Origin of the sequence: Halonotius roseus (assembly GCF_006861655.1) — an archaeon.
GTDB lineage: Archaea > Halobacteriota > Halobacteria > Halobacteriales > Haloferacaceae > Halonotius > Halonotius roseus.
The window spans coordinates 529,440-977,063 of the sequence record NZ_SESI01000001.1; the positions used below are offsets into that span (position 1 = coordinate 529,440).

Sequence of the window (447,624 nt, forward strand, 5' to 3'; positions counted from 1 at the left end):
TTGATCGGTGGGCCGACTATCTGACGCCGTATATCGCCAACTTCCTCGCGTTCGAACGGCGGCGAATGGAGACCGTTGACAACCCAGAAGTGTGGTTGCCGGTCGCCATCGAGGCCGAAGAATGGCTGGAAGATCCGTATGGCTACGGTGAGACGGCGATCCCGATGATGGGGTACGCCGACTCCATCTACCCGGCCGTGGGATTCCCCGACGTGGATACCGACGACGGCGTGGTGATAGTGGACTTCAAAACGGGGAAGACCCCTGACAAGAAGTATCGCAACGACGGGATCTACCTCGAAGGCGAATACTACGCGCTGTTGTTCGAATCCGAATGGGACGTGGCAGCCGTGGCGGGCTATTACCCGAAGAATGACGACCTGATTGTCTCACCGCTCAAGGAGAGTCGGAGAACGAAGATCGAGAGTGTTGTGCGGGGCTTCCAAGCGATGAACGAGGAGGCCCCAGACCACTTGGAGACAGACGAACAGCCGCTCTGTTATTACGGTGAGGGCGACGGCGAACACTGTCCGTACTACAATATGTGTGGATCGACGTGGGGTGAGCCACTGAAACACGCTGACAGAACGCGGGCTCTGCACGAATTGGGCTACTCGAAAGCCGAGATTGCTGATGACCTCAACTGTGATTATGGTGCCGTCAACTACGCTTTTTACAAGTTGGATCTGTAGCAGTCGGATCGTTACTTGAAAGAAACTTAATTATAGCAACCATACAATATCTAATTGAGATGTTTGATCTAACGGCGTTTCAACGCGACATTCTGTACGTAGTTGCTGGATTAGAGGAACCGCACGGATTAGGCATCAAAGAAAGACTCGAAGAAGATTATGAGCAGGAAATCAATCATGGTCGGCTGTATCCAAATCTTGACACACTGATTGAGAAGGGTCTGCTCGAAAAAGGAACAATCGACAAGCGGACGAACTCGTATAGGATCACAAACCGGGGGAAGCGTGAGATAGCAGCCCGACGAGAGTGGGAGGCTCAATTCATCCCCGAGGAAGTTGTCACCGAGTTTTCTGTGTCAGAAGGATAAGACAGGACGCGCCCAGCAAGTTCACCCGTAGTAGTTCGACTATTCTTATCGCCTACCACCAGAAGGCGGCTTCCGATCCCCGAACCGGCAGCAGTGCCCTCGGCGAGCTTTGAGTGCAGTCAGAATGAGCGGCGACAGACGGAGCTACCCAACCAATGATTCACCAAACAGCACACCGACTGGAACGAGATGGATTTCACATCGTAAACCCGATAGACGACCCAGACGGGACAATTGCGTATTGGCTCAAGCGGGACGACGAAGACTTCGTTTTGGTGACGAAAGAGTACGCCTACAGAGGGCTGGCGTCGTTCATGGAAACAGTCGTACAGAACGCCGCTAACGCTGGAATCACACTCATTTTCTACGAGAATGACGATGAGAGCTTCACCGTTTTTGATGCTGACTACTACGCTGCAACGGCCAAACTCTCGCGGGGGAAATCCAAGACCAGAGATGCCCGATGGTTAGAATTGGATCTCGAAGCTGGCGTTGGATTGGGTGACTATGTTCTCCGGGGGAAGACACCGACGACGCTGGCTGGCGGCAACGAAATGCTGGGCGATTACCAATGACTCAACAATTCTTAGTCACGAAAGTCGAGACCGAGACCGACGCGAACAACAACACCACCGTTCATCTGTTCGGCCGGGATGCTGACAGCAAGCGAGTCCACAAAACAGTCGCGGGCTTTGAACACTACTTCTACGTTGCGACGAGTGAGGTGCTGGGCAATGAGTCGGCCTTCGTTGGCTCGAACGGCATTGCTGGTATCGAACATGACACCGAGCGAGATCCGTTCACGTTCGGAACTGTCCCCGAGTCGGTGAGCCGGGTGACGGTTGAAGATGCTGAGAACGATGTTCGAACGGCGAAGGACTTGTTCGCAAAGACGTGGGAAGCCGATGTCTCTCCGCGAAACCGATACCGGATCGAGAGTGGGCTGAAGGCGTGGGCGACATTCTCACCGGAAACAGGGCGCGTTGACCCCATCGAGTCCCCCGTCGAAATAGATCCCCAACCGCGTGTGCTAACACTCGATATCGAGGTTGACGACCGGGGTGGATTCCCCGATCCCGGCGAGAAACGCATTACCAGTATCGTTGCCCACGACAGTTACGACGACGAATTTATCGGGTTCATCGATGGCGACAATCGGGACATAGCTGAGATGTTCCCGAACGGGAAGCCCGAGGAAGTTGACGCGCTACACGTTGAGCCGACTGAGAAACAGATGTTGGTCAAGCTCGCCTGCTGGATCGGCGAACATGATCCCGACGTTCTCACTGCATGGAACGTTGATTTCGACGCGCCCTACCTCTTGGCCCGAATGGAAACGCTGGGCGTTGACCCCAGCCGAATGTCACTGATCGGGTCTGCCGGACTCGATTACCAAGGGGACGCCAAGATCGGTGGAGTGTCTGTGTACGATCTGCTGGATATGTATAAGAAGAATATGTGGGGTGAACTCCGTTCCTACAGTCTCGATTACGTTGCCGGCGAGGAACTGGGGGCCTCAAAAATCCACCACGAACGAGGCTTCTTTGAGATGTTCGAAGCCGATCCCGAACAGCTCATCAATTACAATTCGCGCGACACCCGGCTCGCCGTTGGAATCAACGACACGGCCGGCGTTATTGAGTTTCGGGACAGCCTTCGCAAGCAGATCGGGGTTGACTTCTCAGATACGGTGAACAACTACCAGTTCATCGAGATGATGGCCCGACGCAAGATCCGAGATCGGGACGAGGTTGCCCCGACAGCCAATCCCGATGGCGGCGAGAAGTTCGAGGGCGGTCACGTTATGGACGCGTTCAGCGGCGTGGCGAACAACGTGATGGGAATCGACGTGGAATCGCTGTACCCGTGGACGATGTATATGCTCAATGCTTCGCCGGATACGAAGATCGACGAGGAGCGGGCGGTAGCAGAGAACATTCCATATTCGAAGGCACCGAATGGCGTGTGCTTCCGGCTTGATCGGGATGGGCTGTTCAAGTCGTTGGTCAAAGACGCGCTTGATCTGAAAGAGGGCTTCCGTACTCTAAAAAACGAGGCCGATCCGGGTTCGGTCGAAGAAGCTCTGTATGCAGTAAAGTATCAAGTAAGTAAAACTATCACTAACAGTATATATGGAGTGATTGGGTGGACTCAATTCTTCTTGTACGACCGGGAAACCGCAGAAGCGGTTACACTGGCCGGACAGGCCGTAGTAAAGGCTTCTGGGAAATACGTCGATGAGAATACCGAAGCCGAAGTAATCTACGGTGACACCGATTCCAACTATATCAGATTTCCGAGTGATTGGGAACAGGAGCGGTGTATCAATGCGGTACTCCGTATCTGTGATGAGCTGGAAGCCGAAGTGTACCCGCCGCTGGCTGAGGAAATGCGCATTCTCACTGAAAACTGTGAGTGGCGGATCGATCCTGAGATGTTCGCACCCCGATTCTTGCAGTGGGGTCGAAAAAAGAAGTATGCCTACAAGGCCACTTGGAAAGAGGGCATGGAACCCGACGCCGTGATGGATAACCCAGAGATCGTGATTAAGGGATCGGCGGCGAAGCGTTCTGACGCTGCTCGGTTGACACGAGATACCGACAAGGCCGTCGTCAGAGCCATTCTCGATGACCGTGTTGACGACGTATCTGGGATCATCTATGAAGCCGCGACCGATCTCGAACCCGACAACCCGAACTGGAACCGGATCGGCATTCCGGGCGGGATCGGCAAGGCATTCAGTGAGTATGAGAAGCCAACTGCCCACGTTGAAGCGGCGATGAATGCAAACGAGCTGTGTGGAACCGAGTTCGAGAGGGGGAGTAAGCCAATGCGGGTCTATCTCCGACCGATGTACTTCGATGAAATCGGTGAGAAGATCGACCGGATCGCGTATGAGAGTGCTGACGACCTTCGACCTGTAGAAGACCGCTTGGTCGTTGACGCGGCCCGGATGACCGAGACGCTGTTGACGAAGCCGCTGGAAGGCATTACTGACGCCGTTGATGTAGACATATCGGCGGCTGTGTCTGGGCAAGATCAGACGGCTATCGGAGCGTTTGTCTAAAGAACGACCTTGTTAGTCTCAGATTAGCTAACCTTTATCAACTGATAGCAAAGAAATCGGGGTATGCCTGATACCTCCACGTTGGCCGATTCTTTAGAGGTAATCGGTTCCCTTGCTACCGAAGATATGAGTGAGCGGGATGTTGAAAATCTCTTTCTCGAAAACGGATTTTATGACGCGCTTGGATACGAAGGAACCGGGATTGACATTCGGAGTGAATTTACGCTTCCAGATGATCGACGGCCTGATTACATTACCTTAGATACAAACGAGGCTGTTACCGCTGTTTACGAGTTCAAAACGACCGGGCGAGATTTGCCCGAACACAGAGATCAACTGTTCCACTATATGAACAGCCTCCGTTCAGAATACGGAGTGCTGACTAATGGTGAGCAAATTCGACTCTACCGACGTGACCGCGACGATCCAATTTTAATCACATCGACAGAAACAGCCGACCAAACCGACATTCGTGACTTACTCAGTGCGCTTGAGAAGCGAGAATTTGATCTCACCAATCCAGAACACGTTAATCAATTCCTTGGCGATCTCGACCCGATACCCCTCGATCAACAGGCTGATCTTGGACAAGAACACTTCTTTGATACGTTCCGACTTGAGGAGGGCAGCCCATTTGCCAATCTTGTGACCGGCCTGATGGATCTCTTGGTTGAACTCCGCGATGAGAAAGAGGCTAAATTCGTCAAAGGAGCCTATGATTTCTGGGAAGCAACCTATGCGAGTGAACCCGATGAAGTACCCACTTCATGGGAACCCTTCATCGACGGAAATCAATCTCTGCGAGATTTCATGTTCTGTTTGGAGAGTGGTCATGCCCTTCTTGCCCGGCTCCTTCTTGCTAAAGCCACTGAGGATCACGATTTCTTTGCGGGGACTGGGCACGACGAGATGAATGATTACTTCAGGGGATTACAGGGATTCGGCCAAACCATCAATCTCGATGCCTTCCCCGTTGCCGCCAACAACCTCATCGATGACATGCAGGACAATTTGGTAGAGGGCTTGTTCCAAGACGATATTTTCGTGTGGTGGACTGACGGATACACCGAGCAACTATCACGGGGTCACGAAACCGGGCCTAATCAGTTCGAAGCGGTGGCCCGCGGAACGGGACAAGTTGAGAAAATAAGCGAAGCGACCCGAAATCGGTTTAGTCGATCAGTGGCCGATCTCTTTTTCAACGTACTGAGGTTCGACTTTGCTGATGTAGAGGGCGACCTTCTCGGAAATCTCTACCAGCGATACTTTGATCCAGAGACGCGGAAAGCCCTCGGAGAGTTCTACACTCCACAACCAGTTATTGACTACATTATGGATGGGGTTGAGTATGAACGAGGGGTTTCGAACGAACGTCTCATTGATCCCGCGTGCGGGTCTGGTACGTTCCTCGTTGAAGCAGTTGAACGGTATCTCGCCGACGTGGAACGCTACGAGGATGACCCGGACTGGAAAGAACATCTCCAAGATCTCTGTACGCGACCCCGGATTGTCGGGCTCGATATTCACCCCTTCGCCGTACTAATGGCACAGATTCGCTTCGTGGTGGCTATTCTCCCCGCCTACCGCGAAGCGAAACAGAGCAACCCCGGATACACGATTCGTCGGCTTCCAATCTACCGAACCGATACCCTCCGAAATGAGCGTAAACTAACGGGCACCGATCTCGGTGAGGATGGTTCCCGGCAAATGACATTCGACGCGATGACCGAGGACGAGCAGGACGTGAAGATTCCCGTTCCGCTCCCTGTCGAAGTTGATGAGGATGAAGCGAACCAGACAGAAGACGGGTTCCTCGTGCGCCGCGTGCGAATGCCGCTGTTCGATACCATTCAATTGGAGACGGGGGTGAACAATTTTGGAGAGTATTTTGCGGCTCTACAGGGTGTACTGGACACAGTTAAGGATCATATGGCCCTCGCCGAGGAATTTGGTGGCGACTTCGATTGGACGTATCAGAGCGGGCTTGAGAAGCGAATCAACCATCACACCCAGCGTGAATATTCTGGCGTTGAGGAGTTCTTCGCTCCCTACGTCAATGATATGCTTGAGAACGTTCGATATCTCAAAGAGGAACACAACGATGGGCGGCTGTTCAAGATGTTTGAGGACACGGTGCTGGCACTTGTTGTGAAGAACTATATGGAGTACGACTACGTTGTGGGTAATCCGCCCTATGTTCGTATACAGAACCTCCCCGACAGCCAGAAGGATATGATGGACACGTTGTATGACGCGACGACAGGCAACTATGATATATACTGTCCATTCTACGAACGAGGACTCGACTGGCTTCAGGACGGAACCGGGAAACTCGGATTCATCACTCCGAATCAGTTTATGGTTACAGACTACGGAGAGGGTCTTCGCCGAGTTCTGCTCGAAGACAGTCGTATTGAGGAAGTGTACGACTTCCGAGACTCGGGCGTATTCGAGGACGCTACCAACTACCCGGCTATCGTGATTCTCGAAGACGAACCCGATGAGGCGGAGAGGGAAGACAACGAGATTCGGTGTGTCCGGGTCAAAGCGAACACAGACAACGAGAACGACCGAGAGTTAGACGAGGCCATAATCGCGTCGGTACGTGAGAATCGGGGGGAGGCGGGCTACTCTGATGATTTCATAGACGTGTTCGACTACCCACAGCGGAAACTCTCAGGTGAGGAATATTGGCCGTTGATGCCCCCAGAGGAGTTGCAGGTATTCGAGAAACTGGAACAACAGAGCGATACCACGGTTGGGGATGTGACCGATGCGGTGTTCCAAGGTATCCGTACCAGCGCGAACAAAATTTATGTGGTGGATGTGCTGGATTCTGACCGAGTAGAATCGGATGACACCGGCGATGTTGTTACTATCGTTCCAACTGGCGAGTCACAGGAGTACGAAATTGAGACAGACTTACTCCGTCCGTTTTTGCAGGGAGATGAGGTAAAGAGATGGCGAGGGGATTGGGGTGGCCTTCACGTCATTCATCCGTACTACGCAGAAGAAAGCGAGGCTGGTGAACTCGAAGCAGGATTGTACTCACAGGAACACCTGCAAGAGAATCTACCTTTGACTTGGGACTACTTCACCACTCATCGGGATGCGCTCGAAGGGCGAGAGAGTGGTCGGAAAGAGGGCGAAGACGACTGGTATGGATACATCTATCCGAAGAATCTTGGGAAGTTCGAGAATCCCAAAATCATTCAGGCACATATCGCTACAGATGCGACCTTTATGATTGACGAGCCGGGGACGTGGTATTTTACTACGGCTTACGGTGTGTTACTAACTCAACAGGTTCGTGGCCTCACCGAAGAAATGGCCTGTCAACTTAATTCCAAACCACTGGATTTCTACTTCAAACATATCACAACTGTCAAAATGGGTGGCTACTACGAATACCGTTCTCAGTACGTGGAAAAACTTCCTTGTGTCACCAAGGACAACGCAGGCGTCTTCGATGTAATGCGCGACCGATCAGGAGAAATTGTGGACTCTATTGACCTTGACAGTAAGACTGAGCGTTTCCCCGAAGCCTATCTCGGTGACTACGACGGCCAACTGGATTACATCACCTACGAGTGGCAAACCCGCCGTTATCCCGTCAGTGCAGAGATTCAGGTAGATGTAGATGAAGACTTTACCGTACAAGCTGGGCGGTCAGACACGATCAGTGACCCCGCGATGTACTCAGATGACCGGGAAGCTCGAAAACAGAGAGCCGAGTACGTTCACGCTGCTGTCAATGGTCGCAATGTCAAGAGTGGTGAGGAAATGACGATCCCCATTCCCAGATCAGATGATGGCGTCGAACACCTTCTCACTGAATTAGAGTCAGACAAACAGACGGTTGAGAACACATCGATAGAGGAGCTTGAGTCAGATATTGATGAAGCCGTCTATGATCTATTTGATCTGAATGCAGAAGAACGAGAAGTAATTGAGGACTATCTGGAAGTGTTCTAATTAATGGATAAGATACAGGACTGGAAAGTATATCAGGATGAGGCTAAGCCTGTAGTAGAATTAATGAAATCAATTAACGCGGGATACAACAAAGCATACGAGTACGACCGGGACAAATTCGATAAACACGAACCACACATAGAAGGCAGTTGTCACCGGTTAACGGAGAGTCACCTTTCTCGAATTTCACCCATTGAGAAGGGCGGCCACCAATATTGGGGAGACAATCTCGACATAATTCAAAAACACGTTCTATACCATATAATATCACAAGTCAAGAACAACAGATCTGATATTCAAGAATTTTTTAGGAATAGAGAGTCAAATAAGGATGAACATTTCAATCCAGCGTTTAGAAACTTAACAAACGCTTGGAGAGACGAATTCGCGTTAAATTATCCGTTTCGGGAATCTGAGAAAGAGAGAACCCAAACCGCAGAGTGGAGAATCATACAAATGTATTATTCTGTTTATAAATCTGTAAGTGCTATTATGCATTCAAAGTTTGAGGATATACGGAAGGGCGGCAAGGGGACACATAATAGCGTATTCGCAAAACATAGAACTGAGTGTATGGATAAGTTACAATCTAAATTATATGTATTTCCGTTTATGTATTTTCCAGTAGATAGTAATCCGGGCAGCGAAAGCGCATTCTCGTGGGAAGTGCCATATCCAATTAAGGATGAAATTCACAATCAGAAACAGAAACAGAACAAGTATGCACAGAATGCGCTAAAAGACATTTACCAAGCATCACAAGAAAGCGAATACCTACAAAAGAACACATTTTTTACATTTTACGATTTGTTAAAGAGACTACGCGAGTGGGCGCAGTACCAACAGGGTGGGATATTTAATCGGCTCTATGGGAAAACACACATCAAAGCCCTCGATCACGCTCTAAGGTTGATTAGTTATACTGCATTAGCAATTGCAGAGGTTGCCTTAATTTGTGCATTTGGATTTAATAACTTCAACAAAGTGTACGATGAATTCAGAAAGAGTTGTCGGGAGGGGGAATCGTATAGTCTACGTCTCATATCGGAGCGGTTTAAGATATATAGTGCGGCATTTCACCCATCTGAGTTTAATTTATCTAACTCCGGTAGATAATATAGACAGAACACATACTCTCTCATAGAATGACCCTCTCTTGGAAAGTTGACGAAACCTGCCCTCAATGTGATAACAGCAGTGAGGTCTATGTATTCGAAAAAGAAGAGGGAACAGGGACAAAGCGATGTTATACGTGTGAATCGTGTGGCTGTGAATGGAGTGAGATGAACGGATAGCGATGCAACGGTTCACTGTTGACGACGACGTTCGAATCGACATTCCTACTGAGGACGATCCCGATCACGAGCGGTATCACCGTCGCCGGGGGGAGGTCGTTGGGGTGTTACAGGATGATGCTGGTGAGGCTACTGGTGACGCGCGCGACAATATCATGTATCGGGTGGAGCTTGAGAACGGTGAGGTGGCTGAGTTTCGGTGGCGCGATCTCCGGCCGGCGTGACGGGATGTAGTGGTGGCGCGCGCGACATTCTTACTGATTTGAGGTCTGTTTTGGTGGTTGCATAGTGATACTCCTTTTTTCTAATCGCATGAGGGCGGAGTACCGGGTAGTGTGACTTAACAATTACCGGCGGGGTGGTTGCGGTGGTTGTTGCCGGTTTACCTTAACAACTATCGGTGTTTGTGGGGGCGACAGTTTATACGGGGTCGTCGCCTTGTGGTGATTAGTGAGTCAGAAGGGAGCCGTAGGCGACCTTAAGCCGGAGGAGGGAATTGAACCCTCGGCCTAATCCTTACGAAGGATTCGCTCTGCCAGGCTGAGCTACTCCGGCACGCCGCCGCTGGCTACCCAATCGTTGCGTGATTGCGGAAATAAGGGTTGCGAAACAGCCGCCGCGCCGTCGGTGGTATCGACGCCGGCTCAGTCGTCGCCCATCGCGTCGATGATCTCGACCTCGCCGTCATCGACGGTCACGTTGATCAGCGTCTTGACGTGGTAATCGGTCTCATCGAGCTCGTTCGGCCCGGCCTTCTTGATCACCGCGACCACATCGGCGATCTCGGTGCCGATCTCGGTCAGCGCGTCGAGGATCGCCGCCATCGTCCCGCCCGTCGAGAGCACGTCGTCGAGGACGAGCACGCGGTCGCCGGGCTCAACGTCGTTGATATACATCTCCGATTCGGAGTAGCCGGTCTGTTTCGACAGCGACACCTCGCCGTCAAGCCCGTAGGAGCGTTTCCGGATGACGACCAGCGGGATGTCAGTCATCAGCGAGACGGCCGTCGAGATGTGGATGCCCATCGCGGCGGGCGTGACGATCTTGTCGACGTTTTCGATCTCGGCCTTCCGAATAATTCGAATGACGATCTCCCGCAGCAGCTCGGGGCGGAGCATCGGGACGCCGTCGCTGATCGGGTGGACGAAATACTCGTAGTCGCCCTTTTCGATGATCGGTGCGTCGAGAAGCGACTGCTGCAGACGATCCATATCTTCTCTTCACCAGACGAGACCTAAAGATGACGATCCAGACAGCAGGAGCGCGGTGGACGACGCCGACGAACAGTGGTGGACGACGCGTAGCGAGCACGGTAGGGGTGACGCGTGACAAGGGAACCGCCCGCATCGAAGCCATTAACAGCCAGCCAATCGAAACCCAAGTATGCAACATCTCATCGTCACCGGCGACCCCGGGATCCGCAAGGGTGCGATCATCGACTACGATGGGCGCGAGCAGATCTGCTTTTCGATCCAGCGACAGGGCGACTGGCACGGCCCCGATGAGGTACAGCTGTGGTGTACGATCGGCACCGAGGACGAACACGAAACCTTCGAAAAACGGGAGTATGTCCCCAACTGGCTCGATGTCGACACCATCGACGCCGACTCCCTTGATGTGATCCAAGCCGACAACGAGCTTTCTGTCTAAGCGTCGATCAGGCGGCCGCCCCGAACATCCCGGCGAGATCCATCGCCCGCTCGACGACAAACACCTTTGCCTTGTCGATCGTCCCCGCGCCTTCGATCGTGATCTCACCGCTGTCGTAGGCATCGTTGAACTCGGCGACCGGGTTCTCGGCGGTGTACAGCGAGCACGCCGTCTGGCGGTTGGTCTCGACGATCACGTTCGGATCCTCGGCCTCACCAAGCTCAACTGAGGTGATCTCCAGGGAGCCGTCAGCCTGCAGGGTGTAGTACTCCTGGGCGGCGTTTTGGATCTGCAGTTCAGTGGTGTTGGCTGCGGCCACCGAGCCGATCATCGACGGGACAGCATCAGTATTGTTGTTATAAAATGCGACGACCTGATCGATCTGTACCTCGCCTGTCTCGCCGCCACAGGTAATCGGCGGGTTCGACTGTGCAGCGGCCGGCCCGGTCGCGCCGGCGAGAAGCGCGACAGCAACGAGCAGCGTTACAAGGAGTATTCGGCGCATACCCCATCATTTGGCTGCGGTCATAATTAGGTTTTGTCAACTTATCGGCTGGTTCCGAGAACCAAACGATCGGCTCCTGGTCGGCACATGGGTTTTGTCGCTGGCGGCCGAACACGAGATATGGCTTCCGAGGGGTCGCTTCCGAGCGGGCTCCCCGCGTCGTCAGCGATCCCCGATCTCCGCGACAGCGAGCCGACCGGAACGGTTGTCTGGCACCGAAACGGGCTTCGGCTCGGCGACCACCCCGCCGTCGCCGCCGTCGAGACCGACCGGCTGCTGCCGCTGTTCATCTTCGATCCCGCCTTCTACGGGGCCGACGGCCTCGCCTGCGATAGCCGACTCGCGTTTTTGCATGAGTGTTTGCGGGGTCTCGACGGCCAGTACCGCGGGGTCGGTGAGAACGGGCTGAGCTACGCCCATGGCGATCCGGTGGCGATCTGTCGGCAGTTCGCCGATCGCGGCTGGCGGGTTATCGCCGCCCAACAGCCGACCGGTCGGTACGGACGGCGACGGGATCGGGCAGCCGCCCACGCGGCCGACGTGGAGTTTGTCCACGGCGACGGCCTCCGGCGATCAGCACCGACCAGAGCAGGCTGGAGCGATCACGTCGAGGCGTTTCTCACCGCCGACCTCCACGAGTGGAGCCCGGACGCCGTCGAGATCGAGTCCTGTGCAACGGGGGTGACGATCCCCGCGATCAACGCTACCTACGACATCGAGCCAACCAAACAGCAGGTGCCGACCGGCGGCACCGCGGCCGGCTGGGAGCGGCTGGCATCGTTCGTCGACGATATCGACACATACCCGGGGAGAATCTCCGATCCGATGGCCGCCCGGGAGGGCACCAGCGGCCTCTCGCCGTATCTCGCCTTCGGCTGTCTCTCCGTCCGGCAGGTCTATCAGTACGTGATCGAGCACGCGCCGGAGACTCGCGCACGCGAGATGTTCATTTCCCGGCTGTTTTGGAACCGCCACTACACCCAAAAGCTCGCCGACTGGCACGGCTGGCTGGATACCGCGGTCAACCCCGTCTTGGAGGGGTTCAACCGCGAGCGGTACGACCCCGCGTTGGTCGCGGCGTGGAAAGCCGGCAAGACAGGGTTTCCGATGGTCGACGCGAGCATGCGGTGTCTTGCGGAAACCGGCTGGCTGAACTTCCGGATGCGGGCGATGTGTGCCTCGGCGTACTTCCATCTCCTCCAGCAGCCGTGGCAGATCGGTGCGGATCACTTCTACCACGAGCTGATCGATGCCGACGCGGCGATCAACTACACGCAGTGGCAGTCACAGTGCGGGCTGTTGGGTGTCCCAGGGCTTCGGCTGTACAACCCCCGCAAACAGGTTCGTGACCACGAGCAGGCAGCGGCGTTCATCCGGCGGTGGGTGCCGGAGTTGGAGCCGCTGCCGGTCGAACAGCTCGATCAGCCGGAGTCGACGCCGCCACACATCCAAGAGACCTGTGGCGTCGAGATCGGCGACACCTATCCGTACCCGGTCGTCGAATACGAGTCCGCCCGCGAGGAGTTCACACAACGATACGGCGAGCTACAGGCCGAGGCGGCCGCCGCGCTCGCCGATCCGGCGGTCGCCGCCCGGGCGTCGCTGTCGGGCGGCCGTGAGCGGGCGGCGGCGATCGCCGACGAACACGGGGAAACAACGACAACAGCCAGCCAGTCCTCGCTGGATCAGTTCGAGACGTAGCTTAGGTTGTCAGATCGCCGTCGATATACTTTTTCGTGAGCGAATCAGCCTCGGTGACACAGCCGTACTCCGCAAACCGCGCATAGAGGATCCAGTAGTACGCCGGACTGTGGGTGTCCTCGGCTTCCGGGAGGCTCTGGACGGTGTTGACGATCGGATCGATGCTTTCGACCAGCTCATCGGCATCCATCTCGCCGGTGATCCCCCCTGCTGCATCGCGGTAGGCGGTCGCCAGCTTTTCGGTGGCGATCACACCGAAATACGCGAAATCAACCTCGGGGCGTGTGCCGGTGTCGACGTAGTCGGCAAAAACCGATTCGTACTCCCCGGGATCAAGGAACTCATCGGGCGCGTACCGCTCGCAGTGGCGACACAGCGTTGCGATGTTGTCGGGGTCGTCGCCGCCACCGGCCGCCAGCGGAACGATATGGTGTTCGACCAGCTCCTCGGAGGGGATCTGATGGCCGCATTTCTCACAGGCGGCCACGTCAGGATCATGTTCAGTGGTATCAGCCCCCGTAGACATATCCAACGGTAGGACGCTCCCTGTATTTAGTTATACTTAGACAACAGCTCACACACGCAGCACCGCTACACATCGGAGAATAGCCCCGATGGCCGACCGGGGAAGACACCACCAACACCGACGCGACTACCGCGACAGCATCCAGAGAAACCCGATGACAGCGATGATGATGACGACGACGATAACCCCTGTGAGGACGACGATCTCCTGTGTTGCCGCCGGGTTCGCTGACTCACCGATCATACGGCACCCAACAATCGGGGTGAACAAAACTGTAGGGCACGCTTGTCGTCCAGAGATGGTGGTGGCGACTGCTGACGCTAACAAGCTGTCAAAACGGTAGAAACGACACCGTGTCGGAAAAGACGACGATGTGGTGTCTCGGTTCTCAGTGTTGAAGCCTGCGAGTGTGTGTCAGTTAGACAGCTTCACAGGCTGTACTCGTATCAATCGGGTTTTTGGTAATAAAGCTGGTCACCGAATTATCACAGTCGATATTCAAAGTGATCCAACCGTGTCCGTAGATGAGGAGTATGCGGTGGACAGACAAAACCATTCTATCGAGAGAAATGTCATATATAAATAATATTCTCTACCCCGGACGTGGCGATACCGGTAGCAACGAAGCGGTAATTAGAACGAAGACTATTGGCGATACACTCTCGGAGGCAGCAATTGAACTGCCCACCTGGTGTCCGAAATAGGGTTCACCATGTTCAGCACTGAGAACCGAGACACCAGATGGACAGATGGGCGTACGATGGCGGCCGTATTAAACGTAACGCGTTCCCGAAGGTTGTCGTCGGCTAGATCGGACACAGATGACCGAACAAAAAACGAGAGATCTGCTCGTAGCTCGAATAGATTCTGATATACACTGTATAATTCACCATATTAGAAGATAAAATTTTGAGCATATGTTTTGGAGCCGCTGTTTCCCAATATACGTTCCTGTCAGGTGACAAAAAATACAATATTAAAGGTGTAGCTCCGAGTGCACATGTACATGCCTCGGCACGCAAGTACGGGCGGCGCGCATAGCACCGCGTCGCACTCATCCGCGAGGTGGAGGATCAACCGATGACTGACGGCACCACATCTGGGACGGCGATCGACCCCCACGAGGAACGGATCCTTGAGACCGCCGCGGCGCGGCCGGAGCTGACCGCCGCCGAGATCGCCGAGCAAACCGGCCATATCGTCCCAACGGTTCGTGACACGCTGACCGCCCACGGCGACAGCATTGACGCCGAAGAAGGCCAGCCAACCACTGGTAGCAAACCGATCGACTCGGCGTCGTTCAACGCCACCGAACGGGCCGTCCTCGAAGCGGCGTTGCGAGAGCCACAATCGACAAACAGGGAGATCGCCGCCCGCGTCGACACCCACGTCGGATTAGTTCGGGATATCCGCGAGACCTACGAGGCGGTGGCAACACTGCCCGACGACGAATCGGCGGGAGCAACGGCCGACGAGTCGGCGATGGAGTTCGATCAGGAGCTGCTCTCATCAGCCCAAGAGGAGATCCTTGAGCTGGTCAGAGCAGATCCGTCGCTCACAAACGCGGAGATCGCCGAGCGAACCGGCAATCGCCTCCCGCTGGTTCGTGATACGATCGCCGCCCACGGCCCCGAGGCACCGACACGACGCCGCTCGGGCGGCCCGAAGCCAACCGATTCGGCATCGTTCAACGCCACCGAACAGGCTGTCCTCGAAGCAGCACTGCGGAGCCCGGAGGCAACCAACAAGGAGATCGCCGCCCGCGTCGACACTCACGTCGGATTAGTCCGGGATATCCGCGAGACCTACGAGGAGGCCGCGACGCTTCCGGACGGTCACGACGGCGAGAGGGCGGCGACGACAGCCGACAGCGACGACGCCGACCGGGACGAGCTCTCGGAGACCCAACACGCGATCCTCGAAGTAGCCGCCGACAGCGCGGAACGAACCTACGCCGATATCGCCGAGCAAACCGGGGCCCGGCTCCCGCTTGTCAGAGACACGCTCGAAACATACGACCCCGACGACGTGATCGCGGGGGCGACAAGCGAGACAGCCGAGTCGACCGCGGAGCTCTCCGAGAGCCAGCAGCGGATCATCGAACACGCGGCGGCCAACCCGACACAGACGTACGCCGAGATCGCCGCGGCAACGGACAGCCGGCTCCCGCTGGTCAGAGATACCCTCGAAGCCCACGGCGACACCTCGGCCTGATACGGTTTGCTGTAGACGCGTTCCGAATCCTTTTGCCGATCCCCGACCCTCATCCGTCTAATGACCGAGATCATCGACGGCAACGCCGTCGCCAGCGAGATCCGCGACGAGATCAGCGACTGTGTCGAGACCCTCCAAGCGGGCGGCGTGACCCCCGGGTTGGCGACCGTCCTGATGAGCGACGACCCCGCCAGCGAGACCTACGTCTCGATGAAACAGCAGGACTGTGAGGAGGTCGGCATCAACGGGATCCACGTCGAGATCGAGCCCGACGCCCCAAGCGAGGAGCTCTTCGAGACCATCGACCGCCTCAACGACGACCCCGAGGTTCATGGGATCTTGGTGCAGCTGCCGGTGCCCGATCACGTCGACAAACGCGAGGTCATCCGCGCGATCGACCCCGCGAAGGATGTCGATGGCTTCCACCCCGAAAACGTCGGCCGCCTTGTCGCCGGCGATGCCCGGTTCAAACCCTGTACGCCCCACGGCGTCCAGAAGCTCTTGGAGGCCTACGAGATCGAAACCGAGGGGGCCGACGCGGTCGTCGTCGGCCGCTCGGATATCGTCGGCAAACCCATTGCGAATCTCCTGATCCAGAAAGCCCCACAAGGGAACGCGACGACGACGGTCTGCCACTCACGTACCGACGACCTGGCGGCGAAAACGAGCACAGCGGATATCGTCATCGCCGCCGCGGGCGTCCCGGAGCTGGTCGATGGCTCGATGCTCAAGGAGGACGCGACCGTCATCGACGTGGGTGTCAACCGTGTCGACGCCGACACCGAGAAAGGGTATGAACTGGTTGGCGATGTCGACTACGAGAGCGCGGAATCCGTCGCCGGCGCGATCACGCCCGTCCCCGGCGGTGTCGGCCCGATGACGCGGGCGATGTTGCTGTACAACACGGTTGCCGCCGCCAGCGAACAACACGACATCGAGATCGAGCTCCCCTAGCTCTCAGTGTCGGAACAGATAGACCGCGTCGTCCTGATTCAGGAGACAGAACCGCGCGCCATCGTTTTCCGGAAACTGTTGCTCGCGGCCACGGAGGATGAACAGTCGATCAAAGGCGGCCGCACAGACCGGACAGGACACACCATCACGGTTGTCGTACAGCCCGGTGTCGCTGCTCTCTTTGAGCTGTTTCATCTGATGGCGGTGGTCGTGGATATCGAACGGCTCCGGCATAGGTACCGCAAGGAACGAGTGGGGTTTGGGTGTTATGCTTGTGCCAATCGCCGCAGCCGATCGCGGGCAGCTGTGAGCGCGTCGTCGTCGCCCGTCCGGAGATACCGGCCGACAGCACGGGCCCCCTCAACAACGTCGGTGGCGACCGCCGGCTCGACATCGCCCTGGAGCGCGTTGAGACGGTTGACGTGATCCCGGAGCTCGCCGAGGGTGGTGGCTGCGGCCTCGTCGGGTGTCGCGTCCAGCCAGGTGCGGAGGTCGCTGCAGTAGGCACCAACAGCGTCGGCGGCGGCCAACCCCCACGCCTCCTGAAGCTCGCTCGGCACCTGTGCAGCGGTCAGTTCGGTACTGTCAGCGTCGACAGCGTCGGTACCAGCAGTTTCGGTGTCGACAGCGTTGTCAACGTTGTCAACGTCGCTAACAGTCGTGTCGGCGTCAGCAGCATCGCTTGCTGTGTCAGCAGCGTCGTCGGCCAGTGTTTCGTATAGCGATAAAAGGTATAATTCGGCATCGGCGGTCGGTTCGCGGCGACGAGCCAGGATATCGACAGTATGCAGCAGCGTCCGGGCTGTGAGGTAGCGATCGTCAAGGGGTTGGAGCTCACCGCCGTTGATGAACCCGCGCTTGCGGGTGTACTCACGCAGCACCGCCTTGAGATCGGTCGCGTACTCCGCAACCGGCTCCGCGGCGATCCGCGCCTGAAACTGTGCAAGCGGGAGCGCGGCCGGCGTGTCGGTGTGGAGCTGCCGGTCGTCATCACGGCCGACGCTGCGAAGCGAGCCGCAGCTCGGACAGGCGACGCTGCCGGTCTCGTAGTACGACCACTCGGTGGCACAGGCCTGACAGACGCGCTGCCCGCGGATCTTCATACCGCGTGTTGCCGACGCAGCCAAAAAGGGGTTCGGGAGTACAGGAGTTGTTGGTTGAGAGACAGAATCGCCGGAACGCGGCGTGAATCGTTCGTATATCGGCCGTCACATACAGCGACGCAAAAGCGAACCAACAAGTAAAAGTGGCAACATTCCAGCGTTGATTTGACGATCTGAGGGCTATCGCACCCGAAATATCACGTCGTGCTGTTTCGAGTCGGTATATTTATTTGAATAAAAGAATAACACCGAAACGGACAGTATACATGTACGACCTCACAGGATTTCAGCGTGATCTGCTGTACGTGATCGCCGGTCTCGACGAGCCTCATGGCCTTGCGATCAAGGACGAACTCGAATCGTACTACGAAAAGGAGATCCACCACGGCCGGCTCTACCCGAACCTCGATACCCTCGTCGACAAAGGGCTCGTCGAGAAGGGCCAACGCGACCGGCGGACAAACTTCTATACACTCACCCGCCGTGGCAGCCGCGAGATCGACGCCCGCGCCGAGTGGGAAGCACAGTATCTCGACGAATAACCCGCTCGACGAGCCCCCTTTCCCCCGCTCCAGTTAGCTGTTTGTATCACGCGACTCGCTATCGGCGGCTGGTACCGAATCGTGAGTGGTTGACGATCGTTCAGCGGAAGTCTCGTCGGCGAACCGCTGGAGCGTCGACTGGGCGTCGTGGAGCGGAGACGACGACCCGATATCCAACGACGGGACGACGACCATCGCAAACTGGACAACGACGACGAGCAGTGCCGGCATGAGAAACAGGCCATACCAGCCGAAAAACAGCGGCCCAAGAATGTAGGCGAGCATGAGCGATCCGATGTGGACGTTCTTCCCGGAGACATACGGGCGCAGGAGGAAATCCGGGATCGAGTCAACGACGACGACCGAAACGGCCGCAAAGAGGACGACGAACCACAGGCTCTCGCCGCCGGCGGTCAGCACGCCGCGGGCGGCCATATAGAGGGCGACAGGCACGTAGATGATCTTCATGCCGACGATCGGGATCAGGCTCGCTGCACCGGCAAGCAGGCCGACGAGGGCGGCCGCCGGGATCGCCGCGCCGGCAGGTGCAAACACGTTCAACACCGAGTAGGCGATGACCGCGATCGTCCCGGTGATGATCGCGTTGAGAATATTACCGAAGAAGATGCTGCTCAGATCGCGGTCGACTGCCCGCAGGAACGACTCAAAGACCGTCCCGCGGGTGTCAAGGGTGGTGTGAAACCACCCGATAAGGCGGTCGTCATCGCGGAGGAGATAGAAGGCAAAGACAGCGACCGCAAGCAGATTGATGAGGATGACACCGAGGGTTGTCGCCGTTTCGGCGACCGACACCAGCGAATTGAGAATCGAGCTGGAGAGGGCCCCTGTCAACAGCTCCCGAGCCTCCGGCGACAACAGAAACGAGGGATCGGTCAGCCGGCTGTAGGTTGCGGGATCGATCCCGAGCTGTCGGGGGCCGAACGCGGGGATATTTGTCAGCCGCCGCAGCTCCCGGGAGACGATGAGCAGCGCGTAGCCGACCAGCAGAAACATCGGCAACACAAGCGTGATGATCGACAGGCCGGCGGCGATGGTTGGATGGCCTATCCGAGCCACCAGCTGGCGATACACCGGTCGGGCAGCGTAGTAGACGAACAGCCCGACAACGACGAGCCCGATGAATGAGCTGAGGATGTAGCCGATCGCCCCCAACAGGACGATACCGGAGAGCAGCCACAGCGGGTGGTCGCGGACGACCGAGCGGAGGGCCATACCACTGTGGGCGGCAGGCCGGGAAAAAAGGATACCGGCTCAGAAGATCGACAGCCCGCGGAGAACATCGCTGATATCAAATTTGAAAATTTCAGCAGCAGATATTTATATCCGTGCCAATACCGTTCAGGTAGTCCCTTGAGTTATTCAAGGCGACTACCCCCCGAACAGGTGTGGAAGTTCCCCCGACTTCCCTTCCTTCGAGGATCAACCTTCTGTCAGTTACAACAATGTTGACTCAGTCAGAACACTGTGAGTTCTCACCCCGTAGTAAGCTCGTCATCAGCGTCACCGATCAGGCTCTCCAACACGTCTGATTATTGGCTCTGATACTGTATGCAGGAGATACCTGTGACTCTCAGCTGTTATCGCATAAAGGAAAAGGCGACATTGACCCCCCTTAGACCCCGCTACCCCACTGGCATGGTGGTAGCACTGCAATCGATATGTTATAGCTCCTTCCGTATTATTATTTCGGTCAGAAAACAACAGCCGCGTCGCACAGAACAGTAGTCCTAAGCCGACCGATCACCGACATCCACCGATGAGTGAGTCCGACGACGGCGGGGCGACCCTCCCGGATGACCTCGCTGGGGTTCGCAGGCGGCTGATCGATTGGTATGAGGCCGATCACCGCGAACATCCGTGGCGGGAGACCGACGATCCCTACGCGATCCTCGTCTCGGAGATCATGAGCCAACAGACCCAACTGGATCGCGTGGTCGACGCATGGCGGGACTTTCTCGACCGCTGGCCTACCGTCGAATCGTTGGCCAACGCCGCCCGCGGCGACGTCGTCTCGTTTTGGAGCGATCACAGCCTCGGCTACAACAACCGCGCAAAGTATCTCCACGAAGCCGCCGGACAGATCGTCGATGACTACGGCGGTGAGTTCCCCGAAACGCCCGCGGAGCTCCAAGAGCTGATGGGCGTCGGCCCCTACACCGCCAACGCTGTCGCCTCGTTTGCGTTCAACAACGGCGACGCCGTCGTCGACACCAACGTCAAACGCGTGCTGTACCGCGCCTTCGATATCCCCGACGACGACACCGAATTTGAGCGGGTCGCCGGCGAGCTCATGCCCGAGGGGAAATCCCGCGTCTGGAACAACGCGATCATGGAGCTTGGCGGCGTTGCCTGCGGGAAAACGCCGCGGTGTGACGTGGCCGGCTGTCCGTGGCGTGAGTGGTGTCACGCCTACGAAACAGGGGATTTCACCGCACCCGACGTACCGACGCAGCCAAGCTTCGAGGGAAGCCGCCGGCAGTTCCGCGGCCGCGTCATCGAAACGCTCGGCGAGTACGACGAGCTCGGCTTAGACGAGCTGGGGCCGCGAATCCGGGTCGATTACACCCCTGATGGCGATCACGGGCGGGAGTGGCTTCGGGGGCTACTCAACGACCTCTCCGACGATGGGTTGGTCGATCTGACCGACCGGGAGGAGACGATGGTCGTCAGTCTTCGAGAGTAACCATCTCACACACCAATCGCAGGATCAGCACTAAGTATTTCTACTACAGAGTATTACTCATGGCAAGTAATACTAGATCGGACGATGACGAACACGTCGTCACCGTAACCGAAAAGGGGCAAGCGACGATCCCGAAGCAGTTCAGGGAGAGACACGGGATTCCAGCTCCCGGACGGGTGAAGTTCGTCGAAACAGAAGACGGCGAGATCGTCGTTCGGCCGATCGGATCGATGCGCGAGTTTCGCGGGCTACAGCGCGAGGGCGACGACGACCGTCCAGCAACGACGCTGCTCCGTGAGGAACGGGATCGAGACAAAGAGGCCCTCGAAGCACTCGTCGATCGCTACGACAGCGAGGAGTCGACCGAATGATCGATCGGCTGGTGTTCGATACCGAACCGCTGATCGCGTATCTGGACGACGAGGCAGGCAGTGATACGGTCGAAGGGTGGATCGACCGCGTCGCGGCTGGCGAGATTGACGGGTATATCAGCCCCATCACGAAGACGGAGGTTCTGTACGTCGGCACACGAGTAGGGTTTCGAGAGGCGGATCTCAGAGCAAGCCTCACACGACTCGAAGAGCTCGGGGTCGCTGTTCACGATCCGCAGGCCTGCTGGGATACAGCGGCAACCCTCAAACGAACGGGGACGATGGCACTCGGCGATGCCTACGCGCTCGCAACCGCCATCGATGTCGACGGCACGCTGTTGATCGGTGCCGATGCCGATCTTGATTCCGTGGACGCCTCGGTCGAACGGTTTCGCACGGAGGCAGTGTGAGTTCGACACTCTCTCGCCGACGTGGCCGAGACACTGACAAGTCATGGTGACTCCCACACTGTTGTTCACGCCCGCTGAGCTGCTGGTCACCCTGTTCGCGTTCATCACGCTGCTCGGCGACGCGTGGTTTCTCTTCGTCGGGCTCTCGGTGGGCTACTGGGTCGGGCCGCGCCTCACCGACACCACCCGCCCCGCTGCGGCGACCGTGATCGCGCTGGCGACGCTCGCGCTGGCGGTCGTTCTCGCCGTGAAGAGCTACACGGCCATCCCGCGACCCGCGGCAACCCCGATCGATCCCGCCGGGCTGCCGGGCGGGCTCGCCGGGTTCGTCGCCGGCGAACTCGACTCCTCGGGGTTCACGTTCCCGAGCGGTCATGCCACCGGCGCGACCGCGGTCTACGGCGGGCTGGCGGCGTTGCTGACGGTCGGGCGTCGTCGACCCCGATATGCCGCTGCCGCGATAGTGATCGCGCTTGTCAGCGGATCACGCGTGATCCTCGGGGTTCACTACCCCCGTGACATCGTCGCTGGCATGGCACTCGGCGTAGGGCTGATCGTCCTCGCACGGTGGGTCGCTGACGACGAATCGATCCCCCAAGCAGACCGCGTCTTCCTGCTCGCCGGCGTCGCGTCTGTCGTCGGCCTCGGTGTCGCCGCCGCTGGCGGTCACACCGAGGAGGTTCGCCACGCGGTGATCGGCCTCGGCACCGCAGTCGGCGCGGGCGCGAGTTGGTACCGGAGCGGTGAGCGACTGGTGGCCGCGCCGACGGTGTCGCTGCCGGTCGCTGTCGGCGGACTCGTCGTCGCCGGCGGTGTCTGGATCGGTGCCTACGAGGGCGTCTTCGGGCTGGCCGGCGCGCTCGTTGGGGGCGCGGTCGGTGTCGGCATCATCCTTTGGCTGCCACTCGTCGAGCAGTGGCGCAAAAAAAGGTCGTAGTGCGGTGGCCGCTCAGAACTTTTCGAGGTAGCGGTCGATCTCCCACTCGGAGACGTTGACGAGGTAGTCGGTGAACTCCTCGTTTTTGGCTTCGACGAACTTCTCGGCGACGTGATCGCCGAGGCCGCCGAGGATCACATCGTCGGCTTCGAGCGCTTCGACAGCGTCGCCGAGGTTCTTCGGCAGCGTCTCGATGCCGTACTCCTCGATCTTCTCCTCGTCGAAGTCGTAGATGTTCTCGCGGATCGGATCCGGCGCGTCGAGATCGCGCTCGATGCCGTCGATCCCGGCGTTGATCAGCGACGCAAAGCCGAGGTACGGGTTACAGGACGGATCAGGGAACCGCGCCTCGATACGGGTGGCGACTGGCTCGCGGGCCGCCGGCTTCCGGATGAGCGCCGAGCGGTTGCGGTCGGACCACGCAACGTAGACCGGAGCCTCGTAGCCAGGGACGAGGCGTTTGTAGGAGTTCACGGTCGGGTTGGTGACGGCGGTGATCGCCGGCGCGTGGTCGAGGATGCCAGCGAGGTAGGAGAGAGCGGTCTCGCTGAGATCGAAGTCACCCTCGCCGTGGAAGGCGTTTTCGCCGTCTTTGAACAGCGACATGTGGGTGTGCATGCCCGAGCCGTTGATCTTCGGCACCGGTTTCGGCATGAACGTGGCGTGGAGGTCGTGTTGGGCGGCGACCGCACGGACGACAAAGCGGAAGGTGGCGACGTTGTCCGCCGTCGACAGCGCGTCGTCGTATTTGAAGTTGATCTCGTATTGGCCCTGGGCGACCTCGTGGTGGCTGGCCTCGATGTCGAAGCCCATCTCTTCGAGCGTGAAGATGATCTCTCGGCGCACGTCGCTTTGGAGATCCTTCGGGGCGAGATCGAAGTAACCGCCGTGGTCGGCGAACTCCGTCGTCGCATAGCCGTCCTCGTTGGTCTTGAAGAGGAAGAACTCCGGCTCGGGAGCCATGTTGACCTCGAAGCCGTGTTCCTCGGCCTTGTCGATGGCCTCCTGGAGCACATAGCGTGGGTCACCCTCGAAGGGTTCGCCGGTCGAGGTGTTGATCACATCACAGATGAGTCGGGCCGCCCCGCTTTCCTCGTCGTTGCGCCACGGGAGGATAGCAAACGTCTCGGGGTCGGGTTTGAGCCGCATGTCGGACTCCTGGATCCGGACGAAACCGTTGATCGAGGAGCCATCGAAGTAGATGCCCTCGGTGAAGGCCTTCTCGGCCTGGTCGGCCGGTACTGACACATTCTTCACCGTGCCAAGGATATCAGTAAACTGGAGTCGAAGGAAGTCGACCCCTTCATCGTCAATCTCATCAAGAACCGCTTGTTCTTCGTCGGTCAATCCACCGTCTGTGGCAACGTTCTTTTCAGTCATATTCCGGACGAGTAGACCATTTGGTGCCAGTATAAAGGTCTTACCGCTTATGGCAATTACACCGCTCAAACTCAGAAACTGGATATTCGTAAAATTATAAACCCCCCAGCCCGTCGAAGCCTGTATGACGTACGAAAACTTGGACGCGAAACTGATCAATGCGTTACTTGGCAACGGGCGAGCAAGTCTTCGGAGTCTCGGCAAACAGCTCGATGTTTCGGTGACAACGGTCTCGAACCATCTGCAGGATCTGGAGGCCAACGGAGTCATCAACGGCTACACACCGATCATCGACTACGACAATCTCGGCTACGATGTGACGGCGGTTGTCAACCTCAAGGTCGAGGGGAGCGCGATTCCGACAGTTGCCGACCGGCTGCGGGAGCAAAAACAGATGGTCAGCGTCTATGAGGTCACCGGCGATTACGATATCGTTGCCATCGGCAAGTTCGAAGACACCGATGGGATGAACGACCAGATCAAGGAACTCCTGACAGACGTGGATATCCGCGAGTCGAACACCAGTGTCGTGCTCAACGCTGTCAGCGAAAACGAACAGTTCGATCTCGATATCGACGAGGAGTAACGTCGCTCCCGGTTTTTATCTGAGCTGCTGACTCGGTGTGAGCAACTGACCGCCGAGCCACCGCTCGCGGAAACTGAGCAGTCGGGCGGAAACGATGGGTGAACGGAAAGCCACTTGCCGGCTGCCCACACAGAGCCGGTATGAGCACAACTCAGCAGGCGACCGCCGCCGAGGTCGTCGTCGTCGACTACGGGCTCGGTAATCTCCGGAGCGTCACCCGCGGGCTCGAACGCGCGAACGCGGGCGTGACGATCACCGAAGACCCCGACGAATTCGCCGACGCCGACGGCATCGTTCTCCCCGGTGTCGGCGCGTTCCGCGAGGGGATGGATAACGCCGGCCCCTATCGGGACGCCTTGGCTGCCGCTGCCGACCGCGGCCAACCCATCTTCGGCATCTGTCTCGGCATGCAGATGCTGCTGGGCTCCAGCGAGGAGGCCGAACACGCCGGCGAAGGCGACGTTGAGGGGCTAAACTTCATTCCTGGCACCAACGTCCGGTTCGATATCGACCGGAAGGTTCCACATATGGGCTGGAACGAACTCGACGTGCAGCGCGAGCACCCGCTCGTCGAGGGGGTTGACGGCGAGTACGCCTACTTCGTCCACTCCTACTACGCCGCTCCCGACGACCAGCACGCGGTCGTCGCCAGCACCGACTACGGCGTCGACTTCCCCTCGGTGATCGCCAACGAGGACGGCACGATCTTCGGCACGCAGTTCCACCCCGAAAAAAGCGGCGAGACCGGGCTGCGAATCCTCCGGAACTTCGTCGATCTCTGTGCCGAGCAGTAGCCGAACGTAACCGGAGTTAGGCGGTCTGTTCTGCGATAACCGAGACACCGATCTCGACCTCGGTGTCCTCGATCTCCCACGTTTCCAGCCGGTCGGCGTCCTCGCTGGGCGCGTCAGTTAGCTCGGCAGCGCGGACTTCCTCGCTGATGAGGTCACGGTGCTCGTCGACGAAGCCGGCAACGCGGTCGTCGTCGACGGCGAGGCCGACGCTGATCTCGCTTTCGACATCGAGATCCAACTCTTTACGCATCTCCTGAATCCGGCGGATCACGTCGCGGGCGTAGCCCTCGGATTCGAGCTCGTCGGTCAGCGTCGTATCGACGTACACCGTGCCGCCCTCGAAGTCGGTGCCGGTGACGTGTTCCGGCGGCTCCTTGCGGTACTCGACCATCTCGTCGTCGAGGTCGACGGTTTCGCCGTTGACTTCGATACCAGCCTCAACCTCGTCGCGGGTCGCGCCCTCGACAGCGTTCATCACGTCTTGGGCGCCGCCACCGAAGGCCGGGCCGATCTCGCCCATCTGTGGGTCGGCGTACTCGATCAGTTCGTCGAACTCGGAGACAACGTCGATAGCGCGGGTGTTGACGCGCTCGCCGAGCAGATCGGCGAGGTTCTCGACCGCGCTGGCGACTTCGTCGTCGTCGGTCTCAACGACGACCCGCGAAACGGGCCAGCGGAGTTTGCGGCCGCCGCGCTGGCGGGCGTTGGCCGCGGCTTCCTCCACATCGCGGAGGACGGCCATGTCGGTTTCCAGCTGTGGATCACGGAGGTCGTCGTCGACCTCGGGCCAGTCGAGTGCGTGGACGGTCGTTTCGCTGCCGTCGATGGTCTGGTACATCTCCTCGGCCATGTACGGCGTGACCGGTGCCAGTAGGCGGATGACGGCGTTGGTGACCGTGGCGAGCGTCGCGTAGGCTCCGAGCTTCGTGGGCGAGTCTCCCTCCTCCCACATCCGCTCGCGGGTCGCCTTGATGTAGAACCGCGAGACGTCCTCAGTGACGAAATCGAGAACGGTGTTGAGCGCGTCGTCGATGCGGTAGTCGGCCCACGCCTCGCTGGTCTCCTCGATAACAGATTGCAGCCGCGAGAGCACCCATTCGTCGACGGTCGTCAACTCGCCCTCGCTGAGGTCGGGCTCGGCGGGGTCGTAGCCGTCGAGATCCATGTACGTGAGCGGGAAGCGGAAGACGTTCCAGCAGATGTTGAGCGTCCCGACCATGCTGCCGAGGCCGTCCCAGTCGAAGGAGAGATCGACACCCTGCTGATCGTGGCTCAGGAGGTACGCGCGCAGCGGATCGCGGCCGGCCCGGTCGATGGCTTCCTCCGGTGTGACGATGTTGCCGACCGACTTGGACATCTTGCGGCCGTGTTTGTCGTTGGCGAACCCGTGCATCAGCACCTCGTTGTAGGGGCTTTCGCCGAGAGCCGCTGTCCCCATCCCGAGTTGCGACCAGAACCAGCCGCGGGTCTGGTCGTGAGCCTCGATGATGAGGTCTGCGGGCCAAAGCTCGTCGAAGGCCTCGGTCTCGGTCGGATAATCGAGCGTGCCCCACGTCGCCACCGAGGAATCGAGCCACACGTCGAACACGTCCTCGATCCGGCGGTAAGTCGTGCCCTCTTCGGTGATCGTGATGTCGTCGACGGTCGGGCGGTGGAGGTCGATGTCGTCGGGATCGATGTCTTGATCGGCGCGCTCAACGAGTTCCTCACGGGTGCCGATGACGATCATCTGTTCGTGGAGATCGTCCTCGCTGTCCACGTCCTCGGGAACCCAGATCGGGATCGGAATCCCCCAATACCGCTGTCGTGAGACGTTCCAGTCGGGAGCGTTCTCGATGAAGTCCCGGAAGCGGTTGTCGCGGGCCCACTGTGGGTGCCATTCGGCTTCCTCGATGTTGTCCAGCAGTTCGTCTTTGATATCGGTGATCGAGATGAACCACTGGTCGGTGGCGAGCTGGATGATATCGGTGTCGCACCGCCAGCAGTGGCCGTAGGAGTGCGTGTAGGTTTCCTCGGCCAGCAGCGCGCCGTTGGCGTCGAGATCGGCGGTGATGTCGTCGTTGGCGTCGCGGACGAACTGACCCGCGTATTTGCCGCCAGCGTCGGTGTATGTGCCGTCGCCGGCGACCGGACAGAAGATATCGAGGCCCAACTCTTGGCCGCGGTGGAAGTCCTCCTCACCGTGGCCGGGTGCGGAGTGGACGAGCCCGGTGCGGTCGGCTTCGACGAAGTCGGCCGTGTAGACCTCGCCCGCACCCTCGAAGCTCGGGTAGTCAGGGACTTCCTCGGCGAGTGGGTGGTCGTATTCCCAGCCGACGAGTTCGGAGCCATCGAGTTCGGCTTCGATCTCGTAGTCGTCGTAGCGGCCCTTGCCGAGTACGTCGTCGACACACTCGGCGGCGATGTAGAGTACGTCCTCGTCGCCGCCCTTGGTCGCGCGAACCTTCTGATACGTCAGCTCCTCGCCGACGCCGACGAAGGTGTTGGCGGGGATCGTCCACGGCGTCGTCGTCCAGATGACGAGGCTGCCCTCGCGGTCGGCGAGTGGGAATTTGACGTAGATCGAGGGGTCTTCGACCTGGTCGTACTCGACCTCGTTGTTAGCGATCCCGGTCTCACAGCGCGGACACTGCGAAATGGAGCGTTTGCCCTGCTCGACGAGGCCGCGGTCGGCGACCTGTTTGAAGCCGTACCACGCGGCCTCCATGTACTCCGGCGAGATGGTCTTGTAGGGGTTGTCCCAGTCGAACCACGCGCCAATGGATTGGAAATCGTCGTCCATCGCCACGCGGTTGTCCTCGGCGAACGTTTTGCATTCCTCGATGAACGCCTCCATCCCGTACTCCTCGATATCCTGCTTGCTCTCGAAGCCGAGTTCCTCCTCGACTTTGACCTCGATCGGGAGGCCGTGCATGTCGTAGCCCGGCCGGTCGGTGACCTGGTGGCCGGTCATCCGTTTTTGCCGGATCACGGCGTCTTTCAGGGTCTTGTTCCACGCGGTGCCGAGGTGCATCTGCCCGGAGGTATAGGGCGGGCCGTCGACGAAGAAGAAGGTGGGGTCGTCGGCGTGGGCCGCCTTTGTCGCCTCGTAGGCGTCGTGATCGTCCCAGTAGTCGTCGATAGCCGCCTCCACGTCGGCGGGCGAATACTGGTCGCTAACGTCGTCCATGCTGAGAGGCAAGGGGTCGGCGTATATCAAAACGGTGATCCGAGGGCGATACGAGGTGAGCTATTCTCATCCAGCCGCGACAGTCGAAACAGACACCGCGAAAGCCCTCGGCGCGCTCGGCTCCCGGGACTCGCTGCGCTCCTCGTTCGCTTCGCTCACTGCGGTGCTTACGTCGTCCGGGTTCGCCCAGCGCGCCTCGCCCTTTCAGTCCGCCAGGGACGTAATCAGGTCAGTTCTGCGCGAAGCCGTTCCGATTCCCGCTTGATCGCTTGCCGCCGCTCCGCAGCGTCGGCCTCCAGTTCGCGCATCTCGTCGGCGTTGTCGTAGTAGTACGCGAGTGCGTCGAACACCGCCGCGCCGTCGAGATCGTACTCAGCGGCGACCGCAAAGGGATCCTCATCGCCGTCGATCACGCGGCGTTTGATGTCGAGAACGGAGATTCGGGTTCCCTCAATGCACGGATCGCCCGACCGAATATCGGAATCCGTGACGATTGCTACCATACGCGGACTTGTGCGTCTCGATTGATAAACGCTCGGACGCTTCGATCTTCGCTACGATCCTCATCAATACCATCGCCCCCTTCTGCGTCGTTCGGTTCTCGTCACGGGGCTAGCGGAGTCGTCGCAAACGACGTTGCACCAGCGAGACTGTCGTCTGTAGGAGACTCCCTTCGGTATCTTCCGCATCCGGCTGTTGGTAGTTCTCAGCCGAATCGCCTTTGCCGTAGTTCGGTTCCCGACGGCGGAGGAACAGTACTGGCGTGCTGTCGGGGTCGTTATTCAGGCCCCGCTGATTTGGATACGTATTCTGTAATTTCTCCCAGTTGTCGTCGTCGATGCTGCCGCAGGCAATGATCGCAACATGAGTGTATGCTTTCTGATACTCTCGGACGCGCCCAGCCAGTTGGTCGATATCCTCGGCCGTGAGATCGCGTCTGATCGTGATTCCAACCGTATCGCTAACGACAACGTCGCATTCCAGCTCGCCATACGCTCTTTCAACAACGAAGTTGCCACCAGTGTCAAGGATTTTGCCGCCGCCGGCATTCAATCGTGCGTCGAGATACGCATGGAGTTCATCTCGAAACTCAGCTTCCTGTTCGTAGGCTTGCGTCGGTGTCCAGTCGCCAAGCGCGGCTGCGACCTCTTGGGCTAACTCTTCTTTCCCGACGATTCCCATGGGCATATGTAAACTACTGGGAGGAACAGCTTAGTTTCATGGTCGCTCCGGTGGGGTGCTACCGTATTCGCTTGTGTTGATGACAGTCGCACTCTCCCCTCACAGCACGTCTGAGCGATGCTCTTGGAGTTGATTCCGGCGGGACGGTTCGGCCACCGAGGAGGTGGCGAACGTCGCGCTGTTCCTCGAAAGCGACCTCGCCTCCTACCTCAACGGCGAGCGCATCCTCGTCGATGGCGGCTTTACGCACACCTAACGGTCGCGTGGAAGCGGTTGCCGTCGATCAGCCGGTGTTTGAGATGATTCACGTACGATCTGATGAATCAATATTTAGCCTGCTGATACTGTTGCCGGTTGGCATGCAAGATACAGAGCATACAGTCAGCATGGGATTTTCATACCTGCCCCAATCCCATTCTGAACTGGCTGATGGATTGTGACCACGAATTGACCGGTTACGATGAATGACTGTCACCGGGATACAGTCCAGTAATGTGTGAAGCAAAACCGATTACTGATATCCTTCGAAAATGGGCGATATATGCCCTCCACTAGGCGACAGTTGCTCGTACCCGTTGGAGTGTCTCTCTTGGGTGCTGCCGGATGTCTGGGGTTGGGAGATCCGAACTTGGTGATTAACAACGAGTTGAACCAGAGAGTAACTGCAAATATCGATATTACCAGAGTGTCGGATATGCGGGTAGTGAACCGTGCAGACCGCTCGCTTGAAGGCGGGGAAACGACAGCACTCTCGTATCCACTTGACGAACCTGGGGAGTATCGCATCCAAATTACCGCTCAGGAAGCGAACGTTGGCGGAGAAACAACCGTCTTTGTCGATGAATCTACTGTTATCCATGCCACTCTCGATCTCGATGGAGTGTCGTTCGAAACCCGATGACGCTCACCCGACTACCGGTCTGGGAGTCGTATGTGTTAGACTATCTGACTCAAGCTATCTCTCTTTGAGTCACTGGCTCGATACGAGATACGCGCCTTCCATCTTGCACAGCATGTTATACCAGAATCCAGAGCAGGCTAGTCGCTATCGTCAGTAAGTAACTCAAATAAAAACGAGAATGGCCGCGGTCGCAACGCAGTCGATGAGAAGCCGGTACAGCGGTCAGGTTGGCGTGGGTAAGTAAGCGGACTGTGGCCGAACTTACATTGCGCCGCCCATGCCACCCATGCCGCCCATGCCGCCCATGCCGCCGCCCATGCCGCCAGGGCCGCCGGCCGGTGGGCCGCCGTCATCGTCGTCGTCGCCGACTTGGCCACCCGAAAGGTCGCCAGCGGCGATCACGTCGTCGATGCGGAGGATCATCACAGCGGCTTCCGTTGCCGACTCGATGGCTTGGGATTTCACGCGCTGCGGTTCGACGACGCCCTCGGCTTCCATGTCGATCACGTTGCCCGAGTAGGCGTCGAGGCCGGCCGTGAAGTCACCGGCGTCGTGCTGGGAGCGCAGCGAGACCAGCGAATCAATGGAGTCCAGCCCGGCGTTCTCGGCGAGCGTGCGCGGGATGACTTCCAGTGCGTCGGCGAAGGCCTCGACTGCGAGCTGTTCGCGGCCCCCGACGGAGTCGGCGAAGTCACGCAGCTGGAGTGCGAGTTCGGTTTCGGGCGCGCCGCCACCAGGGAGCACCTTGCCGTCTTCGAGCGTGGCGCGAACGACACCGAGGGAGTCCTCGATTGCGCGTTCGACCTCGTCGACGACGTGGTCGGTGCTGCCGCGAACGACGAGGGTGACGCTTTTGGCGTCCTCGACGTCCTCGACGAAGAGTCGCTCGTCGCCACCGATGTCCTTCTGGGCGACGCTGCCGGCGAAGCCGAGGTCGTCCTCAGTGAGATCGTCAAGGTTGGAGACGACGCGGCCGCCGGTCGCGCGAGCGAGGGCTTTCAGATCGGAGTTCTTGACGCGGCGGGCGGCGATGATGCCCTCTTGGGCGAGGTAATGCTGGGCCATGTCGTCGATGCCGTCGCCGACGAAGACGACGTCGACACCGGCGTCAGCGAGCTGGTCGACCATCTCTTTGAGCTGGGCTTCCTCTTGATCGAGGAACTCCTGCAGCTGGGATGGGTCGGAAACGTTGACCTCGGCGTCGATCTCGGTCTCTTTGACCTCGAAGGCACCGTCGAACAGCGCGATGTTGGCGTCCTCGGCGAAGTAGGGCATGTTCTCGTCGACGCGCTCTTTGTCGACGATGACGCCCTCGACGAGTTCGGAGTTGTCGATAGAGCCGCCAACGACGGTTTCGACGTCGATGTTGTCGAGGTCGATTCCGTCCTCGTCTTCGACGGCCAGCACGGCGTCGACGACGAGTTCCGCGAGGTGGTCTTTCGCGCCTTCGGCGCCCTTGCCGGTCATCGCCGTGGTGGCGATCTCGACGAGGGTGTCGCGGTCGTCCGCGGAGACTTCGATGGCCTCGCTTTCGAGGATATCCTTGGCCTTCTCGGCGGCCTCTCGGTACCCCTGTGCGATGGTCGTCGCGTGAATCTCGGAGTCGATCAGTTCCTCGGCCTGATCGAGGAGTTCGCCCGCGATGACGACGGCGGAGGTGGTGCCGTCACCGACTTCGTTCTCCTGTGTCTCGCTGACTTCGACGATCATGTTCGCGGCGGGGTGGTCGATGTCCATCTCTTTGAGGATGGTGACGCCGTCGTTCGTGACGACGACCGAGCCACCGGAGTCGACGAGCATCTTGTCCATGCCTTTCGGCCCGAGTGTGGTGCGTACGGACTCGGCAACGGCCTTGCCCGCGGTGATGTTCATCGACTGAGCGTCCTTCCCGGAGGTGCGCTGGCTCTCCTCGGAGAGCACGATCATCGGCTGATTACCCATTCGCTGTTGTTGAGACATAGTCACCTCCGGATTGTTTGTGATTCTATATAAACCCTTCGTATGCGGTTACCGAGCGGCGCGCTGTCTGACAAATTGAGGCATGTGATAGACTACCAACCAGGTGATTTAAATACTGATCAGATCGCCGTCGACGCCGGAACACAGCTGCCGGGATCGCAATCAGCGATCACAGAAACAGCCGGTGGGATCACAAGCACCCACCTATTTGACGCGGGTGGGCGTACACACCAAATAGACGAAGCCGTCGTGTCGCCGCAGGACGGCAGCGACGCGACGGGAGGAAGTAATCGATGAAACTACGCGTCAAACCACTCAACAGGGAGACTCCGGGCAACGGGATCGCAACGATCGACCGCGAATCGATGGCGACACTCGGGGTCAACAACGGCGAGTTTGTCACGATCAGCCACGGCAACCGGACGGCCGTCCTCCGGGCACAACTCAGCCAAAACCGGGATCGACAGCGCGGGATCATCGGGATCGACGGCCAAACCCGGAAAACCCTCGGCACCCGTATCGACCAACTCGTCGAGGTCTCCTCGGCCGATGTCGAGCCAGCAGCCCGACTGGCGGTCGTCATCCCCGAAGGTCTCCGAATCCAAGGCGATATCGCCGCCTACATCCACGACAAGCTCGCCAACCGCGCGGTCAGCCCCGGCAAAACGGTGTCGGTGACGATGGGCTTTCGTTCGCTAAACGGGGAGTCGAACCGCCGCATCCCGGTGAAGATCGTCGGTAGCGAGCCCGGCGGCACCGTCGTCGTCACCGACTCAACGGCCATCGACATCGTCGAGGAGCCAACCGACAGCGACGACGAAGAAACGGAGTCGACCGACGCCGACCCGCCGGGGATCACCTACGAGGACGTTGGCGGCCTCGACGCCGAACTCGACGCGGTACGAGAGATGATCGAGTTGCCGATGCGACACCCCGAGCTGTTTCAGGCGCTCGGCATCGAGCCGCCGCAGGGCGTGTTGTTACACGGGCCACCAGGGACAGGTAAGACCCTCATTGCGAAGGCCGTCGCCAACGAGATCGAGGCGGATTTCCAGACCATCTCGGGGCCGGAAATAATGTCGAAATACTACGGCGAAAGCGAGGAGCGGCTACGGGAGGTCTTTGAGACTGCCGAAAGCGAGGAGCCCGCGATCGTCTTCATCGACGAGATCGATTCGATCGCGCCGAAACGCGGCGACACCGAGGGCAGCGTCGAACACCGCGTCGTCGCCCAACTCCTCTCGCTGATGGACGGGCTGGGCGATCACGGCCAGATCACCGTCATCGGCACCACAAACCGCATCGACGCCGTCGACCCCGCACTCCGGCGCGGCGGCCGCTTCGATCGAGAGATCGAGGTCGGCGCGCCCGACGCCAACGGCCGCGGGGAAATCCTCCGGATCCACACCCGTGAGATGCCGCTGGCCGACGATGTCGATCTCGACGCCTACGCAAGCAACACGCATGGCTTTGTCGGCGCGGATCTCGAAAGCGTGGTGCGGGAAGCGGGGATGAACGCCCTCCGGCGTGTTCGGCCGACGCTGGATCTAGATGCGGAGACGATCGACGCCGAGACGCTGGACGGCCTTGCGGTGACCGCGGACGATTTTCGGCGCGCGCTCAGGGAGGTCGAACCCAGCGCGCTCAGAGAGGTCTTTGTCGAAGCCCCGAACGTGACGTGGGACGATGTCGGCGGGCTCCCGGAAACGAAGGCACGGCTCCAGGAGGCCATCCAGTGGCCGCTGGCCTACCCCGACGCCTACCGGCAGGTCGATCTCCACGCCCCCAAGGGCATCCTGCTGCATGGGCCACCCGGAACCGGAAAGACGCTGCTGGCGAAGGCTGTCGCCAACGAGGCCGACTCAAACTTCATCTCCGTCAAGGGGCCGGAGCTGTTCGACAAATACATCGGTGAAAGCGAGAAGGGCGTCCGAGAAATCTTCAGCAAAGCCCGCGAGAACGCCCCAACGGTCGTCTTCTTCGATGAGATCGACGCGATCGCAACCCAGCGCGGCAGCGGGGGCGACTCCCAGGTCAGCGAGCGCGTCGTCAGCCAACTACTGACCGAGCTCGATGGCCTCGAAGCACTCGAAGACGTGGTCGTGATCGCCGCGACAAACCGACCGGAGCTGCTCGACGACGCGCTCACCCGTGCGGGCCGAATCGAAGAACAGATCGCGGTCGACGAGCCGGATGAGGCGGCCAGACGCGAGATCCTGGCGATCCACACCCGCGACCGACCGGTTGCCGGCGATGTCGACCTCGACGCGCTGGCGGCGGCGACCGAGGGGTTTGTCGGCGCGGAGCTGGCCGCGCTCTGCCGGAAAGCAGCGACCGAGGCCGTGCGGGCCCACGTCCGTGCCCGCGACGATGACCAACCGGCGGCTGTCGAGGAGATGCGGCTCACACGACCGGGCTTTGAAGCCGCCCTCAACGAGATCAGCGACGACGACCGAACGATCGACTGGCCCGCCCGTGACGACGACGCGAGCGATGACGAGGAACAAACCACGACCGATGACGCGACCGCTCCGACCGGCAACGACGCGGACACCACGGCGACAGAGGGTACAGCCGATAGGGAGTCCGCCGCAGAAGCGGCCCCAGCAGAGGCCGGCATCGAACCCGGTAGGAACACCGCCGAGAGCGAGCCCCAAACCGAACCGCCGGATGCTGCCGAGCAATCCACTGAACCGGCGGCTGAGACAGAGACACCATCAGCATCGCCCTACGATACAGACACGCGAGAGAGCGACCAGCAGTCGGCTGTCGAGGATGATGAGGCGGACAGCCAGAAATCAAGCTGACGCGATAGGGCTGCTGCCCAGAAATCAAGCTAGCGCGATCAGGTGAGATCCGGGCCGCGGGTTAGCTCACGGTGTTTGTCCTCAAGGAACGCGTAAACCGCGCCGTGGGGCGCGCCGTCGAGGATCATCCCAACAGCCCGCCGGACAGCGGACACCTCCTCGGCGTCGCCGATGATCCCCACCGTCGAGCCGTAGATCACGACATCAGCACCGGATAGCTCCTCCATGAGCTCGCGGGTGCGGCCGTCCTCGCCGATGATCCGGCCTTTCTGACGGCGGAGGTCGTTGTCGTTGCGGGTCTGCTCGGAGAGGTCGATCAGCTCAAAGCGGCGCATATCGCTGTCGAGCAGCGACAGCGCGGTCTCGGGCTTGAACCCGCGGCCGATCGCCTTGACGATATCGGGGGCGACAAGTGCGCTCACGGGATCGCCAACCGATTCGATGGCGACCGAGCCGGACTCGGAGTCGATATCCAGCCGCACCTCCGAGCGGGATTCGATCTCCCGCATCGTCTCGCCACCCTCGCCGATGAGGACGCCGATCCGATCCTGCGGGACTTTGACGTGTTGCATACGGTTGCTACCCCGCGGATCTTTTTAAGCGTGTTCCTCGGGAGTCTCCGCTTTCGGAACGCGAGTCAGGGGCCGATCCGGTCGTCGTCGCCGGCAATAAACCCAAACAGCTCGTCGGCGTCGGTGTCGACCCCCTGTCGGCTGAAGAAGGCGGCGACGTTCTCACAGTCCCGTCGGAGGAGGTCACCGGCGTTTGGGTGGTGGACGGTGACAGCTTGTCCGAGATCGATGATAACCAATTCGCCGTCGTGAATAATCATATTGTACTCCGAGAGATCGCCGTGGATCAGCCCCGCCGCGTGAAGCCGGCGCATATACTCCCGCACCACCTCGTAGGCCGTCTCGGGGTTTTCGACGTTCACCTCGGCGAGTCTGCGGGCGCGATCCTCGACTAACCCCACCAGTTCCATCACGAGGACGTTGCGCTCGACGGCGATGGGGCGTGGAACGCGAACCCCGGCCTCTCGGGCGCGCTGGAGGTTGGCAAACTCCTTGCGCACCCACGCGAGGACGACCGCCTTCTTGTCGGAGCCAAGTCCCTCAAATCGGGGGTCGCCCTCCAGATACGTCCGCATCTGCTGGAACGGCGAGGCGTTGATCCGGAAGATCTTGACGGCGACCTCAGCACCCTCGCCGCCCATCGCCTCGTAGACGTTGGCCTCCTTGCCGGTCGAGATCGGCCCGCCGAAGGCCTCGATGTGGCCGTCGGCGACGAGCTTGTACAGCGCGCCGAAGGTCGCGTCGTCGAACACCGACTGTTCGACCTTGAATTGCTCGGCGTCTTTGATCCGATCCTCAAACTGCTCGAACTCCCGGTCGCGCCGGCGGGCGATCCGGTCGGCCTCGGTGTCGGTGACATCGATGGTTTCCCACTCGTCGCCGATGGCGGCCTCGGGATCGGTATCGAGCAGGCCGTACTCGTCGGTCATTGGACGTCCTACACGACGTGGAGGGAAAAGCGTCGTCGGTCGCGGCGTGGTTCGGCGGGCCGTGAAGCCGGTGGTCGCTACTGCAGGTGACCTTCGCGGCGGAGTTGGTCGGCCTCGCTTTGCTCGTAGCGGTGGACGATGTCGGCTTTCTCGTCCTGCCAGTCCCACGGATCGACGATGACGAGGTCGTCCTCGCGGATCCAGACGCGTTTCTGCATCCGGCCCGGGATGCGGGCGGTGCGCTCGACGCCGTCCGCACACCGGACGGTGACGCGGTTGGCACCAAGCATGTCGGTGACTTCCGCGAAGACCTCCCCATCGTCGGGCATTCGGAGGTCGCGTCGCCCCTCGTTGTCGCTCATAGGCGACGGTAGGGTATCACGCGTGTAAAAATCGTGGGGTTCGGGCGACGCACGTGACAGGGCTACACACACCCGCCAGCGGTCGATTCGACGGTTTCAGGCGCGTCATCGTCGACCACCCCCTTCGTCAGTGTGTAACACAGATCGGCTGATAGCTCCGGTTCGGAGCCATCCGGGATCGTGAACGATGTGTTCGGGCTGTCGTAGTCTCCCTCGGTGTAGACCCAGATCGTCGTTGCGTCGGCAACGCGGTCGTTGTATCGGTTCCGAACATCGACCGGGAACTCCCACTCGGCGTCAGCAGCGTTTCGCAGGTAGGTCGCCGATGGTTCGGTGGTGTTCGTCCCGATATCGATCTTGTGAACCGTGAGCTCGTACGTTTCCGAACGGTCTAGGGTGACGGTCGCAACGTCGTCGGCGACAGCGACGGAGTTGACAGTTGCCTCCCCCTCAAGAATCGTGTCACGCCACGTTTCGGCTGAGAGCTGTGTCGGCAATCGCAGGCGGATCGGGTCGCTGCTGGCTTCAACGTCGACCGTTGTCGACTCGGTAACGCGCTCGACAACAAAGGATTCGGTGTCGATGCCGGTCGCCGCCAACTCGCCGTCAACGACGAGCAGCGAGATCTCGGTGTCGTCGACGACGGGCTGGCGGTTGGCGGCCAGCTCGATGCGCGCCTCCGAGTCGTACTGGGCGGCGAGTACGCCGTGTTCGATCCGGTAGTCCGGGGTGGCGTCGAGTTCTCGGTAGGCTGGCTCGTAGGTGATCGCCCGCGTCGTGTAGCTTCGCGTCGTTCCGTTCCAGTAATTGCCGAAGGAGTCGTCGTCGCTCACGGCGTCGGCGTTGTCGATGGCGAGTGTCGCCGGCTCGGTCGTGGTAAGCGTGCCGGCGGTCGGCGGCGGATAGACGAACAGCAGCCGGTCGTCGTACTCGGCTCCGAGGTCGAGCGTCGTCGGCTGCGGCCGGCCGGTCACGCTCGTCTCGAAAATCGCCGTCTCAAGACCGACCAGCTGATCGGCGACCCGCTGGCTGTGATCGAGTTCCGCCCGGCTGATATCCGCGGGCACAAGGCCGGCTTGGGCGGTCGTCAGCGCGACGACGAGAAAACCAAACAGCAGGATCGCGCCGATCTGCATCGACTGTCCGCGGCTATCGGAGGGGCGCATTGCGCTGTCTGGCCGCGGTATCAGATAAAAAGGCTCGGCTGCGATGGCGGTAGTTCAGATGCAGAGTGAAGTTGAAGCAGTAGAATAGAAAGCCCTCGACGCGCTCGACCACCGAAAGACTCGCTTGCGCTCGTCTTTCGAGGTTCTGCTCGCTTCGTCGCCGGCCTACGGCCGGCTTCCAGCGGGATCGTAGATCCCGCCCGGCTCGCAGAACTCCCGGGACTCGCTGCGCTCCTCGTCACTCACTACGTTCGTTCCTGCGGTGCTTGCGTCGTCCGGGTTCGCCGAGCGGGCGGCCGGCGACGCCGGCCGCCGGTAACGTGGCGGCTTCGCCGCCACGCGCGTCTCGCCCTTTCAGTCCGCCAGGATATCGGCTGGTCGGCCGGGCGATCAACCTGATTGTCTGGTCGAAAACACCGAACAAAAAGCACCACCACTGTCGCGGAAAATTACGCGTTCAGTTGCTGGCGACCGGGTTCGATGAGCGCGTTGAGTTCGGCCGCGAGGGCGGATTTCGCGTCCATCGGGTGTAGCTCGCCGGATTCGAGATCAGCTTCCAGCGTCTCGTAGTCGTCGTATTCGAGATCGCCACCGTACTGTTCGGGGCGTTCGACGACGACCGTCTCGACCCGCGGGAAGACATGGTACTGGAACAACTGGAGGACTGGGTTCTCACGTTCGTTGCCGTCGCCGTCGGGGTCGGGATCAGCGGTTGGCGGACAGTAAGCGTCGTTGATTTTTGTCTCGATCTCGTCTTCAGTGTCCTCCATCGAGATCGTCACGCCGGAGCTGGAGGCCATCTTGCCGACGCCGCTAGAGAGGTCGGCGATAATCGGCGTGTGGAGTGCGGGTCGAACCTCGTAGTCGAGTTCCGGCAGTGTCTCCCGAGCGAGCATGTGGACTTTCCGCTGGTCGAGCCCGCCGACCGCGAGATCGACATCGAGGTATTCGATATCGAGTGCCTGCATGAGTGGGTAGACCATCTGGGAGACCTTCGCGTGGTCGCCGCGAGCGATCTCGGCCATCGCCCGTTGGGCGCGGGAGAGTGTCGTTTCGAGTTCGAGGGCATGGAGGTCGAGGGTGTACTCCTCGTCGAGTTGGTACTCCGAGCCGAGGACAAACTCGGTTTGGCTCTCGTCGAGGCCGTAGGCGATGAACTGCTCCTGCATTCGGTCGGCCGTCTCACGGATCTCGGCGAAGGTGCCCTTGTCGTTGAGATAGGCGTGAACATCGGCCAAGAGGACGGTGATCTCGAAGCCCGCCTCCTGTAGCTCGATGAGCTTCGTCGCCGTCAGCATGTGCCCGAGGTGGAGGACGCCGGAGGGTTCGTAGCCGACATACGCCCGCTTGCCGTTAGGGTCGTCTGCCAACTCCTCAAGCTCCTCCTCGGTGACCACCTCGGCGGCGTTCCGGGTGATCAGCTCGTAGGCATCCATGCAGTGTCGTCGGGTCAGCGGTGTAAAATGACTTCTGAATGTGGTCGCTACGAACCGCCGCTTTTCGTGTCGGCCCGGTGTTCGCTGATGAGCTCGTCGACCATGCTGGCTTTCTGTTCGCGTTCGCGCGATTCGGCACGATCCTCCCAGTCGTCGATGAGGGCCTCGATCTCCGCGTCGTCAACGACAGCGAGTTCGTCGATCTCCTGAATCGACACGTCCTCGGCTGATCCGACCGGAATTCCGGCCTCGAACAGCACCTCGTCGGCCGCATCCGACAGCCCGCCGCCGCGGATGATCGCCCGCGGCTCGATCTCGGCGACGCGCTCGGCGGTGCTCCGACCGGCACCCGAGGCATCCCGGAAGTAGATGATGTCGCCGCGCGTGAGGCCGACCTCTTCCTCGGCGTCGTCGAGCGCGCGGTTGGTGAACTGCTCGACGATCTTCACCGAGACGAGGTTCCGGTCGCCGGTGACAGCGGCATCCGAGTGATCCAGCTTCCAGAGCTCCTTGAGGCGGTCGAGTTTGGCGTCGAGTTCGTCGGCGCGCTCGCGGGCCTCGTCGCGTTCGCGCTCCAGCCGGTCGGTTTCGCGTTTGAGCCGCGAAACGGCGCGTCGCTCGCGGGCCTCACGTCGCTCCTCGCGTTTGGCCTCCGAGAGTTCATCCTCGTATTCTTCGATTGTGTCTTTCCGATCAGCTAGTTCGGCCTGTAGCTCCTCGTTGTGGGACTGCAGCCGCTCGACCTGCGCTTCGAGGTCTTTGATGCGCTGCTCTTCGCTTGTGAGTTCCCGTGGTTCGTGGGTTGACTCCTCGTCGTCACCGTCGTCCTCGTCGGAGAGCTCGTCGATGGCCGCTTCGACCGAGGATTCGTTGGCAACGACGTGGGCGATGACCTCCTCGCGGTCGAACCGCGGTGGCGTCTTCTCGGTGATTCGATCAAACTGATCCTCGCGGTCGTCGTAGGCATACAGCGCGGCCGCCATGGCGTCGCGCTCGTGGTCGTTGTCGTACTCGTGATCGCGGGTGCGGTGGAGCTTCTCGTCGACCGGGAGGTCGTTTTCGGGCGTCCACGCGGTCGCCTCAAAGCTCCGCCGGAACGCTTCGACCGTCTGGGGGATCGGCGTCACGTCGGCGGCAACGATCAGCGGGCGGCCCTGCTCGATCAGCCACTCGGTCACCTCGGCGGTGTCGGCCGTCCGACTCGAAAACTGTGCCAACACGCGGCCATCCAGCGAGACGACCGCCGCCGCCGTCGTCGTGCCGGGATCGATCCCAACGATCACGCGGTCGCGCCGCTTGACGAGCGGCTGGTAGCTAATGCCGTCGCGCTGCTCGCGTTCGATCTCGATGCGGGTGTCGCCGGCGCGGTGGGTTGAAACCGGGAGTTCGTCCGGCGTCGCCTCGACGGTGAAGATCGCATTCGAGTAGCCGCCGTACTTTTCGGTCACGTCCTGGGTGTAGTCGAGATTGGCCGAATCGAGCTTGGATTCGACCTCGCGGGCGACCTTCTTGACGTTGCCGTGAATCCGCCGCGTGTAGCGATCCTGACTCCAGCCGCCGCTGCCGGTCGAGCGGCCGCGGGCGACCTTGACGGTCGTGGTGTCCGTGAACGCCGAAACCTCACAGCCGACGTTGGCGGTCGCCAGCCGCGCGGCGGCCTCGGCTTCGGCCATCGGTTTTTTGTCGTATGGAACGCCGTGTCTGGAGGCGACCCGCGAAAGGGGTTCGGGGCGTTCGTCGCCGGTCACCTGCACAAGCTTCGTCGCCGACGGCAACGACCGCAGAAAGCCGACGAGCTCGTTTTTGTCGGCGGCGAGCTCGTAGGCGTTGTCGGTGGCGACGAGTGCTGGCTCCTCGTCGTCGATGAGTCGGCAGAGCTTCCGGAAGGAAACGACATCGCGCTCGATCTCGCCGTCGTCGATGACGACCAACGCGTAGGCTGGCGCGTCGCCCCGGATATCGCCGCTTTGGATGTCGACGCCGAACACCGGCGCGTCGATGGCGTTTGTCCGGACAGTCACGGAGGAAGGTAGGGCATCGACCGCTAAATAGGCCACGCCGAGTGGGGGCGTCGACGGCGGAATTACTGTTGGTCGGCCGACACCGACGGCGAGATTACTGTTGATCGGCCGACACTGACGGCGAGGTCTGTCGCTGGCGGGTCGTGGTGACAACGCGGGTGAGTTCGGGAACGATATCCGGGTCAGCCTTGGCGACACGCGCGTGGATCGACAGCGACGACGGCAGTGTCGTCGACTCGGCCGCGGCGACGATGACAGCCAGTGTGGGGTGGTGGGTGCGGAGGGCCGCCCGAAAATCAGCCAGCGAGAGGCCGTCGGTGTCGGCGTCGATGAGAACGCAGTCAGCGGGAGCCACAACACGAGCCGGCTGGCTGTCGTCGGGCACCACGGTCGCTGTCAGGGTGAGATCCGGACAGTGATCGACGGCGTCGGCCACGCGCTCGCGGTACGAGGGATCATCGGAGACCAACAGCAGGCTGATCGCTGGGGGGATACCCATACCTGAGCGTGGCTGGCCACCGACAAAACCGCTGCTAGGAGGGCTACTGTGAGAACACCTCTCGTGGGCAGGTGTGCGGTGATCCAGCGCGACCGATCACTGCTCGTCAGAGTCGGCATCAGGAAACGGCACCTCGACCTGCTGGCCGTCGCTGGGGATGAAGACCTCGCCGTCGAAAGCGTCTGCGGCCCCGGCTTTGATCGGCGACGGATCGGCCCCGTACCGCGAGGAGATATGCGTCAGCGCAAGCCGTTTTACGCCGGCCGCAGCGGCGAGCTCGCCGGCCTCCCGACCGGTGGCGTGTTTGGTCTCGCGGGCGCGGGTGGCGTGACCGTCGGCGAAGGTGGCATCGTGTACCAGGAGATCCGCGTCGGCGGCGGCCGCTTCGACGCCCGCGGTCGGGCGGGTGTCGCCGGTGTAGACAACCCGCCGGCCGGGGCGTGGGTCGCCGACGACATCGTCGGGGTCGATCACCCGGCCGTCATCGAGTTCGACCGATTCGCCGTTGTGGAGTTTGCCGTACATTGGCCCCGGTGGGATCCCCAGCTCGTCTTCGGCTTTCTGGCGATCGAAGCGGCCCGGGCGGTCGGCCTCGATGAGCGCGTAGCCGACCGAGGTGACGCGGTGGTCGGTTTCGACGGCCCGGACGGTGTACTCGTCGGTCTCGTGGGCAACGTCGCCGGCGGTGACCTCGTCGATGTCGATCCGGAAGGACGGCGAGTGGCCACAGACCCCAAGCAGGTCGTCGATATCGCTGTAGGTGCCGCGGGGGCAGTGAACCGTCAACGGTTCGGTGCGGTCGTTGAAATCCCAGCTCTGGACGAGCCCGGGGATCCCAAGGACGTGATCGCCGTGGAGATGCGTGACAAAGATATCTGAAACCGTAAACCCGGTGCCGTGGCGCATCATCTGCCGCTGGGTGCCCTCCCCGCAGTCGAACAGCAGGCGGTCGCCCTCGCGGTTGACCATGATCGCACTCGGGGCTCGCTGGGTCGTCGGCACCGCCCCGCTGGTTCCGAGAAACGTCACGCGTAACGACATGGCTGGGGGTCGACTACCGAGCGATAAACCCCCTTCGGAACGCCAGCCGAACGGAACCGGCAGCGAGAGCGGCCGGCCACGGGGAAAGATGCGTATCACTGTTTTGAAAGATCCACCCCCGGCGAACAGGGGCGCGATGTCCCACTCTTATACGTGGTCGTCCCCTAATGTGGGATCGAGATGGTGGGGGCAGTTGGAACGGGCATCATCGCCGCATCGCTGGCTGCCTGTTTCGGCGCGCTGTACCTGCTGCAGTATCTGTATACCCAGCGAGAGCGGTCAGGTGCCGGCTGGTTCATGGGGAACATCGCCGCTGTCGCCCTGTTTTGTCTCGCCTACGGCGGTGGGTTGCTCATCTTCGAGCCGACGCTCCGGCTCGCACTCGAAGCGGTTGCTGTCGTCTGTGTGGGGTTCATGGGGCCGTTCTTTCTCGCCTTTGGCCTCGATTACACCGGCCGCGGGGATCTGATCCGGACGCCGTTGTTCGGCATCGTCGCCGCCGTTCCGCTGTTGACGGTCGGCCTCGCGGCGACGAACCCGCTCCACCAGCTCGTCTGGAGTGGGTTTCGGTTCGACCCGGTGTTCGGGCTGGCAACGGTCAGCTACACGATCCAGCCGTGGGCTGTGTTCGCGCTGTTGTTCTCGATCGGCACCGCGGCGGTCGGCTCGCTGCTGTTGATCGGGGCGATACTGAGCTACGGCTCGCTGTACCGGCGTGAGGCGATCGCGGTCATCCTGAGTACCGCGCCGCCGTCGGTCGGTGTCCTCGTCTGGCTGTTCGATCTCGGCCCGATCCCACAGCTGCATCTCACCGCGCCGCTCATGCTGATTCACGTCGCCCTCGACGCCTACGCCTTCGTCGGCACGCACATGTTCGAGACCAACCCGGCGACCCAGCGGATGGCCGAGCGGACGGGGCTGGACTCGCTGTCGGATCCCGTGTTCGTCCTCGATACCGAAGGGCAGATCGTCCGCATCAACGACCGCGCAGCCGAGGTGTTTCCGAACGCGGGTACCAACAGCCTCCCGCTGGCCGTTGAGACGGTGCTCGGTGTGGGGTTGACAACGCTGCGTGATTCCGGTGAGCTCACCGTTGGCACCGACGGTGGGAGGACGTTTGCGGTGTCGTACACGTCGTTGACCGATCCGAGCGACACCGCCGTCGGCAGTATGCTCGTGTTGTACGACGTAACTGAGGATCGACAGCGAGAACAGCAGCTGGCGGTGCTCAATCGCGTACTCCGGCACAACCTCCGGAACGAAACGACGGTGATCAGCGGCTACGCGGAGCTGCTTGCAGCCGAGATCGACGACCCCGAGCTGGCGACACAGGCCGAGTGGATCGAGGCCGCAAGCGATCGGCTGCTCTCGATCGGCGACAAGGTGCGAACGTTCGAGAGCGTCCAAAACCGGGAGCGACAGCCGGCCGCTCTCGATCTCTCGACGGTCATCGCCGAGGTCGAGGAGAGCTGTGTCGCCGCCCATGACGACGCGGCGATCGAGTGGACGGTGACGCCGCCGGATCTGGAGCTACACACGGATCCGGTGTTGGTGTCGATGCTGCTCGGCGATCTCGTCGAGAACGCGATCGTCCACGCGGCGGCCGAGCCAACAGTGACCGTGAGCGTCGCCGAGACGGCAGCCGGCGACAGCGTTGTCTTCGAGGTCCGGGATACCAACGATCAGATCCCCGAACAGGAGATCGAAACGCTTCGAGCCGGCGACGAAACGCCGCTCCAACACGGCCAAGGGATCGGGTTGTGGATCGTCTACTGGTGTCTCCAGAAGCTCAACGGCAGCATCGACTTCGAGTACGACGACGGGAACGTGCTCACGGTGACGCTGCCGGAGCTACCGGGGTGAACAAAGGAAAAGCTCGTCGCCGACACACCGCCCGCGTAACCGACCGATTCTTAGGTCATCGGCCCCCAGCGTCGCCAATGGACGCACCGCTGTGGATCGATACCCACGCCCCCGAGTTGGCCGACCTCCCACAGCCGGCGGTACGGGATCGCCTGCAACGAACCGTCGGCGAGCCGATGAACCTCCTGCTACAGGGGCCGCCAGGGGTCGGCAAAACCGCCGCCGCCCGCGCGCTGGCCCGCGAGGTACACACTGATCCCGACGCCGATCTGATCGAGCTCAACGTCGCCGATTTTTTCGGCCGCAGCAAAAAGGAGATCAAAAACGACCCCCGGTTTGCGGGCTTTCTCGACGGCAAGAGCCGGATGGCGAAAGCCGATATGATCAACCACGTGCTCACCGAGTCGGCGAGTCACGCCCCGGTCTCCGGGCAGTTCAAGACGATCCTGCTGGACAACGCCGAGGCGATCCGGGAAGACTTCCAGCAGGCCCTGCGTCGGGTGATGGAACAACACCACCGCACCACGCAGTTCGTCTTTACCACCCGCCAGCCGACGAAGCTGATCGCACCGATCCACTCGCGGTGTTTCCCGGTGCCGATGCGGGCACCGACGACCGACGAGATCATCGATCGCCTCGAAACGATCTGCGACGCCGAGGGCGTCGAGTACGACACCGACGGGCTGGAATTCGTCGCCAGCGCGGCCGACGGCGACCTCCGCAAGGCGATACTCACCGCCCAGACAACCGCCGAACAGGAGGGTGAGCTCACGATGCAAGCAGCCTACGAGACACTGGGCGATATCGGCGACGACGAACAGATCGCCGCCGCCCTCACCGCCGCCCGTAACGGCGATCTCAGCGAGGCCCGCGGGACGCTGGATGACCTGCTGTCGGATGGCGGCTACGACGGCCAGACCCTCCTGAGTGAGTTGCTACGGGTCGCTCGCTCGCAGTCGGCTCTCGACAGCGACGAGATCGCCCGGCTCCACACACTCGCCGGCGCGGCCGACCACGAGCTGAGCGAGGGTCTCGACGACAAACTCCACCTCACCCATCTGCTGGCGGCGTGGGCCGATGGCCGAACTGAGCTTCGGGCGATGGCCTAACCATGCTCCCGATGCTTCCGACCACCGCTGTCGCGCCCGGCGCGTGGCGGTACGCCGCGATCTGCTTTGCGGCCGCCATCGTCGCCGTCGTCGTGTTCCCACCGGGTGCGGCCGTCGCCCTCGCACTCGGCGTCGGCGTGCTGTGGTTTCACCGCGATCCACCCCAGCAGCCACCCGAGTCGGGGATCCTCGCCCCGGCTGACGGTCGGGTGTCGGTGATCCGCGAGGAGGGCAACCGGGTTCGGGTCGGGATCTTCATGAACGTCACCGATGTCCACGTGAATCGCGCGCCGGCCGGCGGCACCGTGCGATCGGTCGATCACCGCCCCGGGGCGTACAAGCCGGCGTTTTCGAAGGATTCCGATCGCAACGAGCGGGTCGTCATCGACTGCGACGACTACGAGGTCGCACTGATCGCCGGCTGGTTCGCCCGCCGGATTCACCCCTACGTCGAGGCCGGCGAGACGCTCACCCGCGGCCAGCGGATCGGCCATGTCTCCTTCGGGAGCCGCGCCGATGTGGTGTTGCCGCCGCGATACGATCGGGAGGACGTGCTTGTCGCCGTCGACGAGGCGGTCACCGCCGGTGAAACACGGCTCGTTGCGACAGCGTGATCACGGCGGCGGGAACAAAAGTCGGTGGACGACAGACTGGGACGGAATTTTATACCGCGGCCGGGTAACAGCAACTGAGTCGTGGACGCAGAGATACTGGGCACCGGGGCGATCGGCGCGATCAGCGTGCCGGACAGCAAACCCCCGATCGAGATCGTCGCCGACGGGCGCGAGAGCGTCGTCCGGGAGTTTGTCACCGACGGCAGCAAGCCACGGGTGTTGTCACGGTACGAAAACCGGCGGCTGGCCGAGCGCGCCGTCCGCAAACAGCTCTCAAACAGCCGGTACCCCTGTGCGCTCGTCTGGGAGACCACACAGAGCGTCGGCGGCCTCCTGTGGAACGACCAGTTCAAACGCCTGCAGGTGACGTACAGTCAGCTGCTTGCGGCGTGGATGGTCGCCCCAGCGACTGACGAGTTCATGTTCTGTGCGCTCGATGACAGCCAACAGGCCTGCCGGTTTGCCAAATCGATCCAGCGGGACTACGAGTTCAAACACCTAGAGATACAGACGAAGGCCGGGGCCACCGATCGGATCATCGACCACCGATTCCTCCGGCAGTCGATCACGGATTCCGGCGTCCAGTTTACGCGGTAGCCGCGTCGTCAATGCAGCAGTGTGTTGCTATGGATACGGTCTAGTCACGCTTGGACGACAAGCAGGATCCCGGCCACGACGACAGCGGTCGCACCACCCAGCTTCCACGTTACCCGCTCGTCAGCCTGCAGGAAGATGGCAGCCCCCGCAACGACAAGCAGCGTACTCGTCCCGAGAACAGGGGTGACGACCGCGACTGGCGTCCGGGCGAGAGCCGCATAGTACGCGCTGAGATACACCGTGTTCGCAACGCTTGCAACGATAAGCCAGCGATTGCCAGCAACTGACGGAACGCGCCCATCACCGACAGCACGCCAGGCGAGATAGAGGCCGAAGCCGACAGCACCAGCCGCGATGCGGATCGTGACGCCAACCATCGGTGGCGTGCCCGTAGCGAGGCCAAGCTTCGTGAAGATCGGATCGATCCCGAGAAAGAGTGCTGCCGTGAGCGGAAACAGCAGATCGACCCAGAGCCGCCGTCCCGTTGCCGTGGTGGGGCTCGTCCGGGCTTCGGTCACGACAGCGAGACTGCCAGCGAGAACCAGTGCGATCCCAGCGAGCAGCTGTGCCGTCAGCTGTTCATCGAGGACGACCACCGCTGCAGCCACCGCGACGAGTGGAAAGAGTGCCTTCAGCGGTTCCGTCCGGCTCGCACCGATCCGAGCGATGCCGACAAAATAACAGACACGGGCGACGAGAGAGCCGAGGATGCCAGCCACAGCAAACGCGAAAAGCGAGTCGAGCGTCACACCGTACTGAGGATATTCGACCACGCCAACGATCGGCACAAGGATGAGCAAATTCACCGCAAACATGACCGCGATAACATCGACAACGGAGTGAGTTCTGGTGCCAAGTCGCACGGCAAGGCTCTGCACTGCCAGCCCGAGGGCCGCCAGCACCGCGAACCCGATGCCGAGCAGTGGAGGAGCCATCTACCGAATGGAAACCGTCCCTATCGCTTGAGCGTTCGGACTACGGCGTTGACGATGCGCAGCGGTCGTGATACGCACCTAGGCTTATCCGTCTCGTCGCACTTTCGGGTGTATGTTCCGTCGGAATCTGCTCCGAACTGGTGCGGCAGTTGGTATCGCCGGTATCGCTGGCTGCACCGGCCAAAGCGACACCGCCGCGTTCACCGACGGGTTCGAAAACAGCCTCGGTGAGTGGGACACCCGGGCGACAATCGGCCCGGAAGTCGAGCTTGAGGACTTTGAGTGGGAGATGGGGATCTCCGACACAGAGGCGATCGAAGGCGACCGTTCCTTGCGAGTGTGGAACGAAGGCGATTACGACGACGGCGTAACGTGGGGTTCCCATCCGATCGCTGTCGAATCTGGACAGGCGTACCGGATCGAGGCGACAGGACAGTTCTGGAGCGAGTCGGAATCGTTCAATACGATCCGTCATGCGGTGATGCGCCTCGGCCCGGAACCCGCGGACGTCGAAGAAGACTTTCCACAACTCGGCGTGAACTCGACCGAGTTCGGAGAAACGCCGTTTGGCGGGCTTCGAGAACCGCTCTGGCTGTCGGATGGCTGGCGGGAGTATAGCTTCGAGTGGACGACACCGGAACTATCGACCGAGACACTCCATTTCGCCGTCGGAACCGCTGTTATTTGGGAGGCTGACGCAACCCACTACATCGACGACCTCTCAGTCACCATCGAGCCACTATGAGAACCTCGTGACCCGGTCAGACTGGAGTAGCAAATACATCGTCGCTGCGGTGTTGCGCCAGCTTGTCGGGTATGCCGCACTCTCAGCGCTCGTTCCACACAGCGATTTTGCTACATCGGTGCCCCGCTCCAGGCCCTTCTAACAGTCCTGTTAGTGCCAGTCGCGCTCATTGCGATCCCAGCCGTTGTGATAGCAGCCGCGTTAGGAGCAGCCCTTGCAGCTGTTGGCCTGCAACCGACGACTGCGTTAGTCCCCTTGGGAACCTGTCCCGTCAGTATCGCCGGTCTATGGGGCTATCGACGGATAGCTAAATACGACGGAGGTTGAAGTGTGGCGTCCACGTAGAAACGACATGAATCGTCGTCAGTTCGTCGCTGTGGCAGCGACCACGTCGCTGGCCGGGTGTATAGGATCATCCGATAGTGAGGAGAGCAGCAGCCTTGCTCTCACCGTCGAAAACGAACGTGCCGATCCGGTGACTGTCACCGTCGTGGTCGGTGATGACGAGGGAACAACGTACGAGGAGGCGTCAGAGCAGATCGATAGCGGCGTCGCCCGTGCATTCGAGGTTCCTGTTGGCACGGGCGGTCGTCACGAGGTGACTGTCTCAGGCGAAGACTGGGAGGGGAAACTGGCGTGGAACGCGGATACCTGCGCGCTCTTCGATGGGACGGTCAGGGTCACCGACCAAAGCGTCGAGGTCGCCGGTGAATGTGTTCAGCAACGGTAGCTGTAGCTGCTGTTTGATCGACGTTTCACAGAGTGGCACTCAGACACGGTGTCGAGTAACACCCAGATCTCACCAACACGTTACACATGAGCGATATGTTTAATCCTTCTAACCGGTTATCTGTATCAATGTCAACCAGATCTGCAAATCAAGGGCTCGCTGTCCGAGCCACATTGCTCGCGGTGATCACGGTTTTTTCCATTATCGCAGTTCCCGTTGCAGGCGCGGCTCCCGCCCATTCGGTACCGGCTGCATCGGCTGATTCGACTACCACCCAATCAGCCACTATCGAGACGGCCCAACTTGCCATCGGTAGTGGCGTACCCATGCAGGTTTCGCCCCCAGCGGTTGAGCGCGACGGTGCCGATGCCATCCTCCAATCCAACGGCCTCTATTGGGCTGGCCAAGAGCTCGCTCTCGCCATCCCTGACTCCGTCAGTGACGTTGATACGATCGAAGTCCGACGGTACAGTAGCGACGATGCACGCGCTGGCTCACTGGTCCGCGAAATCGGGGTTGATGATAGCCGATCGCTGGAAATCCCGACATCCGGACTCGACGGTATGTACGTGCTCGTTCCGGCTGGAGATCGATCACAAGCTTTCAGCGTCGGTTCCGATGGTGTCGCAACCGGTCTTGTTGACCCACGCGATGCGCGCTTCGAAGTTGTAAAGCAATCCCTCCGCGTCGAATGGGGGCAAGATCGGATCACCACCGGTGATGATGATGTCAGCCTTGACATACGCTCGAACCGCGCCCGATACAATCTCAAAGTGAGTGCTGATGGTCTCGACTACGACGACCTTGAGAGCCTCTTCCGATCCGGCGATGCCGAGGATAATCCCGACCCCTACGCTGACCGCCAACCGTTTGCGGTCGACGGGGTTGTCCATGACGCCTACGCCGACGATGATGAACTTGTGCTCCGGGGGCTCCGCGACGACTCGTTGACCGCCGACTTCACCCAGATTGACGCAGGGAGCTACACCTTTATTTTTGAGGTGACTGACACCGGCGTTACCTCCGGGGCACCCGTCGGCGACGAGGAGATGAATGAAGACCCACCTGAAGTCGAACCTGATCCAGCCTTCTTTAATCTGACCGATCTTGAGCCGGCGTCTGCGACCGTCGCGCCAGGGAACCCTCTCACCGTCTCCGCGACGGTAACGAATATCGGTGGTACTGCCGCCACCAAGACTGTTGAACTTCGTATCGACGGCGATCCTATCGCCACCGAAGAGGTCTCGCTTGATCCGGACGAACGTAACACGATCTCGTTTGATATTGAAACACCGGATGAACCCGGTCGCTACATGCATTCAGTCCACACTACTGACACCAGCGTTACCGGTGAACTCACTGTTGAATCCCCCGAAGCTGAGCCTGATCCTGAACCTGAGCCCGATCCAGAATCTGAGCCCGAAACGAACGATGATACACCTGGCTTCGGTGGTATCGTTGCTCTCGTTGCACTTATTTCGGCAGCGTTGCTCATGATTCGCCGCCGTCCCTAACACGGACACGTATCAGTTCCACATCTGAGAATGGTGCGCCGACCACCGTTTGATCGCGTGATCGAAAACAGAACTCTGGCAATCGATACGACCCGCCAAGCCTGACTGCCCCGTTGCTGTATACGCGCTCTCCATCTTGGATGGTACACAGTACGATCACCAACTCGGTCAAGGAACTGAATCCGCGAGGTACCTACCAGGGCTCGTTTTTCGCGCCGATCAGGTAGGCGATGATGTTGGTACCGACGTGGAGAACCGGTGTGGCAACGAGCACCACCGCAAGCACGCCGGGTGTAAACGTCGCTTGGGCCCACCCAGGCGCGGCAACAAACGCGAGTGCAAGCGCGCCGACAACGAAATCAAGCTGATCGAGACCGGGAAACGCCGCCCCGCGGTCGCGGCCGCTCCGGCGTTTGATGAACGAGGCCGCGATATCACCAACCATCGCGCCAGCGGCAAGGCCGAGGGCCGCCGCAGGTGGAAACGTCGGCAGCGAGAATCCAAGCGCCGTCCCGACCGGTGCGGCAACGACGTTGAGTCCGGCCGCGAGGGCGACGCCGACGAGCGTGCCAACGGCGGTGCCGCGCCAGGTTTTGCCGTCGCCGAGCAGCCGGCGATCGCCCCACGTTCGGCCGCCGTCGATCGGGCGGCCGCCGCCGGCGAGGACGGCCGCGTTGTTCGGCACGTAGGCCGGCAGCATCGCCCACAACGCTGTCACGACAAGCCCACCAATCATATCCGAGGGAGGCGGCGGCGGGCGTAAAGACGCACTGATTCGGCTGGCAGGGGGATCCACATGACCTAAGCGTCCACACACCAAGTGGGCTGTATGTCCTCCTGGAAGCGCGATATCGCCAGCGGACTGGTGGTGCTGTTGCCGCTGGGGATCCTGCTATTCGTCCTCAACTATCTCTACGAGCGGATTATCGCCCTCCCGCTGATCAGCACCCTCGATTTCGTCGGGCTGGGCGTGCCCGAGAGCCTCATCCCGCTGGCCCGGATCACCGTCGCACTCGTCCTCATTCTGACGCTGATCCTCGCGGTCGGCTACCTGATGCGGACGACCGCCGGTCGACTCTTCGAGTCGGCGTTGGATGGCGCGATCAACCGCATGCCGGGGCTCCGGGTCGTCTACAACGCGACAAAGCTCGCCGTCGAAACCGCGCTGTCGGGCACCGATGATCTCCAGGAGCCGGTGCGACTCGAAACCTGGCCCGGGATCCGGATGACGGCGTTCAAAACCGGGAAAAAGACACAGGACGGCAAGATTGTGCTCTTTCTGCCGACCGCGCCGAACATCACGACCGGCTTCGTGATGGAAGTCGAGGAGGATCGGGTCGAGGAGACCAACGAAAAGGTTGAGGAAGCCCTCACGCGGGTGTTGAGCGCGGGGTTTGCCGAATCCGCCCACCAGATCCCGGTCGAAGAGGCCGAAAACCCGGCCCGAAGCGACGGCGACACCACCACAACCGTCCGAACCGAGTCCTCGGAGTCGTCGGGTGACGGCACAGCGACCGACAGCTAACGGGGGGTGCTTACTCGAACTCAGTCGGTGGCGATGTCGACGCACGCGCCGAGCGGCGGTGTCGGCGCGCGACGACGAGACCGACGACCGCGGCGGTGAGCACTCCGGCGGGGAGGGCGGCTACGAGGATCGCGGTTGCGAGGCCAACAGCCTGTGTCATCGCCACGGCCAGCGTCAGTCCGCTGCCGCCGACAAACCCCGTGATGGCGGCCGCCGTGACCGAGAGATTGCGGCGCGTTCGTTCGCTTACCTGACCGGTGTTTCGTCGCTCCGCCCGGGCGGCGAGCCGAAAGAAGACCAGCGGAACAGCGGCGACACCGGCGACAACACCGGCCGGCACGCCGATCATGAGCGATGGCCAGACGTACGCTGTGAGCCCCTCGGTGACGGCGACCGTGACGCCAAGAAAGACGAAAACACCGACAACGACGCTGACGAGGGATCTTGCGAGTCGATTCATACAAACGGGAAACCCGCTGGAAAAATAACGATGGCGGCGCGTGCGACTGTGTCGATCAGTCGTCGTTGTCGACCGGCTCAGAGGTAGGTGAACCAGTCGTCGTGGGCGTCGGTTTTCCGTTCGACGAGATCGAAGAACGCTGACTGGATCTCCTCGGTGACGGGACCGCGGTCGCCGTTGCCGATCTCGACGTTGTCGACCTTGCGGATCGGGGTAACTTCGGCGGCCGAGCCGGTAAAGAAGAGCTCGTCGGCCGTGTTGAGCTCGCCGCGGCTGATCGTCGCCTGATCGTGGACGGTGTAGCCGCGTTCGCGGGCCAGCGTGATCACGGTATCGCGGGTGATCCCATCGAGGATGCTCTGGGAGAGCCCCGGGGTGTAGATCTCGCCGTCGCGGACGAGAAACAGATTCTCGCCGGGGCCCTCGGCGACCTGGCCCTCCTTGTTGAGGACGATCGCCTCGGCGTAGCCGTTGCGCCGGGCTTCCTCGCCGGCCAGCAGGCTGTTGACGTAGAGGCCGGTCGTCTTGGCGTTGGTCGGGATCTGACTGGAGGCGTGTTTGCGCCACGACGAAACCATGACCTCGATCCCGTGTTCGAGTGCCTCCTCGCCGAGATACGCGCCCCACGGCCAGGTGGCGACGGCGACATCGGTCGGGCAGTCGTCGGGGCTGACCCCGAGGCTACCGTAGCCGAAGTAGGCGATCGGGCGGATGTACGCGCTGTCGTGATCCTGCCGGCGGAGGAGTTCGAGGGTTGCCTCGGTGAGTTCCTCGCGGCTGTAGGGGATCTCCAGCTCGTAGGGTTTCCCGGAGGCGAAGAACCGATCAAGGTGTTCCTCCCACCGGAAGATCGCGGTGCCGTTGTCGGTATCGTAGGCACGGGCCCCCTCGAAGATCCCCGTCCCGTAGTGGAGGCCGTGGGTGAGGACGTGGATCGTCGCGTCGTCCCAGTCGACGAACTCGCCGTTCTGCCAGATCGTCTCGATATCGCCCGCCTCGCGCATCTCGTCGAAGGATGCCATTGCTACCCTGAACCTTCGGCTACCGATTCTTAACAGTTTGCAACCAACGATCGATACTGTTCAGAGTGCGATTGGATCGAGAACACCTCGAAAGCCCCGAGTCGCTCCGGTCGAAGGCCTCGCTGCGCGCCTCGCTCACTGTGTTCGCTACGGTGCTTGCGTCGGCCGTCTTCCCGGAGCGACTCCCCCCTTTCAGTCCCACCCACGTTGGCAGGCCAAACAGTCGCAGTTGGGTGGGACTGAAAGGGGCCGGCGGGTCGGCGAACCCGGACGATGCAAGCACCGCAGGAACGAGCGGAGCGAGTGACGAGGAGCGCAGCGAGTCCCGGGAGCCGAGACGCCGGGGGCTTTCAAGATGGTTCCAATTTCACCGGCTTATCTAAACACGGCCCAACGATCGAAACAGCTGCTCTCGCCACAGCGCGAGTAGCCAGCGGCTACCCCAGTCGCTCCACCAGCGACGATCCCTCAACGTAGACAAGGTCGTTGCGCGCCGCGTAGGCGGCCGCGTCGGTCGGCGACAGCGCGGCCCCGGTCTCGTCGTCGAGCATCTCACAGACGACAACCGCCGGCGGTAGATCAGCTGCCTCGGCGAGGGCGACCCCCAACTCGGTGTGGCCGACCCGCTCGGCCAAGAGATCCGGTGCTGCCCGCAGCAGGTGGACGTGGCCGGGGCTGCGGAACTCAGTGGCGAAAGTCTCGCCGTCGTAGTCGGCGGTCGCCGCAGCCGCGCCGAGCTCGCTGATCGTTTGCGCCCGGTCGCGGTCGGTGATCCCCGTCTCGGTCGCCCGGTGGTTGACCGTGATCGAAAACGACGAGCGGTCGTCGTAGCTCAGCTCGTGGTTCTCGGTCGCCGGATGATTGAGGGCCTCCTGAAGGAAGGGGAGGTCGAACCGCTCGGCGACGCTGTCAGCGAGGGCGACACAGACGAGCCCGCCGGCGTCGTTGCGGAGTCGTCGCACCGCCGCGGGGTCGACCGCGGTCGCCGGATAGACGATGTCGGTTTCGCCCTCACGGTCAGCGAAATCGTGGATCAACACCGGCTGGCCCGCACGGAAGGCGTCGATCGCGGCGTCGGCGTCGCCATCGAACTGTGTCGTCTCGGCAACATCGCCGTTCGTCTTGACAGCGTCGGCAGCATCGGCCTGGTGAGTGTCGCTGTCGGCGTCAGCGGTTGGTGGGCTCATTCGAACTCCGCCTCCGCGACGTGAATGGCCAACATCTCGCCGTCGTCGAGATCGAGCTCGTCTCTGAGCTTGACCGGGGCGATCAGTTCGAGATTTTCCTCGTCGTGGTGGGTGCGGTCGGGGACGATGATATGGGCGGGCTCGAAGGCGCGGCCGTCGCGTTCGACCGTCGCCGGATAACAGGTCGCCGCGCCGTAGGTGCGGTCGTCATCCTCCCAGCTATCGATCGGTACCGATGCCTGCCCCGGGAGGTCGGCCCGGGCGTGAACACTGGCGGTATCAAGTTCGATGTTGAGCGTGCCCGGGAAGGGCGTGTAGCCGAGGCGGGACTCGAACTGGCGTTCATACCCTGGCAGCGAGATATAGTGTTTGCCCTCGCCCATCCCCGTTGTCACCGTGCCGGTGAGCGTCAACTCCGTCGGCGACTCGAACAGTTGGCGGTAGTCGGCGTACTCCGAACGAAGGGCTCGCTCGCCGTCGTCGGTGATCGAGACAAGCTGGCCGTCGGTGACCCGCTCGCGGTCGAGATAGCCACCGGCCTCAAGTGCCTGCAAACGGCGGGAGGCGGTCTGTGTCGAGGCATCGAGGCGGTCGCCAAGGCCGCTACAGGAGACTGGCACTGACCCCGTGAGCCCGCCGTCGAGAGCGACATGCTTCAACGCGAGCAGTTCGTCGTGGGTGAGACCCCCCGCGACCGATTCTGACATAGATTGAGAAAGGTGATCGAGTGGGATAAGAATATCGTATATGGAACGCATCTCAAAACCGTTATAGACTCGCCGTCGAAGAGAGATTGCCAGTCGAAGTCGCCGTCGCTGTCTTGCTGTAGACGGCCCGCGTTGAAGACCCCTCGGATCGTGGCTGTCGGTTCGGAAGGCCCTTTAGCACCGACCGGAAACCCGACGGCATGTTCAGAGCCTTTCGCGCGGAGGTCGCCGACGCCCTGACGGCGGGCCTGGAGTCACTTGAGTTGCCGACCGGCGACCTCGGGGTCGAGGAACCACCCGAAGATCTTGACGCGACGCTGGCCTCAAGTGTCGCCTTCCGGCTGGCCGGCGAGCTGGAGACCGCGCCACCACAGGCCGCCGCCGAACTGGCCGCCGCGATCGAGCCGGCCGACTACGAGTACATCGGTGCGGTGACGACGAAAGGGCCGTATATCAACTTTCAGACGACCGACCGATACCGACAGGAGACGGTCGAAGCCGCCCACGCCGCCGACTACGGCCGGCTGGACGACCGCGAGGAGTCGGTCGTCGTCGAGCACACGAGCGCGAACCCGACCGGCCCGGTACACGTCGGTCGCGCCCGGAACCCGATCCTCGGCGACGCCGTCGCCAACACCCTCGATATGGCCGGCTACGACGTGGAACGCCACTACTACGTCAACGACGCCGGCCGCCAGATGGCCGTCTTCACCTGGGCCTACGAGAAGTTCGACGAAAGCGACCTCGACAGCGAGCCCGCCCGCGATCGCGCCGAGTATGATCTGGTGCGCTACTACCGCAAAGGAAACTCGTTCCTGGAAGACGCCGACGACGACGCCGTCGACGACGCCGAGGATGAGATCGCCACGATCATGCAGGGACTGGAAGCCGGCGACGAAGACACCTACGACCGGGTCGGCGAGGTCGTCGACACCGTGCTGGGCGGGATGAAGGGCTGTCTCGCCCGCCTGCCCGCCGAGTTCGATGAGTTCGTCAAGGAAACACGGTTCATGCGGGATGGCTCGACCGACGATGTCGCCGCCCGGCTCAAAGACAGCGAGTACGCCGTCTACGACGAGGAGGCCTGGCAGCTCGAATTGGACGCGTTTGACATCGACAAAAACCTCGTCTTCCTGCGTTCCGACGAAACGAGCCTCTATACGACCCGTGACCTTGCTCACCACGAGTGGAAGTTCGACAACTTCGACCGCGCGGTGACCGTTCTCGGTGAGGATCACAAACTCCAGGCCCGCCAACTGCAGGCGACCCTCGAGATCCTCGGCAACGATCCCGACCGGCTTGACGACGTGATCTACTCGTACGTTAATCTCCCGGAGGGGAAGATGAGCACCCGCCGGGGAACCGGCGTCATGCTCGATGATCTGTTGGACGAGGCGATCGACCGCGCCCGCGAGGAGGTCGAGGATCGCCTTGACGACCGCATCCGCGACGACGAACTCGACGAGGAGGATATCGAGCGCATCGCCCACCAGGTCGGGATCGGTGCGGTGCGCTACGATATCGTCTCGAAACAACCAACGAAAGGAATCACGTTCAAATGGGAGGAGGCACTCGATTTCGAGGCCCAATCAGCTCCCTACGTCCAGTACGTCCACGCCCGCTGTTGTGGGATTCTTGCGGAGGCCGAGGGCGAGCCAACCATCGACGACGTCGACATCGAAGCACTGTCGACACCGGAAGAAGCCGCGCTGATCGACGCCATCGCCCGATTCCCGGCGGTTATCGAGGACGCCGCCGACGAGCTCACCCCACACCGCGTGGCGACCTACACCCGCGAGATCGCCGACGCGTTCAACGCCTTCTATCGGTCGTGTCCGGTGCTGTCGGCCGACACAGAAGCGACCCGCCGCTCGCGGCTCGCGCTCGTCGCCGCCGCAAAACACACCGTCGCCAACGCCCTGACCGTCCTCGGCGTCGAAGCCCCCGACTCGATGTAGCTACGCGATCGGCGGTACCAGCAGGATGCTCCCGCCGACAAAGTAGACCGAGCCGATCGCCGCACCGAGCGAGATCAGGATGAAAAGCACGATCCACCAGAACGGAACACTGCCGTCACTGCCGTCAACATCAGCCATACACCGGCTTCCCCACGCCGTGAGTAAGAACGTATCGCTCTAGCCGAAAAACAGCCGCCGGAAGAACCCCTTTTCGTCGTCGTCATCGTCGTCAGTCGCTGCCGTGTCCTCAAAGGTCGACTCCTCGGGGGGCGATCCGAGTTCGGTTGTCATCGATTGATCGTCGTCGACTCCCGGCGAGGATTCGCCCTCGGCATCGGGGATCAACGGATCCTCGTCGGCGTCGGTGGGCTCGTCGTCCGCATCGGTAAACGGAACCGCTGCGTCGCTCGGTTTCTCGTCGACTGCCGGCTCGGTATTAACCGCATCCGGGGTGGGTGGTGAGTCGGCGTCAACAGCCGCGTCTGCATCGATCGGCGTGGACTCCTCGGTGATCTCGTCGGCGAGATCGGCAACGGGGGAGGCCCCGTCCGCCTCTGTCGCCTCCTCGGCGATCGGCTCGGTTGGTGGCTCCGATACCGCGCCCTCGTCGATCTCGGAGGAGGAATCAACCGACACCGGCTCCTCGACTGGATCCGATGGTGACAGTTCGGGCTCGCCGTCGGCGGCGTCGTCGGCGTCGTCGGTCGAATCTGATGATAGTGGATCAGCATCGGCATCGTCGTCGGTCGATGTCGACATCGCCTCATCGGGTTCGGTGGTGGATGTCGCATCGTCAGCAGGCGGCTCAGCTGCGGGTGTCGACGACTCGCCGTCGGCATCAGCCAGCGAGGTCGCCTCGTCGGCAACAGCATCGTCGACATCGCCCGCGGTGCCGGTGGCCGCTTCCGCCCACTTTTCCTCCGCTTCGGTGATGGCTGAATTGTCGGTCGATTCGCTGGTGTCGGTGGTATCGGTCGACTCGGTAGTGTCGGTGTGATCGGCTGCTGTGTCAGCCGGTTCAGCGTCGGTATCGGTCGATGTCGGATCGGGCTCAGTCGGCGTGGAATCAGAGCCGGTGTCGGCCAAGCTGGAATCGGTGTCAGCCGCGGTGGTCGGTTCGGCTGGTGTGTCGGCCGGCTCGCTGTCTGTGGTTGTGTCGGCCGACTCGCTGTCCATGGTCGCCTCGGCTGGTGGTGTCGTTGACGGCGCGTCGGAGTCCGCCGGGGCCGCGGGCTCGACACCGGTGAGTTCGGCGACCAGCTCACGGTAGGCCTCGGCGGCGGGGCTGTGCGGGGCGTACGTCGACAGCGGTTCGCCGACAGCGACGGAATCACGGACGGCTTCGTCCTCAGGGATCGATCCCAACACGGGTGCCGCGAGGGTACCGGTAGCGAGCTCCGAGACCGGCGTCGACGGCTCGGTTCGGGTGATGACCGCGCCGGCGACGGTGCCACCGAGCTCCTCGGTGAGCTGGCGGGTTTTTTCCGTATCCCGCAGCGCGTCCCGTTCCGGCGTCGACACCAACAGCACCTCATCGGCCAGCGACAGCGGGAGGCCCGTCTCGTGGCTGACACCCGCCCCGACATCGATCAGGACGTAGTCGGCCTGTGAGTGGGTGCGGAGCACCGACGGCAACTCCGCGGGGTCGGCCGACGCATACGACGAGAGGGCGGTGTCGCCGGGGACGACATAGACACCGCCTGGGCCTTCGTAGGTTGCTTCGGAGGGGGTGGCATCGCCACGAAGCACATCGTGGAGCGTTGTCGGTGGTGACTCGATGCCGAGGGCCGCGCCGAGATTTGCCATGCTGATGTCGCCATCGATCACCACGACATCGGCCCCAGTCTCGGCGAGAATCGCCCCCACGTTTGCCGTCGTCGTCGTCTTGCCAACGCCCCCTTTCGCGCTGGCGACCGCGAAGACCTGTGCCATACAGATTGTGTACCACGACGTGAATATAAAAGGTGTCCCTCAATGCCGTGTTGTGGGTAGAACAGTCGCATGTTCGCCACCTAAAACAGCCTGACGGGTGCCCGGGTTCGATCGATGACGGTCGTTCTCACAGCCTCTTGGAATCCAGTCTGTCGACACAGAACTCGCCACACTCAGGGTTGCTTTGTCGGCGAGAAGTCCTGACGGAGTCCTGCGCGAACGGAGTGAGCGCAGGGCACGTCAGGACGTGAATGACTGAGCGACTGCTGAGCGAAGGGAAGCAGTCCGAAGGAATGAACGTCCTGACGGAGATTTGAACTCCGGTCCCTGGCTCCGCAAGCCAAGAGGATAGTCCACTACCCTATCAGGACTCATCTCTCAGTACCCGTGGTTTACTTAAGACGGTTACGGTACGGCGGCCACCCCACCTGAGGTTTTTATCCGATCCCGACACACCCCCGCTATGCGGCAGGAAAACACGGCGACTGTGGTGCGATCGGCGGCGACGCAACAGGCCGCGGGATCGGCGCAAGGACAACGCTTAACCGGGAACTTCCCCTGCGACTGTGTATACCTATGGGTGTCATAGCGGACGAGTACGAGGCCCTCGACACCGACGTGTCGCTCGAAGAGTTCCGCGAGGCCGTCGAGGACAAGGTCGAACAGATGGGCGGGTTGGCCGACGAGGAGACGGCCGCGAAGCTGATCGCCCACGAGCTGAAAGACCAGCAGGTCAACGGCATCGCCGACATCGAACCCGGGATGGACGAGGTGAAATTCCTCGGCAAGGTCGTCTCGATCGGCGATCTCCGGACGTTCGAACGCGACGAGGAGGACGCCGAGGACGGCCGCGTCGTCAACCTCGAAGTTGCCGACGAGACAGGCCGAATTCGGATCTCGATGTGGGACAAACAGGCCGTCTCAGCCGTCGGCGACCCCGAATCAGGGACACACGGCGAGATCGAGATCGGCGACGTGTTGCGGATCGCCGGCCGGCCGAAGGAGGGGTACAACGGCGTTGAGGTCAGCGTCAACAAGGCCGAACCCGAGGAGGACGCCGAACTCGACGTTGAGACCCAAGAGATGTATCGCGTCGAAGATCTCTCGATGGGGCTGTCGGATGTCAACCTCAAGGGCACGATTCTCGATGTGGGCTCGGTTCGTACCTTCGACCGCGACGACGGCTCGGAGGGACAGGTGTCGAATCTGTCGGTTGGCGACCCAACAGGCCGGATTCGCGTGACGCTGTGGGATGAGCAGGCACCCCTGGTCTCGGAGTTCACCGACGGCCAGTCCGTCGAGATCGTCGACGGCTACGTCAAGGAACGGGACGGCAGCCTCGAACTCCACGTTGGCTCCCGCGGCGCGGTCGAGACCATCGACGAGGACATCGAGTACATCCCAGAGACAACGGATATCGAGAGCGTCGAGATCGGCCAGACGGTCGACATCGCCGGCGGCGTCATCGAGACAGACTCAAAACGCACCTTCGACCGCGACGACGGCTCGGAGGGGCAGGTTCGCAACATCCGGCTGCGCGACGAAACGGGCGATATGCGGGTCGCGCTGTGGGGCGAGAAGGCCGACAAAGACATCGAGTTGGCCGACCACGTCCTCGTGACCGACGCGGAGATCCAAGACGGGTGGCAGGACGATCTCGAAGCCTCCGCCGGCTGGCAGTCGACGGTGACCGTCCTCGACAGCGAGGCCGATACCGGTGGGGCGGCCGAATCGACAGGGGCCGACAGCGAGTCGACGACGAGCACCGAAAGCGGCCTCTCGGCGTTCGAAGACGCCGGCAGCGACGAGAGCGACGCGTCGGCAGGGGATGACGGAGAGCCTGCCGAGGCTGCGACAGCAACGCCAGGAGCCGACGGGGCGACCGGCGGCGAGACCGGCGGCGGGGGTGGCGGGGCCGCGGCGACGCAGGTCGCCGAGACCGTCGAGTTCACCGGCACCGTCGTCCAGGCCGGCAGCCCGATCATCCTCGATAACGGCACCGAAACCCGGCAGGTCGAAACCGACACCGAGCTTCGGCTCGGCGAGGAGGTGACCGTCCGCGGCACCGAAACCGACGGAACGATCGACGCCGAAGACGTGTTCTGATCGACGCCGGTAACGTTCCGTATCGCCGGATGTGATCGCCGCCGGTAGCAGTCCGTATCGCCGGACGTGGGTGTCACCAGCAGGGGCGACCGCCGGCGACAGCGAGCACAACGGAAAGCATTATACGACCCACAGCCGGCTATGTGGGTATGAGTGTCGAGTTGCCGTTCGCCCCGGTTGATGCGATTATTCGGCGGAACGCTGACTCACTACGGGTGAGTGCCGACGCCGCCGAGGCGTTGGCCGGCCGCGTGCAACGCCACGGGGCAACGCTGGCGGCGTCGGCCGCCGAGACGGCAACCGCCGACGGGCGAAAAACGCTGATGGCGAGCGATTTCGGCGTCGAACAGGTCGTCGACCGCGAGAGCCTCGAACTTCCGATCGCGCCGGTCGACCGGATCGCCAGACTCGAGATCGACGACAGCTACCGGGTGTCGATGGACGCCCGGATCGCCCTGGCAGACATCCTCGAAGATTACGCCGACAACGTTGCTGCCGCCGCTGTCACCCTCGCCCACCACGCCGATCGACGCACCGTACAGGCCGATGACATCGAGACCTACTTTTCACTCTTCGAATAATGCAGTTCGGCTACAGCGAGGTGTGTCTGGAACACGATACCGGCGATCGACACCCCGAAACGGCCGATCGGCTGCGGGCGATCCGGCGGGCCCTCAAACACAAACACCACGTCGACTACCAGGACGGACCGGCGGCGACCCGCGAGCAGATACAGGCTGTCCATCGCGGAACCTACCTCAACGAACTCAAGCGATTCTGTGAGGATGACGGTGGCAGTTGGGATCGTGATACGGTCGCCTCCGAGGGCACCTGGGATGCCGCCCGCAAGAGTGCCGGCCTCGCGCTGTGGGCCGCCCGGCAGGCCCTCGATGGGGCCGACGGCCGCCAGACCCCGTTTTCGCTCGGGCGACCGCCGGGCCATCACGCGGTTAGCCACAAGGCAATGGGGTTCTGTTTCTTCAACAACGCCGCCGTCGCCGCCCAGACATTGCTCGATGAGGACGCCGTCAACCGGGTCGCTATCTTCGATTGGGATGTCCACCACGGCAACGGCACCCAGGATATCTTCTATGACAGCGACGAGGTGTTCTACGGCTCGATCCACGAGGAGGGGATCTACCCCGGCTCCGGCGATGTCGAGGAAACCGGCACCGGCGACGGCGAGGGGGCGACGCTGAACGCACCGCTGCCGGCCGGGGCTGGCGACGCGGACTTTCTGCACGTCATCGACGAGGCCCTCGGGCCCGCACTCGCCGACTTCGATCCGGATCTCGTCATCGTCAGCGCGGGCTTTGATGCCCACGAACACGATCCGATCTCCCGACACCGTGTGACGACAGAGGGGTACGCGCTGTTGACCGATCGGTTGCGGTCGATCGGCGACGCCAGCGACGCTGCACTCGCGTTTGTGTTAGAGGGCGGCTACGGGCTGGATACGCTCTCGGAGGGGGTTTCGATGGTACACGAAACCTTCGACGGCCGGGAGCCGATCGCCTGTGAGGACGAGCCGGATACATCGACCGTCGAGATCACCGACGAGCTCCGAGACCGGCTTGGGATCGAGTAGCGTCGCTATCAATTGTTACGGATGTGGCTCGAAGTACGCCGCTAGCTCGGTGCCGAACTCATCAGCTAGCGTTGCCACCGCCTCGCCCCAGAGTAGCTCATAATCGTCAGCAAGCGCGGTCTCGACCTGCGCGCCGAGGGCAACCTCGAAGATCGCGTCGCTGTCGAGATAGTCGCGGGCATCGGTCACCTCACGTGGGCGTTCGACGACGTAGCGATCGCCGTCGAGAAACGGGCCGTAGACCGTGTCGTCGTCGACGTAGCTCTCGAAAAATCCCTCAGCGTGGTCGCGGACAGCCACCGGCGGCCCCTCGTGGCGTTCGATCGCCGGCCGGGTCGTGTCGGCGAGTTCGACCAGCAGGACGCTTCGGTCGGCGTCGGCGATGGCTGTCGATCGGATGACGCCGAACTCGTGGCGTTCGAGCCCGTCGACAACGCCGGCCAGTGATTTGCGGAGTTGGGGATACAGCTGATCCTCGACGATATCGGGCGTCTCGAAGCTGATAGCGGCGGCAGTCGTCTCGCGGTCGGCGAGATGCGCCCGGACAGCCTCGCGGTCGAGACCAGCGGGTTTCGACCCGAAAAACAGCGTCTCGCGCGGATCGGCCAGCAGGTCGCGGGCGTAATGCTGGAGCCGAGCGAGGTTCGTCGCCGAGAGCACGGCCGCGACGTTGCGCTCGGGATCGGTCGGGTCGATAACGGTAAGCGGGTCGTCGAAGGATTCGGTGCCGTGCTCCTCTGGGTCGAGGGTTATCGGTGGATGCCAGTCGGCAGCAGCACGGAGCAGGGGGGCGATGCCGCCGTATTCGACAACAAGAAGCTCGGCCAGATAGCCGGAAAACCCCTCGGTGCGGAGATCGCTCCCGTAGGCGTCGATCCCCTTGAGAAAGCGTTTGAACACGCGGATATCGCGGGCGAGGTCGTCATCGAGGCGGGCGTCGATATACCGCGTGTGAAACGGGGTGCGGTCGACCGCCGAGCGGATGCCGGTCGCGCTGTCGACGGCGTAGCAGGGGACGAGATCGACCGCGAACCCCTCGTAGCTGCCGGTAACATAGGGGTGTTCGGCGTACTCCTCGTGGCCCTCGGGGAGCACCTCGTGGCCGATAGCGAGGCCGAGGCGTTCCAGCTCGGCGCGGTCGTAGTCGGTTGGAAAGCGGACGAAAAGATCGATGTCGCGGTCGCCGGCGAGCCACGTGCCACGGGCGGTCGAGCCGACCTGCAACACGTCACCATCGATATCGTGGTCGGCGAGGGCGGCCTCGGCGCGGTCGGTGAGCGTCGCCGCTGCGGCGGCCAGCCGCTCCCGTTCGTCGCTGTCGGGGGTGACGCGTTCGGCAACGGTAGCAAGGACGCGCTCAAGGGTCGGCATACACGCCGTTTCAGTATCGGCCGTCGAAAGGATGTCGCTTCCGTCGGTGGAAAAACGAAAGCCCTATTAAAACGATCCGACTACCCCATGACGCGTTGGGCCGTCGTAGCTCAGATGGTAGAGCACCTCGCTGTTAACGAGGTGGTCCCAGGTTCGAGCCCTGGCGACGGCGTCTTCTCCTGCGACAACTCACGAGGAGCTTGGCTCCGAGTAACCACTGTCACAGGTGTGGTCGCTCAGAAAGGGCTCGCGCAGACAAGTCGCAGCACCCGAGCGAAGCGAGGGTGATCGTCTTGGCGTGTTCGAGCCCTGGCGACGGCGTGTTTTCTCGAACAACTACGTGAGGAGCGTCGGCTCCGAGCAGCACTGTGAGAGAAACACGTTCAGAAAGGGGTCGAGCAGCCGAGTCGCAGCGCGCGAACGAAGTGAGCGCGACCGTCTCGGTGAGTTCGAGCCCTGGCGACGGCGTCTTCTCCTGCGACAACTCACGAGGTGCTTGGCTCCGAGTAACCACTGTCGCAGGTGTGGTCGCTCAGAAAGGGCTCGCGCAGACAAGTCGCAGCAGCCGAGCGAAGCGAGGGTGATCGTCTCGGTGAGTTCGAGCCCTGGCGACGGCGTGCTTTCTCGAACAACTACGCGAGGAGCGTTGGCTCCGAGTCTCGATGAGTTCGAGCCCCGGCATTGTCGCTGCGTTCGTTCGAAAACTCGACACTCTCATATAGGGCCAGTCGGTATCAATCGGGTAGGGCCCTTAGCTTAGTCTGGTAAGAGCGCCGAGCTCATAACTCGGTGGTCATTGGTTCAAATCCGATAGGGCCCATCACCTCGACGCACAGTGTACGATAAAATAGTCAGCACTACCCTGCTACGACGGGCGAATCCCGAGCGTAGAGTGGCGTCAGGGTAGTGCCGACGGGCTGATGCCTCGGTTCTCAGTGCTGAACATTGCAAGCCTGTGTCCGTAGGCCACTTTCACAGGCTGTACCCAATAGGATCGGGAAGATCATATTAAAACTGTGGCGCAAATTATCGTTTTTGAAAAACCAACACCGATGAGATCGCTAAAGGCGACTCTATGTACCCCCGTAACTTCCCCCTAGAAGTTTTGCCCCCGACGAAACTGCAGTCAGGGGTTGCCATCTGGCATCGGGATCAGGCGTTCCATGTTCAACACTGATAACCGAGACACCAGATAGGCAACTGTCTATTAACACGCATGGGTAATAAATTCAACGGTTAGAACAACGGCAAACCGGCAGGGGGAGGCAACACGCTACGTCGCCACTAGAGCACAGCAAATCCCGTCGATCACCACGTCGAGCACAGCAGTTACCCGCTCTCAAGCTCGCGGAGCAGCGTTTCAGCCCGATCCGTCGTAACAAAATACGTATGCTTGCGGTGGGTTTCGTCTTTGGGCTTCAGCTTCCGCTCGCTGGCTTTGATCGTGCTGCCCTCGTAGTCGGTCACCAACCCGACCCGCCGGAGCGCGCGGTACAGATGCCGAACGTACTCGAACTCCATCCCCAGCTCCTCGGCGGTCATCCGGGCGTAGTCGGGCCCGCCGCGAGCGAGGCGTTCCGCCAGCCGCCGTCCGTCGGGGAGGTGTCGCAGGACGTTCAGCTGTCCCTCGCGCTCGCCGAGAAATCGCAGCAGGTGGTCGCCCTCCCGGGAGAGCCGGTAGTAGGTGTGATGCTGGCGAACCTCGTCAGCCTGCTTGGCCTTGACGCGGCGTTGTTTGACGGTGCCAGACTCGACGCGCTCCAGCAGGCCCGCCGCAAGTAGCTCCTCGCAGAGCTCCTCGACGTGGCCGCGGTCAGCGTCGAGATGGCCCGCCATCGACCGCGGGTAGTTGCCTTCGACCCGATCAAGATGATAACAGAGCAGATAGGCGACCGGATCGGCCGGCAGCGGAGCCAACTGGCCGACGATCTCGCGTTTCCGTTCGAGTTCGGCTTCGAGTTCCTTCGCGCGCTCGTAGCGGCTTTCGGCGTTGCTCGCGGGGTCGGCATGAAGATCGAGCGTGATATCGAGTGGCTCACCCTGCGGGGAGTCCAGCGTCACCGAAAGCTCGCCGTCGTCCCAGTGGTCGCCGGACTCCTCGCGGGCCGATTCGAGGCGGGTTTCAACCTCCTGATACCGCGTCATGATCGTATCCGCCTCGCGGCGCAACCGCTCGATTTCGGCGTCCGAGACCATGCTAGATGTGGTTTGAAATGATCCTCAGTCCGTTACAGTTCGTGCCCACAGGCACACTTCCCGATACAGTACGTCGTCTCCGCCGTCGACGCCGCAAGCCCGAGTCGCGCGAGTGCGACGGCCGCGGCCGACGTTGAATCGGTCGGCGGCCGCACCGTCGCGGCGGTCGCGCCGTAGGGGCCCGGGCCCACGTCGATCCGCTCGACGATCTCGCCCACAGCGTGGTCGATGACCGCTACCTCGTCGTTCGTCTGTACCGGCACGTAGAGCTTCGTTTTCGCCGGGTTCCACGTTCCGACAAACGCCGAGCCGCCGAGATCGAGGCGGTCGGTCACGCGGCCGCCGTCGAGATCGATCACGCTCACGTCGTTGCTGCCGGGTGTGAACACGTAGCCCGTCTCGCTTTCGGGGCCGATCTCGCTGGTCAGCGCGCCGCGGCCGAGGCCGTCGTCGGTCGTCAGCCGGGTTCGCTCGGTCGGATTGGCGGGGTCGCTGCAGTCCCAGATGCTTTCGGTACCTTCGCCCTCGTTGTGTTCGACCAGCATCGTCTCGCCGTCGGGGGCGATCGTCGCCATCCACGGCGCGGCCGCGTCGGCGACGACGCCCTCGACTGCGATCTGTGTCTCGATTTCGAAGGGGTCGATGCTGAGGACGGTCAGCGTGTCGCCGAAGAGATCCGGCACGTAGGCGTACTCGCCGTCAGGATGGATCGTCACGTCACACGGGCCGGGGCCGTCGTTGCCGCCGCGGCCGCCCTCGTCGGCGCGGTCGAGTTCGCCCGTTACCTCGCCGAACGTCTCGGAGTCGCGGTCGGCGTCAACCCGGTAGTTGGTGTGGCTCGGCTCGCGTGCGCTGACGACGACATGGCTCCCGTCCGGTGTTTGCTCCTGCCAGTTCGCCCCCGACCCGGTGTCGATGCGAGCCGCTTCCTCCAGCCCACCGACCGTCAGCGCGCGGACGCCGCGGTCGACATTGAGCCAGAGCAGATCGGTGGCAGCGTCGGTCAATGCCGGGGTGTACTGGTTCGACGGAAACGACGACGAAAGCCCGATCGCTCGGGAGCCGACGACTTCGTTGGTCGCGGGATCGATCAGGCTCACCGTCCCGTCGCCGGTGTTGAACACGAAGACGGTCGGCTCGTCGCCGGGTTCCGTTGACGCCGCCGTGTCGTCATCGCTACGGCCGTCGCCGGCACAGCCCGCGGCAGCGACCGCGCTCGCGGTGGCTCCGCTGGCCAACAGATGTCGACGAGATACGCCGTCGCGGCCGGCCCTGGCATCGCCGCGGTTCGGATAGAGGGGATCAGGTGGCGACTGTGTCACATTAGCCGTGTCACACCGGAGTGCCGAAGTGGTATCGGTGGCGGCAGCACCCGCGACGAGCGCGGTTCGACCGCCCGGTGCAGCGATCAACGGCGTGGGTGACCGAATACGAAACAGGATCGTTCAGCCAAGCCGGCACGGAAACAGCCGCGATTAGCTCCCGTTTAGCGTAGCGTTGTCTGTTTCGTTGTCAGCCATCTCATCATCGGTTTCGTTGCCCATCGTTTCGTTATCGGTTTCGTTTTCCATTGTCCCGTCATCGGTCGTCTCGTTGTCAGCCGAATCATCATCCGTCGACTCGTCGTCGGTCGTGCCGTTATCCATCGTCTCGTCATCAGTTTCGTTTTCTATCCCCCCGTCGTCGGTCGTCTCGTTGTCAACCGAGTCATCATCGGTCGTTTCGTTATCCATCGCCTCATCATCAGTTTCGTTGTCAGCCGAACCATCATCCGTCATCTCGTCATCGGTCGTACCGTCATCCGTCGTTTCGTCATCAGTCGTACCGTCATCAGTCGTACCGTCATCCATCGTCTCATCATCGGTCGCTCCGTCATCGGTTGTACCATCATCCGTCGTCCCATCGGTCGTTTCATCATCGGTTCCGGTGTCGGTACAGCCGGCGAGAGCGATCAGTGCGGCACTACCAGCGACTTGAAGTGTCCGTCTGCGGGTTGGGGACATGGAATTCAGTATCGGGTGCTAACAAAAGAAGTTTGCAATCTGACACCAAACCCGGTTGCGATCCTGTTTACAGTCGCTCACTATCCTGATATTTCACGGGGACGCATGGTGGACAAGCCGAATGTAGACAGCCCCGGATTTCGACGCTACACGACGGGCGCGCGGGTTCGGATGGTTCGCTATCGAGTCTCTCAGACCAGAGAACAGTTCTCAACAAAACCAAAGCGACAAACCACTTCCACCGGTATCGACTCGGCTCTCGTGTGATGCCGGACGGTACGGCCGTGAGACGATCTCCGGCAAAGACGACCGCCGGCAAATGTGGGAGCTTTCTGATCGATCTACCGGTCGAACCGAGGAGTTAGACGCCGGTCGAGTACCGCAGAATGCCCGCGATCCCACCGAAGGCGTTGTAGAGCTGTTCGCCCTTCTCGAAGTCACTGGAGATGAACTTGACCTCGGTGCCGCGCTGTTCGGCGATCTCGATCAGATGATCGATCACGTCCTCGCGCTCGACGACCTCGGCGGTCGCACCGTCGTCGCACTCGTGGTCGGGGATGTCGTGGCGGCGATCGACGAGCTCGTACTCCTCGGTACCGTCGCAGTCGTAGACGACCACATCCTGGCGGAGATCCTCGGAGATGAGCAGCCGATCGACCGACCCCATCACGAGGTTTCGCCGGGTCGGCTCGAAACCGTAGGTCGCCTCGTCGCCGTCATGGAGGTTCTCGAAGAACTCCTCCATCTGGTTTTTGTCCTTGACGACCTCTTGATCGGCCAGCACGTCGCTGGCGGAATCAACGAGATCGTGGAGCCCGGATTCGTCGGTGTAGGCGACATCGAACTTGCCGAGCACCATATCCTGGAGTTCGTGGTGGAGGTAGTCGCCGTCAACGAACTCATCTTTCGTCGGCGAGGGGCCGCCGATCAGGATGCCGTCGAGATCATGGCGTTTCGGCACCATCAGCTCGTCGGCCATCTCGGCGATCTCCTGATAGAAGTTGTCGATCGCTTCCAAGCGCAGGCGGGCAAACCGCTGGGCGGACTGACCACCCTTTCGCTGCTTGCCGGGCACCAGCGAGGAGGCGGATTTCACCGGCTCGACGCGCTTGCCTTTCAGCCAGCCGACGTTGGCCTCCCGGCGGTCAAGGACAATCAGTCCAAAAAGGCCCTTGTCGAGCAGCATGTTTTCCAGCGGCTCGGTCAAAAATGCCGAATCGCAGTGATACCGGAACGACTGGATCGGCTCGGACGGCGATTCGAGCACGCGCGTGATCATCTCGGTTTGGCCGCCGCCGGAGTCAACAGCCCCCGAAAAGATCACGATCCCGTTTTCCGGCGGGAAGGTGTCGTAGTAGCGGAGGCGATCTTTGATCGAGGTGAGCGCGTCCTGGACGTTCGTCCGGGTCTGTTTGGATTTGATGTTTGCGGCCTCAGAGTGTTCCTGGATGACGTGTTCGACAACAGAGGAGATCTGCTTGTCGTCGGGGATGTAGATCGTGACGAGCTGGGTGCCGGAGCCTTCGAACTCCTGGAGTTCCTCGATAACCTTCTTGAACTCGTATTTTCGCCGGTCGTCGCCGGCCTGCTCGTCGGCGTCCGTACTCATTGGCGGTATATCGCCCGGCTGCGGGTAAGTATGCTTTGGGTCCGATAGATCGCGGTTCGACCCTTCGGATCGATAGATCGCGGTTCGACCGACCCTGCGATTACTCCAACAGATCGGTGACGCTGCTGTCGTCAAGCTCGGCGATCGTCTCGTCGAACTCCTCTTTGAGCTCCGCCAGGCGAGCTTCAAGCTCGGCGAACTCCTCGTTGTCGTCGAGCTCTGTTTGGGTATGGGCCTCCCGGAGCACATCGTAGGTCTCGGCGGCCGCGTTGTACTCGGCGACAAGCTCCTCGTATCGCTGTTTCAGGAACGCCTGCTCGACGGCATCCAGCAGTTCATCCGTCGAGACAGATTTCGTGAGATAGCCATCAAACGGGAGGTCGATGATGTCCGTGTCGGGATCGATCGCCGAGACGAGGATGACCTGAAACTCAAGCTCCCACTCGTCGATCCGTTTGATCACGTCGTCGCCGGCCATCCCGGGCATCCGGCGATCCAACAACACCAGATCGACATCCGGGCCGAGTTTTGTCAGTGCTTCCCCACCGCTGGTTGCGACCTTCGTCTCGTAGCGATCCTCAAGGCGAAGGGCGTACGACTCCGCGAGATCGGTCTCATCGTCGACGACAAGGATGGTCTTCGGGGATTCAGTCATACCGAAACACCCACGCAACCACCAAAAAATCTTGCTGCTTCGAGCCTCAGTCGATAACCCCGGCAAGGGTTTGTACCGCCGTCACAAAACGCGGCCATGGACACCGCGTTGCGAGCCGGCCTCGCCCTCTACACCGCCGGCGACTACCACGCCGCCCACGAACCGTGGGAGGAGACGTGGCTGGAGCTCCCCGACGGCGACGACGAACGCCTCCTCCATGGGTTGATCCAGTTCACCGGGGCCGTCTATCACGCCCGCGATCGGAACTGGGACGGCGCGGTCGGCCTCGCCGGACAGGCCCAGAGATACCTCACCCCGTTGCCAACGCCCTACCGCGGTATCGACATCGACAGCGTGATCGCCGCACTCCAAACACTCGAAGCCGACCCCGAGATGATCGAGCGCGGCCCAGCCCCGCCGCTGTGCTATCGGGGACAGGAACTGACGGCGGCCGACCTCGAAATCGAGGGGATCACGACCGTTGCCGGCGTCGTCGCCGCCGAATACGACGCCTACGAGACGGCCATCATCGAGCGCGCGGTCGAGTACGCACGCGAGGAAGTCACCGGGTCGGGGTCGCAGTTTATCGGCCTACTTACCTCGTTCGTCGACGACCGCGATCACCGTGGGATCGTCTACGATCGGCTTCGACAGAACGTCGAGAGACGACAGGCAAAGCGAGAGGATGTCTCTGGGCTGTTTGAGTGAGTTGTCGCCCGTGGCGGCGGCGTCGACCCGGCGACAAGGCAACCTACCGGTTGTTTTCGAGAACCGCCCATCCGACGCCACCGATACCAGCACAAACAGCCGGATAGATGACGCCGGCGAGGATGATCGCGGCTGTGAGATCCGGGCCGCCGGTAGCTCCCCCGACAGTGATCTCGAACAGCAGCCCACCAACCACGGTCAACAGCAGATACCCCGGCAGCAGCGTCAGCCCGGCAAGACCGCCGGATGCGGGATCAGTAGCGGCTTGCTGCCGAGAGATGAGCGCGCCACCAGCGATCAACAGCACCACCGGAACCAGATACAACGCTGTCGTGAACCCGTTGTCGCCGCCGATGTAGGCCGTGGTCTGGCTGCCGAGAATCGGGATATCGAGGACGACATCCACGAAGTGAGCGTTGTAGAACACCCAGCCGACCAGTTCGTGAGTTGCCGGCGCGCCGTCAAGCGTTTCGATGATCCGGTTGAGCGGTGAGTCCCGGAGGTTCGGTGCGACGAGGAGGTACGTGATCGCGTAGCCGGCGAGCCACGGGAGAGTACCGATGAGGCTGCCGGTCGCAATCGAGCGAGGGTCGAGCGATGCCATCGGTGGGTTGATGTGCGCCAGTGGGAAAACGCCATGGCTTGGGTACGCGCTGTGTGGCAACTACTGACACCGAAATCGGCTGTCATAAGACCTTTATTTCGCCTAATTAGATGTCATTACACGATGTCAGCAGACTTCCCAGAGTACCTCGATGTCGATTACACCGACGGCGAGGGCGAAGATCCGGCCGACTATCCACGACTGCCCGATAAGATCGAAAAGGCGATCGACGTGACCAGAGCCGGTCTCGAACAGTACGACAACCCGGCGGTCATGTGGACCGGCGGCAAAGACTCGACGCTGACGCTGTACTTCATCAATCAGGTCGCCGAAAAGTACGGCTACGAGAAGCCGACGGCGGTCTTCATCGACCACTACCAGCATTTCGATGAGATCACCGACTTCATCGAACACTGGGCCGACGAATGGGACATCGACCTCGTCTACGCCCGCAACGAGGATGTGGGCAGCTACGTCGACGAACACGGCCTCGAACCCGGCGACGACATCCCGGTGTCGGAACTCTCCGAGCACAACCAACACCACGTTCGGGAGATCCTCGAATACGAAGAGGACAGCTTCCCGTTCCTGCTGGACACCTACGTCGGCAACCATCTGCTGAAAACCGTCGCGCTCAACGACGCCCTTGAGGAACACGGCATCGACGGCGTCATCTCCGGCGTCCGGTGGGATGAACAGGAGGCCCGCGCCGACGAGACGTTCTTCAGCGCGCGCCACGACCCCGACATCTACCCGCCGCACGACCGCATCCAGCCGATCCTCCAGTTCGACGAAGCCGACGTGTGGGATGTGTTCTGGAACTACGTCGTCCCGGACACCGTCGAGGCGTTCCCCGAGGATGGCTACGTGCCCGAATCCGCCGACGACCTACCGGAAGGCGTCGAGCAGGACGACGTGCCGATTTCCCCGAAGTACTTCGCCGGCTTCCGGAGTCTCGGTAGCGAAGTGAGCACCGAGAAGACGACCGACGAGCCCGCATGGCTGCAGGATCTCGACAACACGACCGAACGCGCCGGTCGCGCCCAGGATAAGGAGGACCTGATGGAGCGACTGCGCGATCTCGGCTACATGTAGGCGTCGGCGACGAATTTTCGCCACCACAACGGCTTTTTTGTGTTGATCGTTTTTCCGGAGCGACAGTCTCAGCCACCGACCCTGTACGCACAGCGGACACCCGCCGAGCGCTCCTGTGAGTCCCCGGCGGTGCAGCAGTATAGGTGACGATCCCCGGTATACCGAACAGCTCTACTTCGACGGCGAGTGGCGCGCTCTAGTACGTTTCTACCTCGACGCCCAACCGTTCGAAATCCGCCAAATTGCGAGTGAGTACCGGTTCCTCGACCACAGCAGCAGTCGCAGCGATGATCACGTCACCGTCGTCGACAGCGTTCCCCTCGTTCACGAGTCGCCCCGAGAGTCGACCGGCTTTCCGCATGACTGCGGTATCGGCCGGATGGACGGGTTTCGAGGAGAGCACGGTCTCGACTTGCTCGCGTTCCGCATCCGACTGGGTCGACCGTTCGATCCCGTAGTAAAGTTCGAACAGCGTCATCGAGGAGAGTCGCTGCTGGACGAGGTTCGCTTCGAGTTCGCGGGCCTTCGAGATCGCCCCCTCGTCGCCGTTCATCAGGTCGATGAAAAACGTCGTATCCAACAGCACGCTAGGCACCCTGCATCTCGTCGGCCACATCCTCCAACGCGGAGTGTCGGCGTTCCCGTCGCTCTTCGATGGCGGCTTCCATGGCAGCAGCCTCCTCGTCGTCGAGAATCCCGGCCAATTCGAGCAGCGAGTGCTCTCCTGCGAGCCGGAGCACGACATCGGTAAACGTCTCGTCCTCCTTTTTGTGGGCTTGCAGGCGTTCGTACGCCTCGTCGGAGAGCCGGATGTTTTTGGACATCTGCACACGGGTGTATGCAGCCTACCGACTCAAATCTTCCCCCGATATCCGTGGCTGCCAGTGTTGTTGCAGTCGGCGCGTGAGGCTCTACTGCGCCCCCATCGGTAACCAAAGCCGGTATTACCCCGGCTGCCGTCCCTGACTGTATGACAGATGCGTGGGTGAGCCTCTTTTCTGGCGGCAAGGACTCCTCGTGGGCACTGTACCAGGCCCTCGAAGAGGGGTTGAACGTCGAGCGATTGCTGACGGTGCATCCCTCCGAAGACTCGTATATGTACCACGTCCCCGAAACCCAACTCGCCAGCGTTGCCGCCGAGAGCATCGGGATCGATCTCGTCGAAGTCGACCCCGGCGATCTAGCGGCCGGCGACGCCGACGACTCGGCCGCCCAAGGCGACGCCGAACTCGAACCGCTGGAAGCGGCCCTGACGGAACTCGCCGACGACATCGACCTCGCGGGTGTCACCGCGGGAGCCATCGAAAGCGAGTTTCAGACCAACCGAATCCAGGAGATGTGTGACCGCCTCGGGATCGACCTCTTTGCCCCCCTATGGCAGCGCGATCCCGAGGCACTGGCCGCCGACATGCTGGACGCTGGTTTTGAGATCACCATTCTTCAGGTTGCGGCCTACGGCCTAGACGAATCGTGGCTCGGTCGCACGCTCGATGCCGACGCCATCGACGACCTCCGGGAACTGAACGACGAGTACGGCGTCCACCTCCTCGGCGAGGGCGGCGAGTTCGAGACATTTGTCACTAATGGCCCGCACATGGATCACCGGATCGAACTGGCGTACGACACCGAATGGAACGGCGACAGCGGCCGCGTGCGGATCACTGACGCGAAGTTGGTCGAGTGACCGAATCAGGAAAAATCAGTCCAGCGAACGTTTTTATGTGATACCAGTGTATCACAGCACATGAGCACCGAGCGCGAGCAGGGCGACGACCGAATGGCGAAGATCAACGTTCGGGTGCCGGAATCGTTACTCGATCAGATCGACTCGGCATGGAAACAGCGCGGCTACGCCAGCAAATCCGAGGCGATCCGCGACGCGCTCCGTGAGTGGGTAGACGACCCGGCAGCACTCTCCGAGGAGACACTGGCCGCACTCGAAACGAGCCGCGAGCAGATCGATAACGACGAAACAGTGTCGGCCGCGGAGGCACGCAAGCGATTAGGACTCGATGACTGAGGTCAGCTACACCGAGAAGGCCATCGGCCAGTTGGACGCTCTCGAAACCCAGACGGCGGATCGAATACTGTCGAAGGTCGACGATGCAGCCGAGTGGCCGGATCATCACCTGAAATCACTTCGTGGGTTTCCATACTACAAACTCCGTATCGGCGACTATCGTGCCATCATCTCGTGGGATCCCAACGGCGATACCCTGCGTGTCGAAGCCGTCGGCCACCGACGAAACGTCTACGACCGACATCTACCGCCCTGAGTCTGCGAGATGCGTTTTTGTTCCTGCGAGCCATGGAACTGTGTATGACCGATTCCACGCGCCGTGAACAACTGGCCGACCGTCTCGGCGAGGGGCCAGCAACCGCCAGCGAGCTCGCCACCGAACTCGATACGCCGGTCTCGACAATCTACACCGACATCCAACACGTCGCCCGATCGACGCGGTACGCCGAGGAGCGGGAGTTTCTCGTCGCACCACCAGAGTGTGCAAACTGCGGGTTCAGCGGCTACGACGATCCGATCAACTACCCCTCGCGCTGTCCGGAGTGTCGCAGCGAGGATATCGAGGAAGCGGTGTTCAAAATCGACGCAGAATAACGAAACGCGATCGGTGCGAGCCGTTGCTGCTTAGGCTGTTGCTTCGATCCCGAGTTCAGCCAGGAGCGTCTCGGCGGCCGCACCGGACGAACCCGGCCCCCGAGCCGTGATCAGGTCGCCGTCGACGGTGACGCTAGTATCTTCGTCGAGTTCAGCGTCCCAGTTCGCGCCGGCAGCGATAACCTCGTCTTCGACCCAGTAGGGGAGTTTCCGGCCGTCGTCCATCAGATCGTGGTCGTCGACGATCCCCTCCTCCCACTCGTTGGGGAAGCCGGTTACATCGCGGCCAGCGACGAGATACTCGCCGTCGTCGGTACGGGTGAAGCCGAGCAGCCCGACAGCGTGACAGACGACGAGTGCGGTGCCATCGTCGCCGGCGACGGCGTCAGCCAAGAGGTCGCGGGCGTGGCGATCCGTGTTGATATCCCACATCGTGCCGTGGCCGCCAGGGAAGACGACGGCGTCGTAGTCGGCGGCGTCGACAGTCGTGATCGACACCGGGTTCTGGAGGCGGTCGTCGCTTCCGTCACATTCCAGCACCCGTTCGGCGAGTTCCTCGCCGACCTCGGCGGGATCGACCGATCGCTCATCGACGACCGGCGGCTCGCCGGTCGGGGTCGCAACGTCGACCTCGACACCGGCCTCGTCAAGCCGGAGCAGCGGTTCGATACATTCCTCGCCCCAGTAGCCGTGTTCGCTGACGACAAATAGTGCGTTTGGCATCGCTTTAGGTATGGGCTCCGGACTGAAAAGCGGCGTCTCAGAATGACTGACAGCTTCCGGGGCGATCACAGCAGCGCGGAGCTACAGCTACCGAGCAGTCGGCTTAGGCGTTCGGCACCGCGGCGTCGAGTTCCTCGCGTGCCTTATCGAGTTCGGTCTGCACGACAAACGTCTCGTCGCTACCGTGATCGACAACAGCCTCAAGGGCGCGTTTCGTCCCGATCTGCCGAAGTGCCCACGCGGCTTGGGCGCGGACGTTCGCGTCATCATCGGCTTTCAGCGTCTCCGACAGCGGCTTGATCGCGCGGGTGTCGCCGATGAGCCCGAGCGCGCGGGCGGCCTGCGGGCGAACCACGTCGTTGTCCATCAGCAGCTTGTCGGCCAGCGGCTGGACGGCGCGCTCATCGCCGAGCTCGCCGAGCGCGCGGAAGGTGACCTTCTGCAGCGGCGCGTCGCTGTCGGCATCGACGTACTCGATCAGCGTCTCGACAGCCTCGGTCGCACCCATCTTGCCGAGAATCCGAATCGCGGGTTTGTCGCGTTTCTCCGCGCGGGCGAGCATCGTCTCGACGGCCTCGTCGGTCGCGGCAACCGGGCCCATCCGTTCGAGCGAGTCAAGACAGTGTTCCTCCATGAAATCCGAATCGAGGCTGTCGAGGGCCATGAGAACCATGTCGGTGTTACCGCGCTTCTCGTGTTCCTTGAGGGCGGCCCACTCCATCGGGTAATCCTTGGTGTGACCGAGCACGTCGTAGTAGCCCTCCGACTGCAGTGTCTCTCGTACCGAGAGGTCAGCCCACTCTTGGGCGGCCTCAAGATCGCTTTCGAGCGTGTCGGTCGCGTCGACCAGCGCGGCGATCGTCTCATCGTCGGCGTCAGGATCGAGATCGGCTCCCGACACGGCATCGGCCAGCGCGTCAAGGGTGTCGCCGGTGTCAGCGATGGTTTCAGGCTTGCCTGCGTCGGTGTCGACCTGCTCGCTGACAGCGTCGACGAACGCGCCGACGGCGTCGACAACTTCGCCCTCGCCCTGTTCGGTCCAATCGCCGTCGTCGATGGCGGCTGTCGCCGACTCGATAGCGTCGGTCACGTCGGTGGCGTAGGGGCCGCGCGCCGCTTCGAGGTCGTCGCGGAGCTCGGCAAGCTGGGAGCGAGCCGCCTCGTGGGGGTCTTCGGGCTCCTCCTCGTCGTCCTCGTCAGCCTCCGGCACCGGCGGAATGGCGTCGTCGATGGCGTCCAGCGTCGCTTCCACGTCGTCGAGCTCGGCCTCCGTCGCTGCGTCATCGAGCGTCTCGGCGGCGGCATCGAGCCGCTCCTCGATATCCTCGGTCGTTGCCAACTCGGTCGACGCCTCATCGGTCGCGTCGTCAGCGTCGGTTGACGCGGTGTCGGCCTCGTCGGTCGCGTCGTCGCCGTTGCTCATATGTCACACACTGCGGGCGATAGTCAAAAGAGCGTTTCCATTGTGCGGTGTCGCCGCTATCGCTCGCGGACGACAACAAACTCCGCGAGATCGCGGAGATATGCCGCAGCATCGGTCTCCGGGAGGTCGACAGCATCGAGAGCTTCCAGGGCGCGGTCGGACTGATCGCGTGCGCGCTGATCGCCTTCCGCGGCCGTCAGCTCCGTGATCTGGATCAGCGACGGGCGATCCATCGTCTCGTCTTGACCGGCTGGCTTCCCGAGATCGGCCGTGCTTGCGGTCGCATCCAACACGTCGTCGCGGATCTGGAAGGCAACCCCAACTCGTTCAGCGTACTCACCGAAGGCCTCGACCGTTTCCGGGTCGGCACCGCCGGCGACCGCGCCGAGTTCGGCCGAGGCCCGAAACAGCGCGCCCGTCTTTCGGCGGGCGAGTGTCATGTATTCGGCCTCGGTCGTTGGCCGCGCCGCGAGCTCGGTCGCCTCGCCTTCCCCGAGTTCGACCATCGCATCGGCGACGATCTCCATGGCGCGCTCGTTGCCGGCAAACAGCGCGAACGCCTCCCCGAGCAGCCCGTCGCTGGCGATGATCGCCGGCCCGAAACCGAACTCGGCCCACGCACTCGGCGTTCCCCGGCGGGTATCCGAGCGATCGATGATGTCGTCGATGACCAACGAGGCGTTGTGGACGAGCTCAATCCCGGCCGCGAAATCGATCGCCTGCTTGCGGTCGCCGCCGACAGCCTCACAGGAGAGGATCGTCACCGCCGGCCGTACCCGCTTGCCGCCGGCAAGCACGACGTGACCGAGTTGGTCGGACAGGGCGTCGGGGTCGGCGGCATCGATGACCGCCTCCAGCCGGTCGTTGACCAGCCCGACCCGACGCTCCAGATACTCCATAGGTTCGGTAGTCGACCTGCGGCAAAGTAGGTGACGGAAGGATACCGGATCGGTTCTACGACTGCGGGTCGCTGTCGTCAGCGGCCGAGGTGTCGTCGGCAGCATCGCCAGACTGCTCGTCGCCCGGCTGACCGTCGCCACCGCTTGCCTGATCATCGCCACCTGACTGATCGTCATTACCGGTGGCATCGACACCCGGCAGCGTGATCAGGTTCTCCCGGCCGATCCGGAGCTTCGAGACGCGATCCTCGGCGGCCATCGACGACAGCAGCTGTGAGACCTTTGCATCCGACCAGTTTGTCTTCTCGACGATGGCGGCCTGCCGCATCCGCCCGCCGTTGCGCTCAAGCAGGCGTTCGACCCGCTCGTCGTCGGCCAACAACGAGAGATCCTCCTCGGGTGAGTCGGGCTCAGCCGGTTCCTCGGTCGGCGCGGTCGGCGCGGCCGTCGCGGAGTCGTCGTCACCGTCACCTGGGAGAACGCGCTCGCGGACGGCGATACTGTCGTTGCGGCGCAACAGAACGGCGACACCGATGATCATCGCGGCGAGGATCACCGCGACCCCAACAAACCGCAGCGCGCCGGCCCCGAACACCGACTCCTCGAAGGAGATCCGGATGTGGTCGTTGGCGCTGAAGGTTCGCGGCCCCTCGATCTCGACGGTGTTGTCGGCGAACGGAACGTTCGCGCTCGTGATCGCGTAGCCGCGGGGCGTGGTGATACGCAGTACCTGGTCGTCCTCAAGCGTCGACAGCCACGTGCCGCCGGGGGTGCTCAGTGCGTCGTTGAACACGAGCTGTTCGTCGCCCGCGTCGGCGAGGAAGTTCGTCCACGTGAACGACAGCTCAAGGCGGCCGGTCGTCCCGCGGCGAACCGCGTCGTAGCTCGGGTTCTCGACGGCCATCTCCCGGTCGGTGGCCTCGCTGGCGCGGGCGGCGAGATTCTCATACAGCGCGGCGGTCGGCCCGAAATCAGCCTCGCCGTTCTGGTAGGCGGCCGCGAGCTCGTCGAAGGCCGTCTGCTGGTCGTCGGTTTGGAGATCATAGACGACCGTCACCGTCCAGTCAGCACTCCGATCCGGCTGGAGGGCCACCTCGAATGTCGTTGTCGGCTCGGCAACGCCCGCGGCCGCCAACGCGGAGCCGTCCGGGGGCGTCGTCTGAGCGATCGGCTGGGCCGCGGTGCTGTCGGCCGCCGCGTCGATCGATGCCGGCGACGCGGTGTCGGGCGAAACAGCGGCCACGGCGGTTGGAGGGGCGACGGCGAGGCAAACGAGGAAGACCACCCCGAGGGCAACAAACCGCATTACCGGAGCCTCACAGTCGCCGCGGAAAACGCTTTCTATCACACCGACGCCGTGACAGGAGCCCGCCGCAACCGCATCGCCTGTAGATGGATTTTTGTCGATCCGGTAAAGAGATCCGACGAATGAGAGCCCTCCCGCTGTTGTTCGCCGTGCTGTTGGTGACGGCGACGATCGGTGCTGCCGTAGTGGTACCCGCCGACAGCGACGCAGCCAATCCAGTGGCCGTCGATAGCGACGCCGCCGCCCCCGCTGCTGGTGCGCCCGCGCCGACATCGCTGCAGGCCACGACTAGCTCGCTGCAAACCACAACCAGTCCGCTACAGGTCACGACCGCCGGCGACCGCACGACCGAGACGGCCAACGCAACCCCGCGGAACGTGTTGCCGCTCCGAGGGGGGACGATCGATCGAAGCAGCCTCCAGCGACACCACGTCGACATCGGCCCGGCTGCCGGCTTTGAGACCGCCGCCGCGACCGATCGACTTGCCACCGGGGCGATCGAGCGCAACCTCTCAGCCGACACGGTTGACAACGACCGCCTCGCCGCCAACGTCGACGCGATAGCAGCGACCGCCGATCGGCTTCGCCAGCGGGAGGCCGCCGCTGTCGAGTCCTTCGCCGCCGGCAACCGCGAGCCGAAAGCCCTCCTGAAAGAGTTGGTGTTGATCGGCCAGACCGCCGATCGGCTGCGAGACCGGGTCGACGTGATCGACGCCCGGATCGAAGCGACCAGCGACGACGGCCAACGCGAGCTGTCGGATCGCCTCACCGCCATCGACTACGAACTCCGGATGCTCGATGGCCCGGTACGAGCCTACGCTGCCGCCGTGTTTAGCGGCGAGCGGCCGGCCGGCCGAGTGTCGATTCAGGCCGGTGGCGGGAACTTCGAACTCACAGCGATCAGCGATGGGGCGTACCTCCGAGAGGCCTACCGGTTCGACAACCGCGCGAGCGGCGGCCAGATCACCGCGGCGACCGCTGAGGATATCGTCTCCGAGCAGTATCCGTGGTTCTGGGAGCGACGCAGCGGCGGCACCTGGAGTATCGGCGGCCCGGGCTCGCTGTCGCTCGTCTCGATCGATATCGATGACGGCTCGTTGCGGACGTTTATCGACGGCACGACCGAGCAACGCTTCGTCGAACACCAACAGATCACGTTGGACGAGGTCGTTCCGATATCACGAACGACGAAACGACAGGATGGGTTGGCCGTGACCGTCGACCGCACCTACGTCGGCGGCCCGCTGGATGTGCGCGTCGTCGACGCCGACACCGGTCAACCGGTCGCCGCCGATGTGTCGATCGGGCAAAACGGCCAGGAAAGCGTCTTCGTCGGATCGACAAGCGATAGCGGCAGCGTGTGGACGCTGACGCCGCAGGGGACGTTCACGCTCACGATCCTGGCAGAGGATGACTCGGCGGCGTTCGTCGAACTTACCCCACAGGACGCCGATAGCGTGCTGTAGTCGGCAGCAACGAGGGTTTTTATCAGAAGCCACAGCCAGCGACCCCCATGGGTGGCGGCAGCCGCGCGTGTGGTGACAGGCGTGACGCAAGGGGTGATGATAGCCGCGGAGGAAGGGGTGACGACAGCCGCGGCGCGAGTGCCGTTGTCGCCGTTGTCGTGCTCTGTGGATTGACAGTCATCCTCGCAACGGTGGTCGCTGGAGGGCTGACGGGGCTGCAGGAGCGCGCCGAGCCGACGCCGACGGCCGCGATGCGTCTCGCGGTCGACGGGGAGACGCTGACGCTGACCCACACCCACGGCGACCCGCTCGACATGCGAGCCCTCCGGATGATCGTTAGCGTCGACGACGAGCCGCTCCGACACCAGCCACCGGTACCGTTCTTCTCGGCGTCCGGCTTCGATCCGGGGCCGACCGGGCCGTTCAACACTGCCAGCGATCCGGAATGGACGGTCGGCGAGTCGGCTAGCCTGACGCTCGCCGGGACGAACTCGCCGACGATCGAGCCGGGATCGACGGTGACCGTCGAGCTGTATCAGGACGACACCCGGATCGTGACGACCGAGACAACAGCGCGATAGACAGAAGTGGGCGATCCCACCAGCTCAGGCGTCCGCAAAACCGTCCTCGAAGACGAAGGTGCCGTTTCGCTGGACGACCTCGCCATCGAATTCGAGTCGGGCGTTCTCGCTCATATCGACGATCATGTCGACGTGTTCGGCCGACTCGTTGGTTGCGTTGTCGTCGCCAACGGTCTCGGGGTAGGCCGCCCCGACGGCGAGATGTACCGTCTCGCCCATCTTCTCGTCGAACAGCATGTTGTAGGTGAACTGATCGATCGCGCGGTTCATCCCGATGCCGAGCTCGCCGAGTCGGTTCGCGCCGTCGTCGGTGTCGAGGATCTCGGTCAGCAGTTCCTCGTTGCGGCCCGCGCTGTGGGCGACGACCTCGCCGGCCTCGAAGGTGAGTCGTACGTCGCGGATCTCTCTGCCCTGCCGGTAGAGCGGCATATCGAAGTGAACCTCGCCGTCAACGCTGTCGACGACGGGGGCGGTGAAGACCTCGCCACCGGGAAGGTTCTTCTCGCCGTAATCGTTGAGCGCGTGGTTGCCCGCGACCGAGAGCGTCAGGTCGGTCTCGTCGCCAGCGACGATCCGAACCTCGTCGGCGTCCTCAAGCCGATCGGCCATCTGGGCCTGAAACTCGCGTTGGGCATCCCAGTCGAGGCTGACGGCGTCCCAGACGAAATCCTGGTAGGCCTCGGTGCTCATCCCGGCGAGTTGGGCGTGACCGCTGGTCGGATACTGCGTGAGACACCAGCGTTTCGAGAGCCGTTCCTCCTGGACGGGCTTGTAGGCGCGTTTGAACGCCGCGTTGTTTGCGGGTGGCACATCGCTGGTCTCGGTGACGTTCGCGCCGCCGCGGGCGATGATGAAAGCGTCCGTTTCCTCGTAGAAGGCGAGTTGGTGGTCGGGCGTCTCGTACTCCTCGCCGGCCGCCCGGAGGTACGCCCGGGAGGCGCGATCGGAGTGGGTGAGCCAAACCGGGATCGCGCCGATGTCGCCACACTGCTCGTAGAGGGCGACGGCGAGATCCTCGGCCTCGGGTGGGAGTTGGATGACGACACGGTCGCCGGCCGCCAGATCGACCGCGTGGTCGACGATGGTGGCGGCGTGCTCGCGGATGCGTGGATCCATACCGGTGTGTGGGTCGCCGGGTGGAAAAGCGTCATCGATCAGTGAGTCGGGGGCAACGGAATTGGTTAGCGAGCCGACAGCGACAACATGGTTGGAAGAAACACAAGAAATGAAAACACAGTCTCTGTTGAAATCCGCAGAAACGGATACGAACCGGGTGCTGAATGCAGAGGGTGACTTTAGCACGAGGTGGTAGTGTGAAACTCGTTCGGATTTCGGTATCTACGTGTGGCTCACCTAATTTGGGGCTGTGACATTCTCCCCGAGCAGTTGGTTATCAATATTCCCAGATTTGAGGGAATAGAATACATTCAGCTACTGGTTTTTTACTTTTGCTCTGAAGGGGGAACTAATATACCGCCTGCTGTTCGATACCCAATAAGGAGTAATCAGAGGTACCCCTATGCACATCCCCGAAGGACAATACACGCTCAAAGAGTTCTGCCGAGTCATCTTCGATTCACCAGAGCGTGTGCTCGAAGGGTACCACGGTCAACGAATCAAGTCCTTTCTCTACCTCTCCGACGAGGGGTGGCAAGATTACCTCAAACAACACTACGAGACCGAGGAGCTTGGGGACATCACGAAGTTCGTCGGCGAGTACCGGAACAGGAAGGGCGTGGAGCAGCCAGCGAAGTTCTACCTTGGCCAATACAAGAACGACCTCCGGATGGTTTTGACTGCCGAAACCGAGGAGGCGATTCGACAGGCTCTACGTCCGGTCTCGGAGCACAGCGATTGCCTGTCGCCGATGCCGATTATGACTGAGGACTTCCAGACAATGAATGAGATCGTCCTCAGTACCTACGACGATATGCGGATTTCCGAATTCAAATCGAAGCGGGTGCCAAGTCTTGCTGATGCTCGAACGCGCCCAGATGTTGATCGGGAAATCGAATACAAAGGCGGCGATGGACGAGATCGACTTGATGAGTTCCGCGACGAGTATGGCGTTGTCCCAACCCGCATTCAGTACGAACACGAAGATGTCTCTATTCGGATCGATACATCCGGTAAATTCACACTCGAAACGGTCAACAAGGAGAGCTTCAACATACTGTTCGACCTCCTGAGCGAGGTTGTGGTGAACGTCCTCGAATTGCTGGATGTGGCAAACCAGATTAAGTTTGAGAAGCGGGAGGTGGTGCCGGGAAACCTGAGAGTGCAGGTGCCGGAGGTGAGTTCTGGTGAAATAGATTTTGATCAACAGGTGTCGTTGATGCAGGCTGAGAATTTTATCAAAGGAACAAAGAATAGTGATGACCTGAATTTCAGCTTCACCGATGTCACCAAGCAAGCAGGGTCGCTCGACTTCTCCGCGCAAGTCACCGACGAGAACCGAGGTTCTCTGTTCAATGTGAGTGCGACAGAAGAGTCGATGCGTATCGTCCCGAAACACGACTGTTCGTTCCCGTCTTTGGTTGAGTTCTACTTGGCCGTGATTCAGTTGTTGGATGGTGGCGCCGAGATGCGGCTGTATGAATCGCAATCAGCAGCATAACGCATGACGAATGTTAACCCTCCTGAATCGGTGCCAGAGGGTCAAAAAACAAAGTATCGTGGACTGTACGGCAAGTGTATCGAGCATAAGCTCGACACATTCCCCGAGCAGTCTAAGCGGGAAGACCTACTTGAGGAAATTAGTGTTCAGCGCAGACACCGGAAGCTAATCAGTTACTCTATCTTCCCGTTCGTACAGGAACGCCCAGCTGGTTATAAGTTCTTTACCGCGGAGCCTCTAGAGGAACTTGGCGTTCCGAACTTCGATTTCCTGTTGTGGAACCTAGATGGGAAGGTGATTTTCGGAGAGGCGAAGTCTTCCATCCCGGCGAGTGCCGACACAGTGGTGAACCAGCTCAAGGAACGTAAAGAGATTGCTGAAAAGCACAAGGAGCACATCGAAAACGAGTACCTCGGAAGTGAGATCGACCATATGGAGTTCGTGGTTTCGACTTATGTCAATCATGGAGACAAGATTGCGAAGGCCATCATCGAGCAAGGAGCCGAGTTCATCACGTGGGTTGTGGACGCTCATCACGACGAGCTGTGGATTCGGCAGGCGCGCCCAACCTCGTTTCCGGACAATTTGGATGCTGATGAGCCGGATGCGATGCTGGAGGAACTAGACCGGCGACACACGCACGACGTGTCGTCGCTAAACGCGGAGTTAGACCGAATAAAAACTAGTCTAGGGCAGGCAGATGTCTTACCAACCGCGATTATCGTCGATCAGCTACGAGCTGTGGTACAAGCACGGCGCGTTGTGGGGCGTCACCCATGTGTTGACAGGACGGATATTGAGACGTACGTCTCGAACAGTTCGCTAAACTATACTGAAGAGCGTGTAGAGGGTATCGTTGATGACCTGATTGAAGCTGGGAAACGAATCAATTTCCTGTCTGAGTGGGACGACGAGCGTGCCGACTTGAAATTGGTGTCGAACTATACAGCGAAAGACGACTTGGAGCAGGTGCTTGAGAATAAGTGGATTGACTGGCGAGTCGAAGGGATGAAAGACAATCTTCGGGATCAGTGTGAGGAGCGGATTACTGCTGAGCTGGGCCGGCAGAGGCAGCTTGATGAATTCGATATGGATGTTCCAGCTAAAGAAACAGAGGAGAAGTCACAGTAACTACCGGGCCGGTATATACCGTTCCAACCAGTTCGTTACGACAACGCGCCTGTAACCGACTTGCGCTCTGTATTCAGCAGTTGGCGAATTAATTTATACAATAGTTGATAGATAGCCGAGTGGCCGATACAGAGAATCGATGCAGCCCGACGATTATTTTTAGGTTTGGAATTAGTGATCGAGGATAACGAGCCGACCAGCGCGGTGCTCGTCGTCGAACTCCCGTTGCACGTATATGGCGTGATGGTTTCGAGTCGGCGAGATCCGTTCATTCGCGTTCAGCGATGGCACAGAATGGCGCACACTATCGGAAAGATTCTCAAGCCGGTGTGGGAAGACTCGGGAGTTCATCGCCCGTGCGGCGTTGATACGCATAGTATGAGAGTACTGGAACTGAAATAAGAAACAGTTCTGTGAAGAGAATTCCTCCCAGGTGAACGACGCCTGAAACGCCCCAGAGGAGGCTCAGTAACCGCGCGCTATCCGTGTTGAGCGCCCACAGGTCTGCGAGCAAACAAACGAGGACAACGACCCCGACGAGAAGTCCGATCCAAAATGAGAGTGCTTGCAGAAGGAACCAAACAGGGGCGATACCGGTAGTTGCGTCCGGTGATCGAGTCGTAAGCAGAAACCACCTCAGCGCGAAATCGGAGATCAACGTCATCAAAACCACTATCGGGAAGAGAAGAATCCCGTACCACCACGGAGACTGTGACACGTCTCGTGGTTGCAGCTGAGTCGTATAAAATGACCGAAAGGTGGTATTCGGTTCGCTGGCCGTCCGCGGGGGCTATATCGGCGGGGGATTCGCGGCGGATCGAGCAGTCGGATCTCCGATTGTCAGCTTCACATTGATTCGGATGAGCCAACTAGGCAGTAGACCTCCGTAGTCAGCAGACCAATAAGAGCTACTCAACCGATGACAGCAGCTAAGACAATGAGCGACGAACCGGACGCCAAGACGACAAATCGAGTTGTAGACCTACTAGATAGCTAATCTTTACCCCCCATTTCTCAGTCGTCGTCGGAATGCTTTTAGCGAATCGTAGGCCAAACAGGCGTAATGAGTGATCTCGAAGCGGAGTACCGTCTCGATTATTTTGCGGAGGAAGATTTCGCCCGAAAGGAGTGTCCCTCCTGTGGGGCGCACTTCTGGACACGCGACCACGATCGAGAGCTCTGCGGGGAGCCACCGTGTGAGGATTACCGATTCATCGGCGAGGAAAGCTTCGCGGAGCCACACAGCCTCGAAGCAATGCGAGAGGCCTTCCTCTCGTATTTCGAGGACAACGGCCACGAGCGCATCGCACCCTACCCGGTCGCCGCCAACCGCTGGCGCGACGACGTGCTGTTGACGCAGGCGTCGATCTACGACTTCCAGCCGCTGGTCACCAGCGGGCAGACACCACCGCCAGCCAACCCGCTCTGTATCAGCCAGCCCTGTATCCGAATGCAGGATATCGACAACGTCGGCAAAACGGGCCGGCACACGATGGCCTTCGAGATGATGGGCCACCACGCGTTCAACGTCCGGGAGGACGCCGAGGAGGAGTACGCCTACGAGGGCGAGGTCTACTGGAAGGACGAAACCGTCGAATTCTGTGACGGCCTCTTCGAATCTTTGGGTGCCGATCTCGATGAGATCACCTACATCGAGGATCCGTGGGTCGGCGGCGGCAACGCCGGGCCGGCCATCGAGGTCATCTACAAGGGCGCGGAGCTAGCGACGCTGGTCTTCATGTGTATGGAGCAGGATCCCGACGGCGACTACGAGATGAAGGACGGCAACACCTACTCCTTCATGGACACCTACGTCGTCGACACCGGCTACGGGCTCGAACGCTGGACGTGGATGAGCCAGGGGACGCCAACCGTCTACGAGGCGGTCTACCCCGAGATGATCTCGGTGCTCAAGGAACACGCCGGGATCGATCACACCGACGACGAAGCCGAATTGATCCACCGCACCGCCAAGCTCGCCGGCCGGATGGATATCGACGAGGCCGAGGATATGGCGACCGCCCGCCGGGAGATCGCCGACCGCCTCGATGTCGACGTCGAGAAGCTCACCGCGCTGATGGAGCCACTGGAGGATATCTACGCCATCGCCGACCACTGCCGCGCCCTCGCCTACATGTTCGGCGACGAGATCGTCCCCTCGAACGTCGGCACCGGCTACCTCGCGCGGATGGTGCTGCGCCGTACCAAACGCCTCGTCGACAACGTCGGCATCGATGCACCCCTTGACGAGCTTGTCGACATGCAGGCCGAGCGACTGGGCTATGAAAACCGAGATACGATCCGCGAGATCGTCCGCACCGAGGAGGCGAAATACCGCGACACCCTAGAGCGGGGCGGTCGCAAGGTCGAACAGCTCGCCGCCGAGTACGCCGACAGCGACGAGCCGATCCCGACCGAACAGCTGCTCGAACTGTACGACTCCCACGGCATCCAGCCGGATATGGTCGCCGAGATCGCCGCCGACACCAACGCCACCGTCGAGGTGCCCGACGACTTCTACTCGCTGGTGGCCGCACGCCACGATGACGCCGGCGACGACGCCGGCGACGCCGACCGCGACGAGCGGTTTGCCGACCTCCCCGAGACAGAGAAGCTCTACTACGACAACCAGGAGCGCACCGAGTTCGAGGCCGTCGTCATCGACGTGTTTGAGGCCGAGGATGGGTACGATGTCGTCCTCGATCAGACGATGTTCTACCCCGAGGGCGGCGGCCAGCCCGCCGACCACGGGACGCTCGCCAGCGATGAGACGGTCGCGGAGGTCACCGATGTCCAGCTCGTCGACGACGTGGTGCTCCACCGCACCGACAGCGACCCCGGCAAAGGCGAGTTCGTCCGCGGACAGATCGACGCCGACCGCCGCCGGCAACTGATGGCCCACCACACCGCGACCCACATCATCGGCCACGCAACCCGGCAGGTCGTCGGCGACCACATCCGGCAGGCCGGAGCCCAGAAGAGCACCGACTCCGCCCGCCTCGATGTGCGACACTACGATCGATTGAGCCGCGAGGAGATCAAGGAGATCGAACGCGTCGCCAACGAGATGGTGCGGGCAAACCACTCGGTCAGCCAGGAGTGGCCCCACCGAAACGACGCCGAGGCCGAGTACGGCTTCGATCTCTATCAGGGCGGGATCCCGCCGGGAACCAACATCCGACTGATCCACGTCGGCGACGACGTCCAGGCCTGTGGTGGCACTCACGTCAGTCGAACCGGCGAGATCGGCGCGATCAAAATTCTCTCGACGGAGCCGGTACAGGACGGGATCGAGCGGATCACCTTCGCCGCCGGCGAGGCCGCAATCGAGGCAACCCAAGCCACCGAGGACGCGCTCTACGACGCCGCCGAGATCCTCGATGTTAACCCCGAGGATGTCCCCGACACCGCCGAGCGGTTCTTCACCGAGTGGAAACAGCGCGGCAAGGAACTCGACCGGCTCAAAGACGAGCTCGCGGAGGTGCGGGCGACCGCCGGAGCCGAGGAAGTCGAGATCGACGGCCAGTCGGTCGTCGTCCAGCGACTCGACAGCGATATCGATGAGCTCCGGGCGACCGCCAACGCCCTCGTCGATGAGGGGTCGGTCGCCGTCCTCGGCAGCGGCGCGGGCGAGAGCGCGCAGTTCGTCGTTGGCGTCCCCGATGACGCCGGGATCAACGCCGGCGAGGTCGTCGGCGAACTCGCCGGCCGCGTCGGCGGCGGCGGTGGCGGCCCGCCGGATTTCGCACAAGGCGGCGGCCCGAATGTCGACGCGCTGGATGACGCGCTTGCGGACGCCCCGGAGATCCTGCGTGGCGTGTTGAACGCCTGAGATCGATGCAGCTATCGCAGCTGATTCGGATCGACAACGGTCGGTGGACAGGCGTCTTCGGCGGTGTTGCCGGCGGGGTCGCCGCAACGGTCGTTCCGCAGTTGTCAACACTGTCGTCCGACCGAGTAGCCCTGCTCGGCGGGCTGTTGACCCTCGTGGTGTTTCTGTTGTTGGTGGTAGTGGCAAACCTCGCAGGTGTGCTGCCAACGAATGCTCAAGACAACGAGACAACGGGCAGCAGCTAACCCGAGTCAGTCGTCGGCGCGAGCTTTGTTGAACCGGTCAGCCGGGAGTTTGAGATCGGCGAGGTCGTCGCGTTTTTCGAGATTGTAGACGACCTCTAAGGAGTCACTTTCCGGTTTGCCGTTACAGGAGAGCCGGATCCCCTCATCGGTGAGTTCCTCGGGTAGAATGTGATCGACGAGCTGTGAGAGTTCGCCATCAGTAACAGCGACCGCACAGTTCGCACACGCCCCGCCGCGGCAGGCAAACGGCCAGGCGTGACCGCTGGCCTCGGCGGCGTCAAGCAAGCTCTGTTCGTCGTCGACGGTGAACTGGCCGTAATCGACCGCATCGAGATCGGCGGCTGCGGCCTTCTCAAACAGATCGTCGTCATCGAGCGACCAGCCGTGGTCGGCCAACACCGCGTAGTTGAGATAGGTGACCTCGGTATCGGGCTCGGGCTGTGTTGTTGGATCTGCGGCCGCCGGATCACGGGCTTCCGCGCCGAGATCGTCGACAAATGACTCGGTGTCGTCGTCGACATCGCCAGCCTGGATCGCCTCGTAAGCGTCTTTGACCCGTTTGAACTCAGCATCGCTACCGCCGCGATCAGGGTGGGTTTCCTTTGCCCGACGGCGGTAGGCCCGCTTGATTGTCTCGTCGTCGGCATCGCGGTCAACACCGAGCACCGCAAACGGATCCATTGATGCCAAATGGTAGGCGATAGACGGGGATTAAACGTTCGCTCACAGCCGATCGGTGCCGAAGAGTCACACGCGAAAATCGGGAGTCGCGCCCTTTTCGTAGCTGGCCGATCGGTCTCCAAGTATGCCTTCTGTCGACGTCGATGGCTGTGCGATCCACTACACGCAGGCCGGCGAGAACCCCGACGCGCCAGCCGTTGTCTTCCTCGGCGGTCTCGGCTTCGGTGCCTGGGGGTGGAGCTGGCAGTACGGCGCGCTCGCCGGCCCCTGCCGGGTCGTCGTCATCGACACCCGCGGAGCAGGCCGCTCGGACGCCCCCGATGGCCCCTACGCGATGGCCGACCTCGTGGGCGATCTCGAGGCCGTCTTGGCCGACTGCAACATCCGAACAGCCCATCTCGTCGGCTGCGGGCTGGGCGGTGCGGTCGCGTTGGCGGCCGCCCGGCGGACAAACCGCGCGGAAAGCCTCACGCTGATCGGAACACCACCAAGCGGTGAGGCGTTCGATCCCGAGCCACTCAGCGCCGATCCGACCGACGAGTCGGCCCTACGGGCGTCGACCATGAGCCTGCTGTCGACGGCGTTTTGTGAGCGTGAGGACGCGCCGATCGAGCAGATCATCGAGTGGCGACGCGAGGAGGATGCGACGCCGGCCGCCCGAGAGGCCCAACTGGCTGCACTGGACGGGTTCGATCCCGAGCCGCTGTATGAGCTGACGCTCCCGGTTCGGGTCGTTGCCGGCGGGGCTGATCCGGTTGTCGACCCCGAGGCGTGTCGGCGGCTGGCCGAGGAGTTACCGAACGGGGAGTTCACGTCGTATCCGGAGGCGAGCCACCTCGTAACGATCGAGCGGTCGGCCGCGCTCAACGACGTTCTGCTTGGGTTTATCGAGTCAGTCGACGATCGCTGATTGTCGGCTGTCACGGCTGTTCGTCGGCGAATCAACGCGATCGAAGGAGTCACGCCGACCCGAGGGAGCGGCAGCCCTCGCGGGCGACGCAAGGCACTTGTCGCCGGACGACCGAGGGGACGCCAATGCGACGACCGCGGATCGCGCTGCTGGAGGCAGCGCACAACGACGACAACAATATCCGAAACTTCCGGCGGGAACTCGACGCCGATCTCGTCGAGTTCGACGCCGCCAACGGCGACCTTCCGGCCTCGACGGCCGGCTACGACGCTATCGTCATCACCGGCTCGCGGGCCTCTGTCTACTGGGACGAAACATGGATCGATCCGCTGATCGAGTTTATTTCGAGGGCGGTCGACGACGGCCTCCCAGCACTCGGTGTGTGTTACGGCCACCAAGCACTCGCGGAGGCGTTGGGCGGTCGAGTTGCCGGGATGGACGACTTCGAGTTGGGGTACAACGAGATCGAACGCGTTGGCGACGACGAACTGTTCGCGGGGATCGACGAGCGGTTCACCGTCTTCACGAGCCACGGCGACACGGTCGTCGACCTCCCGCCGGGGGCGGAGCTGCTGGCGCGCAACGACCACGGCGTCCACGCCTTCCGGAAGGGCCACGCCTGGGGCGTCCAGTTCCATCCGGAGTACGATATGCAGACCGCCCGCGAGATCGCCGAGGACAAACGCGAACAGGTCGGCGACGCGGGGGTCGACGCCGTCTTGGAGTCGATCACCTCCGACAACTACGAGGCGGCCTGTGAGGCCAAAGGGCTCTTCGAGAATTTCACTCAGTATGTTCGTGAGGTCACCGCCGAGAAGAACCGCGCCGAGGCCACAGCCTGACGGCGCGTTTAAGTTGTTGACAGCCTGAGATTCGTCAATGGCTATCGATCCGAACTTTGATCAGAACCGCGAGCGCGTCGGCGAGGAAAACGGGGTGACCGTCTGGGGGCCCGTCGACGAGCCCGAGCAGCTGGGCATCCACGGCACCCACGTCGCCGTCGACTACGACATCTGTATCGCCGACGGCGCGTGTCTCGAAAACTGCCCGGTCGACGTGTTCACCTGGGTCGACACCCCCAGCCACCCCGCCAGCGAGGAGAAGGTCGAACCAACACGCGAATCCCAGTGTATCGACTGTATGCTCTGTGTTGATATCTGTCCAGTTGATGCGATCGATGTCGACGGCAGCCGAAAATAAGGTTAGCTGCTGGTATTGCTTGACCGCAGTCGTTTTGCGGTTCTTACCCACTCGTGTTCTGGGAACGGGGCTGGTCGTACCTGATAGCTGTAGTGGGAGGTCGTTTCGTCTGTGTCGAGTGTGAGATCGTAGGCGTAGATGAGGCCATCGTCGACGCCGAGCTGTAGCGTTCCAGCCTCGGCTGGCTGGGCGCGATCAGCGTCCGGCTGCCGGCCGGTGAGCCGGTAGGTGATGACGGGAACGCCGTGGTGGGTTGTGGTGTTGACCGCCTCCCAGGTGTACGCTTCGACGATATCGGTGTGGCGACCGATCGTCGTCGGCGCAAGCTGGCCGTACCGTGGATCGTACCGGTAGTACGTGTCGGTGGCGTTGTCGTAGGTGTATGCCTCGTCGGCAGCCAACTCCTCGCGGTGGCGGTCGGTCGGCAACTCTCCGGCAGGCTGGCGGAACGCATAAATCGAGCCGTTGCGATAGGCCGTCGCGTCGTGGAAGCGATCAGTGATGATCTCGCCGGTCGTGGCGTTGATGTAGTAGGTGCCTTCCACCGGCGGGGTGTCAGGTGTCTCCGTGAAGCCGAGGACGTAGCTCTCCCAGTGGGTACGCGGCGTGTGGGTGAGATTCGTCTCGGCAGCATCGAGCGCGGTGACATTGATCCCGTTCGGCCCTGCACCCGGTGGATACTGCTGGTCAACAGGGAGCGGGTTGGCGTCGCTGGTCGGTGCTGGCCCGACAGCGACAAGCAGGCCAACGCCGACAACAACGACGACCCCGACGGCGACAAGCCATCGACGCTGCATACGTCAGTCTCTTCGGGCGGTGATAAATGCGTGGCGAAGACACAAATCGGCGTTTGGGCGGAAGGTTCAGAGGCCGAGTAGATCGACGACAGCAACCGCGACAAAGGCAATCGAGAGGAGCCACACCGGGATATCGAGTCGACTGAAGTGGAGTCGAGGCAGCGTCGGATTCCACGCGAAACAGCGCGCCTGCAGGGCGACAGCAAGCTGATCGGAGCGACGAAGCGCGCGATCGACCAGCAACACCGTGAGTCGCTGGCTGCGTTCCCACACCGATCGGGTATCGCCGTTGCGCGCCCGAACCGCGTCCCGCACCGCCCGGAGATCCGCTCGCAACACCGGCACATACCGGAAGGTGAGCGCGACACCAACGCCGAGCAGTTGGCCCGCCCGTCCGGGGATCGTCCGCTGGATCGCCGCCCGCGTCTCACGGATCGGCGTAGTATCGATGTAGGCCGCGCTCACAAACAGGATCGGGATGATCCGCGCGACCGAACGCAACGAGACGAGCGCGGGCTCAAGCCGAAACCACGGCGGGCCAAGCGTCACGGCAGCAAGCACCGGGCCGAGAGCCAAGATGAGAATGACGACCCAGTAGGCCCGCAACACCGCCCGAACCGACAGCTGGGCAAGCCGGAGCGCGCCAAATCCGACGACGAACAGCCCGATCAGTTGTGGCGCGGTCGACGCTGTGAACGCCACAAGCGCAAACGCAAACTGAACGGCCAGCTTCGTTCGTGGATCAAGACGATGGACAAGTGTCGATCCGGGCGTGTAGGTGAGCATCGCTAACTCGGCGGTCGCACGTCGATCTCGGGGAGGCGATCGCGGGCAGCGTCCGGCGGCAGGTCGAAGCGAACCGAGCCAGCCTCCAACCCGATCACGCGATCGGCCCGGTCGAGGAGATCACGGAGATCATGGCTGACGACGACGATGCTCATCCCCGCGGCATACCGGTCATCAAGATGCGCCAGCACCGACCGCTGGGCCGGCCAGTCGAGGCCGGTAAACGGCTCATCAAGCACGAGATGATCCGGCTCCATCGCCACCGCGGCGGCGATGGCGACCCGGGCCTGCTCGCCACCAGAGAGTGAATCGATCCGCTCATCGTGTCGGCCGTCCAGATTTACCGCCGCGAGCGCGTCGTCGACGCGGCGGTCGATCTCGTCGTGATCGAGGCCGAGGTTTTCGGGGCCGAAGGCCACGTCCGCGCCGATGGTCGCGCCGACGAATCCGTCACGGGGCGACTGAAACACCATGCCGACGCTGGTGCGGGCGGCCACCGGATCGTTGGCCGCGGGCGTTCCATTGACACGAACCTCGCCAGCGTCGGATTCGAGCAGGGCGTTGAAATGCCGGACGAGTGTCGTCTTGCCGCTGCCGTTCGGGCCGGCGAGAACGACCCACTCGCCGTCATCGATCGTCAGCGACACGTCGTCGACAGCGGTTGTCTCGCCGAAGGTGTGTGTCAACCCCTCGACGGTGATCATCGTCGGTCGGCCAGGAGTTCGGTGCCGCCGGCGACGATCCCGGTCGTGATCGCCGTTTTGAGCAGATCACCGACAGCGAAGAGTGCCATGAACGACGCCGCCCGGGTGAGTGTCCACCCGTTGACCGTCGCAAGCCACGGCAGCCCGATCAGATAGATGGCGACGAGGCCGGCCAGCAACGCGGCCGCCGTCGGAACCACCGAGAGCGTGGCGATCGGTGTCGGCGTCAGCGATCGGTGGGCGATGGCACCGATGACGACGGCGGCGACCGCAAAGCCGACGAGAAAGCCACCGGTCGGGCCGAGCACGTAGCCGAGTCCTGCCCCTGCATTCGAGTACACCGGCGCGCCGGCCAACCCGACGAGGACATAGAGGCTGATCGAAAACCCACCCCACACCGGGCCCAACAGAAGGCCGGCAAAGAAGATCCCAAACGGCTGGAAGGAGAAGGGGACGCCGCCGGGAAGATCGATCGAGAACTGTGCGAGTACCGCGGTCAACGCGGCGATCATGACGGCCGCACTCAGCTGTCTGACAGTGTCGGCGTCGACGAGATCGATCGACGCTGTCTGTTCGCGTGCCATACCCCACCCGGTGTCGTCAACCTGATTTAATCTGTTGGTTTACGACATGCGGGTGTCAACGCCCGATCCGAATCGACACAAGCACACACCGCAGAGACAAGTTTTTATACACGTGTCCGTTGGCATCCGATCCATGGACGAGAAGACGGCGGAGCTCCGGGACATCTTCATGGAGACGACCGACTCGGATACCGTCACCGAAACCCAATCTGAGTCGCCGGGATCGCTGACCGACTCCGAGGATGTCAGCGATCGACTACGGACGCTCATCGAGCGCATGGCCGAGCAGTATGACTTCGAGACAGCGTTGGAGATCGATGAGCTCATCGAGGTGTTGCGTGGCTTCCACGACGGCGAAGACGACGAGACGATCGCGGCGACACTGGACTGTGAGCCGACGACGGTGCGACAGGCCCGACTCGACCTCCATCTGGTGCGGGACGCCGAGCGCGACACGCCCTTCGAGTTCGACCGGCTGCGCCGACTGCTGGCCGAGGATACGTCGCTCGAAGAGCGAGCAGCGGAGCTCGACGTTTCGGTCGACACCGCCCGCCGGTACAGCGAGGTTGCCGCGGCCGACCGGCGGTCGACACGGGCCAACGACCGGTTCCGCGACGAGTTTGCTGAGCTGCTGACCGACGCCGATCTCACGAATCGTCTCGCCGCCGACGCCCACGAGGACGGGCTTCAGGAGGCGACCGAGGATATGGAAACCGACGTGTCATTCTAAGCCGCGACAGCTGCTCAAACAGGCCACCCGTGCCCCGAGGATTCAAATACCAAGCCACGACCACCCGGAGCCGTGCCGACGTTCAGCGAACTGAGTCGAGCGGCGTACTGTCCCCGACAGCTCTACTACGCCCGCAAACACGACGAGGAGGGGCCGCCGGCGTCGGTCGCGGAGATCCAACAGCTCGCCACTCGCTACCGCGAACTCCGTGAGGCCGACGACGAGGCCTTAGCAGCGTTGCCGATCGAGCGATCGCCGGCAGCCTACCGCGAGGCCCTTGATTCGCTGTCGAGGCGATCGGAATGGGAAGATCTCTGTGCACCTGCCGAGACCGACTACTACGTCGAAGGCAAGGACTGTGCCGGGATGCTCCACAAGATTCTCGCCGGCGATCCGCCGACGCCGACGCTGATCTCGCCGGGAGAACCGCCGGATGAGGGCGTCTGGAAGCCCCAGACCGTGCGAGCGGTCGCCGCCGCCAAAGCCCTGGCCTGGGAGCGAGAACGGGAGATCCCACGGACGCTCATCGAGTATCCGGCCGTCGGCGTCGTGCGGGCGGTGCCGCTGACGACGCGGCGAACAGCCACCTACCGGCGGGTGTTGCGAACGGTGCGGGCGATGGATGGGCCGCCGCCACGCGTCAACGACGACAGATGTGAGTCCTGTGAGTACCGGACGGAGTGTGGGGTGTCGACCCGATCGCTGAAATCGCTGTTGGGGCTGTAGACGACGGTGGGGCTGTAGACGATGGTGGTCGGCGGGCCACGCCTCGGTAGTGGCGTTAGTACCGGTTATCGCTCAGCCGTGGTCGGGGTCGATTCGGATCGCTCATACAGCGTACCGGTGAGGCTGGCGACCGGCAACGCGATCCACGCCGTGGCACTGAACGCCACGACCACGACACCGAGCGCGCCGATGAGTGATCCGCCGAGTGGTTCCCCGATGCCCACAGCGACGACGACGCCGAGGCCACCCACCAACACGCCAGCGACGAGGTAGGCCAACCCCATCGAAAGCAGCCCGCCGATGACGCCGCCGTACCGCTGTGAGGGCGGCACGATCCGCCACGCTGCGATCCCGGTACAAAACAATAGCGGCGCGACGATCGCCGAGAGGCTAACCACACCCTGTGCGAGCCCGATCGCGCCGAACCCGAGGAACGCGACCGGGATCTCGCCACCCGCGCTCACGCCGGTCAGCACGATCAGCAGGATTCCGACCCCGGCGACGAGCATGTAGAGCGCGGCGACCACGATGGCCGTAATCGCCATCGCGTAGCCGGCTCCGATAGCCCTGGTATCGCCACCGGGAAGGTGATCAAGCTGCCGAGCGGCTGCGACAGCGGTCGCAACGACGGAGACCATGGGGGTGTTTCGAGGCCCAAAGATGTTAATCATGTGACTAGCGGGCACGACGCGGGGGAGGAAACGAAGTGTAACAGCCGCTCAGTGGTCGGCGAGCCACGCCTCGATCTCGTCGGCCAGCGGGCCGCGGCGATGGATCTCGCCGGTGGCGACATCGACAACGGTGCTTTCGCCGCCCGGCGTCTCGCCGGTGTCGACGACCGCGCCAACGGCGTCGGTGATCGACGCCGCAAGCGCGTCGACGCGGCGGACGCTCGGTGTACCGCTTTCGTTCGCGCTGGTGGCGGTGATCGGGCCGGCACGACGAGCCAACTCGCGGGCGACAACGTTGTCAGGGAGCCGGACGCCGACGGTGTCGCCGCCGTCGACCAGGATGTCGGGAAACGCGTCATCGCGGTCGACAAGGAGAGTTACGGGCCCCGGCAGAAAGCGGTCGCAAAACGACGCCTCGCGGTCGGTCAGCGTGAGATACTGCGTGAGCATCTCGCGGTCGGCAAAGCCAACCGACAGCGGCTTCGAGCGCGGTCGACCCTTGATCTCGAAGATACGCCGTACAGCGTCAGGATCGGTTGCGTCAGCAGCCAACCCATAGACCGTTTCGGTCGGGTAGACGACAGCCGCACCCTGTTGGATCGCCGCGGCGGCCGCCTCAATCGCGTCGTCGGCGTCGTCGACAGCCGGGGCGGTCGCGTCGGTACCAGCGGTCGGATCGGCATCGGCGGCCGGATCTGAGCCGTCAGCAGGGGACATACCCCAGGGTCGCCGGGCGGGCGAAAAAAGCGTGGTGATCGACCACACCGGCGCGTTCCAAACCGTTTATACTGGCTCCTCGAAAACATCGGGATATGCCACGAGAGCAGAAGCAGGTTCGTGATCTCCAAGAGGGGAGCTACGTGATGATGGATGACTCGCCGTGTACGATCAACCACTACAGCACGGCCAAACCGGGCAAACACGGCAGCGCGAAGGCCCGCGTCGAAGGGAAGGGCGTCTTCGACGAGAAAAAGCGGAGCTTTAGCCAGCCCGTCGACGCGAAGGTCTGGGTGCCGATCATCGAGCGGAAACAGGGCCAGGTCGTTTCGGTGACCGGCGACGACGCCCAGGTGATGGATCTCGACACCTACGAGACGTTCACGATGCGGATCCCGGAGGGCGAGGAGTTCGAAAGCGACCAGGATATCGAATACCTCGAATACGAGGGCCAGCGAAAGGTCGTGTGATGTTTCCCGGCGCGACCGACGACCGCGAAGCTGCTTCCTATGTGGTCGTCGGCGCGCCCCTCGACGCCACGACCACGTTCCAACCGGGCACCCGGTTCGGCCCGGATCGCATCCGCAGATTTGCTGGTTCCTTCGACGATTACGACCACCACACCGACCAGCGGTTCACCGAGCTGGGCGTCCACGACGCCGGCGACATCCGGCCGTGGGACGACGTAGCCGCCTACTGTGATCACCTCGGCAGCCACCTCCGCGGTGTCGTCGACGACGACGCCGTCCCACTCGTCCTCGGCGGCGAGCACACTGTCACTGTGCCGGCCGTCGACGCCGTCGACCCCGAGGTGTTCGTCTGTCTCGACGCCCATCTCGACCTCCGAGAGTCGTACGACGGCACCGAGTGGAGCCACGCGTGTGTCACCCACCGCGCCTTACAGACGGCCGAGGAGGCGATCATCGTCGGCGCGCGCACCGGCTCCGTGGCGGAGTGGAACCGCGCAAGCGAGGCCGACGTGACAGTCGTCGAACCCGACGCTGTCGACGACTGGCTGTCTGATACGCCTGATTTTGGCGACGATTCGGTCTACCTCAGCGTCGATATCGACGCCGCCGACCCGGGCTTTGCGCCCGGTACCGGGACGATGGAGCCGGGCGGCCTGACGCCCCAGCAGTTGGGGGCCGCGGTTCGGGCAGTCGCGCCCGCCTGCGACGGATTCGACATTGTCGAGGTCAACGACCGCGATGACGGGCAGGCCGCCGCGCTGGCCGGGAAGCTGTTGCGGCAGTTCGTCTACGAGCACGCGGCCGCCGACGGCGACGGCACGTGATCGCAGTTTAGTTCTCTGCCGACGTATCGCCGGCGACGCGACGATGGCGGAGCCGGCTTCCGATCGTCACCGCGAGATACGTCGTTATCGCAACGAGGATGATCGTCCCACCGGCGGCGACATCGTACTGGTAGGCCAGGGTAACGCCGCCGATCGTCGCCAGTTGGCCGACGGCGACGGCCGCCAGCAGCGACCGCTTGAACCCCGTGACGGGCGTGGTGGCGGCAACCGGGACGACGAGCATGCCGGCGACGAGGATGACGCCCATGATCTGCATCGCGCCGACGACGACGACCGCCGTCAACACCGCCAACAGGCGGTTGTAGCGGGCGACAGGCAGTCCGGCCGCCCGCGCACCCACCTCATCGAAGGTGGTGTACAACAACGGGCGGTAAGCGACGGCGACAGCGGTGACGACGACAAGCGTAAGCGCGACAAGCAGCGCGGCGTTGGCCCGCGAGACGGTCGCCAGCGAGCCGAAGAGGTAGGCGTTGATGCCGACCGCGATCCCGCCGTCGGTCGCGGTGATCAACACGCTGCCGACCGCGAACGATCCCGTTAGGACGATCGCCAGCGAGGCATCCCGGTAGGTGCCGGCGTAATCGATGAGCGTCTGGACGGCGACAGCGGCGACGGCGGCAACGACAAGAGCAGCCAACAGCGGCGGGACAGTCACCGCGAAGACGGTGTTGACGAACAGCCCGGCGGCGACGCCGGCGAACGCCGAGTGGGCCAGCGTGTCGCCGATCATCGCCATCTCGCGGTGGACAAGGAAGCTCCCGACCAGCGGGCCGATGACCGCGACACAGATCGCCGCGAGGTAGGCCCGCTGCATGAACGGCAGCCCGAGCACGCCGATCCCGGTCAGCTCCCCAAGTGCGCCAACGAGTGTTCCCCACAGCCCATCGATGACCGCCGAGGCGATGCGGTCGGTCGTCGACAGCGGGATCGCGGTGAGACGTGGAGCAGAGGAGGCAAGCATCGTCATCAGTGATCGTGGGCGATGACGTGCTGGCTTCCGCCGTAGGCGTCGGCCAGCGCGTCGGTTTCGACGAACGTTTCGGGATCACCGTGGAAGAACAGCTCCCGGTTGAGACAGGCGATCTCGGAGGCATGCGTCGTGACGACGCCGATATCGTGCTCGATGAGGATGATGGTGAGGCCCTCGTCGTTGAGTTCGTGCAACAGGTCGTAAAACGCCTCTCGGGAGTCGGCGTCGACGCCGACGGTCGGCTCATCGAGGGCGAGCAGATCCGCGCCCGCCGCCAGCGCGCGGGCGATGAACACGCGCTGTCGCTGGCCGCCCGAAAGCCGGCCGACCCGGCGGTCAGCGAGGTCGGCGATGCCGACCCGATCGAGGGCGTCGGTGATCGCCGCGCGGTCGGCGTCGTCGAAGCGGCCGTACCAGCGATGGGGGTACCGACCCATCCGTACCGCCTCGGCGACGGTGACCGGCATCTCGCCGTTGGCGGTGGCGACATCCTGTGGGACGTAGCCGATCCGCTCGCCGTCGTCGAAGCTCGTCGCTGACTCGCCGAACAGTTCGACGGTTCCGCTGTCGGGGCGACGGAGCCCGATCAGAAGTTCCAGAAGCGTCGACTTCCCGGAGCCGTTCGGGCCGACGAGCCCGAGAAACGCGCCGGCCTCGACGGTGAGCGAGACGCCGTCGACCACGGGCGTCTCGGCGTAGGCGAACGTGACGTTTTCGGCCGTGAGAACCGCCATTTAGCTATCGAGTGCCCGTTCCAGCGTTGGCAGATTAACGCTTTCCATGATATCGAGATACCCCCAGTCGTTGTCGGCCCACGCATCTGTCAGGCCGGGCATCGCCGTCAGCGGGAGCACCTCGGCGGCGTCGGTGTCGGCGACCAGCTGCTCGGCAGCCCGCTGGGATTCGAGCGGATCGGCGCAGATATAGTCGAGACCGTGGGTCTCGATGGCGTCTTGGGCGCGTTGGATATCCCGCGGCGAGGGTTGGTCGTCCGGGCCGACGCCGGTCAGCGCGATCACCTCGATCCCGTAGCGGTCGGCGAGATAGCTGAAGGAGTCGTGGCCGGCGACGAGCAGCACCTCGGTCGAACCGGCGGCAACGGTGGCTTCGATCGCCGCGTCGAGTTCGGCCAACCCCTCGCGGAGGGTTGCCGCGTTGGACTCGTAGGCCGCGCTGTTGTCGGGATCGGCGGTTGCGAACGCCTCGCGGATCGTTCCGACGGCGGTCTGAAGTCGCACTGGATCCATCCAGAAATGTGGGTCGGTGCCGCCGTGGTCGTGGCTGTCCTCCGCTTGGTGCTCGGCTTCATCCTCCTCGTGACGCGCTTCGTCCTCGGTCTGGTTGGCGTCATCCTCCTCGTGGTGGTCACCCTCCTCATCGTGACGGTCGGACTCGTTCGTTTCGTGAGTGTCCTCATCGTGAGCACCCTCATCGTGACCCTGCCCACCCGTGCTCAGCAGGTCGACATCGGTGCTGACATCGACCGCTGTGGTGTCAGCACCGTCGGCCGCGAGATCGGCGGTGATCGAATCGACCCACGGCTGGAACCCCTCCAGTCCGTGGAACAACAGCGTTGCTGCACGGATCTCCTCACGCACCCGTGGGCCGGGCTCCCAGCCATGGCCGTGTTGGCCGATGGGAACCAGTGTCCCCGCCGTCGCGGCGTCGCCAGCGACCGTTCCCGCGAGGTCGCCGAAGACAAAAAACGACGCCTCCGCGATCGTTCCGTCCGATGGCGTTGCATTGTTCGTTCCGTCAGTACAGCCCGCTAGCGCGCCGATACCTGCCGCGCCGGCCAGTGCCGAAAGCAGTTGTCGTCTCGTGTGTCGCATCTAATTAATAAAAATAGACTGTACGATAATAACTTTTCCATCTCAGTATGTCGTTATTATTAATTCGGCACAGTACTCTCACGAGTCGTTCGGTGTCGCATCGTCCACGCGAGAATGAACTTCGTCTCCCTTCCACCGCGGTACTCAACAGGGCGGTCAACACGGCGTAACTACGTCTCGTCGACAAATTCGTCAAACAGCGCGACGACACGCTCTTCGATCTCGTCGCGGATCGCGCGCACCGCATCGAGATCCTCGCCGTCAGGATCGTCAAGATCCCAGTCGCGCACCTCGACGCTGTCGGCGTCGAGTTCAAGCGTCGAACAGCCCATCGTGGCGACGACATCACAGGCGTTTAGCGTTGCCGTCGAAACCTCTCTCGGCGTCCGATCGGAGAGGTCGATCCCGAGCTCGTTCATCACGGTGACGACCTCCTCGTGGACGTGATCGGCCGGGTGCGTGCCGCCGGTAACGATCTCGACGCGGTCTGTGAGGCCGCGGCGTTCGACTTCGCGTTCGGCGAAGGCGGTTGACATCTGGCTGCGGCCGGCGTTTTGGACACAGACGAACGCGAACTGGAACGTCTCAGCGGCGGTTTCGGACATACCGACCCCTGGAGGGCGGTCGGTATGAAGATTAGTATGAGAACTATATAGCCGTCAGGAGTTACGGCGACGGCGCGGCCTTCTGGAGGGCGGTTTCGGCGATGTTGCCGCCGTAGTCGGCACTCCGGGAGACGGAGTCGACGATGAGGCCGACGCGTTGGGCGCGGGCGGGATCGAGTTCCCGCAGAAGTTCGTCGATGCCGCGAGCCGTGGCGTCAACCTCGCGGACGCGCTCGCGCACGTCGTTTGCCATCCGGGTCGCCTCGTCGCTGTCGTCGGTGAACAGCGCGTCCATCCCGCCGTCGATGACGGCGACGACCTCCTCGTGGAGTTCGTCGATGGCGGTCAGGATTTCCTCGGGGACTTCCTGCTCGATTTCCAGTGTGAGGTGGGCGATCTTCGTCGCGTGGTCGCCGATGCGTTCGAGCTGGCGGGCACTGGAGTGGTAGTCGAAACAGACTTCGCGGGGTAAGCCGAGCTCCTCGGTCGCCTTCGGCGTGCGGAGTGTCGCCCGGAAGATGCGGGAGACGACCATCCATAGCCGGTCAACATCGTCATCGCGTTGGATCACGTCGTGGGCGAGATCGCGGTCGAGATCCCGCAAGGCGAGCAGCGCGTCCTCCAGCATCGAGGCGGCGATCAGCCGCATCCGCGTGACGGCGTTGTGGATCGACAGCTCCGAGGAATCCAACAGGTCGCGGATGATGATCTCGCCTTTGGTCTCCTCTAAGACTTCGAGGCCGACGAGGCTTTGCGTTGCTTCGCGGATCGTCCGCCGCTGGTCGTTGGTGATCCGGCCGCTTTCGAGGACGATCACGTCGAACCCGCTGACGTACATCGTCATCACCGCCCGGATCAGCTCCGTCTCTTCGAGGTTCGTGATGTCCAACGTCCCCTCGGTGCGTTCGTCCTCACCGGTCGGCGTCATGAAAAGCGAGTCACCCTCAGGGTAGAACTCGACGGTGCTGCCCGCGCTGACCCCGTTGTCGTTGGCCCACGATTTCGGAATCGAGACGGTGTACGTCGACCCCCCGGTCACCTGGACTTTCCGCGTCTCCATATACATCCGTTCTTCGTCGGAGCAACCATATAAATTTACGCCTCTATTTAGATCTCGGTTCGTCGATGTATGCAGAATACTGCGCTCAAAGCCGCGAAAATCCGGCTTTGAGCGCAATAGTCTGTATATCTCGCCATTGTCAAACACCCACATATATAGAAACGAGTCGATTGGAGAGGTCGGTGATGCGGGTCGGGTAACTGACAGCAACTCCGTATCCAACCACAGCGATGGATCACGACGGGTCATCGATCACCGGTTCGTCGACCGCGGCGATCATCGGTGACGACCAGCCCCGGACGAACTCACGACCGGGACGAGACGACTAATCGACAGCAAGCAGCGTGTTCGGCTGTTCGATACGGTTCGCTGGTGTATAGGTTGCTTCCAGCTACCGGTGCAAAATAAATAGTCTATATACCTCAATGTAGTATTGCATAGTTCTATTAGCACGCTTTTTATTCTTTCTTCGATCACCAACAGGTGATGGTTTCCACCCAGACGGGAGACGGACGCGTGACACGACGAACGGCGTTAGCAAGCGTTGCGGGACTCGGCACGATGGCACTCGCCGGCTGCACCCAAAGCGGCAGCGGCGGCGAGGAACAGGCCATCAACATCGCCGGTTCCAGCACCGTGTTCCCGTTGATGTCGGCCATCGCCGAGGATTACGAGGCCGACAACCCGGATGTCAGCATCGACATCAGCTCGACGGGCTCGGGTGGCGGCTTCTCGAACTTCTTCTGTGTTGGCGAGACGGATTTCAACAACGCAAGCCGCGAGATCCAGCCCGAAGAGGAGGAGCTCTGCGCCGAAAACGGCGTCGAGTTCGTCGAGATCGTTGCGGCGACCGACGCCCTGACGGTCGTCATCAACAACGACAACGATTTCGCAACCGAAATGACCGTTGAGGAACTCGCCCAGATATGGGAGGCCGACGCGGCGGAAACGTGGAACGATGTCAACAGCGAGTGGCCCGACGAGGAGATCAACCGCTTCGGGGCCGCCGATACCTCCGGCACCTACGACTACTTCATCGAGAACGTTCTCGGCGAGCGCGGCCACACGGACGACTACTCCGCGACCGAACAGGACAACACCATCGCCGCGGGCGTCGAGGGCGACGAGTTCGCCATCGGCTACTTCGGGTTCGCCTACTGGTATCAGAACCAAGAGCAGGTCACACCGGTCGCCATCGACAACGGCAACGGCCCGGTCGAGCCGAGCCTCGATACGGCGTCCTCGGGCGAATACCAGCCGCTGTCGCGCCCGCTGTTCACGTATCCGGCCGTGGCGTCGCTTTCGGAGGAGTATATCGCCGACTTCGCCCGCTACTTTGTCGATCAGACCGACAACGAGCAGATCGTCGCCGAGGATGTCGGCTACGTCCCGCTCACAGAAGAGACCAAGCAGGAACAGATGGACAAACTCGAAGCGGCGATCGAAGACGCCCAAGGCTGAGTCGGATGTCCCGGCGTCACCACGCCCGGCCGGCGGCTCGCGGCTCCCCGGCGGGCGCACTGTCGACAGCCGAGGTGAGCGTCGATGAGTGATGACGCCGTAACCTCGGATCTCACACGCTCCAACGGCTTTACCCGCATCAAGGAGTCGGGATACGGCGGCGTGTTCCTCGCGTGTGCGGCCGTGACCCTGTTGACGACGGTTGCGATCATCGTCACCCTCCTTTCGGACGCGCTCGTCTTCTTCAGCGAGGTGCCACTCACCGAGTTCCTGTTGGGTACCGACTGGAGTCCGAACCCCCGCGGGCGGGGCTTTTCGTTCGGTATCGTCCCGCTCGTGATCGGGACGCTTACCGTCACGGTGACCGCGGCGTTCATCGCGCTGCCGGTCGGCACGCTCACCGCGATCTATCTGAGCGAGTACGCGACCAGCCAGGTGCGGGCGATCCTCAAACCCCTGCTGGAGATTCTCGCCGGCGTTCCGACGGTCGTCTACGGCTACTTCGCGCTCGTCTACGTCACCCCCGCGTTGCAGGCGACGATCTTCCCACAGCTGGGAACGTTTAACGCCCTGTCGGCGTCGCTGATGATCGGTATCATGACGATCCCGATGGTCTCCTCGATCAGCGAGGACGCGATGAGCGCGGTGCCGGACTCGCTGCGACAGGCCGGCTACGGGCTTGGCGCGACAAAATACGAGGTCTCAACGAGCGTCGTCGTCCCGGCGTCGCTGTCGGGGATCATCTCCTCGTACATTCTGGCGATCTCGCGGGCGATCGGCGAGACGATGATCGTCGTCGTCGCCATGGGGTCGCAGGCGAACATGCCGCCGATCCGGGAGACGCTGCTCGGCATCCCGTATATCAACCCCGGCGACGTGCTCTTCGAGTCGGGGATGACGATCACCGTCTCGATGATTCAGATCGCCGGCGGCGACCTCACCGGCGGGACGCTGCCGTACGATTCGATGTTCGCCCTCGGCCTGACGCTGTTTGTCATCACACTTATTATGAACGTGCTGAGTGATCTGATCGCCCAGCGGTACCGGGAGGCATACTGAATGGCCGTCGAAACAGACACTGACACCGGATTTGGCGAGGTCAGCCGGCTGCGAGGCACTGTCTTCGAATATCTCTCGCTCGGTGCCTCGGTCGTCGGCCTGTTCGCGCTGGCCGCGCTGTTGATCTACGTCTTCGTCGACGCCTTCGGGCTGTCGACGGCCAGCCCCGCGTGGCTGCTCACCTACTTTCTGACCCTTGTCGTCCCCTACATCGGCTTCTGTCTCTACAGCATCAGCGACCGGGCGTTCACCCGCAAGATCGCCCTCGCACTCGGCGGCGGGCTCGTCGTGACGGCCGTCGGCTTCACCGCCATCGAGACGCTGTTGGTCTCGATCCCCGGCCTCACGTGGCAGATCGCCTACCTCTTTCTCGTCGCTACCCCGGTCGTCGCCTCCGTCACGTTCGTCGCCAGCCGGCAGCCGCTCGGGGCCGCAGGGTTCGGCCTCGTCGGCCGGCTGGTCGGCGGTGCCGCCCTCGGCTGTGCGGTCGCGATCATGTTCATCGTGATCGACCGGCCGCTGTGGTTCCTCGTCTACACGTTCGGCGTCCTGCCCGCCGGCGGCGTCTACGCCTACACCAGCCGGCGGGAGATCGGATGGCCGACCGCTCAAGCGACGCTCGTCGGCCTCTTCGGTCTCGGCGTCAGCACCCAACTCCGGCAGATACTCGGTATCTATCCCTCCGATGGCCTCATCTATCTCTGGACGCTTGCCGTCCCGCTTGCGGCCGGTGCGGCCGCCCTCGTCACCCTCCGGGATGGAAGTCGCCGCGCTGTCGCGGGCGTCGCCGTCACCACATTACTCGGCGGTGGCGGCGGGTTCGTCCTCGGCTCGTCGGCCCTGCCGACCGGCTCGGGCGTCATCATCGGCGCGGCGACCGTCGCCGCGACCGCGGTGTATCTCGTCGAGGCCGTCGACAACGAGGGTCGCCGCGGATTGCTGCTGCCGCTACTGATCGCCGGCGGCGCGCTTGCCGGCGCGGCGGTCGTCCAGACGGTCGGGATCCCAACCCCGGAGATGTGGCTCACGCCGGCGTATCTGACGAGCGCGCCCTCGAACGAGGCGGCCAACGCGGGGCTGTACCCCGCCGTCGTCGGCTCGATCATCATCATCGCCATGGTCGCCGTGCTATCGTTCGTCCTCGGCGTCGGCGCGGCCGTCTTCCTTGAGGAGTACGCCGCCGACACCGGTCTTGTCGGCCGGCTGACCCGGCTCATCCAGATCAACATCGCCAACCTCGCGGCCGTTCCCTCGGTCGTCTACGGCCTGCTCGGGTTGGGGCTGTTTGCGAACCTGCTCGGCTTCGGGTTCGGTACCGCGGTGACGGCCGCGCTGACGCTGTCGCTGCTCATCCTCCCGATCACGGTGATCTCCGCACAGGAGGCCGTCCGGTCGGTGCCCGACGATCTCCGGCAGGGGTCGTATGCGATGGGTGCGACGCGCTGGCAGACGGTCAAAAACGTCGTCCTCCCGGAGGCGATGCCCGGAATGTTGACCGGGACGATCCTCGCGTTAGGGCGGGCGATCGGCGAGACCGCGCCGCTCATCATGATCGGCGCGGCGACGACGGTCTTCAGCGCGCCCGCCGGCATCTGGAGCCGGTTTAGCGCGATGCCGATGCAGATCTACGCCTGGGCGAACTACCCGCAGGCGGAGTTCCGGTACGGCGTCGTCGCCGCCGGCGTCGTGACGCTGCTGATCGTGCTGTTGGCGATGAACGGGACGGCGATCATCATCCGCAACCGGATGGAGCGTGAACACTAATGTCACAGAACGAATCCACCATCGACTCCGAGTCCGAATCGTTGATCACGACCGACGTGCAGCCCGACACGACAGCCGAGTCGGCCAGTTCGGCGACAACCATCGTCGAAACCGAGCAGCTCAATGTCTACTACGGCGACGACCAGGCACTCGATGATGTGTCGATTGCGATCCCCGAAAACCAGGTCACCGCGCTGATCGGGCCATCCGGCTGTGGGAAATCGACGTTCCTCCGGTGTCTCAACCGGATGAACGATCTGATCGACATCGCCCGCATCGACGGGACGGTCACCCTGCGTGGCATCGATATCTACGATGACGCGGTCGACCCCGTCGCGTTGCGCCGGAAGATCGGGATGGTGTTTCAGAAACCGAACCCCTTCCCCAAGAGCATCTACGACAACGTCGCCTACGGGCTGAAGGTCCAAGGCAAGGAGATCACCGACGAGCGGATCGAGGAGGCCCTCCGGAGTGCAGCCCTCTGGGATGAGGTCAAGGATCAACTCGACCAGTCGGGGCTCGAACTCTCCGGCGGCCAACAACAGCGGCTCTGTATCGCCCGCGCGATCGCGCCCGATCCGGATATCGTCCTGATGGACGAGCCGACCTCCGCGCTCGACCCCGTCGCCGCCTCGAAGATCGAGGATCTCATCGACGAGCTGGTCGAGGATTATACTGTTATTATCGTCACCCACAACATGCAGCAGGCCGCCCGCATCTCCGATCAGACCGCCGTTTTCCTCACCGGCGGCGAGCTCGTCGAGTACGACGATACGACGACCATCTTCGAAAACCCAGCCGACGACCGCGTCGAGGACTACATCACCGGCAAATTCGGGTAACCGGTGGATGGCCCGCGACCGGTACCGCGACCGACTGGCGACCCTCCGCACCGATGTCGTCCTCTTTGGCGAGCTCGTTGTTGAACGCTACGAGAGTGCTGTTGCCGCCGCCGCCAACGGCGACCTCCGGGCCGCCGACCGGATCGTCAGCGGGGACAGCGAGATCAACCGCCGGTATCTCGAACTTGAAGGCGACTGTATCGATCTCATCGCGCGCAACCAACCCGTCGCGGGCGACCTCCGATTGATCACGGCCTCGTTCAAGATCCTCACCGATCTCGAACGGATCGCCGATCTTGCCACCAACCTCGCCGAGCGAACCGAATACGGGTCGGAGGTTCATCCCGCGGTCGATCTCGGATCGCTCGGGCTGGCGGCCGGTGAGATGGTCGCCGCCGCGGTCGACGCCTACGAAAACGACGACCGCGCAGCCTGTCGGGCCGTCGCTGCCGACGACGACACCCTCGACAGCGACTGTGCGGCAGCAACCCAGCGGATCATCCGCGAGCTACTGGCCGAGCGAGCCGGCGACGACGAACGCGTCCGCACCGCCGACACAACGACCCGCGGGCTGCTCACGGTGCGGGATATCGAGCGCGTCGGCGACCACGCGGTCAACATCGCCGCCCGGACGCTGTACATGTTGGATAGCGATGACGAACTGCTGTACTGATGGTCGGAATCCGGTACTGAACGGTCGAAAACCCTTTTTGTCGGCTGGTCGGATAGCCGATATGCCACGCAACGAGTATCAGGCCGACCTCGTCGATCTCCGCGAGGATGTGGTCGCCATGAGCGAAACCGTCGCCGAGCGATTGGAGATGGGGCTGACCGCCCTCGAAACCGGCGACGAGGAGCTTGCCCGTGAGGTCATCAACGGCGACGACGAGATCAACCAACTCTACTTGGATCTCGAAAAGCAGTGTACCGATCTGATCGCCCTCCAACAGCCCGTCGCGGGCGATCTGCGGTTTATCGCCGCCTCGTTCAAGATCATCACCGATCTCGAACGGATCGCCGATCTCGCCACCAACCTCGGCGAGTACGCCACCGCCGCCGACAACGACGTGTTCCCCAGCGTCGACATCCAGGATATCGGCGAGACGACGCTGGCGATGTTGGACAGTGCGATGGAGGCCTACGCCGCGGAGGATCGGGAGCTGTGTTATACGGTCAACGACCGCGACGACGAGCTTGATGAGGCGTGTGAGGTCGCCAGCGGCACCGTCGTCCGCGAGCTGATCGAGGGCGAGAAGCTGGGCGACAAGGAGATCGAGACGTTCATGCAGGACGTGTCGCGGCTCCTGTTGACGATCCGCGATCTCGAACGCGTCGGCGACCACACGGTCAACATCGCCGCCCGCGCGCTGTACATGATCGACAACAACGACGAACTGATCTACTGACGACGCGACTTCACTTCCCAGCGCGGCAGTGAGCTGATGTTCCTTCCTGCGGCCAAACCGTCCGTCATATCGCCGATCTGTCGTGTTTCTGTGGCTACTGGTACCGACACAATTTAATTATGAAGCGGCAGTATTTGCATGTGAGTGTTACACAATGTCAAACCAACCCGCTGAGGCGGCGATTCGAACCGAACTGTTCGGCAGCAACATCGAGTTCGGCTACTCACAGACGTGGCTCGCGTACTCGCTGCTCGGGCTGCGGATCGTGATGGCATGGGTGTTCCTCCAAGCCGGCCTCGAAAAACTGTTCGAGGGCGGGCTGAGCGAGCCGCTGGCGTGGTCGTCTACCGGCTTCCTGACCAACGCGATCGCCGAAGCAAACCCGCTGTACGGTCTGTTCCAGTTTTTCGCCGGCTACAGTGCTATCGTCGACCCGATGGTCGTCTTCGGGCAGATCCTGATCGGGCTCGCGCTCCTCATCGGCGTGGCCGTCCGCTTTGCCGCGCTGATGGGCGCGATCCAGATGACGTTCTTCTGGACCGCCGCCTGGCAGGGCGGCCTCATGGCCGGCTTCCCCGTCGAACACGGCTATTTCGTCGACAGCTCCTTTGTCTACCTGCTGTTGCTGTTCGGCCTCGGCGCGTGGGGTGCCGGCCGCATCTTCGGCCTTGATGCCACCCTTGAGCAGACAGCGGTCGTCCGCAACAACCCGTGGCTGCGCTACCTGCTCGGCTGAGTCGTGCATCGCGCCGACGCCATCACGGTCGTTCTGTTCTCTTTTTATCCGGGTTGCTATCGCTCGCGGTTCCACCGTCAGCGGACGCTGCTGTGCTCGCCCCTGCGTCCTCGTCGTCGACGACCCGGCCCGTCCATGTCCCGCGCAGGAAGTAGCCGACGACGACAGCGGCCATCAGCACGTTCGAGGCCGCCTCGCCGTACCAGATCCCGGTCGCGCCCAGTCCCAGCGGCACCGCGAACACCGCGGCGAGCAACGACCGGAGGACGATGTAGCCGAGGAACGCAAAGACGAGAGCCAGCCGTGTGCGGCCGCTACCGCGGAACCCGCCTTGGATCACATAGAACACGCCGAGGAAGACGTAGGTGACGCCAACGATCTGCAGATACTCGGTGCCGACAGCGACGACCGCCGCCGAGCCGGTGCCGGTGACAAAGATGTCGATGATCGGGCCGGCAAACAGGTAGGCGATCACGCTGAAGACCGCGAAGGCGGCGACGATGAGCCCGATGGCGGCGCGAACGCCGGCGACCGCGCGGTCGCGCTGGTTCGCCCCGAGGTTCTGGCCGACGACAGTTTCGACGCCGCGAGCCAGTCCCAGGGCGGGGAGGACAACCATCGAGGTGACGCGGGTGCCGATCCCGTAGGCGGCGACGGCCTCGACGCTCGTGATCGCCACCAAGGCGGTGAGGATCGTCACGCTGAGCGCCTTGGTGCTGACCTCAAGGCTGGCGGGCGCGCCGATCCGGACGAGCTTCGTGATCGTCTCTCGCTCCGGCAGGAAGTCGGCGCGGGCGAGTTCGATCCCGACACGGCCCGACAGCAGCAGCCAGATTCCGATGGCCGCCCCGATCCCCCGGGTGAGGATCGTGGCGATAGCCGCACCCTGCACGCCGAACCCGGTGAATCCGGTGAGATCGAACAACGCGGCCTCCAGCGGTTCGAGGCCGAGCCACGCAAACAGGACGTTGTCCTGAAAGCCGAGGATGAAAAACGGATCGGCGATCACGTTGAGCCCGACGCCCAGCCCCATCAGATACAGCGGGGTTCGGGTGTCACCCCATCCCTGCAGCAACGATTGAAAGACAAAGAAGCTGAAGACGAAGGGGATGCCGAGAAACATCGTCTGTGTGTAGTCGAGGGCCATCCCGTACTCGGTCGTCCCCGGAACGGCACCGACCAGCTGCAGGAGCGTCGGTGTCAGCAGATAGCCAACGATCGAAAACAGGATCGAGACGGCGACAACGAGCGTGATCGTCTGGCCGGCAACGTGGCCGACGCGGTCGGTGTTGCCCGCACCCTTGTTCTGGGCGACAAGCACCGTCCCGGCGATCGAAAACCCAAGCGAGAGGCTGATGACGAGGAAGACGATCGCCCACGAAAACGACAGCGCGGAGACCGCCGGCTGGCCGATCCGGCCGACCCAGAACGTATCCGCCAGGTTGTAGCCGACCTGGAGGAGATTGGTGAGGACGATCGGCAACGAGAGGATGATCAGGGGTTTGAGCAGCGCGCCGTCGGTGACGTTGACCGCGCGATCGGGACGGGGGGTGCTCATCGGCCACCCGTTCCGGTAGCCGGTGGGGCTGCTGACACGGCCACGTTGCCGGCAGGGGTCAACGATCGGCGGACTGACGATGCCACCGACAGCCAGACAGGATGGTGGGTGACGAAACGCCGCAGCACAAACAGCATACCACAACTCGGGGCGTCAGACGGTTACGGGTTCCGTTCAGGTCGGGATCGCGGCGAGCGATCGGTTAGTTGTAGTTTTCCTTGAGGTACGAGGAAATATCGCCGCTGTCGGCGATGTAGCCGTCGGGAAGATCATCATCGACAAGGGCGGGGATCCCGCGCTGACCGGTGGCCGCTTCCAACTCGTTGCGGTCGGCTTTGTCGTCGGCAACCACGATCTCCTCGTAGTCGACGGACAACACATCAAGGACACGACGGACACGTTTCGAGTACGGGCAGTCGGGCCGATCGTACAGGGTGAACTCTGTCATCACCGGATAGTTGTCCGGTCGATTATTATACGTATCTCGGCTGTGTGTGGCTATCGCATCATCGACACCGGAAGCCGGGCGTGTGGTGGCTGCCAACTGGTCGTGGTTGACACTGGGTGGGCGATCGAGGGAGAGATCGGCCGATATAGGTGTGTGCTCCCATCACACAAAACAGTCAGTACAGGGATTGAAAACCGTGATACTGGCTGAACGATCATCGCAAACAGGGTTATAGCCGTTGGACACCTACACCCCGATATGAACCAAGCACCCTCCACGAAGCAGGCGACGGTTGAACGGAAGACCGTCCTGTTTTGTCAGGGCTGTGAGTACCACGCCCCGCCGACCGGCCGCTGGATCGTCCACGAAAAAACCGACTGTGAGGTCTATGCGTGTCCGCGCTGTGGCGAGACGCTCACGATCCGCGATCGGCTGCACTAGTTCGCGTTTGCCCACTCACGGGCGTCCTGCTGTAACTCCTTGTCGCGGTCGGATTCGATCCGGAGTTCGGGTACCTCGGTCGGCGAGCCGTCCTCGCCGATAGCGACGAAAATAAACACGCTCTCGGTCGTCAACTCGCGCTCCCCGCTACAGGGATCCTCGCGGAACGCGCGGAGTCGCACCTTGATGCTTGTCCGGCCGTGATCGAAGACATAGGATTGGATGACGGCGGTGTCGCCCTGCGGGATCGGCCGCTCGAAGTTCATCTGGTTGATGCTGGCGGTGACACAGGTCTCGCCGGCAAACCGCATCGCCGACAGCGCGCCGGTCTGATCTATCCACTTCATCACGTTGCCACCGTGAGCCGTCTCGTAGTTGTTGGTGTGGTTCGGCTGGATGCGGTGGCGGTTCTCGATGTAGGTATCCTCGGGCGTCGGCATACCCACCCCGAGGAGGGCGGGCGGGAAAACAGTGGCTCACGGCGAGGAAGTCGAAGCGAGACAGAGCGAACGCAGCGATAAAATCGAAAACCAGGAGTCAGTCGGCGGCAGCCTCTTCGAGCGGTTCCACGTCAAGACAGCCGCAGGCGTCGAGTTCCGGATCGAAGCAGTCGGGACACTCGGATTTCCGGTCGATGATCGTATCCAACCGTTCGGCGACGGTGCCGTCGATGACGGGTTCGAGTTCGCGCGCCTCCGCACGGAAGTCCTCAACATCGAGGACGTTGATCAGGAACCGCTCGATGATGCAGTAGGTTTGCAGGGCGTCGCGGGCCTGGACGATCCCGTCGTCGGTCAGGGAGACACCCTTGTACTTCTCGTGTTCGGCAAGGCCACGCGCTTCGAGTTTGCCGATCATCTCGTTCGCGCTGGCGGGGCTCACGTCCAGCATCTCGGCGACACGGCCCGTCGCCGCGGGGCTGTTGTCCTCCTGTTGGATGAGGTAGATCGCCTTGAGGTATTGGTCGGCCGTATTCATCGGTTGGCCTCCGGGGGGGTGTAGGAAATCACAACTATTTGTTGGGGACTCATTCGCGTTCCTCCATAATCGTGGTGACTGTTTCGACAGCGTCGCGTTCGGCGTCTCGAAGCTCCCGCAGCACCGACAGCAGGCGGTCGCGGTCGACCGAAAACGTGGCGTCACTGGCTTCGATGGCCTCGATCATATCGTCGTAGAACTTGTAGCCGGTCTCCTCGTTGCAGAGCTGGTCGTAGAGGACGCCGTCGAAATCCTCCGGTTTTGTCTGCCCGTAGCTGGCCTCGACGAGGGCGTTGATCTCATCGAAGGGGATGCTGTCGGCCGCAAGCTCGGCGATGAGGCCCTCAAGCCGGTCGCGGTGGGCCGCCGACTGCTCGGTGGCGTCGGCCAACAGCGACTCCAACTCTGCGTCGGGCTTCGGCAGCGACTCGCGGTGGTTGTTGGCGCGAGCCTCCGCCACCTCCTCCAGAACGATTCCGATCTGCAACAACCGAGCAAGCTGCTGGTCGGAATCGACGCGCTGTTGCAGGCTCATTGGTTTCCGCCCCGTACGGCCGTTGGCATACCCGTAACTGGTCGGCGGGCGAACTTACCGCTTTCCCTTTTCAGCGTCAGCAACGACGCGAAAACAGCGACGGAACGGGGTCGAAAGAAGGGTGCGTCAGTCGAGACGCGCGATGATCAGCTCAGAGAGATCCTCGCGGAACTCCTCGACATCGATCTCTTCGAGCACGGGCACGAAGAAGCCTTCAACGAGCATGTTGCGGGCCGTGTTGGGGTCGATCGAGCGGGAGGTCATATACAGCAGATCCTCCTGGTCGACCTGCCCAACGGTCGCCGAGTGGCTGGCCTCGGTGTCGTGGTTTTTGATGATGAGCTTGGGTGAGGCGTCGGCCTCCGAGTCATCCGACAGCATGAGCGTGTTCTCACGCTGGTAGGAACTCGTGTTCCAAGCGTCTTGGCCAACGTCTTGGACACCCTCGTACACCGACCGTGCCACGTCGTCGAGAACGCCGCGGGTGACGAGATCGGCGGTCGTGCTCTCGGCGTTGTGCCAGACGCGGGCGTTGATATCGAGGTGCTGATCCTCGTGGCCGAAGAACGCGCCGACAACCTTCGTCTCCGAGCCCTCACCGTCAAGGCTTGTCTCGACATCCGAGCGGGTGAGCCGGGAGCCGATGTTGCCCTCGATCCAGTTGATCGTCGAGTAGGTGTCGGTCGTCCCACGTTTCAGCGTGATATGGTAGGTGTCCTCATCGAGATTTTGCAGCGAGCCGAACTGCACGTAGCTGTTCTCGCCCGCGCTAACCTCAACGATGTTGCTGAAGAAGCGATCCCCATCCACGTCGTCACCGGACTCGATAGACTCCAGAATCGTCGCCGACGATGACTGCTCGGTGACGACGAGCGTGTGGCTGAACAGCGACCGGGAGTTCATCTCCGCGCGGATGGTGATGTCCTCGACATCGACGCCTTCCGGCACGTAGATCACGGTGCCGGTGGTAAACAGCGCGGTCGACAGCGCGGTCAGGTAGTTCCGTTCGGGATCGACGACCGAGCCGAAATGCTCCTTGATGAGATCCTCGTGATCTGCAAGGGCCTCCTCGAAGGAGAGAACGGTCGCGCCCTCGACGGACTCTCGGACGGTCTCGTCGGACTGATCGCGGGGGTCGACCAGCGACTCGAAATCCAGCGATTCGAGGTCTGTCCATCGGCGACCCGGCGTCTGGATCACGTCCGGCAGATCGAGGGAGTCGAGGCTGTCGAGGGCGTCAAGCCGGCGTTCGAGCAGCCAGTCGGGTTCGTCGCGGGCCGCCGAGATCTCCTCGACGGTTTCGGCGGAGATGGAGGCTGGTACCTGCACGCTCATCCGAGCGAGCCCTCCATTTCGAGTTCAACGAGGCGGTTGAGCTCAACCGCGTACTCGATCGGCAGCTCCTCCGTGATCGGCTCGATGAAGCCCGAGACGATCATCTGTTTGGCGTCGTCGTCGTCGAGACCGCGCGACTGGAGGTAGAAGATGTCCTCGTCGCCGATCTTGCCAACGGTCGCCTCGTGGGCAACGTCGACCTTCGACTCGTTGATCTCCATGTACGGCATGGTGTCGGAGGTCGACTCGTTGTCGAACATCAGCGCGTCACACTCGACGGCCGTCGAGGAGTTTTCCGCGCCGTCGGCAATGTGGACGAGCCCGCGGTAGTTGGTGCGGCCGCCGTCCTTGCTGATCGACTTCGACTCGATGGTCGATTTTGTCTCAGGGGCGTTGTGGTAGACCTTCGCGCCCGTGTCGATGTCCTGGCCCTCGCCGGCGAAGGCGATGGTGATGTGGTTGTCGGACGCGCCGCGACCCTTGAGGATCGTCGAGGGGTACAGCATCGTCGCCTTCGAGCCCATCGAGCCCGAGATCCACTCCATGCGCCCGCCCTTCTCGGCGATGGCGCGTTTCGTGTTGAGGTTGTAGGTGCTTTTCGACCAGTTTTGGACGGTCGAGTACTGGACGTGGGCGTCCTCTTTGACGAAGACCTCGACGCCGCCGGAGTGGAGGTTGAACGCCGAGTATTTCGGGGCCGAACAGCCCTCAATGTAGTGCACCTCGGAGTTCTCCTCGGCGATGATGAGGGTGTGTTCGAACTGGCCCATGCCCTCGCTGTTCATCCGGAAGTACGCCTGAATCGGCATCTCAACAGTGGTGTCTTCCGGGACGTAGACGAAGGAGCCGCCCGACCAGATCGCGCCGTGGAGCGCGGCAAACTTGTTGTCGCTCGGCGGGACGGCCTTCGTCATGAAGTATTCCTTGACGAGATCTTCGTGTTCCTGGACGGCCTTGTCCATGTCACAGAAGATGACGCCTTTCTCCTCCCACTGCTCCTGCATGTTCTGGTAGACGATCTCCGACTCATACTGCGCGCCGACGCCCGAGAGGGCGTTCTTTTCGGCTTCCGGGATGCCGAGCTTGTCAAAGGTGTCTTTGATGTCGTCAGGAAGGTCGGTCCAGTCGTCGACGCCGCCGCGAACATCGATATCCGGGCGGATGTAGGGGACGATCTCGTCGATGTCGATCTCGCTGAGATCCGGTGCCTCGGGCCAGTCGGTCGGCATCGGCATCTCCTGGAACTGCTTCAGGGCGCGGAGTCGCCGCTGGAGCATCCAGTCGGGTTCGTCCTTGTCCTCGCTGATGACGCGGATCGTCTCCTCGTCGAGTCCTTTCTCGCTTTTGAAGGCGGAGGATTCCTCCTTCTTGAACTCGAATCGGGCTTCGGTGTTGGTCTCTTGGAGTTCTTCGTTTGAGCTCATATGTTGGTATTGTGTTTGGTTGCTTATAGTGCTGTGCGTAATCGTGTAGGGTTACGCGGCCTCGTAGACTTCGTCACGAACCCAGTCGTAGCCTTTGTCTTCGAGCTCCTCGGCCAGCTCGGCCCCGCCGCTTTTGGCGATCTCGCCGTCGAGCATGACGTGAACGTGGTCGGGTTCGACGTAATCGAGGATGCGCTGGTAGTGGGTGATCTGGAGAACACCGGTACCCTGCTCGTCGCGGAGGGCGTTGATCCCCTTGGCGACATCCTGGAGGCGGTCGATGTCGAGCCCGGAGTCGATCTCGTCGAGCACGGCGATCGCGGGTTCGAGGAGAGCAGCCTGTAGGACTTCGTTCTGTTTCTTTTCGCCGCCGGAGAAGCCGGCGTTGAGATAGCGGTGCATGAACTTCTCGTCCATATCGAGCAGATCCATCTTCTCGGAGAGGATCTGCTGGAACTCGGCGACGCTGACCTCGCCGTCGTCGGCGGGGCCTTCCATCGGCGAGGTGTCGTAGCCCTCGTCGTCCTCGTCGTCGGCTGCTTCTTCGGCCTCGTCTTCGTCCTCAAAGAGCTCCTCGCGTTCCTCGGCTTTGGCGTTGAGCGCCTGACGGAGGAAGCTGGTCATCGTGACGCCCTCGATCTCGGCGGGGTACTGGAAGCCGAGGAAGATACCGAGGGCGGCCCGCTCGTTCGGTTCGAGCTCAAGAAGGTTCCACGAAAGATCCTCGTCGTCGATGTCGGCATCGATATCCTCGACATCTTCGTCCTCAAGATGGAGGAGGATCTCGCCGTCGGTGACCTCATAGGCCGGGTGGCCGGCGATGATCTTCGCCGTCGTCGACTTCCCGGAGCCGTTGGGACCCATCAGGGCGTGGATCTCACCGGAGTTGACTTCGAGATCGACACCGCGGAGAATCGTTTCGCCGTCCTCTTCTGCGACTGCTGCGTGGAGATTGCTGATTTCAAGTGTTGCCATTGGTGGTTCGTTCCCTCGTATCCAATGGATGGTGTGTTACGCCCATAATGGTTTCGCATTCACCCCCGTAATCGATACAAGAGCGAAAAGAAAAGTTTTCGATCAGCAAAAACCCGGGCGAAAAATCGGCTACCAGTACTGTTCGAGCCCGGTCTGTGTTTGCCCGGTTTTGATCTCATCCCACGACATATCGAGGGCTTCGATCACTCGTGAGATCGGCCCCTTGAGCGTCTTCTCAAGCATCTTTTCGAGGTCGATCTCGAACTCCTCGGGCAGCTGGTCGGCGTACTCAAAACAGATCACGTCGGGATCGCGTTTGAACTCCCCATAGAGGGGATCCTGTCGGGGGTCGAGCCCTTCCTCGTCTTCCATCCGCCGGAAAAACGAGGAGTGGACATCCTTGAGGTAGAGTCGCTTGGGTTTCGAGCCGCGGTCGAAGTTGGTGCCAAGCAGGAGGTTGGCGTACTGCGCGCCCCGCACCTGTGCGGTCGGCGTCTCGTAGGCGTCGAGTCGCTTACCGATGCCGCCGGGGATGCCGATCTCATCGGCGCTTCGCTCGCCGTTGAGGAACTCCTCGATGACGGTCGTCAGATACCCCCTAACCTCCTCGCGGTCGGCCTCCATGTCGTCGCCGGTGACGATGGTTTCGATGACCTCCTTCTGGACGCGTTTGGTGATCGGCGCGATATCTGAGCGTTTGTACTCGAAGCCGGTGATGTCGATGTCGTCGACATCCTTCCCCTCCTTCCAGATGATGTGGCCGGCGTACCGTTTCTTGCGACCAGCCTGGAAAAATCGCCGGTAGAGCTTCTCGAACTCGATCTGGAAGCGATGGGCGTCGGCGTTGAGTTCGTCGCTGGCGAAATCGTCGTAGCGGCTGTTGATGTACTCCTCGATCTCGAAGGACTGCTCGATTGCTTCCGACTTTTTTACACCGCTTTCGAGCTCTAACATAACGCTATCCGTATCGCCGTATGCGACTTCGTAGTCGAGTTCGCTGGCGACGGTTTCGGTGAAATCAATGACCTCGCGGCCGGTCGCCGTCACGGCCGCCGCACCCTCCTTGTCGTAGAGTCGGAATCGATCCCACCCCGTTACGCCGTATAACGAGTTCATGATCACCTTTATTGCAGCTTGTTGAGTGTCGTAAATAACGTACTCATCACTGTCCGGATCATGTTGATCACGGAGTTTTTTCTTTTCTTCTCGCTCGGATAGCAGATCATCGACCATCTCGCGCATGATCCCGTCCGGCTCTTTCCGGAACCGGGTGCCGTTGGGCGCGCGGTAGGTTTCACCCTCGAAATCGTCGTCAACCTTGGTTTCGGGGCCCGCGTTAATTGTTACCATGCACATCGGGTAGAGACTCTTAAGGTCGAGTACACTGATATTTTCTCTCACACCCGTAATCGGCTCGAAGACGGCTCCACCCTCGAATTCCTCGGCTTCTTGTTTTCCTTTTGTCGGTAATGCGAACTTTCCGTACGCCTTATGCAGGACGTACTGGTCGACGGCGTCACCGGGCGTTGGCGCGTCTTCGAGTTTGCAGCCGACGAACTTACGGACTTCGTCCCAAAAATCGATCAACCCCTGTTTGCGGTCAATCTCAACACAGAGTTCCACGTCCCGGAGGTTGTATTCGAGAAGGCGTTTCGGCTCGTCTTCCCAGAGATCACCGATGTCGCCGGCGTACCGCTCCTTGCCGACGCCGAGTTCGAGTTCGCCGACTGCGTCGAGCCGATAGGAGTCGAGTTCGGTGAACTGGGTGCGCTTGTAGCCGTACAACAGATCGAAGACGACCCGGCCCTTGATGTCGGGGCCACCCCAGCCGGATCGCCAGACCTCGTCAATGCGAGATAGCCGGTCGACTGAAAGGTCTTCGTCGGCACGGCTATCGATCTCGTCGAGGCGGTCAAGGAAGTACGGCGCGTCGAAATCCTCGAAGTTCCACCCCGTGAGCACGTCGGGGTTTGTGTCGTCGAGATACTCGATAAAGGCGTCCAGCATCGCCGCCTCGCTGCCGAAGGCGCGTACGTCGACGGCGATCTCCTCGTCGTAGGGCTCGTAGTCGGGCAGATCAGCCGGAATCTCACCGTCGCCGTCGGGTGCCTCGTAGAGCCACGCGATGTACTCCTCATCGAAGGAGTCGTAGCTCGTGAGACAGACGATCGGCTCCTCGCCATCTTCCGGAAAGCCGCGGCGGTCGTCGACCTCGATATCGAAGATGTTGACCCGGAGGTCGCTGTCGACATCGGCGGGAACGACCTCGTTGTGTGGGACTTGGATCGTGTTCGACTCGTCGTCGTTATCGTCGTCGCCGTTGTCGCCACCGTCGCCGAGCCGCCGCTCGGAGACTTCGATCCCGCTGTTGATCCCCTTGTCGATCAGAAACCGGTTGGGAAACAGGATGTCGGCCTCGTAGTGGTCGAACTCATCGCGGATCTGTCCCACGTCTCGCGGCGTGCGACCGATAACTTTGGTCAGCTTCTCGCCGCGGATACTCTCGAAGGAGTCGCCGTCAACGTCGACTTCGCGGCTGTCGACAACGACATCGTACTCCTCTTCGGGCGGCGTGTCAAGCGAGTCGGTCGGCACGTAGAAGTAGGGCTCGAAGCCGAGCACGCGGACGTGTTCGTGGGTGCCGTCGGCGCGGCGACCGAACACGTGGATGATCGGGTGTTCCTCGCGGCCGCCCCCCTCGATGGTGTAATCGACCTGTGTGACCATCAGTTCGACCGTGCCGGTCGAGTCGGGAAACTTCGCGTCGTCGACATCGACGACCTCGCTGACCCGGCCGCCGCCGTTGCCGGCGACGACCGCGGCCGCATCGTCCGCGTCGGTGGCGTCGGCCGGGTCGGCGTCGTCGGCCTCGGGAGAAGAAAACGTCGAGAGATCCGACTGTGTCATAGCGACTCCTTGCGTCGTTTGAATAAAAAGACCCGGTGTTCGACCGATCACCCCGACAGTAGCCAACACCCCATCGGCAATCCTCGGTGTGACGACAAACTATTTACCATGTCACTAACTACCAAAGGACAGCATGTCTACCCACGCGGACAACCATCAGACGGATAGCGCGGTAGCGACCGAGCCGGCCGGCGTCGAAACCGTCGAATCCTACGAGGTCGACGGTGGGGTTGTGCTGTTCGACGCGGAAAACCCACTTGCGTGGGTTGAAACGACCGAGGCGGTCTCGGTGCAGGAAGCTGTATAGCCCGACAGGAATCCTTTTGCTGGCAGCCATCCGACAGGGAGTGTGTCCTCGGAGTCACCCGACGAGCAGGCCGAAACGGTCGATCCAGCCGACAGCGAATCGGCTGTCGACGACGCGACGGGTGACACAGCGGCGAGCACTGCCGACGAGACCGATCACGATCGCTCGTACGAACAGCGCGTACTGGATGAGTTGGTGCCGGAGATCAGCGTCGGCGACGAGCCAGCCGACACCGCCGACACCGCCGACAACCCGGACGACGGTGACATTCTGGGTAGGATCGATGGGGAGCCAACGATCGAAACGCCGACCGACGAGGGTGACAGCGGGCTTGCCGACGCACTTGACGAACTCGACGAGGAGCTCCAAGAGGCCTTTATTCGGGTTGTCGTCGGGATCAAAGCCGGCGTGTTGCTGATCAGCGCGGGGATACTGGCGATCGGCTTTCAGGGGTTGACAACGATCGGGGGCGTGCTCATCGCGGCCGGTGGGCTCGCCTTCACCCATGCCGGCTACCGATACTGGAGCTACGAACACGCGGGCGGCGAGAGCCACAACGGCTAATTCCGTTCGGCGACACAAAACGACAAATGCGAACTGTCCGCGACAGCGAGGGCGACCGGTATCTGTTGGTCAAACAGTCCGACGACAGCAGCCTGGTGCGCGATCCCGACTCGGGTGCCGAACGCTACATCGCCAACAGCGATCTCGATGTCGTCGCCGAGGAGTCGCCGCTGTCGACCGCCGCGGCCGGCATCGACCCCGCCGTCCGGCGACTGCTGACAGCAACCTACGACGACCAGTCGCTCGGCTTGCTCGTCGAGTTGGTTGATCGCGGCCCGCTGTCGACGGTCGCGCTGCTCGACAGCTACGATCTCTGCGAGAGTGATCTCCACGGATTGCTCGCGGAGTTCCGCGCGGCCGGGCTTGTGGCCGAGGCCGACAGCGGCGGCCAACGCGGCTACGATGCGAGCGAACTCGCCGAGCGAGCGGTCGAGCAACTGCGGGACAGCAGCTCGGTCGGCGAGACAGCGTCGACACCGGAGTAGTCAGTCGTCGGCAACGCCGCCGAGCGATCCAAGCTCCGGGTCGGCCGCGCGGGTGGCCGTCGAACGATTCGTCGTCGGATCCTTTTCGACCGTGATGAGTTCGTCGGCCGCGCCGACGAGCTCCTCGTCGTGGCTGACGATCAGGATCTGCCGAACACCGAAGCCGCGCATCTCCTCGACGAGATCGACCAGCCGGCCGACGTGGCCGGAATCGAGGAAGACGGTCGGCTCATCGAGGATGAGCGGCGGGGTCGGGGCCGCGCCCTCGATGCCCTCAGCCAACAGACGATAGATCGCACACCGGAGGCTGAGGTTGAACAGCGCGCGCTCGCCGCCCGACAGCTGGCCGGGCTCCAGCGGTTGGCCGTCCTTCTGATAGACGGTGAGGTCGTACTCGTTGTCCAACTCGATGCGGGCGTAGGCGTCGTTGCCGTAGACGAGGTCGAACGTCTCGTTGAGCATGCGTTCGAGACTTTCGACGTTGCGCCGGCGGAGTTCCGCCCGGAGATCGCCGTACATCGTTTCGACCTCCTGGGTTTCGTCGTGAACTGATTCGAGGCGGTCGACGCGTTCGGCGATGGCCTCGCGTTCCTCTCGGAGGGTTTCGAGCTGTTCGATGTCGGCGGTGACACCGCCGATGGCGTTCTGGAGTTCGTCGCGTCGCTCCCGGAGATCGGCGAGTTCGGATTCGACGTTCTCGATGTACTCCTCGGCGTTTGCCTTCCGGTCGCGGGCGGTTTCGACGCGATCGTCGTCGAAGGAGTCCAGAAGGTCGTCGCGCTGCTCGCGTTTGTCGGCCAGCCACCCCCGGCGTTCCTCGTTGCGCTCGGCGAGCGTCTCGCGCTGCTCGGTGATATCCTCGATCCGGGTTTCGAGCTCCTCGATCTCGGTGCGCGTTGATTCGAGGCTGTCGAGTCGGTCGAGGGCGTCGCTGACGGCCTCCCGGTCGTCGGTCTTTGCTTCGATTTCCTCGCGTGTCGCCGCGGCGTCGTCGGCTTTCGCGTCGGCCGCCTCACGCCGGTCGGTCGCCTCCTCGCGTTTGTCCGTTGCAGGGTCGCGTTCCTCGGCTGCCTGCTCGCGCTTCTCGGCTGCGGTCTCGCGGTACGTCTCGATCCGCTCGGTGAGTCGCTCGCGCTCGGCGTCGAGGTCGTCGATGCGGGTTTCGATCTCGACCAGTCGCTCGGCGGTGTCGAGCCGGTCGTCGAGCGTTTTCTGCTGGGTTTCGAGTTCCTCGATCTCGGCTTCCAGTTCCTCAACTCGCTCACGTTTCGCGTCGAGATCGTCGACGTGGGGGGCGTCTTCGACCGGCTGGCCGCAGGTCGGACAGTTGCCCTCGGCGAGCAGATCCTCGGCGTCGGCGACGGCCTCACGGGCGGTTTCAAGCCGGGCTCGCGTTTCGGCCAGTTCCTCGCCGAGTTCCTGCCGCTCGGTCTGGAGTTCGTCGCGGTGAGCCTCGGCGTCGCCGATCTCGATATCCGGTTCGGCGGCGTCGAACTGCTCGACTAACTCCTCGCGCTCGGTGTCGATCTCGTCGCGCTCGGCTTCGCACTCCTCGGCGTTGGCGTCGGCCTCCTCGGCCTCGCTTTCGAGTGTCTCGGCGCGTGCCTCGGCGTCGTCAGCCTGTGTTTCGAGGTCGGCAGCTGACTCCCGGAGGTTGTCGGCCTGATTCTCGTAGCCGGTCGCCTCGACCCGGAGATCGGCGATCGCCTCGCCGAGGGTTTCGTGGCGATCGGCGAGCGTCTCGCGGCGGTCGGCGATGGCCTCGGGGGTCGCCTCCGAGAGGTCGGTTTCGGTGAGTTTGTCGTCGATTTCTGCTTCGCGTTCGTCGCGCTGCTCGATGGCCTCGCGGCGTTGCTCGCCGAGGTCGTCGCGTTCAGCTTCCGTCTCGCTGATCTCGGTTTCCAGCTCCTCGATTTCGGTCGCTAATTCCTGTATCTCGGCCTGATGATCCTCGTACTCGTCGAGCACGGATTCAGCGTCCTCCAGCGTCTTCTTGGCCTTCTCGCGCTGCTCCTCGTAATTATCTATGTCGTCATCGATCTCATCGCGTTTCGTTTCGAGTTCGTTGAGTTTGGCGTGGAGGTTCTGTTCCTCTTTGGCCTCGATCTGCTCGTCGATCGTTTCCAGCGAGCCGCTGGCGTTCTGTAGCAGGTCGGTGACCGCCAACCGGGCCTCGCCAGCCCGATCCCGATAGGTCTCCAGCGTCCCCAGCTGCAGCAGGTCGTCGATCATATCCTGTCGCTGGCTCGGGCTGGCGTTGATGAGCTTGTTCACCTCGCCCTGCCGGACGTAGGCGCAGTTGACGAACGCCTCGCTATCCATCCGCAGTAGGTCGGTAACGAACTCGCGGACGGCGCGCGCGCCGTCGCGGCTGATCGGCTCGTCGCTTCCGTCGTCGCCTTCGAGGACGCATTTACGCGTGCTGACGCGGTCGCCGCTGCGGCGGAGCTGGCGTTCGATATGGTAGTCGACGCCGTCGTGGGTAAACCAGAGCTCGACGGCGGCCTCCTCCTCGCTGTTGCTGATCACATCATCCAGCGTACCGGGGAGGGCTTTCGAGCCATAGAGCGCGAAAAAGCAGGCCTCCAGCAGCGAGGATTTGCCGCTACCGTTGAGCCCGTGGATCACGGTGACGCCGTCGGTTAGTGACACGTCGGCGTCGCCATAGGGCTTGAAGTTCGAGAGGCGAAGGCGATCGAATCTCATAGGAAATCCTCCATCGTCGAGAGTTCGCCATCGTCAGTGTCGCTCTTGTCGGCAGTGCTGTCGGCAGGAGCAATGTCGTCGGTTTCGGTCTCAGCGTCGTCACCGTCGTCATCGACAACATCGGCGACCGCGTCGCTGGCGGCTGTGTCGTCGCTCTCGCTGTCTGATTCGGCAGCCGCCTCGGAACCGTCGTCGTCCCGCTCAGGCGGAGCCAATGCGGCGGGGTCGTTTTCGATCTGCTCTGTGAGCCGACTTTTCACCGTCTCTCGGAGATTGGCGTCGGCGATGTCAGGCGACCGAACAGCCTCGTCGATGTCGTGGGCAGCTTCCGACAGCCCCAGCTCCTCGATTCGCTCGTCGACGGCGGCATCGGGATCAGCGAAGCTCACCGAGAGCTCGGACTCGGTCTCGATCTCCCGGCGGTCGGTGACACGGGCGATCAGCGCGCCGCGGTCGAGGGCGAACGATTCGATCCCCCCCGGTGTCACGGCCTCGCCGTCGCCGGTGATCTCGACGATGACGACGGCGTCAGCAAGGTCGTGTTGGCCGACGCGCTCGCGGACACGATCCGCGCCATCGCCGGGGTTGAGCTCGACGGGAATAAACTCAAAGTCACGAGTCACATCCGACAGCGACCGGCTGCGGATGTCGACACCCTCAGGGCCAGGCTGGTCGGCGTCGAAGCCGACGACATTGTACCCGCGTTCGTCTTTCTCGCTCGCACTCGCGCGCTCGGTCGACCCGCAGTAGGTCACCCACACGTCGTCGACACGCTCGATCCCCGGCGCGTGGTTGTCGCCGAGCAGGACGGCATCGAAGTCGACTGTCGATTCCTCAAGGACGGTTTCAGTGTCCCAGTTGGCGTGCGCAAAGGGCGTGAAGAGGCCGTGGCCGACGAGAACAGTGTGAGCCGGGTCGGCGTCGATCGCGCTGTCGTCGGACGGAGTAAAATCGTAGTCGAGATCCTCGCGGCGGGATTCGGGGACGTGATCGAGGCCGTAGAAGGCTGTCGAGCCGACGGCGACCGGGTCGTCGCCGAGCCGTGTGGCGAGCCCGAGGCGTTCAAAGAGGTCGAGCCACTGGCCGCCGCGGGTGGACTCGTGGTTGCCGACGACAGCGAGAAACGGGATATCGGCGGCGTTGAGATCGCGGAGGGCCGACAGTGTCCCCATCAGATCCGGGAGATCCGGCCGGCGGTCGTGGAACAGATCCCCGGCGTGGACGACAGCGTCGACATCCATCTCGATGGCGTCGTCGATGACGGCCTCGAAGGCCGCCAGAAAGTCCGCCCGCCGCTCCGGCGAGTGGTACTGTTGGTAGCCGATGTGGGTGTCGCCAGTGTGTAGCACCCGTGTCATTGCCACTCTGTTACCCCTCGGGGGGTATATCGGTTCCGCGAGCGGGTGCCGAGCGACGAAGCGCGAGCAGGGCCTGTCGGCCTTCCCGTGCGAGAGTCGGCCGGTCGTCGGCCTCGGCAGCATCGATCGCCGACCGAAGCCGATCTAGCCCCTCAGCCTCACGGAACGCCGCGGCACGGTCGGTCGATCCGACACAGGCTGTCGCCTCTCGGATCACCGCCACATAGGGTGGTTCGACACGCAGGCTGCTCCAGCGAAGCCGGGCGAGCAGTCGATGAACAGCTCGGAGACAGGTCGCCTGAAGTGACATGCGGCGTCTGGCCGCGGAATGAGTGATAAACCTACGGGAGACCAGCAGGAGAACGGTGACACAGCGAACGCCGGAAGAGAACCCAGCGAAGCAGAAAGCAATGGAGGACACACGCGAAGCGCGGCCGAGCGCAACCAGCCACGGGAGACCGTTCGACAGCCGGGCGATCTCAGATCGTCAGGCTGTAGATCCGCTTTCGGGCATCCGAGAAGGAAAACCGGGAGTCGACGACACCGGCGTCCTCCAGTCGGTTGAGCGCGTATCGAACCGTCCGCGGCGGCAACAGCGTCTCTTCGGCAAGCTCGCTTTGTGTGAGTGTGTCGTTGTAATCAAGCACCTTGGCAACGAGTTTTGCACTCGGCGGCAGGTCGCGGACAGCATCCCATCCGTCGGCTGGCTCGTCCGTCGAAACGGTCTCGTGTGTGCTCATGCTGAGAGGTACTCGTGAATGCTGTATGATAATACTTGCTATAATTTGGTATTATTCATGAACATGCGGGAACAGGCGAGACAGCGACCCGAAGCCTCTTATTCCCGACAGTCGTACAAAAAGCGATGAGCGATACCGCGGACGACGTCGAGTTTCCCTACGACGAGGCGGCGTCCAGACAGGAAAAGATCGAAGCGCTACAGGAGCGACTCGGCGTGATCGAATCACAAAACGAGGAGATGCGAGATAAGCTCCTCGATGCCAACGCCGAGAACAACAAGTACAAACAGAAGTTAGAGCGGCTGACACACGAAAACAAGAAGCTCAAACAGTCGCCGCTGTTTGTCGCCACCGTCCAGGAGCTCACCCCTGACGGCGTCGTGATCAAACAGCACGGCAACAACCAAGAGGCGCTCACGGAGGTCACCGACGAGCTCCGCGAGGAGCTCGAACCCGATTCGCGCGTCGCGGTCAACAACTCGCTGTCGATCGTCAAACAGCTTGACGACGAAACGGATGTTCGGGCGCGCGTGATGCAGGTCGACCACAGCCCCGACGTGACCTACGCCGACATCGGCGGCCTCGACGAGCAGATGCAGGAGGTCAGAGAGACCGTCGAGATGCCACTCGACCGACCGGAAATGTTCGACGAGGTCGGCATCAATCCGCCGTCGGGCGTCCTGCTGCACGGGCCACCGGGCACCGGCAAGACGATGCTCGCCAAGGCCGTTGCCAACCAGACCGACGCCTCCTTCATCAAGATGGCCGGCTCCGAGCTCGTCCACAAGTTCATCGGCGAGGGCGCGAAGCTCGTCCGGGATCTCTTCGAGGTCGCCCGCGAAAACGAGCCCGCCGTCATCTTCATCGACGAGATCGACGCCATCGCCTCGAAACGGACGGACTCGAAAACGTCGGGCGACGCCGAGGTCCAACGGACGATGATGCAGCTGCTCTCGGAGATGGACGGTTTCGACGAGCGCGGCGACATCCGGCTGATCGCGGCGACTAATCGCTTCGATATGCTGGATGAGGCGATTCTGCGCCCCGGTCGGTTCGACCGCCTTATCGAGGTGCCGAAGCCGGATGTCGACGGTCGCAAACTCATCTTCCAGATCCACACCCGCGATATGAACGTCGCCGACGATGTGGACTTCACGGAGCTGGCCGAACACGCCGACGACGCCTCCGGCGCGGATATCAAGGCCGTCTGTACCGAGGCCGGCATGTTCGCCATCCGCGACGATCGCACCGAGATCACCCGGACGGACTTCTTCGATGCCTGGGAGAAGATCCAGCTCGAATCGACCGAGGATACCGGCAGCTCGCTGGCGTTCGCCTAACCGACGCTGACCGCTGTTTTCTCGTTAGTCCGAACCACTCAACACCCCGCCGGCCCAGCCATGGGTATGGGCAGTAAACTCGATTCAACCGAGGCGCAGACGTTGGCGGTCATCGACCGCCTGTACGACACCTACCCCGATCTTGAGATCTCGCTAAACTTTTCGAGCCGACTCGAACTGCTGATCGCGGTGATCCTCTCGGCGCAGTGTACCGACGAACGCGTCAACAAAGTCACCGCCGACCTCTTTGAGAAGTACGACAGCGCGGCCGACTACGCGAACGCCGACCAGGAGGAGCTCGCCGAGGATCTCAGCTCGGTGACCTACTACAACAACAAGGCGAGCTACATCCGCTCGGCCTGCCAAACCATCATCGACGACCACGACGGCGAGGTGCCGGATACGATGGACGAACTCACGGAGCTGTCGGGCGTCGGCCGGAAAACCGCAAATGTCGTCCTCCAACATGGCCACGAGATCGTCGAGGGCGTCGTCGTCGACACCCACGTCCAGCGGCTCTCCCGACGGCTCGGCATCACCGAGGAGCAACGGCCCGAAGCGATCGAAACAGAGCTGATGGAGTTGGTGCCGGAAGATGACTGGCAGTGGTACACCCACCTCCTCATTAGTCACGGCCGGGAGACCTGTACCGCGATCAACCCCGACTGTGAGGACTGTGTGTTGGAGGATATCTGTCCGTCCTCGAAGGTCGACAACGACGTTGATCTGGCGTCCAACGAGGCGTGGTAGGCGATACGCTGAAACGAACAGCGCGACGAACCGATCAGAGCCAGTAGCGAAGCAGATACCGATACAGCCCGATGCTCCACGCAAGGAACCAGAAGATCACATAGCCGAAGACGCCGATTCGGAGACGGCCGCGCCACGCGCCCATATTCTCGTGGAGGTCGTTGAGATCGATATCCTGATCAGGGTTCTGGTAGAGATCGGCATCGCGTTTGGCCTGAAAGATCCGAACAATTCCGGTGAGCGCGAACACCAACATCGCATACGCCTGCAAGCCGAGGACGGCATGGAGCGCCGACAGCCCGCCGAGCTGATCGAGCAGTCTCGGCATCATCCACGTCACCATCGGCACCGTCGTCAGCGTGAGGCCGACGACGATGAACTTGAGATGGTAGGTGAGTACGTCCCAGGTGACCGTCTCGCTGTCGAGCATGATCCACGCCCCATAGAGGAAGAAGGGCAAACTCGCCGTCACCGACAGGGCGGTCAGCGTGGCGATCGTGACATCGGCAACCATCGTCGGGGGTTGGGGCTACGGCGGTATAACGGGCCCGGACACAGTCGAGAATTCGTGTTCAGATAAGCTGAGGAAACTGGAACCATCTCGAAAGCCCCCGGCGGCTCGGCTCCCAGGACTCGCTGCGCTCCTCGTCGCTCGCGGTTCTCACTCCTGCGGTGCTTGCGTCGGCCGGGTTCGCCGAGACGCCGGCCCCTTTCAGTCCCACCCAACTGCGGCTGCTTGGCCAACCGATGTGGGCGGGACTGAAAGGGGCGACGTGCTAGAGGAAGGCGGGCGACGCAAGCACCGTAGCGAACGCAGTGAGCGAGGAGCGCAGCGAGCCCCCGACTCCAGCGCGTCGGGGCTTTCGAGGTATTTTCAATCCAATTGTACTAAGCTGAACAGTACCCAGTCGGGAGTCGGAAAGTGCTTTAGGGCGGCCAACCCTACCATCAGGCATGGATTCCTCAGCCGACGGCGACAACGAGCCGACGAGCGAGGAGCCCGCCGACGCTCCATCGGACGCCGACAACATGGCCGAGGCGTCCGCCGCCGACAGCAAAGCGGCCGACGATGATGAACCGGTGGAGTCTGCCGCCGAGGAGGCTGATGACGAGGAGTTGGCAGAGCTCCGAGAAGCGGTTGAGGAGAAGTACGATTTCGATAACTTCGGGCCGGCGGAGATGGCGGAGATGAGCGGCGAGGAGTGGGAGGCCGCCTTCGACCCCGAGACGTGGATCACCGGCGAGCGGCTGCTCGATCGGGTCGAGTCCGATCTCAAATCGAAGATCGCCGCCCGGGAGATCTTCGCGGTGGTCGAACGCGAGGCCGACCAACTCGTCGTCTACTCGGATACGGGATACGCCGTGGTGTCGGCCGACGGCACCGTCGAAGGCGAGGGTGGCGTGCGGCGGGATGTCGAGCCGGTGGTGGCGATGTGTTCGATGGACGACTATGAGGTCAGTGAGCCACCCGCCGACTACGAGCTACCGTCGGCCGACAGCGTCCCCGAACAGACCGGCGAGTTCGGGAATCTGATGATCCAGCTCATCGCCGGCGGCCAGCTCCTCGGGGGGGCTGCGTTGGTCGGGGCGTTTGTGCTGCGGCTGGTCGAGACGATTATCGCGCCGGTCGTCGGCGGGCTGTTCATGCTTGTCGGGTTCGGGCTGTTTGCGCTTGTCGCCAACGCGCGGCTCTCCGATCGGTTCCGCGCCGAGCAGTACCGCAACCGGCTGCGCGCCGTCGAGGCCGGCGGGATCGATCGCCCGGAGATCGACGATTCTGCGGGCGTCGAGACGGACGATCACGCGTCGTCGGAGCCGGCCGAAGACCGTGAGACGGAAGCCCAATGATCGGTCACCCCCCGAGTGGCGTAGCGGTGGGTTTAAGCACGCTGCGTGCCCACATTTTGTTGTATGAAACGGCGGGAACTACTCAGGACGGCGGCCGGCGCGGGGGCCGCTGCGGGAGCCGCTGGAGCAGCGACCGGCACCGCCGCCGCGCAGACGGAGATGGCCGACTTCGGCAGTCACCTCGACGGCGTCGACGGGGGAACAGAAGACCTCCGCGGCCAAAGCGAAGTGACAATCCAGGTCGGTGCCAGCGGCAACGGCGGCAACCTCGCGTTTAGCCCCGCAGGCGTTTGGATCGACCCGGGAACAACCGTGATCTGGGAGTGGACCGGTGACGGCGGCGGTCACAACGTCCAGAACGTCGATGGGCCGGCCGGGCTTGCAAGCGAGACATCCGGCGAAGCCGGCTTTACCTACGAGTTCGAGTTCACCGAGGAACACGCTGGGATCACGAACTACGAGTGTGTGCCACACTCCTCGCTCGGCATGCTCGGTGCGGTCGCCGTCGGCAACGACGTTGCGACCGTCGAGGTCGGCGGGGGCGGTGGCGGCTGGCCAACCAGCATGGAAGACTTCGCCCACGATGTGGGCGTCCCGATCCAGAAACACTACGTCGGCATCGTCAGCTTCCTCGGCATCGCGGTGAGCCTCGTGTTCACCTTCTATGTGCTGAAATACGGCGAGTCGCCGAACACCGGACAGGGTGGTGTCTGATGTCCTCCTCCGGCTCCACCTACGGCGACATCCACCGGTATGAGCCCGCCAGAGAGTCGACGGCGGCGGCGATCGCCATCGTCGTGTTGACGGTGATCGAGGTCGTCTTCGTGTTCCTCTTCGTGTTTGCCCTTGTCTCCGGCTGGGCGGGCACGGAGTTCGGCAACATGTTCGTCGGCGCGATCCTCGGGCTGATCCTGCTTGATCTCGCCTTCATCCTCGCGTTGTACCGCAAGGAGTTCCTCCCGGATGTGATGATCGTCAAGAAACGTCGCCGCAAGTGGGAAGATCTCTACATCGACAGCGACGATGTCGACGGGGTTGAGCTCGGCGGCGGCGAGAAGGTCTGGGACACGCTGAAACGAGCGGTGTACCCCTACTATAAACGATAACCAATGAGCTTAGAGAAACAAGACGACTTCGACCACGGCGCGTGGCTCAAGCGCAAAGATCTAACGCCGATCGAGACGGTCTTTCTGACCGCGCTGGTGTATCTCGACAAGCGGCTCCGCATCGTCGACTACCTAGAGCTGCTGGAGGATGCCTACTACAAGGTCAACCTCCAGATGCCGAAAAGCCACACCGAACAGTACGATCTCGACAACAAGTTCTGGTACTGGTACCCCTTGTACTCGCTGGGGTTCTTTTCGGTACTCGCCTATATCGTCGCCGCGGTGTCGGGTGCCCTGCTTGGCTTTTATTACTCGCCGTCGACTGCGGGCGAGCCAACAGTCGCTTACGAATCGGTGAAGATGATCATGCAGGACGTGCAGTTCGGCTACGCCCTCCGGAGCATCCACCGGTGGGCCGCCCAGATCATGATGGCGGCGGTCTTCCTCCACATGCTGCGGGTGTACTTCACCGGCTCCTACAAGGAACCGCGTGAGCTGAACTGGCTGCTTGGCATCATCCTGATCAGCCTCTCGATGGTCTTCGGCTACACGGGCTACCTCCTGCCGTGGAACCAGCTGGCCTTCTGGGCCGGCCAGATCGGCGTCGAGATGGCACTGGCAACCCCGATTATCGGCGAATGGGGTGCCCAGCTCCTGTTTGGTGGTTTCACCTTGGGACAGGCAACGCTTATCAGAATGTACATCCTGCACGTGTTCATCCTGCCGTTCGTGGTGACCGCGCTGATCGCGCTCCACGTCGGCATCGTCTGGGTGCAGGGCATCGCTGAACCACACTAACAATGAGCGACAGAGACACACCCACCGAAACACGAACCGACGGCGGAACAACCTCCGGCGGTGACGACGGCGAGCCGGCCACCGATGGCGGTGAGACCGGCATCGTCGCCCCGGACGACGAAACGCCAACCTGGCAGGAACGAAAGGCGCGCAAATCAGGGCTCTCACAGCTCACCTACGAGTACTTCGAGCGATCCCGGCGTGAGGATCAGGAGCTCCGCGAGGAATCAGATTATGTCGAACGCGACGTATTGGGGTTCCCGACGTGGCCACACGAGATCATCCGCAATATGTCGATCTCGCTGTTTTTCGTCGGGATGATCCTGCTGATCTCGGCGGCATTGCCGCCGAGCCTTGAGCTGCCGGCCAATCCGAGCTCGACCCCGAGTATCATCCTGCCGGACTGGTATCTCTACTGGTCGTTCGGCCTGCTGAAGCTCAACCCGCTGAACCCTGGACTGGCCGTCCTTGATGGCGCGAAGCTGATCTCCGATCAGCTCTACGGCGTGCTGGCAAACGTCGTCGTTGTCGGCGCGATCGCCTTCCTCCCGTTCCTCAACAAGGGGAGTGCCCGACGGCCGGTCGAACAGCCGTTTTGGGCCGCGATCGGTGCCGGCGGCGCGTTCTTTGCGATCACGATCGCCGCGATCGCCGTCCAGAACCTGATCCCACTGCCGCTGGCACTTCAGCTCAACATCGCCTTCATCGGCCCGGTCGTCCTCGGTGTGATGACCTACGCGCTGTTGAAGACGCTGCGTGAAGGGTATATGTACGGCCTCAACCGGCGGTACTACATGCTGCGGCCGCCGAAATAACGCCGGATAGATATAGCTCGCCGTCGTTTGTTTTGTATGGACGATTCACCCCCTCCGAGCGACGAGTCGTCGCCGACAGGGCCAGCCGACGCGACGACCGGCCGACGGGATGTCGTCGTCCCGATCCGGCTCTATAAGACGATCACAGTGTTTTCGACGCTGATCGCCACCGCGTGTATTCTGGGTGGCTTTATCCTCATCGACGCGGCGACGCTGCAGGTGAGCGTGCTGCGACGACTCCTGTTGGCCGGACTGGAGGGAGTCGGTCTCAGCGTTGATCAGGAGCTGTTCAGCGCGGTGTTGGCGATCGGTGGGCTGAGCCTCATGGCGGCCGGAACCGGCGTGTTCGTCCTCAGCAGCCGGTTTCGGGCTCCGGGAATGGGAAACGCTCAAGAGGATTCCGACGAAAGCTGAGGTATGGCCGATGAGTTCATGAAGGGGTTCGGCATTCTGACCGGTGCTGGGCTGCTCTGGATGACGCTGGCGGGCTGGTATCAGACACCGTCGTTTTTCATGACCAACCAGCTGATCGCGCCGCCGCCGGAGCCGGGGAACGTGTTTGATGCGATCTCGATCTTCCTGATCGACGTGTTCCTCTGGACGGCTCTGCTGGGGGCGTTTGCGTTTTGGATCCTGATCCCGGCTGGCAAGGAGCTGGCGGCGGCGATCGAAGAGCGCGGCGAGTCGAGCTGAAATCGGGCGGAGAGAAATCGATCACGCGACAGGGTATTTTCACATGCGGATCATGTTCACCGAGAGCGGTGCGAAGAGCACGTACATCGAGCATTGTTAGTCGTTAGTATCTGTCTCTTCGGTTGTCAGCTGCCGCGTCCATCCATTCCGTCGTATTTTCGCCCGTTTGCGGTGGAGCGAGACAGGATCGGATTCTGTCTTCGTCTCTTGGTCGAGTCCATCGGAGGAATCACTCGTCGTACCGATGAGCACACGCTCAAGGAAGTCGTTGTATGACTCATCTGCACGCCGGCGGCGGTCGAGAGTCTGCTTCACGCGGGTGCTCACACGGATCTGTGTGTGGGATGTCGACATATAAACTAGTGATATTACTAACAGGTCTTAATTGTTGGGGAAATTACATCCTGGTTGAACCGGTCGCCGATCGGTAGGTGTACATCAACGCCTGCTGGGCGTCGGCGCGTCAGGTTAGTTCTGACGGCCGAGGGCCAGCAGGGCGGCACCAATGAGATCGATCAGGGCAATGACCGAACGGAAGCCGGGCGTGCCAGTATCTCCTCGCTGTTAGCCTGGTAGCGATCAGCAGCCCGTGGGTGGTATCGCAGGGTGTATTTCCCGCCGGAGATTCACCTCGCAGACACCGGAAGCTCATGCTTCCGAACCCTCGTTTACAGACGTACGAAGTCCGCGGGAGCAGACAGGCGGAATCCCAGCGTAGCAGTGGCACTCACGTTCGACATTGATCCAGCCAGGTTCGTTCATTCGTCAGTTCGTCCCGTGGATAGTGATCGAAGAGTCGATCTAGCGTCCGAACCGCCGTTTCCGGATCGCGCCGCAAAATATCGGGGCGGTATAGATGACGATTCCGGCGTGAGCGACCTCCTCACCAACGGTACTGCTGAAGTCTTTCTTATCGTGAGTAAGCAAGATGCGATCTTGCTCACCGCAGTATCGCAGCAGTCGCGTGTCGTCTGTTCCTCACCAAACACGTCACTCGCCCGAACAACATCGTAATCGGTCGATCGGAGCGTCGTTATGAAGACGCTGGGGACGTGTTCGTCAGTGTAGAACGCGATTGCTGTACGTGTGTTGGCGGCTGGATGGCCGATTGTGAAAGAATTTTTTCGGTCTCACTCCGCTCTCGACGAAGCTCGCGCATCTGTTCCGTATGGTCGTGATAGTACACAAGTGCGTGATAGACAGCTGTGACTTCGAGATCAAGCTGATCGGCGGTATCTGCCGGTGTGTATCCACTATCAAGAACGAGTTCGGCGATATCGAGGACGCCAATGCGCGTCTCCGCGATCCGCGGCTCACCGTTGAGAGTGTCTGGGGTCTCTACGATTGTCACTATTGATATACGACACTTTGTCGGGATCAGATATAAACGTTCGTCGCCAGCAGCGAAGACAAAGCTATCAGAGCTCACTCATCAAGCCCTGTGGCATTCGTCTTGTAACTCTGTGAATAGCGTCAGTACCGCCTGCTGTAGCTCAGCGGTCGAAAATAACGGAAAATGAGGGCCGGCACGAAGCCGGTAGTCAGGGGTAAAGCCCAGTGGGCGTCAGCACGTCAGATCAGTTCTGACGGCGGACGGCCAGCAGGGCGGCACCGATGAGAGCGACCAGCGCGACAACGGCACCGAAGCCGGGCGTTCCGTCGTCGGTGGAGCCGTCGTCGGTCTCGTTGGTATCACCGTCGTCGGTCATACCGTCGTCGGTCTCGTTGGTGTCACCATCGTCAGTCATACCGTCGTCAGTCTCGTTGGTCTCCTCACCGTCGTCACCAGTGTCGACAGATTCAACAATGATTCCATCGGCGGAGCCGACACTGCCACCGGCGACTTGGTAGTTGAGTTCGAACTCATCACCGGCTTCCTGATCGCTCAGGTCGTAGGTGGTCGTGATCGAACCGTCCTCGGAGATGTTGACATCGTTACCCTGTCGGAACGACGAGGAGGCGTCAGTCGAGCTGACGCGGATCGTCGCATCCGAGCCGGGCGCAACGTTCGTCGTACCGGAGACCTCAGCGTCCTCGCCGGCGGCAACCTCAACGACTCGGTCGTCGTTCAGGTTGTCGTAGACGATCGAGCGCGGCGAGAGCGTCAGATCTGCACTGTTGCTGAGGGTTTCACCCTGCAGCAGGTACGGGTAGTTGTCCGCGTTGTTGTCAGGGTTGAACGGAGCGTTGTTGTTGTCTTCCCAGGAGAACCGGTTGTCATCGTTGTCAGCATCGTATTCGATCGATGCCGTAAAGTCGGTGTCGGAGTCCGGTGCGTCGCCGTTAGCGAAGGCGTCGTCGGAGCTCGTATCGACAACAACGAAGAACTGACCGTTGTCCTCATCAATAACGACGTAGGCGTCGGAGTCACTGCTGTCGAGATCGACTTCGAGCGGATCCTGGTTGCCGGTCGCGCTCTCGGCTTCGATCGAGAAGTCGATCTGGTCGTAGCTGTTGTCAACGATGTTGTGAAGGACAGTGCTCGATGCACCGTCGGAGAGTCGGTCGAAGTCGGTGTTCAGGTTTCGATCATCGTCCGGGGCGGCGACCATCGTGCCGTAGAGGCCGGTTGCCTCAACTTGGACGACAAGTCGGTCGTTGACAGCGATCTCTTCGCGCGCGGTTACTGAATCGAGGAGTTCATCGACCTCGGAGTCCTCATCAGCATCCTCTTCAGGCGCGGTGTGGGTTACGACCTCACCGATCTCCGGCTGCTGGAGTTCGATGACCTTGCTGCCGAGTTCATCGTTGGCTTCGCCGCCAGGGTCGGCGTCGAAGACGTAATCAACGCTGTTCGAACCGGCCGCCGTTACCTCGTAGTCGGTCGACTGCGGCGGTCGCGTGATCTGGTTTTCGCCGATGTCGGCGATACCAAGGGCCTCAACGTAGGCCTCGAAGTTGTTGCTACCGTCAGCGAGTTCACCATCGTCCTCGTAGAGCTGCACGCTGCCATCGTCGGACGGAAGGTTCTCATCGGTGATTTCGCCGTGAACTTCGCTCTGGAAAGTATCGGTATTGCTGGTATCGTAGACTGCATCGGTTCCAGCACTGCTACCGAGTAGTCGAGTGTTGATGTCGACTTGAACTGGCTCGTCACCGTCGTCAACCTCGATGTAGAGGACATCAACGAAGTCGGAGTCCTCACCACCGATCTGGACGTAGGTGTCGCTCGTATCTTCGAGCGTCAGATTGAAGCCTGTGATATCACCAGCGGCGTCCTGCGTGACACCTTGGGTGAACTCAGCGTTCTGGTCGGCCTCGTTGACCGTGATCGAGTCAGTATCCTCAGCGGTCGAGTCCGTTCCTTCGAAGACGAACTCGTACTCGCCGGTATCGATGTCAGCCTGTGCAAAGTCGACAACGAATTCGTCGCTGTCCTCGACAGGCTCAAGCGAGATCGTGTCGTCATCGTCGTTCACGTTCGAGGTTGCGAGATCGAAGCTCGATCCCGCAACGAAGATGTTTGCAAGATCCTCAGCACTGAGATCACCGCTACTGGTGGTAACGTTGATCGGGTAGTTGTTTCGGTTGGATTCGAACTCGAAGTCCGTATCGGAGTTCTGCCCTTCGTCAGTGACGGAGGACTCGTCGAACTCAGCGGTCAGGGATTGCTCGGCGACCTCGAAGGTGTTCGTCGGTGCGGAATCACCATCAGGGATGGTGAGGTCGATACCGTCCGCGCGAAGGTAGTAGTCGCCAGCTTCTCGCTCTTCGGTATCGAAGGTGACGGAGTCACCCGAGGCACTAATCACGGACGCGAGACGGGTCGAATCCGAATCGACGCGCTCGCGGAGCTGAATATCGCCGTCTGGATTGACAAGACCAAGATCATTGATAGTTACCTCTTGGCCCTGCCAGACGATGTTGCCTTCGACCCCATCGTATCCGGTGAACGGAGCCGGGCCGACAGTTGCCGGGCCGCCATCAAGGTTGTAGTCGGAGTCGGGATCATCGTCAGAGTCACCGTTGTCGGGATCCTCTGAGCCACCGTTGTTGGGGTCCTCTGAGCCACCGTCAGAGACAGTGATCTCGCTGTCACCGGTGATATCGACGCTTTCGCCGTCGTCAGACGAAGTCCCGTCGATTGAGTAGGTGGAACCATCTTGGGCATCGTTCGGAACAGTCACGGTGTATGTGACCGTGGCAGTACTAACTCCGCCCCAGCTGCCGAATACCGTGTTACTATTTTCTTGGTATTCAACAATGGTTTCTTCACCATCACCTTCGACACCGCTGACGGAAAGTTCTTCAGCGGGGTTGTCTGTGATGCGAAGATCGGGGCTATCCGCATCGGTCTCTACTTCAACTGTCACTTGCGTCTGGTCACCAGGCGCAAGGTCGCTATTCTCGATGGTACGGTCGGCCGATGTAACCGCTGCCGCTGCACTCCCTGCGAGTGCAGTCGACAGGGCAACGACGGACAGTACCATGATCGCAGCCAGGAAGACTGCTTTTCCTTTGGTACGATATGAATTATTATCTGTCATGTTTTACGGAAATGCGACAGTGCTCCGAATTCAGCTATCGGACACACTGACACATGCATCAGATCATACCCCAAGGTGGGGTATATGTTTTGTGGATTAGTCGGAACTGTGTCTGAATTGAGGCCAATATTAGTGACTATCTCCCTTTACAGGCTGAACAGTCATAATGCCACGCCATACAGAGGAGGTCAAGACACTCTACCACCCTCTGGCGTTGCTTGTCCAGTTGCTTGAGCTGTGTTTTTTTCGTCTAAGTTTTCGCTGTTCACGGCGCAAACGTTCGCGGTCTTAGAATAGCTAGTGATCCGATAGCTTGCCTATCGGTATCGTGGGTGATTTGAGGAGACACACATCAATTCCGACACGCTGCTCTGTTTTTGATCTCCCCAGTATTAGCTTACCCTCAGAGGGTGTCATAGAACGAGTAGCACACTATAGAGCAGGGTGAACGCTGAGGTAGAATGAGTTCAGCGACCCTGCAAAATGATCCTTCGGTAGACTCGTTCTTCAATGTCGTGGAGACAGAGACGCTTGCGTTGTTTGAGCATCTCTCCTTCGAGTTTCTCGAAGAGTTCGACGTGTCCGCCCCGGCGGAGACGGGGCGAACACGAGACCACGAGCCACCCGCGTTGATGCGCGGTTTTCTTCACTGTTACTACAAGGACATCTACGGCATTCGACCCGTTGCACGAGAGCTTCGGAACACGATTGTCTGGCTGAGCTGTGGGTTCGATCGACCGCCGTCGAGAGACGCGGTCGATCGCTTTCTCACCGACCTCGGACACGTTGTTGACGATGTCTTCGGGAGGCTTGTCGAGCAGGCCGCCCGCCGCGGCCTGCTCAACGTGACGTACTGCATCGATTCGACCGACGTGAGGGCGATGCCTGCTGACCAAGATGCCTCAAAGTGCTACGATCCTATGGCTGACGAGTGCTACCATGGATACGGCTGCACGATTGTTTCGACCGGGCAAAAAATCCCGATAGCAGCGGAGTTCACCGAGAGTAAACAAGCACCAGAGGAGACGGCGATGCGGGTCACGCGTGACGCGCTCGCCGTGGCCAAGCCGCTGTGGATGGTCGGTGACAGTGCCTACGACACGCTCGACTGGCACGACCACTTGCTGGCTGCAGGCGTCGTACCAGTGGCTCCGTACAACGCGCGAAACACTGACGACCCGAAAAACATCGAGTACAGGGTCGAAGATCGCATCACCGACCACAGCGAGGACGTACAGATGAAGCAATCAACTCTGGACGAGACGTACAACCGGCGGAGTGGCGTCGAACGTACCAATGAAGCAGTGAAGACTGTGGCCTCGGGCGAACGCACCCCGAGGCCGCGTCCATGCGCGAGCACAGGTCTTTCTCGCGCTGTGCCTTCGTCTCGTTGTCGCAATCACCAACTACGAACGAGGAGACAATCCAGGAAGTACCGTGATCACGGTGTGAGAAGTATTCTATGACACCCTCGCACTTACAGCTATTGCGCCTGGTGATGATTATTAAAGTTTTGCATATTTCGCGTCTCTCGGTAGATATGTCTGTGGAGTAAAACTTCATGAGGCTGCTCTCATGGCGGCTTTTACAGAAGGTAGAGAGAAGAACGTTAACTGCTATTGCGGAAAGCAGCAGCCACATCACCAAGCGTCCCGGGATCAATCTTGTTGCTGCGGAAGTCAGCGGCAGCATCACCGAGTCCACTTGGGCCAACTTGTCCATTATCTCTCACGTACTCGGCTGGGATGGTTACGTCACCGGGGGCCTCAACCTCTTCGTCTTCTTCTGTAGAAATCTGAATATCTCCTTCCATTTGATGGTGAATGGTGCAAATATAGCTATTTATCGCATCGGCCAGTTCCTCAGTAAGCGTGAACGCAAGCTCATCATCCTCGTTGACCCACTCAACTTCACTATCATCTTCAAATTCTCCTGAATTAGACTGGCTCAACAATGGGCCGCCAGTTTCATCTCGAAATTCAAGCGGATGACCATCCCGTCCGTCGTTTTCAATCACGTATCGTTCCCCCGGTTTCAGCGTGAGTGTTGGATTATCCTCAATTGTTGAGGCAACATCATCATCACCATCAATAGAGGTTACTTCCCACGCTGAGACCCCGACGTTGTTCAACGTAATCGTGATATCGCCTTCAATTTCCCCATCAGTCGGTTCGTCAACAGGCTCGTCTTGCCACGCCAACACCGGATAATCAGCCGGATCAGTCACGACATCCCACGTCTCATCGAAATCCAGCGCATCCATGTTCTCGGCAGCGGCCTCGCCTTGTATTTCAGCGGTGCTCAGACCGGTGATATTCGTAATCGTGCCATCATATCCATCAATACTTACGTCAGCATTGCTCACATCTGTGTCCCAGTAGAGATCCGATGCCTCTGTTTCGGGTCGATTATCTCCAATGACACCGCCGAGGTTGAGTGGAGAATCTTCAATTGTATCTATAGAGAAATCAACAGCCGCGAAACAGCGTTCAATCACGCCGTCGCTTTCGAAACCAGAGTTCCTACCGACAAGTCCACCAACCACTGGGAAATCACCTTCGGTAGTATCAATGGCACCGGTCGCATAGGAATCTTCAATGGTACCAAAGTTCACACCGGTTATTCCTCCGGCAGTAGGACCGACTGAGTCGCTCACAGTAATGGTCGCATCCGAGTAACACTGGCGTACAATGCATTCTTGCGGATCGTCACCACTGTTGTGTCCGACGATACCACCGACTAAGTTGGTCGTGCGACGGTTCTCCTCTGGATGCGTGTCTGGGTTGTCTTCAACAGTCACGGTGCCAGTTGTAACACATTTCTCGATGAGTCCATCATTCGTCCCGGCTATGGCACCTGCGTGCACACTGCCATTTTCGCCACTGTCTTCATCATATACATAGTTATCAAGTACCTGCACATCAGCATCTGATCGACAGTTCTCAACAGTGGCATCCGGAGCGTCATTTTTAGCGACAATACCACCGATTCTGACTGCGCCGCTTATTTCGGATCCTTCTGAGCGCCACTCAATAGTTCCGGTGGCTTCGGAGTCTCTAATAGCGGCTTGATCGTCGTTTTCACCCACGACGCCTCCAACATCATCTCGCCCGGTAACATCAACTGCAGAATCAGCGTTGCTAACGAGTACTTCGTCTCGTGATTCTCCAACAACACCTCCGACTTTGTCACCAGATCCCTCGACGGTACCGTCAGCGGTGATTCCTTCGACAGTTGTTTCGCCTTCAGCAATACCGACAACAGTCCCAACGTAGCTATCGCCGTTAATTGTGGCATCGCTAAGTATGAGATTTTGAATTGTGGCATCATCCACAGTTCCAAAGAGACCAACTCCTTCTTCATCCGGAGGATCAATCGTCAGGTCGAAAATCGTCTGTTCGGAACCGTCGAATATGCCAGTGAACGGCTCCTCGCTACCGATAGGTTTGAAACCATCTCCGTGTTCGTCGTAGCCCGGAGTATCCTCTTCGAGATCGTTCGCCAACTCGTAGTCACCATTAAGATCATTCCGAATGGCATTAAGATCGTTCCAGTCTTCGATTTGAGTTACACTCTGGGCACTTCCGGATGTCGTAGCTAACGTTGAACCAATTACTGTGCTACCAACGAGTTTCATTACGTTCCGTCGTGATTGACTCAAATGGTTATTTTTGACCAACAATCGTTTTTCAGACATGATCGGCTGAATACACTCTATCAGTAAATAGATTATCATAATATGAGGGTGTCATAAAACGGTTCACACACCTGTAGTATAGCGGTTTCTTTGAACTAGCCTACTGTTTTGATCGTAAATATGGGATTTGAACTGGTGATCGCCCTCCTTATTCGCCCATGTGAATCGTTCTATGACACCCTATACCCTCAAACAAAGCAAGCGTACTGCTCATCAGTTAGCTCTTTGTTAATTGTATTGAATTGTTCAATAGTATGGACAATGCACGAAGCCGGTGGCGTTGGGGCCGTCGCTGGCGTCGGGGTCGCTATACTACAACGTACACGCAAAGCAGATTGATCAGCAGGACAGTAAGAGTACTGGCAGAGCTACCAAGTAATCGAGTTACGTACGGTGTTCAGCCGTCAGATAAAAAAATGACCGCAAACGGTTGTGAAGACGGAAAGAGTGTCCGTCAGATCTACAAGACCGGTTCGCCGTTACGGAACGCGGCAGCCACGTCACCGAGTTCGCCCGGTCCGATCTCACCGTTACGGAAGTCGGCAGCAGCGTCACCGAGACCCTGCGGGCCGACGACTCCGTTATCACCAGCGTAGGTGATGATGGTCGGCTCTTCACCATCTTCAGTCAGGACGACAAGGGAGGTACCGTCATCCTCCGTGCTGTCGTCGTCAGTCTGGACGTACCAGCCGACAGTCTGACCTGCAAGGTTGGCAGGAACAGTGGTCGTGAGCGTGACCGTCTCACTCTCACCCACATCAAGCGGGCCAACGGTGGCACTGTCAACAACATTGCCACCAACAACCCACTCAACGGTCTGCTGGTCGCCTTCTGCCTGACCTTGGTTCGAGACAGTCACATCGATGGACGTCTCCTCACCAGCGGTGGCCGTCTGACTACCGAGATCGCCGCCGATCTGGTAGTTGGCGCTTGCTGCCGGGTCACCGCCGACGATCACGATGTCACCGTCGTTAGTGCCTGTGCTGATGTCGTTGAACGCTCGGGTCTCAGTATCGCCGTCGAATTCGGCTTCAACAACCCAATCCTGACCGGACTGAAGCCGCTCGCCGGAGGTCTGGTTCTCGATGAAGGTGTATGAACCCTCGTCACCAGCCTCAACGGTTGAGACAGCGGCTCCATCCACGTCAACGTCATTTGCGTTTTTGTAGAGTCGGAGCGTCGCACCCGGGAGGTTGTTACCGTTTTCGTTAACAACGTCCCCGGTGATCGTTGCCGCACCGAAGACAGTCACTTCAGCCTGCTGGCTTCCGGTTGTCGACGCACCGCCTGCGGTGTCGTCAGATGCGGAGGCCGTGACGTTCACGGTTCCGTCACCGGCACTGGCGGCCTCGAAGGTGGCCGTCACAACGCCGTCCTCATTCGTTTCGAGGTTATCGAAGTCAAGCGATCCGACACTATTCGGATCGGTAGGGTTGTCAATCAGCGAGAGATCATCAAGTTCGACGCCAGCACCAACAGGAGTTGGCTCCTCGTTGGCACCGACTTCGCTACTGCTGACCTGAACTTCGACAGTTCGATCGTTACCCTGTGCGATGTTCGTTTCCTTGACTTGCTCACCGTCAGCGTCTTCGACAGTGGCATCAAGGTCATACTGGATATCGATAAGCGGTTCGTACTGCTGGACGCTTAGGTCGACACTGCTCGGAGTTGCATCAGCGTTGTCGTCAACATCGACGACGCTGTAACCGGCGAAGTTAGCGAATCCCATCCGGTTTTGACCGTCTGCGGATTCGGAATCACCGGCACCTGCAACAACAAGGTATTGCGAGCCACCTGCGGCGGTCGGCAGGTTAAGCAGTTCGAACTCACCATCGCTGTTGGTTCGGTCGGTCGGAACAGCACGTTCGGAGCTGAATTGCTCTTCGATGGCCTCATACGTGAGGTCTTGGTCGTCAGGAACATCGAAGACATCATTCGCTGAGGCTTGCGCCGCGCCAGTGCCACCGAGTGCGCCCGGTGCTTCATTCACCGTCGCGTTCAGCCAACGCGTTTCCTGTGAGTTATCAGCGAGGGTCAGCGTCACCTTCTGCTGAACCTGGTACTCGTTCGGCTGCAGGAAGTGTACGTCAATTGGGTTCTGATCGCCTTCGCTGAGGATGTTGAACCCAGGTTCGGTCTCGTTTTGGACGACTTCAGTAGTAGTTGCGCCTGTTGTGACAATGTAATCAGAGCGGGGATCCTGCACGATCTCTTCCCCGTCGCTGTAAGTCACAACGCGGAACTGGTCGTCAGTTGCAATACGGACATTGTCAGCCGGATCCTCACTGTTGACGGCCGTTCCGTCGACATTGGCTGGTGCGTCTTCGAGTGAGAGACCGTCCTCGATGGTGATACTGTTGTCAAGTACCGAGTCGATCTGAACAGCGTGAACCGGGACGTTCTCAGCGGATTCGACGTTACTCTCAACACCGAGGCCGATGCTTTCGTTCACCTCATCAACATCACCGGAAATCGTCCCGGTATCGCCGATATCGGGGACGAACGAGACAGTGACAGTATCGCTTGCACTGGCATTCGTCGATGCGTTGAATTCAAGATCAACATTCACGGTCTCGGAAACGTCACTCGGAGTGACGCCGGCACCCGCGAAGTCAAGGTTCACATCGACTGAGCTCGTACCGTTTTCGTCGGTATCAGCCGGATCAGGATCGACGTTGACGTTCCCTTGGAAGGTTGCGTCGTCAACGTTTGCCACCGTAACATCGACTTCGCCGGTTTGATCATCGTACGGTGCAAGTTCACCGGCAGTCGTGCCGAAGTCGGTGGTGTCAGCTGTTTCAGTGAATGTGTCGAGCGTGACAGTTGCATCGACATCATCACTCGTCGATTCGAGGCTCGACGGAGCCGGGTCGATCGGGACAGCACCGCTGCCAATGTCGCTTTCGATTCGGTCAACTTCACCGTCGTCGAGGACGGTCAGCCGGTCAGCGTCAACGTTACGCTGAAGTCGAAGTGGCTGATCGTCATTCTGGCCAGGCCCGAGAGGCTCAGTCGATCCAGCGAGCGTGCTGAACTCATTCTGAGGATCGTTAATCGTGATGTCGTACTGGCTGCCCTGTCCGAAGGTTGCCAGCTCGATCGAATACTGATCTGTCTCGCCGGGGATGAAGTTGGCCGTATCGACGAGTGGGTTGTTGCCAGCGAGTGTATCGAAGTCCGAGAACGGCACCGAATTAACCACTGTGGTGCCACCAGAATTACCACTTTCGACGATGGTCACTTCCAGCCGTTCGGCAACCGCAGTGTCGATACCTGCCAAGTTCTGTCGATCCGTAATCTCACCACTAATGAGGGCGTTATCGTCATCACGAGCGGTCACCGTGTTGACGACCGTGTCGTGAGCAAACGCGCCGTCAGAGTTCGTGGTAATAGTCGCGTCTTCCGTATCTCCAGTGGCGAGGTTGCTGGTCGACGGATTGAGTTCAGTAAACTCGACTGTGCCGCTTGCAGGGACAGCAGTCGTGGTGTTACTGGCACTTCCGCCAGCACCGCCAACGGCGACCTCAACACCGGTTTCGGAGTTCGCACCAGTATTCTCAACGGTGACGTTGTACAGGATGTCGCTACCCTGTGTAATCACCTGATCGCCAGCCGGTTCAACGTTCGTGATTTCGAGACCGAGAACGTCGAAAGTCGGAGTAGTATCAGTCTCGCCACTGCCGGCTGATCCACCGTCAGACTCGATTGTGTGCGTGAGGTCACTGGCGACGGTACCGTCGTCGTACGTGACTGTCACGGTGATGTCGATAGCGTTGGCTTCACCACCGGTAAGCTGAGACTCATCAACGGTTACATTAACATAGTCATTGGCCGTATCAGAGGTTTCGGTGACTTGAGTCCCGCTAAAATCAGTGCCACCGGAAGTGCCACCGACAGCAGTTGCATTGTCGAGTGAAACACCCGAAACACTGAGATCAGCACCGGTTTCACTCACGTTGATAGTTGTTTCCGCACTTACACCGCCACTATCAGCGTAATCAGTACCGTTCTGCAGTGTAAAGTTGAGTTCTTGTGTGACTGTACCTGCAGTTAAGTCGATGTCTTCCGCCGTTGTTTCGGCGGAGTCGATTGCCGCCGCACTGCCAGCAAACGCGGTTCCGAAGGCGACCATCGACAGCACCATGATGGCCGCAAAGAAGACCGCATTAAACTTCTCTCGCGTACCACTCATGCTGGTACCTCCGCATACGGGCTAGCCGCGCCCGTTGTAATTGACTGGGCTGTACTACGTACCGTGCCGGAGTCACCGGCTGTTGTATGTTGTAACATTTCGTTGTCGTCGTTATGCATCGTCTGCATCGATCTCGAAGTACTCCCGAAGGATCGCTTCGAGCTGCTCCGAGACTTTCTTATCCTCACGGATCGCCTCCGACCGAACGCGACGCCAAACAGCATCGTCGACTTTGATCGTCGTCCGAGTAACGCTCTCGTCCTCGGAATCGTCTGACGCGGTCATCTCTGTACTCATTGGTGTCGCGTCGTGGTCGAGCGCGACCGGGCCAAACCGGCCGCTGATCCGTGTAGAACTGTAGTTGTCTGCCGATACGGCCGATTTGTGCCGTGCATTTGTTACGGTGTCACTCCGGTAGGGGGTAACTAAGAGGGATATAATAAGCTTTGTTGTTGCTACCGGTTCTTACCGTCAGACAGTATAAACTACTTACCTGGTACTACTTGTTCAAGAACAGTATATCGAATACAATAAAAAAACGAGTAGTGAAGATATTACATTACACGTTCGTTCGTCCGGAACGCCCGGGCAACGTCTCCAAGGAGTTGCGGGTCAATCTTCCCGTTGCGATAATCGCGGGCCGCATTGCCAAGTCCCTGTGGCCCGATTTTACCCTCCGGTCCCGCGTACGTAGTAATATCATATGCGGTCTCTACGACGACACGGAACGCACAAGAAATCGAGTCAGTATTTGTCGACTCCACGCTCAATGTCCCGTTGTAGTTACCCGGTTTCGGCTCGTCGGGGAGGGCGACAGTGATCTCAATCGCTTGTGAATCTGCAACAGTTACGCCATCAGATGTGAACGTGACGGCGTCCGGCAAGATCGATTCGTTGCCATCCTCATGAGTTAGTGGCGTTGTGGTGAGTGAAACGTCCTCAGCGGCTTGGTCTCCGTTAACTTCTTGAATTACCAGTGTACCGGTGATCGATTGATCGTCTTGATCAGCGTGCAGCCTGAAGTCGGTTGGTGTGGTTGAAAGCTTCGGAGCTAGTTCCGGTCTATTTTCGGTGGTGATCGTAAATGAAGAGGTCAGTGCGTCCGTTGGGCTCACAGTTGGCGTTGACTCCGTATTCGGCCCTGTCATCTCTTCGTATGGCGAGTCATCGGTAGTCTCCTGATCGTGAGTCTCTGCAGATGTATCCGTCTCTGCGACGAGTGCCGGTGCGCTGGTTTCGATAGTGTATGTTTCGTCTGTTTGTTGTAATGTGACCCATTCATTACTCCCTTGGTCGGTAGCACGACCGGAGTATGTTGCACCTGGTATCTCGTTTATTTCGGTTCCGCTCTGATAGTCGTAACCGGTACGGTTACCGGATGTATCAGATACCAACAAGTCCGTTGTATACCCGTCATAATCAAGTTCAGCGGTCACAGATTGTAAATCTGGATCCGGCGTGATTTCTGTTGATTTTACATCTCCTTCTGAGATTGTGTCCTCCGCGATAGTTTCGACCATTACCTCCTCTTGAACCGTAAATTGGTCTTTTGCAGTATCTGCTTCGATTGCGTTGTAATCAAGTTCACATATACTAACAGGAATAACCGCATCCTCTGTCGGCACAATACTCTCCGGCGACATCCCAAGCGAGACATCCAATTCACCTGTGAGGAACCCTTCATCTGTCGGCACCTGATATGTGATGTCGTAGGTTTTTGGGCCATCGTTGCTACCAATAACCGAGTCTCCTCCATCAATTTCTACTTTGTATGCTGAATTAAACTTATCACGATCATTCCGGAGGCGGTAGTCAACTTCGAATGTCGGCCGAAACGGAACCGAGCCGGTATTTTCTATCTCAATACTTCCTGTTGCTTTCCCATTGGTCGGCGGTCCAAAGGAGACCCAGTCACCAACAACGGGGAGATCATCGATAAACTGCTTGATGCCCCCGACAAACGAATTAAGCGGATCGACCTGCGTTTCATTGTCGATATCCGGTAGAGAAAGATTGCGAATCTGGGCATCGGCAAACTGTGCAAACCCAGCCTGGGCAAATAGCTCAGCACCGGTTAGTCCAACATCGTAGGCTCCAGCCTTTGCTCCAGCTACAAAATTTCCAGTGACCCATGCACCAAAAACCGATTCGGGCTCGGTTTGTGTGTTACCCTCAGAACTAATAGCTGCACCAATTTCTTGGGTAATCTGTCCGAGCGAGATACCGGTCATCACCGCTGAGTGAGCTGCGTTATCTTCCGGTGTGACCGAGATGTCAACAGTCTCAAACTCCACACCTTTCATTTGTGCCGCCGCTCCTGCTGTTCCACACTTACTTACCACATAGCCAGCCCCAAACGAGACAATTGCTGCGAGCGCAGTGCCGATGAGGATCGCGCTTGCGGGTTCAATTTCTGTGTCCACCTCATCTGTTTCCACCGCTGATTCGGTTTCGAATGTTCTCGCTTGTACTTCCTTCTGCGTATCCTCAAACTGGTGTTCAAGCTCCTTGGCGGCTGCGACCATACTCTCGACAATCTCTTCACCACGGGCTCGGAGTCGTTCAGATCGCTCTGTAAGTCCCGTCGCAGCGCGTTGAATCTGATCCTGTGTTAACTCTCCATCTGCGGTCAACTCATCAATGATATCCGTTCTAAGTTCCCAATCTTCGGAGAAGCCATCGGCGATTGTTTTGCCGTCGTCAAAGGTGAGTGCTGTATTTTGCCCCTCATACTCACCAACGTAGTACTCCTCAGCGATCTGTTTCCTCTCAGCAAGTGTGGTCGCTGCTTCTAATTTTGAGAATAGTTCATCATAAAACTCATAGAGTATCTCAGCATCGGTATCGTCATACTCAAAGCCAACCTCATCACGGATCATCTCAAGACTTGCATCAGCAAGTTCACGGGTGCCATCTGTGACCTCTTCATCTGAGACAACCCCTGTTTTGTATCCCCAATAGTCGACAAGCCGGTTTGCGTACGCTTCGCCGTACTCGTGGTAAAGCACTGCCTCGTGAGCACCCTGTCCCCTGAAATGTGCTTCCATAAGGGATTTGTATGCTGATTCGAACTGATCAAGTGCTTCTTGGAGTACAGTATAATCAGGAGAACCTGAAGCAACAGGGCAGGTTCCATCTTCAACTCGAAACGTGGTCGACTTATTATTGTTTGCATCCTTAACAATAATAGCCTCTTGATCCCCATAGGTAACGGGATCACAGGCGATATCTTCTACACGGAACGGAACGTCCGCATACGTAGTTATATTCTCGCCATTATCAGCGAATACCCGAACAATATAGTTCCTGTTTTCACCGACCTCTTCAGCGTTGTCGCCTAAATATAGCGTTTTCCGACCATCTTTCTCTTTGCCGACCGCAATGCCACTGTGATGAATAAAGTCCTCACCATTCTCAGTGCGCTCCGGGACGATTTCGTTTTCTATTGTACCATCAGTATCAACCTGCCAGACGGTGTTACTCCCATCGTATGTCCACCAGATCGAATCTGACTCACCATCATAAGCTAACCCATCGGCTGGCCATCCCTGCTGGGAGAGTGTAAATCGTGTTTCAACCGCACTTGGATCAATTTCTTCGCTCTCAGTTTGGTCACCGATGTCGATCAAGTAAAACTCTCCATCACGACCTTCAGTAGCCCATAGCCGGCCTCGAGTGTGATCCCATGTTGCCCCACTGATATCGACCGGTAGGATCTTTGTCGCAATGTGTGTTCCAACAGCATCTTTCTGCGGTGATGGTTCATAGATATCGATTTCGTTGGTCGTATATCCGTCAACGACCATCAGAAACTCGCCGTTGAAAGTGTTACTAACTCCAGCACTACCTGTACTTGGGAAGCTAATCTCGCCGAGTTTTTGACCTTCTTGTGCCGATGCAACCTCTGAAAACTGTCCGAATCCACCTGCAACTGCCGCCCCTGAACCTACTAGTTTTAATACATTTCTTCTGTTCATGTCTGATTTATTATTACCTTCGTTAGACATACAGTTTTGTTTAACAGTTGGGTTATTATATTTTTTGTATTGACCAACAGATTTGTTCACACCATCTCCATCCACATGTGATGATTGTGCAGCTGAAGGTGCCGAATAATCGCTGTCTGTGTCAGATCTCTGTTGTATATCTGAAAATTTGCAGATCCGATCAAAATAATCTTTAGGTGGGATTCGAGGTGTCACAGAAATAATTGTGATCCCTAAATTAGAGATAGCCGAGAGGATCTCCTCTTCAAGTTTTTTATTAAGTTTGCTTGTTGCCTCATCAAGAAGTAATAAATCGGGATCTCGTAATAGTGCTCTTGCGAGCGCAACCCGTTGTCGTTGTCCGCCCGAAAGTCGCGCCCCTTCATCACCCAAAATAGTTTCATAGCCGTGTGGTAGTTTTGAGATAACTTCATCAAGACAGGTCAATTTACACACCCGCTCAATGTCAGATTTAGAGACTTGACGGTTACCAATAGTGAGATTCGATTCTAGGGTCTCATGGAACATCGGTGGATCTTGACGAACAAATGCGATCCGTTTGTACCATTCGTTACTGCATAATTCGTTGAGCTGGCGGTCATTTATATAGATGACGCCAGATTCTGGTTCGTAAATCCCTGCAAGCAGGGACAAGAACGTCGATTTTCCGACCCCCGAATCTCCCACAATTGCGACTGCTTCCCCGGCGGTTATGTCCAACGAAACCCTATCCAGCGTTCGATCCTGTTCATTAATAGCATATTTGTCTTGGTCGTAACTAAATGTCACGTCAGTAAACGAGATACGAGTAATTGTTTCGGGGGGGCTCGTCTGACCATGATCACCATCGGGTTCGTCATCCAGTTCATTACCGTCTGCGGGAACACGATCCATGAACTGTTGAACCCAAACCAAATGAGGGAGGTCGTTCTGTATCTGATAGTATTTTAAATGGAGTGAACTCAGACTCGGGCCAATCTCTGCCATGACCACCAAATATAGAACAAGTAGACTCACCGGAAGCTCAAGAACAGTAAGACCCAAATAAAGCAGGACAAGTACAGATATAGCGACAGTTAATTCGTAAGTATATTTGATGGCATTCTGGTTTCTGCGGAGTAGAATACGAGAGTTGGTAAACCGATTAACACCTGCTTGGAATTCCGAGCGTAGTTCCGACTCGGAGCCAAACAGTCGTATTTCACGAAGGTTTTGTACAGTAGTCTGTGCAATTTCATGACGTTTTGCGTTGCCCTGTGCAACACGGTTACCAAGTTCATATCCTGACTCAAGATGGAATACAAGTCCTGCCCCGACAAAGATCAAAAATGAAAATGAAACCACTGTCATTTTTGATGAAATAGAGAAAGCTATTACAAAATACACTAGTGTGAGCAAAAATATCTCAAAAAAGCTTGTGAACCGCTGGATAACACGGCCAGCGTAGTAGGTTTCAGTAATTATATCATTAAGAACCTGATCCGACTGGAAATTGTCGTACTCACTGGGATGAACCGCAAGTATCGTATCGAACATACGCTCCTGGAGATCCCGAATGTAATAGCTGCGTAGTGCCTGTTGAAGCCAACCGAAAATGAATGCCGCTGAGTATCGGAGCGTCAGTATGAGTATCGCGCCGAAAATAATATTACCAAGAGTAAACGGAATACCAAGAGAGTCATATAGGCTAGTGAACATATTAAGAGCGCCACCGGCGTCAGATATTTTTTCAGGTGACTGAATGTTCTCAATAATCGGAAAAAGAAAGCTGAGGCCGATGCCCTGCATGGTAGCTGACAGCACTCCAAGCACAATGATGAGCAGTGTGAACCGCGGATTAAACCGCATAACATCCAATATTGCCGCAGTCTTCCCCGAGACTGTTTCAAAGTCGGTCTGTTGCATTCAATTATTTCTGTTCGGTTGTTTGAACAATTTTCGATATAAATGTTTTGCAGGATTTACACATGGTGTCTACTACAAGAGTGAAGCACCAGCATCTTCTACAGGTTTTCATTAGTACACGAAACAAAAAAGACTCTGAACAGCCTTTTACCGAGCGGTATGATTCGTGCGTCTCAGAACTGGTTCCGTGGGTTTCAGGGCCAGCGGGTCGGTAATGTATGTAGTAAGGTTCGGATTCTGCTCATTTGCGATAACTTCTCGTCGCACTTTCCGTATCTAATCGATCACGTGGTTGAATCGCTCGAAATTACTCGTGTTTCGTTACCGAGCTATTCACCTGATCTCAACCCAATCGAACCAACTTGGAACTGTGTTCACCGCGACCTCTCACCACGTGACGCTGATACCATCGAAACATTCCTTGGTTCTGATCGCTTGCGAAAGTTACGTCCGTGACTAGATTACACAGAGATTTTAAACCGTGATACGAGAAATAACTAACGTGCATGAATATTTTTGTGGAACTCTCACGGTTTTTATCAACTCAGAACGCGACAGCGGTGAAAAATCAGAGCCTCGAAAGTGAGTGGAATATTAAATTTTATTGATATTTGATTTAAATAATTGAGCACCACATTCATTGCAAAGTACAACCGCGATTTGATATGTCGAACAACACGATTCAATCGATTTAGTACGAAAATCAAGAGTTCCACTACAGCTGGGGCATGTTTCTGCGAAGAGTCGTAATCCGCTGAGTAATTGACGCTGTTCGTTTGTTTCAAACCCAGACCAATTCGATATTCGATCCGAAAGAACCTGTACAGCACCAAGATCAGCAAAAAATGCAACTTTTGAGTCCCAAAGCCCAATAATTGTTCCATCTACACGTGCAACAAACATCTCATCGCGTTCACTATACTCAACGTTACCGTCTTCAACATTAAAAAAGTCAAGTAGTTGACTTTCACCACCAGATTTTTTCATTTTGTCGATTTCTGTTTGCCAATCATCACTGAAATCAGCTGTAATACAGAGATCAGTTCCATTGTTACATTCATCAAGTGCTCCAGCAGCTACAAGTATTGGTTCTGGGTTTGTTTTTGTTTCAGTCTCAGTAATCTTCTGCTCTTTATTAAATATCGTGAGTAGCCACGGCGGAAAGTATCGTTTGGTAAGTTCAGGTGTGCCTGGCACAAGATACCCCCTGAGATAAATTGAAAGTAGTGATAATATAAGAACACACCCACCACACACAAAACTAATAACAGGCTTGATAACAATATAACCAAAAATAACAACAATACTTGTCAAAAAGATAGAAATTATGATATTGACTATAGTACAGGGTAAACATCGATTTTTACCAGTATACTTAGCTTGACGAAATCGACTGAGAGAGGGGAATTCTACTGACATGCCGTATCCTAATACAATCTGTTGTTTGACTTCCTCCGCGTGGCGGAGGAATCCGACCATCGGATTCGGTTTTGTGGTTGCCTTCGAGGTTCCAGTCGCACTCAGAGGGGAACCGGCAGCATACCGTGGGAACTCTCGTTTATTTCCCTCGCTGTAGGGTTGTGGCCTAGTTAATAAGGCCCATCGGATCCCGTGTCATCGCCGTGGAACCACCGCCGACTTCCCGCCCCTCACGGTTTGGGGCCGGCATCTCACCAAATCCACAACATAACATAGTATACCGGGGCACAATAAAATGGTTGCGGTGGGAAATCTTCACTTTCGAGACTCAGATCCATCAGGAGCATGATTTCCGTCACACAGTTCTACTGATCGGCTCTGGTGAATCGCTGGAAAGCGTCGATTTTGGCCGTCAGAACTAGTGGCACGAAGCGGGAAACCGCCGATGATCCATGTCGAAGATTTCCCGCTTCACGAGCAAAGCGGTTCAATTAGCTAAAAATGCTGTCGGTGAGCGAGGCGAAGTCGCCGCCCCTGAAGGGGTGGCGGCTTCGCCGATTATGCCGTCGTATCGCCACTGTCTTCGAGTTTACTTGGAGAAGTCCTACCGAGAGACGTTGGATCTCTTGAGTGAGATGCCACATATTCTCGGGGAGATCGGCCTTGAACCGGCCGATCTCCCACATCACTCGACGCTAGTGAAGTGGTTTGACAGGATCAAGACAGCACTCTGACGAGTGCTGCTGCGCCTCTCGGTGCAGCTGCATGATCCGAGCGGACATGCTGCTATCGACGCGACGTTTTTCCACCGCGAAAATGCAAGCAAACACTACTGCCGTCGGACGAATTACCGCGTCCAAACACTCAAAACGACCGCTCTTGTCGACACAAAAAGCCAGGCTATTCTTGACGTTCACTGTACGACCAAGAAACGCCACGACACACAGCTCGGCTGGCAGGTCGCCCGTCGCAACGTGGGCGACCTCGCCAGCCTCGTCGCCGACAAAGGCTATGACTGGATGGAATTACGCGAAAAACTCTGCGAAGAGAGCGTGAGGCCACTAATCAAACATCGTGAGTTCCGGCCCATCGATCCGCGCGTTGTGCGCGTGATCGATGGGCCTCGATACCGCCAACGAGCGATGTGTGAGACCGTTTTCTCGACGATCAAGCGCACGCTCGGCGACGCCGTGCGTGCGCGAACTTGGTATATTTCGTGAACTCGTCCTGATGTGTGTAGTTCACAACAGTACAGTAGGTCAACATGGAGTTAGAAATTCACGGTCACGTCGAAAAAAGCAACAGCTGACAAACTCGGGTCTCGAAAGTGAGGTGCTCGCTGATCCTGTTCACCCAAATTCTGATCAAGTTGTGGGTAAGAAACAATTGTGAACAGCAGGACTCCCACAGTGTAATAGTTGGGTTGAGGCTTACATTACCTTCTCATACGTTCTGAAGGCAGCAGCCACGTCTCCAAGGAGTTGTGTCCCAATCTCACCATTACGGAAGTCGGCAGCAGCGTCACCGAGACCCTGTGGCCCGATACGACCATTTGTTCCAGCATACGTCGCAACCGTGGTCTCAACGGTAATTTGGCTATCACCTTGAACAGTAACTGTCGTGTCATCTGTATCGGTGACAGTTCCAAACAGTTCGAGTGTTGATGAGCCAGTATCAGGAACGGTCACAACGTACTGTAGTGTCGCGCTGTCGGTTCCCTGCCACGAAGCGAATACCTCATCGTTCGACTCGGACTCCTCAATGACAACTGCGGTGGGGTCATTAGTCGCTGAAAGCGCTGCGGCAGAAGGAATAATCGATTCTCTCACCCGTAAATCATCAATTGAACGATCTGAATCGATCTCAACCGAGACTGTTGTTTGATCACCCGGTGAGACAGTAGCATCTGAAACAGTGCGCTCGGCAGTTATTGACGGCGAATCACGCACTGTCAACTCCGCTGATCGACTATCGTTGTTACTCGCTACCGTAACGGTATATGTCTCGGGAGCCATCGATGCTGTTGGGACATCAAACGACACCGATTCAGTTTCACCCGCGCCGAGAGAGATAGATCGCCTCAATGGCTCAATTGAGGCTTCTCCGGTGATTGTCGCAACAAGTTCCTGTGTTCCAGCTACTCCCCCAGTGTTTTCAACACGCGCAGTTAGTTCACTCGACTCACCACTCGAAACAGTCGCTGGATTGAGATCGACCGCAGAGATATTAAAATTGGCAGGCTCCAAAACGGTAACAGTCCCAGCAGGTTCGCCGTTGACGGTAATCACATAGTTCCCAGACGTATCAAATTCCGATACGAAGGAAAGCTGTTCTGTTTCCCCAGGGGCTACATCAACAGATTTAGCCTGCGTAAGAGTTCCATTAATTTGCAGCGAGGCAACAAAAGTCCCGGTAGCATCGCCTCTATTTATAACACTAATCTCCGTCACAACGGACTCACCCACGACAGCTGTGTCAGTATTAGTCATTGCTGAATCAAGTGTTAGATCCGCCTCAGCGGTGTCAGTGACAGTAGCCGTCGCGTGGTAGGCATCAATAATACCGCTCCCGTACTGGGTATCACGGTCAGTAGAAGACCCATCAGGCTTCCACGCTGAGTCGACTAATGCCGCCTCAATTTCTGTCGGTGTAAGTGACTCGTCTGTTGCAGACTGCATAAGCGCAACAGTCCCCGTGACATGTGGTGCGGCCATGCTTGTACCACTTATTTCCGCATACCTGCCTTCAGAGTAGGTGCTAACCACATTTTCACCCGGGGCGGTAACTGTTGGAACAATATATGTATCAGGCCACGATGCGGGTGCGTTTGTTCCCCATACATCCGCAGTGCTAATTTCTTCTCCACCAGAACCAGACCATACCGTCTTCGACTCGGTTGTCGCACCGACGTTAATTGTATTATAATAGTTCCCTGGAGAACTGGAAGTACCAGAACCATCGTTACCAACAGAAGCAATGACAACACTACCTGCAGCATTAGCAGTCTGAACTGGATCAATAAGGTTATGATAGTATCCATCTGCACCGAGGCTCAGTGAGATGATATCCGCCTCGTTGTCAATACTCCACTCTAATCCGTCTAATAGAGTCGCAAAATCGCCCTGTCCATCATCTGCAAATACTTTCCCATGAAAGAGCTCCGCTTCTGGAGCGACACCGTAGTATATACCTGTCGGAGTTTGTTCACCAACAATGGTTCCACTCACATGACTACCATGCCCATTATCATCGTACGGTTCTGGTTGGTTCGTAACGAAGTCCTTCCAACCACCGGTAGCGGGTGTAAGGTCGGAGTGGTTCGTAGCATCTACCCCGGTATCGAGCACTGCGATCCTAACCCCTTCACCTCTTGAACCAAATCGACGCCACGTACTCGTAGCATTGATTTGTTCAAGCCCATATGTATATGTATCAGTAGCGTCAGAACTGATAGTAGCAGGCGACATAGTTGTCGTATAATTCGTTGATGATACCGATTGTGTATCACCAACCTCGATTTTGAAGTTCTTGTGAAGTCGTTTGACACCAGTGATCGAACGAACATCCTCTAAATCAACAGCATTTGTATCCACCTCCAACAACACAGCGTTTGTCACCCAGAACCGATCTTTGATTGTTATGCCATCCGTTCGCTCTGCGTAATCAATAACTGGCTTCTGCGTGTGATTGGCATTGGTTTGTAGTGTGTCAATCGGAGTATCACTTTGTGCAATCTGCAGCCGCTCTGTTTCAGACAATCTTACAACAACTTCCACGTGGCCAGTAGCAGAGTGCAAAGCTGGATCGATTGGTGTAGACGAAGAATTATCAGTATCTACAACTGCTGTCGAAGAGGGTGCTGCTCCTACTGTTCCAATTGTGGTGATCAAAACTAAGACTATCGAAAAGAATAATACGCCGCTAATAAGTCTGCGCCGACAAATCATTCGCTCATTGATCTTAGTATGTGACGATATAAATATATTGTGTAATACTTGTAATAAAGTGAGCAACTCTCGTGTGTATCTTGTTACCACATGCAGGACAAGCCAATATATCTATTGATCGACTCCGCTGATAGTTTATTCTAACCAATAGACAATTAAAATAAACACAAGACAACTAACGGTGTGTTTCACAAACAATTTATCTAAATCAATACAAAGCAAAATAGATGCGCATCAAAACTATGTTGTTAGGGAACCCATTTTTTATCAATAAAAGATCCGATCAACGACTACAGACGTATGACAACAGCTGGCTGTCAGCCAACTCAATTTCATCAATCAAATAATGTTCTCCTCGAGCCGTCGTCAAGTGATAATAGTGGTTATGATCGCTCTCATAATCCTACCGAGTATTGCGGTGGCCCAAAGCGGTGAGATAGACGCCCTCGGCTCACCCGAGCTCAACGCCTACGCCCCGAACAACGACCTCACACCTGGAAGCGAGGAAACACTCACCGTTCAGATCGGCAACGAGGGTGATTTCCAGCGCGGTAGTGCAGGCGACCGCCAGTACGTCACCACTGCTCGGGATGTAGCCGTCAGCCTCAATGCCGGCGGTACACCAATCGCCGTGGAAACAGGTGAACAAAGCATCGGCGAACTGCCCGAAGCACAAACCGGAACCCCGGAGTTCGATCTAACTGTTCCCGATTCGGCGTCCCCAGGTACATATACGCTCACAGTCAACCTCGACTACAGCTACACAAGCAAGGCACGGGATGCACCCTCGGTACGCGCGCAAACCTCGGAAAACTCCCGTTCCGTTGAGCGAACAATCCGCGTCACGATCACCGACGATGCCCGCTTCGAGGTCACTGAACTCGACAGCAATCTCCGCGTTGGCGAAGAGGGTGAAATCACGGGCCAACTCGAAAACGTCGGCCGCGATGACGCGGCCAACGCCGAGGTCAGCTTCGCACCCGACTCGGAAACCGTCGTCGCCCTCGAAAGCAACGTCGCTGTCGGCGACATCGAAGCCGGCGAAACAGCCCCGTTCAGCATCCCCGTCGAGGTCACCAGCGAGGCCGAAGCGGTCCCCAAACGCTTCGATCTCCCGGTCTCCTTCCGCGATGAGAACGGCATCCGCCAGTCCGACAACGATACCGAGTTCCTCATCGACATCGGCGGCCAACGCGACGCCTTCCTGATCGAACCCGTCGATTCATCGATCGAAGCCGGCAGCAGCCGCGCCCTCGATATCGAGGTCACCAACAACCTCGGTGAGCCGGTCTCAGACATCGAGGGCAAGCTGTTCGCCGACGACCCGCTCAGTAGCTCCAACGACGAGACGTTCACCACCGAGCTCGATCCCGGCGAGACCACCACGGTCACCGTCGATCTGAGCGCGGCCAGCGGCGCGACGATCAAAAACTACCCCGCCTCGATGGACTTCCGGTACACCGACGCTGACGGTGACAGCAAGCTCACCGACAGCTACCGGCTGGCGATCGGTGTCACCGAGCCCGCCGACGATGGCGGCGGCTCGCCGATCCTCCCGCTCCTGCTCGTCCTGCTCGTTGTCGCCGGGATCGGCGCGTTCCTCTGGCGGCGCAACGGCGGCGAACTCAACGACCTTGGCGGGCTGCGAGACGAGTAGATGGCCGATCGAGGCCTCGACCTCGAACCGTCGCTCAACGCGCTCAACAGTCTCATCCTCGGGCGGCCCCTGGCGGTTGTCGCCGCCTTCCTCGCGGTCACCGTCCTGCTGACCGGCGGGCTCGGGATGATCGAGACCGTCGAGGATCAGTCGGACGCCTTCTCCGAGGATATCGACGCCCAGGAGGCTCTCGACGCTGTCAACGAGGAGTTCGGTGCGACCTTTGGCGACTCCGAGGAATCCACCCAGCTGTTACAGGAGAGTCAAAACGCCCTCAGCAAGCCGGCGTTGCTGCGCTCGCTGGCGATCATCGAACGTACCAACGAGCGCGCTGAGCTCCGGCTGACCGACGCCACCGGGCCGGCGACGATCATCGCCCAACAGCTCGATCCCGATGCCGAGGGCTACGCGGCCCAACGCCGGGCGATCAGCCGCGCCAGCGAGACGGAGCTCCGAACCGCGGTGCGGCAAAGCGCGGACAGACCAGGGTTTCAGGCACTTGTCTCGGAAGATTTCAACCGCCAGACCGCGAGTGCCGGCGCGTCGATAACTGTCCTCACCCACTCCTTCCCACCGCAAGGTGACAACCTCCAAGAGGTGCAACTAGGTGTCAAGGAGATCACCGAGCGAAGCGACGGCGACATCCGCGTTTTCGGGCTCGGGATCACCAACAGCGAGACCGCAAACGTCATCGGCGACTCCCTAGGGATCGTTATGCCCGCGGTGCTCGGCCTGATCCTGCTGTTTTTGATCGTCGCCTACCGTGACCCGATCGATCTCGTTCTCGGGTTGGTCGCGCTACTGTTGACGCTGCTGTGGACGTTCGGCTTCATCGGCTACGCCGGTATCCCCTTCGACCAGAACATGATCTCGGTGCCGATCCTCCTGCTTGCGGTCGGCATCGACTTCGGGATCCACATCGTCAACCGCTACCGCGAGGAGAAGATCCACGGCTTCGACGTGCGGGAGGCGATGACGATCACCAACAGCCAGCTGGCGGTTGCCTTTGCGATCGTGACGGTCACAACGGTATTCGGCTTTGGCGCGAATCTGACAAGCAACTTCCAGCCGACCCGGAACTTTGCGATCGTCGCCAGCGTCGGCATCATCTTCACGTTCCTCATCTTCAGCTTCTTCCTGCCGGCGGCGAAGATCATCGCCGACCGCAACCGCGAGCGGTTCAACGTTCCCAGCTTTGGCTCCGCGCCGCTTGCGACCGAGGAATCGATCCTCGGCCGGATCTTACCGGCCAGCGCGACCATCTCAAAGCGCGCGCCGATCGCCTTGCTGCTGCTGTTTTTGGTCATCTCCGGCGGGGCCGCCGCCTACGGGCAGGGTGTTGATCGAAGCTTCGAACAGGAGGACTTCCTCCCACCCGAAGACCTCCCGGACTACATCGAAGGCCTCCCTGAGCCGTTCGCCCCCAGCGAGTACACCGCCGCCGGCAGCATCAATTTCATCGAGGACAACTTCGCCGCCGGCAACGACGACCAGATCACGATGTACATCGAGGGGCCGTTCACCCGTGATGCCGCCCTTGAGTCGGTGTACCGAACAACCAGGGATCCACCCGACACCTATCTGACGACCGACAACCGTGCGGAGACGACGAGCATCATCACCGTCATCAACGACTACGCCGACCGTGATCCCGAGTTCGCCGCCCTCGTCGCCCGCAACGACCGCGATGGCAACGGGGTGCCCGACCGCAACCTCGAACAGATCTACGACGCGCTCGAATCCTCGCCGGCGGCCGACCGCACCGACGAGTATCTGACCGAGGATCGGCGGGCGATCCGCGTTGAGTTCGCCGTCGAATCCGACGCCTCCCAGGGCGAGATCACCGCCGACTCCAGGGAGTACGCCGAGGAGTTCCGGGCTGCCGCCACCCCAACCGGGACGATCGTCGTCTTCCAGGCGGTGACCGACCTCATCTTCCAGTCGGCGTTCCAGAGCCTGTTTGTCGCCATCGGGCTGACCGGGATCTTCCTCGTCGGGGTCTACTGGCTGCTGGAACGCAAACCGCTGTTGGGCGTCGTCAACGTCTTCCCGATCCTCGTGACGGTCGCGGTGTTGTTGGCGACGATGCGGGTACTCGGCCTCTCGCTCAACGCTGTCACGGCGACGATCCTCTCGATCACCGTCGGCGTCGGCGTCGCCTACTCGGTGCATATGACCCACCGGTTTATCGACGAGTACACCGCTGGCAAGAGCACCGATGAAAGCCTCAAGATCACCCTCCAGGGCACCGGTGGCGCGCTCACCGGCAGCATGCTGACGACCTCGATCGGCACCGGCGCGCTCGTACTCGCTATCTCGCCGATCCTCGGCCAGTTCGGGCTGCTGATGGCTGTCAGCGTCTTCTACTCGTTTGTCGCCGCGATCGTCGTCTTCCCGTCGACGGCCTACATCTGGGCACGGTACGATCAGGGCGGCTCGCTCCGGGATTGGCTGTGGGAACGGACAAACAGCACGCCACAGTTCGCTAGCCAAGACGAGTAGATACCTACCCGCGATCGGCCGCCGCACGGAACGCGTTCACGCGCGGGCACGATCCAACACCTGTTAGCAGCGCGATCATCGTGATCGTGTCGCCGTCGGGATCGGGCATGTCGCCGCCACGGATCTCGACGCTGCCGGTTTCCTGGGCCAACCACGACCGGGCATCCGAGACCGCCCGGCGATTCAGCCAGTCGGGCGGCCCGCCGACGATCAACAACCCGCGTTGCACCGACTCGCGGTCGATCTCGACGGTGAGCTTGCCGCGAACCGCCCGCCGGGAGGTTGTCTCGATAGCCTTGATCGCGGTTGTGTCGTCGATCTCGCCCTCCTGTTCGAGGATCCCGAGCCCGAACCGGGACTCAGTTGGTCGCTCGATCGTCTGGCTGGCGTAGCCGATGGTGGCGATCCCGCCGGCAGCGAAGGTGTTCTGTACCTCGGAGGCGTCGACGACGCGTTCGGCGATCTGGCGGTCGTGATCGCCCTCGCCGGCCGCAAACAGCGCGGCGACCCGCGTTGTCAGCGTCTCGTTGAGGTCGTCTCGGGTGTCGGGGTCGGTGTCGCTGTCACCGGAGCCAAGCCATAGCTCGTTGTCGAACAACAGCAGCGCGTCGGTCGCCGCGCCGATATCGGCGAGCGCGCGACCGGTGTTGCGTGCGGCTGTCGATGTCGACCCATCGTCGGCGGTGGGCGAACCCGCCGGCAAAATCCCAAGCCCATACACTGGAACATCGTAGACACGTCGCAGCTCGTCGGCGATCCGCGGGAGGGCGGTCGCGCCGCTGCCGCCAGCGAGGCCGACACAACAGAGGATCGCGTCGGTCTGCGAGGAAACGGCGTCGTCGACGGCGTTGGCCAGTTCGGTTGCCTCGGAGTCGGCCGCCGCCGCGCCGACGCTGCGGTCGCCCTCGACGCCAGCCCCCTCGGCCTCGATGACCCCGTAGAGATGGCGTCGGTCATCCGGGATCGACTCCAGACTCGACAGATCACGCTGGTCGGTATCAAGGGCGACGCTGTCGACGACGAACGACCGCGAGCGATCGCCGTCAGCCGCCACGAGCCGGTCGGCGATCCGGCAGCCAACCCCGCCAAACCCACAGACTGTCAGCTTCATACCTGCTTCTCACAGCGGTATCGCAAAAAGAATGCGCCCGGATCGGGGATCGCCGATCAGTTAGAACGGGAACAGCGAATCGCTGTCCGGATCACGGTCGATCAACTCGATCTCGTGACCGTCCTGATCGCGGGTGAACGCATAGAGGTCGTCACACTCCTCAGGACTGCGGTAGTCGTCGGCCTCGCGCAACATGAGCTGCTCCCAGTCGTCTTCGAGGTCGTCGACGCGGACGGCGAGATGGCCCCACGCGTCGCCCATCGTGTACTCCCGACCGTCATAATTGTAGGTGAGTTCGAGCCACATCGCCTCCTTGGCGTCGTCTTCGGGTGCCATGAAGTAGTTAGCAAAGGAGCTGGCCTCCCACCGCGAGCGCGGCTCGACATACTCGAACTTCCGCGCCCAGAAGCCGAGTGCCTCGTCGGCGTCCTCAACGCGGATCATCGTGTGATCCAGCGACCACAGCGCGCCGTAATCCCGCTGGACGATCTCGACCTCGTGGCCGTCGGGATCCTTGACAAACGCATACGAGCCACCACAGGATTCCGGATCGCGGTAGTCGTCGACGCCTTCGTCCATCAGCTGCTCGTAGTGCTCCTCAAGCTCACCCTCGGGCACCCGAACCGCGATGTGGCCCCAGGCGTCGCCGACCTCGTACTCTACCTCGTCGTCGTTCTCGGTGAGTTCGAGCATCGCCCCGTCCTCGTGCATGTCTTCGGGGCCAAGATAGGCGATGGTGAACCCGTCGCCTTCGTAGCGTTCCTTCTCCTCGTAGTCGAGGTGGGTCTGATACCACTCAAGCGACTCCTCAAGATCCGCGACCCGCATCATGACGTGATCGAGTGTCCCAGTCATACACCGGAAATGGGGTCGCCAACGCGAAAAGGATACCGGGATGGTTCACTCCCCCGGCGGGGCGGGCGGCGCGCCGATCGATCCAAGCACCGGATAGTAGAACCACCAACCCACCATCGCCATCGCAACCACGCCGACCGGAATTGTCCCGGCGGCTCCGCGGCCGAGCAGCCCCCACCAGACGATGACGGACGTGACCGCCGACAGCGCGAGCAGGCCGACGGTTACCCGCACGTCTTCCCACTCAAAGACGACACCACTGGCGGCACTCAGGAGCGCGCCACAGTAGAAGCCGAAGCCGAGCGGCCAGACCTGGAGTGACCACGGCAGCGTTTCGAGGCCCTGTGTTTCGCCGAAATAGCTCGGCAAGGGCAGTGCGTGCCATGGGTTTGTGTTGAGCAGGCCCCAACTCATCACCGCTGTGAGATCGCCGGGTGCGTTGAACTGGACGACCCACGGGACGAAGGCGAGTGCAAGAAGTGCAGCCACGGCGGCAGGTGGGGATCGATTCATTCCGTCCATTCGAACAGCCGTGTCGCCTGCTGTACGTAGGCGTTACCGTTCCAACTCCGTACATCTGCGATCCCATCCAGCAACTCCATTGCAGTGTCGTTCGAGACCAGCCCGCGGACGACAAACGCCTTGAGCAGCCGCGGTGTCGTCACGAGCCGCGTCGCCGACAGCGAGGCGTGGATCAGCGACAGTTGATTGTACTCGTCGCAGTAGCAAAACGGCGCGTCGAGGCTGTTGGCCAGCTGGACGACCGCGTTTTCGCCGTCATCGAGCGGGAACGTTGAATCGAGATCGACCGTCGCAACCGTGAGCCGCGGTTTGCTTTCAAGAACCGCACCCGCGGCGGTCGCGTGGTCGTCGTCATACCCCCTGATAGATTCGAGTTCGTCGGTGATCTGCTGGGGAACGGTCACCTCGTAGCTATCCAGCAGCAGCGGCAACAGCTCCTGCCGCGCCTCAGGGGTACTTGCAATGCTCACGAGCCCCGACGTATCGGCGACCAGTTTCATTCGTCGATGGCGTCGGCAAGCTCCTCGCTGAGCGAGTCATCCGACAGCTGCTGTTTGAGCAGCCGGAAGTTCTGGGCCGTCTCCGTGCCGACGATGGCTTTCGTCTGCTCGAAATCGAGGCGATCCTCGTAGTAGGCGTCCGCGATCGCCTGCTGAACCGCCTCCTCGTTGCTCGCCTCAGAGAGATAGGTTCGGAGGGCTTCGACGAGGACATCCGTCCGGTTTTTGTCTTCCGCGACCGCGAGCGCGTCAGCCTGTTCGATCAGCCGCTCAGGGGCGCGGAAATGAACGCGGGTGCTCGAACTCATAGACACACATTGTGCACACAATCACGTATGCTTGTCGGTCGTCGGCAGCGAGTAGCGGCTTGGACGGTAGCGAGTAGCGGCTCGGGAGCAACAGTTAGCGGCTCTTGATGATCCGCAACACATCCTCGTCGGCCAATTCATGGTCGGTCCCGACCTGCTGGTCATCGTGTTTTGCGCTCGGGCCGCTGACGCGGGCGAACCGAAACCGATCCTCGAACTCGCCGCCGAGCTTCGTGAGGGCGTCGCCGATGGTATCGCCCTCTCGCAGCACCAGCGGTTCGTCGTAGTCGACGCCGCGGCCGGGTTTGTCCATGTAGATCCGAACGAGACCGAGTTCCTGCCAAATGCGCTCAGTCAGCCCATCAAGCCCGCGCTCCTCTTCAGCACTGATGAAAATACACTCCTCGGGATCAATGTCGTGCCCCCGAAGGTTCTCATGGACGGTCGGCAGGTAATCCTCATCGATCAGATCAGCTTTGTTGACCGTGACCATCGAGGGGATATAGACGCGGTTGTCCATCATCCCATCGACCAGCTCGTCGATCGAAGGGTCGCCACGAACCGTGATCTCGGCGTTGACGTAGCCGTTCTGTCGCAGGACTTCCTTGATCGTGTTTTCGTCGAGGCTGACGCTGTCGCTTTTGTTGACCTGAATCCCGTTTTTGTGTCGCTGCCGGATGTGGATGCTCGGCGGCTCGGTGTCCAGCCGGATGTTGTTGTTGTAGAGCTCCTGGCGGAGTCGTTCGTACTGGTCGATCTCGAAGACCGAGAGCATGAAGACGGCGAGGTCGGCGGTGCGGACGACCGACAGCACCTCTTGGCCGCCACCGCGACCGTCGGCCGCGCCTTCGATCAGTCCCGGCACGTCGAGGATCTGGATGTTCGCGCCGCGGTATTTGAGCATCCCGGGGTTGACATCCAGCGTCGTAAACTCATAGGAGCCGGTTTCGCTGTCGGCGTTGGTCAGCGCGTTGATCAGTGTCGATTTGCCGACGCTGGGGAACCCGACGAGGGCGACGGTGGCGTCGCCGTGTTTCTCGACGGCATAGCCGCCACCGCCGCCGGCAGAGGACTGGTTTTCGAGTTTTTCTTTCTTCTCGGCGAGTTTCGCCTTCAGTCGACCGATATGGGCCTCTGTCGACTTGTTGTACGGGGTTTCGGCGATCTCCTCGCGGATCGATTCGATCTCCTCCTCCAGTCCCATTATCGGTCAGTGGGCCATTGCCGTCGAAAAGGCTGTTCATTCGGCGAGTCGTGGTCTGGCTCAGCGCTCCAACAACCCCAGTGACACACGAATCGCGTCATCGATATCGGCCAACTGGCTATCAGTCACATGGCCGAAGTGATCGGTGATCCGTTTCTCGATATCGACTGTCCGGATCTGATCGAGTTGGACATGAGAGTCAACTTCGAGTTCAGCCATCGATCTAGGGAGGTTGACGTGAAACGGATACTCAGTATGGCCCTTCGAGAGCGGTGCAACAATTGTCGTCGGAGAAAACTTGTTTCCAGTATCGTTTTGAATCACGACGGCTCGACGTGATTTATACAGTTCACTACCCCGGGAATCGTCATCGTCCGGGCCGCCGAGGTCAACGCGGACGATATCGCCACGGCGAACCATCAGCTGTCAGTCGGTGGCTCGCCAAGCTGTTCAGTCGCCTCCGCGGATGCCGCCGCCCACGCAGCAGCCGTCTCAGCGGCATCCTCAGCGTTGGCCTGATACGCCGCAGCCAGTTCGTCATCACTGGGACCCATCTCGTCGTCGATCGCCGCTTGGACGAGTTGCGAAAGGTTGCGGTCGGTGGCGTCGATCCACGTGGCCTGATCTTCGCGGATTGTAATATTCTTGCGTTCCATACTTGTGTGTATTAGGTGTGTATTAAAAACAGTAACGGCGAGTACGAGCCAAAGTACTGTGTGTAGTAGATAACACGGTCAAAAAAGCAACCCAACCACACGAGAGAGTCCGAACAATGACTTCGATATCATTATACGCTATCCGCCTAACATTCAGACGAGCTGATATGCCGAACCCAACCCGACTGCGTGACAGCACGCAGATCGAACTCCCCTGTCGTTCCTTGGAAGGAATTCAGGATGATCTCGAAGCCGAGCACACGGTCACTGTCGTTCAGCCGGAAGGCCAACAGTGCCGGATCATCGGCAGCCCGATCGAGATCAAAGCCGCCAGCAACTTCCTGAGCCGACACGGGATCACGCTGCCATAACCGCCGAGACCACGCTGTTGCTTCCGAAGCGTGTTTTACGCTGTATCTACTAGTACACCTATGGACGAGACGCCGGGACTCAGCGAGCAGTACCGCAAGGCAAGCCCGTGGCCGCTATTTATCGCCCTCGGCGTCCCGATCTCCGAGATCGGCCTCGTTTTTGACGTGCTGCCGGTTGCCGTCGGCGGCCTGCTGTTGTTCTGTGGCTGTATCGCCGGCATGCTTCAGGAAGCCGGCTACGTCACGGCCCCGTGGCGTGCCCTCGGGGCGATGGCACTGCTGTTGTTCGGCCTTGGCGGGGCGATCCTCTATGTCAACCCGCAGGTCGGTGCCGACATGACGATGCGGGCCTACGCCGTGTTGGCCAGCGGGGCTGTTCTTGTCGCCGGCGTGATCGCCGGCACGCTGCTCGTTCCGAAACGACAACGGCCAGCGTAAGCCGATCCGAACCGGAAACCTATTTGTGCGCCCTGAAGTATCTCGTGGTATGGAAACCAAGATCTTCGATCGAGAAACGATGCTCGATCTGGTGGTCAACTTCATCCCGCTGGGGATTATTCTGTTTTTCATCGGGGTCTTCGTCGTGGTCATGCCCTGGGGGTTCGATGTCAGAACCTCCGGGGTGATGCTCGGCCTGATGATCGTCCCGTTCGTCGCCTTGGCAGTCCTGACGTATCTCTCGGCGAAGGCGATCGCCGGCGATGAGAAGACAAAACCGGTGTACGCACAGGGGCAAGCCGGGCTTGAAGAGGCTGAACCGGAACATCACGGCGACGACGAGTCAGCCGAGACGGCTGCTGACGCCGTCGACGCTGGTGACGGTGGGGATGACGACGCCGAGGACGCTGCCGAGGATGAAGATTCGAAGGACGTTGACGACGAAGACGGTGCCAAGGACGCCGACGACGATGGGGCTAACGACGTCGACGACGCCGAAGGTACTGACAGCGACAGTGCCAGCGACACCGACGAGGACGCTGACACCGAGACAACAAAACCCGAAAGCGACGACACCGACGACGAGCCAACTGACACCTAACCGTTACCGGACGTTTGTAAACTCGAAGCGCGCGCCGCCATCGAAACTATCGGTGAGTTCGACCTCCCAGCCGTGGGCTTCGGCGATCTGTTTGACGATCGGGAGTCCGAACCCGGTGCCGTCCTTGCGGGTTGTCTCGCCGGCATCGAAGACAGATTCCCGACGACCCTCCGGAACCCCCTGACCGTCGTCTTCGACGAAGAAGCCGAAGGTGCCGCTATCGGGCGCGCGCGTGTTGGTGTACATCACATTCTTCAGACCGACACGGATCGTGATCGGCCCCTCGTTGTGGTCGATCGCATTCCGAAAGAGGTTCTCGAAGACGTGTGACAGCCGATTAGGATCGCCGTGAACCGTGAAGTCGTCAACGATACGGAGTTCAGCGTTCGGGCTCTCGATCAGCTCCCAGCAGTCGTTGACAAGGTCGGTGATCTCGACGGGCTCCATGTTGTCGACGGACTGCCCCTGTCGGGCGAGCATGAGCGTATCCTCGATGATATCCTCCATCCGGTCGAGGGCGTCGATGACGGTCGCAAGATGTGGGCTATCGCAGTTCTCTTGGGCGATCTCAAGCCGCCCTTGGGCGATGTTCAGGGGATTTCGGAGATCATGAGAGACGATATGCGAAAACTCCTCAAGTCGCTCGACCTGCCGTTCGAGCTCCTCTTCGCGCTGGCTGCGTTCGATCTCATAGCCGACCCATTGGGCCAGCGTCTTGACCGTGAGCTTCTGGGCTTCGATCAGCTCCGGATCGCGGGATTCGTTCCCGGCAAAACACAGCGAGCCATACACCTCATCGTCGACGGTGATCGGCGCGCCGATGTAACACGCCAACCCGAGTTCGGTATACACCGGAAGCTCGGAGAGTGCCTCGTCGGCTCCCGCATCACTGATGGCGACCGGCTCGTTTTCGGCCATCGTCAGCTGACAGTAGTTGTCGGACAAGGGCGTCGTTTGGCCGACCGTGATCCCCTCATGATCGCCCGCAACCGCCAGGATTTCAACATTGTCGTCTTCGATCCGTGTGGCGTACGCAAACGGATAGCCGAGATCGGCGGTGCCGACCTCAAGGGCGCGATCAAGCTTCTCCGTAAAGGAAAGATCCGACTGGTTCGTGATCGAGTACAGCCGCGAGATTGCCGCCGTCGACTGCCGCCATGGATCCGAGGAGTGGTGAGCACTGGTTGCGCCGCCGACCATCTCGATCCGGGTGGTCAACAGCTCCGCCTGGCTGTCATCGTCGGTTTTTGGCACATAATCGGCCCCCGCAGCCAACACCTTGTTGACGACATCGATATCCGCCGGAGAGGCAAACAGCAAGATCGGCAGCTCCGGAGCCCGCTCTCGCATCTGTGAGAGAAACTCGCCGATGTCGGTATCCAGTGGTGGCTCAACAACAAGACAGTCCGGCTGCTCCGCGTCGTAGGCCCGCAAGCCGCCCGCGGTCGTCTCGGCTGTGGTGACCGAGAACTCGTGGTCTGCGGTCGCCGGCTCGACCCCGTTGGTAAGTACGTCGGGCGGATCGGCCGTCCCGACATAGAGCACGCGAAGCGTTGGCATTGCCGAAATTATTGAATGACTACTAATAAGAGTGTCTACACAACCGACGCCCGACGGCAGGACGCTTAGTACAGCCTGTCGAGGGCAGCCGTCACCGCATCAGCGGCCGCCCGCACGTCCGACAGCCGGACATACTCCCGGTCGGCGTGGGCGACCGCCCCCTCGTCGTCGGCCAACACGCCCGGCCCGAAGACGACCGTCGGCGCGGTCGGCGCGAAATGTGAGGCCTCCGTTGCCGCCCCGAAAGCCCGCACGTCGCCGCCGCTGGCGATCCGAAGCGCGTCGACGATGGCGGCGTCGCGGTCGGTGACAAAGGGGTCGGGAAATGGTGTCTCCGGATCGATGAGATCGACCGCGACGGACTGTTCGTCGGGTGCCTGCTCGGTGAGATGTGTCGCCAGCGACGCCGCAAACTCCTCGCTTGTCTCCGGCGGGACGCTCCGGCGATCGACGGTGAGTCGGCACTCATCCGGGACGCGGTTCGGCGTGTCGCCGCCGGCAACGATCGTCGGGGTGAGCTTTGGATCGCCGAGGAATTCGTCGCTGTCGGGGCCGATCGTATCATCGTAGCTTGCCAGCCCATCCAACACATGTCTGAGGCCGAAAACAGGGTTGTCGGCGGCCGGAACGCTGGCCGCGTGGCCACCGGCTCCCATCACCGTGATCTCGGCTTCACACTGCCCGCGGGCGGCGACACAGACGTCGAGATCAGTTGGCTCGCCGACGATGTAGCCGTCGGCCGCAAGCGTGCCCGCGAGAGCGGCCGCCCCGATCTGGGTGGTCTCCTCGTCGGGCGTGATCGCCAGCGTGAGCGTGCCCTCGTCGGGGTCGGTTCGGAGGAACGCCGCGAGCAACGCGGCCAGCGGCCCCTTCGCGTCGCAGGCACCCCGCCCGCGGACGATCTCGCCGTCGCGCTCGTAGGGGACGTGCGGGGCGACCGTGTCGATGTGGGTGTTGAGGACGATGTGGGGGCTCGCAGGATCGTCGCTGTCGTCAGCAGCGTCGCCCGCGCCACGACTGACGAGCACGCTCCCGTGGTCGTCGATTCGGGGCGGGTGGCCCGCGTCGGTCAACGTCTCGACGAGAAGGTCACGCATCTCGTCGACGTGCTCGTGAGAGGGCGTTTTGACGGCTTGGGCGTGAAATTCCTCGATATCGAAGCCCATTGCTGCCTCACTCACTGTTCGACCCGCGTCACGTCGTCGAGCGTTTCGCGCCGTCGGACGACGCGGTCATCGCCGTCCTCAAGGGCGACTTCGGCGGGTCGCGGCTGGGAGTGGAACTGGCTGGCGAGTTCGTAGCCGTACGAGCCGGCGTTGCCGATAGTGAGGATATCGTCGCGCTCGGGCCGCGCGATGGGGCGGTCAGTCGCAAACACGTCCGCGCTCGTACAGACCGGGCCGCCGACGGTGACCGGTTCGGCCTCGCGGTCGGGCGCGCTGACGTTGCGCATGGGGTGGTAGGAGCCGAACATCGCCGGCCGGATGAGCGTAGCGAGGCTGGCGTCGACGCCAACGACGGTCGCGGTCGGGGTTTCCTTGATCGTGTTGACCGTCGTCAGGATGAGGCCGGCGTCGGCGACGATGTAGCGGCCCGGCTCCAATTTGAGCTGGGCGTCGATCTCGCCGACCGCCGCTCTGACCATTTCGGCCGTTTTGTCGAGATCGAGTGGGGGTTCGTCCTCGCGGTAGGGGACGCCGAACCCGCCGCCGATGTCGACGAATTCGAGGTCGCCGACGCGGCGCGCCATCTCGCCGACGCGTTCGATAGCCTCACAGTGGTCTTCGAGGTCGTCGGTCAGAACGCCGCTGCCGGCATGCGAATGGAGGCCGACGAGATCGAACTCCTCGCGGACGCGCTCGGCGACTTCCGGCACTTGCTCGTAGGGAATCCCGAACTTGGCGTCGTTGCCGGTGGCGACTTTCTCGTGGTGACCCGTCCCGATACCGGGGTTGATTCGGATGGCGATGCGGCCATCGTAGCCGCGCTCGGCCAGCCGGTCGAGCGTGTCGGTCGCGCCGATAGTGATCGTCAACCCCGGTGCGTCGTCGGCGAGATCGACGGCGTAATCGAGGTCGTGATCCGGTGGGTTGACCGCAGTGTACTGGAGGGTGTTGGGGTCGGCTCCCGCGTCGATTGAGCGTTGGAGTTCACCCCACGCCGCACACTCGATGTCCGCGCCAACATCGAGCAGCGCGGAGAGGACGGACTGGCCGGTGTGGGCCTTCGCGGCGTACATGACGTGAGCGTCGGGAAACGCCGCCGAGAACCGCTGGTAGTTCGCCTGCACGCGGTCGAGATCGATCACGTACAGCGGCGTGTCGTGGGTCGCCGCGAGCGACCGAAGCTGCTGGTCGTCCCAGTCGGCCAGCCGGCGGACGGGCGGAGAGTCGGCGAGATCGGGTACAGCCATTACCTGTTGTGGGGGCGGTCAGCGATTCAATGCTTTGGTTCGGGTCGTCGTAATTCGCAGATGCGAAGTTGCGGTCGAAAAGAGTGTAGAAAGCCCTCGACGCGCTCGACCACCGAAAGCCTCGCTCCGCTCGGCTTTCGAGGTTCTGCTCGCTTACGCTCGCAGAACTCCCGGGACTCGCTGCGCGCTTCGTCGCTCGCGGTGCTCGCTCCTGCAGTGCTTGCGTCGTCCGGGTTCGTCGGGCGCGTCTCGCCCTTTCAGTCTACCAGAAGCGGAGCTTCTGGTCGCCCGAAAATCTTCGATTTTCGCAGGCCGCCAGGGCGTGGTTTGGTCGGGCAGTCGACCCAGCCAGATGGCTGTTGGTCTCTAAACACCACCCGGTGCCCGAGTGGTAGCTCACCCTACCCGGAGGCGTTGGCGGGCTCGTAGCTGATCGATGGTTGTTGGCCGGGTTCGACCGGAATGCGGGCGATCTCGGTTCCGTCGGCGTCGGTGACGACGATATAGTAGGCGACATTCGGATCGTCAGGCGCGGGCTCGGTGTCGACGTTGTCGAGGTCGTCGGCGTCGCCGCCAGCGAGGAACTCTCGCACCGACTCGGTGTCGCCGAGTTCGACCGCCTCGCCGCTGGACGCGCTGACGAAGACGCTGCGACTGATGTCGGTGTTATCGACCGGGACGACCTTGCTGTGCCACCAGAGTTCGTCGTTGATGAACACCGGGATCGGTTCGACGACTTGGAAGTTGTCGCCCCAGCCGGTCTGGGAGTCCTCGCTGCGGACGATCCCCATCGCCCGCTCGGGGCCGGTCAGCGTCTCGCCTTCCGAACCGAAGTATCGGAGCTCGCCGGTCGCGGCGTCGATAAACCAGATCTCATCGAGCCCGCGGGTGTCCTCGCCGTACGGTTCCATCGCGGTCACGTAGCTCATCCGTTCGCCCTCTAAGTCGATCACGAACGGCTGGCTGTTGCCCGCGCCAGCCGGCAGCGTGGCGACCTCGACTTCGCCCGCGTGTTCGCCGACGACCTCAAGCTGGTTGATGATGCCGTTGCGGTAGCCGAGTGATTCCATCTGCCGGCGGCTGTTGTACAGCGGGTAGAGCCGCTGACCCTCAAGGATCTCGCTGGCTTGGGCTTCCTCAGGCGAGAGGTGATCGATAGTGCCGTTCGTGTGCAGCAGCGCGCCGCCGTCCCAGACCGGCACTGTATGCGGGAGCGGCGTCAGCCGCCACTCATGAACCGTCTTGGGGTAGTACATGTAGGCCTGCCCGTCGTGGGTGAACTCGACGGCATCATCGAAATACTGGGTGAGGTAGTCGGTCGTCCGGAGGTTCCACGCCGAGCCGCGATGAAGGTACATCCCCTCACCGATGGCGAACGTCTGGTTATCGTAGGCGGTGATCTCCCGATCCTCCATCCGCGTCATATCCGAGAGCAACACGCCGCGTTGGTTGCTCAACAGCTTGTTGCGGAAGCCGTCGGGTTCGATGGCGTACGACCACGCCAGCGAGCCGTCCTCGGCGCGGGCGATGTCGCTGGGGCCGAGTCGATGCGTGCGGTAGGAGACCGATCCTCTGGTCTGTACGTCGGCGACCGCCCGCGGCGCGATCCGGGGGTTCTCGGCGTTGACACGGGGGAACTCCTGGATTTGGTCGGCCTCACCCATCGTCTCCTGGGCGAGGGTTCGCTCGGTGACCATCCCTGCTGGCACCGAGTAGACAAAGCCGAGGAGCAAGCCAACGGTGAAGACGACGACAAGGAGCCCGAGTTTTTGATTCGCCGACGCCGACAACAACGGCGAAACGGTCGTCGACATCCCGTCGACCGGCGCGCCAGCGAGCGGGGGGAGAAACCACAGCGCGGTCGCGGCGACAACGGTTGTCCCGATGACGAGGAGGCCGAATGGGCTGTAGAGCGTTTGATACACGAGACCATGCAACAGCGGTCGTACCGCGTAGGCGACGGCGACGACCACCAGAAAGCCGGCAAGCCGCCTGCCGAGATGTCGTTGGAGGTTGACATCCGCAAAGCGGAGACCAAAGCGTTCGTTCACAGCGATTGTTGGCCGAGCCGCCTGTTGATTCTTTCTACTCTGAGGAGGCCAGTGAGTAGAGACACCGAGCAAGCAGGTGGGTCGGCCGATTGATCAGATCACGCCCTGGCGGACTGAAAGGGCGAGGCAGGGTCGGCGAACCCGGACGTTCACGAGAGCAGCTCTCGTGAGCCAACCAGAAATCTCTGCCCAGTAGGATCGATAGACTGCACTGGAATTCACTGTCGTAAGCGTCGCAGAATATTGTAGACGACGGCGATGAGAATTATCTCACGAAATTGGAGGAACCACGATCGAGCACTGACGCTCGTCGAGATGGTACGCTTGATGGCCGAGAACGCTGTCTCGGCCATCCAGCGCTGGCCATAGCCGGCGTCTTTGAGCCTACCGTTGTGTGCGCGGTCGTGGTCAGTGAACTCGCGGTATTTGATGACTGGCTCGATGCCAGCAGCGTTCAATTCTGTCCGAAACGGCATCGAATCGTAGCCTTTGTCGCCGAGTAGCCGCTGCAGGTCGCCCGCATTCCGGCGGGCGACCTGCCGGCCAATCGGATTGTCATCTTTCCCGCTAGTCGTGCAATGGACATCAGTAATCAACAACGAATCGATGTCCACGAGGGCTGTCACTTTCAGTGCTGAACGTTTGTAGCCACTGCGTTGGGCGTAGTGCTGGCTGATTTTCCCCCGAGAGAAGCCTGTCGCATCAACTGCTCCATCATACGAACCCTGCTGGCCCGTCAGCGCCAGCAGGGTTCGCCAGTGACTCATTGGGAGTTGTTTGAACCAATCACACAGCGTCGTGAAATGAGGCGGATACCGTAAACCAAGCTCTGCGAGAATTCCCGGCATCTCGCTCAACAAATCAACTGTCTCTCGGTACGATTTGCCGAATTTGATGCGAACGCAGTGTAACGCTAGCATTGTCCACTCTGCGAACCGGCCGCCACCACTTGGGGCGGCCGGTTCGCTTGGATCTGCGACAATCATTTGAGCTAGCCTCACGCACTCTCTGGTGAAGCAACGGATTTCCGATTTCATTTCATCCGTTGCTTCGCTCCCAATAAAATTAGCCTATCCGCTCCGCCAGCTAGCGATTCTACTGAGCAGAAATCTCCGATTTCTGGTGACGACGCAAGCACTGCAGGAGCGAACGCAGTGAGCGACGAAGTCGTTCGAAAATCGAAGATTTTCGTGATGACGAGAGAGCTTGCTCTCTCGAACCACGCGCAGCGAGTCCCGGGAGTCGAGCCTGCCGAGGGCTTTCTAAATCTATTCGTCGTACACAACTACGGATCTGAACACGACGCCGTAGCGTTACTCCCGCAACGCGTCTTCCTGCTGGGTCGCTTCCAGCGTGTCCTCCTCAACGTCGGTGGCGACGACCGCCGGCTTGTACGCGCCGCCCTCAAAGAGGTCGTGCTCGCTGACGGAGGATTCGACGAACCGAGTGAACGCGCGGCGTTCCGAGGGCAGGTGGCCGTAGATGACCTCCTCCTCGACGAGATCGTAGACCGGGATCCGCGGCGTCAACAGCGTATTCTCGCCGATAATCGAGTGTTCGCCGATCTTGAAGCCCGACGTGACGCGGCAGCCCGCACCCAGTGAGACACCGTCTTCGATGATGACGGGCGCGCCTTCGACCGGTTCGAGGACGCCGCCGATCAGCGTGTTCGCACCGAGTTTGACGTTTTGCCCGAGTTGGGCGCACGACCCAACCGTGTCGCAGGAGTCGACGAGCGTGCCGTCGCCGACGTAGGCACCGATGTTGACGAAGGAGGGACTCATCATGATGCAGTCCTCGCCGAGGTAGGCACCGCGGCGGATCGTCGTTCCGTCGGGCGTGTTGCGCGTGCCGCGCTCGGCGAGGTCGTCGGTGCGACGCAGCGGGAGGACGTCGTTGTAGCTGACGCCGCCGTACTCCTGTGGTTGGTTGTGTCGGAGGGTGAAATTGAGGAGAATCCCCTCTTTGACCCACGCGTTGGCCTCCCACGAGGTCACGCTGTCGCCGGTTTTCTCGGCGGCGCGCACCTCGCCGGCTTCGAGGGCTTCGAGGAAGGCCTCAAGCGTGGCGAGATCGTCGTCGGTCGCGTCGTCAGCGGTGAGACCGTCATCGTAGCGGTTCCAGAGAGCCGTAATCTCGGATTCGAGTGTCATAGGGAAGCTCTCTCGCTGAGGGGTTTGTATCCGATGGTTTTCGGCAACACAGCGGTCATTACCGACCGGAAGTCTAGAGAGTCTTCGAACGGAGTCCAAACGGAACCTGACAAACCCTCATATAGCGACGAGGCGATAGGTGTGATATGAACGGTACCGCGGTGACCACGCTGACAAGCCAGCACAGGCGGTCGAACATCGCAGAGGGAGCTGTGACCCATGACCGATAGCCCGACACGCCGAGGGTTCCTCGGCACGGCCGCGACAGCAGCAGCCGTCGGGCTCGCCGGCTGTACCGGTGGTGGTGGCGGCAACGGCGACGACGAGGCCGGCGTCGCCCTCGCCGACCATCCGCTGGGCGAGGATCTCGATCGATGGCCGCATCTCGGCCCCGATCCCTTCGAGGCACCCGCGACGCTCGTGGTGCTCGACGACCCCTCGTGCTTGCGGTGTGCGACGTTCCACCAGAACACGATCACCGAATTGGAATCCAGCTACGTCGCCGACGGCGACCTCGCTATCGCCGTCCGGCCATACCCCGTCGTCTACCCGTGGGGCGAGCCGGCGGCCCACATCTTGGAGGCGACGATCCCCCGCGACGAGGGCGTTTTCTGGGATCTACTGGAGCACTATTTCGCCGACCAGGACGCCTTCAACACCGACAACGTCCGCAGCCGAAGCGAAACGTGGCTCGACGAAAACACCGATCTCGACGCGGCCGCCGTCATCGACGACGCCGATTCCGACGCCGCGACGAGCCGAATCGAGGCGACACTTTCAGCCGGCGAGGAAGCCGGTGCTGGCAGCGTCACGCCGGCAACGTTCGCGTTCGTCGACGGCACGCTCCGAACGTCGCTGAACGGCAGCGTCAGCACGAACACCGTCGAAACCGCCCTCGAACTCGGATGAGCCGACTCACGACGCGGCTCGGGCGACGACTGCCGACGCGCCGGAGTGACCTCCGGCTGGTCGGGCGAACCCTCCGGCTGGTGTTGTCGATCCCGGCGTATGCGGTCTTCGCGCTGCTCGCCGCGTGGTTGTCGCTGACGCTGTTCGCCCTCTCACAGAACCTCACGCTGACGGCCGACCTGATCGTCGGCGGGTCGCTGCCGCTGGCGGACCGGATCGTCCTCGTCGTCGAGCAGTACCCCTTCATCGGGACGACCTACGGCGTCGTCGACGGGATCGCGCTGCTCGTCGTGGTGACGCTCGTCGGGAGCAACCTCGCGCTCGTGGCCTATCACGTCCGCGAGCACGACCTCTCGGCGGCCGGCAGCGGCGGCAGCGCGGTCGGCGTCCTCCTCGGGATTCTCGGGGCGGGCTGTGCGGCCTGTGGCTCGGCGGTTCTGCTGGGCGTGCTCTCGCTGTTCGGCGCGAGCGGGCTCGTCCTCCTGTTGCCACTGGGCGGGCTCGAACTCTCGCTGTTGGCCGTCGTCGCGCTGCTGGTGTCGACCTACTGGCTCGCCGACGGCATGCGCGGCGGCGAAATACGGGGCTGTCCGGTCGCTATCGAGTGATCGGGCTGTGTAGATAGCAAATCTCGACACCACCCGAATCAGTCGATCCAGAAGGCGTCGATCCGCTCGTCAAGACGGGTGAGGACGGTAGCGAGTACGTCCCGCCAGTCGTCGGCATAGGTCTCGTCGCTACCGGGGGTCGCTGCATCCGGCGGCGGGTGGAAATGCTCGCGGGCGTTGTGGTCGTTCGGGTGTCGATCCCAGCGGCACGCCCACGAATCACCGCGACGGTACTGTTCGGCGTAGTGGATGCTGAAATCGTCGGTCTCGAACCAGCGGATTCGGAGATACGCGCGGTCGATGCCGCCCGGAAAGTAGCCGAGGTCGTAGTCAGCGATGACGGCGTTCGGCGCGTACGCAGGCCGCCGTTCGACCCGCTCGAAGCGAGTGCTGCCACGGAGTCGAGTCGCAATCCGATCAAGGATCGTCGCGTCGATAGGGCCACGACTCGGCGGGTCGGCCGGCTCTTCAGACATCGATTGAGTGTGGGGTGTCGACGCCGGCCGAGTCGCCACGGCGGGCCGCATCGAGCAGTGCCGCGCGGCGTTCGAGCGTTTCCCACTCTGTGAGGGCTTCCCACGCCGCTTCTGTTGAGGTGGTTCGACTCGCGTCGACGAGCGAGACCTCATCAGGGGAGTCAGCATCGAAGCGGTCTCTGTAGGTGTCGATCTCGTCGATCACGTCCGAAAGCAGGTCGACGAGTTCCGCTTCGGAATAGTCCTCGCGGATTTGGTTAATGCGTCGCCACTCGAAGTACGCGTCGTTGCGCTCATAGCGGGCTGGCCGCCCGTCGTAGCGACGAACCATCCCCATCTCGGCGAACCACGCGAGGTAGTCCCGTGCGGTTTCGGTATCGCAGTCGGCACGGTCGGCGATGGTTGAGACCTTCGTCGGCGTCCGGATCGCGGTGACGGTATCCAGGAGTCGCTCGCGGATCGATCCGCCGGTGAGCAGTGTATCGGGCGATTCGAACGCGGAGCGATCTGGCGGCGACCCGTCGCCGTCGTAGGCGTCGTCGGGAATATCTGTGAGATCCATGCTTATGACTCCGTGGGCCAACATACGACGCAAGCAGACATATATCTACTGCTGACTGAATTATTTCGGCGACGACTACGCGTCGTCGATAACTTCGAAGAAGTCGTACCACCCCGGCTCACGGCCAGCTAGCCAGGCGGCCGCATCCAGCGCGCCCTCGGCGAAGATGCTGCGGTCGCCAGCGCGATGTGTCAGCGACAGCGTCTCGTTACTGCCGCCGAGCAAGACCTCGTGTTCGCCAGCGATGTCGCCAGCGCGGCGGGCGTGAACACCGATCTCGTCGGCCGACCGCGGGGCATCACCCTCGCGGCCGTGGACGCGCTCGTTGAGGTCGTTGCGGACGCCTTCAATGTCATCGAGGAGCGTTTTGGCCGTCCCGCTGGGCGCGTCGCGTTTGGCGTTGTGGTGGGTCTCGGTGAGTTCGATATCGGCGTCAGGGAGGGCGGCGGTCGCCTCCCGCACAGCGAGCCGCAGGGCGGCGACGCCACGAGAAAAGTTCGAGGCTTTCAGCACTGCTGTCGACTCGCTGGCGGCGTGCAGGGCCTCAAGTCCGTCATCGTCGAAGCCGGTCGTCCCAGTCACGAGGGCGACGCCGTGATCGGCGCAGGCGTCGGCGTACCTGAGGGCTGATTCGGGGCCAGTGAAGTCGACGACGACATCGGGTTCGTGGTCGGCCAACAGGTCAGCAAAGTCATCGGTTGAGTCGACGTCGACGCCCGAAATCGGTTCCGCGACTGGGCTACGGTTGACCGCGAAGGCGACCGCGATGTCGTCGCGGTCGGCCGCAGCGGCCAGCACCTCTCGGCCCATCCGCCCGGCCGCGCCCGTGACGGCGATCTCGGTCATTCGGTCGTCGCCTCCGCGTCAACATCGGCAGGGTCTGCAAGCTCGCTGTCGAGTTCGTCAAGTCGCGCCTGGAGTTCATCGCGGTGCTCCTCGGAGAGTTCGGTCAGCGGCGAGCGGATGCGCTCGGGCGCGTAGCCACGCATCGCCATCGCGGCTTTGACCGGAATCGGGTTGGTCTCGACGAACAGCTGGCGGGTGAGCGGCCCGAGTTCGTGGTGGATCGCGCGGGCGAACGCGTAGTCGCCCTCCAAAGCCGCCCCGACCATCGCACAGGCGCGTTCGGGTTCGACGTTGGCAACGACGCTGATCGCGCCATCGCCGCCGGCTGCGAGAATGGGGAGGGTCATCCCGTCGTCGCCGGAGAGGATGGCGAACTCTTTGTCGCGTGTGCGCTCGATGACCTCAGAGATTCGGTTGAGATCGCCCGAGGCGGCTTTGTAGCCCGCGATGTTCGGGTGGTCGGCGAGGTCGACGGCCGTGTCGACGGCGATGTTGCGGCCGGTGCGGCTCGGGACGTTGTAGATGATCTGCGGGAGGTCGACCGTGTCGGCGATTTCCTCGTAGTGCTCGTACATGCCCTGTGGTTCGGGTTTGTTGTAATAGGGCGAAATGAGCAACAGGGCGTCCGCGCCGGCATCGGCGGCCTGCTGGGAGAGGTCGAGGGCTTCGGCCGTGTTGTTCGAGCCGGTGCCCGCGATGACGGGGACATCCTCAACGGCGTCGACGACGGCTTCGATGACCTCGACGTGTTCGGCATGAGAGAGCGTCGCGCTCTCGCCGGTCGAGCCCATGGGAACGAGGCCGTCGACGCCGGCAGCTTCGAGCCGTTGGGCGTCTGCTCGCAGTGTTTCGGTGTCGATCTCGTTGTCCGCGGTAAAGGGGGTCACCATCGCCGGGAAGACCCCGCTGAAGTCGATCTGTGTCATGGTAGTGGTGGATGGGGTACGCTGTGTATGGTCGTGAGACTGTGCGAGATGAGTAAAAAGGCCCGAAACGGGTCGCCACACCCGCGACGAGCGATCAGACTGCGCGCTTCTTCGGACGAGCGGGTCGCACTGCTATCGAAGCGTCGTCGACCGTGGTGATAGCAGTGTGGTTCACACCGAAGTATGTGCAGTAACCGAACTTAGGCGTTGTGTCTGCAGTTTCCACAGCGAGAAACACCGGGCATCGGGCCCGAATCAGCCAGCCGACCAGCCGCCGTCCTGGCGGACTGAAAGGGCGAGACGCGCTCGACGAACCCCGGCGACGTAAGCACTGCAGGAGCGAGCGTAGCGAGCGACGAAGCGCGCAGCGAGCCGCGGGAGTCGAGCGCGTCGAGGGCTTTCTACCAATCTACAGAAACAGCAGAGTCGACACCGACGACCGATTATTGTGGGTCAATCGAATCGAGCCGCTCCATCTCCTCGTCAGTTAGCGACAGGTGAGACGCAGCGACGTTGGCTTCCAGATGCTCGACGCTCGACGTACCCGGAATCGGGAGCGTCACGTCCGAGTGCTCCAACAGCCACGCCAGCGCGATCTGGTGGGCGGAGGCGTCGTGGGCGTCGCCAATGTCGGCAAGCACGTCGTTAGCGGCCTCGTCGTCGACGCCGTACAGCGGCCCCCACGGAATGAATCCGATGTCGTCGGCTTCACACGCCTCCAACACGGCTTCCTGCTCGCGGTTGGCGACGTTGTAGCGGTTCTGCACGGTAGCGACATCCACAATATCGCGGGCTGCATCAAGCTGCTCGACGCTCACGTTCGAGAGGCCGATATGACCGATTTGGCCGGCGTCTTTCATCTCGGCGAAGGCGTGAATCGAGTCCGTAAACGGCGTGTCGGGATCGGGCCGGTGGAACTGATAGAGATCGATCTGATCGACCGAGAGCCGGTCGAGGCTACAGAGGACTTGGTTGTGGAGGAACGCCGGTTTGCCGTGCGGAAGCCAGTTGCCGTGGCGACTCCGCAGCAACCCGGCTTTCGAGGCGACGACCACGTCATCGGTGCCGTCGGCACCATCGCCGCCCTCACCAGCACCGTTGCCAGCGCGGTCGCCGAGTTCATCACCGAGGAGTCGCTCGCTGACACCCGGGCCGTAGGAGTCGGCCGTATCGATGAAGTCGACGCCGCAGTCGACCGCCCGGCGGATCACCTCGCGGGCTGCTGGCTCATCAGCGGGCGGGCCGATGATGTCGTCGCCGGTGAGCCGCATCGCGCCGAACCCGAGGCGGTTGACGGTGAGGTCGCCGCCGATCTCGAACAGTTCGCTCTCGTTGGATGGTGTAGTCACACCTGAGCGTTCGACTGCCGTCGACAAAACATCGGGGGCGTCAACTGAGTAGTATTCAGCTTCGGAGTTACGGAGGAGGAATCAGTGTAGAAAGCCCTCGGCTGGCTCGGCTCCCGGGACTCTCACGGCTCCCGTTGGTCGCCGTTCGAGCGAACGCGGTCTCCCTGCGGTCGACCGCGCACTCGCTTCGCTTCTCGGTCACTTCGTTCCCTGCGGTGCTTGCATCGTCCGGGTTCGCCGAGAGAGCCTCGCCCTTTCAGTCCGCCAGGGCGTGGTTTGGTCGATTAGCCGACCCGCCTGGTTACCTACTCGTTTCTAAACATCTCCGCCGGCAGACGGATCTCGCTGTCGACGCCGACCGATGATCTGATACACACATCAGCCATCCAGCCGGTATGGAACATGCGACCGACGACCTCGCTGCGGTCGCCGCCGAGGCCGTCGAAGCCAGCGGCGAGTACCTTCGGGAGGCGTTCAGAAACGGATCGGTCGACGGCGAGTTCAGCAGCACAGATGTCAAGGCCGCCGCCGACCGCGAGGCCGAACGGCGGATCCAAGCAGTGATCGACGGCCACTACCCCGACCATGCGTTTCACGGCGAGGAATCGGGCCGGATCGGCGAGGGCGACTACCGGTGGGTCGTCGACCCCCTCGATGGCACCAATAACTTCGCCAGCGGCTACCCGAAGTTCGCCACCGCCGTTGCGGTGCTCTACGAGGACGAGCCGGTGGCGACAGCGATCTACGAACCACTGCCCGACGATCTGTATCTCGCCGAACGCGGCGGCGGGGCAACGCTGAACGGCAAATCGCTGTCGGCCACCACGTCACTCTCGCTGGAACACGGAACGGTCGCACTCGTCGTTGGGCTCTCGGTTGCAACCGACTCCGACGGGCTGACGCAGGTGCGACAGCTCGAATCAGCCCTCCGAGAGCAGTGCAAACGCGTTGTGACTACGTGGGCCCCCTGTGTCGACTGGGGACTGTTGGCCCGCGGCTCGATCGAGGGATTGGTCTGTGTCCAGCCGGAGCTCTACGAACAGCACGCCGGCAGCCTGCTGGCCGCCGAAAGCGGCATCGTCGCCGACGACACGGTCGCCGAGGACGGCCGCTACGTCGGGAGCCCGGATCAGTCGACAACCGCGACGCTGCGATCGATCGTCGACAACGTAGCGACGGGCGAACCCGACGATCCAAACAGGTAGCCTGCGGGCCTGATGGGAGCTACAACGCGCTTAGAAACGGTTTAGTACGATCGAGACCATCAAGCAGATATGCCGAGTCGTCGCGCGTTCCTCGCTTCAGTCGGTGGTATCGCCACGCTCGCGGGCTGTACCGCCGGGCGCAACCGACCGGCGTCGACACCTCCAAACGAAACGACCGACCAGTCGGCGACAGTCGACGACGATGAGGGGATCGTCGAGCCGAAACGCGGGCCAACCGGGACGGTACGGCAGTTCTACCGCGCGCTACTCGCCGAGAACGTCAACGCGCTGAACGCGACGATCGTCCACCCCAAATCGCCGACCTATCCGGTAGAATCGGAGCACGTCCCACCAGCGGCGTTCGCCGAGTTCGAGGACATACAGATCGCCAGCGTCGAGGAGGTCTCAGTTCAGGATCTGGTCGTCCAACGGCTTGGAAATCCAATGCGGCTGGGAGATTGGAAGGAGGCGATGGACGCCGATAGCGTACAGTACGTCCACACAACATTTTACGTCACAAAACCCGACGACGAGGGATCCTACGAGGCCAACACGGTCGATTACACCGTTGAGGACGACGGGTGGTATGTGCGCTACGACGCCAGCAAAGCAACCCACGGTCAGGCTGGTTCCTGACACGGTAGTGGGTGATATTGGGACTTATACGCCCGCTACACGTACCGATTAGCATGTATACTGAGCGTTGCCGACAGGAGGCCTGGCGATGAACGCGCTCAACCCACGGATCCGGATCATCTGGGTGCTCCGATCGCTGCTCGGCGCGCTCATCCTCGGCGGAGCAGCTACCGGAATCGCCGTGTTTCGCTCGGTGTCGCTTTCGATCCCAGCCGGGCTGACCGCGCTGTTTGTCGTGCTCGGCGTCATCCACGCGATCCTGCGGTATCGTAACTGGGGATACGTCGTCAACGATGACGCGCTCTATCTCGAACGCGGCGTCCTCACGGAGGTTCGCACCGAAGTTCCGCTCGTTAGAATCCAACACGTCGACTCCCGGCGGTCGGCCTTCGAGCGACTCGTCGGCCTCGCCAGCACCGTCGTCTACACCGCCGGCTCCCGCGGCGCGGATGTGACGATCCCGGGGCTGACACCCGACGACGCAAGCGATCTCCGGGAGCGGCTCAAGGGGCTGGCCATCGACGCCGACGGGGAGGACGCGGTGTGAAGTTAGCCCCGCTGTCGGTGCCGTATCGCGCCCTCCAGAAGGCCGGCCGGCTGGCGATCACGCTTGTCGTTCTTGGCTCTGTCGGCACCGGGGTTGGCTTCGGTGGCGCGCTGGTGGTCGCCGGCGTCGCCGGTGCCATCGCGCTCGCACTCGTCTACGAGTTCGCCTACTACCGCCGGTATGAGTACACGTTCACCGAGGATACCTTCGATATCGAGTCCGGCGTGCTCAACCGCCGGGAGCGTGAGATCCCCTACGGTCGGGTGCAGAACGTCGACATCAGCCGCAACGTCGTCCAGCGACTGCTTGGCCTGTCGGCGATCGATATCGAAACCGCCGGCGGCGGCTCGACGGAGGCGGCGATCAGATACGTGACCGCCGATGCGGCGACGACGATCCAAGACGAGATCCGTCGCCGCAAGCGCGGGGATGATCAACAGCGACGCACGGCTGCCGAGGCAGCCGACGACACAGAAGGAGCCGCCGCTAGCGGTGACAGCGACGAAACCGACAACGCGGCAACACGCGAGTTCGACGAACCCGACGAGGAGCTGTTGTTTGAGATCTCACCGAGCGAGTTGGCGTTGGCAGGGGTGCTCTCGTTCGACCCGCGGGTTCCAGGGCTGTTGTTTGCGCTCTTTACCGGGTCGATCCCGTTTGTCTCGCCGGTCGTCCCGGAGCCGGCGGCTGTCGCAACCACGGGGCTGGATCCAACGCTCGTGTTGTTCGTTATGGGCGCGGTGTTGCTCGTCGGGCTGGTCGTCCTCTCGTGGGTTGTCGGCGCGGTCTCGGCGGTCGTCAACTACTGGGGATTCCGGCTGACGCGATCGGAAACCGAGCTTCGGTACGAACGCGGGCTGTTACAGCGGTACAGCGGGACGATCCCCTTCGAGAAGATCCAGACAGTGACGATCAGCGACAACCCCCTCAAGCGACGGGCGGGGTATGCGACACTGGCGGTCGAAACCGCGGGCTACGCGCCGGGGCAGGCGAACGAACGCGGCAGCGAGGCCGCCGTCCCGATCGCGGGCCAAGATCGGATCGAGCGGTTGGCCGAGGAGATCGACGGCTGTGAGGACGGCTCGTTCGATCGCCCACCAAAGCGGATCCGGCGGCGGTATCTCGCACGGTATCTCATCACCCTCGCCGGGGTGACCGGGCTGCTGTATGCGGGCAGCGTTGTCGTCGACGCGGCTGCCGGCCTGCCGTGGTATCTCCCGCTGGCAGGGATCATTCTCGCGCCGATCGCCGCCCACTACAAGTGGCTCCACCGGGGCTACCGGCTGGAGGCCGATCATTTCGTCACGCGAAACGGCGTCTGGAACCGTGAAACAAAGCGGGTGCCCTACCACCGGCTCCAGACCGTTATCGACAGCCGAACGCTGTTCCAACGCCGGTGGCGTGTCGCCACCGTCATCGCCGACACGGCAGGCTCGCTGTCGCTGCTCGGCAACGACGCCGCCGCCGTCGACATCGAGATCGACGATGCCGTCGCCCTCCGATCGGAGCTACGGGATCGCCTACAAGCGTCGCTGGCCGATCGGCGGCGACAGCGGGCAGGTGGGTCGGCAGCGACACGATCTGCGGCGACCCCCGCGGATGATGAGACGGCTGGAGATGATGGTACGACCGCAGCTGATGAGACAACCGTGGATAATGAGACAACCGCAGCCGCCGATGAATCGAGCGTTGCCAACGCCGAGCCAGCCGCGGACGACGACCATCGCAACGAGTCGTAATCGCACTGAATCCAACAACAGCGGACGTACTTGCAGAGTAATTAACAATTGAGTAGATATGTTATGTGAATACATCACATGAATTCTGCACGATCATCCGCCCGGGGTATCGTGTGCTCTCCGAGATGACAGCGCGGCATGACAGCTGAGCAGTCTGTTTCTGATCGATCTCGTGTGCAGAACGAAACTCGACCCAAGGGTTCGATCGAAAACCCACTTAGCCGCCGATTTAGATTCTGGCGTCGTCGATGACGGCCCGGAACTCCTTGGCGGTCTCGGTGATGGTCTCGAAGTCGCCGCGGGCGGCCGCATCATAGTCGACGAGCGCGCCGCCAGCACCGACGCATTCGGCTCCGGCCTCGATGTAGTCGCCGGCGTTGTCGGGATCGACGCCGCCGGTCGGCATCAGCGGGATCTGATCGAGCGGGCCCTTGATCGCGCCGAGATGGCCCGGCCCGAGCGAGGAGGCCGGGAACACCTTTAGCAGATCCGCGCCAGCCTCGTATCCCGTGATCGCTTCGGTCGGCGTCATGATCCCCGGCGCGACGAGCGTCCCATAGCGGTTGCAGGTGTCGATCACATCCTCATGCAGGCTCGGGCTAACAACGAAATCCGCGCCGCTGAGCATGACCGTTCGGGCGGTCTCGCTGTCGAGAACGGTGCCGACGCCGACGGCGATCTCCTCGTCGCCGAAGGAGGCGTCGAGTTCCTCGACCATGTCGGCAATGCCCGGCGTGTCGGCGGTGAGTTCGATCCCGCGGACGCCGCCGGCGACGAGCGCGTCGGTGATATCGATCAGCGTGTCGGCGTCGACCCCGCGGAGGACGGCGACGACACCGCTCTCGCGGAGCTGTTGGAACACGTCGTGTTTGGTGTGCATGCGTCATGTAGCGTCGCCCACCGTAGTAAAAACCGGGTTCGCGGCGATGGGTGATCGTGAGACCGCTCGATCGGTCGTAGTTGATATCAGCTCTGATACTTTGAGGCGTATTTTTAATACCGATCTGTACGCGATCACCTGTAGAGCCTGTGGCTGCTGGCCGCATACACAGGCCCCGTGCATCACGACGGAGCGCAACGGGTGTCACCAATCGCACGCTCCTCGTTCCTTTTGCTGTCGAGACCACCCACACAATGAGCGACAGCTGATAGGTGGGTACCACACACCGCCTGTCGGGAGCACCAAACGCAGCGCGAATGGATCTGTGCACAACAATCGTGGATGAAGGCGTTAGATTGATTACTATTGCTTCGAGTTGACAACCCGTATGAACAGTGGAGTCGGCGGAGTGGGGGCCGCCACCGACGGACGTGACAGCCAGCCAACCAACACAGCTGCGACGCAGACGGAGGGTCGATGATGAAGAAACCGACCGACTCAGCGTCCTTCAGCGACACCGAATCGGCGGTACTCGAAGCCGCCCTCCGCAACCCGGAGGCGACAAACGCCGAGATCGCCGAGGAGACCGGCACGCGGATCCCGGCCGTCCGGGATATCCGCAACGAGTACGAGGATGAAGTCGAGCTGCCGGATGACGCCGCTGAGGCAGGCGACGCGGTCGAGATCGATGCCGACGCCGCGGATCTCAGCGACGCACAGCTCGCGGTACTGGAAGCGGCAGCCAGCGATCCGTCGGCGACAAACGCCGAGATCGCCGAGGAGACCGGCAAGCGGATCACATTCGTCCGCGATACCCGCAACGAGTACGAGGATCAGGTCGATGTCGGCGTCGAGCCCGAAACCGACGACGCCGACGACACTGCGGGAGGTAGCGACGAGGTTGAGCTCAGCGATCTCCAACAAGAGATCCTCGATCTTGTTGCCGCCGATCCGACGCTGACAAACGCCGAGGTCGCCGAGGAGACCGGCGCGCGTGTGACCCTGGTTCGGGACACCCGCGCCGAACACGGCGACGGCGGCTTTGAGTTCGGCGGCGAGCCAGCCGACGACGGGGGCGACGCCACCGATGGAGCCGACAGCGACAGCGGTGCCGACGGCGATCTCCAAGCGCGGATTCAGGAACTCGCCGAGGAGAACCCCGAGATGACCTACAGCGAGATCGCCGCGGAGGTCGGCGCGCGCGTCCCGCTCGTCAGGGATACGCTTGCCGACTACGACTACAGCAGCGGCGGCGGGATCGAAACCGCTGACGACGGCGAGCTGCCACCCGGTGTCGACGCCAGCATGCTGTCGGACACCGAGCAGGCGATCCTCGAACTCGCCCAGGATGATCCCGAGCTCACCAACGCCGAGATCGCCGCCAAAACCGGCACCCACGTGGCGATCGTCCGGGACACCCGCGCCGAACACGAGCCCGGGAAGTCGGCCGACTACGGTGGGCAGGGAACTATCGAAGAAGACGACGAGGACGATGACGATGCCGGCACGGTCAGTGCCAGCACGGACGACCGAGAGTGGGATCCCGGCGAGCCGAGCGACCTCCAGACGGAGATCCTCAGACTCGCCTTGGAGAACCCTGAACTCACCAACGCCGAGATCGCCGCCGAAACCGGCGCGCGCGTCCCGGTCGTTAGAGACACCCGCGCCGACTACGCCGATCTCGAGCTGTCGGAGCTCGACGACGACGCCGGCGAGGCGACGGGCGAGTCATCGATCGACGTCGGTCCCGGCGAGCCGACAGCGGTTCAGGAGTCGATTCTGGCTGCCGCCGCCGAGAATCCGGACGCAACCAACGCCGAGATCGCCGACGACCTCGGCGTTCGCGTCACCCTCGTTCGGGATACGCGACGAACCTACGAGGCCGGCGATGCCGACAGCGCGAGCGACACCGACAGCGACGCAGGCGACGAGGGAGCGGCGGAGACAGCCGCCGGGCCTGAAGCCGGCGTCTCGATGGGACGACTCGTCGCACTCGCGGCACTGGTGATTTTGATCATCGTTGTCCTGCTCAGCTTCAACTGACGACGACTGCTACGTCTCTTACTTTTACCGACGGTCGTGGAGCATTCGTCTCCGGGTTTCAGGAACTGCCGTGCAAGATGGAGGGCGCGTATATCGCACCGACTGACTACCGCCTCACCTGCAAATATATGTCGTGACATCTTCACTACTTATCAGGATGTGTTCACAACTCTAATATTATCGACTCTGAAGTAGGTGTTAGCGTGGTCTCCGGCATTACAATATGGAGATGGTTCGATACGGAACTCAATATCAACATCACCATCAACTGAAACCGTCTCGCTAATTGAGCCAGTTTCAGTTCCACCAGAGGTGTGATTGATTATAGACTCACTACCGCTTTCGCCGAATGAATCGTATATTTCTTCGCCATCTTCAATGACTATGACCTTACATTGTTCAAACCATTGCTCAGCCTCGACTTCGTAATCAAACGCAATTTCTATCTCGCCACTGGTTTCACCGATATTTGTACTGGCTGTGGCATTGTTACATTTGAAAACTCGAAGATTCATTTGCGTCGTATCTATGATTTCCACATCTGCATCGCCTTCGGCGTCGGTTTGCCAGCTTTCAATCTCTATTTCGGAACTAGTAGAATCTTCAATTGTCACACTTACTGGCTCACTGAGCTCAGTTGAAAGTCCATTTTCACCTACCGCTTCATCTAGATTTGCTGTGAATGTTCCATTGGAGGAAGCTTGATACGTAGCCTCATATGTGAAAGAACCTGAATTATTGTCCGCTCTGACGAAATCACCAGTGGTAAGAGTTGTTGATTCTGCACCAGAAATAAGCACTTCAATTGTATTCAGTTGCTTTGACGAATCGAAAGAAACACGAAGCTGTCGATTTCCTGTATTTGCGATACTGAACGCACTTATTGATGGTGCAGTTGGGTTATCTGTACCACTTGATTCATTTATTTGAACATTGTCGACTCTGAAGTAGGTGTTAGCGTGGTCTCCGGCATTACAATATGGAGATGGTTCGATACGGAACTCAATATCAACATCACCATCAACTGAAACCGTCTCGCTAATTGAGCCAGTTTCAGTTCCACCAGAGGTGTGATTGATTATAGACTCACTACCGCTTTCACCGAATGAATCGTATATTTCTTCGCCATCTTCAATGACTATGACCTTACATTGTTCAAACCATTGCTCAGCCTCGACTTCGTAATCAAACGCAATTTCTATCTCGCCATTGGTCTCGCCTAATTCTCTGGACGCAATAGCAGTATTACACTTATATACCCGTAGGTTGAGAGATTCAGTATCGACTACATCCACATTGGCATCCCCCTCAGCTCGGTATTCCCACTCAGCGGCTGAACCTTCTGATATCTCTGGTTCTTCCCCATCAACTTCTTCCTGATCAAGGTTAGCCTCAGAGGTGTTTTCCCCATCGACTTCTTCCTGGTCAAGGTTAGCCTCAGAAGAGTTTGGTACAGTTGTTTCGGTAGTGGTGGACTCTGGTGGAGAATATCGGTCAAGGGTAGCTGGTGTTTCTTTGCCAACATAGACTAGCCGAATCTGTTCATCAGTTTGAATGGGTGTTGCCCAATTGAGAATATCTGGACCAAGAACTGCAGTTGAACCTACAGTAATATCCTCATCTGGGCCAGCAGTTGTCGAACCCAATTCTGCCCACCGAGTTTCGTGCCCGTTTTTATGCCGAATCTGGAGGTTACCTGCGTTGATTTGGGCTCCTCCAGTGAATTCAATGGCCGCTTGTTGTGTCTCACTATCATATTCAAAAGTGAAACTGGCAGTATCGATATCTGGCGTTTCCGCATTTCCACCATCTTCATCAGGATTTTCTTCATCAGCCTCTGTTTCGATTGTTACACTGTCTGAACAGCCTGCAATTCCCACCATCGCTCCTGTTAGTCCTGCACCAAGGAATTCTCGTCGTAGTGACTTGAAATCAGTATCACGCATGATACTGTATGGCAGATTAGATTACTTATATTTAATTGAACATTTCACTAATAGGTGTAGTTATCCTGTGGGTCTACTGGTTTTGTTCTCTATATTCGGCACACCGCACATCCCAATATCACACTTCAGGTAGTTGTTTCACCAAACCAAACAAGACGTACATTTTTTATTCGGCTCGGCGACAGCAATTTTCAACCACAAGGTTCGATCGGTTTAGTCGGTTCGCGGGATCGCGTACGCGCCGGCGACAAAGAAGGCGACCGCAAGGGCTGCCACCACACCCAATTCAACTCCGTAGGGCTCGGTAATCGACGGCTCGTAGGTCAGCGCGCGAACGCCACGGGCGAAGTACGTCAGCGGCGAGAGCTCAACGAGCGGAGCGAACCACCCCGGGAGCAGCGCGAGCGGCACGAAGGTATCTGATAGGAAAAGTAGGGGAAAGGCGATCGTGTTGCTGGCGGCGATCACCCCGTCCTGTGTCGAGGAGAGCCGACCGAGGATCGCCCCAAAGCCACAGAACAGAACGACCGCACAGACGACGAATGGAACCAACAGCGCGAGGCGCGCGGTGAACGGGACGACCGCGCCGGTCAACGCGACGACCAACCCGAGGATCAACAGGCTGGCGAGCCCGATGATGGCGACGTTGACGAGCGTGTGAGCGATCAGCCACTCACCGCGGCCCAGCGGTGTCGTTGCCAGCTTTTCGAACCGGTTGTCGTCGCGGTGGCGGGCGATCTCACTGCCGACACGCGACAGCGGCGTGAACAGCACCACGGTCGCCAGATAGCCGGGGATGTAGTAGGCCGGCGGCTCGGCAAACAGGCCGCCGGCTGTTGGCTGGGTGCGGACGAGCGCGCCGAAGATCACCACGAGCAACACAGGGAAAAAGAACGTAAAGAAGACCGCTGTCCGGCGACGCAGGAAGGAGTGCCAAGCGGCGGTCGCCTCCGCCCGGATTCGGCGGATCCGACTCATTCCGCACCCTCCTGGGGCTCGGCGGTCGGCGTCACCGCGTTGGGCTCGGTCGTCGTCCCGGCCGGCACGCCACCGGTATCGAGACGCTCACCGCCGGCGAACTGCTCGCCGGTCAGCTGGAGATACACGTCCTCCAGACTGGGTTCAGCCCAGGTCAGCGAGCCGTAGTCGATACCGGCCGTCGACAACGCCGCGGCCGCATCGCCGATCTCGACCGGCGAAACACCGGTGACGACGACCGTCGTGTGGCTCGCGGTCGCAGCGAAGTCAGCCTCACGAAGGGCGTTGACGGCGGCTTCCGGCTGGTCGGTGTCGATGACGAGCCGGCTATCGCCGCCGTGAGCCTCAATCAGTTCTGTCGGTGTGCCGACGGCGACCAGCCGGCCGTCCTGAAGGAGGCCGACGCGGTCGGCGAGCCGCTGTACCTCCGTCATCGAGTGGCTTGTGAGGACGATCGTGGTGCCGCCGTCGGCCAGCTCCTCCAGCAGCGACCACAGCGACTGTCGGCCCGCGGGGTCGATGCCGGTCGTCGGCTCGTCGAGAAACAGCAGGTCGGGGTCGTTGACCAGCGCGATCCCGACGCAGACCCGGCGTTGCTGGCCACCGGAGAGCGTCTCATACCAGCTGTCGGCCGCATCGGTCAGCCCGACGGCCGCAAGCACCTCCTCAGTCGACCGGGCTGTCTCGTAGAGCCCGCCGTAGTAGTCGATGAGCTCGCGGGCGGTGAGCCGAGCCGGCGGCGAAAACGATTGGGGGAGCAGCCCGATCCGGTCGGCGTCGACAGCGGTCGGGGCCGCGCCGCGGACGGTGATCTCGCCGTCAACGGGTGTGGTTCCGGTGAGCGCGCGGACGAGCGTCGTTTTGCCCGCGCCGTTGGGGCCGATCAGCCCGAAGACCTCGCCGTCGGCGACCGAGAGATCGACGCCGTCCAAGGCGACCGTCTCGCCGTAGCGTTTGCTGACACCGGCGGCGACAACAGCCTCGTTCATAGCCGTACTGGGTGGGGTTTCGGCCTAAGGATTCCGTTTCGGTGGTCGGGATGCAACCAAGGCGATTTTCGACCCCAACAGCTAATATGGGGGAATCACAAATATGTCTATATGGCCGGGGGGCTATGGGGGGGCAGTAGCAACACCTGTCGATGTGACAGGGGCTATCTGTCGACGGTTGCGCTCGTAATGATGTTCGTCATCTGTGTGGCGATCAGCCTGACAACAGGAATGGCTGTGTTCCTATAATGGTCGACAGTATCGTTGGTTATGACTGTCGTATACAGGTGTCAGTCATTCGATCATTGAGGTAGCCGTCTTCCCACTCTCGACGGTGTTGGAGCACGGTGAGCCCTGCTTCGGTTATCGCATAGTAGTTTGTGCGCTGATCTTTCGATCCTTTTTCGATGAGCGACCGCTCAGCAAGGATATCGAGATTGGTATACAGCTGTCCGTGTCCGACATTGATCCACTGTTCTAACTCACGACAGATTGTCTGTCCAGACGGTTTGTGATGGCCTGCGATGATGTACAGCAGGTCACGCTGAAACCCGGAGAGGTTGAATGCGTGTTGTTTGGGCTCCATGGCAACGAAACGTACAGACTGCAACGAATGTAGTTATAACACACCTGAAATAAGACAATCAATGCCTGTGAGCAGTCTATCATACAAGCTACACTGAGATACACAGTAGATCCGGCCGAAACCGAGGAGCGTATTAGCAGCCAGGACGTGACAAACGGCAATACAATCGATGTATTCCCGAAACCACGCCATAGTCTCAGCGATAGTGGCACTTCCCGTCGCTGTCGGCGCGCCATCCGGACACAGGATCGCACTCTGGGTTGCCATGGTTGTTGTCGGTGTCGGAATTGACGCCGATCATTTCCTTGTCGCACGCCTCAATCGTGGCGATTGGAAGAATGTCCGACGGTGTCTACAAGAGCCCTCGTTGCTACTACGGGGCCAAACCTCGATATTCGATTGGGGCGATCTGTGGCGCGATCAGCGGTTGCTGAGTCATCTGCTCATCGGGGGTGTGCTCGTGGCTGGGATCTGGCCGCTGCACCGATACTGGGCGTTCGGGATAGCGGTGACAGTGTATACACACCTCGTTGCGGATCTGTACTCGGATATGCAAACGAGAACGGCGTATTTGGCCGGCGAGACGTAACCGATAGGAAAAAACGGTGCTGTCGCCGGACACAGTCGGCACGGGTAGCCGACGGCTGTTACGACGAGACGGTTGACGACGGCTGTGGTGATGTAACACCACCAGCCAGCTGGTCGATAGCGATGACGACCACAGCACCGACAACTGCAGAGCCAACAAACAATCCACCAATGGTAGGTGTCCACCACTGAACACTGCCGCCAAGCGCAAGCTCTGTCTGTTCGATCGGGGCACGAAGCGCGCCGACGATGAGGCTGATCAGGAACGCAGTCGTCGCCTCACGATAGGAATCAAGTGCCCAGCGAATGGTGTGTGCAACGGTAACAAGTCCAACAACGCCACCGCTTAGAAAGACGGTGATCGGGACACCCGGCTCGACGAGGACAGCACGCTGTCCGGTGACAATCGCACCAAGCGCGTCAGTGAACGCCGTGAGTGTGCGTGACAGGTATTCGTACTGCCCAAGCATGATCAATAGAAGCGATCCGGAAACACCCGGTAGCACCATCGCGCTGATCGCAACTGCTCCGGCCACAAATACGAGCGGAAGCGTCGGTTGGGTGACTGTCGCTGCGTATCCCGAAAGACTGAACGCGATCAGTACACCTGTTATCGCGGCAGTTTTTTCTCCACGCGTCGAAAGCGAGATCTCACTGTAGAGCACGAAAGCCGATGCAGCGATCAGGCCAAAAAAGAAGCCATAGGTTGCCACAGGAGCACTCGAAAGCAGCACGGTCAACACGCGGAGGATTGTAACAACAGCAGTACCCACCCCTGCGCCAAGCGCAATGAGGAATCCGATATCGATCTCTCGGAGTGCGGCAACAGCATCGGATCGTTGTTCCGAGCGGAAGCCGGAGACGATACGACGAAGTCGACGAGGATCGATAGCAGTGAGGGCACTGATCAATCGCTGATAAATTCCGGTAATGAGGGCGATCGTTCCACCGGAAACACCTGGAACAGCATCAGCGGCACCCATACAGAGCCCCCGGAGATAAATACCGGCGAGGTCACGGAATGTGGTTGTTTGTGAGATCATGATTAGTCTGCTGAGCTCGGCTTCTCGTTTGCCGTCGAAGTGGTGCCATCGATATCCCAGGTAAACAGCCCCTCAAATACGTAGTTGATCACGGTGGCAATACCGATCGAGACAAGACTGGCAAGAAGGAACCAAACATCTAGCCCGCCGATCGCAACCTGAATAGCATACGGGCCGGTCAGTGCCCAGAAGAAAGCGAGTTGAATGGCGACACCGCCGGATCGAACAAGATGGGATTTGCCAAGTCGGGCGAGCAGCGGTCGCCAGCCGTTGCTCCCGTAGCTTGTAAACGTCCATCGCTCGTTGAGGAGGAACATCAGAACAACAGCAACCTCAATGCCAGCAGCTTTTCCCCACAACTCTGAGACACCAACCAACAGTGTCGCGGCTGCCAGTACGAGCGTGTCGGCGACAGCACCGATAGCACCGACCGAAACAAACTGACCGAACTGCGCGCCCGAAACCAGTGGTTGCACTCGTTCCGGCAGCCACCTGGTGAGTCGTTGACGGACGGTCATAGCTCGCTCACCTCCTCGATCAGCGGCGTCGGCTGTGTCGTTCGAGCAGCGATCACGGAATGAAACCGTTCATCGGTAAGCTGTTTCGCACGGTGTCGGGAGGTCAGCAATGCACGGAACATTCGTGCCGCATCAGCAACGGGATCAACAGTTGATCCGGGGCGATCCTCCCACTGGACTGGAACCTCAGTGATCGACAAATCAAGCGCACCGACCATTGCGATCAGTTCGACATCCCACGCAAAGCCCGGCTCATAGAGATGCTCATGAACCTGATTCCACGCGTGGGCATCGATTGCCTTCGCCCCACACTGGTAGTCATGCAGGGTGACCGGCAACAACGAGCCAGCCAGCCAGCTGAAGCCATCTCCGAGGAACTGTCGAAGCCTCGATTGCTCATCTTCGATCTCGGCATCAGGGTGTCGGCGCGAGCCGACCGCAAGTGCGGCTCGGTGCTGCCGAACCGGTTCAACGATATCGGCCAGCGAATCGACCGGTGTTGAACCGTCGGCGTCCGCAAACATATAGAGATCGGTTTCCAGCGTTTCGAAACCGGCGGTGATCGCTGTTCCCTTTCCACGGCGGTGCGACACCGTCTCAACAGTCACCGGAAGCGAGCGTAGTGCCAGTGCGGTCTCAGGTTCCGGTGCATCAAGTTCAACCAAGATTGTCGCTGGATCGAGACGGTTGTTGATCTGTTCGATATATCGATCAAGTAGCTCAATATCGGGCTGGTAGGCCGGGATCACGATCCCAAGTGTACGCTCGGTCATGGGGCCACCTCCGTGGCATTACCATCGGTTGGAGTCGGGTCGTACTCGATCAGCTCGAGTCGACCGATGGATTCGTTATTAACCGGCTCGTACCCCTCCGGCATTGACCACTGTAGCTCATCCCGACCGGGACCGCGCGTCCGTACAATCGCCCAGAGGTTGTCTGGATCATGGCTATCGATGCGGTTTTCGAGACTCTGAGGATGATAGATCGAAATCGGATCTTCACTTTCTAGATCTGAGTTATATCGGATTGTATCGACAGAAGAGTTCGAACTGAGATGGTAGTCCGTGGCGTTCTTTGTGAATTCCGGAACCATCACAACGAGCGTATCGTCACCTTCGTTTTCGACAACTGACGCCGCTTCATCCCAGTCTTCCGCATGATCGGCTCCGTAAAACACCGGAAGCATCAACACTGCCGAGAAGAGAACCACGGCCAGAGCGGCAACCCGAATAGACGAAGCGTCGATATCACTAATTGATTTGGCAACGAGGAGGAATATTGGAGCGAGGCCAACAATAACATACCGGATATCGAAAAACGGGAACACGGTCGCAGAGATCAAAAACGGAACCCCCACGAGTGCAACGAGAAGTATCCCAGACAACAAGGCAGGGCGAACGTCTTGATCCGACTGCCACTCACTATAGATTTGCCACAACAGGACACCAAAAATAGATATAACGGATACCTGAGCGATGATCGCGGTGAAGGACGTAATATTGATCGTTGGATAATTAACTGGGATTCCAATGTAAGCGAAGGCAACGTTTCTCAGATCCTCGAGTCCGGCCGTCGACAACCAGCGTGTCTCGGCTTTACTCCCGATTAGGTACCGCTCGAAAGCCACAAGCCCGAGCCACGGGACGAACGGACCGACCGCCAGTGTCTCCGTACCGAGCCATCGCTTGACACGCTGTCGGTCTTTAGTTTTGACCAGCCACACGCTAAGGTGGAACATTTGACCCAACAAAACGAACGAGCCGTACGGATGGGTCAGCAGCATACACAGAGTCGTGAACACGTAGCCGAACCGGTTGTCAAGACTGTGGTCACGCAGACAGCGCGTGTAAAACAGGATAGACATCACGCCGAAGAAAAACAACATCGAGTACATCCGTGCGGTCTGGGAATACTGGATGTGAAACGTCGAGAGGCTCACCAGCAACGCGGCGATGAGCCCGGTTCGCCGGTTATACAGTTCGTACCCAAGCAGATAGACTCCGGCGATCGACGCGATTCCAAACAGGAGCGACAGCGACCGAGCGGCAAGCGGTGACTTCCCGAACAAGAGCATCCAGGTGTGCAATGCGAGATAGTACAGCGGCGGATGAGGATCAGCGATCGTTGTGATAATCTCAAGGAAGCCCATTGAACCTCGTTCGGTAACTGAATACACTTCGTCGAGCCACATGCTCCGATTGAGGCGCGGGAGACGAAGCAGGAATGCTAACAGGAGGATCGGCCACAACCACAGATGTTGTGTCGCTTTTGCACGAACCGAGCTAGCAAGGGAGTCGGTCTCCTCGGGGTTCTGTTTTAATGACTCCAACTGTCCACTTCTTTCGTGGACGGTTTTCTCCCATCCGAGGTCACCGACAGCGAGCTGTTTGAACGCTCGAATGTCTGCAGCCCACTGTAGTACCCAGTAGGCCGGCGCTGTGGCGGCGACAAACAGGGCCCGTGACAGCTTGTGTATCGGTGGCTTTCGAGATGTAAGCCAGTATCCGACTGCAAATGACGCTACGCTGACAAACAGGAATATGAGGCCAAACCAGAGGATCGCGTTGACGATTGCGTTCGACGGGACGAACCCCAACGCGCTCCCCACACCAATGAGCAACAACAAACCAGTGACGTTCAGCGGGCCGGCATGCGGGAGGAACGATTGCCACAGCAGGTGCCCGCGCTGCCGGGGCGACTCACCGGCCCTATGTTTGAAGAAATCGAGGAAGGTGAAGACCTTGCCTTTCTGCCAGCGGGTGCGCTGTTTCAGCCAGTTTTCGAGTGTCCGAGGTGATTCCTCTTTCGTGACCGAATCGATGATGCCGAACCGGGAATCGGTACACCATAGTTGTAGTCCGAGTTCGAAATCCTCGGTAACGTTGGTCGGATCCCACGGCGTGATCCCTGAAAGCCCGTGCTCAGAGAGCCACGACGCATCATCCGGATCCCACGGATCGCCTTTCCGTGCAGTCCGCTTATCAGAGATCGATTCCAAGATATCCCGGCGGAAGAAACACGTCGTCCCGCTGAGGGGGATCGGAAAGCCGAGTCGCTTGAACGCCGGGAGGATAAATCGGTACCAGTAGCCGTATTCCGCACGGAAGAGGAGATTCTTCCAGCCATCCTCCTCGTTGACCATGTCGACCATCCCCTGAACGTAGTCACACTGCTCGGCGACGATGGCCTTCGACACGCGATCAAAGAGGTTCTCGCTGACAACGTTTTCTGCGTCGACGATGCCAACGATATCGCCATCAGTCTGTTCAAACCCGTAATTGAGTGCCCGTGGCTTGTTTGGACTGCCTGGGTACTCCTCAGGTACAACAACCAGATCAAGCTCGATCTCGGTGGCAAGCTCTTTCACGCGGGCAATCGTCGCATCATCGTCCGGTTCAAGCAGAACCGTCAGTGAGAGCTTCTCTTGTGGGTACGCCGTGTTCCTGATCGATTTGATCGACTGATGGATCACGTCGGCCTCGTCGTAAGCCGGAACAAACACATCGATCTCCGGGTATGTGACCGCCTCAGAGAAATCGATGGAATCGGTTCCGACGAAGGAAACCTCAGTGTTTGGCTCACCGGTGACAACTCGTTCAACGCCCGCCCGCGCAACGGGGTAATAGTTGTAGAGATTCATCACCAGCCACGCGATCCCGTAGAAGACCGCAACAGCGGTGAGAACGGTAACCGGGGTGATCGCGCTCAACATCGGCGACCCCCTATGTGCGATGTGGGTTGGAGCTGCGATCTGCTCTCGGTCGTCGCTGTAATATGGCTGTGTCTGTCCAGGTAACTGCGGACAGGTAACGATCTCTGGGAGAGGGGTGTGTCGGTGAGACAGCCCCACCAATCCATCATGATCGTTCCTGTTGAACCTTGTTTTTCTGACATACTTCGGCAAATGCCAATGAGAGAGTGGGGTATAGTTATGAAATACAAGAATTAATCAAAATCCGCCATAATCTAATAAGATGTGCCCTGAAATGAAAAATTAAGTTTAGAATTAACTCTATTTCTGGATTTATAGTTTAGTATATGAACAAACTATAGCAGTGAATGGGGAGTACTGCACGGAAGCGAGTATATGCCCACATACTCAGTTGTGAGATCGCCGAAAAGAGGACACATGGTGCTATCACCACTTATTGGCCGAGAAAGAGAAGCGAAAAGGCGATTTTTCAACTGTACCGTGTCGAATGAAGTGGCTTCAATAATTCAGACAGTACCTGAGCGCACGTACAGTGGCCGTTGTAGTACACATATTATGAATGTTTGAATTTTATACACATCTATTATTTTTGATTTATCCGCTTATTTTACGTATTCTACCTATTTGTTTTTATTTTGGTGACCCAAGTTTGATTTATTTTTGTATACACACTCATAATTTAGATACCTTGAATAGAATTTTTGGCCAAACGTTTACTTATTTCGGTTTATATAATTAGTTATGGGCAAAAAGAGGCGTGCCATACTTCACGGGCTCGGGGGGGTTGCAGGTGGGCTAGCAACAATAGGCACGGTCGGCGCGGACGAAGAGATCGAAACGTGGGCACCGGATGCGGTATACAGGAACGGAGATCAGGTCAGATACAACGGCTACGAATGGCAAGCGGAGTGGTACACGCAAGGAGAAAGGCCAAGTGACACAGTGGCTGTTTGGAACCGGATCGGGAAGCTTGCCGAGACCGAAAACTACCCACGCTGGAGCCCGGATGGAATCTATCGAGCCGGGACTCGGGTCATCTATCAGGATGCTATCTGGGAATCAAGCTGGTGGAATGAAAACGAGTCGCCGGCGGTCGACACATCAGGGCCGTGGAAACAGATTCGAACGGTCGACAGTCAAAAACCATCCGAGCAAGAAAATGGTGATATGTCACAAACACCGGTTGAAACACACGGACAACTACAGGTCATCGATACAGAACTGTGCAATGAAGATGGAACACCGGTTCAGCTCGGTGGGATGAGTACCCATGGGATACAGTGGTTCGGTTGGGAAGAGTTTCTCACCCCTGAGGCACTTGATGCTCTAAGGAACGACTGGAACGCAGATCTCTGTCGGGTTGCAATGTATGTGCAGGAAGGCGGATATAAGACGGATCCAGAAGGATTTACAGCTGAGGTGAACCGGATTGTCGAGGCGATCACCGACCGAGAAATGTACGCGATAATCGACTTTCATATCCTTGATCCAGGAGATCCACTCCAAAATCTGGAGAACGCAAAAACATTTTTCGACGCGGTCGCCGCGGAACACGCCGAGAAAGACAACATCATCTTCGAGATCTGCAACGAACCGAACGACGTAGGCTGGGAATCGATTAAACAGTACGCTGAGACGGTCATCCCCGTAATCCGGAACCACGATCCTGAAAGCCCGATCGTCGTCGGGACACGCGGGTGGTCTTCGCTTGGTTTCGCGGACATCGGCTCGGCAGGACCGCAGGAAATCATTGATAACCCTGTCGACGGCGACAACATACTGTACGCATATCATTTCTACGCGGCGACCCACGGACGGTGGGAACGCGAGCAACTCGATACCGCAGCCGATGCTCTGCCGATCTTCGTCACTGAATGCGGAACGACCGAGGCGAGCGGTGAGGGAGAAACGGATATCGAAAGCACCCGAAAATTTCTGCGGGTGCTGCGAGATAACAATATTAGTTGGGCGTTTTGGAGTTACTCAGATGATTGGCGCGCATCCGGAATCTGGACAGAGGCGGTTGAGGACGGTAACTGGACAAAACAGAATCTCACGGAGAACGGCAAATGGATGCGATCGGTTATTCGTGAGCACTGAATAACGATCGGTTGATTGAGACCAGCGTATCGAGATCGACTTCGGTTTTGTATGCGTGGATACACGCCAGTATAAAGAAGAGACTGACAACGGTACCAAACCAAGCAGTCATCGGAACCAACCGTATTGGCCAAATGTTGGCTGTGGCTGTACCGACCACTCCAATCGACGTAAGCGAGAGCAGAGCGTAGTACTGATGCCATGGTCGTTCACCACCGTCGGGAGATCCGGAGTCAAGATCAACATCAGCCAACAGTGGGGTAGGTTCAATCAGGCTGGATGGTTTCTCAAACCGGATGAGTCCTACATTATCCATTTTGGGGAGATGAACCTGTTGTAGTGAGGTGTAAACCCGCTTCCGTTCAGCACGCGTGACCTCAGCCATTGGTTTGTCGGTCTCCCATGCGGCAATCTGGGTTGCCAGCGTTCCGATTTCGACTGGTTGGGTCATATGTTTGAGGAAATAGACGACGTGTCGACGACGGCGGTTTGAGAGGACATCAAAGAGCTCGTCGATGAGGGAGGATTTGATATCCGAAAGCGCGGAATCAACACCATTCGGTGAAAGCCCTTCCTGAGTAGGCGAAGAGGCAGACAAATCATCCGCATGAAACCCATTCAAATCTGGTGGCGAGATGGGTTGTTCAGTTCCAGTTTGATTCGATCCAGGTTGAGGGTTGTCTATCTTGTGTACCATTTTGATTCAGCTAAGTCACAATAACTGAGTTAGTATAAACGCCTGTGGTATTTTATCTATCTATTGTTATTTTTAATGAATTTCAAAGAGTTTGTTCAAACAAGTAGGCACCGATTAGGATATTCAGTTTGTTGACCCAATATCGTTTCAGAACCCGAATTGTTTCTCCACAGGGCTATTTGATTCAAAATGAGAATTTTTGTTCGTAAAAAGTAATTTCGTATAGAATGTGTATTCTACTCATTATATTTCATTTTCTGTAATCTCAAATATCAAAATAGGATAATAGGTTGAAACTATGTAGGTATATTTTACTCAGACCATCATAGAGTATCGAACACAATGAACTATCGACAGCTCGGCGCGACGGGAACGCGCGTCTCTGAACTTTGTTTCGGCACCTGGCGGTTTGGCCGCCGAACCAACGACGTACTGGAAACCGACGAGGACGACGCCCACGAACTGCTGGATGCCTTCGCCGACCACGGCGGCAATTTTATCGATAGCGCGAACATCTACGGCGACCCCAACGGCACTAGCGAATCCTACATCGGGAGTTGGCTCCAAAACCGCGACCGCGAAAAGTACGTCCTTACCTCGAAGGTGTACTTCGAGTACGATGAAGACAACCCCAACGGCTCGGGGCTCTCGCGGACACACATCCGCAATCAGATCGACAAGACCCTTGACAATCTTGGGACAGATTACCTCGACCTCTACTACATTCACCGCTGGGACGAGGATACCCCGATCGAGGAGACGCTGTCAGCACTGACCGGGCTCGTCGAGGACGGCCGGGTGAACTACCTCGGCGCGTCGACGATGGCGGCCTGGCAGCTCACGAAGGCCCTCTGGAAAGCCGATCTCAACGACTACCAGCGGTTCGATGTTGTCCAGCCGCTGTTCCACGCGGGCTACTACAAAGACGTGGAAGACTACCTCTCGGTGGCAGCCGATCAAGATCTCGCCGTCTGTCCGTACTCGCCGCTGGCCGGCGGCTTCCTCACCGGGAAATACACCCGCGCAGATCCCGACGATCCGACCGCTGTTGAGGCACCTGACGGCTCGCGGGCCAGCTTCGACGACCGCTTCGAGCGGTTTTATCTCTCCGAGCGCGGCTGGAAGGTACTCGACGAAATTCGGGCGGTCGCCGACGAGGTCGACGCCACACCAGCCCAGGTCTCGCTGCGCTGGCTGATGGATCAGGATGCGTTCACCTGCGTGCCGATCATCGGTGCGCGGACGGTCGACCAACTGGAGGAAAACGTCGCTGCCGCTGAGGTGTCGATCACCGACGACCAACACGACCGCATCACCGACGCCCGGTTCAACGAGGACGGCGTGCGGTGGGGCCACTAAGCGGATCTGCTACCCAGGTGAGTAGTGAGGTAATTAGCGGGCAGCGACGTGGGAGCGAACCTGACGAACGATATCGTCGACATCGAAATCGTCGTCGGCTTTGTCGAAGACGATCTCGTCGTCGACACGGACGACAAAGACGCCGTGGTCGCCCATCACCAGCGAGACGCGCTCAAGCTGGTCGGCAAACTGCCGACAGATCGCCTCTTCGACGGTGAGTGCGCGGTCAAGAAAGCCACACGGAACGCAGTATTCGATCTCGATCGTCGACATACGGGTGAGACGAACGGCGACTGCAAAAGCTGTGGGATGGGGTTGCGAAAGCTGTCGGATACTATTGGAACAACGAGTCGTCGGCTACTCGCTTTCGTGGATCCCGCGGAAGGCGTCCCGAAGCTCGTTGTCGGGGAACTGCTCAAGGATCTCGTTCATCTCGGTTTCCAGCTCGTCGATCCGCCCTTCGAGCTCGTCGAACCGCTCGTCGTCGATCTCGGTCGGGGAGAACTCCGCGGTCAGCGTGGCGTACTTCTTGCGGGTCTCGTAGTATTCGGAGACTAACTCCTCGTAGTCGTCGATGAGGAATGCCTGCTCGACGGCGGTCAGCAGCTCCTCCTTGGAGACAGGTTTGGTAAGATAGCCAGCAAGCGGCATATCGATGATGTCGAGATCCGGGTCGACAGCGGTCACCATGATCACCTGACAGTCGGATTCCCAGTCGTCGATATGCTCAAGCAGCTCGTCACCCGACATCCCCGGCATCCGACGATCGAGCAGGACAAGATCGATATCCGAGGTAAGTTCAACCAACGCCTCGCCGCCGGTGAACGCCACCCGCGCCTCGTAGTCATCCTGCAGGTGATGGGCGTGCAGTGCGGCGAGGGATTGTTCGTCCTCGACGATGAGGATCGTTCGCTCACGCTCGGAATCCATTATCGGGCGTTCGACACCACACATCAAAACTATTTCGCACACGAAAGCTGGTCGGCGGCCGCGCAACCGTGGGGGAAACCCGATTTCGACACCTGCGTCGACGTCGACCGGCGAGCAACAGGGCTCGCTCACGCCGATCGCCATCGCTGCAGCCACGGCAACACAGTCGGCCGCCAGTAAAGCAGGCCAGCGGTCAACAGAAACACGGCTGTCGACAGGCCGTAGGAGACCTGCAACGCCGAGGTGACAAGCAGCGAGCCACCGCCGGTGATCGCCGACACAACCGAGGCGAGAATCGGCCACGAACAGGAGACACAGGAAAACAACCCGATCAGCCCGGCGGCCGCCGAGCCGGCCGCATCGATGACGGTCACATAGACCAGATACGCGAGGGCGGCATAGCCAACGAGATAGTTCGGCATCAGCGTGATCGTGATCCACTCGCCGCTGTACAGCAGGGCTGGCCCATACCCCGGCGGCAGCGGGGCGATCCGCAGCCCGGTCGCCGCCTCGCCGATCCCGACGGTGACGAGCCCGCCGGCGACCGCCAGCAGCGCGAAGTAGCCGCCGGCGACCGCCAGCGCGCGGCGACGAACCCGATCGGCGACCGTCGCCGTCGGGCGGCTGTTGACGACGACCCACACGCTCACGTTGAGCCAGAGGGCGGCGTAGGCAACGAGGCGAATCGAGGCGAAGCTGGCGGCCGTTAGGAGTACATAGAAAACAGCGGCCAGCAGTTGGCTGTTCAGAAACAACGCCCAGTAGAGCCGGCGACCGGTCGGCACAGGGATCGAGAGCCCGCCGGTCGGCTCAGCCATCGGCTACAGCACCAAGCCCTCGACGACGATGGCCAGCAGGACGGTGCCGAGATAGGCGTTTGAGGCGTGGAAGGAGCGGAACGCTGCCGCCTCGGTCTGCTCATAGTGGAGGCGGATCACAAACCAGAGGAACAGCGCGCCGAGGCCGACGGCGACAGCGATATACAGCCAGCTGAGTGTGTCGGTTGCGGCCAGCGCGGCGGCGGTGACCAGCGTCGCGCCGAAATACCACAGGATGTGTCGCCGGGTCGTCGTCTCGCCGTGGACAACCGGCAACATCGGGAACCCGCCGCGCTCGTAGTCGTCCTTGTAGGCCAAGGCGAGACTGTAGAAGTGCGCCGGCGTCCACCAGAAGATAAACGCCGCAAGCAGCAGGCCACCAACCCCGATCGAGCCGGTGACCGCCGCCCAGCCGATCAGCGCGGGCAGCGCGCCGGCGGCACCGCCAAGCACCGTGTTTTGTACCGTATTTGGTTTGAGGATCAGCGTGTAGATCACGCTGTAAAACAGGATAGCGACGACCCCGAGGGCGGCCGCCAGAAGGTTGACCGTCGCAAAGAGCCCCACCGACAGGACGGTCAACAGCAGCCCGAAGGCGACGGCGTTGCGGAGCGGCACCAGATCCGTCGCCAGCGGCCGGTCGCTGGTGCGGGCCATCCGGCGATCCACGTCGCGTTCGAGGATGTGGTTGAACGTCCCCGAGGCACCGATCGCCAGCGCGCCGCCGGCAAGCGTCGCCCCGACCGTGGCGGGCGTCAGCCCCGGCCCGCCGGCCAGAGCCATCGCCGCCGCGGCGACCAGACAGAGCAGCCACATCAGCCGCGGCTTCATCAGCCGGAAGTACGCAAACAGCGTCGCTTTCATCCGTTCGGTCGGCTCGGTCGGCACCGGGGGTCGGGTGTCGGGATCCAGCGGCTCGGCGGGCTCCGGCATCCCGGTCGGCACATCATCGGGATCGCCGGTTTCGGCCTCCAGCCACCACGTGAGGGCGGCCAGCAGGCTGCCGAAGATCGTCACACCGGCCAGCAGATGGATCGCGGAGGTAACGTCGGTGCCGCCGGTCGTTGCCACGACCGCACCGAGACCGGCCTGGGCGGGGTAGACAAGCAGGGCGACGGCGACCGCGAGTTTGACGCGGCGACGGCTACCGGTTCGCAGTACCGTGATCGCCGACGCGATAACGCCGGCTCCGACGACGACGGCGACAAGGCGGTGGCCGAAGGCGATCCAGCCGTCGGTGGTCGTCGGTAGCGACCAGCCGGTTCCACAGGCCGGCCACGCCGTACAGGCCGCGGCGGCGTCTGTCAACGCCGTCGCCACGCCGACGACGAGGAGCAGATAGACGCCCATCGTCGTCGCCGCCAGGAGCAGCGGAATCCGATCCGGGTTCCGAACGCTGAAACTCACTGTAACAGGGTTGGGTATCGACGTATATATGCGTCCGGATTCAGGTGCCCCGGCGGCGGTCGCGGTCGTCGTCGTCGACTGCTGTGTCACGGAAATATACACCCCTGTCTCCCGGCGGCATCCGCGGCGAGCGGCGGTCACCAACGCCCGGAGTCAGCAGGTATTTAGGCGATCCAGCCCTACGTCGGATAACGATGAACGCAAGGCGTCTCGCGGCGGCATCGGCGGTTACGGCCATGCTGGTGACGTTGCTGGCCGACCCGGTTGCTGCCCAATCGACCTCGGCGGAGCTGATCAACGGCCTCAATCAGGAACTGCTGATCATTGGGGTGCCGATCACGCTGCTGGTCGAAGGGATTCTGCTGTATGCCGTCATCAAGTTCAAGGGTAACGACGATCCGAAGCCGACCAAGGAGAACCGCCGGCTTGAGATCACCTGGACGATCGCCACGGCGGTTATCCTCCTGTTTGTCGGTGTGGCTTCTTACGGTGTGATGGCCGACGAAAACGTCGAGTTCACCGGCGGCGAGGAGGAGGTCGCCCCCGAGGAAAACGATGTGCTGATCCAGGCCCAAGCCTACCAGTGGGGCTGGGATATGAGCTATCCCGGCGAAAACGTGACGGTCAGCGGGGCCGGACAAGGCCCGACGGTCGTCGTGCCGGCAAACCAGGATATCTACGTCAACGTGAGCTCCCGGGATGTGATCCATGGCTTCCACGTCCCGGAGTTGGGGATGAAATCCGACGCTATCCCGGATCAGACGAACTACATCAAGACGAACGCCAGTGAGACGGGCACCTATCAGGGCTACTGCTCGGAGTACTGCGGGGTCGCTCACTCACAGATGTACTTCACCGTTGAGGTCGTCGACCAAGCCGAGTACAACGAGTGGCTCGACGAGCAGCGCGGCAGCTAACGACCGACATCCCCGACCCCGCTAGCGGTGCGGCGGTGATCGCTATGCTTATTTTCGCTGTCCACCACTGATATGCTATCTTGATGATTCAGTTGCTCGGGGCAGCCGGGAGCGTGCTGACCGGTTCGGGGCTTCCGACCCCCACGTTTTGGGCGTACGTGCTCGCGTTCGGCCTCGCCGCCGTCGTCTGTTTCGCTGCTATCCCGCGGGCGCGAGCGATCAACGCGGCCGATGACACCCGCAATGGGCTGGTCGCGCTTGTCGCGGTCAGCGGCGTGTGGGCCGCCCTCCAGCTTGGCTATCTCGCCGCGCCGACACCGAGTCTCCAGTACGGGTTTTATATTGCTGGCCTCGTCGTCGGCCTCTCGACAGTCGGGCCGTGGCTCTACTTCTGTTCGGCCTACACCGGCCGATCGCTGCACAACAACCCGACCTACCAGCGGATCGCCATCGCCGTCTATCTGCTGATCGTTGCGATCAAGATCACCAACCCGATCCACGGGCTGTATTTCACGGCAACGCCGGCGACAACGCCGTTTACCCACCTGATGATCGATCACGGCACGCTGCACTGGCTGGCGATGGGGCTGGCCTACTCGCTGGCGACGGTCGGCATCTTCATGCTATTCGAGCTGTTCGCACAGGTCGATTACGACACCCGGCCGTTCGTCGGCCTCGTCGGGCTGACAGCCCTACCGGTCGCCCTCGATATCCTCGGATCGGTCAGCCCGAGTGTTATCGATATGTCCTACTCCGCGCTCGGTGTCGCGGCCTTCGCGGTCGGCGTGTTGTTCGTCTACACCGACCGCTTCGAGACGATCCAGCTGGCCGGCCAGTACGACAGCCCGGTTGTCGTCCTCGGCGACAGCGACGAGATCAGAGATTACAACCGCCGGGCCGCCGAGCTGTTTCCGGCTCTCGAAGACGGGCTGGGCGAGGAGCTTGCCGCCGTGGTGCCGACGCTCTCACAGTGTCCCGACACCGAGGCGGTGATCGAACTGGAGATCGACGGCGAAACACGGTATTTCCAATCGACGACAAACCCCTTCAGCGCGAGCCGCGTCCAACTCGGCAGGCTACTGGTGTTGACAGATGTGACCGCCCAGGAACGCTACCGCCGGGAGCTTGAGGCCCAAAACGAACGGCTCGAACAGTTCACCGGCATGGTCTCGCATGATCTCCGAAACCCCCTGAACGTCGCCCAGGGAAACAGCGAGATCATCGCAGAGCTGATCGCCGCGGCCGAAACCGACGACGGGGAGTACACCTCACTGAACGCGGAGACGATGGGGACACTCAGCAACGCGGCGGACACACTCAGCCGGACGCTCGCCCGCATGGAGTTGCTGATCGACGACCTGCTCGTGTTGGCGCGGGAAGGCCAGGAGATCGACGAGCCCGAACCCGTTTCGCTGGCGGCGATCGTCGAGAGCTGCTGGGCGATGGTCGACCAGAAGGCGGCCACGCTCGTCGTCGACGACGATCCCACCGTCGAGGCCGACCCCGATCGGCTCCAACAACTATTGGAAAATCTGTTTCGGAACGCGATCGAACACGGGGGAAGCGATGTGACGATCCGGGTCGGGGAGCTCGACGACAGCGGGTTCTATGTCGAAGATGACGGCCCCGGTATTCCGGCCGATACGCGAGAGGACGTGTTTGAATCCGGCTACACGACAAACCGCGAGGGAACCGGCTTCGGACTCAACATCGTCTCGGAGATCGTCGCGGCCCACGGCTGGGAGATCGCGGTCACCGACGGCGAGGACGGCGGCGCGCGTTTTGAGATCACCGGGGTCGACGCCGCCGAGGGCGAGCCGGTGGACTGATCCAGCCTTCTCGCCCACAGAAACGCCATCGACGACAGCGACCCTACAGCGAGAATCTGAACCGGTGGTTCGAGCCGCCGCTGACGGCGACCGTATGGAGTACAGCTGAAACGGTGACACCGTCAGGAAGCTCTTCGACCGGCGTGATGACACGCGCGCGACACCGCGGCTCGATCTGGACGTGGTTGGTGTGACAGCCCGGCGCGAGCTGTGCCGAATCGAGGGCAACGTGGGCGCGATCGTAGGTGTAGCCATCGCTGCCGATAAACGTCGTCTTCCGGCTCAGCCAGTGGATCGGGCTGTCGCTCGTGTTTTCGATATCGAACAGCGCGCAGTAGCGTGTGATCCCCTCGTCGGCGGCCGAGGGCTGCTGGTGGGCGTAGATGAGGTCGTCAAGTCTGACCCCCGGCACCCCGACCAGCGTGACGGTGACCGCGTCGGTTTCGATCCGCAGCGATTCACCCGACTGTGCCCGGATGCGTCCGGCGACCGACCCCGATGGCTCGGCGGTGGTCGTCTCGGTGGGGGGCGACTCCCGTGCGATGTCCCGCCACTGTATCGCATCCGACGACCGCTCCGTCGGTTTGGTATCAGCTCCCCGTTGCCCGGCCTCCGAGGTCTGATCGAATGGGTGCGACATATGTTACCAAACACGTGATGTCATAATAAGCATTAGGACTGAACACACGAGAGCTGTGTGAGCCGATAGTGTATGACGTGATAGATAATCGAAACGTCCACGGGCAACCTATTTATTTGTGAACAACCCACAAACAGATATGACGCTGTCGGAGTTCATCGAGTACGTCCGAGGGAAAGAGAAGACGCTTGTCGTCTTCAATCCGGCTCCCGACAGCACACTGGTCGCCGATCTCACGGAGTATTTTTCGACCCAAAACGTCACCGTCCGGGGAAAACAGACGGCCTCCGGCGAACCCGGCGGGGTGGCCGTGCTTCGCCTCGACGGCGAGGTGTTGGCCTCGGTGCCGACCGCCCAGCTCACCGACCTGCTCGACGGCGGTGGCCTCCGTGAGACCGGTGTCGGCATCGACGACACCGACTACCACGAGATTCTCCAACACCTCAAGGAGACAACATTTACCTCCTCCGACAAAGCCGAGATGGTGACCATCTCCCATGAGATCGAGGATCGCGCGCTCCGGGTCAACGGCGGCCGGCTCCTCGCCGGCTTCCAGCAGCCGGAGAAGCTCAGCGATCAGGGCGACCGATACAGCCGGTTGGCGGGCCAGTCGATCGATGTTCACACCTTCGCCGTGCCGGGCGAGCCCGTCGATATCGACGGGGTAACCCACCACGCCGAGACAGCCGAGGAGATCGAACGCTCGTGGTTCGTCATCTTCGATGGTGACGGCGACGACAGCTACAAAACAGCACTACTGGCGACCGAACAGGCTCCAAACTCGTTTTACGGATTTTGGAGCGACGATCCCGAACTCGTCGACAGCATCGGCAACTACCTCGAAAAAGCGTATCTGACACCGCGGCCCGACGGCCCGACCCGGTAGCCAGGCAACCGCGCTTAGACCAGCATCTCCTCTTCGGCTTCCAGCAGCTCGTGGTACCGGTTGCGGATCGTGACCTCGGAGATGTCGGCGACCTCCGAGACTGCGGCTTGGGTCGTCTTTTCGTTCGTCAACAGCGCGGCCGCATACACCGCGGCAGCAGCCAGCCCGACCGGCGATTTACCGCTGTGGACACCCTGTTCCTTGGCGTTTTTCAGCAGCTGTTTGGCGCGCATCTCCGATTCCTCGGAGAGCTCCAGCGAGGAGGCAAAGCGGGGAACGTACTGCTCGGGATCAGCAGGACGGACTTCAAGGGAAAGTTCCCGAACCACGTAGCGGTAGGTGCGGGCGATCTCGCTTTTCTCGACCCGGGACACATCAGCGATCTCATCGAGGCTGCGCGGGACGCCGGCCATCCGGGCGGCGGCGTACACACACGACGTGGAGACACCCTCGATGGAGCGACCCGGCAGCAGATCCTCGTCGAGCGCGCGCCGGTAGATGACCGATGCCGTCTCCCGGACGTTGTCAGGCAGGCCGACCGCCGATGCCATCCGGTCGATCTCACCGAGCGCCTGTTTGAGGTTACGTTCCTTGGAGTCACGGGTACGGAACCGCTCGTTCCATTTGCGGAGCCGCTGCATCTTCTGGCGTTGCCGCGCGCCCAGCGAGCGGCCGTAGGCGTCCTTGTTCCGCCAGTCGATGTTGGTCGACAGCCCCTTGTCGTGCATCGTGTTCGTCGTCGGCGCGCCGACACGGGATTTCTGGTCTTTTTCGGCACTGTCAAACGCGCGCCACTCGGGGCCGCGATCGACGGAATCCTCGGTGATCACGAGCCCGCAGTCGTCACAGACGGTTTCGCCGTGTTCGTCGTCGGTGATGACGTTGCCGCTGCATTCGGGACACTGGAGGCCGGCGTGTTCCTCCTCGCTTTCCGTTGTCGACTCGGTGCCACGCTGTCGTTCTCTGGAGGGCGATCGGTCGGTCGTCTTGGTAAAGGTTTGATCACTCATTGTCAGGGTGCCCCCTATGAGATAACGTACGGGGGAGCTATCGTCTCCTACACAACGACAGACCGATACTTAAGCAGTGTGGTATTGTTTTGCGACAGCACCGCTACCGGCCGAATTTGGGTGAATGACCCTGATAGTTTGGTATCAAAGATACAATACGAGTCCGACGGCTGTCAGCGGGTCGCAAAGCGGGAGCGTTTTGAGAGCACCGACCCCAGAAACGGTATGGAACAGCCGCGGATCGTCTCGCTGGCTCCAAGCGCGACAGCCACCCTCGACGCCCTCGGCGTCGCCGACCGCGTGGTCGGTGTCACCGCCCACTGTGGGCTCGACCGCCCCACGGTCGGCGGCTGGCTGAATCCTGACTACGAGACGGTCGACGAGCTGTCGCCGGATCTTGTCTGCACCAGCGATGGCCTCCAGCGGGAGATCCGCGATGAACTGCAAGAGCGCGGCTACCGTGTCCACCATCACGAACCGAGCCGGCTGGATGAGGTGTTGGCAGGGTTCCAGTCGCTGGCCGACGCTGCTGGCGTCGACGACGCTGGCGAGGCGTTGGTCGCTGAGAGTCGCCACCGACTCGACGCCGTCGCTGAGGAAGTCGGTATCGACGACGGGGAAATCGCCAGCGACGACCGTCCGGTCGTCTACTGTGAGGAGTGGTCTGATCCACCGATGGCTGCCGGCAACTGGGTGCCTGACGCTGTCGAAGCCGCGGGCGGCCGCTACCCGTTCGTCGATCCCGGCGACCGCTCACGAGAGGTCGACCGCGAAACCGTCGTCGACGCCGATCCCGATCATGCCGTGTTGCACATCTGTGGCACCGGCGACGACGTGTCGGCTGACCGGTTTGCTGATCGCGGCTGGTCGCTGAACTCCGAGGTTCACGTCGTCGACGACTCGCTGCTGAATCAGCCGAGTCCGAAACTGATCGACGGGATCGAACTGCTGGCGAAGCGGTTGTATCCAGAGCGGTTTGAACGGTCGCGCGCCTATTCGGACGATTCGTACTCCTGATAGATGACGTGCCCGCAGGCCTTGCAGTGAGAGGCGTCGCGGTCGTGGCGGCGGAGCCCACAGTTCGGACAGGTCACCTCGACTTGATCACGTGTGGCCCACTCGCGGACGATCCGACTGGCCTGCCACGGGATCACGACGATCCCGGCGAGGATCGAGCCGACGGTGACCAGCCGCCCGGCGGTCGTGACGGGCGTGATGTCGCCGAAGCCGACGGTCGTCAGCGCGACGACCGTGTAGTAAAAGGCGTCCCCAAAGGTGTTGACAGCAGGGTTTTGGCCGTATTCGACGCTGTAGAACATGCCGGCGGCGGCGACCAACAACACGACCAGCGTCAACAGGAGTTCGGCGACACGGAGGGTGTGGCCGTCGACGCGGCCGAAGAAGAACTCCCTGTCGCGGGTGAACCGATAAAACCGGAGGACGCGCAACACGCGCAGCGCGCGGAGAAACGCGACCTCGACGGCAACGAACTGTGGCAAGACGATCACCGCGAACGTCGGCAGGATCGAGACGAGATCGACCACGGTGTAGGGGTCGGTTGCCTCGCCGAGTCGATTCCGCGCGCCATAGAGCCGCAGGCCATACTCGGCGGCGAAGACGGCGGCAAGGCCGATCTCGACGCGCCAGAGCCACGTTTCCGTCGTCGAGGAGAGTGGATAGGTCTCGATAACGAACAGCGCGACGAAAAGCAGATTGAGCACCAACAGCGCGATATCGATGGCCTTCCCGCCCGGTGTCCGGTGATCGAGCAGATAGAACCGAACCGCCTCACGGCGTGTCGTCGGCTCGGAAATAGAAAGCGTTGACATGAGGCGGCGGCAGGGCCGTTACTCCGTCTCTTTGTCGGTGACGAGTTCTTCGTCGTCAACGTCAGCCTCGTCGATATCGGGCTCGGGGATGTCGGGCTCGCCGACATCGGCTTCGCCGCCGGCGATATCCGTTTCGCCGGATTTGATCTGCTCGGCCTCTTGTTCGAGCTGTTCGATATCCATCTCGGCGGCCTGATCGATCTCGCCGAGGATCTCGTCGATATCGTCAAGGCCGAGCATCTTGCGCGTCTCGGCGTCGAACTCCTTGCCTTCGAGCCCCTCGCTCTCCTGGATATCGCTGCCGGTGAGCTGTTTGCCGTAGCGGCCGACCAGCGAGGTGAGTTCCTGCGGCAGGATGAACGTCGAGGACTCGCCTTGGCCGATGCGTTCGAGCGATTCCATCCCGCGTTCGATGATCGCGCGTTCGCCCATCGCTTCGGCGGACTTGGCGCGCAGGACGGTCGAAATCGCATCACCCTGGGCTTCGAGGATCTGGCTTTGTTTTTCACCTTGGGCGCGGATGATGTCGCTCTGTTTGTCACCCTCGGCGGTCTCGACCGCACTCCGGCGTTCACCTTGGGCTTCGAGGATCATCGCACGGCGGCGACGCTCGGCGGAGGTCTGTTGCTCCATCGCTTGCTGGACATCCTTCGAGGGGTTGACCTCACGCACCTCGACGCTCTCGACGCGAATCCCCCACTCGTCGGTGGGTTCGTCGAGCTCTTTGCGGATTTTGCTGTTTATTTCCTGTCGCTTGTTGAGCGTGTCGTCCAGTTCCATATCGCCCAGCACGGCCCGCAGCGTCGTCTGGGCGAGGTTGGAGACGGCCTTCTTGTAGTTATCCACTTCGAGGAACGCCTTCTTGGCGTCCATCACCTTGATGTAGACGACCGCGTCGGCTGTGACCGGCGAGTTGTCACGGGTGATCGCCTCCTGTCGCGGCACGTCCAGCGTCTGGGTACGCATGTCGAAGGCGTACGTCCGAGAAACGAACGGCGGGATGATGTTGAACCCCGGTTCGAGCAGCTTGCGGTACTCGCCGAAGACCGTCAGCGCCTCTTTCTCGTAGGCGTCGACGATCTCGACGGTCTGCCAGATCGTCACGGCGACGACTGTCAGGAACAACAGCCCGACGGCGAGCGTCGTCAACTGCAGCTGGAGGACGAGTGGATCCATGACATCACGTTGGTATGAGACACCAATAAGCGTTGGCTTCGTGGCCCTATTTCAGCCGTCGGCTACCGTTCGTATTCGACATCGCGCTCGGTGTCGCGGTCAGTCTCGTCGGCATCACCGTCGATCTCATCGTCGGTGTCGCTAGCAACGCTATCAGCGTGTTGCTCGGCGAACTCGGCGGCCGCAGACTCATCTTGGGCCTCCTCTCGGCCTGCCGCCAGCTGGCGGTCGATGTCGTCCTCAATCGTCTCTAGGGATTCGACGGTGACGACGTTGCCGCCGCCGGGATCGATCACCATCACATCGCTGCCCTCAGGGATCTCGCCTTCCATCGATCGCGCGGAGTAGAAGGGGTTGAAACCGCCGCCCTGGAGTTTCACCTCGCCGCCGGCCGGGGTGACCGCCTCGGTGACCCGGCCGGTCATCCCCTGTAGCGTTTCGGAGTCGCTGGTCTGGGCCTGACCTTTCCCGCCGTAGAGATCGAACTCGTGGTAGACGTAGAAGGCGAGGATGCCGAACAACAGCACAAACAGCCCGAGCGCGAAGGGGCCGAGAAACGGAAACAGGAGTCCGACGAGCCCGGCCCCAAGCAGCCCGATCCCGACAACGACGAAGTTCGCACCCGGGGCGAGGGCTTCCGCCAGCGAGAGCAACAGTCCGGCGGTCACCAACAGCAACGGTATCGCCTCCGGGCTGATGAACTCCGTGAGCAGGACAACCATATCACCAATACGTGTTCAACAAAGTTAACCCTTGAACACCGTCACCGCGCTGCCGTACCACCCCAAGGGTCGAAACCGGTCACAGCCCGGTCACGACGACGCCAACGGTCAACAGCACCCCGAGGGCGACGAAGGTGGCATGCTCCAGGGAGATCGACTCCGGTTCGATCGTCGCCGTCTCGTCGACCACATCGGCGACCTCGGGGCCAACGTCGTCGATGCTGTACCGCCACTCGCTGTCGGTGTCGTCTGTCGCGTCGACATCGCTGTCGGCGGAATCGGCCATAGCGGGACATCGGGGGCCGGAATAATAAGCCCTCGTCTCCGCCGCGCTAGGAGAGTGGTCGCTGAGAACGAGAGAACGAAGCAAGGACCAGCGTGGCGATAGTGGCACTGGTTGGCGTGCAAGATGGAATGCGCGTATCGCTCAGTGCAGGAGAGGGGCTTACTCTGGGATAATCGCAACCGCCTCGATCTCAACGAGTAACTGCGGATCGATGAGGCGATTCACCTCTACCATGCTGGTGGCTGGGCGAATGTCACGAAACATTTCACCGTGGGCCTCACCGATTGCCTCCCACTCATCTATATCGGTGACGAACAGTCGAGTTCTGACCACGTCCTCAAGTGATCCATCAGTCTCTCGAAGGGCATCTTCGATGTTCTGGAGTGCTTTTTTGGTCTGTTTGTACGCGTCGTCTTTGCCAACGATATCACCATCATCGCTAGTCGCCGTCGTCCCAGAAACGTGTACTTGCGAGCCCATTTGAACGGCCCGAGAGTACCCGACTTTCGACTCCCATTCGGTTCCGGACGAGACTCGTTTCCGTTCCATAGTTCAGGCTCATAGCCGTCATTGAAAGAATTTCGGCCGATGATACGCACACCTACTGAGCGGCTAATTCATGTATCTCGGCGCGGAACAAACATCTCCGTCGTGGTGACTACTCTGTATCTCGCACAAATCGATCTCTCCATTTCGATATAGATACCATTGATTCGCTGTCTTCAGGAAGAGCCACGACAGAAATCGAGACAGAAACGCCGACGATGTTAGCGCGGTGTCGACCGCAGAACGTCGCCATCAAAGACGATGCCACGCTCGGCGTCGATGCTGATCGTCTCGCCGTCGTCGATCGAGTCCGGAACGGTTGCGTCGCTAATCATCGGAATCCCCAACTCGCGGGCAACGACCGCGGGGTAGCCGGTGAGTCCGCCGCGGCCGTCGATGATGCCGGCGATCTGTGTGACATCGCCGGTGAACTCGCCGTCGAAATCGGCCGCAAGCGAGATGATTGCGCCCTCGGGGAGGGTCGAAAGGTCGCCGTCGGTCAGCCGAACCAGCGGCCCCGAGACCCGGCCGCCGGTGATGGACTTGCCGCTGGCGACCTTCTCGGCGGCGATGTGGACTTTCAGCATGTTGGTCGTGTTGGCCCCTTCGACCTCCGAGAACAGCCCGGAGATGGCGACAACGGTCTCGCCGCTTTGGGCCGCCCCGGCGTTGATCGCCGCCTGGACGCTGCTTTCGAGGATGGTGTCGGCGTCCTCTTCGTACTGGTGATACTGCGGGGTGACGCCCCACACCAAAGCGAGTTGGCGACGCACTCGGTGGTTCGGCGTGGTGGCGACAACGGGCACCGGTGGGCGGAACTTCGCGGCCTTGCGGGCGGTGTAGCCGGACTCGCTGGCGGCGACGATCGCGGCCGCGCCGATATCCCGGGCGAGATAGCGGGCCGACCGCGCCAGCGGCTCGGTGCGGGAGCGATCGCTGGCGGCCGGCACGCGCTGTTCAACGGTTTCGGCGTACTCGTCGGTCGATTCGACGCGACTGACGATGTTGGCCATCGTTTCGACAACCCGAACCGGGTGGTCGCCGATGGCGGTCTCCCCGGAGAGCATGACCGCGTCGGTGCCATCGAGGACGGCGTTGGCAACGTCGGAGGCCTCTGCCCGCGTCGGCCGCCGATTGTTGATCATCGAGTCGAGCATCTCGGTCGCCGTGATGACCGGCACGCCGTTGTCGACGCATTTCTTGATGATCCGTTTCTGGATCATCGGGATATCCTCAAGCGGGCACTCGACGCCGAGATCGCCGCGGGCGACCATGACGCCGTCGGCCGCGCTGATGATCGAATCGAGGTTTTCGACCGCACCGGCGCGTTCGATCTTGGCGACAACGGGGATGTCCGCGCCGAACTCCTCCAGTTTGTCGGCGATGGCGTACACATCCTCGCCGTCGCGGACGAAACTGGCGGCGACGAAATCGGCCTGCTTGTCGGCGGCGAGTTTGAGCTCCTGTTCGTCGCCCGGGGTGATCAGGTTGATATCGAGATCGACACCCGGGATGTTGACGCCCTTCCGGCTTTTGAGCTTGCCGCCGTTGGCGATCTCGGCGGTGACTTCCTCGCCGTCAACGTCGGTGATAGTGGCTTCGATCCGGCCGTCGTCCAGCAGGATCCGGTCGCCCTCGCCGACACCCTTGATCGACACCGAGAGACCGACCCGCTCGGGGGTCGCGGTATCGCCCGGCGCGAAAACGACCTTCGAGCCCGCCTCAAGGGTGACGTGGCCGTCGATCTCGGCAGTTCGTACTTCCGGCCCTTTGAGATCGACCATCAGCGCGAGCGAGCGGTCGCTGTCGGCGTCGACCTCCCGTACTCGGTCGATGACTGTCGCCCGGTGATCTGTGGTTCCGTGGCTGGCGTTGAGCCGCGCGACGGACATCCCGGCCTCGTTGAGCGCACGGATCGTCTCCGTGTCGCTGGAGGCTGGTCCGAGCGTACAGACGATTTTCGCGTTTCGCATAGCTTCGGCTACAGCCGTCAGCTTAAAAAAGCCCCACGATTGTGTCGCCGGACGGCAGTGTTGTCGACAGTTGTCGGTCTCCAGCCGCTGGCTGGCTGGATTAGCCCGTTACCGGTTCGTCAAGGGCGTCGTCGATTTCGGCGGTTAGCTCCTCGGTCTCGAAGGGTTTGGTGACATAGCCGTCCGCGCCGGCCTTGGCGGCCTCCCGCATCTTCTCCTTCTGTGAGACGCTGGTCACCATCACAACCGTTGTTTCCGGGGATCGCTCCTTGATCGCCGAGAGGGCTTCGATGCCGTTGAGCTTCGGCATCATGATATCCATCGTCAGCAGATCCGGCTCGGTCTCGGCGAACACCTTGATCGCCTCCCGGCCGTTTTCGGCGGTGCCGACGATCTCAACGTGGTCGTCGATCGTCTCGGAGACGACCGTCCGCTGGAAGGCGGAGTCGTCGACGACGACTGCGCTGGGTGGCATAACCGCCATACGAAGGGCGAGCACATAATGTGTTGGTCTCGGAGACGTGGGCGTCGGTACTGAACAAGCGACTGTTTGCCTGGTCGACAGAACAGGTGGCTGTTCACTCGGTCGACGAGAGCAAGCGACAGGGTCGACCGCGACAGCAAAAACGGGTAGCTTCAAGCATCTCCCGCCGCCATCTCAACCCAGATGAAGGTGTTCTCCTCGCGGACGGATCGATGGCAGACCCTCCTCCTTGTGGTGGCCGTCATCGCCGCGTTCGTCGGCCTCTACGTTGGGGCCCGCCGGTATGCCCCGTTCGTGTTCAACGCCCAAGCTCTCCGGACGTGGATCGCAGGATTCGGCATCTTCGCGCCGCTGGTGTTCGTGTTTCTACAGGCCGCCCAGGTCGTCCTCGCGCCGATCCCCGGACAGGTCGTCGCCCTCGTCGCGGGCTACCTCTTCGGGCCGGTGTACGGCACGATCTACAGCCTGACGGGCGTGCTCATCGGCAGCGCGATCGCCTTTAGCCTCGCCAAGCGGTACGGGCGGTCGTTCGTCGAGCGCGTGATCGCCAACGACGTGATCGACCGCTTCGACGCCTTTGTCGAGCGCGTCGGCGTTCCCGGCCTCTTCGCCTTTGTCATCATCCCCGGGCTGCCCGACGACGCGATCTGTTTTCTCAGCGGCCTCACAAAATGGCGGCTCCGAACCTTTCTGGCGGTTATCGCCGTCGGTCGCCTCCCAGCCTACGTAATTACGGTCTACGCCGGCGGGGAGTTTGCAGGCGGGCGGTTCCGAACGGGGATCGCGCTGATCGCGTTCGTGATCGTCGTCTCGGCGGTCGGCTACTACAAACAGGAGGCGGTTCGGGATCTGGTGGCGCGGATCGAGCCGCGGCTGCCGTTTTGACGCGACCCTATCCCCAGGTCCATTTCGCATCGAAGACATACCGATACAGACCGCTGATGAAGATGGCGACGGCGTTGCCGACGAGATACAGGAGCCCGGCCCACTCAACGAGTGCGTACAGAATGGCCAACTGCAGCGGGATCGCCGTCCCGCGAACAACGTTTGTTTTCAGCAGGCCGACGAGATACTCGACCCGGCCGGTGTTCTGGGAGGCTTGAAACGTCCAGGCGTTGTTGAGCACATATGAGAGGATGATCGTGATCTCGATGGCGATCGTCGCCCCCAGCAGATAGTTCAGCCCGCCGATATCGACAAACAGCCACAACAGCACCATCTGAATCCCGGCGGTGAACGCGCCGACAGCGACAAACCGTCGGAGCTGGACGGCAAGCGGGCCGGACAGGAGTGCGCGAAGAAACGAACGAAGCACCTATTTGTACCCCAACGCGGCGAGCCGTGTTTCGAGTTCCTCGTCGACAGCGGCGTCGACTGTGTCGTCGTCAGCCGCGGCTGCCAACATCGCGGCATGGTCGGCGGCGATCTCGCCGAACCGGTCGTAAGCCTGCTGTGCCGACGAGGGGAGATCGGTTGATTCCGCGTCGTCGTCGACAACCAGATCATCCTGCTGAGTCGGATCGGCCTGGCGATCGTAGAGCTCGCTCGCCCCGGTTGCGGTGTTTTCGATGTAGACCCACCGCTCATCGCGGACGCTGAGCAGAAGCTCACCCTCATCGAGCGACCGCGGGATCGGCTGGGTCGTGACTGACTCGCCGCGGACAGCAGCCGAGACGACTGGCTCGCCAGCGGGAGGTGTCCCATCTCGAACAGGCGGAAGCAGCGACTCACCTGTCCACACCTCAGGGGCGTCGACACCGAAGCAGTCGGCGACCGTCGGCGGGATCGCATCCAGACCGACCGGCTCCTCGATCCGACGGCCGTCGCTGCCGGGGAGATCGACGAGCAGTGGAACGTGGATCAGCTCGTCGTAGAGCTTGGGGTAGTGGGCAAGATGGCCGTGTTCCTGAAACTCCTCGCCGTGATCGCCGGCGACGATGACGGCGGTATCGTCGTCGTGACCGGTTGCCGACAGCGTCTCCAGCAGCCGACCGATGCTGGCGTCGACCTGGGTGACGGCGGCCTGATACAGCATCCGAAGATCGGCCAGGGTCTGGGGGCCGACCTCTAAGCCGAACGCGGTGCGGGCGTGGGCCCGTAGCATGCGGTGAGTGCCAACCGTATCGTCAGAGACCGCGCGGATGTATCGAGGGGCGGGGACGTACGGCGTGTGAGGATCCATGTAGTGGATCCACAGAAAAAACGGCCGGTCGTCGTCCTCGCGGGCCTCGATGAACTCGGTGGCTCCCTGCTCGATATCGAACATGCGGGAGGTATCGAGAAACGGGCGGTCGTCGCCCTCGCCGTTGAGCCACGAGCGTACCCGACGCAACGGCGATGTTGCCAGCTGTACCCACGCCTCAAGCGTCGGGTGGGTGGCGAGATACCGGCTGTAGATGCTCGATCCGACGCTGGCGACAAACGGTTCAAACTCGTCGAACCCGTCGTCGTACCCCCAATGAGAGGTCAGAAATCCGTTGGCGGCGTTGAAGCCGCCGGTGGCGATATCGTTGTCGGCGAGCACCCGTGGCAGTGTCGGCGAGTCGGTAACCCCGATCCGGCCGTTGTCAGCGAACACCGGCCGGGAGGCCAGGATCGAGGGAAACGAAAACGGCGTCCAGTTGCCGGTCGCAAAGGCGTTCTCGAAGACCGTCGCCCGGTCGGCCAGCGACGCCAGCGTCGGCGTCTGGCCGATCTCGCCATAGGGGCTGATGGCATCAGCGCGCAGCGAGTCGACCGTGATGAGGACGGTGTTCGACACGTCGGTATCGGAATCCATGGGATGGCGGCGGCTATATAGCCGTCCCACGGGCCACCGCTATGAAAAGCCTACTATTGCGTTGCTGCCGCACGGACGCTACTGGATTCGCGTGCCGATCGGGGCGTCGCCGTGGGTCGTTAGCAGGTCGGCCTCCTCGCCGGCAGCCAGCAGCATCCCGTTGGATTCGACGCCGAACAGCTCGGCTTTTTCGAGGTTGGCGACGATGATGACGCGGGTGCCCGGCAGGTCGCTGAGGTCGTGGAGCTGTTTGATTCCCGCGACGAGCTGGCGTTCCTCGTGGCCGATGTCGACCTGTAGCTTGGCGAGCTTGTCGGCATCTTCGACGCCCTCAGCATCAATGATCTCGCCGACACGGAGGTCGAGGTCTTGGAAGTCCTCGAAGCTGATTCGCTCGTCGGTGAGGGCTTCGAGGTCGGCGGCCTGTGCATCGGTGTCGTCGTCAGTGGTGTCGTCGGTCATGGTGTCGTTGTCAGTCTCGTCTGCGTCGTCAGCGTCATCCTCGTCCGCTTCGTCGTCGGTCGCGGCCTCAACGCGCTGTTCGAGCTTCTCGTTGAGTTCCTCGACGCGTTCGGGCTCGATCTTGGCGAACAGTTCGTCGGGTTCGTCGAACGCGCCCTGCGGGGCCTCGCGGGCGACGTCGACCGTCGCGTCGGCGACATCGCCGTCCTCGCCGAGTTGGGCCCAGAGCCGCTGGCAGGTGTCGGGCGCAACGGGCTGGAAGAGCACAGCGAGAGCCTTCGAGAGCTGAACACAGTCGTAGATGACCTGTTCGGCGCGCTCGGGATCGTCATCGGTCAGTTTCCACGGTTCGTTGCGCTGGATGTACTCGTTGCCGAACTGCGCGAGGTCGATGGCGGCGTTGCCGGCCTTGCGGATCGAGTAGTCGTTGATCGCGGCCTCGAAGTCGGCGACGGCGTCGGCGATTCGGTCGTCGACCTCCTCGGAAACGGTCGCGTCGGGCGCGCCGCCGTAGTTGCGGGCGGCAAACAGCAGCGAGCGGTAGACGAAGTTGCCGAGCGTCCCCACCAGTTCGGTGTTGACGCGGTCGCGGAACTTGTCCCACGAGAAGTCCACGTCCTGCTGGAAGCCGCCGTTGGTGGCGAGATAGTAGCGCAGGAGATCGGGATGGAAGCCCTCCTCAAGGTACTCGTCAGCCCAGACCGCGCGGTCGCGGCTCGTCGAGAAGCCCTTGCCACCGAGGGTGACAAAGCCGGAGGCCATGATCGCCCGCGGCTCGACGTAGCCCGCGCCGTTGAGCATCGCCGGCCAGAAGATCGCGTGGTGTTGGATGATATCGCGGCCGATAACGTGGACGATCTCGCCAGCGTCCTTCCAGGGCTGCTCCCAGTCGTAGACCTCACTGCCGACGCGCTCGGTGTACTGTTTGGTCGACGAGATGTATTCTATCGGTGCGTCGACCCAGACGTAAAGGACGAGGTCATCGGCATCGTCGCCATCGTCGCCGTCTGCGCCATCGTCGCTGTCACCCTCGTCAGCGTCTTCGGGATAGTCGATCCCCCAGTCGAGATCGCGCGTGATACACCAATCCTGGAGGCCGGATTCGATCCACTCTCGCGGCTGATTCTGGGCGTTCGACGTGCCTTCGAGTCGGTCGAGAAAGTCGGAGAGGTACTCCTCGAACTCGGAGACTTCGAAGAACTTGTGGGTGCGTTCGTGGTACTCGGCGGGGTTGCCGGTGATCGAGGAGACGGGGTCTTCGATCTCGCCTGGTTCGAGATGCCGTTGACAGCCGTCGTCGCACTCGTCGCCGCGGGCCGTCTCGCCGCAATAGGGACAGGTTCCTTCGACGTAGCGATCCGGGAGGTGTTGATCCTCGATCGGATCGTAGGCCACCATGATCTCCTTCTCGTAGATGTGACCGTTGGCGGCGAGATCGCGGACGATTTCCTGGGTGAGTTCGGTGTTGGTCGCGTCGTGGGTGTGGCCGTAGTTGTCGAACTCGATGTCGAACTCCGGGAACGTCTGCTTGTAGGTTTCGTGCCATTCGAGGGCGAACTCCTCGGGCGAGATGCCCTCCTTGTCGGCGTTGACGGCGACCGGCGTCCCATGCATGTCAGACCCGCAGACGAAGGCGGTCTGTTGGCCGAGCGTTTCGAGTGCGCGGGCGTACACGTCGCCGCCGACGTAGGTTCGGAGGTGGCCGACGTGCAGGTCGCCGTTGGCGTACGGCAGCCCGCAGGTCACCACCGCAGGATCGTCGGTCGGAAACTCGTCGTGACTCATTGGCTATGTGTTGGCGATGAGAGCCTAAAAGCCGCTGATTCGTCGTCGACTACGGACGGATACAGAACTGACGATCAAGAATCGAATTGCCGCGGACTCAACAATGCTGGTCGATCCACGCACACCACGCCTGAAAGTCCGCCGCGCCGCACTGATCGGCAATTGAGTGGAGCGTCCCGATCCGGATCTCGTCGTGCATCGGGACATCGACGAGACGAACCTCACCGGTGCCTTCGTTCTCGTATCGAAGGCGGACGTGGCTCCCATGACGCTGTTGGGGGACATAGCCGAAGTGAGTCAGTACGCCGATTATCTCACGGCCCGAAAACGTCGTCCGAACCATCGATCACTGCATAAACTCCGGGATGCCGTCGTGGTCTTCACGCGCCGCCGCGACCTCGTCAGGATCGATCCCCAACTCTTCGAGAAATGCCTCTTCATCGTCGATCCGCTCGCCTTCGCCGTTTTCGAGAGCCAACACGTCCGCAAGCTGCGACAGTGCTTCGGCCCGCGTGTCGCCACCGCGAGCCAATCCGGTTTCGATATCCCGCGCCGTGATCGAGCCATCGGACTCGTGGATAAACTCTACCCCACCGGATTTCTCGGATCCGTCTTTCGTCGCGCTATCCATTGTTGCCTGCGACTACGTCGGAACAGTGAATAAGCGTTCGGGCGGCATCGGCGACGCCGTGGCCACAGCGTCGATACGAGACGACACCTACGACCGAACGCGATCCAGATCAGCGAGAAACGCCTCCAGGGACGCCCGACTCACGTGCGGCATACAGACGATTCGGAGATTACCATCGGCCGTGCGGGCGATCCGCCACTCCTCATCGCGTAACGCCTCAAACGTCGCCGGCGACAGCGAGGCCGTTACCAGCGGCAGCGTCGGATCGACGACCTCGATCCCACGGGCGGCGAGTTCGTCGGCCAGGAACTCGGCGTTGGCCTGCTGCTCGCGGTACTGCTGGCGGTAGCCCGCCGGCCACAGTTCGTCCATCGCGGCGACCGCGCCGGCGACGCCCGCACCGCTGCGGGTGCCGGTGAGCGTCGCCTGCGATGTGGTTTCCAGATACGGTGTATCGACCGCGAGTGCGTCAACCGTTTCGCGCTCACGAGCGAGCAATCCGCCCGCCGGGACGGGTGCCTGGCCGAACTTGTGGGGATCAATCGCCATCGAGTCGATGGGTGCGTCGGCGAACGACCACTCGTAGTCGGTGAACGGGAGAATGAACCCGCCCCATGAGGCGTCGACGTGCATGCGCGCGCCGGCGTCGCGGGCGAGGTCGGTCATCGCGGGAATCGGGTCGACGCGGCCGTACTCCGTCGATCCGGCGACGCCGATCACCAGTGCGGTGTCGTCGTCGACGGCGGCTTCCACCGCGTCGAGATCGGCGCGGTGGTCGTCGTCGACGGGGACGGTGCGGAGTTCGACGCCGAGCATTTCGGCCGCCTTGGTCACGCTGAAGTGGACGCTTGTTGGGGCGACGATGTTTGGCGTGTCGCTGCGGGCCGTGTCGCCGCGGCCAGCGGCGCGGTTGCGCGCGGCGTGGACGGCCTGAATGTTGGCTTCGGTGCCGCCGCTGGCGACGTAGCCGAAGGGATCGTCGAGGCCGGCGATCTCGCCCAGCTGGTCGATGGCTTCGGTCTCTAGATCGGCGACGGTCTGGTAGGTCGCGGGATCACCCGGATTCGTCGCCAGAAACTCGACGGCAGCCTCGTGGGCGCGGGGATGTGGCTCGGTGCACATCGAGGAGAGCACGCGGTCGAACTCCTGTGGTCGATGCTCCCGAACGCGCTGCATTACCACCCTATAGCGGCGACTGACGTTTAGCCGTTGTGCTCGACACAGTGTATCATGATCATCCCTCACACAAGCGGGCGATCTCGCCCAGCGCGTCAGGCTTCGATGATCTCGTCGTCCTCGGTATCGGGCAGCTGGAGCGTTCCCTCAAGTGCGACCGCGGCCTCGCCGCCGACCCGAACCTGTTTGCGACCGCGATCGTCGACACCGACCTCGACCCGGACGATCCCGCCGCGGTCGACGAAATGGCCCTGCTCGAACCGGAGATCGTCAGGCAGCTCATCGAAGGCCTCGTAGGTGTCGAGATACGCGCCGCAGGCCCCGCTTGCGGTGCCGGTAACGGGATCTTCGTCGACGCCAGCACCAGGGGCGAACATCCGGGCGTGCAGCGTCGATTCCGCGTCGAGGGTATCGAACGTGAAGGCGTAGATCCCGGTCGCATCATACTCGTCGGCGAGGGCTTCGATCGCCCCCAGATCCGGCTGGACGCCGCTGAGGGCTTCGAGGAAGTTGACCGGAATCATAAGGAAAGGGAGGCCGGTCGTCGCCCGCGCGATCGGGAGGTCGGCACCGACATCCCGGAGTGTCGCGGGATCGATCCCGAGTGCGTCGGCCACCCGGTCGTAGTCGACCTCGACAGTCTCGACCTCGGGGCTGGATTGGGTCATCCAGACGACGCCGTCGTCGGTGAGTTCGATATCAAGGACGCCGACGTTCGTGTCCAGGGTGTGCGTACCGGGATCAATCACCCCGTCGGCGGCCAGCAGCGCGTGGCTGGCGATCGTCGCGTGACCACAGAGGTCGACCTCTTGGGTCGGTGTGAAATAGCGGATCCGGCGGTCGGCATCGTCGGCCGCCGAGAGAAAGGCGGTTTCACTCGCCGACAGCTCGCGGGCGATCGCTTGCATCTGTGTCGTCGAGAGCCCATCGGCCTCGGGGACGACCCCCGCGGCGTTGCCGGCGAAGGGTTCGTCGGTGAAGGCATCGACGAGCAGCGTGCGGCGCGTGTCCATACCCTCCCTACGGAACCAACGAGTTCAAACCCCGGGTTCGGCGGGCGGTCACCAACACTCCCGGTGGACAGCATCGCCGGCGTCGGGCAACACCGGGCCGGCAACGGCGACCGGGTCGCTGCCGCGCTCGAAGACCGTCGGTGACGGACAGACCATGTCGGCGTCCCGGAGTTCGCCGAACCGTTCCGCACTCGTTGCATAGACGACCGCGCGCACGCCGGCGTGATACAGCCCGCCGGCACACATCGGACACGGCTCGGTTGAGGTGTACAACACGAGATCGGCAGGCTCGTCGAACTCGGCGGCCGCCCGGCGGGCAAGCGTGAGCTCCGGATGTTCGGCCACGTCGTTTTCGGTGACAACGGCGTTTTTCGCCTCGGCGACGACGGTGTCATCTTCGACGAGCACTGAGCCAAATGGTTCGTCGCCGCGGTCGGCTGCTTCCCGCGCCAGCGTCAGCGCGCGGCGGATGTGGCTCTCGTGATCGAAGTCGGCAAACGGTGGCCCAGGGGTCGTCGCATCGAGATCGCTCGGATCGGCAACGCGGATGACGGACATACCGGGACAGACGGCGGCGACAGCAATGGACGTTTGGGGAGGGCAACACCGCCTGCTGGCCTCACGAGCGTTTTATGTACCACGGCGGCCCACGCCGAGACGAGATGAGCGGCCCCCCGGCAGACTTCGATTGTACGATCACGAATTGGGAGTACATCTACGGGCTGTGTCGGGACGTGAGCACCGCGGTGAAGGCGGCCGACTTCGAGCCGGATGTCGTCGTCGCCCTCGCCCGCGGCGGCTGGTTCGCCGGCCGGTGCCTCTGTGATTTCCTCGGGCTCGACGACCTGACGAGCCTGAAGATGGAACACTACGTCGGCGCGGCCGAGAAAGGCGCGGACGCGGAGATCCGCTACCCGCTGCCGGAGGGTAGCGTCGCCGACAAGGACGTGCTCATCATCGACGACATCGCCGACACCGGCGGCTCGATCAGCCGCGCCCACGAGTACGTGACCGACCGCGACGTTGGCGAGGTACGCACCGCAACCCTCCAGCTGCTGGATACCAGCGAGTTCGAACCCGATTTTGTCGGCGAACGCCTCGCCGAGTGGACGTGGGTCGTCTACCCCTGGAACTTCATCGAGGATATGGTCGATCTGATCAGCGGCGTGATGGCCGACGCCGACGGCGAGACATTCACCCAGGAGGCGATCCGGGCGGAACTCGCCGCTGTCCACGGGATCGATAGAATTGAAATGGAGATCGCCCAACCCGACCGTCTCGATGAGGTGCTCGACGAGATGGTTCGTCGTGAGGTGGTCGAGTCGGTCGGCGACGACGAGTGGATGCTTGTCGACGACGAGGCGTGATCGACAGCGACGAGGCGTGACCGACAAAGACGCGACCGTCGTCACAACCGCAACGACAACAGCCACGATCGCATCATCGACAACCGCGACCGATTAGTGGATCGGAGCCAACCCACACCTATGGACGCATCATCGCTCCCGGCCGGCTGGCAGTGTTGGCACGAGGAACGCGACGGCCGGGTGATCCTCGCCTACCGGCCCGATGTCTTCGACTCCGAGGCGTTTCCCGCGCCCTGTCTGCCGACCATCTACGTGACCAGCGGCACCCCGCGGCGTCGACCCGGCAGCAACAGTACAGACGGCTGGCAGATAACCCTCTTTTTGGAACCCGAAATCGAGGCTGTCAGCGAGAGCTACGAGGATCGGGCGGCCGCGATCGACGGCGCGATCGAGCACGCCGAACGGTTTGCCGCCGGCGAGATCGACTACAGAGCCCTGTATCAGGTGCCGCGGGAGGCCTACTTCGATCGACTCGACGAGCTGGTCGGCGAAAGCGAGGCGTAGTCGGTCGAGGGGAACCGTCATCTGGCTGGATCCTGTAGGGAAAGCCATGACAACCGTCACGCTGATCGGCGACCGCCTCGCCGAGGTGGGCCGGGAGTTCGTCTACGGCGGCGAGGCAGCGGGCTGTGAGGGCTGCCCCTATCGGAGCCAGTGTCTCAACCTCACCGAGGGCCGTCGCTACCGCGTGACCGCGATCCGCGACAACGCCCAGTTGCTTGACTGTGCCATGCACGACAACGGGGTGCGTGCCGTCGAGGTCGAACCCGCGCCGGTACACGCAAACGTCGCCTCTCGGGGGGCGTATGCGGGCAGCAAGGCCGAACTTGAGGGCCCCTGTCCGTACACCGAGTGTCCAAGCCACGAGTTCTGCGTGCCTGACGGGGCTGATTTTGAGACGGAGTACCGCATCGCCGAGATAGTTGGGGAGCCGCCACACGATTACTGTGAGCTCGACCGCGATCTCACGCTCGTCGAATTTGAGGCCGAAGATTAATCGGCGTTCCACTCGGCGACCGTCCCAACCCGCTCGGAGCGATAGCCGAAGATGTCGGCGTAGCCGTACGGCGAAAGCAACACCGGGTAGAAATCCGCCTCGGCGTGGATCGCCTCGCCGTCGACGGCGGCGAAGGCGGTGCCCGCGGACACACGCTCGAAGTTCTCAACAAATACTTCATACTCCGTCCCCTCGGCTTTCGGGATCGGGCCCTCAACCCGAAAGACAGGGATGGTTTCAGGATCTGGCACCGAAAGCCGATCCATCGCATCGTCAAGCGGGAGCACCCCTGTTGCCGCTAAAAACGCCCGAACGAGCTCGTAGCCGTTTTTCGCGGCGTCGTCGGTACCCTGAAGCCCGCATTCGACCTCGATGACGTTTGGATATTTGATCAGCCGGCCATCGGTGTTGTCGTCGGTTTCGGTGATCACCGACACCGGAAGCTGCGGGACGATCTCGCGGGCGACCGTGTCGACGGCCTTCACCGCGCCGATCGGCTCGGCATACGACTGCGTGGAGTGTAACGCAAGCGTCGTGCAGCCTTCGATCTCAGCCAGCAGGTCGGCGGCGAGTCGGCGTTCGTGGGCGTCGGCAGCCGGATCGCCGGGGAAGACACGGTTGAGATCAGCTTCGAGATACCGCTGGCCGGCTTCGAGGGCTTCCTCGTTGGCGATGATCAGCTTGACCGGTCGCTGAACGGTCGGTTCCTCGGCAAGCAATCGTTTGATCGCCAGCGGGCCACAGGGCTCGTCGCCGTGGATCCCGCCGATGACCGCGACCTCGGGAGTTCCCTCACCGAGCTCGTACACCTTCATTGTCGGTCTCACGCCACCGGGCTATTTTATCTCCCCGATATCCGAGAGCCACCGATCGGCGGACTACTCCAGTTCCTCGGCGTACGCGTAATCCGCCGGGTAGGCCGTCGAACTCTCGCCGTCGACGGTGAGCTGCCAACCCTCAACAAGCGTTGGTTCTGTTTGGGCCGACCGGATTGTTGTTCGGATGTCAGAGAGGGCAACCCCGTAGAAATCATCCGGGACGCCATGGAGATACTGATCGGCCGTGCGAAACAGCGACCGCATCCCGTCATCATCCTCGAAATCGACGTGTTTGTAGACGCCGGCGGCGACCTGTACCATCCCGTGGAGAAACGCGCTTTCGGTGGTGCCACTGCCGTAGTTGTACCACTCATCCTCGAAACAGTCGTGGGATTCGTGGTAGGCACCGTCGTTGAACAGTCGAACCCCGTGTTCGACCGCGCGGCGGAGCGTGGCGTGTTCCCACCGGCGGTCAGACTGTCGCCAGCCGGTGGGGTTACCGAGCGGCGGAGCGACGCCCGGATCGCGGGTGTGGTCATCCATACCGCTGCTTTGTGACCGACAGACAAAGGCGTGGCTGCTGGGGAAAACCGACGCGTTAAACAGGATCGCCGTGGTAGTGCCGGCCGCGTGCGAGGGTAGCCAAGCCGGGAAACGGCGGCGGACTCAAGATCCGCTCCTGTAGAGGTTCGTGGGTTCAAATCCCTCCCCTCGCATCGCCGGGATCACTCCCGTGATGCGGAAGACCGCTCTTGAGCGTTCTTCCCTCGCAAAATTTTTGTGATCATGTCAAATGAATTATCACGTGCGTTAGATTTAATTTAACATCGTGAAATAACAAAGTATGATAACTCGTCGAAAGCTGATCGCCGGTGCTAGTACGGTTGGGGGAATTACACTGGTAGCTGGATGCAGCGGGGGTACGCAAGGAAGCAATAACAGTCAGACAGAAACCAAAGAACAAGAGAGTAACGAAACTGACAACAATGATGATCAAGAATCAGTAGAAACAGATCAAATTGGCTCTGAAATATTTGTCCAAAATACGTCTTTTTCATACGCATTTTCCGGCGGCCTCAGTTCGGTAGTCGAGGTAGTAAACAACAGGGAGCAAGGAAGTGGTAGTGTTGAAGTAAACATTCTAATTGAGGCATACGACGGTGAGACAAAACTAGGTGAAGATAATTCATGGCAGAGAGTTGAAGCAACAGCTGGAGAATCAGAGTACGATGAAAATATTGGAGAGAATGATGAATATTATAATCGTTATGCAGAAGAATTTGAATTAAATATCGAAGAAATTTCACAGACAGCAGAGCATTCTATCGACGACGTAACAGAGGTTGTAATTTACGGACGAACACGAGACGCAGAGTCTGTCCGGGTTACCACCGTATCTGGATCAGAGCTTCGAGATCGTGTTGATAGTTAGATATTTTATCCATAGCAGATAGTTGTCGGTGTCAATTATAACTATCTCGCCGCCCAACTACTGCTATGTCGCTCCGCAAGCTCCTCGCCGGATCCGTTTTCGGTGGCGGCGTGCTGGCTGCTGTCAACCGCCACCTCCAATCGACGGCGACCGACCTCCCGCCGGCCCTCAACGGCGAACAACACACCTACCGCTGGCGCGGGATGGACATCGCCTACACCGAAGCGGGAGACCCAGAGAATCCGACGCTGGTCATGCTCCATGGGATCAATGCCGCCGGCTCAAGCGGTGAGTTCCGGGCAGTCTTCGACGACCTTGCCAACGACTACCATGTCATCGCACCTGACCTCCCTGGCTTCGGCTGCTCGGATCGCCCGCCGTTGCGGTACTCCGCGACCCTTTATACGGAGTTCGTCGGCAACTTTCTCGCTGAGTATGACGAACCGTCAGTGATCGCCTCGTCGCTATCGGCGGCCTACACGCTGGACGCACTCGCAAGCGATCCGGATCTCTCGGTTCGTGATCTGTTGTTGATCTGTCCGACCGCGATTGCCGGCCCTGAACCACCCACCCAATGGCTCCGGGAGCTGTTCCGACTACCGCTTGTCGGGGCTGGGCTGTTCAATCTTGTCGCCTCGAAGCCCTCGATCCGGTATTTCAACGCGGATCATGGCTACTACGAGATGAGTAAGGTAACCGACGACTGGCTGGAGTACGAATGGCAGACGGCCCACCAGCCGAACGCCCGGTTTGCACCTGCCTCGTTCATTAGCGGCTTTCTCAACGCCGATCTCGATCTCGTCGACGCTATCGCTGCCCTCGATGTCGAACCAACGATCCTCTGGGGCCGTGAAGCCGAGATCACACCGCTATCACAGGGCCGGGAGCTGGCGGCCGAGGCGGACGTGCCGCTTGTCGTCTTTGATCGCAGCAAACTGCTACCGCATGTTGAATTCCCAGCGGAGTTCACCACACTCGTTGCCGACCAGTTTTCGGGGGCTGCTGACCGGGGCGACTACTGATCGAGCTGCTCGGCCAGCAGCTGTTCGGCGTGGGGCTTGTTGTTCGCAAGCTCCCACCGAATCTGTGTTGGCTCGCCGACCGTGTGGGCGTCGGCAGTGTAATGGAAGTTTGTGCCCTCACCGTACGCCAGCAGCTCCCGCAGCTCGTCCGGCAACGCTCCGATCCCAAAGCCAATCGTGTTGCCGTCGGCGTCGCCGACCTCATAGAGCGCGTACCGATCCGGAGCGTTAGGAACGATCGACCGATCAAGCTCACGCCACTGTTTGCGGAGGCTCATTTATCCAGCTCCGAGTCAGGAACGAACTCGTAGCTCTCCTCGCCCCAATCGTCTTCGACAAAAACGAAGACGCGACCACGAGCAGTTTCCGGGTCGGCTTCGATCGTCGTTCTGTGGTCACCGCTCCGGCGCACCGTGACGCCTGGGAACACTTCCTCTGTGTCGCCGTCGTCTAAGAGAATCCGGCCGACGCCGGTGTCTTCAAGGATCTTATCGTGGGTTTTGAGATCGTTGACGTAGAGCATGACACCCTCTGTTTCAGTCGGGTCAGTGACAAGGAGATGGGTTTCTTTCCCTGGATTCGTTGTGAGCGAGCCACTGACCTTTGTTGGGGCTCCCCGGTACATCGTCGTCCGGCCATCAGCGTAGGTGACGACGACGCCTTCCGGCCGGAGTTCGACGCCGAGTGTTCGGGGAGCAACGTCGCTGTGGACTGGCATTGTATCAGTATACACGTGGGAGTCGAAAAAGACCGCCGGTATACGCCGGTATTACGCCCAGTAGCCAAGCACGTGTGCGGTTCCGGTGAGAGCAGCACCAAGGGCAACATCTCGGCCACTGACGCCGACAAGACCAAATATTCCGCTCGGATCAGTGTTCCCATCGTTCTCATTGGGAGACTCGTTGTCGTCAAGTGGGCTGCTTGTGGTCGCCGTGTTGGTGTCTTCGCTTGTGATCGTTGCTCCGCTGGCAGGTTCGGTTACCCGAAGGTCGCCCGTCTGTTCGTCATCATCGGTTTGAACAGTGTATTCGTACGTGCCAACCGGGAGCGTCACAAACTGTTCAGAGAGATCGAGTGTTGCGCTGCCGTTTCCACTCAATCTGAGCGACTCGTTGCGGATCGGTTCGCCGTCGATGCTAAAGTGAACCACCTGTTGGCCCGTAAGCTCACCGGTGTTGTTGATTGTCGCTTCGATCGCGCCGAGTGACGATCGCTGTTGTACTTCAACCGGTGTAGTGAGATTGGTTATCTGATAGTTTGCGATGTTATCGATATCATCAACCACACGAACATCTCGTCGATCAACAACACGATTATCAGGGAGACGGCCCGCCGTGTAGAACTCGGCTGTGACCCGGTCGCCTGAGTCAAGCGCGGAGAAGTCAGCTGATGCAGTGAATGTCCGATCATCCTCGATGATAACCTCCTCGATGGTCACAAGCTCGGGATCAGGCCGGCTCTGATCGATAAACTGAATCGTTGCTTCAGTTCCTGGTGCCATGGTCGTCGAACCAAGGATCTGGCCATCGCTTTCACTCGGTACGATTAGTTCGTCATCCACCGTTGTGCGACCGTACTGGATGGATGGCTCCATGTATTCAATCGTGCTGTTGACCGATACCGTCGTATCGCTGTCACCGAAATACGGGAAATGTTCAACGCCATCGTTTGGGGAAACTGCAGGGTTAAATGGCGGCGGTTGCTGACCTTGTCCAACAGTTTGATACAGATATCTTTCACCAGCAGGAGATTCGTACCTGGTCTCAAATTCCATCACGTCACCGTACGAGGGAGCCGAGAACGCTTCACCGCGGGTGTCGACGACGATATACAACCCGCCGATCTCAGTGTTTTCGCCGATTTGACTTTCGTTTGCCCACTGATCCGTTGTCTCATCAGGGATCACATAGAGATCACCACTACTGGCACCGTCGAAGCGTAGATCAGATTCAGTGTTTTCTGCCCCATCGTAATACCACGTTGAAAGATCCATCTCGACGCCTTCGGGGCGATTCAATAGGCGCGCGATATCGTCAGCAGGTATTGACTCAGGTGTCGAGTCGGTCGTCAGATCAATACCTGTGGCACCGGTGAAACCAGTTGCTTGCAGTTCGATCAACAGGCGCTCGCCAGCCGCGATCGTGTTCGATTCGGTGGCTTCCTCCGAGGAACCAGCAACATCCTCCTCATTTGCGGATGCGGGTGGGAGTACGTACGTATTGACAGCCTCCAACTGCGGCTGGGTGAGCACAAGGTTCGATCGACCGATTGGACTGCTGAATGTAGGCGCGCCATCTTCAATTATTACTTGACCGTTTGCACCGGCCAAGAGCCGGTATCGCCCTGTCTGTAGCGGTGTGGAACGAGGGCTGATCCCGACGTTCTCCCGGAAGTCGGCCAACGTTGACGCACCTTGGAATGAGACGTTTTCGAACACACCATCGGGTTCAGCATCGGCTCCGAGTTCGTGTGCGTAGCTCGTGACGCCCTCGCCGTAGGCCCGACTAGAGTTAACATTCGTCCCGACAAGTCGAGTATTAATCATTGTTGCATCCTCTTCAACATAGAGAATATCAAAATACTGAGTGGGTGTACCGTCGCCGTTTGTATCACCACCAATGAGCATATATTCACCATTGGTGGAGATCTCCACGAACCCACCCGCAGGAGCTCTGTAGACTGGTTCGCCGATCGCACCGACTGCATCGGGGTTCACCTCACTCGTAAGGCTGATCGCATCTTTTTCGATCGTTGTTGTTGTTCTACCGACTGTGTCCTCAGCGTCAAGTCGTACGTCGTATTGACCGTCTATAAGACTGGGATCTGCAGGGATGCTGAGTGTTGCGTCATTCGCTTCTGAGGATACCGTGCTCTCAGAAACCACATCGCCGTTGGGATCAACAATGGACAATGTTACCGTCTCAACTACTGAGGCAGAAACACCATCATAGGAAATTGATACTTCTTCACCGCCTGTAAGCGTTTTCGGTGAAATAGTAGTTATACGAGGATTGATCTGTCTAAATGCTCCGGTAACTTCCTTACTCTCGCTGTCGGGTGCACCTGTTCGAACCGTGATTTCCTTCGTAAATCCAGGAGATGAACTATTAGTGAAATCTACTTCCTCTGATTCACCAGCGTTGAGACTGATTGTTTGCGATTCTGTTTGAGCACCATCAACCCACAGCTCTACTACTTGTTGGCCTACATCGAAATTAGCTTGATTTTCTATCGTCGTCTCAATATTAATTTCGTTATCGTCACGATCATAATAAGATCTATCAATACTAACAGCACCTGTATTCGGAACCGTAACACTCGCGGTTTGCGTATCGCCATCTTCACCCGTAATATAATTCTCTGTTGTCAGTTCATACGTATATTCGCCAGGAACTTGCTCTATATTTCTGTTTCGTGTTATTTCGTTCGGAGGAAAACTACTTTGTGCATCCGTACCGCTGAGTGTTTCTTGAAGGGGTGTTACTTGCTGTCCGGGTGCTACTTGTCCCGGCACTTTTGGTATAACTATTATTTCTTCGTTATTTTCTATTGTGATATTTGTTGTATTTTGCTCACTTCCAATATTTTGTATTGTATAATTTAATGCCACATTATTCCCAGTAGTCGACTCCTGATATTCGGCGGTGAAATCGACGATATCGAATTCGCTCCAGAGTACATCAACCTGTGTAGAATTAGTATCATCAGGCGTTCGTACGGTTGGGAAGATTTCTCTGGTTGGGCGTTCAGGTGTATCTTCCCATTTCAACGTTATTTCTCTTGAGTTGAATGGCGGATTTGTCCCGAGTCGTATTCTAGTTCTGTTGATTTCTTCTCCTTCAGTATTTTCAAGAACGGCTTCTTTTGTTCCTGTATTTGATCCAACATTTGTCACGTTGAATGTGACATTCAAAGAGTCTCCCTCATCAATACTCCCACCTGAGTCAGTCGTAATATTAACTACTCTAAAATCACCATTCGAAGATTGTGCAGCAGTAGCGGAGGTCATGAAAACTAAACACAACACAAGGGCGACAACAGAAATCAAGCACAACCGCTTGGTGCTGGTAGCTACTGTCTGCATGATATGACTACTTAACTTATTCACTAAGAGGTAATAAATTGAAGGATTAGATTCTCAAATTTTATATTTATCCCACTGACCAAGGTTGGTAGATGGAAGCGTTGATATGATGGTATGCCATCAAGCCAACAACGACCATGCCGGCGTGTGATAACTGTGGCACCGAGGTCGACGAGTCAGCCACATTCTGCCCAGACTGTGGTGAGCCACAGGATCAAGACACCAAGCGAAAGGTGATCATCGGTCGGGTGAGCTACGCTGTTGGGTTCGTGATCATCGTCGGTGGGCTCTCGGTACTCCCAGGGAACCTCGGCGGGGTACCGGTTGTTCTCGGTGGCATCCAGCTATTCCCGCCGAGTCGGCAACTCCTCGGTCGCGTGTTCGGCCGTCCCCCAAAAGTCTGGGCGAACGCCGTCTTCGCGCTCCTGTTTGTCCTCATCGGTGGCCTACTCATCTACCTACTGTAAGGCACGCTTACAACCAGCCGAAACCTGCGCTGTTATCCCCGTCGGAACAGCACCACTGTCAGTAGCGAAAGCATCGTCATCATCCCCCCGATGCCGGTCGGCCCGATCAATCCCGTTGACTCCTCGTCAGTCGAACTCCCGTCATCGCCGGAGACAGACTCCGAGCTCGTTTCCGGTTCAGGAGCGACGACAGTGAGCGTCCCGGTCGCCGACTCGCCGCCGGCACCGACAGCATACCGTTTGTCACCCGGCTCCTCGGGAGCGGTAAACGTCGCTGTGATCTCTGTCGACGCACCGCCGGCCAACTCCGTTCTGACCGTTTGTTGTTGGTCAGCGAACTCAAACGTCACAGCCTGGGTGTCGCTGCCGGGCCACTCGTTGGCGACCGTCGCCGACATCGTCACAGACTGGCCGGGGTCAACACGCTGCGGGAGTCGAAGTTGGGTGACGTTGAACGGCCCTGTCTCGACGGCACCGGTCGACAGCGAAGCTGTGTCCCGAACACCGGTATCAGTCACTTCAACCATGACCGCCTCCGGTAGTCGCTGTAGGCCGGCAAAGTCAGGCCGGAGCGAGCCATCAGAGAACCCTCGGAGGACGATCGTCTCCTCGTCAGCGTAGACCTCGTAGCTCTCGGCACCACGGGTAAACGGTCGGCGGTTCTCGAAGGGGCCGTTTTGATTCCGGAGGAATCGATCGTCCATGAACGCGGTCTCCAGTTGGGTGTAGTTGAGGTTCGGACTGGTCACGTTGACGTTGTAGCGAAGCCGGTTCGATCGCACCTCAAGCTCCCGATCAGAGCCGACCGCACTCGGCTCGCTTGCGGCCCATTCGACGGTCAGCGTCTGGATGAGTACCTCAAACGGGGTCGCCGCTTCGGTCGGCACGGTTCCGTTGACCCGGCCATCCTGGAAGGTGAGCGCGACATCCCGCTGGTCAGCCGGCAAAAGAACATAGGTGCCGTTGAGCTCGGTCGTTGAGAGGGTCTCAGTGTCTTCGTTGAGATCCACCTCTCGGACGAGATTGCCGAGTTCGTTGTCGTCAGCATCGTACGCGCGCAGATGTAGCGTCTCAACGGTCGTTCGGTTCGTCGCGTTGGCAAGCTCGCCGGTGACGTTTCCGAGACCAAGCTGCTGGCCCTGCCAGTAGACGCCACCATCGGTGAGTGTGGCGTCGGCCGCGCTCTCGGAGTCGTCAACATCGTAAACGGCAGCGGTATCCGCACCCTCGACTGCGGCGGCCGCGGAGCCGGCGGTGACACTCACCGCGACAAGGAACACCGCCACCAGCACCGCCACCCGCATCATGCGTGCCATCGGACTCACCAACTGGGCTGCCGTTCCGACCCGGTTGCGTGAACGATGCGACGAACATTGCACATATCTACCAGTTCGGTGCTGATCGTATATAACCGCTGTCCTGCCGAACGGGCCGAACCGCCACACCTTTCATCGCTGCACCCACCCATCCCGGTATGAACGGCGTCGCAACTGCACCCGGTGCCGGAACCGTACTCAACGCGTTGGCGACCGGGCAGGGCTCGGCGTTCGCTATCGATGTCGAGACGACGGCGACCGTCGAACTCGCGGCCGACGCTGAAACGGTGACCGGCGAGATCGCCGGCGCGACCGACGCCGACACCCGCCTGATCGAACGCTGTGTCGAACGCGTCGTCGACCGCTTCGGCGACGGCGAGGGCGGCACCGTCGCCACCGACAGCGAGGTGCCGATGGCCGCCGGACTCAAGAGTTCGAGCGCGGCCGCCAACGCGACCGTGTTGGCGACGCTCGACGCGCTCGATGTTGACGTTGTTGCCGATGCTGCCGCTGGTGACAGCGACGAGGTCGCTGGCGATACGATCATGAAACTCGATGCCTGCCGGATCGGCGTCGAGGCCGCCCGCGATGTCGGCGTCACGATCACCGGCGCGTTCGATGATGCCAGCGCGAGCATGCTCGGTGGCGTCGTCGTCACCGACAACACCGAGGACGCGCTGCTGGCCCACGAGAGCCGCGAGTGGGACGTGCTCGTCTGGACGCCGCCGGAGCGCGCCTACAGCGCGGACGCCGACGTTGATCGCTGTGAAAACGTTGCCGAGATGGCCGACCTCGTCGCCGAGTTAGCCCTCGACGGGCGGTTCGGCGAGGCGATGACGGTCAACGGGCTTGCCTACTCGGCCGCGCTGGATTTCGACACCGACCCGACCGTCGAGGCCATGCCGCACTGTCACGGCGTCTCGCTGTCCGGCACCGGCCCGAGCGTCGTCGCCGTCGGCGATGAGGCGTCGCTGGCACCCGTCCGCGAGCTGTGGGCCGACCGCGACGGCACGCTGATCGAGACGACGACTCGACCGACTGGAGCATCCATCCAATGAGTACCAACACCGAACCCGACGAGATGAGTCTGGAGGAACTGCGCGAGGAGATCGAATCGATCGATCGGGAGATCGTCGAACTGATCGCCCGCCGAACCTACGTCGCCGAGACGATTGCGGATGTCAAAGCCGAGCGCGATCTGCCGACGACCGACGAAAGCCAGGAGGACGCGGTGATGGAACGCGCTGGCGACAATGCCGCTAAGTTCGACCTCGACTCCAACCTCGTGAAAACGGTTTTCCGGCTGCTGATCGAGTTGAACAAGGTCGAACAGCGCGAGAGTCGGTGACTCCAACCACCGGAACACACAATATTCTGTGCCAACATAGCTTTCTGTATGCCCAGTATCACGGTCAACGTCGATGATGACCTCAAAGATCGGATGGAGCAGCATCCGGAGATCAATTGGAGCGAGGTCACGCGCCAAGCCATTCAGGAGAAAATCGAGACGCTCGATGTAATGGCCGAACTCACGTCCGGCAGCGAACTCACCGAAAGCGACGTGGCGGAGATCGCCGACCGGATCAACGAGAGCGCGCACGACCGCGTTGAATTCGAGTCGGAATAGCCTCAACCGATGAAACTGGTCGTCGATGCCAACATCGTCATTTCCGCGCTCATCGCCGATTCGAAGACGCGTGAACTCCTCGTCACACTCGAACCGAACCTCCTCACGCCGGGCTTCGTTCACGACGAGATCGAGAACTACACGGAGTTGATCGCCGAGAAATCCGGAATGAGCCTGGATCGCGTCGAACAGTTCATCGACCTACTGTTTCAGTACATTGAGGTCGTTCCTGCCCGCGAGTTCCATTCTTCTATCGAGGCAGCCGAAGCGGCTATCGGCGAAACCGATCCAGACGACGTGTTGTACGTCGCTTGTGCGCTCGCCACTGACGCGGCCGTCTGGAGCGACGACACTGATTTCGACGAACAGACTGTCGTCGATACCTATTCAACGAGCGACGTACTCGACGCCTTTGAGACGCGCTGACGACCGAACGGGCGATCCGATCAGCCAATCCGCTCCCGGATCGTCGCCTGCTTCAACAGCAGAAAGCCGGTGAGGATGACGAGGAAGCCGGCAATGGCAGCGACATCGAGCGATTCATCGAGGACGACCCATCCCGACAGAGCGGCAAACACGGGAACGGCATACGAGACGAGGTTGATCTCGATGGCTCCGAGGCGGTCGAGCAGATCGAAGTAGACCACGTAGCCGACCGCGCTGGCGAACACCGCCAGATACACCACCGTTAGGATCGCCGCTGGCGTGACGGCAACGTCGCCAACGGATTCCGAGGGGAGGCCAGCACTCATCGCATGCAACAACAGGGCACCCAGCGCGGTCGACCACGCGACCATGCCCTCGGTGCCGATGTCGCTGTCGACGCGCTGGACGAGGACGCTACCGAGGGCGACACAGGCCGCCGCCAGCAGGACGAACGCCGGTGCGATGAAATCGGCGGCGAGCGGGCCCGCCGATTCGGGAAAGGCGACCAATCCGACGCCGAGAAAGCCGAGCAGGAGTCCCACCGTTTCGATCCCGCCGAGTCGTTCCTGTGGGAGCAAGACCCGCGAGAACCCGGTTGCGAGGATCGGGTTCATCGCGATGAGGATGGCGGCGACGCCGCTGGTGACGCCCTGCTGGCCAATGAAGAGCAAGGCGTTGTACAGCGCGATGATAAGCGTCGCGCCGACGAGGACGGTCAGCCAGTCGGCGCGGCTTCGGGGTCGCCACTCGCCGGTCGTCGCGGCCACGTAGCCGAGCAGCAACACCGCGGTCACGTCGTACCGCACCGCCGCGAACAACACCGGCGGCATGAATTCCAAGCCGAGTTTGATCGCCATGAACGAGGTGCCCCAGAGAAACGACAACAGAAGAAACAGTCCGCCGTCGCGTGTGGAACTCACAGTCGGGCTTTGGTGAGGGGCCTGATAAATGAGTTGCAGCGCGGGACAGCGAGTCGGTGGGGCGGTTGCGTCGCAGCGGGCTCAGTACTCCCAGAGCCGTTCGATCCGGTCGTCGATTTCGGGGTGGGCTGCCTGTAGTGTGTCGACATCGGTTTCGCCGTCGATGTTGATGACGTGCACCTCGCCGCGTTTGCCGTCGTACTGATCCTGAAAGTCGTAGACGACGCCGATAGCGGTCACGTCGTCGGACACGTCGTCGCTGTCGAGGAGGTGTTCGACCTGTCGGTCGACGTTGTACTCGACGAGTCGGTTGATCGCCGCCTCGCGTGAGATGTCCTTCGGGAGCCGTTCAACGCCGGGCGCAAGGTGTGGTTTCAGCAACCCGAGACTGTGTTCGATGCCGGTCGGTTCGTCGAGCCCGTTGGTGAGATCCTCGTAGGCGGCGGTGACCGCGCCACAGCTGGTGTGGCCGACGACGATGGCGATCTCGGTGCCGGTGTGGGCGATGGGATAGAGCACGTCCCCGGAGACGGCGGTACCCTCCTCAGTCTGCTGAATCACGCGGTTGCCGATGTTGCCACAGCTGAAGAGTTGCCCCGGTTCGGTATTATTCCACATCGCATCCTGCAGCACACGAGAATCAGAACAGCAGACAGTGACCGCACTCGGTGCTTGCCCGTCTTGTACGTCATCAAACCGACTGTCGAACTGCTCGGCGTGCTCGGCGTTGGCGGCCAACAACCCGGTAACAAAGTCGTCCATAGATACCTATCTCACGGACGGCTCATATAGGTTAGCTCATATAGGTTAGCTGACCTTCCGCGTGCGACGGGTTTCCGGTCAAAATTCGCGGTTCGATTTCGACTCCAGATCCGTCGGGTCGGTCTCGATCCCGCCGCGGCCGACGAACTCGTAGTCGTCGTCAGTCAGTCTGACCACGCCGTCCTCGACCGCGAGGTCGACTTCGCTGAGGAACGCGCCCTCACAGGGGCCGAAATTACAGAACCCGGTGTCGGACTCGAAATACGCGCCGTGGTTGGTGCAGATAATCTCGCCGTTGCGCATCTCCGCGCCCGAGCCTTTGTCGAGTTTGATGTGGCGGAAGTGTTGGCAGTAGTTGAGCCAGCCGACGACCCCCTCGTCGTCTTTGATCATGATCGCCTCTTGAATCTCGCCGGATTCCCTGTCGGCGGTCTGTCGAGTGTCGGCGTCGGTCGGTCGCACGCGAAACAGGAACGTCGTCTCCTCCGGCACCTCCCCAACCGGCGCGATCTGCCCGTCGGCACTCATTGGGCGTCGGTAGCGACCCCGGCGGTTTAAGCCCACAGTTCCCGGCAGCGATCAGCCGTAATACTCGCGTTCGACACGGGCGGCAAACAGTCGGGCGAGCAGTGTCGTTACCGGCCCGGCACTCGCCAGCGGGTCAGCGTCGCTGCCGTCGCTGGCGATGTCGCCGTCGTCGCCGCTCCGCTGTTCGTTGCCGTCGACCCCCTCATCGCCGCTGATCTCAAGCCCGTCGACGACATCGACCGGCCGGATCTCCCACGTCGAATTAGTTAGGAAAACCTCGTCGGCGTTGCGGATGTCGTCGGGGGTGTACTGGCCGGTTTCGACCGGAATCCCCTCGTCGTCGGCGATATCGAGGACGACGCGGCGCGTGATGCCCGGCAGGACTGGGCCGTCGAGACTCGGCGTGCGGAGCGCGTTGTCGCGGACGAAAAACAGGTTGCTCGTCGCGCCCTCTGCGACGTGGCCGTCGGTGTCGAGCATGATCGCCTCGTCGGCCTCGGTCACCCTGAGTTCGAGCCGGGCGAGAATCCCGTTGAGATAGTTGTGGGTTTTCGCCCGCGCCGGGATCGCGCTGTCGGGGACGCGCTTGGTTTTGACCGTCTGCAGCGTCGCCGGTTCGTCCCAGACCGGCTGGCCGTCGCTGCCGCCGCGGGGCAGCGGCTTGACGATGATGACGACCGTCGGATCGACCGTCTCGGCAGGAGTGAGTTTGCCGGGTTGGACGCCGCGGGTGATCGACAGCCGGACGTAGGCGTCGCGCAGTTCGTTTGCGGCGAGCGTTTCGTCGATGCGGGCGCGGAGTTCGTCGTCGCTGATACCGTGATCCAGCTGCAGTACCGAACACGTCTCAGCCAGCCGGTCGGCGTGGGCCTCCCACGCGAAGATTTCGCCGCCGTAGGCGCGCATCGTCTCGAAGGCGGCGTCGCCGTACTGGAAGCCGCGGTCGCGGACGTTGACGCTGGCTTCTTCGGCCGGCACCAACTCGCCGTCGACGTGATAACGGACTTCATCCTCACGCTCGCTATCAGTCATGTGCCGCACACACCTCGACGAAGTTTTCGACCATACCTTTCCCCGCGTCGGTCAGAATGCTTTCGGGATGGAACTGGACGCCGAACTGCGGTCGCTCGCGGTGGCGGACGCCCATGACGACCTCGCGTTCGTCGGTCGTGTGGGCGGTCTCGATGAGGGCGTCGGGGAGATCGCCGCGGTCGACACACAGCGAGTGGTAGCGGCCGACGCTGAGTTCCGCCGGCAGACCGTCGAACAGCCCCGCGCCGTCGTGAGTGATCGTCGACGACTTCCCGTGGACGACGCTGGGTGCGTGCCCGACGCGGGAGCCGCGGGCTGCACACATCGCTTGGTGGCCGAGACAGACGCCGAAAATCGGGCAGTCGAGGTCGAACACGTCCATCGAGACACCCGCCGAGGCGGGGGTTCCGGGCCCCGGCGAGAGGACGATCCCGTCGGGATCGATCTCGCTGATGCCGTCGAGATCGACGGCGTCGTTGCGCCGAACGGCCACCTCGCCGGCGAACTCGCCGACGTACTGGACGAGATTGTAGACAAAGGAGTCGTAGTTGTCGACGACGAGGATTCGCGGGCCGCCGGCGACGTTGCCGTCAACAAGCCCCACCGGCTTCGTCACGCTCATTTCGCGGCCTCCTCGACGGTCAGCCGGCCGGCGGCCAGCGCGTCGTCGATGGCGGTCACCAGCGCGCGGCCTTTCGCCAGCGTCTCCTCGTACTCGGCGTCGGGTTCGGAATCGTGGACAACCCCCGCGCCGACCCGGAGGTAGTATTGGTCGCGGTGGCGGGTGAGCGTGCGGATGATGATGTTGAGCGTCGCCCGGCCGTCGAAGCCGAACGCCGCCATGCTCCCGGTGTAGGGGCCGCGCCGCGTCGCTTCGAGTTCGTCGATGATTTCTAACGTCTTGGGCTTGGGCGCGCCGGTGACGGTGCCACCGGGGAACATCGCCGCGACGGCGTCGGCCAGCGAGCACTCTTCGCGGAGCCGGCCCTCAACCTGGGAGACGAGATGCATCACCTCGGCGTAGCGGTCGATCCGGCGGTATTCGCTCACCTCAACGGAGCCGAAGTCGCTCACCTTGCCCAAATCATTGCGTTCGAGATCGACCAACATCGCGTGTTCGGCGCGCTCCTTCTCGTCGCCGCGGAGATCGGCCTCGAAGGCGTCGTCGGTCGTTGTGGTCGACCCGCGCGGTCGGGTGCCGGCGATGGGTTCGGTTCGCAGGCGGTCGCCATCTCGCTCTAAGAGGAGTTCCGGGCTGGCACTGACGAGGTCGAGCCCGCTCCACCGCTCGTCGCCTCGGCCCGAAAACTCGATCAACCCCGAGTACGGCGCGGGGTTCACCTCGCGCAGCGCGTCGTAGGCGTCGACCGGGTGGACGGCTGCGGGCGCGCTCAGCCGTTGGGAGAGGTTCGTCTGAAACGTGTCGCCGTCGCGGATGTATTGCTTTATTTTGCGGACGCTGTCGGCGAAGGCGGCCGCGCCGGTGTCGCTCGTGAACGTGGCGTCGTCGGCGTCGACCGGCGGCCGGCCGACCGCCTGATCGCCGTCGACCGCGGCGGCCGCCAGCGACGACGCCCGCTCGACGGCCGACTCGTAGATCGCATCGAGATCGCCGTCCTCCGCGTCGCTCGGAATCCGTGGACAGCAGGTGATCCGCAACGTCGTTTCGTCGTCGTCCTGCGGGGCCTGCCATGCAGCCACACAGTCGTAGACGCCGACCTGTAGCTGCGGGAGTCCGCGATCATCGACTGCGTCGCCGTCCAGCGTTTCGAGTTCGCGGGCAATATCGTAGGAGAGCCAGCCGAACGCGCCACAGGGATACGGTACCTCGCAGTCGCCGCGAACCAGCGTTTCGTCGGCGAGCAGGCCGTCGAGTGCCGCCAGCGACGCGGATCGGTGTGTCCCGTCGGCGTCGGCGATGACGCCGTCGGCGACGACGGCCTCGGGGCTGACCGTCAGTCGCTCGACCGGTTCGACTGCAAAATAGCCCCACCCCGGCTGGCCGCCCGTCGTCTCGAAAAAAACGCCGCCCGGCCCCTCGCGGGCGCGACGGTAGGCCGCAAACGGATCGGTGACCGACAGCCGGAGTTCGACCGGGACGCGTGCCTCCGGCGGGGCGTCGGCAGCCAGCGAGCGGAACGACGCTCGCTCGGAGACGACGGTCGGCGGTTCCATACACAGCCCCTGTCGCCGCCAGCGGGTAACAGTTTCGTGATTTGCCACGCCGGGTTCCCGCCGCGGTCGTTACTTCTCGGCGGCGCGGTCGATCCAGTTGCTCACGGTTTTCGGCGAGACGCTGATCGCCTCGCCGATCTCCTCGGCGTCGCCTTCGGCTAACTCGGCGATGGAGGTGATCCCGGCGTCGTGGAGTCGCTCGCTGTAGGCCGGGCCGATCCCCTTGATCGAATCCAACGGCTCGTCGCTGTAGTCGTCCGCGTCGTCGTCGGCTGTTTCGTCCGCGTCAGTGTCAGCGGTGTCGTCCTCGGCAGTATCGACTTCCTCGGTTTCGTCCTCGTCGGTGTCGACATCCGATTCGATACTGTCGTCAGCATCGACATCGGGGGCTTCCGCCTCCGATTCCGCATCGTCGGCATTCGGTTCTGGCTCAGCATCGTCGACATCGATCTCGGGGTCGGTATCGGTGGTTGCTGCTGGTTCATCGTCGAGATCTGCCTCCTGCTCGTCCTCGCTGCCCTCGTCAGCTACGGGTTCCGGCTCTTCGCCAGCGTCGTCGGTCGGTTCGTCCTCGATGACCGGCTCCGCTTCGGGATCGGCCGCCGCGTCGCCGGTGGTCGCGTCGCCACCGGCCGGCTCGTCGGGGTCGTGTTCGACCGTGACCGTCGTTTCCGCCTCACGGTCGTCGGAGCCGTCACCGATTCCAAGCATCGATTTCAGTTTGCTGAGTAGGGCCATTACCGATGAATACACGACGCCAGTATTTAAAAACCGGTCACACTCCCGACAGACAAGACCGTCGGCAGGCTCGCTGGTAGGCTGTTCCTACCGGATCGTGCTGCACTGTGTTCGGCTTGTGACTCCGTCGGTGCCGTCACCGAACACGACAGTTCAAAGCGTTCATATATCGGCACCCGAATCGCCATACATGGCCGCAATCAGGTCCCTGAAACCAGCCATCGGGAGTCTCGTTCGCAATCCAATTATCATCGTTGTGGCTGCGGTCGTCGCCCTCCTTCAGCTGCCGCAGCTGCTCGCGCCGACAACGTCGCCGCTGCTTTCGACGGTCATTTCGCTTGTGATGAGCGGTGCGTTACTCCTCTTTCTGCCCTTCTATCAGGGCGGCATCATCGGCATGGCCGACGAATCTCGCACCGGCACGACGAGCATCGGGACGCTGATCCAAGCCGGAAAATCGAACTACGTCTCGCTGCTGTTGTCGTACGTCGTCGTGCTCGCCATCGGGGTCGCCTTCGGGATCATCGTGGCGATCTTCGCGGTCATCGGCGGCGTCGGGCTTGTCGCCGGCGGCGGCCAACCGAGCCCCGCGATCCTCGCGGTCGGCGGCCTCGTCGGCCTCTTGCTTGTCGTGGGCTATCTCGGCGCGATGGTGTTCATCCAGTTTTACGGCCACGAGATCGTGCTCAACGACGCCGCTGTCGCCGAGGGGTTCAAACGGAGTGTCACCCTCGTCCGCGAAAACCTGCTGAGTGCGATCGGCTACAGCCTGCTCATGTTCCTCGGCGGCGGCCTCATCGGAGCCGTCAGCGCGGTCACCTCCTTCCTCGTCGCCCCCCAGGAGCCGTTCGGGTCGGTCGTCCCCGAGCTGTCGCTGCCGGTGGTGATCGGGGCTGGCGTGGTCTCGATCCTTGCGACCGCCCTTCTTGGGGCGTTCTACGCGACATACTCGGTGACGTTCTACCGCGATATCGCCGGCTCGTCGTACGCGCGGCTCTGATATCGTCGCTGCACCTTGCTCGTCCCGTCGCTGCACTTACTCTACGGCCTCAGTTCAAGGCCTCACGAAGTGCGTCGTGCATCGCGTCGATCGGTGCGTCCTCGCCGGTCCATCGCTCGAAGGCCTCCACGCCCTGGAACAGCAGCATCCACAGCCCCTGGATCGTCGTCGCCCCCGCGGCGTCGGTCTCCCGTAGCAAGCGAGTTTCCCGCGGTGTATAGACCGCATCAAGGACGGCCAACTCCTCGTGGAGCAACTCGGCGGGCACCGGCGTCTTGTCTTCCTCCATCCCGACGCTTGTCGCGTTGACCAGCAGGTCAGCCGATGGGAGCATCTCCGCTAAGCTGTCGAGGCCGCCGGCGGTCGCGCCATCGACCTCGTCGGCAAGCCCCTCGGCGCGCTCGACCGTCCGGTTGGCGATATGGACGCCGGCACCGGCGTCGGCCAGCGCGAACGCCGTCGCCCGGCCCGCACCGCCCGCGCCGACGACGACCGCTTCCGTGTTGTCGATGGCGACATCGTGGTGGGCAAACGAGCGCGTCACACCGGCCGCGTCGGTGTTGTACCCCTGCGGCGACCCGTCCTCTGGGAAAGCGACCGTGTTGACCGCGCCGATGCGCGCCGCCAGCGGGTCGGCCTCAACGATCTCAAACACGTCCTGTTTGAACGGGATCGTGACGTTGAGTCCGGCGATCCCGAGGGCAGCCGCGCCGTCGATCGCGCGTTCGATCTCGCTTTCGGCGGGTTCGAAGGTGACGTAGGTTGCGTCGATACCGCGTTCGTCGAAGCCGGCCGTCTGCATCGGTGGCGACACCGAGTGGCCGACCGGATTGCCGACGATTCCGTACACATCCATACACCGCCGTCGGGCGGCCAGCCCGTAAATTCTCTGTGTTCTTCGATCCGGTCGTGTGTGCCTCGATCCGGTGGCGTTTTGCTGATCGATCACCCAGCGGGGGTATGATCGGCATCGTCGTCAGCCGGGCCGATGAGGCCTCAACGCATCTCGGCGAGCAGCTTCGCGCCGTCGGCGAGTGGACTGCCCACGAGGATGGGAGCCGCGCTGACGGCGACGGCGGCGGCACCTACTACACGACCGAGGGGTTCGAACTCCGCGAATTTGACACCATCCACATCGAACTCGACGATCCCGCGCCGGCGTTTTCGACTCCTGACGACCTCGATTTTCTCGTCTTCGTCTCCCGGCACGCCGGCGACACCGGCCGGCTGCTGACCGCCCACGTCACGGGCAACTTCGGGCCGGCGGAGTACGGCGGCGCGGCCGGCAGCTTCGCTCGCGCCGCGCCCGGAGCCCACAAGGTCGTTGTCGACGCCCTCGGCGAGCACGCGCCCGACGACTACGAGGTCGGGATCGAATGCACCCACCACGGCCCGACAGCGTGTTCCACGCCATCGATGTTCGTTGAACTCGGCAGCGGCGAGGAGCAGTGGCAGGACGCGGAGGCCGCCCGCGCGATCGCTGAGGCTGTCCTCGATCTGGGCGGCACCGCCGCCGATCACCGCCCGGATGGCGTCGCCGACCCCCGCCACGTCGTCGGCTTCGGCGGCGGCCACTACACGCCGCGCTGTGAGCGAATTGTCACCGACACCAACTGGGCGGTCGGCCACATCGGCTCAGATTGGCAACTGGACGCAATGGGCGACCCGGCCGCCAACCGTGAGGTGATCGACGCCGCCTTCGCGGCGAGTGCCGCCGGGATCGCTGTCGTCGACGGCGAAAAGCCCGACCTGGAGGGCGTCATCGACGACCTCGGCTACCGCGTCGTTAGCGAGACCTGGCTCCGGACGGTCGGGACGCGCCCGCTCGCGGTCGTCGACGCCGCGGAAGCGGCGCTATCGACGGTCGCCGAGGGACTTCGGTTCGGCGATGTTAGTGTGACTGCTGACAACCCAACCGAGGCGTGGACGATCGTCTCGCTGCCCGACGACCTCATCGCGGCCGCAAACGGGATCGACACAGCGGCGACGCTGGCGGCGGTTGTCGAAACGACCGTCGCCTACGAGACGACCGAGGGGGCGACGCTGCCGGCCGGTCGCGCGCTCATCGCCGAGGCCGATGCCTTCGATCAGCTGATCGATCGGCTGGCCGAGCTGCTTGTGACCGAGTACGAATCGGTCGAACAGACCGCCGAGGGCGTTGTCTGCCGGGACACCGGCTTCGATCCCGGGAAGGCCGAAACGCTTGGCGTGCCGGAGGGACCGAAGTTCGGGCGGCTGGCCGCCGGCGAGACGGTGACGGTCAACGGCCGCGAGATCACCCCCGAGTCGGTCGAAAGCAATCGTGTCGAGCGGTTTTCGGTCGCCTGGCCCGCGGCGGAGACGGCCGACGCGGCGGCTGAAACCGTGTCAGACGGCCGGCTGACGAATGGGGAAAGATAAATAGGCTTGGTTCGCAAGCCACGCACAGTAATGGACTCTATCGTTGACGACGCCATCGACGAGGCCGAAGACACCGAGCCGGAGGCCGACAACAGCGAGTCGGCTAGCCCGCCCAGCAACCCCCAGTCAGGCTCGATGACAGACGAGGAGCTACAGGATGTTCTCGAAGACCTCCAGACCGACATCACCGTCGTCGGCTGTGGCGGCGGCGGCGGCAACACGGTCAACCGGATGGCCGAGGAGGGGATCCAGGGCGCGAAACTCGTTGCGGCCAACACCGATGTCCAGCACCTCGTTGACATCGAGGCCGACAGCAAGATCCTGATGGGCCAACAGAAAACCCAGGGCCGCGGCGCGGGCTCGCTCCCACAGGTCGGCGAGGAGGCCGCGCTTGAAAGCCAAGAGGAGATCTACGATGCCATCGAGGGCTCGGATATGGTCTTCGTCACGGCTGGCCTCGGCGGCGGTACTGGAACTGGTGCGGCCCCCGTCGTCGCCAAAGCCGCCCGCGACTCCGGCGCGCTCACGATTTCGATTGTCACGACACCCTTCACCGCAGAGGGCGAAGTCCGGCGCACGAACGCCGAAGCCGGCCTCGAACGCTTGCGGGACGTGAGCGATACGGTCATCGTCGTCCCCAACGACCGGCTGCTCGATGCGGTCGGCAAACTCCCCGTCCGGCAGGCCTTCCAGGTCAGCGACGAAGTCCTGATGCGTTCGGTGAAAGGAATTACCGAGCTCATCACCAAACCCGGTCTCGTCAACCTCGACTTCGCCGACGTGCGCACGGTCATGGAGAAAGGCGGCGTCGCCATGATCGGCCTCGGCGAGTCCGATTCGGAATCGAAAGCACAGGACTCGGTCAAAAGCGCGCTCCGCTCACCCTTACTTGATGTCGATATCTCCGGGGCGAACTCCGCGCTCGTCAACGTCACCGGCGGCAACGACATGGCTATCGAGGAAGCCGAGGGCGTCGTCGAGGAGATCTACGATCGGATCGATCCCGATGCCCGCATCATCTGGGGCACCTCCATCGACGAGGAACTGGAGGGCACGATGCGAACCATGATCGTCGTCACCGGCGTCGACTCCCCGCAGATCTACGGCAGCAGCGAGGCCGCCGCCGAGCAGGCCGAAACGGCCAACGCGCCGAGCGAGTCGGCAGCGGTCGACGATGACGACGACATCGACTTCGTCGAATAACGCCCTTCGGTTTTTGTGTTTGCTGGCGACGCGACCGCCGACGTGCATCAATAGATAAAAAAAGCCTCGCGTCGAACGTCGGGCAACATGGACGTTCCGTACGATCTCAACAGCTACGTGCGCGTGCTGAAACTGGCGAGTACGCCATCGTGGAACGAGTTTTCGCAGGTCTCGAAGATCGCCGGTGCCGGCATTCTGCTGGTCGGCCTGCTCGGCTTCATCATCTTTGCGATCATGAGCTTCATCCCCGGTGGTGTCTGATGGGTATCTACGCCGTCAAAACGACCGCTAGCCAAGAGCAGACGGTCGCCGATATGATCGCCACCAAGGAGGAAGACGAGATCCACGCGGTGCTCTCGCCGGACTCCCTCACGAGCTACGTGATGGTCGAAGCCGACGGGACAGCCGCCCTCGAACGCCTCTTCGATGAGATCCCCCACGCGCGATCGATCGTCCCCGGCGAGTCCGGGCTGGCGGAGGTCGAACACTTTCTCTCGCCGACCCCCGACGTTGAGGGGATCGCCGAGGGCGACATCGTTGAGCTCATCGCCGGCCCCTTCCAAGGCGAGAAGGCGCGTGTCCAGCGCATTGACGAGGGCAAAGATCAGGTGACCGTCGAGCTTTACGAGGCGACAGTGCCGATCCCGGTGACGGTTCGTGGCGATCAGATCCGCGTGCTGGACAGCGAGGAACGGTAGTTCCTCAAACCGTGCGAGCGGCACCCAGAAAATCAGTTGACAGCGTCGAGTTCGGCGACAACCGATTCGAGATCGGCCTCGGCTTCGATCTGTTCTTTGAGTTCTTCGCGTCGCCGCACAGCCTCAGAGTCGGCATCATACGCGCGAACGAATTCGGCACGGGTGTGTTCCTCGAAGGCGTGGCGGATCGCAAAATAGCCGTCAGGGACGATCGTCCCACAGACCTGACACTCGTGTTTTGTGTGTTCGGTGGTCTGGTGGTGGATCAGCTCCTCGACGGTCTCGGTCTGTGTCTCACAGCCGTCGATGCCACACCGCCATGCGCTCATATGTCGTGGTTGCGGTGGCCGCGGTATAACGATTGTTGTGCCGGCGGGCGACGAACCGATATCGACTAAGGGATGTGGGGAAACCATCGACCGTGAGCGACGCCGACCTGACCCGCGTCGACATGCACACCAAACTGCTCGATGAGCGTGTCGTCTCGCGGGCGAAACAGCGAGGGATCGATATCCTCGTCTACGCGCCGCATTTCACCCGCCTGCCGGAGATCAAGGCGACCGCCAACGAGTACAGCGACTCGGAGCTGCTCGTCGTCCCGGCACGGGAGGTGTTCACCGGCGACTGGAACAACCGCCGGCATCTGCTGGTGATCGGCCTCGACGACCCGGTGCCGGATTTCATCACCTTCGAGGGTGCGATGGCCGAGTTCGATCGACAGGACGCCGCGGTCGTGGTTCCCCATCCCGCCTTCATGAACGTCAGCCTCACCCACCCAGAGATCCGCGCGCATGCCGCCCGGATCGACGCCGTCGAGACATACTGCGCCAAGCTGTTTCCCTATCAGAACCGCCGCGGCCAGCGGATCGCCGCCGAACTCGATCTTCCGGGCTTTGGCTCCTCGTATGCCCATCTGCCGGGGACGGTCGGCGAGGCGTGGACGCGGTTCGACCGGAAGATCGAGTCGACCGACGCCCTTGTCGACGCACTCACAACCGATGTCGACCGGGAGGTGATCCACCGCGATGGGCTCGGCCACCGCGGCCGCCGACTGCTCGAATACGGCCATCTCGGCTACGAGAACAGTTGGAAGAAGATCGATCGCCTGCTGCTGTCGGGCGACGAGCCGACTCACCCGCGGAACTTACTCTATGAGGGTCGCTTTGATGACGTTCGTGTGTATTGATTTGGACGATTACAGTGGAATACTGAGCCCCATCTCAGCGGTGTAGGTCGTCACCTCGGGTACCACGTAGAACAGCACGCCAGCGAAGGCACCGACCTCCAAGATGGTGACCAGCACGGTCACGAGATCGGATTTGCTGCTGGAGACCGGGATCCCGACCGGGAGGTTGTACTCCGTCGACGACAGCGGGTAGAACAGCGCGATCCCGCGGGTGCTGCCGACGACATCGAGGATGTAGTGGGTCGTGATGCCGATCCAGACGTAGTTGAGGTTGCCCATGTAGATCGGCCAGGCGGCGAAGATCCCCAACACGAGGAGGTTGTGCAGCGTCTTCCGGTGTTTGCCGAAGGCGGTATCGACATCGGGGAACAGCGCGCCGAGTGTCACCGGTAATAGGAGTTCGACCATCATCCGCGCGGTCTCGATGGTGGCCGACGGCTCCAAAACATACCCCAATCCGATGCTCAACAGGACGGCGTTGAGCACGTGCCCACGTTTGTTCATCGAGTGGGTCAATACGGCCACGCTACGTGTATCTTTGTGATCTGCGCGCTCGCGGTATCCAGACGCGAACAGCCGAACAGGTGGATCGGCCGGCTGATCAACCGCACCCCTGGTGGACTGAAAGGGCGAGACGCGCTGGGCGAAGCCGGACGACGCAAGCACCGCAGCGAACGTAGTGAGCGAGGAGCACAGCGAGTCCCGCGAGCCGAGCGCGTCGAGGGCTTTCGATACCCACCACTCACACGCAACTCCTTGTCTGGACGCCTATCCGACAGAGTGACGAAAGACACAGGGCAGCGGCGCGTCAGCCGTCGGTATGGAGTATCAGACGCCGAAGTTCTTCCACGTCATGCAGTACGCCGACGCCGCCGACGGCGACACCATCGACATGGTCAGCGGCAACCCCGACTGGGAGCCGCCGACGGCGATCCGCGAGGGCCTCCACGAGTACGCCGACGGCGACGCCGACGAGTTCCAGTACCCGCCGAGCGACGGGCTCCGCCCGCTCCGCGAGGAGATCGCCGCCCGGCGCAACGTCGACGCCGGCCGCGTAGTCGTCACCAACGGTACCGGCGAGGCCAACTACCTCGGGATGGCCCGCGCGCTCGACGGCGACCGTGGCAACGAAGTCGTCCTCATCGACCCCGTCTACCCCTACTACCCCGGCAAGGCGTCGATGCTCGGCGGCGAGACCCGCTTGGTCGCCGCCGACCGCGACGGTAGCCTCGACACAGACGCGACCTGCGAGGCTATCAATGACGACACCGCGCTGGTCGTGCTCAACACGCCGAACAACCCGACCGGCGCGGTCTATGATCTCGATGCGGTCGAGGCGGTCGTCGAGACCGCCGCCGACCACGACGCGCTCGTCGTCGTCGACGAGGTCTACGATCACTTCGACTTCTCGGGAGAGTTCGAAAGCGCGCTGACACTCGACGCGGACAACGTCATCGTCACCAGCGGCGTCTCGAAGTCGATGGCGATCACGGGCTTTCGCGTCGGCTACGCGGTGTTTCCGCCCGCGCTCGTCGACGCCGCGAAAACCCGTCACATGCTCGTCAACGTGACGACCAGCCGCCCGGCCCAGCAGGCCGTCTATGAGGCCTATCGAGCAACCGATCCCGACTACTACGCCGACGCCCGCGACCGCCTCGAATCCAGGATCGAGACCTTCACCACCGCGCTCGACGCGGCCAGAGCTGACTACACCAGGCCCGACGGCGCGTTCTACGTCCTCGCGCGGTTCGACGGCTTTCCGGGGACGATGGCGAACGTGAAGACGCTGATCGACGAGGCCGGCGTCGCGGGGATGCCTGGGGCGACGTTCGGAACGGCCCGCGAGGCGTGGATTCGATTCGCGCTGGTCACGCCCCGCGTCGAGGCCGCTGCCGAGCGACTGGTCGACTATTTTGCTGATTGATAACTGATCGAGGCGTCGCCGACTACTCCCGACCGACGCCTACACAAGTCCCCGCTGTCTGGGGAAGGGTATGAGCGATATCGACGTTGAGGCGGTGGAAGAAGTCGACGACGAGGGCGAGGAGTCGGTTCCTGTCGAGGACGAGTCGGCGGCCGTTGAGCGCGACGACACCGAAATCGAAGTCACCGCGACGACGACCGACCTCCCCGATGGCGTCGACGCGCCCGAGTACGTGCTGTACGGCGGCAAGGGCGGCGTCGGCAAGACGACGATGGCCGCCGCGACCGCGCTATCGAGTGCGGCCGGCGGCGAGGCGACGCTGGTCGTCTCGACCGACCCCGCGCACTCGCTGTCGGACACGCTGGATACCGATATTCCCCCTCGCCCGACTCGCATCCGTGAGGAAATCCCGCTGTGGGCCGCCGAGATCGACCCCGACGCCGCGATGGAAGACGGTGTCTTCGGGGCCGACGGCGAGCCGATGGGCGGAATGGGTGAGATGGGCGACCAACTCGGGCCGATGGCGGAGATGCTCGGCGGGATCGACGATGACGACGAGGCGGGACTCGGCGCGATGATGGGGATGGGCGGTTCGATGCCAGGTGCGGACGAGGCGGCGGCGATGCGCCAACTGCTGGAATACCTCGACGACCCCCGATTCGACCGCGTTATCGTCGACACCGCACCGACCGGCCACACGCTGCGCCTGCTCCAACTCCCGGAGATCATGGACTCGATGGTCGGTCGGTTCATGAGCATCCGCCAGCGCATGAGCGGCATGGTCGACGGGCTGAAGGGAATGTTCGGTGGCGGGGGCGACGACCCCGAGCCTTCAGCCGATCTCGACGAACTCCGCGAGCGGATCGAACGCCTGCGTGCGGTGCTGCGCGATCCCGACCAGACTGATTTCCGGGTCGTGATGATCCCCGAGGAGATGAGCGTCGTCGAATCCGAACGCCTCGTCGGCCGCCTCGGCGAGTTCGGGATTCCGGTCCAGACACTGGTCGTCAACCGCGTCATGGAGAGCGTCGACGACATCACCGACGCCGAGATCGACCCCGAGTGGATCGTCACGCCGAACCTCGAAGACTGTGAGTTCTGTCAACGTCGCTGGCAAGTCCAGCAGGACGCACTACAGCGAGCGACTGATCTCTTCCGTGATCGGACGGTCAAGCGGGTGCCGTTGCTGGCTGATGAGGTGCGTGGGGAGGGCGCGCTGCGCGTTGTAGCGGCCTGTCTGCGGTAGTCGCCGAGCCAAAGCTATTTTCGTTACGTCGCGTTACATCTTGATACGATGGCGATCCCGAAAGACGAGTTCGACCGGCTCAAGAACCGCGACGACGACATCGTGGTCTACGAGCAGGGCACGAACGCCCACACGATCCTTCAGTTCCTTGCAACCCACTCTGAGCAGGCGTTCCCGCCGAAGGAGATCGCTGACGAAACCGGGATTCCATCGGGAAGCGTCCGCGGGACGCTCTCGCGGCTCGCCGAGACTGGGCTGGTCGAACACGCCGACAAATACTGGTCGATCAACGAGGCCGAACTCGCCACGCATCGGGCCGCGCTCGTGAGCCAACAGGCCATCGACACCGACCAGTACGGCGGCTACGACCGCGAGGCGGAAGCTGACAACGCCGCATATCCGATCTCCAACGACGAACTCCACGACCGTCTCGAAACCATCCAGCAGCACGTTGATGACGACGCGGTCGCTGAAACCGTCGAGACGATTCGGGAGGAAATTGCCGACAGGATCGCTGGACAGTGTGAGGCGTCCGTGAACCACGAACAGAAACAAGAGTGACGACGATCCTGTAGCTCAGTTCAGTCGCTGTAGCAACGACCACAGCGCGTCGCGCGCGCTATCAGGGATGAACCGGGCGAGGACGGCCGCCGAGGCGGCCTTCCCGACCGGAATCCGTGCCGGCGGTTTGGTCGAACTCGCGGCGTTGACGATGTCCTCGGCGACGCGTTCGGGTTCAACCGAGCCGGGGCCGTCGCCGCCGATGGCCTGGGTGTCGTCGAACATCGTGTAGAACTCCTCGTAGGCCCCCGAGCGGTCGATCCCGTCGACCTCGTCTTCGGCGCGCTCGGTGAACCCAGTCCTGACCGGGCCGGGTTCGATGACAACGACATCGATATCGAAGGGGTCGACCTCGGCGCGCAGCGCGTCGGACATGCCTTCGACCGCGAACTTCGAGCCGCAGTAGACGCCGCCGCCGGGGAACGAAACACGGCCGGCGACCGAGGAGAGATTGATGATCGTCCCGTCTTCCTCCCGGCGCATGTGCGGGAGGACAGCCTTGATGAGGCGGTGGGGGCCGTAGACGTTCACCTCGTACTGCTGTTCGACCTTGTCCATCGGCACGTCCTCAACGGGGCCGAACTGGCCGTAGCCCGCGTTGTTGACGAGACAGGAGATGACGCCATGTTCGTCGAGAATCCGGTTGACGACGCGGTCGATGTCACCGTCGTCGGTTACGTCGAGTGCGGCGGTTTCACAGCCGGCGTCGGCAAGCGGTTCGATGTCGTCGGGGTCGCGCGCTGTCGCGTACACCGTCCACCCCTCCTCGGCGAACGCCAGCGCGGTCGCCCGCCCGATCCCGGACGAACAGCCGGTGATGAGTACCGTCTTCGGTTGCACACTGCAACGTTGCCGCCGGGGGTGTTAATTATGCGGCATCTTCCGGGCGACCATCGCTGCTGGCGATGCGGTTCCGCCGGCTCACGACAACTCGGCTTTGAGGTCGTCGGCATAGCTGTCGGCCAGCCGCGTCGGCTCCGGGAGCTTGTAACCGTCACACAGCGCGGCAACGAGGTCGACAGTGGTGTCGACAGCGACGCGGTGGCCGGGGCTGACGTACAGTGGGTTGATGTGACGGTTCGACGACTCGTACTGTCTGGACTGGTAGGCGTAGCCGATGATCATGCCGTCAGCACAGTCGACCGCGTCGTCGGCCTCGATCGGCGTTCGCCAGCCTGTGGGTCGGTCGTCGACCGATTCCTGTGGCGATCCACAGAGCAGATTTTTCGCAACGCCGATGCTCGGCGTATCGAAGACGACGCCGATGTGGGTCGCCAGCCCAGCCTGCCGATAGTGGATTCGCCCGCTGCCGTCGACACACAGCAGGTCGGGATCACAATCCAGCGTTTCGAGTGCAGCCACGATGGGCCCGCCCTCGCGGAACGCCAACAACCCCGGAATGTACGGAATCGAGAGGTCGGTGATGGCGTGGGTGCGTTCGACGACCTCGCCACCTTGCAGGACGACGACCGCGCTGATCGCCTGGTCGTCGAAAAACGCCTGGTCGACGCCGGCAACGAGCGGGGTATCGGCGATGCTTTCGGTATCGCTGCCGGTCGGCGTCTCGGTGAGTTGCTGCTGTGCGGCGGGCGACGCCGACGATAGTGCCGCCGGATCGAATCCGAAGTCGTCGTCGAACACGGCGTCGTCAGCGATCTCTCGCTGAAGTGACTCCATCTCATCCCGCGACAACGAGGGATCAGGCAGGAATTCAGGGCGGACTGGCTCCACGGTTAGAATCGGCCGCGTCCGGGGCCGCCGGGGCCGCCCGGCCCACCGGGGCCACCACCGAACTGGAGTTGGTTCGGTACCCGAACCTCGCCTTTGAGTTTGCGGCCGTACCACAGCCCGATAACGAGGCCGACGAGGTGGGCAAAGTGAGCGACGTTACCCATCCCAGCCGAGCCGGCCGCGCTCGGATTGACAAAGAACAGCACCGAGATGAGCGCGAACCCGGCGGTGAGGATGTACAACGGGAGCGGAACCACGAAAAACAGCAGTACCTTGAGCTTCGGTTTAAGAACCGTGAGCACGCCGAGGATCGCAAACACCGCGCCGCTGGCACCGAGGACGCGAGAGGGCTCGCCGAGTGCCAGCGAGATACCGGTGTGGCCGAGGCCGGCGAGCGCACCCGCGGCGAGAAACAGCGTGACGAACTTCTTCGAGCCGGTGTAGCGTTCGACCAGCGGGCCGAAGAAGAACAGCACGATGCTGTTGGCCGCGAGGTGGTAGAGGCCACCGTGTGAGAAGATCGAGGTGAGCCACGTCCAGATGTACTCCGGATTGGCCGTCGAAAGCGTGAACAGCGCGATGTAGGCATCGCGGCCGACGAAGACAGCGACAAGCTGTTGCAACAGGAAGGTGATCCACATCAGCCCAAGCAGGGTGTAGGCCGCGTTGCCGCGGAAGTACCCAAGCGGGCCGCCGACGCTCCGCACTTTGTTGAGAACCCCCTGTGTCGTCGATGTTCCCCCTGGGTTCGCAACCGAGTCATCGAACCCGCTGTCGAAGACGCCATCGGGATCGTTCCAGTCGTTGAGCCCCGGGCAGTCGTGATTCTCCGGAAGCCGATGGTCGGCACAAAAGGTGTGGCCACACCGCTGACACTGATACGGCATGTTCTCGTCGGCACCACACTCGTCGCAGTTGGCCATTACGGGTAGCTAACGGCGGCGGGATCAAATGCGTTTGGCTCCGCCGATCGTCGGCGATGACCGAACGCCGACAGCGTCACAGCCCTGCGGGGTCGGCGTCGTCGTCGACCGTCGGCTCGGGCTGCTCGGCGGTCGCCGACTCGAAGTTCGTCGGGACGACCGTCAGATGCTGGATGCCGAGTGAATCGGTGCTCGCGCTCATCACGTATGAGTATAGCTGCCACACCAATAAATAATTACTCATGCGCATATGGCATGGAGTACGGGGGATGATATGCACACAACGCATCGCAACAACAGGTGTTTCCGCGATACGCCTTTCTGACAGGGGTAACAAACAGTCATATATTGTAGTCATTTGATGAAAAGCTGCTAGAAATCTCAGTTCCGAACAACAATCCATAGTATTTTGCTGTTATACCGCCGAGTTGTGACAGAAAGGGCGACCAAACTGTTGGTTTTGCAAACTGTTAAATAGATACATGACATATCGTTAAAGGATGTCAGAGGCACAATCAATCAGCGACGGTTCGGGCAAAGTGCGGGATCTCACCGCGTTCCAACAGAACATCCTCGCCATCCTTGCCGAGGAGGCACGCTATGGGCTGGCGATCAAACGAGAACTCGAAAACTACTACAACACGGAAGTTAACCACGGACGACTGTACCCCAACCTTGACGATCTCGTCGAGGATGGGCTCGTCGAAAAGAGCGAACTCGACAAGCGAACAAACGAGTACGAGCTCACCGACGCCGGCTACGACGCGATCCTCGATCAGTTCGAGTGGACGCTCTCGAAGTTCGTCACCGACGACGAGCGCGCCGACGACGTACGCGCGCTGATCGAAAACTAATCGTTCTCGACAGTCGCCTACATTTTCGCCGACCGTTCCGGGCACTCCGTGTCGGCGACCCCAAACAGATACTCCAGAGAGGCATCCAACGCCGCCTGCTGGTCGGCGTCGGCCCAGACGTTTCGCGGATAGTACTCCTCACAAAACTCAGCAAGGTGGTCGGCGGTCGCCGACTCAATGCGTCGACAGTAGTGATTACCCATGAAATCCGCAAACGCTCGGGCGTTGGCCTCGTGAATTGATCCATGGGCCTCGCCGACAGCGGTGACAAGCGCGGCGTTGTCGGCCTCGACGGCGGCCCACGTATCGTCGCCAGCCCCCGAAAGCGGGATCTCAACGGCGCGGTCGGTGTCGTCGATGCGATCGAGTTCGACGGTGTCGCCGTCCAGCCACTCGTCGGGATACAGGATGAGGGTGTCGTCGTCCTCGCGGATGCGAGCCGTGTAGTCGTGAGCCCCCAAGGTGTCGGCGCGGTCGGCGCGGTAGGCGTCGGCTTCAGCCTCGTCGGTAGCCTGTCGGGCCAACCGTGTCAACCGCTCGGCGGCGTCGACGACCGCGTCCGGGAGCGGTGCCGTCTCGTCGGTGTCGCTGTCGCTGTCGGTGTCGCTGTCGGCGTCAGCGTCGGCGTCGGCGTCGGTATCGGTGTCGGTGTCGGTGTCAGCTGTTGGATCTGTGTCAGTCATCGAAGGCCTCGTTTGCGAGTTCGTCGGCGCGTTCGTTTACCTCGCGCGGAACATGGGCGATCGACCAGCGATCGAAGTCGGTGAGGAGTTCGCGGACGCGAACGCGTTGCTTCCGGAGCTCGGGATCATTCGTGTCCCACTCGCCGCGAATCTGCTTGACGATCAGCTGGCTGTCGCCGCGGATGTCGACCTCGCCCGCTCCGAAATCCTGGGCGGCCTCAAGGGCCCGCAACAACGCGGCGTACTCGGCTTGGTTGTTTGTCGTTTCGCCGATCCGCTGGCCGCCCTCAGCAGCGATCCCGTCACCGGTGACAATCACCCAGCCGACCGCCGCCGGGCCGGGGTTGCCGCGGCAGGCTCCGTCAAAGTAGACGTGGGCGCGGCCGCCGCCGTCCTCCAACAGCAGCGTCAACTCGGCCGGGTCGGCACCTTGTACCACGACCTTGTCGTCGTAGGCGACGGCGACCGCCGCGCCGCGTTCGGCCCGCCAGCGTTCGTGGTCGGTGTTACCCGACTCGACGCTAACGCCGGCCGCCCGGAGCTTGTCGGCCGCCGCGTCGGGATCGCACGTGATCGTCGGCATAGCTATGCGGTCGATCGGCAGCCTAAAAGATAGTTCGCTCTCGGGAGAAAAATTTGGGGATTTGATAACATATCTACGGGATGTGATCTCACCACATGCACAAGGCTTAACAATGAGCAGTCGACAACCATATAAGTGTAATGACACGGTCCAGCCGTCAGCGATCCAACCGGGAGCCCCAACGTCAGGAAACCGAGGCCGACGAGGAGGAGATCGACCTCGACAACGTCGATCCTGACGAGGTCAAGCGCACGGCCGACGACGAGCTCATCCACGAGCCGACCGGTCTCATCCTCGAAGAAGATCAGATCGATCGCGGCCCGGAGTGGCGGGCGTTCAACCACTCCGAACGACAGGAGAAATCCCGTGTCGGCGCGCCGACGACGAAGACGATGCACGACAAGGGGCTGACGACGACCATCGACTGGCAGAACAAGGACGCCTACGGCCGATCGTTGTCCTCCGAAAAGCGGAGCCAGATGCACCGCCTCCGCAAGTGGCAGGAGCGCATCCGCACGAAGGACGCCGGCGAACGGAACCTGCAGTTCGCGCTCAGCGAGATCGACCGCATGGCGAGTGCGATCGGCGTCCCCCGGTCGGTACGTGAGGTTGCCTCGGTTATCTACCGCCGCGCGCTCAACGAAGACCTCATTCGCGGCCGCTCTATCGAGGGCGTTTCGACGGCCGTCCTCTATGCCGCGTGTCGAAAAGAAGGGATCCCGCGCAGCCTCGAAGAGATCGCCGAGGTGTCCCGTGTCGAACGCAAGGAGATCGGCCGCACCTACCGCTACATCTCCCAGGAACTCGGTCTCGAAATGCGACCTGTCGACCCGAAGAAGTACGTCCCCCGGTTTTCCTCACAACTCGAACTCAGCGAAGAAGTCCAAGCCAAGGCCAAGGAGATCATCGACACGACCGCCGAACAGGGCCTACTCTCCGGCAAATCGCCGACCGGCTTCGCCGCCGCCGCGATCTACGCCGCGTCGCTGCTCTGTAACGAAAAGAAGACCCAGCGCGAGGTCGCCGATGTCGCCCAGGTGACCGAGGTCACGATCCGCAACCGCTATCAGGAGCAGATCGAGGCGATGGGCATTCCGACCTGAACGACTGAGTCTATTTTCTCACCGAGTCATGGTGCTGTTCAGCGTAGTGTGATATCGAGAACACCTCGAAAGCCCCGACTCGCTGGCATCGGGGGGCTCGCTGCGCGCTTCGTCGCTCACTGCGTTCGCTCCTGCAGTGCTTACGTCGCCCGCCTTCCGCCAGCGAGTCGCCCCTTTCAGTCCCGCCCGACTGCGGCTGTTTGGCCTCCCAACGGGGTGGGACTGAAAGGGGCCGGTGGCTCGGCGTGCCCGGACGACGTAAGCACCGCAGTGAGCGAAGCGAACGAGGAGCGCAACGAGTCCCGGGAGCCGAGCCGCCGGGGGCTTTCTACACCTATTTCTCGCAGGCAACAATAGCTCTAAACACTACGTAGCGGTTCGACCGAATATTGAAGCCGACTGCCGCCCCACACGAGTATGGATGCGGCTCTCGGAGTTCATCGAGATCGAGAAAAACGAGCGCGCCGAGCGTCGCCGCCTCGCCGGCGAGAAATCCTACGAGATCCTCGACCGCCTCGACGGCATCGGCGACCAGTTCGCCGACATCAGCGGCGGCGACGCCGTCGGCAGCGTCTCCCCCTCCATCTTCGTCGGTCGCACGGGCTACCCCGAGGTCTCGACGGGCCTGCTGTCGCCAGTCGGCAACGAGAGCGACGCCAGCCAGTTCGTCACCGACGGCGCGTGGTACGACGAGGGCGTGAGCATCGGCGACGTGTTCGAACGCCGTACCTCCCTGCTGAACGCGAACCAGACCGCACCCGTCGAGGCCAACGTCCACGACACCTGGGAAGGCTTCCTCGGCGTCCAGCGGGAGGTCGCCCTCTCCGATCGGCCGGTCGGTGTCGAAGTCGGCCTCGGTGGGACGCCCGAACTCGATCTCGCCGACAGCGTCGACGACGTGTCGGCCCCGACCGGCCCGCGAGCACGCGCCAACGATGCCACCCTCACGGAGAACCCCCACGTGCCGCGACCCGTCAAAAAGACGCTCGAAGACGACGACTGGCGGGCGACAGGCGCGATGAACTACCTCTACAACCGCGATTTCGACGTCTACGAGATCAACACCATCCTCTCGGCGGGCGCGCTCGGCCAGCAAGCAAACCGCCGGCTCGTGCCGACACGGTGGTCGATCACCGCCGTCGACGACACGGTCGGCAAATATCTGCGTGGCTCCCAACGCAACGCCACAAGCGTCGATTCGGTCTCCGTCTGGCACAACGAGTATCTCGGCAACAGTTTCTGGATCGTCCTCGCCCCCGGTAACTGGGAGTTCGAGTTGGTCGAGTTCAAGGCTCCGGGCAGCGTCTGGAACCCCGATCCGACCGCGGGCGTCTGGCTCGCCAGCGACTACGAAGGCAGCGAGGGCCGCACCGGCTACGTCGAGGAGACCGCCGGAGCCTACTATGCCGCCCGACTGGCCGTCCTCGAATACCTCGATTCGATCAATCGGCAAGCGAAGGCCCTCGTCCTCCGACACGTCTCCGACGACTACTGGGGGCCAGTCGGCGTTTGGCAGGTGCGAGAAGCGATCCGCCACGCTTTCGACGGCGACCACGCCGAAAGCGAGACGTTCGACGACGCCGTCGCCGGCATCGCCGAGCAGTTGCCGGTGAGCCTCGCCGATCTGCGGCGGAAATCGACGCTGGCCGCGGGGCGACAGACCGGCCTCGACGCCTTCGGTGCGTCTCGGGATTAGGCGTCGTCCAGTTCCGCGAACACGGCCTCGACCATCTCGCCGGTATCGTCGATAATCTCGTCCATCGCTTCCTCGTCGGTCGGTAAGCCGAGCAGGCGGGCGATCTTCATGATGCTGAGGTGGTAGACGCGCTGGACGCCCGGCTCTACTTCCCAGATGATCATGTTACAGGGGAACAGCGCGCCGATTCGTTTGTCGGTTGCATCGAGCGCGCGGTCGGCCATCGCCGGGTTACAGGCTCCGAGCACGTAGTAGGGATCGCGGTCGGCGTCGACTTTCTCGTTGAGCATCTCCGACGGCGAGAACTCGACAGGAATCCCGAACCCATTGTCGAGACAAACCTCGCGGACGTGCTCAATGGCCTCGTCGTGGCCCATTGCCAGCGTCGTCTGTTTTTCTCCGTACTCGTCGGGATCGATAGCTGCGGGATCGAACGGGAGTGTCATGGCTCGCCGTTGGGAGCCGGTGTAGAAAAGCCGGTCGGCGTTACTCGGTGGCGACGGGCTCGCGGCCGATCACGTCGCGGACAGCAGAGATGAAGGTCTGCCGGCGATCGAAGTAGGTGATATCGACCGATTCGAGGATCGTTGCCAGCGACTCCGGGCCGTCAGGCGTGCGGATGTCGGTGTCGCCGAACTTTTCGAGGATGTCGCTTTTCGTCTGTGGCCACGTGAGCCGAGCGGCGACGCGGGCGATCGGCGCGCCCTCGACGGCGCGGCCGTCACCGAGCTGCACCGTCGGCGTCGCCTCCTCGTCGGCGTCGTCCTCATCTGACATGGGCGTTGATTCGGCCGGTGTGTTCCTAATCGTTTCGATCATGCCACAACAGCCGAGCCCCGAGACGCACCCCGCAGAAACCGACCGCGCCAAACACCATCCTGAACTCACCCCCCTGAGCTCACCCTGTGTCTCAGCCAGCTGAGATATTGTGAGTGCCAACTGTCTGACGTACTGTTTTGTACCAGGCCCACATACGTCGGATCATGACCGCGCTTTCGGACGCCTATGCGGGGACGGTCGCCGACCAGCGGGGGCGGGGATGGCTGTATCTCGGCATCGGCCTCTTTCTGGCCGGCGCGATCCTCGTCGTCGCCGGGATCATCGCCGCCGGCTCGGGGCTGTTGACCGCCCAAGGCTACTCGCTGGGCGAGGCGCGCTGGATCGCCGGGATCCTCGGCGGCGTCGGCGTCCCGGCGGTCTTCCTTGGGATCTTTACCATCCTGCCGGCCGGCCGGACGACCCGGGGGGCCGCGCTCATCGGCGCGTCGATCGCCATGTTCGGCGTCGCGCTGTTCGCCTACGCCTACCCCTGCCAGTGGATCGGCAACACCTGCGCGACAGGCGGCCCGAATCTGACGCTGCCGACCGCCGGCATCTACTTTCTCGGCACGCTGACAACCTTCTGGTGTCTGTTCACCGGCGTTGCCAACTTCAAAACCCGCAACGATCCCGGCGGAACGGTACGGATGGAGATCCGCAACATCACCCGCCAGGGCGACGCTGGCGGGGACAGCGAGGGGTTCGGCGGCCTCGGCGGCGTCGGCTTCTTCGGCACCGATCCCGACGGCGACGTGGCGACCCAGACCAACGCCCCCGGATCGGCACCGGCCGGCGGGGCGGCCGCCACCAGCGACGGCGGCGCGGCGACCGAGCAGCTCTCGACGCCGGCGGGGAGCACCACGGCACAACCGGAGTCGACACCGAGTGCGTCGACAACGCCGAACACGGGATCACCGACGAGCAGTCAGTCCGAGGCGACGAGCAGCCAGTCAGCAACAACGAGCGACCAGGCCACAACGACAACAACGAGCAACCAGTCCGGCGTGACGACCAACACACAGTCAACAACAGGCGGGTCGACAACGACCACCAGCGGCGTCGACCAGGTGCAACCGAACGCCAGCCGCGGGCCGACCAGCGGAGCACCGTCCCGCTCCGACGACAACGCCGAGGCATCGATCGATCGCTACTGTGGCAGCTGCGCGCAGTTCCAGTACGTCCGCACCGACAGCGGGATCCAACCCTACTGTGCCCACCACGACGAGCTGATGGACGACATGGAATCCTGCGAGTCGTGGGAACCGCGGTGAGGTATCGGTCTCTTTTGCGGCGGCGTAGCTGATCAGTGGAGGAAGGCTGCAAGCTCGTCGCTGGAGTTTGTGTTGAGCACGTCGGCCGCTTCCGCCCAGCCGCGGCGGGCCGTTCGGACGCCGTAACGGACGTGCTCGAAGTCAGCGGGCCCATGGGCGTCGGTGTTGATCGCCACCGTCCCACCGGCCTCAACGACCGCCCGCACTGCCTCGCCGTGGAGGTCGAGTCGCATCGGGTTGGCGTTGACTTCGAGTGCCGTTTCGTGCTCGGCAGCCGTTTCGGCGAGCACGGTGAGATCGACCGAGAGCCCCTTGCGGCTGTTGATCATCCGGCCGGTCGGGTGGCCGATGATGTCGACAGCGGGGTGTTCGGCCGCCCGACAGAGTCGCTCGGTCGCCGCCTCGGTGTCCTGATCGAGCGCGCTGTGCGGGGAGGCGACGACGAGATCCAACTCGGCCAACAAGTCGTCGTCGGTGCTCAGCGAGCCGTCGACGTCGATGTTGGTCTCGACGCCGTGAAACACGTCGATCGCGGCGTCGTCGCGTGCCTCGTCGACGGCGGCCATCTGCTCGCGAAGGTCGTCGTCGGTGAGGCCGATCGACTCGATGATCCCCGGCCCCGAAGCGTGGTCGGTCACGCAGTGGTAGTCGTAGCCGCGGTCGGCGGCGGCCGCCACCATCTCCGCGATCGAGTGTCGGCCATCCGACCACTCGGAGTGGGTGTGGCAGTCGCCGTGGATGTCGGCGGTCTCGACGAGCGTCGGGAGGGAGCCCTCGGCTGCGGCTTCAACCTCGCCGGTGTCCTCGCGGAGCTCCGGCGGGATCCAGTCGAGACCGAGTTCGTCGTACATCGCGGTCTCGGTCTCACCGGCAAGGCGGACGCCCGCACGTTGGCTGTCGGCGTTGTCGGTATCAGCGGCTTCGTTGTCGCCCCCATCGGCTGCGTCGTCGAGCTCAGAAACATCGAACAGGCCGTACTCGTTGAGCTTGTATCCCTGGTCGATGGCGACGTTGCGGAGTTTGACGTTGTGATCCTTGCTGCCGGTGAAATACTGGAGGGCCGCGCCGAACTCCGCGGGTACGACGACCCGGAGGTCAATCCGGACGTTGTCGGCGCGAACGCTGGATTTGTGGCTGCCGGCCTCGATCACGTCGTCGGCGTCAGGCCAGTCGGTAAAGGCGTCGACGACGGCCTCGCTGGCGTCGCTGGCAACGAGCACGTCGATGTCGCCGATAGTGTCCTTCCACCGCCGGATCGAGCCGGCGACATCGACGCGGTCGACGGCGTCGTGGGCGGCGAGATAGTCGGTCACCGTGTCAGCAACCGGCCGGGCGTCGCCGAGCCGTTCGCGCTGCTGGCTTTGGCGGGCAAAGGGGATGTTATCGAGGATGTTCTGCTCGGTTTTCGCGCCGAACCCTTTGATCTCTTGAATCTTGCCGGCCTCGGCGGCCGCTTCGAGTTCGTCGAGATCGGTGATGCCGAGTTCCTCGTAGAGCGTGCCGACCGTCTTGGGGCCGACGCCTTCGACGCTGGTGAGGGCGGCCATATCGACCGGCATCGACTCCCGGAGGTCTTCGAGTTCGCTGATCTCACCGGTCTCGACGTATTCGACGATCTTCGAGGCGATGGCGTCGCCGACGCGGTCGATCTCGCTGACGGCGTCCTCGCCGGTCGCCGCAAGCTGTTCGATCGGTTCGGGATACTCGGCGACGTTTTCGGCGGCTCGGCGGTAGGCGGTGGGCTTGTACTCGACGCCCGTCGCTTCGAGCCGGTCGGCAAACTCGAAGAGTAGGCGCGCGACCTCGTCGTTGTAGCTCATTGCGTGGAGGTTGTGGAGCCGGCCACTTAGCTCCGGCCGCTGGAGTGGTTCGGGACGACGCAGGACAGTTGCTACCGCCGGTTCCGGCTGTTGTCGTCCTCGTGACCGAGTGCCTTCTTGAGAAAGTTCGTCCACCGCTTCTTGTCCGCCGCCTCCTGTCGCTTCGACTCGGCTTCAAGATCGACCGGATCCAGCTGATCGAGGGCGTTGAGCGCGCGGTCGATGCCGACGATCGCCTCGACGTGATCTTGGCCTTCCTCGTAGCTGACCTCGTTGTTTTCGATTAGATCGACGCGCTCGACGCGCTCACGGCGGAGATTGCGTTTGGCGGTCTCGACCCGGTCGCGCTCACCCGGCGGGATCGTCTCACGGCGTTTGATCTCGAAGACAAACGCCCGGAGATCGATCGTCTCCCCTTGGATCTCGATCGCCTCCGGCAGCTGCCGGCCAACCGTCGCCCCGTCGCGGCCGATCCGTTCGAGCAGCTGTTTTTGCTGGTAGGCCTTCACAGCTCATGGTCGGTGCTCGGGGTACTTGCCTCCACCGCCCAACAGCCGCTGTCACCGACAGGGGACCAAATGGGCCGAAAACTGAACCTTCTTATGTGGCTCACCAGTAGGCAGCATATGGGTTTGTTCGAACGGCTGCGCGGCGATGACGGCCCCCGCGTTGCGTTCATCGGTATCGACGGTGTGCCGTACAGTCTTCTCTCGGAGCACAGCGACCGCTTCCCGAATCTCTCCGCGCTGATCGAGGAGGGGTCGGCGGGCGCGATCGACAGCATCGTCCCCCCGGAGTCGAGTGCCTGTTGGCCCGCGCTCACCACCGGCGTCAATCCCGGCGAAACCGGTGTGTATGGCTTCCAGGACCGGGAAAACGGCTCCTATGAGACCTACGTCCCGATGGGTCGTGACGTACAGGCAACCCGGCTGTGGGATCGCGTCACCGAGGCCGACCGCGAGGCAACGGTGATGAACGTCCCCGTGACGTTCCCGCCACAGCGCAATGTCCAGCGGATGGTCTCGGGCTTTCTCTCGCCGAGCGTTGAGAAGGCCAGCCACCCCGAGGAGCTGACACAGACGCTGGAGGATGGCGGCTACATCATCGATGTCAACGCCAAACTCGGACACAAGGACGACAAAACGGAGTTCATCGAGCACGCCCACAAGACGCTCGATCGGCGGTTTGATGCCTTCGAGCACTATCTCACGGCCGACGACTGGGATCTCTTCTTTGGCGTCTTCATGACGACCGACCGGGTCAACCACTTCCTGTTCAAGGATTACGAACGGGACGGCGAGAACCGGGAAGCCTTCTTCGAGTTCTACGAGCAACTGGACGACTACATCGGCCAGATCCGGTCGATGTTGCCGGATGACGTGACGCTGATGATCGCCTCCGATCACGGGTTTACCAGCCTCGATTACGAGGTGCACTGCAACACGTGGCTCGAAGAGGAGGGGCTGTTGTCCTACGAGGATGACGACCACAGCGAGCTCGGCGACATCGCCGACGATGCGACCGCCTACTCGCTCATCCCGGGGCGGTTCTACATCAACCTCGAAGGCCGAGAACCCCGCGGGAGCGTCCCCGAATCCGAGTACGAGGCGGTTCGAGCGGATCTCAAAGAGCGTCTCGAAAATCTGGAGGGCCCCGACGGTACGCCGGTTTGCGAACGGGTCGTCGAGAAAGAAGACGCCTTCCGCGGCGATCACGACGATATCGCCGCCGACCTCGTGGCGATCCCGAACCACGGCTTCGACCTGAAATCCGGGTTTTCGGGCCACGACGCGGTCTTCGACACCGGCCCGCGCAACGGGATGCACAGCTTCGATAACGCAACGCTGCTGATCGACGATGATGAGGCAACGATCGAGGACGCCGATCTCTACGATATCGCGCCGACGATCCTCGATCTCATGGATCTCGACTACGACCGCACCGACTTCGACGGCGCGAGTCTGGTGTAGCGGTCGCCGCAAACAATCAACTGTTTTGCCGACGGCCACACAATCGGTGGTATGTTACACACAGTCGCCGATGAACTCGACACACTCACACCGGCGTCGCTGGTGGCCGGCTACGCCGACAGACTCGCCACGACGCTGGAGGCTGTCGGGATCGACACCGCGGCCGACGAAACCGAGCTTGAGCGAGCGACGCTGTCGACGGTCGCCGACGGCGAGGTCGACGGGCTGTCGCTGACCGACGCGGCGGCGATTCTGGCTTTGTCCGAATCGACACCCGACAGCGAGGCGATCGTCCTCGAAACGCGGGATCATCTGCTGATGGGGATGACCACCGCTGTCCTCGATGTCGACGCCGTCGCCGCCGAGCTCGATGTCGGCCTGACCGGCCAGGAAGTCCAGCAGGCCATCGAGGGGCGGGCACCGCTCACCCTCGAAGAGCTGGCGGCGATCCAGGCCGTGATCGACGGCCGGGAGCGATGATGCGGGTCGTCATCCTCGGCTGTGGCTACATCGGGATCGAACTCGGCCGACAGCTCACCGCGGCGGGCCACGACGTTGTCGGCGTCCGCCGGTCGGACTCGGGCTGTCAGGCGATCGAAGAGGCTGACTTCAGTTCCCACCAAGCCGATCTCACAGAGGGCGACGACCTTGCGGGGCTGCCGGACGCCGACTGGCTCGTTTTCGCCGCCTCCTCGGGTGGGAGAGACGCCGAAGCAGCACGGGAAATCTACGTCGACGCGCTGGGCGACGCGATCGAGGGCTACGGGGCCCGCGAGTCGCCACCGGATCGACTCGTCTACACCTCCAGTACGGGCGTCTACGGCGACCACAACGGTGGGTGGGTCGACGAGGAGACACCACTTGAGCCGACGACCGACAAAACCGAGGTGCTCGTCGAGGCCGAACGGATCACCCGCCAGCAGGCCGCCGCCCACGGCATCGACGGCACCGTTGCGCGGTTTTCCGGCCTCTACGGGCCGGATCGCTACCGATTGAACCGGTATCTGGAGGGGCCGGTGACGGAGGGCTATCTCAACATGGTACACCGCGTCGACGCCGCCGGTGCGGTCGCATTTCTGCTGACCGAGGATTGTGCGCGCGACGAGGTCGTGCTTGTGACCGACGACGAGCCGGCCGACAAATGGGAGTTCGCCGACTGGCTGGCCGACGAGTGCGGTGTCGAGACACCACCCAAACAAACCAAGGAGGAACGCCTCGCGGAGAGTGACCTCTCGGATGCGGGTCGCCGTCGCGTGCTGACAAGCAAACGCTGTTCGAACGAGTATCTCCGCGGGATTGGCTACGAGTTCACGTATCCGACCTACCGCGAGGGGTATCGGGCCGCCATCGACACCTACACCGACGACTAACCCTGTTGGTCGCTCACCCGATCTCGCAGCGACCGCGTAGCCGTTTTTGTTGTCTGTGATCCAACAGTGTGACACGAACGTTCTTCATGACGGCCGCAAATAGGCGTGGTATGGAGCAGTTCGTGGCCGTCGACGGAGCCCTCTCGGCGGCGGCGACGGCCGTTGAGAGCCGGCCGCTGCTTGTCGCCATCGCGCTCGTCGCCGCCGCCGGGCTGGCGGTGGCTGCCTACCGATGGCTGCGGACAACCCCCGGCGAGCGGTTCACCGAGCTGGTGGCCGACCGCGAGGCGGCGGTCGTGCTCATGCACCCAAACCCCGATCCCGACGCGATGGCGGCGGCGATGGGTGTCGCCGCCCTCGGCAAGCAGGTCGACACCGAGATGACGATCCAGTACCCCGGCCAGATCCGCCATCAGGAAAACCGAGCGTTCCGTACCGTGCTCGAACTCGATATCGAGGCCGTCGACCACGTCACCGAGCTGGCCGCCGAGGACGTGATCCTCGTCGATCACAACGAGCCCCGCGGCTTCGACGGCTGTGACGGGATCCTCCCGACCGCGGTCGTCGACCACCATCCCGGCGACGGCAGCGGCGAGCAGTTCACCGACGTGCGTACCGACTACGGAGCCTGTGCGAGCATCATCGCCGAGTATTTCCGGGATATCGGCGCGGTGCCGGTGCCGGCCGACGAACACGCCAGCGAGACCAACGCCACCCGTGTCGTCCCCTCCTTTACCGCGACCGGCCTGCTGTACGGGATCTTAGCGGACACCCAACATCTGACCGTCGGGGCGTCGGCCGCCGACTTCGACGCCGCCGCCTACCTCCAGCCCGGTGTCGACGAGGACAAACTTGATCGGATCGCCAACCCCGAGGTCGACGCCGAGGTGTTGGAGATCAAGGCCAGAGCGATCGCCGGCCGTCAAACCCAGGGCTCGTTTGCGGTCTCGGATGTTGGCACGGTGACCAACGCCGACGCGATCCCGCAGGCCGCCGACGAGCTCATCCGCTTGGAGGGGATCACCGCGGTCGTCGTCATCGGCGAACGCGAGGGGACGATCCACCTCTCGGGTCGCTCCCGGGATGACCGCGTCCATATGGGCCGGGCCTTGGAGGCGGCGACCGCCGACGCGGAGACGGCGAGTGCCGGCGGCCACGCCCGGATGGGCGGCGGCCAGATCGCCCCCCGAACCGAGGTTACCGACGGCGGCGAAACCGACCGCGAGCCGGCGATGAGCCGGGACGCGCTCGTCGAGGAGATCTTTGCCTGCCTCTCGGGGGACGTGTGAGCTGTCGCAAGACGACGACTAACACGCACTGACCGCGATCCCGATGCTTATTCGCCGCGGGCCGAAATTGGGGGTATGGCAACCGAACGCGGGACATGGAGCTACCGAGACCGCTTCGGCGACAGCTTCGGCCGCACCTACTTCCGGCGGTTCCCGCCCGGTGTCTGTTCCTCGATCGGCCTCGGCACCTATCTCGGCGAGCCGACCGACGCCGTCGACGACGACTACCGCGAGGCGATCACGACCGCCCTCGACAACGGGATCAACATCGTCGATACGGCGATCAACTACCGCTGTCAGCGCGGCGAGCGCGTCGTCGGCGACGCCCTCACCGGGAGCGATGTCGACCGCGATGAGATCGTCGTCGCCACGAAAGGCGGCTTTCTCCCCTTCGACGGCGAGCGACCCGCCGAGCCGGGGGGGTATATCCGCGAGCAGTATGTCGAGCCCGGGATCGTCGACCCCGAGACGCTTGTCCGCGGCAGCCACAGCATCGAGGCCGGCGTCATCGATCACCTGCTGGATCGGTCGCTATCGAATCTTGATCTCGACCGAATCGACTGCTACTACGTCCACAACCCCGAAACACAGCTGCTCGAACGCGAACCTGAGGCGGTCTACGACAGCCTCGAAGCCACCTTCGAGCTGTTAGAGCGTCGCCGGGCGGCCGGCGATATCGGCTGCTATGGGCTGGCGACCTGGGAGGCGTTTCGGGTCGATCCGGGAGCCGACCAGCATCTTTCGCTGCCGACGCTGCTGGAGCGAGCCGCACAAGCCGCCGAGACCGTCGGTGTCGGTGACCACGGTCTTCAAGTACTTCAGCTTCCGTTCAACGTCGAGATGGCCGACGCCTTCACACGAGCGACCCAGCCAGCCCCACCCGACGCCGACGAGGAGGGGCCGGTCAGTGTCCTGGAGTACGCCCACGCCGCGGGCCTCCATGTCGTCACCAGCGCGAGCCTCGGGCAGGGCGCGTTGGCAAGGTCGTTGCCGTCGGCGGTCGCCGCGGAGTTGGCCGGTGATACGACCGCCCAGCGGGCGATCAACTTCGCCCGGAGCGCGCCCGGTGTGACGACCGCACTGGTCGGGATGTCATCGCCGGCCCATGTCGCCGAAAACGTCGCCGCCGGCACGTTCGATCCGCTGGGCGCGAGTGCGTTCGACGCGATCTTTGAGTAACACCGGGAACTTTCAAGCCCCCGGCGAGCACAGCGACAGTCGATGCGATTGGCACTGATCGCCCACGACGAAAAGAAGGATGACCTGATCGAATTCGCCCGCGAGCACGAGGACTGGCTTGCGGAGGCGGAGCTGATGGCGACCGGGACGACCGGCAAACGGCTGATGGAGGCGACCGATCTGGAGGTGGAACGGAAGGCCTCGGGCCCGCTCGGCGGCGACATGCAGATCGGCGGTGAGATCGCCGACGGCGACTGCGAGGGGCTGATCTTCCTGCGGGATCCGCTGACAGCCCAGCCACACGAGCCGGATGTCTCCGCGCTGTTGCGGATCTGTGATGTCCACGACACGCCGCTGGCGACAAACGAGGCCTCAGCGACGTTCCTGCTGGAAGGGCTGTTCGCCGACGACCGCTGAGGAGACTTTTGTACGAGCGGCGACAACGCCCTGTATGGCCACCCCGAGGGGACACCGACTGTGGGCGGTGGCGGTGAGCCTCCTGCTCGTGACGAGCCCGGCCGCGGCCGTCGGCGGTGCGGCGGTCGACGACAGTCGGGCGGCTACGACGGCACCCGATAACCCACTCGTTGCACTCCAGCAGTCCGACACCCCCGACAGCAACGCCTGCTTCCCGGCGGGCGGCTACAACTTCACCATCGGGACGCTCGGCCCGCAGATCGAGATGGTCGTCCACCTCTCGCTTTTGACTAATCTTGGCGGGCCGGGCACCCTCGGGGTCGAGCTTGCGGGGACGACCGCCGAGAACGTCCCGCCGATGATCGAGCTCCGGACAGGTGTCGTCTTCCGCGGGGTGACCGATGTCGATCGGTTCCTCAGCGACCCCTTCGGGCTGTTTGCGATCGCCTACGAGTACCGGTTTAACCTCCCATTGGGCGACAGCAGCGTCGACTACGAGTCCGACGAGCCACCGATCTCCGGGCCTGTCGGCGACGCCGACTGTTAGTTCGACCCGCTGAGAACCGCCCGAACGTCTTCACCCGAGTAGGTGATAAGCTCCTGAAAGTTCGCATCGAAATCACCGACCTTGGCGTTGATTGTAAGCCGTGTGAGGCGGTCTCGCACCGACGGAGACAGAAGAATCCCGCCGTCGCGGAACCCCACCCGTTCTTCGACACCCGGCCGCAGATCGAACACGCGATCGACGGTCTCAATCGGCTCGGACGCCGATTCCCCGTAGAGAAAGGCTCTAAGCGTGATCGGCTGCCGTTCGCTGCCGGTGTTTTCGGCGGTCACACGAAAATCGATGGCCGATCCGCGATCACGCAGCGTCTCGTTGCTGAACACAACCCCCGAAAACGGATCGGTCTCCTCGTCCGTGCCGTTGTTCGCATCCTCAAACCCCGGGAGCTGGGGGTCGAGCTCCGGCGGCTCGCCGAGACAGCCGGTCAGCCCGACCGACATCCCAAGGGCGGCGAGAACCGCACGTCGACGTGGCATGGACGCGGCTATGACCGCGGGCGGTAAAACAACAGCGTCGTCCAGCAGAGGAACACGACAGTCGAGAGCTACGTTGTCACACGAAATTCGACGGTTGCTGTCGCGCCATCGGCAAGTGCCGCCACCAGCTCGCGGTCGATGTCGGCGGCCGCGGCGTCGGCGTCGACCATGACGGTGCGGTCATCGGTGTAGGTGGAGGTGCGAGCAACCATACTCCGGTCGTCATCGAAGGTGAGCTCTGGGTCGCCCCGACCGGTGATCGTCTGGCTGTAGCCGCCGGCTTCGATGGTGATCGTGACCTCAGCGTCGGCCGATTGGGCCGCCGCAACGAAGGCCGGATCGAAGTCGGCTGGCACCTGATCGGCATCGATCCCGAGGATGCAGTCGCCGGCAGGCGTCAGCCAGTCGTCGCTGGTGAACTCGAAGGTCGACTCGTGGGTGGCCTGCACGTGCTCGTGGCCGTGGGCGGTGATCGTCTCTGTCGCTGCCATATCCGGCCTCCCTCGGGACGCCGCAAGTATCGCTCGGTTTGTGGTTCGCCACACTTGGTCGCACCCGCCCGAAGGGACAGAGGGATGTGGGAGCCTAGTCGACAGTAGGTATGTGCCAGCACCGCCCACCCGGAGTGGTCGTCGATGCGTGACGCCCACCCCATCGAGCAGGCAGTCGGCATCAACTACTACGTCAGCGACGCCGACGGGATCGGCGGTCGACTCCGCGTTGAGCCCGAGGATTTCCGGGTCGAGGAGATCGAAAACTTCGAGCCCGAACCGATCGACGCCGACCCCGGAGCCTACCCCGAGATCCTGCTGCGGGCGACGCTACGATCATGGGATACCAACGATTTCGCCGGCCGGCTCTCGGATATCCTTGAGATCAGCCGCGAGCGCGTCTCGTGGGCCGGCACGAAGGACAAACACGCGGTGACGACACAGCTCTTCTCCGTGAGCAACGGCGATCCCGAGGCCATCGCCGACCTCGATATTCGAGGTGTCGAAATCGACGTGCTCGGCCGGACGGGACGGCCGATCTCGTTCGGAGATCTCCACGGCAATCGGTTTCAGATCCGGGTGCGAGAGGTCGACGCCAACGCGGACGATCGCGTTGAAGAGATCACGGACGATCTGCGAGCCTTCGGTGGCGACGCTGGCGACAGCAGTGACACCGACAGCGACGACAGCGGCGACACCGACAGCGACGATAGCGGCGACAACGACGATAATGACGACAGCAACGACAGCGACAACACCGCTGTCGCCGGGATCCCAAACTGGTTCGGCCAACAGCGGTTCGGCAGCCGGCGGCCGGTGACCCACGAGGTCGGGCTTGCTATCGTCGCCGGCGAGTGGCGCGAGGCGGTGTTGTCGTACGTCGCCAACCCCTTCGAGACCGAACCCGAGGCAACGCAGGCGGCCCGGGCGTTTGTCGCCGAGGAGGCCGAAAGCGACGATCCCGACTGGGCGGCCTGCCTCGATGAGATGCCGGGCCAACTCGGCTACGAGCGATCGATGCTCCACCGGCTTGCCGAGGATGGGGCGTCCACACCCGAAGAGTTCCGGCACGCACTCGAAGCCGTCCCTTGGAACCTCCAGCAACTGTTTGTCAACGCCGCCCAGTCGTACCTGTTTAATCGGATTCTCTCGGAACGACTGCGCCGGGGGCTCCCGTTCGGCCGCCCGGTCGCCGGCGACGTGTGTTGTTTCGTCGACAGCGACGCTCCCGAGGGGCTGTACGCGCCCGATACCGACCGGCTGCAGCGCGTCTCAGAGAACCGGGTCGACGTGATGGAACGGCACTGTTCGCGCGGCCGGGCGTTCGTGACCGCGCCGCTGGTCGGCACCGACACCGAGTTGGCCGACGGCGAGCCCGGCGAGATCGAACGCGAGATCCTTGCGGACGAAGGGATAGAACCGAGCGACTTCGAGCTGCCGGGCGAGTTCACGTCGAGCGGCACCCGGCGAGCAATTCTGGTGCGTACTGATCTCGCTGTCGATCCCGAGACGCTGAGCTTTGGGTTCGCGCTGCCGAGCGGCTCGTATGCGACCGCGTTGCTGCGGGAGTATCAGAAAGGCGGACCGATGGAATAGCACAGCCCTGGGAGTGGAGAAACAGCCGCAAACGCACGCCGCCGGTTGTTTGTCTCAGACTGTTCGCGGCGTCGGCGCGGTCAGACGATCGTAAACTGGTTGGTGACCGTGGTTGCGAGATCGGTTCCCTCGCCGCCCTCGATATGAACCTCATACTCGTAGTCGCCGGACTCGGTGTCCTCCCCGGTGACGATCTTCGAGCCCCACGTCGCGCGGTCGTAGGCCTCGTGGGCACCCTCCCAGTTCAGCTCCAGGGGGCCGTAGTCGGCGTCCGGGAACTCGACGGTCACCGTCTCGATGTCGTCGCTGCCGAGCGGATCGCCGGTTTCGGGATCGAAGATACCGACGTGAATGCCAACCTCCATGCCGGGCGCGAAGCGGCCGATGCTGGCACACTCGTCTTCGCTTGTCGTCCCGCCGGATTCGTTGCCGGCCGACTCGTTGTCAGCCGACTCGTTGGTGCCGCCGGTCGTCGTTGTTTCGTTGGTGACTGTCGGCTCGTCGTCGGTCGATTCGACGCCGGGGTCGGTGATATACGTACAGCCTGCAACACCGACGGACGCCCACGTCGCCGCGCCCGTTGCGACCAGCTGTCGACGTGACAACCCGCCGCTCTCGTCGGCCGCTGACTCGTCTGTGTGATCTGGTTCAGAGGGGCTCATACTAGATCTAGATTCATGGATCGTATATAAATCCCGACACCGGTTCCCAGTTGTTTCGAAGACGGACAACGCTTATTGTGGTTTCGGCGGTCAGACTACGTATGGCACCTACTGGACAGGAAATCGACAAGCGAGACACGCGGACTGACAGCGAAACCACAGGCGGGGCCTCAACGACCCGCCGCCGACTACTTGCAACCGGTGCGGCGACGTGGGCGACTGTCGGGTTGGCCGGCTGTGCGGGCAACGGAGATGGCGGCTCCGGCGGGGGCGGCGACGGCTCGGCCGGCGGCGCGGCAAACTACGTCGTCACCGCCGAAACCGGGGCCGGCTCCGAAGGCGTCCCTGAGAGTGCCGGCTTCATCTCGGCGTGTTCGGCGAGCCGACGCTTCGTTCCCGGCATGCAGGTCGTGTTCTACATCGGCATCTTCGATCCGGAGACGGGCGAGCAGCTCACCGACGAGGATCTTGAAAGCGTCGTCGTCAACGTCGACGGCAGCGAGTCCGTCGAACTCGGCTGGGCCGGTGACGACGAGGAGAACCCCGCCGACGAGTGGGGCGGCTCCTACGTCCTCCCAGAGGATATCGAACCCGGAACGTACTCCTACACCGTCGAGGTCACTAACGGCGACGCCAACTACCAGACGGTCGGGATCCTCGAAGATTCCTTCGAGGTCATCGAACAGGCCAACCCGACCAACTACGTCGTCACGACCGACACGTGGTGGAACAACCAAGCACCCGAGGCATCGGTTGGCTTCGTCGAGGCCTGCGGCCCGGAACGGCAGTTCACCCAAGACATGGATGTCACGTTCGTCATCGGCGTCTACAACGGCTCCTCGGGCGAGCTCGTCGGCAACGACACCCTCGACTCCGTGACGATCGAATCGACCGATGGCTCCTTCGATGCTGTCGATCTCGAATGGCAGCCCGGCGGCGAGGACTCCGAGCCCCAGTGGTCGGGTACCCTCGATACGGCCGATCTGAGCACCGGCAGCTACAGCTACGAGGTCACCGTCACCAACGGCGACGCCAACTACCACAACGTCGGCATCGCCTCCAACCAGTTCACGATCATCGAAGTGGAGAACTGAGCGGCGACGAACCGAGACTGACAGTGGCCGGCGACCCGTGGGCCGACGGTGACCCGTGGGGAGCCAGCCGACCGAGTTGGCCAGTCACAGCCCCTGCGAGAGACGATCAGATCACATGAACTCCAACGACCACCCACCCGGAACACCGCCGGCCAGCGAGTCAGCCGACAGTACCACCGGCGATAGCACCGACAGCGAATCCGGTGGCACTGACGGCGACTCCGCTGCCGCGGACGCGCTGACGTTCTCGGGGTCAGTCGCCATCGAGACGACACCCGAGACGCTCTGGGCGACGATCTCCGATCCGGCGACGCTAACCGAGTGTGTCCCCGGCGCGGAGTCCATCGACCGCGTCGACGAGCGGACGTATGCCGTCGAGATCACCCGCGGGGTGAGCCACCTCACCGTCTCGTTGTCCGGCGAGGCGGAGTTCGTCGAGATGAACCCGCCCAACTCCGTCGTCACAAGCGCGCAGGCGTTCGACTCGAAAACCGGCAGCGACTTCGAGGTGCTCGCGGCCATGGAGATCCAGCCGACCGACGACGGGGCCGCCGAACTGACGTACTCCGCGGAAGTCTCGATCAGCGGCGGCGTCGGCACGATGAGCCCCCGACTCCTCACCCCGATCATCGAGCGCGACATCACGAGCTACTTCGAGAACGTCAAAGCCGAGGTCGAAGCCGAATGATGATCCGGTCAGTTACTGTCTGTCGCCGCGTCGCCACCGGTGGCAGAGCTATTTACATGTCCGTCCAATACCCCCGCCAATGACAACCGATCCAACCGACGCGTTCGACGAGATCTCCGAGTACGACTCGAAAGCCCTGTTCAAACCGAAGGTGGTCTCGCTGGTCGTTTCCAACAGCGAGGATCGCGGGCCAAACCTCATGACCGCCTCGTGGTGGATGCTGGCGGGGTACAATCCCTTCCGCTACCTGCTCGCAGTGAGTCACAAGACGCTGACCTACGAACTCATCGAGGAGAGCCAGGAGTTCGTGCTGGCCGCACCCTCAACCGACCAGATCGACGCGCTGACGCTGTCGGGCATGGTCAGCGGCCGCGACATCGACAAACTCGACCATCTCGACATGGAGACCGTCCCCGGCCAGTCGGTCGATGCCCCGCTGTTGGCCGATGCCGCCGGCAACATCGAGTGCTCGGTGATGGAGTCCTTCGAGTTCATGAACTGTACCTATTACTTCGGCGAGGTCGAACACGCCTACGTCACCCCCGGCGGAATGGACGGCCGGCTGCTGTCGCCGGATGCAGACGTGTTGGCCTACATGGGCAGCGACTGGGGCGAAGAGGAAACCAAGACCAAATACCGCTACTACGCCGATATTACCCCCGAGTCGATCAAGCGGTTCTCCGGCGACGAGGTCGTCGACTCGCTGCCGCCGGAACTCCGCGAGAAACACAGCGAATAAGCAAGCCCTATTCTGCTTCCCAGAAGGTCAGGCGGTCGCCGAGTGCGTCGACGCCGTAGATGAAGACGATCCCAAGCAGGGAGATCATCACCAGCGCAGCGTACATCCGCTGGAGGGTAAACAGTCGCCACGACCGCCAGATGAGATAGCCAAGCCCCGACTCCGCCGCCAGCATCTCGATGACGACGATGAGGTTGAAGCCAACACCCAACCCGAGGCTCAAGCCAGCAAACACCTCCGAGAGCGAGCCGGGAATCAGCACGTCGCGGTACAGGGCTAACGTCCCGGCCCCGTTATCGAGTGCAGCATCGATGTAGGCGTCGTCGATCTGCTGGACGCCACCCATCGTATTGACCGCGACCAGCAGGAAGATCGCAATGCTCATCGCCAGCACTCGAACCGTCTCGGTGACGCCCAGTAGCGTGAACATGATCGGTACCAGCGCGATCTTCGGAATCGGATAGAACAGGCTCACGTATGGATTCACGAGGAGTCGAACCGGCCGCGACCACCCCATCCACAGCCCGACGGCGACCCCGCTCGTGGCCCCGACGACGAAGGCGAGCAAGATCCGTCGCAGGCTGACCCACGTGTGATAGAGCAGCGGCCCCTCGACGAGCAGCCGGGCGGTCACGCCCGCGACGACCGACGGCGGCGGGAAGAAGGTCGGATTGAGAACGGCCAGCCGGGCGAGTACCTCCCAGCACAGCAGCACCGCGAGGATGGGGGCGAGATGGTAGCCGAGTCGCCGGCCCACCGTGTGCTGACGGCGGTGTGACTGGCTCATCGCTCGACCGACTGCTGAACTTCGTCGCTCAACAGTTCCCAGACGCGCTCGCGGAGCGTGGTGAACTCGTCGGTCGGGATCGCTCCGCGGGTTCGTGGTCGCGGCAGGTCTATGTCCAGTACCGCCTTGACGCCGCCGGGTCTGGCAGTCATGACAGCCAGTCGGTCACCCAGCGTGATCGCCTCCTCGATGTCGTGGGTGACGTAGACGACCGTTTTTTTCGTCTCGCTCCACAGCGAGAGCAGCTCCGTCTGGAGGTTGCGTTTCGTCTGGGCATCCAACACGCCGAACGGTTCGTCCATCAGGAGGATTTCGGGGTCGTTCGTGAACGCCCGCGCGATGGCGACGCGCTGTTTCATCCCGCCCGAGAGCTGGTGTGGGTAGGCGTCGGCGAACTCCGCGAGATCGACCTTTTCGAGGTAGGCGCGGGCCCGCTCGTAGCGTTGTTGTTTCCCGACGCCGTCCATCTTCAGCCCGAAGGCGACGTTGTCGAGGACGGTCTTCCACGGGAAGATGCCGTGTTCCTGAAAGACCATGTTCGTCACGGAGCCACCGTCGGCCCGCGCTGCCGAGATCTCGATCTCGCCGGTGTACTCGGAGACGAGCCCCGAGAGGATGCGCAGGAACGTCGACTTCCCACAGCCCGAGGGGCCGAGCAGGCAGAAAAACTCCTGATCCTGAATTGTTAGATCCACGTCGGTCAGTGCTTCGACCTCGCCCGACCGGGTGGTGTAGCGTTTCCCGACGCCGCGGGCGCGGATGCACGCCGACCCGGTCGCTGACGCCTCGTCGACGCTCTCGGCCGTCGCTGTGGCCGTCGAGTCCGGCTCGGTGACCGCGTTCGGTGGCTCTCGATCCATGGTAGGTAGCGTCGATTACTGACAGACGGTGTCGCTCGGGAAATCGGGGAGCTCTGCTATCTCGCCGATAGGCGTGTACGGCTGCGGCGCGTTCTCGCCCCACTGTTGGACTTGATCCGGCGAAGGGGTCGCGTCCGCCTCGTCAATGCGGCCGACCGAGTCAAGTGCCTCCGACAGCAGCGAGGTCTCGAACAGCGTGCTCCGGTCGACCGGTTCGTCGATGTATCCCCGGCAGGCGTGGTACTCCTGTTGGGCCATCACGTCGCCTTGGTTGACCCGGCCGTTCTTGTTCGGGATCGCCGGAACCGAGGACTTGATCGCCCCCTTGTCGATATCGAAGGCCTCGTTGATCAGGGTCGCAACCGCGTCGTCCGGGTACGATCCCATCTCGTAGTACTGCCGAACGCCTTGCAGGTAGCCTTCGAGCCACCGGACGGCCACGTCCGACCGTTGCTCGATGAACGGCCCGCCGAAGAAGTAGGCGGCGATCTGCATCCGGGGGGCGACCGCCGAGGCGTACAGGACATGGCCGGCGTTGGCGTTGTTCGCCAGTGCCAGCCCCAACGGGTCGGGTGCGATACAGACATCCGTGTCGCCTGACAGCATCGCCGAGACCATATTCGAGAACTGTATCTCGCTGACCTCTACCTCGTCCCACGTCATGTCGTGGGCGGCGAGCACCCGGCCGAGGACGTAATCCAGCGAGCCGCCTTCGGCGTTGTGGGCGACCGTCAGCGGCCCGTCGACCGCGTCGGCGATCTCCGGGAACGTCGCGTCCTCGGAGTAGATACCCTCCCGCGCCCAGACCCGCGCCGCGCCCGGGACGTTCGGGTAGTGCTGTGCCATGTCGGCGGCGATCCTGATGGGCACATCCTGTGCGATGGAGTTGGCGATGCTGGCACCGAACGAGCCGGCGGCGACGTCGATATCGCCCGACGCCAACTGCGGCGTCGCCAGCGGAACACCGTTGATTCGCTCGCGTTCGACCTCGATGTTCCGGTCGGCGAAGTAGCCCTCATCCTGGGCGATGAGTATCGGCACAACCGTTGCAAGGGGAAGCGTCCCGAACGTTACGGTGTCGACCCCGCCGCCCGATGAGCCGAGACAGCCACCGACCGCGGCGACCGCCGAGCCGCCGACAGCCCTGAGGAACTGACGGCGTGACGGCACCGCGTGTGAGGGAACCGCATCACGAGCGGCGCGGCGGCCGTCGCTTCCGCGTGAGGTCGCTGCGGCTGGCCGTCGTCCTAACGCGTTAGTGGAGGGCCGCTCAGTCGGGTTCATACCTCACCCTCGCACCCTTGGCCTATTAAAAAGCCGTCCTCATCCCATATTGTGGGAGTTCGTTACAACAGTTATTGAGCAATATATTTTTTACTGATACGATGGGATCGAACTCTTCGTCCGGAGCCGACACGAGCGAAACACACCCCCGACAGACCGATCGAGGCACGCTTGTCTTGAGCGACGACAGCGGGTACGTCGGTGAAACGCTCACCTTCCACGGGCGGAACCTCCCGGCTGACAAACAATTCGACATCGAGTGGCATACCGTCGATGGCTCGTGGGGTGTCCTCGAAGCCCACGAGATCGTCGGTCCGCAGTTTCGCCCGCGAACCGAGACGATCACGATGGTCACCACCGACGCCGAGGGTCGCTTCGACTACGAGTGGACGATCCCCGAAGAGTACGGCAGTGTCCACACCGTCTCGCTCACCACCCAGGACGGCGCGACCGTCGACCAAGCCGAGTTCGAGATCACGCCGTGGTTCGAACTCGACCAGGCGAGTGCAACCCTCGGCGACACTTTCGTTGTCACGGGGTACGGGCTGGGCCCCGGTATCATGGTCAACAACTACCAGATCGCGTGGGACAACACCACCGTCGGGTTCCTAACCAGTGTTCAGAATCGTGGCACGGCGACGGCTGAAGTCCGCGCTGTGGGGCCGCCTGGCGAGCACATCCTGCAGGTCTGGCGAGGCTACCGCGGGATGCCGTTCCTCCAGAACAACACGCAATCGCCGTACGGTAAAGTCGCCGACGGGCGCAAGACGGCCTGGACTGTCGAGGTGACCGAACCGGAGACGGAGCCGCAAACGGCGTGGGTCGATCCCATGCCAGAAGAGCAGCCGCTCAGCACGCATTACCCCGAGTTAGACGAGGCGACCGAGGCCGAGCTGTCGATCACCCCAGAGTATGGCCAGTCCGGGACAGACGTGACGATCACCGGCACGGGGTTCGAGCCTCACACCGAAGTCGACCTCATCTGGCACCACCACGCCGGCCACGAGCCGCAGGGCCCGGACAAACCGCCGCTGCCGACCGTGACCGCCGAACCGTGGCCCGACGCGTTGCCGACCGTTGCGACCGACGCCAACGGACAGTTTGCGGTCGACGTGACGGTTCCGAAAGATATCGGCTCGACGCGGCCGATCACCGCCCGCGTCGACGGGCGTAACGTAGCGGTGACCGGATTTATGATGCAACCCTCCATCGAGACGTTTTCGCCGACCAGCGGCCCGGTCGGCACCGAAATCGAGATCGAACTCACCGGCGTGGGGTGGACACAGTACGCGATGGCACCGCTGTTCGTCTACGACAACGGCCCGCTGGGGTATGCCTGCGGGCTGAGCGACAAGGAGGAGGGGACGACGATCCGAACCATCCTGCAGGCCTCGGGCCAGCCGGGCTGGCACTTCATCGACGCCTATCCGACGATATTCCGGATGCAAGAGGACAATCCGGAGTTCGAACTCAACGCCCACCTCTCGTATCTCGACAACCACCCGATGCGGCCGGTGCCAGCATTCCACTTCGCTTTCGAGATCACCGAGTAAGGCATCGCTGGCTCCTCCCCCGGAGCTTTTTCACGTTATCGAAGCGTGCGTGTAGCGGATCGCTCCGTCTCGGCGGGCGTCCACGTGATGAGTCGATCGCCGAGCCATCTGAGCCCGTAGGTGATCCCGACGCCAATCGTGGCGATGACGACCAGCGTGGCGTAGATATCCCCCAGCGAGTAGGTCTGATAGGATATCCAGAGATAGTAGCCCAGCCCGCGACCGCCGGCCAGCAACTCCGCCGAGATGACGATGAGTAATGCCGTGTTCATCGCCAGCCGAAGGCCGACGAAGATGGCCGGCAGCGAGCCGGGCAGCAGGATCTCCCGAAAGACGGTGACCGGACTCGTTGCCCCGTTGTCGGCTGCGACATCGAAGTAGAGCCGTCGGATCTGCCGAGCTCCGTTCATCGCGTTCCACAACACAACGAAAAAGCCACCGAGGGCGGCCGTGAATATGATCGCGCTGCTGTCGGTGTTGAACACGAGCACCACCAGCGGGAGCAACGCGATCACCGGGATCGGATACACCGCCGAAAACAGCGGCCCAAGCAGTGTTTTCAGCGTGTCGTTCCACCCCATGAGCACCCCGACGGTGACGCCGAAGCTGGTCGCCAACACCGAGGCGAGGAGCGTGCGCTCGATGGTTGCCGCGACGTGGCCGAGAAACGACGGCTCGCCGAGTAACACGAGCGTGCGCTCGAAGATGGTCGCTGGCGGCGGCAAAACGCCAGGACTCACGACGCCGAATCCCCCGACGGCGAGTTGCCAGACGAGAATGGCGACGACAAGCGAGAGCGTCTGATAGAATCGGTCAGTGTTCATCAAAGATGCAGCAGCGAGGCGTGACTACTCCTCGATCTTGAACGCCATGTGGTAGGCCGGCATCGGCCGCACCGGATGGTTGTCGAGATAGGAGAGATGCGGGCGGAGCTCGAAGTCCGGCTCGTCTTCCTGCATCTCGAAGATACACGGGTAGGCGTCGATGAAGTGCCACCCCGGCTGGCCGGTCGCCGGCAGTTCCAGCCGAACGATGCCGCCGCCGTCGTCGTCGCTGAGCCCACAGACGTACCCCAGCGGCTTGTTGTCGTACAGGAAGTACGGCGCGTTCTCGTAGATCGGCCAGCCGACGCCGGAAAGCTCGATCTCGATTGTCGTCCCGACCGGGCCGCTGGTCGGCGAGAATGTCTCGATCGAGGGCTGCATCATGAAGCCGGTGATGGCGATCTCCTCGCCGTCGACGGCGGCGGTGATCGGTCGCGTCGAGCCCTCGCTGGCCGGGATCGTGATCTCCGTCTGGAACGTCCCCTCGTCGTCAGTTGTGACGGTCGGCAGCCGGTCGGGGATCGGCTCCGGCGTGATCGGGATCCCCTTCACGCGGTGGCCCTCGTGGCGGTACCAGATCAGATCGACCTCCTCGTTTGGCGGGAACTGCTCGCCGCTGATGAACGCCGTCGTGCCGGGTTGGCCCGAACTCGGCGTGATCGAGAGTTCGGCGTCGCTCCCGTCGGTGTCGACATCGGGATAATGGATACTGATCGGGTTCTCGTCGAGGCGGTCGTCGAGCCACGCGGTTCGCGGCTCGGCGTCGGGTTCGGTCACCTCGACAGTCCACTGGGATTGCCGGCCGCCAGCGACGGGGCCGTACGGCGACTGGGTGTTGTTCTGGAGGTAGGGGACGCCCCGGTAGTTGCGCCACACCTGCAGGACGTGTTTGCCCGGCGGCCCGACCGCACGGATGCGGGCGGTTGCTGTCCCGCGGTTCATCACGCCCGTCATGAAGCCCATGTTGCCGTTGTCCCACGCGACCTGGTAGTTGTTCGTGACGACGTTCGGGCCGATCCCGTAGCCGGTGATCGTGAAGAACTCGCCGAGTTGGGCCGTAGTGTTGCCGAGTTCGAAATGCGGGAGAATCGTTACTGAGGCCGACGCGACCGTCGTGCCGTCCGTCTCGACGACCTCGACCCGGTGGCTGCCGCCGTAATCCTGTTCGACCGTCCACGTCTCATCGAACGCGCCGTTGCCGTCAGTGCGGACGGTTGCGATTGTCTCCGTCCGAGGGTGGTACTGGGCACCGACGACCTCGTTGGCCTCCAAGACGCCCCAGCGGCCGTCGGTCGTCTGCCACTGGAGTTCATAGCGTTCGTTGGCCGGCAGGTTCCGACCGTTGAACGTGAGCGTGTCGCCGACGTAGGTCTCGTCGTCGCTGACGACCAGCGTGCCCGCGGTGTCGCTCCCGCGGCGGTGTTGCTGGAGCGTGTCTTCGAGGTCGGAGGAGAGGCCATCACTCATACGTGTGGCTTCCGGCCATAATCTAATAAACCTGCCCGTGGTTCCCACAGGATAGGAATGCATACGCACGCCGCATGGCAATTTGCCGCCAATTGTGATGATCGTGTTCGCAACGACCGGGAATCGGGATAAGGCTTATCTGACGGTCGGATAATCGTTCACGTATGAGCTCCAAAACGGCCAAATCCAACATATTTGGCGTTGATGTGGAATTCACGTACTCCGAGACGTGGATCGCCTATGCCCTGTTCGCGCTGCGACTGATGATGGGCTGGGTGTTCTTCTACGCCGGCATCGTGAAGGTCATCGATCCCAACTGGAGTGCGCGGCCGTTCCTGCTGAACGTCGATCCGGCGAACCCGCTGGTCGATATGTGGGCCGCGATGGCCGACTGGGTCTGGCTGTTGACCCCGCTGAATCAGGTCGGCCTAACGCTGGTCGGGATCGCGCTCCTCCTCGGGGCGTTCACTCGGCTGAGTGCCTTCTTCGGGGCAATGATGATGCTGTTCTACTGGGCATCAGCGTACCCCTTCCCGGATGCGATCCTCATCGACTTCCACCTGATCTACGCGTTCCTGCTGTTCCTGTTGGGCGCGGCGGGTGCCGGTCGTATCCTCGGGGTCGACCAGTGGCTCGAAGAGCTAGATGTCGTCAAAAACAACCCACGGCTGACGCTTCTGTTGGGCTAACACCCCCGGCGGCTGTTCGGAGGACGGTTCGCAGCAAGCTGCGTGGTACAACAAGTGTTATCCAGCGTTCGCTTAGACCAGCAGCTGAATATCGGATTCGGCCATGTGTTGGAGTGCGGTGGCCGCCCCAACGCCGACGGTCACGTCGTCGTAGAAGTCGTCTTCATCGTACTCCATCAGTTCGATAGTCATCTGGCATGCCTGCAGGTCGACGCCCTGCTCCAAGGAGAGATCGATCAGTTCTTCGATCGTCGCCGTCCCGTTGTCGTCGATCCGGTTTTCCATCATGCGCGTGGCGAGCCGATCCATTCCCGGGAGGGCCGCCAGCGCGTTCGGCATCGGCATATTGGGGTTGCCGACCGCCGACAGCTGGAGGTTCTGTGATTTCTCCTCGTGGAGAATGTCGAGCCCCCAGAACGTGTGGAAGACGACGACATCCCAGCCGAAAGCGGCGGCCGTACTCGCCAGAATCAACGGCGGGTAGGCCATATCGAAGGTACCCTGTGTCGCCACGATGGTCATCTTCTGTTGTGCATCGTCGGCGTCGAGGTCGGCAACCGTCTCCTCTAACTCCTCGACGCGGGCCTGGAGCTCCGCGGCACTCGGCGGGGCACCGTCGGCGGTGCTGGATGGCTCGGTGCTCATGTTAGGCCGTCTTCTCGACGTAGTGTTTGTACACGTCGCCGTCCTCGACCTGCTCTAAGAGCTCGACGCCGCTGGTGCCGGCCGCCCAGCCGTCGATATCGCTCATGCTTCCCTTGTCGGTCGACAGTACCTCAAGGACGCCACCCTCCGGCACGTCGTCGATAGCGGATTTGGTTTTGACAACCGGCATTGGACACGATGCTCCTTTCACGTCAAGCGTCTCGGTAACGTCGTCGTTTGCGCTCATACTGTGTGGACTCCGTTTGTATTGGAGTTACTCCACAATATTGAAGCAGGATACAAAAGAATATCGATTAATGTGCAATACTCAAATAACTGTATCGGCCTGTGTGATAGTTCCGACGCACAGGATCGACCCTCTTTGGCGTATATCGGCCTTATTGAGTGTATTTTCCGGTCACAGCGAGTTTATTGTGATTCAGCAGGCGCGATTTGTGGTGCATCTATATTGTATATCTTGCGTATTACTATACAAACTCTTTTGTATCCATACCCTGTAGAGAGGGATGTCTCACATGGACGCTGACGACTTTCCAACCCCGGATGCAGACGTTCCCAGTATCGAGCCGGAAACGCTGAAACGCCGGATCGACAGCGAGGCGGTCACCCTCCTTGATGTGCGAATGGCCTCCGAATACGAGAAGTGGCACATTGACGACGAGAGCGTCGAGTCGATCAACATCCCCTACTTCGAATTCCTCGATGAGGCGGTCGACGACGAGGTTCTTGCGCAGATCCCTGACGACCGCGAACTCATCGTCCTCTGTGCGAAAGGCGGGGCCAGCGAGTACGTCGCCGGTTCCCTCCTTGAATACGACTACGACGCGATCCATCTCGAAGACGGGATGACCGGCTGGGCACGGCTCTATGACGCCGTCGAAGTCACCAACTACGATGGAGCGGGCACCCTCCTGCAGTATCAACGCCCCTCCTCGGGCTGTCTCGGCTACCTCGTCTACGACGACGGCGAGGCCGCCGTGATCGACCCACTGCGCGCATTCACCGATCGCTATCTCGACGACGCCGACGAGCTCGGTGTCGACCTGCAATACGCGCTCGACACCCACATCCACGCCGATCACATCAGCGGCGTCCGCGATCTCGACGCGGAAGGCATCGAGGGCGTTATCCCCGAGGCCGCTGTCGACCGCGGCGTTACCTACGCCGATGAGCTGACGACCGCCGCCGATGGCGACGAGTTCCAGGTCGGCGATGCGACCATCGAGACGGTCGCCACCCCGGGACACACCACGGGGATGACCTCCTATCTCGTCGACGACTCGCTGTTGGCGACCGGCGACGGGCTGTTCATCGAGAGCGTCGCCCGGCCGGATCTCGAAGAGGGCGACGAGGGCGCCCCCGACGCCGCCCGGATGCTGTACGATTCGCTGCAGGAGCGCGTGCTGACACTGCCCGACGAGACGCTGATCGGCGGGGCACACTTCAGCGACGCTGCCGAGCCAGCCGCCGACGGCAGCTACACCGCACCGATCGGCGACCTCGTCGAGGAGATGGACGCCCTGACGCTGCCGAAAGAGGAGTTCGTCGACGAGATCCTCGCGGAGATGCCGCCCCGGCCGGCCAACTACGAGGAGATCATCGCCACCAACCTCGGCCAGCAGACGGCCGACGACGAGGAGGCCTTCACCCTTGAGCTCGGCCCGAACAACTGCGCGGCCAGCCAAGCATCGATGGCGGGGGACTAAGCCGACCGATGGTCGCCGACCTCCTCGTGCTCGCCGAGCTGTTTCCCAACGGGATCAGCCGGTATGCGATCGGCGGGCTGTTCGTCGGGCTCGGCGCGGCCGTGATCTACGCCGGTACCGCGATCAACGCCGGAGCGAGTACGTTCCTTGAGTCGACGCTGTCGTACGTCTCCGATCGATCGCGGTTCGCCAGATATGCCGGCTCCCGAGACTGGCGGCTCGTCTTCACGCTGGGGATCATCCTTGGGGCGGCCGTCTACGCCGTCGTCTATCAGGACGGCACGTGGACGACCGATGTCGCCGCCTGGCGACTGCTCGTCGGCGGCATCCTCGTCGGGATCGGCACCCGCGTTGGCAAGGGCTGTACCTCCGGCCACGGCGTCTGTGGCGTCGGTTCGGCGTCGAAAACGTCGATAGCGGGTGTGCTCGCCTTTCTGTTGACCGCGATCATCACCGCACAGATCGTCGCCGCACTGGGGGTGACCCCATGAGCACCGCCGGGGGCAACGAGGGCCGACATCCCCTGTTCATGCCGTTGATCCTCGTCGGCGGGCTGATCTTCGGCTTCGGGCTGGGCTACAGCCACATGGCCCGCCCGGAGGTCGTACTCGACTTCCTCCAGTTCGAGGACTTCGGGCTCCTGTTTGTCATGTTTGGCGGCGCGGCGGTCACCGGGCTCGCCTACGTCGTCGTCCCGCGGCTGTTTGATCGCGCGCCGCTGACCGGGGATCGCTTCGGTCGCCGGCTGAAATCCTTCGATCGCAACGTGTTGATCGGCGGGGGCATTTTCGGCGTTGGCTGGGGGCTGTCGGGGATCTGTCCGGGCGCGGGCTACGCCAGCCTCGGCGTCGGCAACCTCCCGATCCTGTGGGCGATCGGTGGCATGTTCATCGGCGCGTACGCCCAAGGCGTCTGGCGGAGCCGCACCGCACAGGCCGAGGCCACAGCCGCGAGTTCGGACTGAGGGCTGAACCACACGATTCTCTCACACAATCCATGGAACTTGCAGCTATCGCGTTGTTTCTCGTCGCGGGACTCGCCAGTCTGTTCATGGCATGGGTGATCGGCGCCGGCTCCAGCGGTGCGACCCCCTTCGCGCCGGCGGTCGGCGCAAACGCCATCCCAACGATGCAGGCGGCGTTTCTCGTCGGCCTGCTCGGCTTTGCCGGCGCGATCACCCAAGGGGCCAACGTCTCGGCGACCGTCGGGAGCGGCCTGATCGGCGGCGTTGAGATCCCCGCGGTCGGCGTGATCGTCATCTTATTCGTCGGGGCCGGGCTGATGGCAATCGGCATCCGCACAGGGTATCCGATCGCCACCGCCTTCACCGTCACCGGCGCGGTCGTCGGCGTCGGTCTCGCGTTGGGGGGAACCCCAGCGTGGGCCACCTACCAGCAGGTCGGTGCCGTCTGGGTGTTGACGCCGATCGTCGGCGGCGGGATCGCCTACGGGATCGCCAGCGTGTTGCCGCGGCCTGACGCGCCCGAAACAGTCACCGTTCCTATGTTGGCCGCCGTGGTCGGTGTCGTCCTCGCAAACGTCGAGTTCGCACTGCTCGGCCCCGGCGGAACGATGGGATCGCTCACGGGCGCGGTTGGCCGACAGCTTGGGAGCAGCGGGGTCGTGACAACCGTCGGCGTCTCAGTTGCAGTCGGCGTGGTGATCGCCGCGCTCGTTCGGTGGGATATCAGCCGCGATGAGGCTGGCGGGCTGCGACGCGTGCTGCTCGTGTTGGGCTCGCTGGTCGCCTTTTCGGCGGGCGGCAGTCAGGTCGGGCTCGCGGTCGGGCCGCTGTTGCCGCTGTTTTCGACGGTCGGTGCCCTTTCCCCGGCAGTCATTCTTGCTGGTGGTGGGGTTGGCATCCTCGCGGGCTCGTGGCTCGGCGCGCCGCGGATGATCAAATCACTCGCCCAGGATTACTCCGCTCTCGGCCCCCGGCGGTCGATCGCCGCGCTCGTTCCGGCGTTTCTGATCGCGCAGGTGGCGGTACTGTTGGGCGTGCCCGTCTCGTTCAACGAGATCATCGTCAGCGGGATCGTCGGCGGCGGCGCGGCTGTCGGCGGGGGATCGGCGGTCGACCCACGGAAGCTGTTGGTCACCGTCGGTGCGTGGGCCGGCTCGCTTGGGCTGTCGTTTGTCGTCGGCTACGGCGTGATGACCGGGCTTCAGGTGGCGTAGTCGTTGCCGACGATGACCAGCCAATAAGCGCAAACAAACGGCGTTTTAGGCACCGCGTCGTACACGCAATCATGGAGTGCCGGCAGTGTCACACCGATCTCGACCGCCCAGGCGACTACTGTCTGGTCTGTGACACCGCCAACTGTGACGCCGTCGTCGTCGTCTTCAACCGCGATGCGGCGACGCTGACGATGCTCGACGGCGAGGAGGTCAGGGGCGAAACCACGATCACGACCGTCCCCGAAACCGACGACGATCACGATGACCGAGCAACCGTCGTCGAACTCCGAAACTTCGCCGGCCGGGTCGCCGACGAGATCCGCCGCAAGCGACCCGAGACGGTTTTCGCCGCCGGCGAGCGCGGCCCCCTGCGGGAGACCCGCAAACAGCTCCACTACGAGTTTTATCGGGTGCCCGATGACGATGCCGTCCAGGCGGTGCTCGACCGCCGCGGCGAGTCAGCCCTTGAGGTCGTCGACATCCCGCCACGCGAAAAGATCGGCGGCAGTCACTCGACGATCATCGGCGATCGGGCCGGCCGCAACGCCATCGGCATCGTCGCCGACCACCCACATATCAAGAAGATCATCCCTGGGCCGATCGACGCCGGCGGCAAAGGTTCACAGAGCAGTCTTCGCGCGAAGATCACCCGCGCCGATCACAACGGCAACGTCCGGATGTTGCTGCGGGATGGCTCCAGCGTCCAGGAAAACCGGCTGGTGACGACCGCACCGGATCTGGAAACCGGCGAGCGCGTCCGGGCGGATCTCAACGACGCTTTGGAAGATGCTGAACTCAAATAGTCGGACTCACTTCGAGCGACGCGGTCGTGTTGACCCCTGCCGACCCCGGCTGGGGCTGTCGCGTGGACACCGCCAGCCCAGCGGCTTCAGCTTGCCTCGGTAGAACTCGGTCAGACTGTCGGCGAAAAACACCTCAAAGCTTCCTCGGTAGCGGGCGGATGCACTCGTTGTCGACAGCGGGGCTCGGCGGAGCACGATCGCCACTGAACCGGCCGGAAGCGTGTACGCCGTAACCGACCCTTCGGCGACACAGGTTCGCTGCCGTGTCGCGCGGCCCTCGGTCGCGGTTGGATGATCGGGCTGGCTCGTCCCGTCGGATTTGTATTTCCGAAGCTGTAGCTGCTGGGTGGAAAGGCCCTTGAGCTCGACACAGAGCTGTTTCCACTGCCGAACCCGGTAGCGGACATCCGCGGTGTTCGGGAGGTGGGTATTGTTGAAGTCGGTCGCAAGATGGGATGTGAGCGTCTCGATCACCGATTCGAAGGAGCGATCGGTTGGATCGGCGATAACAAGCGAGATCGCAGGGATGGTTCCATCCGGAAACCGATCCTCGTAATCCTTTAACAGCTGTTTGACCCCCATCTATCAGTCCCCCCGCGGTTGGGGAATCATAGGATCAGCGAGTATATAGTTCTGATTGTAGATCACTATTCACTCTGTCTCAGTATCATATTGGCACCCGACTGTTCCAGCCAGCAGACAGTGGGATAAACGAGCCGACGATCACACCATCGTGGCGACAAATCCGATCGACCATACCGCGCCGACAACGAACTCGATCGCCACCAAACCCGAATCATTCTTAGGGTGCGATGCCCATACCAACTGTATGGAACTCAACGCGCAGATCGCGCTGACCGTGCTGATGGGGGTGTTCCTCGTCGCGGTCGCCACGTTCCTCACACGGATCGAGAACTGGCGGTCGTACACCCCTGTTGGCGGCGGGGGCTCGTTCATCGAGGAGTCCGGCTACATCGACGAAGAGAAACCGGCCGGGATCGTCCGGTGGCTGACGACCGTCGACCACAAGGATATCGGTATCCTCTATGGGTTGTACGGCGTTATCGCCTTCGCAGTCGGCGGCCTGATGGTCACGATCATGCGGTTCGATCTCGTGACCTCCTCGTCGCTGCTCGGCACATCGACGTACAACGCCTTGCTGACGAGCCACGGGATCACGATGCTGTTCCTCTTTGGGACGCCGATCATCGCGGCGTTTGCCAACTATCTCATCCCGCTGATCATCGGGGCCGACGATATGGCGTTCCCCCGGATCAACGCCATCGCCTTCTGGCTGCTGCCGCCGGCGGCGTTGCTGATCTGGGCGGGCTTTTTCGCTAAGCCGCTCGGGCTGTTCGGGCCTGCTCAGACGGCCTGGACGATGTACACGCCGCTGTCGCTCGGGGCGGCCGGGCCGAGTGCCGACGCCGTCGGCGGAGCCGGCGTCGACCTCATGCTGCTCGGACTGCATCTCTCCGGGGTTGCGGCGACGATGGGGGCGATCAACTTCATCGCCACAATCTTTACCCAACGCGGTGACGAGGTCTCCTGGGCCAACCTCGACATCTTCTCGTGGACGATCCTCACCCAGTCAGGGCTGATCCTGTTTGCGTTCCCGCTGCTCGGCAGCGCGCTGCTCATGCTGTTGGCCGACCGCAACTTCGGCACGGCGTTCTTCCTGACTGATGGCGGCAACATCCTCTGGCAGCACCTGTTTTGGTTCTTCGGCCACCCCGAGGTCTACATCCTCGTGTTGCCGATGATGGGGATTGTGAGCTACGTCCTCCCGCGGTTTGCGGGCCGGAAGCTGTTTGGCTTCAAGTTTGTCGTCTACTCCACGCTGGCGATCGGGGTTCTATCCTTTGGTGTCTGGGCCCACCACATGTTCGCCACCGGGATCGACCCCCGCATCCGGGCGTCGTTCATGGCGGTATCGATGGCGATTGCGATACCCTCAGCGGTGAAGACGTTTAACTGGATTACGACGCTGTGGAACGGTCGGGTACGGCTGACGACGCCGATGCTGTTCTGTATCGGGTTCATCTCGAACTTCATCATCGGCGGCGTCACCGGGGTCTTCCTCGCGTCGATCCCGATCGACCTCGTGCTCCACGACACCTACTACGTGGTCGGCCACTTCCACTACGTCGTGATGGGTGCGATCGCCTTCGCCGGCTTTGCGGGCATCTACTACTGGTTCCCGCTTGTCACCAACCGGATGTACCAGGCCAGCCTCGGGAAAGCCCACTTCTGGCTCACGATGGTCGGCAGCAACATCACGTTCCTGGCGATGATCCTGCTGGGGTACGGCGGGATGCCGCGGCGGTACGCGACCTACCTGCCGGAGTTTGCGACGCTCCACCAGGTCGCCACGCTCGGAGCCGTACTGCTGCTGATCGGCCAGATCATCTGGCTGTACAACATGGTCTCCTCGTGGTTTGAGGGCAAACGCGTCGAAAGCGGCGATCCGTGGGATCTCCGCCAGGACAACGTTCGCACCGTCGAATGGCAGTGGTTCGAGCAGAAACTCGACACACAGATCGCAACCGACGGCGGCGACGAGGATGTCGCAACCGACGGCGGCGAGCCGGCCGACGAGGCGGAGACGGTTGCTGACGAACGCGACGACAACGCCTGATCGGCGCGAGCGAGACGGTCTTTTTTCACCACCAGCTGTTGAGGTGCTGATATGCTGCGACGAGACGCGATCCTCGCATCCGGCGGAGTGTTCGTTGCCGGCAGCGTCGTCGGCTGTCTGGGACAGCCAACAGGGTCAGCAGCAGACAACGAAGAGCCATCAGACAGTGAAGCGAGCGAGATCACCGACGACGCCACACTGGAGGCGACACTCGAAGTCGGCGACGACAGCCGGACGTTGTTTACGACCGGTGACATCGCGCGCGTCGGTGCCGTCGCAACACGGCCACAGACCGGGCCGTCGGTGCCGATCGAACTCACCGCGGCGGGAACCGAATCAGTCACCGAGACAGCCGCCGCTGTCGACCTCGATAGCAGCTACGAGGCGGCAACGGTCACTCTCACCTTCGACGGCGAACGGATCAATCAGTTCGGGATCAACGCCGAGCTCGCAGCGGAGATGGCGGGCGGCGGGTGGGGTGGTCGGTTCGTCCTCACCTTTGCCGATACGGCCGCGGCCGACGCGTTCCGCGACCGGCTGCTCGCTGAGAGCTGACCCGCCGTCGGCTGATTACACCACCAGCACGATGCCGGTCACAAACATCATCAGCGCGATCCCGCCGAGAACAATGCCGAGCAGGTCGCTGTCATCCATACCAGAGGTTGGGCTGCCGACCCCAAAACGACATCGGTCGGAGAAAATCGAAACAACATCGATCGGACGGAACCGAAACGACATCGATCAGACGAAACGGAAACAACATCGATCGGACGAAACGGGTAACTGCGTGCCACCCCCAGCCGGTGTATGGCCACAAACGTCGGCGGCCGGCGGCTTGTTGTCGCCCTCTACGGCGTGATCGTCTGTTTCACCGGGGTTGCCGGCTACCTCGCGGCGGGTGTCGTCGGCGAAATCGAGTCACCCCGATTTTTGTTTCTCATCCCGTTTCCGGCAACCCGGCTTGGGTTGGCGGCCTACGGCGCGCTCACGATCGCGCTGATCCTCGGGGTGCTCTTGCTCGCGGTCACCGTCGTCGCCGACCGGGTCGACGATGTGGAGCCGACACGGAATCCCCCAGCCGAGGAGGACGATTCGACACCAGCCAACGGGTCAGAAAACGAGTAATCGTAGGGTTCCAGCAGCCGGCGGCTGAGAGTTGAACCAAACGCGCGTCCAGTTCTATGAGCGGTACGCACATCTTTAGTTATTGTACATGATAGTCTCCTGTATGAGTGCCGAGACCGGCGACAGCGACGTGTTGACCGCCGCGGTACGGACGGCCGATGGCACCGGATATGCGGCGTACAACGAGCGCGCCGACGGCTCGGACGCACCATTCTATGTTGTCTACGCCGACAGCGACCGCAGCGAGCGGTACGGCTACATCTGCGGCGGCTGTGGCAGCCTCGCGGTTGGGATGGATCCGATGGGCCGACTCGACTGCGAGGAGTGTGCCAACAGCCGCAAGGCCGCACAGTGGGACGCCGCCTACCTCTGAGTGGGCCCCAACGCACAACGATCAACCACTATTCGCGTCGACGATCGGCGTACCGGACAGCAGCACGCGAACCGTACTCCCCTCCGCTGTCGACTCGAAGCTGAGGTCGCCGCCGAGATAGTCGACGATCCACGTCACGATCCAGAGGCCGATCCCCGAGCCGTGGCGCAGTGGCGTTTCGCTGCCCGCCTCCAGCACATCGAACTCATGGGCCGGGATGCCGGGCCCGTCGTCGCTGATCTCGATGCGAACGACGCCGTCGTCGACGCTGATCGCAAGCTCGACGCGCGGGCGGTCGGCATCGGTGTGTTCGATCCCATTTTCGAGCAGCTCGGTGAGCAGCCGCCTGAGCAGCGGCTCGTGGGAGACAACCTGGAGCGTCGCCGGCGTCTGAACGGTGAGCTCACAGTCATAGGTCTCACGGAGCGAGCCGACAACCGAGTCGACGGTCGCAAGCAGATCAACCTCCTGTCGCTGTTGTTGTGAGGCCCCCAGCACCGTCTCGACCGCACGCGCCTTCGTCGCCGTCCGCTGGGTGTGTTCGATCTGTGTGGCGATCCGGTCACGGAGGGTGTCGGTCTCGATCTCCTCGGCGTGGGCGAGGATCGTATCCAGATCGTTCCGCAGGTTGTGTCGCAGTACCCGGGTGAGCACGGCAAGCTGTTGTTCCCGTGTTTGGCGGTCGGTGATATCCCGCAACAGCACCGTTCGGCCGATCGTGGTCTCATCGCCGTCGGCAACGGCGTCGATGGTCACCTCGTAGCGACGGTGACCGTCGGCGGTCGCCAACGAGAGCCGCGTCGGCGAATCGGTCGGCAGCGGGGTGATCCCCGGCAGCACCGCACCCAACTCTTGGCCGATGATCGCATCGGCCGAGCTGCCGACGATCCGGCTGGCCTCGGCGTTGGCATCGAGAATCCGGTCGTCGGTGTCGATGAGGAATAGCCCGACCGCAAGCGTTTCGAGCACCTCATCGCGGGCAACGGCGTCGGTCTCCGGAAACGCCGTGAACACCTGATAGCGATCGACAGCGACCACGACGCCGACAGCGGCGACACCAAAGCCGAGAAAGGTCACATCGACCGGCAGGTAGTCAACGGTGTCACCGCCGGCCGTCGGACGACTGATCCGGCTGGCGAACGCCATGAGATACGGCGCGAGCAGGGCTGTTGTGAGGACGGCAACCTGGCGGTAGCTGACCTGTCGATACCGGCGGGCGAGCCGGACGAGCAGGTAACAGCCGACAACGAGACAGCCGATCAGGCCGAGTACCACCAGGATAACCACGAGCCAGTAGAGCCCGACGAGGCTGTCGGGGGCGGCTTCGCCGGCAGCCTCCCGAACTAAGATCAGCGTCGGCAGCAGAGCGATCGGCGTCGCCGCCAGCAGCTCCCGGCGGCGGGTCAGCAGCTCGCTGCGGCCGGTAAACGCGAGGGCGTACCGCAGCCACAGGATCGGGCCGGCGACGGCCGCGGCGGTGATCGCCAGCCCGCGAAGGTCGCTGCCGAAAACGGGGATAGACGCGTCGACGCCGAGGATCGACGGCCCCAACACGAGCGTTGCCCAAAGCGTCTGAGAGCCTACCAGGAGGACAAACGGTCGGGCGACCGGGTTCGATCGATACCGGAGGGCGTGAGCGAAGACGGCCAGCAGGCTCACCAGCGCGCTCGCACGAAGGAGGGCCACGACCGGCAGGCTGTCGAACGCCATCGGGTGAGCATGTGTTCCGAAACCGGGGGTTTACGCTTGTTGGTCGCGGCGACCGCGAGACGATCCCGAGAGCCAACATATTAATAACATGATTTATGCATGTGTCGGTGTGAATAGCGGATATGGGTGAGGGGAGAGTCATCGCAGTCGCAGGCGCGAAAGGCGGTGTCGGCAAGACGACGACCGCGATCAATCTCGGGGTCTCGTTAGCGCAGACCGGCCAAACTGTCGCCGTCGTCGAACTCGATCTTGCGATGGCGAACATCATCGATTTCCTGCAGTTTGAGCCCGACCGCACCCTTCACGACGTGTTATCCGGTACCGCACCAACAACCGAGGCCCTGTATCCGATCGACGACCGCATGCACGTGCTGCCCTCCGGTACCGAGTTGGCCGGGTTCAACGCGATCAACGTCGCCGCCCTCGCGCCGGTGATCCGCAGCCTCCGGCCGGCCTACGATTTCGTTTTGCTTGATACCGCAGCCGGCGTCAGCCCCGAGACGATCTACCCACTCCGGCTGGCCGATGAGGTGTTGATCGTCTCGACGCCGCGAGTTGCCGCGATCCGCGACGCGAAAAAGACCATCGAGCTCGCCAACCGCGTCAACGGCGAGGTGATGGGTGCCGTCTTCGTCCGGGCGGGCTCCGGTCGCGCGCCACCGCCCGAGCGGTTGGCGACGTTTCTCGAAACCGATCTGGTCGGCGTCGTCCCGGAGGATGGGACGGTCGCCGCCGCCCAAGATATGAGCGAGCCGGTCTGTTTGTTCGATCCCGACAGCCCGGCGGCAACGGCGTACCAGGAGATCGCCGACAGCCTCGTCCTCACCGGGGCGGCAAGCGAGGCGGACGAGACGAGCGACGCGGACGACGACACTGTCCTCGGGATGGGCGGTGTCGCCGATCTACAGAACGCCGAAAAGATCGTCAAAAACGCCGCCGATGCCGACCCTGATGGGATGAATGGGGCGACCAAGCCGCTTGACGGCAACGAGCTGTCGACCGGCGATCCCGACGACAACGGCTTCGAGTTCGTCAAGCGAAAAGGCGAGTAGCTGGCGGCAGCAGCCCGCGAGTTAGTCGTCGCCGGCAGCCCGCTGAATATCGTCGACGATCTCAGGATTCCGCAGCGTGCTTGTATCGCCGAGCTCGTCGTCGTTGGCGATGTTTTCCAAGAGACGGCGCATGATCTTCCCTGAACGGGTTTTCGGGAGTTCCGGCGTGAAGACAACCTTCTCGGGGCGGGCGATCGGGCCGATGGCGTCTTCGACACCCTCGATGATCCGATCGCGGAGCGTGTCGTTTTCCTCGTAGCCATCCTCGGTGATGACGTAGGCGTAGACCGCCTCGCCTTTGATCTCGTGGTCGCCGCCGACGACGGCGGCCTCGGCGACGCCCTCAACGCCGACGATCGCGGATTCGATCTCCATCGTCCCGAGCCGGTGGCCCGAGACGTTGAGCACGTCGTCGACACGGCCGAGGACGGTGAAGTAGCCGTCGGCGTCGAGTTTCGCGCCGTCCTCGGGGAAGTACACCCAGTCGGCCGAGTCGTCGCTGTCGACCTGTGAGTATTCTCGCCAGTATTCGTTGATAAAGCGATCGTCGTTTTGGTACAGCGTGCGCAGCATGCCGGGCCACGGCTTGTTGACGACGAGATAGCCGGCCTCGCCCGCGCCGACCGGGCTGCCGCGTACGTCGACGATATCCGCACTGATCCCCGGCAGCGGCGGCCCCGCCGAACCGGGTTTCATCTCGCCGATCGCCGGCAGCGTCGTCAGCATCATCCCGCCGGTTTCGGTCTGCCACCAGGTGTCGACAACCGGGCAGGACTCGTCGCCGATGTGTTGGTAGTACCATTTCCACGCGCGTGGGTTGATCGGCTCGCCGACGGTGCCGAGCAGCCGCAACGAGGAGAGATCGTGGGCGTCAGGGTACTTCTCGCCCCACTTCATGAACGAGCGGATCGCCGTCGGCGCGGTGTACAGTTGGTTGGCTTCGTACTCCTCGATGATCTCCCAGAGGCGATGGCGGTCGGGATAATCCGGCGTCCCCTCGTACATCATCGTCGTCGTGCCCAAGGCGAGCGGCCCGTAGACGATGTAGGAGTGGCCGGTGATCCAGCCGATATCGGCCGCACAGAAGTAGGTGTCCTCGGGTTTGATGTCGAGGACGGCATGGGAGGTCCACGTGGCCCACGAGAGGTAACCGCCGGTCGTGTGTTTGACCCCCTTCGGCTGGCCGGTCGTTCCGGAGGTATACATGAGAAACAGCATATCCTCGGCGTTGCGGGCGACGGGATCGACCGTCTCACCCTCATGGGCGGCGACGAGGTCGGCGTAGGTGTCGTGGGCCGAGAGATCGTGATCGAAGCTGTCGGCGTCGGGAAGACGGTTGACGACGATCGTATCGGTGTCGTGATCGACGCCGGCCAGTCCCTTGGTCGCTTTCTCGAAGTGATCCAGCGGATCGCCGCGGCGGTAGTAGCCATCACAGGTGATCAGGTGTTCGGAGTCGGCGGCGTTCATCCGCGTCGCCAGGGCGTCGGCCGAAAAGCCCGCGAAGACGACCGAGTGGGGCGCGCCGATCCGGGCACACGCCAGCATGGCGATCGGCAGCTCCGGGATCATCGGCATATACAGCGTGACGATGTCGTCTTCTTCGACGCCCTGAGCGCGAAGCGCGGCGGCGAAGGCGTTGACCTCGTCGTGAAGCTCCTGATAGGTGTAGGTGCGGTTGGCCTCGTCGGTCGGTTCGCCGACCCACTCGATTGCGGCCTCGTCGCCGCGCTCGTCGAGATGGCGGTCGAGACAGTTCGCCGAGGCGTTCAGTTCGCCGTCGGCAAACCACTGGTAGAACGGCGGGTTGCTGTCGTCGAGGATTTCCGTATATTCGGTGTTCCAATCGAGCATGTCGGCGGCGCCCGTCCAGCAGTCCGGCCAGTTGGCCTCAAACTCATCGTAGATATCGGGGTCGGTGACGTTTGCCTGCTCGACAAAATCGGCTGGCGGTTCGAAGGAATCCTGTTCGGCGAGTCTGGCTTCGAGTTCGACATCAGGATCAGCCATTGGTGTCTGATTTCAGTTGATTATCCATGATAAATCTACCCACCCGTTTTCAGCCGATTGGAATCGGGGCGGTGACCATCCTGAGACAATCTGTAATTCCATCAGCAGGTGCCCTGAGACAATCTGTAATTCCATCAGCAGGTGCCCTGAGACAATCTGTAATTCCATCAGCAGGTGCCCTGAGACAATCTGTAATTCCATCAGCAGGTGCCCTGAGACAATCTGTAGCTCTATCAACAGGTGCCGCAAGGTCTTAATACAATAACTAGTAAGAACCGGTAATTAATGGAGTGTGTCTACAGCTCGGCGACAGGTGAGGAGCTTCGATCCGAGCTTACCACGCTCGGCTCCCGTGGCGATGTCGCGGGGCTGGTGCTGTTGGCGACGCCGTCTGTGGATGTGACAAACGGGGGGTTTGAGACAACGCTGCAGTCAGTGCCGGTACCGGTCTGTGGCGGGGTGTTTCCACAGGTGATCGCCGACGGCGAGCGACACGACTCCGGGTTGCTGGCGATCGGTCTGCCGAACGAACCAACGATCACGGTTGTCTCCGAGCTGAGCGAGCCCGACACCGATCTCGACGCCTCGCTGCCGGCCGGCGGCTCCGAGGCCGCGTTCGTCTTTGTCGACGCCTACGCCGGCCCCGATGGGGTTGAATCGCTGATCGACGCGCTGTTCCGCACCTACAGTGTCGGACTCAGCGTTGTCGGCGGCGGTGCCGGCCGCCTTGACGACGACGGGCCGTGTCTGTTCACCGCCGACGGCGTCATCGAGGATGCGGCGGTGATGGCGGTCGTCGATCGGCCGATCGGGATCGGGGTTCGCCACGGCTGGGAGGAGCTCGCCGGCCCCTTCCGCGTCACCGACGCCGACGGCGGCACGATCCGCGAACTTGACGGCGAGCCGGCCTTCGACGTATACAAGGACGCGATCGAAACCAACGCCGAGGCGACGCTGCAACGGGACTCGTTTTTCGAGACCGCCACCGCCCACCCGTTCGGCATCAGCCGGCTGGACGGCGAGCCGATCGTCCGCGACCCGTTCGCCGTCGACGGCGCGGCGATCAGCTGTTTCGGCCCCGTCCCGGAGGGTGAGTTCGTGACCGTCCTCTCCGGGGAGCCCGACACGCTGATCGGGGCCGCCGAGCAGGCGGCCGACACCGCACTCGGCGATGAGACGGTCGCCGAGGACGCCGAAACGCTCTGTGTCTTCGACTGTATCTCCCGGCAGCTGTATCTCGAAGACAGCTTCGATCGGGAGGTTAGCGCGATCGACACCGACGCGCTGCCGATGGTCGGCGCGCTCACGATCGGCGAGATCGCCAACGACGGCACCGGCCATCTCGACTACTACAACAAAACAGCGGTCGTTGCGGCGGTGAGTACGGATGCCTGAGCGCCAACAGCGGGTGCAGGCCCTCTATGAGATCGCCCTCTCGATCGGCGGGAAGGAGACGCTCACCGACACGGCTGACACCGCGCTGGCGGGCTATCTCCGAAAGCTCAACTGCTCGGTCGGCGGGATCTTCCGGGCGACCGACGAGGGCTATGAGCCGACAGCAACGATCCCGGCCGATCCGACAGACAACAGCCTGCTGGCGACCGCGATCGACCGGCTTGCGGAGGTCTCGACCGATGAGCTCCCGATCCACGCGGAGCCAGCCGACGGCACCCACTACTATCTGTTTCCCCTGCCGGAGTTTGGCGTCCTCGTCATCGGCAAACAGGGTGGGGCGATCGACACCGCAACACAGTCGGCGTTGACACCGCTCAACGAGAAGCTTGCGGAGGCCTGTCGCAACAAGCTCGTCGAACGCCAGCTTCGGGAGCAGCGCAACCGATTTGAGGCGGTCTTCGACGCCATCCCCGAACCGATCGCCAACACCGTCGGCGACGACGGCACCGAACGGATCATCGCCAGCAACAGCGAGTTCGACCGGACGTTCGGCGACACCACGGAACCACCGAAGACGACGGTGGCCTCCAACCTTGCCGATGCCGACACGGAGTCAGCAGGCCACAACCGCCCGATCAACACCGACGAGAGCAACCGCCGGATCACAACCGAAACGACCTGTGAGACCGTCGACGGCACCGGCGAGTTCCTGTTTCATGGCGTCCCCGTCGACGGCGAGCAGGCTGCCGAATACATCCATCTGTACGTCGACATCAGCGACCAGAAACGTCGGGAGGAGACGCTCCAGCGGTATGAGCGACTCGTCGAGAACCTCCCGATCGGCGTCTATCGAACAACACCGGGGGCCGACGGCGAGTTCAAGCTCGTCAATCAGGGACTTGTGGAGATCCTTGGGGCCGACTCGAAGGACTACTTCGAGAACCGACCCGTCAGCGACATCTACGCCGACCCCGAGGATCGAAAGGCCTTCAGCGACCAACTGCTGGAGGACGGCACCGTCGACAACGTCGAACTACGGTTTGAGACCGTCGACGGCAACCAGATCTGGGGGGAGGTCTCCGGCATCGTCACCGAAACCGACGACGGCCCGGTCTTCGAGCTGACACTCCAGGATATCACGACCCGGAAAGAGCGCGACCAACAGCTCGATGTGCTCAACCGGGTGTTGCGCCACAACCTCCGGAACGCGCTGAACGTGATCGACGGCAACGCGACGATGCTCGAAAACGGGCTCGACGAGGACAGCGACGAGCTCAAACGCCACGTCGAGGGGATCGAACGCCGGGTGTCGAACCTCGAAGAGCTCAGCGAGAAGGCGGTCACCGTCCGGTCGCTGTTCGATCAGGGGCGGTCGACGACGACCGCCTGCGACGTGCAGGCGTTGCTCGCGCGGGTCGCCAGGGAGTTCGAGGATCGCCACCCGGAGGCGCGGGTCGTCGTCGACGCCCCCGAGGAGTCGCTGTACGTCAACGCCGACGTGCGGCTGAAGATGGCGCTCTCGGAGCTGGTCAGCAACGCGGTCGTCCACAACGACCGGTCGACACCGGAGGTGAAGCTAACCACCGAGACGGTCACCCGCGACGGCGAGCAGGCTGTCGAGGTCGTCATCACCGACAACGGCCCGGGGATCCCCGAACACGAGCGGCAGGCGATCGAAACCGGCGAGGAGACGCCGCTCCAACACGGGACGGGGCTGGGCCTGTGGCTGGTCTACTGGGCGATGTCGCTGCTCGGCGGGGATATCCATATCGACGACGCCGACCCCGGCACGCGGATCGCGCTGCGGCTCCCACGGGTCGGGGCCGACACCCATCCCCAGTACGACGGCGGAACGGAGATGGCGGTCAACAGCGGCGACTAACCGAAGTTTTCGACTTTCGCGGCATCCGCGTCGCCACCGGCAGCGTCGATCGCGTCGGTCGCCGCGGTCACAAACTCGTCGAAGCCGTAGACAAACACCTGTTCTCCATCATCGGCGGTGACCGCCTCGTCGACCGCGGCGGCAAACTCCTCGTCGGTCGTGATCGTGACGGTCGCGCCGGCCTCCGCAAGCGCGTCAAGCCGCGTTTCGTGTACCGGTGTTTCGGCGCGGTAGACGAGATGTGCCGCGTTGCCGTCGGCGACCGCGCGCTCACCGATGCCGATGGCCGGCCCGATGCCGGGGCCGCCAGCCAACACGACAACGCGGGGTTCACCCTCGTAGTAGTCCGATCCGAACGGGCCGCTCATGTCGATCGTGTCGCCGGCCGAGAGGGCGGCGAGATGCTCGCTGAACGGGCCGCTCTCGTCGGGATCGATCTCGACGGTGATCTCGAAGGTGTCGACCACGTCGGGCGAGGAGAGCGTATAAAATCGGGCGTACTCCTCGCCGTCGACGGTCGCCAGCAGCTTGACGAACTGTCCCGGCTGCGCACTGAACCCGTCGGGGGTTTCGAACTCGATGGCGACCGTCTCGGGGCCGACTGCGGTCACGTCTGTGACCGTCACCGTCGCATCCATACACCTCCTTCGGGAGCGACGCCAAAGGGTCTTTGTTCTCTGGTGTGGCGGCGGTTGGCTGGTCGGTGGTGATCACGATCATCGCGCGCAGCGAGCGCGTGGTCGACCGTAGGGAGACCACGGTCGCTCAAACGGCGACCGAAGGGAGCCGTGAGAGCCCCCAACGCCAGCGCGCGGGGCTTTCGAGATGGTTCCAGTTTCCCCGGCTTATCTGAACACGACCATGTGCGCAACCGGAAACGGTTAAAAACGTCATCTTCGTTTGTAGATATCCGAACAGAAGCCCGGAATACTGCCGGTACAGCGGGTGGTGTTTCAGAAGCCTTTTGATTTGTGGTGAAGTAGGGCGGACACTACCAATGCCTGCGGATTTCAACTGGGCTGTCGGCGGCGAGGCCGGCGACGGCATCGACTCTACGGGGAAGATCTTCGCTCAGGCACTCTCGCGGGCCGGCCGCCACGTGTTCACCTCGAAGGATTTCGCCTCACGTATCCGCGGCGGATACACGGCGTACAAGATCCGCACGTCGGTCGACCGCGTCCAGAGTGTCGTCAACCGTCTCGACGTGTTGATCGCGTTGACCCCCCGAACCATCGAGGAGAACCGCGATGAGCTCCATGATGGCTCGGTGATCATCTACGACGGCGAGCGCACCACGATGCAGGACGCGCCGATCCCCGACGACGTCGTCGGCCTCGACGTGCCCCTCAAACGGCTCGCCGAGGACGCCGGCGGCGCGATCATGCGCAACGTCGTCGCGCTGGGGGCGGCCTGTGCGGTCACCGGGTTCCCGATCGAAAACCTCGACAGCGCGCTCGAAAAGCGGTTCGGCGCGAAAGGCCAGAAGCTCGTCGACAACAACAAGGAGGCCGCCCGGAAGGGCCAATCCTACGTCGATGAGAACCACGATCACGAGTTCGACTACGACCTCGAAACGACCGACAACGACTACGTCCTGTTGAACGGCGATGAGGCCATCGGCATGGGCGCGATCGCCGCCGGCTGTCGGTACTACGCCGGCTACCCGATCACGCCAGCGACCGATGTGATGGAGTACCTCAAGGGCCGGATCGAGCAGTACGGCGGCCACGTCGTCCAGGCCGAGGACGAACTCTCGGCGATCAACATGGCACTGGGCGCGGCCCGCGCAGGTGCCCGATCGATGACCGCAACATCGGGGCCGGGGATCGATCTCATGGCCGAAACCTTTGGACTCGTGGCGACGACCGAAACGCCACTGGTCATCTGTAATGTGATGCGGTCGGGGCCCTCGACAGGGATGCCGACCAAACAGGAACAGGGCGATCTCAACGCGATGCTGTATGGTGGTCACGGCGAGATCCCCCGCTTTGTGCTCGCGCCGACAACGATCGATGAATGCTTCTGGAAGACCGTCGAGGCGTTCAACCTCGCCGAAAAATACCAGCTGCCAGTCTACCTCACCGCCGACCTCTCCCTAGCGGTGACCGAACAGACCTTCGAGCCCGACGCATTCAATATGGACGAGGTGGAGATCGACCGCGGGAAGCTCGTCGACGAGGACGGCCTCGCCGAGTGGCAGAACGAAAAGGGCCAGTTCAAACCGCACGCCATCACCGAGGACGGGATCAGCCCGCGGGCGGTTCCCGGTACGGACGAGGGCGCCCACATGACGACCGGCCTCGAACACGACGAGTTGGGTCGGCGTACGGAGGACACTGACATGCGGATCAAACAGGTCGACAAACGCGACCGGAAGGTCGAGACGGCCGAACAGCGAGAGGAGTGGGAGCCCCGAGAGTTCGGCGAAAGCGACGCCGACACGCTGATCGTCTCGTGGGGCTCCAACGAGGGCGCGATGGTCGAAGCCATCGACATGCTCGCCGACCGCGGGATCGACGTGCGGTTCATCTCGGTGCCGTACATCTTCCCGCGGCCCGACCTGAGTGACGCCATCGACGACGCCGAGGACGTGTTTGTCGTCGAGTGCAACAACAACGGCCAGTTCGCCGACCTGCTCGAACGCGACGCCCTCGCCCGCGTCGACCGGATCAACAAGTACAACGGCGTTCGCTTTACCGCGGACGAACTCGCCGAGCGGATCAGCGGGGCTCTCGCCGACGCCCCGGAGGTATCACAATGAGCTCAGACGTACGTTTCACCGACTTCAAATCCGACAAACAACCGACCTGGTGTCCCGGCTGCGGTGACTTCGGGACGATGAACGGGATGATGAAAGCACTCGCCAACACCGGCAACGACCCCGACAACACCTTTGTCGTTGCTGGAATTGGCTGTTCCGGCAAGATCGGGACGTACATGCACAGCTACGCGCTCCACGGCGTTCACGGTCGGGCCCTGCCGTTGGCGGCGGGCGTCAAGATGGCCAATCCCGACCTCGAAGTGATGGCCGCCGGCGGCGACGGCGACGGCTACTCCATCGGTGTTGGCCACTTCATCCACGCTGTCCGCCGGAACGTCGATATGACCTACGTCGTCATGGACAACCGAATCTACGGGCTGACGAAGGGCCAAGCCTCACCGACCTCGCGTGAGGACTTCGAAACGTCGACGACGCCGGAGGGGCCGAAACAGCCGCCAGTGAACCCGCTCGCGCTCGCGCTGTCGGCGGGCGCGACGTTTATCGCCCAATCGTTCTCGTCGGATGCGATGCGACACACCGAGATCGTCCAAGAGGCGATCGAACACGACGGGTTCGGCTTCGTCAACGTCTTCAGCCCGTGTGTGACGTTCAACGACGTCGACACCTACGACTACTTCCGCGACGAGCTGGTCGATGTCGGCGAAACCGATCACGATCCAACTGACCTTGAGGCAGCTCAAGACGTGATCCTTGACGCCGAAAACGAGTATCAGGGCGTGCTCTATCAGAACGAACAGGCCAACGCCTACGGCGCGGAACACGGCCTCACCGAAAACATGGCTGAGATCCCCGACGGCGCGCCCGAGGATGCGACTGATCTGGTGCGGGAGTTCTACTGACTGCTCACTGGGTGCGGAATTCGACGCTGAAATCCGGAGTTAGAGTTACAATTAGGGATGCACTCGGCTCGCCCGTTGGCGACCACTGCGTCGTCTGAACGCCGCTTTCCTGCGCTGTTTCTGTCGCCTCGAATGTGACCGTGACCTCGTATCTGCCCGGCGGTGCGACATCGGTAAGCGTCGATCGATAGCCCGCCGTCGGCGGTGTTTTCGTCCGGCGGTCATACACCGTTGCTGCATCCGAAAGGAGCCCACCCTCGCGCTGAACAGTGATCGTCTTCCACACCGTTTGGTCGGTCTGGTTTGCGATCTGGATATTGCCGCTCTCGGCGCGAGAGAACGAACAGCCTGAGAGCGGAACCACAGCAGCAACCGAGAGGAGAACCGACCGTCGCCTCATACCACACCGCTTCACAATCGGCAACTAAGTGTTTTCTCCGTCCTGTGCCAGCAACGATTCCGGTCGAATTTGGGAAAGAGTTCGGCCCTACCCCGGCGTGACCCCGGAGAAACCTCGGAAATGATTCATGTTAGAGAGAGTCGTTGATCTATCCGACGATGTCAACACATGACCGACGAACGGTACTGAAGTCCGCTGGTGGTCTCGCACTGATCGGCACCCTCGCTGGCTGCGCCGGAGGCGGCGGTGGCGGCGGTGGCGATGGCAGCGAGGAATCCGGCGCCGGAGGCGGCGGTGGCGGCGGTGGCGATGGCAGCGAGGAATCCGGCGACGGAAGCGACGAGGAGATGAGCGAGGAGGAATCCAACGGCGACGAGGAGAGCGAACCCGACGCGAGCATCCGGGTCGCCCACCTCTCGCCGGACGCGCCGAACGTCGATGTCTACGTCGCCGGCGACGCCGTCCTTGAGGACGTACCCTACCGGACGGTCAGCGACTACCTCGACATCCAGTCGGGCACCTACCAGGTGATGATCACTGCCGCCGGCGACATGGATACTGTCGTCTACGATCAGGAACTCGAAGTCCCCGCCGGGGAGTTCACCATCGCTGCGCTCGGCGAACTCGCCGAGGAGAACGAGGCCTTCGGCGTCGAGGTCTACGAGGACGATGTCTCCGATCCCGGCGAGGAGGCCCGGATCCGGCTCGTCCACGCCGCACCGGACGCGCCGAACGTTGACGTGACCGTCGGCGGCGACCCGCTGTTCACCGACGTGCCGTTCGGCGCGGCGGGGTCGACGACCGTCGCCGCCGGCGAGTACACCCTAGAGGTTCGCCCGGCGACCGAGAACAACGACGGCGATGTCGTCGCCGAGTTCGATGTCGCCCCGGAGGCCGGCGTCGTCTACACCGGGTTCGCGGTCGGCTACCTCGCGCCCGACGACGCCCCCGCTGACGCGCCGTTCGACCTCGAATTAGTCGTTGACGCCGAGTAGGAGCCCTCCCGCCATCGAACAGCCCGCCATCGACGCCGGGGAGCAACCGGCCACAGGTGTCACTGTTTCGTAACAACGATATCTTTAGGCTGGTTGCAGCCGACACTGGTGATATGGAGGCCGTTCTGTGGTACGTGTTGACCGGTACCCGTGGCGGACCCAATCGCGTCCGCATCCTCCGGGCTATCGACGACCGACCACGGAACGCCAACCAGTTGGCTGAGATGCTGGATCTCGACTACTCGACGATCCGGCATCACTTGGACGTGCTGTTGGAACACGGGATCGTCACAAAAACCGGTGACGGGTATGGGGCGGTGTACTCGCCGACTGAAACGGCCCAGCACAACTGGGATCTGATCGAGGAGATCGCCGAGGAGCTATCAGTATGACAACGACACATCACAGGGGAGCGGATCGATGATCGGGTTGGTGGATATTGCCCGGGTGAGCGTCGCGTTAAACGCAGGGATGCTGGTCGTCCTGACAGGGATCTGGCTGCGCAACTACCGGGCGTTCGCTTCAAAACACGGCCTCGGCCTGGCGATCTTCGGGATCGTGTTGCTCGCCCAGAATCTGCTGTCGCTGTACTTCTATCTGTTCCACCCGGTGTTGGCGTCGTGGTTTGCGACCGATATGCCGCCGCTGGCCTGGCAGGCCAACATCGTCATCCACGTCTTCCAGTCAGTCGCGCTGGCGTTTCTGCTGTGGGTGACGTGGGATTGATTACCCCGTCGACACCGGATGTTCAAGGCCGCCCAACAGTGCTGACGCGTTGGTCGATCCCGTCTCAGCACGGAGCTGGGGGTAGGCACCGAACCCGATCACGTAATCACCCTCGTTGGTCACCGCGGTGACGACGATCCCGATATCGATCTCAGCACCGCTCTGACTGAGGGTGCCATCAAACGTCGAGACGGTTGTCTCGGAGCCCAGCACATCTCGTGTTGTCGTTGACTGCTCGCTCCCCACAGAGAGCTGTCCGACTTGACCGGCCAATTCGGTCGCTAATGCTTCGTTATCGAGCTGTCCAAGCGGGTTCAGCGATTGTCCCAGAAACTCAAAGCCAGGCGTGCTCACGACAACGAAGATGCTGCTCGCCGAATCAGTCCCGCCAAGCTGTTGTGGGCTTGCTGACCCCTCGGAACCGGCGATCCGATACGGAGCCGTCACCGATTGTTCCCCGCCGAGGGCGTTCGGAAGATTGTCGGGGTCGACACCGTCCGGCAGATCCTCCTCATCAAAGTCATCCGGCAAGTCTTCGGGATCGACATCATCCGGCAGATCCCCCTGATCAACAGTATCAGCGTCGCTACTGCTGGCCGACGCCGAATCACCGAGTGCCGCCGCCGCGAGATCGATCGGTCGCTCGTAGGTGGCGACCTGGTTTGTGATCTCAACACGGCGTGTTTCCCCGCCGGCTTCAACCGATTCGTTGATTTCGAGGGTGTCCCGGTTGGCGAGCGAGTACCCTGTCTCGTTGAGCGTCTGTTCGGCGATCGTCGCCGGCTGGGCGGTCGCCGAGAGCGGCCCACTCCCGCTCGCAAACTCGGCGAGATCCGTACAGCCGCTGAGCGCGGCGATGCCAAGCCCGGTGGCGGCGATCGCCTGTCGTCGTGAATACATGCATGGAGGATACACGGTTATTAGTATAACTCCGATGAAAAGATACTGATAGTTGGTGACCGAAAGGAACGCCGTTGCGTTCACCGATCGAGGCACTTTGCGAGGATCGCTGCCGGCGGGTAACTGGTTTCGGTGCCGAGTGGCCGGCGCGGATGACGCACTTTTTTACTCGGCACCCTGATAGCAGGTGTATGTCCTCCGACGCCTACGATATCGTGGTCGTCGGTGGGGGTACCGCCGGGGCCTTCGCCGCGGCGACCGCCGCCACCGAGGGGCTCGATGTCGTGATCGTAGAGCGGAAATCCGAGGCCGACGCCGGCCATATCGCCTGCGGCGACGCGATCAAGGGGAAAAGCACGTTCCCCGACGTGATCGATCTCGACTATCTCAAGGATGAATCATTTACCAATCGTGAGATCCGCCGAGCGGTCTTCGAAAACCCCGCCGATGGCGAGGATATCGAGATCGAGTTCGGCGAGCCCGGCGCGGTACTCGATCGAAAACGCTACGGTGAGGTGCTGCTGGAGGAAGCCGACCGCGTCGGCAGCGAGATCCATTACGACACGGTCGTCCAGGACGTACAACAGGCCGACGACGGCACCGTCACCGGCGTCGTCGGCACCCGCAAGGGCGAGCCCGTCAGCTACGACGCCGAGGTCGTCATCGACGCCGCCGGCGCGCTGTCGATCCTCCAGGAGAAAACCGACTTCGACGACAGCTACTTCGACACCAACGTTCGGTACTCGCAGTTCTGTTCGGCGTATCGGGAGATCGTCGATGTCGACGAGCCGGTCGAGTGGAACGATGCCATCGTCTTCAAGCCGACCAAAGAGCTCGGCTATCTCTGGTATTTCCCCCGGACGGCGACGGAGATCAACGCCGGGCTGGGCTTCCAGATGGATCAACCGGAGATGCAGATGGTGCCGGAGCTCAAGCGAGCCGTCGAGGATCGCCCGGATCTGGTCAACCCCCGGGTGACCGACAAGCTCGGCGCGGCGTTGCCGACCCGCCGGCCGTACGATTCGGCGGTCGCCGACGGCTATATGGCGGTCGGCGACGCCGCCGGCCACGTCAACCCGACGACCGGCGGCGGCATCCCGGGGGCGGCGAAGTCGGCCTACTGGGCGACCAAACAGGCGATCGGGGCGATCGCCGACGGCGACGTGAGCGAGGCCAACCTCTGGGAGTACAACCGCGAGGTGATGACCGGCTTCGGCAAACATTTCGCGGCCATCGATCTCTACAATATTTGGGGGACGACAAGCAGCGTCCAGGAGATCACCGAGATGGTGTCGTCGGTGCCGGGCCAACACCTCGCCGACGCCTTGGCCGGCACTGGCACCGCGTCGATGCCGCTGTCGCTGAAGCTCCGGACGCTTGTCGACACCTTCGGTCACTGGGAGGAGCTGTTGGAGCTTGCCAAGGTTCGCTCGAAGGCCACGGAGCTCTCGGAGCACTACGCCCGCTACCCCGCAAGCCCCGAAGGGTTCCCAGCATGGCAGTCGGTGCGAGACGGGATCATGGATGATCTCTACGAGATCACCGGGGCCGATCCGAAATACTGAGACAGCAGGCTTTCTGACACGAATCGCGGCTGACCACAACCCATTTTCGGCGACAGCACAATACTCCGGTGATGGCAACAAACGAACTCCCCGTTAGCGACGACTGTCCGACCGCCGACGAGATGCCGATGTTGGGGCTCGGCACGTGGAAAAACAGCGATCCCGAGGCCTGCGCCGAGTCGGTTGCCACCGCCCTCGAAACCGGCTACCGACACATCGACACCGCCCAAGCCTACGGCAACGAGGCCGCCGTCGGCAACGGGATCGAACAGGCCGCCGTCGACCGCGAGGACGTGTTCCTCGCCACCAAGATCTGGATCGACAATCTCGCCTACGACGACGTGCTCGAAACCGCAGAAGCGAGCCTTGATCGCCTTGGCGTCGACAGCGTCGACCTGCTGTACGTCCACTGGCCGTCCCGAACCTACGACGCCGAGGACACCCTCGCCGCGTTCAACGAGCTCTACGACCAAGGCAAGATCGACCGGATCGGCGTCAGCAACTTCGAGCCCGAGCAGCTCGCCGAGGCCATCGAGCTCTCGGACGCGCCGATCTTCGCCAATCAGGTCGAGATCCATCCGCTGCTCCAACAGGAGGAGCTTCGGGAGGTCTGTGCCGACCACGACATCGAACTTGTCGCCTACTCGCCGCTGGCCCGCGGGGAGGTCTTCGATATCCCCGAGATCGAATCGATCGCCGACGACCACGGCGTGAGCCCGGCCCAGATCAGCCTGGCGTGGCTGCGCCACCACGGGATCACGGCGATCCCGAAGGCAACGGGGGGCGACCACATCCGTGACAACTGGGCGTCGCTGTCGGTCTCGCTGTCCGACGCGGAGATCGACACCATCGACAGCATCGAAACCACCGACCGGCGGGTCGATCCCGACTTCGGCCCGTGGAACAACTGACAGAACACAACCTTCACATACTCCCGCGGGTCAGTAGATAGCAATGGCACAGCGGTCACCCGGGTTGATCGGCGCGATCCGCATCGACCTCACGCGGCTCCACGAGACGTGGATGGAGGTCGTCTTCCCGCGGCAGCTCGATCCCGGACACGTCCTTGGAAAATGGAAGCCGGAAACCGGCGTCCAGACGGCCGGCTACTACCTGTGGGCGGCGATCGGGCTGCCGCTGGTGTTGATCGGCTACCCGCTGTTGCTGATCGGTTACGGGACGCGGTTTTACGCGATCAGACTCGATAGCGCGGCAACTCGACTTGGGATTATCGGTGCGGTACTGGTATCGATCGTTGTCTGGGGCGTATTATCGGCGGTCGCAAGCTACCAGTTTGGAACTGTCGGTACGATCAGTCTCAACGCCGAAGGGTTCCTCGCGGTCGTCGCCGCCAGCGTCGTGGCGACAGTCTCGGCGGCGTTAGCGGTGTTATTCAGCCGTGCTGGTGGACGGGCAGTAAGCGTCTTGTTGGCCTACCCGGCCGCGATGACTGCACTGTTTCTACCGCCGGTCGTCGCAGCACTCTTCGAGCCGACACTGCAGGAAACCATCTTCCCGTGGAGCGAGGATTTGGCGATCGGGATTCTCGATGGGCCACTCAGTGTCGGCGGACTCAACGACATCATCCGCGAGCAGTTCACCCTGGAGGGAACCGGCTACGTGCTGATGTGGCTCTCGCTGTCGGTGCCGCTGGGGTGGTTCCTCGGTGGGCTGGTGGCGTTTGCCAACATCATCCGCCCGAAAGACGATTCGTAATCGATCCCGCATCCAGCATCGACCGATCCCGCTACGTTTACGCCGCCGGATCCCCTACCCTGAGTATGGAGTTTACGACCGGAACCACCGCTGGACTGTTTATCGCTATCGTCGCGCTTGGCATCGGCGGACTGATCGCCGCGCCGATCCCGATGGCACCCTCGACGATCCTGATGATGGTACTCCCCTCGATGGCGATCTTCGGGCTCATCAGTCTCGCCATCGGCGTCAAACACGGCGAGCACCGCGCGAGCAATTAACGACTCCGCCGTCGATTCACTACATCGTCATCGACTCACTCTAAAACCGACTCACTACGTCGTTATCGACCCACTCTACCACCGGCTCACTACTTCGTCATCGACTCGCTCGTCTGTGTCTCAAGGGCGGTCGCCGCCCTAACACCGACCAGACTGACGAGGACGCCCACACCGACAAAGACGGCCAGCCGGTGGATCGGCGCGAGGTCAAGTGATCCGACACGAAGACCGATCGCCAACAGATAGCCGGTGAAGCCGCGGGTGATGATCCCGATCGCCAACACGCCGGCCGGCAGGCTGAGCATCGCCGTCGGCAACGCGGAGTCGGCTATCAGCCGATCGAGCAGCCGGCCCGTGGCGGCGGTGACACCGGCAAACGTCAGCCACGGACTGCTGCTGTGGAGGAAGACAGCCGCCGACAACGGGGCCGGCGTTACCGACAGCGGTGTCACAGCGAGCCCACCCGAAAAGAGACCGACGATCGTCAACCCGGCGGCGGTCACGTAGGTCACCACCGACATCTGCCCGGAGTACAGCAGCTCGCGGCTCACCTCCGGCAGCCGGCCGACGTATTCGTCGATCCCCAACCCTTTGTACAACACCGCAGTTCCAAGGAGGGCTGCAAGCCCGGCGAGGGCGACAGCGGGCGAAAACCACAGCAGCAACGCCGGTACCAACAACAGACTGATCCCGAGCGGTACCAACACGGTCGTCCGCAGCTCCTCGTCGGCGAGAAACTGTTTGAGCAGGTAGTACGCCGACTCGATATCCCGAGCCTGTCGGACGACAACGCGGTCGACGCCATCGACCTGCAGCCGGCTTTCGATCACCGGCAGGAGTCGCTCGTCGTCGGTCGTTCCCGTCACGACAACCGTCGCCGTCAGATCATAGTCGGCGGTGAGCTCGTCGATCTGGTCGGCCACCGCGCGGTCGGGGGCGGTCGTCCCCGGCGGGCCGGCCGACACCACCGCCACGATCGCGTCGGTGCCGCTATCGTTGAGATCGCGGGTGACACGAAGGGCTTCCAGCAGACAGTTGACGGTCGTTGCCTCGGGGTCGGTCAACCCGACATCGGTCACCAGCGACCGCACCGCCTCCCAGCCGACAACCGGCGGGGTCAACCCCGTCGCTGTCGTCACGGTGCTGTCGCGGTCGAGACAACAGACCAGCGTCGTCACAGCCGATCTAAACAGACGGGTGGCTAAAAAGCCAGTCGGTCGCCGCGGCTCGCGGTGGCGTGGCTCGCGGTCGCGCGGCTTGCGATGGCGCGGCTCCCGGTCGCGCGGCTTGCGATGGCGCGGCTCCCGGTCGCGCGGCTATCGATGCTGGCACAACAAAAAGCAAATCCGCTCAGTCGTCGACTTAGAGCAGCCCCGTCTTCTGGAGCTTCATCAGATCCTCGGTTTCGAGGGTTTCGCCTTCCTTGAACTTCTGGTAGATATCCTCGGCTTCCTGCTTCTCCTCTTCCATCTTCTCCTGACGCTCGTCTTTGCGCTCTTCTTCTTCCTCTTTGTCCAGCTCGCGGAGTCGCTTCTGGACGCTGACGAAGTCCTCGTGGTGGCGGTCGGCCGCTTCCTGGGCCTCGACGAACAGCTCGTGCATCTCGTCGGCCTCGTCGCGCACCTCGTCGGCCTCGCGGTAGGCCTCGATCATCTGGTTGTGGTGCTCTTGGGCCTTGTCGGCGAGCTCGGTGACCTTCTGGTGGTGTTGGGAGGCCTCGGAGCGAACCTCCTCGGCTTCCTCGACGAGCTCGTCGAGTTCACCGCTGTTGTCGACCTTATCCTTCTTTTCGGCGAGCTCCTCGCGTTTGGCCTCGATCTTTTCGATGAGCTCCTGTTCGTCCTCCGAGGACAGCACCTCGGTCTGCTGTTGGAACTCCAGATCCTCGATCTCGGATTCGAGCTCCTCGATGGATTTCCCCTCGTCGAGCTCGAGATCCTCCTTCATCTCCTCGACCTCGTCGAAAAGTTCGTTGGCCTCGGCGTTGAGCTCGTTGCGCTTGTCCTTGTGCTCCTGGACTTCCTCGTTGAGCTCGTCGCGTTGCTCGCGGTGTTCCTGGGCTTCGTCGACCTTCTCGCGTGTTTTGGCGTTGAGCTCGTCGCGCTTGTCGGCGCGCTCGGATGCCATCTGGTTGAGCTCGTTGCGCCGGTCGCGGAGCTGCCCAGCGAGTTTGATCAGTTTGCCTTTCGAGCCGTTTTCGAGTCGTTCGTCGGTGAGCTCGACGTTGTCCGCCTCGTCAAGCTTGTCGATGTCGTATTCAGTTACTACACTCATGATTTGAACCTCGGTACCATTGTTGCTCCGACCATGGCAGTGGCCAGCCACTGTGCGATCGACCGTGGATAAGAATTCCCGATCATTCGTCGTGCGATGCCACCAGCGCCGGAGGCGTTCTGGTAGCTCTACATTTCGTCGGCCGGGATATAAATACTTCGGTGGGAGAGACCCTGCAAAGAGCTACCATACCGCCCGAATTCGGCGTATGTGGGTCGTTCACATGAGCCAGATGAGTATAAAAAGCATGCTCCACGGGGGGCTGTGTGATCTCAGCAAGCGTTAGTCCAGCATCGAGATCGCGGCGTCGGTGTCGCCGTCGAACTCGGCAAGCAGCTCCCGGGCTGTCGTGTGGATGGCCGGCGTGACCGGAACATGTACCATCCCCTCGTCGGGTTGGCCGTAGACAACGCTGGTACCGGCGGGTAACGCGAGGATCGCCGGCAGCGCGGCCAGATCCTCCTCGCCGTCGACGCTGATCGTGACCGGAAGCTCGGTGGTGGTCGCCGCCTCACGAAGCGTCGTCAACAACGATTCCGAGATCGTCGCCGGCGGATTTGTGACCGACAGTCGGCGACCCGCGAGATCAGAAAGCGTCGCCTCAACAGCCGGATCGACGGGCTCGCGCTCGGTGCGGCCGTCGATGACGGCGATATCCGGCTGACGGCCGGCATCGGCGAGCGTCGCGGTCACCACGTCGCCGACGGTCAGCAGTCGCGCTGTGGTTCCCGCTGAATTGGACGTGGCTGTCGACGAGTCAGCGGCGGCTGTCGACTCGGCGTGGTCGTCGACCGCAGCCAACAGGGCGTCGGGATCGGTGTAGATCTCGCCGAGTGGCTCTTTCAGCTCGACGCGGAGCGTCTCGGGAAGCTCAAGCACACTACCGAACCTTCAGCGCGTAGCTGCCGGGGTTGCTGACGTTCATCTCGGTGGCGATCTCGCTTTCCTCGGGGTGGGTGATGATGACGTAGCCGGCCCAGTCCTCCGTGAGACTAGAAGAGCCGCAGTTCTCACAGGTTTGGCTGTCGGCCTCGTTGACAAAGTGACACTCCCGACAGGCCAGCCGGTCGGCCGCCATCTAGGCTCCCTCCACCGTTGCGTCCTGCTTGCGCCGTTTGCGCGCCGCCTCTAACCACTCGTGTTTGCCCAAGCCGGGCTGTTTGGCTGTGAGGCCGATCTTCGAATCACGAGGGTTGCGCTCGTCGATGCTTTTCGTGACGATACGGGTGCGTACCGCGTCGTCGACGCCGAGGGTGTCGCTGGATTCCGTCGAGGCGAGCTGTTGGTTCTCCGCGTCGTGAGCAAGATACTCATCGGAGATCTGCGAGACGTGGAGCAGGCCGTCGACGGGGCCGATCCCGACGAACGCGCCGAACTCGACGACCTCGACGACGGTGCCGTCGGTGACCTCCTGCATCGAGGGATCGAACGTGATGGCGTCGAACTCGGCCTCGTAGTAGACGCCGGGGCGGTTCGGCAACACGGTGCCCTCGCCGATCTCGTGCACCTCGATGACGCTGACGACGCTACCGACATCCTCGTCCATGCGTCCCTCTAGTTTGTCCTGTAGCAGGCCTTTGACCCGCTGTGGCGACACATCCGCCAGCTGTTCCGGCGGCACTTCGACCGTATCTTTGAGTCGTACCCGTTTGTACATATTATGGTGATCGTATCCCGAGGGTGGTTTCGCCCTGTCTGCTGACAACGTGAACGCCGTGGGATCGGAGGCGATCACGCAGTGGGGCGTCGTTCGTGACGACGTAATCGAGCTCGCCGTCGGTGGCTAGCTCAACGATTGCGTCGTCAGCATATGAGACGTTCGTTTCGACGACACGACACCGACCGGCAAGATCTTTTCCCACGCTGGCGGCGGTCGCGGCCTCGCTGTGGCCGCCAGCGAGCGAATCAAGCTCATCGAGTACCGCCGAGGGGACAACCAACTCGGCGGCAGGGCCGAACAGCCGGTCGAGTTCGTCGAACACACGGATATCACATTCGACCGGCATCATGAGTGCGTTGGTATCCAGCCCGAGGACGACCATGCTACGCCCGCAGCGTGCCGATACCGATCAGCCGCCACCGCGCGCCAACACGGCGGTTGATGGCGATGGTCGCGCCGTCGCGGGCACAGACCGGCCGTTTCAGGTTGACCTCACACTCGCCGTCGCGCGCGCTGGTCACCGCCCCAACCGTGGTCGCGGTGCCGACGGTCAACATCAGCGGCTCGCCCGTCGAGATCGCCTCGACCTCGTCGTTTTCGCCGACGACACGATCCAGCAGTTCGACCTCCATCTCGAAGTCGTTCCGCGTCGGCGGCAGCGTGCCGGGCTCGCCGGCGACCTGCCCGCCGAGTGAGTCACCTTTCGTCAGACTCGGATCGAGACCGGTGCCGACGCCGATCAGCCCGCCCGGCCCCACAGAGTCGGGGGAACCGTTGCCGGCCTGCAGCGACCGAACCGTCGTCGTCAACGGCTGCCACTCGGTTTGGCCGCCCTCCTCGACCTCGCGGCCGGGGCGGAGTTCGATCTCATCGTCGACCGAGAGCTCGCCGCTGACGAGGCTGCCACCGATAACGCCGCCGGTGAGGCCGTCCCACGTTGTTCCCGGACGGTTGATATCGAAGCTCCGGGCAACGAACATCTCGGCGGTATCGTCGTCGCTGCGATCCGGGGTTGGGATCGTCTCCTCGATCGCACCGATCAGCACATCCAGGTTCGTCTCCTGTTGGGCACTGATCGGGACGATCGGGGCGTCCTCGGCGACGGTGCCCTCGACGAACTCCTGGATCTGCTCGTAGTTCTCCATCGCGCGCTCGCGGTCGACGAGATCCAGCTTGTTCTGGGCGATGACGATGTTGTCGATGCCGATGATATCGAGGGCCATCAGGTGTTCCTCGGTTTGGGCCTGTGGCACGTCCTCGGTCGCCGAGACGACGAGCACCGCGCCATCCATCAGCGACGCGCCGGCGAGCATCGTCGCCATCAGCGTCTCGTGGCCGGGCGCGTCGACAAACGAGACGGTTCGTAGCGGTTCGCTCGCCTCGCCGTCAGGGCACTCTTCATCGACAGTGTAGCAGTCGGGTTCCTCGACGCCCGGGCACTGCCGGAACGTCGTATCCGCATAGCCGAGTCGAATCGAGATGCCGCGTTTCATCTCCTCGGAGTGCTGGTCGGTCCACGAGCCGCTCAGTGCTTCGACGAGCGTCGTCTTCCCGTGGTCGACGTGGCCGACGAGTCCGATGTTCACCTCCGGTTGTGTAGTCTCTTGTGTCACTATTGACCTCCTCAGAGTAGTTCTACCGAAAGTTCGCCCTGAACGACTGATAAAGGTGCTGTTCTGAGCCCGTCCCGTCACTCCATCTCGTCATCCGAGGTGTCAAATGCCGGTCGGTACTCCTCACCAAACGCTCGCCGTCGCACCGTCGCCGCCGCGGCCTCGGGTTCGTTCTGATACGTTGCCGCCACGACCGTCTCGGCGAACGGGACTGGGTGCCAGACGACTGACGGAACGTCGTCGCTGCCGAGCATCTCAACACTGTGGTCGGGGTGGTCGTCACACCACGACTCGAAGGCCGCGCGGTCGCCGTGGTGGACCTCCAGCAGGGAGGCAAACAGCGCGTCGCGGGCGGTTTCGACCACCTCGCTCGTGACACGGTCGTCGTACTCCTCGGGCGCAAATTCCATCGCCTTCGCTGTCTCCTTGACGACGATCTGGGCGGTCGAGCCCAACGACTCGTAGGCTTCCTCGGCCGCAGCAACCGTCTCGGGTGCGTAGACGCCATCGGTCTCCATACCGGGGGAAGTCACTGCCGCGTTAGGACTCTTGTTGTTCGTCGTCGCCCTGCATCTCCCGGGTGAGCTCGCGGGCCTCCTCGATGATCGCCTGAGCGTCGGCGTCGAGGGTGCTGTCACCGGCGTTGCGTGTCGACGCCCCGCTATCGATCCCGTTCGGCAAACCACTCGCCTGCTCCGGCTCGCTGTGGCTGTGCTCGCCGATATGCTCGTGGTCGTCGGTCGTTTCGGCGTGGTCGACGACGCGCTCGCCGAGCTCGGCCGACGAGAGCCCGTCCCAGTCGGCGACGGTCTCGTCAAGCCACGCCTCATGGTCGCCGCCGTGGAGGATCGCGGTGACCGCGAGGTGGTCGGCCAGCGGCTCGCCGCCGCCAAAGGGGGCCTCACAGACCGGACACAGATAGCTCATAGGTGGGCTAGCGGAGACGGCGACAAAACAGCACTGCTCGTGGCTGTGTGGCGAGACGGTCGCGCTACGAGCACTCAAAGATGCTCGTTCGTTCCGGCTGTTTCGCCAACACGATCGCATCCTCGCCGTCATCGTAATAGCCCGACAGACACGTCACCGGCTCGAAGCCCTCCGAGCGGTAGAGCTGTCGGGCGCGGGTGTTGTGTTCGCGGACTTCGAGTTTGATCCGGCCGACACCCTCGACGGTGAGCCCCAACACCGCCCGCTGAAGGAGGCGACGGCCGATCCCGTTGCCCTGGGCATCCGGGTGGACAGCGAGATCCTTGATGTGGCCGATATCGCGGCCGTAGGTTGGCGTCACGTCGGCGACGATGTAGCCCGCAACCGCGCCGTTGGTGACGGCGACCAGAAAGGCTGGCTCGTCGAGAAACCCCTCGAAGGCAGGGTAGGGCCACGGCTGGTCGAAGACCTGCGTTTCGATCCGGTAGATCGGTAGCAGGTCGGCGCGGGTGGCTTCCCGTATCAGCGGGCTGTCATCGCCCGTGAGGATCGATGTCGCCACAGCTACACATATCGCTACGCACCGGGAAATAAAAAGACGCTGGCTTGCGGGGTGGGCGATGCGGCCAACAAGTGGTATGGCTCGTCGGCGTCGACGTAGGCCAACGATTTCTACCGTTCGTCGGTGTCGGCGTAAGCCGACGAGTTCTATCGTTCGTCGGCGTCAACGTAGGCGTCGACGAGTTTGCGCTGGGCAGCCCGGAGGTGTTGGTGGAACGTCTGGCGGGTGATATCCATCGTTTCAGCGATCTCTGTGCCGTCGACCGGGCGTGGCCACTCGAAGTAGCCGTTGAGCGCGGCGGCCTCCAAAGCCTCCTGTTGGCGGTCGGTAAGTCGCTCGTCGATTTCGGCGGTGAACTCGTTGAGCTGGCGGGTGTGACGCTCACACTGGGTGCGCGCCCGGAGGTCAACGCCGTCGTACTGCTCGCCAAGCAGCTCCAGCAACGACCGCACGTCTCGATCCGGTGGCGTCTCGACGGTGAGTACCGCGCCGTCGGCTGTCGCCGTGATGCCGGTCACAACCGCACCCTGATCGGCCAACAGCCCGGCCGGCGTGGTCGTCTCGACGGTCACCGCGATTGTCCGATCGGTGTCGGTCGCCGAAACGGTGCGAGCGTCGGTCACAAACGACAGCGATTCCAGCTCGGCGGTCGGCACCGTACAGGATTCGGCGGCGAGATACCACTCGTGGCGACCCTCGCCGGCCCGTGTTGTCCCGACGCGTTCGACCGGCGTTCCGAGGGTGTCGGCGATCTGCGACAGCGAGACGCTGGGGTCGCGGATATCGATCTGGAGCTCGGTGACCTGGTCGGTCGTCAACACCTGCGCTGTTTCGGCGGCGTGGATCCCGTTGGCGATCATCGTCCCGAGCGACGCGATGACCGTCTGTTCGCGGTCATCAAGGGTGTCGCCGTCGGTCGCATACACGCCGAGATATCCGTACCGGCGATCGCCATAAGACAGCGGGACGACCAACAGCTGTTCGGCGTCAGCCATCTCGGGGGTCAGCTCGCCGTCGGCACAGGCCGAACACCGCCGTGGCTCGTCTGCCGCGATCGCCTCGCGGATCGGGGCCGCCAGCTCCGCGCGTGGGATCGACGACGGCGGGGAACAGCCGCTGCTGGCGGCGATCGTGAACGTCTCGCCGTCGACACGGCCGATCCAGCCGGCGGTGTACCCCGGCTCGGCGGCGATGGCTTCACAGACCTGGTGTTCGATCACCTCGCGGTCGCTGGCGTCGATGAGCACGCCGGAGACATCGCTGAGCAGCCCATCGATCCGATCGAGGAGGCGGCGGAGCGTTTGGCGGTGCTGGCTGAGCTTCTCGGCGCGCTCCTCAGCGAGCTCCATGGCCTCCCGGCGGTCGGTCACATCGATCTGAAAACCGACGTAGTGGGTGACCTCGTCGTTCTCATCGAAGATCGGGGCGATCGTGAGCTCGTTCCAAAACGGTGTGCCGTCCTTGCGGTAGTTTCGCAGCTCGACGGTCGTCGGCTCCTCGTTTGCGATCGCCGCCGCGAGTCGCTCTTTTGTCTCCGAGTCGGTTCCCAACCCCTGGAGGAGACGGGGGTTGCGGCCGAGCATCTCCTCGGTGTCGTAACCGGTGAACTCACCCCAGGTGTCGTTGACGTAGACAAGCGGGTTATCCGCAAGGTCGGGATCGGTCAGGCTGACACCGATCGGGGCGGCCTCGATCGCCCGCTGGAGCTCCGTCGGCGCGGGTTCGTGGCCGGAGATATCCTGTGGTGACTGGCCGTCGCCGCCGGCCGACGACGGCAACGCCGCGATGAGCTGCTCGGGTGTGTCCGCACCGTTTTTGTGGACATACCGGTCAACGTCGGTGTCGAACGACGGCGAGAGCTCACCCTCGTCGACATCGGTCAGCAGGATGAACGGTAGCTCCGGGGCAAGCTGGCGGACAGCCGACCGCAACGCAAGCCCGTCGTCACCCGGGAGGGCATACTCGCTGATGAGACAGTCGAAGGATGCCGTCCCGATCATCCCGAGGGCGGTCGTGGCGGTCTCGACGGTCTGTACCTCACAGCCGGCGGCCGCAAGCGCGTCGGTCAGCCGGTCTCGGTCATCGGAGCTGTAGACCGCCAGCACACGCAGCGCGGACATGCCAACCGATTGGTATCGAACGGCTAAATAGCTACGCCAACTGGCTGACGCCAGCGGTTTTGGTCAGCACAGCACAAACGGTGGTGAGCCGCGAAAGACTAACGAATTGGATAAAATGATTGGCGATAGCCCAATTGATTTTAGTATACTCCGTGTCATAGTACAGACGGATTATGCTAGTCCCCACAGCAGCTTCGGCACCGGCAGTCGCATTGACAACCGATTTTACTCAGGCTGAGTTGTTTACACAGATCGCCGGGAACGTGTCGCTGTCGGCCTCATTTTGGCTCAATATCGCGCTGGCCGGGGTTGCGATTCTCCTCTTTGTGTATATGGGGCGGAACGTCGCCGACTCACGCGCACAACTGATCTTTGTGGCGACGATGATGGTGCCGCTGGTGTCGATCTCTAGCTACACCGGCCTCGTCTCGGGGTTGACGGTAAGCGTCATCAGTGTCCCGTACCCCGGCGGTGGCTCCGAGGAGGTGCTCATCATGTGGGGCCGGTATCTCACATGGGCGCTGTCGACGCCGATGATCCTCATCGCCCTCGGGTTACTAGCGGGAACGAACCTGACGAAACTGTTCACCGCCGTCGTGATGGATATCGGGATGTGTATCACCGGGCTGGCTGCCGCGTTGACCACCTCCTCGCTGCTGCTGCGGTGGTTCTGGTATCTGCTCAGCTGTGCGTTCTTCGTGGCCGTTCTCTACGTGCTGCTCGTTGAGTGGCCCGCGGACGCACGCGAGGCCGGCACAGCCGAGATCTTCGGGACACTCAAAACACTGACCGTCACCCTGTGGCTCGGCTACCCGATCTTCTGGGCGCTCGGCTCTGAGGGGTTGGCCATCCTCACGACGACACAGACCTCGTGGGCCTACAGCCTGCTGGATGTCGGCGCGAAGTACATCTTCGCGTTCCTCCTGCTGCGATGGGTCGTTGCCAACCAGAACGTGATCGGCAACATCGCGTCGGGATCGCTCGGTGCGGCGACAGCGGGAGCCGACTAACGGCAAGCGTCGCGTCGTACGCGACTCGCCGATTGCGGATTTTTTGACGCTGACAGCGTAGCAACGAAACGCATTTTATCGCCCCACTACCCAGTGTCGAATATGGCTGGACGATACGGTGAACTGGACTACTCGGTTCTCACGAAACGCGGCTTTCTCCTCGGGGTCGCGCTGTTTGCGATCGGTGCCCTCGGTGAGTTGGGGCTGGCTGCATCCGGGCTCTCGGTGCCTGACTGGGAGCGCGCGCTACTGTTCGATCTTGAATTGCTTGGGATCCTGATCGGGTTGCTGTCGCCGTTTGTGTTCGGCGTGCTGTTGCCACTGACCGAGTAACCGCAACGATAACGTTGAAGCCCACTTAGCGGGGGTATGAGATTTCAGCGATCAGTGTTGACAACGAGCAGGAGCTCCGAAGAGCGGTCGCTTACGAGCGTTGTGCCGAAAGGGGGGTTGCAATAAGATTGCAGTGCTACCACCCTGTTCAGTGGGGGTAGCGGGGTTCTAGGGGGGTCAATGTCGCCGTTAGGTAACTGGCGACACTCATTCGTTGGGTGGATGAATACAAATACCTATCGCCGAGAATATCAAAGTAGATAATTTGACGCGCAGAAACGCGGCGGCTGACTAGGTGCTACTTCGTGAGTGGTGAGACGATCGAGCCACCGGAGACAGCCCTGTGGCTGGTGTCTGTAGAAAACTGCAAAGGAAGGGAAGTGGGGGAACTTCCACACCTGTTCAGTTGGGGGGTAGTCGCCTTGATAGGATCAAGGGACTACCAGAACATCGGCGAGGATGATATAAATAAATTTGCCACCAGATATCATACGTGATATTTGTGTGGCCGTTAGCCCACACGAGAAGACAGACGGAGCCACCGAAACTGACAGGTCAGCAACAGGCCAGCAACAGGCCAGCGACAGCAGCAGTTTCCAAGCAAACACCCAGTCTCCAGGCGAAACGCTCCCGTTTGGGGAACCCATGGGACAATAGCACACAGAACTCCAAGCGACACGCCACAGCGACGACTCAGCGTGTTCGGCGTCGATAAAATTCGAACGGGGGAACGCCGCTTAGTCGTCGGCCGGTGTCGGGCCGCTGCCGCTCTCACCGGTCGCCTGGTTCTTTGTCCACGAGAGCTTGCCACCGGCGGCAAGGATCTCACGCTCGCGGCCCGAGGCATGGAGTTCGGCGGTGAACTCCCAGTCGCCGTTGACACGGCAGGTGAACTCCTCGGAGCCATCACGGACGCCGCCACCGATGTCGTCGACGACGGTGATGTCGTCGCCCTGCTCGATCTTGGCGTACGTTTCCTCGTCGATCGTCAGCGGGACGATCCCGAAGTTGAACAGGTTCGCACGGTGGATCCGAGCGAAGCTCTCGGCGAACACAGCCTCAATGCCGAGATACATCGGACACAGCGCGGCGTGCTCCCGCGAAGAGCCCTGCCCGTAGTTCTCGCCGGCGACGAGGACGCCGCCGTCGGCTTCGAGGGCGCGCTCGGCGAACGTGTCGTCGATACGGGAGAGGGTGAACTCCGAGAGCTTCTCGATGTTCGACCGGTACATCAGGATGTCCGCCGTTGCGGGGATGATGTGGTCGGTCGTGATGTTGTCGTCCATCTTGAGGATGGTCTCGCCGCCGACCGTCTCATCGAGGGAGTCCTTCAGCGGCACGTCGCCGATGTTGGGGCCCTTGATGAGCTCGTCGTCGATGGCTTCGTCGGGGCTGATGAGGTCGGCTTTCGAGCCGTCGTACTTCTCCGGGAGCTCGACGCCCGGCGGTTCGAGGTCGCCGAGTTCGTCGGCGAGGTCGCGCGGATCGATGATCTCGCCGGCGATAGCCGCAGCGGTGGCGACCTCCGGCGAACAGAGGTAGACGCTGTCGTCTTCGATCCCGGAGCGACCCTCGAAGTTGCGGTTGAAGGTTCGCAGCGAGACGGAATCCGAGGCCGGCACGTGGCCGATGCCGATACAGGCACCACACGTCGCCTCCGAGAAGTTGACGCCAGCGGCCATCAGCTCGGCAGTCCAGCCCTGTCGGGCGAGGATCTCGGCGGACTGCTTCGAGGCCGGCGCAACGATCATCTCGGTGTGTTTGGCGACCTCGCGGCCTTTGAGCATCTTCGCGCCCGGCAGGATGTCCTCGTAGCTGCCGTTCGTACAGGAGCCGATCATGACCTGCTCGACGCGCTCGCCTTCGACCTCGCGGACGGGCACGACGTTGTCCGGCATGCTCGGGGTGGCGATCAGCGGTTCGAGCTCGCCGAGATCGATCGTGATCTCGTCGGCGTACTCGGCGTCGGCGTCGGGTTCGAGCTGCTCGTAGTCCTCGGGTCGACCGACGCGTTCGAGGTAATCTTTCGTCTGCTCGTCGGTCGGGAAGATCGACGACGTGGCACCGAGCTCGGTGCCCATGTTGGTGATCGTCGTCCGCTCGGGCACCGTCAGCGACTCGACGCCGGGGCCGGTGTACTCGAAGACCTTGCCGACGCCGCCCTTGACCGAGAGGCGGCGCAGCATCTCAAGGATGACATCCTTCGCGGAGGCCCACCCTTCGAGTTCGCCCTCAAGTCGGACGTTGACGACTTCCGGCATCTCGACGTAGTAGGGGCCGCCACCCATGGCGACAGCGATATCGAGGCCGCCCGCGCCGATCGCAAGCTGGCCGAGGCCGCCGGGGGTCGGCGTGTGGCTGTCCGAGCCGAGCAGCGTCTTGCCGGGGGCGGCGAAGTTCTCCTTGTGGACGTTGTGGCAGATACCGTTGCCGGGACGGGAGAAGTGCGCACCGAAGGTGCCGGCCGCAGAGCGGAGGAAGCGGTGGTCGTCGGTGTTTTTGAAGTCGAACTGGTAGGTCTGGTGGTCGCAGTACTGAGCCGCAAGCTCGGTTTGCACGTCTTCGAGCCCGAGGGCCTCGAACTGCAGCCAGACCATCGTACCGGTCGTATCCTGTGTGAGCGTCTGATCGATTTCGATACCGATCTCCTCACCGGGGGTAAGCTCCCCTTCGACGAGGTGATCGTCAAGGATCTTCTCTGTGAGCGTCTGTCCCATAACGTTCGCTCGTCGTGCCTACGCGGACATAAATCCCGCGTATGCCGTGAAAAACCCGATCAGAGCCGATAGCGGGCTATAACGGCGATTTCGGCACGATCACACGTTCCGGCCGTCGTCGTCGATCGATCGCTCCGGTACTGTTTTCGGTGTCGCCGGCGACCGCTCAGCCATGTTTGAATCCGGTGCGTTCGTCGGCCAGCAGCTGACACCCATCAGCGACACACAGATCCAGCCCAATGGGGTTGATCTCACCGCCGCCGCGATCTACGAGCAGACGACAGCGGGACGGATCAACCGCGAGGGAAAGACGATCGGCGACCGCCGGGAGATCGAGGCCGACGACGGCGTCTTCACCCTCGACCCAGGAACCTACATCCTCCAGTACGCCGAAACCGTCCGGGTTCCGGACAACCATATCGGCTTCATCTACCCGCGGTCGTCGCTGATGCGCAACTCCTGTATGCTACACACGGCTGTCTGGGATGCCGGCTACGAGGGGAAAGGCGAAGGGCTGCTGGAAGTCCACCACGAAATTGAGATCGAGGAGGGGGCCCGCGTCGGCCAACTCGTGTTCGCCAAGGCCGACCACGAGGACACCTACGACGGCGACTACCAGGGCGAACACATCGACACCGAGTAGCCTACCCATCGTTGGGATGTGGAAGCCGCTGCCGAAGCGCGTATATGGCACCGACCGCGAGGACGACGCCACCGATCCCACCGACGGTGAACCCGGGATCCTCACCCAACAACGCCACCCCGGCGGCCACCGTGGCAAAAAAGACGATCCCTGCGACGATGGCGTACACCCACCCGCTCAGTTCAAGCAACACCAGCCGTTTCAGTCCGGCTGCGATCTGTTGGAGGAGACCCATAGGCGATAACTGATTGGTTACTACTCATTGATACTATCGGTATCGCCAACTGCGAAGCTGGAGACTCGTTGTCGAGAGCCGCAAGAGGTGCATCAAGCAGTTAATCCTGATCCGCGATATCGATCGCCGTCAGATCGGTGTCGCCGACGGGCGTTGCCTTGTCGAGTTCGGGGCCGACCATCGACATCTGGTAGACGGCGTCGGGATCGAACTGTTTGTGCGTGAATTTGAACACCGTATGTTCGAGCGCGCCATCGAGTGTTGGGAGCGTGCGGATGAGTCGGTGGCGGGTGCCGTGGTTGCGATCGAGGAGATAGACCTCGATGTCGTCGGTCGGCACGAACACGTCGTCGGGTTTCAGAACCACCTCGTAGGGGCGGTTTGTGTGGCTGAAGACGAGCGTGTCAGCCAGCGCGTCGTTGCCGAACTGGACGATCTCGGGCGCGGCGGCCCAGCCGGGATCGAGCACGCGGTCGACCTCGCGGTAGTCGACGACGTTGCGGATCGTCGTCCGCTCGCGGATCTCCTGGAGATCCGGCACCGACTTGCTCTGGAAGGAAACGACGAGATCCTTGACAAGGCTCCGGAGAGATGCGTCGCTGTCCGCCGACTCGGTGGCCGGCTCGGTGGGCTCGGAGCGAATAACGTTGGGTGAGGTTTCGCGTCGTTCCATCGGTGTGTTGGCTCTGATGCCGTCCTATATCTTCCTTTCGTGGTGAACTCTCAAAACTGTTTCTTACAGTCGACTACGATGTTGCGGCCAGATACAGATCAGCACCCCACGCCGGCAGTCCGCAGTGAACGATTTCCACACCGGAGTGCTCGGTGAGCGATTTGGCGACGCAGGAAAACAGGCTGGGAGGAAGCGTGAACCACGGTCGCAGCAAGCTGCTCCCTGCTTCAACACCCTCGACAGCCGCGTTGCTCCTCACGATAGTGTTCGGAGCAAAAACGGGCTGGGAGGGAGTTGAACCATCGGAAGACGGACCGTTCGCTTCGCTCACGGTTGCGACTTCCACGGTTCAATCCCTCGGTAGCGTTTTCACTGCTCCCATTGGTCGCAGGAAAACGGGCTGGGAGGGAGTTGAACCCCCGACCGTCTGGTTAAAAGCCAGACGCTCTCCCTAACTGAGCTACCAGCCCTCACTCCTGCTTGCCGGCAGGCGGTGATAAGGGTTTTTACATCGACGGGGCACGCGTCGACGGCGACGCCGTCGGCTACTCGTTGTCGAAGTACGCCGCCAGCGCGTCGGCAACGATATCCCCCGGCGGCCGATTGTCCATCGAGGCGCGATGCCGCAGCTCGATGTACTCTTCGGTCGGCAGCGTCACCGTCAGCTCGCCGGGCGTGATATCGTGGTCGCGGAGTGCGGTCTCGGTGTCGACCCCATCGTTGATCGTGCTGGCGATCGATCGGATATCCCGCACCGTCAACTCCGCATCGAGACTCGCCCACGCCAACAGATACCGATCCTCCGCGGGCACGCGAGCGATGTGCTTGGCGGCTGTCGGCGCGATATGCCCGCGGGCGACGTGGCGACGGATCGACTGCGGAAGGTCGTGGACACGAGCCCACTTGCGGATAAACGAGACGGTGACGCCGTCGCCGGCAGCCTCGGCGGCAGCCTTGTAGGAGCCCCGGCCCCGGACGAGCGCGGCACAGGCCGCCGCGCCGCGGAGCATCAGGACGTGATCGTTGCCGCCGACAGCCCCGGTCGCAAAATCGTGGACGACCTCGGCGGCCTCCGCGACGCTGTCGGGGTCGTCGGGATCGAAGTCGACAGCTTCCTCGGCGCGCTCGCCGGTGATCTCCGGGTCGGCGCGGACAACGGGGGTACCAACCGGTGTTTCGCGGTCTGAGCCGTACTCCGTGGTCATTTACCGATCACATGACCGCCCGAAACAAAAGTGCCGCGCACAGTGGTGGTCGCCGCGGGAAACCGCAGGCAAAAGCGGGGCTCAATCCGCACGGCCGTCAGTCCTGGTGAGCGGTGGCGTCGGGTGACTCGGTTGCGGCCTCGTCCTCGGCGGCCGCCTCCTCGGCCTCGCGCCGCTCGGAGAGGTGTTCCCAGATCTCGGTACAGCCGGCCCCGTCGGAAAGCTCCGCGAGGTGATCGGCTTCCTCAGTTTGCATCGCTGCCCTCCGTGGCCCCGGCGCGTCGCCGAGCAGAGACGACTGATACATCGTTTGTTCGCGTCGTTTCGGTCATCGTACCCTTGTACTACTCCCTCCGTCTTAACCAACATCCAACCCGTAACACTGACCCGCGCTCGGTGATACCGGATCGTGTTGCAGCTATATCGGACGTCGAGTTTATTCCAAAACCACACGACGAAAGCCGGTTTTGCTACCTGGAGGGCGTCACCGGTGCGGTCAGCGATTGCGGCGGGCGACTCCTACAGGTAGCCGGCGACCCAACGGGGCCTGTGAGCGTTGCCCTGCGGATCCTCGATGACGGCGCGTGGCTCTCGGTCAACGACCAGCGACGCGTCAGCGTCAGCGAACTCTGGCGGCTCCATGCCCCCGAGTTCTGTGACTGCCCGCTCGTCGATTTCATCGCCGAGGGGTTTACCGGGGTCTCCGCCGACGGCCGCGATGTGGCGGTGACGACCTACGGCAAGTGCATCGCCTGCGGTGAAAGCGGCGTCCCCGGAAAACTCCCGGTCGGCTACATTCAGGAGGGGGAATACCACAACTACGACCGCGAGAACATCGTTATGCAGCCGATCGGGGATCGCCCCGGGACAAACCGGCAATAGTATCCGGTTTGGTGAACCACCGGGGATGGTTGACGCGGGGACGGACTGTTTAGGTGTAGGGCTGTTTGGGCGATGTATGCCAACTGACGTTGAGCGGTGGAAATCTGAGGTCTACGGCAATGAGATCCGGGAGCATCTCATGGAGTTCGCCGAGCAAGGATGGGAGTCGATCCCGGAAGACGAACACGACGCGTGGTTCGAGCGGTTCAAATGGTGGGGGCTGTACCACCAGCGCAACGGCCAAGAGAGCTACTTCATGATGCGGATCGGGACGCCCAACGGCGTGCTCAAGCCGGGCCAAACCGAGGTTGTCGCCGAGATCGCCGACGAGTATGCCCGCGGCCCCGAGACGAACCCCGAGTTCGGCGACGGCTACGTCGACTGGACGACCCGACAGTCGATCCAACTCCACTGGATCAAACTTGAGGACATCCCCGACGTCTTCGAAAAACTCGAAGCCAACGGCCTTTCGACACAGCAAGCCTGTGGTGATTCGTGGCGCAACATCGTCGGCAACCCGATGGCCGGCAAAGCCCCGGAATTCGTCGACGCCTGGCCCGTGATTCAGGAGCTCAACGAGACGTTCAAAGGCAACGACGACCACTCGAACCTCCCCCGCAAATGGAAGGTCTCGGTCACCGGTTCGGCCGACGGCTCCGGCCAAGGCGACATCAACGACCTCGCACTTGAGCCAGCCTCCAAGGAGATCGACGGCGAGGAGGTGCGCGGCTTCAACGTCCGCGTCGGCGGCGGCCTCTCGCGGAACGAACCCCGATTGGCCCGCGATATCGACGTGTTCGTTCGACCCGAAAACGCGGCTGAGGTGGCCGGCGGCATGTCCGCGCTGTTCCGCGAACACGGCGACCGCGAGGATCGCTACAACGCCCGGATCAAGTTCCTCGTCGACGAGTGGGGCACCGAGAAGATGCGCCGCGTCCTCCAGGAGGACTTCGTCGACTTCGAACTCGAATCCGCTGGCGAAGACCTCCGCGATCAGTACACCTACAACGCCGGCGGCGAGGAACACGGCGACCTGATCGGCGTCCACGAACAGCGCGACGGGAACTACTACGTCGGGCTCAACGTGCTCGTCGGCCGCATGGGTGCCGACGACACCCTCGAACTCGCCGACCTCGCCAACGAGTACGGCTCCGGTGAGGTTCGCATCAGCCAGCGACAGAACGTGATGATCACCGACGTGCCGGAAGAAGATCTCGACGACCTGCTCGACGAGCCGCTGCTTGAGAACTACTCGCCGGATCCGCATCCGTTCATGCGTGGCTCGGTCGCCTGCACAGGAACGGAGTTCTGCTCGCTCTCGATTGTCGAGACGAAAAACCGCCAGGTGCGCTATGCCCGCTGGCTCAAGGAGAACGTCGAACTGCCGGAGGGCGTCGAGGACTTCCACATCCACCTCTCGGGCTGTACGGCCTCCTGTGCCCAGCCACAGATCGCCGACATCTCGCTGCGCGGGATGAAGACCCGCAAGGACGGCGAGCCCGTCGAGGCCCTCGATATCGGTCTCGGCGGCGGCCTCGGCGAGAACCCACAGTTCGCCGACTGGATCGGCCAGCGCGTCCCGGCCGACGAGGTGCCGGGTGCGATCGAGAACCTCCTTGCCACGTTCGAGGACAATCGTGAGGGCGGCGAAACCTTCCGTGAGTTCATCGCCCGCCACGACGAGGAAGAACTGGAAGAGTTCATCGAGCCCGAGGAGACGAGCTACGAGGATCCTTACATGCACAACACGAAGATGACGTGGTACCCCTACGCCGAGGACGACGACATGAGTGCCTCCCCCGCCCCGACCGACGGCGACGGCAACTCCATCGACGCGACGCCGGCCGACGACTGAGCCGCGGGCAACGCAGTCGACGACACGAGTTCCGTTTGCGGGTTATTTTTCAACAGCAGCTACGTGAGCCACAGAGCCAGTTACGGCGCGGCAACGAGTATCAGAATCCCCGTCACAACGATAGCGATGGCTCCCGCTTGGGCGCGGGACACGTCGCGGCCCGCCTGTAAGCCGAACGTCCAGATCACCGCCCCCCATAGCAAACTGCCAATATTAAGCACGCTGGCGATCGGTAGCCACGGGCCGAGACTCTCCAGCAAGGTTTGCTGGAGGATGTCGGGCTCGACATCGGTTGCAACCGTGACCGGATCCATCACCAGCCAGAGAGCGACGAGGCCGAGCAGTGTTGTGACGAGGGTCGGCGCGAAGCCCCACACAGCCACCGTCGCCGTCGCACCGAAGGAGCCCTCGCCGCCAACGGCCGCGGTTGCGAGATGGAGGCCAGCGGCGACGACGAGCAGCATGATCGGAACCCCGATCAGCATCACGCCGTAGAACTCACCGAGCGAGCCGGTGATGAGCGAATCGATGTTCCGTTCGACCTCCGCGGGGGCGGAGCAGTTGAACCCCGAGTCGCCGAAGCCGTCGGGCAGCGACGTGCCGCCCGTCTCACAGAACCCCTCCGGCGGGCGGTCGGGGTTGTCGATCATCACCGTCCCGTCGATCTTTTCGGTAAACACGAATCCGATCCCGGCGATGAGCGCGACCGCGGTGAGCGTCACGAGCACGGCGACAGCGATGCCACGAGTGATATCTGGCTCGCGGTCGTCGAAGTAGCGATCCGGGCGGAGCAGCGGCGTTCGCGGGGCCATATTTGGAGCGGGCGGCGGAGCGAACAAAGAAATTATGAAGACCAAAACGGCGATTGCACCGTTGTCGCTGAACAAAGCCTCAAGAGCCAGCCCCGCCTATCGACGGCCATGTCCGACCGACTGCTATCAGTCAACGCCTACACGACGCTGGATCTGCTTGAGGGCGAAGCCGAGGCCCACGAGTTCACCGAATCGGCCTACGCCGTCGTCAACGCGACCGCGCCGCGGAAGAACCCCGATCACGTCAAACTAGAGATGGAACTCGACAACGCCGAACTGGAACACCTGACAGCCCATGCTGATCGGGTTCGGCTAACGCCGGAGCAGGCCCGAACGATCGCGGCCGATCTCGAAAAGTACGCCGACAAGGTCGAAGCAAATCTCGCAGACGACGAGTAGGCGAGACAGGATCCACCAGTGCTGGCGAGGATACAGCGACTCCACCGTTGTTAATCGTAACAACGGTTATGTTGTTGGAGGACATACCAACAGTCGATGGCAGGAGACGACGGTGCGATATTGGTTATCGACCGTCGTGAGGAGTTCGGTGAGACGTACGCCCACGCTCGGGCGTGGAGGGTACCTGTCTCGGATCGCTATCCGGATGGCGTGAAATACAGTTTCCAGTATGGAACCAAGGATGAGACAAGAACCGCGACCGACGACGGGACGATCATCCGATACGACAACTTCCCCGACCACCCGAATGCGGCGATTCATCACAAGCATCTGCCCGATGGAACCGTCAAAGCTGTCGACTTCACCGGACTACGGCCGCTGTTTGCGGCGTTCAAAACCGAGGTGATCGAAGACTATGACGAAGACTGGAACTGAGTCCACAGACGACGCACACGCTGACCGCGTACTGCACATCCGCTACCGGAGCGGAGACGACGACCGCCTCACCGAAGCACTCGACGCGCTCGACCGAGGCGAGACGCCGGATCCAGTGTTCGAGATCATCTATCACGACATCGAAGATCTTCACCGAGTCACACGACCGACAAACCTCGAACTACTCCGAACAATCGTCCGCGAGGAACCATCGAGTATCCGTGAAACCGCCCGGATGGTTGATCGGGATGTCCGGCAAGTTCACCGCAATCTCACCGCACTTGAAGAACTCGGACTCATTGATCTCGAAGCGGAGGGTCGCTCAAAGCGTCCGACCACGTGGTACGATGCGATAGAAGTCGACCTCCCGCTCGGTGAATCGGCATCGACGTACGACACTGCTGACGCCTAATCGAGATTGGTTCGCTGGCTACAAGCTGATCAGTCGTCGTCAGCGGCCGCCGATTCGACGGCGTCGACCTCGATGGTGTCGTCATCATCGACTCGCGGGAAGTGGCCGATCGTCGCCTCGCGGAAGGCCTCCTCGTCGAACTCGTAGTCGCCCTCCAGGGACTCCAGCAGGGTGTGAGTATCCCGCATCGCGTTTTTCAGACAGGTCGACGCGCCCGGCGAAGGCGTGATGTTGAAGATGATGTCGTCGCCGACGATCTTCGCCTCGCCCATATCCAGCGATTTGTTCTTCGTGTCGACGATCTGCGGGCGAATGCCGCCGTACCCCTTTGCGCGCTCGATGTCCTCCAGTTCGACGCTCGGGACGACCTTCTGCACGTCCGGAAGGAACTGCCTGCGACCGATGACAGGGAGATCGTAAAGGAGGTTTTCGAGGACAAAGGGGAGGAGAATCCGGTCGGCCATGATGTTGGCGTAGCTGAGAAACGCCTCAGGTGTGAAGCCGAACACATCGAAGAAGTCCGGTACCGATGAGAGTCGGCCGCGTTCGAGCCCGGGGACGACCTTCGCCGTTGGTCCAAACCGCGTGATGGAGTCGTCGTGTACCTCCGCGTCACCGTGAACGGCGGCGAAGGGGAGTTTCTTCATCTGGAGGGTGTAGACCTTGCCGTTCAACAGCTGGTCGTCGGCGATGAAGAAGCTGCCCGCGACCGGGAGCAGCGACATATCCTCGCCGTAGCCGAGCTCCTTGGCGATCTGGAGGCTGTGGGAGCCGGCGGCGACGACAGTGGCGTCGGCGTCGAAGCGACCCGAATCGGTGGCGATGGTGTGGCCGTCGAGCGTCGGGGTGATGTCGGTAACCTTCGTTCCGGTGTAGACATCGACGTTGGCTTCTTCCTTCGCTTGCTCGACAAACGACTTCGTCGTCTCGCCGTAGTCGACGACGTAGCCGTCGGGCGTCTGGAGGGCCAGCAGATCCTTGTTGGGATCGCGCCCCTCAACGACCTTTGGTTCGATATCTGCGATCTCTTCACGCTCGATGGGGCGGAGCTTCGGGAACAGCTCGCCGAAGCCTTCCTCGTGGTAGCGGGATTCGAGTTTGGGCACTTCCTCGTCGCCGACCGCCAGTACCATTTTGCTGCGTTTGGAGTGCATCTCGCGGTCGCCGTCGTGGTGTTCGAGGTAGCCCGCGAGCATCTCCGCGCCCTCCTTGACTTCCTCGGCTTTTTCGAGCGTGTAGTTGGTCTCGATGTCGCCGAAGTGCAGCGTCTGGGAGTTGTTGGTGTGGTGGGAGTTGATCGCGCCGAGTTCGGGCTCTTTCTCGATCAGTGCGATTGAGTCGATGTCGGTGAACTTCGCGGTCGTGTACAGCAGCGACGCGCCGCTGATGCCGCCGCCAACGATCACGAGGTCGTATTTGCCGGACATGGGTGGATCTACCGCCGCTACGTTGGCTGTCGTGCTCCGCACTGATAACTCATATTTTTTGTCGCCGATGGTTCGACAACTGACGAATAACACATCGACAGCTAGATCGTTGGAGTTGCCACCACGGCCGCCAAAGCACCGGCTAGTCGACAGCCACCGAGGCAATCGTCGACAGTCATACTACCTCAGCGTTGATCGCGGCCGAGCAGCAGGTAGAGCACCACCCCGATCAGCGGGGCAAACAGCACCACAAGTGCCCACAGGATCGCCGAGTGACTGCTGTTGTCGGTCGCATCATTGTACGTCCAGATGACAAGGGCGATCTGTACCACGAAGGTGAGTACCGAGAAGACGAAGCCGATGAGGGCCAGTTCAAACTGTAGCAGCATGGAGGGCAGCATATCTACAGGCGGTAGTCATAGCAACAAATCAGTTATGGCTGAGAGTCACGGTGCGATTGTGGTCTGGTGGGCACGAAACACGCACTGGGAGAGGAAGCGTGTTTCATACAGTTTACTGTAGACGGTTACCGCCTCGACCGCCCACCGGGCGGCGGTCGAACGGTAACTTCCTACAGCAAACCGTATCAGGAGACCTGCTCGATCATATCGCGCGCCTCGCTGTCGCTCAACGTCAGATCGTGTTTCTCCGCGGCGTGTTCCTTGACGTGCTGCATAACCTCCTGTTCGTCCTCGGATTTGATCATGAAACTGTCCTCCTGGCTACAGGCTACCTGATATGCCATGGTCGTCGCACAGCCTGTACCGATATTGTTATGCGTCGGTTCCGTCCGGTAGGGTTGGCTGTCGATGGAGTAAGCCGCCCTGTCTGATCCGGGTATGAGAGTACGAATAGTCTACTCGCTACAAACTGGGCATGGTCGTTATCGACCTCGGGAACCGTTGGTCGGTTTCTTGATCGATAGTCATCATTCGTCGTGATCCACCGCAAGCGGACACCATCGTAAAACACGATAGCCAGCAGTCAACGGCGTCGAAATCAAAGTTGTGCGTCGTCGAGGGACTCACTGAGGCTAGGACAGGAGCCAGCAAACTCCATCGGATCGGCCGTTTCGGTCAATCGTTCGCTCCCTTCGTCACCATGTTGCAACTCCCAGTCTACATCCTCCTCAACGATCTCTCGCTCCCGTTCAGCACGCTCGACCTTCGTCCGGCCGACTCGGTCGATGGCTTCCTCGCGGTCGAGTTCGCCGTCGAGGTATTGGGCGAGCACCAGATCGTCCCACAGATCGTCGAGCCCGCGTTCGAGCGCGCGCTCAAATACTTCGGACTCGGGAAGTCCGCGAGCCTCCGCGATTGCTCGAACCCGGTCGGAGATTTCAGCGGCCATGCTGTATGGTTGTTCGGCACCGTTGATAAATCCGTGTCCGTCGCCAAAAGTCGGCCTCGGCACTCATAGGGCTCGTCACCGGCGGGAGCCACCCCACCTCGGAGCGGTGGTGTCGTCATCGGCCATCGACAACCACGCCCGACACTGAAAAGACGGTTGCGCCTCGGCCGCCGGCACCGCCGTATGCGATCCGGTCACAATATTCATTGTCGACACACCCATACAACCGGTGTATGCTCTCATCAGACAAGAAATCGACAACGGCGGCGTCAATCGGGGCCTCAATCGGAGCCTCGCTCGGTGGCAAAGCTGGCCCGGTCGGAGCCGGTATCGGCGGCGGCTTTGGCGGCGCGGCCGGCTATCTCGCCGGCGCGCTGACACCGAGCTGCGGCTGCTGCGGGAAAAAGAAACTCCTGCCGGACGGCGGCCAACCGGTAGCCGAGGACGATGCCAGCAGCTCTGAAACCAACAGCGTCTCCATTCCAGTCACCGAAGAATAGGATCAAACAACTCGGCACTCATTGTGACCGTTGGTCTGGCTCAGTTCTCGTCCAACGCGAGCGACGCCAACAACGCCTCAAGCTGCACCTGCTCGTTCGCGCCCTCCGTAATCCGGTAGTCGGCCTCGCCGATCCGCTCCATCAGCCGGACGGCCGCCCGCTCGTCGATCCCGAGATCCCACACCGACCGGTGTAGCTGGTCGATGATATCACCGCCGGCCATGCCGGTATCGGTCAGGAGGGTGTCCAGCATCGCCCGCGCCTTGGCGAAATCGCCGTTGATCGCGTCGGTCACCATCGCCTCGATCTCTTCCGGTCGAGCAGTTGAGGTGATCATGTAGACGGCCTCCTCGTCGACGAGTTCGCCCGTCGTCGCCGCGGCCTGGAGGCTGTTGATCGCCCGGCGCATGTCGCCACCCGCCGCGTAGATCAGGGCTTCCCGGCCGTCGTCAGTGATCTCGATGTCCTCGGCGGCGGCGATCTCGTCGACCTGTGCGGCGATCGCGTCGTCCGACAGCGGCGAAAACCGGAAGACGGCACAGCGCGACTGGATCGGGTCGATGATCTTCGAGGAGTAGTTACAGGAGAGGATGAAGCGGGTGTTGTCGGAGAACTGCTCCATCGTGCGGCGGAGTGCTGACTGGGCGTCAGACGTGAGACTGTCTGCTTCGTCAAGAAATATTATCCGGTAGTCGTAGCCGCCGAAGGACGCGCGCGCGAAGTTTTTGATCCGGTCGCGCACCACGTCGATCCCGCGCTGGTCGGAGGCGTTGAGTTCGAGGAAGTTGCCCTGCCAGTCGTCGCCGTAGACCTGCCGGGCGATGGCGGTCGCGGCGGTCGTTTTGCCGATGCCCGCGCCGCCCGAAAACAGTAGGTGCGGCAGATCGCGCTGGTCGATATAGCTCTGGAGGCGTTCGACGATGTCGTCTTGGCCTTTGATCTCGTCGAGGGTCTGCGGGCGGTATTTCTCGATCCAGATCTCCCGACCGGCCGTCCCCGCGGCGTCGCCATCGCTCATACCTTGGGTGGCGGCCGGGAGGCTGATAAACACCCCGAGACGGAGTCGACAGCGACAGCGATCGCGCAGCCTACGTGGTTCGGAGCCGGTGGACGCGATCCTCCAGTTCGGCGATCGCGTCGGTCTGCTCGTCGGTCGCCGCAACGATGTTCTCGGCAGCGGTGTCGGTTTCGGAGGCGTGATCGCGGGCCTCCTCAAGCGTCGATGTCAGCTCTTCGACGGTCGCAGCCTGGTCGTCGGTCGCCCGCGAGACCTCGGCGATCCCGTCGGCGGCCTGATCGACGGCGGCCGCGATATCCTCGAAGGCGGTCAACACGTCGTCGATCTGGTCGCCCGCTGTGTCGATCTGCTGGTGGCTCTCCTCGGCGGCGGTGATCGTTGAGTCGGCCTGCGACTGGAGATCGTTGATGCTTTTCGTGATCTCCTCGGTGTGTTGTCGCGTCTCGTCGGCGAGGTTTTTGACCTCGTCGGCGACGACCTCGAACCCGTCGCCGGCCTCGCCGGCACGGGCGGCCTCGATGTTGGCGTTCAACGCCAGAAGGTTGGTCTGTTCGGCCACATCGGAGATGACCTCGACGACGTTTTCGATATCGTCCATCCGCTCGCCGAGATCGGTGACCGAGTCGACGAGTTCCTCGCCCAACTCGGTGACCTCGGTGGCAGCGGTGTGGGCGTCCTCGGAGGCGGAAAGCCCCTCGTTGGAGGCCTCGCGGGCCGTTTCGGCCGCGGTGTCGACCTGTTCGGCGGTGGCGGCGACCTCCTCCATGCTCGCCGAGAACGTCTGCATCTCATCGACGCTCTCTGCGAGGAGTTCGTTCTGATCGTCGACGTTCGTGGCGATCCCGTCGGCGGCACTGACCGCGCGCTCGACGGAGTCCGCAAGCCGGCTTGCCTGCTGGTCGACCTGTCTGACCACGTCTTGGAGATTGTCAGCCATCCCGTTGACATCCTCGACGACGCCGAGCAGCCGGTCGTCGACGAACTCGGTGTCGTCGAAGGCGGCACGCGCACCGAGCTCCCCGGCAGTCAACGCCTGCAGCGTCCCCGACACCTCATCGACCAGTGCCTCGGTCGCCTCCTGTTGGCGACGCTCCTCGGTGAGATCCTGTACCATCTCGACGGCACCGACCAACTCGCCGTCGTCGTAGACCGGCATCACCGTCACCTTGGCGTACCGCTCGACGTTGCCGCTGTGGTCGGCGATCCGATCCTCTTTGGCGTAGAGGTGCCGCGACTCGTCCTCGACGGTCAGCCCGTAGGCCTCGTCGGCCGTCGTCGGCTCGGCAAGCACCTTCTCGATCATCGTGTCGTCGGTCGAATCGTAGAGGAGCATCCCGATGTCGTCGCGCCCGCGTGCCTCCTCGGCGTCGACGCCGGTGAGTGCCGTCATGTCGTGGTTCCACGCCCGGATCGCCCCCTCGGTGTCGATCACGAAGGCAGCCTGTGGGATCCCGCTCAACAGTACCTGGCCCCGCATATCGAATTCGCCGCCGGCGTCGTGCCCATCGCTGCCGGCGTCGTTCTCGTTGCTCCCGGTGTCGTGCGCGTCGCCCTCGGTGTCGTGGCCGTCATCACCGTCGTCGACCACCGGGTCGATCGTCGTTGCCTCGTCAACCCCGTCGGCCGTCGTTGTCCCGGCGACCTGCCCGCCGTCGGTGCGGGCGGCGGAACCCCCGGCATCGCCCGGTCGCAGCCAGGAGTGTAGGCCAGCCAACAAATCAAAAAGCATTGTACCAGTTATACACAGTCAATCATCAAATAGCTTCGGCCCAACTACGTCGTTATAGCCGGATGTAAGCACATATTGACATAATTCAAAACGTGTCGACCATCATTATATTGGGCTGACAGAACAGTACCAGTGGCGTCGACAACAACAGGTCTGTGCTGGAGCCGACACGCTTTATGAGTCGACGGCTGTAGCCGGGGTATGGATGTGACCGTCGAGGTCGTCAACGAGGCCACCCACGAGGTGAGCGTCGACGAGACGGCAACCTACGCCGACCTGCTGGCGGCGATCGACTACAGCCCACAGGCGGTGTCGGTGCTCGTCGATGGCAGCCCGGTGCCCGAAGACCAGCCGGTTGGGGCCAAATCCGTGCGGGTCGTCCGGCTGATCAAGGGTGGCTGAGACGGCGGCCGTCCGGCTGATCAAGGGCGGTTGAGACGAAACCCACCGACCGCGCGCTGCGACGGGAGTATTTTTACTCTATCGCTCGCTACGACCGGTATGTACTCGACGCCGACCGATCTCTCTATCGAGCTCCCGAACGGGGGGCCCGGCCCCGATCCGCTCCGGGTCGACCAGGTCGATGCCGACTTTGTCGTCCTCCTGTTTCACCGCGATTTTCACTGTAACAACTGCCAGACACAGGCCAGCGAGATCGCCGCCCGCTACGAGGAGTTTCGCCAGCACGGCGCGGTCGTCGTCTCGGTGCTACCGGAATCAAAACCCCGTGCTGCTGAGTGGGCCACCGAGTACGACCTCCCGTTTCCCGTGTTGGCCGACCCCGACAGCACAACCGCCGACCGCTTCGGCCAGCCCGTCCGGTTCGGGGTTCTCGGCAAGCTCCACGATCTGATCGGCCGGATGCCGCTTGTGGTGATCATCGATCGCCGCGGCGAGGAACCACGGCTGGTGTACTCCTACGTCGGCGACGCACCCGGCGATCGCCCGACCGTCGACAGCCTGCTGTTGGAGCTGGAACGGAACGGGTAGATGTCGGTAGAGGTAGCACTCCGCCGTGCCGGCCCCGACGATCACCTTGCTGTCGTTCGGCTGTTCGACGCCGGGCTGTTGGAAACCGACCCCGATCGGCTGCGTCGACAGCTCGACGCCACGGCTGGGTTCGTGCTGCTGGGTACGATCGACGAACGGCCGGTCGGCGCGGTCGCCGTCGATCTCGCACCAGCCAGCAGCAGCAGGGTCGACGACAACGAAGGGGTCGATAACCCCGAGCCGGCGCGGATCACCGCCATCGCCGTCCGGCGGCGGCGACGCGACCGCGGGATCGGCCGACAGCTCGTCGATGCGGCGGCCGATCGGGTCGCACCGCGACCGCTGACCGCCGTATTCGACGAGCGCGTTCGACCGTTCTACCGGGCCTGTGGCTTCGAGATCGAGCCCCACGAGGGGCGGCTCCGGGGCTGTCGGTGGCCGACGACGGCTGGGACGCCGGATTAGTCGCGGATTAGTCGTCCGTCTCATCGAACGGCGTGTGTGTCACCTGGTAGCCGTCGTCGGTCGGGTCGACGCGGTCGGCGGCGTACAGCCGGATCGACTGCTCTTGGCTGGTTCGAACCGGCGTGTCGTAGTGGGCGGCCTCGTAGTCGAACGTCTCGCCGGCCGCCCGTTCGTCGGCGACGAACTCCCGGTGGGCGGCCAGTCGATCGCCGATCACCCGGCGCGAAAGGGCCGGAACGTCCTCGATTCGTTCCTCGAAGACCGACGCGAAGGCGGGGTCGAGCTCGTATCCGACGGAGTTGCGCCCGGCGACCGCCGCCGCCAGCCCGGTTGTTCCGGTGCCAAAAAACGGGTCGCAGACGGTGTCGCCGTAGACGCTGAACATGTTGATCAGCCGGTAGGGAAGGCCAAAGGGGAACGCGCCGGAGCGATCTCTGAGGTCGTCGTTGTCGAGCGATTGGAGCGTGCCGCGAAGGTCAGTCCACAGATCCGAAAACCAGCGGTTGCGCTCCTCCCAGAAGTAGGCGGCGTTGTACCGGCGGTCGGCGTTGGGCTCGAACGATCGGCGGTCGCCGGCCCGAAACGGGAGGATGTACTCGTGTTCCAGCGTGACGTAGGCGTTGGGCGGCACCATCCCGCTGCCCATGAACTTCGCCGCGGAGTTGGCCGGCTTGCGCCAGACGATCTCGGGGAGGGGCTCGAAGCCGAGGTCGGTGAGGGCGTCGATGATCCGGGCGTGGTTCTGGTAGATCCGAAACCCCCCGTCCAGCGATCGGGTCGCATCGCCAACGTTGATACAGGCGATGCCGCCGTCGACCAACACGCGGTCGATCGACGCCCACACCTCGTCGAGCACCGCGTGCATGCCCTCGAAGGCGGCCTCGCCGTCGCCGTCGTCGAGGTGGTCGCCGATCGCCGGATCGAGGTCGGCAAAGAGCTCGTCCCACATCTCGATCATCGGGTACGGCGGGGAGGTGACGACAAGCTCGACGCTGTTGTCATCGAGGCCGTCGAGCCCGCGGGCGTCGTCGATGACGACACGGTGGAGGGTTTTCATGCTTCTACCACCTACACGGGTGTGAGACCCATAAATGCCAACGAAAAGTCGAGTGCGGCATGTCTTTGAGCGTGGCTGTTGTGATGCAGGTATGGACGCACTCGAATCGGTCACGCCGGCGCGTGACACAGCAGCGAGGTGGCAGCCGTGACGCGCAAAGACGAATACTACAACCGCGCCAAACAGGAGGGCTACCGCACGCGGGCGGCCTACAAGCTCAAACAGCTCGATCGGGAGGCTGACCTCTTGAGCCACGGGGATCGGGTCGTCGACCTCGGGGCCGCGCCCGGTGGCTGGCTCCAGGTCGCCGCCGAGGAGGTCGGCGAGACCGGTACCGTCGTCGGCGTCGACTTCCAGCGCATTCGGGAGCTGGAACACGACAACATCGAGACGATCAAAGGCGATATGACCGAGGAGCGAACGAAAGACCGGCTCACCGAAGAGATCGGCGAGGCGGGCGCTGATCTCGTGATCTCGGATATGGCCCCGAACATGACCGGCGAGTACGATCTCGATCACGCCCGGTCGGTGCATCTCGCCCGGCAGGCGTTCGCGGTCGCCGAGGAGATCTTAGCGACCGACGGCGATTTCGTGGCAAAGGTGTTTCAGGGCCAAGACCTCGACGCGCTTCGAGAGGAGATCGAGGAGGCCTTCCAGTACGTCCGGACGATGAACCCCGAAGCATCGCGGGATAGCTCCTCGGAGGTCTACCTCGTCGGGAAACACCGCCTGACCGCGCCCGTGGGCGTCGGCGACACCCGTGAGGTCGAGATCGTTGATACCGGCGAGGAAGGCGACGGCATCGCCGAGATCGAGGGGTTCACTGTCTTTGTCTCGGGAGCGACGACCGGCGAGACGGTCGAGGCGCGGATCACGGACGTGAAACCGACCTTCGCGTTCGCCGAGCGCGTCGACTGATCGCCGGCCGATTGCTGAGCTGCGTTGGCGACGACCGTCGGTATGTAATCGATACACACCCCGGGCGTGATTGATGAGGTTTATGTATGGCCGCGGCGTGGCTCGATATGCCGCGCTCGGTTGGTGTAGTCCGGCCAATCATCTTGGCCTTTCGAGCCGAGGACATGGGTTCAAATCCCATACCGAGCATTCAGTTTTCCGGCGAACTATCCCCGTTAGTTTCAGATTTACTCGTCCCACAACGTCTCGATTCGATCTTCGATGTAATCAAGCGTTAGCTGGCATACGTCTCGATGATCTTCTGGCCACTGCTCATCTTGCGCGTTAGCCTGACTGGCGGCTGGTGGTGGATGAAAGTGATCCCGCAAATTGTGGGGGTTTGGATGTCGATCCCAGCGACACGTCCACGTCTCTTCCTGTCTTTGCTCCCGATACTGTATATTGAAATCATCGTTCCGATACCAGCGAATCTCCAATCGTGCTGCCACGTCACTCGGATAATACCCGCCAGACAATACAATTCGAAGATGGAGTTTTCCATCCGTAACGAGATCAGCTGATTCGACAAGCCGAGGGCTGGCAAGCCGCGACTGGATTCGTTCTAATACTGACCGATCTATCGGCGCAGGGCTCGCGCCGTCGTCTACCGGAACCATCCTCAACTAACTGAAGACGCCGTAGAGCTGGCAGCTTTTCGTCGTGCGCGCTCATGCAACTCCCGTTCTTCGAGTGCGGTTGCCCAGTCACTGAGGTCGGTGTACACGTTGTCGACGCGTGATGCGTCAAATTCGAGGACATCGACCATCGCGGGTGAGTCAGCATCGTACTCAGCTCGGTACTCCTCAATGCGATCAGTGAGTTCCGAGACCCGTGTTTGTAGCTCCTCAACGGAATTCTTCCGAGCCAGTTCGTTCACTCGCCGCCATTGGAAATACTCGTCGTTGCGTTCATACATCACTGGCCGCCCCTCGTGTCGAATAACGATTCCGAGGTCGGCATAGAACGCTAAGTGTGTCCGTGCCGACTCCTCGGAACAATCCGCTCGGGCGGCGATCTCGGCGACCGTCGTCGGTTCTCTGGCCTGGAGGATCGCTCCGTATACGCGTTGTTTGGTATCTTCATTTGCGAACGGTTGCTCGAATGGAGGAGGATCGTCATCACGACTCTGCGCTGTCATGCCTCTGTGTTTGGGCAGAACCCATATATTCCTTTCTACGACCAAAATATATCATCTAACCGCTTTCGCACCTGTCGTTCTCCTGTGTTTCGACTGCAACGATAGTGGCTGGCATAGAGAAGTACACTCCACTGTGTTGTCTCTATCGAGCCCCGACCCGACTTCGTGGATCGCTCGGCATCAAGCCTCAGCAGGGGTCGGTGACGCGCCGCCATCGCATATGTTCGACCACAGGAGATATTCGGAGACCATACCTATTTTTAGTGGTCTCGTCTAGAGTAAACAATATGCCGATTCCTGGAGTAATGGATGGTCGAGTGTTGGCCGCAGACCTGCTGGCCGTCGTCACGAGCATCGCGCTGATGGTCGGTGTCGTGGTTACTCCGTTGGGTGAGCTGCGTGTTCTCGCTATCGTCATCGGTCTCCCGTTCGTACTGCTTGTACCAGGATACGCGCTCGTTTCGGCAGTATTCCCGCGGAGCGGGGAGCTGACACCGGATTCCGAGACTGGCCCTTCGTGGCTGGGTCGGCTTGGCGGAAGCGTCGCTGGGAGTGGTATTGCCATTGCCGTTGTCGGTGGGCTGCTTGATTTCACCGTTTGGGGGTTCGAGCGGACAGCCATCCTGGCAGGGCTGTCAGTGTTTGCGCTCGTGGCGACGACCATTGCGTGGTATCGGCGTCGACAGCTCCCGACAGCCGACCAGGCAGGCTTCGATCTCGATAGCATCCGGTCGTATACCCGAACGGTCGTCTTCGGCGAGAGTGCGGTCAGTGTCGTACTGACGCTTGTTGTGATCCTCGCTGCTGCGGGGGCGGTCGGTGTCGTGGCCGACGAGTCGACCGAAAGCGGTTCTGTTGTCGAGTTGTATATTCTTGGACAGGACGACTCGGGCGAGCTAACTGCGGGGAGCTATCCATCGAACGTGACAGTTGGTGACTCGATCACCACCGGAATCGGGGTCGGGACAAGCCGATCACCGTTTGATGGCCGTGTGGTCACACGACTTGAACGCGTCACCGTCGACGGGGAGACGGTCACCGTCAGCGAATCACAGGAACTCGACCGGATCGATATCCGAGTCCCCGCTGGCGAAACGACAGTCACTCGACACACCGTTCAGCCATCGATGGCCGGTGAACGACTTCGGCTGACCTATCGGCTCTACCGAAACGGATCAAACTCAGCACTCCGGCAGGCCCACGTCTGGATCACTGTTGAACCGAGGTAGACACCCCTCCCCACACTCGGAGACAGACCAGACTATCTTGACAAATATTGTCAAAAAGTGCGACTTGACGGAGAACAATTGATTCTAACTCCGCATATGTTTAAATACCAGCGAGTGCATTAGATACGTAGACCACCGCAAGTGGGTTCAACGGGGATATATATTGGAAACCAACATAGCACAGCTCCGGAGTACAAACCTTGAGGTAACGAAATCCGTTACTAAGATCAGTGAGGACGATCAACTGGTGCGGCTTTCGGTGCGTTCAGCCGCAAGCAACCCGGTCAAACTGTCACTCACCGATAACGTCTCGTCGGAACACACGTTACATGTCGGTGATCCCGATTCCGGATCGGGCTACACTGATGGAGCCATAACGATCGAGTCGGTCGTCGACCCCGAGAAACCAACGGCCTTCGAGTACCATCTCACGGGTTCGACCGAGGGAGAACTCCCGGAACCGACCATCGACAGCGTTTCGCCAGCAGCAACCAACGGCGACACGCCAACACGGGTCGAGTGGATCGGCCCAGAGGGAAAGCCGATACCGATAGCTGTGACAGCCAGAACCGAGACCGTCTTACTGCTTACCAGCAGCGAAACGAGCCCGACACCGGCTACGCGTCGACTACAGGGCGTCGGTATCGGTATCGTTCTCACAGCGGCAAACGAGGACGCTGCGTGTCGCACCGTACTGCGGGCTCGCAAGCGCGGCCACCCGGTCTTCGTGATCTCGCGTCTGCAGGACGAAGATGTCCTGGAGGCGGTCGCGGATCTCGGTGCGACCCTCATCTCGCCACTGTCGAGAAGGGCCTCCCAGAACGATCTCCACCGAGCACTATCCCAAGCCGCCAGAGAACACGGAGCGACCGGGATCATCCTACAGACGCGTGACTGTCCGCGTATCGATTACGACCGGACGGCCGCCGCCTTCGAGCAGGCCGACTACGACATCATTGCCATCCCCGAGTACTGGGAGCAGGCGACCGACAGCCCGAGAGTCGTCGTCGGAATTCCAGCGTACAACGCCGCTGACAGCATCGGCACGGTGGTCGACCGCGCGGCCGCCTACGCCGACGAGGTCATCGTCGTCGACGACGGGAGCGGCGACGAGACGGCAAACCGCGCGCAGGCGGCTGGCGCGACAGTCGTCGTCCACGAGCGCAACCGGGGGTACGGCGGAGCGCTCAAAACCCTGTTCCGCGAGGCCGCCGGTCGGGAGGCCGCCCATCTGGTCGTCATCGACGCCGACGGGCAACACGATCCGGCAGACATTCCCACACTCGTCGAAACACAGACCCGCAACGATGTCGACGTCGTTATCGGAAGCCGGTATGTCGGCAAGCGAAAAACGAAGATCCCGTTCGTCCGGTCGGTGGGGCTGGCAGTGATCAACGGTCTCACAAACGCCAGCCTCGGGAAACTCCGGCCAAGTGGATTTATCCATGATACCCAGAGCGGCTACCGGTGCTACAGCCTGTATGCGACCCGATCGCTGGCGGGCGACCGACTGATCGGTGATAACATGGGTGCGAGCACGGACATCCTCTACCACGCCCATCGGAACCGCCTCAGCGTTTCGGAGGTCGAAACGACGATCTCCTACGACGTTGAAAACGCCAGTTCACAGGGATCGGTCTCTCACGGACTCGACCTCCTCCGCAACATCTTCTGGGCGGTCGAATACGGTCGACCGCTGCTCATCCTTGGGGTTCCTGGTGGGCTTATCACGCTGTTCGGGGTCATGCTCACGGTGTTGTTGATCGGGCAGTCCGCTGCGACAGGGATTGTCGACCCGGTTCGACTGGTCCCATCGATTCTGTTTGCGGTCGTGGGGCTGTTGCTCTGTATCGCGGCGGTGATGATGCAGGTATTGAACCGCCACCCGAGCATGAAACGGCTGAACGACGACGAAAACAGCTAAACGGGCGGCCCGACTCCACAGGGGTATGACAATGTTCGTGACTATGGTGACCAGCCGTGAGTAGTGAGATCGCGGCTGGCAGTCGTCTCCGTACCCGGTTCGGTTCCCGAAACCCGGCACCGGTGTTCGGCGTTCTCGGAGTCGGTCTCGTCGTCGGCGGGCTCGCGGTTCCCGAGTTTGAGACACTGCTTTTCATCTGGGGCGGGACGGCACTGTTTGTCGCGCTGTTGCTCCAGTTCGTGATGAGCGAGTCGACGCTTTCTGCGGCGGTTACGAACGACATTTATACCACGATGGCAGCCAACGCCCGACGCGCGAGCTCGGTAGCTGACCGCAAACAGGGCACGGCGGAGGGCCACCAGTACGTCCCCGACGCCGACGGCGTCACGCTCGTCGTCGACGACCGCGAGTTCGACGCCGTCGGCCAGCGACTGCTGGCGACCGGTGACGATGTGACGCTGGAGGGGGCGGTTGACGACCTGCTCTCGGTGCTGTTCGACGTGCTGATCAACGAACTCGAACTGGCCACCCGACTCACGGCGACGACGGACGAGGAGCTGGTGACGGTGACTGTTATCGGCAGCCGGATCGAAAGCACGGAGCTGTTCGATCACCCCATCGCGTCAGTTATCGGTGTCGGCCTCGCCCAGGGGCTCGACACGCCGGTTGCTGTCGAGACGGCCCGCCAAGACGAGCGGCTGGTCATCACCGCCGAGCCTACATCGAGCCGATAAGCTTCTCGGCTGTCCGTACCCCGACCAAAACAACAAACACGAGTGCCCCGGCGACCAGCGGCCAGCGGAGTCGCCGCCGCCAGTCGACGGTGGCGTGAAGCGGTTCGGTGAGTGCGGTCACCACCGCAAGCCCGACAAACGAGACGACGAACGCGTATTCGATCGTCAGCGAGTCGACGCTCGCCAGGATGCCAACGGCACCGAGCATCCAGCCGATTTGTCCGAACAGAAACTGCCGTTGGCGTGGGGTCGTCATCACTGGAGAGGTATTCAGCCAGAGCCTATAATCCCACTGCTGCGCCGACAGCACTGGGTTCAAGACCACACACCGCATATGATAATGTGGTAATGTTCCCGTGGATCCACGCCGCCGTCGGCTATCTCTTCTTGGTTTTGGTCGCCGTCCTCCTCGGTCGACGCCTCACACGGGCCGAGTTGCTTGCCGTCATCGTCGGCACCCAGCTTCCGGATTTCGTCGACAAACCGCTTGCGTGGTGGTTCAGTATCCTTCCCTCGGGTCGCTCACTGGCCCATTCGCTGGTGGTAGCGGTGCCGCTCTCGGTGGTCGTGCTGGCGGTCGCGTGGTATCGGAGCCATCCCGGGGTCGGGTTGGCCTTCGGGTTCGGCTACGCCAGCCATCTGCTCGGCGACAGCTACGTCGCGTTCTACTACTGGCGACCCGAGGAGTTCACGTTCCTCCTGTGGCCGTTGCTGCCAGCCTACCCATACGACGATTTCGTCGGCTTTACTGATTTCTTCTCCCGGCTGACAGTCACCTCCGAACTGCTTGTTGCCTTCCTCGCCACGGTTGCCGTGGGTGTCATCTTCCTCGTCCAGTTCGCCCGTGCCCCATGGTACGCCCCACGATAGTGCCGCTGTCGGTTCGACCAGCGACTATTTACTATCGGCTCACAAGAATTCATCATGACGCCGACTGTTACTAATAAACGCGTTCTGATAACCGGTGGAGCGGGATTCATCGGCAGCCACATCGCCGACGCGCTCTGTCCGGCCAACGAGGTTCGCATCCTCGATAGCTTCACCGGCGGCGACCGGTCGAACTGCCCCGACGAGGCGACGATCATCGAGGGGGATATCCGCGACGAGTCGACGCTTGCGACCGCCATCGACGGCGTCGACATCGTGTTCCATCAGGGGGCGATTGTCAGTGTCGCCAAATCAGTCGACGATCCGACGACGAGCCATGCGGTCAACGTCGATGGGACGCTCGCGGTTCTCGAAGCCGCCCGCCGCGAGAACGCCCGCGTGGTCTTCGCATCCAGTGCGGCGATCTACGGCGTGCCGGAGTCGCTGCCGGTCAGCGAGACCGACCCCAAAGAGCCCACCTCGCCGTACGGACTGGAGAAACTCTCGGGTGATCATTACTGTCGACTGTATGCCGATCTGTACGATCTCCCAACGGTCGCGTTGCGGTATTTCAACGTGTATGGGCCACGCCAGTCCGGCGGTGATTACGCCGGGGCCATCACCGCGTTCACCGAGCAGGCCCGCGATGGCGGCCCACTAACCGTACAGGGAGCGGGAACCCAGACGCGGGACTTCGTCAACATCGACGATGTGGTGCAGGCGAACCTGCTGGCAGCCACCACCGAGGCGACGGGTGAGGCGTTCAACATCGGAACCGGGGTCGCGACGACGATCAACGATGTCGCCGAGACGATCCGCGACCGGATCGCACCGTCGGCCGAAGTGAGCCACGTTGACCCGCGGCAGGGGGATATCCGCGATAGCGTCGCCGACATTCAAAAGGCCGAAACGCTGTTGGGCTACGAACCAACCGTCTCGCTCGCCGACGGGCTGAAACGGTATCTCTCCTAGCCCTCGACGATGACGGTGCCGACCATTCCGGTCTCGTGTGGAATACAGAAGTAGGGAAACTCCCCGGCCGTCTCGAAGGTGTGGCTGTAGGTCTCGCCCGCCGCGACACTCCCGCCGTCCGGATACGCTTCGCGGGCGGCGGCTTCGGTCTCGAACCCGCCGGAGGCGAAGTAGGCCGCGCCGTCGGGAATGTCGGCCTCGTAGGCGGTCGCGCTGTGGGCGACCGCGCCGGTCGTCTCCCAGACGACCGTATCGCCAACACTGATCGTCACCTCGCGCGGCTCGAATTTGAGGTCGTCGGTCATCTCAACGAGTGTCTCCTCCCCGTTTCCGGCCGAGGGCTCGCTTCCCTCCGATCCTGACCCGCTACAGCCGGCCACGCTTCCGGCTAATGCGACCCCGCTGAGCTGTAGTACTCGCCGTCTGTCGTACATATATCCCATTTGTGAACCACTAAGTTAAGCACACGGCTCCTCGCGTCTGGATAAGATCATGGCTCTTACCGAAGATAATGAAACAGCCTCATCCGATTTCTTTCAGGAGGTGCAGTGCAAGATGCACAGCGCGAATCTTGCAGTACGGCTACGAGTGATCCAAGAAGGGTTGACCTCTTCATTCTGCACAGTGATTTTATTCACCCCCGACTCTCAATAAGAAATGATAACTCAATGGAACGGACGAAAATCAAACTCAGGGAAGCCAATTTCTTCAGACAGAATGCATTGAACTCGGAAGGCGAGGAGTTCTTGTATTATATGAGTGCAACTCTATCAGCTTGCAGATCAGTTACGTTTGCACTGCAGAAGGAACACAGTGGAGAAGAGAACTTTGATGACTGGTATAGCGGAGCGCAATCGGAGATGAAATCGGATCCGTTGATGCGAGTTTTATCTGAACTGCGAAACCACGTAGTTAAACGTACTCTTGTCACACCCGTAGGGGAGACGGAGCATCAGGTGATTGATAAGAAGCCTAAGCATCCCGATTTTGCTGGCGAACCTTCCATAGATGGGAAGACCTTCACCAGGCACAAGCTAGATAAAGTGCCAGAGGACGTGAAATCGAATATCCCTGATGATATTGTCGAGGCCTTTCTTCGAGAGTATGGCGATGATTCTATCGAGTCTTGGCTCAATAACTATTATTTTAAAGCAAAACGGGTGGTAATCGAAGGAGGCGAAGCGGTTAAGGAATGAATCGGTCGTTAAAATGAGGCCCAAAGTCCTACTTACTACCCCCTATTTGAGTCCGTTCCGTCTAACAAAGAGCGCGCTTCTGTGGAAATGTTGATTCAGCAATAAATTTTAACACGCATACGTGATGAATCCATGCTCTATATTCATCACTCCAACTCAGCCCATATCACACTTCAGACAGTTGTTTCACCAGATTAGGCAAGAGCCAAGATCATAATAGACGCGTCATTGGGAGCCTAATGGACGCGTCATTGAGAGCCCTGCCGATCACGGACTTCCGTGCTGAGAGTGGTTATAAGCGTGCTATCCAAGGTAGGCGTACACGCCTACAAACACTTTTGAGGACACCAGCGAAAGGGGAGCCAACTGGAGTCTCCCGATGGTCTCTCTCATTCGTCGTCGTCATCCACTGTTTTTGCCAACTGCCGTCTGTATCGTGACAGCGATTGGATTGCTGTTTCTGGATCTGTTTAGTGTGCTTCCCCGACCCACAGTAATACGGGCAGGGTTCACCGGTATCGGGGCGAGCGTCGCGCTTGCCCTCTTCGTCGCCTCAGAAGGCGATAGCGAGACCGTCGCCGACACCTCCCAACTCTCGCCGTCCCTCGCAACGAAAGTCGTCCTCGTCGCCGCGGCTGGAGCCGTCATCGCGGCGGCGGAGTTGAACTCGCGGCTCGTCCCGCTGGCAGTCCTTGTCCCCCTCGGGCTCTTCGCGGTTGCCTTCCAGCTCCGCACTGAGCCATCGGTTCCGGCGGTACTGACACAACTGACAGCAGTGTTCGGAGCCGCCCAACTCGCCAAATACGTCACCACCGGATTTTATTTCGGCGGGAGCGATTCCTTCGCCCACGTCGCCGCCGTCGACGCGCTCATCGAGGCGCGCTACACGACCGCGATCCCACACGGCTACGATCTGTACCCGGTCTTTCATTTTGTTATCGGCGCGGTCAAACACGCCACCGGACTGCCAACATACGACGCGCTCGTTTTGACCGGGATCGGACTGCTGACGCTGGTCGTGCCCATCGCGTACCTGCTGGGCTGGTCGGTCTTCGGCTCGCAGCGATTGGGGTTGTTGGCCGCGTTTTCGGTCACCCTCCTGGAGTTTTTTTCCTACCACGCGCTGTACTTCTACCCCCAAGCTCTGGCATCGGTGTTCCTGCTGATCGCCCTCTATATCAACAGCCAACTCCGGCAAGCGACCGACGAGCGGGCGTTCCGCCGGCTCTCGGTGTTCGTTATCGCGCTGGTGGCGATGATGGTGTTCACCCACCACCTCACCTATCTCCTCTTTGCCGTGGTCGCTGCGGTCGCCATCCCGATCGCACTCGGCCGCCGATATCTGTTCGGCCAGTCGGCCGCTCGTCGTCGACTGCTTCGCTACCGGTGGCTGTTTCCCGGCGTGATCGGTGCGGTGTTCCTGCTCGCCTACTGGTCGTACTCACCGAGCCTCATCACCGTTGGCATCGTCGAACTAACCGCTGGCGTGCTGTTCGATGTGGCGACGATGCCAACCCAACAGCTCTTCACATATGGGGTAACGCTGCCGGTCGATAGCGTCGACCGCGCGGTCGCGTGGCTGCTGACGCCGACGGGACTGTATGCGTCGGGGTTGGGCGCGCTGTTGTTGGTCGCGGCCTACGAACTGCTGGCCGAGTTCCGATCCTACCAGCAGGGGTTTACCCTCACTGTGACCGGGCTCAGCCTCTCGGTGCTCCTATTGCCGCTGCCGATAGCGATCCCACAAATAGAGCGCCTGAAGTTCGTCGTGACGCTGGTCGTCCTGTTTCCGCTGGCTGTTGGCCTCAAACGGGTGTTGTCGGTCGACCGCCGGTACGCCATTGTCGCACTCGTCGTCATCGCCACGCTGGGCGGCGCGACGACGTTCACCGTGTTGGTGGCCGACGATCTGACAGAGACGTATATCGACGAACCCAGACAGCAGGTGTCGATGAGCGACTCGGAGTTCGAGTCGGTCGGGGCGGCGTCAACGTTCCTTCAGCGGTACGGCGACGGCCCTGCCGCCACTGATCGCGTGACCAACCGGGCGTTCGAAACGAGCGGGTTCAATGCGACACGCACCTTACAGGCCCGGCCATCGGGGTTACGCACCGGTGGGACGTATCTCGTCGCTCGTGAGCAGTGGACTGACCACCTCGTCGCGCTCGGCCGGGGGCTCAGAACCGGCGAACTGAACAGCTTCACCGTCTCAGACGCACGGTTTAGAGCCGCCGAAGCGACCCAGACGAAGGTCTACACCTCGGGCTCGGTCACTGTGTATCGGAGCGAGGACGGCTTCAGGCGTCTCTACGGAACGAACGGGACGGCTCTGTAGATCACGCTTCGGAGCAGCGCGGCCAGCGAGACGGGGTGCGGGGAGATGCGAACCGCTCGCGAGAGGAACGCGACGGCTCTGTCGTAGTCACCAGCCGTGTGGCAGGCCCGACCAAGATCCGTGTACAGCTGAGTGTAATATATCGACAGGTAGGGCTGGGCCGCCGGAACGCGCTGGCTGACGAGATAGCCGAACCGCTTGGCGTGGTCGCGGTATTCGTCGACGGCCATCCCCGTAGCCATCATGCTCTGGTCGTGGTGTCGGCGTGAGAAGAGATCGGGACAACAACAGACCCCCGCTTCCGTGGCAGCTTCGAGGACATACAGGAGATCCTCCCCTCTGTCGAGGCCGGTCTCGAAGCGAACGCTGACTCGGTCGGTGTCGACGAGGATGGCCGACGTAACCTCTGAGAGATCGCCGACGAATACGTCGTAGACAAAGTCGTCGAGGCTCATTGGCGACCCCTGGACACAGAGCCCGGCACCGGTTTCGGCCATCCGGTCGAGCTGTCGGTCGAGCTTGTCTGGCTCCCACAGATCGTCGGCATCGAGAAACGCCACGTACCGGGTTGACGCCCGATCTAGCCCGGCGTTCCGGGCGTCGGCGGGCCCGGTGTCCACATCGTCGACGACGACAAGTTCGGTCGGTACGGTCTGGTCGGCGACTGTGCGTTTGGCCTCGTCGAGCATCGACTCGGGCGTATACTTCGGGCTGTACGGGATCACGACCGAGACGGGGTCGCTCACCATTCGGCCATCACCTTGTGGTGGATCTCGTTGAGCCGCTGGGCGTGACGCTGCCACGTCCACTGCTGATCCAGCAGTCGCTGGTGGCCAGCCGCGCCCATCGCACGGAGTCGGTCGGGTTCGTCCAAGAGCGCGTCGAGTTCTTCCCGGAGTCGGTCGGCGTCGTGGGGCGGAACGAGCAGCCCGGTCTCGCCGTCGACGATCATCTCCGGGATCCCGCCGACGTTCGAGGCAACTACGGGCGTTTTGGCGGCCATCGCCTCGTAGATGACCGTTGGGCGGCCCTCGCGCCAGCTCGGATGGACGAGCACGTCGGCGGCGATATGCCAGCGCCGAAGCGCAACAGGGTCAAGCTGCCAAAACGAGCGGGCGGGGTGTGGTGATTTTCCCAACTGGTCGAGTAGCCACCACCGGAGGTCACCCTCGTGGCCCACCGTGACCAACAGGACGTCCTCGCGGTCGAGTGCACTTACCGCGCTGACCAACTCCCGAATCCCCTTTTCTTTGGTGTAGGCCCCGACCGACAACACGACCTTCGTCTCGGGGTCGATCCCGAGTTCGGCGCGGATCTGTTCGCGCTGGTCGGTCGGGAACTTGGTCGGATCCTCACCGATGGGCACCGTGACGACCTTCTCGTCGGGCGCAAACCGCCGGGCGACGTTGGCGAGTTCGTCGCTGACAACCAGAATACGTGAGGCGTAGTCGATGGTTTCGCGGAGCCGCCGTTTGGCTCCCTCGTTGAACGTCTCGTAGTTGTGGAGGTCGACCGCGTGGCTGTTAACGACCAGCGGCAGATCGTGTCGACGACAGTACTCTAGCATCCCGTAGCCGTCGAGATAGATGTCCGAGACGTGGACGATGTCGTGTGGCGTCTCGAAGTTGTCCTCGATATAGGGCGTCACGCGCTTCTGGAGAGAATCCCCCGAGCGGTGGTAGAGATAGCGTTTGGGCAGCAGATACAGGAAGCGGGGATAGTGGGCGACGTACGTCCCCCACCGTTCGGTCTCGGGGACTTTGGCATACTCGGAGTGGGGGCCGACTGGCAGCGCAAACGGCGTCGGTACGACGAGATCGAGCTCCGCCTCAGTGCGGTTCAACGAGTCGAACGACCGATGATTGAACGGCGACCGCACCGGCAGCGCGTGGCTCTGGTGGTGAATACAGCAGCCCAGCACTCTGTAGGGCTCACCGCCGTCGCCGGTGTAGTCAAGATCGGTCATCGTGTCCCCCCGGCAAGCACACGCAGCCCAAGCACCGACCAGAATGCCAGCCGAGCGGCGTTCTTCGGCCGGAGAATCATCGATGCGTCGAGAAACGCGGCTGCGTCGGCAAAGCGGCCCTCCGAGAGGAAATGGCCGACCAGCCCCATGCGGTGAACCTGTCGAACCGGAATCCCACGGCGTTCGAGATCATCGACCAGCCCGGCGTTCCGTTCGAGATACCGCCGGTCGTTCTCGACGTAGGCCTCTGCCGGGGCGTCGCCGGTGAAATGGGTCACCGCCAGCGGCTCGCCGACGTAGGCGAGGTTGCCGACCGATAACACCCGAAGCACGAGATCCCAGTCCTCGTAGATCGACAGCCCCTCGTCGAAGCCGCCGGTCGACGTAACGACATCGCGGTCGACCAACAGCGTCGATCCCGGGCCCATGAACACCTGCATCGACAGCAGTGCCTCGGCCAGCTCCCGGCCACCCTCCCGGGGGGCTGACGAGCGAAACAGCGTCTCCGAGACGGCGGCGGCGACCCGCCCAGCCATTGAGAGACCGGTTGAGGCGATATCACAGTAGGCACCGACCCACCTCTCATCCCGGCTGTCAAGCACCGAAAGCTGCCGGTCGAGTTTTCGTGGGAGCCACTCATCGTCGGAGTCGAGAAAGGCGACATACTCGCCGCTGGCAGCCGTGATCCCGGTGTTGCGAGCCGCGCTCACACCGCGATTGGTGTCGTGTGCAAGATACCGGACGCGGGAATCCTCGATGGCCTCGACCACCGCCTGTGTCCCGTCGCTACTGCCATCGTCGACAACCAGCACCTCGATGTCGGCGACGGTCTGTGCGAGGGCACTGTCGACAGCGCGCGGAAGGATCTCGTCTCGGTTGTAGGTCGGGATGATGACGCTGACACGTGGCCCATCGGTTGTCGATCCCGGCGACTCACCAGTCGTCGATATCACTGAGCCGTCCCCTGTCGACTCACCGGTCGCCGACATCGCTGAGCCATCCCCTGTCGACTCACCGGTCGCCGACATCGCTGAGCCGTCCCCCGTCGACACCCCTGACTCGTCGGTCATCGATGCCGATGAATCATCAGTCATGCATAACCTCGCGGTGGATCTCGGTGAGTTGCTCGGCGTGGTGGTGCCACGTCCACTGCTTGTCGAGGAGACGCTGGTGACCAGCCGCGCCCATCCTCCGGAGCCGATCGGGATCGTCGAGGAGATAGTCCAGTGTCTCCCGCAGTTGGTCGGCGTCGTGTGGCGGCGTCAGCACCCCGGTCTCGCCGTCGACGATCATCTCCGGGATTCCGCCGACATTCGATGCCAAAACGGGTGATTTGGCGGCCATCGCCTCGTAGATGACTGTCGGGCGGGCCTCGAAGTGGCTCGGGAGGACGAGTAGATCTGCGGCGACATGGAGCCGACGCACCGCAATCGGGTCGAGTTCCCAGTAGGCATGCGAGGGATGGGAGAGTTCGCCAAGTCGGTTTAAAAACCACCAACGCAACGCACCGCCGTGGCCGACCGCGGCGATGACGACATCGTCGCGGTCGAGGGCCTCAAGGGCGGCGGCCAGTTCTCGCACCCCCTTTTCTTTCTCGAAGCGACCGATGAACAACAGCAGCTTCGTCTCGGGGTCGACGCCGAGTTCCCGCCGGATTGCCTCCCGGCGGTCGGTCGGATACTTCTCGGGATCCTCGCCGATAGGGAGCGTCCGTACCTTGCTCGCGGGCGCAAAGCGTCGGGCGACCGCCGCAAGTTCGTTGCTGACCGTCAGAACCGCCGAACTGTACTTGATGGTCTCGCGGATCTGTTGTTGAACCGTCTCGTTGAACCGGTTGAAGTTCTTCAGATCCCCGGAGTGTGAGAGTGCGACCAGCGGAATGTCGTGTTTGCGGCAGTATGTAAGCGAGGCATACCCGTCGAGATAGAGACCGCAGGTCTGGACGACATCGTGTGGCGTCTCGAAGGTACGCTCGACGTAGCTCGTGACGCGTTTTTGCGCCGAGTTCCCCGAGACATGGTAAAAATACTTCTTTGGCAACATATACAGGAACCGAGGGTAGTGAACCCGGTAGGAGCCCCACTGCTCGGTTTTCGGGACGTGTCGGTAGTCCGAATACGGCCCGATCGGCGGAGCAAACGGTGTGGGCGAGACCACATCGAGTTCAACCCCTGTGGCGTTGAGCGCGTCGAACGAGCGGTGGTTGAACGGCGTCCGAACCTGAAAGACGTGGTTTGGGTGTTCGGCTGCACATCCAAGGACGCGGTAGGTCGGATCGCCGTCCGTCTCCGTTTGTGAATCGGTCTCCGAGACCTGTTCGTCTACCATAGTGAGGTGCCGACACGGATCGTCGTGACGGTAAGTTCGTCCTACCATACTACTGGAGTGATTGTTATGCTTTCCGGGGGAGACGGCCGGAAAACGAACGTCGACGAGTGAGTTGACCAAGTTGGGGAGGATAGTTTATATTGGTCGAACGGTTACGGCGACGCGTGTGTACCCCCAACCCAGTCGGAGGTGGCAGCCGTGATTGGCCCGATGAATCGCCGCTCGTATCTTGCCGTGCTGTTGGCCTCCGCGACCGCTGGCTGTATGGGATTCGGTGGTGAGCGGATGTCGGCTAGTGCCGCCAAGTCGCTAACCCGTGGTCGCATCGTCGCTATCGGGCGGGATCTCGACACCACGGTCATCAACCCGACAGAAAGCGAGACCCCGGTTCAGGACGCCCTCGACACCATCGCCGACGCCGGCGGTCGCATCTATCTCCCACCGGGGATCGTCCGTGATCGGGGGCCAGTTCGCCCTCATCCCAACACCGGCATCTACGGCTTCGGAATGAACGTCTCGGTTCTCAAGATAACCCAGCCGAACACCGATGGGATCCGGTTCGACCGGAGCCAGCGGGCCAACCGCGTCCAACTCGACGGGTTTGAGCTTCGGGGGCCGGGCTCGGACGCTGCGTCAGGGGTGGCGATCCATTTCCGCGATAACGGCACCGACCCGGTGAGCGATCCCGCCGATTTCACCATCGGTCGGCTCTACTGCTGGGCGTGGAACAACACCGTCTACCGCGTCGACGAGGGGGTCGGCCCGTTCCAGTGTCGACACGACTTCCTTCGGATGGATGACTGCGACGCCGGCGACGCCGAAGCCCTCATTGAGTGGCGGTCGACCTATGGACCGGCCAACTGGTTTGGCACCATCGTCGCCTACCCGTCGGCCACCCAGAGCGGAACCAACAGCGATCTGCTCTACCAGCGCGGCGGCGAACTCTCCATCGGCGACATCACGACGGGGACGACGACCGGTCGGCTCGTCGATACCCAAAATGGGCGACTCCACGTAGGTCGACTCCACTACGAGCCGGTCGGTCAACGAACTGTCCCTCAGTCTCTCGTCCGGATCGGCCGTAACGGCGCGACCCGATTCGACGACGTCCTCGTCGACTCGGAGGCCGTTCAGTACGTCTATGAGCTCGGTGAGGGGGCTGGCAATGCGGTGCTGTTCGGCCCTGCCGGTGGGCGCGGGACAGTCCGCAGGAACGTGGTCAACGTCAGCGGACAGCTTGACGCCGACCGGTCGTCGTGGTATTTCGGCCGCGTGGCGGATGTCGACGTGACCGGCTCGTCGGGAACCGGGAGTCTTCGCGTCATGGGCACCGCAGGACAGGGGCGGGGCTGAGGGCCACCGATACCGTTATTCACGAACGAGACAATGTTCACTCGTGTCGAACCAGCCATCCGACGACGATCCGAACCAGCCATCCCGCGATGTATCCGACCCACTGGTGTCGGTCGTCGTTGTTACCTACAACTCCGAAAAGACCATCGAGGAAACGCTGTCCTCGCTCGCTCGACAGACGTATCCCACCGACAGCTACGAGCTGATCGTCGTTGACGGCGGGAGTACCGACGACACCGAAGCGATTGTCGAAGAGTACGATGCGGCGTTCCACGTCGTCGACGGCGGCACCATCGGTGCCTGTCGGAACCACGGCATCGACGTTTCGAGCGGCGAGTATATCGCCTTTACCGATTCCGACTGTGCGGTTCCCGCGACGTGGCTCGACTCACATGTTGAGCGCATCGAGAGCCCAAACGACGACATCGAAGGTCAAGACGACGTTACTATCGCTGGTGTTGGCGGCCCAAACCGGCCGTTTCCAACCGATCCGTGGTTCAGTAAACTGGTCGGTAGCCTTCAGGGAACCGTGTTCGGCTCGGGCGGCTCACCACAGTCGTATGCGATCGGCGAGGTGCGGCTGGTTCGCTCGGTCGCGGCATGCAACGTGATGTACGACGCAGCGATCTTTGACTCCCACCGCTACGACGATGCGGTCAACGTCGGCGAGGACGCCGAGTTTCACTTCCGGCTGTCGGAGGCTGGCTATCGCTTCGTGTTCGATCCGGCAATTGCGGTCTCCCATCACCTTTCGTCGACTTTCGGTGCCTACTGCAAGAAAAGCCGCTCCTATGGCTACGCGATGGCCCGTATCCAGCGTCGACACGGGAAAGTAATCCGGTGGTACTCCGCGCTCCCGTCGCTGGCACTGGGCGGCGGGATGCTTGCCGTGCTGGCCGATCTCGCTGCTCGAAAAGCCCGGTATGTCCCGCTGTTGTTGGCTGCGTTCCTGCTCGTCAGCGGCTACGGAACCGCACAGGTCTACCGCGACCGCCGGAGCCCGACGGCACTCCTCGTCCCGATCATGCTCGCCGCGCAGTACACCTACTACGGGATCGGCTTCTTGGAGGGGCTGGCCGCGCCGGATCCGGTTTCACAAGATCTTCCCTAAGACCGGTTACGACCGAATTTGCTTTTAGGCGCGATAGATACCGATGGCCCAGTGGTGTTCGCCCAACAGCTGGTACCCCACTCCGAGGTTCCCATCGACCGCGCAGTGCCACCCCTCGCCGTCAAACCATGGATCGACCTGGTGCATCGCCCCCGAGTTCCAGCCCAGGCCGCCCGGTGGAGCCACTGCGGGTAACGCAGCCCGCGGGCGATCCTCGTACGTCGATGGGGTCAACTCGGTAATCTTGTAGGCGTGAACCTGGTTGCCGTAGCGGGTCGCACAATCCTGATAAAATGCGAGGATATGGTCATCGAAGACGAGGGGCCGGCCTCCAGGACGGGCGGCTTGTGAGCGATTTTCGACAACCGGGTTCGCCTCGTGTGGCGTCCAGTCCGCCGATTCGAGATCGTCGCTGTAGTAGGCGTAGAGATCCGTTCCGTTGCCGAGGATCCCCCACCAGCGACCCTCCCAGCGGAAGGCACTGAAATCGTGCTGTGGCGTCGCGGGCGCGACGAGATCGGCGACCGGACTCCAGGAATGTGGAAACGAATCGGCCCGATACAGCGTCACCGGAGCCGGGCCCAGTTCCTTGGCCCAGCGGTCGGGGATCATGTAGTGGTCACCCTGCCACCGGAAGACGTAGGGATACGAGAGGTGTTCGTCGGTTTCGAGTACGACCTGATCATAGCTCCAGTCATAGCCGTCATCGCTCTCGGCGTGGGCGATGGCCGCCGTCGGCTCGCGGTTGTGGGTGTAGACCTCGAAAAAGAGGTGCCACTGTCCGCTTTCAGTTACAAACAGAAACGGATCGGCGACGCAGTCGGTGCGGCCGAAATCGCTCACATCCGCAGCCGTCAACACGGGATTAATGTCGCCGACCGGCTCGAACTCCGACGGCGGGCTGTCGGCTGCGACAGGGTAGGATGGTACCGTCTCGTCGTCGTACCGACCGCGCATGTCGACTGCCTCGGGCTGGTGACGGTTGGTCGGTGTTCGCATATGGAGCCACTCGCCGGTGTGCCAGGCGGTGCGCTCAATAAGCGTCGATCTGGCAAGCCGCCGACGGAGAGCCCCCGCTACCGGATCGATTCGATGGCGAGCGTGTGCGAGTAGCTGGGTCGATCGGGGGGGATCACTCATACAGGATATCTATCTCTGTGAGACGACTCTATTTAGTTCTCTCCTCAAAAGTGCCAAAATGAGATTAGAACCCGGTTCCGGCTGTCCCGAGCGCGCGGAAGCCACCGGTCGATCCCTGGCTGTGGGTGACCGTCACATCATCGGGCGACCCCTGATACAGCGATGGTTCGGCGGGATCGACCGGGTACGCGAGATTCACGATGTTGGTGGTGATATCGGCGGCCGCGCCCAGTTCGATGTACGGGCCGAGGATCTTCCGGCCCGGGCCGCGAGCGTTGTAGCTGTCGTATCCCAGCTCGTAGACGTAGTCGGCGACACCGGTGACGTGTTTGACCGTGTCGATGATGGCCGTCCCGTGACCGCGCAGGCGGACGATCGCCGGCGGGTTCGTCGGGTTTGAGGTGGGTTCCCAGTGGACGTTGCCGAACTCGATGAGGCTGTCCCACGTCTGGTCGATGGCGACCCCCGCTGACCCGCCCATCGTGAGGTAGTCGACGGTCTGGGTGCCGCCGCGCGAGAAGAACACGGTTGTGTTCTTGCCGCTGACGTTCGCGCTTGGGTAGGCCGCAATGGTGCCAAACCAGTTGGCCGGGCCGTACCACGACCGGAACTCGAACAGTCCGTCCTGGTCGCCAGCATCACACTCATAGATGGTAAGCTGTTCGTGGCGGCACTGGAACGGGCCGACCCCCTCGTCGACGCGATACACCGAGTTGTTCCATCCCCAGAACAGCAGCCGGCCGACCAGCAGATCTTGGGTATCCTTGTTCGTGTGGTGGATCGCAACCCCGGTCGATCCGGTGCCGGCCGGGCCGTTCAGCGCGAAGCCGTCGAGTTTGACCCGACTGACCCCGGAGTCGCGGTCGAACAGGATCCCGTCGGCACTCCGGTCGGTGATCGAGATCTTTGAGAGTTCGACGCCCAGCCCGAGGATCTGAGTCTCCTCGTAGGGGCGGATCGGCCCGGTTTCCTCAATCACGCCCGCCGGGAGGCGAACCTCGCCGCCGCCAGCGGCCGCCACGATGTCAAGGGCGTCCTGAATCGGTGTGTCGGTTCCTGTCGGGTCGACCGACTGGAGCCCCGTGTTGTTCTTCCCGACGGCGACAACAAAGCCCTCCAACAGCAGTGTGAGGACGCCACTATCGCCCCCGGCAGCACTCAAGCCAATCGTTCCCAGCTGGCTCCAAGAGCCGCCGTCGCCGAGATACACGTTCCCGGTGTCGGTCGCGAGGAACTTCGCGCCGGCTTTGGCGACGTAGTTCGCCCGACTGGCGTCGGTGTCGCGTATTTCCACGTCCGTGTCGATGCGTTCAAAGTTGCGGTTCAGCGGTTCATCCCAGTCAAGGGTTCCTGCAGCAGGGGTTTCGTATTGGTGATTATCTGTCATTGTTCGCTCCCATCGACGCCACCGTAGCCGTAGCTTCCGAACCCGTTCTCGCCAAACTCATCGTTTGGAACGGTCGGTGGCTCGGGATCGGTTGGCGTCGGTTCGTCGCTCGTCGTGCCGTCAACTATGGCGGCGATCTGTGTTTCGGTGAGTGCCGTGTTGTACACGCGAACGTCGTCAACTGACCCGTCCATCGCGTAGTAGCTGGTGTAGCCATTGTCGCCGCGACCGACGTACAGCGAGCGCGCGCTGTGAACCACGTCGCCCGACTGTGAGTCGTCGCGGCCGACTTCCGCGCCGTCGAGGTACATGACGAAGGAACTCCCGTCCCACGTACAGACGAGGTGGTGCCACTGACCGTCCTGCGTGGGGACGCCCCACGGGTTCACGGACGCCTGTCCGCTCTCGACGGCGAGGTGAGCCCGGAGGCTGTTCGCGGTCTGTATCTCAGCGGCGTACCCCTCGGAGCCGAAGCGGGCGTCGGCCTTCTGGACGAGCGTCTGTCCGCTCGCCCCGCTGTCGGTGCGGAACCAGCCGCCGAACGTCAGTGCCGCCGCAGGTCGCAGCGAGGCGGCGTCGGGCATCTCGACGTAGTCGTCGGGGCCGGTTCCAAACGAGATACCGGAGCTTTCGAAGACGCCGTCGGTATCGAGCACCGGTGAGCCACGGACAAAGCCGTCGACCGAGCCAGCACTGTCGGAGATCGTGACACCGCCCGTCTCGGCGAACGCCCAGCGAGCCGCCGGTGCGGGCTGGGAAGCCGGATCGGTCGGCGTTGGTGTCGGCTCGGGGTCGGGCTCAGGTGTTGGCTCCGGTGCTGTGTCCGGCTCCTCTTCCGGATCAGGCTCCGGTTCCGGCTCAGGTGCGGGCTCCGTTGTCGTGGTACCCTCGTACAGCGCGCTGACCTCGTCAGCACTGAGGCCCCGGTTGTAGACGCGAACGTCATCGATCGCACCATTCATCGCGTAGTAGCTGGTGTAGCCGTTGTCACCGCGACCGATGTACAGCGGCCGATCGCTGGGGACGACTGCCCCGGACTGTGAGTCGTCGCGGCCGACTTCCGCGCCGTCGAGGTACATGACGAAGGAACTCCCGTCCCACGTACAGACGAGGTGGTGCCACTCGCTGTCATGGGTGGTAACACCCCACGGGTTGACACTGGCCCGGCCGCTGTCGACGGCGAGGTGGGCCCGCAGGCTGTTGGGCGTCTGAACCTCGACGGCATACCCCTCCACGCCGAAGCGTCCATCGGCCTTCTGGAGGAGTGTCTGTGCGTTCGCGCCGCTGTCGGTACGGAACCAGCCGCCGAATGTGAGTTCGTCGGGAGCAAGCGCGGTTGCGTCGACGACTTCGACGTAGTCATCGGGGGTGGATCCGAACGCGTAGGCTGTCGAATCGTAGACGCCAGCAACGCCCTGCTGAGGAGTTCCCCGAACCGTGCCGTTGTTTCCGCCGGCAACGTCAGAGACTGTCTCGCTGGTTCCGTCAAGCGGCCAGTGGGCGACAAGTCCGTCTCCAGGGCCGATGACCGAGAAGGATGCCGAACTGCTGAGCTGCTGCGAAACGCCACCGTAACCGACTCCCGGCGGGACTGCCCCGGCACTGTCCAGACAGCCAGCAACTGATCCCGTTCCGAGAGCCGAAACACTGGTTAGCTTCAGCATCGTCCGTCGTGTCAGGCCAAGTTTGTTTTCAGTCGGTGGCGGGTCAGTTACCATATTGTACTCATTAGCTACCGGGCCAGATAACCTTTTCTTCACCAAATCTAGCCAAAATTACAATTTTGAGAGGATTGAAATATTCTCTCACGTGCCGAAAAATAGCGAAACAGTTGGGATCTGTCTCAAAGTGTGTCGATCGCGCTGTGAAAGATGTGTAGATTGATCTCTTTACTTGCTTTGCCACATCAGTCAAATATATGTTGTGTTCTTATTGGAAAAAGTCGAAAACATAAACAATGACAGTTGGATGACGCCCTTCTCGAATGGACTACTCGACGGTGACGCTTTTGGCCAGATTTCGCGGTCGGTCGATAGCTCTGCCCTTGCTATCGGCAACGTGGTAGGCAAACAGCTGGAGATAGACATTGGCGACGAGCGGCTCCAGCAGCCCGAGATCCGGCACGTCGAACCCGACCTCGTCGTCGCTCTGGTAGCCCTCGGCGGCAAGGGTGATCACCGGCGCGCCGCGGGACTGCACCTCTTTGACGTTGTTCCGGGTCTCGTCGGGCCGCGTCCCGTCGGTGAGGATCGCAAGCACCGGCGTCTCCTCGGTCACGAGTGCCAGCGGGCCGTGTTTGAGTTCGCCGGCCGGGAACCCCTCGGCGTGGTCGTAGGAGATTTCCTTGAGTTTGAGTGCCCCCTCCAGGGCGACGGGGCCACCGAGGCGGCGGCCGATGAAGAAGAACGCCTCGCCGCCGGCGTAGGCGTCGGCGACCTCTTCGATAGCATCGTTGTTGTCGAGAACCGACTGGACTGCGCCGGGGAGATCCTGAAGATTTTCGAGCAGTTTGCGAGCGGCTCGCGGATCGAGTTCGCCCCGAACGTCGGCGACAGTCAGCGCGAACATCGCAAGCACGATCACCTGTGAGGCGAACGTCTTGGTTGCGGCAACACCGATTTCGGGGCCTGCGCGGATGTAGAGGGCGTCGTCGCATTCTCGCGCCATCGTACTCCCGACAGTGTTGGTCACGCCGAGGGTTCGGATCCCGACCCGGCTGGCCATCCGCAACGCCCGGAGGGTGTCGGCAGTCTCGCCGCTCTGACTGACGCCGACCACGAGCGTCCGCTCGGGGTTGCGGCCGCTACCGACGGCGTACTCGCTGGCGAACTCGACGGTCGCTCGGACATCGGCGAACTCCTCCATCAGCTGCTTGGCGTACAGACACGCGTGATACGACGTGCCACAGGCGACGAACTGGATCTCGTCGACACCTTCGAGGAACCCATCGGGGATGGACAGCCCCTCCAACTCGACGCGGCCCTCGATCGGATCGATCCGCCCGGCGATCGCCTGTCGGAGGGCTGTCGGCTGTTCGAAGATCTCCTTGAGCATGTAGTGGTCGTAGCCACCTTTTTCGGCCGCGTCCGGACTCCACTCGATGGTGTGAACCTCACGGTCAACCGGCGTGCCCTCGTTCCAGATGGCGATCCCTTCGCGGGTGACGTGGGCCACGTCGCCATCCTCCAGATACGACACCGACCGGGTGTGTTCAAGCAGCGGTGTCACGTCGCTTGCGATGAAGTTGCCGTCCTCGCCGTGGCCGACGACCAGCGGACTGTTCCGGCGGGCGGCGACGATCCCATCGTAGCCAGCCGCAACCACGCCCAGCGCGTAACTCCCCTCGATTTTGTCGACGACAGCCCCTACCGCCTCTCGAAGGTCGTCGGTCGCTTCGAGTTCGTCTTCGAGTAGGTGGGCGACCACCTCGGTATCGGTTTCACTACGGAACTCATGGTCGAGAAGCGAGGCCCGAAGCTCGTCGTAGTTCCCGATGATGCCGTTGTGAACGACCGCCACCCGCCCCGAACAGTCGGTGTGTGGGTGGGCGTTGGCATCGGTCGGTTTGCCGTGGGTACTCCACCGGGTGTGGCCGATCCCACACGTCTGTGGTGTCGACTCCGGTAGATCAAGGTCGGCGACGAGGCCGACCTGTTTGAACACTGCCAGCTCGTCGTCGGCGAGCGCGATGCCCGCCGAGTCGTAGCCTCTGTACTCCAGTTGCTGTAGCCCTGCCACGAGTCGTGGCCGGGCCAACTGTTCGCCGATGTATCCGATAATTCCACACATGATTTAGGCTCTCCGCACTGTTTCGCCCGACTCGATTCGTCCCTCTAAGACGCTCCCACTGTCAGCGACCACATTCCGGCCCACGATGGTGCCGGGTGTCAACGTCACGTTCCCGCCGAGTCTCGCTCGGTCAGCCACGATCCCACCGAGCGGGACGTCGTGATGGACTGTGTCGTCGATGATGACCTCCGCCGGCCCGCCTTCGACGGTAACGTTCGGGCCGATCGCTGCTGACTCGCCGACGATGCAGTCGTGGAGAACCGCGCCGTCGCCGATCCGCCCGCCGTTGAACACGATACAGTTCGATAGCGTCGCGTTCGCACCGATTCGGACGTTCCGGCCGACAGACGTGCCGGACAGCAGCGTCGCGTTCGGCCCGACAGAGACGCCCGCATCGAGCGCCACGTCCTCGGAGACGACAGCTGTCTCGTGGACGCCGTCGGAGGATGGCTCGGCCTCGCGGCTGCGAAGCAACGTTTCGTTCGTTGTCAACAGATCCCATGGATAGGTGAGATCCTGCCAGGGGCCGCGGTGAAGCACGGCCGAGAGCACCCCGTCGTCGGCGAGCCGCTGGAGCGCGGTCGCCATTCCAAAGTCGCCAGCGGGCGTCCCGCTGTCGTTCCGGATCACATCAAAGATGGACTCGTCGAAGACGTAGGCCCCGCCGTTGACCAGAAACGGTGGATTGTCAGTCGGGTGGCGTGAGACGCTCCGGACGGTCTCACCGTCGACCGTAACCGCGCCGTACTCTGTCGGCCGATCCGACTGGACGGCTGCCATCGTCGGGTTCCCGGTCTCTGTCCAGCAGTCGATGAGACGCTCCAGCAACGCCGCATCGACTATTTGATCGCCGTGCAGCGTCAGAAACGCCCCATCGACCAGCGATTCAGCCTGCGACAGCGCGTGGGCCGCACCGAGTCGGTGGTCTTGAACCACGTACTGAATCGGGATATCCCACTCGTCGCCGTCGCCGAAATAGTTCCGAATGCGTTCGCTGGCGTGGCCGACAACGAGGACGATACTGTCGGCTCCCGCCTCGATGGCGGCCTCCAGAACCGATTCGAGAATCGGTTTGTTATTCACCGGGATCATCGGTTTCGGCCGGCGTTCGGTTAGCGGACCCAGCCGCGTCCCCTCACCGGCCGCGAGTAGCACCGTGTTCATAGCGTCTCCAAGTGAATAATCATCAACGTAAATAATGCTTTACCCTGTATATATACGTAGCTATACGGTTAGATTCTGACAACTACTAACGAAACATTATATGGATTCATCAACTCCAGACCGCATGGATAAACGCAATCTTGGACAGTCAGGGTCGTACACACGCCGAGGGCTACTTCGGGCTGGCAGTGCTGTCGGTCTCGCCGGTCTGCTCGCGGGCTGTTCGACTGAGAGTCGTGACCAGGCTGAGGATGACCCCTCGGAGGACTCCAACGGTGGCGGCGAAACCGATGACTCGACCTTCTTCGAACAGGGGCCGACCGTCGGGCTGACCGAGGTCGCAACGGGTCTGACCTCGCCGAGCGCGCTCGTGACCGCCACCGACGGAACTGAGAGGCGGTTTATCGTCGACCAGGTCGGTACGATCCATATCCACGACGATGATGGGCTTCGCTCGACACCGTTTCTTGATCTCTCCGACCGGCTCGTGGCTCTCGGTGAGGGGTTGCCGAACTGGGTTGCCTACGACGAGCGGGGGCTACTGGGGTTGGCGTTCCATCCCGACTTCGGAAGCAATGGCCGCTTCTATGTTCGGTACAGCGCGCCGACCGACGAGGAGGCCCTCGACCACTACGAGCGGCTCTCTGAGTTCCAGGCGACCGACGACGGGCGGGTGGCCGACCCCGACAGCGAGCGCATCCTCTTGGAGATGCCGTGGGAGCGCCCGCTCCATCAAGCAGGCACCCTAGAGTTCGGCCCCGACGGCTATCTGTACGGCGCGCTCGGCGACGGCCTGAACCCCTTCAACGGTCAAGACCTCATGACGCTCAAAGGCTGCATCATCAGAATCGATGTCGACAGCCGAACCGACGATCTCCCCTACGGTATCCCTGAGGATAACCCACTTGTCGGTGCCGAGGGTCGCAACGAACTGTACGCCTGGGGGCTCCGAAACCCCTGGAAGATGGCGTTCAGCGGCGATCAGCTGATCGCCGGTGACGTGGGACAGGCTATGTGGGAAGAGGTCAACGTCATCGAAGCGGGGGCCAACTACGGCTGGCCGCTCAAGGAGGCCACCTACTGTCACGACCCCCAGCTTGGTATCAGTACTGGCGGCGACTGTCTCGTCGAATCCGACCGTGGCGAACCGCTCGTCGACCCCGTCTTGGAGTTCCCACATTTCGACGAGGCGGGCGATGCGGTCGGCTTCGCGGTCATCGGCGGCCACATCCACACCGGCTCGGTCGCGGGGCTCGGCGACAGATATCTGTTCGGCATCTTCACTAGTTCATTCAGCACGGCGTCGGGTCGACTCATCGCAGCGACGCCACAGGAGTCGGGCCAGTGGCCGATGGAAGAGATTCAGGTTGAGGGCGGCCTCGACATCCAAGTGCTTTCGCTGGGCCAGGATGGCTCGGACAGTTACGTGCTGGGAACGCGGGCGGCACTCTCGGAGGATCCCCTGTCCCGACAGGAGGGTGTCGTCTACCGGCTCACCGAGTAGCTTCTATCCGCGTACGTTCCGCACGTTCTCGATGATCTTCACCCGGAGCGGCGGGGCTGCGAGGACGCCGCCGCCGTAGACGACTGCTGCGACGCCGACCACTGCAATGAGTGCCAAGGGTGTGTCAACCGAGAGCAGTCGGGTGATTCCGACCAACACAACGCCCATCGCGGCAGCCGCGAGAACGGTCCAGCCGACATCCCGAACCGGGAACCGAACCGGAGTGAGTCGACCGAGATAGAGCCCCAGTATCACCGTGTTGGCGAAGACTGAGACAAGGGTTGCCACAGCCGCACCGATCAGCCCGTAGCGGGGAACCAACAGGACATTCAACACGATGTTCATCGACAGCGAGACCACGGTGGCGATGGCTCCGTACTTGGGTCGATCGAACGCCTGAATCGCCTTGTCGAAGACGAGGTTCACCGCCTGGGGGAGCTTCTCGATCATGAGGACAAGAAACGCGGCCGCGGCGATGGTGTACTCCAAGCCGAAAATAACGCCCAGGATCTCCCGGCCGATCACGGCGACGCCGACCACCGAGGGAATGATAAGCAACAGTGAGACGGTCATCGCATCCGAAACAAGGTTCTGCACCTTCTCGACCGCACCATCAGCTTGCCATGCCGACAACTGCGGAAACAGCGCGCGTGCAAAGACGGTACTGAACATGATCGCGGTCGTCGTCAGTCGCCACGCCAGTTCGTAGGCCCCGACAGCGGCCTGTGAGAGGAAAAAGCCGATAACGATGACATCCATCCAGTTGTAGACGTGTCCGCCCAGTCCCCAGATCCCGTTGAACTTCGCGTAGTCGTACAGCGACCGGAGATGGCGTCGACCGGGGCGGGCCAGCGGCGTCGACAGCCGAAGTGTCCCACCGATGAGCAGGACGGTGTAGCTTACCAGCAGCGCGTAGACCATTGCCTGGACACCGTAGCCATACTGCAGGAGCGCGACGGCCACGGTCACAAATGTGAGGCTGCGCAGGAAATGTAGGACGGCGGTCTGAGCCACCCGTAGCTCCCCTTGGAGGACGTGAATGACCAGCATCGACAGCTCAAAGGCGACAACAACGCCGATCAGTTCGAACGCGAGGTCGACACCGATGTAGCCCGCCAGCGGTTCGCGAACCGCGAGAACGAGACCTGAGACGACGAGGATCAATAGCAGCTTCAACACGACTGCCGCGCCGAACATCTGGGCCGGATCGTCGCCCGCGCTGATCCGTTTTTCGACGGCTCCCCGCAGCCCAAAGTCGACGACGGTCGCCATCGTGTACAGGGTCGCCTCAAACAGAAAGAAAATGCCGAGCAGCGTCGCTCCAAGTTCGCGGGCGAAATACACCGTCCCAAAGAACCCAAGTGCCGTGTTCAGCAGTTCAACGCCGAAAAGCAGCGAACTCGCGCGAGCGAGGTTCATCGTTCGCCGGAGCGGCGGCGGTGCGAGGGATCCGCGACGACGCCCACTCATCTACAGCAGCCCTACCGTTTCGTACCACGCGATGGTTTCGCTGAGGGCGGCCTGCCAGGGGCGTTGGTCGACCGGGGCCTGCTCGGTGAGATCAGCTCTAACGGTTCCGAAATCGCCCCGTTCGAGGAACCCCTCGCCCGGAACTGGCGAGATCCCGATCCGGTACAGCAGATCCATCGCGGGCTTGACGCCCCACCGGATCGCGCTGTAAGGGACTGTCACTACGCGGCAGTTGCCCGGCGTGTGGTGGGCGATTGTTTTGAGAACCTGCTTGTTGGTGAGGTTCGGCCCGGTGACGAGCTGTCGACCGGTCGTCTCACCATCGAGACAGGAGGTGATAGTGCCGACGACATCGTCGACGTGGACAATATTGTACTTCGCATCGGTGTACAGCGGCGGAACCAACAGGCGATTGGTAGCGATGGGACGGATATGCTCGTAGCGTGTCAGCCGGTAGTCGCGTGGGCCGAAGATGTAGGTCGGGTAGATGGCCGCCACCGCAAACGGGTGATCCCGACCGAACAGCAGTTCCTCGGAGGCGAGTTTTGACTGCTGGTAGGCCGACCCGGCGTCGGCGGGGATCTCCGGATGGGCTCCGATCGTACTGAGGAAGACGAACCGCTGGATTCCGGCGTCGGCTGCGGCCGCAACGAGTCGTTCGGTTCCTGCCGTGTTAGTGCTCGACATCGCTCCGGTGTCGTAGACGGCCGCCGCAAGGTGGACGACGCTGTCGACATCCGCCAGCGCGGCGGCCAACGAGTCGGGGTTCGAGAGGTCGGCCTCAACGGTGTCGACGCCATCGGGCAGTCGCGTCGTCGTGGAGGCTGGCCGAACCATGGCGACCGGCTCGTGGTCGGTGTCAGCCAGAGCCGCCAGCAGATTCAGCCCGATGAAGCCCGTGGCACCGGTCACGAGAACCCTCATTGTTCGCCCTCCATGTTTCGGTCGGCCTCGGTATTTCGGTCGACCTCCCGGTCGACACCGCTGTGGGCGTACACCGAATCAATGACCTCCGCGACCGCGACACCGCGGTCGACCGGTGCTGCGGTGTCGGGATCGCCCGCCACGGCGTGGTCGGCGAAATCGTGGATGCGGGCAGTGTGGGCGTCCTCATCGCTGGCCGGAAAGAGGGTTGCGATGCCGATATCCACGAGAGGGAGCGCGCCCTGCTGGAACTCGAAGGGACGGCCGTGAACCTCCCCCTGCAACGTTTTCGAATCGAGTTCCAGCCAGCCCTCGGTGCCGACGACGAGGACGCGACTGACGCCGTCGGTCTGTGTCCATGTCGCCGAGAGATCAACCGGGACGCCGTCGAAGTCAAGCGAGACGTGGGCAACGTCTTCGACAGCCCGATCCCGGAGGTAGCGCACGCTGGCGTCGGTCACCTCAGGTGAGTGATCAAACAACTCAATCAGTACGTCCAGAGAGTGGGGAAACAGGTCGCGGGCGACGCCCCCGCCCGAGAGCGTGGGGTTGTAGTACCAGCCCTGGGAGGGCGGTGCCGAGTGATGGGCAACGGTGATCTCGACGATATCGCCGAGCAGGTCGTTCGACAGGAGCTTCAGGGCGCGCTCGTAGTTTCGGTAGTAGCGGTGGAGATAGCCGACCTGTGTGACGACCTCGGCGTCGGCCGCCGCGGCGGCCATTTGCTTCGCGCTTGCGGCGGTCAGTGCCAGTGGTTTCTCACAGAGGACGTGACAGCCGGCGTCGACGGCGGCCAGAAAGATCTCCTCGTGTGTGCTGGGTGGGGTGCAGATGCTCACGATGTCGAGGTCGTGGGCCGCGAGCAGCGACCCGATGTCGGCGTAGCCCGGCACCGAGAGTTCCTCCTCGACGGTCGACCGGCGGCTGTCGTCGCGTTCGGCGAAGGCGACGACGCGGGTTCGGGGATGGGAGGTAAACGCCGGCACATGGTAGTCGGTGGCCATCCATCCGGCCCCGACGACCCCGACGGTCAGTGTAGTCATACATCCTTTCTTACCTGTCTCGGCATAAACCCATCTAGGCGACGGCATGAATCGGGTGTGGAGGATCGCTTCGACGAATCAATCGGTTGTCTCAATCGGAACCGTTTGGAGCGTCGCTGCGGCCTGCGGCTCGCTCAACTGCTCGCAGGCGATTTCTTTCGAAAGCCATCGGGAATCCGTGTGTTCGTCGCTCAAGGTCACGTCCGACCCCTCGGTCGTGCAGTGGTAGTACACCGCAAACCGGTCGTTCTCCGCTGTGTTCTGCCACGACGTGGCCTCAAGCGGTCGACGAACCGTAACCGCCAGCCCAGTCTCCTCACGAACCTCCCGCTGGAGACAGTCCGTTACGGCTTCGCCACGGTGGATCCGACCACCAGGGAGCTCCCAGCCACCGTCGTTTGACCGACGAATGAGGAGAATCCGATCATCAGGCCGACAGACGACACCGCGAATACTTATCGTTGCTTCGAGGAACTGCTTGTTCATACGAATCGGTAGACGGACGCCGGTGTCAGTGTATCGATTACTGATACATTATAGAAATTGTGATACGTTATAGATGGTCTGTTCGGATGGTTTGGACGATCAACCCGAATTAGTCGACGTGTGAGTGGAACGGTCAATCGGTTCAGTCCTACAGTCAACGATCCCGGGTAACGACTTCTCCCGGTGTGGTGGCCGCCCCGGGGGACAGCGTGAGGCCAGCGTTGAGACTGGTGTTGATCCCGGTTTTTGCCCCGGCTCCGAGGACGACACCGAACTTCCGCCGCCCGGTCGAGACGCGCTCGCCTTTTACCGTGAGTTGCACCGGCTGGCCGTCGTGGCGGAGGTTTGCGATCTTCGTCCCGGCACCAAGGTTGGTGTCACACCCCAGAATACTGTCACCAACATACGAGAGGTGACCGACGGTTGCTCCAGCCATGAGGACGCTGTTTTTAACCTCGACGGCGTGTCCGACCTTCGCGTCGGGGCCGACGTAGGTGGTGCCACGGATGTATGCGTTCGGGCCAACAGTTGCACCCGTGTCGATATAGGCAGGCCCATCGATGACGACGCCGGATCGAACCGTCGCACCGGGCGCGACGTGGACGTTTCCGGAAAGCGTTGCATCGTCGTCGACCGTTCCCTCGATCGTCGGCTCGACCTCGGGCGTTTTCCACTCGTTGGCCGCCAGCAGATCCCATGGCCGACCGACATCGAGCCAGCGGTCGAAACTGACCGGCGTGACATCAAAGGTTTCACACACCCGCAGGAGGACATCCGTGAACTCCAGTTCCCCGCGCTCGCTTTCGGGCACGTCGAGCCACTGTTGAACCTCGGTCGGAAGGGCATACCCACCGGCATTAATCAGATTCGACTCAGGGTCGGTTGGCTTCTCGACGACGTCGGTAACTCGGCCGTCAGTAACCGTGAGGACACCGTACGAGCTGGGATTATCGACGCGGAAGGAGCCGACTGCCGGTGTCGACGCATAGAGTTTTGCCAACGAGGCCTCATCGTACAGCGAGTCGCCATTGAGGACGACAAACGGCTCCGGGTCGAGAGCGTCGAGCGCGGCGGCCACGGCGTCGGCGGTTCCACGCTGTTCGGTCTGGGTGACGTACTCGACGGGCACACCGTCGACCGTCTCCCCGATAGCCTCCTCGACAGCTGACGTGTGAGGGTTGACAACGATGATAAACCGCGAGGCACCGGCCGCCGCAGCCCCGGAGAGCGCGTGCCCGATCAGCGGTCGACCAGCGACCGGGAGCGTTGGTTTCGGCTGTGTCTCAGTGAGCGGCCGCATACGCGTTCCCGACCCGGCAGCGAGTACAACGGTTTGCATAGGTTCAGCTTGCGACGGGTGCACATATCAATTGTGCTGTATACGCGAAAAGCAGTAGGAGGCTTACTCACCGGGGGCCATGCCGTACGGTTCGCCGCGGCGCATGCTCTCGGCGAGCAGCACGTACGTCGCCTGACTCCAGAGTAGATTCGCGTTCCAGCGCGGCCGACCCGCTCCGTCGACGCGTTCGGGCAGCAGGTTTGCACTCGTCACCCACTCAGGGGCGTGGTGGTAGACAAAATCGGAGACCGCGTCTGTGTCGTGGCCGCTCTGCCAGCGAACCATGTCGGCGTAGGCCTCACAGATTGGCCAGCCGCCGTCCTCATCGACACCGGTCGGCGTGTAGTCGTCGCCGGGATACCGCCCCAGACACGGGCTTCGTTTGGCCCGCCAGGCAGTGTTGTCGGCGTGTTTAACCGTCGACAGCATCGTCTCGTCGTCGGCAGCAACGACGTTCCAGGGCCAGTAGGCCATGAACGCAGCCCCGTCCGGACGCTGATCGGGCGGCGGCGAGTCCGCGTACTCGGGGTTGCTCGCGGTGACATAGTGAGAACCCAACAGTCCGTTTTCCTCGAAACAGTACTCCTTGAAGTTACTCGTCCACGTGTTGGCGCGCTCACGACACCGATCGGCGTAGGCGTCGTCGCCGGCCGCCGAGGCGAGTTCGGCCATCGATCGGAGGCCAGCGATCGCCGCAGCTGACCCCTCGGTGGAGTGGCCCCAGATCTCCTCCCAAGGGTCTTGATGGGCTTTCGGGAACCCGTTTTCCTCCCATGACAGCAGGAAGTCGGCCGCTCGTCGACTCATGTGGTAGTGGGCCTCCAGCAGCGCGTCGTCGCCGGTCTCCTCGTAAAGGAGCCAGTGGGCGTAGATCGGCCCGCCGACCTGATCGAGCTGGAGATCCTGCCAGTGATCGCTTCCGTCGGTATAGTAGTTCTGCCACCACGTGCCGTAGCGGTCGATCCCCCGTTCGTCGGTCGTGTGGCTCGTGATTTGGGCGTGGTTAAGCCAGTCCAAGGCGCGGCGGGCCTCGGGAGTTGCGTCGACCGCCGACAATGCCTGCACCATGATAACGAGATCCCGTGGCCAGATGTGGCGATAGGAGGACTGTTCGGGTTTGAACGCGCCAGCGATAATCCCACCACGGCGATCCTGGGCGCATTTCATACTCATCACCGAGAGTTCGTACAGCTTCCGGGCGGTGGCGTCGTCCGGTGACGACAGTGAGATGTTTTCACACCACGCCTTCCAGAACGCCACGAAAGTGGCTCGTTCGCGCTCGTAGCCAGCATACAGCGGCCAACGGGCATTGTCGACGGCCTCCTGTTCGCTGGTGCCGAACCCGATGCCGGTCGTCCACCGGACGTCGGTGTCCCGTCCGGCGTGGAGCCCGATGGCGGTGTCGACTTTCCCCTCCTTGTGGGTTGTCTCGGTGAGACCGCCGGCTCCGTCGAGATAGAGATCCTGCCACGCGCTGCGGTCGGGCCCCGAGGCGACGCCTTGAACACCGATCCGCTGGCCATCGAAGGTGGTTTGGCCCGTCTCGGGGTTGCGTTGGGCGAGCGCGAGATACCGGTTCCCGTCGTGGGCAACGATGAAATCGTAGCCGGCGGTGTGTCGATACGTTGCCTCTTCGATGTCGTCGCCACTTCGGACATCGTCCATGCCGAGGCTGGCCAGCGTAAACAGCGAGTGACCCCGCTCGTCGGCAAAACGGACGTGGTTGTCGATCAGGAGTGCTGGCGTGTTGGGGCTGACAAGCACTCGTTGATCGAGGGTTGCGGCCTCACCGTCGGGAAACCTGAAACTGTTGTGGATTTCGATTTCGGGAACACGGCTCGAACTGTAACCGACAGTGCTTGCGACAGCGTCGTTACGGACATCCAGCGTCGCGCCCGAGTCGCTTCGACGCAGCAACACGTGCAGGTCGTAGAGCTGTTCGACATCGAGTCGAAACGCCGAAATCTCCTCAATGAGTGCCCCGTTCCACGCCCGGTGGTTGGTTCCGGGGTATTTGTTGACCGCCGCAAGCACATTGCGGCCGCCGCCGAATGGAGCACTCACAATAGCGTCTTTGTCGCTTGGGCGAGGAGCCAATGAACGCTTTGCACCAGTCACTGCCATCTCTCCCAGCGGGCACCATCCAGCCACTTAAAATGGATCATCATCGTTTGCAACACTTGACCACTCAAAAAACGTTCCGGTGAACTATCTTTCTGCTCGTTGACTCTTGTCCATGCTCTTCAGCCACTTTCGCCCATCGTCATCTAGCGATCTTCGACTGTCGACTGACTCCGTGATCGAGCAGCGTCTCTGCTATAACGGCTCAATCATCAGGATAGTGTTATACGGCTCTGATCAGTAGCATGTCCAGACCAGGGGAACGGACATGCCAACCTTATTTTGCCATCACACTCACACCTTGGATTCGAACCACGCCGAACGCGAGGTCAGGGGCCACACGAACGGCATCCACCACGGGGATTACGTGTCGATGGTGGGGGCTGCTCCACCGAACCTCAATCTGATATTCACCCGAACCGAACACTGGCAGGCCACTCCCGCTCGGTTTGACCGGTTGGCCGAGCGTGTCTCCGACCGCGGGGGCTCAGTCGACCGGTTCGACTCCCACGTCGTCTTCACCGTAGCTGGCAGCCGTGGGGCGGTTATCAACGGGATTGAGACCTCTTTGGAGACCGACACCAGCCACGTCACCGTCTGCGGGCTGCCTATCGAGGAGCGTCCAGCCGCCCGAGCCTGCTCGCTTGATGAGCTGTGTGATCTCGGCCGCGAGGCCGCCTGGGTAGCTCCGGCCCACCCGCGGTTTCCGACACTCGGCTTTCCTGATCGGCGACTCCGGGCGTTTCTCGACCGCGTCGACAGCGAACCGTTCGATGTCGCACTCGGTTTCACGACCGGCTATCCGGCCCTGCTGAACGCCCTCGCTCGTGGGAGACACACCGCCACCCCGATCAAGGCCTACGCGCGTGAGTACGATGTTCCGTTGCTGCCGGAGCTGGACTGGCATGCTGCCCTCCCACGAGCCCCATCTGGCTTCGGCGTCGTCAACGACGAGGCGTTTGCCGCTCTTGCTGACGGGCAGATACCGACCGCCCAGCTGCTCGCTGCGAGGCTTCTAAAAACGGGCCGACGGCCCGCCGGTGTGACATGGCCCGATTTCGTTCAGACGTTCCCCGGGGCAGTTCCGGCACCGCTTCGGTCGCGGGTCGGTGGAACAGTGCCAACTGCGGATCGGCTTCAGGCCCTCCGAGATCAAACGATTGGTGCACTGTTCGCCCATCCGTTTTGGAAGACATTCTGTACACCCTCGAAGTGAGATAGTGAGACCGTCACAAACCAACACCAATCAGTCGGATGGGGGTTTATATTCGGTGCCCTCGCGTCATACACCAATGACGCAAAGAGAGTATTTCGGAACCAGTGGTATTAGAGGGCCTGTCGGCACGGCTGTCGACGCCAAGTTGGCTCTCGAAGTCGGCCGCGCGGTGGCAGCCGAGACCGACCGGGTAGTCGTCGGGCGGGACGCCCGCACCAGCGGGCCGATGCTCGTCGGCTCACTGACCGCGGGTCTGATCGAGTGTGGAACCGACGTAGTCGACATCGGCCTCGCGTCGACGCCGACAATTGCCCGGGGGGTCGCCACACAGGACGCCGATGCCGGAATCGCAGTGACTGCCTCGCACAACCCGCCACAAGACAACGGGCTCAAACTCTGGCAACCCTCCGGACAGGCCTTCGACCAGTCCCGGGAAGATCGCCTCGAAGACCGGCTTCGAACGGAAGATTTCGACCGCCAGCCCTGGGACAGCCTCGGGCAACGATCCTCGTGGAGTGGCGCGCAGGCGAGCCATGTCGACGCCATACGCGAGGCCGTGGAGCTTCCCGAATCAGCGTCGCTTTCGGTCGTGGTCGACCTCGGCAACGGGGCTGGTGGCGTCAGCGTCGAAGCCCTCCAAGAGATCGGCTGCTCGGTCGAAACACTCAACGCCCAGCCCGACGGCCGGTTTCCGGGTCGCCCCAGCGAGCCGACCGCTGAGAACTGTTCGACGCTCGCGGCGACTGTCGCGGCGACCGACGCTGATCTTGGGATCGCCCACGATGGAGATGCCGACCGCATGATGGCTGTCACTGGCGATGGCGAGTTCGTTCCCGGAGACGTTTTGTTGGGGCTGTTCGCCCGAAACGCTGCCGGAGCCGGTGACCGTGTTGCAGTCCCCGTCGATACCAGCCTGCTGGTCGCAGATACGCTCGAAGCCGTCGGTGCTGAGGTCGTGTTGACCCGCGTCGGTGACGTGTTCGTGGCCGAACGGGCCAGTGAGGAAGGAGTTGTCTTCGGTGGGGAGCCGAGTGGGGCTTGGATCTTCCCCGAGGATACACTCTGTCCTGACGGGCCGCTGGCGGCCGCGAAGCTGGTCGAGCTTGTCGCCGAGGCAGGCCCGCTCGCCGAGCAGGTCGACAGTATCACGCGGTATCCGACCCGCCGGACGACTCTCGAAATCACCGACAAGACAGCAGTCATGGAGCAAGTCACCGCTGCGGTGACAGCTGAGTACGAGTCGGTCGACACCCTCGATGGCGTCCGAGTCGACCTCGGAGACGCCTGGTTTCTCCTGCGTGCGAGTGGAACCGAGCCGCGTATCCGTGTGACCGCCGAGGCCAGAGATCCACAGCGGGCGGATGCTGTCTTCGAGACCGCCCGCAAGCTGGTCGAAAAACACGTCTGAGCTGCCTGATCTCTCACTGAACGGCTCTGGTGAATCGGTTGAAAGCGTCGGTTTTGACCGTCAGAATAGTGGCATGAAGCGGGCAACCGCGGATGATCCATCTGACGATACACCACCGCCATGTTTTGCTACCAGATCAGACAGCAACCCCTGTATTGGTCGGATACAACATCGGCCGCCAACTGCGGGCCCCAGCGAGACACAGCCGCAGCAACCCGGTCGATCCGAGCTATCATTTCTCATGGGGGATTTACATAGCTCCGGCTCATCCCTTCGAGTGCAATGGCAAACGGTACGGTTGACTTCTTCAACGACACTGGCGGCTACGGCTTCATTGATACTGACGATGCTGACGACGACGTGTTCTTCCACATGGAAGACGTTGGTGGCCCGGATCTCGAAGAGGGCCAGGACGTCGAGTTTGACATCGAAGAGTCCCCGAAGGGTCCGCGAGCGACGAACCTCGAGCGCCTGTAAGGTAGCTCTCCATCGAGCGGCAACGAGCGTCGCGGCATCGACGCGATCCGATTTTTCGGATTTCTCACAGGTATAGCGGTGCGACCGCCCGGAAGGGCGTCAGGTTGATACCCTCGGAAACCGAACTATCGGTACCGAATGCGGCGTGAACACTTCGACCTCGACGTGCGAAACCTCGATTGGGTGGACGCTGACGGCGAGCCCGAGCAGCCGATCGCGCGGATCGACTTCTCCGGGCCGGCCGAGGAGCTGATCGACCGACTGACCGGTGCCGACGGGACAGCCCTCGACAGCGAGGCGATCGATGTCGCCTTCCGGCTCCGAGACCCCTTCGACGACGCCGACGAAACCACCGGCGTCGTCGCCGTCACCAACCGACTAACCGGCGAGTTCATCTTCGAGACCAACGAGGACGCCGAGGATGTCTTTGAGTTTATCCATGCGGCCCGGGAGTACGGCAAATCAACCGACGCGACCGAGAGCCGCTACCGGATCCGGCTCTCGCTTGCCGACGGGAAGACGATGACCTACGACAAGGGAACATTCCTCGTCTACGACGACGAGGGTGAGCTCCTGCGGAGTCAGAGTCTGATCCCCTCCGGCGTCGAGCTGTAGGGACAAACCAATAGACAGTTAGCGGGCTCGCTCCAACGACCGCCTGTGCGAAACGTCACCGACCGGACGAGTAATCCCTTCGGCCTTGATCCACCCTGCGAGCAGTTTGTCCCCGGCTACGGGGATGCGAACGCTGATTTTCACGTGATCGGCGACCATCCAGGGAGCCACGGCGGGGTCGACACCGGCGTTCCGTTTACCGAGACGGCGGGTTCCAAGGCCCTCCAATCGGTGTTGCAGGCCAGCGGGCTGCTTGCGACGACCGGCGATCGGCCGACGGTCAACGCAACGTATCTCTCCTATCTCCATCTCTGTGTCCCCCCGGCCGACCGCGAGCCGACCGACGACGAGTACGCCGACATGGAGCCGTTTTTCGATGCCGAGCTGCGGGCGATCGCCGCTCACGTGCTGTTGCCGGTCGGCGAGCACGCGACCCGACACATCTTCGAAACCTGTACCGCCCGCCCGTGGACGCCGACAACTGAGATGGCCGACCTCCATGCGACGGAGATCCGCGGCAGCGGCTGGCTTGTGGTGCCGATCGCCGAACCCGCCGACTGGGGGGCCGACGACGCCGCGGCGTTGGAAGCCGCACTGAAGCAGCTGCAAGCGACAGACTTCCGTCGGGAGAGTGATCTCGGTCGGTTCATCGCCGGAAGCGATCCCTACTACGTGCGGTAGTCGGCGGACGAACGGTCGTTGTAGGGGGCCCAAATACAATGATTGACTATATATAGGTATTTTAGTTTCTTTTCACACAGAGTTGCGCACCGAGCTGGCGATATTTATCCCGTCAAAAGCCTTTTTCCGCCCATCCGTACAATCATTTTTCGGCGAACTGGCGTTGACGCGTCAGTGTCGCCGACACGCTGTGGACTAGTGCTCCCACAGTGGCTTGGTCAGTCAGACGGCCCCTTGTGGGCCGTTTTTACCGGGTCGCTTGTGGGGTTGGTGTTGACGAACCACGCTGGTGGGGTTGGTGTCGACAACCCGCAACCGATCGCCCGCTCGGCGCGGGAGGTGCTCGTTTTCGACAACGAAAGCGTAAAACGGTGACCGCCCAAACGACGCGCATGGAACTGCGTGTTATCGAGAAAACCGACACGGAGCTGCGGATCGAGATCGCCGGCGAGGGCCATACATTCATGAACGTCCTGAAGGGCGAACTCCTTGAGACCGATGGCGTCGCCGCGGCGACCTACAACATGAACCCCGAACAGTCTGGCGGCCAGACCGAACCCGTACTGTCGATCACGACCGAAGACGACCGCGACCCGCTGGACGCCTTGGCCGACGGCGCGACCGCGGTTCGGGAGACAACCGACGCGTTCAAAGACGCCTTCGAGGCGGCGGCGTAACAGAAACTACTGCCGGATTGGAAGTCCTTTGTCGGCGAGATACGCCTTTGTGTCGGCGATGCTGTACTCATCAAAGTGGAAGATCGAGGCCGCCAGCCCGGCGTCCGCGCCGGCCTCGACGAAGACTTCTTCCATATCCTCCGGGCCGCCGCAGCCCGAGGAGGCGATCACCGGCGTCGAGACGTTGTCGCAAACGGCCTTCGTCAGCGGGATATCGTAGCCGTCCTTGGTGCCGTCAGCATCGATGGAGTTGACGAACAGCTCGCCCGCACCGCGCTGTTCGGCCTCTTTCGCCCACGAGATCACATCGCGGCCGGTGCCCTCGCGGCCACCTTTGACGGTGCATTCGAACCAGACCTCCTCGCCATCGACGGTGACGTAATGCTCGCCCTCGTCGTCGGAGCGGCGGCGAGCGTCGACGGAGATGACGATACACTGGCTGCCGAAGGCCTCCGCACCCTCGGTGATGAGTTCCGGGCGTTCGAGCGCGCCGGTGTTGATCGAGACTTTGTCCGCCCCAGCGCGCAGCGTTTCCTTGATGTCGTCTTTCGTTCGAATTCCCCCACCGACAGTAAGCGGGATGAAACACTCGTCGGCGACCGCCGAGACCGTTTCAAGCATGGTTTCCCGGCCCTCGGCGGAGGCGGTGATATCGAGGAAGGCGAACTCGTCGGCCCCGGATTCGTTGTAGGCTTTCGCCATCTCGACGGGGTCGCCGGTATACTTCAGATCCTCGAAGTTGACCCCAGTGTAGACCGCGGCGTTGCCGTCGTCGTCGAGGTCGACGTCGATACAGGGAATGATTCGTTTTGTGAGCGTCATCTGATATCTGTCTGTACACAACTCCGGGGTTTCACCGTTTCGACCGGTCAGCTATTCGCCCCATCTGCTCGCAATTTACTGCCATGGTTATCACAATACTGTCGGGCGAACCGCTGCCAGTTCGCTTTGAGATGCGCCTCGGCGTCAACCCAGTCGTCGATCCCCGTGTCGAATTGCTTGATGTCGGCACCCAGTTCGCGGTAGTAGCGGTCGATATGGATCCGGCCCGCGTCGTGCGGTGCGGTGTCGATCTTCGCTACTTCGATACGGCGTCCGTCTCGGCGTCGAAAAAAGAGGATTACCGCAAACGACTCGACAGTGTTGAGACTGGGGTCGGCACGAACGCCGATACTGAACACGCGTCCCCGAATCTTCGGTGCCAGATTGTAGGTGTAGGCGAACTCCGAGTACGACATCGGTTCCACCGATTCCCCACGAACTCTGCGCTGGATGGGTGATAAAACTCCGCCCGATACCGCGCGAGCAGCGGTCAAAGCGATTCACACGAAGGTTTATACAATTGAGGTTGTAACTCAATAGTACGAGAAACAACAATGGCACAGCGAACCCCCGACTTCCAACCGAGCGACGAGGAACGGGTCGAGCGTCGATCCGCGATGGCCCGCGCGCTCGCACGCGGCGGGATGGAGGGCGCACACGTCATCAGCATCGAAACAGCCCGTGAGGTGTTGACGCCAAAGCGGTTCGAGATCATCGACTATCTCCGCGATGGCGATGCTGTCGACTCGGTCAAATCGCTGGCCGATCGGCTCAACCGCGATCACGGACAGGTGAGCCGCGACCTGGGTGTTCTCGCTGAACACGGGATTATCGAGTACGACACGGATGGTCGGGCCAAACAGCCGAAACTGGCGGCGGAGCATCTGGTCGTCGAACCGCTCGTCTGACCCGCGCGGCAGTATTGGTTGTCTGAACTGCTCGCCAAAATCGCCCGCTCGCGTTAGTCGTCGCGGTTGTGGAACGCCGCGGCCGCCAGCAGCGGGAACACCAGCGTCGCCTCGGCTTCGATCTGGGTGTAGTTTGTCTCCTGTTCCTTGATCTTCCCCCAGGAGACGGCTTCGTCCGGCGGCGCGCCCGACAGCGAGCCGTCGCCCTCCATCCCCGTCGAGATGTAGACCACGTAGTCCGCGCCGCCGCGGAAGAGGTTCGTCATGATCGCGTGGTGTTTTGGGACGCCGTCGCCAACGGCGATCAGGCCGGTCGTGTCGGCCAGCAGGCCCTGCTCGATGAGCTTGTCGTAGTCGTCGAGGATCTCGATGCCGATGTCGACATCGTTGGCCTGCTTGTAGTAGTAGAGGAAGTTGCCGACCTCGGCGTCGGTCAGCGCGGGACAGTAGACGGGCACATCGTGGTCGGCGGCCTGTTTCAGCACCGAATCCTCGTCGTCGAGCCGCTCGCCCAGCTCGCGGGCGAACTCGGTCGGCGTGCGCACCTGCTCGTCGGCGAAGAAGTCATCAAAGAAATCATACAGGTACTGTTCGAGCCAGACGTAGCGATCCGAGGGGACGTAGAGGTTGCCCAAGCGGTTGATCCCCTGTTCGCGGAGTTCGGCCTCGTCGGCCTCCCACTCGCCCATCTTGAACGGGCGGGCGCTCTTGATCACGTCCTCGGTCAGCGAGCCGGAGGTCGTGATCAACACGTCGACGTAGCCCTCGCGGATCAGCGAGGCGACGACCTCGCGCAGCCCCGAGGAGATAATGTTGGAGGTGCAGGTGAGGTAGATCGTCGCGTCGTCGTCCTGCATCTTCTTGCTGATCTCGATGCCCTCCGCGAGATGGGTCGCCTGAAAGCCGGTCGTCGCGTAGCTGTCCAGTAGGTCGTCGAAATCGAACTCGCCGCGGAAATCGTAGCCGCGCACGTCGGCGGTGTCGGGCTCGTTGTCGCTGCCCGGCACGACGTGGTCGTGGGTTTCCTCCGCTGTGTCGTTGCTCATGGGTGAGCGTTGGGCTACGGGGGTTTGAACGAATCGGGTTCGAGCGATGAATACCACTCGCGCGGCGAAAAACAGCAGCTACTCGTCTTCGAGAGCGTCGTAGATGTCTCGGTTCGCTTCCCGGTCAGCCGCCGCAACTCGCTGGACGAGTTCGTGGCGAATATCGTCCATCACCTCCTCAAGCGGCGACGACGGTTCTGCGGGATCGTCAGTTGACATAGCTAAAATACCGCGTTGGGTGCTGTTAATCGTTCGGGTCAGATGAGCCACCGGTCAGTTGATCGATCCCGTACTCAATGAGATCGTCTCGCCAGTCTGCGATCTCGCCGCCCAAATCCAGTTGTTCAGTGTGAGACCGGAGATAGCTGATCGTTTCCTCCTCATCGACAGCCTGTTCATCGGTTCCGAACCGTTTCAGAATCGTTCTAACTTCCGCATCGTAGGCAAATCGGTATCCGTTGATGAAATAGAACACGACAGTCGTGTTCAGCGCGGTGCGCTTGTTACCATCGACGAACGGGTGATTAGCGACCAGCAGCCGCATGAGATGAAATGACTTCTCGTGAATCGTCTCCGGCGAGGTGTCGAAATGGCCGTCCTCAATGTAGTTCAGCGCGAACTCGATGTCGCCACGGGCCTGAATACCCGCATGCGTATCCGCATATTCGGTAACGATGGCGTCGTGGATAGCGACCACATCAGCAACTGAGGGATACCACACCGAGGCGGACATTTAGTATCTCATCTCTGGGGAGTCCGTGTAACGTTTGCTGTGCCAGCACCGACGAAACGGTGACACAATAGCGACGACGACTGCCTACTCCAGCCAGTAAAGCCGCCCTCCCTACGGCCGCAGATTGAAGGCTTCGGCAATTCTCCTATGGCTCTGCGTGGGCAGTATCCCGAGTCCCGTCGTGATCGAACGGGAGACTGATCAGGATTTCCTCGTAGGGAAAGGTCGGCTGTTTCGCCCGCCCGCTCGTCTCGAAGTGAATCACGCCGAGCCGTTCGAGTTCGGAGAGTTCCTCGTGGACGTTTTTCACGTCGCGGTCGACGAGCCGCGCGGTCTCACGGATGCTCTCGGGGGCGGCGTCGGCGATGGTTTCGAGCAACGCCATCGTGCGCGGATTGAACGTCTCGAACAGCAGGTCGGAACTCTCGAAGGCGAACCTGTCGGGGTCGTCGACTCCGTCGCCACGGCGCAGCCGCTCGATTGCCTCGCGGCCGTCGCGGTAGAGGTCGTCGTCGGACTGTACCGTGACGAGCAGCGTGTCGGCCGTCGTGGTGTCGTCGAAAGCGTCGGATAGTGTCATGGTATCACCGTTGGAACCTCACGGATCGATTCGGGCTTTCGGGATTTCGTTCCAGAACCGGTCGTACAGTTCGACCATGCCGGGAAACTGGATCGTCGTTGGCGCGGGATCGGGCGCAACGTGGAGTTCGTGGCCCTTGGTGTCCTCGTGGGCGTTATCGTACCGCCGGATCGTTCCGTCGTCGAGCGTTGGCCCATCGATGGCATCGGTAGCGACCGCACCGTAGTGGAGCGCATATCGCCACCCCGAAGGGTACGCGTCGGCCGCAGTTCGGCGGATCATCAGCCGGATGAACGTCCCGTCTGCGTACCGCTTTCGGAATGTGAACCCATCTAACTCGTCGTCCGTGAGGCCCATCCTCGACTGTTGGTTTGTGAGCCATCAGTGTAAATTTGTTGGTTCGCTCACCAACAGTCGCCGCAGGCTGCGCGTTATTTCAGCCGATAGATCCGCGCTTCCCACGGCCGCAGATCAAAGGCTTCGGCGTCGACATCGGTCGCGCGCTCGTCGGCCCCGTAGTTACACAACAGGAGTTCGGCCTCCATGTCGTGGGGGTTGAAATCGACCTCGTACTCCGGAATCCAGGTGTGGCTCTCCCACTCGGCGAAGTTGAGCGTGACCAGCAGTCGCTCATCGCCCAGCGTGCGCACGTACGACCAGACCTCCTCGTGGTCGTTGATCAGCACCTCGTAGTCGCCGTAGACCATCACGTCGCTCACGTCGCTGTCCTTCCGAAGCTCCATCAGCTCGCGGTAGTAGTGCCAGATCGAATCCTCGTCGTCGCGGGCGGCTTCGACGTTGATCTCGTCGTGGTTCGGGTTGACGCCGATCCACGGCTCGCCGTCGGTGAAGCCGGCGTGCTCGCTGTCGTCCCACTGCATCGGCGTCCGGGCGTTGTCGCGGCTGTTGTGCCGCAGGCCGTGTTTGATGTCGTCGAAATTATCGATCTCGCCGCTTTCGAGGGCGTTCCGAACGGGGTTAATCGTCTCCACATCGCGGAACTCATCCAGCGAATCGAAGGGGTAGTTCGTCATACCGATCTCCGCGCCCTGGAAGATGTACGGCGTCCCCCGAAGCGTGAAGATCAGCGTCGCCAGCAGTTTCGCGGACTCCTCGCGGTACTCGTCGTCGTTGCCGAACCGCGAAACGAGTCGCGGCTGGTCGTGATTGCTGAGGTAGATGCTGTTCCAGCCGTCGTCGGCCAGCCCGTACTGCCAGCGATTAAACGAGTCCCGCAGGTCGTTGAGCGTCCACTCGTTGGTCTCCCAGATCTTCCCACCGTGATCGAGCAGGACGTGGTCGAAGTGGAACAACGTCGACAGGGGCCCGTCGCGGCCGACGTAGTCGATGGCGGTCTCCATATCCATCCGGCCCATCATCTCGCCGAGGGCGAACACGTCCTGATCCGCCAGCACGCGGTCGTGCATGGTGTCGAGGAACTCCTGCATCCGCGGGCCGTCAAAGGTCTCCCAGACCTGCGTGCTGTTCTGTGGTGGATCGTGTTTGGTGACCGAGTCGGGTTTCGACAACAGATTGATCACGTCCATTCGGAAGCCATCGATCCCTTTGTCGAGCCACCACTCCATCATCTCGAAGATCTCGTCGCGCACCTCGGGGTTCTCCCAGTTCAGGTCGGGCTGTTTCTCGTCGAACAGGTGGAGATACCATTTGCCGACCTCTTCGTCGTAGGCCCACGCGGGGCCGCCGAAGAAGGACTCCCACTGGTTCGGTGGGGCCTCGTCCTCGGGACCGAGATGGCCGGTGAAGCCGTCGATGTCGGTGCGGCCGTTTTTCCAGATGTAGTAGTCGTGGTACTCGCTGTCGGGATCGCGGGCGTTGACGAACCACTCGTGTTCGTCGGAGGTGTGGTTGACCACGAGATCCATGATGAGCTTGATACCTCGATCATGCAGGCCATCGAGGAGTTCCTCCCAGTCCTCCATGGTGCCAAACTCGTCCATGATCGACTGGTAGTCGGCGATGTCGTACCCGTTGTCGGCGTTCGGTGACTCATAGACCGGGTTGAGCCAGATGATGTCGACGCCGAGATCGTCAAGATAGTCGAGTTTCTCGATGATCCCCGGGATGTCGCCGACGCCGTCATCGTTGGTATCGTTGAAGCTGCGTGGGTATATCTGGTAAATTACCGACTCTTTCCACCACGCACGGTCAATAAGCTGTTCGTCAGCGGTCGGTTCTGTCATATCTCACCTTGTTCGTCCGACTGCGTTAATACCTATGCTTCCGGCGACTGTAGCGATCAGATACAGCGAAGTCGTTACAGACGGGAAGCAGGTATTGAAAGCCCTCGGCTCTCTCGGCTCCCGCGGCTCGCTGCGCTCCTCACTCGCTTCGCTCGTTACGGTGCTTGCGTCGCCGGGGTTCGCCGGGAGAGCCTCGCCCTTTCAGTCTACCAGAAGCGGAGCTTCTGGTCGCCCGAAAATCTTCGATTTTCGCAGGCCGCCAGGTCGTGGTCTAGTCGGCCGGGCGACTCACCTTCTTGGCTGGTCGTATCGAAATACCGCCCTCGTAGCGATGCGTGTGTTTTAGTACAATAGTGGCTAACAGTGAGCTAATGACCGCACACGACCACGAGGATGAGGATCCGTTCGACCGACACGAGGAGGGGACTGCAAACCGTGTCACCGCCCCGATGCAGGCGTTTACCCGCCAGCAGGCGACGACCGGCGGGCTCATTCTGCTTGTTGGCCTGCTCGTCGTCTTTGGGCTCCCGCTGATCGCGCTGTGAGCCGCCTGCCAGCTACAGACTCTCGGTGAACGAACAGAAGTCGCCGTTTTCGGAGACCGAACAGCTCTGCTCGCCGTCGACACCGGGGCGTGGATACCACGCCAGCGGGTGGTCGGCAACGAGATCGACGGTCACGCGCTCGCCGAGTTCGAAATCCTCGACGTGGTTGTGCAGACAGTGGATCGTATCGCCGCTGTCGAGTTCGACCCGGTAGATGAACGATGGGCCGACGTACTGCCGGGAGACGACCTCGCCGTCGGTCTGTTCCTCGTGGGCCCGACCCGCCCGCAGGTCGTCAGGCCGCACAAGCACGTCGACAGCGATCCCCTCGTACTCGGCGGCGTAACCGTCGAGCGTTCGGGCATCGAAGCCACCGATCCCGGTTTTGACGGTGTCGTCGTGGACGTACGCCGTCAGGAAGCTCGCCCGCCCGAGGAAGGAGGCCACAAACCGGGATTTCGGCTGCTCGAAGACCCGCTCGGGCCGACCAAGCTGTTCGATCTCGCCGTCGTTCATCACGGCGACGCGATCGGAGATCGAAAGCGCCTCTTCTTGATCGTGGGTCACGGAGATCGCGGTGACGCCGGCTTCCTTGAGGATCGACCGCACCTCCTCGCGCATCTCGACCCGCAGCCGAACGTCGAGATTGGAGAACGGCTCATCAAGCAGCAGTACCTCGGGTTTGGGTGCGAGCGATCGGGCGAGGGCGATCCGCTGTTTCTGCCCACCCGAGAGCTGATCGGGTGTTTTGTCGCCGTGATCCGGCATATCAACGAGCGCAAGCAGCTCGTCGACACGAGCCTCGGTGTCGACAGTCTCGATCTCCCGCAGCCCGAAGGCGATGTTGTCTCGCACCGAGAGATGCGGAAACAGCGCGAAATCCTGAAAGACGATCCCCACATCCCGTTCCTCGGGATCGGTCGCCTCGGCCGACGTTGCTACGAGATCGTCGTTGAGCGTGATCTCCCCGCCGGTCGGCGTTTCGAGGCCGGCCAGCAGCCGGAGCGTCGTCGTCTTCCCGCAGCCGGAGGGGCCGAGCAGCGTCAGGAGTTCGCCGCGTTCGACCGACAGGGAGATCTCGTTGACGGCGGTCTCCTTGCTGAACTCCTTGGTGACCCCATCGAGTTCGAGAATCGGGTCGTCGACGGTCGATTCCGACTCATTCTGCATCGTCGGATGCTCGGCGTCCTGTGCGACCGCGCCGTGCATGAGTGAGTTGTTTGCCATAGCGATCCGAAATGAAGCAACGCCACAGCCAGCGACGACGGTCGCCGGTGGCCGTGGCGGCTTCGTTCTTGCTGTCACACTACTTTAGGATCTCCTAAAAACATGTCGGCTTCCGTCCCACCAGCCACACCAACAGTGTCTTTACCAGCTGTCGCCTCACTTGCGGTGAAGCAACGGGGTGTCGACGTAGGATACCGACACCCTCGCGCTTCAACCCTAAACCCGTGAGCGACAGCCATCGGCGGCTAGATTACATTTGCGGGGTCGAAATGAAACTACGGCACCCGCCAGCCATCGCTACTTACATTCGCCGTCAAGAATAGAAGCGACAGCGAGAGAGGCTGTTATTCCAGCGTCTCTGGGATCACGTCTCGTAGCTCAGCGACCGCCTCGGCACCGAGTTTGACCGTTTCGTCGCCGACCGTCAGCGACAACTCGCCGTCAGCGGTCGCTTCGCCGAGCGATTCGACAGCTGCGACGCCATCGAAGGCCTCCCGCACACTCTCAGGATCGGTCGTCTCAACCACGACCCGGCCGGGCGTCTCGTCGAACAGCGCGACCGCGTCGTCGACAGCAACGTCGGCACCGGCGTCGGCCGTCAGCAACTCCGCCAGCGTGACCGCCAGCCCGCCGTGGCTCACGTCGTGGGTCGCCAGCGTCGACTCGGCGCGGGCGACCTCGGCGATCGTGGCGACGAGGTCGGCGGGGTTCTCCGGCAGCGTCGGGAAGGCGTCACTACCGCCGGCAGCGTTGAGATACTCAGAACCGCCGAGGGAGTCGCCGGCGTCGCCGACGAGCAGTAGCTCGCCCTCGCCGCTGAGCGCGGCCGGCGGCGCGTCGTAGCCGGCTTTCGTGCCGACCATCGCCAGCGTCGGCGTCGGTGGGATGGGGCCGGCCTCCGAGTCGTTGTACAGCGAGACGTTGCCGCCGACCACCGGCGTCGAGAGATCCGAACACATCTCGGCGAGGCCGTCGACGATCCCTTTGAAGCCGCCGTACACGTCAGGTTTCTCGGGGTTGCCGCCGTTGAGACAGTCGACCGCTGCGAGCGGGACAGCCCCTTTGGCGGCGATGTTGGTCGCGTTTTCGAGGGCGACCGCCCGCGCGCCGCCGTGAGGGTCGGCACTCGTCCAGTTCGGGTTCGCCCCCGACGAGATGGCGAGGCCGGTTCCCGAGCCGTCGGCGTCGCGGTCGGCCCTGTCGCCGCCCGTCTCACGAATCGCCATGATCGCCGCGTCGTCTCCGGGTTTCATCGCGGTTCGGACGCCGACCTCGTGGTCGTACTGTCGGTACACCCACCGTTTTGAGGCGGTGTTAGGGTTCGAGATAACGGACTCGACAGCCTCGTTGAGATCGGCGTCCGGCAGATCGCGCTCGGCGGGTTCGGGGTCGACAGCGTCGAGATCGTTCATCGGCGCGCCCTCCGCGAGGAATTCGGGATCGACATCGACGACGACCTCGTCTTCGAAGGTGCAGGTGTAGTTACCCTCGCTGACCTCGCCGATCACCGAACAGCCAAGATCGAACCGCTCGGCGATCTCCGCCACGCGGTCGACGTCCTCGGGGGTGACCTCGTAGCACATCCGCTCTTGGGATTCGGCGAGCAGGATTTCGAGTGCGTTCATGTTGGGTTCGCGCTGGTGGACGCGATCCAACTCGATCTCCGCCCCAAAACCGCCCTTGGCGACGAGTTCGGAGGACGCGCCGCCGAGACCAGCCGCGCCGAGGTCGCGGGCTGACTGAACGAGGTTCTCGTCGATCAGCGTCTCGCTGGCCTCGATAAGCAGCTTTTCGCTGTAGGGGTCGCCGACCTGTACCGCGGGCCGATCCTCGGTTTCGGCATCCTCGTCAAGGTCTTCGCTGGCAAACGACGCGCCGCCGAGGCCGTCGCGGCCGGTCGCGTTGCCGAACAGCACGAGTTTGTTGCCGGCCTGCTGGGCTTCGGCCGTCACGAGTCGCTCCTCGTCGGTCAGGCCGACACAGGCAACGTTGACGAGTGGGTTGCCCTCGTAGTCGGCGTGAAAATCGACGCTGCCGGCGACCGTCGGGACGCCGATCGAGTTGCCGTAGTCGCTGATCCCCTCGACGACACCCTCGAACAGATATTGGGAGTGTTCGCGCTCGAAATCGCCGAAATAGAGGCTGTCGGCCAAGGCGATCGGATAGGCACCCATCGAGAGCGTATCGCGGACGATGCCGCCGACGCCGGTGGCCGCGCCGTCGTAGGGATCGACGTAGCTCGGGTGGTTGTGGCTCTCGATGCCCAGCGTGATGTAGGTCTCGCTGTACTCGTCGGGATCGCGCTCGGCCGCAGGCGTGTCGGCGGCCGCGGGTTCGGGGACGGCGATGACCGCGGCGTCGTCGCCGGGGCCGATAACGACCTGCTCGCCCGCGCTGTGAAATGCACCGAGGAGCGGCCGCGAGGAGCGATAGGCACAGTGTTCGCTCCAGAGATTTTCGAAGAGGTTCGCCTCGGCGGGCGTGGGCTCGCGGCCGAGCTCGGCGGTGATCAACTCGCGGTCGGACTCCGGGAGACTCATTTGGGCTCCCTTTCGAACCGCCGGCTTAATCTCTTTTCATGTCCGCGATGCGGTCGCAAAAATGGGGCAGCAACGGACTCACGCAAAGAGTTCGTCAACCGCGTCCTCGGCGGCGTCGATCGCTTCGTCGGCGACCTCCTCGGGATCCGCCTCGGCGTCATCGGTCGTGTTCAGGTAGACATCGAGATCCAACACGCCATCCTCGAAGGTGACGGTGATGTCGAGATCCGTGATCGCGGAGTTCGCAAACCGCGAGAGGATCAGCCCCTCGGCGGCCTCGGCGGCCGTTGTTACAACCGTCTCATCATCCGGCTCCGTCGGCATTTACGCGCCGCCGGCGCCGCCCGGACCGGCCGGGCCCTGCGGGCCGCCCGCGCCGCCGAGCATCTGCTGGAGCTCGTCCTGCAGGCTCTCGAACTTGTCCTGAACCTTCGTCTCCTGTTTGTCGAGCTGTTCGGCGCGAACTTCGAGATCCTCGACCTTCTCTTCGAGCTTTGCGGACGCCGACTCGTAGTCGGTCTCGATGAGGAGTTCGCCGACCTCGCGGTACATCGTCGCACCCTCCTCGACATCGCCGAGCGCGTCGAGTGCGGCTCTGGTCTCGGTGAGCGTGGACTCGGTCTGCTGTTTCTGCTCGGAGACCTCCTGGGCGGTCTCTTGAAGATCCTGCAGCGTTTCGAGTTTGTCCTGTGCTTCCGGCGGTAGGTTACCCTGCATACCCCACCGGATGGTCGCCACATGGAAAAAGCCATGCAATTCCGACGGCCACCTGATCGACAGAGGGCGTCGGGTTCGTGTCGGATCTGTGCCGCTATCGGCTCTCGACAGCGTCGGCCCACGAGTCCACATCCCGTCTCGCCGGCGGCGTGAGGTTACGCTCGATCCAACACGTCGGCGGCGACCGTTTCGGCGGTCGCCACGTAGCGACACCAGCTGTTGATCCCGGCGCGAAGCGCGACGCGGTCGGCTGCGTCGATGGCGACGGTCACGACGGCCGCATCGCGGTCGACGCTCGCCGCCGAGCGGTCGTCGTCGAGTTCGCCGACCTCGACGGCGATCGCCCGTTCGACACGGCGTGCGGCTGTCGCTGTCGGATACTCGAAGCGCAACTGGGTAGAATGGGGCTGTGACACGACCGCCGTCAGTGGACGTCGACTTCCTTGATGCCGCCGCCGCGTTCCTTCAGGAGGACGCGGTGACCACAGTACGGACAGCGGACACCGCCGTACTCATCAAGGGTCACATCGCGTTTACAGCGCGAGCACTTGTAGCTCATTGTTACTCCTCGTCTTCGGCGAGGGCAGCGCGGATCGAGCGGGTTGCCTGCTGACCGCCGGGCGTCTGGGGTTTGTAGGCACCGCCGGTGAACTTCTCGCCGGTCTCCTCGTTGACCCAGATCCCGGTGCCGACGCGGGTGACATCGTCGCCGTCGACCTCGGCGTTCTGCATTCCTGCTTCGATCTCCTTGACTCGCTTCCGTGAGACACGCCCGTACCGGGCACCGAATCGGCCGGCACTGCCGGTGGATCGTGCTTTGTCCTCAGCCATAGTGCAACATGGTATCTCCAGCGCGGATAAAAAGCTGTTGAGTCCGGGTCGATCGCTGGAGGCGGTTGCGGCCGCTCTCGTGGCCCTCGCGCCGGTTACGGTTCCGCTGTTTCGAGTCGCTCCCGCTCGGCGCGGAGGAACCGCTCCCAGAGACCGAACAGCGTGCTGTCGAGGCCGTAGGCCGCATCGATCTCCCGAACCCACACGTCGTCGGCGAACAACGCGGCCTGAAACGCACGCACCCGCGGCGACAACGACTCGCGGTGGCCGGTGTAGTACGCGAGGCTCTCCTCGCGGGTCTGGTCGACCAGCCCCTGAGGCACCACGATCCCCGATTCGCGGGCAACATGGACAAACCACTCCAGATGTAGCAGCGCGTCCGCCAGCACGAACCGCTCGCGGAAGCTCTCACAGTGGGTCGGAGCCGGCCGGCCGTCGACGAGGGCGTCCTGTGGCCGGCTGAACCGCGGTACGGACACGGCGAGATCACGACAGTACGGCGCGGCGACCCGTCGCAGTCGATACTCACAGTATCGTACCGGCCCCAGGAGGCTGAACTCATACCACAGCGGCAGCCACTCACAGAACGGCTCGGAAAACACAGCGTCGGCCAGCAGGTCAGCCGCGATCGACCGCCGGATCGCGGGATCGAGTTCGGTCGGCGGTCGGCCCGTTTGCATCGCCTCGACGCCGGCCTCGTAGTCCACGAAGTCGGCGGTATCGAACCCCATCTCGTCGGCGACGCCGTCGACGTATTCCGCGCCGATCCGGTACCAGTCGGCAAAGTCGGCGGCGGTGCGGAGCCGGAGCAACGAAAGAACGCTCACAGCGAACTGCAGGGCGGAAGCGACTTAGCGTCGTCGGCAGACGAGGACGGAAATAGTGCGAACGGCGACGACGGGAGACTTTTCGTCGCGCCGGCCGTGGAATCCGTATGACACGGAGTATCTCCGCCGAGGCATTTCGAGATCGACTCGACAGCGACGAGTCGCTGACAGTCGTCGACACCCGCGACGAGGGGTTCACGGAGTGGCGAGTGCCTGGCGCGATCCAGTACAGCTACAAGCCGTTCAGCCCGTTCGACCGCGACAAGTTCGAGGCCGAAACCGGGCTCGGCCCCGACGACACTATCGTCACGATGTGCGCCAAGGGGAAATCCTCCGAGGCCCTCGCCGACGACCTGACCGCGGCCGGCTACGAGGACGTGACCGCCGTCAAGGGCGGGATGGAGGCCTGGAGCGCGGTCTACGACCACGTCACCATCGCCTACGAGGATTTCACCGTCGTCCAACTCCAGCGGCGCGCGAAGGGGTGTCTGGGCTACGTCGTCGAAAGCGACGGCGAGGCCGCCGTCATCGACGCGACACGGCACACCGACGAGTTCCGCGCCGCGGTCGACGCCCTCGACAGCGAGATAGTCGCCGTCTTCGATACCCACATCCACGCCGACCACCTCTCTGGCGGCCGGGAGTTCGCTGACGAGATCGACGTACCATATTACCTCGGCGCGGACGCCGCCGACCGCGGCGTCGACTACGACTACGAGCCGCTTTCCACAAACGAGGTCGTCCACGTCGGCGACCTCCCGATCAAGGCACTCTCGACGCCCGGCCACACCTCCGAGATGGTGAGCTATCTGCTGGGTAGCGAGGCGGTCGTCACGGGCGATACGATCTTCGTCGACAGCGTCGGTCGGACGGAACTCCAGTTCGGCGACGGCGAGGCGACGACCGGCGCGGGGCTGCTGTATGACTCGCTGCACCGCACGCTGTTGGCCGAACCCGACGCGGTGAACGTCCTGCCCGGTCACTTCTCGGTCGCCAGCGACGGAACGACGCCGATCACCCACGGCGAACCGGTGGATACGACGATCGGCACGCTTCGGACGGGGCTCGACGTGCTCCAGGCCGACCGCGAGGCCTTCGTCGAGCGTGTCACCGCCATACTACCCGAAAAGCCGCCGAACTACGAGGAAATCATCGGGATTAACAGCGGCCGCGACGCCCCCGACAGCGAGGAGGCGGCTATCGAACTCGAACTCGGGCCGAACCGGTGTGCAGCCGAGATCGACGCCGACTAAATCAGTTGGTCGCGGCCGCCGCGGTCGGCTCAGACATCGAGCCAGTCGAGCGAGCAGTGGGCAGCGATCAACTCGGCGGCTTGGTCGTACGGCGAGGCGTCGGGTGTCGCCCCCGAGGGTCGCTCGTGGCCGGCCGCGTCGAAGACCCGATCCACGAACGCCCGACGCGCCGCCTCGTTTTCGAACAGGCCATGGAGGTAACAGCCGAGCACGTCGCCACGGCTGGCACCGAGTGCGGCCGTTGCCTCGCCATCGTTGGCAAAGGGCGTCTCGACAGCCGCAGTCGCCTCAGTGGTTCCCATGTGAATTTCGTAGCCGGAAACTGCCCCCGTCGCCCCCGCCAGCGGGCCCACGCCGTCGAGTTCCAACGTCGTATCGACGACGCGTTTGGCCTCGCTGAACGTCGTTGTCACCGGCAGCAGCCCGACGCCGTCGAGCGTCGATTCGTCGCTATCGATCTCGGTGCCCTCGATTTCGGCGTTGTCGATCCGCTCACCGAGGATCTGGTAGCCGCCACAGAGGCCAACGATTGGGCCGTCGAACGCGCGGAGTTCGTCGTCGAAGCCGGCCGCTTGAATCGCCAGCAGGTCGTCGACCGTGTTTTTCGTCCCCGGAATCACGACCGCGTCGGCGTCGTCGAGCGAGACGTCGAGCGGGACGTAGGCGACCCGGACTCCAGGCTCAGCGGCCAGCGGTTCGAGATCGGTGAAGTTCGAGACCCGCGGGAGCCGCGGGACGGCGACCGTCACCGACTGCTCGGGAGCGACGCCGTCGTCATCACCCCGGACGGCACGCTCGTCGGTCGCCGGCAGGTCGACGCTGTCCTCGGCCGGGAGGCCCGGATCGTCGTACGGCAGCACGCCGAGCACGTCGACACCGGTTCGCTCCTCGAAGGCCGTGATGCCGCTATCAAGCAGCGAGCGGTCGCCGCGGAACTTCGTGATGATGACGCCGACCACGCGCTCGCGGAGGTCGTCGGGCATGAGCTCCAGCGTGCCGACGAGCGACGCGAAGACACCGCCGCGTTCGATGTCGCCGACGAGCACGATATCGGCGTTGGCGAAGCGGGCGGTTTCGACGTTGGCGAGATCGCGGTCGTGGAAGTTGATCTCCGCGATCGAGCCCGCGCCCTCGGCGACGATCACGTCGTGAGCGGCCGCCAGTCGGTCGTGGGCGGCGACGGCGGCCTCGCGGGCTGTCTCCCAGTGGTCGTCGTAATACTGGCCGGCCGCGTAGTGGCCGACGGCGACGCCGTCGACGACGAGTTGGGATTCGCCCTCGCCGCGAGGTTTGAGGAGAACCGGGTTCAGATCCGTCGTCGGCGAGACCCGGGCCGCGCGGGCTTGAACGTACTGGGAGACGCCGATCTCGCCGTAGGCATTACTGTCGCCGTCGTCGCTGTCGTCGCTGGGAGGGTCGTCCGGCTCGGCCACCATCGTTTCGGGTGCGCGCGGCACCGCCCGCGCGTTGTTGCTCATGTTCTGGGCTTTGAATGGCGCGACCGAGACGCCGCGGTCGGCCAACAGGCGGCAGAGGCCCGCCGCGACCGTCGACTTGCCGACGTGGGAGGCGGTGCCAGCGACGAGGACGGTGCGGGTCATCTCAGTATTCGGTGCCGGAGCGGGCGCGCTGGCCGGCATCGATGGGATGTTTGTGCTTGCTGATCTCCGAGATCAGATCGGCGTGGTCGGTGAGATAGGTCGGTTCAGTGTGGCTCCCGGTAAGCACGAGTTCGAGATCGTCGGGTTTGGTCTCGATGAGGTCACACACCGCATCGGGCGACACGAGGTCGCGGTCAGCAGCATAGAGGATCTCATCGAGAATAAGCATGTGAACCCCATCGTCGGGATCGCTGTCGAGGGCAAACGGCGAGTTGAGGTCGGCGTCGGCCGCGGCGTCAACGAGATCCTGCGTGCGGTCGAGGCCAGCGTCGGCTTCGGTTTCGTGATCGGCCTCGCGGCTGCCGTCGGCCATGTTGTGCCAGCCGTAGTGGCCCGTATTCTCGTACGAAAAGCCAGCCATCGCCGCGATGGCGTTGTACTCCCCGCGCACGTCGTCGACGCTGTCGGCACCGCCTTTCATGAACTGCAGCATGTGGACGCGGTAGCCGTGACCAGCGGCGCGAAAGCCCATGCCCATTGCCGCGGTCGTTTTGCCCTTGCCGTCGCCCCAAAACGCCTGCACGAGACCGAACTCCTCGGGGGCGGCGGGCTCGATCGGGCGGGCCTCAGGGGCGACACCGCCGCCCGGCGTCTGTCGATGGTGGGGACGATCGTCGTCGGGATCGGCTGTCATACACCCATCTTGGGAGCCACAGGTATCTGGGTTGCGACCGGAGGTGGTCGAGCCACCCTACACGTCAAGAGCCGCAAGCAGTCGGTCATTTTGCTCGGGCCGCTTGACCGCAACACGGATGTGGGAATCGAGCCCGCGGAACGTCGTCGCATCCCGAACGGTGAGACCGGCCGCTCGGGCGTCCTCGATCAGATCGCCGACGGGATCCGATGTTTCACAGAGCAGAAACGGGGCATCGGAGGGGGAGACCCGAAACCGGTCGGCGAGGCGGTCGCGCATGCGCTCCCGCTCGGCAGCGACGCGCTCCTGGGTCTCGGCGACAAACTCGGTATCACGAAGGCAGTGGGCCCCGACCGCAGCCGCCGGCGTGCTCAGTGCCCACGTCGGTCGGGCAACATCGAGCTGTTCCTGAAGATCGCCGGTGGCGACGAGAAATCCGGCCCGGAGCCCCGGCAACCCAAAGATCTTCGTCAGCGATCGGGCGACAACCACACCTGGGGTGCCGGCAAGCGACGGCTCGGCGGTGTAGTCGAGAAACGCCTCGTCGATCAACAACACCGTGTCGGCGTCCCGACAGCGATCGGCGAGCTTCTGCAGCGTCGCGTGGGCGTAGCTCTCGCCGGTCGGGTTGTTCGGGTTGCAGACAATCACCATACGGTGGGCGGCCGGATCGATATCGGTGATCTCGTCGTGGGGGACGAACGTCGGCTCCCCGCCCTGGAGGCGAACCTCGCGGGCGTACTCGCTGAAGCTCGGGGTCGGGATGGCGACGCTGTCACCGCTGTCGATCACAACCGAACAGAGAAGGCGGATACCGGCTAACCCACCGGCGGTCGGGATGATCTGAGCACCCGTGACGCCGAGGTAGTCGGCGGCGGCCGCCCGAAACTCGTAGTAGTCGTCTGCCGGATACTGACCGGCCGCGGAGAGGGCTGACTCGTAGACGGAAGCGACGCCGTCCGGCGTCTGGGGGTTCGTGTTGGCACTAAAATCGACAAGCTCCGGATCGGCTGTCCCACCGTGGGCCACCCGATCGACGGTGTCGATCGCATCTGGATCCACACCCACCAATTGGTCGTGAGTGATATAAACATTATTTTGTTATGTCATACTTATACTGGACATCGACGAGGTGTTTTTTGCAACACTCAAAATTTCGTTGGGGTGTCGCCATCGAACCACGCCTCAACGACGCGATAGTCAGCCGGGCGGTTGATGTTCGCGGCGAGTCGTGGGGCCCGCCAGACGGCTGTTCGCTCGCCGGCGTCGCCGACGATATTGAGCCCGGTCGGCACGACCGGTGTCCCGTCATGATCGTGGGTCGGCTCCGCGCTGAGGCCCAGTTCCTCGGAAAGCGATGCCGGCACACAGACGGTCAGCGAATCGTCGCCAGCGGCCGCGATCGCCCGATCGATATGAGCGGCGGTGAGCAGCGGGAGGTCGGCGGTGACGGTCACAGTCGGGCTATCACAGGCAGCCAGTGCCTCGGTGAGATCTGCGACATACCCCTCACCCGCTGTCTCGATGAGATCGACACCCTCGATCTCGGCGAGATGGGCAGCCGTCACTGGTGTCGCCGGCGAAACCGCCGCCACGATCGTCGTCAGCGAACTCGCCTGCAACGCGGCCACAACCCGGTCTATCATCGGCTCGCCGCCGACCGTGACAAGCGGTTTTTCGGTGTCGCCAGCCGCCGGCCGGAGGCGACTCCCCTCGCCGCCACACATGATCAGCCCGGTCGTCGCTCGCGTATCGGTCTCGGGTGTCGCCTGGGTGATGGTTTCGTCCGTCGCCTGCGTGTCGCCCTCGGCGGCCTGGGTGTCGCTCACGTCAGAATCCATACCGACACCCCCACGTGGAGCGCGAGCGCCCGACCGATCTCGTTTGTCGCCCCAAGCAGGTCGCCGCTCACACCGCCGAGTGTCCGGTGACCCCAGGTCAACACGGCCAGCCCAACCGCCGGCCCGGTCGCCAGTGTAGCCACGAGGGCAGGTGCCAGCCCGTTCGGGGCGGCGGCGATCGCCGGCAGCGACACCACCACCGCCGGCGCAAACGATCGGTGTGTGAGCTCGCCGACAAGCTGGGAGCCGAGCCCCTCGTGGGCCGGCCGGCCGTAGCAGGCGACCAGGGCCATCCCGAGTTTCGCGCCGACCTCCGCGGCAACAACGAGTCGGAGGGCCCGCCACGGCCCGATCCCCGCAAACGAGAGGGCACCAAGGGCGACGACGAACAGCGTGACGCCCAACAGCAGCGTCCCGCCGACGCCGGTGGCTGAATCCTTCAGCACCTCGCGTTTGCGGTCGGCGTCACCGTGAACCGCCAGCGCGTCGCCGAGATCCGCCAACCCATCGGCGTGAGTCACCCCGGTCAGCAGATAGAGCCCGACGAGATAGGCGGCGACGAGTGTCGGTGGCTGTACCGGCAGGAAGAATACGCTTCCGGCAAGGCCGCCGATGAGAAAACCGACAAGCGGCAGGCTGTAGGCGCGTCGACGGAAGGCCGCCCAGTCGGCCTCGGTGCCGCCGACCGGAATCCGCGTCAGAAAGCCGATCGCGCCGCGGATCGCTCGGCCAGCCGCTCGCAAACCATTGTGGTCAGACACCGACGATCACCGCCGTTGTGAGCGCGGTGAGCCAGCCAGCCCGGCCGACGATAGCGACCCCGTGGTGGCCCTCGGCGGTCGTTGGCAACGCGGCCACCGAGTTGAGCGTGTAGTGGCCCGGCTTTTCGAGTCGAACACCGAGGGCGGCCGCAAGCGTCGCCATCGGCCAGCCGGCGTTCGGCGAGGCCGGCAGCCGCGCCCAGCGTCGCCCTGTCAACACGGGATCGGGCGACAGCGCGGCCGCCGAGATCGCCAGTGCCGTCAGCCGGGCGGGGATCCACATGACGAGGTCGTCGAGTCGGGCAGCTCCCCAGCCGACCGGTTTCGAGCGGTAGCCGACCATCGAATCCATCGTGTTGACAGCCTTGATCCAGGCGGCCGCCGCGGTCGCAGCCGCCAGCGTGACTTCCAGAGAAAACCACCAGCCGGCGACGATGACGGCGATCCCAAAACCGACCAGCGGCGCGACGAACCCATCCGAGAGATTCTCAGCGACGCTCTCGACGGCCGCGCTCCGAACGTGGGCCGCCGAGAGATCGGTGGCGTTGCGGCCGGCGAGAGCGAGCAACGCCTCGCGTGCGCCCGCGAGATCAGTGTCTGTTTGCTCAAGGACATCGCTGGCGGTTGCACAGAGCAACCGGAGGCTGACCGTCGAAAACAGCACCCCGGCGGCGACGACGCCACCGGCCAGCGGTGCGATGTCGCCAGCGAGCCACACCGCGAGGGCAACGATCCCGGCCGCGAGAAGCGGAAAGCCAATCGCCGCAACGCTTCCGACAAGTCGAGGAGCACGCCACTCGCGGTCGAGCGGGCCGACCAGCCGGCCGAAGAGCGCGACCGGATGGAGCCGCGCCGGTGGCTCGCCGAGGAGGTGATCGCCGCCGACAGCCGCGAGGACGACACCGGCAGCCATCAGCGACATAGCTCCTCCTCACCGAATCGCGCCGGAAGCTCGGGGAGCGGCGTTTCTGCGATATCGACAAACTCCCCGCCGCAGTCGGTGATCCCGCCATCGGTTTCGGGGGTGTCGCCGACGACGATGAGATCGGCGGCCTCAACGCCGAGACGGTCGGCGATCGCCTCGAACGCTCGCGGGTCGGGTTTCCGCCAGCCGCAGTCGACGCTGGCAACGATGGTATCGAAGCTGGCGGGATCAAGGGTCGATCGGCGCAGCGTTCGGTCGACCAACTCCGGAACCGCACAGTTCGACAGGAGCCCGACCGGCCCACCCTCTCGGGCGGCGGCAACGGCCTCGCCCGCGGCGGTGGCGGTCTCGATGGTCGGTTCGAAGGCGTCGACGACCGCCCGGCGAGCGGTCGCGTCCGTCACGTCGATCCCGCGGCTGGCGAGAGCCGCGGCGACGTGATCCGGCAGCGGAACCTCGGCCCCCGCTTGGGCATCGATATGGGGTTCGGTGTAGGCGGCCGCCCAGTCGCCGGGGAGGGCGACGCCACGGGCGGCGAGCTCGTCGGCGATGGCCGCCGCTGGCTCGGGAGTGTCGTCGACGGTGACGAGCGTGCCGAACAGATCGAAGACAACGGCGGAGGCGGTCACTGTCTGTGGGGTCGCCGTCGGCGGTATGAAAAGGTGCCGGCCCATACGAATCGAAAGAAACTGTATCGGTGTAGAAAGCCCTCGACGCTCTCGACTCCCAGGCCTCGCTGCGCGCTTCGTCGTTCGCTCCGCTCACTCCTGCAGTGCTTGCGTCGGCCGGGTTCGTCGAGACCGTCTCGCCCTTTCATCCGCCAGGATGCGGCTGATTCACCGAGCAAAATAGCGTGTCTGCTTGGTAAGTGTTAGAGTGAGAAGAAAAATAATGCGAGCCAACCAGATGTGGACGGATTAGCTCGATTGGGGTCGGTCGCGTTCAGTCCAGTCGGGCGAAGGCGAGCGTGCCGCTGATGTTTTTGATGTAGATGTCGACCTCGTCGCCCTCCTCCGCGCCGGGGACGAAGATGGTGTATTTGCCTTTCTCGGCGACACCGTCGCCCTTGCGGCCGGTGCCGGTGATCTTGACGTGGTAGGTTTCGCCCTCTTCAACGTCGGGGCGGTCGGTGCGCTGGGAACTCGACTGTCGTTTGGCGACCGGGCGGAACGCCCCACAGGCCTCACACCGCAGCATCTGGGTGCGGTTTTCGGTGACGAGCTTGGTGTCGGGGAGCCCACACTCCGAGCAGGTGACGTATTCGGCGATGTAGGCGTCGATAGCGGCATCAAAATCGCCGGCCGAGAAGTCGCCGTTGTAGCGGGCGCGGCCGTCGTCGTACTGGCCGGCGGTGCCGAGTTCCTGTTGGATCGCGCTGTGGATGTGTTCCGGCTCGCGGTTGAGCGCGTCGCCGAGCGCCGAAAGGTTGGTCAGCCGTGTGAACGCGCCGTCCTTCTGTGCTTGCGCATCGGGCACGTCAAGCCGTTCGTCGGAGCCCTGAAAATCGGGGAGATCCTCCATCGCCCGGTCGAGCGTCGCCTCGTAGTCCATACGCGTCTCGATGCGTTCGGCGGCTAAATGTATTGTGAGACAGCGATCCACAATGCGGACGCCCCAGGGTGGCCGCTCCGAACCGAGACACGACGATCACGCCACCTCGCATCAATGCACCCGTCACTCCTCATCGTCCCGCCACAGCCGCAGTGCGACGACGCCGAAGCCGGCGAGCATCAACAGCAGCCGCTCGCCGGACTGCACCAGATGGAAGATCCGATCGACGTTTTCCGGTTCCGCACCCCGATTCGGGTCGACACCGGTGTAGTAGTGGGTGGTGGCGGTCGTCCCCTCGACGGTGCCGCCGCCGGGGCTGAGATCGACAAACGTCTGGAGCAGGCCGCGCTGCGTCGAGTACAGCAGATGGCCCGACAGATCATAGAAGCGATCCTGCAACGGCCAAAACAGATTTACACCGTTGACGACGCCGTCATAGAGGCTGTGGGCGAGAACCATCCCGACGAGGCTCACCCACGCCACACGAACCCCATACGTACCCCACCGACGGCGGAGCGTCGACTCCGAGCGAACGGCGACATCCCACCAGAGTACGATCCCGAGGGCCGCCGGCAACACGAGCGTGTGGAGATACGCCCGGTGGGCCCCGGGCAACCAAAGGCCGAGCAGCGTATCGAGATCAGGAATCGCGGCGACGGCCATGACCGTCAGGATCGCCCGGCGGTCGAAGGCGGCTCCGAGCAGGGCTGTCCCGAGCAGCCCCGCGACCGCGATATGGACGAGCGTCGATGGCATAGCTCACGATACGGAGACAGCGGGGAAGGCGGTTTCGGCGACCCCAGACTAATACTGCGGACAGCGAAGCGAGGTCGCGCTCCCGTCGACAAACGGCAGCGTGACGCGGTCAGCGTCGACAGCGGTGGGTTCGTCAGCAGCCCCGTCGCCCTCAGCGGCCTCGGCGGCGGTCGATCCCACGGTAAACGAGCCCTCAAGCGCGTCGCTGGCACAGAAGGCCAGCGCGATCGGTTCGCCAACCGAGGGGCTCTCGATCGCCCGCGTCAGCTCCCCGACGGCGTCGCCGTCGACGCGGAGTTCGTCGCCGGCCGCACAGGGAGCGTCGAGACGAACCCCGAGCAGTTGCTTGCTCGGCCGGCCGCGGTTTTCGACCTTCGAGACGACCTCCTGGCCGATAAAGCAGCCCTTCTCGAAGTCGACGGCGTGGCGCGCGCCGACCGTGTTCGGGATCTCACCCTGTAGCTCCGAGGCAAACCGCGGCGTGCCGGCCTCGACGGTCAGCGTGTTCCAGGTCGCCTCGCCGAACGGCGCGGCGTTCAGCCCGTGGTTGAGCAGCGTATCGAAGACGCCGGGCGCGTCGTCGGCCCCACAGATCACCGTATAGCCGTCCTCGCCGGTCGGGTTGTCGCCCGCGACGACCGTGACGCCGGCGTCGCCCATCGACCCCCGATCGAAGTGGAGTTCGGGTTCGGGCGCGCCCGCGTGGTTGAGCACCGAGGCGATCTTTTCGGTTGCCGAGGGGCCGTGGATACCGAACACACCGAACTCGGCGGACACGTCGTCGATAGCGACATCCTGCACGAAGATCTTCTCCGACCAGTCGGCGACCAGTTCTTCAACTTGGGAGGGCGGCGTAAACAACAGCAGCTGCTCGTCGGCGTTGTAGATGTAGCAGTCGGTCTCGATGCGGCCCTGTGGGTCGAGGACGAAGGCATAACAGCCCTCGCCGTCGCTGTCTGGTACGCGGTTGGTGACGATGTTGTCGACGTAGTCGACGCGTTCGGAGCCGGTGACCGCGACGATCCCATACCCCTGCTCGATGACGCCGACACCGTTGCGAACCGCCCGGTGGGCGACCGCCGGCCGACCGTAGTGGCTGACGAGCCGCCGGCCGCCGCGCTCGACGTACGTCGCCCCGAGATCATCGTGGTGGGCTCCCAGCAGTGTCATGCGGAGGCGAAGACGCCGCGGAAGTAAAACAACGGCGGAGGGCCGAGGTCAGCGATCGCCGACCACGGACGGCGACCGCGGTCGTCGCGGTCGGTCGCGGTCAGTCGCCCCTCACAGGCCGAGTCGATCCCGGAGTATCTCAAGCAGCGAGGGCTCTGCTGGGTCGGCATCGGTGGTCGGATCAGGGACGACCGTGTCGGCCGGCCGGATCCGAACCGTGCCGTTGTCATCGCTGACAACGATCAGCCCGTCGGCTTTTAGCTCGGATAACGCCGACTCGATGTGGTCGATGTCAGCCCCGACGGCGGCCCGGAGTTCAAGCACGGTCATCCCCTCGCCGGCGCGGTCAACAAGCGCGTCGAGAACGTCGACCTCGACGGCCGGTCGATCACGGTAGGCGGGCTTGGCTCCCATCGGCACACCCTACCACGGGAATCGGTTTACATCTACCGCCGGGGTCAACCATCCCCGACCGCGGCCGCTTGGAGACCGCCGCTCCCGCCACCCGGGCGCGGCCGCTTGAACGCCGCCGACAGCGTCAGACACGCGACAGACAGATGGAGTAGCTTTTTGTTGAGTAGGTTGGTACAGACGGTAATGGGACTCCGGTGTCTACTCGGTCACGATTTCGACGACCCCGAGTTGCGACGGGAACGCGAGGAACAAGGCAACGAAGTCGTCGTCACGGTCAGCGAGGAGAAAACCTGTACTCGCTGTGGGTACACCAAGACCGTCAGTGAGAACAAGGAGGTAACCTCGATCGAACAGCTCGCCGAAACCGCAGACAGCGAGGCGACGACCGGTGGCGACACCGAGGCGACGGCCGGCGGTGACGCCGGTGCAGCAGCCACGACCGACACAGGGTCGACCACAGCCGGTAACGGCGAGACAGCCACGCCGGAGCCATCGACCGCTGCCGATCAGGCCGCCGACGCCACGGCTGCCGGGGGCGACGCCACAGCCGACGACGCGGAGCTACTGGATGACGACGAAACGACACCGGCGTCGACGGAGCCGACGGCGACAGCGGACGCCACCGAGGAACCACCCGCCGACGACCACAAGGGGTCGGGAGCAGCCGACGACAGCGAGCCGCAAGCAGCCGACGACGAGCCACAGGCGGCCGACGACGACGGGATCATTCTCTCGACGACTGACGACGAAGCCGACGAAACGGCCGACGAGGAACGCGAGGCCGAGCCGCGTGAGGCCGGCGAGTGGGAATGGCCGGAACACGAGACGGATCCGGAGACATCAGCCCACGAGTGGCCCGAGCAGTCCGGCGACGACGAGGGGTACGACGCCGAGACACCGCCGGACGAACAGCCCGACGAGGTGAGCTTCAGCGGCGGCTTTACCCCCGAGGCCACCGCCGAGGCGGTCGACGAGCAGGGCGGAGCCGACAGCCAGGCCGACGAGGAGGTCATCGAGGAGCCGGCCGACGCGGAGCTGACGAAGGCCGGCGAGGCCGCGCTGTATGAGCCGACCGTCGACGACATCAACACCGAGTTCTACTGTCCGGAGTGTGGCTTCACCCGCCACGCCGGGGCGTCGTCGATGCGCGCCGGCGATATCTGTCCGGAGTGCCAGCGGGGCTATATCGCCGAACGAGAGCTGTAACACCGCCGGCGTGACCGTGAGATAAACAAGCCTGCGTCCGTAGTTCTGTGTAGCACCCACCCGTCATGTTCAACCGTGTGTCTTGCCGACCACCCGCGTCCGCGCCCGCCGAGCGGCGACACCGCCTCACGCCAGGTGGTCGGTGATGCTGCCACGGCTCAAACTCCAGGTTGCGACCAACACCAAGGAGTTCACGATCGGGTTTGTGGTTCTCGGGGTGGTGTTACTGCTTGGGTCGGGCTACGTGTTTCTGACGCCGCCGGTCGAGGAGCCGGCGAGCCAGCCGGAGCCACAGCCTGCTCCGGGGCCCGAAACCGAGGAGTTCGAGGCGTTCTTTCTCGACGTTGAGCTGATCGACAGCGCGGTCGTCAAGACCGCATCCAGTGAGCTGCGACCGACGATCTCCGGGCCAAACCAGCGGGCCTACGAGGAGGGCGAGGTGATCACCCGCGCGCCGGCGTACTTCTATCGGTACACCCCCGATCTCACGTTCAATGTTACCGCCACCACAACGAAGAACGTCAGCGTCGATCTCACCACCCGGCTCATCCGCGAGGAGGAGGTTGTGACCGACCGCGAGGATGCCGACAGCGAGATCGTGTACACGAACGATCGGCTGCTCATGTATCGGCAGGATACGGTCACCGACGGCCGGGTGACAAACCGCCGTGCCTTCGATGTCCGGAATGATCTTGAGCGGCGAGCCGACGAGGTGGCGGCCGACTTCCCGTCGTCGACAACCTCGCTCAACACCCAGCTGATACTGACCGTCGACTACGAAACCGAGCCGATCAACGGGACGGCCTACAACGGGACGCTCAACATGACGCCCTCGCTTGAATCCAACAACGACGCCTACTGGATTACCGGCGATCAACAAGCCAACGTCTCGGAGACCCAAACCCGAACGATCGAGCCGGCGGAGACAGCCGATCCGGCCGGGGCGGGTCAGCCGACCGAACCGAGCGAACCCACACGGGGCGAGCCGAATATGGGGCTGGTCGCGCTGCTGGCGATGCTTGGGTTGGTCGCCGTTGCCGGCGGCGGGGCGATCGCGGCGAAAGCCCCACAGCTTGACGAGGCGGAGCTCAAAACGGAGATCGCCCACAACCAGTACAGCGAGTGGATCTCGGAGGGCGAGCTGCTGTTGGATTCCGACAACGAGTTTGTCTCGGTCAACTCCATCGAGGATCTGGTCAACGTCGGCATCGACGCCAACAAGCGTGTCATCTACGATCCCGACCTCTCGGTGTACACCGTCGCTGATGGCGACGTGACCTACTACTACACCACCGAGCCCGCCAGCCTCCAGCGGTGGACCCACCTCTGATCGACTACTGGTAGCCGTCCAGCATCCGCTCGACGTATTTGGCGATCACGTCAACCTCGACGTGAACTGGGTCGCCGACGGACTTTGCCTGAAGCGTTGTGAGCTCGTATGTCGTCGGGATGATCGCCACCTCGAAGTAGCCGCTGTCGTGGTCGATATCGGCGACCGTCAGCGAGATCCCGTCGAGACAGATCGACCCCTTGTCGACGATATACTGGCCGTAGTCGGCCGGCAGCGCGAAGCGAAACCGCCAGTCGTCGCCGACCTGCTCGATCGCCTCGATCGTCGTGACGGTGTCGACGTGGCCCTGGACGACGTGGCCGTCAAACCGCCCGTCTGCGGCGAGTGCGCGCTCGATGTTGACGCGATCGCCGACACCGACCTCGCCGAGATACGTTTTTGCGACTGTTTCGGCCGCAAGGAAGACCTCAAACCAGGCTCCATCGTCGACATCGCCAAACGTCTCGACGGTGAGACAGACGCCGCTGACGCTGATCGATTGGCCATGGCGAAGCGCGTCGAGTTCCGGGGAACGGATCCGCAGACGGCGGCCGTCGGCGTCGGCGTCGACAGCGACGACCTCGCCGGCGGTTTCGACGATTCCGGTAAACATACCGGAGGGAGGCGATCCGGAGGGATAGCGGTTGTGTCCGCCGGCGGGCTTTTGTCGTTGCCGGCGATAGCGGAAGCAAATGCAACTCGGGATCGTCGATCTGATCGGGCTTGCGACCACACTCGTCTTTGCCATCCCGGTCGCCAACTTCGGTGTGACACAGCTGCTCGCCGGGAAGCCGGTCGGCGGCGTCGCGTTGCTCGGTGTCGCGGTCGCCATGGTCGTCCTCCCGCAGTACTTTCTCGACCCGAAACGGATCCTTGGCCGGCTCCTTCGAGGGCTGCTTCCCGCTCGCTTGCGTGAGACATCGAAAAGAAACGAACCGCCAAAATAGTCGACTATGCCTCGCCTGCTGTCGATATCAACGAAATCAGGGTGTCAACGACACCGGGGCGTCGACGAGTCGCTCCCCGCCGTCGGCTGTGACCTCGACCAATGAGCCGAGTCGAATCCGCCCCTGATCGGGATCGACAACACCCGTTTCGACGGCGAGAACTGACCCCGCCTGTAGCATGCCGTCGTCGGCAGGGCTCGGGGCCTCATGCGCTGTGAGCCCGACGCCGTGGACAGTGGCCCACCCGCCAGCGTCGTCGGTGGCTGTGTCGTCGGCGTCATCAGTGGCTGTGTCGTCGGCGTCATCCGGGTTGGCACGCGGCGAAAAGCCGTAGGCCGTCAGCTCGGCGGTCGCTTCGGCGGCGACGGTTCCCACGTTGCCGCCGACCTCGCAGTGGCGGCGGGCGGCGGTCTGGGCGGCGTTGGCGGCGATGAACGCACGCCGATCCCAGCCGCCGTCGCTGTCGACGACGACGGTGCGGGTGAGATGGCCGTGGTAGCCGTGTGGGCCCCGCGGAACAAGGTGGATGATAATCCCCTCGTCGGCCGGCAGCGGATCGGTCGGGGCGGTGTCGCCGGCGCGAACGCGAACCGTCTCCGGGGTGATGCCAACGCCAGCGAGGGTCGCGGCGGTCTCGCGTTCGAGCTGCTGGGCCGAGAGGGGGTCGCCATCGACGCGGACGATCCCATCGTCGGTCGTGCTCTCGGCGAGGATGTCGCTTGCGTGCGCCATCCCGTGGGCCGCCCCGCGTTGGACAGCCCGGAGACAGTCGCGTTCGGCGTCGGTCTTGCTGGCGCGGGCGTCAGCGACCGCCGTCGTCGATGCGAGCTTGTAGCCAGCGTCTTGGAGCCGAACCGCGGCGTCGTGGGGGAGCTGGCTCGGCACCCGGAGTGTGCCAGAACCCGCGGCAGTCCCACGTCGATCGGCGAGCACCGACACAGCGTGGCTGCCCGGCGGCGTTTGTGGGTCGCGCGTTGCGACCGAACGCTCGATCGCGTGGTCGGCCTCAGCCGCTGACGGGTCAGCGGAGTCAGTGAGAAAATCGGCGGCAGCGGCGTCGCGGTCAGCTGTCGAGACACAGTAGATCGCTTCGAGGTCGCCGGCGTCGGTCGGGAGACAGACGATAGCAGCCGCCTGCTGTGGCTCGGCGGCGCGCGTCAGGTAGCGGCGAGCAGGATCGTCGCCGCGAGCGACATGAACGAAGCCCACGGTGTCAGGCGCAGCGAGTGGCTCACCGAGGGCTGCGAGTCCAGCCGGTGGTGTCGGTGGGGCTGACCACTCGGTGGAGTAGCCAGCCGGCGGGCTCACGGCTCGGGTTCGGGGGCCGCCGGCTCCGCCGCCTCAATGGCATCGAGCAGCTCCTCGGGTGGCTCATCGCGGAGCTCGTTGTGGAGGAGGACGCTGATCGGGACGGTCGGCGCGCCGTCGATCAGGTTTTCAAGCAGGACGAGGCGTTCCCGCGCCCGGCTCATGCCGACGTAAAACACGCGGCGTTCGTTGTCGGTCAACAACGGGACGGGATCGGTGTGTTTGGTGAACTCGTCGTCGCCGACGGTCGTCGGATCGGCCGTCTCCTCGTGGCCGGAGACGGTCGCGGCCATCTGCTCGACGACCTTCTCGGTGAGATCGGTGGCGACGAAGACGTGGTCGGCCTCACGACCCTTCGCGGAGTGGATCGTCCCCACGCGGACAGTGTCGGGATCGAGGCCAGCATAGTCGCCGTTGAAGTAGGCGTCGACCGAGGTGCGCTGGAAGTTTGTCACCTTTCGCAGCATGTCGCCGGCCGACTTGGGGTCGGGCATAAACGGCGCGAACTTCTCAACATCATCGGGATCGAGGGGAACCTCCGCGAGGTCGTCGTTGTCGGCGGCCTCCTCCTCTGCTTCAAGGAAATCATAGAACTCCTCGCGGTCGTTGGAGCCAAACGTTGAGTCCTGGAGCATGTCGGCGAGTCGACGACCTTGCAGCAGTGTGAGCTGCTCACCGGCGTCGAAGGCCTCGATCGCGCGAACGTAGTCGGTCAACCGATCGGTCCAGAGCCGCTGGTCGGTGAGTGCCTTGAACGGGATCCCCTCGTCGACAAACTCCTCGATGAACTGGAAGAGCTGGTAGCGCGCCCGGAACAGCAGCATCACGCTGCCCTCCTCGGCGTCAACGGTGTAGCGAACGTTGCGAACGAGTTCGAGGATCGAGGCGTTTTCGACGGCCTCGACACTCCCGCCCTCCTTTCGCGGTTTGAGATCCTTTTCCTGGCGTTTGTCGAGATGGCGGATCTCCTGGTTGACGACGTTGAGAATGTTGGAGGGCAGCCGATAGGAGTTTGGAAGCACCACATTCTCGTCGTGATCGGCATCGAGCAGGAGGTTCGGATCGGCACCCTGCCAGGCGTAGACGACCTGGTCGTCGTCGCCGGCGATCAGCACCTGTTTCATGTGGGGTTTCCACTCCTCGAAAACAGCATATTGCAGTGTCGTGATATCCTGAAACTCGTCGATGACGAGGTAGTCGACATTGGGGAGCAAGGATCGCTGTTCGACGCGTTCGAGCATGTCGGCGAAGCCGACCAGCCCGTTGTCGCCCTTATAATTGCGCCACGCTCGGATCGCCTCAGGGATGTCGATGCGGTCGTCGTCGGCCGTCCACGTCGGGGTGTACTTGTTGCCCTCCTGGGCGTTGGGATCCTCGTCCGGCGGGAGGCGAACCTCCTCGACGTTCCACTGGAAGGGCACGTCGTACCAGTCGGCGACATCCCGGCGGGTGCGCTGGAGCCACTGGCTGGTGGCGATGATCTTGTTGCCGATCGTCGTCGACCGAGCGGTGCGGCGGCCGCCGCTTTTGTACTCGTCCTCGTACTCGATGCCGTACTCCTCGCAGAACTCCTCTTTGTCGTCTTCGCCGACAACATCGCCGCGGGAGAGATCAAGTAGCTCGTAGGCTTTTGCGTGCATCGTACAGACGTTGCCCTTGAGCGCGCGTGGCGTCGTGTCAAGTCGCTCGGCGAGGCGTTCGCGGATCTCAGCGGCGGCGGCGCGGGTGTAGGAGACGACGAGGATGTCGCGTGGATCGGTGTCGTCGTCTTCGAGGATGGTCTCAACGCGGTCGAGAAGGGCGGTCGTTTTCCCGCTACCGGGGCCGCCAAAGAGGCGCGTGAGTTCGCCGTCGGTGCTCATTGTAGAACGCACATGCGCCCCGGCATCATAAACGACGTGACTTCGCTCGCCGAGGTCGATCCGAACACAGTCGGAAGCGAGAGCCGGACTACCGATCAGGCTGCCAGCCACACACTGAACACGTCATCGCGCCGTCGTCGTGGAGAGCACCGCAGTCTGGACACTGCTTTTTGTTGTACGACTCGTCCCAGCCCGCGGGTGCCGTTTCGTGGCCGTTTGTCGAAAGGAACTCGTCGAACAACTCGTCGTCTGAGGACTGTGCTTTTGACATTACGGTTCGTGGTAACGTGTACCACATATATAGAACTTGTGGCGTTAGCGACAAACTGGACGATCAGCAACGCCGAAGCGGCGAGCCCGGCTTAGAGATCGTACAACGCGCTGTATTTCTCGGTCACGTACTCGGTGAATGCGTCGGCACTCAACGGCTCGCCGGTCGCGTGTTCGACCAAGGCATCGGTCTCGTATCGCCGGCCATGCTGGTGGATGTTCGTCCGCAGCCACTCACCGAGTGCATCGAAGTCGCCGCCCCGGATGTCGCCATCGAGGTCGTCGAGCTCACGGTCGGCAGCAGCGGACAGTTGGGCGGCCATCACGCTGCCCAGCGAGTACGTCGGGAAGTAGCCGAAGTTGCCGTGGCTCCAGTGGATATCCTGGAGACAGCCCAGCGCGTCAGATGGCGGTGTGATCCCGAGATACTCCTCGTAGAGGCGGTTCCAGCGATCCGGCACGTCGTCGACCGCGAGGTCGCCACCGATGAGCTCGCGTTCGATTCGAAACCGAACGATGATATGCAGGTGGTAGGTGAGCTCGTCGGCCTCAACGCGGATCAGGTTCTCGTCATGTACCTGGTTGGCGGCCTCGTAGGCCTCGCGCGCCGACAGCTCGCTGGTCTGTGGGAACGCCTCTTGCAGCTTCGGCAACAACAGCTCCCAAAACGCCGCCGAACGGCCGACATGGTTCTCCCAGAGCCGCGATTGGGACTCATGCACAGAGAGATCGCGGTGACTCCCGAGTGGGGTGCCGAAGGCGTCGTCGGGCAGCCCCAGCGTGTAGTAGGCGTGACCGAACTCGTGGATCGTCGAGGTGATCGCGCCGAGGGGATCACTCTCGTCGAACCGGGTGGTGATCCGGGCGTCAAACTGGTTGCCCGAGGTGAACGGATGCGTCGAGGTGTCGAGTCGACCGCGGTCGAAATCGTAGCCGAGCGTCGCTAAGACCTCCCGTGAGAGTGACTCCTGGCTGTCGGTATCGAACGTTCCCTCGAAGGCGTCGGTCGCAAGGTCGGCATCAGCGGCGCGGATATCCTCGATCAGCGGCACCAGCGTCTCTTGGAGCTCATCCAGGATGTCAGCGGTTTTCGACAGCGACAGACAGGGCTCGTACTCCGCAAACAACACCGCATAAGGGTCGGCGTCGGGATCGATATGCTCGGCGTACTGACGTTTGAGCTCAACGAGCCGTTCGAGGTGGGGAGCGAACTCCTCGAACGCATCGTGTTCACGGGCGGACTCCCACGCGCCGAGAGCCTCGGTGGTCGCCGTCGAAATCTCCTCGATGAGATCACGCGGCACGCGGGCGGCCCGGACGTACTCTCGGCGAATCTCACGGACGACGGCCTGCTGTTCAGGGGTAAGCGATGCGTCGTCAAGCTCCTCAAGATATCTTCCAATGTCCTCATCGACCAACAGGTCGTGGCTGATCGACGACAGCGTCGAAAGCTGCGTCGAGCGGGCCGGCGTCCCGCCCTCGGGCATCATCACCTGTTGATCCCACGAGAGCACCTCGGTCGCACTTTCGACGGCATTGTACCGCTTGATCTCATCGAGCAGTGCCGTATACGCCTCCGGAGGTTCGGTCTGCGTCGCGTCAGTTGCCATACCCCCTGTTGCGGCTACGGTCGTATCAACGCACTGGCGGTGGAACTTTTTATAACTCTGTACGCGCTACCATTGACGTATGAGTGTTCATATCGAGGGGTTCGACGATTTCGACGACGAAATCCGGGAACTCAAGGAGAATGCTGACGCCCTTGACGGGAACAACGAGATTCCGATGGATCAACTGTTCACGGAGAGCTTCATGGAGTCGTATACACCGTTCAGTTCGCTTGCGGCGTTCTTCGAGCATAGCCCATGGACGGTCGAGACGCGAGCGGACTTCAAGTCGATTCCTGAAGACGAGTTCGACCGGTACGTGAACGACAACACTGGGTTCAACGACTGGGAAACAATGCTCCAAGCCGCAGGACGCGAATGGGTCAGCCGCCAACTCGGGATCAAATAGCTCACTTACTCGTCGTCAGGTGATCTGGAAGACTCCTCATCGGATTCATCCGTGGGTGAATCCGATCGCGTGAACTCCGGATCACCGAGATGGAGATGAAAATCCCCCTCGATCGTAAGTTCGTCCACCGGCCCCTGACTTGGGGAGTCCTCCGAGGTCACATACTCATAGATTGTAATCAGGCCGGAAGTCAATCCCACGACTGCTGAAATAGCTTGGATAACTAATCGGAAAACATCAGAAACGTCTCCAATTGCAGGCGATTCAACGATTATTGTGACCTCGATAAAAATAGTGGCCAGAAACAGTCCACCGGCAAGGAAAAAGACAACTGCCGAATACCGAACGGAGACAGAACGAATGGAACCTATCGGCAAACGATCCATTTGTTCATAGCTTCCCGTGGAATATGATTTAAAATTGGTGACGAAGCAAACGTCCGTGTAGCAGTCTGCTCACTCCAACTGCTCACCAGTAGCAATCCGCCGATACAGCTCGTAACACCGCTCAAGCACGTCGATCGAGACGCTCTCGGTCGCCGTATGTGCCTCGCCGGGTTCGGCCGCCCCACAGACAACGCAGTCGGTGCCGGCGTTCGCCAGCCAGCCCGCGTCGGTCGCATGTGGTTTGACGACCTGCTGGGGCTCGCCCGGCTGGACGGCGTCGGCCGCCGCGAGAACGCGATCAGCAAACGCCGGATCCTCACACGCCATCGGCGGGAGATCCTGGTCGACCGTCCACTCGACGCCCGCGATCGATTCGGCTGCCGCGAGGTCGGCGCGCTCGCCGGGCACGGTTCGCTCGTCGATCGTGACCGTACATTGGTCGGGGATCACGTTCCACGCGGAGCCGCCATCGATCTCGGTGACGGCGACGCTCCCGGAGAGCTTGTTGCCGAGTACCGTCGTTTCGGGTGCGTCGAGTAAGCGAACGATATCGACCGCATCGCAGGCGCGGTAGACCGCGTTGTCGGCGTCGTCGGGGCGGCTCGCGTGGCCCGCGGTGCCGCTAGCGAGGAGTGTGCTCCCGCGGCGACCCTTGTGGGCGATCGCCACATCGGTGACGCCGGCCGCGGAGTAGCCCGTCGAGCCCTCGGTGACAACGGCGGTATCGGGGCTGAACCCCTCATCGATGGCCGACTGCGCGCCGATCCCGCCCTGTTCCTCGCCGACGAAGCTCGCAAAGACGAGCTCGATCGCGGGCTCAGCGTCCCGAAACGCGAGCAGTGCGGCCGCCAGCGCGCCTTTCATGTCGGCGGTGCCACGACCGTAGAGCCGGCCATCGCGGTGATCGACGTGATAGTTCCCGTCGCCGTCGCGTTGCTCATCGGCCGGTGGGACGACATCGTGGTGACCGACGAGTGCGAGCGTGGGTGTTGCTGCCGTCGCTGCCGGCTGGCGACGCGCGATCACGTTGCCGGCGTCGTCGCGGCGAACCGTTGCGTCCGTCTCCTCGCGGAGCCATCGGGCGATAAAATCGCCGGCGGCGGTCTCGTCGTCGTGGCTTGGGATCTCAACGAGCGACCGGGTGAGCGAAACGACTGCCTCGCGGCTCATACGAGGAGTGGTGCGGCCGCTGGCAAAGTTCCACTGCCAGCGATGCTACAAGAGACGAGAGCAAAATGAAAGCTGAAGATCGGAACCGAGCCAGGTGCCGGTTCCGCCGCAGAAAACCCGACTACTTAGAGGATGTAGCTCGCGTCAGTGTCGATATTCCGTGGCGTTTTGAGCTCCTTGTAGGTCTGTCCACCTGCGGGGGATTGCAGGATGAGACTGACCGTCTCGGACTCCTCAAGTGGCTCAATGCCACTCTGGGCATCGAGATCGAGCTCAACGACGAGGATATCCTCTTGCTCTGTGAGCACTGACGTGCCATCCTCAAGGCTCTGTTGCTGGTAGTGTGTGATGGCACCGTTCTGGTTGTTGTTCCCGTTGACGACCGTCGCATTCCCGGTCGGACTAGAGATCGTATACGATGCCTGGCTCACGTTCACCGGATCGGAGCCGGAGGCCAGCTGAACCGACGCGTTCAGCGTGTCGATCGTGCCCTGAGAGTTATTATCAATACCGATCACTTCACCGATCTGGACAACATCACTCACTTCGGAAGTTGTCTCTTCGCCCGTTGCCTGTGCTTGTGCCTGCAGGAGGCCGGCGGTGTTGATTAGGACGCCCGCGGCGATCGCGGCGACTAACACCATCGCGATGAACACGATGAGCGTTCCAATCCCCACCTGACCTCGGGATTCTGTATCGAACATGGGTAGTGTGCGTCTGCCCGGAACGGCTGTGACGCTATCAGAGAAAAGTGAGAGGATAGATATAAACACACTGTCCAAATTATCATAACCAATAATATACAGTATGAGGTCAAAATAAAACGGCTTGTGTCGGGCGATTCTGGGCAGAAATATAAATTATTAATGTAGTATACTAATACTATTTTATAATGTAGAAATTTCTATATTTAGTCCGTGCAACGCGATCGCAGCGGTAAGTGAAGATCGTCAAAGAAAGGGATTCAGTGCAAAAAACGCGGACGCCTTAGAGGATGTAGGAGCTACCGTCTTCGATATTCCGCGGTGCCTGGAGTTGCTTGTAGGTCTGTCCGCCCGATGGCGCCTGCACGATCAGCGTAACCGTCTCCGATTCCGTCACTGGATCGATTCCGTTCTGTCCATCAAGGTCGAGCTGTGCAACGATGATGTCCTCCTGATCTTGGAGCACATTTTCGTCGGATGCAGCAAGCCCTTGCTGGTTGTAGTATGTGAGATCATCGTTCGCGGTTGAGTTCCCGTTCACAACGGTCGCACTACCACTCGGACTCGAAATCGTGTATGAGGTCTTGTTGAGATCGATCGGATCAGCACCGGATGCAAGGCGTAGTGACGCGTTGAGCTGGCTGATGTTGCCACCGTTGAGCGCGTCCTCACCGATAACCTCGCCGACCTGAATCACGTCGCTGACTTCCGCGGTTGTCTCTTCGCCCGTTGCCTGTGCTTGTGCCTGCAGGAGGCCAGCAGTGTTGATGAGAACGCCCGCGGCGATCGCGGCGACTAACACCATCGCGATGAACACGATGAGCGTTCCAATCCCAACCTGGCCTCTGGATTCTGTATCGAACATGAGTGTGTGCGCCTGCCCGGAACGGCGGTGACGCTGTTTGCGAAAAGTGAGAGAACAGATATAAACACACTGTCCAAATTATCAGACCAGATAATCTACGTATGATGGTAGAAATAAAACGCGTTGTGTCAGTCGGTTTTGATCAAAAATATAAATTATTAATGTAGTCTGCTAATGTTATTTTGTGATGTAGAATATCATATGTTTGGTCGGTGAGAGGGGTCGGTGAGAGGGGTCGTTGAAACAGGGTAATGCGTGGAGCCACAGATATAGCTCTCGGCGTGAGTTTTATACGCAAGTTCGCTGCGCATCGCCACGCATCACCCTTATGCGTCCGCCCGAGATAGGGGAGGTATGACTCTAGTGCCGGACACGAGCGCGGTCATCGACGGTCGTGTGTCCGAGCGAATCGACGACAGCGAGGGGTTGACGGTGTTGATACCGGAGGCCGTGGTCGGCGAACTCGAATCCCAAGCCAACGCGGGCTACGACAGCGGCTGGAGCGGGCTCGAAGAGCTCCAGCGGCTTGCAGGATTGGCCGACGAGGGCACAATCGACCTCCAGTACGTCGGCCGCCGGGCGAACGCGACCGAACAGGACGCTGCCGGCGAGGGCGAGGTTGACGCGATCATCCGCGATGTCGCCGCCGACAACGACGCCACGCTGCTGTCCAGTGATATCGTCCAATCCGAGGTGGCGAAAGCAAAGGGCCTCGATGTCGAATACATCGAACCCCGCGTCGACAGCGACGAGGGGCTGCCGATCGCCGACTTCTTCGATGAGGAAACGATGAGCGTCCACCTCAAAACCGGCACCCAGCCGAAGGCCAAACGCGGCGCGCTCGACGGGATGAGCTACAAGACCATCGACGACACCGTCAGCTCCGAAGCCCAGATGGACGAGTGGGCCGACAAGATCGAATCGCTGGCCCGCAGCAGCAACGAGGGATTCGTGGAGCTCTCCGAGCCCGGGATGACGATCATCCAGTACGAGGATTACCGGATCGCCGTCGCCCGCCCGCCGTTCTCGGATGGGATCGAGATCACGGCCGTCCGGCCGATCGCCAAAACGACACTGGACGACTACGTCTTCGACGACCGCCTCCGGGAGCGACTGCTCGAACAGGAGCGCGGCGTGCTCATCTCCGGCTCGCCCGGCGCGGGGAAATCGACGTTCGCCCAGGCGGTCGCGGAGTTCCTCACCGACAACGATTATGCGGTCAAGACGATGGAAAAGCCACGGGATCTCCAGGTCGGCGACGACATCACCCAGTACACCGCCCTCGGCGGCGACATGGCGACGACCGCCGACTCGTTGCTGCTTGTCCGCCCCGACTACACCATCTACGACGAGGTCAGGAAAACGGAGGATTTCGACGTGTTCGCGGATATGCGGCTCGCGGGCGTCGGCATGGTCGGCGTCGTCCACGCGACCCGCGCGATCGACGCCCTCCAGCGGCTCGTCGGCCGGGTCGAACTCGGGATGATCCCACAGGTCGTCGACACCGTCGTCTACATCGAGGCCGGCGAGGTTCACACGGTCTACGACGTGACGACCGAGGTCAAGGTGCCCGAAGGGCTCACCGCCGAGGACCTCGCCCGCCCGGTGATCCAAGTGACGGACTTCGAGACCGGCAAACCCGCCTACGAGATCTACACGTTCAACCGCCAGGTGATCACGGTGCCGCTCGACGACGAGTCGACTGACGACACCGGCGTCGACCGCATCGCCAAACAGGAGATCGAGCGAGAGATCCGCTCGGTCGCCCGCGGCCATGTCACCGTCGAGCTGACCGGCCAGAACAACGCCATCGTCTACGTCGAGGAAAGCGACATCTCGTATGTGATCGGTAAGGGTGGCGGCCGGATCAGCGATATCGAGGATCGCCTCGGCATCGATATCGATGTGCGCACCCACGAGGACAACCCCGAGGCGGGGACGGCCGCGGCCAACGGCACCGGCGGCGCGGAGACCAAGCCCGCCGGCGAGGTCGTCCAACCCGAGATCACCGCCCGCCACGTCGTCATCCGGATGGACGGCCACGTCGGCGAGACCGTCGAGGTACAGGCCGACGGCGAGTATCTCTTCACCGCGACGGTCAGCAGCGGCGGCGACATCCAGATCTCCCGCGGCTCGGCGATCGCCGAGGAGCTGGAGGACGCCATCGACCGGAAACAGCAGATCACGGTTGTTCCGGCGTAGGGATCACGATCATTCCGGCGCAGGGGATGATGATCGTCCCGGCGTAAGAGATCATGATCATTCCAGCGTAAGAGATCACAGTCGTTCCGGCAGTAGACGATACCGGCACAACAGCTGCGACAACTGCCCACGTGTCGGCATCGACAGCGAAAGGGCCGCAGTGGGCTGAAATACGTCCAGTTTTTGTCGGCTGAACTCGGTAGGGTTACACTCGCGTAACCGGTACGGAAACGATAACGCTTTTTTGAGGCTACTGAGAAGTGGAGTACATGTCTACCGAGCTGAAGCGGGGACTCGAAGGCGTGGTCGTCGCCGAATCCGATCTGAGCCATATCGACGGCGACGCAGGAGAGCTGATCTATCGTGGCTACGCCATCGAGGAACTCGCCCGCGAGGCCAGCTACGAGGAGACGCTGTATCTGCTGTGGCACGACGAGCTGCCGAGCGAGACCGAGCTCGCCGAGTTCAGCGACGCGATGGCCGCCGCCCGCGAACTCAACGACGGCGTCCTCGATATCATCCGCGAACTCGCCGCCAGCGGCGAGGAGCCGATGGCCGCCCTCCGGACGATCACCTCCGCGCTGTCGGCCTACGACCCCGACAGCGACGCCGAGTTCAACGACACCGAGGCCAACAACCGCAAAAGCCGCCGCATCACCGCGAAGATGCCAACGGCGTTAGCGGCCTACAACCGGCTCCGCAACGGCAACGAGCCGGTCGCACCCCGCGAGGATCTCGACCACGCCGCCAACTTCCTCTACATGCTCAACGACGAGGAGCCCGACGACGTGCTCGCCGAGACGTTTGATATGGCCCTCGTCCTCCACGCCGATCACGGCCTCAACGCCTCGACGTTCGCCGCGATGGTGACCGCCTCAACGCTGGCCGACCTTCACAGCGCGGTCACCTCGGCGATCGGCACCCTGTCGGGCAGCCTTCACGGCGGTGCCAACGCCGACGTGATGCGGATGCTACAGGCCATCGACGACGACGCACTCGATCCCGTGGCGTGGGTGAAAGACGCCATCGACCGCGGCGAGCGCATCGCCGGCTTCGGCCACCGCGTGTACAACGTCAAAGATCCGCGCGCGAAGATCCTCGGCGAGGAGAGCGAAGCCCTCGGTGAGGCTGCCGGCGACACGAAGTGGTACGAGATGTCGGTCGCCATCGAGGACTACATCAGCGAGGAGAAAGGCCTCGCGCCGAACGTCGACTTCTACTCGGCGACGACCTACTACCAGATGGGGATCCCGATCGATCTCTACACCCCCATCTTTGCGATCGCCCGCTCGGGCGGTTGGATCGCCCACGTTCTCGAACAGTGGGAGGACAACCGCCTGATCCGCCCGCGAGCGCAGTACACCGGCGACACCGACGCCGAGTTCGTGCCCCTCGACGAGCGGTAGACTCCCCGCCTGCGACCGGTAGCGGACAGTATTTTACCTGCTGCAGTAGTTGATTCGATAATGCGTTCATCGCTACAGTGGCTCCTCGGCGGGGCGACAGGGCTAGTTGTCGGTGGCGGTTGCTACTGGCTCGTTGGTGACCCGGTGCTCGCTGCTGTCACCGGGGTTGTGTGGGGTGTTGGTCTCGCGCTCACCGCTCGGTCGGCCAGACACCACCCGTCATCCACAGGCGTGACTGACTGGCGGAGTGCCCGGTGGATCGGCCTCGGAACAGGGGGGATCACGCTGGCAGCCCTCCTCGGGGTGAGTCCGTCGCTGCCGATCTCGGCGGAGCTACGGCTCGCGCTTGGGCTCCTTATCATCGGCACCGGCCTGCTGGCAACGACGACGGCGAGGCTGGCCGAGAATGAACGGCAAGGTGGCACAGCAACGACAACCAAACGCGATAAGACGACGACTGCGGAGCAGTCGATCGAGTAAGTGGTTCTGCGATGACTGACGACCGCCCCCGCCAACTCGCCCGGACGCCGCCGATGGGCTGGAACTCCTGGAACGCGTTTAGCTGCGACGTAACGGAGGCCGACATCCGCGCCGCGGCCGACGCCCTCGTTGACACCGGCCTGCGCGAGGCGGGCTACGAGTACGTCGTCGTCGACGACTGCTGGATGGCCAGTGAGACCGACAGCGACGGCCGCCTCCAGCCGTCGGCCGACTTTCCGAACGGGATGGCTGCCCTCGCCGACTACGTCCACGACCGCGACCTCAAATTCGGTCTCTATTCCTCGGCGGGAAGCCACACCTGCCAAGGCTATCCCGCGAGCCTCGGGCGCGAACGCCTGCACGCCGAACAGTTCGCCGCCTGGGGCGTCGACTACCTCAAATACGACAACTGCGGCGATCACGCTGGCCGCGAGGCCGTCGACCGCTACGCCGCGATGGGCGAGGCCCTCGCCAGCGTCGACCGCGATATCGTCTACAGCATCTGCGAGTGGGGCGAAAACGCACCGTGGGAGTGGGGCCGCAACGTCGGCGGCCACCTCTGGCGAGCGACCGACGACCTCGTCGCTAAATGGCGGGCCAACCCCGACGAGTTCGGCCTCGGGATCGCCGACGTGATCGACCGGATGGCCGCCATCGACGCGGCCGCGGCCCACGGCCCCGGCGGGTGGAACGATCCCGATATGCTACAGATCGGCAACGGTCCCGACTCCGGACAGTCCGAACACGAGGCCGTGGATGTGCAGCGACCGCTGACCAAAGCCGAACGCCGGAGCCATTTTGCGTTCTGGTGTCTGCTGGCCGCGCCGCTCATGATCGGGGCCGATCTCACGTCGCTGTCGACGTTCGACCGCGAGTTGCTGACCAACGAGCGGCTGCTCGCTATCGATCAGGATTCACTCGGCATCCAGGGAACGCCGGATCGACGCGGCGATGACGCGGAGGTGTGGAGCAAACGGTTGCGGGATGGCGGTGCGGTCGCGTTCCACAACCGCGGCGACGCCGAGCGTGAGATTTCGACACACGTCTCGGCGGTCGGCGTGCCGGCGGGTGCCGACCGCTATCGCGTGTGTGACTGCTGGACGGGCACCGAGTGGGAAACGGGTGGGTCGCTTGCGATGACGGTTGAACCGCGTGATACCGCTATCGTTCGCGTGACGCCAGGGTAAAAACAATCCTCACTCAGTCGTCGGCAACAACCTTGTGCGCCGCATACAGCATCCCGCGTTCGTCCATCAGCGACACCGTCGCCAGCCGGAGGGCGTGGGGCCACCCCAGCGGCGTCGCGCTGTCGGGTTCGCCGGTGTCGAAATACTGCTCGGGCAGGTAGCTGGTGTCCTCACAGAGTTCTCCGCCCGGCAAGACGAGTTCGAGCAGCTCCCGTGCTTTGGCAGCGGCGTCGACCGCGCGGTCGTCGTCGTTGTCGGCCAGCAGGGCGGCCAGCTGGGCGGCGGCGTTGGCCCCCCAGCCGGTCGAGACCGTCCAGATCTTCTCGTGGGCCTGCTCGCCCTGCCGCCAGCCGTCGCCCTCGTAGCGGAACAGCCCGGCGATCTCGCTGTCGGCTGGCTCATGCCAGAGGGCTTCGATCATGGTGTGGACGTGGGAGTCGAGTTTGTCCAGCCGGTCGTCGTCGACGGTGGCGACCTGGTCGTAGGTCAGATGCGCGCCGATCAGGCCGAGCGTCGCCGAATCCGCCCGGCGGTCAAGGCCGCCCGCGCCGTGTTCTCTGAGCGCGTAGAGGCCGCGATCCGACAGCCAGAGATCGTCGATCGCATGATAGACACGGTGGGCCTGGTCGAGGGCGTGATCGGCCATCGGGAGGTCGGTCGCCGCCAGCGCGCTGTAGGCCTCCAGGAAGGTCGCGGTCGTATGGGTAAACCGACCGATCGAGTCCTCCCAGGCGTTCTGACAGACCATCGGGCGGCCGTCATCGAGTAAGGTTTCATCGAGGCTGTCGACAGCATCGTCCAGCGTGTCGACGACGCGGGCTTCGAGATCAGCATCGTCGATGCCGGCGGCGTAGTAGCTCGCCAGGAAGGCGATGACGCTGCCGGTCTGGTCGGCCTGGTAGTCGACGCCGTCGCCGGCTTCAAGCCGGGCGTTGGCCCACCCGGGCGCGAGCGCGCCGTTGTGCGGCCAGACGCGGTGGGGCCAGCTGCCGTCCTCGCGCTGGGTCTCACAGTATGCTCGCGCGCTGCGGGCATGCCAGTCATCCAAGCCGAGACCGAGATGCTGGTCAGATTCCAGGACGAACAGCGAGATCTCGGCGTCATCGCGGAACCACGTGTAGCCGTAGCCGCCCGAGTGGCGGTAGTACGGGTCAAAATCCGGGCCAGCCATCCGGAGGCCGGTCGTGCCGGTCAAAAGCGAGAGCACGCGCACATCGGCCGACACCGAATCCGCCAGCGGAAGGTCATCGGTGTCGTCGAGGGAGGCTGTCGCCGCGGCCGCCTCCTCGAAGGCTTCGCGGTCGGAGTACTCGGTGCGGAACGTTTCCATCCGGTCGAGGGCGTCCTCGCGGTCGGTCTCCTCCCAGTCGGTCAACAGCGTGATGAGCGTCGTGGTACCGTTGTCCAGCGGGAGCCAACAGACCAGATCGCCGCTGAGGCGATCCTCGGCGTAGCGGCCGTCGTGTGGCGGGCGCGGATACTCGGTCGGCTCCTCGGAGATCAGGTCGTCGAAGGAGGCCGGGATCTGGCCGCGGATGCCGGCGAAGCCGGTCGAACTGCCGAGGAAATCGTGTTCGGTCTCGTGATAGACCTCGATCACGTCCTCGTGGTGGAGCTGTCCGAGGCGGCTGTGGCGGCCATCGGGGGCCAGCGAGACGTAGGCGATGATCTCGGCGTGTTCGGCGACCGTCTCGAAATGTGTCAGGTGGGCGTTGCCGATCGTGAGATCGAGCTCAGTCACCTCGCCGATCGGCGTCTCGTGGACAGTCTCGACGAGGCCGGTGGCCTCATAGTAGGTCTGGGTTGAGCTGGCGTCGTCGAACCAGAACTTTTCGTCGCCGAGGCTGAGGCCGAACCGGGAGCGTTCCAGCCCGGTCAGCCCCGACAGTGGGTAGCCAAAATCACGGATCACGCCCTCGTCGATGTGTACCAGCCGGCCGTCACCGCCGGAAAACCGCCCGGTGAGCGTCCGCCGCTCGCCGGGGAAGAGCGTGCTGTCACCTGACGACCGCTTGTAGTCGTCAAGTGCGTCACGGAGTTGCATACCTGTTCTCAAGTGGTCACCCGTATTAATTCTTGGTGTATTTGTTGTTCACACGTTTTTCGAAACGACAACAGTGAAGATGGTTCGACCCACTGTACTGTCACATGGACAACATCGGGCCACCACGATTCGTCGCTGTCGGCGAGACCGTCGAGTTGGCCCCCTGGAACCCCGATCCCGCGGCCGAGTACACGTGGCGGCTCGTCGACGCCCCGGCCGAGAGCCGACTGAGCGTCGGCGACGAGGCGGTCGTCACCGTCACCCCAGACCAGCCGGGCAGCTACCGGTTTGCGCTCGCGGGGCCGAGCGGCACCCACAGCCAGCGCGTGTTTGCGTTTCCCCACACCCGCAGCAAGATGGCGTTGACGCTGCCGTTTGCCGAGCTGCCGGTCGAGCCGGCGACGATCGATCGCGTCTCCGTCGTCGGCCCGTTTAACGACCACCGCGTCGGTGCCAACCGACCGCGACGCGCCGACGACCGCTTCGTGCTCGAAGTCGAGTTGCCGCCCGGCACCCACCATTACGGCTTCTGTCTCGACGACGATTTCGGCCGACAGATCCACGACTCGGTGACCGTCCTCGGGCCGGGGCGACCACGCTGCGCGCTGTCGGCGAGGGTCGACGATGAAAGCGAGCAGGTCGTCGTGACCGCCGAGCCGACGGCCGCCCCTGACAGCGAGCTTGGCGACGACGAGCTAGACGTGAGATTCGTTGTCGACGACCGCGATTCGATCCCGGATGCGGCGGTCGACACTGATGGCCGAATCTGTCGCGTTGCTGCCGACGCCGTCGACGACCGACTCCGGGTGCATGCGGTCGCCGTCGGCGAGCGACACTCTGTCGCCGACACGGTCGATGTGCGGCACACCGAGACCGGCGAGGTCGAGATTCGCTCCCCTACCGAGCCGCCGGCGTGGGCCGAATCGCCGACGGTGTATGAGATCTTCGTGCGATCGTTTGCCGGCGAAACCCCACAGACAACGTTTTCCGAGATCGAACGCCGGATCGAGTATCTCGAATCGCTCGGCGTCGACATGCTGTGGCTGACACCGATCCTCGCCAGCCCGACCGACCACGGCTACCACATCACCGACTACTTCAGCACAGCAGCGGATCTGGGCGACCGCACCGATTTTGCGTCGCTGGTCGATCGCTGTCACGAGGCCGGGATCCGGGTCGTCTTCGATCTCGTGATCAACCACACCTCCCGCGATCACCCGGCGTTTCAGCTCCACTCGGCCGGCGTCGACGGCTACGACGATCGCTACGTCCGGGTGCCCCGCGACGACGACAGCACCGACATCGCGTGGGCCGGCGACGGGAGCCCGGAGTTTTACTTCAACTGGTCGCGGATCCCGAATCTCAACTACGGCTCGCTGGCGGTTCGACGCTGGATACTGGATGTCGTCGACGAGTGGGTCGATCTCGTCGATGGCTTTCGGTGTGATATCGCCTGGGGCGTCCCCCATGGCTTCTGGAAGGAGGTCGCCGAGGGAGTCCCCGCCGACTTTCTCATGCTCGATGAGACGATCCCCCACGATCCACAGTACCACGAAGCCGAGTTTACGATGCATTACGACAGCACCCTCCACGAGACGCTGCGGGCGATCGGGAACGGCGAGGAGCCCGCCCGCGCGATCTTTGAGGCCCTTGAGACGGTCGAAACATCGGGGTTCCCCGAGTCGGCGGTGCACCTCCGATATGTCGAAAACCACGACGAAAGCCGGTATCTCGGCGAGTGCGGCGAGCCAGCGTTGCGAGCGGCGGCGGCGGCGACGTTCACCCTGCCGGGCGCGCCACTGATCTACTACGGCCAGGAACGCGGCATGACCGTCGACCGTGGGCCGATGAAATGGCACGATGGCGACACGGAACTAACCGATTTTCATCGATCGCTGTCGCGGCTGCGAGACGAGTATCCGGTGTTGGGCGATGGGGAGGTCGAACAGGTGTCAGTCGGTGTCGTCACCACGACCGCGGCGATGACGACAGACACAGCGGCGGATGTAGTCGACAGCGCAGGTGAGGACGGGGAGAACCGCGCTGGCGACGACAGCGACACCAGAGGCGACCCCGCTGACACCGCAGCCGACGATACTGACGCCACGCGTACCGACGACAGCAGCGATACGACAACAGACGATGCCGGTGACAGCGACAGGACGAAAGCTGACGACGATGCTGACAGCCTGCGAATCACCGACGAACCACAACACGTCGTCGCCTTCGCCCGCGACAACGGCGACCAGCGGCTGCTCGTCGTGCTCAACTTCGGGGAGATCCCGGCGACCGTTAGCCTGCCGACCGCCGTCGGCGACACCGATCTTCGAACCGGGAATCCGCTGCGGAAGCGACATGATCCGCGGGAGGAGGAGGAAGACAAACACTACGTTGTCGTCGATGATGTGATCGTCTGTCGGCCGGTCGCAACGTGATCGGCTGCCGGCCGGATTCGGCGATTCCACCAGCCACGGACTGTTAAGTAGGAGCCGCCGCCACTACCGATATGGACGACGCTACCCTCCGGGCGCATCTTCGCCGGTTCGGCTTCTCCGAGAAGGAGGTCGACACCTATCTCACCCTGTTGGCCCACGGCGAGGCGAAGGCGAGTACGATCGCGGAGGTCGCCGGCGTCTCCAAACGCTACGTCTACAGCGTCAGCGAGGCCCTCGCGGATCGCGGCTTCGTCGAGGTCAACGACCACGTCGTCCCGACGCGCATCCGTGCGCGGCCGCCCGAAACGGTCGTCAAACAGCTTGTCACCGACGCCGAGGCGATCAAGCCCGCCCTCGAAGCGCGCTACACCCGAACCGAGCCCGCGGCCGATCAGTTCGAGGTCGTCAAAAGCCGCGAAACCGTCCTCAAGCGGATTCAGGGCATCATCGCCGACAGCGAGACGGAGTTGACGCTGTCACTGCCGATCGGTCGGCTCTCAGAAGTCGCTGACGAACTGGAGGCCGCCGTCGACCGCGGCGTGCTGGTGACGCTGTTGATCACCGAAACCGACGAGCCGCCGGCGGACTGCTGTGGGGTGGCGAGTATCACCCGGATCTGGGGGGAGCCGATGCCGGCGATGGTGACCGCCGACGACCGAGTTGGGTTGGTCGCCCCCGCGGAGATGCTGACCTCAACCCACAGCGAGACGCAGGCGATCGTCTTTGCCCACCCACAGCTCGGTCCTGTGATCGTCGGCTCCTTTTTCGGTAACTACTGGCCGGTCGGCACCGAGGTCGCGGTCACCGAGCCCGCCGGCCTTCCGCTGACCGAGACCAACTTTCGATCGATCGTCGTGGAGGCAACCCTGCGGTGTCGCAAAGAAACCCCGCTGGCCGCTCGGATCGAAGGTCGGTGGACGGAAACGAGTGAAGCAGTCGATATCGAGTGTCGAATCGTCGGCGTGACACAGGGGCTGATCGAGCCGACAAACAGCCAGTTCCCGATCGAGGCGAGTCTGACGATCGATGCCGACGGCGAAACCTACACCGTCGGCGGCGAGGGCGCGTTTATCGAGGATATCGAAGCCGAGCGCGTGACGCTCAGCGAAGCAGCGTAGTCGACGACGCCTATGGCTCTGTGAGCGTCGGGAGTCGAACTGAAAACAGCTCGTCGAGACAGATCCACAGCAGTTTCGGCGGTGTCGTCGCCGCAAAGTCGGTTGCCTCGTAGATCGGCTCGTCATCCTCGGGTTGTTCGTACTGGAAGTGTGTCGCGCCGAGGTCGGGATGATCGTTGTCGCGGTGCCAGCCGCAGTGAAACCCGGTGTTTGGGTCGGTGTAATCGATCCGGAACTCATCGCGCGCAAGCCACCAGCGAACCTCGATCCGCGGCGACTCAGGGCCGGTGGCTGGCTCGATCCGGGCGGGCGCGACCGAGGCGACAAGATACCGTTGCTGGACTGCGTCGGGTTCGTAGCGCGTCGCCGTGATCTCGGGTTGTCGCCGGAGTACGTCACGGAGTTCACGGTAGACCGCCGGATTGGGCGATCCCGGCGGTGTCATACTGGCGCGGGCGTTGCGTCGTCGGCGAAGCGGTCATAGAGCCGGAGGGTGTCCTCGACGAGCGATCGGCGATACTGCAGCTGCTCCCACTCGCCGGCAACACGGCGGTATTCGTCGGCTGTCGCCGCATCGGTCGTCTCGCCGATCGCCGCTCGGAGTTCGTTCGGCGTCTCGGTGTCGTACTCATCTTGCCACCGGCGGAGCTGGTCGGTGATCTCGGTCAGCCGGTCGGCCAGCTCGTCGGCGGTGTGGTCGGCATAGAGGCTGTGCATCTCGGCGAGATACTGGCCGACCGGGTCGGGTCGGTAGACCGTTTTCCCGCCGGCCTCGCTCGTTTCGAGTTTGCCGTCCGCAACGAGGCGGTCGAGGTACTTGCTGGCCGTCTCGTGGGCGACCTCGGCTTCGCCCGCGATCCAGTTGGCGGTTCGCGGCTCGCTCAGCGTCGTTGCCACCGATCGGACGCGGTCGGCAGCCGACACTGACTCCGTCCAACCGGGTCGCTCGGCGTTGCTCATACCCCGCTCTTCGCGCCGTGATTAGAAATAAATTGGGTGCATTGGGATTATTTCGAACTATCGAACCCTACCGCGACAGCTCGCCGGGCACCCACTCGCCGTCGAACTCCTCGTGGGTGAACGGCCGGGGATCGTCACCGGCGTAGGTCGCCACGAGGTGACCGTCGCCTTCGAGATGGTATTTGTAGGTCGTCAACCCTTCGAGGCCAACTGGGCCGCGGGCGTGGATCTTGCCGGTCGAGATGCCGACTTCCGCGCCGAGGCCGAACCGATAGCCATCGGAAAAGCGGGTGGAGGCGTTGTGGAAGACGCTCGCCGAATCGAGGCTGCGCATGAATCGCCCGGCGTGGTCGGCGTCTTCGCTGATGATCGATTCGGTGTGTTTCGAGCCGTGTTCGGTGATGTGGTCGAGGGCGTCCGCGAGTGAGTCGACAACCTTGATCGCAATGATGAGGTCGCCGTACTCGGTTTCCCAATCGGCCTCGCTGGCTGCGGCGACATCGACGATCTCCCGAGTTCGTTCGTCGCCGCGAACCTCAACGTCGGCCGCGGCGTAGCGTTTGACGATCTGGGGGAGGTAGTCGTCGGCGACCGACTCGTGGACGAGCAGCGTTTCGACGGCGTTGCAGACCGCGGGGTACTGCACCTTGGCGTCGAAGGCAACCTCGGTCGCCATATCCAGGTCGGCCTCGCGGTCGACGAAAATGTGACAGATCCCCTCGGTGTGGCCGAGAACGGGGATCGAGGTGTTGTCCTGGACGTACTCGACGAAGGAGGAACTCCCGCGTGGCATCAGCAGGTCGATCGACTCGTCCATGTCGAGCATGGCAGTCACGTCGGCTCGGGCCTCGACGAGCTGGGCCCAGCCCTCGGGGATCGCGTCGTGGTCGGCGGTCGCCTCCCGGATGAGCTCAAAGAGCACGCGGTTGGACTCGCTGGCCTCGCTGCCGCCTTTGAGCATCACGCTGTTGCCGGATTTCAGCGCGAGCGCGGCGATCTGGACGAGCGCGTCGGGCCGGGATTCGAAGACGGTGCCGACGACGCCGATGGGAACGGCGAGCTTGTACAGTTCGAGATCCTCATCGAGTTCGCGGGCAACGAGCGTCTCGCCGAGTGGGTCGTCCTGGCCGGCGACGCTGCGTACCATCTCGACGATGCTGTCGAGTTTCGCATCCGAGAGTTTGAGGCGGTCGACGAGGGCCTGGGTGTACTCGCCGGCTTCGAGCAGCTCCTCGGCGGCCTCGACATCCTCGGCGTTGGCCGATTGGATCGCTTCGCGGTTGTCGTCGATGGCGTCGGCGATCGCGTGCAGTGCGGCCTGTCGGTCGGCGTCGTCGACGTTGGCGAGATCGAGCGCGGCTGCCTCGGCGGCGTCGACTTTCGCGTCGATGGCCTGGTCAGTCAGTCCGGCGTCGTCGCCGGTGGCGTCGGTATCACTCATTGTCAACACCGTTGATCGGGAGAAATATCGTTCCTACGGTTTCACCGTCGGCGATCCGCGCCAACACGTCGGGCTCGGTCGAGGCCGCGATGATGCCGGGCAGCCCGTGTTCGCTGACGCGGCGCGCACCCTCGACTTTGGTCTGGATGCCGCCGAAGCTCTCGGTCGAGCTCTCGTCAACGATGGCCTGTACCTCGTCGTAGTTCGCCCCGACAGCGTCGATCAGCTCGGCGTTGGCGTCGGTTTTCGGGTTCCCGGTGTAGACGCCGCCCACGTCGGTCAGCGTCACCAGCAGGTCGCCGTCGATGCCGATGGCGACCGACGACGACAGCCGGTCGTTGTCGCCGATCCGGAGCTCCTCGGTGGCGATGGCGTCGTTTTCGTTGATGATCGGAACGACGCCCCACTCCAGCAGCGTCTCGATGGTGTTGCGGATGTTCGTGAAGCGATCGGGGTTGTCGAGATCGTGTTGGGTGAGAAGGATCTGGGCGACCTTGGTGTCGTAGCGGGCGAAGCTCTCGCTGTAGGCCGTCATCAGCTGACTTTGGCCGATCGTCGAGAGTGCCTGGGATTCCTCGATGGTGTCGCTTTCGTAGCCGATCCGGCCGATCCCGGCTCCGACAGCCCCCGAGGAGACGAGGACGACCTGCTTGCCGCGATCGCGGAGGTCGGTGATGTCGTCGACGAGCTTGTGGAGCTTCGACAGCGAGAGATTCGACTCGTCGTCGGTCAGCGAGTTGGTGCCGGCCTTGACGACGACGCGGTCGGCGGCAGCGGCCTGCTGTCGGGCAGCCGTGATTGCCTCGGCGTCGAGAGCGGCGGTGTCGGCCGCGTCGGCGTCGGCAGCCGTAGCGGTATCGGTAGTCACAGCGGTGTCGGTAGCCACAGCGTCGTCGGCATCGCCGCTGTCGGCACCGTCACTCATCGTCGAACCCGGCGGCCATCTCGCGGGATCGCTCCTCGGCGGCGTGGACGGCCGCGGCCACCTCCGCATCGACATCGCTGTCCCACAGCAGCTCCATCCCCTCGATGGTCGTCCCGCCCGGCGAGCAGACCGCGTCGATCAGCTCGTCGATGGATTTCTCGGACTGGAGGACGGTCTCGGCCGCACCCTTGAACGTCTGGGCGGCCAGTGTTTCGGCCTGTTCCTCGCCGAGGCCGCTGTCGACGCCGGCGTCGGCCATCGCGCCAATGAGGTAAAAGACGAAGGCGGGGCCGCTGCCGTTGAGCGCGGTGGCGATATCCATCTCTGACTCCGTGATCTCGGCGTACTCGCCGACCTCGTCGAGAAGTGCGCGCACCGTATCGTCGACCGCGCCGGTGGCCGCGGCGGCCATGTTCCGCGTTTCGGCGTTGAGATTCGGCATCAGCCGGACGATCTTCGCCTCGGTGAGATCGTCGAGATAGTCGATGGAGACACCGGCGGCAATCGAGATCAGGGTCTGATCGGCGTCAAGATCGAGTGCCGGCAGCAGGTCGCCGACCGAGTCGGGTTTGACCGCCAACACGACGTAGTCGGCCTCGGCGGCGACCGCGAGATCGTCGGTCGTCTCACAGTAGTCGGCGACCGACTCGCGGGCGTCGGGGTCGATGTCGCAGCCGACGAGGGTGTGGTCGCCGCTCGCGGCGAGGCCCTGCAGGAGAGCCCCGCCCATGTTGCCGCAGCCAACAACGCTCAGGTGAGTCATGTCCGGGTAAGCGGGCGAGACGGACATAGGCACTTTGATTTCGCCGTCGCTGTGGTGCCGCTGGCTATTCGCGCTCGAAGACCGCGGTGACGGTGTCGCGGGCGATCCACGGCACCATCTGGGTGATTCGTTGTCGACCCGAGCGGTGGTCTCTGGTGGTCGGGGCGATGACTCATGGCGGGTGCGTGGTGAGGAGTGGAAAATGCCTGTACAATCGATTGTTTTCAGTAGATTATCGAAACAAGTGTATTGCAATATCTACTCTGTATCAACACTTATACATATAAATCACGCGTACTATCAGTATGGAAATCGAAGCCGTTCCAGTCGAGCAACTCATGACGACCGATCTTGTAACCGTCACCGCAGATGAAGGGGTCGAGTCGGCCGCTGGCACCATTCTCGAAAAGGAAGCCGGCTCGTTGGTGGTCCTTGATGACGATGATCAGATCGCCGGGATTCTCACCTGTACTGATCTTGCGAAACTCGTCTCCGACGGGGCCGTCCCCGCGGATGCAGACGTCGGCGACTACATGACCGAGGACGTGACCACAACCGACCCGGAGGAGTCGATTCAGGACGCCGCGGTGAAGATGCTGACCGGACAGATCCAACACCTGCCCGTTGTCGATAGCGACGACGCGGTGGTCGGAATGCTTTCGACGACAGACCTCACCGCTCATCTCACCTACATGGACAGCAGCGGGACGGAGTAACAGACCACGTATCGAGCCGCTTGCGACCGCCGGCGTGAGAGTGTGACGCCTCGCGGTCGTCGTTGCGGAACGCCAGTGTGGCTTGGTCGCGCAACGACCGTGACTGTCGGCAGTGTCGACGGAGAGCGTCTGTACTGGCCTACGAGTGGCTCAGGGGCCGCGTCTGAAAACCGGGGTACTGCCGTTTCTGGATGTGGAGATGGAAAAAGTGGTCAGCGACCGCTGGGTTGTTGCGATTTTTCTATCGCGCTCAGTGGTTTATCACTCGATATGCGCCGAAATCCCGTCAAATTCGCCGCGCACAATATCGTCGGCGACAGCGTCCAGATCGGCCGATTCCGGCGTTTCACCGGGATACTTCCGGCGGAAGTAGCTGTAGATGTTCTCAAGGTCGCGTTCGAGCAGTTCGCGGGCGTTGTCGTGGTCGGTATCGACGGCTTGGGGCCAATCGAAGATCGTCACGCCATCGGTATCGACGAAGACGTTGTACTCGCTCATGTCGGCGTGGACGTAGCCCGCCTCGTAGGCGGCGGCCATCTCCTCGACGATGAGCCCGAGCACGCCGACGACCTGCCCGGATTCCAGTTCGGCGTGTGAGAGCTCCGCGCCGGTGAGCTTCTCCATGACGATGGCGTGGCGGTTCTGATCGACCGGCCGTGGCACCGACACGTCGGGGTACAGCGATTCGAGGATGTCGAACTCGCGTTCGGCGGCCTTACGGGCGGTGTAGAGCCACGAAACGTGGTTGCGGTCGGACGTGTACTCCCGCTCGCGTTGGACTTCCCGGAAGTTCGTATACCCCTCGCGGTGATATTTCAGGGCCATCGGCCGGAACGACTGGGCCTCGTAGACATCGCTTTCCTTGCCGACGCCCAGCGGCGCGCCGACGCCCTCGATGGTGTCGCGCTCGGCAAACGTCCGGAGGGCGAGGGTGTCGTACCCCTCGAAGGTGAGCTGGTAGCCCTCGTACTGGATCGTCTTCCGCTCGATCAGCTCGTGGCGCATACAGCGGTCGATCCGGTAGTCGACCTCCTCGGGCGTTAGATCCGCGTATTTCGGGATCTCGTCGTGTTCCACCCACTCCGAGAAGCGCATCCCCTGCTCGATCCCCGAGAGCAGATAGAAATCCGCGGGTTCGAGCTCCCGAAAGAACTCGGCGACGTTATCGACCATAGCGAAGCCTCGCCCGCACGGCCTAAAAGCCCGACGAGTCCCGGAATCCGACAGTAGTAAATCACATACCGCGATATAGAATTTCGATGCCGGCTGCAAGGAGCACTCAGACGGCCACTGTCGCTCGGACGAAGGTGTCGAACCCATAGAGCGGACACCCCTGACCCTCGCCGAGACCCCGCACCAACGCTTATACGCGCTGTTTCCCAACAGACGGGTATGAGCACCGGCGTCGAGCCGACGATTACGCTCACGAAAGACGGCGATTGGTGGATCGCCAGAGACACCGAAACCGGCGTCACGAGTCAGGGCGAAACCCGGAGGACAGCCCTCGAAAACCTTGACGAGGCCGTCGCGCTCCACAACGGCGAGATCGGCGAGGAGCCGACCGACGAGGAACTCCGCGAGGCCGGGATCGACCCAGCGGACAACGTCACCGGCCAAGAGGAACCACCGGACGTACTTGAGTAGCGGATGAGCCGGGTATTCTCGGGGTACGAGGTCGTCAAAGTACTCGTCAATGCCGGCAACTTTGAGTGGCGACGCACAGCCGGCGACCACGCCCAGCTCTACTATGTACACCCGACAAACGACGAGGACCGCCGACACGCGACCGTCCCGCTGCACGACGAACTGCGGCAGGGGACGCTCCGTGATATCGCCGACAGTGCCGGTGCCAACGATTTCGATGCCTTCTGTGACTGGATCGACCGTAACCGCTGATAGCGTGTACTCCGAATTTCCGACCGCACTCGGCAACCCACGAGTGACACCAGCAGGCTGATCGCACGTCAGTCGGTGTCGATCTCGAGCGCACAAATATCGGCCAAAAGATCGACAACATCCGCGTGGATCGCGCCGTGAATCCCGTCGACCGACGGCGTTGCCTCGCCGGTGACGCCGTCGATACAGCCGGCCTCGACAGCCGCGTCCAGCAGCTCCCGCTCGGTGCCGCCCGTATGCAGTAGCTCGCGGCCAGCCGTGAGCGACAGCGCGGCGACGATCCCGTAGGCCCCCCAGTTGGAGACGCCTGCAACGACAAGCGCGTCGACCGGCGTACGGCAGGCTATCGTCTCGCCGTTGTCGATGTGATGCTCGACGGCCGACTGAACCCCGCCCATCCCGACCTCGTTGCCGCCGTCGCCGACCGCGACAGTCGGGATTCCGCGCTCGCGGGCGGCTGTGAACAGTGGATCGACCGCGGCGACGAGCGGCGTGATATCCTCGCCGGCCGCCGTTCGGTAGCTGCCGTCGGCCGTCGCGCCGGGTTTCTCGATGGCGACGACGGCTCCAGGCTCGCGGTCGAGCAGCGACCGCGCAGTCGACGCCGTGGTCTCGGCACTCGATTCCGGCGGCGCGAGCGACACGGTCTCCGGCGGCTCGATCCCGAGGGCGTCGGCGACAGCGGTGATCGCCGGTTCGACCCGTGATTCGGTGACGACGACCGGTGCCGCGCCGAGGTCGGCGAGCGCGCCCGCCAGGACGACCGTCCCGAGCGGGCCGTCGGTTTCGGGTTCGTTCGACGGCGGGATCGGAAACCCGGTTGTTAGCAACACTGTCTCGCCAGCGTCAGCGGCTGCCAGCAGCGGCGTTGCGGCGGCGGCGACCAGCGGCTCGTCGTCGCGGGCGGCGGCGTACAGCGGCTGGACGTTCCGCCCGCCGAGGTCGACGGTGAGCTGCCGGTCGATGGCCGCGAACATACTACTCTTCGGGGGGCGAGCAGCCTAAACATAGCGGGCGGGAGTCGCCGTATATTCAGATAGTAGTGACAGAGATGGATTTGTGTAGAAAGCCCTCGGCAGGCTCGACTCCCGGGACTCGCTGCGCTCCTCACTCGCTTCGCTCGTTGCGGTGCTTGCGTCGTCCGGGTTCGCCGAGCCTGCCTCGCCCTTTCAGTCCGCCAAGGGTATAGCGGCCGGTCGGCCAGCCGACCTGACCGCTTGGCTGCTCGTATTCGAACACCGCCGGAGTCAGGAAGGAGAAAGGTGGTAACGGCGATTACGAACTCTCAGGTGCGGCGGTCGCGGTTCGGTCGTCGTCACCGGTATCGAGTTTGCGCCGGTTCTGCACCGTAAGCGCGGCGAACAGCGCGAAGCCGACAGCCCGGAGCGTCAGATCCAACAGAAGCGCGTCAACCGAGACACTCACACCGACCAGCCCGAGCAGGTCGAAGACGGTCTCCGAGAGCAGCCGCGGGGCCATCAACAGCAGCGAGCTGAACGCGAAGCCGACCCGGCCGGGGGTCTCGACGCGGGTGTACAGCGTCCCGATCACGGTCGCACCGAGGGCGATCACCCCGAGGAAGACCCCGATCACCGGGATGATGATCTCCGGGACGGAGTAGGTGATCTCGGTGAGGTCGCTGAAGTTGACGATGCGATATCGCTCCCGCAGCGGCAACTCGGCGGCGTTGGCTTTCTCACGGAGCAGGACGATCCCCGGTGCGAGCACGAACGCGAAGGGGACGACGGCCTTGTTCAACGAGAGTGAAAAGGCCTTGACGCCGGTCTCGAAGGGGTCGGATTTGGCGACCCCGCTTGCGGCGTAGGCCGCTACCGCCACCGGCGGCGTGATGTCGGCGATGACGCCGAAGTAGAGGATAAACAGGTGGGCCGCAAGCAGCGGAATCCCGAACTCGACGAGCGGGCTCGCCAGCATCGAGATCAGGATGATGTAGGTCACCGTCGTCGGCATCCCCATCCCGAGGATGATGCTGGCGACAGCGGTCACGAGTAACATCACCACGATGGAGCCGCCCGACAGCGCGAGCAACAGCGAGGTGAGGTTCGGCCCGAGCCCGGAGACGCTGATGACGCCGGGGATGATGCCGGCGGCAGCGACGGCGATGACGACCGGCACCGCAGTACGCGCCCCCTCGTCCATCGATTTGACGACGAACGCGCCGAGCCGGACGGGCTGGGTGTCGAGGTCGCGGTCGGTCTTCTCGGAGAGCATCGTCGTTGTCTCGCTGATCTTTGGGTTGAGATCGAGGTATTCAGCGTCGAGATCCGGCTTCGAGAGCAGCGTGACCGCGCCGGCGAACATCATATACCAGCCGATCCGGGAGCCGACGATCCCCGCCGCTTCGCCGAGCGGCAGTCCCGCGCCGACACCGCCGACGAGTCCGGTGACCGGGACGCCAGCGAGGGTGAAACTCGCTAACTCGGCGGCGACAACACCGGCCAACACGCCGAGGAGTCGCCCCCGCGTGTCACGGCTGTACGCCGAGACGACGGCGATCAGCGCGACCAGGGCGACCAACGTGAACCACGCCGACCGCGAGACCGACAGCCGCTCGATGATGAGGTAGTACAGCAGCAGGCCGATAGGGACGAGATAGAACCAGCCACGTTTGAGGTGGTCGCCGAGGCTGACCGTCTCCTCTTCGAGGCCGCCGATCCCCTCCTGGACTGCCTTGAGATGCACCATCACCCAGACGCCGAAGAAGAAGACGACCGCCGGGATCGTCGCCAGGATGATGATATCCGCAAACGGCGTCGCGGTGTACTGCACCATCAGGAACGCGGCCGCGCCCATCACCGGCGGGAGGATCTGCCCGCCCGAGGAGGCCGAGGATTCGACCGCGCCGGAGAACTCCGGCGAGTAGCCGGATCGCTTCATCAGCGGGATCGTGAACGCGCCGGTCGTCACCGTGTTCGCAATCGACGACCCCGAGATCGTCCCCATGAAGCCGCTGGCGAGGATGCTCGCCTTCGCGGGGCCGCCCTTCCGTTTGCCGGTCACGGCGTAGGCGAGATCGATGAACCACTGGCCCGCGCCGCTCATTTCGAGGAAGGATCCGAAGAGGATGAAGATGTAGATGAAGCTCACCGACACCGTGACGGGGATGCCGAAGACCCCGTTTTCGGTGTTATACCAGAGATTTTGGATGATGTCGGGCCACGTCAGTTCGGGAATCGCCAGCAGGCCGAGGAAGGGTGTGTTGCCGCTGATGAGGAAGCCCCACCGCGCGTAGACGATGAAACTCGCTACGATGAGCATCAGCGGCAGGCCGAGCGTCCGCCGGGTTGCTTCGAGCACCAGCAGAATACCGATCACGCCCAGCGCCATCGCATAGGAGTATTCGCTAACGAACGGAACACTCCCGAGGATCGGGTCGAGGAACGTGTAGATCGCCGTCACCGGCCGGCCGGAGTCGATGCCGAAGACCCGCATGTTCTGGATCTCGGCGAACTCCGTCAGGAAGTAAAACGCCGACAGCACCGCCCCGAGGATACAGGCCAGATCGAAGACCGTCACCCGCTCCATGTCGGGATCGACGAACGCCCACCGGAACCCACGCCGCAAGCCGGCCGCCGCCCGCGTCAGCGGGTTTCGCTCGCCGAACTGCCGTCGCAGTGCGGGGACGACCCGGCCGAGAGTACGGACGACGAACCCGTCGCCCGTACTCGCCGGAAACAGCAGGAACGTGATCACCAGCGCGAAGGCGACGTGAACCGCGTTGGCCTGCAGCAACTGCAGTGAGATCTGCCAGTCGGCGACCAGTGGCAGCGGGATCGTGAACGTGAAACTCTTCGCCGCCAGAAATAGCTGGAAGAGCGAAAACAGGATGCCGATGGCCGCGACGGCGACGGCGGCGACCCCCTGTAACGACCGCCGCCGTTCGATCTCGTCGATCAGGTCGTCGGCTTCCGCTTGGGAGAACTCCTCGTCCGGTTCGTCGCCGCCGTCGGCGTTGGTGGATGTGCTCATAGGATGCGGTCGATGAGAGGTCGGTGTTCGATGTGGACCCGAACGTCGCGGGCGTCGGTCGTGTTGACGAGATCATGTCGTGTGCCATCGATTATCAATGTATGGCCGGCGATCCGGCCAGGCGACACCGATAGGCTGTCGAGTTCGGTGATCGGCTCCTCGGGTGCGTAGACAAACGTCCCGTTGACGGTGGTGACGTTGACGCGGGCGGGCAACCCCCAGCCGTAGGATTCGAACTCCATGCGGGTGTTGACTAGCGTCGCGCCGTCGATGCGGTATTCGTCGTAGACGCGGGTTTTCTCGACGCTGTGAGTGTATTCGAGCCCGACAGTGCTCCCGTTGTCGACGGGTGCGGTGAGATACGTCTCGCCGGTCTCGATATCCTCGACGATGAGGACAGGTTCGTCCGCCGCGAACGCGACGCCGGCACCGAGTACCGCGGCTACCACGACGACACTCAGCAGTAGCTGTCGCCCGCGCTCACCCGGTAGCAACGCGGTGATACGAGTATGCAACACTGGAACACCCGGAAACGCCACGGCGACCCGCGCGCCGCGTGATGGTGGTTCGAGCAGGAGCCTCGTGCTCGGTCGATGCTGCTGGCGTTGTCCGAGTTAGGCGTCGAAGTACGCGGCCGCGCCCTCGTGGAGCTCGATGGACATGCCGTCTTGGGCACTGTCGACCGTGATGAAGTCGGTCTTGATCGAGAGGTCATCGAGGTTGTCGAAGATGGCTGCGGTGACCGTCTCGACGGTGTCGGCCGGCACGCCACTGTGGGTGGCGATCATCGCCTGGACGGCGACGGTTTCGACAGCCTCGCTGACGCCGCTGTAGGTGCCGCCGGGGATGGTATCGTCGGCGAACCACGAGGCATCGGATTTGATCGTCTCGCGGGTATCGCCGCTGATCGGGACGATCTCGATGTCGTTGGTGTTGGCGAGATCCTCGATCGCGCCGACCGGCCAGCCGCCGACGACGAAGGCGGCGTCGATGTCGCCGTTGGCGAGCTGTTCGGAGGCCTGCGAGAAGCCGGCGTTCTGCTCGGAGTAGTCGGAGATCCCGGCGGATTCGAGGATCTGATTGGCGTTGACCTGCGTGCCCGAGCCGAGGTCGCCGGTGTTGATCGTCGCGCCGCTGAGATCGTCGATCGTCGAGATGTCGTTGCCGGCCAGCGTGACAAGCGTGATCGTCTCGGGGTACAGCGTCGCAACGCCCTGCAGGGATTCGATCGGATTGCCCTCGAAGGCGTCGATCCCTTCGCCGTTCTTGGCGAAGGAGGCGATGTCGTTTTGGATGAGCGCGAAGTCCGCGGATTCGTCGGAGAGACTACCGACGTTTTCGACGCTTGCGCCCGTCGACTGGACGTTCAGCGAGAAGTCGGTGTTGGCCTCGACGATCGTCTTGATCTCGTTCGACAGCGGGAAGTACGTCCCGCCGGTGCCGCCTGCATGCCAGCTGAGGCGGTTGCTGGTGCCGCCGTCGCCACCGTCGCCACCGTCATCGGTCTCGTTGCCGTCGCCGCCGTCACCGCCACCGCCACCGCCGGCACAGCCGGCGAGAGCCGCGACACTGGTAACGCCCGTTGCTTGGATGAATCGCCGTCGTGTCTGATCCGTTGGCATACAGTGACATATGTATTCTACACATATATATACCTAATCTCTACTGTGACAACATTTCATGTTTTGAATCGGTTGTATGACTGCAAAATCAAAGATGCGCGAAATGAATCAGCTGCCTGTCAGCGACCCAGCGCGGAAAACAATCCGCGCAACTGCGTCGGCCCGTGCCGATAGATCGCAGTCGGGAGTCGTCGCCGCGCGCCGTCAAGGG

The 447,624-nt window shown here is 61.9% G+C and carries 452 protein-coding genes, 7 tRNA genes and 6 pseudogenes (2 of these 465 running past the window's edge); 200 read left to right on the forward strand and 265 right to left on the reverse strand.

Going from position 1 to position 447,624, the window contains the following annotated elements; translation table 11 throughout:
• From EWF95_RS02870 to EWF95_RS02900, 7 genes are all read left to right on the forward strand, one after another.
• Nucleotides 1–692, forward strand: the 3' portion of a protein-coding gene (locus EWF95_RS02870) for a RecB family exonuclease (protein ID WP_142442552.1). 274 nt of this gene lie to the left of the window's left edge; only the last 692 of its 966 coding nucleotides appear in the window; its start codon lies off the left edge, out of view; it ends in the stop codon at nt 690–692.
• A gap of 59 nt (nt 693–751) precedes the next feature.
• Entirely contained in the window at nt 752–1,060 is a 309-nt protein-coding gene (locus EWF95_RS02875) for a PadR family transcriptional regulator (RefSeq protein WP_142442553.1), read from the forward strand.
• Between the two features lie 155 nt (nt 1,061–1,215).
• Nucleotides 1,216–1,635, forward strand: coding sequence for a hypothetical protein (locus EWF95_RS02880; protein WP_142442554.1), 420 nt, complete (start codon nt 1,216–1,218; stop codon nt 1,633–1,635).
• A gap of 149 nt (nt 1,636–1,784) precedes the next feature.
• Entirely contained in the window at nt 1,785–4,127 is a 2,343-nt protein-coding gene (locus EWF95_RS02885; RefSeq protein WP_343193913.1) for a DNA polymerase domain-containing protein, read from the forward strand.
• A 63-nt stretch (nt 4,128–4,190) separates the two neighbouring features.
• Nucleotides 4,191–8,102, forward strand: a complete 3,912-nt coding sequence (locus EWF95_RS02890) for an Eco57I restriction-modification methylase domain-containing protein (protein WP_142442556.1) — start codon at nt 4,191–4,193, stop codon at nt 8,100–8,102.
• A 3-nt stretch (nt 8,103–8,105) separates the two neighbouring features.
• Nucleotides 8,106–9,218, forward strand: a complete 1,113-nt coding sequence (locus EWF95_RS02895; RefSeq protein WP_142442557.1) for a hypothetical protein — start codon at nt 8,106–8,108, stop codon at nt 9,216–9,218.
• 181 nt (nt 9,219–9,399) lie between these two features.
• Nucleotides 9,400–9,621 carry a hypothetical protein gene (locus tag EWF95_RS02900; RefSeq protein ID WP_142442558.1) on the forward strand — a complete coding sequence of 74 codons (222 nt, stop codon included), beginning with the start codon at nt 9,400–9,402 and terminating at the stop codon, nt 9,619–9,621.
• Nucleotides 9,622–9,878: 257 nt separating this feature from the next.
• Here the strand turns inward: EWF95_RS02900 and EWF95_RS02905 are convergent.
• A tRNA-Thr gene (locus EWF95_RS02905) sits at nt 9,879–9,952 on the reverse strand.
• An 89-nt stretch (nt 9,953–10,041) separates the two neighbouring features.
• A complete protein-coding gene (gene hpt / locus EWF95_RS02910; RefSeq protein ID WP_142442559.1) occupies nt 10,042–10,608 on the reverse strand; it encodes a hypoxanthine/guanine phosphoribosyltransferase in 567 nt (188 codons plus the stop codon).
• A gap of 172 nt (nt 10,609–10,780) precedes the next feature.
• Here hpt and EWF95_RS02915 point away from each other — a divergent pair, with 172 nt between their 5' ends.
• Nucleotides 10,781–11,047 (forward strand): HAH_0734 family protein, encoded by a 267-nt coding sequence (locus tag EWF95_RS02915; RefSeq protein ID WP_142442560.1) that lies wholly within the window; start codon nt 10,781–10,783, stop codon nt 11,045–11,047.
• Between the two features lie 7 nt (nt 11,048–11,054).
• Here the strand turns inward: EWF95_RS02915 and EWF95_RS02920 are convergent, their stop codons facing one another.
• Nucleotides 11,055–11,552, reverse strand: a complete 498-nt coding sequence (locus EWF95_RS02920) for a hypothetical protein (RefSeq protein ID WP_142442561.1) — start codon at nt 11,550–11,552, stop codon at nt 11,055–11,057.
• A 120-nt stretch (nt 11,553–11,672) separates the two neighbouring features.
• Between EWF95_RS02920 and EWF95_RS02925 the strand changes: the two genes are divergently transcribed.
• A complete protein-coding gene (locus tag EWF95_RS02925; RefSeq protein ID WP_142442562.1) occupies nt 11,673–13,253 on the forward strand; it encodes an FAD-binding domain-containing protein in 1,581 nt (526 codons plus the stop codon).
• Nucleotide 13,254: 1 nt separating this feature from the next.
• On the opposite strand, the gene EWF95_RS02930 is transcribed toward EWF95_RS02925, so the two are convergent.
• Nucleotides 13,255–13,779 (reverse strand): HNH endonuclease, encoded by a 525-nt coding sequence (locus tag EWF95_RS02930; RefSeq protein ID WP_142442563.1) that lies wholly within the window; start codon nt 13,777–13,779, stop codon nt 13,255–13,257.
• A 1,080-nt stretch (nt 13,780–14,859) separates the two neighbouring features.
• On the opposite strand from EWF95_RS02930, the gene EWF95_RS02935 reads away from it, so the two are divergent.
• The gene (locus tag EWF95_RS02935; protein WP_142442564.1) at nt 14,860–15,993 is read left to right on the forward strand and encodes a hypothetical protein; all 1,134 of its coding nucleotides are present in this window, start codon (nt 14,860–14,862) and stop codon (nt 15,991–15,993) included.
• 60 nt (nt 15,994–16,053) lie between these two features.
• On the forward strand, nt 16,054–16,947 hold the full coding sequence (locus tag EWF95_RS02940; RefSeq protein ID WP_142442565.1) for a bifunctional methylenetetrahydrofolate dehydrogenase/methenyltetrahydrofolate cyclohydrolase: 894 nt from the start codon (nt 16,054–16,056) through the stop codon (nt 16,945–16,947).
• A gap of 3 nt (nt 16,948–16,950) precedes the next feature.
• On the opposite strand, the gene EWF95_RS02945 is transcribed toward EWF95_RS02940, so the two are convergent.
• Nucleotides 16,951–17,181, reverse strand: coding sequence for a DUF7385 family protein (locus EWF95_RS02945; protein WP_142442566.1), 231 nt, complete (start codon nt 17,179–17,181; stop codon nt 16,951–16,953).
• 32 nt (nt 17,182–17,213) lie between these two features.
• Nucleotides 17,214–18,050 carry a DUF7117 family protein gene (locus EWF95_RS02950; RefSeq protein WP_142442567.1) on the reverse strand — a complete coding sequence of 279 codons (837 nt, stop codon included), beginning with the start codon at nt 18,048–18,050 and terminating at the stop codon, nt 17,214–17,216.
• Between the two features lie 266 nt (nt 18,051–18,316).
• Between EWF95_RS02950 and EWF95_RS02955 the strand changes: the two genes are divergently transcribed.
• Nucleotides 18,317–18,592 carry a helix-turn-helix transcriptional regulator gene (locus EWF95_RS02955; protein WP_142442568.1) on the forward strand — a complete coding sequence of 92 codons (276 nt, stop codon included), beginning with the start codon at nt 18,317–18,319 and terminating at the stop codon, nt 18,590–18,592.
• A gap of 33 nt (nt 18,593–18,625) precedes the next feature.
• Here EWF95_RS02955 and EWF95_RS02960 read toward each other — a convergent pair whose 3' ends face one another.
• On the reverse strand, nt 18,626–19,825 hold the full coding sequence (locus EWF95_RS02960; protein WP_142442569.1) for an AI-2E family transporter: 1,200 nt from the start codon (nt 19,823–19,825) through the stop codon (nt 18,626–18,628).
• Nucleotides 19,826–20,369: 544 nt separating this feature from the next.
• Between EWF95_RS02960 and EWF95_RS02965 the strand changes: the two genes are divergently transcribed.
• The 4 genes from EWF95_RS02965 to EWF95_RS02980 are packed head-to-tail and all read left to right on the forward strand — an operon-like array spanning nt 20,370 to nt 23,014.
• Complete coding sequence (locus tag EWF95_RS02965; protein ID WP_142442570.1) at nt 20,370–21,296, forward strand: A/G-specific adenine glycosylase; 927 nt, start codon at nt 20,370–20,372, stop codon at nt 21,294–21,296.
• Between the two features lie 59 nt (nt 21,297–21,355).
• A complete protein-coding gene (locus EWF95_RS02970) occupies nt 21,356–21,667 on the forward strand; it encodes an AbrB/MazE/SpoVT family DNA-binding domain-containing protein (RefSeq protein ID WP_142442571.1) in 312 nt (103 codons plus the stop codon).
• Nucleotides 21,664–22,077, forward strand: coding sequence for a type II toxin-antitoxin system VapC family toxin (locus EWF95_RS02975; RefSeq protein WP_142442572.1), 414 nt, complete (start codon nt 21,664–21,666; stop codon nt 22,075–22,077). The genes EWF95_RS02970 and EWF95_RS02975 overlap by 4 nt, the downstream gene beginning before the upstream one ends.
• Before the next feature lie 43 nt (nt 22,078–22,120).
• A complete protein-coding gene (locus EWF95_RS02980) occupies nt 22,121–23,014 on the forward strand; it encodes a phosphatase PAP2 family protein (protein WP_142442573.1) in 894 nt (297 codons plus the stop codon).
• Nucleotides 23,015–23,026: 12 nt separating this feature from the next.
• On the opposite strand, the gene glnA is transcribed toward EWF95_RS02980, so the two are convergent.
• Nucleotides 23,027–24,394 carry a type I glutamate--ammonia ligase gene (gene glnA, locus EWF95_RS02985; protein WP_142442574.1) on the reverse strand — a complete coding sequence of 456 codons (1,368 nt, stop codon included), beginning with the start codon at nt 24,392–24,394 and terminating at the stop codon, nt 23,027–23,029.
• 124 nt (nt 24,395–24,518) lie between these two features.
• Between glnA and lrp the strand changes: the two genes are divergently transcribed.
• Together lrp and hisH are read left to right on the forward strand one after the other, a co-directional pair.
• Nucleotides 24,519–24,980 (forward strand): HTH-type transcriptional regulator Lrp, encoded by a 462-nt coding sequence (gene lrp / locus EWF95_RS02990; RefSeq protein WP_142442575.1) that lies wholly within the window; start codon nt 24,519–24,521, stop codon nt 24,978–24,980.
• Between the two features lie 140 nt (nt 24,981–25,120).
• Nucleotides 25,121–25,774, forward strand: coding sequence for an imidazole glycerol phosphate synthase subunit HisH (hisH, locus tag EWF95_RS02995; protein WP_142442576.1), 654 nt, complete (start codon nt 25,121–25,123; stop codon nt 25,772–25,774).
• Between the two features lie 16 nt (nt 25,775–25,790).
• Here hisH and ileS read toward each other — a convergent pair whose 3' ends face one another.
• The 3 genes from ileS to EWF95_RS03010 form a co-directional block, all read right to left on the reverse strand.
• The gene (ileS, locus tag EWF95_RS03000) at nt 25,791–28,943 is read right to left on the reverse strand and encodes an isoleucine--tRNA ligase (protein WP_142442577.1); all 3,153 of its coding nucleotides are present in this window, start codon (nt 28,941–28,943) and stop codon (nt 25,791–25,793) included.
• 224 nt (nt 28,944–29,167) lie between these two features.
• A complete protein-coding gene (locus EWF95_RS03005) occupies nt 29,168–29,446 on the reverse strand; it encodes a DUF433 domain-containing protein (protein ID WP_142442578.1) in 279 nt (92 codons plus the stop codon).
• Nucleotides 29,447–29,555: 109 nt separating this feature from the next.
• Nucleotides 29,556–30,125 (reverse strand): hypothetical protein, encoded by a 570-nt coding sequence (locus EWF95_RS03010; RefSeq protein WP_142442579.1) that lies wholly within the window; start codon nt 30,123–30,125, stop codon nt 29,556–29,558.
• A 154-nt stretch (nt 30,126–30,279) separates the two neighbouring features.
• On the opposite strand from EWF95_RS03010, the pseudogene EWF95_RS03015 reads away from it, so the two are divergent.
• Together EWF95_RS03015 and EWF95_RS03020 are read left to right on the forward strand one after the other, a co-directional pair.
• Nucleotides 30,280–30,381: pseudogene (locus tag EWF95_RS03015) on the forward strand (SDR family oxidoreductase); the annotation flags it as partial.
• A 375-nt stretch (nt 30,382–30,756) separates the two neighbouring features.
• The gene (locus EWF95_RS03020; protein ID WP_142442581.1) at nt 30,757–31,026 is read left to right on the forward strand and encodes a hypothetical protein; all 270 of its coding nucleotides are present in this window, start codon (nt 30,757–30,759) and stop codon (nt 31,024–31,026) included.
• Between the two features lie 261 nt (nt 31,027–31,287).
• Here the strand turns inward: EWF95_RS03020 and thsA are convergent, their stop codons facing one another.
• Entirely contained in the window at nt 31,288–32,952 is a 1,665-nt protein-coding gene (gene thsA / locus EWF95_RS03025) for a thermosome subunit alpha (protein WP_142443138.1), read from the reverse strand.
• A 326-nt stretch (nt 32,953–33,278) separates the two neighbouring features.
• On the opposite strand from thsA, the gene EWF95_RS03030 reads away from it, so the two are divergent.
• Entirely contained in the window at nt 33,279–35,792 is a 2,514-nt protein-coding gene (locus tag EWF95_RS03030; RefSeq protein ID WP_142442582.1) for a CDC48 family AAA ATPase, read from the forward strand.
• 38 nt (nt 35,793–35,830) lie between these two features.
• Here the strand turns inward: EWF95_RS03030 and EWF95_RS03035 are convergent, their stop codons facing one another.
• The 9 genes from EWF95_RS03035 to rnz all read right to left on the reverse strand — a co-directional run bounded on the left by EWF95_RS03035 (nt 35,831) and on the right by rnz (nt 43,818).
• Nucleotides 35,831–36,364: a KH domain-containing protein gene (locus EWF95_RS03035; RefSeq protein ID WP_142442583.1), complete on the reverse strand. Its 534-nt coding sequence runs from the start codon at nt 36,362–36,364 to the stop codon at nt 35,831–35,833.
• 65 nt (nt 36,365–36,429) lie between these two features.
• The gene (rio1, locus tag EWF95_RS03040) at nt 36,430–37,293 is read right to left on the reverse strand and encodes a serine/threonine-protein kinase Rio1 (RefSeq protein WP_142442584.1); all 864 of its coding nucleotides are present in this window, start codon (nt 37,291–37,293) and stop codon (nt 36,430–36,432) included.
• Between the two features lie 77 nt (nt 37,294–37,370).
• Nucleotides 37,371–37,655 carry a translation initiation factor eIF-1A gene (gene eif1A / locus EWF95_RS03045; RefSeq protein ID WP_142442585.1) on the reverse strand — a complete coding sequence of 95 codons (285 nt, stop codon included), beginning with the start codon at nt 37,653–37,655 and terminating at the stop codon, nt 37,371–37,373.
• 62 nt (nt 37,656–37,717) lie between these two features.
• Nucleotides 37,718–38,821, reverse strand: a complete 1,104-nt coding sequence (locus EWF95_RS03050; protein WP_142442586.1) for a hypothetical protein — start codon at nt 38,819–38,821, stop codon at nt 37,718–37,720.
• Nucleotides 38,822–38,986: 165 nt separating this feature from the next.
• Nucleotides 38,987–39,160, reverse strand: coding sequence for a hypothetical protein (locus EWF95_RS13450; RefSeq protein ID WP_185911682.1), 174 nt, complete (start codon nt 39,158–39,160; stop codon nt 38,987–38,989).
• Nucleotides 39,161–39,270: 110 nt separating this feature from the next.
• Nucleotides 39,271–40,257, reverse strand: coding sequence for a tyrosine--tRNA ligase (locus EWF95_RS03055; protein ID WP_142442587.1), 987 nt, complete (start codon nt 40,255–40,257; stop codon nt 39,271–39,273).
• A gap of 47 nt (nt 40,258–40,304) precedes the next feature.
• Entirely contained in the window at nt 40,305–42,278 is a 1,974-nt protein-coding gene (locus EWF95_RS03060) for a DUF460 domain-containing protein (RefSeq protein WP_142442588.1), read from the reverse strand.
• Nucleotides 42,279–42,372: 94 nt separating this feature from the next.
• Nucleotides 42,373–42,777 carry a hypothetical protein gene (locus tag EWF95_RS03065; protein ID WP_142442589.1) on the reverse strand — a complete coding sequence of 135 codons (405 nt, stop codon included), beginning with the start codon at nt 42,775–42,777 and terminating at the stop codon, nt 42,373–42,375.
• 96 nt (nt 42,778–42,873) lie between these two features.
• Nucleotides 42,874–43,818 carry a ribonuclease Z gene (gene rnz, locus EWF95_RS03070; RefSeq protein ID WP_142442590.1) on the reverse strand — a complete coding sequence of 315 codons (945 nt, stop codon included), beginning with the start codon at nt 43,816–43,818 and terminating at the stop codon, nt 42,874–42,876.
• A 180-nt stretch (nt 43,819–43,998) separates the two neighbouring features.
• Between rnz and EWF95_RS03075 the strand changes: the two genes are divergently transcribed.
• The 4 genes from EWF95_RS03075 (at nt 43,999) to EWF95_RS03090 (ending at nt 48,001) form a co-directional block, all read left to right on the forward strand.
• Nucleotides 43,999–45,681, forward strand: a complete 1,683-nt coding sequence (locus EWF95_RS03075) for a sensor histidine kinase (protein ID WP_142442591.1) — start codon at nt 43,999–44,001, stop codon at nt 45,679–45,681.
• A 77-nt stretch (nt 45,682–45,758) separates the two neighbouring features.
• Nucleotides 45,759–46,790 carry an AAA family ATPase gene (locus EWF95_RS03080; protein WP_142442592.1) on the forward strand — a complete coding sequence of 344 codons (1,032 nt, stop codon included), beginning with the start codon at nt 45,759–45,761 and terminating at the stop codon, nt 46,788–46,790.
• 11 nt (nt 46,791–46,801) lie between these two features.
• Nucleotides 46,802–47,404: a protein sorting system archaetidylserine decarboxylase gene (locus EWF95_RS03085; protein WP_221886606.1), complete on the forward strand. Its 603-nt coding sequence runs from the start codon at nt 46,802–46,804 to the stop codon at nt 47,402–47,404.
• Nucleotides 47,405–47,485: 81 nt separating this feature from the next.
• A complete protein-coding gene (locus EWF95_RS03090; protein WP_142442594.1) occupies nt 47,486–48,001 on the forward strand; it encodes a hypothetical protein in 516 nt (171 codons plus the stop codon).
• A 44-nt stretch (nt 48,002–48,045) separates the two neighbouring features.
• Here EWF95_RS03090 and EWF95_RS03095 read toward each other — a convergent pair whose 3' ends face one another.
• Nucleotides 48,046–48,936: a DMT family transporter gene (locus tag EWF95_RS03095; protein WP_142442595.1), complete on the reverse strand. Its 891-nt coding sequence runs from the start codon at nt 48,934–48,936 to the stop codon at nt 48,046–48,048.
• Between the two features lie 112 nt (nt 48,937–49,048).
• Here EWF95_RS03095 and EWF95_RS03100 point away from each other — a divergent pair, with 112 nt between their 5' ends.
• From EWF95_RS03100 to EWF95_RS03110, 3 genes are all read left to right on the forward strand, one after another.
• Nucleotides 49,049–49,681: a hypothetical protein gene (locus tag EWF95_RS03100; RefSeq protein ID WP_142442596.1), complete on the forward strand. Its 633-nt coding sequence runs from the start codon at nt 49,049–49,051 to the stop codon at nt 49,679–49,681.
• A gap of 352 nt (nt 49,682–50,033) precedes the next feature.
• Entirely contained in the window at nt 50,034–50,411 is a 378-nt protein-coding gene (locus EWF95_RS03105) for a hypothetical protein (RefSeq protein WP_142442597.1), read from the forward strand.
• Nucleotides 50,412–50,497: 86 nt separating this feature from the next.
• Nucleotides 50,498–51,925 (forward strand): PGF-CTERM sorting domain-containing protein, encoded by a 1,428-nt coding sequence (locus tag EWF95_RS03110; RefSeq protein WP_142442598.1) that lies wholly within the window; start codon nt 50,498–50,500, stop codon nt 51,923–51,925.
• Between the two features lie 193 nt (nt 51,926–52,118).
• Here EWF95_RS03110 and EWF95_RS03115 read toward each other — a convergent pair whose 3' ends face one another.
• The gene (locus EWF95_RS03115; protein ID WP_142442599.1) at nt 52,119–52,661 is read right to left on the reverse strand and encodes a CDP-2,3-bis-(O-geranylgeranyl)-sn-glycerol synthase; all 543 of its coding nucleotides are present in this window, start codon (nt 52,659–52,661) and stop codon (nt 52,119–52,121) included.
• Between the two features lie 93 nt (nt 52,662–52,754).
• Here EWF95_RS03115 and EWF95_RS03120 point away from each other — a divergent pair, with 93 nt between their 5' ends.
• Entirely contained in the window at nt 52,755–53,450 is a 696-nt protein-coding gene (locus tag EWF95_RS03120; RefSeq protein ID WP_142442600.1) for a DUF502 domain-containing protein, read from the forward strand.
• A 10-nt stretch (nt 53,451–53,460) separates the two neighbouring features.
• Here EWF95_RS03120 and EWF95_RS03125 read toward each other — a convergent pair whose 3' ends face one another.
• The 4 genes from EWF95_RS03125 to EWF95_RS03145 all read right to left on the reverse strand — a co-directional run bounded on the left by EWF95_RS03125 (nt 53,461) and on the right by EWF95_RS03145 (nt 56,826).
• The gene (locus EWF95_RS03125) at nt 53,461–53,910 is read right to left on the reverse strand and encodes a hypothetical protein (RefSeq protein ID WP_142442601.1); all 450 of its coding nucleotides are present in this window, start codon (nt 53,908–53,910) and stop codon (nt 53,461–53,463) included.
• Nucleotides 53,911–53,987: 77 nt separating this feature from the next.
• Nucleotides 53,988–54,932, reverse strand: coding sequence for a branched-chain amino acid transaminase (locus tag EWF95_RS03130; protein ID WP_142442602.1), 945 nt, complete (start codon nt 54,930–54,932; stop codon nt 53,988–53,990).
• Nucleotides 54,933–55,369: 437 nt separating this feature from the next.
• Entirely contained in the window at nt 55,370–56,119 is a 750-nt protein-coding gene (gene ribB / locus EWF95_RS03140) for a 3,4-dihydroxy-2-butanone-4-phosphate synthase (protein ID WP_142442604.1), read from the reverse strand.
• Complete coding sequence (locus EWF95_RS03145; RefSeq protein WP_142442605.1) at nt 56,116–56,826, reverse strand: DUF120 domain-containing protein; 711 nt, start codon at nt 56,824–56,826, stop codon at nt 56,116–56,118. Before EWF95_RS03145 ends, ribB begins: the two co-directional genes overlap by 4 nt.
• Before the next feature lie 200 nt (nt 56,827–57,026).
• Here EWF95_RS03145 and argS point away from each other — a divergent pair, with 200 nt between their 5' ends.
• On the forward strand, nt 57,027–58,784 hold the full coding sequence (gene argS, locus EWF95_RS03150; protein ID WP_142442606.1) for an arginine--tRNA ligase: 1,758 nt from the start codon (nt 57,027–57,029) through the stop codon (nt 58,782–58,784).
• Here argS and EWF95_RS13455 read toward each other — a convergent pair whose 3' ends face one another.
• From EWF95_RS13455 to EWF95_RS03160, 3 genes are all read right to left on the reverse strand, one after another.
• Nucleotides 58,785–58,922, reverse strand: a complete 138-nt coding sequence (locus tag EWF95_RS13455; protein WP_185911683.1) for a hypothetical protein — start codon at nt 58,920–58,922, stop codon at nt 58,785–58,787.
• A gap of 39 nt (nt 58,923–58,961) precedes the next feature.
• Entirely contained in the window at nt 58,962–60,716 is a 1,755-nt protein-coding gene (gene minD / locus EWF95_RS03155) for a cell division ATPase MinD (RefSeq protein ID WP_142442607.1), read from the reverse strand.
• A gap of 298 nt (nt 60,717–61,014) precedes the next feature.
• Nucleotides 61,015–61,087: transfer RNA gene (locus EWF95_RS03160), tRNA-Arg, on the reverse strand.
• Between the two features lie 205 nt (nt 61,088–61,292).
• On the opposite strand from EWF95_RS03160, the gene EWF95_RS03165 reads away from it, so the two are divergent.
• The 3 genes from EWF95_RS03165 (at nt 61,293) to EWF95_RS03175 (ending at nt 64,410) form a co-directional block, all read left to right on the forward strand.
• Nucleotides 61,293–62,822, forward strand: a complete 1,530-nt coding sequence (locus tag EWF95_RS03165; protein WP_142442608.1) for a single-stranded DNA binding protein — start codon at nt 61,293–61,295, stop codon at nt 62,820–62,822.
• A 149-nt stretch (nt 62,823–62,971) separates the two neighbouring features.
• Entirely contained in the window at nt 62,972–63,403 is a 432-nt protein-coding gene (locus EWF95_RS03170) for a histone (protein ID WP_142442609.1), read from the forward strand.
• Nucleotides 63,403–64,410: a histone deacetylase family protein gene (locus tag EWF95_RS03175; RefSeq protein ID WP_142442610.1), complete on the forward strand. Its 1,008-nt coding sequence runs from the start codon at nt 63,403–63,405 to the stop codon at nt 64,408–64,410. Before EWF95_RS03170 ends, EWF95_RS03175 begins: the two co-directional genes overlap by 1 nt.
• Before the next feature lie 15 nt (nt 64,411–64,425).
• On the opposite strand, the gene cca is transcribed toward EWF95_RS03175, so the two are convergent.
• A complete protein-coding gene (gene cca, locus EWF95_RS03180) occupies nt 64,426–65,781 on the reverse strand; it encodes a CCA tRNA nucleotidyltransferase (RefSeq protein ID WP_142442611.1) in 1,356 nt (451 codons plus the stop codon).
• 99 nt (nt 65,782–65,880) lie between these two features.
• On the opposite strand from cca, the gene EWF95_RS03185 reads away from it, so the two are divergent.
• A tRNA-Asn gene (locus tag EWF95_RS03185) sits at nt 65,881–65,953 on the forward strand.
• Nucleotides 65,954–66,526: 573 nt separating this feature from the next.
• Nucleotides 66,527–66,601, forward strand: a tRNA-Ile gene (locus EWF95_RS03190).
• A gap of 509 nt (nt 66,602–67,110) precedes the next feature.
• On the opposite strand, the gene EWF95_RS03195 is transcribed toward EWF95_RS03190, so the two are convergent.
• From EWF95_RS03195 to EWF95_RS03215, 5 genes are all read right to left on the reverse strand, one after another.
• Complete coding sequence (locus EWF95_RS03195) at nt 67,111–67,977, reverse strand: DUF2250 domain-containing protein (RefSeq protein WP_142442612.1); 867 nt, start codon at nt 67,975–67,977, stop codon at nt 67,111–67,113.
• 32 nt (nt 67,978–68,009) lie between these two features.
• A complete protein-coding gene (locus EWF95_RS03200; protein ID WP_142442613.1) occupies nt 68,010–69,299 on the reverse strand; it encodes a hypothetical protein in 1,290 nt (429 codons plus the stop codon).
• Between the two features lie 153 nt (nt 69,300–69,452).
• Nucleotides 69,453–69,980: a hypothetical protein gene (locus EWF95_RS03205; RefSeq protein ID WP_142442614.1), complete on the reverse strand. Its 528-nt coding sequence runs from the start codon at nt 69,978–69,980 to the stop codon at nt 69,453–69,455.
• A 361-nt stretch (nt 69,981–70,341) separates the two neighbouring features.
• Nucleotides 70,342–71,589 (reverse strand): peptide chain release factor aRF-1, encoded by a 1,248-nt coding sequence (gene prf1 / locus EWF95_RS03210; protein ID WP_142442615.1) that lies wholly within the window; start codon nt 71,587–71,589, stop codon nt 70,342–70,344.
• Between the two features lie 100 nt (nt 71,590–71,689).
• A complete protein-coding gene (locus EWF95_RS03215; protein ID WP_142442616.1) occupies nt 71,690–72,244 on the reverse strand; it encodes a response regulator in 555 nt (184 codons plus the stop codon).
• 96 nt (nt 72,245–72,340) lie between these two features.
• Here EWF95_RS03215 and EWF95_RS03220 point away from each other — a divergent pair, with 96 nt between their 5' ends.
• A complete protein-coding gene (locus EWF95_RS03220) occupies nt 72,341–72,952 on the forward strand; it encodes a DUF309 domain-containing protein (RefSeq protein WP_142442617.1) in 612 nt (203 codons plus the stop codon).
• Between the two features lie 43 nt (nt 72,953–72,995).
• Here the strand turns inward: EWF95_RS03220 and EWF95_RS03225 are convergent, their stop codons facing one another.
• Nucleotides 72,996–73,556: a hypothetical protein gene (locus tag EWF95_RS03225; RefSeq protein WP_142442618.1), complete on the reverse strand. Its 561-nt coding sequence runs from the start codon at nt 73,554–73,556 to the stop codon at nt 72,996–72,998.
• 123 nt (nt 73,557–73,679) lie between these two features.
• Between EWF95_RS03225 and EWF95_RS03230 the strand changes: the two genes are divergently transcribed.
• Nucleotides 73,680–74,651: a phosphoadenosine phosphosulfate reductase family protein gene (locus tag EWF95_RS03230; RefSeq protein ID WP_142442619.1), complete on the forward strand. Its 972-nt coding sequence runs from the start codon at nt 73,680–73,682 to the stop codon at nt 74,649–74,651.
• Between the two features lie 196 nt (nt 74,652–74,847).
• On the opposite strand, the gene EWF95_RS03235 is transcribed toward EWF95_RS03230, so the two are convergent.
• Nucleotides 74,848–75,237, reverse strand: coding sequence for a type II toxin-antitoxin system VapC family toxin (locus EWF95_RS03235; protein WP_142443139.1), 390 nt, complete (start codon nt 75,235–75,237; stop codon nt 74,848–74,850).
• A gap of 1 nt (nt 75,238) precedes the next feature.
• Nucleotides 75,239–75,475, reverse strand: a complete 237-nt coding sequence (locus EWF95_RS03240) for an antitoxin VapB family protein (RefSeq protein WP_142442620.1) — start codon at nt 75,473–75,475, stop codon at nt 75,239–75,241.
• A 146-nt stretch (nt 75,476–75,621) separates the two neighbouring features.
• Between EWF95_RS03240 and EWF95_RS03245 the strand changes: the two genes are divergently transcribed.
• From EWF95_RS03245 to EWF95_RS03260, 4 genes are read left to right on the forward strand one after another with little or no spacing between them, the layout of a single operon-like run.
• Complete coding sequence (locus EWF95_RS03245; protein WP_142442621.1) at nt 75,622–76,335, forward strand: diphthine--ammonia ligase; 714 nt, start codon at nt 75,622–75,624, stop codon at nt 76,333–76,335.
• A 60-nt stretch (nt 76,336–76,395) separates the two neighbouring features.
• Nucleotides 76,396–76,671, forward strand: coding sequence for a ribbon-helix-helix domain-containing protein (locus EWF95_RS03250; protein WP_142442622.1), 276 nt, complete (start codon nt 76,396–76,398; stop codon nt 76,669–76,671).
• Nucleotides 76,664–76,927 carry a type II toxin-antitoxin system RelE family toxin gene (locus EWF95_RS03255; RefSeq protein ID WP_142442623.1) on the forward strand — a complete coding sequence of 88 codons (264 nt, stop codon included), beginning with the start codon at nt 76,664–76,666 and terminating at the stop codon, nt 76,925–76,927. Before EWF95_RS03250 ends, EWF95_RS03255 begins: the two co-directional genes overlap by 8 nt.
• A gap of 44 nt (nt 76,928–76,971) precedes the next feature.
• Nucleotides 76,972–77,265: a transcriptional regulator gene (locus EWF95_RS03260; RefSeq protein WP_142442624.1), complete on the forward strand. Its 294-nt coding sequence runs from the start codon at nt 76,972–76,974 to the stop codon at nt 77,263–77,265.
• Nucleotides 77,266–77,295: 30 nt separating this feature from the next.
• Here EWF95_RS03260 and EWF95_RS03265 read toward each other — a convergent pair whose 3' ends face one another.
• The 4 genes from EWF95_RS03265 to EWF95_RS03280 form a co-directional block, all read right to left on the reverse strand.
• Nucleotides 77,296–77,988, reverse strand: a complete 693-nt coding sequence (locus EWF95_RS03265; protein ID WP_142442625.1) for a type 1 glutamine amidotransferase domain-containing protein — start codon at nt 77,986–77,988, stop codon at nt 77,296–77,298.
• Between the two features lie 103 nt (nt 77,989–78,091).
• Nucleotides 78,092–79,411: a HEAT repeat domain-containing protein gene (locus EWF95_RS03270; RefSeq protein WP_142442626.1), complete on the reverse strand. Its 1,320-nt coding sequence runs from the start codon at nt 79,409–79,411 to the stop codon at nt 78,092–78,094.
• A 56-nt stretch (nt 79,412–79,467) separates the two neighbouring features.
• On the reverse strand, nt 79,468–80,310 hold the full coding sequence (locus tag EWF95_RS03275; RefSeq protein ID WP_142442627.1) for a polyprenyl synthetase family protein: 843 nt from the start codon (nt 80,308–80,310) through the stop codon (nt 79,468–79,470).
• Nucleotides 80,311–80,365: 55 nt separating this feature from the next.
• Nucleotides 80,366–81,616: a helix-turn-helix transcriptional regulator gene (locus tag EWF95_RS03280; protein ID WP_142442628.1), complete on the reverse strand. Its 1,251-nt coding sequence runs from the start codon at nt 81,614–81,616 to the stop codon at nt 80,366–80,368.
• A 122-nt stretch (nt 81,617–81,738) separates the two neighbouring features.
• Between EWF95_RS03280 and EWF95_RS03285 the strand changes: the two genes are divergently transcribed.
• Together EWF95_RS03285 and EWF95_RS03290 are read left to right on the forward strand one after the other, a co-directional pair.
• Complete coding sequence (locus EWF95_RS03285; protein WP_142442629.1) at nt 81,739–83,082, forward strand: DUF7094 domain-containing protein; 1,344 nt, start codon at nt 81,739–81,741, stop codon at nt 83,080–83,082.
• Nucleotides 83,083–83,129: 47 nt separating this feature from the next.
• Nucleotides 83,130–83,663, forward strand: a complete 534-nt coding sequence (locus tag EWF95_RS03290; RefSeq protein WP_142442630.1) for a type IV pilin N-terminal domain-containing protein — start codon at nt 83,130–83,132, stop codon at nt 83,661–83,663.
• Between the two features lie 24 nt (nt 83,664–83,687).
• Here the strand turns inward: EWF95_RS03290 and EWF95_RS03295 are convergent, their stop codons facing one another.
• On the reverse strand, nt 83,688–84,779 hold the full coding sequence (locus EWF95_RS03295) for an aminopeptidase (RefSeq protein WP_142442631.1): 1,092 nt from the start codon (nt 84,777–84,779) through the stop codon (nt 83,688–83,690).
• A 403-nt stretch (nt 84,780–85,182) separates the two neighbouring features.
• Here EWF95_RS03295 and EWF95_RS03300 point away from each other — a divergent pair, with 403 nt between their 5' ends.
• From EWF95_RS03300 to EWF95_RS03320, 4 genes are all read left to right on the forward strand, one after another.
• On the forward strand, nt 85,183–86,280 hold the full coding sequence (locus tag EWF95_RS03300) for a hypothetical protein (RefSeq protein WP_142442632.1): 1,098 nt from the start codon (nt 85,183–85,185) through the stop codon (nt 86,278–86,280).
• Nucleotides 86,281–86,283: 3 nt separating this feature from the next.
• Nucleotides 86,284–87,411: a hypothetical protein gene (locus EWF95_RS03305; RefSeq protein ID WP_142442633.1), complete on the forward strand. Its 1,128-nt coding sequence runs from the start codon at nt 86,284–86,286 to the stop codon at nt 87,409–87,411.
• Between the two features lie 1,063 nt (nt 87,412–88,474).
• Nucleotides 88,475–91,243, forward strand: coding sequence for an alanine--tRNA ligase (gene alaS / locus EWF95_RS03315; protein ID WP_142442635.1), 2,769 nt, complete (start codon nt 88,475–88,477; stop codon nt 91,241–91,243).
• Between the two features lie 5 nt (nt 91,244–91,248).
• On the forward strand, nt 91,249–91,488 hold the full coding sequence (locus tag EWF95_RS03320; RefSeq protein ID WP_142442636.1) for a hypothetical protein: 240 nt from the start codon (nt 91,249–91,251) through the stop codon (nt 91,486–91,488).
• Between the two features lie 6 nt (nt 91,489–91,494).
• Here the strand turns inward: EWF95_RS03320 and fer are convergent, their stop codons facing one another.
• Entirely contained in the window at nt 91,495–92,169 is a 675-nt protein-coding gene (fer, locus tag EWF95_RS03325) for a ferredoxin Fer (RefSeq protein ID WP_142442637.1), read from the reverse strand.
• Nucleotides 92,170–92,293: 124 nt separating this feature from the next.
• On the opposite strand from fer, the gene EWF95_RS03330 reads away from it, so the two are divergent.
• The 3 genes from EWF95_RS03330 (at nt 92,294) to EWF95_RS03340 (ending at nt 94,279) form a co-directional block, all read left to right on the forward strand.
• Entirely contained in the window at nt 92,294–93,079 is a 786-nt protein-coding gene (locus EWF95_RS03330; RefSeq protein WP_142442638.1) for an alpha/beta fold hydrolase, read from the forward strand.
• A gap of 125 nt (nt 93,080–93,204) precedes the next feature.
• The gene (locus tag EWF95_RS03335) at nt 93,205–93,921 is read left to right on the forward strand and encodes a type 1 glutamine amidotransferase (protein WP_142442639.1); all 717 of its coding nucleotides are present in this window, start codon (nt 93,205–93,207) and stop codon (nt 93,919–93,921) included.
• Between the two features lie 37 nt (nt 93,922–93,958).
• Complete coding sequence (locus EWF95_RS03340; protein ID WP_142442640.1) at nt 93,959–94,279, forward strand: 4Fe-4S dicluster domain-containing protein; 321 nt, start codon at nt 93,959–93,961, stop codon at nt 94,277–94,279.
• A gap of 2 nt (nt 94,280–94,281) precedes the next feature.
• Here EWF95_RS03340 and EWF95_RS03345 read toward each other — a convergent pair whose 3' ends face one another.
• From EWF95_RS03345 to EWF95_RS03360, 4 genes are all read right to left on the reverse strand, one after another.
• Complete coding sequence (locus EWF95_RS03345) at nt 94,282–95,076, reverse strand: hypothetical protein (RefSeq protein ID WP_142442641.1); 795 nt, start codon at nt 95,074–95,076, stop codon at nt 94,282–94,284.
• Between the two features lie 66 nt (nt 95,077–95,142).
• Nucleotides 95,143–95,862 carry an energy-coupling factor transporter transmembrane component T family protein gene (locus EWF95_RS03350; protein WP_142442642.1) on the reverse strand — a complete coding sequence of 240 codons (720 nt, stop codon included), beginning with the start codon at nt 95,860–95,862 and terminating at the stop codon, nt 95,143–95,145.
• Between the two features lie 2 nt (nt 95,863–95,864).
• The gene (locus EWF95_RS03355; RefSeq protein WP_142442643.1) at nt 95,865–96,566 is read right to left on the reverse strand and encodes an energy-coupling factor ABC transporter ATP-binding protein; all 702 of its coding nucleotides are present in this window, start codon (nt 96,564–96,566) and stop codon (nt 95,865–95,867) included.
• On the reverse strand, nt 96,563–97,150 hold the full coding sequence (locus EWF95_RS03360) for a biotin transporter BioY (RefSeq protein ID WP_142442644.1): 588 nt from the start codon (nt 97,148–97,150) through the stop codon (nt 96,563–96,565). Before EWF95_RS03360 ends, EWF95_RS03355 begins: the two co-directional genes overlap by 4 nt.
• 133 nt (nt 97,151–97,283) lie before the next feature.
• Here EWF95_RS03360 and EWF95_RS03365 point away from each other — a divergent pair, with 133 nt between their 5' ends.
• Nucleotides 97,284–97,880 carry a conditioned medium-induced protein 4 gene (locus EWF95_RS03365; protein ID WP_142442645.1) on the forward strand — a complete coding sequence of 199 codons (597 nt, stop codon included), beginning with the start codon at nt 97,284–97,286 and terminating at the stop codon, nt 97,878–97,880.
• A gap of 72 nt (nt 97,881–97,952) precedes the next feature.
• A complete protein-coding gene (locus EWF95_RS03370; RefSeq protein ID WP_142442646.1) occupies nt 97,953–98,606 on the forward strand; it encodes a hypothetical protein in 654 nt (217 codons plus the stop codon).
• A gap of 65 nt (nt 98,607–98,671) precedes the next feature.
• On the opposite strand, the gene EWF95_RS03375 is transcribed toward EWF95_RS03370, so the two are convergent.
• Together EWF95_RS03375 and EWF95_RS03380 are read right to left on the reverse strand one after the other, a co-directional pair.
• On the reverse strand, nt 98,672–99,244 hold the full coding sequence (locus tag EWF95_RS03375) for a hypothetical protein (protein WP_142442647.1): 573 nt from the start codon (nt 99,242–99,244) through the stop codon (nt 98,672–98,674).
• An 81-nt stretch (nt 99,245–99,325) separates the two neighbouring features.
• The gene (locus tag EWF95_RS03380; protein ID WP_142442648.1) at nt 99,326–99,994 is read right to left on the reverse strand and encodes an L-threonylcarbamoyladenylate synthase; all 669 of its coding nucleotides are present in this window, start codon (nt 99,992–99,994) and stop codon (nt 99,326–99,328) included.
• Between the two features lie 95 nt (nt 99,995–100,089).
• Between EWF95_RS03380 and EWF95_RS03385 the strand changes: the two genes are divergently transcribed.
• Together EWF95_RS03385 and speB are read left to right on the forward strand one after the other, a co-directional pair.
• The gene (locus EWF95_RS03385; protein ID WP_142442649.1) at nt 100,090–100,464 is read left to right on the forward strand and encodes a translation initiation factor IF-5A; all 375 of its coding nucleotides are present in this window, start codon (nt 100,090–100,092) and stop codon (nt 100,462–100,464) included.
• On the forward strand, nt 100,464–101,288 hold the full coding sequence (gene speB / locus EWF95_RS03390; protein ID WP_142442650.1) for an agmatinase: 825 nt from the start codon (nt 100,464–100,466) through the stop codon (nt 101,286–101,288). Before EWF95_RS03385 ends, speB begins: the two co-directional genes overlap by 1 nt.
• Nucleotides 101,289–101,295: 7 nt before the next feature.
• Here the strand turns inward: speB and EWF95_RS03395 are convergent, their stop codons facing one another.
• From EWF95_RS03395 to EWF95_RS03415, 5 genes are all read right to left on the reverse strand, one after another.
• A complete protein-coding gene (locus tag EWF95_RS03395; RefSeq protein ID WP_142442651.1) occupies nt 101,296–102,276 on the reverse strand; it encodes a metal ABC transporter permease in 981 nt (326 codons plus the stop codon).
• On the reverse strand, nt 102,276–103,013 hold the full coding sequence (locus tag EWF95_RS03400) for a metal ABC transporter ATP-binding protein (protein WP_142442652.1): 738 nt from the start codon (nt 103,011–103,013) through the stop codon (nt 102,276–102,278). Before EWF95_RS03400 ends, EWF95_RS03395 begins: the two co-directional genes overlap by 1 nt.
• Nucleotides 103,014–104,111: a metal ABC transporter substrate-binding protein gene (locus EWF95_RS03405; RefSeq protein ID WP_142442653.1), complete on the reverse strand. Its 1,098-nt coding sequence runs from the start codon at nt 104,109–104,111 to the stop codon at nt 103,014–103,016.
• A gap of 170 nt (nt 104,112–104,281) precedes the next feature.
• Nucleotides 104,282–104,716: a low molecular weight phosphatase family protein gene (locus EWF95_RS03410; protein ID WP_142442654.1), complete on the reverse strand. Its 435-nt coding sequence runs from the start codon at nt 104,714–104,716 to the stop codon at nt 104,282–104,284.
• Between the two features lie 61 nt (nt 104,717–104,777).
• On the reverse strand, nt 104,778–105,776 hold the full coding sequence (locus EWF95_RS03415) for a phosphate signaling complex PhoU family protein (protein WP_142442655.1): 999 nt from the start codon (nt 105,774–105,776) through the stop codon (nt 104,778–104,780).
• Nucleotides 105,777–106,262: 486 nt separating this feature from the next.
• On the opposite strand from EWF95_RS03415, the gene EWF95_RS03420 reads away from it, so the two are divergent.
• The 7 genes from EWF95_RS03420 (at nt 106,263) to EWF95_RS03450 (ending at nt 113,044) form a co-directional block, all read left to right on the forward strand.
• Nucleotides 106,263–107,237, forward strand: coding sequence for a PstS family phosphate ABC transporter substrate-binding protein (locus EWF95_RS03420; RefSeq protein ID WP_142442656.1), 975 nt, complete (start codon nt 106,263–106,265; stop codon nt 107,235–107,237).
• Nucleotides 107,238–107,321: 84 nt separating this feature from the next.
• A complete protein-coding gene (pstC, locus tag EWF95_RS03425; protein WP_142442657.1) occupies nt 107,322–108,296 on the forward strand; it encodes a phosphate ABC transporter permease subunit PstC in 975 nt (324 codons plus the stop codon).
• Nucleotides 108,297–110,060: a phosphate ABC transporter permease PstA gene (gene pstA / locus EWF95_RS03430; protein WP_142442658.1), complete on the forward strand. Its 1,764-nt coding sequence runs from the start codon at nt 108,297–108,299 to the stop codon at nt 110,058–110,060.
• Nucleotides 110,060–110,902, forward strand: coding sequence for a phosphate ABC transporter ATP-binding protein PstB (gene pstB, locus EWF95_RS03435; protein WP_142442659.1), 843 nt, complete (start codon nt 110,060–110,062; stop codon nt 110,900–110,902). Before pstA ends, pstB begins: the two co-directional genes overlap by 1 nt.
• 7 nt (nt 110,903–110,909) lie before the next feature.
• Nucleotides 110,910–111,575: a phosphate signaling complex protein PhoU gene (gene phoU / locus EWF95_RS03440; protein ID WP_142442660.1), complete on the forward strand. Its 666-nt coding sequence runs from the start codon at nt 110,910–110,912 to the stop codon at nt 111,573–111,575.
• A 61-nt stretch (nt 111,576–111,636) separates the two neighbouring features.
• The gene (gene phoU / locus EWF95_RS03445; RefSeq protein WP_142442661.1) at nt 111,637–112,308 is read left to right on the forward strand and encodes a phosphate signaling complex protein PhoU; all 672 of its coding nucleotides are present in this window, start codon (nt 111,637–111,639) and stop codon (nt 112,306–112,308) included.
• Nucleotides 112,309–112,462: 154 nt separating this feature from the next.
• A complete protein-coding gene (locus EWF95_RS03450) occupies nt 112,463–113,044 on the forward strand; it encodes a DoxX family protein (RefSeq protein WP_142442662.1) in 582 nt (193 codons plus the stop codon).
• Nucleotides 113,045–113,066: 22 nt separating this feature from the next.
• Here EWF95_RS03450 and EWF95_RS03455 read toward each other — a convergent pair whose 3' ends face one another.
• Together EWF95_RS03455 and EWF95_RS03460 are read right to left on the reverse strand one after the other, a co-directional pair.
• Entirely contained in the window at nt 113,067–114,602 is a 1,536-nt protein-coding gene (locus tag EWF95_RS03455) for an MATE family efflux transporter (protein WP_142442663.1), read from the reverse strand.
• 202 nt (nt 114,603–114,804) lie between these two features.
• Nucleotides 114,805–115,050: a glutaredoxin family protein gene (locus EWF95_RS03460; protein ID WP_142442664.1), complete on the reverse strand. Its 246-nt coding sequence runs from the start codon at nt 115,048–115,050 to the stop codon at nt 114,805–114,807.
• Between the two features lie 258 nt (nt 115,051–115,308).
• Here EWF95_RS03460 and EWF95_RS03465 point away from each other — a divergent pair, with 258 nt between their 5' ends.
• Nucleotides 115,309–115,491 carry a hypothetical protein gene (locus tag EWF95_RS03465; protein ID WP_142442665.1) on the forward strand — a complete coding sequence of 61 codons (183 nt, stop codon included), beginning with the start codon at nt 115,309–115,311 and terminating at the stop codon, nt 115,489–115,491.
• On the opposite strand, the gene EWF95_RS03470 is transcribed toward EWF95_RS03465, so the two are convergent.
• From EWF95_RS03470 to EWF95_RS03500, 7 genes are all read right to left on the reverse strand, one after another.
• Entirely contained in the window at nt 115,488–115,931 is a 444-nt protein-coding gene (locus tag EWF95_RS03470; protein ID WP_142442666.1) for an acyl-CoA thioesterase, read from the reverse strand. The genes EWF95_RS03465 and EWF95_RS03470 overlap by 4 nt on opposite strands.
• Nucleotides 115,932–116,028: 97 nt before the next feature.
• The gene (locus EWF95_RS03475; protein WP_142442667.1) at nt 116,029–116,469 is read right to left on the reverse strand and encodes a metal-dependent transcriptional regulator; all 441 of its coding nucleotides are present in this window, start codon (nt 116,467–116,469) and stop codon (nt 116,029–116,031) included.
• Between the two features lie 49 nt (nt 116,470–116,518).
• Nucleotides 116,519–117,004: a ferritin-like domain-containing protein gene (locus EWF95_RS03480; RefSeq protein ID WP_142442668.1), complete on the reverse strand. Its 486-nt coding sequence runs from the start codon at nt 117,002–117,004 to the stop codon at nt 116,519–116,521.
• Between the two features lie 126 nt (nt 117,005–117,130).
• A complete protein-coding gene (gene sufD / locus EWF95_RS03485; protein ID WP_142442669.1) occupies nt 117,131–118,339 on the reverse strand; it encodes a Fe-S cluster assembly protein SufD in 1,209 nt (402 codons plus the stop codon).
• Nucleotides 118,336–119,763 carry a Fe-S cluster assembly protein SufB gene (gene sufB / locus EWF95_RS03490; RefSeq protein WP_142442670.1) on the reverse strand — a complete coding sequence of 476 codons (1,428 nt, stop codon included), beginning with the start codon at nt 119,761–119,763 and terminating at the stop codon, nt 118,336–118,338. Before sufB ends, sufD begins: the two co-directional genes overlap by 4 nt.
• 51 nt (nt 119,764–119,814) lie before the next feature.
• The gene (locus EWF95_RS03495; protein ID WP_142442671.1) at nt 119,815–120,738 is read right to left on the reverse strand and encodes an ABC transporter ATP-binding protein; all 924 of its coding nucleotides are present in this window, start codon (nt 120,736–120,738) and stop codon (nt 119,815–119,817) included.
• A 129-nt stretch (nt 120,739–120,867) separates the two neighbouring features.
• The gene (locus tag EWF95_RS03500) at nt 120,868–123,645 is read right to left on the reverse strand and encodes a DNA-directed DNA polymerase (RefSeq protein WP_142442672.1); all 2,778 of its coding nucleotides are present in this window, start codon (nt 123,643–123,645) and stop codon (nt 120,868–120,870) included.
• Nucleotides 123,646–123,778: 133 nt separating this feature from the next.
• On the opposite strand from EWF95_RS03500, the gene EWF95_RS13460 reads away from it, so the two are divergent.
• From EWF95_RS13460 to EWF95_RS03510, 3 genes are read left to right on the forward strand one after another with little or no spacing between them, the layout of a single operon-like run.
• A complete protein-coding gene (locus tag EWF95_RS13460; RefSeq protein WP_185911684.1) occupies nt 123,779–123,952 on the forward strand; it encodes a DUF7331 family protein in 174 nt (57 codons plus the stop codon).
• Between the two features lie 42 nt (nt 123,953–123,994).
• On the forward strand, nt 123,995–124,516 hold the full coding sequence (locus EWF95_RS03505; RefSeq protein ID WP_142442673.1) for a DUF7322 domain-containing protein: 522 nt from the start codon (nt 123,995–123,997) through the stop codon (nt 124,514–124,516).
• A gap of 26 nt (nt 124,517–124,542) precedes the next feature.
• Nucleotides 124,543–125,001 carry a DUF7346 family protein gene (locus EWF95_RS03510; RefSeq protein WP_142442674.1) on the forward strand — a complete coding sequence of 153 codons (459 nt, stop codon included), beginning with the start codon at nt 124,543–124,545 and terminating at the stop codon, nt 124,999–125,001.
• Here EWF95_RS03510 and rad50 read toward each other — a convergent pair whose 3' ends face one another.
• From rad50 to EWF95_RS03530, 4 genes are all read right to left on the reverse strand, one after another.
• Nucleotides 125,002–127,707: a DNA double-strand break repair ATPase Rad50 gene (rad50, locus tag EWF95_RS03515; RefSeq protein WP_142442675.1), complete on the reverse strand. Its 2,706-nt coding sequence runs from the start codon at nt 127,705–127,707 to the stop codon at nt 125,002–125,004. It abuts the gene before it with no gap.
• Entirely contained in the window at nt 127,704–129,065 is a 1,362-nt protein-coding gene (gene mre11 / locus EWF95_RS03520; protein WP_142442676.1) for a DNA double-strand break repair protein Mre11, read from the reverse strand. Before mre11 ends, rad50 begins: the two co-directional genes overlap by 4 nt.
• A 10-nt stretch (nt 129,066–129,075) precedes the next feature.
• Nucleotides 129,076–129,375: a hypothetical protein gene (locus EWF95_RS03525; protein ID WP_142442677.1), complete on the reverse strand. Its 300-nt coding sequence runs from the start codon at nt 129,373–129,375 to the stop codon at nt 129,076–129,078.
• Between the two features lie 169 nt (nt 129,376–129,544).
• Entirely contained in the window at nt 129,545–129,805 is a 261-nt protein-coding gene (locus tag EWF95_RS03530) for a MarR family transcriptional regulator (RefSeq protein WP_142442678.1), read from the reverse strand.
• A 125-nt stretch (nt 129,806–129,930) separates the two neighbouring features.
• Between EWF95_RS03530 and pan1 the strand changes: the two genes are divergently transcribed.
• Nucleotides 129,931–131,145: a proteasome-activating nucleotidase Pan1 gene (gene pan1, locus EWF95_RS03535; RefSeq protein ID WP_142442679.1), complete on the forward strand. Its 1,215-nt coding sequence runs from the start codon at nt 129,931–129,933 to the stop codon at nt 131,143–131,145.
• Nucleotides 131,146–131,211: 66 nt separating this feature from the next.
• On the forward strand, nt 131,212–131,895 hold the full coding sequence (nth, locus tag EWF95_RS03540; RefSeq protein ID WP_142442680.1) for an endonuclease III: 684 nt from the start codon (nt 131,212–131,214) through the stop codon (nt 131,893–131,895).
• Between the two features lie 34 nt (nt 131,896–131,929).
• Here nth and EWF95_RS03545 read toward each other — a convergent pair whose 3' ends face one another.
• On the reverse strand, nt 131,930–132,409 hold the full coding sequence (locus EWF95_RS03545; protein ID WP_142442681.1) for a DUF7321 family protein: 480 nt from the start codon (nt 132,407–132,409) through the stop codon (nt 131,930–131,932).
• 440 nt (nt 132,410–132,849) lie between these two features.
• Here EWF95_RS03545 and EWF95_RS03550 point away from each other — a divergent pair, with 440 nt between their 5' ends.
• The 7 genes from EWF95_RS03550 to EWF95_RS03580 all read left to right on the forward strand — a co-directional run bounded on the left by EWF95_RS03550 (nt 132,850) and on the right by EWF95_RS03580 (nt 137,155).
• Nucleotides 132,850–133,743, forward strand: coding sequence for a phage holin family protein (locus tag EWF95_RS03550; protein WP_142442682.1), 894 nt, complete (start codon nt 132,850–132,852; stop codon nt 133,741–133,743).
• A gap of 63 nt (nt 133,744–133,806) precedes the next feature.
• Complete coding sequence (locus EWF95_RS03555) at nt 133,807–134,457, forward strand: halocyanin domain-containing protein (protein ID WP_142442683.1); 651 nt, start codon at nt 133,807–133,809, stop codon at nt 134,455–134,457.
• Nucleotides 134,457–134,849, forward strand: coding sequence for a DUF7318 family protein (locus EWF95_RS03560; RefSeq protein ID WP_142442684.1), 393 nt, complete (start codon nt 134,457–134,459; stop codon nt 134,847–134,849). Before EWF95_RS03555 ends, EWF95_RS03560 begins: the two co-directional genes overlap by 1 nt.
• Before the next feature lie 3 nt (nt 134,850–134,852).
• Nucleotides 134,853–135,647, forward strand: coding sequence for a cytochrome b (locus EWF95_RS03565; RefSeq protein ID WP_142442685.1), 795 nt, complete (start codon nt 134,853–134,855; stop codon nt 135,645–135,647).
• A gap of 2 nt (nt 135,648–135,649) precedes the next feature.
• Nucleotides 135,650–136,462, forward strand: a complete 813-nt coding sequence (locus EWF95_RS03570) for a cytochrome bc complex cytochrome b subunit (RefSeq protein WP_142442686.1) — start codon at nt 135,650–135,652, stop codon at nt 136,460–136,462.
• A 36-nt stretch (nt 136,463–136,498) separates the two neighbouring features.
• The gene (locus EWF95_RS03575) at nt 136,499–136,876 is read left to right on the forward strand and encodes a DUF7315 family membrane protein (protein ID WP_142442687.1); all 378 of its coding nucleotides are present in this window, start codon (nt 136,499–136,501) and stop codon (nt 136,874–136,876) included.
• A 3-nt stretch (nt 136,877–136,879) separates the two neighbouring features.
• Nucleotides 136,880–137,155: a DUF7314 family protein gene (locus EWF95_RS03580; protein ID WP_142442688.1), complete on the forward strand. Its 276-nt coding sequence runs from the start codon at nt 136,880–136,882 to the stop codon at nt 137,153–137,155.
• A 96-nt stretch (nt 137,156–137,251) separates the two neighbouring features.
• Here EWF95_RS03580 and EWF95_RS03585 read toward each other — a convergent pair whose 3' ends face one another.
• The 5 genes and pseudogenes from EWF95_RS03585 to EWF95_RS13900 all read right to left on the reverse strand — a co-directional run.
• On the reverse strand, nt 137,252–137,482 hold the full coding sequence (locus EWF95_RS03585) for a hypothetical protein (RefSeq protein WP_185911719.1): 231 nt from the start codon (nt 137,480–137,482) through the stop codon (nt 137,252–137,254).
• Between the two features lie 474 nt (nt 137,483–137,956).
• Nucleotides 137,957–138,121: pseudogene (locus EWF95_RS13890) on the reverse strand (hypothetical protein); the annotation flags it as partial.
• A 67-nt stretch (nt 138,122–138,188) separates the two neighbouring features.
• The gene (locus EWF95_RS13895; protein ID WP_394348575.1) at nt 138,189–138,584 is read right to left on the reverse strand and encodes a DUF433 domain-containing protein; all 396 of its coding nucleotides are present in this window, start codon (nt 138,582–138,584) and stop codon (nt 138,189–138,191) included.
• 148 nt (nt 138,585–138,732) lie between these two features.
• Nucleotides 138,733–141,282 carry a BGTF surface domain-containing protein gene (locus tag EWF95_RS03595; RefSeq protein WP_246055617.1) on the reverse strand — a complete coding sequence of 850 codons (2,550 nt, stop codon included), beginning with the start codon at nt 141,280–141,282 and terminating at the stop codon, nt 138,733–138,735.
• A 285-nt stretch (nt 141,283–141,567) separates the two neighbouring features.
• Nucleotides 141,568–141,642, reverse strand: a pseudogene (locus EWF95_RS13900) (surface glycoprotein); the annotation flags it as partial.
• Between the two features lie 461 nt (nt 141,643–142,103).
• Between EWF95_RS13900 and EWF95_RS03600 the strand changes: the two are divergent.
• A pseudogene (locus EWF95_RS03600) lies at nt 142,104–143,094 on the forward strand (transposase).
• A 157-nt stretch (nt 143,095–143,251) separates the two neighbouring features.
• Here EWF95_RS03600 and EWF95_RS03605 read toward each other — a convergent pair.
• The 4 genes from EWF95_RS03605 to EWF95_RS03620 all read right to left on the reverse strand — a co-directional run bounded on the left by EWF95_RS03605 (nt 143,252) and on the right by EWF95_RS03620 (nt 155,422).
• Nucleotides 143,252–145,339: a GLUG motif-containing protein gene (locus tag EWF95_RS03605; protein ID WP_185911686.1), complete on the reverse strand. Its 2,088-nt coding sequence runs from the start codon at nt 145,337–145,339 to the stop codon at nt 143,252–143,254.
• A gap of 460 nt (nt 145,340–145,799) precedes the next feature.
• A complete protein-coding gene (locus tag EWF95_RS03610) occupies nt 145,800–149,531 on the reverse strand; it encodes a surface glycoprotein (RefSeq protein WP_142442693.1) in 3,732 nt (1,243 codons plus the stop codon).
• A gap of 111 nt (nt 149,532–149,642) precedes the next feature.
• Nucleotides 149,643–149,828, reverse strand: a complete 186-nt coding sequence (locus tag EWF95_RS03615) for a hypothetical protein (protein WP_142442694.1) — start codon at nt 149,826–149,828, stop codon at nt 149,643–149,645.
• A 257-nt stretch (nt 149,829–150,085) separates the two neighbouring features.
• Entirely contained in the window at nt 150,086–155,422 is a 5,337-nt protein-coding gene (locus tag EWF95_RS03620; protein WP_142442695.1) for an ATP-binding cassette domain-containing protein, read from the reverse strand.
• Nucleotides 155,423–155,581: 159 nt separating this feature from the next.
• Between EWF95_RS03620 and EWF95_RS13905 the strand changes: the two genes are divergently transcribed.
• Nucleotides 155,582–155,878 carry a transposase gene (locus tag EWF95_RS13905; protein WP_142442696.1) on the forward strand — a complete coding sequence of 99 codons (297 nt, stop codon included), beginning with the start codon at nt 155,582–155,584 and terminating at the stop codon, nt 155,876–155,878.
• Between the two features lie 138 nt (nt 155,879–156,016).
• Here EWF95_RS13905 and EWF95_RS03630 read toward each other — a convergent pair whose 3' ends face one another.
• Entirely contained in the window at nt 156,017–156,841 is an 825-nt protein-coding gene (locus tag EWF95_RS03630; RefSeq protein ID WP_142442697.1) for a hypothetical protein, read from the reverse strand.
• Between the two features lie 452 nt (nt 156,842–157,293).
• Between EWF95_RS03630 and EWF95_RS03635 the strand changes: the two are divergent.
• Nucleotides 157,294–158,089: pseudogene (locus tag EWF95_RS03635) on the forward strand (IS5 family transposase); the annotation flags it as partial.
• A gap of 182 nt (nt 158,090–158,271) precedes the next feature.
• On the opposite strand, the gene EWF95_RS03640 reads toward EWF95_RS03635, so the two are convergent.
• Entirely contained in the window at nt 158,272–160,878 is a 2,607-nt protein-coding gene (locus EWF95_RS03640) for a S8 family serine peptidase (protein ID WP_142442698.1), read from the reverse strand.
• A 328-nt stretch (nt 160,879–161,206) separates the two neighbouring features.
• Here EWF95_RS03640 and EWF95_RS03645 point away from each other — a divergent pair, with 328 nt between their 5' ends.
• Nucleotides 161,207–162,445, forward strand: a complete 1,239-nt coding sequence (locus tag EWF95_RS03645; protein WP_185911687.1) for a COG1361 S-layer family protein — start codon at nt 161,207–161,209, stop codon at nt 162,443–162,445.
• Nucleotides 162,446–164,947, forward strand: a complete 2,502-nt coding sequence (locus tag EWF95_RS03650; RefSeq protein ID WP_142442700.1) for an efflux RND transporter permease subunit — start codon at nt 162,446–162,448, stop codon at nt 164,945–164,947. It begins immediately after the preceding gene.
• A 4-nt stretch (nt 164,948–164,951) separates the two neighbouring features.
• Here EWF95_RS03650 and EWF95_RS03655 read toward each other — a convergent pair whose 3' ends face one another.
• The 8 genes from EWF95_RS03655 to EWF95_RS03690 all read right to left on the reverse strand — a co-directional run bounded on the left by EWF95_RS03655 (nt 164,952) and on the right by EWF95_RS03690 (nt 170,103).
• Nucleotides 164,952–166,058, reverse strand: a complete 1,107-nt coding sequence (locus tag EWF95_RS03655; protein ID WP_142442701.1) for a tubulin/FtsZ family protein — start codon at nt 166,056–166,058, stop codon at nt 164,952–164,954.
• Nucleotides 166,059–166,118: 60 nt separating this feature from the next.
• Entirely contained in the window at nt 166,119–166,913 is a 795-nt protein-coding gene (locus EWF95_RS03660; protein WP_142442702.1) for a VOC family protein, read from the reverse strand.
• 45 nt (nt 166,914–166,958) lie between these two features.
• Complete coding sequence (locus EWF95_RS03665; RefSeq protein ID WP_142442703.1) at nt 166,959–167,435, reverse strand: TIGR04206 family protein; 477 nt, start codon at nt 167,433–167,435, stop codon at nt 166,959–166,961.
• The gene (locus EWF95_RS03670; RefSeq protein WP_142442704.1) at nt 167,423–167,935 is read right to left on the reverse strand and encodes a hypothetical protein; all 513 of its coding nucleotides are present in this window, start codon (nt 167,933–167,935) and stop codon (nt 167,423–167,425) included. The genes EWF95_RS03665 and EWF95_RS03670 overlap by 13 nt, the downstream gene beginning before the upstream one ends.
• Nucleotides 167,932–168,243, reverse strand: a complete 312-nt coding sequence (locus tag EWF95_RS03675) for a hypothetical protein (RefSeq protein WP_142442705.1) — start codon at nt 168,241–168,243, stop codon at nt 167,932–167,934. Before EWF95_RS03675 ends, EWF95_RS03670 begins: the two co-directional genes overlap by 4 nt.
• Before the next feature lie 94 nt (nt 168,244–168,337).
• Entirely contained in the window at nt 168,338–169,447 is a 1,110-nt protein-coding gene (locus EWF95_RS03680) for an OBG GTPase family GTP-binding protein (RefSeq protein ID WP_142442706.1), read from the reverse strand.
• A 60-nt stretch (nt 169,448–169,507) separates the two neighbouring features.
• A complete protein-coding gene (locus EWF95_RS03685) occupies nt 169,508–169,867 on the reverse strand; it encodes a type II toxin-antitoxin system PemK/MazF family toxin (RefSeq protein ID WP_142442707.1) in 360 nt (119 codons plus the stop codon).
• The gene (locus EWF95_RS03690; protein WP_142442708.1) at nt 169,867–170,103 is read right to left on the reverse strand and encodes a hypothetical protein; all 237 of its coding nucleotides are present in this window, start codon (nt 170,101–170,103) and stop codon (nt 169,867–169,869) included. Before EWF95_RS03690 ends, EWF95_RS03685 begins: the two co-directional genes overlap by 1 nt.
• Nucleotides 170,104–170,270: 167 nt before the next feature.
• Between EWF95_RS03690 and EWF95_RS03695 the strand changes: the two genes are divergently transcribed.
• Genes EWF95_RS03695 through EWF95_RS03705 form a run of 3 tightly spaced genes read left to right on the forward strand, consistent with a single transcriptional unit; the run spans nt 170,271 to nt 171,513 of the window.
• On the forward strand, nt 170,271–170,474 hold the full coding sequence (locus EWF95_RS03695) for a VNG_1110C family protein (RefSeq protein ID WP_142442709.1): 204 nt from the start codon (nt 170,271–170,273) through the stop codon (nt 170,472–170,474).
• Nucleotides 170,475–170,534: 60 nt separating this feature from the next.
• Nucleotides 170,535–170,912 carry a DUF7541 family protein gene (locus tag EWF95_RS03700; protein WP_142442710.1) on the forward strand — a complete coding sequence of 126 codons (378 nt, stop codon included), beginning with the start codon at nt 170,535–170,537 and terminating at the stop codon, nt 170,910–170,912.
• Nucleotides 170,913–170,961: 49 nt separating this feature from the next.
• Nucleotides 170,962–171,513: a DUF6684 family protein gene (locus tag EWF95_RS03705; protein ID WP_321167576.1), complete on the forward strand. Its 552-nt coding sequence runs from the start codon at nt 170,962–170,964 to the stop codon at nt 171,511–171,513.
• A 3-nt stretch (nt 171,514–171,516) separates the two neighbouring features.
• On the opposite strand, the gene EWF95_RS03710 is transcribed toward EWF95_RS03705, so the two are convergent.
• The 6 genes from EWF95_RS03710 to EWF95_RS03735 all read right to left on the reverse strand — a co-directional run bounded on the left by EWF95_RS03710 (nt 171,517) and on the right by EWF95_RS03735 (nt 179,690).
• Nucleotides 171,517–173,073: an ATP-binding protein gene (locus tag EWF95_RS03710; RefSeq protein ID WP_142442711.1), complete on the reverse strand. Its 1,557-nt coding sequence runs from the start codon at nt 173,071–173,073 to the stop codon at nt 171,517–171,519.
• Nucleotides 173,074–173,138: 65 nt separating this feature from the next.
• Complete coding sequence (locus EWF95_RS03715) at nt 173,139–174,239, reverse strand: M20/M25/M40 family metallo-hydrolase (protein WP_142443141.1); 1,101 nt, start codon at nt 174,237–174,239, stop codon at nt 173,139–173,141.
• A gap of 11 nt (nt 174,240–174,250) precedes the next feature.
• A complete protein-coding gene (gene lysA, locus EWF95_RS03720) occupies nt 174,251–175,486 on the reverse strand; it encodes a diaminopimelate decarboxylase (RefSeq protein ID WP_142442712.1) in 1,236 nt (411 codons plus the stop codon).
• 401 nt (nt 175,487–175,887) lie between these two features.
• The gene (locus tag EWF95_RS03725; protein WP_142442713.1) at nt 175,888–177,537 is read right to left on the reverse strand and encodes a hypothetical protein; all 1,650 of its coding nucleotides are present in this window, start codon (nt 177,535–177,537) and stop codon (nt 175,888–175,890) included.
• Between the two features lie 218 nt (nt 177,538–177,755).
• Nucleotides 177,756–178,574 (reverse strand): IS5 family transposase, encoded by an 819-nt coding sequence (locus EWF95_RS03730; protein WP_142442714.1) that lies wholly within the window; start codon nt 178,572–178,574, stop codon nt 177,756–177,758.
• A 276-nt stretch (nt 178,575–178,850) separates the two neighbouring features.
• Nucleotides 178,851–179,690: a 2,3,4,5-tetrahydropyridine-2,6-dicarboxylate N-succinyltransferase gene (locus EWF95_RS03735; protein ID WP_142442715.1), complete on the reverse strand. Its 840-nt coding sequence runs from the start codon at nt 179,688–179,690 to the stop codon at nt 178,851–178,853.
• A gap of 219 nt (nt 179,691–179,909) precedes the next feature.
• Between EWF95_RS03735 and EWF95_RS03740 the strand changes: the two genes are divergently transcribed.
• Entirely contained in the window at nt 179,910–180,599 is a 690-nt protein-coding gene (locus EWF95_RS03740) for a DsbA family protein (RefSeq protein WP_142442716.1), read from the forward strand.
• A complete protein-coding gene (locus tag EWF95_RS03745; RefSeq protein ID WP_142442717.1) occupies nt 180,596–181,207 on the forward strand; it encodes a hypothetical protein in 612 nt (203 codons plus the stop codon). Before EWF95_RS03740 ends, EWF95_RS03745 begins: the two co-directional genes overlap by 4 nt.
• A 38-nt stretch (nt 181,208–181,245) precedes the next feature.
• On the opposite strand, the gene EWF95_RS03750 is transcribed toward EWF95_RS03745, so the two are convergent.
• The 5 genes from EWF95_RS03750 to EWF95_RS03770 all read right to left on the reverse strand — a co-directional run bounded on the left by EWF95_RS03750 (nt 181,246) and on the right by EWF95_RS03770 (nt 185,366).
• The gene (locus EWF95_RS03750; protein ID WP_142442718.1) at nt 181,246–181,683 is read right to left on the reverse strand and encodes a hypothetical protein; all 438 of its coding nucleotides are present in this window, start codon (nt 181,681–181,683) and stop codon (nt 181,246–181,248) included.
• Complete coding sequence (locus EWF95_RS03755) at nt 181,676–182,245, reverse strand: DUF7342 family protein (protein ID WP_142442719.1); 570 nt, start codon at nt 182,243–182,245, stop codon at nt 181,676–181,678. Before EWF95_RS03755 ends, EWF95_RS03750 begins: the two co-directional genes overlap by 8 nt.
• 75 nt (nt 182,246–182,320) lie before the next feature.
• Nucleotides 182,321–183,091 carry a 4-hydroxy-tetrahydrodipicolinate reductase gene (gene dapB / locus EWF95_RS03760; RefSeq protein ID WP_142442720.1) on the reverse strand — a complete coding sequence of 257 codons (771 nt, stop codon included), beginning with the start codon at nt 183,089–183,091 and terminating at the stop codon, nt 182,321–182,323.
• Nucleotides 183,088–184,017 (reverse strand): 4-hydroxy-tetrahydrodipicolinate synthase, encoded by a 930-nt coding sequence (gene dapA / locus EWF95_RS03765; RefSeq protein WP_142442721.1) that lies wholly within the window; start codon nt 184,015–184,017, stop codon nt 183,088–183,090. Before dapA ends, dapB begins: the two co-directional genes overlap by 4 nt.
• 443 nt (nt 184,018–184,460) lie before the next feature.
• Nucleotides 184,461–185,366 (reverse strand): aldo/keto reductase, encoded by a 906-nt coding sequence (locus tag EWF95_RS03770; RefSeq protein WP_246055618.1) that lies wholly within the window; start codon nt 185,364–185,366, stop codon nt 184,461–184,463.
• A 395-nt stretch (nt 185,367–185,761) separates the two neighbouring features.
• On the opposite strand from EWF95_RS03770, the gene EWF95_RS03775 reads away from it, so the two are divergent.
• The 4 genes from EWF95_RS03775 (at nt 185,762) to EWF95_RS03790 (ending at nt 189,493) form a co-directional block, all read left to right on the forward strand.
• Entirely contained in the window at nt 185,762–186,571 is an 810-nt protein-coding gene (locus tag EWF95_RS03775; protein ID WP_142442722.1) for an inositol monophosphatase family protein, read from the forward strand.
• A gap of 69 nt (nt 186,572–186,640) precedes the next feature.
• Entirely contained in the window at nt 186,641–187,207 is a 567-nt protein-coding gene (locus tag EWF95_RS03780) for a hypothetical protein (RefSeq protein WP_142442723.1), read from the forward strand.
• A gap of 88 nt (nt 187,208–187,295) precedes the next feature.
• Nucleotides 187,296–187,754: a PH domain-containing protein gene (locus EWF95_RS03785; RefSeq protein ID WP_142442724.1), complete on the forward strand. Its 459-nt coding sequence runs from the start codon at nt 187,296–187,298 to the stop codon at nt 187,752–187,754.
• Nucleotides 187,751–189,493, forward strand: coding sequence for a PH domain-containing protein (locus EWF95_RS03790; RefSeq protein WP_142442725.1), 1,743 nt, complete (start codon nt 187,751–187,753; stop codon nt 189,491–189,493). The genes EWF95_RS03785 and EWF95_RS03790 overlap by 4 nt, the downstream gene beginning before the upstream one ends.
• A gap of 229 nt (nt 189,494–189,722) precedes the next feature.
• Here EWF95_RS03790 and EWF95_RS03795 read toward each other — a convergent pair whose 3' ends face one another.
• A complete protein-coding gene (locus EWF95_RS03795) occupies nt 189,723–190,373 on the reverse strand; it encodes a bifunctional 4-hydroxy-2-oxoglutarate aldolase/2-dehydro-3-deoxy-phosphogluconate aldolase (protein ID WP_142442726.1) in 651 nt (216 codons plus the stop codon).
• Between the two features lie 480 nt (nt 190,374–190,853).
• On the opposite strand from EWF95_RS03795, the gene EWF95_RS03800 reads away from it, so the two are divergent.
• Nucleotides 190,854–192,416: a winged helix-turn-helix domain-containing protein gene (locus EWF95_RS03800; protein ID WP_142442727.1), complete on the forward strand. Its 1,563-nt coding sequence runs from the start codon at nt 190,854–190,856 to the stop codon at nt 192,414–192,416.
• Nucleotides 192,417–192,568: 152 nt separating this feature from the next.
• Here EWF95_RS03800 and EWF95_RS03805 read toward each other — a convergent pair whose 3' ends face one another.
• The 8 genes from EWF95_RS03805 to EWF95_RS03840 all read right to left on the reverse strand — a co-directional run bounded on the left by EWF95_RS03805 (nt 192,569) and on the right by EWF95_RS03840 (nt 202,776).
• Nucleotides 192,569–194,362: a hypothetical protein gene (locus tag EWF95_RS03805; protein WP_142442728.1), complete on the reverse strand. Its 1,794-nt coding sequence runs from the start codon at nt 194,360–194,362 to the stop codon at nt 192,569–192,571.
• A 213-nt stretch (nt 194,363–194,575) separates the two neighbouring features.
• The gene (locus EWF95_RS03810; RefSeq protein ID WP_142442729.1) at nt 194,576–195,340 is read right to left on the reverse strand and encodes an ABC transporter permease; all 765 of its coding nucleotides are present in this window, start codon (nt 195,338–195,340) and stop codon (nt 194,576–194,578) included.
• Nucleotides 195,337–196,329, reverse strand: coding sequence for an ABC transporter ATP-binding protein (locus EWF95_RS03815; protein ID WP_142442730.1), 993 nt, complete (start codon nt 196,327–196,329; stop codon nt 195,337–195,339). The genes EWF95_RS03810 and EWF95_RS03815 overlap by 4 nt, the downstream gene beginning before the upstream one ends.
• A 268-nt stretch (nt 196,330–196,597) precedes the next feature.
• Entirely contained in the window at nt 196,598–196,915 is a 318-nt protein-coding gene (locus tag EWF95_RS03820; protein WP_142442731.1) for a PadR family transcriptional regulator, read from the reverse strand.
• Nucleotides 196,916–197,562: 647 nt separating this feature from the next.
• The gene (locus EWF95_RS03825; RefSeq protein WP_185911688.1) at nt 197,563–198,486 is read right to left on the reverse strand and encodes a DUF368 domain-containing protein; all 924 of its coding nucleotides are present in this window, start codon (nt 198,484–198,486) and stop codon (nt 197,563–197,565) included.
• A gap of 62 nt (nt 198,487–198,548) precedes the next feature.
• Complete coding sequence (locus EWF95_RS03830; RefSeq protein WP_142442733.1) at nt 198,549–199,064, reverse strand: GtrA family protein; 516 nt, start codon at nt 199,062–199,064, stop codon at nt 198,549–198,551.
• Entirely contained in the window at nt 199,061–199,837 is a 777-nt protein-coding gene (locus EWF95_RS03835) for a glycosyltransferase (protein ID WP_142442734.1), read from the reverse strand. Before EWF95_RS03835 ends, EWF95_RS03830 begins: the two co-directional genes overlap by 4 nt.
• Nucleotides 199,834–202,776, reverse strand: a complete 2,943-nt coding sequence (locus EWF95_RS03840; protein WP_185911689.1) for a glycosyltransferase — start codon at nt 202,774–202,776, stop codon at nt 199,834–199,836. The genes EWF95_RS03835 and EWF95_RS03840 overlap by 4 nt, the downstream gene beginning before the upstream one ends.
• 741 nt (nt 202,777–203,517) lie before the next feature.
• Here EWF95_RS03840 and EWF95_RS03845 point away from each other — a divergent pair.
• Nucleotides 203,518–204,876 (forward strand): cellulase family glycosylhydrolase, encoded by a 1,359-nt coding sequence (locus EWF95_RS03845; RefSeq protein ID WP_142442736.1) that lies wholly within the window; start codon nt 203,518–203,520, stop codon nt 204,874–204,876.
• On the opposite strand, the gene EWF95_RS03850 is transcribed toward EWF95_RS03845, so the two are convergent.
• On the reverse strand, nt 204,860–205,573 hold the full coding sequence (locus EWF95_RS03850) for a DUF7344 domain-containing protein (protein WP_142442737.1): 714 nt from the start codon (nt 205,571–205,573) through the stop codon (nt 204,860–204,862). The two genes, EWF95_RS03845 and EWF95_RS03850, sit on opposite strands and share 17 nt — an antisense overlap.
• Before the next feature lie 342 nt (nt 205,574–205,915).
• Between EWF95_RS03850 and EWF95_RS03855 the strand changes: the two genes are divergently transcribed.
• Nucleotides 205,916–206,932 carry an aldo/keto reductase gene (locus tag EWF95_RS03855; RefSeq protein ID WP_142442738.1) on the forward strand — a complete coding sequence of 339 codons (1,017 nt, stop codon included), beginning with the start codon at nt 205,916–205,918 and terminating at the stop codon, nt 206,930–206,932.
• A 33-nt stretch (nt 206,933–206,965) separates the two neighbouring features.
• Here EWF95_RS03855 and EWF95_RS03860 read toward each other — a convergent pair whose 3' ends face one another.
• The 4 genes from EWF95_RS03860 to EWF95_RS03875 all read right to left on the reverse strand — a co-directional run bounded on the left by EWF95_RS03860 (nt 206,966) and on the right by EWF95_RS03875 (nt 210,030).
• A complete protein-coding gene (locus EWF95_RS03860; RefSeq protein WP_142442739.1) occupies nt 206,966–207,205 on the reverse strand; it encodes a SelT/SelW/SelH family protein in 240 nt (79 codons plus the stop codon).
• An 84-nt stretch (nt 207,206–207,289) separates the two neighbouring features.
• Nucleotides 207,290–207,862, reverse strand: a complete 573-nt coding sequence (locus EWF95_RS03865; protein WP_185911690.1) for a response regulator — start codon at nt 207,860–207,862, stop codon at nt 207,290–207,292.
• Between the two features lie 128 nt (nt 207,863–207,990).
• Complete coding sequence (locus EWF95_RS03870) at nt 207,991–208,680, reverse strand: DUF7546 family protein (RefSeq protein WP_142442741.1); 690 nt, start codon at nt 208,678–208,680, stop codon at nt 207,991–207,993.
• A 3-nt stretch (nt 208,681–208,683) separates the two neighbouring features.
• On the reverse strand, nt 208,684–210,030 hold the full coding sequence (locus EWF95_RS03875) for a heme o synthase (protein WP_142443143.1): 1,347 nt from the start codon (nt 210,028–210,030) through the stop codon (nt 208,684–208,686).
• A 251-nt stretch (nt 210,031–210,281) separates the two neighbouring features.
• Here EWF95_RS03875 and coxB point away from each other — a divergent pair, with 251 nt between their 5' ends.
• Nucleotides 210,282–211,004, forward strand: coding sequence for a cytochrome c oxidase subunit II (gene coxB, locus EWF95_RS03880; protein ID WP_142442742.1), 723 nt, complete (start codon nt 210,282–210,284; stop codon nt 211,002–211,004).
• A gap of 83 nt (nt 211,005–211,087) precedes the next feature.
• On the forward strand, nt 211,088–212,833 hold the full coding sequence (locus EWF95_RS03885; RefSeq protein WP_142442743.1) for a sensor histidine kinase: 1,746 nt from the start codon (nt 211,088–211,090) through the stop codon (nt 212,831–212,833).
• 43 nt (nt 212,834–212,876) lie between these two features.
• On the opposite strand, the gene EWF95_RS03890 is transcribed toward EWF95_RS03885, so the two are convergent.
• A complete protein-coding gene (locus EWF95_RS03890; protein ID WP_142442744.1) occupies nt 212,877–213,473 on the reverse strand; it encodes a hypothetical protein in 597 nt (198 codons plus the stop codon).
• A gap of 139 nt (nt 213,474–213,612) precedes the next feature.
• On the opposite strand from EWF95_RS03890, the gene EWF95_RS03895 reads away from it, so the two are divergent.
• Nucleotides 213,613–214,359 (forward strand): DICT sensory domain-containing protein, encoded by a 747-nt coding sequence (locus EWF95_RS03895; protein WP_142442745.1) that lies wholly within the window; start codon nt 213,613–213,615, stop codon nt 214,357–214,359.
• A 14-nt stretch (nt 214,360–214,373) separates the two neighbouring features.
• Here EWF95_RS03895 and EWF95_RS03900 read toward each other — a convergent pair whose 3' ends face one another.
• The gene (locus EWF95_RS03900) at nt 214,374–215,369 is read right to left on the reverse strand and encodes a transcription initiation factor IIB (RefSeq protein WP_142442746.1); all 996 of its coding nucleotides are present in this window, start codon (nt 215,367–215,369) and stop codon (nt 214,374–214,376) included.
• A 225-nt stretch (nt 215,370–215,594) separates the two neighbouring features.
• On the opposite strand from EWF95_RS03900, the gene EWF95_RS03905 reads away from it, so the two are divergent.
• Nucleotides 215,595–216,386: a cobalamin-binding protein gene (locus EWF95_RS03905; RefSeq protein WP_142442747.1), complete on the forward strand. Its 792-nt coding sequence runs from the start codon at nt 215,595–215,597 to the stop codon at nt 216,384–216,386.
• Here EWF95_RS03905 and EWF95_RS03910 read toward each other — a convergent pair.
• The 7 genes from EWF95_RS03910 to EWF95_RS03940 form a co-directional block, all read right to left on the reverse strand.
• Complete coding sequence (locus EWF95_RS03910; protein WP_142442748.1) at nt 216,362–217,198, reverse strand: ion transporter; 837 nt, start codon at nt 217,196–217,198, stop codon at nt 216,362–216,364. The genes EWF95_RS03905 and EWF95_RS03910 overlap by 25 nt on opposite strands.
• Before the next feature lie 18 nt (nt 217,199–217,216).
• Nucleotides 217,217–218,374: an SPFH domain-containing protein gene (locus EWF95_RS03915; protein WP_142442749.1), complete on the reverse strand. Its 1,158-nt coding sequence runs from the start codon at nt 218,372–218,374 to the stop codon at nt 217,217–217,219.
• A 62-nt stretch (nt 218,375–218,436) separates the two neighbouring features.
• Nucleotides 218,437–219,096: an NfeD family protein gene (locus EWF95_RS03920; protein WP_142442750.1), complete on the reverse strand. Its 660-nt coding sequence runs from the start codon at nt 219,094–219,096 to the stop codon at nt 218,437–218,439.
• A gap of 79 nt (nt 219,097–219,175) precedes the next feature.
• Nucleotides 219,176–219,382 carry a DUF7312 domain-containing protein gene (locus tag EWF95_RS03925; RefSeq protein ID WP_142442751.1) on the reverse strand — a complete coding sequence of 69 codons (207 nt, stop codon included), beginning with the start codon at nt 219,380–219,382 and terminating at the stop codon, nt 219,176–219,178.
• A gap of 159 nt (nt 219,383–219,541) precedes the next feature.
• Nucleotides 219,542–219,931, reverse strand: a complete 390-nt coding sequence (locus EWF95_RS03930) for a RidA family protein (RefSeq protein WP_142442752.1) — start codon at nt 219,929–219,931, stop codon at nt 219,542–219,544.
• 218 nt (nt 219,932–220,149) lie between these two features.
• Complete coding sequence (gene pyk / locus EWF95_RS03935; RefSeq protein WP_142442753.1) at nt 220,150–221,901, reverse strand: pyruvate kinase; 1,752 nt, start codon at nt 221,899–221,901, stop codon at nt 220,150–220,152.
• A 100-nt stretch (nt 221,902–222,001) separates the two neighbouring features.
• A complete protein-coding gene (locus tag EWF95_RS03940) occupies nt 222,002–222,376 on the reverse strand; it encodes a response regulator (RefSeq protein WP_142442754.1) in 375 nt (124 codons plus the stop codon).
• Nucleotides 222,377–222,568: 192 nt separating this feature from the next.
• On the opposite strand from EWF95_RS03940, the gene EWF95_RS03945 reads away from it, so the two are divergent.
• Nucleotides 222,569–223,270 carry a TVP38/TMEM64 family protein gene (locus EWF95_RS03945; protein WP_142442755.1) on the forward strand — a complete coding sequence of 234 codons (702 nt, stop codon included), beginning with the start codon at nt 222,569–222,571 and terminating at the stop codon, nt 223,268–223,270.
• Nucleotides 223,271–223,277: 7 nt separating this feature from the next.
• Here the strand turns inward: EWF95_RS03945 and EWF95_RS03950 are convergent, their stop codons facing one another.
• The 8 genes from EWF95_RS03950 to EWF95_RS03985 form a co-directional block, all read right to left on the reverse strand.
• Nucleotides 223,278–223,700: a GtrA family protein gene (locus tag EWF95_RS03950; protein ID WP_142442756.1), complete on the reverse strand. Its 423-nt coding sequence runs from the start codon at nt 223,698–223,700 to the stop codon at nt 223,278–223,280.
• On the reverse strand, nt 223,701–225,164 hold the full coding sequence (locus tag EWF95_RS03955; protein ID WP_142442757.1) for a sulfatase: 1,464 nt from the start codon (nt 225,162–225,164) through the stop codon (nt 223,701–223,703).
• Between the two features lie 78 nt (nt 225,165–225,242).
• The gene (gene metG / locus EWF95_RS03960) at nt 225,243–227,411 is read right to left on the reverse strand and encodes a methionine--tRNA ligase (RefSeq protein ID WP_142442758.1); all 2,169 of its coding nucleotides are present in this window, start codon (nt 227,409–227,411) and stop codon (nt 225,243–225,245) included.
• Nucleotides 227,412–227,508: 97 nt separating this feature from the next.
• Nucleotides 227,509–227,754, reverse strand: coding sequence for a type II toxin-antitoxin system HicA family toxin (locus EWF95_RS03965; RefSeq protein WP_142442759.1), 246 nt, complete (start codon nt 227,752–227,754; stop codon nt 227,509–227,511).
• Nucleotides 227,755–227,757: 3 nt separating this feature from the next.
• On the reverse strand, nt 227,758–228,042 hold the full coding sequence (locus EWF95_RS03970) for a type II toxin-antitoxin system HicB family antitoxin (protein ID WP_142442760.1): 285 nt from the start codon (nt 228,040–228,042) through the stop codon (nt 227,758–227,760).
• 87 nt (nt 228,043–228,129) lie between these two features.
• The gene (mfnA, locus tag EWF95_RS03975) at nt 228,130–229,218 is read right to left on the reverse strand and encodes a tyrosine decarboxylase MfnA (protein WP_142442761.1); all 1,089 of its coding nucleotides are present in this window, start codon (nt 229,216–229,218) and stop codon (nt 228,130–228,132) included.
• 95 nt (nt 229,219–229,313) lie between these two features.
• Nucleotides 229,314–230,231, reverse strand: a complete 918-nt coding sequence (locus EWF95_RS03980; RefSeq protein ID WP_142442762.1) for a PhzF family phenazine biosynthesis protein — start codon at nt 230,229–230,231, stop codon at nt 229,314–229,316.
• Nucleotides 230,232–230,279: 48 nt separating this feature from the next.
• Entirely contained in the window at nt 230,280–230,789 is a 510-nt protein-coding gene (locus tag EWF95_RS03985) for a nucleoside deaminase (RefSeq protein ID WP_142442763.1), read from the reverse strand.
• A 104-nt stretch (nt 230,790–230,893) separates the two neighbouring features.
• On the opposite strand from EWF95_RS03985, the gene EWF95_RS03990 reads away from it, so the two are divergent.
• From EWF95_RS03990 to EWF95_RS04000, 3 genes are all read left to right on the forward strand, one after another.
• Nucleotides 230,894–231,598, forward strand: coding sequence for a phosphoribosyltransferase (locus EWF95_RS03990; protein ID WP_142442764.1), 705 nt, complete (start codon nt 230,894–230,896; stop codon nt 231,596–231,598).
• Between the two features lie 120 nt (nt 231,599–231,718).
• Entirely contained in the window at nt 231,719–232,102 is a 384-nt protein-coding gene (locus EWF95_RS03995; protein WP_142442765.1) for a DUF5820 family protein, read from the forward strand.
• A gap of 46 nt (nt 232,103–232,148) precedes the next feature.
• Nucleotides 232,149–232,595 carry a UPF0179 family protein gene (locus EWF95_RS04000; protein WP_142442766.1) on the forward strand — a complete coding sequence of 149 codons (447 nt, stop codon included), beginning with the start codon at nt 232,149–232,151 and terminating at the stop codon, nt 232,593–232,595.
• Here the strand turns inward: EWF95_RS04000 and EWF95_RS04005 are convergent.
• Nucleotides 232,592–233,410: a succinylglutamate desuccinylase/aspartoacylase domain-containing protein gene (locus tag EWF95_RS04005; protein WP_142442767.1), complete on the reverse strand. Its 819-nt coding sequence runs from the start codon at nt 233,408–233,410 to the stop codon at nt 232,592–232,594. The genes EWF95_RS04000 and EWF95_RS04005 overlap by 4 nt on opposite strands.
• Nucleotides 233,411–233,473: 63 nt before the next feature.
• A complete protein-coding gene (locus EWF95_RS04010; RefSeq protein ID WP_142442768.1) occupies nt 233,474–233,956 on the reverse strand; it encodes a DUF309 domain-containing protein in 483 nt (160 codons plus the stop codon).
• An 89-nt stretch (nt 233,957–234,045) separates the two neighbouring features.
• Here EWF95_RS04010 and EWF95_RS04015 point away from each other — a divergent pair.
• From EWF95_RS04015 to EWF95_RS04025, 3 genes are all read left to right on the forward strand, one after another.
• Nucleotides 234,046–234,129, forward strand: a tRNA-Leu gene (locus EWF95_RS04015).
• A 128-nt stretch (nt 234,130–234,257) separates the two neighbouring features.
• The gene (locus EWF95_RS04020; RefSeq protein ID WP_142442769.1) at nt 234,258–234,845 is read left to right on the forward strand and encodes a hypothetical protein; all 588 of its coding nucleotides are present in this window, start codon (nt 234,258–234,260) and stop codon (nt 234,843–234,845) included.
• A gap of 65 nt (nt 234,846–234,910) precedes the next feature.
• A complete protein-coding gene (locus EWF95_RS04025; RefSeq protein WP_142442770.1) occupies nt 234,911–235,867 on the forward strand; it encodes an alpha/beta fold hydrolase in 957 nt (318 codons plus the stop codon).
• Here EWF95_RS04025 and EWF95_RS04030 read toward each other — a convergent pair.
• The 3 genes from EWF95_RS04030 to EWF95_RS04040 are packed head-to-tail and all read right to left on the reverse strand — an operon-like array spanning nt 235,861 to nt 239,951.
• The gene (locus tag EWF95_RS04030) at nt 235,861–236,145 is read right to left on the reverse strand and encodes a DUF7508 domain-containing protein (RefSeq protein ID WP_142442771.1); all 285 of its coding nucleotides are present in this window, start codon (nt 236,143–236,145) and stop codon (nt 235,861–235,863) included. The two genes, EWF95_RS04025 and EWF95_RS04030, sit on opposite strands and share 7 nt — an antisense overlap.
• Nucleotides 236,142–236,585 (reverse strand): DUF5796 family protein, encoded by a 444-nt coding sequence (locus EWF95_RS04035; RefSeq protein ID WP_142442772.1) that lies wholly within the window; start codon nt 236,583–236,585, stop codon nt 236,142–236,144. Before EWF95_RS04035 ends, EWF95_RS04030 begins: the two co-directional genes overlap by 4 nt.
• A 51-nt stretch (nt 236,586–236,636) precedes the next feature.
• The gene (locus EWF95_RS04040; RefSeq protein ID WP_142442773.1) at nt 236,637–239,951 is read right to left on the reverse strand and encodes a BGTF surface domain-containing protein; all 3,315 of its coding nucleotides are present in this window, start codon (nt 239,949–239,951) and stop codon (nt 236,637–236,639) included.
• A 137-nt stretch (nt 239,952–240,088) separates the two neighbouring features.
• On the opposite strand from EWF95_RS04040, the gene EWF95_RS04045 reads away from it, so the two are divergent.
• On the forward strand, nt 240,089–240,418 hold the full coding sequence (locus tag EWF95_RS04045) for a zinc ribbon domain-containing protein (protein ID WP_142442774.1): 330 nt from the start codon (nt 240,089–240,091) through the stop codon (nt 240,416–240,418).
• A gap of 32 nt (nt 240,419–240,450) precedes the next feature.
• On the opposite strand, the gene EWF95_RS04050 is transcribed toward EWF95_RS04045, so the two are convergent.
• Nucleotides 240,451–241,734 carry a hypothetical protein gene (locus EWF95_RS04050; RefSeq protein WP_142442775.1) on the reverse strand — a complete coding sequence of 428 codons (1,284 nt, stop codon included), beginning with the start codon at nt 241,732–241,734 and terminating at the stop codon, nt 240,451–240,453.
• Nucleotides 241,735–241,892: 158 nt separating this feature from the next.
• Here EWF95_RS04050 and EWF95_RS04055 point away from each other — a divergent pair, with 158 nt between their 5' ends.
• Genes EWF95_RS04055 through EWF95_RS04070 form a run of 4 tightly spaced genes read left to right on the forward strand, consistent with a single transcriptional unit; the run spans nt 241,893 to nt 243,787 of the window.
• Complete coding sequence (locus EWF95_RS04055) at nt 241,893–242,792, forward strand: shikimate kinase (RefSeq protein ID WP_142442776.1); 900 nt, start codon at nt 241,893–241,895, stop codon at nt 242,790–242,792.
• On the forward strand, nt 242,789–243,082 hold the full coding sequence (locus EWF95_RS04060) for a chorismate mutase (protein WP_142442777.1): 294 nt from the start codon (nt 242,789–242,791) through the stop codon (nt 243,080–243,082). The genes EWF95_RS04055 and EWF95_RS04060 overlap by 4 nt, the downstream gene beginning before the upstream one ends.
• 48 nt (nt 243,083–243,130) lie before the next feature.
• On the forward strand, nt 243,131–243,361 hold the full coding sequence (locus EWF95_RS04065; RefSeq protein WP_142442778.1) for a hypothetical protein: 231 nt from the start codon (nt 243,131–243,133) through the stop codon (nt 243,359–243,361).
• Nucleotides 243,362–243,370: 9 nt separating this feature from the next.
• Nucleotides 243,371–243,787: a PIN domain-containing protein gene (locus EWF95_RS04070; protein WP_142442779.1), complete on the forward strand. Its 417-nt coding sequence runs from the start codon at nt 243,371–243,373 to the stop codon at nt 243,785–243,787.
• A gap of 20 nt (nt 243,788–243,807) precedes the next feature.
• Here EWF95_RS04070 and EWF95_RS04075 read toward each other — a convergent pair whose 3' ends face one another.
• From EWF95_RS04075 to EWF95_RS04105, 7 genes are all read right to left on the reverse strand, one after another.
• Nucleotides 243,808–244,707 carry a DMT family transporter gene (locus EWF95_RS04075; RefSeq protein ID WP_142442780.1) on the reverse strand — a complete coding sequence of 300 codons (900 nt, stop codon included), beginning with the start codon at nt 244,705–244,707 and terminating at the stop codon, nt 243,808–243,810.
• Nucleotides 244,708–244,788: 81 nt separating this feature from the next.
• A complete protein-coding gene (locus EWF95_RS04080) occupies nt 244,789–245,469 on the reverse strand; it encodes a carbonic anhydrase (RefSeq protein ID WP_142442781.1) in 681 nt (226 codons plus the stop codon).
• Nucleotides 245,470–245,547: 78 nt separating this feature from the next.
• Entirely contained in the window at nt 245,548–245,997 is a 450-nt protein-coding gene (locus tag EWF95_RS04085; RefSeq protein WP_142442782.1) for a Rieske (2Fe-2S) protein, read from the reverse strand.
• 51 nt (nt 245,998–246,048) lie between these two features.
• On the reverse strand, nt 246,049–247,029 hold the full coding sequence (locus EWF95_RS04090) for an aminotransferase class IV (protein ID WP_142442783.1): 981 nt from the start codon (nt 247,027–247,029) through the stop codon (nt 246,049–246,051).
• Complete coding sequence (locus EWF95_RS04095) at nt 247,022–247,651, reverse strand: anthranilate synthase component II (protein WP_142442784.1); 630 nt, start codon at nt 247,649–247,651, stop codon at nt 247,022–247,024. Before EWF95_RS04095 ends, EWF95_RS04090 begins: the two co-directional genes overlap by 8 nt.
• A complete protein-coding gene (locus EWF95_RS04100; RefSeq protein ID WP_142442785.1) occupies nt 247,648–249,204 on the reverse strand; it encodes an anthranilate synthase component I family protein in 1,557 nt (518 codons plus the stop codon). Before EWF95_RS04100 ends, EWF95_RS04095 begins: the two co-directional genes overlap by 4 nt.
• Nucleotides 249,205–249,273: 69 nt before the next feature.
• On the reverse strand, nt 249,274–249,942 hold the full coding sequence (locus EWF95_RS04105) for a helix-hairpin-helix domain-containing protein (RefSeq protein ID WP_142442786.1): 669 nt from the start codon (nt 249,940–249,942) through the stop codon (nt 249,274–249,276).
• Between the two features lie 190 nt (nt 249,943–250,132).
• On the opposite strand from EWF95_RS04105, the gene EWF95_RS04110 reads away from it, so the two are divergent.
• A complete protein-coding gene (locus EWF95_RS04110; protein WP_142442787.1) occupies nt 250,133–250,942 on the forward strand; it encodes a DUF7847 domain-containing protein in 810 nt (269 codons plus the stop codon).
• Between the two features lie 49 nt (nt 250,943–250,991).
• On the opposite strand, the gene EWF95_RS04115 is transcribed toward EWF95_RS04110, so the two are convergent.
• Nucleotides 250,992–251,798 carry a shikimate dehydrogenase gene (locus EWF95_RS04115; protein ID WP_142442788.1) on the reverse strand — a complete coding sequence of 269 codons (807 nt, stop codon included), beginning with the start codon at nt 251,796–251,798 and terminating at the stop codon, nt 250,992–250,994.
• 104 nt (nt 251,799–251,902) lie between these two features.
• Here EWF95_RS04115 and EWF95_RS04120 point away from each other — a divergent pair, with 104 nt between their 5' ends.
• The 4 genes from EWF95_RS04120 to EWF95_RS04135 all read left to right on the forward strand — a co-directional run bounded on the left by EWF95_RS04120 (nt 251,903) and on the right by EWF95_RS04135 (nt 255,243).
• On the forward strand, nt 251,903–253,342 hold the full coding sequence (locus EWF95_RS04120; RefSeq protein WP_142442789.1) for a D-aminoacyl-tRNA deacylase: 1,440 nt from the start codon (nt 251,903–251,905) through the stop codon (nt 253,340–253,342).
• A 30-nt stretch (nt 253,343–253,372) separates the two neighbouring features.
• Nucleotides 253,373–254,545 (forward strand): cell division protein FtsZ, encoded by a 1,173-nt coding sequence (gene ftsZ, locus EWF95_RS04125; protein ID WP_142442790.1) that lies wholly within the window; start codon nt 253,373–253,375, stop codon nt 254,543–254,545.
• 87 nt (nt 254,546–254,632) lie between these two features.
• A complete protein-coding gene (locus tag EWF95_RS04130; RefSeq protein ID WP_120101148.1) occupies nt 254,633–254,806 on the forward strand; it encodes a protein translocase SEC61 complex subunit gamma in 174 nt (57 codons plus the stop codon).
• Nucleotides 254,806–255,243: a transcription elongation factor Spt5 gene (locus EWF95_RS04135; RefSeq protein ID WP_142442791.1), complete on the forward strand. Its 438-nt coding sequence runs from the start codon at nt 254,806–254,808 to the stop codon at nt 255,241–255,243. Before EWF95_RS04130 ends, EWF95_RS04135 begins: the two co-directional genes overlap by 1 nt.
• Nucleotides 255,244–255,275: 32 nt before the next feature.
• On the opposite strand, the gene EWF95_RS04140 is transcribed toward EWF95_RS04135, so the two are convergent.
• Complete coding sequence (locus tag EWF95_RS04140) at nt 255,276–255,572, reverse strand: DUF7565 family protein (protein WP_142442792.1); 297 nt, start codon at nt 255,570–255,572, stop codon at nt 255,276–255,278.
• Nucleotides 255,573–255,694: 122 nt separating this feature from the next.
• Here EWF95_RS04140 and EWF95_RS04145 point away from each other — a divergent pair, with 122 nt between their 5' ends.
• The gene (locus EWF95_RS04145) at nt 255,695–256,429 is read left to right on the forward strand and encodes a PHP domain-containing protein (protein WP_142443144.1); all 735 of its coding nucleotides are present in this window, start codon (nt 255,695–255,697) and stop codon (nt 256,427–256,429) included.
• Between the two features lie 9 nt (nt 256,430–256,438).
• Here EWF95_RS04145 and EWF95_RS04150 read toward each other — a convergent pair whose 3' ends face one another.
• On the reverse strand, nt 256,439–256,933 hold the full coding sequence (locus tag EWF95_RS04150) for a metal-dependent hydrolase (protein ID WP_142442793.1): 495 nt from the start codon (nt 256,931–256,933) through the stop codon (nt 256,439–256,441).
• Nucleotides 256,934–257,249: 316 nt separating this feature from the next.
• Between EWF95_RS04150 and EWF95_RS04155 the strand changes: the two genes are divergently transcribed.
• The 3 genes from EWF95_RS04155 to EWF95_RS04165 all read left to right on the forward strand — a co-directional run bounded on the left by EWF95_RS04155 (nt 257,250) and on the right by EWF95_RS04165 (nt 260,160).
• A complete protein-coding gene (locus tag EWF95_RS04155) occupies nt 257,250–258,353 on the forward strand; it encodes a pyridoxal phosphate-dependent aminotransferase (RefSeq protein ID WP_142442794.1) in 1,104 nt (367 codons plus the stop codon).
• A gap of 70 nt (nt 258,354–258,423) precedes the next feature.
• The gene (locus EWF95_RS04160; protein ID WP_142442795.1) at nt 258,424–259,599 is read left to right on the forward strand and encodes an ArsA family ATPase; all 1,176 of its coding nucleotides are present in this window, start codon (nt 258,424–258,426) and stop codon (nt 259,597–259,599) included.
• Nucleotides 259,600–259,647: 48 nt separating this feature from the next.
• Complete coding sequence (locus tag EWF95_RS04165; protein ID WP_142442796.1) at nt 259,648–260,160, forward strand: helix-turn-helix domain-containing protein; 513 nt, start codon at nt 259,648–259,650, stop codon at nt 260,158–260,160.
• A 15-nt stretch (nt 260,161–260,175) separates the two neighbouring features.
• Here EWF95_RS04165 and EWF95_RS04170 read toward each other — a convergent pair whose 3' ends face one another.
• The 4 genes from EWF95_RS04170 to EWF95_RS13800 all read right to left on the reverse strand — a co-directional run bounded on the left by EWF95_RS04170 (nt 260,176) and on the right by EWF95_RS13800 (nt 263,016).
• On the reverse strand, nt 260,176–261,000 hold the full coding sequence (locus EWF95_RS04170; RefSeq protein WP_142442797.1) for an SDR family oxidoreductase: 825 nt from the start codon (nt 260,998–261,000) through the stop codon (nt 260,176–260,178).
• An 81-nt stretch (nt 261,001–261,081) separates the two neighbouring features.
• Nucleotides 261,082–261,891: an endonuclease V gene (locus EWF95_RS04175; RefSeq protein WP_221886608.1), complete on the reverse strand. Its 810-nt coding sequence runs from the start codon at nt 261,889–261,891 to the stop codon at nt 261,082–261,084.
• Between the two features lie 2 nt (nt 261,892–261,893).
• A complete protein-coding gene (locus EWF95_RS04180) occupies nt 261,894–262,814 on the reverse strand; it encodes a rhomboid family intramembrane serine protease (protein WP_142442798.1) in 921 nt (306 codons plus the stop codon).
• A 76-nt stretch (nt 262,815–262,890) separates the two neighbouring features.
• Nucleotides 262,891–263,016 (reverse strand): hypothetical protein, encoded by a 126-nt coding sequence (locus tag EWF95_RS13800; RefSeq protein WP_281285189.1) that lies wholly within the window; start codon nt 263,014–263,016, stop codon nt 262,891–262,893.
• A gap of 298 nt (nt 263,017–263,314) precedes the next feature.
• Between EWF95_RS13800 and EWF95_RS04185 the strand changes: the two genes are divergently transcribed.
• The gene (locus EWF95_RS04185; RefSeq protein WP_142442799.1) at nt 263,315–263,668 is read left to right on the forward strand and encodes a PadR family transcriptional regulator; all 354 of its coding nucleotides are present in this window, start codon (nt 263,315–263,317) and stop codon (nt 263,666–263,668) included.
• 17 nt (nt 263,669–263,685) lie between these two features.
• On the opposite strand, the gene EWF95_RS04190 is transcribed toward EWF95_RS04185, so the two are convergent.
• Nucleotides 263,686–264,351, reverse strand: coding sequence for a DUF7108 domain-containing protein (locus EWF95_RS04190; protein WP_246055619.1), 666 nt, complete (start codon nt 264,349–264,351; stop codon nt 263,686–263,688).
• Nucleotides 264,344–264,934, reverse strand: coding sequence for a ribonuclease HI (gene rnhA / locus EWF95_RS04195; protein ID WP_142442800.1), 591 nt, complete (start codon nt 264,932–264,934; stop codon nt 264,344–264,346). The genes EWF95_RS04190 and rnhA overlap by 8 nt, the downstream gene beginning before the upstream one ends.
• A gap of 140 nt (nt 264,935–265,074) precedes the next feature.
• Between rnhA and EWF95_RS04200 the strand changes: the two genes are divergently transcribed.
• Nucleotides 265,075–266,037 carry a transcription initiation factor IIB gene (locus tag EWF95_RS04200; protein WP_120101126.1) on the forward strand — a complete coding sequence of 321 codons (963 nt, stop codon included), beginning with the start codon at nt 265,075–265,077 and terminating at the stop codon, nt 266,035–266,037.
• Nucleotides 266,038–266,458: 421 nt separating this feature from the next.
• On the forward strand, nt 266,459–267,733 hold the full coding sequence (nreA, locus tag EWF95_RS04205) for a DNA repair protein NreA (RefSeq protein ID WP_142442801.1): 1,275 nt from the start codon (nt 266,459–266,461) through the stop codon (nt 267,731–267,733).
• Here the strand turns inward: nreA and EWF95_RS04210 are convergent.
• Both EWF95_RS04210 and EWF95_RS04215 read right to left on the reverse strand, forming a co-directional pair.
• Nucleotides 267,730–268,179, reverse strand: coding sequence for a DUF302 domain-containing protein (locus EWF95_RS04210; RefSeq protein ID WP_142442802.1), 450 nt, complete (start codon nt 268,177–268,179; stop codon nt 267,730–267,732). The genes nreA and EWF95_RS04210 overlap by 4 nt on opposite strands.
• Nucleotides 268,180–268,219: 40 nt before the next feature.
• Entirely contained in the window at nt 268,220–268,510 is a 291-nt protein-coding gene (locus EWF95_RS04215) for a DUF5789 family protein (RefSeq protein WP_142442803.1), read from the reverse strand.
• A gap of 206 nt (nt 268,511–268,716) precedes the next feature.
• Here EWF95_RS04215 and EWF95_RS04220 point away from each other — a divergent pair, with 206 nt between their 5' ends.
• Complete coding sequence (locus EWF95_RS04220; RefSeq protein ID WP_142442804.1) at nt 268,717–269,823, forward strand: DUF7139 domain-containing protein; 1,107 nt, start codon at nt 268,717–268,719, stop codon at nt 269,821–269,823.
• A 32-nt stretch (nt 269,824–269,855) separates the two neighbouring features.
• On the opposite strand, the gene polX is transcribed toward EWF95_RS04220, so the two are convergent.
• Together polX and EWF95_RS04230 are read right to left on the reverse strand one after the other, a co-directional pair.
• Nucleotides 269,856–271,643, reverse strand: a complete 1,788-nt coding sequence (gene polX, locus EWF95_RS04225; protein WP_142442805.1) for a DNA polymerase/3'-5' exonuclease PolX — start codon at nt 271,641–271,643, stop codon at nt 269,856–269,858.
• A gap of 71 nt (nt 271,644–271,714) precedes the next feature.
• Nucleotides 271,715–272,152, reverse strand: a complete 438-nt coding sequence (locus tag EWF95_RS04230) for a DUF5788 family protein (protein WP_142442806.1) — start codon at nt 272,150–272,152, stop codon at nt 271,715–271,717.
• Nucleotides 272,153–272,269: 117 nt separating this feature from the next.
• Between EWF95_RS04230 and EWF95_RS04235 the strand changes: the two genes are divergently transcribed.
• From EWF95_RS04235 to EWF95_RS04265, 7 genes are all read left to right on the forward strand, one after another.
• Entirely contained in the window at nt 272,270–273,613 is a 1,344-nt protein-coding gene (locus tag EWF95_RS04235; protein ID WP_142442807.1) for an alkaline phosphatase family protein, read from the forward strand.
• 51 nt (nt 273,614–273,664) lie between these two features.
• Entirely contained in the window at nt 273,665–274,093 is a 429-nt protein-coding gene (locus tag EWF95_RS04240; protein ID WP_142442808.1) for a DUF5791 family protein, read from the forward strand.
• Nucleotides 274,093–274,983: an SDR family oxidoreductase gene (locus tag EWF95_RS04245; protein ID WP_221886609.1), complete on the forward strand. Its 891-nt coding sequence runs from the start codon at nt 274,093–274,095 to the stop codon at nt 274,981–274,983. Before EWF95_RS04240 ends, EWF95_RS04245 begins: the two co-directional genes overlap by 1 nt.
• A gap of 110 nt (nt 274,984–275,093) precedes the next feature.
• Nucleotides 275,094–276,272 (forward strand): DHH family phosphoesterase, encoded by a 1,179-nt coding sequence (locus tag EWF95_RS04250; protein ID WP_142442810.1) that lies wholly within the window; start codon nt 275,094–275,096, stop codon nt 276,270–276,272.
• A 75-nt stretch (nt 276,273–276,347) separates the two neighbouring features.
• Complete coding sequence (locus EWF95_RS04255; protein WP_142442811.1) at nt 276,348–277,451, forward strand: aldo/keto reductase; 1,104 nt, start codon at nt 276,348–276,350, stop codon at nt 277,449–277,451.
• Nucleotides 277,452–277,493: 42 nt separating this feature from the next.
• Nucleotides 277,494–277,868, forward strand: coding sequence for a methylglyoxal synthase (locus tag EWF95_RS04260; protein ID WP_142442812.1), 375 nt, complete (start codon nt 277,494–277,496; stop codon nt 277,866–277,868).
• A gap of 34 nt (nt 277,869–277,902) precedes the next feature.
• Entirely contained in the window at nt 277,903–278,415 is a 513-nt protein-coding gene (locus EWF95_RS04265; RefSeq protein WP_142442813.1) for a DUF7332 family protein, read from the forward strand.
• On the opposite strand, the gene EWF95_RS04270 is transcribed toward EWF95_RS04265, so the two are convergent.
• Both EWF95_RS04270 and EWF95_RS04275 read right to left on the reverse strand, forming a co-directional pair.
• On the reverse strand, nt 278,412–278,909 hold the full coding sequence (locus EWF95_RS04270) for a hypothetical protein (protein WP_142442814.1): 498 nt from the start codon (nt 278,907–278,909) through the stop codon (nt 278,412–278,414). The two genes, EWF95_RS04265 and EWF95_RS04270, sit on opposite strands and share 4 nt — an antisense overlap.
• A gap of 68 nt (nt 278,910–278,977) precedes the next feature.
• Nucleotides 278,978–279,400, reverse strand: a complete 423-nt coding sequence (locus EWF95_RS04275) for a DUF371 domain-containing protein (RefSeq protein ID WP_142442815.1) — start codon at nt 279,398–279,400, stop codon at nt 278,978–278,980.
• A 144-nt stretch (nt 279,401–279,544) separates the two neighbouring features.
• Between EWF95_RS04275 and truD the strand changes: the two genes are divergently transcribed.
• Complete coding sequence (gene truD / locus EWF95_RS04280) at nt 279,545–280,996, forward strand: tRNA pseudouridine(13) synthase TruD (protein ID WP_142442816.1); 1,452 nt, start codon at nt 279,545–279,547, stop codon at nt 280,994–280,996.
• Nucleotides 280,997–281,076: 80 nt separating this feature from the next.
• On the opposite strand, the gene EWF95_RS04285 is transcribed toward truD, so the two are convergent.
• The gene (locus EWF95_RS04285; protein WP_142442817.1) at nt 281,077–281,658 is read right to left on the reverse strand and encodes a hypothetical protein; all 582 of its coding nucleotides are present in this window, start codon (nt 281,656–281,658) and stop codon (nt 281,077–281,079) included.
• A gap of 101 nt (nt 281,659–281,759) precedes the next feature.
• Between EWF95_RS04285 and EWF95_RS04290 the strand changes: the two genes are divergently transcribed.
• The 3 genes from EWF95_RS04290 (at nt 281,760) to EWF95_RS04300 (ending at nt 284,179) form a co-directional block, all read left to right on the forward strand.
• Complete coding sequence (locus tag EWF95_RS04290; protein WP_246055620.1) at nt 281,760–282,752, forward strand: hypothetical protein; 993 nt, start codon at nt 281,760–281,762, stop codon at nt 282,750–282,752.
• A 115-nt stretch (nt 282,753–282,867) separates the two neighbouring features.
• On the forward strand, nt 282,868–283,440 hold the full coding sequence (locus EWF95_RS04295) for a CoxG family protein (protein WP_142442818.1): 573 nt from the start codon (nt 282,868–282,870) through the stop codon (nt 283,438–283,440).
• A gap of 79 nt (nt 283,441–283,519) precedes the next feature.
• Nucleotides 283,520–284,179: a flavin reductase family protein gene (locus tag EWF95_RS04300; protein WP_142442819.1), complete on the forward strand. Its 660-nt coding sequence runs from the start codon at nt 283,520–283,522 to the stop codon at nt 284,177–284,179.
• Nucleotides 284,180–284,186: 7 nt separating this feature from the next.
• On the opposite strand, the gene EWF95_RS04305 is transcribed toward EWF95_RS04300, so the two are convergent.
• From EWF95_RS04305 to EWF95_RS04315, 3 genes are read right to left on the reverse strand one after another with little or no spacing between them, the layout of a single operon-like run.
• Nucleotides 284,187–284,966 carry an ABC transporter permease gene (locus EWF95_RS04305; RefSeq protein WP_142442820.1) on the reverse strand — a complete coding sequence of 260 codons (780 nt, stop codon included), beginning with the start codon at nt 284,964–284,966 and terminating at the stop codon, nt 284,187–284,189.
• Nucleotides 284,963–285,826: an ABC transporter ATP-binding protein gene (locus EWF95_RS04310; RefSeq protein ID WP_142442821.1), complete on the reverse strand. Its 864-nt coding sequence runs from the start codon at nt 285,824–285,826 to the stop codon at nt 284,963–284,965. The genes EWF95_RS04305 and EWF95_RS04310 overlap by 4 nt, the downstream gene beginning before the upstream one ends.
• Before the next feature lie 15 nt (nt 285,827–285,841).
• The gene (locus EWF95_RS04315; RefSeq protein ID WP_246055621.1) at nt 285,842–287,110 is read right to left on the reverse strand and encodes an ABC transporter substrate-binding protein; all 1,269 of its coding nucleotides are present in this window, start codon (nt 287,108–287,110) and stop codon (nt 285,842–285,844) included.
• Nucleotides 287,111–287,211: 101 nt separating this feature from the next.
• On the opposite strand from EWF95_RS04315, the gene EWF95_RS04320 reads away from it, so the two are divergent.
• Complete coding sequence (locus tag EWF95_RS04320; RefSeq protein ID WP_142442822.1) at nt 287,212–288,663, forward strand: hypothetical protein; 1,452 nt, start codon at nt 287,212–287,214, stop codon at nt 288,661–288,663.
• Nucleotides 288,664–288,698: 35 nt separating this feature from the next.
• Here the strand turns inward: EWF95_RS04320 and EWF95_RS04325 are convergent, their stop codons facing one another.
• Together EWF95_RS04325 and EWF95_RS04330 are read right to left on the reverse strand one after the other, a co-directional pair.
• On the reverse strand, nt 288,699–289,487 hold the full coding sequence (locus tag EWF95_RS04325) for an ABC transporter permease (protein WP_142442823.1): 789 nt from the start codon (nt 289,485–289,487) through the stop codon (nt 288,699–288,701).
• Nucleotides 289,488–289,511: 24 nt separating this feature from the next.
• Nucleotides 289,512–290,954 (reverse strand): hypothetical protein, encoded by a 1,443-nt coding sequence (locus EWF95_RS04330; RefSeq protein ID WP_142442824.1) that lies wholly within the window; start codon nt 290,952–290,954, stop codon nt 289,512–289,514.
• 164 nt (nt 290,955–291,118) lie between these two features.
• Between EWF95_RS04330 and EWF95_RS04335 the strand changes: the two genes are divergently transcribed.
• Entirely contained in the window at nt 291,119–291,643 is a 525-nt protein-coding gene (locus EWF95_RS04335) for a DoxX family protein (RefSeq protein WP_142442825.1), read from the forward strand.
• A 72-nt stretch (nt 291,644–291,715) separates the two neighbouring features.
• On the opposite strand, the gene EWF95_RS04340 is transcribed toward EWF95_RS04335, so the two are convergent.
• On the reverse strand, nt 291,716–292,288 hold the full coding sequence (locus EWF95_RS04340; RefSeq protein ID WP_142442826.1) for a DsrE/DsrF/DrsH-like family protein: 573 nt from the start codon (nt 292,286–292,288) through the stop codon (nt 291,716–291,718).
• A gap of 1 nt (nt 292,289) precedes the next feature.
• The gene (locus EWF95_RS04345) at nt 292,290–292,535 is read right to left on the reverse strand and encodes a sulfurtransferase TusA family protein (protein WP_142442827.1); all 246 of its coding nucleotides are present in this window, start codon (nt 292,533–292,535) and stop codon (nt 292,290–292,292) included.
• Nucleotides 292,536–292,824: 289 nt separating this feature from the next.
• On the opposite strand from EWF95_RS04345, the gene EWF95_RS04350 reads away from it, so the two are divergent.
• The 5 genes from EWF95_RS04350 (at nt 292,825) to EWF95_RS04370 (ending at nt 296,996) form a co-directional block, all read left to right on the forward strand.
• Nucleotides 292,825–294,015, forward strand: a complete 1,191-nt coding sequence (locus EWF95_RS04350) for an MBL fold metallo-hydrolase (RefSeq protein ID WP_142442828.1) — start codon at nt 292,825–292,827, stop codon at nt 294,013–294,015.
• Between the two features lie 8 nt (nt 294,016–294,023).
• Entirely contained in the window at nt 294,024–294,506 is a 483-nt protein-coding gene (locus EWF95_RS04355; RefSeq protein WP_142442829.1) for a YeeE/YedE family protein, read from the forward strand.
• Entirely contained in the window at nt 294,503–294,979 is a 477-nt protein-coding gene (locus EWF95_RS04360) for a DUF6691 family protein (RefSeq protein ID WP_142442830.1), read from the forward strand. The genes EWF95_RS04355 and EWF95_RS04360 overlap by 4 nt, the downstream gene beginning before the upstream one ends.
• Nucleotides 294,980–295,011: 32 nt before the next feature.
• A complete protein-coding gene (locus tag EWF95_RS04365; RefSeq protein ID WP_142442831.1) occupies nt 295,012–296,193 on the forward strand; it encodes an inorganic phosphate transporter in 1,182 nt (393 codons plus the stop codon).
• 71 nt (nt 296,194–296,264) lie between these two features.
• Entirely contained in the window at nt 296,265–296,996 is a 732-nt protein-coding gene (locus EWF95_RS04370) for a DUF2103 domain-containing protein (RefSeq protein ID WP_142442832.1), read from the forward strand.
• A gap of 6 nt (nt 296,997–297,002) precedes the next feature.
• Here EWF95_RS04370 and EWF95_RS04375 read toward each other — a convergent pair whose 3' ends face one another.
• Nucleotides 297,003–297,578 carry a hypothetical protein gene (locus tag EWF95_RS04375; RefSeq protein ID WP_142442833.1) on the reverse strand — a complete coding sequence of 192 codons (576 nt, stop codon included), beginning with the start codon at nt 297,576–297,578 and terminating at the stop codon, nt 297,003–297,005.
• Nucleotides 297,579–297,861: 283 nt separating this feature from the next.
• On the opposite strand from EWF95_RS04375, the gene EWF95_RS04380 reads away from it, so the two are divergent.
• Both EWF95_RS04380 and EWF95_RS04385 read left to right on the forward strand, forming a co-directional pair.
• A complete protein-coding gene (locus EWF95_RS04380) occupies nt 297,862–299,634 on the forward strand; it encodes a cbb3-type cytochrome c oxidase subunit I (protein ID WP_142443149.1) in 1,773 nt (590 codons plus the stop codon).
• Nucleotides 299,635–299,685: 51 nt separating this feature from the next.
• A complete protein-coding gene (locus EWF95_RS04385; protein WP_142442834.1) occupies nt 299,686–300,189 on the forward strand; it encodes a hypothetical protein in 504 nt (167 codons plus the stop codon).
• A 15-nt stretch (nt 300,190–300,204) separates the two neighbouring features.
• On the opposite strand, the gene EWF95_RS13470 is transcribed toward EWF95_RS04385, so the two are convergent.
• Complete coding sequence (locus tag EWF95_RS13470; protein ID WP_185911720.1) at nt 300,205–300,372, reverse strand: hypothetical protein; 168 nt, start codon at nt 300,370–300,372, stop codon at nt 300,205–300,207.
• Between the two features lie 69 nt (nt 300,373–300,441).
• On the opposite strand from EWF95_RS13470, the gene EWF95_RS04390 reads away from it, so the two are divergent.
• Nucleotides 300,442–300,759, forward strand: a complete 318-nt coding sequence (locus tag EWF95_RS04390; RefSeq protein ID WP_246055622.1) for a DUF7520 family protein — start codon at nt 300,442–300,444, stop codon at nt 300,757–300,759.
• Between the two features lie 103 nt (nt 300,760–300,862).
• Complete coding sequence (locus EWF95_RS04395) at nt 300,863–301,132, forward strand: DUF5816 domain-containing protein (RefSeq protein ID WP_142442835.1); 270 nt, start codon at nt 300,863–300,865, stop codon at nt 301,130–301,132.
• Nucleotides 301,133–301,153: 21 nt separating this feature from the next.
• On the opposite strand, the gene EWF95_RS04400 is transcribed toward EWF95_RS04395, so the two are convergent.
• Nucleotides 301,154–302,842 carry an ATP-binding protein gene (locus EWF95_RS04400; protein ID WP_142442836.1) on the reverse strand — a complete coding sequence of 563 codons (1,689 nt, stop codon included), beginning with the start codon at nt 302,840–302,842 and terminating at the stop codon, nt 301,154–301,156.
• 122 nt (nt 302,843–302,964) lie between these two features.
• Here EWF95_RS04400 and EWF95_RS04405 point away from each other — a divergent pair, with 122 nt between their 5' ends.
• Nucleotides 302,965–303,894 (forward strand): MinD/ParA family ATP-binding protein, encoded by a 930-nt coding sequence (locus tag EWF95_RS04405; RefSeq protein WP_142442837.1) that lies wholly within the window; start codon nt 302,965–302,967, stop codon nt 303,892–303,894.
• A 21-nt stretch (nt 303,895–303,915) separates the two neighbouring features.
• Here the strand turns inward: EWF95_RS04405 and acs are convergent, their stop codons facing one another.
• On the reverse strand, nt 303,916–305,904 hold the full coding sequence (gene acs / locus EWF95_RS04410) for an acetate--CoA ligase (RefSeq protein ID WP_142442838.1): 1,989 nt from the start codon (nt 305,902–305,904) through the stop codon (nt 303,916–303,918).
• Nucleotides 305,905–306,189: 285 nt separating this feature from the next.
• Between acs and EWF95_RS04415 the strand changes: the two genes are divergently transcribed.
• Both EWF95_RS04415 and EWF95_RS04420 read left to right on the forward strand, forming a co-directional pair.
• Nucleotides 306,190–307,299: an FIST signal transduction protein gene (locus EWF95_RS04415; RefSeq protein ID WP_142442839.1), complete on the forward strand. Its 1,110-nt coding sequence runs from the start codon at nt 306,190–306,192 to the stop codon at nt 307,297–307,299.
• Nucleotides 307,292–309,181, forward strand: coding sequence for a sensor histidine kinase (locus tag EWF95_RS04420; protein ID WP_142442840.1), 1,890 nt, complete (start codon nt 307,292–307,294; stop codon nt 309,179–309,181). Before EWF95_RS04415 ends, EWF95_RS04420 begins: the two co-directional genes overlap by 8 nt.
• On the opposite strand, the gene EWF95_RS04425 is transcribed toward EWF95_RS04420, so the two are convergent.
• On the reverse strand, nt 309,178–309,819 hold the full coding sequence (locus EWF95_RS04425) for an FAD-dependent oxidoreductase (RefSeq protein WP_142442841.1): 642 nt from the start codon (nt 309,817–309,819) through the stop codon (nt 309,178–309,180). The genes EWF95_RS04420 and EWF95_RS04425 overlap by 4 nt on opposite strands.
• Nucleotides 309,820–310,178: 359 nt before the next feature.
• Between EWF95_RS04425 and EWF95_RS04430 the strand changes: the two genes are divergently transcribed.
• Nucleotides 310,179–311,942, forward strand: coding sequence for a 2-oxoacid:acceptor oxidoreductase subunit alpha (locus EWF95_RS04430; RefSeq protein ID WP_142442842.1), 1,764 nt, complete (start codon nt 310,179–310,181; stop codon nt 311,940–311,942).
• Nucleotides 311,939–312,802 (forward strand): 2-oxoacid:ferredoxin oxidoreductase subunit beta, encoded by an 864-nt coding sequence (locus EWF95_RS04435; RefSeq protein ID WP_120101017.1) that lies wholly within the window; start codon nt 311,939–311,941, stop codon nt 312,800–312,802. The genes EWF95_RS04430 and EWF95_RS04435 overlap by 4 nt, the downstream gene beginning before the upstream one ends.
• Before the next feature lie 4 nt (nt 312,803–312,806).
• Here EWF95_RS04435 and EWF95_RS04440 read toward each other — a convergent pair whose 3' ends face one another.
• Nucleotides 312,807–313,202, reverse strand: a complete 396-nt coding sequence (locus tag EWF95_RS04440; RefSeq protein ID WP_142442843.1) for a hypothetical protein — start codon at nt 313,200–313,202, stop codon at nt 312,807–312,809.
• A gap of 158 nt (nt 313,203–313,360) precedes the next feature.
• Here EWF95_RS04440 and EWF95_RS04445 point away from each other — a divergent pair, with 158 nt between their 5' ends.
• From EWF95_RS04445 to EWF95_RS04455, 3 genes are all read left to right on the forward strand, one after another.
• A complete protein-coding gene (locus tag EWF95_RS04445; protein ID WP_142442844.1) occupies nt 313,361–314,197 on the forward strand; it encodes a DUF4397 domain-containing protein in 837 nt (278 codons plus the stop codon).
• A gap of 113 nt (nt 314,198–314,310) precedes the next feature.
• Nucleotides 314,311–314,589, forward strand: coding sequence for a winged helix-turn-helix domain-containing protein (locus EWF95_RS04450; RefSeq protein ID WP_142442845.1), 279 nt, complete (start codon nt 314,311–314,313; stop codon nt 314,587–314,589).
• Nucleotides 314,590–314,644: 55 nt separating this feature from the next.
• The gene (locus EWF95_RS04455; RefSeq protein WP_321167579.1) at nt 314,645–314,923 is read left to right on the forward strand and encodes a hypothetical protein; all 279 of its coding nucleotides are present in this window, start codon (nt 314,645–314,647) and stop codon (nt 314,921–314,923) included.
• Here the strand turns inward: EWF95_RS04455 and EWF95_RS04460 are convergent, their stop codons facing one another.
• Complete coding sequence (locus EWF95_RS04460) at nt 314,924–315,823, reverse strand: DUF6517 family protein (protein ID WP_142442847.1); 900 nt, start codon at nt 315,821–315,823, stop codon at nt 314,924–314,926.
• A 191-nt stretch (nt 315,824–316,014) separates the two neighbouring features.
• Here EWF95_RS04460 and EWF95_RS04465 point away from each other — a divergent pair, with 191 nt between their 5' ends.
• The 4 genes from EWF95_RS04465 to EWF95_RS04480 all read left to right on the forward strand — a co-directional run bounded on the left by EWF95_RS04465 (nt 316,015) and on the right by EWF95_RS04480 (nt 319,364).
• The gene (locus EWF95_RS04465; RefSeq protein ID WP_142442848.1) at nt 316,015–317,388 is read left to right on the forward strand and encodes a geranylgeranyl reductase family protein; all 1,374 of its coding nucleotides are present in this window, start codon (nt 316,015–316,017) and stop codon (nt 317,386–317,388) included.
• A 71-nt stretch (nt 317,389–317,459) separates the two neighbouring features.
• Complete coding sequence (locus EWF95_RS04470) at nt 317,460–318,299, forward strand: aldo/keto reductase (RefSeq protein ID WP_142442849.1); 840 nt, start codon at nt 317,460–317,462, stop codon at nt 318,297–318,299.
• Between the two features lie 43 nt (nt 318,300–318,342).
• A complete protein-coding gene (locus EWF95_RS04475) occupies nt 318,343–319,104 on the forward strand; it encodes a hypothetical protein (RefSeq protein WP_394348576.1) in 762 nt (253 codons plus the stop codon).
• Between the two features lie 65 nt (nt 319,105–319,169).
• On the forward strand, nt 319,170–319,364 hold the full coding sequence (locus EWF95_RS04480) for a DUF7333 family protein (RefSeq protein ID WP_142442850.1): 195 nt from the start codon (nt 319,170–319,172) through the stop codon (nt 319,362–319,364).
• Nucleotides 319,365–319,453: 89 nt separating this feature from the next.
• Here EWF95_RS04480 and EWF95_RS04485 read toward each other — a convergent pair whose 3' ends face one another.
• The 11 genes from EWF95_RS04485 to EWF95_RS04535 all read right to left on the reverse strand — a co-directional run bounded on the left by EWF95_RS04485 (nt 319,454) and on the right by EWF95_RS04535 (nt 328,520).
• The gene (locus EWF95_RS04485; protein ID WP_142442851.1) at nt 319,454–320,542 is read right to left on the reverse strand and encodes a DUF373 family protein; all 1,089 of its coding nucleotides are present in this window, start codon (nt 320,540–320,542) and stop codon (nt 319,454–319,456) included.
• A gap of 184 nt (nt 320,543–320,726) precedes the next feature.
• A complete protein-coding gene (locus EWF95_RS04490) occupies nt 320,727–321,638 on the reverse strand; it encodes a coiled-coil protein (RefSeq protein WP_142442852.1) in 912 nt (303 codons plus the stop codon).
• A 282-nt stretch (nt 321,639–321,920) separates the two neighbouring features.
• Complete coding sequence (locus EWF95_RS04495) at nt 321,921–322,517, reverse strand: GTP-dependent dephospho-CoA kinase family protein (RefSeq protein WP_142442853.1); 597 nt, start codon at nt 322,515–322,517, stop codon at nt 321,921–321,923.
• A 1-nt stretch (nt 322,518) separates the two neighbouring features.
• Nucleotides 322,519–322,716: a transcription elongation factor subunit Spt4 gene (spt4, locus tag EWF95_RS04500; protein ID WP_142442854.1), complete on the reverse strand. Its 198-nt coding sequence runs from the start codon at nt 322,714–322,716 to the stop codon at nt 322,519–322,521.
• Nucleotides 322,717–323,295, reverse strand: coding sequence for a DNA-directed RNA polymerase (locus tag EWF95_RS04505; protein ID WP_142442855.1), 579 nt, complete (start codon nt 323,293–323,295; stop codon nt 322,717–322,719).
• Nucleotide 323,296: 1 nt separating this feature from the next.
• Nucleotides 323,297–323,665 carry a DUF188 domain-containing protein gene (locus EWF95_RS04510; RefSeq protein ID WP_185911714.1) on the reverse strand — a complete coding sequence of 123 codons (369 nt, stop codon included), beginning with the start codon at nt 323,663–323,665 and terminating at the stop codon, nt 323,297–323,299.
• 16 nt (nt 323,666–323,681) lie between these two features.
• Nucleotides 323,682–324,911 (reverse strand): translation initiation factor IF-2 subunit gamma, encoded by a 1,230-nt coding sequence (locus tag EWF95_RS04515; protein WP_142442857.1) that lies wholly within the window; start codon nt 324,909–324,911, stop codon nt 323,682–323,684.
• Nucleotides 324,912–324,988: 77 nt separating this feature from the next.
• Nucleotides 324,989–325,429, reverse strand: a complete 441-nt coding sequence (locus EWF95_RS04520) for a DUF5809 family protein (RefSeq protein WP_142442858.1) — start codon at nt 325,427–325,429, stop codon at nt 324,989–324,991.
• Nucleotides 325,430–325,451: 22 nt separating this feature from the next.
• The gene (locus tag EWF95_RS04525; protein ID WP_142442859.1) at nt 325,452–325,838 is read right to left on the reverse strand and encodes a DUF5810 domain-containing protein; all 387 of its coding nucleotides are present in this window, start codon (nt 325,836–325,838) and stop codon (nt 325,452–325,454) included.
• Nucleotides 325,839–325,902: 64 nt separating this feature from the next.
• The gene (rimI, locus tag EWF95_RS04530) at nt 325,903–326,400 is read right to left on the reverse strand and encodes a ribosomal protein S18-alanine N-acetyltransferase (RefSeq protein WP_142442860.1); all 498 of its coding nucleotides are present in this window, start codon (nt 326,398–326,400) and stop codon (nt 325,903–325,905) included.
• A 146-nt stretch (nt 326,401–326,546) separates the two neighbouring features.
• A complete protein-coding gene (locus EWF95_RS04535) occupies nt 326,547–328,520 on the reverse strand; it encodes a bacterio-opsin activator domain-containing protein (RefSeq protein ID WP_142442861.1) in 1,974 nt (657 codons plus the stop codon).
• Between the two features lie 173 nt (nt 328,521–328,693).
• Here EWF95_RS04535 and EWF95_RS04540 point away from each other — a divergent pair, with 173 nt between their 5' ends.
• Nucleotides 328,694–329,530 carry a bacteriorhodopsin gene (locus EWF95_RS04540; RefSeq protein ID WP_142442862.1) on the forward strand — a complete coding sequence of 279 codons (837 nt, stop codon included), beginning with the start codon at nt 328,694–328,696 and terminating at the stop codon, nt 329,528–329,530.
• Between the two features lie 102 nt (nt 329,531–329,632).
• Nucleotides 329,633–329,863: a DUF7860 family protein gene (locus tag EWF95_RS04545; RefSeq protein ID WP_142442863.1), complete on the forward strand. Its 231-nt coding sequence runs from the start codon at nt 329,633–329,635 to the stop codon at nt 329,861–329,863.
• A 737-nt stretch (nt 329,864–330,600) separates the two neighbouring features.
• On the opposite strand, the gene EWF95_RS04550 is transcribed toward EWF95_RS04545, so the two are convergent.
• The gene (locus tag EWF95_RS04550; protein WP_142442864.1) at nt 330,601–332,580 is read right to left on the reverse strand and encodes an aconitate hydratase; all 1,980 of its coding nucleotides are present in this window, start codon (nt 332,578–332,580) and stop codon (nt 330,601–330,603) included.
• A gap of 172 nt (nt 332,581–332,752) precedes the next feature.
• Here EWF95_RS04550 and EWF95_RS04555 point away from each other — a divergent pair, with 172 nt between their 5' ends.
• Nucleotides 332,753–333,223, forward strand: a complete 471-nt coding sequence (locus EWF95_RS04555; RefSeq protein ID WP_142442865.1) for a deoxyuridine 5'-triphosphate nucleotidohydrolase — start codon at nt 332,753–332,755, stop codon at nt 333,221–333,223.
• Nucleotide 333,224: 1 nt separating this feature from the next.
• On the opposite strand, the gene EWF95_RS04560 is transcribed toward EWF95_RS04555, so the two are convergent.
• The 5 genes from EWF95_RS04560 to EWF95_RS13475 all read right to left on the reverse strand — a co-directional run bounded on the left by EWF95_RS04560 (nt 333,225) and on the right by EWF95_RS13475 (nt 335,592).
• A complete protein-coding gene (locus EWF95_RS04560) occupies nt 333,225–333,458 on the reverse strand; it encodes a hypothetical protein (protein WP_142442866.1) in 234 nt (77 codons plus the stop codon).
• Nucleotides 333,459–333,558: 100 nt separating this feature from the next.
• On the reverse strand, nt 333,559–334,131 hold the full coding sequence (locus EWF95_RS04565; protein WP_142442867.1) for a hypothetical protein: 573 nt from the start codon (nt 334,129–334,131) through the stop codon (nt 333,559–333,561).
• A gap of 396 nt (nt 334,132–334,527) precedes the next feature.
• Nucleotides 334,528–334,601 (reverse strand) — tRNA-Lys (locus EWF95_RS04570).
• A 75-nt stretch (nt 334,602–334,676) separates the two neighbouring features.
• Entirely contained in the window at nt 334,677–335,336 is a 660-nt protein-coding gene (locus EWF95_RS04575) for a DUF7119 family protein (protein ID WP_142442868.1), read from the reverse strand.
• A 97-nt stretch (nt 335,337–335,433) separates the two neighbouring features.
• Nucleotides 335,434–335,592: a hypothetical protein gene (locus EWF95_RS13475; protein ID WP_185911691.1), complete on the reverse strand. Its 159-nt coding sequence runs from the start codon at nt 335,590–335,592 to the stop codon at nt 335,434–335,436.
• A 293-nt stretch (nt 335,593–335,885) separates the two neighbouring features.
• On the opposite strand from EWF95_RS13475, the gene EWF95_RS04580 reads away from it, so the two are divergent.
• Both EWF95_RS04580 and EWF95_RS04585 read left to right on the forward strand, forming a co-directional pair.
• A complete protein-coding gene (locus EWF95_RS04580; RefSeq protein ID WP_142442869.1) occupies nt 335,886–336,218 on the forward strand; it encodes a hypothetical protein in 333 nt (110 codons plus the stop codon).
• A 76-nt stretch (nt 336,219–336,294) separates the two neighbouring features.
• Nucleotides 336,295–338,073: a nitrite/sulfite reductase gene (locus tag EWF95_RS04585; protein ID WP_142442870.1), complete on the forward strand. Its 1,779-nt coding sequence runs from the start codon at nt 336,295–336,297 to the stop codon at nt 338,071–338,073.
• Between the two features lie 80 nt (nt 338,074–338,153).
• Here the strand turns inward: EWF95_RS04585 and EWF95_RS04590 are convergent, their stop codons facing one another.
• Nucleotides 338,154–338,885, reverse strand: a complete 732-nt coding sequence (locus tag EWF95_RS04590) for a Yip1 family protein (protein WP_142442871.1) — start codon at nt 338,883–338,885, stop codon at nt 338,154–338,156.
• A 108-nt stretch (nt 338,886–338,993) separates the two neighbouring features.
• Between EWF95_RS04590 and EWF95_RS04595 the strand changes: the two genes are divergently transcribed.
• The 3 genes from EWF95_RS04595 to EWF95_RS04605 all read left to right on the forward strand — a co-directional run bounded on the left by EWF95_RS04595 (nt 338,994) and on the right by EWF95_RS04605 (nt 340,131).
• Complete coding sequence (locus EWF95_RS04595; RefSeq protein WP_142442872.1) at nt 338,994–339,284, forward strand: DUF6360 family protein; 291 nt, start codon at nt 338,994–338,996, stop codon at nt 339,282–339,284.
• Between the two features lie 96 nt (nt 339,285–339,380).
• Nucleotides 339,381–339,719, forward strand: a complete 339-nt coding sequence (locus EWF95_RS04600) for a toxin-antitoxin system TumE family protein (RefSeq protein WP_142442873.1) — start codon at nt 339,381–339,383, stop codon at nt 339,717–339,719.
• Nucleotides 339,700–340,131 (forward strand): HVO_A0114 family putative DNA-binding protein, encoded by a 432-nt coding sequence (locus EWF95_RS04605; RefSeq protein WP_142442874.1) that lies wholly within the window; start codon nt 339,700–339,702, stop codon nt 340,129–340,131. Before EWF95_RS04600 ends, EWF95_RS04605 begins: the two co-directional genes overlap by 20 nt.
• A gap of 29 nt (nt 340,132–340,160) precedes the next feature.
• On the opposite strand, the gene EWF95_RS04610 is transcribed toward EWF95_RS04605, so the two are convergent.
• From EWF95_RS04610 to EWF95_RS04625, 4 genes and pseudogenes are all read right to left on the reverse strand, one after another.
• Complete coding sequence (locus tag EWF95_RS04610; protein WP_142442875.1) at nt 340,161–341,558, reverse strand: FAD-dependent oxidoreductase; 1,398 nt, start codon at nt 341,556–341,558, stop codon at nt 340,161–340,163.
• A 185-nt stretch (nt 341,559–341,743) separates the two neighbouring features.
• On the reverse strand, nt 341,744–341,959 hold the full coding sequence (locus tag EWF95_RS04615; protein WP_142442876.1) for a PLDc N-terminal domain-containing protein: 216 nt from the start codon (nt 341,957–341,959) through the stop codon (nt 341,744–341,746).
• Between the two features lie 185 nt (nt 341,960–342,144).
• A complete protein-coding gene (locus EWF95_RS04620; protein WP_142442877.1) occupies nt 342,145–342,264 on the reverse strand; it encodes a DUF1059 domain-containing protein in 120 nt (39 codons plus the stop codon).
• A 401-nt stretch (nt 342,265–342,665) separates the two neighbouring features.
• Nucleotides 342,666–342,908 (reverse strand): annotated as a pseudogene (locus EWF95_RS04625) (hypothetical protein); the annotation flags it as partial.
• A gap of 233 nt (nt 342,909–343,141) precedes the next feature.
• Between EWF95_RS04625 and EWF95_RS04630 the strand changes: the two are divergent.
• Nucleotides 343,142–343,408 carry a hypothetical protein gene (locus tag EWF95_RS04630; protein ID WP_142442878.1) on the forward strand — a complete coding sequence of 89 codons (267 nt, stop codon included), beginning with the start codon at nt 343,142–343,144 and terminating at the stop codon, nt 343,406–343,408.
• 40 nt (nt 343,409–343,448) lie between these two features.
• Here EWF95_RS04630 and EWF95_RS04635 read toward each other — a convergent pair whose 3' ends face one another.
• Both EWF95_RS04635 and EWF95_RS04640 read right to left on the reverse strand, forming a co-directional pair.
• Nucleotides 343,449–344,426, reverse strand: coding sequence for a replication factor C small subunit (locus EWF95_RS04635; RefSeq protein WP_142442879.1), 978 nt, complete (start codon nt 344,424–344,426; stop codon nt 343,449–343,451).
• A 70-nt stretch (nt 344,427–344,496) separates the two neighbouring features.
• Complete coding sequence (locus EWF95_RS04640; protein WP_142442880.1) at nt 344,497–346,155, reverse strand: methyl-accepting chemotaxis protein; 1,659 nt, start codon at nt 346,153–346,155, stop codon at nt 344,497–344,499.
• A gap of 201 nt (nt 346,156–346,356) precedes the next feature.
• On the opposite strand from EWF95_RS04640, the gene samp2 reads away from it, so the two are divergent.
• The 3 genes from samp2 to EWF95_RS04655 all read left to right on the forward strand — a co-directional run bounded on the left by samp2 (nt 346,357) and on the right by EWF95_RS04655 (nt 347,610).
• Nucleotides 346,357–346,557 carry a ubiquitin-like small modifier protein SAMP2 gene (samp2, locus tag EWF95_RS04645; protein WP_142442881.1) on the forward strand — a complete coding sequence of 67 codons (201 nt, stop codon included), beginning with the start codon at nt 346,357–346,359 and terminating at the stop codon, nt 346,555–346,557.
• 99 nt (nt 346,558–346,656) lie between these two features.
• Nucleotides 346,657–347,145, forward strand: a complete 489-nt coding sequence (locus EWF95_RS04650) for a peroxiredoxin family protein (protein WP_142442882.1) — start codon at nt 346,657–346,659, stop codon at nt 347,143–347,145.
• On the forward strand, nt 347,146–347,610 hold the full coding sequence (locus EWF95_RS04655) for a GNAT family N-acetyltransferase (protein ID WP_142442883.1): 465 nt from the start codon (nt 347,146–347,148) through the stop codon (nt 347,608–347,610).
• A 7-nt stretch (nt 347,611–347,617) separates the two neighbouring features.
• On the opposite strand, the gene EWF95_RS04660 is transcribed toward EWF95_RS04655, so the two are convergent.
• The gene (locus EWF95_RS04660; protein ID WP_142442884.1) at nt 347,618–348,667 is read right to left on the reverse strand and encodes a DNA-methyltransferase; all 1,050 of its coding nucleotides are present in this window, start codon (nt 348,665–348,667) and stop codon (nt 347,618–347,620) included.
• Nucleotides 348,668–348,814: 147 nt separating this feature from the next.
• Between EWF95_RS04660 and EWF95_RS04665 the strand changes: the two genes are divergently transcribed.
• Together EWF95_RS04665 and EWF95_RS04670 are read left to right on the forward strand one after the other, a co-directional pair.
• Complete coding sequence (locus EWF95_RS04665) at nt 348,815–349,585, forward strand: 23S rRNA (uridine(2552)-2'-O)-methyltransferase (protein WP_142442885.1); 771 nt, start codon at nt 348,815–348,817, stop codon at nt 349,583–349,585.
• 114 nt (nt 349,586–349,699) lie between these two features.
• A tRNA-Glu gene (locus tag EWF95_RS04670) sits at nt 349,700–349,774 on the forward strand.
• A gap of 469 nt (nt 349,775–350,243) precedes the next feature.
• On the opposite strand, the gene EWF95_RS04680 is transcribed toward EWF95_RS04670, so the two are convergent.
• Nucleotides 350,244–350,762: a DUF7342 family protein gene (locus tag EWF95_RS04680; RefSeq protein ID WP_142442887.1), complete on the reverse strand. Its 519-nt coding sequence runs from the start codon at nt 350,760–350,762 to the stop codon at nt 350,244–350,246.
• Nucleotides 350,763–351,067: 305 nt separating this feature from the next.
• Here EWF95_RS04680 and EWF95_RS04685 point away from each other — a divergent pair, with 305 nt between their 5' ends.
• From EWF95_RS04685 to EWF95_RS04695, 3 genes are all read left to right on the forward strand, one after another.
• Entirely contained in the window at nt 351,068–351,991 is a 924-nt protein-coding gene (locus tag EWF95_RS04685) for a DUF1616 domain-containing protein (RefSeq protein WP_246055624.1), read from the forward strand.
• 163 nt (nt 351,992–352,154) lie between these two features.
• A complete protein-coding gene (locus EWF95_RS04690; protein WP_185911692.1) occupies nt 352,155–353,915 on the forward strand; it encodes a glycosyltransferase family 2 protein in 1,761 nt (586 codons plus the stop codon).
• A 56-nt stretch (nt 353,916–353,971) separates the two neighbouring features.
• A complete protein-coding gene (locus tag EWF95_RS04695) occupies nt 353,972–354,649 on the forward strand; it encodes a hypothetical protein (protein ID WP_246055625.1) in 678 nt (225 codons plus the stop codon).
• On the opposite strand, the gene EWF95_RS04700 is transcribed toward EWF95_RS04695, so the two are convergent.
• Nucleotides 354,633–354,905, reverse strand: a complete 273-nt coding sequence (locus EWF95_RS04700; protein ID WP_142442889.1) for a hypothetical protein — start codon at nt 354,903–354,905, stop codon at nt 354,633–354,635. The genes EWF95_RS04695 and EWF95_RS04700 overlap by 17 nt on opposite strands.
• Before the next feature lie 92 nt (nt 354,906–354,997).
• Between EWF95_RS04700 and EWF95_RS04705 the strand changes: the two genes are divergently transcribed.
• Nucleotides 354,998–355,519 (forward strand): metal-dependent hydrolase, encoded by a 522-nt coding sequence (locus EWF95_RS04705; protein ID WP_142442890.1) that lies wholly within the window; start codon nt 354,998–355,000, stop codon nt 355,517–355,519.
• A 54-nt stretch (nt 355,520–355,573) separates the two neighbouring features.
• The gene (locus tag EWF95_RS04710; protein WP_142442891.1) at nt 355,574–356,488 is read left to right on the forward strand and encodes an NAD-dependent epimerase/dehydratase family protein; all 915 of its coding nucleotides are present in this window, start codon (nt 355,574–355,576) and stop codon (nt 356,486–356,488) included.
• Here EWF95_RS04710 and EWF95_RS04715 read toward each other — a convergent pair.
• On the reverse strand, nt 356,485–356,793 hold the full coding sequence (locus EWF95_RS04715) for a cupredoxin domain-containing protein (protein WP_321167581.1): 309 nt from the start codon (nt 356,791–356,793) through the stop codon (nt 356,485–356,487). The two genes, EWF95_RS04710 and EWF95_RS04715, sit on opposite strands and share 4 nt — an antisense overlap.
• A 243-nt stretch (nt 356,794–357,036) precedes the next feature.
• Between EWF95_RS04715 and EWF95_RS04720 the strand changes: the two genes are divergently transcribed.
• Nucleotides 357,037–357,684 carry a hypothetical protein gene (locus tag EWF95_RS04720; protein ID WP_142442893.1) on the forward strand — a complete coding sequence of 216 codons (648 nt, stop codon included), beginning with the start codon at nt 357,037–357,039 and terminating at the stop codon, nt 357,682–357,684.
• 379 nt (nt 357,685–358,063) lie between these two features.
• Nucleotides 358,064–360,019, forward strand: a complete 1,956-nt coding sequence (locus tag EWF95_RS04725) for a hypothetical protein (RefSeq protein ID WP_246055626.1) — start codon at nt 358,064–358,066, stop codon at nt 360,017–360,019.
• Here the strand turns inward: EWF95_RS04725 and EWF95_RS04730 are convergent.
• Genes EWF95_RS04730 through EWF95_RS04745 form a run of 4 tightly spaced genes read right to left on the reverse strand, consistent with a single transcriptional unit; the run spans nt 359,992 to nt 364,313 of the window.
• On the reverse strand, nt 359,992–360,768 hold the full coding sequence (locus EWF95_RS04730) for a glycosyltransferase family 2 protein (protein WP_142442894.1): 777 nt from the start codon (nt 360,766–360,768) through the stop codon (nt 359,992–359,994). The two genes, EWF95_RS04725 and EWF95_RS04730, sit on opposite strands and share 28 nt — an antisense overlap.
• Nucleotides 360,762–361,985: a glycosyltransferase family 4 protein gene (locus EWF95_RS04735; RefSeq protein WP_142442895.1), complete on the reverse strand. Its 1,224-nt coding sequence runs from the start codon at nt 361,983–361,985 to the stop codon at nt 360,762–360,764. Before EWF95_RS04735 ends, EWF95_RS04730 begins: the two co-directional genes overlap by 7 nt.
• Complete coding sequence (locus tag EWF95_RS04740) at nt 361,982–363,079, reverse strand: glycosyltransferase family 2 protein (RefSeq protein ID WP_246055627.1); 1,098 nt, start codon at nt 363,077–363,079, stop codon at nt 361,982–361,984. Before EWF95_RS04740 ends, EWF95_RS04735 begins: the two co-directional genes overlap by 4 nt.
• A complete protein-coding gene (locus tag EWF95_RS04745; RefSeq protein WP_142442896.1) occupies nt 363,072–364,313 on the reverse strand; it encodes a glycosyltransferase family 4 protein in 1,242 nt (413 codons plus the stop codon). The genes EWF95_RS04740 and EWF95_RS04745 overlap by 8 nt, the downstream gene beginning before the upstream one ends.
• A 210-nt stretch (nt 364,314–364,523) precedes the next feature.
• Here EWF95_RS04745 and EWF95_RS04750 point away from each other — a divergent pair, with 210 nt between their 5' ends.
• Together EWF95_RS04750 and EWF95_RS04755 are read left to right on the forward strand one after the other, a co-directional pair.
• Nucleotides 364,524–365,666 carry a hypothetical protein gene (locus tag EWF95_RS04750; protein ID WP_185911694.1) on the forward strand — a complete coding sequence of 381 codons (1,143 nt, stop codon included), beginning with the start codon at nt 364,524–364,526 and terminating at the stop codon, nt 365,664–365,666.
• A 43-nt stretch (nt 365,667–365,709) separates the two neighbouring features.
• Complete coding sequence (locus EWF95_RS04755) at nt 365,710–366,777, forward strand: glycosyltransferase (RefSeq protein ID WP_246055628.1); 1,068 nt, start codon at nt 365,710–365,712, stop codon at nt 366,775–366,777.
• Nucleotides 366,778–366,801: 24 nt separating this feature from the next.
• On the opposite strand, the gene EWF95_RS04760 is transcribed toward EWF95_RS04755, so the two are convergent.
• The 5 genes from EWF95_RS04760 to EWF95_RS04780 form a co-directional block, all read right to left on the reverse strand.
• The gene (locus tag EWF95_RS04760) at nt 366,802–367,917 is read right to left on the reverse strand and encodes a glucosamine inositolphosphorylceramide transferase family protein (RefSeq protein ID WP_246055629.1); all 1,116 of its coding nucleotides are present in this window, start codon (nt 367,915–367,917) and stop codon (nt 366,802–366,804) included.
• Between the two features lie 64 nt (nt 367,918–367,981).
• Complete coding sequence (locus EWF95_RS04765; protein ID WP_142442898.1) at nt 367,982–369,304, reverse strand: hypothetical protein; 1,323 nt, start codon at nt 369,302–369,304, stop codon at nt 367,982–367,984.
• Complete coding sequence (locus tag EWF95_RS04770) at nt 369,301–371,022, reverse strand: LamG domain-containing protein (RefSeq protein WP_142442899.1); 1,722 nt, start codon at nt 371,020–371,022, stop codon at nt 369,301–369,303. Before EWF95_RS04770 ends, EWF95_RS04765 begins: the two co-directional genes overlap by 4 nt.
• Nucleotides 371,023–371,293: 271 nt before the next feature.
• Nucleotides 371,294–373,093, reverse strand: coding sequence for a glutamine--fructose-6-phosphate transaminase (isomerizing) (gene glmS / locus EWF95_RS04775; protein WP_142442900.1), 1,800 nt, complete (start codon nt 373,091–373,093; stop codon nt 371,294–371,296).
• Between the two features lie 3 nt (nt 373,094–373,096).
• Nucleotides 373,097–374,257, reverse strand: coding sequence for a sugar phosphate nucleotidyltransferase (locus EWF95_RS04780; protein ID WP_142442901.1), 1,161 nt, complete (start codon nt 374,255–374,257; stop codon nt 373,097–373,099).
• Nucleotides 374,258–374,381: 124 nt separating this feature from the next.
• Between EWF95_RS04780 and EWF95_RS04785 the strand changes: the two genes are divergently transcribed.
• On the forward strand, nt 374,382–375,761 hold the full coding sequence (locus tag EWF95_RS04785) for a PQQ-dependent sugar dehydrogenase (RefSeq protein ID WP_142442902.1): 1,380 nt from the start codon (nt 374,382–374,384) through the stop codon (nt 375,759–375,761).
• A 3-nt stretch (nt 375,762–375,764) separates the two neighbouring features.
• Here EWF95_RS04785 and EWF95_RS04790 read toward each other — a convergent pair whose 3' ends face one another.
• The 6 genes from EWF95_RS04790 to EWF95_RS04815 form a co-directional block, all read right to left on the reverse strand.
• Nucleotides 375,765–377,231, reverse strand: coding sequence for a flippase (locus EWF95_RS04790; protein ID WP_246055630.1), 1,467 nt, complete (start codon nt 377,229–377,231; stop codon nt 375,765–375,767).
• A complete protein-coding gene (locus EWF95_RS04795; protein WP_142442903.1) occupies nt 377,232–378,155 on the reverse strand; it encodes an NAD-dependent epimerase/dehydratase family protein in 924 nt (307 codons plus the stop codon).
• Nucleotides 378,152–379,198, reverse strand: coding sequence for a Gfo/Idh/MocA family protein (locus tag EWF95_RS04800; RefSeq protein WP_142442904.1), 1,047 nt, complete (start codon nt 379,196–379,198; stop codon nt 378,152–378,154). Before EWF95_RS04800 ends, EWF95_RS04795 begins: the two co-directional genes overlap by 4 nt.
• Nucleotides 379,199–379,276: 78 nt before the next feature.
• The gene (locus EWF95_RS04805) at nt 379,277–379,684 is read right to left on the reverse strand and encodes an NUDIX hydrolase (protein ID WP_142442905.1); all 408 of its coding nucleotides are present in this window, start codon (nt 379,682–379,684) and stop codon (nt 379,277–379,279) included.
• Nucleotides 379,685–379,838: 154 nt separating this feature from the next.
• Entirely contained in the window at nt 379,839–381,023 is a 1,185-nt protein-coding gene (gene glmU, locus EWF95_RS04810) for a bifunctional sugar-1-phosphate nucleotidylyltransferase/acetyltransferase (RefSeq protein ID WP_142442906.1), read from the reverse strand.
• 63 nt (nt 381,024–381,086) lie between these two features.
• Nucleotides 381,087–383,087, reverse strand: a complete 2,001-nt coding sequence (locus tag EWF95_RS04815; RefSeq protein ID WP_142442907.1) for a glycoside hydrolase family 15 protein — start codon at nt 383,085–383,087, stop codon at nt 381,087–381,089.
• Between the two features lie 325 nt (nt 383,088–383,412).
• Here EWF95_RS04815 and EWF95_RS04820 point away from each other — a divergent pair, with 325 nt between their 5' ends.
• The 6 genes from EWF95_RS04820 to EWF95_RS04845 all read left to right on the forward strand — a co-directional run bounded on the left by EWF95_RS04820 (nt 383,413) and on the right by EWF95_RS04845 (nt 388,218).
• Complete coding sequence (locus tag EWF95_RS04820; RefSeq protein WP_142442908.1) at nt 383,413–384,360, forward strand: hypothetical protein; 948 nt, start codon at nt 383,413–383,415, stop codon at nt 384,358–384,360.
• 76 nt (nt 384,361–384,436) lie between these two features.
• Nucleotides 384,437–385,768: a phosphoglucosamine mutase gene (gene glmM, locus EWF95_RS04825; RefSeq protein ID WP_142442909.1), complete on the forward strand. Its 1,332-nt coding sequence runs from the start codon at nt 384,437–384,439 to the stop codon at nt 385,766–385,768.
• Nucleotides 385,769–386,050: 282 nt separating this feature from the next.
• A complete protein-coding gene (locus EWF95_RS04830) occupies nt 386,051–386,245 on the forward strand; it encodes a cold-shock protein (protein ID WP_120084710.1) in 195 nt (64 codons plus the stop codon).
• Nucleotides 386,246–386,383: 138 nt separating this feature from the next.
• Complete coding sequence (locus EWF95_RS04835; protein WP_142442910.1) at nt 386,384–386,860, forward strand: DUF5793 family protein; 477 nt, start codon at nt 386,384–386,386, stop codon at nt 386,858–386,860.
• A gap of 45 nt (nt 386,861–386,905) precedes the next feature.
• Complete coding sequence (locus tag EWF95_RS04840; RefSeq protein ID WP_142442911.1) at nt 386,906–387,541, forward strand: uracil-DNA glycosylase family protein; 636 nt, start codon at nt 386,906–386,908, stop codon at nt 387,539–387,541.
• A 392-nt stretch (nt 387,542–387,933) separates the two neighbouring features.
• Nucleotides 387,934–388,218, forward strand: coding sequence for a DNA-directed RNA polymerase subunit L (locus EWF95_RS04845; protein WP_142442912.1), 285 nt, complete (start codon nt 387,934–387,936; stop codon nt 388,216–388,218).
• A 6-nt stretch (nt 388,219–388,224) separates the two neighbouring features.
• Here EWF95_RS04845 and hisF read toward each other — a convergent pair whose 3' ends face one another.
• A complete protein-coding gene (hisF, locus tag EWF95_RS04850) occupies nt 388,225–389,040 on the reverse strand; it encodes an imidazole glycerol phosphate synthase subunit HisF (RefSeq protein WP_142442913.1) in 816 nt (271 codons plus the stop codon).
• 47 nt (nt 389,041–389,087) lie between these two features.
• Nucleotides 389,088–389,456: a DUF7718 family protein gene (locus EWF95_RS04855; RefSeq protein ID WP_185911695.1), complete on the reverse strand. Its 369-nt coding sequence runs from the start codon at nt 389,454–389,456 to the stop codon at nt 389,088–389,090.
• Between the two features lie 138 nt (nt 389,457–389,594).
• On the opposite strand from EWF95_RS04855, the gene EWF95_RS04860 reads away from it, so the two are divergent.
• On the forward strand, nt 389,595–389,948 hold the full coding sequence (locus EWF95_RS04860; RefSeq protein ID WP_246055631.1) for an HVO_A0114 family putative DNA-binding protein: 354 nt from the start codon (nt 389,595–389,597) through the stop codon (nt 389,946–389,948).
• 53 nt (nt 389,949–390,001) lie between these two features.
• On the opposite strand, the gene EWF95_RS04865 is transcribed toward EWF95_RS04860, so the two are convergent.
• From EWF95_RS04865 to EWF95_RS04885, 6 genes are all read right to left on the reverse strand, one after another.
• Complete coding sequence (locus tag EWF95_RS04865) at nt 390,002–390,994, reverse strand: deoxyhypusine synthase (RefSeq protein WP_142442915.1); 993 nt, start codon at nt 390,992–390,994, stop codon at nt 390,002–390,004.
• 78 nt (nt 390,995–391,072) lie between these two features.
• Nucleotides 391,073–391,213 (reverse strand): hypothetical protein, encoded by a 141-nt coding sequence (locus EWF95_RS13480; protein WP_185911696.1) that lies wholly within the window; start codon nt 391,211–391,213, stop codon nt 391,073–391,075.
• A 25-nt stretch (nt 391,214–391,238) separates the two neighbouring features.
• On the reverse strand, nt 391,239–391,727 hold the full coding sequence (locus tag EWF95_RS04870; protein ID WP_142442916.1) for a type II toxin-antitoxin system death-on-curing family toxin: 489 nt from the start codon (nt 391,725–391,727) through the stop codon (nt 391,239–391,241).
• Between the two features lie 145 nt (nt 391,728–391,872).
• Nucleotides 391,873–392,307 (reverse strand): HVO_A0114 family putative DNA-binding protein, encoded by a 435-nt coding sequence (locus EWF95_RS04875; protein ID WP_142442917.1) that lies wholly within the window; start codon nt 392,305–392,307, stop codon nt 391,873–391,875.
• 18 nt (nt 392,308–392,325) lie between these two features.
• Nucleotides 392,326–392,664, reverse strand: a complete 339-nt coding sequence (locus EWF95_RS04880; RefSeq protein ID WP_142442918.1) for a toxin-antitoxin system TumE family protein — start codon at nt 392,662–392,664, stop codon at nt 392,326–392,328.
• 74 nt (nt 392,665–392,738) lie between these two features.
• Nucleotides 392,739–394,511: a glycoside hydrolase family 13 protein gene (locus EWF95_RS04885; protein ID WP_142442919.1), complete on the reverse strand. Its 1,773-nt coding sequence runs from the start codon at nt 394,509–394,511 to the stop codon at nt 392,739–392,741.
• A gap of 371 nt (nt 394,512–394,882) precedes the next feature.
• On the opposite strand from EWF95_RS04885, the gene EWF95_RS13485 reads away from it, so the two are divergent.
• A complete protein-coding gene (locus EWF95_RS13485) occupies nt 394,883–395,056 on the forward strand; it encodes a DUF7550 family protein (RefSeq protein ID WP_185911697.1) in 174 nt (57 codons plus the stop codon).
• Nucleotides 395,057–395,068: 12 nt separating this feature from the next.
• On the opposite strand, the gene EWF95_RS04890 is transcribed toward EWF95_RS13485, so the two are convergent.
• The 8 genes from EWF95_RS04890 to EWF95_RS04925 form a co-directional block, all read right to left on the reverse strand.
• Nucleotides 395,069–396,226, reverse strand: coding sequence for an ABC transporter ATP-binding protein (locus tag EWF95_RS04890; RefSeq protein ID WP_221886617.1), 1,158 nt, complete (start codon nt 396,224–396,226; stop codon nt 395,069–395,071).
• A 401-nt stretch (nt 396,227–396,627) separates the two neighbouring features.
• A complete protein-coding gene (gene purL, locus EWF95_RS04895; RefSeq protein WP_142442921.1) occupies nt 396,628–398,823 on the reverse strand; it encodes a phosphoribosylformylglycinamidine synthase subunit PurL in 2,196 nt (731 codons plus the stop codon).
• 78 nt (nt 398,824–398,901) lie between these two features.
• On the reverse strand, nt 398,902–399,147 hold the full coding sequence (locus EWF95_RS04900; protein ID WP_142442922.1) for a DUF3194 domain-containing protein: 246 nt from the start codon (nt 399,145–399,147) through the stop codon (nt 398,902–398,904).
• Nucleotides 399,148–399,540: a prefoldin subunit beta gene (locus EWF95_RS04905; RefSeq protein ID WP_142442923.1), complete on the reverse strand. Its 393-nt coding sequence runs from the start codon at nt 399,538–399,540 to the stop codon at nt 399,148–399,150.
• Between the two features lie 155 nt (nt 399,541–399,695).
• On the reverse strand, nt 399,696–399,956 hold the full coding sequence (locus EWF95_RS04910) for a KEOPS complex subunit Pcc1 (protein WP_142442924.1): 261 nt from the start codon (nt 399,954–399,956) through the stop codon (nt 399,696–399,698).
• 8 nt (nt 399,957–399,964) lie between these two features.
• A complete protein-coding gene (locus EWF95_RS04915) occupies nt 399,965–400,099 on the reverse strand; it encodes a DNA-directed RNA polymerase subunit P (protein ID WP_021040784.1) in 135 nt (44 codons plus the stop codon).
• A 2-nt stretch (nt 400,100–400,101) separates the two neighbouring features.
• Entirely contained in the window at nt 400,102–400,371 is a 270-nt protein-coding gene (locus tag EWF95_RS04920; RefSeq protein ID WP_142442925.1) for a 50S ribosomal protein L37ae, read from the reverse strand.
• 95 nt (nt 400,372–400,466) lie between these two features.
• Entirely contained in the window at nt 400,467–401,198 is a 732-nt protein-coding gene (locus EWF95_RS04925) for a hypothetical protein (protein ID WP_185911698.1), read from the reverse strand.
• A gap of 107 nt (nt 401,199–401,305) precedes the next feature.
• Here EWF95_RS04925 and EWF95_RS04930 point away from each other — a divergent pair, with 107 nt between their 5' ends.
• Complete coding sequence (locus EWF95_RS04930) at nt 401,306–402,451, forward strand: MBL fold metallo-hydrolase (RefSeq protein ID WP_142442926.1); 1,146 nt, start codon at nt 401,306–401,308, stop codon at nt 402,449–402,451.
• 29 nt (nt 402,452–402,480) lie between these two features.
• Here the strand turns inward: EWF95_RS04930 and EWF95_RS04935 are convergent, their stop codons facing one another.
• From EWF95_RS04935 to EWF95_RS04985, 11 genes are all read right to left on the reverse strand, one after another.
• The gene (locus EWF95_RS04935) at nt 402,481–404,052 is read right to left on the reverse strand and encodes a cobyric acid synthase (protein ID WP_142442927.1); all 1,572 of its coding nucleotides are present in this window, start codon (nt 404,050–404,052) and stop codon (nt 402,481–402,483) included.
• Nucleotide 404,053: 1 nt separating this feature from the next.
• Entirely contained in the window at nt 404,054–404,746 is a 693-nt protein-coding gene (locus EWF95_RS04940) for a cob(I)yrinic acid a,c-diamide adenosyltransferase (RefSeq protein WP_142442928.1), read from the reverse strand.
• Between the two features lie 57 nt (nt 404,747–404,803).
• Entirely contained in the window at nt 404,804–405,808 is a 1,005-nt protein-coding gene (gene cobD / locus EWF95_RS04945; protein WP_142442929.1) for a threonine-phosphate decarboxylase CobD, read from the reverse strand.
• Nucleotides 405,809–405,894: 86 nt separating this feature from the next.
• Nucleotides 405,895–406,587: an NTP transferase domain-containing protein gene (locus EWF95_RS04950; RefSeq protein WP_246055632.1), complete on the reverse strand. Its 693-nt coding sequence runs from the start codon at nt 406,585–406,587 to the stop codon at nt 405,895–405,897.
• Entirely contained in the window at nt 406,572–407,330 is a 759-nt protein-coding gene (gene cobS / locus EWF95_RS04955) for an adenosylcobinamide-GDP ribazoletransferase (RefSeq protein ID WP_221886610.1), read from the reverse strand. The genes EWF95_RS04950 and cobS overlap by 16 nt, the downstream gene beginning before the upstream one ends.
• A gap of 10 nt (nt 407,331–407,340) precedes the next feature.
• The gene (cbiB, locus tag EWF95_RS04960; protein WP_142442930.1) at nt 407,341–408,261 is read right to left on the reverse strand and encodes an adenosylcobinamide-phosphate synthase CbiB; all 921 of its coding nucleotides are present in this window, start codon (nt 408,259–408,261) and stop codon (nt 407,341–407,343) included.
• Entirely contained in the window at nt 408,261–408,902 is a 642-nt protein-coding gene (locus tag EWF95_RS04965) for an HAD family hydrolase (RefSeq protein WP_246055633.1), read from the reverse strand. Before EWF95_RS04965 ends, cbiB begins: the two co-directional genes overlap by 1 nt.
• A 313-nt stretch (nt 408,903–409,215) precedes the next feature.
• Nucleotides 409,216–409,824 (reverse strand): translation initiation factor IF-2 subunit beta, encoded by a 609-nt coding sequence (locus EWF95_RS04970; protein WP_142442932.1) that lies wholly within the window; start codon nt 409,822–409,824, stop codon nt 409,216–409,218.
• A gap of 123 nt (nt 409,825–409,947) precedes the next feature.
• A complete protein-coding gene (locus tag EWF95_RS04975; protein WP_142442933.1) occupies nt 409,948–410,580 on the reverse strand; it encodes a metal-dependent hydrolase in 633 nt (210 codons plus the stop codon).
• Nucleotides 410,581–410,628: 48 nt separating this feature from the next.
• Complete coding sequence (gene ygfZ, locus EWF95_RS04980) at nt 410,629–411,750, reverse strand: CAF17-like 4Fe-4S cluster assembly/insertion protein YgfZ (RefSeq protein ID WP_142442934.1); 1,122 nt, start codon at nt 411,748–411,750, stop codon at nt 410,629–410,631.
• 111 nt (nt 411,751–411,861) lie between these two features.
• Nucleotides 411,862–412,164: a DUF6432 family protein gene (locus EWF95_RS04985; RefSeq protein WP_142442935.1), complete on the reverse strand. Its 303-nt coding sequence runs from the start codon at nt 412,162–412,164 to the stop codon at nt 411,862–411,864.
• A gap of 183 nt (nt 412,165–412,347) precedes the next feature.
• Here EWF95_RS04985 and EWF95_RS04990 point away from each other — a divergent pair, with 183 nt between their 5' ends.
• Together EWF95_RS04990 and EWF95_RS04995 are read left to right on the forward strand one after the other, a co-directional pair.
• On the forward strand, nt 412,348–413,370 hold the full coding sequence (locus tag EWF95_RS04990) for a DUF7093 family protein (RefSeq protein ID WP_142442936.1): 1,023 nt from the start codon (nt 412,348–412,350) through the stop codon (nt 413,368–413,370).
• 145 nt (nt 413,371–413,515) lie between these two features.
• The gene (locus EWF95_RS04995) at nt 413,516–414,700 is read left to right on the forward strand and encodes a DUF5305 family protein (protein ID WP_142442937.1); all 1,185 of its coding nucleotides are present in this window, start codon (nt 413,516–413,518) and stop codon (nt 414,698–414,700) included.
• 4 nt (nt 414,701–414,704) lie between these two features.
• Here EWF95_RS04995 and EWF95_RS05000 read toward each other — a convergent pair whose 3' ends face one another.
• Nucleotides 414,705–415,313, reverse strand: coding sequence for a riboflavin synthase (locus EWF95_RS05000; RefSeq protein ID WP_142442938.1), 609 nt, complete (start codon nt 415,311–415,313; stop codon nt 414,705–414,707).
• Nucleotides 415,314–415,392: 79 nt separating this feature from the next.
• On the opposite strand from EWF95_RS05000, the gene EWF95_RS05005 reads away from it, so the two are divergent.
• Entirely contained in the window at nt 415,393–415,647 is a 255-nt protein-coding gene (locus EWF95_RS05005; protein ID WP_142442939.1) for a DUF7533 family protein, read from the forward strand.
• 36 nt (nt 415,648–415,683) lie between these two features.
• On the opposite strand, the gene EWF95_RS05010 is transcribed toward EWF95_RS05005, so the two are convergent.
• The 4 genes from EWF95_RS05010 to EWF95_RS05025 form a co-directional block, all read right to left on the reverse strand.
• Nucleotides 415,684–416,955: a M24 family metallopeptidase gene (locus tag EWF95_RS05010; protein ID WP_142442940.1), complete on the reverse strand. Its 1,272-nt coding sequence runs from the start codon at nt 416,953–416,955 to the stop codon at nt 415,684–415,686.
• Nucleotides 416,952–418,817 (reverse strand): UvrD-helicase domain-containing protein, encoded by a 1,866-nt coding sequence (locus EWF95_RS05015; RefSeq protein ID WP_142442941.1) that lies wholly within the window; start codon nt 418,815–418,817, stop codon nt 416,952–416,954. The genes EWF95_RS05010 and EWF95_RS05015 overlap by 4 nt, the downstream gene beginning before the upstream one ends.
• 88 nt (nt 418,818–418,905) lie before the next feature.
• On the reverse strand, nt 418,906–419,088 hold the full coding sequence (locus tag EWF95_RS05020) for an HVO_0416 family zinc finger protein (protein ID WP_142442942.1): 183 nt from the start codon (nt 419,086–419,088) through the stop codon (nt 418,906–418,908).
• A 91-nt stretch (nt 419,089–419,179) separates the two neighbouring features.
• Nucleotides 419,180–420,697: a carboxypeptidase M32 gene (locus tag EWF95_RS05025; protein WP_142442943.1), complete on the reverse strand. Its 1,518-nt coding sequence runs from the start codon at nt 420,695–420,697 to the stop codon at nt 419,180–419,182.
• Between the two features lie 79 nt (nt 420,698–420,776).
• Between EWF95_RS05025 and EWF95_RS05030 the strand changes: the two genes are divergently transcribed.
• On the forward strand, nt 420,777–421,103 hold the full coding sequence (locus EWF95_RS05030) for a hypothetical protein (protein ID WP_142442944.1): 327 nt from the start codon (nt 420,777–420,779) through the stop codon (nt 421,101–421,103).
• Between the two features lie 5 nt (nt 421,104–421,108).
• Here EWF95_RS05030 and EWF95_RS05035 read toward each other — a convergent pair whose 3' ends face one another.
• The 4 genes from EWF95_RS05035 to EWF95_RS05050 all read right to left on the reverse strand — a co-directional run bounded on the left by EWF95_RS05035 (nt 421,109) and on the right by EWF95_RS05050 (nt 424,228).
• The gene (locus EWF95_RS05035) at nt 421,109–421,489 is read right to left on the reverse strand and encodes a hypothetical protein (RefSeq protein ID WP_142442945.1); all 381 of its coding nucleotides are present in this window, start codon (nt 421,487–421,489) and stop codon (nt 421,109–421,111) included.
• A 69-nt stretch (nt 421,490–421,558) separates the two neighbouring features.
• Nucleotides 421,559–422,659, reverse strand: a complete 1,101-nt coding sequence (locus EWF95_RS05040) for a M20 family metallopeptidase (protein ID WP_142442946.1) — start codon at nt 422,657–422,659, stop codon at nt 421,559–421,561.
• A 125-nt stretch (nt 422,660–422,784) separates the two neighbouring features.
• Nucleotides 422,785–423,363 (reverse strand): archaellin/type IV pilin N-terminal domain-containing protein, encoded by a 579-nt coding sequence (locus tag EWF95_RS05045; RefSeq protein WP_142442947.1) that lies wholly within the window; start codon nt 423,361–423,363, stop codon nt 422,785–422,787.
• 283 nt (nt 423,364–423,646) lie between these two features.
• Nucleotides 423,647–424,228, reverse strand: a complete 582-nt coding sequence (locus EWF95_RS05050) for an archaellin/type IV pilin N-terminal domain-containing protein (RefSeq protein WP_142442948.1) — start codon at nt 424,226–424,228, stop codon at nt 423,647–423,649.
• A 354-nt stretch (nt 424,229–424,582) separates the two neighbouring features.
• Here EWF95_RS05050 and EWF95_RS05055 point away from each other — a divergent pair, with 354 nt between their 5' ends.
• The 4 genes from EWF95_RS05055 to EWF95_RS05070 all read left to right on the forward strand — a co-directional run bounded on the left by EWF95_RS05055 (nt 424,583) and on the right by EWF95_RS05070 (nt 429,503).
• Nucleotides 424,583–426,430, forward strand: coding sequence for a PINc/VapC family ATPase (locus tag EWF95_RS05055; protein WP_142442949.1), 1,848 nt, complete (start codon nt 424,583–424,585; stop codon nt 426,428–426,430).
• Between the two features lie 269 nt (nt 426,431–426,699).
• Nucleotides 426,700–427,836 carry a citrate synthase gene (gene citZ / locus EWF95_RS05060; protein WP_142442950.1) on the forward strand — a complete coding sequence of 379 codons (1,137 nt, stop codon included), beginning with the start codon at nt 426,700–426,702 and terminating at the stop codon, nt 427,834–427,836.
• Nucleotides 427,837–427,896: 60 nt separating this feature from the next.
• Nucleotides 427,897–428,316 (forward strand): sterol desaturase, encoded by a 420-nt coding sequence (locus EWF95_RS05065; RefSeq protein ID WP_142442951.1) that lies wholly within the window; start codon nt 427,897–427,899, stop codon nt 428,314–428,316.
• Nucleotides 428,317–428,327: 11 nt separating this feature from the next.
• On the forward strand, nt 428,328–429,503 hold the full coding sequence (locus EWF95_RS05070; protein WP_142442952.1) for a glycoside hydrolase family 27 protein: 1,176 nt from the start codon (nt 428,328–428,330) through the stop codon (nt 429,501–429,503).
• 13 nt (nt 429,504–429,516) lie between these two features.
• On the opposite strand, the gene EWF95_RS05075 is transcribed toward EWF95_RS05070, so the two are convergent.
• A complete protein-coding gene (locus EWF95_RS05075; RefSeq protein WP_142442953.1) occupies nt 429,517–431,547 on the reverse strand; it encodes a glycoside hydrolase family 15 protein in 2,031 nt (676 codons plus the stop codon).
• A gap of 104 nt (nt 431,548–431,651) precedes the next feature.
• Here EWF95_RS05075 and EWF95_RS13805 point away from each other — a divergent pair, with 104 nt between their 5' ends.
• Together EWF95_RS13805 and EWF95_RS05085 are read left to right on the forward strand one after the other, a co-directional pair.
• Complete coding sequence (locus EWF95_RS13805) at nt 431,652–433,982, forward strand: alpha-amylase family glycosyl hydrolase (RefSeq protein ID WP_142442954.1); 2,331 nt, start codon at nt 431,652–431,654, stop codon at nt 433,980–433,982.
• 71 nt (nt 433,983–434,053) lie between these two features.
• Nucleotides 434,054–435,100, forward strand: coding sequence for a TrmB family transcriptional regulator (locus EWF95_RS05085; protein ID WP_142442955.1), 1,047 nt, complete (start codon nt 434,054–434,056; stop codon nt 435,098–435,100).
• Between the two features lie 10 nt (nt 435,101–435,110).
• Here EWF95_RS05085 and EWF95_RS05090 read toward each other — a convergent pair whose 3' ends face one another.
• The 5 genes from EWF95_RS05090 to proC all read right to left on the reverse strand — a co-directional run bounded on the left by EWF95_RS05090 (nt 435,111) and on the right by proC (nt 439,189).
• Nucleotides 435,111–435,545, reverse strand: coding sequence for a hypothetical protein (locus tag EWF95_RS05090; RefSeq protein ID WP_142442956.1), 435 nt, complete (start codon nt 435,543–435,545; stop codon nt 435,111–435,113).
• On the reverse strand, nt 435,542–436,060 hold the full coding sequence (locus tag EWF95_RS05095) for a DUF7342 family protein (RefSeq protein ID WP_142442957.1): 519 nt from the start codon (nt 436,058–436,060) through the stop codon (nt 435,542–435,544). Before EWF95_RS05095 ends, EWF95_RS05090 begins: the two co-directional genes overlap by 4 nt.
• 67 nt (nt 436,061–436,127) lie before the next feature.
• Nucleotides 436,128–437,501 (reverse strand): glutamate-5-semialdehyde dehydrogenase, encoded by a 1,374-nt coding sequence (locus EWF95_RS05100; RefSeq protein WP_394348577.1) that lies wholly within the window; start codon nt 437,499–437,501, stop codon nt 436,128–436,130.
• The gene (gene proB / locus EWF95_RS05105) at nt 437,494–438,426 is read right to left on the reverse strand and encodes a glutamate 5-kinase (RefSeq protein ID WP_142442958.1); all 933 of its coding nucleotides are present in this window, start codon (nt 438,424–438,426) and stop codon (nt 437,494–437,496) included. The genes EWF95_RS05100 and proB overlap by 8 nt, the downstream gene beginning before the upstream one ends.
• On the reverse strand, nt 438,419–439,189 hold the full coding sequence (gene proC / locus EWF95_RS05110; protein ID WP_142442959.1) for a pyrroline-5-carboxylate reductase: 771 nt from the start codon (nt 439,187–439,189) through the stop codon (nt 438,419–438,421). Before proC ends, proB begins: the two co-directional genes overlap by 8 nt.
• Before the next feature lie 305 nt (nt 439,190–439,494).
• Here proC and EWF95_RS05115 point away from each other — a divergent pair, with 305 nt between their 5' ends.
• A complete protein-coding gene (locus EWF95_RS05115; protein ID WP_142442960.1) occupies nt 439,495–439,905 on the forward strand; it encodes a CBS domain-containing protein in 411 nt (136 codons plus the stop codon).
• A gap of 261 nt (nt 439,906–440,166) precedes the next feature.
• Here EWF95_RS05115 and EWF95_RS05120 read toward each other — a convergent pair whose 3' ends face one another.
• Nucleotides 440,167–441,078, reverse strand: a complete 912-nt coding sequence (locus EWF95_RS05120) for a serine/threonine-protein kinase RIO2 (RefSeq protein ID WP_142442961.1) — start codon at nt 441,076–441,078, stop codon at nt 440,167–440,169.
• Between the two features lie 219 nt (nt 441,079–441,297).
• Here EWF95_RS05120 and EWF95_RS05125 point away from each other — a divergent pair, with 219 nt between their 5' ends.
• Together EWF95_RS05125 and EWF95_RS05130 are read left to right on the forward strand one after the other, a co-directional pair.
• On the forward strand, nt 441,298–441,549 hold the full coding sequence (locus EWF95_RS05125; RefSeq protein WP_142442962.1) for a type II toxin-antitoxin system HicB family antitoxin: 252 nt from the start codon (nt 441,298–441,300) through the stop codon (nt 441,547–441,549).
• Between the two features lie 3 nt (nt 441,550–441,552).
• On the forward strand, nt 441,553–441,801 hold the full coding sequence (locus EWF95_RS05130) for a type II toxin-antitoxin system HicA family toxin (RefSeq protein WP_142442963.1): 249 nt from the start codon (nt 441,553–441,555) through the stop codon (nt 441,799–441,801).
• 68 nt (nt 441,802–441,869) lie between these two features.
• Here the strand turns inward: EWF95_RS05130 and EWF95_RS05135 are convergent, their stop codons facing one another.
• The 5 genes from EWF95_RS05135 to EWF95_RS05155 form a co-directional block, all read right to left on the reverse strand.
• On the reverse strand, nt 441,870–442,778 hold the full coding sequence (locus EWF95_RS05135) for a DUF4392 domain-containing protein (RefSeq protein WP_142442964.1): 909 nt from the start codon (nt 442,776–442,778) through the stop codon (nt 441,870–441,872).
• A gap of 298 nt (nt 442,779–443,076) precedes the next feature.
• On the reverse strand, nt 443,077–445,791 hold the full coding sequence (locus tag EWF95_RS05140; protein ID WP_142442965.1) for a TRAP transporter permease: 2,715 nt from the start codon (nt 445,789–445,791) through the stop codon (nt 443,077–443,079).
• A complete protein-coding gene (locus EWF95_RS05145; RefSeq protein WP_246055641.1) occupies nt 445,788–446,240 on the reverse strand; it encodes a DUF1850 domain-containing protein in 453 nt (150 codons plus the stop codon). The genes EWF95_RS05140 and EWF95_RS05145 overlap by 4 nt, the downstream gene beginning before the upstream one ends.
• Nucleotides 446,241–446,405: 165 nt before the next feature.
• Nucleotides 446,406–447,413 (reverse strand): TAXI family TRAP transporter solute-binding subunit, encoded by a 1,008-nt coding sequence (locus EWF95_RS05150; protein WP_142442966.1) that lies wholly within the window; start codon nt 447,411–447,413, stop codon nt 446,406–446,408.
• Between the two features lie 119 nt (nt 447,414–447,532).
• Nucleotides 447,533–447,624, reverse strand: the 3' end of a protein-coding gene (locus EWF95_RS05155) for a hypothetical protein (RefSeq protein WP_246055634.1). Its footprint extends 703 nt past the window's final position; 92 of the gene's 795 nt are visible here — the last part of the coding sequence; the start codon falls outside the window, past its right edge — the gene reads right to left on this strand; the stop codon is at nt 447,533–447,535.

Excerpts from the sequence above, each read along its gene's own strand:
- EWF95_RS02875 (WP_142442553.1), top strand. The coding sequence starts at position 752 with ATGTTTGATCTAACGGCGTTTCAACGCGACATTCTGTACGTAGTTGCT.
- EWF95_RS02880 (WP_142442554.1), top strand. The coding sequence starts at position 1,216 with ATGATTCACCAAACAGCACACCGACTGGAACGAGATGGATTTCACATC.
- EWF95_RS02890 (WP_142442556.1), top strand. The coding sequence starts at position 4,191 with ATGCCTGATACCTCCACGTTGGCCGATTCTTTAGAGGTAATCGGTTCC.
- EWF95_RS02895 (WP_142442557.1), top strand. The coding sequence starts at position 8,106 with ATGGATAAGATACAGGACTGGAAAGTATATCAGGATGAGGCTAAGCCT.
- EWF95_RS02900 (WP_142442558.1), top strand. The coding sequence starts at position 9,400 with ATGCAACGGTTCACTGTTGACGACGACGTTCGAATCGACATTCCTACT.
- hpt (WP_142442559.1), bottom strand. The coding sequence starts at position 10,608 with ATGGATCGTCTGCAGCAGTCGCTTCTCGACGCACCGATCATCGAAAAG.
- EWF95_RS02915 (WP_142442560.1), top strand. The coding sequence starts at position 10,781 with ATGCAACATCTCATCGTCACCGGCGACCCCGGGATCCGCAAGGGTGCG.
- EWF95_RS02920 (WP_142442561.1), bottom strand. The coding sequence starts at position 11,552 with ATGCGCCGAATACTCCTTGTAACGCTGCTCGTTGCTGTCGCGCTTCTC.
- EWF95_RS02925 (WP_142442562.1), top strand. The coding sequence starts at position 11,673 with ATGGCTTCCGAGGGGTCGCTTCCGAGCGGGCTCCCCGCGTCGTCAGCG.
- EWF95_RS02930 (WP_142442563.1), bottom strand. The coding sequence starts at position 13,779 with ATGTCTACGGGGGCTGATACCACTGAACATGATCCTGACGTGGCCGCC.
- EWF95_RS02935 (WP_142442564.1), top strand. The coding sequence starts at position 14,860 with ATGACTGACGGCACCACATCTGGGACGGCGATCGACCCCCACGAGGAA.
- EWF95_RS02940 (WP_142442565.1), top strand. The coding sequence starts at position 16,054 with ATGACCGAGATCATCGACGGCAACGCCGTCGCCAGCGAGATCCGCGAC.
- EWF95_RS02945 (WP_142442566.1), bottom strand. The coding sequence starts at position 17,181 with ATGCCGGAGCCGTTCGATATCCACGACCACCGCCATCAGATGAAACAG.
- EWF95_RS02950 (WP_142442567.1), bottom strand. The coding sequence starts at position 18,050 with ATGAAGATCCGCGGGCAGCGCGTCTGTCAGGCCTGTGCCACCGAGTGG.
- EWF95_RS02955 (WP_142442568.1), top strand. The coding sequence starts at position 18,317 with ATGTACGACCTCACAGGATTTCAGCGTGATCTGCTGTACGTGATCGCC.
- EWF95_RS02960 (WP_142442569.1), bottom strand. The coding sequence starts at position 19,825 with ATGGCCCTCCGCTCGGTCGTCCGCGACCACCCGCTGTGGCTGCTCTCC.
- EWF95_RS02965 (WP_142442570.1), top strand. The coding sequence starts at position 20,370 with ATGAGTGAGTCCGACGACGGCGGGGCGACCCTCCCGGATGACCTCGCT.
- EWF95_RS02970 (WP_142442571.1), top strand. The coding sequence starts at position 21,356 with ATGGCAAGTAATACTAGATCGGACGATGACGAACACGTCGTCACCGTA.
- EWF95_RS02975 (WP_142442572.1), top strand. The coding sequence starts at position 21,664 with ATGATCGATCGGCTGGTGTTCGATACCGAACCGCTGATCGCGTATCTG.
- EWF95_RS02980 (WP_142442573.1), top strand. The coding sequence starts at position 22,121 with ATGGTGACTCCCACACTGTTGTTCACGCCCGCTGAGCTGCTGGTCACC.
- glnA (WP_142442574.1), bottom strand. The coding sequence starts at position 24,394 with ATGACTGAAAAGAACGTTGCCACAGACGGTGGATTGACCGACGAAGAA.
- lrp (WP_142442575.1), top strand. The coding sequence starts at position 24,519 with ATGACGTACGAAAACTTGGACGCGAAACTGATCAATGCGTTACTTGGC.
- hisH (WP_142442576.1), top strand. The coding sequence starts at position 25,121 with ATGAGCACAACTCAGCAGGCGACCGCCGCCGAGGTCGTCGTCGTCGAC.
- ileS (WP_142442577.1), bottom strand. The coding sequence starts at position 28,943 with ATGGACGACGTTAGCGACCAGTATTCGCCCGCCGACGTGGAGGCGGCT.
- EWF95_RS03005 (WP_142442578.1), bottom strand. The coding sequence starts at position 29,446 with ATGGTAGCAATCGTCACGGATTCCGATATTCGGTCGGGCGATCCGTGC.
- EWF95_RS03010 (WP_142442579.1), bottom strand. The coding sequence starts at position 30,125 with ATGGGAATCGTCGGGAAAGAAGAGTTAGCCCAAGAGGTCGCAGCCGCG.
- thsA (WP_142443138.1), bottom strand. The coding sequence starts at position 32,952 with ATGATCGTGCTCTCCGAGGAGAGCCAGCGCACCTCCGGGAAGGACGCT.
- EWF95_RS03030 (WP_142442582.1), top strand. The coding sequence starts at position 33,279 with ATGAAACTACGCGTCAAACCACTCAACAGGGAGACTCCGGGCAACGGG.
- EWF95_RS03035 (WP_142442583.1), bottom strand. The coding sequence starts at position 36,364 with ATGCAACACGTCAAAGTCCCGCAGGATCGGATCGGCGTCCTCATCGGC.
- rio1 (WP_142442584.1), bottom strand. The coding sequence starts at position 37,293 with ATGACCGACGAGTACGGCCTGCTCGATACCGATCCCGAGGCCGCCATC.
- eif1A (WP_142442585.1), bottom strand. The coding sequence starts at position 37,655 with ATGAGCGACAACGAGGGGCGACGCGACCTCCGAATGCCCGACGATGGG.
- EWF95_RS03050 (WP_142442586.1), bottom strand. The coding sequence starts at position 38,821 with ATGCGCCCCTCCGATAGCCGCGGACAGTCGATGCAGATCGGCGCGATC.
- EWF95_RS03055 (WP_142442587.1), bottom strand. The coding sequence starts at position 40,257 with ATGGATGCCTACGAGCTGATCACCCGGAACGCCGCCGAGGTGGTCACC.
- EWF95_RS03065 (WP_142442589.1), bottom strand. The coding sequence starts at position 42,777 with ATGGGTATCCCCCCAGCGATCAGCCTGCTGTTGGTCTCCGATGATCCC.
- rnz (WP_142442590.1), bottom strand. The coding sequence starts at position 43,818 with ATGTCGTTACGCGTGACGTTTCTCGGAACCAGCGGGGCGGTGCCGACG.
- EWF95_RS03075 (WP_142442591.1), top strand. The coding sequence starts at position 43,999 with ATGGTGGGGGCAGTTGGAACGGGCATCATCGCCGCATCGCTGGCTGCC.
- EWF95_RS03080 (WP_142442592.1), top strand. The coding sequence starts at position 45,759 with ATGGACGCACCGCTGTGGATCGATACCCACGCCCCCGAGTTGGCCGAC.
- EWF95_RS03085 (WP_221886606.1), top strand. The coding sequence starts at position 46,802 with ATGCTTCCGACCACCGCTGTCGCGCCCGGCGCGTGGCGGTACGCCGCG.
- EWF95_RS03095 (WP_142442595.1), bottom strand. The coding sequence starts at position 48,936 with ATGGCTCCTCCACTGCTCGGCATCGGGTTCGCGGTGCTGGCGGCCCTC.
- EWF95_RS03100 (WP_142442596.1), top strand. The coding sequence starts at position 49,049 with ATGTTCCGTCGGAATCTGCTCCGAACTGGTGCGGCAGTTGGTATCGCC.
- EWF95_RS03105 (WP_142442597.1), top strand. The coding sequence starts at position 50,034 with ATGAATCGTCGTCAGTTCGTCGCTGTGGCAGCGACCACGTCGCTGGCC.
- EWF95_RS03110 (WP_142442598.1), top strand. The coding sequence starts at position 50,498 with ATGAGCGATATGTTTAATCCTTCTAACCGGTTATCTGTATCAATGTCA.
- EWF95_RS03115 (WP_142442599.1), bottom strand. The coding sequence starts at position 52,661 with ATGATTGGTGGGCTTGTCGTGACAGCGTTGTGGGCGATGCTGCCGGCC.
- EWF95_RS03120 (WP_142442600.1), top strand. The coding sequence starts at position 52,755 with ATGTCCTCCTGGAAGCGCGATATCGCCAGCGGACTGGTGGTGCTGTTG.
- EWF95_RS03125 (WP_142442601.1), bottom strand. The coding sequence starts at position 53,910 with ATGAATCGACTCGCAAGATCCCTCGTCAGCGTCGTTGTCGGTGTTTTC.
- EWF95_RS03130 (WP_142442602.1), bottom strand. The coding sequence starts at position 54,932 with ATGGCATCCTTCGACGAGATGCGCGAGGCGGGCGATATCGAGACGATC.
- ribB (WP_142442604.1), bottom strand. The coding sequence starts at position 56,119 with ATGAGCCCACCAACCGCTGACGCCGACAGCGACACTCACCAGGCCGAT.
- EWF95_RS03145 (WP_142442605.1), bottom strand. The coding sequence starts at position 56,826 with ATGTCAGAATCGGTCGCGGGGGGTCTCACCCACGACGAACTGCTCGCG.
- argS (WP_142442606.1), top strand. The coding sequence starts at position 57,027 with ATGTTCAGAGCCTTTCGCGCGGAGGTCGCCGACGCCCTGACGGCGGGC.
- EWF95_RS13455 (WP_185911683.1), bottom strand. The coding sequence starts at position 58,922 with ATGGCTGATGTTGACGGCAGTGACGGCAGTGTTCCGTTCTGGTGGATC.
- minD (WP_142442607.1), bottom strand. The coding sequence starts at position 60,716 with ATGGCACAGGTCTTCGCGGTCGCCAGCGCGAAAGGGGGCGTTGGCAAG.
- EWF95_RS03165 (WP_142442608.1), top strand. The coding sequence starts at position 61,293 with ATGGGTGTCATAGCGGACGAGTACGAGGCCCTCGACACCGACGTGTCG.
- EWF95_RS03170 (WP_142442609.1), top strand. The coding sequence starts at position 62,972 with ATGAGTGTCGAGTTGCCGTTCGCCCCGGTTGATGCGATTATTCGGCGG.
- EWF95_RS03175 (WP_142442610.1), top strand. The coding sequence starts at position 63,403 with ATGCAGTTCGGCTACAGCGAGGTGTGTCTGGAACACGATACCGGCGAT.
- cca (WP_142442611.1), bottom strand. The coding sequence starts at position 65,781 with ATGCCGACCCTTGAGCGCGTCCTTGCTACCGTTGCCGAACGCGTCACC.
- EWF95_RS03195 (WP_142442612.1), bottom strand. The coding sequence starts at position 67,977 with ATGGTCTCGGACGCCGAAATCGAGCGGTTGCGCCGCGAGGCGGATACG.
- EWF95_RS03205 (WP_142442614.1), bottom strand. The coding sequence starts at position 69,980 with ATGTCCCCAACCCGCAGACGGACACTTCAAGTCGCTGGTAGTGCCGCA.
- prf1 (WP_142442615.1), bottom strand. The coding sequence starts at position 71,589 with ATGAGTACGGACGCCGACGAGCAGGCCGGCGACGACCGGCGAAAATAC.
- EWF95_RS03215 (WP_142442616.1), bottom strand. The coding sequence starts at position 72,244 with ATGACTGAATCCCCGAAGACCATCCTTGTCGTCGACGATGAGACCGAT.
- EWF95_RS03220 (WP_142442617.1), top strand. The coding sequence starts at position 72,341 with ATGGACACCGCGTTGCGAGCCGGCCTCGCCCTCTACACCGCCGGCGAC.
- EWF95_RS03225 (WP_142442618.1), bottom strand. The coding sequence starts at position 73,556 with ATGGCATCGCTCGACCCTCGCTCGATTGCGACCGGCAGCCTCATCGGT.
- EWF95_RS03230 (WP_142442619.1), top strand. The coding sequence starts at position 73,680 with ATGTCAGCAGACTTCCCAGAGTACCTCGATGTCGATTACACCGACGGC.
- EWF95_RS03240 (WP_142442620.1), bottom strand. The coding sequence starts at position 75,475 with ATGTCCAAAAACATCCGGCTCTCCGACGAGGCGTACGAACGCCTGCAA.
- EWF95_RS03245 (WP_142442621.1), top strand. The coding sequence starts at position 75,622 with ATGACAGATGCGTGGGTGAGCCTCTTTTCTGGCGGCAAGGACTCCTCG.
- EWF95_RS03250 (WP_142442622.1), top strand. The coding sequence starts at position 76,396 with ATGAGCACCGAGCGCGAGCAGGGCGACGACCGAATGGCGAAGATCAAC.
- EWF95_RS03255 (WP_142442623.1), top strand. The coding sequence starts at position 76,664 with ATGACTGAGGTCAGCTACACCGAGAAGGCCATCGGCCAGTTGGACGCT.
- EWF95_RS03260 (WP_142442624.1), top strand. The coding sequence starts at position 76,972 with ATGACCGATTCCACGCGCCGTGAACAACTGGCCGACCGTCTCGGCGAG.
- EWF95_RS03265 (WP_142442625.1), bottom strand. The coding sequence starts at position 77,988 with ATGCCAAACGCACTATTTGTCGTCAGCGAACACGGCTACTGGGGCGAG.
- EWF95_RS03270 (WP_142442626.1), bottom strand. The coding sequence starts at position 79,411 with ATGAGCAACGGCGACGACGCGACCGACGAGGCCGACACCGCGTCAACC.
- EWF95_RS03275 (WP_142442627.1), bottom strand. The coding sequence starts at position 80,310 with ATGGAGTATCTGGAGCGTCGGGTCGGGCTGGTCAACGACCGGCTGGAG.
- EWF95_RS03280 (WP_142442628.1), bottom strand. The coding sequence starts at position 81,616 with ATGCGGTTTGTTGCCCTCGGGGTGGTCTTCCTCGTTTGCCTCGCCGTC.
- EWF95_RS03285 (WP_142442629.1), top strand. The coding sequence starts at position 81,739 with ATGAGAGCCCTCCCGCTGTTGTTCGCCGTGCTGTTGGTGACGGCGACG.
- EWF95_RS03290 (WP_142442630.1), top strand. The coding sequence starts at position 83,130 with ATGGGTGGCGGCAGCCGCGCGTGTGGTGACAGGCGTGACGCAAGGGGT.
- EWF95_RS03295 (WP_142442631.1), bottom strand. The coding sequence starts at position 84,779 with ATGGATCCACGCATCCGCGAGCACGCCGCCACCATCGTCGACCACGCG.
- EWF95_RS03300 (WP_142442632.1), top strand. The coding sequence starts at position 85,183 with ATGCACATCCCCGAAGGACAATACACGCTCAAAGAGTTCTGCCGAGTC.
- EWF95_RS03305 (WP_142442633.1), top strand. The coding sequence starts at position 86,284 with ATGACGAATGTTAACCCTCCTGAATCGGTGCCAGAGGGTCAAAAAACA.
- alaS (WP_142442635.1), top strand. The coding sequence starts at position 88,475 with ATGAGTGATCTCGAAGCGGAGTACCGTCTCGATTATTTTGCGGAGGAA.
- EWF95_RS03320 (WP_142442636.1), top strand. The coding sequence starts at position 91,249 with ATGCAGCTATCGCAGCTGATTCGGATCGACAACGGTCGGTGGACAGGC.
- fer (WP_142442637.1), bottom strand. The coding sequence starts at position 92,169 with ATGGATCCGTTTGCGGTGCTCGGTGTTGACCGCGATGCCGACGACGAG.
- EWF95_RS03330 (WP_142442638.1), top strand. The coding sequence starts at position 92,294 with ATGCCTTCTGTCGACGTCGATGGCTGTGCGATCCACTACACGCAGGCC.
- EWF95_RS03335 (WP_142442639.1), top strand. The coding sequence starts at position 93,205 with ATGCGACGACCGCGGATCGCGCTGCTGGAGGCAGCGCACAACGACGAC.
- EWF95_RS03340 (WP_142442640.1), top strand. The coding sequence starts at position 93,959 with ATGGCTATCGATCCGAACTTTGATCAGAACCGCGAGCGCGTCGGCGAG.
- EWF95_RS03345 (WP_142442641.1), bottom strand. The coding sequence starts at position 95,076 with ATGCAGCGTCGATGGCTTGTCGCCGTCGGGGTCGTCGTTGTTGTCGGC.
- EWF95_RS03350 (WP_142442642.1), bottom strand. The coding sequence starts at position 95,862 with ATGCTCACCTACACGCCCGGATCGACACTTGTCCATCGTCTTGATCCA.
- EWF95_RS03355 (WP_142442643.1), bottom strand. The coding sequence starts at position 96,566 with ATGATCACCGTCGAGGGGTTGACACACACCTTCGGCGAGACAACCGCT.
- EWF95_RS03360 (WP_142442644.1), bottom strand. The coding sequence starts at position 97,150 with ATGGCACGCGAACAGACAGCGTCGATCGATCTCGTCGACGCCGACACT.
- EWF95_RS03365 (WP_142442645.1), top strand. The coding sequence starts at position 97,284 with ATGGACGAGAAGACGGCGGAGCTCCGGGACATCTTCATGGAGACGACC.
- EWF95_RS03375 (WP_142442647.1), bottom strand. The coding sequence starts at position 99,244 with ATGGTCTCCGTCGTTGCGACCGCTGTCGCAGCCGCTCGGCAGCTTGAT.
- EWF95_RS03380 (WP_142442648.1), bottom strand. The coding sequence starts at position 99,994 with ATGTCCCCTGCTGACGGCTCAGATCCGGCCGCCGATGCCGATCCGACC.
- EWF95_RS03385 (WP_142442649.1), top strand. The coding sequence starts at position 100,090 with ATGCCACGAGAGCAGAAGCAGGTTCGTGATCTCCAAGAGGGGAGCTAC.
- speB (WP_142442650.1), top strand. The coding sequence starts at position 100,464 with ATGTTTCCCGGCGCGACCGACGACCGCGAAGCTGCTTCCTATGTGGTC.
- EWF95_RS03395 (WP_142442651.1), bottom strand. The coding sequence starts at position 102,276 with ATGACGATGCTTGCCTCCTCTGCTCCACGTCTCACCGCGATCCCGCTG.
- EWF95_RS03400 (WP_142442652.1), bottom strand. The coding sequence starts at position 103,013 with ATGGCGGTTCTCACGGCCGAAAACGTCACGTTCGCCTACGCCGAGACG.
- EWF95_RS03405 (WP_142442653.1), bottom strand. The coding sequence starts at position 104,111 with ATGCGACACACGAGACGACAACTGCTTTCGGCACTGGCCGGCGCGGCA.
- EWF95_RS03410 (WP_142442654.1), bottom strand. The coding sequence starts at position 104,716 with ATGTCCGAAACCGCCGCTGAGACGTTCCAGTTCGCGTTCGTCTGTGTC.
- EWF95_RS03415 (WP_142442655.1), bottom strand. The coding sequence starts at position 105,776 with ATGGAGACGCGGAAAGTCCAGGTGACCGGGGGGTCGACGTACACCGTC.
- EWF95_RS03420 (WP_142442656.1), top strand. The coding sequence starts at position 106,263 with ATGGTTTCCACCCAGACGGGAGACGGACGCGTGACACGACGAACGGCG.
- pstC (WP_142442657.1), top strand. The coding sequence starts at position 107,322 with ATGAGTGATGACGCCGTAACCTCGGATCTCACACGCTCCAACGGCTTT.
- pstA (WP_142442658.1), top strand. The coding sequence starts at position 108,297 with ATGGCCGTCGAAACAGACACTGACACCGGATTTGGCGAGGTCAGCCGG.
- pstB (WP_142442659.1), top strand. The coding sequence starts at position 110,060 with ATGTCACAGAACGAATCCACCATCGACTCCGAGTCCGAATCGTTGATC.
- phoU (WP_142442660.1), top strand. The coding sequence starts at position 110,910 with ATGGCCCGCGACCGGTACCGCGACCGACTGGCGACCCTCCGCACCGAT.
- phoU (WP_142442661.1), top strand. The coding sequence starts at position 111,637 with ATGCCACGCAACGAGTATCAGGCCGACCTCGTCGATCTCCGCGAGGAT.
- EWF95_RS03450 (WP_142442662.1), top strand. The coding sequence starts at position 112,463 with ATGTCAAACCAACCCGCTGAGGCGGCGATTCGAACCGAACTGTTCGGC.
- EWF95_RS03455 (WP_142442663.1), bottom strand. The coding sequence starts at position 114,602 with ATGAGCACCCCCCGTCCCGATCGCGCGGTCAACGTCACCGACGGCGCG.
- EWF95_RS03460 (WP_142442664.1), bottom strand. The coding sequence starts at position 115,050 with ATGACAGAGTTCACCCTGTACGATCGGCCCGACTGCCCGTACTCGAAA.
- EWF95_RS03465 (WP_142442665.1), top strand. The coding sequence starts at position 115,309 with ATGAACCAAGCACCCTCCACGAAGCAGGCGACGGTTGAACGGAAGACC.
- EWF95_RS03470 (WP_142442666.1), bottom strand. The coding sequence starts at position 115,931 with ATGCCGACGCCCGAGGATACCTACATCGAGAACCGCCACCGCATCCAG.
- EWF95_RS03475 (WP_142442667.1), bottom strand. The coding sequence starts at position 116,469 with ATGAATACGGCCGACCAATACCTCAAGGCGATCTACCTCATCCAACAG.
- EWF95_RS03480 (WP_142442668.1), bottom strand. The coding sequence starts at position 117,004 with ATGAGCCTGCAACAGCGCGTCGATTCCGACCAGCAGCTTGCTCGGTTG.
- sufD (WP_142442669.1), bottom strand. The coding sequence starts at position 118,339 with ATGAGCGTGCAGGTACCAGCCTCCATCTCCGCCGAAACCGTCGAGGAG.
- sufB (WP_142442670.1), bottom strand. The coding sequence starts at position 119,763 with ATGAGCTCAAACGAAGAACTCCAAGAGACCAACACCGAAGCCCGATTC.
- EWF95_RS03495 (WP_142442671.1), bottom strand. The coding sequence starts at position 120,738 with ATGGCAACACTTGAAATCAGCAATCTCCACGCAGCAGTCGCAGAAGAG.
- EWF95_RS03500 (WP_142442672.1), bottom strand. The coding sequence starts at position 123,645 with ATGACACAGTCGGATCTCTCGACGTTTTCTTCTCCCGAGGCCGACGAC.
- EWF95_RS13460 (WP_185911684.1), top strand. The coding sequence starts at position 123,779 with ATGTCTACCCACGCGGACAACCATCAGACGGATAGCGCGGTAGCGACC.
- EWF95_RS03510 (WP_142442674.1), top strand. The coding sequence starts at position 124,543 with ATGCGAACTGTCCGCGACAGCGAGGGCGACCGGTATCTGTTGGTCAAA.
- rad50 (WP_142442675.1), bottom strand. The coding sequence starts at position 127,707 with ATGAGATTCGATCGCCTTCGCCTCTCGAACTTCAAGCCCTATGGCGAC.
- mre11 (WP_142442676.1), bottom strand. The coding sequence starts at position 129,065 with ATGACACGGGTGCTACACACTGGCGACACCCACATCGGCTACCAACAG.
- EWF95_RS03525 (WP_142442677.1), bottom strand. The coding sequence starts at position 129,375 with ATGTCACTTCAGGCGACCTGTCTCCGAGCTGTTCATCGACTGCTCGCC.
- EWF95_RS03530 (WP_142442678.1), bottom strand. The coding sequence starts at position 129,805 with ATGAGCACACACGAGACCGTTTCGACGGACGAGCCAGCCGACGGATGG.
- pan1 (WP_142442679.1), top strand. The coding sequence starts at position 129,931 with ATGAGCGATACCGCGGACGACGTCGAGTTTCCCTACGACGAGGCGGCG.
- nth (WP_142442680.1), top strand. The coding sequence starts at position 131,212 with ATGGGCAGTAAACTCGATTCAACCGAGGCGCAGACGTTGGCGGTCATC.
- EWF95_RS03545 (WP_142442681.1), bottom strand. The coding sequence starts at position 132,409 with ATGGTTGCCGATGTCACGATCGCCACGCTGACCGCCCTGTCGGTGACG.
- EWF95_RS03550 (WP_142442682.1), top strand. The coding sequence starts at position 132,850 with ATGGATTCCTCAGCCGACGGCGACAACGAGCCGACGAGCGAGGAGCCC.
- EWF95_RS03555 (WP_142442683.1), top strand. The coding sequence starts at position 133,807 with ATGAAACGGCGGGAACTACTCAGGACGGCGGCCGGCGCGGGGGCCGCT.
- EWF95_RS03560 (WP_142442684.1), top strand. The coding sequence starts at position 134,457 with ATGTCCTCCTCCGGCTCCACCTACGGCGACATCCACCGGTATGAGCCC.
- EWF95_RS03565 (WP_142442685.1), top strand. The coding sequence starts at position 134,853 with ATGAGCTTAGAGAAACAAGACGACTTCGACCACGGCGCGTGGCTCAAG.
- EWF95_RS03570 (WP_142442686.1), top strand. The coding sequence starts at position 135,650 with ATGAGCGACAGAGACACACCCACCGAAACACGAACCGACGGCGGAACA.
- EWF95_RS03575 (WP_142442687.1), top strand. The coding sequence starts at position 136,499 with ATGGACGATTCACCCCCTCCGAGCGACGAGTCGTCGCCGACAGGGCCA.
- EWF95_RS03580 (WP_142442688.1), top strand. The coding sequence starts at position 136,880 with ATGGCCGATGAGTTCATGAAGGGGTTCGGCATTCTGACCGGTGCTGGG.
- EWF95_RS03605 (WP_185911686.1), bottom strand. The coding sequence starts at position 145,339 with ATGTCTGAAAAACGATTGTTGGTCAAAAATAACCATTTGAGTCAATCA.
- EWF95_RS03610 (WP_142442693.1), bottom strand. The coding sequence starts at position 149,531 with ATGAGTGGTACGCGAGAGAAGTTTAATGCGGTCTTCTTTGCGGCCATC.
- EWF95_RS03615 (WP_142442694.1), bottom strand. The coding sequence starts at position 149,828 with ATGAGTACAGAGATGACCGCGTCAGACGATTCCGAGGACGAGAGCGTT.
- EWF95_RS03620 (WP_142442695.1), bottom strand. The coding sequence starts at position 155,422 with ATGCAACAGACCGACTTTGAAACAGTCTCGGGGAAGACTGCGGCAATA.
- EWF95_RS13905 (WP_142442696.1), top strand. The coding sequence starts at position 155,582 with ATGATTCGTGCGTCTCAGAACTGGTTCCGTGGGTTTCAGGGCCAGCGG.
- EWF95_RS03630 (WP_142442697.1), bottom strand. The coding sequence starts at position 156,841 with ATGTCAGTAGAATTCCCCTCTCTCAGTCGATTTCGTCAAGCTAAGTAT.
- EWF95_RS03650 (WP_142442700.1), top strand. The coding sequence starts at position 162,446 with ATGGCCGATCGAGGCCTCGACCTCGAACCGTCGCTCAACGCGCTCAAC.
- EWF95_RS03655 (WP_142442701.1), bottom strand. The coding sequence starts at position 166,058 with ATGAAGCTGACAGTCTGTGGGTTTGGCGGGGTTGGCTGCCGGATCGCC.
- EWF95_RS03660 (WP_142442702.1), bottom strand. The coding sequence starts at position 166,913 with ATGACTGGGACACTCGATCACGTCATGATGCGGGTCGCGGATCTTGAG.
- EWF95_RS03665 (WP_142442703.1), bottom strand. The coding sequence starts at position 167,435 with ATGGACGGAATGAATCGATCCCCACCTGCCGCCGTGGCTGCACTTCTT.
- EWF95_RS03670 (WP_142442704.1), bottom strand. The coding sequence starts at position 167,935 with ATGAAACTGGTCGCCGATACGTCGGGGCTCGTGAGCATTGCAAGTACC.
- EWF95_RS03675 (WP_142442705.1), bottom strand. The coding sequence starts at position 168,243 with ATGAGTTCGAGCACCCGCGTTCATTTCCGCGCCCCTGAGCGGCTGATC.
- EWF95_RS03680 (WP_142442706.1), bottom strand. The coding sequence starts at position 169,447 with ATGGGACTGGAGGAGGAGATCGAATCGATCCGCGAGGAGATCGCCGAA.
- EWF95_RS03685 (WP_142442707.1), bottom strand. The coding sequence starts at position 169,867 with ATGGTTCGCCGTGGCGATATCGTCCGCGTTGACCTCGGCGGCCCGGAC.
- EWF95_RS03690 (WP_142442708.1), bottom strand. The coding sequence starts at position 170,103 with ATGGAACGCAAGAATATTACAATCCGCGAAGATCAGGCCACGTGGATC.
- EWF95_RS03695 (WP_142442709.1), top strand. The coding sequence starts at position 170,271 with ATGCCGAACCCAACCCGACTGCGTGACAGCACGCAGATCGAACTCCCC.
- EWF95_RS03700 (WP_142442710.1), top strand. The coding sequence starts at position 170,535 with ATGGACGAGACGCCGGGACTCAGCGAGCAGTACCGCAAGGCAAGCCCG.
- EWF95_RS03705 (WP_321167576.1), top strand. The coding sequence starts at position 170,962 with ATGGAAACCAAGATCTTCGATCGAGAAACGATGCTCGATCTGGTGGTC.
- EWF95_RS03710 (WP_142442711.1), bottom strand. The coding sequence starts at position 173,073 with ATGCCAACGCTTCGCGTGCTCTATGTCGGGACGGCCGATCCGCCCGAC.
- EWF95_RS03715 (WP_142443141.1), bottom strand. The coding sequence starts at position 174,239 with ATGGGCTTCGATATCGAGGAATTTCACGCCCAAGCCGTCAAAACGCCC.
- lysA (WP_142442712.1), bottom strand. The coding sequence starts at position 175,486 with ATGGCTGTACCCGATCTCGCCGACTCTCCGCCCGTCCGCCGGCTGGCC.
- EWF95_RS03730 (WP_142442714.1), bottom strand. The coding sequence starts at position 178,574 with ATGAAATCGGAAATCCGTTGCTTCACCAGAGAGTGCGTGAGGCTAGCT.
- EWF95_RS03735 (WP_142442715.1), bottom strand. The coding sequence starts at position 179,690 with ATGACACTCGAATCCGAGATTACGGCTCTCTGGAACCGCTACGATGAC.
- EWF95_RS03740 (WP_142442716.1), top strand. The coding sequence starts at position 179,910 with ATGACCGATAGCCCGACACGCCGAGGGTTCCTCGGCACGGCCGCGACA.
- EWF95_RS03745 (WP_142442717.1), top strand. The coding sequence starts at position 180,596 with ATGAGCCGACTCACGACGCGGCTCGGGCGACGACTGCCGACGCGCCGG.
- EWF95_RS03750 (WP_142442718.1), bottom strand. The coding sequence starts at position 181,683 with ATGTCTGAAGAGCCGGCCGACCCGCCGAGTCGTGGCCCTATCGACGCG.
- EWF95_RS03755 (WP_142442719.1), bottom strand. The coding sequence starts at position 182,245 with ATGGATCTCACAGATATTCCCGACGACGCCTACGACGGCGACGGGTCG.
- dapB (WP_142442720.1), bottom strand. The coding sequence starts at position 183,091 with ATGACCGAGATCGCCGTCACGGGCGCGGCCGGGCGGATGGGCCGAGAG.
- dapA (WP_142442721.1), bottom strand. The coding sequence starts at position 184,017 with ATGACACAGATCGACTTCAGCGGGGTCTTCCCGGCGATGGTGACCCCC.
- EWF95_RS03775 (WP_142442722.1), top strand. The coding sequence starts at position 185,762 with ATGGAACATGCGACCGACGACCTCGCTGCGGTCGCCGCCGAGGCCGTC.
- EWF95_RS03780 (WP_142442723.1), top strand. The coding sequence starts at position 186,641 with ATGCCGAGTCGTCGCGCGTTCCTCGCTTCAGTCGGTGGTATCGCCACG.
- EWF95_RS03785 (WP_142442724.1), top strand. The coding sequence starts at position 187,296 with ATGAACGCGCTCAACCCACGGATCCGGATCATCTGGGTGCTCCGATCG.
- EWF95_RS03795 (WP_142442726.1), bottom strand. The coding sequence starts at position 190,373 with ATGCACACCAAACACGACGTGTTCCAACAGCTCCGCGAGAGCGGTGTC.
- EWF95_RS03800 (WP_142442727.1), top strand. The coding sequence starts at position 190,854 with ATGAAGAAACCGACCGACTCAGCGTCCTTCAGCGACACCGAATCGGCG.
- EWF95_RS03805 (WP_142442728.1), bottom strand. The coding sequence starts at position 194,362 with ATGCGTGATACTGATTTCAAGTCACTACGACGAGAATTCCTTGGTGCA.
- EWF95_RS03810 (WP_142442729.1), bottom strand. The coding sequence starts at position 195,340 with ATGAGTCGGATCCGCCGAATCCGGGCGGAGGCGACCGCCGCTTGGCAC.
- EWF95_RS03815 (WP_142442730.1), bottom strand. The coding sequence starts at position 196,329 with ATGAACGAGGCTGTTGTCGCCGCCGGTGTCAGCAAACGCTACGGCGAG.
- EWF95_RS03820 (WP_142442731.1), bottom strand. The coding sequence starts at position 196,915 with ATGGAGCCCAAACAACACGCATTCAACCTCTCCGGGTTTCAGCGTGAC.
- EWF95_RS03825 (WP_185911688.1), bottom strand. The coding sequence starts at position 198,486 with ATGGGTGCCGCTGATGCTGTTCCAGGTGTTTCCGGTGGAACGATCGCC.
- EWF95_RS03830 (WP_142442733.1), bottom strand. The coding sequence starts at position 199,064 with ATGACCGTCCGTCAACGACTCACCAGGTGGCTGCCGGAACGAGTGCAA.
- EWF95_RS03835 (WP_142442734.1), bottom strand. The coding sequence starts at position 199,837 with ATGACCGAGCGTACACTTGGGATCGTGATCCCGGCCTACCAGCCCGAT.
- EWF95_RS03840 (WP_185911689.1), bottom strand. The coding sequence starts at position 202,776 with ATGTTGAGCGCGATCACCCCGGTTACCGTTCTCACCGCTGTTGCGGTC.
- EWF95_RS03845 (WP_142442736.1), top strand. The coding sequence starts at position 203,518 with ATGGGCAAAAAGAGGCGTGCCATACTTCACGGGCTCGGGGGGGTTGCA.
- EWF95_RS03850 (WP_142442737.1), bottom strand. The coding sequence starts at position 205,573 with ATGGTACACAAGATAGACAACCCTCAACCTGGATCGAATCAAACTGGA.
- EWF95_RS03855 (WP_142442738.1), top strand. The coding sequence starts at position 205,916 with ATGAACTATCGACAGCTCGGCGCGACGGGAACGCGCGTCTCTGAACTT.
- EWF95_RS03860 (WP_142442739.1), bottom strand. The coding sequence starts at position 207,205 with ATGTCGACGATCGAGATCGAATACTGCGTTCCGTGTGGCTTTCTTGAC.
- EWF95_RS03865 (WP_185911690.1), bottom strand. The coding sequence starts at position 207,862 with ATGGATTCCGAGCGTGAGCGAACGATCCTCATCGTCGAGGACGAACAA.
- EWF95_RS03870 (WP_142442741.1), bottom strand. The coding sequence starts at position 208,680 with ATGGCTGAGCCGACCGGCGGGCTCTCGATCCCTGTGCCGACCGGTCGC.
- EWF95_RS03875 (WP_142443143.1), bottom strand. The coding sequence starts at position 210,030 with ATGGGCGTCTATCTGCTCCTCGTCGTCGGCGTGGCGACGGCGTTGACA.
- coxB (WP_142442742.1), top strand. The coding sequence starts at position 210,282 with ATGAACGCAAGGCGTCTCGCGGCGGCATCGGCGGTTACGGCCATGCTG.
- EWF95_RS03885 (WP_142442743.1), top strand. The coding sequence starts at position 211,088 with ATGATTCAGTTGCTCGGGGCAGCCGGGAGCGTGCTGACCGGTTCGGGG.
- EWF95_RS03890 (WP_142442744.1), bottom strand. The coding sequence starts at position 213,473 with ATGTCGCACCCATTCGATCAGACCTCGGAGGCCGGGCAACGGGGAGCT.
- EWF95_RS03895 (WP_142442745.1), top strand. The coding sequence starts at position 213,613 with ATGACGCTGTCGGAGTTCATCGAGTACGTCCGAGGGAAAGAGAAGACG.
- EWF95_RS03900 (WP_142442746.1), bottom strand. The coding sequence starts at position 215,369 with ATGAGTGATCAAACCTTTACCAAGACGACCGACCGATCGCCCTCCAGA.
- EWF95_RS03905 (WP_142442747.1), top strand. The coding sequence starts at position 215,595 with ATGGAACAGCCGCGGATCGTCTCGCTGGCTCCAAGCGCGACAGCCACC.
- EWF95_RS03910 (WP_142442748.1), bottom strand. The coding sequence starts at position 217,198 with ATGTCAACGCTTTCTATTTCCGAGCCGACGACACGCCGTGAGGCGGTT.
- EWF95_RS03915 (WP_142442749.1), bottom strand. The coding sequence starts at position 218,374 with ATGGATCCACTCGTCCTCCAGCTGCAGTTGACGACGCTCGCCGTCGGG.
- EWF95_RS03920 (WP_142442750.1), bottom strand. The coding sequence starts at position 219,096 with ATGGTTGTCCTGCTCACGGAGTTCATCAGCCCGGAGGCGATACCGTTG.
- EWF95_RS03925 (WP_142442751.1), bottom strand. The coding sequence starts at position 219,382 with ATGGCCGATTCCGCCGACAGCGATGTCGACGCGACAGACGACACCGAC.
- EWF95_RS03930 (WP_142442752.1), bottom strand. The coding sequence starts at position 219,931 with ATGGAACGGAAACGAGTCTCGTCCGGAACCGAATGGGAGTCGAAAGTC.
- pyk (WP_142442753.1), bottom strand. The coding sequence starts at position 221,901 with ATGCGAAACGCGAAAATCGTCTGTACGCTCGGACCAGCCTCCAGCGAC.
- EWF95_RS03940 (WP_142442754.1), bottom strand. The coding sequence starts at position 222,376 with ATGCCACCCAGCGCAGTCGTCGTCGACGACTCCGCCTTCCAGCGGACG.
- EWF95_RS03945 (WP_142442755.1), top strand. The coding sequence starts at position 222,569 with ATGAAGGTGTTCTCCTCGCGGACGGATCGATGGCAGACCCTCCTCCTT.
- EWF95_RS03955 (WP_142442757.1), bottom strand. The coding sequence starts at position 225,164 with ATGGATTCCGATACCGACGTGTCGAACACCGTCCTCATCACGGTCGAC.
- metG (WP_142442758.1), bottom strand. The coding sequence starts at position 227,411 with ATGAGTCACGACGAGTTTCCGACCGACGATCCTGCGGTGGTGACCTGC.
- EWF95_RS03965 (WP_142442759.1), bottom strand. The coding sequence starts at position 227,754 with ATGGTTCGGACGACGTTTTCGGGCCGTGAGATAATCGGCGTACTGACT.
- EWF95_RS03970 (WP_142442760.1), bottom strand. The coding sequence starts at position 228,042 with ATGGATAGCGCGACGAAAGACGGATCCGAGAAATCCGGTGGGGTAGAG.
- mfnA (WP_142442761.1), bottom strand. The coding sequence starts at position 229,218 with ATGCAGCGCGTTCGGGAGCATCGACCACAGGAGTTCGACCGCGTGCTC.
- EWF95_RS03980 (WP_142442762.1), bottom strand. The coding sequence starts at position 230,231 with ATGGACACGCGCCGCACGCTGCTCGTCGATGCCTTCACCGACGAACCC.
- EWF95_RS03985 (WP_142442763.1), bottom strand. The coding sequence starts at position 230,789 with ATGTCCGTCATCCGCGTTGCCGATCCGAGCGATCTCGATGCGACGACC.
- EWF95_RS03990 (WP_142442764.1), top strand. The coding sequence starts at position 230,894 with ATGAGCGGCCCCCCGGCAGACTTCGATTGTACGATCACGAATTGGGAG.
- EWF95_RS03995 (WP_142442765.1), top strand. The coding sequence starts at position 231,719 with ATGGACGCATCATCGCTCCCGGCCGGCTGGCAGTGTTGGCACGAGGAA.
- EWF95_RS04000 (WP_142442766.1), top strand. The coding sequence starts at position 232,149 with ATGACAACCGTCACGCTGATCGGCGACCGCCTCGCCGAGGTGGGCCGG.
- EWF95_RS04005 (WP_142442767.1), bottom strand. The coding sequence starts at position 233,410 with ATGAAGGTGTACGAGCTCGGTGAGGGAACTCCCGAGGTCGCGGTCATC.
- EWF95_RS04010 (WP_142442768.1), bottom strand. The coding sequence starts at position 233,956 with ATGGATGACCACACCCGCGATCCGGGCGTCGCTCCGCCGCTCGGTAAC.
- EWF95_RS04020 (WP_142442769.1), top strand. The coding sequence starts at position 234,258 with ATGATAACTCGTCGAAAGCTGATCGCCGGTGCTAGTACGGTTGGGGGA.
- EWF95_RS04025 (WP_142442770.1), top strand. The coding sequence starts at position 234,911 with ATGTCGCTCCGCAAGCTCCTCGCCGGATCCGTTTTCGGTGGCGGCGTG.
- EWF95_RS04030 (WP_142442771.1), bottom strand. The coding sequence starts at position 236,145 with ATGAGCCTCCGCAAACAGTGGCGTGAGCTTGATCGGTCGATCGTTCCT.
- EWF95_RS04035 (WP_142442772.1), bottom strand. The coding sequence starts at position 236,585 with ATGCCAGTCCACAGCGACGTTGCTCCCCGAACACTCGGCGTCGAACTC.
- EWF95_RS04040 (WP_142442773.1), bottom strand. The coding sequence starts at position 239,951 with ATGCAGACAGTAGCTACCAGCACCAAGCGGTTGTGCTTGATTTCTGTT.
- EWF95_RS04045 (WP_142442774.1), top strand. The coding sequence starts at position 240,089 with ATGCCGGCGTGTGATAACTGTGGCACCGAGGTCGACGAGTCAGCCACA.
- EWF95_RS04050 (WP_142442775.1), bottom strand. The coding sequence starts at position 241,734 with ATGGCACGCATGATGCGGGTGGCGGTGCTGGTGGCGGTGTTCCTTGTC.
- EWF95_RS04055 (WP_142442776.1), top strand. The coding sequence starts at position 241,893 with ATGAACGGCGTCGCAACTGCACCCGGTGCCGGAACCGTACTCAACGCG.
- EWF95_RS04060 (WP_142442777.1), top strand. The coding sequence starts at position 242,789 with ATGAGTACCAACACCGAACCCGACGAGATGAGTCTGGAGGAACTGCGC.
- EWF95_RS04065 (WP_142442778.1), top strand. The coding sequence starts at position 243,131 with ATGCCCAGTATCACGGTCAACGTCGATGATGACCTCAAAGATCGGATG.
- EWF95_RS04070 (WP_142442779.1), top strand. The coding sequence starts at position 243,371 with ATGAAACTGGTCGTCGATGCCAACATCGTCATTTCCGCGCTCATCGCC.
- EWF95_RS04080 (WP_142442781.1), bottom strand. The coding sequence starts at position 245,469 with ATGGACGACTTTGTTACCGGGTTGTTGGCCGCCAACGCCGAGCACGCC.
- EWF95_RS04085 (WP_142442782.1), bottom strand. The coding sequence starts at position 245,997 with ATGAGTGCCGACGGGCAGATCGCGCCGGTTGGGGAGGTGCCGGAGGAG.
- EWF95_RS04090 (WP_142442783.1), bottom strand. The coding sequence starts at position 247,029 with ATGACTGATAGCGAGCGTGAGGATGAAGTCCGTTATCACGTCGACGGC.
- EWF95_RS04095 (WP_142442784.1), bottom strand. The coding sequence starts at position 247,651 with ATGAGCGTGACGAAGCCGGTGGGGCTTGTTGACGGCAACGTCGCCGGC.
- EWF95_RS04100 (WP_142442785.1), bottom strand. The coding sequence starts at position 249,204 with ATGGAACCGCCGACCGTCGTCTCCGAGCGAGCGTCGTTCCGCTCGCTG.
- EWF95_RS04105 (WP_142442786.1), bottom strand. The coding sequence starts at position 249,942 with ATGGCCCTACTCAGCAAACTGAAATCGATGCTTGGAATCGGTGACGGC.
- EWF95_RS04110 (WP_142442787.1), top strand. The coding sequence starts at position 250,133 with ATGGCCGCAATCAGGTCCCTGAAACCAGCCATCGGGAGTCTCGTTCGC.
- EWF95_RS04115 (WP_142442788.1), bottom strand. The coding sequence starts at position 251,798 with ATGGATGTGTACGGAATCGTCGGCAATCCGGTCGGCCACTCGGTGTCG.
- EWF95_RS04120 (WP_142442789.1), top strand. The coding sequence starts at position 251,903 with ATGATCGGCATCGTCGTCAGCCGGGCCGATGAGGCCTCAACGCATCTC.
- ftsZ (WP_142442790.1), top strand. The coding sequence starts at position 253,373 with ATGGACTCTATCGTTGACGACGCCATCGACGAGGCCGAAGACACCGAG.
- EWF95_RS04130 (WP_120101148.1), top strand. The coding sequence starts at position 254,633 with ATGGACGTTCCGTACGATCTCAACAGCTACGTGCGCGTGCTGAAACTG.
- EWF95_RS04135 (WP_142442791.1), top strand. The coding sequence starts at position 254,806 with ATGGGTATCTACGCCGTCAAAACGACCGCTAGCCAAGAGCAGACGGTC.
- EWF95_RS04140 (WP_142442792.1), bottom strand. The coding sequence starts at position 255,572 with ATGAGCGCATGGCGGTGTGGCATCGACGGCTGTGAGACACAGACCGAG.
- EWF95_RS04145 (WP_142443144.1), top strand. The coding sequence starts at position 255,695 with ATGCACACCAAACTGCTCGATGAGCGTGTCGTCTCGCGGGCGAAACAG.
- EWF95_RS04150 (WP_142442793.1), bottom strand. The coding sequence starts at position 256,933 with ATGAACAAACGTGGGCACGTGCTCAACGCCGTCCTGTTGAGCATCGGA.
- EWF95_RS04155 (WP_142442794.1), top strand. The coding sequence starts at position 257,250 with ATGGAGTATCAGACGCCGAAGTTCTTCCACGTCATGCAGTACGCCGAC.
- EWF95_RS04160 (WP_142442795.1), top strand. The coding sequence starts at position 258,424 with ATGAGCGATATCGACGTTGAGGCGGTGGAAGAAGTCGACGACGAGGGC.
- EWF95_RS04165 (WP_142442796.1), top strand. The coding sequence starts at position 259,648 with ATGGCGATCCCGAAAGACGAGTTCGACCGGCTCAAGAACCGCGACGAC.
- EWF95_RS04180 (WP_142442798.1), bottom strand. The coding sequence starts at position 262,814 with ATGGCCAACTGCGACGAGTGTGGTGCCGACGAGAACATGCCGTATCAG.
- EWF95_RS13800 (WP_281285189.1), bottom strand. The coding sequence starts at position 263,016 with ATGAGCGCGAGCACCGATTCACTCGGCATCCAGCATCTGACGGTCGTC.
- EWF95_RS04185 (WP_142442799.1), top strand. The coding sequence starts at position 263,315 with ATGTCAGAGGCACAATCAATCAGCGACGGTTCGGGCAAAGTGCGGGAT.
- EWF95_RS04190 (WP_246055619.1), bottom strand. The coding sequence starts at position 264,351 with ATGACTGACACAGATCCAACAGCTGACACCGACACCGACACCGATACC.
- rnhA (WP_142442800.1), bottom strand. The coding sequence starts at position 264,934 with ATGCCGACGATCACGTGCGATCCCGACGCGGCGGCCGACAAGCTCCGG.
- EWF95_RS04200 (WP_120101126.1), top strand. The coding sequence starts at position 265,075 with ATGACACGGTCCAGCCGTCAGCGATCCAACCGGGAGCCCCAACGTCAG.
- nreA (WP_142442801.1), top strand. The coding sequence starts at position 266,459 with ATGCGGCTCTCGGAGTTCATCGAGATCGAGAAAAACGAGCGCGCCGAG.
- EWF95_RS04210 (WP_142442802.1), bottom strand. The coding sequence starts at position 268,179 with ATGACACTCCCGTTCGATCCCGCAGCTATCGATCCCGACGAGTACGGA.
- EWF95_RS04215 (WP_142442803.1), bottom strand. The coding sequence starts at position 268,510 with ATGTCAGATGAGGACGACGCCGACGAGGAGGCGACGCCGACGGTGCAG.
- EWF95_RS04220 (WP_142442804.1), top strand. The coding sequence starts at position 268,717 with ATGACCGCGCTTTCGGACGCCTATGCGGGGACGGTCGCCGACCAGCGG.
- polX (WP_142442805.1), bottom strand. The coding sequence starts at position 271,643 with ATGAGCTACAACGACGAGGTCGCGCGCCTACTCTTCGAGTTTGCCGAC.
- EWF95_RS04235 (WP_142442807.1), top strand. The coding sequence starts at position 272,270 with ATGGGTTTGTTCGAACGGCTGCGCGGCGATGACGGCCCCCGCGTTGCG.
- EWF95_RS04240 (WP_142442808.1), top strand. The coding sequence starts at position 273,665 with ATGTTACACACAGTCGCCGATGAACTCGACACACTCACACCGGCGTCG.
- EWF95_RS04245 (WP_221886609.1), top strand. The coding sequence starts at position 274,093 with ATGCGGGTCGTCATCCTCGGCTGTGGCTACATCGGGATCGAACTCGGC.
- EWF95_RS04250 (WP_142442810.1), top strand. The coding sequence starts at position 275,094 with ATGGAGCAGTTCGTGGCCGTCGACGGAGCCCTCTCGGCGGCGGCGACG.
- EWF95_RS04255 (WP_142442811.1), top strand. The coding sequence starts at position 276,348 with ATGGCAACCGAACGCGGGACATGGAGCTACCGAGACCGCTTCGGCGAC.
- EWF95_RS04260 (WP_142442812.1), top strand. The coding sequence starts at position 277,494 with ATGCGATTGGCACTGATCGCCCACGACGAAAAGAAGGATGACCTGATC.
- EWF95_RS04265 (WP_142442813.1), top strand. The coding sequence starts at position 277,903 with ATGGCCACCCCGAGGGGACACCGACTGTGGGCGGTGGCGGTGAGCCTC.
- EWF95_RS04270 (WP_142442814.1), bottom strand. The coding sequence starts at position 278,909 with ATGCCACGTCGACGTGCGGTTCTCGCCGCCCTTGGGATGTCGGTCGGG.
- EWF95_RS04275 (WP_142442815.1), bottom strand. The coding sequence starts at position 279,400 with ATGGCAGCGACAGAGACGATCACCGCCCACGGCCACGAGCACGTGCAG.
- truD (WP_142442816.1), top strand. The coding sequence starts at position 279,545 with ATGCGTGACGCCCACCCCATCGAGCAGGCAGTCGGCATCAACTACTAC.
- EWF95_RS04285 (WP_142442817.1), bottom strand. The coding sequence starts at position 281,658 with ATGAGCCCCTCTGAACCAGATCACACAGACGAGTCAGCGGCCGACGAG.
- EWF95_RS04290 (WP_246055620.1), top strand. The coding sequence starts at position 281,760 with ATGGCACCTACTGGACAGGAAATCGACAAGCGAGACACGCGGACTGAC.
- EWF95_RS04295 (WP_142442818.1), top strand. The coding sequence starts at position 282,868 with ATGAACTCCAACGACCACCCACCCGGAACACCGCCGGCCAGCGAGTCA.
- EWF95_RS04300 (WP_142442819.1), top strand. The coding sequence starts at position 283,520 with ATGACAACCGATCCAACCGACGCGTTCGACGAGATCTCCGAGTACGAC.
- EWF95_RS04305 (WP_142442820.1), bottom strand. The coding sequence starts at position 284,966 with ATGAGCCAGTCACACCGCCGTCAGCACACGGTGGGCCGGCGACTCGGC.
- EWF95_RS04310 (WP_142442821.1), bottom strand. The coding sequence starts at position 285,826 with ATGGATCGAGAGCCACCGAACGCGGTCACCGAGCCGGACTCGACGGCC.
- EWF95_RS04315 (WP_246055621.1), bottom strand. The coding sequence starts at position 287,110 with ATGAACCCGACTGAGCGGCCCTCCACTAACGCGTTAGGACGACGGCCA.
- EWF95_RS04320 (WP_142442822.1), top strand. The coding sequence starts at position 287,212 with ATGGGATCGAACTCTTCGTCCGGAGCCGACACGAGCGAAACACACCCC.
- EWF95_RS04325 (WP_142442823.1), bottom strand. The coding sequence starts at position 289,487 with ATGAACACTGACCGATTCTATCAGACGCTCTCGCTTGTCGTCGCCATT.
- EWF95_RS04330 (WP_142442824.1), bottom strand. The coding sequence starts at position 290,954 with ATGAGTGATGGCCTCTCCTCCGACCTCGAAGACACGCTCCAGCAACAC.
- EWF95_RS04335 (WP_142442825.1), top strand. The coding sequence starts at position 291,119 with ATGAGCTCCAAAACGGCCAAATCCAACATATTTGGCGTTGATGTGGAA.
- EWF95_RS04340 (WP_142442826.1), bottom strand. The coding sequence starts at position 292,288 with ATGAGCACCGAGCCATCCAGCACCGCCGACGGTGCCCCGCCGAGTGCC.
- EWF95_RS04345 (WP_142442827.1), bottom strand. The coding sequence starts at position 292,535 with ATGAGCGCAAACGACGACGTTACCGAGACGCTTGACGTGAAAGGAGCA.
- EWF95_RS04350 (WP_142442828.1), top strand. The coding sequence starts at position 292,825 with ATGGACGCTGACGACTTTCCAACCCCGGATGCAGACGTTCCCAGTATC.
- EWF95_RS04355 (WP_142442829.1), top strand. The coding sequence starts at position 294,024 with ATGGTCGCCGACCTCCTCGTGCTCGCCGAGCTGTTTCCCAACGGGATC.
- EWF95_RS04360 (WP_142442830.1), top strand. The coding sequence starts at position 294,503 with ATGAGCACCGCCGGGGGCAACGAGGGCCGACATCCCCTGTTCATGCCG.
- EWF95_RS04365 (WP_142442831.1), top strand. The coding sequence starts at position 295,012 with ATGGAACTTGCAGCTATCGCGTTGTTTCTCGTCGCGGGACTCGCCAGT.
- EWF95_RS04370 (WP_142442832.1), top strand. The coding sequence starts at position 296,265 with ATGGAGTGCCGGCAGTGTCACACCGATCTCGACCGCCCAGGCGACTAC.
- EWF95_RS04375 (WP_142442833.1), bottom strand. The coding sequence starts at position 297,578 with ATGGGGGTCAAACAGCTGTTAAAGGATTACGAGGATCGGTTTCCGGAT.
- EWF95_RS04380 (WP_142443149.1), top strand. The coding sequence starts at position 297,862 with ATGGGGGTGTTCCTCGTCGCGGTCGCCACGTTCCTCACACGGATCGAG.
- EWF95_RS04385 (WP_142442834.1), top strand. The coding sequence starts at position 299,686 with ATGCTGCGACGAGACGCGATCCTCGCATCCGGCGGAGTGTTCGTTGCC.
- EWF95_RS13470 (WP_185911720.1), bottom strand. The coding sequence starts at position 300,372 with ATGTCGTTTCGGTTCCGTCCGATCGATGTTGTTTCGATTTTCTCCGAC.
- EWF95_RS04390 (WP_246055622.1), top strand. The coding sequence starts at position 300,442 with ATGGCCACAAACGTCGGCGGCCGGCGGCTTGTTGTCGCCCTCTACGGC.
- EWF95_RS04395 (WP_142442835.1), top strand. The coding sequence starts at position 300,863 with ATGAGTGCCGAGACCGGCGACAGCGACGTGTTGACCGCCGCGGTACGG.
- EWF95_RS04400 (WP_142442836.1), bottom strand. The coding sequence starts at position 302,842 with ATGGCGTTCGACAGCCTGCCGGTCGTGGCCCTCCTTCGTGCGAGCGCG.
- EWF95_RS04405 (WP_142442837.1), top strand. The coding sequence starts at position 302,965 with ATGGGTGAGGGGAGAGTCATCGCAGTCGCAGGCGCGAAAGGCGGTGTC.
- acs (WP_142442838.1), bottom strand. The coding sequence starts at position 305,904 with ATGGCTGATCCTGATGTCGAACTCGAAGCCAGACTCGCCGAACAGGAT.
- EWF95_RS04415 (WP_142442839.1), top strand. The coding sequence starts at position 306,190 with ATGGAGTGTGTCTACAGCTCGGCGACAGGTGAGGAGCTTCGATCCGAG.
- EWF95_RS04420 (WP_142442840.1), top strand. The coding sequence starts at position 307,292 with ATGCCTGAGCGCCAACAGCGGGTGCAGGCCCTCTATGAGATCGCCCTC.
- EWF95_RS04425 (WP_142442841.1), bottom strand. The coding sequence starts at position 309,819 with ATGGATGCGACGGTGACGGTCACAGACGTGACCGCAGTCGGCCCCGAG.
- EWF95_RS04430 (WP_142442842.1), top strand. The coding sequence starts at position 310,179 with ATGCCTGCGGATTTCAACTGGGCTGTCGGCGGCGAGGCCGGCGACGGC.
- EWF95_RS04435 (WP_120101017.1), top strand. The coding sequence starts at position 311,939 with ATGAGCTCAGACGTACGTTTCACCGACTTCAAATCCGACAAACAACCG.
- EWF95_RS04440 (WP_142442843.1), bottom strand. The coding sequence starts at position 313,202 with ATGAGGCGACGGTCGGTTCTCCTCTCGGTTGCTGCTGTGGTTCCGCTC.
- EWF95_RS04445 (WP_142442844.1), top strand. The coding sequence starts at position 313,361 with ATGTCAACACATGACCGACGAACGGTACTGAAGTCCGCTGGTGGTCTC.
- EWF95_RS04450 (WP_142442845.1), top strand. The coding sequence starts at position 314,311 with ATGGAGGCCGTTCTGTGGTACGTGTTGACCGGTACCCGTGGCGGACCC.
- EWF95_RS04460 (WP_142442847.1), bottom strand. The coding sequence starts at position 315,823 with ATGTATTCACGACGACAGGCGATCGCCGCCACCGGGCTTGGCATCGCC.
- EWF95_RS04465 (WP_142442848.1), top strand. The coding sequence starts at position 316,015 with ATGTCCTCCGACGCCTACGATATCGTGGTCGTCGGTGGGGGTACCGCC.
- EWF95_RS04470 (WP_142442849.1), top strand. The coding sequence starts at position 317,460 with ATGGCAACAAACGAACTCCCCGTTAGCGACGACTGTCCGACCGCCGAC.
- EWF95_RS04475 (WP_394348576.1), top strand. The coding sequence starts at position 318,343 with ATGGCACAGCGGTCACCCGGGTTGATCGGCGCGATCCGCATCGACCTC.
- EWF95_RS04480 (WP_142442850.1), top strand. The coding sequence starts at position 319,170 with ATGGAGTTTACGACCGGAACCACCGCTGGACTGTTTATCGCTATCGTC.
- EWF95_RS04490 (WP_142442852.1), bottom strand. The coding sequence starts at position 321,638 with ATGAGTGTAGTAACTGAATACGACATCGACAAGCTTGACGAGGCGGAC.
- spt4 (WP_142442854.1), bottom strand. The coding sequence starts at position 322,716 with ATGGCGGCCGACCGGCTGGCCTGTCGGGAGTGTCACTTTGTCAACGAG.
- EWF95_RS04505 (WP_142442855.1), bottom strand. The coding sequence starts at position 323,295 with ATGTACAAACGGGTACGACTCAAAGATACGGTCGAAGTGCCGCCGGAA.
- EWF95_RS04520 (WP_142442858.1), bottom strand. The coding sequence starts at position 325,429 with ATGGAGACCGATGGCGTCTACGCACCCGAGACGGTTGCTGCGGCCGAG.
- EWF95_RS04525 (WP_142442859.1), bottom strand. The coding sequence starts at position 325,838 with ATGAGCTATCTGTGTCCGGTCTGTGAGGCCCCCTTTGGCGGCGGCGAG.
- EWF95_RS04535 (WP_142442861.1), bottom strand. The coding sequence starts at position 328,520 with ATGTCCGCGCTGCGTGTGCTGGCGGTCTACAGCTCCGATGACCGAGAC.
- EWF95_RS04540 (WP_142442862.1), top strand. The coding sequence starts at position 328,694 with ATGCTAGTCCCCACAGCAGCTTCGGCACCGGCAGTCGCATTGACAACC.
- EWF95_RS04545 (WP_142442863.1), top strand. The coding sequence starts at position 329,633 with ATGGCTGGACGATACGGTGAACTGGACTACTCGGTTCTCACGAAACGC.
- EWF95_RS04550 (WP_142442864.1), bottom strand. The coding sequence starts at position 332,580 with ATGGGACAGACGCTCACAGAGAAGATCCTTGACGATCACCTCGTCGAA.
- EWF95_RS04555 (WP_142442865.1), top strand. The coding sequence starts at position 332,753 with ATGTTTGAATCCGGTGCGTTCGTCGGCCAGCAGCTGACACCCATCAGC.
- EWF95_RS04560 (WP_142442866.1), bottom strand. The coding sequence starts at position 333,458 with ATGGGTCTCCTCCAACAGATCGCAGCCGGACTGAAACGGCTGGTGTTG.
- EWF95_RS04565 (WP_142442867.1), bottom strand. The coding sequence starts at position 334,131 with ATGGAACGACGCGAAACCTCACCCAACGTTATTCGCTCCGAGCCCACC.
- EWF95_RS04575 (WP_142442868.1), bottom strand. The coding sequence starts at position 335,336 with ATGACCACGGAGTACGGCTCAGACCGCGAAACACCGGTTGGTACCCCC.
- EWF95_RS13475 (WP_185911691.1), bottom strand. The coding sequence starts at position 335,592 with ATGCAAACTGAGGAAGCCGATCACCTCGCGGAGCTTTCCGACGGGGCC.
- EWF95_RS04585 (WP_142442870.1), top strand. The coding sequence starts at position 336,295 with ATGCCAACTGACGTTGAGCGGTGGAAATCTGAGGTCTACGGCAATGAG.
- EWF95_RS04590 (WP_142442871.1), bottom strand. The coding sequence starts at position 338,885 with ATGGCCCCGCGAACGCCGCTGCTCCGCCCGGATCGCTACTTCGACGAC.
- EWF95_RS04595 (WP_142442872.1), top strand. The coding sequence starts at position 338,994 with ATGTCCGACCGACTGCTATCAGTCAACGCCTACACGACGCTGGATCTG.
- EWF95_RS04600 (WP_142442873.1), top strand. The coding sequence starts at position 339,381 with ATGGCAGGAGACGACGGTGCGATATTGGTTATCGACCGTCGTGAGGAG.
- EWF95_RS04605 (WP_142442874.1), top strand. The coding sequence starts at position 339,700 with ATGACGAAGACTGGAACTGAGTCCACAGACGACGCACACGCTGACCGC.
- EWF95_RS04610 (WP_142442875.1), bottom strand. The coding sequence starts at position 341,558 with ATGTCCGGCAAATACGACCTCGTGATCGTTGGCGGCGGCATCAGCGGC.
- EWF95_RS04615 (WP_142442876.1), bottom strand. The coding sequence starts at position 341,959 with ATGCTGCCCTCCATGCTGCTACAGTTTGAACTGGCCCTCATCGGCTTC.
- EWF95_RS04620 (WP_142442877.1), bottom strand. The coding sequence starts at position 342,264 with ATGATCAAATCCGAGGACGAACAGGAGGTTATGCAGCACGTCAAGGAA.
- EWF95_RS04630 (WP_142442878.1), top strand. The coding sequence starts at position 343,142 with ATGCTCTCATCAGACAAGAAATCGACAACGGCGGCGTCAATCGGGGCC.
- EWF95_RS04635 (WP_142442879.1), bottom strand. The coding sequence starts at position 344,426 with ATGAGCGATGGCGACGCCGCGGGGACGGCCGGTCGGGAGATCTGGATC.
- EWF95_RS04640 (WP_142442880.1), bottom strand. The coding sequence starts at position 346,155 with ATGCTTTTTGATTTGTTGGCTGGCCTACACTCCTGGCTGCGACCGGGC.
- samp2 (WP_142442881.1), top strand. The coding sequence starts at position 346,357 with ATGGATGTGACCGTCGAGGTCGTCAACGAGGCCACCCACGAGGTGAGC.
- EWF95_RS04650 (WP_142442882.1), top strand. The coding sequence starts at position 346,657 with ATGTACTCGACGCCGACCGATCTCTCTATCGAGCTCCCGAACGGGGGG.
- EWF95_RS04655 (WP_142442883.1), top strand. The coding sequence starts at position 347,146 with ATGTCGGTAGAGGTAGCACTCCGCCGTGCCGGCCCCGACGATCACCTT.
- EWF95_RS04660 (WP_142442884.1), bottom strand. The coding sequence starts at position 348,667 with ATGAAAACCCTCCACCGTGTCGTCATCGACGACGCCCGCGGGCTCGAC.
- EWF95_RS04680 (WP_142442887.1), bottom strand. The coding sequence starts at position 350,762 with ATGACAGCGCAGAGTCGTGATGACGATCCTCCTCCATTCGAGCAACCG.
- EWF95_RS04685 (WP_246055624.1), top strand. The coding sequence starts at position 351,068 with ATGGATGGTCGAGTGTTGGCCGCAGACCTGCTGGCCGTCGTCACGAGC.
- EWF95_RS04700 (WP_142442889.1), bottom strand. The coding sequence starts at position 354,905 with ATGACGACCCCACGCCAACGGCAGTTTCTGTTCGGACAAATCGGCTGG.
- EWF95_RS04705 (WP_142442890.1), top strand. The coding sequence starts at position 354,998 with ATGTTCCCGTGGATCCACGCCGCCGTCGGCTATCTCTTCTTGGTTTTG.
- EWF95_RS04710 (WP_142442891.1), top strand. The coding sequence starts at position 355,574 with ATGACGCCGACTGTTACTAATAAACGCGTTCTGATAACCGGTGGAGCG.
- EWF95_RS04715 (WP_321167581.1), bottom strand. The coding sequence starts at position 356,793 with ATGACCGACGACCTCAAATTCGAGCCGCGCGAGGTGACGATCAGTGTT.
- EWF95_RS04725 (WP_246055626.1), top strand. The coding sequence starts at position 358,064 with ATGGTCTCTCTCATTCGTCGTCGTCATCCACTGTTTTTGCCAACTGCC.
- EWF95_RS04730 (WP_142442894.1), bottom strand. The coding sequence starts at position 360,768 with ATGGTGAGCGACCCCGTCTCGGTCGTGATCCCGTACAGCCCGAAGTAT.
- EWF95_RS04735 (WP_142442895.1), bottom strand. The coding sequence starts at position 361,985 with ATGACCGATCTTGACTACACCGGCGACGGCGGTGAGCCCTACAGAGTG.
- EWF95_RS04740 (WP_246055627.1), bottom strand. The coding sequence starts at position 363,079 with ATGACTGATGATTCATCGGCATCGATGACCGACGAGTCAGGGGTGTCG.
- EWF95_RS04745 (WP_142442896.1), bottom strand. The coding sequence starts at position 364,313 with ATGGTAGACGAACAGGTCTCGGAGACCGATTCACAAACGGAGACGGAC.
- EWF95_RS04750 (WP_185911694.1), top strand. The coding sequence starts at position 364,524 with ATGAATCGCCGCTCGTATCTTGCCGTGCTGTTGGCCTCCGCGACCGCT.
- EWF95_RS04760 (WP_246055629.1), bottom strand. The coding sequence starts at position 367,917 with ATGAGTGATCCCCCCCGATCGACCCAGCTACTCGCACACGCTCGCCAT.
- EWF95_RS04765 (WP_142442898.1), bottom strand. The coding sequence starts at position 369,304 with ATGACAGATAATCACCAATACGAAACCCCTGCTGCAGGAACCCTTGAC.
- EWF95_RS04770 (WP_142442899.1), bottom strand. The coding sequence starts at position 371,022 with ATGGTAACTGACCCGCCACCGACTGAAAACAAACTTGGCCTGACACGA.
- glmS (WP_142442900.1), bottom strand. The coding sequence starts at position 373,093 with ATGTGTGGAATTATCGGATACATCGGCGAACAGTTGGCCCGGCCACGA.
- EWF95_RS04780 (WP_142442901.1), bottom strand. The coding sequence starts at position 374,257 with ATGAACACGGTGCTACTCGCGGCCGGTGAGGGGACGCGGCTGGGTCCG.
- EWF95_RS04785 (WP_142442902.1), top strand. The coding sequence starts at position 374,382 with ATGGATAAACGCAATCTTGGACAGTCAGGGTCGTACACACGCCGAGGG.
- EWF95_RS04790 (WP_246055630.1), bottom strand. The coding sequence starts at position 377,231 with ATGAGTGGGCGTCGTCGCGGATCCCTCGCACCGCCGCCGCTCCGGCGA.
- EWF95_RS04795 (WP_142442903.1), bottom strand. The coding sequence starts at position 378,155 with ATGAGGGTTCTCGTGACCGGTGCCACGGGCTTCATCGGGCTGAATCTG.
- EWF95_RS04800 (WP_142442904.1), bottom strand. The coding sequence starts at position 379,198 with ATGACTACACTGACCGTCGGGGTCGTCGGGGCCGGATGGATGGCCACC.
- EWF95_RS04805 (WP_142442905.1), bottom strand. The coding sequence starts at position 379,684 with ATGAACAAGCAGTTCCTCGAAGCAACGATAAGTATTCGCGGTGTCGTC.
- glmU (WP_142442906.1), bottom strand. The coding sequence starts at position 381,023 with ATGCAAACCGTTGTACTCGCTGCCGGGTCGGGAACGCGTATGCGGCCG.
- EWF95_RS04820 (WP_142442908.1), top strand. The coding sequence starts at position 383,413 with ATGCCAACCTTATTTTGCCATCACACTCACACCTTGGATTCGAACCAC.
- glmM (WP_142442909.1), top strand. The coding sequence starts at position 384,437 with ATGACGCAAAGAGAGTATTTCGGAACCAGTGGTATTAGAGGGCCTGTC.
- EWF95_RS04830 (WP_120084710.1), top strand. The coding sequence starts at position 386,051 with ATGGCAAACGGTACGGTTGACTTCTTCAACGACACTGGCGGCTACGGC.
- EWF95_RS04835 (WP_142442910.1), top strand. The coding sequence starts at position 386,384 with ATGCGGCGTGAACACTTCGACCTCGACGTGCGAAACCTCGATTGGGTG.
- EWF95_RS04845 (WP_142442912.1), top strand. The coding sequence starts at position 387,934 with ATGGAACTGCGTGTTATCGAGAAAACCGACACGGAGCTGCGGATCGAG.
- hisF (WP_142442913.1), bottom strand. The coding sequence starts at position 389,040 with ATGACGCTCACAAAACGAATCATTCCCTGTATCGACGTCGACCTCGAC.
- EWF95_RS04855 (WP_185911695.1), bottom strand. The coding sequence starts at position 389,456 with ATGTCGTACTCGGAGTTCGCCTACACCTACAATCTGGCACCGAAGATT.
- EWF95_RS04860 (WP_246055631.1), top strand. The coding sequence starts at position 389,595 with ATGGCACAGCGAACCCCCGACTTCCAACCGAGCGACGAGGAACGGGTC.
- EWF95_RS04865 (WP_142442915.1), bottom strand. The coding sequence starts at position 390,994 with ATGAGCAACGACACAGCGGAGGAAACCCACGACCACGTCGTGCCGGGC.
- EWF95_RS13480 (WP_185911696.1), bottom strand. The coding sequence starts at position 391,213 with ATGTCAACTGACGATCCCGCAGAACCGTCGTCGCCGCTTGAGGAGGTG.
- EWF95_RS04870 (WP_142442916.1), bottom strand. The coding sequence starts at position 391,727 with ATGTCCGCCTCGGTGTGGTATCCCTCAGTTGCTGATGTGGTCGCTATC.
- EWF95_RS04875 (WP_142442917.1), bottom strand. The coding sequence starts at position 392,307 with ATGACACTATCCGACGCTTTCGACGACACCACGACGGCCGACACGCTG.
- EWF95_RS04880 (WP_142442918.1), bottom strand. The coding sequence starts at position 392,664 with ATGGGCCTCACGGACGACGAGTTAGATGGGTTCACATTCCGAAAGCGG.
- EWF95_RS04885 (WP_142442919.1), bottom strand. The coding sequence starts at position 394,511 with ATGACAGAACCGACCGCTGACGAACAGCTTATTGACCGTGCGTGGTGG.
- EWF95_RS13485 (WP_185911697.1), top strand. The coding sequence starts at position 394,883 with ATGACCGCACACGACCACGAGGATGAGGATCCGTTCGACCGACACGAG.
- EWF95_RS04890 (WP_221886617.1), bottom strand. The coding sequence starts at position 396,226 with ATGCAGAATGAGTCGGAATCGACCGTCGACGACCCGATTCTCGAACTC.
- purL (WP_142442921.1), bottom strand. The coding sequence starts at position 398,823 with ATGAGTCTCCCGGAGTCCGACCGCGAGTTGATCACCGCCGAGCTCGGC.
- EWF95_RS04900 (WP_142442922.1), bottom strand. The coding sequence starts at position 399,147 with ATGCCGACGGAGCCGGATGATGAGACGGTTGTAACAACGGCCGCCGAG.
- EWF95_RS04905 (WP_142442923.1), bottom strand. The coding sequence starts at position 399,540 with ATGCAGGGTAACCTACCGCCGGAAGCACAGGACAAACTCGAAACGCTG.
- EWF95_RS04915 (WP_021040784.1), bottom strand. The coding sequence starts at position 400,099 with ATGAGCTACAAGTGCTCGCGCTGTAAACGCGATGTGACCCTTGATGAG.
- EWF95_RS04920 (WP_142442925.1), bottom strand. The coding sequence starts at position 400,371 with ATGGCTGAGGACAAAGCACGATCCACCGGCAGTGCCGGCCGATTCGGT.
- EWF95_RS04930 (WP_142442926.1), top strand. The coding sequence starts at position 401,306 with ATGACACGGAGTATCTCCGCCGAGGCATTTCGAGATCGACTCGACAGC.
- EWF95_RS04935 (WP_142442927.1), bottom strand. The coding sequence starts at position 404,052 with ATGACCCGCACCGTCCTCGTCGCTGGCACCGCCTCCCACGTCGGCAAG.
- EWF95_RS04940 (WP_142442928.1), bottom strand. The coding sequence starts at position 404,746 with ATGACAGCCGATCCCGACGACGATCGTCCCCACCATCGACAGACGCCG.
- EWF95_RS04950 (WP_246055632.1), bottom strand. The coding sequence starts at position 406,587 with ATGGATTCTGACGTGAGCGACACCCAGGCCGCCGAGGGCGACACGCAG.
- cbiB (WP_142442930.1), bottom strand. The coding sequence starts at position 408,261 with ATGGCTGCCGGTGTCGTCCTCGCGGCTGTCGGCGGCGATCACCTCCTC.
- EWF95_RS04970 (WP_142442932.1), bottom strand. The coding sequence starts at position 409,824 with ATGGACTACGAGGCGACGCTCGACCGGGCGATGGAGGATCTCCCCGAT.
- EWF95_RS04975 (WP_142442933.1), bottom strand. The coding sequence starts at position 410,580 with ATGCCATCGACGCTCGTCCATATCGCGGTCGCGGGGCTGCTCGGGACA.
- ygfZ (WP_142442934.1), bottom strand. The coding sequence starts at position 411,750 with ATGACACTGCTGGGAGCCCACCACGATGATCTCGGGGCGACGTACGTC.
- EWF95_RS04985 (WP_142442935.1), bottom strand. The coding sequence starts at position 412,164 with ATGGGAGCCAAGCCCGCCTACCGTGATCGACCGGCCGTCGAGGTCGAC.
- EWF95_RS04990 (WP_142442936.1), top strand. The coding sequence starts at position 412,348 with ATGGGACTCCGGTGTCTACTCGGTCACGATTTCGACGACCCCGAGTTG.
- EWF95_RS04995 (WP_142442937.1), top strand. The coding sequence starts at position 413,516 with ATGCTGCCACGGCTCAAACTCCAGGTTGCGACCAACACCAAGGAGTTC.
- EWF95_RS05000 (WP_142442938.1), bottom strand. The coding sequence starts at position 415,313 with ATGTTTACCGGAATCGTCGAAACCGCCGGCGAGGTCGTCGCTGTCGAC.
- EWF95_RS05005 (WP_142442939.1), top strand. The coding sequence starts at position 415,393 with ATGCAACTCGGGATCGTCGATCTGATCGGGCTTGCGACCACACTCGTC.
- EWF95_RS05015 (WP_142442941.1), bottom strand. The coding sequence starts at position 418,817 with ATGAGCACCGACGGCGAACTCACGCGCCTCTTTGGCGGCCCCGGTAGC.
- EWF95_RS05020 (WP_142442942.1), bottom strand. The coding sequence starts at position 419,088 with ATGTCAAAAGCACAGTCCTCAGACGACGAGTTGTTCGACGAGTTCCTT.
- EWF95_RS05025 (WP_142442943.1), bottom strand. The coding sequence starts at position 420,697 with ATGGCAACTGACGCGACGCAGACCGAACCTCCGGAGGCGTATACGGCA.
- EWF95_RS05030 (WP_142442944.1), top strand. The coding sequence starts at position 420,777 with ATGAGTGTTCATATCGAGGGGTTCGACGATTTCGACGACGAAATCCGG.
- EWF95_RS05035 (WP_142442945.1), bottom strand. The coding sequence starts at position 421,489 with ATGGATCGTTTGCCGATAGGTTCCATTCGTTCTGTCTCCGTTCGGTAT.
- EWF95_RS05040 (WP_142442946.1), bottom strand. The coding sequence starts at position 422,659 with ATGAGCCGCGAGGCAGTCGTTTCGCTCACCCGGTCGCTCGTTGAGATC.
- EWF95_RS05045 (WP_142442947.1), bottom strand. The coding sequence starts at position 423,363 with ATGTTCGATACAGAATCCCGAGGTCAGGTGGGGATTGGAACGCTCATC.
- EWF95_RS05050 (WP_142442948.1), bottom strand. The coding sequence starts at position 424,228 with ATGTTCGATACAGAATCCAGAGGCCAGGTTGGGATTGGAACGCTCATC.
- EWF95_RS05055 (WP_142442949.1), top strand. The coding sequence starts at position 424,583 with ATGACTCTAGTGCCGGACACGAGCGCGGTCATCGACGGTCGTGTGTCC.
- citZ (WP_142442950.1), top strand. The coding sequence starts at position 426,700 with ATGTCTACCGAGCTGAAGCGGGGACTCGAAGGCGTGGTCGTCGCCGAA.
- EWF95_RS05065 (WP_142442951.1), top strand. The coding sequence starts at position 427,897 with ATGCGTTCATCGCTACAGTGGCTCCTCGGCGGGGCGACAGGGCTAGTT.
- EWF95_RS05070 (WP_142442952.1), top strand. The coding sequence starts at position 428,328 with ATGACTGACGACCGCCCCCGCCAACTCGCCCGGACGCCGCCGATGGGC.
- EWF95_RS05075 (WP_142442953.1), bottom strand. The coding sequence starts at position 431,547 with ATGCAACTCCGTGACGCACTTGACGACTACAAGCGGTCGTCAGGTGAC.
- EWF95_RS13805 (WP_142442954.1), top strand. The coding sequence starts at position 431,652 with ATGGACAACATCGGGCCACCACGATTCGTCGCTGTCGGCGAGACCGTC.
- EWF95_RS05085 (WP_142442955.1), top strand. The coding sequence starts at position 434,054 with ATGGACGACGCTACCCTCCGGGCGCATCTTCGCCGGTTCGGCTTCTCC.
- EWF95_RS05090 (WP_142442956.1), bottom strand. The coding sequence starts at position 435,545 with ATGACACCGCCGGGATCGCCCAATCCGGCGGTCTACCGTGAACTCCGT.
- EWF95_RS05095 (WP_142442957.1), bottom strand. The coding sequence starts at position 436,060 with ATGAGCAACGCCGAGCGACCCGGTTGGACGGAGTCAGTGTCGGCTGCC.
- EWF95_RS05100 (WP_394348577.1), bottom strand. The coding sequence starts at position 437,501 with ATGAGTGATACCGACGCCACCGGCGACGACGCCGGACTGACTGACCAG.
- proB (WP_142442958.1), bottom strand. The coding sequence starts at position 438,426 with ATGAGTGACGGTGCCGACAGCGGCGATGCCGACGACGCTGTGGCTACC.
- proC (WP_142442959.1), bottom strand. The coding sequence starts at position 439,189 with ATGACTCACCTGAGCGTTGTTGGCTGCGGCAACATGGGCGGGGCTCTC.
- EWF95_RS05115 (WP_142442960.1), top strand. The coding sequence starts at position 439,495 with ATGGAAATCGAAGCCGTTCCAGTCGAGCAACTCATGACGACCGATCTT.
- EWF95_RS05120 (WP_142442961.1), bottom strand. The coding sequence starts at position 441,078 with ATGGTCGATAACGTCGCCGAGTTCTTTCGGGAGCTCGAACCCGCGGAT.
- EWF95_RS05125 (WP_142442962.1), top strand. The coding sequence starts at position 441,298 with ATGAGCACCGGCGTCGAGCCGACGATTACGCTCACGAAAGACGGCGAT.
- EWF95_RS05130 (WP_142442963.1), top strand. The coding sequence starts at position 441,553 with ATGAGCCGGGTATTCTCGGGGTACGAGGTCGTCAAAGTACTCGTCAAT.
- EWF95_RS05135 (WP_142442964.1), bottom strand. The coding sequence starts at position 442,778 with ATGTTCGCGGCCATCGACCGGCAGCTCACCGTCGACCTCGGCGGGCGG.
- EWF95_RS05140 (WP_142442965.1), bottom strand. The coding sequence starts at position 445,791 with ATGAGCACATCCACCAACGCCGACGGCGGCGACGAACCGGACGAGGAG.
- EWF95_RS05150 (WP_142442966.1), bottom strand. The coding sequence starts at position 447,413 with ATGCCAACGGATCAGACACGACGGCGATTCATCCAAGCAACGGGCGTT.